The sequence below is a fragment of the Allosphingosinicella deserti genome (genome assembly GCF_003012735.1).
In the GTDB taxonomy this organism is placed as follows: Bacteria; Pseudomonadota; Alphaproteobacteria; order Sphingomonadales; family Sphingomonadaceae; genus Allosphingosinicella; species Allosphingosinicella deserti.
In genome coordinates, this window is the sequence record NZ_PXYI01000004.1 from 165,287 (window position 1) to 617,171 (window position 451,885).

The 451,885-nt window shown below is 66.2% G+C and carries 422 protein-coding genes, 7 tRNA genes and 4 pseudogenes (2 of these 433 cut by a window edge); 256 read left to right on the plus strand and 177 right to left on the minus strand.

The features are described 5' to 3' along the window. Nucleotides 1-1,023 carry the end of a DEAD/DEAH box helicase gene (locus C7I55_RS12900; RefSeq protein WP_106513397.1) on the plus strand. It extends 2,160 nt beyond the left edge of the window, so the window shows 1,023 of its 3,183 coding nt (coding positions 2,161-3,183); the start codon falls outside the window, past its left edge; its stop codon occupies nt 1,021-1,023. 14 nt (nt 1,024-1,037) lie between these two features. On the opposite strand, the gene C7I55_RS12905 is transcribed toward C7I55_RS12900, so the two are convergent. Both C7I55_RS12905 and C7I55_RS12910 read right to left on the minus strand, forming a co-directional pair. Further along, a complete protein-coding gene (locus tag C7I55_RS12905; protein WP_106513398.1) occupies nt 1,038-2,717 on the minus strand; it encodes a DEAD/DEAH box helicase in 1,680 nt (559 codons plus the stop codon). Between the two features lie 86 nt (nt 2,718-2,803). Then, nucleotides 2,804-3,247, minus strand: a complete 444-nt coding sequence (locus C7I55_RS12910) for a hypothetical protein (RefSeq protein WP_106513399.1) — start codon at nt 3,245-3,247, stop codon at nt 2,804-2,806. A 225-nt stretch (nt 3,248-3,472) separates the two neighbouring features. Here C7I55_RS12910 and C7I55_RS12915 point away from each other — a divergent pair, with 225 nt between their 5' ends. Next, nucleotides 3,473-4,264 (plus strand): SapC family protein, encoded by a 792-nt coding sequence (locus tag C7I55_RS12915; RefSeq protein WP_106513400.1) that lies wholly within the window; start codon nt 3,473-3,475, stop codon nt 4,262-4,264. Nucleotides 4,265-4,810: 546 nt separating this feature from the next. Here the strand turns inward: C7I55_RS12915 and C7I55_RS12925 are convergent. Then, nucleotides 4,811-5,674, minus strand: a complete 864-nt coding sequence (locus C7I55_RS12925) for an N-formylglutamate amidohydrolase (protein WP_106513402.1) — start codon at nt 5,672-5,674, stop codon at nt 4,811-4,813. Between the two features lie 158 nt (nt 5,675-5,832). On the opposite strand from C7I55_RS12925, the gene cpdR reads away from it, so the two are divergent. From cpdR to C7I55_RS12940, 3 genes are all read left to right on the plus strand, one after another. After that, on the plus strand, nt 5,833-6,210 hold the full coding sequence (gene cpdR / locus C7I55_RS12930; protein ID WP_106513403.1) for a cell cycle two-component system response regulator CpdR: 378 nt from the start codon (nt 5,833-5,835) through the stop codon (nt 6,208-6,210). An 85-nt stretch (nt 6,211-6,295) separates the two neighbouring features. Beyond that, nucleotides 6,296-6,370: transfer RNA gene (locus tag C7I55_RS12935), tRNA-Val, on the plus strand. A 208-nt stretch (nt 6,371-6,578) separates the two neighbouring features. Next, nucleotides 6,579-6,785 (plus strand): hypothetical protein, encoded by a 207-nt coding sequence (locus C7I55_RS12940; RefSeq protein WP_106513404.1) that lies wholly within the window; start codon nt 6,579-6,581, stop codon nt 6,783-6,785. A gap of 418 nt (nt 6,786-7,203) precedes the next feature. Here the strand turns inward: C7I55_RS12940 and C7I55_RS12945 are convergent, their stop codons facing one another. Next, nucleotides 7,204-8,538 carry an MFS transporter gene (locus tag C7I55_RS12945; protein WP_106513405.1) on the minus strand — a complete coding sequence of 445 codons (1,335 nt, stop codon included), beginning with the start codon at nt 8,536-8,538 and terminating at the stop codon, nt 7,204-7,206. 100 nt (nt 8,539-8,638) lie between these two features. On the opposite strand from C7I55_RS12945, the gene cyoA reads away from it, so the two are divergent. The 9 genes from cyoA (at nt 8,639) to C7I55_RS12990 (ending at nt 16,829) form a co-directional block, all read left to right on the plus strand. Continuing rightward, the gene (cyoA, locus tag C7I55_RS12950; RefSeq protein WP_408640605.1) at nt 8,639-9,733 is read left to right on the plus strand and encodes a ubiquinol oxidase subunit II; all 1,095 of its coding nucleotides are present in this window, start codon (nt 8,639-8,641) and stop codon (nt 9,731-9,733) included. 8 nt (nt 9,734-9,741) lie between these two features. After that, nucleotides 9,742-11,817 (plus strand): cytochrome o ubiquinol oxidase subunit I, encoded by a 2,076-nt coding sequence (gene cyoB, locus C7I55_RS12955; RefSeq protein ID WP_106513407.1) that lies wholly within the window; start codon nt 9,742-9,744, stop codon nt 11,815-11,817. Between the two features lie 3 nt (nt 11,818-11,820). Then, nucleotides 11,821-12,447 (plus strand): cytochrome o ubiquinol oxidase subunit III, encoded by a 627-nt coding sequence (gene cyoC / locus C7I55_RS12960; RefSeq protein WP_106513408.1) that lies wholly within the window; start codon nt 11,821-11,823, stop codon nt 12,445-12,447. Continuing rightward, the gene (gene cyoD, locus C7I55_RS12965) at nt 12,447-12,842 is read left to right on the plus strand and encodes a cytochrome o ubiquinol oxidase subunit IV (protein WP_106513409.1); all 396 of its coding nucleotides are present in this window, start codon (nt 12,447-12,449) and stop codon (nt 12,840-12,842) included. The genes cyoC and cyoD overlap by 1 nt, the downstream gene beginning before the upstream one ends. 65 nt (nt 12,843-12,907) lie before the next feature. Beyond that, a complete protein-coding gene (locus tag C7I55_RS12970; protein ID WP_106513869.1) occupies nt 12,908-13,573 on the plus strand; it encodes an SURF1 family protein in 666 nt (221 codons plus the stop codon). Further along, nucleotides 13,570-14,895 (plus strand): ATP-binding protein, encoded by a 1,326-nt coding sequence (locus tag C7I55_RS12975; RefSeq protein ID WP_233222198.1) that lies wholly within the window; start codon nt 13,570-13,572, stop codon nt 14,893-14,895. Before C7I55_RS12970 ends, C7I55_RS12975 begins: the two co-directional genes overlap by 4 nt. Further along, entirely contained in the window at nt 14,865-15,398 is a 534-nt protein-coding gene (locus tag C7I55_RS12980; RefSeq protein ID WP_106513410.1) for a response regulator transcription factor, read from the plus strand. The genes C7I55_RS12975 and C7I55_RS12980 overlap by 31 nt, the downstream gene beginning before the upstream one ends. 13 nt (nt 15,399-15,411) lie before the next feature. Beyond that, entirely contained in the window at nt 15,412-16,491 is a 1,080-nt protein-coding gene (locus C7I55_RS12985; RefSeq protein WP_199192819.1) for a threonine aldolase family protein, read from the plus strand. A gap of 44 nt (nt 16,492-16,535) precedes the next feature. Continuing rightward, a complete protein-coding gene (locus C7I55_RS12990; RefSeq protein ID WP_106513411.1) occupies nt 16,536-16,829 on the plus strand; it encodes a hypothetical protein in 294 nt (97 codons plus the stop codon). Here C7I55_RS12990 and C7I55_RS12995 read toward each other — a convergent pair. Further along, nucleotides 16,812-18,554, minus strand: a complete 1,743-nt coding sequence (locus C7I55_RS12995) for a sensor domain-containing diguanylate cyclase (protein ID WP_106513412.1) — start codon at nt 18,552-18,554, stop codon at nt 16,812-16,814. The two genes, C7I55_RS12990 and C7I55_RS12995, sit on opposite strands and share 18 nt — an antisense overlap. Before the next feature lie 177 nt (nt 18,555-18,731). On the opposite strand from C7I55_RS12995, the gene C7I55_RS13000 reads away from it, so the two are divergent. From C7I55_RS13000 to C7I55_RS13040, 9 genes are all read left to right on the plus strand, one after another. Then, nucleotides 18,732-19,313 (plus strand): TerD family protein, encoded by a 582-nt coding sequence (locus C7I55_RS13000; RefSeq protein WP_106513413.1) that lies wholly within the window; start codon nt 18,732-18,734, stop codon nt 19,311-19,313. 15 nt (nt 19,314-19,328) lie between these two features. After that, a complete protein-coding gene (locus C7I55_RS13005; RefSeq protein WP_106513414.1) occupies nt 19,329-20,525 on the plus strand; it encodes a TerD family protein in 1,197 nt (398 codons plus the stop codon). A gap of 11 nt (nt 20,526-20,536) precedes the next feature. After that, nucleotides 20,537-21,628 carry a DUF475 domain-containing protein gene (locus tag C7I55_RS13010; protein ID WP_106513415.1) on the plus strand — a complete coding sequence of 364 codons (1,092 nt, stop codon included), beginning with the start codon at nt 20,537-20,539 and terminating at the stop codon, nt 21,626-21,628. A 258-nt stretch (nt 21,629-21,886) separates the two neighbouring features. Beyond that, on the plus strand, nt 21,887-22,462 hold the full coding sequence (locus tag C7I55_RS13015) for a TerD family protein (protein ID WP_106513416.1): 576 nt from the start codon (nt 21,887-21,889) through the stop codon (nt 22,460-22,462). A 50-nt stretch (nt 22,463-22,512) separates the two neighbouring features. Beyond that, on the plus strand, nt 22,513-23,685 hold the full coding sequence (locus C7I55_RS13020) for a trypsin-like peptidase domain-containing protein (protein ID WP_106513417.1): 1,173 nt from the start codon (nt 22,513-22,515) through the stop codon (nt 23,683-23,685). Nucleotides 23,686-23,690: 5 nt separating this feature from the next. Beyond that, a complete protein-coding gene (locus C7I55_RS13025; RefSeq protein ID WP_233222199.1) occupies nt 23,691-24,866 on the plus strand; it encodes a phosphoribosyltransferase domain-containing protein in 1,176 nt (391 codons plus the stop codon). After that, nucleotides 24,844-25,587 (plus strand): HAD family hydrolase, encoded by a 744-nt coding sequence (locus tag C7I55_RS13030; protein ID WP_233222200.1) that lies wholly within the window; start codon nt 24,844-24,846, stop codon nt 25,585-25,587. Before C7I55_RS13025 ends, C7I55_RS13030 begins: the two co-directional genes overlap by 23 nt. After that, nucleotides 25,584-26,702, plus strand: a complete 1,119-nt coding sequence (locus C7I55_RS13035; RefSeq protein ID WP_106513420.1) for a cysteine protease StiP domain-containing protein — start codon at nt 25,584-25,586, stop codon at nt 26,700-26,702. The genes C7I55_RS13030 and C7I55_RS13035 overlap by 4 nt, the downstream gene beginning before the upstream one ends. Next, complete coding sequence (locus C7I55_RS13040; protein WP_106513421.1) at nt 26,699-27,598, plus strand: HpcH/HpaI aldolase/citrate lyase family protein; 900 nt, start codon at nt 26,699-26,701, stop codon at nt 27,596-27,598. Before C7I55_RS13035 ends, C7I55_RS13040 begins: the two co-directional genes overlap by 4 nt. Before the next feature lie 15 nt (nt 27,599-27,613). On the opposite strand, the gene C7I55_RS13045 is transcribed toward C7I55_RS13040, so the two are convergent. Beyond that, the gene (locus C7I55_RS13045) at nt 27,614-28,120 is read right to left on the minus strand and encodes a hypothetical protein (protein WP_106513422.1); all 507 of its coding nucleotides are present in this window, start codon (nt 28,118-28,120) and stop codon (nt 27,614-27,616) included. 73 nt (nt 28,121-28,193) lie between these two features. Further along, a complete protein-coding gene (locus C7I55_RS13050; protein WP_106513423.1) occupies nt 28,194-30,305 on the minus strand; it encodes a M13 family metallopeptidase in 2,112 nt (703 codons plus the stop codon). A 159-nt stretch (nt 30,306-30,464) separates the two neighbouring features. Between C7I55_RS13050 and C7I55_RS13055 the strand changes: the two genes are divergently transcribed. Then, nucleotides 30,465-30,914 carry a hypothetical protein gene (locus C7I55_RS13055; RefSeq protein WP_106513424.1) on the plus strand — a complete coding sequence of 150 codons (450 nt, stop codon included), beginning with the start codon at nt 30,465-30,467 and terminating at the stop codon, nt 30,912-30,914. A 53-nt stretch (nt 30,915-30,967) separates the two neighbouring features. Beyond that, nucleotides 30,968-31,810, plus strand: a complete 843-nt coding sequence (locus C7I55_RS13060; protein WP_106513425.1) for a hypothetical protein — start codon at nt 30,968-30,970, stop codon at nt 31,808-31,810. Nucleotides 31,811-31,814: 4 nt separating this feature from the next. On the opposite strand, the gene purT is transcribed toward C7I55_RS13060, so the two are convergent. After that, nucleotides 31,815-32,990 carry a formate-dependent phosphoribosylglycinamide formyltransferase gene (purT, locus tag C7I55_RS13065; RefSeq protein ID WP_106513426.1) on the minus strand — a complete coding sequence of 392 codons (1,176 nt, stop codon included), beginning with the start codon at nt 32,988-32,990 and terminating at the stop codon, nt 31,815-31,817. Beyond that, nucleotides 32,987-34,681 (minus strand): M61 family metallopeptidase, encoded by a 1,695-nt coding sequence (locus tag C7I55_RS13070; protein WP_106513427.1) that lies wholly within the window; start codon nt 34,679-34,681, stop codon nt 32,987-32,989. Before C7I55_RS13070 ends, purT begins: the two co-directional genes overlap by 4 nt. Nucleotides 34,682-34,830: 149 nt before the next feature. Here C7I55_RS13070 and C7I55_RS13075 point away from each other — a divergent pair, with 149 nt between their 5' ends. Continuing rightward, nucleotides 34,831-35,895, plus strand: coding sequence for an SDR family oxidoreductase (locus C7I55_RS13075; protein ID WP_106513428.1), 1,065 nt, complete (start codon nt 34,831-34,833; stop codon nt 35,893-35,895). A 3-nt stretch (nt 35,896-35,898) separates the two neighbouring features. On the opposite strand, the gene C7I55_RS13080 is transcribed toward C7I55_RS13075, so the two are convergent. Continuing rightward, nucleotides 35,899-36,387 carry an HAD family hydrolase gene (locus C7I55_RS13080; protein ID WP_106513429.1) on the minus strand — a complete coding sequence of 163 codons (489 nt, stop codon included), beginning with the start codon at nt 36,385-36,387 and terminating at the stop codon, nt 35,899-35,901. Then, a complete protein-coding gene (locus C7I55_RS13085; protein WP_106513430.1) occupies nt 36,384-36,800 on the minus strand; it encodes a hypothetical protein in 417 nt (138 codons plus the stop codon). The genes C7I55_RS13080 and C7I55_RS13085 overlap by 4 nt, the downstream gene beginning before the upstream one ends. A gap of 73 nt (nt 36,801-36,873) precedes the next feature. Between C7I55_RS13085 and C7I55_RS29225 the strand changes: the two genes are divergently transcribed. Further along, nucleotides 36,874-37,002: a hypothetical protein gene (locus tag C7I55_RS29225; RefSeq protein ID WP_269845212.1), complete on the plus strand. Its 129-nt coding sequence runs from the start codon at nt 36,874-36,876 to the stop codon at nt 37,000-37,002. A gap of 2 nt (nt 37,003-37,004) precedes the next feature. Here the strand turns inward: C7I55_RS29225 and glpD are convergent, their stop codons facing one another. Continuing rightward, a complete protein-coding gene (glpD, locus tag C7I55_RS13090; RefSeq protein ID WP_106513431.1) occupies nt 37,005-38,447 on the minus strand; it encodes a glycerol-3-phosphate dehydrogenase in 1,443 nt (480 codons plus the stop codon). Between the two features lie 55 nt (nt 38,448-38,502). On the opposite strand from glpD, the gene C7I55_RS13095 reads away from it, so the two are divergent. Beyond that, nucleotides 38,503-39,969, plus strand: coding sequence for an FGGY family carbohydrate kinase (locus C7I55_RS13095; RefSeq protein ID WP_106513432.1), 1,467 nt, complete (start codon nt 38,503-38,505; stop codon nt 39,967-39,969). Between the two features lie 47 nt (nt 39,970-40,016). Next, nucleotides 40,017-41,228 (plus strand): non-hydrolyzing UDP-N-acetylglucosamine 2-epimerase, encoded by a 1,212-nt coding sequence (gene wecB / locus C7I55_RS13100; RefSeq protein ID WP_106513433.1) that lies wholly within the window; start codon nt 40,017-40,019, stop codon nt 41,226-41,228. Here wecB and mmsB read toward each other — a convergent pair. The 6 genes from mmsB to C7I55_RS13130 all read right to left on the minus strand — a co-directional run bounded on the left by mmsB (nt 41,194) and on the right by C7I55_RS13130 (nt 48,223). Beyond that, on the minus strand, nt 41,194-42,090 hold the full coding sequence (gene mmsB, locus C7I55_RS13105) for a 3-hydroxyisobutyrate dehydrogenase (RefSeq protein ID WP_106513434.1): 897 nt from the start codon (nt 42,088-42,090) through the stop codon (nt 41,194-41,196). The two genes, wecB and mmsB, sit on opposite strands and share 35 nt — an antisense overlap. A 272-nt stretch (nt 42,091-42,362) precedes the next feature. Then, entirely contained in the window at nt 42,363-43,136 is a 774-nt protein-coding gene (locus tag C7I55_RS13110) for an enoyl-CoA hydratase (protein WP_106513435.1), read from the minus strand. Nucleotides 43,137-43,335: 199 nt separating this feature from the next. Beyond that, nucleotides 43,336-44,388 carry an enoyl-CoA hydratase/isomerase family protein gene (locus C7I55_RS13115; protein ID WP_106513872.1) on the minus strand — a complete coding sequence of 351 codons (1,053 nt, stop codon included), beginning with the start codon at nt 44,386-44,388 and terminating at the stop codon, nt 43,336-43,338. A gap of 33 nt (nt 44,389-44,421) precedes the next feature. Beyond that, the gene (locus C7I55_RS13120; RefSeq protein WP_106513436.1) at nt 44,422-45,564 is read right to left on the minus strand and encodes an acyl-CoA dehydrogenase family protein; all 1,143 of its coding nucleotides are present in this window, start codon (nt 45,562-45,564) and stop codon (nt 44,422-44,424) included. Then, nucleotides 45,561-46,493, minus strand: coding sequence for a polysaccharide deacetylase family protein (locus C7I55_RS13125; protein WP_106513437.1), 933 nt, complete (start codon nt 46,491-46,493; stop codon nt 45,561-45,563). The genes C7I55_RS13120 and C7I55_RS13125 overlap by 4 nt, the downstream gene beginning before the upstream one ends. 233 nt (nt 46,494-46,726) lie before the next feature. Beyond that, complete coding sequence (locus tag C7I55_RS13130; protein WP_106513438.1) at nt 46,727-48,223, minus strand: CoA-acylating methylmalonate-semialdehyde dehydrogenase; 1,497 nt, start codon at nt 48,221-48,223, stop codon at nt 46,727-46,729. Between the two features lie 290 nt (nt 48,224-48,513). Here C7I55_RS13130 and C7I55_RS13135 point away from each other — a divergent pair, with 290 nt between their 5' ends. Beyond that, nucleotides 48,514-49,521: a fumarylacetoacetate hydrolase family protein gene (locus C7I55_RS13135; RefSeq protein ID WP_106513439.1), complete on the plus strand. Its 1,008-nt coding sequence runs from the start codon at nt 48,514-48,516 to the stop codon at nt 49,519-49,521. Nucleotides 49,522-49,585: 64 nt separating this feature from the next. Here the strand turns inward: C7I55_RS13135 and C7I55_RS13140 are convergent, their stop codons facing one another. The 4 genes from C7I55_RS13140 to C7I55_RS13150 form a co-directional block, all read right to left on the minus strand. After that, the gene (locus C7I55_RS13140) at nt 49,586-50,611 is read right to left on the minus strand and encodes a DUF5681 domain-containing protein (protein ID WP_106513440.1); all 1,026 of its coding nucleotides are present in this window, start codon (nt 50,609-50,611) and stop codon (nt 49,586-49,588) included. Between the two features lie 341 nt (nt 50,612-50,952). Then, on the minus strand, nt 50,953-51,723 hold the full coding sequence (locus C7I55_RS13145) for a hypothetical protein (protein ID WP_106513441.1): 771 nt from the start codon (nt 51,721-51,723) through the stop codon (nt 50,953-50,955). Then, the gene (locus C7I55_RS28145; protein ID WP_158266410.1) at nt 51,724-51,900 is read right to left on the minus strand and encodes a hypothetical protein; all 177 of its coding nucleotides are present in this window, start codon (nt 51,898-51,900) and stop codon (nt 51,724-51,726) included. Between the two features lie 138 nt (nt 51,901-52,038). Further along, on the minus strand, nt 52,039-52,365 hold the full coding sequence (locus tag C7I55_RS13150) for a hypothetical protein (RefSeq protein ID WP_106513442.1): 327 nt from the start codon (nt 52,363-52,365) through the stop codon (nt 52,039-52,041). Between the two features lie 400 nt (nt 52,366-52,765). On the opposite strand from C7I55_RS13150, the gene C7I55_RS13155 reads away from it, so the two are divergent. Together C7I55_RS13155 and C7I55_RS13160 are read left to right on the plus strand one after the other, a co-directional pair. Next, the gene (locus C7I55_RS13155; RefSeq protein ID WP_158266411.1) at nt 52,766-53,791 is read left to right on the plus strand and encodes a helix-turn-helix domain-containing protein; all 1,026 of its coding nucleotides are present in this window, start codon (nt 52,766-52,768) and stop codon (nt 53,789-53,791) included. 184 nt (nt 53,792-53,975) lie between these two features. After that, a complete protein-coding gene (locus C7I55_RS13160) occupies nt 53,976-57,632 on the plus strand; it encodes a beta strand repeat-containing protein (protein ID WP_158266412.1) in 3,657 nt (1,218 codons plus the stop codon). A gap of 285 nt (nt 57,633-57,917) precedes the next feature. Here the strand turns inward: C7I55_RS13160 and C7I55_RS28150 are convergent, their stop codons facing one another. Then, on the minus strand, nt 57,918-58,094 hold the full coding sequence (locus tag C7I55_RS28150) for a hypothetical protein (protein WP_158266413.1): 177 nt from the start codon (nt 58,092-58,094) through the stop codon (nt 57,918-57,920). A gap of 166 nt (nt 58,095-58,260) precedes the next feature. On the opposite strand from C7I55_RS28150, the gene C7I55_RS13165 reads away from it, so the two are divergent. The 5 genes from C7I55_RS13165 to C7I55_RS13185 all read left to right on the plus strand — a co-directional run bounded on the left by C7I55_RS13165 (nt 58,261) and on the right by C7I55_RS13185 (nt 61,644). Further along, nucleotides 58,261-58,452 carry a hypothetical protein gene (locus tag C7I55_RS13165; protein WP_106513445.1) on the plus strand — a complete coding sequence of 64 codons (192 nt, stop codon included), beginning with the start codon at nt 58,261-58,263 and terminating at the stop codon, nt 58,450-58,452. A gap of 179 nt (nt 58,453-58,631) precedes the next feature. Next, nucleotides 58,632-59,495, plus strand: coding sequence for a peptidoglycan-binding domain-containing protein (locus tag C7I55_RS13170; RefSeq protein WP_106513446.1), 864 nt, complete (start codon nt 58,632-58,634; stop codon nt 59,493-59,495). Continuing rightward, nucleotides 59,492-60,064, plus strand: a complete 573-nt coding sequence (locus C7I55_RS13175; protein WP_146151015.1) for a hypothetical protein — start codon at nt 59,492-59,494, stop codon at nt 60,062-60,064. Before C7I55_RS13170 ends, C7I55_RS13175 begins: the two co-directional genes overlap by 4 nt. Before the next feature lie 397 nt (nt 60,065-60,461). After that, a complete protein-coding gene (locus C7I55_RS13180; protein ID WP_106513448.1) occupies nt 60,462-60,908 on the plus strand; it encodes a hypothetical protein in 447 nt (148 codons plus the stop codon). A 286-nt stretch (nt 60,909-61,194) separates the two neighbouring features. After that, nucleotides 61,195-61,644, plus strand: a complete 450-nt coding sequence (locus tag C7I55_RS13185; RefSeq protein WP_146151016.1) for a hypothetical protein — start codon at nt 61,195-61,197, stop codon at nt 61,642-61,644. A gap of 142 nt (nt 61,645-61,786) precedes the next feature. Here the strand turns inward: C7I55_RS13185 and C7I55_RS13190 are convergent, their stop codons facing one another. From C7I55_RS13190 to C7I55_RS13200, 3 genes are all read right to left on the minus strand, one after another. After that, a complete protein-coding gene (locus C7I55_RS13190) occupies nt 61,787-62,047 on the minus strand; it encodes a hypothetical protein (protein ID WP_106513450.1) in 261 nt (86 codons plus the stop codon). Between the two features lie 666 nt (nt 62,048-62,713). After that, nucleotides 62,714-62,956, minus strand: coding sequence for a hypothetical protein (locus C7I55_RS13195; RefSeq protein WP_106513451.1), 243 nt, complete (start codon nt 62,954-62,956; stop codon nt 62,714-62,716). A 230-nt stretch (nt 62,957-63,186) separates the two neighbouring features. Next, nucleotides 63,187-63,882, minus strand: coding sequence for a winged helix-turn-helix transcriptional regulator (locus C7I55_RS13200; RefSeq protein WP_233222201.1), 696 nt, complete (start codon nt 63,880-63,882; stop codon nt 63,187-63,189). Between the two features lie 125 nt (nt 63,883-64,007). Between C7I55_RS13200 and C7I55_RS13205 the strand changes: the two genes are divergently transcribed. After that, nucleotides 64,008-64,802, plus strand: coding sequence for a VOC family protein (locus C7I55_RS13205; RefSeq protein ID WP_106513452.1), 795 nt, complete (start codon nt 64,008-64,010; stop codon nt 64,800-64,802). Further along, on the plus strand, nt 64,799-65,278 hold the full coding sequence (locus C7I55_RS13210; protein ID WP_106513453.1) for a VOC family protein: 480 nt from the start codon (nt 64,799-64,801) through the stop codon (nt 65,276-65,278). Before C7I55_RS13205 ends, C7I55_RS13210 begins: the two co-directional genes overlap by 4 nt. 562 nt (nt 65,279-65,840) lie before the next feature. Here C7I55_RS13210 and C7I55_RS13215 read toward each other — a convergent pair. The 3 genes from C7I55_RS13215 to C7I55_RS13225 form a co-directional block, all read right to left on the minus strand. Further along, entirely contained in the window at nt 65,841-66,290 is a 450-nt protein-coding gene (locus C7I55_RS13215) for a hypothetical protein (RefSeq protein ID WP_106513454.1), read from the minus strand. A 305-nt stretch (nt 66,291-66,595) separates the two neighbouring features. Continuing rightward, entirely contained in the window at nt 66,596-67,240 is a 645-nt protein-coding gene (locus tag C7I55_RS13220) for a hypothetical protein (RefSeq protein WP_146151017.1), read from the minus strand. Nucleotides 67,241-67,386: 146 nt separating this feature from the next. After that, the gene (locus tag C7I55_RS13225) at nt 67,387-67,749 is read right to left on the minus strand and encodes a hypothetical protein (protein WP_106513456.1); all 363 of its coding nucleotides are present in this window, start codon (nt 67,747-67,749) and stop codon (nt 67,387-67,389) included. 139 nt (nt 67,750-67,888) lie between these two features. Here C7I55_RS13225 and C7I55_RS13230 point away from each other — a divergent pair, with 139 nt between their 5' ends. Beyond that, entirely contained in the window at nt 67,889-68,116 is a 228-nt protein-coding gene (locus tag C7I55_RS13230; protein WP_106513457.1) for a hypothetical protein, read from the plus strand. 149 nt (nt 68,117-68,265) lie between these two features. On the opposite strand, the gene C7I55_RS13235 is transcribed toward C7I55_RS13230, so the two are convergent. Together C7I55_RS13235 and C7I55_RS13240 are read right to left on the minus strand one after the other, a co-directional pair. After that, on the minus strand, nt 68,266-69,384 hold the full coding sequence (locus C7I55_RS13235; RefSeq protein WP_106513458.1) for an HAAS signaling domain-containing protein: 1,119 nt from the start codon (nt 69,382-69,384) through the stop codon (nt 68,266-68,268). Continuing rightward, nucleotides 69,332-69,718 carry a PadR family transcriptional regulator gene (locus C7I55_RS13240; protein ID WP_106513459.1) on the minus strand — a complete coding sequence of 129 codons (387 nt, stop codon included), beginning with the start codon at nt 69,716-69,718 and terminating at the stop codon, nt 69,332-69,334. Before C7I55_RS13240 ends, C7I55_RS13235 begins: the two co-directional genes overlap by 53 nt. 333 nt (nt 69,719-70,051) lie before the next feature. Here C7I55_RS13240 and C7I55_RS13245 point away from each other — a divergent pair, with 333 nt between their 5' ends. From C7I55_RS13245 to C7I55_RS13255, 3 genes are all read left to right on the plus strand, one after another. Next, entirely contained in the window at nt 70,052-71,470 is a 1,419-nt protein-coding gene (locus C7I55_RS13245; RefSeq protein ID WP_106513460.1) for a M28 family peptidase, read from the plus strand. 27 nt (nt 71,471-71,497) lie between these two features. After that, complete coding sequence (locus C7I55_RS13250; protein ID WP_106513461.1) at nt 71,498-73,873, plus strand: ribonuclease R family protein; 2,376 nt, start codon at nt 71,498-71,500, stop codon at nt 73,871-73,873. A gap of 151 nt (nt 73,874-74,024) precedes the next feature. Continuing rightward, nucleotides 74,025-74,249 carry a hypothetical protein gene (locus tag C7I55_RS13255; protein ID WP_106513462.1) on the plus strand — a complete coding sequence of 75 codons (225 nt, stop codon included), beginning with the start codon at nt 74,025-74,027 and terminating at the stop codon, nt 74,247-74,249. 105 nt (nt 74,250-74,354) lie between these two features. On the opposite strand, the gene dcd is transcribed toward C7I55_RS13255, so the two are convergent. Genes dcd through C7I55_RS13275 form a run of 4 tightly spaced genes read right to left on the minus strand, consistent with a single transcriptional unit; the run spans nt 74,355 to nt 76,529 of the window. Next, nucleotides 74,355-74,909, minus strand: a complete 555-nt coding sequence (gene dcd / locus C7I55_RS13260) for a dCTP deaminase (RefSeq protein WP_106513463.1) — start codon at nt 74,907-74,909, stop codon at nt 74,355-74,357. Further along, nucleotides 74,909-75,331 (minus strand): hypothetical protein, encoded by a 423-nt coding sequence (locus C7I55_RS13265; protein ID WP_146151018.1) that lies wholly within the window; start codon nt 75,329-75,331, stop codon nt 74,909-74,911. The genes dcd and C7I55_RS13265 overlap by 1 nt, the downstream gene beginning before the upstream one ends. Beyond that, nucleotides 75,328-76,068: a GH25 family lysozyme gene (locus C7I55_RS13270; RefSeq protein ID WP_233222202.1), complete on the minus strand. Its 741-nt coding sequence runs from the start codon at nt 76,066-76,068 to the stop codon at nt 75,328-75,330. Before C7I55_RS13270 ends, C7I55_RS13265 begins: the two co-directional genes overlap by 4 nt. Beyond that, the gene (locus C7I55_RS13275) at nt 76,065-76,529 is read right to left on the minus strand and encodes a UPF0262 family protein (RefSeq protein WP_106513465.1); all 465 of its coding nucleotides are present in this window, start codon (nt 76,527-76,529) and stop codon (nt 76,065-76,067) included. Before C7I55_RS13275 ends, C7I55_RS13270 begins: the two co-directional genes overlap by 4 nt. A 93-nt stretch (nt 76,530-76,622) precedes the next feature. Here C7I55_RS13275 and C7I55_RS13280 point away from each other — a divergent pair, with 93 nt between their 5' ends. Beyond that, a complete protein-coding gene (locus C7I55_RS13280; RefSeq protein ID WP_106513466.1) occupies nt 76,623-78,146 on the plus strand; it encodes a replicative DNA helicase in 1,524 nt (507 codons plus the stop codon). 106 nt (nt 78,147-78,252) lie between these two features. Here the strand turns inward: C7I55_RS13280 and astD are convergent, their stop codons facing one another. Together astD and C7I55_RS13290 are read right to left on the minus strand one after the other, a co-directional pair. Beyond that, nucleotides 78,253-79,686, minus strand: a complete 1,434-nt coding sequence (gene astD / locus C7I55_RS13285; protein WP_106513467.1) for a succinylglutamate-semialdehyde dehydrogenase — start codon at nt 79,684-79,686, stop codon at nt 78,253-78,255. A gap of 32 nt (nt 79,687-79,718) precedes the next feature. Beyond that, nucleotides 79,719-81,128 (minus strand): protein adenylyltransferase SelO family protein, encoded by a 1,410-nt coding sequence (locus tag C7I55_RS13290; RefSeq protein WP_106513468.1) that lies wholly within the window; start codon nt 81,126-81,128, stop codon nt 79,719-79,721. A 36-nt stretch (nt 81,129-81,164) separates the two neighbouring features. Between C7I55_RS13290 and C7I55_RS13295 the strand changes: the two genes are divergently transcribed. Beyond that, nucleotides 81,165-82,025: an alpha/beta fold hydrolase gene (locus C7I55_RS13295; protein ID WP_106513469.1), complete on the plus strand. Its 861-nt coding sequence runs from the start codon at nt 81,165-81,167 to the stop codon at nt 82,023-82,025. A gap of 21 nt (nt 82,026-82,046) precedes the next feature. On the opposite strand, the gene C7I55_RS13300 is transcribed toward C7I55_RS13295, so the two are convergent. Then, nucleotides 82,047-85,289, minus strand: a complete 3,243-nt coding sequence (locus C7I55_RS13300; protein ID WP_106513470.1) for an EAL domain-containing protein — start codon at nt 85,287-85,289, stop codon at nt 82,047-82,049. A gap of 200 nt (nt 85,290-85,489) precedes the next feature. Between C7I55_RS13300 and C7I55_RS13305 the strand changes: the two genes are divergently transcribed. Together C7I55_RS13305 and C7I55_RS13310 are read left to right on the plus strand one after the other, a co-directional pair. Further along, nucleotides 85,490-86,629: a glycosyltransferase gene (locus C7I55_RS13305; protein WP_106513875.1), complete on the plus strand. Its 1,140-nt coding sequence runs from the start codon at nt 85,490-85,492 to the stop codon at nt 86,627-86,629. Between the two features lie 80 nt (nt 86,630-86,709). Further along, a complete protein-coding gene (locus C7I55_RS13310; RefSeq protein WP_106513471.1) occupies nt 86,710-88,116 on the plus strand; it encodes an NAD(P)H-dependent flavin oxidoreductase in 1,407 nt (468 codons plus the stop codon). 159 nt (nt 88,117-88,275) lie between these two features. Here C7I55_RS13310 and C7I55_RS13315 read toward each other — a convergent pair whose 3' ends face one another. Next, on the minus strand, nt 88,276-89,238 hold the full coding sequence (locus tag C7I55_RS13315; RefSeq protein WP_106513472.1) for a 2-hydroxyacid dehydrogenase: 963 nt from the start codon (nt 89,236-89,238) through the stop codon (nt 88,276-88,278). A gap of 161 nt (nt 89,239-89,399) precedes the next feature. On the opposite strand from C7I55_RS13315, the gene C7I55_RS13320 reads away from it, so the two are divergent. Continuing rightward, the gene (locus C7I55_RS13320) at nt 89,400-89,885 is read left to right on the plus strand and encodes an SH3 domain-containing protein (protein ID WP_332888422.1); all 486 of its coding nucleotides are present in this window, start codon (nt 89,400-89,402) and stop codon (nt 89,883-89,885) included. A gap of 56 nt (nt 89,886-89,941) precedes the next feature. Further along, nucleotides 89,942-90,217 (plus strand): DUF6916 family protein, encoded by a 276-nt coding sequence (locus tag C7I55_RS13325; RefSeq protein WP_106513474.1) that lies wholly within the window; start codon nt 89,942-89,944, stop codon nt 90,215-90,217. Here C7I55_RS13325 and C7I55_RS13330 read toward each other — a convergent pair. Next, nucleotides 90,210-90,722: a GNAT family N-acetyltransferase gene (locus tag C7I55_RS13330; protein WP_106513475.1), complete on the minus strand. Its 513-nt coding sequence runs from the start codon at nt 90,720-90,722 to the stop codon at nt 90,210-90,212. The two genes, C7I55_RS13325 and C7I55_RS13330, sit on opposite strands and share 8 nt — an antisense overlap. Nucleotides 90,723-90,867: 145 nt before the next feature. On the opposite strand from C7I55_RS13330, the gene otsB reads away from it, so the two are divergent. The 3 genes from otsB to otsA are packed head-to-tail and all read left to right on the plus strand — an operon-like array spanning nt 90,868 to nt 94,800. Continuing rightward, complete coding sequence (gene otsB / locus C7I55_RS13335) at nt 90,868-91,617, plus strand: trehalose-phosphatase (protein ID WP_106513476.1); 750 nt, start codon at nt 90,868-90,870, stop codon at nt 91,615-91,617. Further along, nucleotides 91,610-93,400 (plus strand): glycoside hydrolase family 15 protein, encoded by a 1,791-nt coding sequence (locus C7I55_RS13340; RefSeq protein WP_106513477.1) that lies wholly within the window; start codon nt 91,610-91,612, stop codon nt 93,398-93,400. The genes otsB and C7I55_RS13340 overlap by 8 nt, the downstream gene beginning before the upstream one ends. Further along, nucleotides 93,397-94,800 (plus strand): alpha,alpha-trehalose-phosphate synthase (UDP-forming), encoded by a 1,404-nt coding sequence (gene otsA / locus C7I55_RS13345; protein WP_199192820.1) that lies wholly within the window; start codon nt 93,397-93,399, stop codon nt 94,798-94,800. Before C7I55_RS13340 ends, otsA begins: the two co-directional genes overlap by 4 nt. Before the next feature lie 110 nt (nt 94,801-94,910). Here otsA and C7I55_RS13350 read toward each other — a convergent pair whose 3' ends face one another. Beyond that, nucleotides 94,911-96,167 (minus strand): hypothetical protein, encoded by a 1,257-nt coding sequence (locus C7I55_RS13350; protein ID WP_106513479.1) that lies wholly within the window; start codon nt 96,165-96,167, stop codon nt 94,911-94,913. A 155-nt stretch (nt 96,168-96,322) separates the two neighbouring features. Here C7I55_RS13350 and C7I55_RS29230 point away from each other — a divergent pair, with 155 nt between their 5' ends. Both C7I55_RS29230 and C7I55_RS13360 read left to right on the plus strand, forming a co-directional pair. After that, nucleotides 96,323-97,336: a M28 family peptidase gene (locus C7I55_RS29230; protein ID WP_199192821.1), complete on the plus strand. Its 1,014-nt coding sequence runs from the start codon at nt 96,323-96,325 to the stop codon at nt 97,334-97,336. 32 nt (nt 97,337-97,368) lie between these two features. Further along, the gene (locus C7I55_RS13360) at nt 97,369-97,830 is read left to right on the plus strand and encodes an NUDIX domain-containing protein (protein ID WP_106513480.1); all 462 of its coding nucleotides are present in this window, start codon (nt 97,369-97,371) and stop codon (nt 97,828-97,830) included. Between the two features lies 1 nt (nt 97,831). Here the strand turns inward: C7I55_RS13360 and C7I55_RS13365 are convergent, their stop codons facing one another. Then, nucleotides 97,832-99,022, minus strand: coding sequence for an acetyl-CoA C-acyltransferase (locus C7I55_RS13365; RefSeq protein WP_106513481.1), 1,191 nt, complete (start codon nt 99,020-99,022; stop codon nt 97,832-97,834). 214 nt (nt 99,023-99,236) lie between these two features. Between C7I55_RS13365 and C7I55_RS13370 the strand changes: the two genes are divergently transcribed. From C7I55_RS13370 to C7I55_RS13395, 6 genes are all read left to right on the plus strand, one after another. Further along, entirely contained in the window at nt 99,237-100,391 is a 1,155-nt protein-coding gene (locus tag C7I55_RS13370) for an isovaleryl-CoA dehydrogenase (RefSeq protein ID WP_106513482.1), read from the plus strand. Beyond that, a complete protein-coding gene (locus C7I55_RS13375) occupies nt 100,388-101,983 on the plus strand; it encodes a carboxyl transferase domain-containing protein (RefSeq protein WP_106513483.1) in 1,596 nt (531 codons plus the stop codon). Before C7I55_RS13370 ends, C7I55_RS13375 begins: the two co-directional genes overlap by 4 nt. Before the next feature lie 127 nt (nt 101,984-102,110). Beyond that, nucleotides 102,111-102,470, plus strand: a complete 360-nt coding sequence (locus tag C7I55_RS13380) for an endonuclease domain-containing protein (RefSeq protein WP_233222230.1) — start codon at nt 102,111-102,113, stop codon at nt 102,468-102,470. Further along, entirely contained in the window at nt 102,467-104,356 is a 1,890-nt protein-coding gene (locus C7I55_RS13385; RefSeq protein WP_106513485.1) for an acetyl/propionyl/methylcrotonyl-CoA carboxylase subunit alpha, read from the plus strand. The genes C7I55_RS13380 and C7I55_RS13385 overlap by 4 nt, the downstream gene beginning before the upstream one ends. A gap of 103 nt (nt 104,357-104,459) precedes the next feature. Beyond that, nucleotides 104,460-104,909: a MaoC family dehydratase gene (locus tag C7I55_RS13390; RefSeq protein ID WP_106513486.1), complete on the plus strand. Its 450-nt coding sequence runs from the start codon at nt 104,460-104,462 to the stop codon at nt 104,907-104,909. Between the two features lie 142 nt (nt 104,910-105,051). Then, a complete protein-coding gene (locus C7I55_RS13395; protein ID WP_106513487.1) occupies nt 105,052-105,894 on the plus strand; it encodes an HpcH/HpaI aldolase/citrate lyase family protein in 843 nt (280 codons plus the stop codon). A 1-nt stretch (nt 105,895) separates the two neighbouring features. Here the strand turns inward: C7I55_RS13395 and C7I55_RS13400 are convergent, their stop codons facing one another. The 9 genes from C7I55_RS13400 to C7I55_RS13440 all read right to left on the minus strand — a co-directional run bounded on the left by C7I55_RS13400 (nt 105,896) and on the right by C7I55_RS13440 (nt 116,148). Next, nucleotides 105,896-106,597 carry a hypothetical protein gene (locus tag C7I55_RS13400; RefSeq protein WP_106513488.1) on the minus strand — a complete coding sequence of 234 codons (702 nt, stop codon included), beginning with the start codon at nt 106,595-106,597 and terminating at the stop codon, nt 105,896-105,898. Next, nucleotides 106,594-107,331: a hypothetical protein gene (locus tag C7I55_RS13405; RefSeq protein ID WP_106513489.1), complete on the minus strand. Its 738-nt coding sequence runs from the start codon at nt 107,329-107,331 to the stop codon at nt 106,594-106,596. Before C7I55_RS13405 ends, C7I55_RS13400 begins: the two co-directional genes overlap by 4 nt. Beyond that, nucleotides 107,332-108,522 carry a toxic anion resistance protein gene (locus C7I55_RS13410; protein WP_106513490.1) on the minus strand — a complete coding sequence of 397 codons (1,191 nt, stop codon included), beginning with the start codon at nt 108,520-108,522 and terminating at the stop codon, nt 107,332-107,334. It lies immediately after the preceding gene. Between the two features lie 103 nt (nt 108,523-108,625). After that, entirely contained in the window at nt 108,626-110,338 is a 1,713-nt protein-coding gene (locus C7I55_RS13415; RefSeq protein ID WP_106513491.1) for a response regulator, read from the minus strand. Then, on the minus strand, nt 110,322-111,833 hold the full coding sequence (locus tag C7I55_RS13420; protein ID WP_106513492.1) for an ATPase domain-containing protein: 1,512 nt from the start codon (nt 111,831-111,833) through the stop codon (nt 110,322-110,324). The genes C7I55_RS13415 and C7I55_RS13420 overlap by 17 nt, the downstream gene beginning before the upstream one ends. Nucleotides 111,834-111,932: 99 nt before the next feature. Continuing rightward, nucleotides 111,933-112,127 (minus strand): ComEA family DNA-binding protein, encoded by a 195-nt coding sequence (locus C7I55_RS13425; RefSeq protein WP_106513493.1) that lies wholly within the window; start codon nt 112,125-112,127, stop codon nt 111,933-111,935. 3 nt (nt 112,128-112,130) lie between these two features. Then, nucleotides 112,131-114,752 carry a DNA ligase D gene (ligD, locus tag C7I55_RS13430; protein ID WP_106513494.1) on the minus strand — a complete coding sequence of 874 codons (2,622 nt, stop codon included), beginning with the start codon at nt 114,750-114,752 and terminating at the stop codon, nt 112,131-112,133. A gap of 3 nt (nt 114,753-114,755) precedes the next feature. Further along, entirely contained in the window at nt 114,756-115,673 is a 918-nt protein-coding gene (ku, locus tag C7I55_RS13435) for a non-homologous end joining protein Ku (protein WP_106513495.1), read from the minus strand. Between the two features lie 61 nt (nt 115,674-115,734). Beyond that, the gene (locus C7I55_RS13440) at nt 115,735-116,148 is read right to left on the minus strand and encodes a copper chaperone PCu(A)C (RefSeq protein WP_158266415.1); all 414 of its coding nucleotides are present in this window, start codon (nt 116,146-116,148) and stop codon (nt 115,735-115,737) included. A 187-nt stretch (nt 116,149-116,335) separates the two neighbouring features. Here C7I55_RS13440 and C7I55_RS13445 point away from each other — a divergent pair, with 187 nt between their 5' ends. The 5 genes from C7I55_RS13445 to C7I55_RS13465 are packed head-to-tail and all read left to right on the plus strand — an operon-like array spanning nt 116,336 to nt 119,963. Next, a complete protein-coding gene (locus C7I55_RS13445) occupies nt 116,336-117,352 on the plus strand; it encodes an ABC transporter substrate-binding protein (protein ID WP_199192822.1) in 1,017 nt (338 codons plus the stop codon). After that, complete coding sequence (locus C7I55_RS13450) at nt 117,349-117,963, plus strand: SCO family protein (protein WP_199192823.1); 615 nt, start codon at nt 117,349-117,351, stop codon at nt 117,961-117,963. Before C7I55_RS13445 ends, C7I55_RS13450 begins: the two co-directional genes overlap by 4 nt. Before the next feature lie 58 nt (nt 117,964-118,021). Continuing rightward, the gene (locus C7I55_RS13455; RefSeq protein ID WP_199192824.1) at nt 118,022-118,417 is read left to right on the plus strand and encodes a cupredoxin domain-containing protein; all 396 of its coding nucleotides are present in this window, start codon (nt 118,022-118,024) and stop codon (nt 118,415-118,417) included. Between the two features lie 54 nt (nt 118,418-118,471). Next, nucleotides 118,472-119,242 carry an ABC transporter permease gene (locus C7I55_RS13460; RefSeq protein WP_199192825.1) on the plus strand — a complete coding sequence of 257 codons (771 nt, stop codon included), beginning with the start codon at nt 118,472-118,474 and terminating at the stop codon, nt 119,240-119,242. Then, a complete protein-coding gene (locus C7I55_RS13465; RefSeq protein WP_106513498.1) occupies nt 119,232-119,963 on the plus strand; it encodes an ABC transporter ATP-binding protein in 732 nt (243 codons plus the stop codon). The genes C7I55_RS13460 and C7I55_RS13465 overlap by 11 nt, the downstream gene beginning before the upstream one ends. Before the next feature lie 126 nt (nt 119,964-120,089). Here the strand turns inward: C7I55_RS13465 and C7I55_RS13470 are convergent, their stop codons facing one another. The 4 genes from C7I55_RS13470 to ftrA all read right to left on the minus strand — a co-directional run bounded on the left by C7I55_RS13470 (nt 120,090) and on the right by ftrA (nt 125,527). Then, nucleotides 120,090-121,076, minus strand: coding sequence for a 4Fe-4S dicluster domain-containing protein (locus C7I55_RS13470; RefSeq protein WP_106513499.1), 987 nt, complete (start codon nt 121,074-121,076; stop codon nt 120,090-120,092). 11 nt (nt 121,077-121,087) lie between these two features. Then, nucleotides 121,088-123,337: a TonB-dependent receptor gene (locus C7I55_RS13475; RefSeq protein WP_106513500.1), complete on the minus strand. Its 2,250-nt coding sequence runs from the start codon at nt 123,335-123,337 to the stop codon at nt 121,088-121,090. Between the two features lie 460 nt (nt 123,338-123,797). After that, entirely contained in the window at nt 123,798-124,262 is a 465-nt protein-coding gene (locus C7I55_RS13480; RefSeq protein WP_106513501.1) for a DUF4126 domain-containing protein, read from the minus strand. A gap of 182 nt (nt 124,263-124,444) precedes the next feature. Continuing rightward, nucleotides 124,445-125,527: a transcriptional regulator FtrA gene (gene ftrA, locus C7I55_RS13485; protein ID WP_106513502.1), complete on the minus strand. Its 1,083-nt coding sequence runs from the start codon at nt 125,525-125,527 to the stop codon at nt 124,445-124,447. Between ftrA and C7I55_RS13490 the strand changes: the two genes are divergently transcribed. From C7I55_RS13490 to C7I55_RS13500, 3 genes are read left to right on the plus strand one after another with little or no spacing between them, the layout of a single operon-like run. Continuing rightward, nucleotides 125,526-126,014 carry a rhodanese-like domain-containing protein gene (locus tag C7I55_RS13490; RefSeq protein ID WP_233222203.1) on the plus strand — a complete coding sequence of 163 codons (489 nt, stop codon included), beginning with the start codon at nt 125,526-125,528 and terminating at the stop codon, nt 126,012-126,014. The genes ftrA and C7I55_RS13490 overlap by 2 nt on opposite strands. After that, nucleotides 126,011-127,411 (plus strand): pyridoxal phosphate-dependent decarboxylase family protein, encoded by a 1,401-nt coding sequence (locus C7I55_RS13495; RefSeq protein ID WP_106513503.1) that lies wholly within the window; start codon nt 126,011-126,013, stop codon nt 127,409-127,411. Before C7I55_RS13490 ends, C7I55_RS13495 begins: the two co-directional genes overlap by 4 nt. Next, nucleotides 127,408-128,265, plus strand: a complete 858-nt coding sequence (locus C7I55_RS13500) for an ATP-grasp domain-containing protein (protein WP_106513504.1) — start codon at nt 127,408-127,410, stop codon at nt 128,263-128,265. The genes C7I55_RS13495 and C7I55_RS13500 overlap by 4 nt, the downstream gene beginning before the upstream one ends. A gap of 515 nt (nt 128,266-128,780) precedes the next feature. Here C7I55_RS13500 and C7I55_RS13505 read toward each other — a convergent pair. Then, nucleotides 128,781-129,101: a hypothetical protein gene (locus C7I55_RS13505; RefSeq protein ID WP_106513505.1), complete on the minus strand. Its 321-nt coding sequence runs from the start codon at nt 129,099-129,101 to the stop codon at nt 128,781-128,783. Nucleotides 129,102-129,739: 638 nt separating this feature from the next. Here C7I55_RS13505 and C7I55_RS13510 point away from each other — a divergent pair. Continuing rightward, entirely contained in the window at nt 129,740-130,156 is a 417-nt protein-coding gene (locus tag C7I55_RS13510) for a response regulator (protein WP_106513506.1), read from the plus strand. After that, entirely contained in the window at nt 130,120-130,512 is a 393-nt protein-coding gene (locus tag C7I55_RS13515; RefSeq protein ID WP_106513881.1) for a DNA-binding transcriptional response regulator, read from the plus strand. Before C7I55_RS13510 ends, C7I55_RS13515 begins: the two co-directional genes overlap by 37 nt. A gap of 176 nt (nt 130,513-130,688) precedes the next feature. Here the strand turns inward: C7I55_RS13515 and C7I55_RS13520 are convergent, their stop codons facing one another. From C7I55_RS13520 to C7I55_RS13535, 4 genes are all read right to left on the minus strand, one after another. Beyond that, nucleotides 130,689-131,693 (minus strand): zinc-dependent alcohol dehydrogenase family protein, encoded by a 1,005-nt coding sequence (locus C7I55_RS13520; RefSeq protein WP_106513507.1) that lies wholly within the window; start codon nt 131,691-131,693, stop codon nt 130,689-130,691. A gap of 208 nt (nt 131,694-131,901) precedes the next feature. Further along, entirely contained in the window at nt 131,902-132,795 is an 894-nt protein-coding gene (locus tag C7I55_RS13525) for a pirin family protein (protein WP_106513508.1), read from the minus strand. Beyond that, nucleotides 132,792-133,844 carry an Atu2307/SP_0267 family LLM class monooxygenase gene (locus C7I55_RS13530; protein ID WP_106513509.1) on the minus strand — a complete coding sequence of 351 codons (1,053 nt, stop codon included), beginning with the start codon at nt 133,842-133,844 and terminating at the stop codon, nt 132,792-132,794. Before C7I55_RS13530 ends, C7I55_RS13525 begins: the two co-directional genes overlap by 4 nt. Nucleotides 133,845-133,960: 116 nt before the next feature. Then, the gene (locus C7I55_RS13535) at nt 133,961-134,623 is read right to left on the minus strand and encodes a hydrolase (protein WP_106513510.1); all 663 of its coding nucleotides are present in this window, start codon (nt 134,621-134,623) and stop codon (nt 133,961-133,963) included. A 140-nt stretch (nt 134,624-134,763) separates the two neighbouring features. Between C7I55_RS13535 and C7I55_RS13540 the strand changes: the two genes are divergently transcribed. After that, nucleotides 134,764-135,633 (plus strand): LysR family transcriptional regulator, encoded by an 870-nt coding sequence (locus tag C7I55_RS13540; protein ID WP_106513511.1) that lies wholly within the window; start codon nt 134,764-134,766, stop codon nt 135,631-135,633. Between the two features lie 156 nt (nt 135,634-135,789). On the opposite strand, the gene C7I55_RS13545 is transcribed toward C7I55_RS13540, so the two are convergent. Together C7I55_RS13545 and C7I55_RS13550 are read right to left on the minus strand one after the other, a co-directional pair. Beyond that, on the minus strand, nt 135,790-139,788 hold the full coding sequence (locus tag C7I55_RS13545) for a PAS domain S-box protein (protein WP_106513512.1): 3,999 nt from the start codon (nt 139,786-139,788) through the stop codon (nt 135,790-135,792). Nucleotides 139,789-140,289: 501 nt separating this feature from the next. After that, nucleotides 140,290-141,279 carry a hypothetical protein gene (locus C7I55_RS13550; RefSeq protein ID WP_106513513.1) on the minus strand — a complete coding sequence of 330 codons (990 nt, stop codon included), beginning with the start codon at nt 141,277-141,279 and terminating at the stop codon, nt 140,290-140,292. A 361-nt stretch (nt 141,280-141,640) separates the two neighbouring features. Here C7I55_RS13550 and C7I55_RS13555 point away from each other — a divergent pair, with 361 nt between their 5' ends. Further along, nucleotides 141,641-142,687 carry a suppressor of fused domain protein gene (locus C7I55_RS13555; RefSeq protein WP_106513514.1) on the plus strand — a complete coding sequence of 349 codons (1,047 nt, stop codon included), beginning with the start codon at nt 141,641-141,643 and terminating at the stop codon, nt 142,685-142,687. A gap of 1,027 nt (nt 142,688-143,714) precedes the next feature. On the opposite strand, the gene C7I55_RS28155 is transcribed toward C7I55_RS13555, so the two are convergent. From C7I55_RS28155 to C7I55_RS28160, 3 genes are all read right to left on the minus strand, one after another. Further along, the gene (locus tag C7I55_RS28155) at nt 143,715-144,104 is read right to left on the minus strand and encodes a hypothetical protein (RefSeq protein WP_158266416.1); all 390 of its coding nucleotides are present in this window, start codon (nt 144,102-144,104) and stop codon (nt 143,715-143,717) included. Then, nucleotides 144,101-144,739, minus strand: coding sequence for a hypothetical protein (locus C7I55_RS27770; protein ID WP_146151020.1), 639 nt, complete (start codon nt 144,737-144,739; stop codon nt 144,101-144,103). Before C7I55_RS27770 ends, C7I55_RS28155 begins: the two co-directional genes overlap by 4 nt. Nucleotides 144,740-145,433: 694 nt before the next feature. Continuing rightward, nucleotides 145,434-145,664, minus strand: a complete 231-nt coding sequence (locus C7I55_RS28160) for a hypothetical protein (RefSeq protein WP_158266417.1) — start codon at nt 145,662-145,664, stop codon at nt 145,434-145,436. Between the two features lie 550 nt (nt 145,665-146,214). Here C7I55_RS28160 and C7I55_RS13585 point away from each other — a divergent pair. Both C7I55_RS13585 and C7I55_RS13590 read left to right on the plus strand, forming a co-directional pair. Next, nucleotides 146,215-147,399 carry a calcium-binding protein gene (locus tag C7I55_RS13585; RefSeq protein WP_106513519.1) on the plus strand — a complete coding sequence of 395 codons (1,185 nt, stop codon included), beginning with the start codon at nt 146,215-146,217 and terminating at the stop codon, nt 147,397-147,399. Nucleotides 147,400-147,950: 551 nt separating this feature from the next. After that, on the plus strand, nt 147,951-148,982 hold the full coding sequence (locus C7I55_RS13590) for an SDR family oxidoreductase (RefSeq protein ID WP_106513520.1): 1,032 nt from the start codon (nt 147,951-147,953) through the stop codon (nt 148,980-148,982). A gap of 645 nt (nt 148,983-149,627) precedes the next feature. Here C7I55_RS13590 and C7I55_RS28165 read toward each other — a convergent pair. Further along, nucleotides 149,628-149,768 carry a hypothetical protein gene (locus C7I55_RS28165; RefSeq protein ID WP_158266418.1) on the minus strand — a complete coding sequence of 47 codons (141 nt, stop codon included), beginning with the start codon at nt 149,766-149,768 and terminating at the stop codon, nt 149,628-149,630. Nucleotides 149,769-150,350: 582 nt separating this feature from the next. On the opposite strand from C7I55_RS28165, the gene C7I55_RS13595 reads away from it, so the two are divergent. Beyond that, on the plus strand, nt 150,351-150,926 hold the full coding sequence (locus C7I55_RS13595) for a hypothetical protein (RefSeq protein WP_146151022.1): 576 nt from the start codon (nt 150,351-150,353) through the stop codon (nt 150,924-150,926). Nucleotides 150,927-151,571: 645 nt separating this feature from the next. Here C7I55_RS13595 and C7I55_RS13600 read toward each other — a convergent pair. Further along, nucleotides 151,572-152,042 (minus strand): Lrp/AsnC family transcriptional regulator, encoded by a 471-nt coding sequence (locus C7I55_RS13600; RefSeq protein ID WP_106513522.1) that lies wholly within the window; start codon nt 152,040-152,042, stop codon nt 151,572-151,574. Nucleotides 152,043-152,178: 136 nt separating this feature from the next. Between C7I55_RS13600 and C7I55_RS13605 the strand changes: the two genes are divergently transcribed. From C7I55_RS13605 to C7I55_RS13625, 5 genes are all read left to right on the plus strand, one after another. Next, the gene (locus tag C7I55_RS13605; protein ID WP_269845213.1) at nt 152,179-153,384 is read left to right on the plus strand and encodes an amino acid aminotransferase; all 1,206 of its coding nucleotides are present in this window, start codon (nt 152,179-152,181) and stop codon (nt 153,382-153,384) included. After that, nucleotides 153,377-155,461 (plus strand): transketolase C-terminal domain-containing protein, encoded by a 2,085-nt coding sequence (locus tag C7I55_RS13610; RefSeq protein ID WP_106513523.1) that lies wholly within the window; start codon nt 153,377-153,379, stop codon nt 155,459-155,461. Before C7I55_RS13605 ends, C7I55_RS13610 begins: the two co-directional genes overlap by 8 nt. Before the next feature lie 397 nt (nt 155,462-155,858). Further along, complete coding sequence (locus tag C7I55_RS13615; protein WP_233222204.1) at nt 155,859-157,064, plus strand: dihydrolipoamide acetyltransferase family protein; 1,206 nt, start codon at nt 155,859-155,861, stop codon at nt 157,062-157,064. A 217-nt stretch (nt 157,065-157,281) separates the two neighbouring features. Further along, nucleotides 157,282-158,421 (plus strand): 2OG-Fe(II) oxygenase, encoded by a 1,140-nt coding sequence (locus C7I55_RS13620; protein ID WP_233222205.1) that lies wholly within the window; start codon nt 157,282-157,284, stop codon nt 158,419-158,421. Nucleotides 158,422-158,516: 95 nt separating this feature from the next. After that, nucleotides 158,517-159,485, plus strand: coding sequence for a glucokinase (locus tag C7I55_RS13625; RefSeq protein ID WP_158266419.1), 969 nt, complete (start codon nt 158,517-158,519; stop codon nt 159,483-159,485). On the opposite strand, the gene C7I55_RS13630 is transcribed toward C7I55_RS13625, so the two are convergent. From C7I55_RS13630 to paaG, 3 genes are read right to left on the minus strand one after another with little or no spacing between them, the layout of a single operon-like run. Next, nucleotides 159,482-160,261: a glutaminyl-peptide cyclotransferase gene (locus C7I55_RS13630; protein WP_106513884.1), complete on the minus strand. Its 780-nt coding sequence runs from the start codon at nt 160,259-160,261 to the stop codon at nt 159,482-159,484. The two genes, C7I55_RS13625 and C7I55_RS13630, sit on opposite strands and share 4 nt — an antisense overlap. Continuing rightward, nucleotides 160,261-162,279, minus strand: coding sequence for a phenylacetic acid degradation bifunctional protein PaaZ (gene paaZ, locus C7I55_RS13635; protein WP_106513526.1), 2,019 nt, complete (start codon nt 162,277-162,279; stop codon nt 160,261-160,263). Before paaZ ends, C7I55_RS13630 begins: the two co-directional genes overlap by 1 nt. A 43-nt stretch (nt 162,280-162,322) precedes the next feature. Next, nucleotides 162,323-163,105: a 2-(1,2-epoxy-1,2-dihydrophenyl)acetyl-CoA isomerase PaaG gene (gene paaG / locus C7I55_RS13640; protein WP_106513527.1), complete on the minus strand. Its 783-nt coding sequence runs from the start codon at nt 163,103-163,105 to the stop codon at nt 162,323-162,325. A gap of 77 nt (nt 163,106-163,182) precedes the next feature. Here paaG and pcaF point away from each other — a divergent pair, with 77 nt between their 5' ends. Further along, entirely contained in the window at nt 163,183-164,385 is a 1,203-nt protein-coding gene (gene pcaF / locus C7I55_RS13645; RefSeq protein WP_106513885.1) for a 3-oxoadipyl-CoA thiolase, read from the plus strand. A 178-nt stretch (nt 164,386-164,563) separates the two neighbouring features. Here pcaF and C7I55_RS13650 read toward each other — a convergent pair whose 3' ends face one another. Next, on the minus strand, nt 164,564-165,238 hold the full coding sequence (locus C7I55_RS13650; RefSeq protein WP_199192827.1) for a DNA alkylation repair protein: 675 nt from the start codon (nt 165,236-165,238) through the stop codon (nt 164,564-164,566). Between the two features lie 130 nt (nt 165,239-165,368). On the opposite strand from C7I55_RS13650, the gene paaA reads away from it, so the two are divergent. The 5 genes from paaA to paaE all read left to right on the plus strand — a co-directional run bounded on the left by paaA (nt 165,369) and on the right by paaE (nt 169,155). After that, nucleotides 165,369-166,352 carry a 1,2-phenylacetyl-CoA epoxidase subunit PaaA gene (gene paaA / locus C7I55_RS13655; protein WP_106513529.1) on the plus strand — a complete coding sequence of 328 codons (984 nt, stop codon included), beginning with the start codon at nt 165,369-165,371 and terminating at the stop codon, nt 166,350-166,352. After that, nucleotides 166,352-166,636: a 1,2-phenylacetyl-CoA epoxidase subunit PaaB gene (paaB, locus tag C7I55_RS13660; RefSeq protein ID WP_106513530.1), complete on the plus strand. Its 285-nt coding sequence runs from the start codon at nt 166,352-166,354 to the stop codon at nt 166,634-166,636. Before paaA ends, paaB begins: the two co-directional genes overlap by 1 nt. Continuing rightward, on the plus strand, nt 166,636-167,466 hold the full coding sequence (gene paaC, locus C7I55_RS13665) for a 1,2-phenylacetyl-CoA epoxidase subunit PaaC (RefSeq protein WP_106513531.1): 831 nt from the start codon (nt 166,636-166,638) through the stop codon (nt 167,464-167,466). Before paaB ends, paaC begins: the two co-directional genes overlap by 1 nt. A gap of 176 nt (nt 167,467-167,642) precedes the next feature. Then, nucleotides 167,643-168,071: a 1,2-phenylacetyl-CoA epoxidase subunit PaaD gene (paaD, locus tag C7I55_RS13670; RefSeq protein ID WP_233222231.1), complete on the plus strand. Its 429-nt coding sequence runs from the start codon at nt 167,643-167,645 to the stop codon at nt 168,069-168,071. Nucleotides 168,072-168,078: 7 nt separating this feature from the next. Beyond that, nucleotides 168,079-169,155 carry a 1,2-phenylacetyl-CoA epoxidase subunit PaaE gene (paaE, locus tag C7I55_RS13675; RefSeq protein WP_106513533.1) on the plus strand — a complete coding sequence of 359 codons (1,077 nt, stop codon included), beginning with the start codon at nt 168,079-168,081 and terminating at the stop codon, nt 169,153-169,155. 39 nt (nt 169,156-169,194) lie between these two features. Here paaE and bla read toward each other — a convergent pair whose 3' ends face one another. The 3 genes from bla to C7I55_RS13690 form a co-directional block, all read right to left on the minus strand. Beyond that, nucleotides 169,195-170,247, minus strand: a complete 1,053-nt coding sequence (gene bla, locus C7I55_RS13680; protein ID WP_233222206.1) for a class A beta-lactamase — start codon at nt 170,245-170,247, stop codon at nt 169,195-169,197. A 211-nt stretch (nt 170,248-170,458) separates the two neighbouring features. Further along, nucleotides 170,459-172,585, minus strand: a complete 2,127-nt coding sequence (locus C7I55_RS13685) for a TonB-dependent receptor (protein ID WP_106513886.1) — start codon at nt 172,583-172,585, stop codon at nt 170,459-170,461. Between the two features lie 138 nt (nt 172,586-172,723). Beyond that, on the minus strand, nt 172,724-173,215 hold the full coding sequence (locus C7I55_RS13690) for a DNA-deoxyinosine glycosylase (protein ID WP_199192828.1): 492 nt from the start codon (nt 173,213-173,215) through the stop codon (nt 172,724-172,726). Between the two features lie 111 nt (nt 173,216-173,326). Between C7I55_RS13690 and C7I55_RS13695 the strand changes: the two genes are divergently transcribed. The 3 genes from C7I55_RS13695 (at nt 173,327) to C7I55_RS13705 (ending at nt 176,617) form a co-directional block, all read left to right on the plus strand. Continuing rightward, nucleotides 173,327-174,292 (plus strand): MDR/zinc-dependent alcohol dehydrogenase-like family protein, encoded by a 966-nt coding sequence (locus C7I55_RS13695; RefSeq protein ID WP_233222207.1) that lies wholly within the window; start codon nt 173,327-173,329, stop codon nt 174,290-174,292. Nucleotides 174,293-174,355: 63 nt separating this feature from the next. Next, nucleotides 174,356-175,345, plus strand: a complete 990-nt coding sequence (locus tag C7I55_RS13700) for a Gfo/Idh/MocA family protein (RefSeq protein ID WP_106513536.1) — start codon at nt 174,356-174,358, stop codon at nt 175,343-175,345. A gap of 204 nt (nt 175,346-175,549) precedes the next feature. Next, nucleotides 175,550-176,617: a glycosyltransferase family 2 protein gene (locus C7I55_RS13705; protein WP_106513537.1), complete on the plus strand. Its 1,068-nt coding sequence runs from the start codon at nt 175,550-175,552 to the stop codon at nt 176,615-176,617. On the opposite strand, the gene C7I55_RS13710 is transcribed toward C7I55_RS13705, so the two are convergent. Continuing rightward, nucleotides 176,594-177,808, minus strand: coding sequence for a glycosyltransferase family 4 protein (locus C7I55_RS13710; RefSeq protein WP_106513538.1), 1,215 nt, complete (start codon nt 177,806-177,808; stop codon nt 176,594-176,596). The genes C7I55_RS13705 and C7I55_RS13710 overlap by 24 nt on opposite strands. 82 nt (nt 177,809-177,890) lie before the next feature. On the opposite strand from C7I55_RS13710, the gene C7I55_RS13715 reads away from it, so the two are divergent. Further along, nucleotides 177,891-178,922 (plus strand): UbiA family prenyltransferase, encoded by a 1,032-nt coding sequence (locus tag C7I55_RS13715; RefSeq protein WP_158266420.1) that lies wholly within the window; start codon nt 177,891-177,893, stop codon nt 178,920-178,922. A 4-nt stretch (nt 178,923-178,926) separates the two neighbouring features. Here C7I55_RS13715 and C7I55_RS13720 read toward each other — a convergent pair whose 3' ends face one another. The 7 genes from C7I55_RS13720 to motA all read right to left on the minus strand — a co-directional run bounded on the left by C7I55_RS13720 (nt 178,927) and on the right by motA (nt 185,474). Then, nucleotides 178,927-179,964, minus strand: a complete 1,038-nt coding sequence (locus C7I55_RS13720; protein WP_106513540.1) for a hypothetical protein — start codon at nt 179,962-179,964, stop codon at nt 178,927-178,929. Then, a complete protein-coding gene (locus C7I55_RS13725) occupies nt 179,948-181,162 on the minus strand; it encodes an ABC transporter ATP-binding protein (RefSeq protein ID WP_106513541.1) in 1,215 nt (404 codons plus the stop codon). Before C7I55_RS13725 ends, C7I55_RS13720 begins: the two co-directional genes overlap by 17 nt. Beyond that, complete coding sequence (locus tag C7I55_RS28170; protein WP_158266421.1) at nt 181,159-182,307, minus strand: cytochrome P450; 1,149 nt, start codon at nt 182,305-182,307, stop codon at nt 181,159-181,161. Before C7I55_RS28170 ends, C7I55_RS13725 begins: the two co-directional genes overlap by 4 nt. Continuing rightward, nucleotides 182,304-183,140: an ABC transporter permease gene (locus tag C7I55_RS28175; RefSeq protein WP_158266422.1), complete on the minus strand. Its 837-nt coding sequence runs from the start codon at nt 183,138-183,140 to the stop codon at nt 182,304-182,306. The genes C7I55_RS28170 and C7I55_RS28175 overlap by 4 nt, the downstream gene beginning before the upstream one ends. 172 nt (nt 183,141-183,312) lie before the next feature. After that, the gene (locus tag C7I55_RS13735; RefSeq protein WP_106513542.1) at nt 183,313-183,708 is read right to left on the minus strand and encodes a hypothetical protein; all 396 of its coding nucleotides are present in this window, start codon (nt 183,706-183,708) and stop codon (nt 183,313-183,315) included. After that, on the minus strand, nt 183,708-184,607 hold the full coding sequence (locus C7I55_RS13740) for a flagellar motor protein MotB (protein WP_106513543.1): 900 nt from the start codon (nt 184,605-184,607) through the stop codon (nt 183,708-183,710). Before C7I55_RS13740 ends, C7I55_RS13735 begins: the two co-directional genes overlap by 1 nt. A 3-nt stretch (nt 184,608-184,610) precedes the next feature. After that, the gene (gene motA, locus C7I55_RS13745; RefSeq protein WP_106513544.1) at nt 184,611-185,474 is read right to left on the minus strand and encodes a flagellar motor stator protein MotA; all 864 of its coding nucleotides are present in this window, start codon (nt 185,472-185,474) and stop codon (nt 184,611-184,613) included. A 621-nt stretch (nt 185,475-186,095) separates the two neighbouring features. On the opposite strand from motA, the gene C7I55_RS13750 reads away from it, so the two are divergent. Continuing rightward, nucleotides 186,096-187,421, plus strand: coding sequence for a lipase family protein (locus C7I55_RS13750; RefSeq protein WP_106513545.1), 1,326 nt, complete (start codon nt 186,096-186,098; stop codon nt 187,419-187,421). Nucleotides 187,422-187,598: 177 nt separating this feature from the next. On the opposite strand, the gene C7I55_RS13755 is transcribed toward C7I55_RS13750, so the two are convergent. Genes C7I55_RS13755 through C7I55_RS13805 form a run of 11 tightly spaced genes read right to left on the minus strand, consistent with a single transcriptional unit; the run spans nt 187,599 to nt 196,209 of the window. Continuing rightward, nucleotides 187,599-188,438 (minus strand): flagellin, encoded by an 840-nt coding sequence (locus C7I55_RS13755; RefSeq protein WP_106513546.1) that lies wholly within the window; start codon nt 188,436-188,438, stop codon nt 187,599-187,601. 24 nt (nt 188,439-188,462) lie between these two features. Beyond that, nucleotides 188,463-189,812: a flagellar hook-associated protein FlgK gene (flgK, locus tag C7I55_RS13760; protein WP_106513547.1), complete on the minus strand. Its 1,350-nt coding sequence runs from the start codon at nt 189,810-189,812 to the stop codon at nt 188,463-188,465. Beyond that, a complete protein-coding gene (locus tag C7I55_RS13765) occupies nt 189,809-190,102 on the minus strand; it encodes a rod-binding protein (RefSeq protein ID WP_233222208.1) in 294 nt (97 codons plus the stop codon). The genes flgK and C7I55_RS13765 overlap by 4 nt, the downstream gene beginning before the upstream one ends. Then, nucleotides 190,099-191,208 carry a flagellar basal body P-ring protein FlgI gene (locus C7I55_RS13770; protein ID WP_106513548.1) on the minus strand — a complete coding sequence of 370 codons (1,110 nt, stop codon included), beginning with the start codon at nt 191,206-191,208 and terminating at the stop codon, nt 190,099-190,101. The genes C7I55_RS13765 and C7I55_RS13770 overlap by 4 nt, the downstream gene beginning before the upstream one ends. A 4-nt stretch (nt 191,209-191,212) precedes the next feature. Next, on the minus strand, nt 191,213-191,899 hold the full coding sequence (locus tag C7I55_RS13775) for a flagellar basal body L-ring protein FlgH (RefSeq protein ID WP_106513549.1): 687 nt from the start codon (nt 191,897-191,899) through the stop codon (nt 191,213-191,215). A gap of 4 nt (nt 191,900-191,903) precedes the next feature. Next, nucleotides 191,904-192,692, minus strand: a complete 789-nt coding sequence (gene flgG, locus C7I55_RS13780) for a flagellar basal-body rod protein FlgG (RefSeq protein WP_106513550.1) — start codon at nt 192,690-192,692, stop codon at nt 191,904-191,906. 24 nt (nt 192,693-192,716) lie between these two features. Beyond that, nucleotides 192,717-193,460: a flagellar basal body rod protein FlgF gene (locus tag C7I55_RS13785; protein ID WP_106513551.1), complete on the minus strand. Its 744-nt coding sequence runs from the start codon at nt 193,458-193,460 to the stop codon at nt 192,717-192,719. 10 nt (nt 193,461-193,470) lie between these two features. Further along, complete coding sequence (locus C7I55_RS13790) at nt 193,471-194,763, minus strand: flagellar hook protein FlgE (RefSeq protein WP_106513552.1); 1,293 nt, start codon at nt 194,761-194,763, stop codon at nt 193,471-193,473. Nucleotides 194,764-194,789: 26 nt separating this feature from the next. Continuing rightward, complete coding sequence (locus C7I55_RS13795; RefSeq protein WP_106513553.1) at nt 194,790-195,452, minus strand: flagellar hook assembly protein FlgD; 663 nt, start codon at nt 195,450-195,452, stop codon at nt 194,790-194,792. Further along, entirely contained in the window at nt 195,449-195,859 is a 411-nt protein-coding gene (flgC, locus tag C7I55_RS13800) for a flagellar basal body rod protein FlgC (protein ID WP_106513554.1), read from the minus strand. Before flgC ends, C7I55_RS13795 begins: the two co-directional genes overlap by 4 nt. Beyond that, on the minus strand, nt 195,856-196,209 hold the full coding sequence (locus tag C7I55_RS13805; RefSeq protein ID WP_106513555.1) for a flagellar basal body rod protein FlgB: 354 nt from the start codon (nt 196,207-196,209) through the stop codon (nt 195,856-195,858). The genes flgC and C7I55_RS13805 overlap by 4 nt, the downstream gene beginning before the upstream one ends. 216 nt (nt 196,210-196,425) lie before the next feature. Between C7I55_RS13805 and C7I55_RS13810 the strand changes: the two genes are divergently transcribed. The 12 genes from C7I55_RS13810 (at nt 196,426) to C7I55_RS13865 (ending at nt 208,422) form a co-directional block, all read left to right on the plus strand. Continuing rightward, entirely contained in the window at nt 196,426-197,082 is a 657-nt protein-coding gene (locus C7I55_RS13810) for a motility protein A (RefSeq protein WP_106513556.1), read from the plus strand. Continuing rightward, the gene (locus tag C7I55_RS13815) at nt 197,079-197,537 is read left to right on the plus strand and encodes an OmpA family protein (RefSeq protein WP_158266443.1); all 459 of its coding nucleotides are present in this window, start codon (nt 197,079-197,081) and stop codon (nt 197,535-197,537) included. The genes C7I55_RS13810 and C7I55_RS13815 overlap by 4 nt, the downstream gene beginning before the upstream one ends. Before the next feature lie 56 nt (nt 197,538-197,593). Then, entirely contained in the window at nt 197,594-198,115 is a 522-nt protein-coding gene (locus C7I55_RS13820; RefSeq protein WP_233222210.1) for a flagella basal body P-ring formation protein FlgA, read from the plus strand. A gap of 58 nt (nt 198,116-198,173) precedes the next feature. Further along, nucleotides 198,174-198,461 (plus strand): flagellar biosynthesis anti-sigma factor FlgM, encoded by a 288-nt coding sequence (gene flgM, locus C7I55_RS13825; RefSeq protein ID WP_106513558.1) that lies wholly within the window; start codon nt 198,174-198,176, stop codon nt 198,459-198,461. After that, a complete protein-coding gene (locus C7I55_RS13830; RefSeq protein ID WP_106513559.1) occupies nt 198,458-198,766 on the plus strand; it encodes a hypothetical protein in 309 nt (102 codons plus the stop codon). The genes flgM and C7I55_RS13830 overlap by 4 nt, the downstream gene beginning before the upstream one ends. 57 nt (nt 198,767-198,823) lie before the next feature. Then, a complete protein-coding gene (locus tag C7I55_RS13835; protein ID WP_106513560.1) occupies nt 198,824-199,606 on the plus strand; it encodes a transglycosylase SLT domain-containing protein in 783 nt (260 codons plus the stop codon). 4 nt (nt 199,607-199,610) lie between these two features. Next, nucleotides 199,611-201,716 carry a flagellar biosynthesis protein FlhA gene (gene flhA, locus C7I55_RS13840; protein ID WP_106513561.1) on the plus strand — a complete coding sequence of 702 codons (2,106 nt, stop codon included), beginning with the start codon at nt 199,611-199,613 and terminating at the stop codon, nt 201,714-201,716. Continuing rightward, nucleotides 201,716-202,450, plus strand: a complete 735-nt coding sequence (locus C7I55_RS13845; protein ID WP_408640606.1) for a sigma-70 family RNA polymerase sigma factor — start codon at nt 201,716-201,718, stop codon at nt 202,448-202,450. Before flhA ends, C7I55_RS13845 begins: the two co-directional genes overlap by 1 nt. A gap of 116 nt (nt 202,451-202,566) precedes the next feature. After that, nucleotides 202,567-204,924 carry a hydrolase gene (locus C7I55_RS13850; protein WP_146151024.1) on the plus strand — a complete coding sequence of 786 codons (2,358 nt, stop codon included), beginning with the start codon at nt 202,567-202,569 and terminating at the stop codon, nt 204,922-204,924. Then, entirely contained in the window at nt 204,924-205,742 is an 819-nt protein-coding gene (locus C7I55_RS13855; RefSeq protein ID WP_106513563.1) for a class I SAM-dependent methyltransferase, read from the plus strand. Before C7I55_RS13850 ends, C7I55_RS13855 begins: the two co-directional genes overlap by 1 nt. Before the next feature lie 81 nt (nt 205,743-205,823). Next, nucleotides 205,824-206,240: a GtrA family protein gene (locus C7I55_RS13860; protein ID WP_106513564.1), complete on the plus strand. Its 417-nt coding sequence runs from the start codon at nt 205,824-205,826 to the stop codon at nt 206,238-206,240. Between the two features lie 106 nt (nt 206,241-206,346). Continuing rightward, complete coding sequence (locus C7I55_RS13865) at nt 206,347-208,422, plus strand: acyltransferase family protein (protein WP_106513565.1); 2,076 nt, start codon at nt 206,347-206,349, stop codon at nt 208,420-208,422. A gap of 52 nt (nt 208,423-208,474) precedes the next feature. Here C7I55_RS13865 and C7I55_RS13870 read toward each other — a convergent pair whose 3' ends face one another. Beyond that, complete coding sequence (locus C7I55_RS13870) at nt 208,475-209,302, minus strand: flagellin N-terminal helical domain-containing protein (protein WP_106513566.1); 828 nt, start codon at nt 209,300-209,302, stop codon at nt 208,475-208,477. A gap of 289 nt (nt 209,303-209,591) precedes the next feature. On the opposite strand from C7I55_RS13870, the gene fliE reads away from it, so the two are divergent. The 18 genes from fliE to C7I55_RS13960 all read left to right on the plus strand — a co-directional run bounded on the left by fliE (nt 209,592) and on the right by C7I55_RS13960 (nt 224,054). Next, nucleotides 209,592-209,939: a flagellar hook-basal body complex protein FliE gene (gene fliE / locus C7I55_RS13875; protein ID WP_106513567.1), complete on the plus strand. Its 348-nt coding sequence runs from the start codon at nt 209,592-209,594 to the stop codon at nt 209,937-209,939. 1 nt (nt 209,940) lies between these two features. Next, nucleotides 209,941-211,653 (plus strand): flagellar basal-body MS-ring/collar protein FliF, encoded by a 1,713-nt coding sequence (gene fliF, locus C7I55_RS13880; protein WP_106513568.1) that lies wholly within the window; start codon nt 209,941-209,943, stop codon nt 211,651-211,653. Beyond that, entirely contained in the window at nt 211,646-212,689 is a 1,044-nt protein-coding gene (gene fliG, locus C7I55_RS13885; RefSeq protein ID WP_106513569.1) for a flagellar motor switch protein FliG, read from the plus strand. The genes fliF and fliG overlap by 8 nt, the downstream gene beginning before the upstream one ends. Then, nucleotides 212,682-213,299: a FliH/SctL family protein gene (locus tag C7I55_RS13890; protein WP_106513570.1), complete on the plus strand. Its 618-nt coding sequence runs from the start codon at nt 212,682-212,684 to the stop codon at nt 213,297-213,299. The genes fliG and C7I55_RS13890 overlap by 8 nt, the downstream gene beginning before the upstream one ends. Continuing rightward, nucleotides 213,296-214,627 (plus strand): FliI/YscN family ATPase, encoded by a 1,332-nt coding sequence (locus tag C7I55_RS13895; protein WP_106513571.1) that lies wholly within the window; start codon nt 213,296-213,298, stop codon nt 214,625-214,627. Before C7I55_RS13890 ends, C7I55_RS13895 begins: the two co-directional genes overlap by 4 nt. Further along, nucleotides 214,624-215,049 carry a hypothetical protein gene (locus C7I55_RS13900; RefSeq protein WP_106513572.1) on the plus strand — a complete coding sequence of 142 codons (426 nt, stop codon included), beginning with the start codon at nt 214,624-214,626 and terminating at the stop codon, nt 215,047-215,049. Before C7I55_RS13895 ends, C7I55_RS13900 begins: the two co-directional genes overlap by 4 nt. Then, nucleotides 215,046-216,230, plus strand: coding sequence for a flagellar hook-length control protein FliK (locus C7I55_RS13905; protein WP_106513573.1), 1,185 nt, complete (start codon nt 215,046-215,048; stop codon nt 216,228-216,230). Before C7I55_RS13900 ends, C7I55_RS13905 begins: the two co-directional genes overlap by 4 nt. A 14-nt stretch (nt 216,231-216,244) precedes the next feature. Continuing rightward, the gene (locus tag C7I55_RS13910) at nt 216,245-216,817 is read left to right on the plus strand and encodes a flagellar basal body-associated FliL family protein (protein WP_106513574.1); all 573 of its coding nucleotides are present in this window, start codon (nt 216,245-216,247) and stop codon (nt 216,815-216,817) included. Continuing rightward, the gene (locus C7I55_RS13915) at nt 216,814-217,743 is read left to right on the plus strand and encodes a flagellar motor switch protein FliM (protein ID WP_106513575.1); all 930 of its coding nucleotides are present in this window, start codon (nt 216,814-216,816) and stop codon (nt 217,741-217,743) included. Before C7I55_RS13910 ends, C7I55_RS13915 begins: the two co-directional genes overlap by 4 nt. Further along, the gene (fliN, locus tag C7I55_RS13920) at nt 217,740-218,060 is read left to right on the plus strand and encodes a flagellar motor switch protein FliN (protein ID WP_106513576.1); all 321 of its coding nucleotides are present in this window, start codon (nt 217,740-217,742) and stop codon (nt 218,058-218,060) included. Before C7I55_RS13915 ends, fliN begins: the two co-directional genes overlap by 4 nt. Next, on the plus strand, nt 218,057-218,335 hold the full coding sequence (locus C7I55_RS13925; RefSeq protein ID WP_199192829.1) for a flagellar biosynthetic protein FliO: 279 nt from the start codon (nt 218,057-218,059) through the stop codon (nt 218,333-218,335). Before fliN ends, C7I55_RS13925 begins: the two co-directional genes overlap by 4 nt. After that, nucleotides 218,328-219,140, plus strand: a complete 813-nt coding sequence (gene fliP / locus C7I55_RS13930) for a flagellar type III secretion system pore protein FliP (protein WP_106513577.1) — start codon at nt 218,328-218,330, stop codon at nt 219,138-219,140. The genes C7I55_RS13925 and fliP overlap by 8 nt, the downstream gene beginning before the upstream one ends. 5 nt (nt 219,141-219,145) lie before the next feature. After that, the gene (gene fliQ / locus C7I55_RS13935) at nt 219,146-219,418 is read left to right on the plus strand and encodes a flagellar biosynthesis protein FliQ (RefSeq protein ID WP_106513578.1); all 273 of its coding nucleotides are present in this window, start codon (nt 219,146-219,148) and stop codon (nt 219,416-219,418) included. Between the two features lie 19 nt (nt 219,419-219,437). Next, nucleotides 219,438-220,220 (plus strand): flagellar biosynthetic protein FliR, encoded by a 783-nt coding sequence (fliR, locus tag C7I55_RS13940; RefSeq protein WP_106513579.1) that lies wholly within the window; start codon nt 219,438-219,440, stop codon nt 220,218-220,220. Between the two features lies 1 nt (nt 220,221). Beyond that, nucleotides 220,222-221,361, plus strand: a complete 1,140-nt coding sequence (locus C7I55_RS13945; protein WP_106513580.1) for an EscU/YscU/HrcU family type III secretion system export apparatus switch protein — start codon at nt 220,222-220,224, stop codon at nt 221,359-221,361. A gap of 270 nt (nt 221,362-221,631) precedes the next feature. Continuing rightward, a complete protein-coding gene (locus C7I55_RS13950; RefSeq protein ID WP_106513581.1) occupies nt 221,632-221,964 on the plus strand; it encodes a hypothetical protein in 333 nt (110 codons plus the stop codon). 48 nt (nt 221,965-222,012) lie between these two features. Further along, the gene (fliD, locus tag C7I55_RS13955) at nt 222,013-223,626 is read left to right on the plus strand and encodes a flagellar filament capping protein FliD (protein WP_106513582.1); all 1,614 of its coding nucleotides are present in this window, start codon (nt 222,013-222,015) and stop codon (nt 223,624-223,626) included. Between the two features lie 35 nt (nt 223,627-223,661). Next, a complete protein-coding gene (locus tag C7I55_RS13960) occupies nt 223,662-224,054 on the plus strand; it encodes a flagellar export chaperone FliS (protein WP_106513583.1) in 393 nt (130 codons plus the stop codon). Nucleotides 224,055-224,093: 39 nt separating this feature from the next. Here the strand turns inward: C7I55_RS13960 and C7I55_RS13965 are convergent, their stop codons facing one another. Both C7I55_RS13965 and C7I55_RS13970 read right to left on the minus strand, forming a co-directional pair. Next, nucleotides 224,094-225,698, minus strand: coding sequence for a peptide chain release factor 3 (locus tag C7I55_RS13965; RefSeq protein ID WP_106513584.1), 1,605 nt, complete (start codon nt 225,696-225,698; stop codon nt 224,094-224,096). A 165-nt stretch (nt 225,699-225,863) separates the two neighbouring features. Next, nucleotides 225,864-226,529: a protein-L-isoaspartate(D-aspartate) O-methyltransferase gene (locus tag C7I55_RS13970; RefSeq protein WP_199192830.1), complete on the minus strand. Its 666-nt coding sequence runs from the start codon at nt 226,527-226,529 to the stop codon at nt 225,864-225,866. Between the two features lie 156 nt (nt 226,530-226,685). On the opposite strand from C7I55_RS13970, the gene C7I55_RS13975 reads away from it, so the two are divergent. Continuing rightward, on the plus strand, nt 226,686-227,009 hold the full coding sequence (locus C7I55_RS13975; RefSeq protein ID WP_146151026.1) for a hypothetical protein: 324 nt from the start codon (nt 226,686-226,688) through the stop codon (nt 227,007-227,009). A gap of 266 nt (nt 227,010-227,275) precedes the next feature. Here C7I55_RS13975 and C7I55_RS13980 read toward each other — a convergent pair whose 3' ends face one another. Further along, nucleotides 227,276-227,566, minus strand: a complete 291-nt coding sequence (locus tag C7I55_RS13980; RefSeq protein ID WP_199192831.1) for a hypothetical protein — start codon at nt 227,564-227,566, stop codon at nt 227,276-227,278. A gap of 27 nt (nt 227,567-227,593) precedes the next feature. Beyond that, on the minus strand, nt 227,594-227,803 hold the full coding sequence (locus tag C7I55_RS13985) for a hypothetical protein (protein WP_106513587.1): 210 nt from the start codon (nt 227,801-227,803) through the stop codon (nt 227,594-227,596). Between the two features lie 140 nt (nt 227,804-227,943). Here C7I55_RS13985 and C7I55_RS13990 point away from each other — a divergent pair, with 140 nt between their 5' ends. Continuing rightward, nucleotides 227,944-228,405, plus strand: a complete 462-nt coding sequence (locus C7I55_RS13990; RefSeq protein WP_106513588.1) for a PH domain-containing protein — start codon at nt 227,944-227,946, stop codon at nt 228,403-228,405. Next, a complete protein-coding gene (locus C7I55_RS13995; protein WP_158266423.1) occupies nt 228,402-229,910 on the plus strand; it encodes a PH domain-containing protein in 1,509 nt (502 codons plus the stop codon). Before C7I55_RS13990 ends, C7I55_RS13995 begins: the two co-directional genes overlap by 4 nt. Before the next feature lie 36 nt (nt 229,911-229,946). Here the strand turns inward: C7I55_RS13995 and cysK are convergent, their stop codons facing one another. Further along, the gene (cysK, locus tag C7I55_RS14000; protein WP_106513590.1) at nt 229,947-230,867 is read right to left on the minus strand and encodes a cysteine synthase A; all 921 of its coding nucleotides are present in this window, start codon (nt 230,865-230,867) and stop codon (nt 229,947-229,949) included. Next, entirely contained in the window at nt 230,864-232,144 is a 1,281-nt protein-coding gene (locus C7I55_RS14005) for an MFS transporter (RefSeq protein ID WP_106513591.1), read from the minus strand. Before C7I55_RS14005 ends, cysK begins: the two co-directional genes overlap by 4 nt. A gap of 104 nt (nt 232,145-232,248) precedes the next feature. Between C7I55_RS14005 and C7I55_RS14010 the strand changes: the two genes are divergently transcribed. After that, nucleotides 232,249-233,976: a DUF885 domain-containing protein gene (locus tag C7I55_RS14010; RefSeq protein ID WP_106513894.1), complete on the plus strand. Its 1,728-nt coding sequence runs from the start codon at nt 232,249-232,251 to the stop codon at nt 233,974-233,976. Nucleotides 233,977-234,153: 177 nt separating this feature from the next. Here the strand turns inward: C7I55_RS14010 and C7I55_RS14015 are convergent, their stop codons facing one another. Both C7I55_RS14015 and C7I55_RS14020 read right to left on the minus strand, forming a co-directional pair. Beyond that, nucleotides 234,154-234,444, minus strand: a complete 291-nt coding sequence (locus C7I55_RS14015; protein WP_332888424.1) for an endonuclease domain-containing protein — start codon at nt 234,442-234,444, stop codon at nt 234,154-234,156. Between the two features lie 67 nt (nt 234,445-234,511). Beyond that, nucleotides 234,512-236,785 carry an ATP-dependent helicase gene (locus tag C7I55_RS14020; RefSeq protein WP_233222211.1) on the minus strand — a complete coding sequence of 758 codons (2,274 nt, stop codon included), beginning with the start codon at nt 236,783-236,785 and terminating at the stop codon, nt 234,512-234,514. 104 nt (nt 236,786-236,889) lie between these two features. Between C7I55_RS14020 and C7I55_RS14025 the strand changes: the two genes are divergently transcribed. Further along, nucleotides 236,890-237,282, plus strand: coding sequence for a GFA family protein (locus tag C7I55_RS14025; RefSeq protein ID WP_106513592.1), 393 nt, complete (start codon nt 236,890-236,892; stop codon nt 237,280-237,282). A gap of 90 nt (nt 237,283-237,372) precedes the next feature. Further along, entirely contained in the window at nt 237,373-238,563 is a 1,191-nt protein-coding gene (locus C7I55_RS14030) for a pepsin/retropepsin-like aspartic protease family protein (RefSeq protein WP_106513593.1), read from the plus strand. Here C7I55_RS14030 and rsmD read toward each other — a convergent pair. Both rsmD and C7I55_RS28865 read right to left on the minus strand, forming a co-directional pair. Continuing rightward, entirely contained in the window at nt 238,560-239,081 is a 522-nt protein-coding gene (gene rsmD / locus C7I55_RS14035) for a 16S rRNA (guanine(966)-N(2))-methyltransferase RsmD (RefSeq protein WP_106513594.1), read from the minus strand. The genes C7I55_RS14030 and rsmD overlap by 4 nt on opposite strands. A gap of 139 nt (nt 239,082-239,220) precedes the next feature. Next, a pseudogene (locus C7I55_RS28865) lies at nt 239,221-239,934 on the minus strand (pseudouridine synthase); the annotation flags it as partial. 1,060 nt (nt 239,935-240,994) lie between these two features. On the opposite strand from C7I55_RS28865, the gene C7I55_RS14045 reads away from it, so the two are divergent. Next, nucleotides 240,995-241,432 (plus strand): response regulator, encoded by a 438-nt coding sequence (locus C7I55_RS14045; protein ID WP_106513595.1) that lies wholly within the window; start codon nt 240,995-240,997, stop codon nt 241,430-241,432. Between the two features lie 7 nt (nt 241,433-241,439). On the opposite strand, the gene C7I55_RS14050 is transcribed toward C7I55_RS14045, so the two are convergent. Continuing rightward, on the minus strand, nt 241,440-242,570 hold the full coding sequence (locus C7I55_RS14050; protein ID WP_332888425.1) for an aromatic ring-hydroxylating oxygenase subunit alpha: 1,131 nt from the start codon (nt 242,568-242,570) through the stop codon (nt 241,440-241,442). A gap of 112 nt (nt 242,571-242,682) precedes the next feature. Here C7I55_RS14050 and C7I55_RS14055 point away from each other — a divergent pair, with 112 nt between their 5' ends. Further along, nucleotides 242,683-244,401 carry an AmpG family muropeptide MFS transporter gene (locus C7I55_RS14055; RefSeq protein ID WP_332888426.1) on the plus strand — a complete coding sequence of 573 codons (1,719 nt, stop codon included), beginning with the start codon at nt 242,683-242,685 and terminating at the stop codon, nt 244,399-244,401. Between the two features lie 84 nt (nt 244,402-244,485). Then, nucleotides 244,486-245,232, plus strand: coding sequence for a tetratricopeptide repeat protein (locus C7I55_RS14060; RefSeq protein ID WP_106513597.1), 747 nt, complete (start codon nt 244,486-244,488; stop codon nt 245,230-245,232). On the opposite strand, the gene C7I55_RS14065 is transcribed toward C7I55_RS14060, so the two are convergent. The 5 genes from C7I55_RS14065 to C7I55_RS14085 form a co-directional block, all read right to left on the minus strand. Then, nucleotides 245,229-246,557, minus strand: a complete 1,329-nt coding sequence (locus C7I55_RS14065) for a bifunctional folylpolyglutamate synthase/dihydrofolate synthase (RefSeq protein ID WP_106513598.1) — start codon at nt 246,555-246,557, stop codon at nt 245,229-245,231. The two genes, C7I55_RS14060 and C7I55_RS14065, sit on opposite strands and share 4 nt — an antisense overlap. Before the next feature lie 133 nt (nt 246,558-246,690). Continuing rightward, nucleotides 246,691-247,542, minus strand: coding sequence for an acetyl-CoA carboxylase, carboxyltransferase subunit beta (accD, locus tag C7I55_RS14070; protein WP_106513599.1), 852 nt, complete (start codon nt 247,540-247,542; stop codon nt 246,691-246,693). A 127-nt stretch (nt 247,543-247,669) separates the two neighbouring features. Then, a complete protein-coding gene (gene pyrF / locus C7I55_RS14075; RefSeq protein ID WP_106513600.1) occupies nt 247,670-248,344 on the minus strand; it encodes an orotidine-5'-phosphate decarboxylase in 675 nt (224 codons plus the stop codon). Then, the gene (locus tag C7I55_RS14080) at nt 248,341-248,691 is read right to left on the minus strand and encodes a LapA family protein (protein WP_106513601.1); all 351 of its coding nucleotides are present in this window, start codon (nt 248,689-248,691) and stop codon (nt 248,341-248,343) included. Before C7I55_RS14080 ends, pyrF begins: the two co-directional genes overlap by 4 nt. A gap of 89 nt (nt 248,692-248,780) precedes the next feature. Then, nucleotides 248,781-251,066, minus strand: a complete 2,286-nt coding sequence (locus C7I55_RS14085) for a patatin-like protein (protein WP_106513602.1) — start codon at nt 251,064-251,066, stop codon at nt 248,781-248,783. Nucleotides 251,067-251,219: 153 nt separating this feature from the next. Here C7I55_RS14085 and C7I55_RS14090 point away from each other — a divergent pair, with 153 nt between their 5' ends. From C7I55_RS14090 to C7I55_RS14100, 3 genes are all read left to right on the plus strand, one after another. Then, nucleotides 251,220-251,720 carry a septal ring lytic transglycosylase RlpA family protein gene (locus C7I55_RS14090; RefSeq protein ID WP_106513603.1) on the plus strand — a complete coding sequence of 167 codons (501 nt, stop codon included), beginning with the start codon at nt 251,220-251,222 and terminating at the stop codon, nt 251,718-251,720. Between the two features lie 151 nt (nt 251,721-251,871). After that, complete coding sequence (locus C7I55_RS14095) at nt 251,872-253,938, plus strand: M13 family metallopeptidase (RefSeq protein ID WP_106513604.1); 2,067 nt, start codon at nt 251,872-251,874, stop codon at nt 253,936-253,938. A 93-nt stretch (nt 253,939-254,031) separates the two neighbouring features. Continuing rightward, nucleotides 254,032-255,405: a serine hydrolase domain-containing protein gene (locus tag C7I55_RS14100; protein WP_106513605.1), complete on the plus strand. Its 1,374-nt coding sequence runs from the start codon at nt 254,032-254,034 to the stop codon at nt 255,403-255,405. Between the two features lie 192 nt (nt 255,406-255,597). Here C7I55_RS14100 and C7I55_RS14105 read toward each other — a convergent pair. Continuing rightward, a pseudogene (locus C7I55_RS14105) lies at nt 255,598-256,287 on the minus strand (endonuclease/exonuclease/phosphatase family protein); the annotation flags it as partial. 51 nt (nt 256,288-256,338) lie between these two features. Further along, entirely contained in the window at nt 256,339-256,662 is a 324-nt protein-coding gene (locus tag C7I55_RS14110; RefSeq protein WP_106513607.1) for an HPF/RaiA family ribosome-associated protein, read from the minus strand. A gap of 101 nt (nt 256,663-256,763) precedes the next feature. Between C7I55_RS14110 and radA the strand changes: the two genes are divergently transcribed. The 3 genes from radA to cysS all read left to right on the plus strand — a co-directional run bounded on the left by radA (nt 256,764) and on the right by cysS (nt 260,237). Then, on the plus strand, nt 256,764-258,137 hold the full coding sequence (gene radA, locus C7I55_RS14115) for a DNA repair protein RadA (RefSeq protein ID WP_106513608.1): 1,374 nt from the start codon (nt 256,764-256,766) through the stop codon (nt 258,135-258,137). Nucleotides 258,138-258,366: 229 nt separating this feature from the next. Further along, the gene (locus C7I55_RS14120; RefSeq protein WP_106513898.1) at nt 258,367-258,924 is read left to right on the plus strand and encodes a CvpA family protein; all 558 of its coding nucleotides are present in this window, start codon (nt 258,367-258,369) and stop codon (nt 258,922-258,924) included. Next, nucleotides 258,921-260,237: a cysteine--tRNA ligase gene (gene cysS / locus C7I55_RS14125; RefSeq protein ID WP_106513609.1), complete on the plus strand. Its 1,317-nt coding sequence runs from the start codon at nt 258,921-258,923 to the stop codon at nt 260,235-260,237. Before C7I55_RS14120 ends, cysS begins: the two co-directional genes overlap by 4 nt. Before the next feature lie 89 nt (nt 260,238-260,326). Here cysS and C7I55_RS14130 read toward each other — a convergent pair whose 3' ends face one another. Beyond that, nucleotides 260,327-260,947 (minus strand): hypothetical protein, encoded by a 621-nt coding sequence (locus tag C7I55_RS14130; protein ID WP_106513610.1) that lies wholly within the window; start codon nt 260,945-260,947, stop codon nt 260,327-260,329. A 12-nt stretch (nt 260,948-260,959) separates the two neighbouring features. Next, nucleotides 260,960-262,237 carry a papain-like cysteine protease family protein gene (locus C7I55_RS14135; protein ID WP_158266424.1) on the minus strand — a complete coding sequence of 426 codons (1,278 nt, stop codon included), beginning with the start codon at nt 262,235-262,237 and terminating at the stop codon, nt 260,960-260,962. Nucleotides 262,238-263,027: 790 nt separating this feature from the next. On the opposite strand from C7I55_RS14135, the gene C7I55_RS14140 reads away from it, so the two are divergent. Next, nucleotides 263,028-263,480 carry an SMI1/KNR4 family protein gene (locus tag C7I55_RS14140; RefSeq protein WP_106513612.1) on the plus strand — a complete coding sequence of 151 codons (453 nt, stop codon included), beginning with the start codon at nt 263,028-263,030 and terminating at the stop codon, nt 263,478-263,480. A 284-nt stretch (nt 263,481-263,764) separates the two neighbouring features. Here C7I55_RS14140 and C7I55_RS14145 read toward each other — a convergent pair whose 3' ends face one another. Next, nucleotides 263,765-264,106: a glycine zipper 2TM domain-containing protein gene (locus C7I55_RS14145; protein ID WP_106513613.1), complete on the minus strand. Its 342-nt coding sequence runs from the start codon at nt 264,104-264,106 to the stop codon at nt 263,765-263,767. Between the two features lie 497 nt (nt 264,107-264,603). Here C7I55_RS14145 and C7I55_RS14150 point away from each other — a divergent pair, with 497 nt between their 5' ends. After that, a complete protein-coding gene (locus C7I55_RS14150; RefSeq protein WP_106513614.1) occupies nt 264,604-265,179 on the plus strand; it encodes a hypothetical protein in 576 nt (191 codons plus the stop codon). An 839-nt stretch (nt 265,180-266,018) separates the two neighbouring features. Here the strand turns inward: C7I55_RS14150 and C7I55_RS14155 are convergent. Next, entirely contained in the window at nt 266,019-267,002 is a 984-nt protein-coding gene (locus C7I55_RS14155) for a hypothetical protein (RefSeq protein ID WP_106513615.1), read from the minus strand. A 667-nt stretch (nt 267,003-267,669) separates the two neighbouring features. Between C7I55_RS14155 and C7I55_RS14160 the strand changes: the two genes are divergently transcribed. The 4 genes from C7I55_RS14160 (at nt 267,670) to C7I55_RS14175 (ending at nt 271,254) form a co-directional block, all read left to right on the plus strand. Beyond that, on the plus strand, nt 267,670-267,849 hold the full coding sequence (locus C7I55_RS14160; protein WP_106513616.1) for a hypothetical protein: 180 nt from the start codon (nt 267,670-267,672) through the stop codon (nt 267,847-267,849). Nucleotides 267,850-267,852: 3 nt separating this feature from the next. After that, a complete protein-coding gene (locus C7I55_RS14165; protein WP_106513617.1) occupies nt 267,853-268,845 on the plus strand; it encodes a TerC family protein in 993 nt (330 codons plus the stop codon). Nucleotides 268,846-269,171: 326 nt separating this feature from the next. Beyond that, nucleotides 269,172-269,810, plus strand: coding sequence for a hypothetical protein (locus C7I55_RS14170; RefSeq protein ID WP_158266425.1), 639 nt, complete (start codon nt 269,172-269,174; stop codon nt 269,808-269,810). 76 nt (nt 269,811-269,886) lie between these two features. Beyond that, nucleotides 269,887-271,254 carry an MFS transporter gene (locus C7I55_RS14175; protein ID WP_199192832.1) on the plus strand — a complete coding sequence of 456 codons (1,368 nt, stop codon included), beginning with the start codon at nt 269,887-269,889 and terminating at the stop codon, nt 271,252-271,254. 110 nt (nt 271,255-271,364) lie between these two features. Here the strand turns inward: C7I55_RS14175 and C7I55_RS14180 are convergent, their stop codons facing one another. Further along, entirely contained in the window at nt 271,365-272,090 is a 726-nt protein-coding gene (locus C7I55_RS14180; protein WP_158266426.1) for a helix-turn-helix transcriptional regulator, read from the minus strand. A 96-nt stretch (nt 272,091-272,186) separates the two neighbouring features. Here C7I55_RS14180 and C7I55_RS14185 point away from each other — a divergent pair, with 96 nt between their 5' ends. Next, a complete protein-coding gene (locus C7I55_RS14185; protein WP_106513620.1) occupies nt 272,187-272,624 on the plus strand; it encodes a VOC family protein in 438 nt (145 codons plus the stop codon). Between the two features lie 90 nt (nt 272,625-272,714). On the opposite strand, the gene C7I55_RS14190 is transcribed toward C7I55_RS14185, so the two are convergent. Beyond that, nucleotides 272,715-273,797 (minus strand): serine hydrolase domain-containing protein, encoded by a 1,083-nt coding sequence (locus C7I55_RS14190; RefSeq protein ID WP_233222213.1) that lies wholly within the window; start codon nt 273,795-273,797, stop codon nt 272,715-272,717. A gap of 236 nt (nt 273,798-274,033) precedes the next feature. Here C7I55_RS14190 and C7I55_RS14195 point away from each other — a divergent pair, with 236 nt between their 5' ends. Further along, on the plus strand, nt 274,034-275,086 hold the full coding sequence (locus C7I55_RS14195) for a M23 family metallopeptidase (RefSeq protein ID WP_106513621.1): 1,053 nt from the start codon (nt 274,034-274,036) through the stop codon (nt 275,084-275,086). Between the two features lie 216 nt (nt 275,087-275,302). Beyond that, complete coding sequence (locus C7I55_RS14200; RefSeq protein WP_106513622.1) at nt 275,303-276,019, plus strand: L,D-transpeptidase family protein; 717 nt, start codon at nt 275,303-275,305, stop codon at nt 276,017-276,019. Nucleotides 276,020-276,034: 15 nt separating this feature from the next. On the opposite strand, the gene C7I55_RS14205 is transcribed toward C7I55_RS14200, so the two are convergent. After that, nucleotides 276,035-277,447 carry a carboxylesterase/lipase family protein gene (locus C7I55_RS14205; protein ID WP_106513623.1) on the minus strand — a complete coding sequence of 471 codons (1,413 nt, stop codon included), beginning with the start codon at nt 277,445-277,447 and terminating at the stop codon, nt 276,035-276,037. A 193-nt stretch (nt 277,448-277,640) separates the two neighbouring features. Here C7I55_RS14205 and C7I55_RS14210 point away from each other — a divergent pair, with 193 nt between their 5' ends. Then, nucleotides 277,641-278,093, plus strand: a complete 453-nt coding sequence (locus C7I55_RS14210; protein ID WP_106513624.1) for an iron-sulfur cluster assembly scaffold protein — start codon at nt 277,641-277,643, stop codon at nt 278,091-278,093. After that, nucleotides 278,093-279,898 carry a cation:proton antiporter domain-containing protein gene (locus C7I55_RS14215; protein WP_106513625.1) on the plus strand — a complete coding sequence of 602 codons (1,806 nt, stop codon included), beginning with the start codon at nt 278,093-278,095 and terminating at the stop codon, nt 279,896-279,898. The genes C7I55_RS14210 and C7I55_RS14215 overlap by 1 nt, the downstream gene beginning before the upstream one ends. Before the next feature lie 3 nt (nt 279,899-279,901). Here C7I55_RS14215 and aroB read toward each other — a convergent pair whose 3' ends face one another. Next, a complete protein-coding gene (gene aroB / locus C7I55_RS14220; protein WP_106513626.1) occupies nt 279,902-280,987 on the minus strand; it encodes a 3-dehydroquinate synthase in 1,086 nt (361 codons plus the stop codon). After that, entirely contained in the window at nt 280,984-281,526 is a 543-nt protein-coding gene (locus C7I55_RS14225; RefSeq protein WP_106513627.1) for a shikimate kinase, read from the minus strand. The genes aroB and C7I55_RS14225 overlap by 4 nt, the downstream gene beginning before the upstream one ends. Nucleotides 281,527-281,626: 100 nt before the next feature. Between C7I55_RS14225 and C7I55_RS29235 the strand changes: the two genes are divergently transcribed. The 6 genes from C7I55_RS29235 to C7I55_RS14250 all read left to right on the plus strand — a co-directional run bounded on the left by C7I55_RS29235 (nt 281,627) and on the right by C7I55_RS14250 (nt 290,325). Then, entirely contained in the window at nt 281,627-281,749 is a 123-nt protein-coding gene (locus C7I55_RS29235; RefSeq protein WP_269845214.1) for a hypothetical protein, read from the plus strand. Then, entirely contained in the window at nt 281,730-283,535 is a 1,806-nt protein-coding gene (locus C7I55_RS14230) for a hypothetical protein (RefSeq protein ID WP_106513628.1), read from the plus strand. The genes C7I55_RS29235 and C7I55_RS14230 overlap by 20 nt, the downstream gene beginning before the upstream one ends. 24 nt (nt 283,536-283,559) lie before the next feature. Continuing rightward, complete coding sequence (locus C7I55_RS14235) at nt 283,560-284,516, plus strand: tyrosine-type recombinase/integrase (RefSeq protein ID WP_269845215.1); 957 nt, start codon at nt 283,560-283,562, stop codon at nt 284,514-284,516. A gap of 332 nt (nt 284,517-284,848) precedes the next feature. After that, complete coding sequence (locus C7I55_RS14240) at nt 284,849-287,677, plus strand: TonB-dependent receptor domain-containing protein (protein ID WP_106513629.1); 2,829 nt, start codon at nt 284,849-284,851, stop codon at nt 287,675-287,677. 132 nt (nt 287,678-287,809) lie between these two features. Beyond that, nucleotides 287,810-288,751, plus strand: coding sequence for an acetyl-CoA carboxylase carboxyltransferase subunit alpha (locus C7I55_RS14245; protein WP_106513630.1), 942 nt, complete (start codon nt 287,810-287,812; stop codon nt 288,749-288,751). A 113-nt stretch (nt 288,752-288,864) separates the two neighbouring features. Next, nucleotides 288,865-290,325 carry a M48 family metalloprotease gene (locus C7I55_RS14250; protein ID WP_106513631.1) on the plus strand — a complete coding sequence of 487 codons (1,461 nt, stop codon included), beginning with the start codon at nt 288,865-288,867 and terminating at the stop codon, nt 290,323-290,325. A gap of 93 nt (nt 290,326-290,418) precedes the next feature. On the opposite strand, the gene C7I55_RS14255 is transcribed toward C7I55_RS14250, so the two are convergent. Together C7I55_RS14255 and C7I55_RS14260 are read right to left on the minus strand one after the other, a co-directional pair. Next, complete coding sequence (locus C7I55_RS14255; RefSeq protein ID WP_106513632.1) at nt 290,419-290,586, minus strand: Flp family type IVb pilin; 168 nt, start codon at nt 290,584-290,586, stop codon at nt 290,419-290,421. 134 nt (nt 290,587-290,720) lie between these two features. After that, a complete protein-coding gene (locus tag C7I55_RS14260) occupies nt 290,721-290,894 on the minus strand; it encodes a Flp family type IVb pilin (protein ID WP_106513633.1) in 174 nt (57 codons plus the stop codon). 99 nt (nt 290,895-290,993) lie between these two features. Here C7I55_RS14260 and C7I55_RS14265 point away from each other — a divergent pair, with 99 nt between their 5' ends. Next, entirely contained in the window at nt 290,994-291,404 is a 411-nt protein-coding gene (locus C7I55_RS14265) for a (deoxy)nucleoside triphosphate pyrophosphohydrolase (protein WP_106513634.1), read from the plus strand. Here the strand turns inward: C7I55_RS14265 and C7I55_RS14270 are convergent. The 4 genes from C7I55_RS14270 to C7I55_RS14285 all read right to left on the minus strand — a co-directional run bounded on the left by C7I55_RS14270 (nt 291,391) and on the right by C7I55_RS14285 (nt 296,287). Then, nucleotides 291,391-292,245, minus strand: a complete 855-nt coding sequence (locus tag C7I55_RS14270) for a methyltransferase domain-containing protein (protein WP_106513635.1) — start codon at nt 292,243-292,245, stop codon at nt 291,391-291,393. The two genes, C7I55_RS14265 and C7I55_RS14270, sit on opposite strands and share 14 nt — an antisense overlap. A 189-nt stretch (nt 292,246-292,434) precedes the next feature. Then, on the minus strand, nt 292,435-292,797 hold the full coding sequence (locus C7I55_RS14275) for a hypothetical protein (RefSeq protein ID WP_106513636.1): 363 nt from the start codon (nt 292,795-292,797) through the stop codon (nt 292,435-292,437). Between the two features lie 296 nt (nt 292,798-293,093). Further along, complete coding sequence (locus tag C7I55_RS14280) at nt 293,094-293,492, minus strand: hypothetical protein (RefSeq protein ID WP_233222214.1); 399 nt, start codon at nt 293,490-293,492, stop codon at nt 293,094-293,096. An 11-nt stretch (nt 293,493-293,503) separates the two neighbouring features. After that, on the minus strand, nt 293,504-296,287 hold the full coding sequence (locus C7I55_RS14285; RefSeq protein ID WP_106513637.1) for a TonB-dependent receptor plug domain-containing protein: 2,784 nt from the start codon (nt 296,285-296,287) through the stop codon (nt 293,504-293,506). Between the two features lie 120 nt (nt 296,288-296,407). Between C7I55_RS14285 and C7I55_RS14290 the strand changes: the two genes are divergently transcribed. The 5 genes from C7I55_RS14290 (at nt 296,408) to C7I55_RS14310 (ending at nt 299,023) form a co-directional block, all read left to right on the plus strand. After that, nucleotides 296,408-297,166, plus strand: a complete 759-nt coding sequence (locus C7I55_RS14290) for a ComF family protein (protein WP_106513638.1) — start codon at nt 296,408-296,410, stop codon at nt 297,164-297,166. 92 nt (nt 297,167-297,258) lie between these two features. After that, complete coding sequence (gene grxC / locus C7I55_RS14295) at nt 297,259-297,519, plus strand: glutaredoxin 3 (RefSeq protein WP_106513639.1); 261 nt, start codon at nt 297,259-297,261, stop codon at nt 297,517-297,519. 57 nt (nt 297,520-297,576) lie between these two features. Further along, entirely contained in the window at nt 297,577-298,407 is an 831-nt protein-coding gene (locus tag C7I55_RS14300) for a carbon-nitrogen hydrolase family protein (protein WP_106513640.1), read from the plus strand. Beyond that, complete coding sequence (locus tag C7I55_RS14305; protein WP_106513641.1) at nt 298,404-298,907, plus strand: DUF1178 family protein; 504 nt, start codon at nt 298,404-298,406, stop codon at nt 298,905-298,907. The genes C7I55_RS14300 and C7I55_RS14305 overlap by 4 nt, the downstream gene beginning before the upstream one ends. 39 nt (nt 298,908-298,946) lie before the next feature. Further along, a tRNA-Arg gene (locus C7I55_RS14310) sits at nt 298,947-299,023 on the plus strand. Nucleotides 299,024-299,143: 120 nt separating this feature from the next. On the opposite strand, the gene C7I55_RS14315 is transcribed toward C7I55_RS14310, so the two are convergent. After that, on the minus strand, nt 299,144-299,371 hold the full coding sequence (locus C7I55_RS14315) for a hypothetical protein (RefSeq protein ID WP_106513642.1): 228 nt from the start codon (nt 299,369-299,371) through the stop codon (nt 299,144-299,146). A gap of 216 nt (nt 299,372-299,587) precedes the next feature. Between C7I55_RS14315 and folE the strand changes: the two genes are divergently transcribed. Next, nucleotides 299,588-300,205, plus strand: coding sequence for a GTP cyclohydrolase I FolE (gene folE, locus C7I55_RS14320; RefSeq protein WP_106513643.1), 618 nt, complete (start codon nt 299,588-299,590; stop codon nt 300,203-300,205). A gap of 158 nt (nt 300,206-300,363) precedes the next feature. Here folE and yihA read toward each other — a convergent pair whose 3' ends face one another. The 8 genes from yihA to C7I55_RS14360 form a co-directional block, all read right to left on the minus strand. After that, nucleotides 300,364-300,972, minus strand: coding sequence for a ribosome biogenesis GTP-binding protein YihA/YsxC (gene yihA / locus C7I55_RS14325; RefSeq protein ID WP_233222233.1), 609 nt, complete (start codon nt 300,970-300,972; stop codon nt 300,364-300,366). A 71-nt stretch (nt 300,973-301,043) separates the two neighbouring features. Further along, nucleotides 301,044-302,759, minus strand: coding sequence for a membrane protein insertase YidC (gene yidC, locus C7I55_RS14330; RefSeq protein ID WP_106513645.1), 1,716 nt, complete (start codon nt 302,757-302,759; stop codon nt 301,044-301,046). 42 nt (nt 302,760-302,801) lie between these two features. Then, nucleotides 302,802-303,014 carry a membrane protein insertion efficiency factor YidD gene (gene yidD / locus C7I55_RS14335; RefSeq protein ID WP_106513646.1) on the minus strand — a complete coding sequence of 71 codons (213 nt, stop codon included), beginning with the start codon at nt 303,012-303,014 and terminating at the stop codon, nt 302,802-302,804. Between the two features lie 43 nt (nt 303,015-303,057). Further along, nucleotides 303,058-303,393, minus strand: a complete 336-nt coding sequence (gene rnpA / locus C7I55_RS14340; protein ID WP_106513647.1) for a ribonuclease P protein component — start codon at nt 303,391-303,393, stop codon at nt 303,058-303,060. 98 nt (nt 303,394-303,491) lie between these two features. Then, nucleotides 303,492-303,626, minus strand: a complete 135-nt coding sequence (gene rpmH, locus C7I55_RS14345) for a 50S ribosomal protein L34 (RefSeq protein WP_106513648.1) — start codon at nt 303,624-303,626, stop codon at nt 303,492-303,494. A 93-nt stretch (nt 303,627-303,719) separates the two neighbouring features. Beyond that, on the minus strand, nt 303,720-304,157 hold the full coding sequence (locus C7I55_RS14350) for a hypothetical protein (protein WP_199192833.1): 438 nt from the start codon (nt 304,155-304,157) through the stop codon (nt 303,720-303,722). A 337-nt stretch (nt 304,158-304,494) separates the two neighbouring features. Beyond that, nucleotides 304,495-304,836 (minus strand): TolC family protein, encoded by a 342-nt coding sequence (locus C7I55_RS29475; protein WP_408640607.1) that lies wholly within the window; start codon nt 304,834-304,836, stop codon nt 304,495-304,497. Next, nucleotides 304,719-305,981 carry a TolC family protein gene (locus C7I55_RS14360; RefSeq protein WP_106513650.1) on the minus strand — a complete coding sequence of 421 codons (1,263 nt, stop codon included), beginning with the start codon at nt 305,979-305,981 and terminating at the stop codon, nt 304,719-304,721. Before C7I55_RS14360 ends, C7I55_RS29475 begins: the two co-directional genes overlap by 118 nt. A gap of 291 nt (nt 305,982-306,272) precedes the next feature. Between C7I55_RS14360 and C7I55_RS14365 the strand changes: the two genes are divergently transcribed. From C7I55_RS14365 to C7I55_RS14375, 4 genes are all read left to right on the plus strand, one after another. Next, entirely contained in the window at nt 306,273-306,881 is a 609-nt protein-coding gene (locus C7I55_RS14365) for an outer membrane protein (protein WP_158266427.1), read from the plus strand. Between the two features lie 204 nt (nt 306,882-307,085). Then, nucleotides 307,086-307,613 (plus strand): helix-turn-helix domain-containing protein, encoded by a 528-nt coding sequence (locus tag C7I55_RS14370; protein WP_146151027.1) that lies wholly within the window; start codon nt 307,086-307,088, stop codon nt 307,611-307,613. Nucleotides 307,614-307,686: 73 nt separating this feature from the next. After that, nucleotides 307,687-307,863, plus strand: a complete 177-nt coding sequence (locus C7I55_RS28180; RefSeq protein ID WP_158266428.1) for a hypothetical protein — start codon at nt 307,687-307,689, stop codon at nt 307,861-307,863. Between the two features lie 24 nt (nt 307,864-307,887). Continuing rightward, nucleotides 307,888-308,781, plus strand: coding sequence for an alpha/beta hydrolase (locus C7I55_RS14375; protein WP_146151028.1), 894 nt, complete (start codon nt 307,888-307,890; stop codon nt 308,779-308,781). A 253-nt stretch (nt 308,782-309,034) separates the two neighbouring features. Here the strand turns inward: C7I55_RS14375 and C7I55_RS14380 are convergent, their stop codons facing one another. Continuing rightward, nucleotides 309,035-309,616, minus strand: a complete 582-nt coding sequence (locus tag C7I55_RS14380; protein WP_106513654.1) for a MarR family winged helix-turn-helix transcriptional regulator — start codon at nt 309,614-309,616, stop codon at nt 309,035-309,037. 450 nt (nt 309,617-310,066) lie between these two features. On the opposite strand from C7I55_RS14380, the gene C7I55_RS14385 reads away from it, so the two are divergent. Then, nucleotides 310,067-311,575 (plus strand): YifB family Mg chelatase-like AAA ATPase, encoded by a 1,509-nt coding sequence (locus C7I55_RS14385; RefSeq protein WP_106513655.1) that lies wholly within the window; start codon nt 310,067-310,069, stop codon nt 311,573-311,575. Nucleotides 311,576-311,721: 146 nt separating this feature from the next. Here C7I55_RS14385 and C7I55_RS14390 read toward each other — a convergent pair whose 3' ends face one another. Next, the gene (locus C7I55_RS14390) at nt 311,722-312,279 is read right to left on the minus strand and encodes a DUF4262 domain-containing protein (protein ID WP_158266429.1); all 558 of its coding nucleotides are present in this window, start codon (nt 312,277-312,279) and stop codon (nt 311,722-311,724) included. Between the two features lie 53 nt (nt 312,280-312,332). Here C7I55_RS14390 and C7I55_RS14395 point away from each other — a divergent pair, with 53 nt between their 5' ends. From C7I55_RS14395 to C7I55_RS14415, 5 genes are all read left to right on the plus strand, one after another. Beyond that, a complete protein-coding gene (locus C7I55_RS14395; RefSeq protein WP_106513657.1) occupies nt 312,333-313,085 on the plus strand; it encodes an SIMPL domain-containing protein in 753 nt (250 codons plus the stop codon). Between the two features lie 566 nt (nt 313,086-313,651). Beyond that, nucleotides 313,652-313,736 (plus strand) — tRNA-Leu (locus tag C7I55_RS14400). A gap of 386 nt (nt 313,737-314,122) precedes the next feature. Further along, nucleotides 314,123-315,292, plus strand: a complete 1,170-nt coding sequence (locus tag C7I55_RS14405; protein ID WP_106513658.1) for an AI-2E family transporter — start codon at nt 314,123-314,125, stop codon at nt 315,290-315,292. A gap of 59 nt (nt 315,293-315,351) precedes the next feature. Continuing rightward, nucleotides 315,352-315,428 (plus strand) — tRNA-Asp (locus C7I55_RS14410). Nucleotides 315,429-315,698: 270 nt separating this feature from the next. Further along, a complete protein-coding gene (locus tag C7I55_RS14415; RefSeq protein WP_158266430.1) occupies nt 315,699-316,352 on the plus strand; it encodes an immunity protein Imm33 domain-containing protein in 654 nt (217 codons plus the stop codon). Nucleotides 316,353-316,542: 190 nt separating this feature from the next. Here C7I55_RS14415 and C7I55_RS14420 read toward each other — a convergent pair whose 3' ends face one another. The 3 genes from C7I55_RS14420 to C7I55_RS14430 form a co-directional block, all read right to left on the minus strand. Then, the gene (locus C7I55_RS14420; RefSeq protein WP_106513903.1) at nt 316,543-316,770 is read right to left on the minus strand and encodes a DUF2842 domain-containing protein; all 228 of its coding nucleotides are present in this window, start codon (nt 316,768-316,770) and stop codon (nt 316,543-316,545) included. Further along, nucleotides 316,767-317,330 carry a 5-formyltetrahydrofolate cyclo-ligase gene (locus C7I55_RS14425; protein WP_158266431.1) on the minus strand — a complete coding sequence of 188 codons (564 nt, stop codon included), beginning with the start codon at nt 317,328-317,330 and terminating at the stop codon, nt 316,767-316,769. The genes C7I55_RS14420 and C7I55_RS14425 overlap by 4 nt, the downstream gene beginning before the upstream one ends. Nucleotides 317,331-317,527: 197 nt before the next feature. Beyond that, nucleotides 317,528-317,863 (minus strand): cell division protein ZapA, encoded by a 336-nt coding sequence (locus C7I55_RS14430; RefSeq protein WP_106513661.1) that lies wholly within the window; start codon nt 317,861-317,863, stop codon nt 317,528-317,530. Nucleotides 317,864-318,248: 385 nt separating this feature from the next. Here C7I55_RS14430 and tkt point away from each other — a divergent pair, with 385 nt between their 5' ends. The 6 genes from tkt (at nt 318,249) to thiE (ending at nt 324,904) form a co-directional block, all read left to right on the plus strand. Further along, a complete protein-coding gene (gene tkt / locus C7I55_RS14435; protein ID WP_106513662.1) occupies nt 318,249-320,231 on the plus strand; it encodes a transketolase in 1,983 nt (660 codons plus the stop codon). Between the two features lies 1 nt (nt 320,232). Continuing rightward, a complete protein-coding gene (gene gap, locus C7I55_RS14440) occupies nt 320,233-321,237 on the plus strand; it encodes a type I glyceraldehyde-3-phosphate dehydrogenase (RefSeq protein WP_106513663.1) in 1,005 nt (334 codons plus the stop codon). Between the two features lie 65 nt (nt 321,238-321,302). Next, nucleotides 321,303-322,502: a phosphoglycerate kinase gene (locus C7I55_RS14445; protein ID WP_106513664.1), complete on the plus strand. Its 1,200-nt coding sequence runs from the start codon at nt 321,303-321,305 to the stop codon at nt 322,500-322,502. Between the two features lie 41 nt (nt 322,503-322,543). Further along, the gene (locus tag C7I55_RS14450; protein ID WP_106513665.1) at nt 322,544-323,458 is read left to right on the plus strand and encodes a class I fructose-bisphosphate aldolase; all 915 of its coding nucleotides are present in this window, start codon (nt 322,544-322,546) and stop codon (nt 323,456-323,458) included. A gap of 139 nt (nt 323,459-323,597) precedes the next feature. Then, nucleotides 323,598-324,233, plus strand: a complete 636-nt coding sequence (locus C7I55_RS14455) for a class I SAM-dependent methyltransferase (protein WP_106513666.1) — start codon at nt 323,598-323,600, stop codon at nt 324,231-324,233. Continuing rightward, on the plus strand, nt 324,230-324,904 hold the full coding sequence (gene thiE, locus C7I55_RS14460) for a thiamine phosphate synthase (protein ID WP_106513667.1): 675 nt from the start codon (nt 324,230-324,232) through the stop codon (nt 324,902-324,904). Before C7I55_RS14455 ends, thiE begins: the two co-directional genes overlap by 4 nt. A gap of 110 nt (nt 324,905-325,014) precedes the next feature. Here the strand turns inward: thiE and C7I55_RS14465 are convergent, their stop codons facing one another. Further along, nucleotides 325,015-325,752: a DUF72 domain-containing protein gene (locus C7I55_RS14465; protein WP_106513668.1), complete on the minus strand. Its 738-nt coding sequence runs from the start codon at nt 325,750-325,752 to the stop codon at nt 325,015-325,017. Nucleotides 325,753-325,804: 52 nt separating this feature from the next. On the opposite strand from C7I55_RS14465, the gene C7I55_RS14470 reads away from it, so the two are divergent. The 4 genes from C7I55_RS14470 to C7I55_RS14485 all read left to right on the plus strand — a co-directional run bounded on the left by C7I55_RS14470 (nt 325,805) and on the right by C7I55_RS14485 (nt 328,325). Continuing rightward, nucleotides 325,805-326,428 (plus strand): M23 family metallopeptidase, encoded by a 624-nt coding sequence (locus tag C7I55_RS14470; RefSeq protein WP_106513904.1) that lies wholly within the window; start codon nt 325,805-325,807, stop codon nt 326,426-326,428. 36 nt (nt 326,429-326,464) lie between these two features. Further along, nucleotides 326,465-327,028 carry an elongation factor P gene (gene efp / locus C7I55_RS14475; protein WP_106513669.1) on the plus strand — a complete coding sequence of 188 codons (564 nt, stop codon included), beginning with the start codon at nt 326,465-326,467 and terminating at the stop codon, nt 327,026-327,028. A 159-nt stretch (nt 327,029-327,187) separates the two neighbouring features. Then, on the plus strand, nt 327,188-327,505 hold the full coding sequence (locus tag C7I55_RS14480) for a cupin domain-containing protein (RefSeq protein WP_106513670.1): 318 nt from the start codon (nt 327,188-327,190) through the stop codon (nt 327,503-327,505). Nucleotide 327,506: 1 nt separating this feature from the next. Next, nucleotides 327,507-328,325, plus strand: coding sequence for an inositol monophosphatase family protein (locus C7I55_RS14485; RefSeq protein WP_106513671.1), 819 nt, complete (start codon nt 327,507-327,509; stop codon nt 328,323-328,325). 45 nt (nt 328,326-328,370) lie between these two features. Here the strand turns inward: C7I55_RS14485 and C7I55_RS14490 are convergent, their stop codons facing one another. Continuing rightward, nucleotides 328,371-328,844 carry a YbjN domain-containing protein gene (locus C7I55_RS14490; protein ID WP_106513672.1) on the minus strand — a complete coding sequence of 158 codons (474 nt, stop codon included), beginning with the start codon at nt 328,842-328,844 and terminating at the stop codon, nt 328,371-328,373. Nucleotides 328,845-328,976: 132 nt separating this feature from the next. Between C7I55_RS14490 and ndhC the strand changes: the two genes are divergently transcribed. From ndhC to C7I55_RS14585, 19 genes and pseudogenes are all read left to right on the plus strand, one after another. Continuing rightward, a complete protein-coding gene (gene ndhC / locus C7I55_RS14495) occupies nt 328,977-329,354 on the plus strand; it encodes an NADH-quinone oxidoreductase subunit A (RefSeq protein WP_106513673.1) in 378 nt (125 codons plus the stop codon). After that, a complete protein-coding gene (locus C7I55_RS14500) occupies nt 329,345-329,899 on the plus strand; it encodes a NuoB/complex I 20 kDa subunit family protein (protein ID WP_106513674.1) in 555 nt (184 codons plus the stop codon). Before ndhC ends, C7I55_RS14500 begins: the two co-directional genes overlap by 10 nt. Nucleotides 329,900-329,904: 5 nt before the next feature. Further along, a pseudogene (locus tag C7I55_RS14505) lies at nt 329,905-330,546 on the plus strand (NADH-quinone oxidoreductase subunit C); the annotation flags it as partial. A gap of 35 nt (nt 330,547-330,581) precedes the next feature. Beyond that, nucleotides 330,582-331,796, plus strand: a complete 1,215-nt coding sequence (locus tag C7I55_RS14510; protein WP_199192844.1) for an NADH-quinone oxidoreductase subunit D — start codon at nt 330,582-330,584, stop codon at nt 331,794-331,796. After that, nucleotides 331,796-332,470 carry an NADH-quinone oxidoreductase subunit NuoE gene (nuoE, locus tag C7I55_RS14515; RefSeq protein WP_106513676.1) on the plus strand — a complete coding sequence of 225 codons (675 nt, stop codon included), beginning with the start codon at nt 331,796-331,798 and terminating at the stop codon, nt 332,468-332,470. The genes C7I55_RS14510 and nuoE overlap by 1 nt, the downstream gene beginning before the upstream one ends. After that, nucleotides 332,467-333,768: an NADH-quinone oxidoreductase subunit NuoF gene (gene nuoF, locus C7I55_RS14520; RefSeq protein WP_106513677.1), complete on the plus strand. Its 1,302-nt coding sequence runs from the start codon at nt 332,467-332,469 to the stop codon at nt 333,766-333,768. The genes nuoE and nuoF overlap by 4 nt, the downstream gene beginning before the upstream one ends. Before the next feature lie 20 nt (nt 333,769-333,788). Beyond that, nucleotides 333,789-334,472, plus strand: a complete 684-nt coding sequence (locus C7I55_RS14525) for a hypothetical protein (protein ID WP_106513678.1) — start codon at nt 333,789-333,791, stop codon at nt 334,470-334,472. Between the two features lie 10 nt (nt 334,473-334,482). Continuing rightward, nucleotides 334,483-336,492: an NADH-quinone oxidoreductase subunit NuoG gene (gene nuoG / locus C7I55_RS14530; protein ID WP_106513679.1), complete on the plus strand. Its 2,010-nt coding sequence runs from the start codon at nt 334,483-334,485 to the stop codon at nt 336,490-336,492. Between the two features lie 113 nt (nt 336,493-336,605). Further along, nucleotides 336,606-337,769, plus strand: a complete 1,164-nt coding sequence (gene nuoH / locus C7I55_RS14535) for an NADH-quinone oxidoreductase subunit NuoH (RefSeq protein WP_106513680.1) — start codon at nt 336,606-336,608, stop codon at nt 337,767-337,769. Next, nucleotides 337,766-338,248, plus strand: coding sequence for an NADH-quinone oxidoreductase subunit NuoI (nuoI, locus tag C7I55_RS14540; protein ID WP_106513681.1), 483 nt, complete (start codon nt 337,766-337,768; stop codon nt 338,246-338,248). Before nuoH ends, nuoI begins: the two co-directional genes overlap by 4 nt. A gap of 33 nt (nt 338,249-338,281) precedes the next feature. Next, nucleotides 338,282-338,890 carry an NADH-quinone oxidoreductase subunit J gene (locus tag C7I55_RS14545; protein ID WP_106513682.1) on the plus strand — a complete coding sequence of 203 codons (609 nt, stop codon included), beginning with the start codon at nt 338,282-338,284 and terminating at the stop codon, nt 338,888-338,890. Further along, nucleotides 338,887-339,192, plus strand: a complete 306-nt coding sequence (gene nuoK / locus C7I55_RS14550) for an NADH-quinone oxidoreductase subunit NuoK (RefSeq protein WP_106513683.1) — start codon at nt 338,887-338,889, stop codon at nt 339,190-339,192. The genes C7I55_RS14545 and nuoK overlap by 4 nt, the downstream gene beginning before the upstream one ends. Nucleotides 339,193-339,199: 7 nt before the next feature. After that, nucleotides 339,200-341,275, plus strand: coding sequence for an NADH-quinone oxidoreductase subunit L (nuoL, locus tag C7I55_RS14555; RefSeq protein WP_233222215.1), 2,076 nt, complete (start codon nt 339,200-339,202; stop codon nt 341,273-341,275). Continuing rightward, nucleotides 341,272-342,810: an NADH-quinone oxidoreductase subunit M gene (locus tag C7I55_RS14560; RefSeq protein ID WP_106513684.1), complete on the plus strand. Its 1,539-nt coding sequence runs from the start codon at nt 341,272-341,274 to the stop codon at nt 342,808-342,810. Before nuoL ends, C7I55_RS14560 begins: the two co-directional genes overlap by 4 nt. After that, a complete protein-coding gene (gene nuoN / locus C7I55_RS14565) occupies nt 342,810-344,246 on the plus strand; it encodes an NADH-quinone oxidoreductase subunit NuoN (RefSeq protein ID WP_106513685.1) in 1,437 nt (478 codons plus the stop codon). The genes C7I55_RS14560 and nuoN overlap by 1 nt, the downstream gene beginning before the upstream one ends. A gap of 88 nt (nt 344,247-344,334) precedes the next feature. Beyond that, nucleotides 344,335-345,033: a biotin--[acetyl-CoA-carboxylase] ligase gene (locus C7I55_RS14570; RefSeq protein WP_106513686.1), complete on the plus strand. Its 699-nt coding sequence runs from the start codon at nt 344,335-344,337 to the stop codon at nt 345,031-345,033. Between the two features lie 143 nt (nt 345,034-345,176). Further along, the gene (locus C7I55_RS14575; RefSeq protein ID WP_106513687.1) at nt 345,177-345,962 is read left to right on the plus strand and encodes a type III pantothenate kinase; all 786 of its coding nucleotides are present in this window, start codon (nt 345,177-345,179) and stop codon (nt 345,960-345,962) included. A 104-nt stretch (nt 345,963-346,066) separates the two neighbouring features. Beyond that, the gene (locus C7I55_RS14580; protein WP_106513688.1) at nt 346,067-347,704 is read left to right on the plus strand and encodes a ribonuclease J; all 1,638 of its coding nucleotides are present in this window, start codon (nt 346,067-346,069) and stop codon (nt 347,702-347,704) included. A 2-nt stretch (nt 347,705-347,706) separates the two neighbouring features. Next, nucleotides 347,707-347,967 carry a DUF1467 family protein gene (locus C7I55_RS14585; protein ID WP_106513689.1) on the plus strand — a complete coding sequence of 87 codons (261 nt, stop codon included), beginning with the start codon at nt 347,707-347,709 and terminating at the stop codon, nt 347,965-347,967. 159 nt (nt 347,968-348,126) lie between these two features. On the opposite strand, the gene C7I55_RS14590 is transcribed toward C7I55_RS14585, so the two are convergent. Continuing rightward, nucleotides 348,127-350,424, minus strand: a complete 2,298-nt coding sequence (locus tag C7I55_RS14590; RefSeq protein ID WP_106513690.1) for a coiled-coil domain-containing protein — start codon at nt 350,422-350,424, stop codon at nt 348,127-348,129. 83 nt (nt 350,425-350,507) lie between these two features. On the opposite strand from C7I55_RS14590, the gene C7I55_RS14595 reads away from it, so the two are divergent. The 4 genes from C7I55_RS14595 (at nt 350,508) to C7I55_RS14610 (ending at nt 354,662) form a co-directional block, all read left to right on the plus strand. After that, the gene (locus C7I55_RS14595) at nt 350,508-350,810 is read left to right on the plus strand and encodes an Hpt domain-containing protein (protein ID WP_106513691.1); all 303 of its coding nucleotides are present in this window, start codon (nt 350,508-350,510) and stop codon (nt 350,808-350,810) included. Nucleotides 350,811-350,915: 105 nt separating this feature from the next. Then, a complete protein-coding gene (locus C7I55_RS14600; protein WP_106513692.1) occupies nt 350,916-352,115 on the plus strand; it encodes a beta/alpha barrel domain-containing protein in 1,200 nt (399 codons plus the stop codon). A gap of 145 nt (nt 352,116-352,260) precedes the next feature. Next, the gene (locus C7I55_RS14605) at nt 352,261-353,298 is read left to right on the plus strand and encodes a DUF2336 domain-containing protein (protein ID WP_106513693.1); all 1,038 of its coding nucleotides are present in this window, start codon (nt 352,261-352,263) and stop codon (nt 353,296-353,298) included. Continuing rightward, nucleotides 353,295-354,662 carry a sensor histidine kinase gene (locus tag C7I55_RS14610; protein ID WP_106513694.1) on the plus strand — a complete coding sequence of 456 codons (1,368 nt, stop codon included), beginning with the start codon at nt 353,295-353,297 and terminating at the stop codon, nt 354,660-354,662. The genes C7I55_RS14605 and C7I55_RS14610 overlap by 4 nt, the downstream gene beginning before the upstream one ends. A gap of 630 nt (nt 354,663-355,292) precedes the next feature. Here C7I55_RS14610 and C7I55_RS14615 read toward each other — a convergent pair. Continuing rightward, nucleotides 355,293-355,907 carry a hypothetical protein gene (locus tag C7I55_RS14615; RefSeq protein WP_106513695.1) on the minus strand — a complete coding sequence of 205 codons (615 nt, stop codon included), beginning with the start codon at nt 355,905-355,907 and terminating at the stop codon, nt 355,293-355,295. A gap of 206 nt (nt 355,908-356,113) precedes the next feature. Between C7I55_RS14615 and C7I55_RS14620 the strand changes: the two genes are divergently transcribed. After that, complete coding sequence (locus tag C7I55_RS14620) at nt 356,114-356,650, plus strand: hypothetical protein (protein ID WP_106513696.1); 537 nt, start codon at nt 356,114-356,116, stop codon at nt 356,648-356,650. Here C7I55_RS14620 and C7I55_RS14625 read toward each other — a convergent pair. Together C7I55_RS14625 and gltX are read right to left on the minus strand one after the other, a co-directional pair. Continuing rightward, nucleotides 356,641-357,927 (minus strand): citrate synthase, encoded by a 1,287-nt coding sequence (locus C7I55_RS14625; RefSeq protein WP_106513697.1) that lies wholly within the window; start codon nt 357,925-357,927, stop codon nt 356,641-356,643. The genes C7I55_RS14620 and C7I55_RS14625 overlap by 10 nt on opposite strands. 1 nt (nt 357,928) lies before the next feature. After that, the gene (gene gltX / locus C7I55_RS14630; protein ID WP_106513907.1) at nt 357,929-359,419 is read right to left on the minus strand and encodes a glutamate--tRNA ligase; all 1,491 of its coding nucleotides are present in this window, start codon (nt 359,417-359,419) and stop codon (nt 357,929-357,931) included. 25 nt (nt 359,420-359,444) lie between these two features. Here gltX and C7I55_RS14635 point away from each other — a divergent pair, with 25 nt between their 5' ends. Together C7I55_RS14635 and C7I55_RS14640 are read left to right on the plus strand one after the other, a co-directional pair. Continuing rightward, nucleotides 359,445-361,679 (plus strand): ComEC/Rec2 family competence protein, encoded by a 2,235-nt coding sequence (locus C7I55_RS14635; RefSeq protein ID WP_233222217.1) that lies wholly within the window; start codon nt 359,445-359,447, stop codon nt 361,677-361,679. A gap of 244 nt (nt 361,680-361,923) precedes the next feature. After that, on the plus strand, nt 361,924-362,619 hold the full coding sequence (locus C7I55_RS14640) for an HAD family hydrolase (protein WP_106513699.1): 696 nt from the start codon (nt 361,924-361,926) through the stop codon (nt 362,617-362,619). 286 nt (nt 362,620-362,905) lie between these two features. Here C7I55_RS14640 and C7I55_RS14645 read toward each other — a convergent pair whose 3' ends face one another. The 4 genes from C7I55_RS14645 to C7I55_RS14660 form a co-directional block, all read right to left on the minus strand. Next, the gene (locus C7I55_RS14645; RefSeq protein WP_106513700.1) at nt 362,906-363,298 is read right to left on the minus strand and encodes a VOC family protein; all 393 of its coding nucleotides are present in this window, start codon (nt 363,296-363,298) and stop codon (nt 362,906-362,908) included. Nucleotides 363,299-363,492: 194 nt separating this feature from the next. Next, a complete protein-coding gene (lexA, locus tag C7I55_RS14650) occupies nt 363,493-364,146 on the minus strand; it encodes a transcriptional repressor LexA (RefSeq protein ID WP_106513701.1) in 654 nt (217 codons plus the stop codon). A gap of 105 nt (nt 364,147-364,251) precedes the next feature. Beyond that, nucleotides 364,252-364,827 (minus strand): anthranilate synthase component II, encoded by a 576-nt coding sequence (locus C7I55_RS14655; protein WP_106513908.1) that lies wholly within the window; start codon nt 364,825-364,827, stop codon nt 364,252-364,254. 86 nt (nt 364,828-364,913) lie between these two features. Then, nucleotides 364,914-366,896: a peptidyl-prolyl cis-trans isomerase gene (locus C7I55_RS14660; RefSeq protein WP_106513702.1), complete on the minus strand. Its 1,983-nt coding sequence runs from the start codon at nt 366,894-366,896 to the stop codon at nt 364,914-364,916. Between the two features lie 91 nt (nt 366,897-366,987). Between C7I55_RS14660 and tpiA the strand changes: the two genes are divergently transcribed. The 6 genes from tpiA to C7I55_RS14690 all read left to right on the plus strand — a co-directional run bounded on the left by tpiA (nt 366,988) and on the right by C7I55_RS14690 (nt 373,643). Beyond that, nucleotides 366,988-367,737: a triose-phosphate isomerase gene (gene tpiA / locus C7I55_RS14665; RefSeq protein ID WP_106513703.1), complete on the plus strand. Its 750-nt coding sequence runs from the start codon at nt 366,988-366,990 to the stop codon at nt 367,735-367,737. 128 nt (nt 367,738-367,865) lie between these two features. Continuing rightward, nucleotides 367,866-368,267 (plus strand): preprotein translocase subunit SecG, encoded by a 402-nt coding sequence (gene secG, locus C7I55_RS14670; RefSeq protein ID WP_106513704.1) that lies wholly within the window; start codon nt 367,866-367,868, stop codon nt 368,265-368,267. Nucleotides 368,268-368,405: 138 nt separating this feature from the next. After that, a complete protein-coding gene (locus C7I55_RS14675; RefSeq protein ID WP_106513705.1) occupies nt 368,406-370,034 on the plus strand; it encodes a CTP synthase in 1,629 nt (542 codons plus the stop codon). Nucleotides 370,035-370,186: 152 nt separating this feature from the next. After that, nucleotides 370,187-370,498, plus strand: a complete 312-nt coding sequence (locus tag C7I55_RS14680; protein WP_106513706.1) for a hypothetical protein — start codon at nt 370,187-370,189, stop codon at nt 370,496-370,498. 245 nt (nt 370,499-370,743) lie between these two features. After that, nucleotides 370,744-372,624, plus strand: a complete 1,881-nt coding sequence (locus C7I55_RS14685; protein ID WP_106513707.1) for a 2-oxoacid:acceptor oxidoreductase subunit alpha — start codon at nt 370,744-370,746, stop codon at nt 372,622-372,624. Next, entirely contained in the window at nt 372,621-373,643 is a 1,023-nt protein-coding gene (locus C7I55_RS14690) for a 2-oxoacid:ferredoxin oxidoreductase subunit beta (protein ID WP_106513708.1), read from the plus strand. Before C7I55_RS14685 ends, C7I55_RS14690 begins: the two co-directional genes overlap by 4 nt. 36 nt (nt 373,644-373,679) lie before the next feature. Here the strand turns inward: C7I55_RS14690 and C7I55_RS14695 are convergent, their stop codons facing one another. Next, a complete protein-coding gene (locus tag C7I55_RS14695; protein ID WP_106513709.1) occupies nt 373,680-374,387 on the minus strand; it encodes an SDR family NAD(P)-dependent oxidoreductase in 708 nt (235 codons plus the stop codon). A gap of 266 nt (nt 374,388-374,653) precedes the next feature. Further along, on the minus strand, nt 374,654-376,111 hold the full coding sequence (purF, locus tag C7I55_RS14700) for an amidophosphoribosyltransferase (RefSeq protein WP_106513909.1): 1,458 nt from the start codon (nt 376,109-376,111) through the stop codon (nt 374,654-374,656). A gap of 267 nt (nt 376,112-376,378) precedes the next feature. Here purF and C7I55_RS14705 point away from each other — a divergent pair, with 267 nt between their 5' ends. From C7I55_RS14705 to C7I55_RS14720, 4 genes are all read left to right on the plus strand, one after another. Then, nucleotides 376,379-376,888: a hypothetical protein gene (locus C7I55_RS14705; RefSeq protein WP_106513710.1), complete on the plus strand. Its 510-nt coding sequence runs from the start codon at nt 376,379-376,381 to the stop codon at nt 376,886-376,888. Between the two features lie 88 nt (nt 376,889-376,976). Next, a complete protein-coding gene (locus C7I55_RS14710; RefSeq protein ID WP_106513711.1) occupies nt 376,977-379,328 on the plus strand; it encodes a DNA/RNA non-specific endonuclease in 2,352 nt (783 codons plus the stop codon). Nucleotides 379,329-379,400: 72 nt separating this feature from the next. Beyond that, nucleotides 379,401-379,817 (plus strand): MerR family transcriptional regulator, encoded by a 417-nt coding sequence (locus C7I55_RS14715; RefSeq protein WP_106513712.1) that lies wholly within the window; start codon nt 379,401-379,403, stop codon nt 379,815-379,817. Nucleotides 379,818-379,875: 58 nt separating this feature from the next. Next, complete coding sequence (locus C7I55_RS14720; protein ID WP_106513713.1) at nt 379,876-381,675, plus strand: acyl-CoA dehydrogenase C-terminal domain-containing protein; 1,800 nt, start codon at nt 379,876-379,878, stop codon at nt 381,673-381,675. Between the two features lie 9 nt (nt 381,676-381,684). Here the strand turns inward: C7I55_RS14720 and trxC are convergent, their stop codons facing one another. From trxC to C7I55_RS14735, 3 genes are all read right to left on the minus strand, one after another. Beyond that, the gene (gene trxC, locus C7I55_RS14725; protein ID WP_106513714.1) at nt 381,685-382,128 is read right to left on the minus strand and encodes a thioredoxin TrxC; all 444 of its coding nucleotides are present in this window, start codon (nt 382,126-382,128) and stop codon (nt 381,685-381,687) included. A gap of 60 nt (nt 382,129-382,188) precedes the next feature. Further along, nucleotides 382,189-382,905 carry an EAL domain-containing protein gene (locus tag C7I55_RS14730; RefSeq protein ID WP_106513910.1) on the minus strand — a complete coding sequence of 239 codons (717 nt, stop codon included), beginning with the start codon at nt 382,903-382,905 and terminating at the stop codon, nt 382,189-382,191. Nucleotides 382,906-383,052: 147 nt separating this feature from the next. Then, nucleotides 383,053-384,645 carry a phytoene desaturase family protein gene (locus C7I55_RS14735; protein ID WP_106513715.1) on the minus strand — a complete coding sequence of 531 codons (1,593 nt, stop codon included), beginning with the start codon at nt 384,643-384,645 and terminating at the stop codon, nt 383,053-383,055. 202 nt (nt 384,646-384,847) lie between these two features. Between C7I55_RS14735 and ahcY the strand changes: the two genes are divergently transcribed. The 5 genes from ahcY to C7I55_RS14760 all read left to right on the plus strand — a co-directional run bounded on the left by ahcY (nt 384,848) and on the right by C7I55_RS14760 (nt 390,071). After that, the gene (gene ahcY, locus C7I55_RS14740; RefSeq protein ID WP_106513716.1) at nt 384,848-386,260 is read left to right on the plus strand and encodes an adenosylhomocysteinase; all 1,413 of its coding nucleotides are present in this window, start codon (nt 384,848-384,850) and stop codon (nt 386,258-386,260) included. Nucleotides 386,261-386,423: 163 nt separating this feature from the next. Further along, a complete protein-coding gene (gene lon, locus C7I55_RS14745; protein ID WP_106513717.1) occupies nt 386,424-388,829 on the plus strand; it encodes an endopeptidase La in 2,406 nt (801 codons plus the stop codon). A gap of 306 nt (nt 388,830-389,135) precedes the next feature. Then, nucleotides 389,136-389,462, plus strand: a complete 327-nt coding sequence (locus tag C7I55_RS14750; protein ID WP_158266433.1) for an HU family DNA-binding protein — start codon at nt 389,136-389,138, stop codon at nt 389,460-389,462. A 199-nt stretch (nt 389,463-389,661) separates the two neighbouring features. Continuing rightward, a tRNA-Val gene (locus C7I55_RS14755) sits at nt 389,662-389,736 on the plus strand. A gap of 26 nt (nt 389,737-389,762) precedes the next feature. Next, the gene (locus C7I55_RS14760; protein ID WP_106513719.1) at nt 389,763-390,071 is read left to right on the plus strand and encodes a DUF167 domain-containing protein; all 309 of its coding nucleotides are present in this window, start codon (nt 389,763-389,765) and stop codon (nt 390,069-390,071) included. Nucleotides 390,072-390,097: 26 nt separating this feature from the next. Here C7I55_RS14760 and C7I55_RS14765 read toward each other — a convergent pair whose 3' ends face one another. Next, nucleotides 390,098-390,283, minus strand: a complete 186-nt coding sequence (locus C7I55_RS14765) for a hypothetical protein (RefSeq protein ID WP_106513720.1) — start codon at nt 390,281-390,283, stop codon at nt 390,098-390,100. 66 nt (nt 390,284-390,349) lie between these two features. Here C7I55_RS14765 and C7I55_RS14770 point away from each other — a divergent pair, with 66 nt between their 5' ends. Beyond that, nucleotides 390,350-390,715: an MmcQ/YjbR family DNA-binding protein gene (locus C7I55_RS14770; protein ID WP_106513721.1), complete on the plus strand. Its 366-nt coding sequence runs from the start codon at nt 390,350-390,352 to the stop codon at nt 390,713-390,715. Here the strand turns inward: C7I55_RS14770 and C7I55_RS14775 are convergent. Continuing rightward, the gene (locus C7I55_RS14775) at nt 390,712-391,707 is read right to left on the minus strand and encodes an LLM class flavin-dependent oxidoreductase (protein WP_106513722.1); all 996 of its coding nucleotides are present in this window, start codon (nt 391,705-391,707) and stop codon (nt 390,712-390,714) included. The two genes, C7I55_RS14770 and C7I55_RS14775, sit on opposite strands and share 4 nt — an antisense overlap. A gap of 175 nt (nt 391,708-391,882) precedes the next feature. Here C7I55_RS14775 and C7I55_RS14780 point away from each other — a divergent pair, with 175 nt between their 5' ends. Then, complete coding sequence (locus C7I55_RS14780) at nt 391,883-393,268, plus strand: MATE family efflux transporter (RefSeq protein ID WP_199192845.1); 1,386 nt, start codon at nt 391,883-391,885, stop codon at nt 393,266-393,268. Between the two features lie 140 nt (nt 393,269-393,408). Here C7I55_RS14780 and C7I55_RS28870 read toward each other — a convergent pair. Continuing rightward, nucleotides 393,409-394,146, minus strand: a pseudogene (locus C7I55_RS28870) (S8 family peptidase); the annotation flags it as partial. A 221-nt stretch (nt 394,147-394,367) separates the two neighbouring features. Here C7I55_RS28870 and C7I55_RS14790 point away from each other — a divergent pair. From C7I55_RS14790 to C7I55_RS14815, 7 genes are all read left to right on the plus strand, one after another. Further along, complete coding sequence (locus C7I55_RS14790; RefSeq protein WP_199192834.1) at nt 394,368-395,660, plus strand: DUF763 domain-containing protein; 1,293 nt, start codon at nt 394,368-394,370, stop codon at nt 395,658-395,660. 29 nt (nt 395,661-395,689) lie between these two features. Further along, nucleotides 395,690-395,818, plus strand: coding sequence for a hypothetical protein (locus tag C7I55_RS29240; protein ID WP_269845217.1), 129 nt, complete (start codon nt 395,690-395,692; stop codon nt 395,816-395,818). A 3-nt stretch (nt 395,819-395,821) separates the two neighbouring features. Further along, a complete protein-coding gene (locus C7I55_RS14795; protein ID WP_233222218.1) occupies nt 395,822-396,136 on the plus strand; it encodes a YqaA family protein in 315 nt (104 codons plus the stop codon). A gap of 133 nt (nt 396,137-396,269) precedes the next feature. Beyond that, nucleotides 396,270-398,786: a TonB-dependent receptor gene (locus C7I55_RS14800; RefSeq protein ID WP_106513725.1), complete on the plus strand. Its 2,517-nt coding sequence runs from the start codon at nt 396,270-396,272 to the stop codon at nt 398,784-398,786. After that, the gene (locus C7I55_RS14805) at nt 398,786-400,252 is read left to right on the plus strand and encodes a CehA/McbA family metallohydrolase (RefSeq protein WP_106513726.1); all 1,467 of its coding nucleotides are present in this window, start codon (nt 398,786-398,788) and stop codon (nt 400,250-400,252) included. Before C7I55_RS14800 ends, C7I55_RS14805 begins: the two co-directional genes overlap by 1 nt. A gap of 49 nt (nt 400,253-400,301) precedes the next feature. Continuing rightward, nucleotides 400,302-400,378: transfer RNA gene (locus C7I55_RS14810), tRNA-His, on the plus strand. 38 nt (nt 400,379-400,416) lie between these two features. Further along, nucleotides 400,417-401,463, plus strand: coding sequence for a Leu/Phe/Val dehydrogenase (locus tag C7I55_RS14815; RefSeq protein WP_106513727.1), 1,047 nt, complete (start codon nt 400,417-400,419; stop codon nt 401,461-401,463). Nucleotides 401,464-401,467: 4 nt separating this feature from the next. Here the strand turns inward: C7I55_RS14815 and C7I55_RS14820 are convergent, their stop codons facing one another. Next, on the minus strand, nt 401,468-402,385 hold the full coding sequence (locus C7I55_RS14820; RefSeq protein ID WP_106513728.1) for a DMT family transporter: 918 nt from the start codon (nt 402,383-402,385) through the stop codon (nt 401,468-401,470). A 170-nt stretch (nt 402,386-402,555) separates the two neighbouring features. Between C7I55_RS14820 and ccmC the strand changes: the two genes are divergently transcribed. Genes ccmC through C7I55_RS14850 form a run of 7 tightly spaced genes read left to right on the plus strand, consistent with a single transcriptional unit; the run spans nt 402,556 to nt 407,327 of the window. After that, complete coding sequence (ccmC, locus tag C7I55_RS14825; protein ID WP_106513729.1) at nt 402,556-403,272, plus strand: heme ABC transporter permease CcmC; 717 nt, start codon at nt 402,556-402,558, stop codon at nt 403,270-403,272. After that, nucleotides 403,269-403,400: a heme exporter protein CcmD gene (locus tag C7I55_RS27665; RefSeq protein ID WP_109043774.1), complete on the plus strand. Its 132-nt coding sequence runs from the start codon at nt 403,269-403,271 to the stop codon at nt 403,398-403,400. Before ccmC ends, C7I55_RS27665 begins: the two co-directional genes overlap by 4 nt. A 10-nt stretch (nt 403,401-403,410) precedes the next feature. Beyond that, a complete protein-coding gene (gene ccmE / locus C7I55_RS14830) occupies nt 403,411-403,851 on the plus strand; it encodes a cytochrome c maturation protein CcmE (RefSeq protein ID WP_106513912.1) in 441 nt (146 codons plus the stop codon). Continuing rightward, a complete protein-coding gene (locus tag C7I55_RS14835) occupies nt 403,848-405,767 on the plus strand; it encodes a heme lyase CcmF/NrfE family subunit (RefSeq protein ID WP_106513730.1) in 1,920 nt (639 codons plus the stop codon). The genes ccmE and C7I55_RS14835 overlap by 4 nt, the downstream gene beginning before the upstream one ends. Beyond that, entirely contained in the window at nt 405,764-406,291 is a 528-nt protein-coding gene (locus C7I55_RS14840) for a redoxin family protein (protein ID WP_106513731.1), read from the plus strand. The genes C7I55_RS14835 and C7I55_RS14840 overlap by 4 nt, the downstream gene beginning before the upstream one ends. Beyond that, a complete protein-coding gene (locus C7I55_RS14845) occupies nt 406,288-406,695 on the plus strand; it encodes a cytochrome c-type biogenesis protein (protein WP_106513732.1) in 408 nt (135 codons plus the stop codon). Before C7I55_RS14840 ends, C7I55_RS14845 begins: the two co-directional genes overlap by 4 nt. Continuing rightward, nucleotides 406,695-407,327: a tetratricopeptide repeat protein gene (locus C7I55_RS14850; protein ID WP_106513733.1), complete on the plus strand. Its 633-nt coding sequence runs from the start codon at nt 406,695-406,697 to the stop codon at nt 407,325-407,327. Before C7I55_RS14845 ends, C7I55_RS14850 begins: the two co-directional genes overlap by 1 nt. A 147-nt stretch (nt 407,328-407,474) precedes the next feature. Here C7I55_RS14850 and C7I55_RS14855 read toward each other — a convergent pair whose 3' ends face one another. Both C7I55_RS14855 and ald read right to left on the minus strand, forming a co-directional pair. Next, the gene (locus C7I55_RS14855; protein ID WP_106513734.1) at nt 407,475-407,687 is read right to left on the minus strand and encodes a DUF3072 domain-containing protein; all 213 of its coding nucleotides are present in this window, start codon (nt 407,685-407,687) and stop codon (nt 407,475-407,477) included. A gap of 98 nt (nt 407,688-407,785) precedes the next feature. Further along, nucleotides 407,786-408,886 carry an alanine dehydrogenase gene (gene ald, locus C7I55_RS14860; RefSeq protein ID WP_106513735.1) on the minus strand — a complete coding sequence of 367 codons (1,101 nt, stop codon included), beginning with the start codon at nt 408,884-408,886 and terminating at the stop codon, nt 407,786-407,788. 199 nt (nt 408,887-409,085) lie between these two features. Between ald and C7I55_RS14865 the strand changes: the two genes are divergently transcribed. Then, nucleotides 409,086-410,990, plus strand: coding sequence for a potassium transporter Kup (locus C7I55_RS14865; RefSeq protein WP_233222234.1), 1,905 nt, complete (start codon nt 409,086-409,088; stop codon nt 410,988-410,990). 2 nt (nt 410,991-410,992) lie between these two features. Further along, the gene (locus C7I55_RS14870) at nt 410,993-411,517 is read left to right on the plus strand and encodes a 2'-5' RNA ligase family protein (protein ID WP_106513737.1); all 525 of its coding nucleotides are present in this window, start codon (nt 410,993-410,995) and stop codon (nt 411,515-411,517) included. A 22-nt stretch (nt 411,518-411,539) separates the two neighbouring features. On the opposite strand, the gene C7I55_RS14875 is transcribed toward C7I55_RS14870, so the two are convergent. After that, nucleotides 411,540-411,962, minus strand: a complete 423-nt coding sequence (locus C7I55_RS14875) for a DUF3775 domain-containing protein (RefSeq protein ID WP_106513738.1) — start codon at nt 411,960-411,962, stop codon at nt 411,540-411,542. Nucleotides 411,963-412,195: 233 nt separating this feature from the next. Here C7I55_RS14875 and C7I55_RS14880 point away from each other — a divergent pair. Continuing rightward, a tRNA-Met gene (locus C7I55_RS14880) sits at nt 412,196-412,272 on the plus strand. Between the two features lie 110 nt (nt 412,273-412,382). On the opposite strand, the gene C7I55_RS14885 is transcribed toward C7I55_RS14880, so the two are convergent. The 3 genes from C7I55_RS14885 to C7I55_RS14895 form a co-directional block, all read right to left on the minus strand. Then, nucleotides 412,383-413,123, minus strand: a complete 741-nt coding sequence (locus C7I55_RS14885) for an FkbM family methyltransferase (RefSeq protein WP_158266435.1) — start codon at nt 413,121-413,123, stop codon at nt 412,383-412,385. Nucleotides 413,124-413,473: 350 nt separating this feature from the next. Next, nucleotides 413,474-416,383: a beta-galactosidase GalA gene (galA, locus tag C7I55_RS14890; RefSeq protein ID WP_106513740.1), complete on the minus strand. Its 2,910-nt coding sequence runs from the start codon at nt 416,381-416,383 to the stop codon at nt 413,474-413,476. Between the two features lie 49 nt (nt 416,384-416,432). Continuing rightward, entirely contained in the window at nt 416,433-417,170 is a 738-nt protein-coding gene (locus C7I55_RS14895; RefSeq protein ID WP_106513741.1) for a GntR family transcriptional regulator, read from the minus strand. A gap of 248 nt (nt 417,171-417,418) precedes the next feature. Here C7I55_RS14895 and C7I55_RS14900 point away from each other — a divergent pair, with 248 nt between their 5' ends. The 6 genes from C7I55_RS14900 to C7I55_RS14925 all read left to right on the plus strand — a co-directional run bounded on the left by C7I55_RS14900 (nt 417,419) and on the right by C7I55_RS14925 (nt 431,076). Continuing rightward, nucleotides 417,419-420,028 (plus strand): beta-mannosidase, encoded by a 2,610-nt coding sequence (locus C7I55_RS14900; RefSeq protein ID WP_408640608.1) that lies wholly within the window; start codon nt 417,419-417,421, stop codon nt 420,026-420,028. After that, complete coding sequence (locus C7I55_RS14905; protein WP_106513742.1) at nt 420,025-422,586, plus strand: glycoside hydrolase family 3 C-terminal domain-containing protein; 2,562 nt, start codon at nt 420,025-420,027, stop codon at nt 422,584-422,586. The genes C7I55_RS14900 and C7I55_RS14905 overlap by 4 nt, the downstream gene beginning before the upstream one ends. Continuing rightward, the gene (locus tag C7I55_RS14910) at nt 422,586-424,904 is read left to right on the plus strand and encodes a GH92 family glycosyl hydrolase (RefSeq protein WP_106513913.1); all 2,319 of its coding nucleotides are present in this window, start codon (nt 422,586-422,588) and stop codon (nt 424,902-424,904) included. The genes C7I55_RS14905 and C7I55_RS14910 overlap by 1 nt, the downstream gene beginning before the upstream one ends. Before the next feature lie 10 nt (nt 424,905-424,914). Continuing rightward, nucleotides 424,915-426,834 carry an alpha-L-fucosidase gene (locus tag C7I55_RS14915; protein ID WP_106513915.1) on the plus strand — a complete coding sequence of 640 codons (1,920 nt, stop codon included), beginning with the start codon at nt 424,915-424,917 and terminating at the stop codon, nt 426,832-426,834. 150 nt (nt 426,835-426,984) lie between these two features. Continuing rightward, complete coding sequence (locus C7I55_RS14920; RefSeq protein WP_106513743.1) at nt 426,985-427,983, plus strand: N(4)-(beta-N-acetylglucosaminyl)-L-asparaginase; 999 nt, start codon at nt 426,985-426,987, stop codon at nt 427,981-427,983. A gap of 33 nt (nt 427,984-428,016) precedes the next feature. After that, a complete protein-coding gene (locus C7I55_RS14925) occupies nt 428,017-431,076 on the plus strand; it encodes a TonB-dependent receptor domain-containing protein (protein ID WP_233222220.1) in 3,060 nt (1,019 codons plus the stop codon). A gap of 95 nt (nt 431,077-431,171) precedes the next feature. Here C7I55_RS14925 and C7I55_RS14930 read toward each other — a convergent pair whose 3' ends face one another. The 5 genes from C7I55_RS14930 to C7I55_RS28185 all read right to left on the minus strand — a co-directional run bounded on the left by C7I55_RS14930 (nt 431,172) and on the right by C7I55_RS28185 (nt 434,749). After that, a complete protein-coding gene (locus tag C7I55_RS14930; protein WP_106513744.1) occupies nt 431,172-431,714 on the minus strand; it encodes a hypothetical protein in 543 nt (180 codons plus the stop codon). A 14-nt stretch (nt 431,715-431,728) separates the two neighbouring features. Next, on the minus strand, nt 431,729-432,877 hold the full coding sequence (locus C7I55_RS14935; protein ID WP_106513745.1) for a zinc-dependent alcohol dehydrogenase: 1,149 nt from the start codon (nt 432,875-432,877) through the stop codon (nt 431,729-431,731). A 128-nt stretch (nt 432,878-433,005) separates the two neighbouring features. Then, nucleotides 433,006-433,737, minus strand: a complete 732-nt coding sequence (locus tag C7I55_RS14940; protein ID WP_146151031.1) for a hypothetical protein — start codon at nt 433,735-433,737, stop codon at nt 433,006-433,008. A gap of 172 nt (nt 433,738-433,909) precedes the next feature. Continuing rightward, a complete protein-coding gene (gene msrA, locus C7I55_RS14945) occupies nt 433,910-434,524 on the minus strand; it encodes a peptide-methionine (S)-S-oxide reductase MsrA (protein ID WP_106513747.1) in 615 nt (204 codons plus the stop codon). Nucleotides 434,525-434,575: 51 nt separating this feature from the next. Next, entirely contained in the window at nt 434,576-434,749 is a 174-nt protein-coding gene (locus tag C7I55_RS28185) for a hypothetical protein (protein WP_158266436.1), read from the minus strand. Nucleotides 434,750-434,961: 212 nt separating this feature from the next. On the opposite strand from C7I55_RS28185, the gene C7I55_RS29245 reads away from it, so the two are divergent. The 3 genes from C7I55_RS29245 to C7I55_RS14950 all read left to right on the plus strand — a co-directional run bounded on the left by C7I55_RS29245 (nt 434,962) and on the right by C7I55_RS14950 (nt 436,670). Continuing rightward, a complete protein-coding gene (locus tag C7I55_RS29245) occupies nt 434,962-435,084 on the plus strand; it encodes a hypothetical protein (protein WP_269845218.1) in 123 nt (40 codons plus the stop codon). Between the two features lie 72 nt (nt 435,085-435,156). Then, nucleotides 435,157-435,639 carry a hypothetical protein gene (locus tag C7I55_RS28190; protein WP_158266437.1) on the plus strand — a complete coding sequence of 161 codons (483 nt, stop codon included), beginning with the start codon at nt 435,157-435,159 and terminating at the stop codon, nt 435,637-435,639. After that, complete coding sequence (locus tag C7I55_RS14950) at nt 435,636-436,670, plus strand: pectinesterase family protein (protein ID WP_158266438.1); 1,035 nt, start codon at nt 435,636-435,638, stop codon at nt 436,668-436,670. Before C7I55_RS28190 ends, C7I55_RS14950 begins: the two co-directional genes overlap by 4 nt. A gap of 45 nt (nt 436,671-436,715) precedes the next feature. Here the strand turns inward: C7I55_RS14950 and C7I55_RS14955 are convergent, their stop codons facing one another. Then, a complete protein-coding gene (locus C7I55_RS14955) occupies nt 436,716-440,105 on the minus strand; it encodes a TonB-dependent receptor domain-containing protein (protein WP_106513917.1) in 3,390 nt (1,129 codons plus the stop codon). Between the two features lie 191 nt (nt 440,106-440,296). Then, the gene (hppD, locus tag C7I55_RS14960; protein WP_106513749.1) at nt 440,297-441,385 is read right to left on the minus strand and encodes a 4-hydroxyphenylpyruvate dioxygenase; all 1,089 of its coding nucleotides are present in this window, start codon (nt 441,383-441,385) and stop codon (nt 440,297-440,299) included. A gap of 138 nt (nt 441,386-441,523) precedes the next feature. Between hppD and trxB the strand changes: the two genes are divergently transcribed. After that, nucleotides 441,524-442,489, plus strand: coding sequence for a thioredoxin-disulfide reductase (gene trxB, locus C7I55_RS14965; protein ID WP_106513750.1), 966 nt, complete (start codon nt 441,524-441,526; stop codon nt 442,487-442,489). 3 nt (nt 442,490-442,492) lie between these two features. Here trxB and C7I55_RS14970 read toward each other — a convergent pair whose 3' ends face one another. From C7I55_RS14970 to C7I55_RS14985, 4 genes are read right to left on the minus strand one after another with little or no spacing between them, the layout of a single operon-like run. Further along, nucleotides 442,493-443,281 carry a hydrolase 1, exosortase A system-associated gene (locus tag C7I55_RS14970; RefSeq protein WP_106513751.1) on the minus strand — a complete coding sequence of 263 codons (789 nt, stop codon included), beginning with the start codon at nt 443,279-443,281 and terminating at the stop codon, nt 442,493-442,495. Then, nucleotides 443,266-443,925: an alpha/beta hydrolase family protein gene (locus C7I55_RS14975; RefSeq protein ID WP_106513752.1), complete on the minus strand. Its 660-nt coding sequence runs from the start codon at nt 443,923-443,925 to the stop codon at nt 443,266-443,268. Before C7I55_RS14975 ends, C7I55_RS14970 begins: the two co-directional genes overlap by 16 nt. After that, nucleotides 443,922-444,200 carry an acyl carrier protein gene (locus C7I55_RS14980; protein WP_106513753.1) on the minus strand — a complete coding sequence of 93 codons (279 nt, stop codon included), beginning with the start codon at nt 444,198-444,200 and terminating at the stop codon, nt 443,922-443,924. The genes C7I55_RS14975 and C7I55_RS14980 overlap by 4 nt, the downstream gene beginning before the upstream one ends. A gap of 30 nt (nt 444,201-444,230) precedes the next feature. Further along, nucleotides 444,231-445,199, minus strand: coding sequence for a GNAT family N-acetyltransferase (locus C7I55_RS14985; protein ID WP_233222221.1), 969 nt, complete (start codon nt 445,197-445,199; stop codon nt 444,231-444,233). A gap of 46 nt (nt 445,200-445,245) precedes the next feature. Between C7I55_RS14985 and C7I55_RS14990 the strand changes: the two genes are divergently transcribed. The 6 genes from C7I55_RS14990 to C7I55_RS15015 form a co-directional block, all read left to right on the plus strand. Next, nucleotides 445,246-446,748, plus strand: coding sequence for an acyl-CoA ligase (AMP-forming), exosortase A system-associated (locus tag C7I55_RS14990; RefSeq protein ID WP_233222222.1), 1,503 nt, complete (start codon nt 445,246-445,248; stop codon nt 446,746-446,748). Continuing rightward, a complete protein-coding gene (locus tag C7I55_RS14995; protein ID WP_106513755.1) occupies nt 446,745-447,980 on the plus strand; it encodes a pyridoxal-dependent decarboxylase, exosortase A system-associated in 1,236 nt (411 codons plus the stop codon). The genes C7I55_RS14990 and C7I55_RS14995 overlap by 4 nt, the downstream gene beginning before the upstream one ends. A gap of 322 nt (nt 447,981-448,302) precedes the next feature. Then, nucleotides 448,303-448,947: an XrtA/PEP-CTERM system exopolysaccharide export protein gene (locus C7I55_RS15000; protein WP_106513756.1), complete on the plus strand. Its 645-nt coding sequence runs from the start codon at nt 448,303-448,305 to the stop codon at nt 448,945-448,947. Between the two features lie 51 nt (nt 448,948-448,998). Further along, nucleotides 448,999-450,531 carry an XrtA system polysaccharide chain length determinant gene (locus C7I55_RS15005; protein ID WP_106513757.1) on the plus strand — a complete coding sequence of 511 codons (1,533 nt, stop codon included), beginning with the start codon at nt 448,999-449,001 and terminating at the stop codon, nt 450,529-450,531. Between the two features lie 10 nt (nt 450,532-450,541). Continuing rightward, entirely contained in the window at nt 450,542-451,516 is a 975-nt protein-coding gene (locus C7I55_RS15010; RefSeq protein ID WP_106513758.1) for a P-loop NTPase family protein, read from the plus strand. A gap of 62 nt (nt 451,517-451,578) precedes the next feature. Next, nucleotides 451,579-451,885, plus strand: the 5' end (the start) of a protein-coding gene (locus tag C7I55_RS15015; RefSeq protein WP_106513759.1) for a porin family protein. Its footprint extends 1,271 nt past the window's final position; only the first 307 of its 1,578 coding nucleotides appear in the window; its start codon is at nt 451,579-451,581; its stop codon lies off the right edge, out of view.

Below are 451,885 nucleotides of genomic sequence, written 5' to 3' on the forward strand. Positions count from 1 at the left end.
GCTTTCACGCCCGATGTCGTTCGCGGCGCGCTGGTGCGCGAGAAGAGGCGAGGGGGGCAGAGCTTCGTCGTGGTCCCGCGGATCGAGGACATGGCGGCGATGGCCGAGCGTCTCGCGGAGCTGGCGCCCAACCTGGTCGTCCGAAAGGCGCACGGCAAGCTGCCGGCGGCGGAGATCGACGAGGCGATGGTCCGCTTCGCAGCGGGCGACGGCGATGTGCTGTTGGCCACCAACATCATCGAGGCCGGCCTCGACATCCCACGTGCCAACACGATGCTGGTCTGGCGTGCCGACATGTTCGGGCTCGCCCAGCTTCATCAATTGCGCGGCCGGGTGGGGCGTGGCCGCGCCCGGGGCCATCTCGTGCTGCTCACCGAGCCGGAGGCGCAGATCCAGCCGTCGACCCTGAAGCGCCTGCGCACGATGGAAGCGATGGATCAGCTCGGCGCCGGCTTCGCGATCAGCGCCCGCGATCTCGATCTGCGGGGCGCCGGCGAATTGCTCGGAGAGGAGCAGGCCGGGCACATGAAGCTGATCGGCACCGGCCTCTACCAGCATCTCCTCGAGCAGGCGGTCCGCACCGCGCGTGGCGAGACTGTCGATGCCTGGATGCCGGAGCTCAACCTCGGTCTGTCCGGTTGTATTCCGGAAAGCTGGATCCCCGAGGAGGACATCCGCATCAACCTCTACATGCGCCTTGCACGCGCCGCCGCGCCGGAAGAGGTGCAGGCCTTGTCCGAGGAGCTGGAGGATCGATTCGGCGCACTTCCCAAAGAAGCTGCGCGCCTGCTGGCGATCGCCGCCCTGCGCCGGCTGGCGCAGCAGGCACAGATCGCCAGGGTCGATGCCGGTCCGGCCGCGATCGCGCTGACTCCGCGGCGCGGCTTCGCCGGCGACGTCAAGGCCGCAGGCCTCGAGCGCAAGGACAAGCGCTTGCTGCTGCGGGAATTGACCGGCGCCGACGACGCCCGCTTGCAACGCGTTTCGACCTTGCTCGTATCGCTTGTCGTCGACGAGCCCTGAGGCCCGGCTTCAGCTCAGTAGCCGAAGCCGTGTGCCAGAAAGTCCGGAACAGGGCCGTTCCAGCCTTCGTCGGGTCCGTCATCGGCATCGCGACGGTTGTCGTTGCGGCGCGGACGGCGGTCGGATTGCTCGTCGCGGCGTCCCTGGGGTTCGTCCCGGCGTCGACGCGGTTCTTCCCGTTCCTCGCGACGCGCTTGCGGCTGTGACGGCGCCTCTGGACGTGCCTCGGGCTGCGGAGCCGGCTTGACCTCGGCCTCGACCTCGGGCTCGGGGGAACGGGCAGCGCGCCCGCGTCCACGCGGCTTAACGGCCGCCTTCTCCTCCTCGGCAGGAGCGGGCTCGACGGCGGCTTTCTCCGCCGGCGCCTTGCGGCCGCGGCCCCGAGGCTTCTCGGCCTCCTGCGGCTCCGCCCCCGGCGCGTCGGCCGAGGCGCTGCGTCGGCGGCTCCGCGGCTTTTTGGTCGCCTCGGGCTGCTCGGTCTCTTCGGCCTTGGCGCGGCCACGGCCGCGGCCACGACGCGGACGTTCGTCGGATCCGTCGGGCGCATCGACTTCCGGCGCGCTTGCCGGCTTGGCGCCGGGCAAGGGCTCCATCTCGGCGAGCTTTCCGCCGATCATCTTCTCGATCGCCTGGATCGCTTCGCCATCCGCCGAGGTCGCGAGGGTGATCGCGACTCCGGTGCGGCCGGCACGGCCGGTGCGGCCGATGCGGTGGATATAATCGTCCGGCTGCCACGGCACGTCATAGTTGAAGACGTGGCTGACGTCCTTGACGTCGATACCGCGGGCCGCAACGTCGGACGCGACCAGGATGTTGATCTCGCCATCCTTGAAGCGGTCGAGCTCGCGGATCCGCTCGGCCTGCTCCATGTCGCCGTGAATCTCGCCGGCGCGAAGGCCGCTGCGCTTCAGGCTCTGGGCGAGCTCGCGCACGGTCGTCTTGCGATTGCAGAAGACGATGGCGGTGCGGACGTCGTTGGCGGCGATCCGGTCGGTGAGAATCTGCCGCTTTTTGCGCGAATCGACCTTCAGCACGCGCTGGTCGATCGAGGCGTTGGCGGTCGCAGGCCGGGCGACTTCGATCGTCTTCGGGTTCGACAGGAACTTGTCGGCAAGCTTCTTGATCGGCCCCGGCATCGTCGCGGAAAAGAGCAGGGTCTGACGGGTCGCCGGCAGCTTCGAGCAGATCTGCTCGATGTCCGGGATGAATCCCATGTCGAGCATGCGGTCGGCTTCGTCGATGACGAGCAGGCTGCAGCCGGTGAGCAGGATGTTGCCGCGGCCGAACAGATCCATCAGGCGGCCCGGCGTTGCGATCAGCACGTCGACGCCCTTTTCGAGCGCCTTCACTTGATCGCCCATCGAGACTCCGCCGATCAGCAAAGCCATCGAGAGCTTATGATGCTTGCCGTATTTCTCGAAATTCTCGGCCACTTGCGCGGCGAGCTCTCGCGTCGGCTCCAGGATCAGCGAGCGCGGCATCCGCGCGCGGCTGCGGCCGTGGGCGAGGATGTCGATCATCGGCAGCACGAAGCTTGCGGTCTTGCCGGTGCCCGTCTGGGCGATACCGATCAGGTCGCGGTTCATCAGCACCGAAGGGATTGCCTGGCGCTGAATCGGGGTCGGCTCGTCATAGCCCGCCTCGGTGACGGCGCGGAGCAGTTCGTCGGAAAGGCCGAGATCGGCAAAAGTCATCGTTGTTCCGGAAATAGGGCTCCCACGAGGAGGAGCGTCAGCGTGCCGCTTGAGCGAAGCCCCGGCCAATTGTCAAGGCGGTGCGCTCAGTCCTTCTTCTTCGCGATCACCGGCTGGAGGGTACGGAAGCGATCGATTTGGCAGCGCCCGCCGATGCGGGAGCGGATCGAATCGCGCTCGGCGCAGATCATCCCGTCGGCATTCGGAGTCACGTAGAAACCGGGATAATAGCCGAGCGCGGGGCAATCGTTGTCGAGCTTAATGCGAATCCGGCGGTTGTCGCGCAGCATCAGGTCGACCGTGTCCTCGGAGATCACGGCGGCACCGGCGATGGCGCGCGCCGGGATGCACTTGGGGCCCTTGCTCTCCTTCCAGCGGATCTGCTGCGGTGGTCGGCTGCGCATCTTCACGATGATCTGCTCGCGGACGACGACCTGGGCATATTGACGCGGCTGCTGCGCAGGCGCCGAGGCGCCCGCCGCAAGCAGCAGCAGAGCGGCTGCGGACCATTTTGCGTGGGAAGGATTCATTCGCGGGCTACAGTCATCCACCGGGCTTGAACGGACGATTAATTCGATCCCGGCCAGTGAACGGCACGAGTTGCGCGCGGCCACCCTCCGGCAAGGTCGTCCCCCTTGTCAATTATTCCGCTGCCTCAGCGGCTTCGGCTTGCCTAACGCGCGGCGCGGCCATAGACGATGCCGCGAATGGGCGGTCGCGGGGGCGGCTGCGTTCACATCCTTGGGAGAGATACAATGGCGACTCAGCCGCCGGCCAATTCATTGCCGATTTTCTATGGCGGTCTGGAGCCGCTTTCGAGCAACCAGCACGGCAATTACCGCAGCCGCCCGGCGCAGAAGGCGCCGTTCCTCGCCAACACCCATGCGGTGCCGATCACCATCGACGAATTCGTCGCCTGCCAGCGTTTCTTCCCGATCGCCTTCTCGTCGGGCGACACTCCGGTGCCGCTGGCGCTGATGGGCCTCAACGAGGGCGTCAACGTTTTCGTCGAGGACGACGGCGCGCTGCGCGGCGAGATCTACGTCCCCGCTTACATCCGCCGCTATCCGTTCATGCTCGCGCGTCTGCGCCCGGATGCAGACGAGCTCTCGCTTTGCTTCGATCCGACCAGCGATCTGGTCGGTCCGTACGAGGAGGGTCATGCTCTGTTCGACGACGGCAAGCCGAGCGAGGCGACCAACGCGATCCTCAAATTCTGCGAAGAGTTCGAGATGTCGGCGCAGCGCACTGCGGCGTTCGTCGAAGAGCTCAAGGGCATGGACCTGCTGATGGAGGGCGAGGTCTCGATCCAGCCGGCGGGCGTGGAGCAGCCGTTCATCTATCGTGGCTTCCAGATGGTCAACGAAGAGAAGCTGCGGGATCTGCGCGGCGACGAGCTTCGCAAGATGAACCAGAGCGGCATCCTGCCGCTGGTGATGGCGCACCTTTTCTCGATGACGCTGATGCGCGAGATCTTCGGTCGCCAGGTTCAGCAGGGCAAGGGCCCTGCGATCCCGGTCGAGACCAACGGCGCCGCCGCGTTCTGATTACGACTTGGGCGGCGATGACCAGTGAGGCGGCGGCGCGTTAGACGCGCGCCGCGATCTTCCTGCACTGGATCATCGCCGCCCTGAGCCTCGATGATTTGTTGTTCGGCTGGACAGCGCAACCAGCCCGTTCGGTCCGCTCAGGATTGCACCCTTGCCGATGCCGTGGGTCGACGCGGTTCACGAACCTTTCGAGAGAAGCCCGCGAGCGTCCCTGCTTGTGCTTCACATCGGCGGCGCGCCTGAGCATCATCTTCAAGGCCATCGGCACAAGTCGGCCGAATGGCGCCGTTTCTTTATCGCGGTCGAACCGGTTTTCGCGTGCGGCGAAGACAAAAATCACCCGCCATTGAAACCAATTGGCCCCTTCCTACATTAGACCTGCACGCCCGTCGTATCCCCCCTTTGCGGCGGCGTGTTGCGCCCCTTCGGGGCGTTCCTCCCTGAACCTTGGCCACCTCGCGACATCGCGAGGTGGCTTTTTTTATACCCTGTGTCAGGCCGGGGGTCAGTCCGGTGTTCGGGTGAGGCGCCGCAGCGCCGGGCCTATTCGGCGGCAAGGCCGTCGGCAGGGGCGAGCGCCTGTCCCTCGAGCGCCCGCACGATCGAGGCGATCAGCTTGGCGACCCGGTCGAACCCTGGACCGGGACTGCGCAGATCCGGGCCGAGATAGAGGCTGCGATCGATTTCGAGCTGCAATGCGTGGACGGATTCGCGCGGCCGGCCGTGGAGGACGGTGATGTGCCCGCCGGCATAAGGCGCGTTGCGGGCGACGGAGAAGCCGGCTTCGCGGGCCGCATTCTCGGCTGCGGCCACGAGTTCGGGCGCAATGCTGGTGCCGTGCCGGTCCCCAAGCACGATCTCCGCCTGATCACGGCCCTGCCGCGGCGGCATCGAGTGGCAATCGAGCAGGATCGCCAGCCCGAAGCGGTGCTTCAGTCCGGCAAGCTCTTCGGTGAGGGCGCGATGATAGGGGCGGTGGATCGATTCGATTCGGCGGGTGATCTCGGGTGCCGGTATCCGGTCGCGCCAGATCGCGCCGGCACCCGCCATGCGCGCGGGGACCAGGCCGAGGCCGCCGCGCATTCGGGGCGAATCGAGGATGTGCGCCGGATCGGGACGCGGCACGATCATTCCCGGATCAAGCTCGCGCTCGTCCCGGTTGAGATCGATCTCCGCGCGGGGGGCTTCGGCGACGACCGCCGCCGCACCACCTTCGATCGCCCGCCAGACGAGCCGGTCGACCAGCCGATCCTCCAGGGTCTCGAGCCGCGCCAGCGGGATGCGGGCGAACTTGAGCAGTGATTCGGAATAGGCACGGCCGGCGTGGGGCACCGAAATCAGCACCGGGCAATCCGGTGTGGCCGGGCCGAGGCGCCGGAAGGGAGTGGCGGTGCAGGATTCGGCCATTTGCTTCTCGACGATAAGTAGTGCGCTTTTGGTACGCAATTGCAATCGGGCGCCTGAACGGTCGCAAAACGCGCTGGCGCTGCTGGAAAATGGTAACGCCTTCCGGCATATAGGGGATGACCGACGCGGCATCGGGCTGGGCGTCAGGCGGAGCACAAATGATCAGAATCCTGTTGGCCGAAGACGACGATTCGATGCGCACGTATCTCGCGCGTGCTCTCGAGCGCTCGGGGTACGACGTCGTCGCCGTCGATCGCGGCACCGCCGCCCTCCCGCTGGTTGCGCCTGGTGCGTTCGATCTTCTGCTGACCGACATCGTCATGCCCGAGATGGACGGTATCGAACTCGCCCAGAAAGCCTCGGCGATCGCGCCGGAGATGCGGGTGATGTTCATCACCGGATTCGCGGCCGTCGCGCTCAAGGCCGGCCGCGCCGCGCCGTCGGCCAAGGTGCTCTCCAAACCCTTCCACCTGCGCGACCTCGTCGCCGAGGTGGACCGTCTTTTCCAGACCGAGGATCAGCACGGAAGATTGTAAGCAAAGGCTGTTGCGCTGCGCAAAACTGCCCGCTAAGGGGCTGCGCAGCGGTTCCCGGCGGAAGCTTTTCGACGGGGTCCCGAGTGGGCGTGTAGCTCAGTGGTAGAGCACTGTGTTGACATCGCAGGGGTCGCAAGTTCAATCCTTGCCACGCCCACCATTTTCCTACCGACACGGTAAGCGCCTGGCGCAGCGGGGACCATCCTCGCTGCGCCGCGTTGGTTTTGGCGTCGTCGGCCGCGTGCAACCGGGGACGGGCATCCCGGTCGACGCTGCTCTTCCAGAATCTCGAACATCTTGGCCAGTCTTATCTCACTCCTCTGGAGAGTGAGGATGGGCGAGAGTCTCCTCGACCAAGGAGACCCGCCATGAAGACCACTTCCCCCCGCCACCTTCGCATCAACGCTCCGCTGCTGATCGCGATTGCCTCGGCCACCGCGACCTCTGCGTTGATCTTGTCCAAGGGTCCCGGACAGGCGCTGACCGAAGCCGCGATCGGATCGATGCTGCTCGCGGTGCTGGTTCTGGCGTTCGTCGCCGCAGTGGCGCCGTTCATCGGGGTCGAGCGCCGGTGATCTCCGTTCGGCTCGGAAGCGGTCGCAGGATCGCCTCCAGCCGCTTCGCCTCGGCGCGGGACGCACGGGCCGCGGCGCGATACCCCGCTGGGACGACCGGGTCCGAACTGACCTCCGCGCGCGTTTCCATGCGGGCGGCTTGGCGGCGCCGTTCCTCCGGCGGCTCCCTCAAGGCGCCGGGCGCCGGCGAAGGTGCTGCGGCGCGCGGGGCCGCTCTCATTCTTTGCTCCTCGTGCTCGATGGCTGACCGGTTTCGAAGGCGCTGCGTCGAGCTTGGCCGGGAGAGCCGCCGGGGAGCATAAGGATTGATCTGTAAGGAATAGGTGCTCGGGGCAGGGCCACCTTGGGATCAAAAGCGAGAAAGGCGGCCCGCTGAGCAAGCAGGCCGCCTTTCGTTGTCTATGCGGTGCGCGCGTCCTCAGTCTTCGTGCCGGCGCGCGAATTCCGCATTCATCGCCAGCGCGAGCAGGGTGCACAGCGCGCCGGAGAGCAGATAGGCACCGGCGGCGATCAGTCCGAACTCGCTGGCGAGGAGCAAGGCGACGAGCGGCGCGAAGCCGGCACCGATCAGCCAGGCGAGATCCGATGTCAGCGCCGACCCGGTGTAGCGATATTGCGCCGAGAAGCTCGATGCCATGACACCGGAGGACTGGCCGAAGGCGAGGCCGAGCAGGATGAAGCCGAGCACCGTATAGACGGTCTGGCCGGCCTCGCCGCTGTCGAGCAATTGCGGCGCGAAGCCGCTATAGGCTGCGATCAGCGCGGCGGACACGGCGAGCAAGGCGCGCCGGCCGAGCCGATCGGCGATCACACCGGAGGCGAGGATGGCGAGCACGCCGACCGTCGCCGCGATCATCTCGATCACCAGGAAGCGCACCGGCGCCTCCCGCGTGAACAGCACGATCCAGCTCAGCGGAAACACGGTGACCAGGTGGAAGAGGGCGAAGCTGGCGAGCGGCGCGAACGCGCCGAGCGCAACCGTCTTGCCGTGATGCCGCAGCGTGTCGCGGATCCTGGTCGGCTGCAGATCGCGGCTTTCGAACAGCTTCTGGAATTCCGGAGTCGCGACGATCCGCAGGCGCGCGAACAAGGCGACGACGTTGATCGCGAACGCGACGAAGAACGGATAGCGCCAGCCCCAGGACAGGAAGTCGGCTTCCGAAAGAGTGCTGATGAAGAAGGCGAACAGTCCGCTTGCCACCAGCAGGCCGAGCGGCGCGCCGAGCTGCGGCACCATTGCATACCAGCCGCGGCGGCCCTTGGGCGCGTGCAGCGACAGCAACGAGGGAAGGCCGTCCCAGGCCCCGGCAAGCGCAAGGCCCTGGCCGATCCGGAACAGGGCGAGGAGCACGGCCGAGGCCATGCCGATCTCGGCGTGGCCGGGCAGGAAGGCGAGGGCCATCGTCGATCCGCCGAGCAGGAACAAGGCCGTGGTCAGCTTGACGACCCGGCCATGCTCGCGGTCCATCCACATGAAGATGAGCGTTCCGATCGGCCGCGCGATGAAGGCGAGTGCGAAGATCGCGAACGAATAGATCGTTCCGGTGGTCGCATCGACATAGGGGAAGACCAGCGACGGGAAGACCAGCACCGAGGCGATCGCATAGACGAAGAAGTCGAAGAATTCGGAGGTGCGGCCGATCACCACGCCGACCGCGATCTCGGCGGGCGCCGGAGCGTGCGCGGCGGGCGCGTTGACGTTTGCGGCGTCGCGCGTGTTGGCGTCGAGATCGGGCGTTGCGGCGACGGTCATGCGTTTGAAATCCTGATCATGTGGCGCGCATATCGACGATTCCGGATATGGGTGGGATAGGACAAACTGTCCAATGCTATGCGGGAGCCGGGACGCCTAGATGCCACGCGCCATGCTTCGATCAGCGACATACCGACTCCTCCCCGCGCTCGCCCTCCCGCTCCTCAGCGGCTGCGACTGGGTCGTCATGAATCCCTCGGGAGACATTGCGGCGCAGCAGCGCGATCTCGTCCTCATCTCGACCGGGCTGATGCTGCTCATCATCCTGCCGGTGATGGCGCTCACCGTCTGGTTCGCGATCCGCTACCGCGCGAATCGCAAGTCGGCCGCCCCCTACGATCCCGAATTCGATCACTCGACGATGCTGGAACTCGCCATCTGGGGAGCGCCGCTGCTGATCATCATCGCGCTCGGCGCGCTGACCTGGACGAGCACCCACCTGCTCGATCCCTATCGCCCGATCGAGCGAATCGCCGAAGGGCGGCCGGTGCCGGCACACGTCAAGCCGCTCGAGGTTCAGGTCGTCGCGCTCGATTGGAAGTGGCTGTTCATCTATCCCGAACAGGGGATCGCGACCGTCAACGAGCTCGTCGTCCCCGTCGATCGGCCGCTGCGCTTTCGAATCACCGCATCGAGCGTGATGAACAGCTTCTACGCGCCTGCACTCGCCGGCATGATCTACGCCATGCCGGGAATGGAGACGAAGCTCCACGCCGTGCTCAACAAGCCGGGCAAATATGAAGGCTTTTCCGCCAATTACAGCGGCGCCGGCTTCTCCGACATGAAGTTCCGGATGACCGGCACCGACGAGGCCGGCTTCGCCCGCTGGGCCGAAACGGCGCGGCAGAGCGGCGCCAAGGCCGACGCGGCCACCTATCTCCAGCTCGCAAAGCCGAGCGAGCGCGAGCCGATCCGGCTTTTCTCCAGTCCCCAGCCAGGTCTGTTCGACCGCATCGTCGGGCAGTGCGTGGAGCCGGGCCGGCCCTGCGGTGGCCATGGCGGCCATGGCATTCCGGGCGGCCACAAGGCCGAGGGCGCGATCCAGAAGTCGCCGGGCGAGAAGGGTTCGGGGCCGCACATGACGGCACCTCCGCGGCAGGATCATGCGCCAGGCGTCCACCAGCCCGGTCACCCGGCCAATCGCGATCTCACTTTCCTCCAGCCCCGCGACCACGTCGCTGCGGCGCACGTCTGAGAGCCAGCATGTTCAGCTCCGATTTCCTCAAGACGATCTTCGGGCGGTTGACGCTCGAATCCTTTCCTCTCCACGAGCCGATCATCGTCGCGACCTTCGCCGGCGTGGTCCTGGGCGGAGTCGCGCTGTTCGCGGCGATCACCTATTTCAAGCTGTGGACCTACTTGTGGAAGGAATGGTTCACCAGCGTCGACCACAAGAAGGTCGGCATCATGTACATGGTGCTCGGCATCGTCATGCTGTTGCGCGGCTTCGCCGACGCGCTGATGATGCGCGGCCAGCAGGCGATCGCGTTCGGCGAGAACCAGGGCTATCTGAACGCGCACCATTATGATCAGGTGTTCACCGCCCACGGCGTGATCATGATCTTCTTCGTCGCGATGCCGCTGATCACCGGGATCATGAACTATCTGATCCCGCTCCAGATCGGCGCCCGCGACGTCGCCTTTCCGTTCCTGAACAATTTCAGCTTCTGGATGACCGCCGGCGGCGCCATCGTGATCATGATGTCGCTGTTCGTCGGCGAGTTTGCGCGCACTGGATGGCTCGCTTACCCACCGCTGTCCGGGCTCGATTTCAGCCCCGATACCGGCGTCGATTATTACATTTGGGCGCTGCAGGTCGCCGGCGTCGGCACGACCCTGTCGGGCATCAACCTCATCGCCACGATCGTGAAGATGCGCGCGCCCGGCATGACGATGATGAAGATGCCGGTCTTCTGCTGGACGTCCCTGTGCAGCAACATCCTGATCGTCGCCAGCTTCCCGGTCCTGACCGCGACGCTCGTGCTGCTGTCGCTCGACCGCTACATGGGCTTCAACTTCTTCACCAACGTCAACGGGGGCAACCCGATGATGTACATCAACCTGATCTGGATCTGGGGTCACCCGGAGGTGTACATCCTCATCCTGCCCGCCTTCGGCATCTTCTCCGAAGTCGTGTCGACCTTCTGCGGCAAGCGCCTGTTCGGCTATACGTCGATGGTCTACGCGACGGTGGTCATCACCATCCTCTCCTACCTTGTCTGGCTCCATCACTTCTTCACGATGGGCTCGGGCGCCTCGGTCAACAGCTTCTTCGGCATCACGACGATGGTGATCTCGATCCCGACCGGGGCCAAGATCTTCAACTGGCTGTTCACCATGTATCGCGGCCGCATCCGCTTCGAGCTGCCGATGATGTGGACGGTGGCGTTCATGCTCACCTTCGTGATCGGCGGCATGACCGGCGTGCTGCTCGCCGTGCCCCCGGCCGATTTCGTGCTCCACAACTCGCTGTTCCTGATCGCGCACTTCCACAACGTGATCATCGGCGGCGTGCTGTTCGGCCTCTTCGCCGGGATCAATTACTGGTGGCCCAAGGCGTTCGGTTTCCGGCTCCACGAAGGCTGGGGCAAGGCCAGCTTCTGGTTCTGGGTGGTTGGTTTCTGGGTTGCCTTCACGCCGCTCTACGTGCTCGGCCTGATGGGCGTGACCCGGCGCCTACGCCACTTCGACGATCCCTCGCTCCAGATCTGGTTCGTGATCGCCGCGATCGGTGCGCTCCTGATCTTCCTCGGCATCCTGTGCATGCTCGCGCAATTCGCCTGGTCGATCTGGAAGCGGGAGGAATTGCGCGACGTCACCGGCGATCCCTGGGACGGCCGTACCCTTGAATGGTCGACCTCGTCGCCGCCGCCGCACTACAATTTCGCGTTCACGCCGATCACGGCCGATCTCGACACCTGGTACGACATGAAGCGGCGCGGCCATGAGCGTCCGGTGGGCGGCTATCGCCCGATCCACATGCCCAAGGATACGGGAACGGGCGTGATCCTCGCTGGCCTCAGCGTCGTCTTCGCGGTCGCCATGGTCTGGTACATGTGGTGGCTTGCGATGCTGAGCCTGGTGGCGATCATCGGCGTCGCGATCTGGCACACGTTCAACTACGACCGTGATTACTACATCCCGGCCGAGGAGGTGGCCCGCATCGAGGACGAGCGTACGCGCCTTCTCCAGAACGCCACTCTTCGTAATCCCGACAGTCCGCGCGATCAGGACCGGCCGAGCTTCGGCGCCGGACCGGCCGCGCCGGCGGAGGCCTGATCCATGACTGCCACCACTCCGGCCCATCAGCCGGCAAATCCCGCCTCCTTCTACATGATCGAGGAGGATCACCATCCGGAAGGAAGCACCGCCTTCGGCTTCTGGATGTACCTGATGAGCGACTGCCTGATCTTCGCGGTGCTGTTCGCGACGTTCGGCGTGCTCAGCACCGCTTATGCTGCCGGGCCGACGCCCAAGGAGCTGTTCGATCTGCCGCTGGTCGCGCTCAACACCGCGATGCTGCTCTTCTCGTCGATCACCTACGGCTTTGCGATGCTGGCGATGGAGAAGGACCGGATTCGCCAGACCCAGATCTGGCTGGCGATCACCGGCCTGTTCGGTGCCGCCTTCATCGGCATCGAGCTCTACGAATTCTCGCACCTGATCCACGAAGGCGCCACTCCGCAGACCAGCGCCTTCCTGTCGGCCTTCTTCACGCTCGTCGGCACCCACGGGCTCCACGTCACCTTCGGCCTGATCTGGCTGGTGGTGCTGATGGTCCAGGTCGGCAAGCACGGCCTGATCGAGGCCAATCGCCGCCGGCTGATGTGCCTCAGCATGTTCTGGCACTTCCTCGACGTCGTCTGGATCGGCGTCTTTACCTTCGTCTACTTGCTCGGAGTTCTGTGATGAGCGCCCCCCATTCCGAAGCGGCCCACACGCATGCGCACGGCGCCCACGGCACCCATGGCAGCGGGGAATCCCACGGCACGATGGGATCCTATCTGATCGGCTTCGGCCTGTCGGTGGTGCTCACCGCCATTCCGTTCGCGCTGGTGATGATGGGCAGCCTCGATCGGCAGACCACGGCTTTGCTGGTGCTCGGTGCCGCCCTCGTGCAGATCGTCGTCCACATGGTCTACTTCCTGCACATGAACACGCGTTCCGAGGGCGGCTGGACGATGATGGCTTTGGTCTTCACCGTCGTCGTCGTTCTGATCACGCTCGGCGGATCATTGTGGGTCATGCATCATTTGAACGCCAACATGATGCCGACCCCCGAACAGATGAGCGCAATGCCGTGAACGCAGCGGGCGAACGTCGGTCGCGGCTGACGTTCGCCCTTCTGCTCGCCCTCGGCCTGGTGCTGATGGTAGGGTTCCTTGCTCTTGGCACCTGGCAGGTCGAACGGCGCGCCTGGAAGCTCGATCTCATCGCCCGGGTCGATGACCGCATCCACGCTCCGCCGGTGCCCGCGCCGGGACCAGCAGCCTGGCGCGGAATCGCCGCGCGCACCACCGAATATCTCAGGGTCCGAGCACAAGGTCGGTTCCGGCATGACCGCGAGACCCTGGTGCAGGCGGTGACGGAGCTCGGCCCCGGCTTCTGGGTGCTCACCCCGCTGGATACCGACCAGGGCTTCAGCCTGCTCGTAAACCGCGGCTTCGTGCCGCAGGATCGGCGCTCGGCCAGCGGCCGCCGCCAAGGCAATGTCGACGGGCCGGTCATCGTCACGGGCTTGCTTCGACTTACCGAACCCGGCGGCGGCTTCCTGAGGAGCAACGATCCGGCGAATGACCGCTGGTATTCGCGCGACGTCGCGGCGATCGGGGCCGCTCGCGGCCTCGGGGCGATCGCGCCCTATTTCGTCGATGCGGACGCCGCGCCCAATCCGAGCGGCTGGCCCCGTGGCGGGCTGACCCAGGTCCGCTTCCGCAACAGCCATCTCTCTTACGCCCTGACTTGGTACGGCCTCGCAATGCTGGTCGCTGTCGGGCTGGTGCTGCTGATCCGGCACCGGCGGAGCCGCTCATGACAAGCAAAAGCATCCTTCCGTTCGGCCGACCCGGCGACACCGCCGCCGCCGAGAATATGCGGCAGCTGGTGCAGCTGCGCTGGCTCGCGGCAGCGGGTCAATTGCTCACCATCCTGATCGTTCAGTACCGGCTCGGCGTGTCGCTGCCGCTCGAAGCGATGCTGTCGGTGGTCGCGGCGCTCGGCGCGGTGAACCTGCTCAGTCTCTATCTGGTGCGGCGCCAGACGGTGACCAACTGGGGCCTTTTCCTGTCGCTTGCCTTCGACGTCGGTGCGCTGACCGTGCAATTCTATCTGAGCGGCGGTGCGGAAAACCCGTTCGTCAGCCTCTACCTGCTTCAGGTCGTGCTCGGCGCCATTCTGCTGGATTTCTGGTCGGCGTCCGCGCTCGTCGCGCTCACCGCCATCTGCTTCGCGTTCCTGACCTCGGTGCACCAGCCGCTGCACCTCCCGCCCGATCTCGTCGATGCGCGGAGGCCGCTGTTCCTGTTCGCGGACTGGCTCTGCTTCGCGCTCGTCGCCGTTCTGCTGGTGATGTTCATCGCCCGGATCGGCGGCATCCTGCGCTACCGCGACGCCAGCATCGCCGAATTGCGCCGCCGTGCCGCCGAGGAAGACGGCATCGTTCGCATGGGCCTGCTCGCCTCCGGTGCGGCCCATGAGCTCGGAACCCCGCTTGCCTCCCTTTCGGTGATCCTGTCCGACTGGCGTCGCGATCCCCGGCTGATGAATCATCCGGGCCTGATCGAGGAGATCGGCGACATGCAGGGCGAGGTCGATCGCTGCAAGGCGATCGTCACCGGCGTGCTGCAGCAGGCCGGCGAGCCGCGCGGGATCGCCCCGGAACCGGTCGGTGCCAGCGCCTTCCTTACCGGCATCGCCGAGGATTGGCGCGCGCTCTACGACAAGGAGCCGCTGTTCGTGGACATCAAGCTCGACGAGGAGGAATCGATCATCGCCGATCCTGCGCTCCGTCAGGCGATCTGGAACGTGCTCGAAAACGCCCGGGAGGCATCGCCCGGCCAGGTGGTGCTGGTCGCCGATCGGCGGGGCGATGCCCTGCGGGTGACGGTGTCGGACCGCGGCGACGGCTTCGCGCCGGAGCTGCTGGCAAGCCTCGGCCAGCCCGTCCAGTCGAGCAAGGGGGCAGGGCACGGGGTCGGGCTGTTCCTGACCGGGAACGTCGTGCGCAAGCTCGGCGGACAGCTCAAGATCGAGAATCGGGAACGCGGCGCGGCGGTGACGATGACCTTCCCGCTTGCTACCATCGGCGCGAACGAGGTTGCGAGGAAATGGAAAAGCAAAAAGCGCTCGCCATCGTAGAGGATGACGCGACCTTCGCCCGCACACTCGCGCGCTCGTTCGAGCGGCGTGGCTACGATGTCCGCGTCGCCGGCGATCCGGCGGCGCTGGATCATCTGCTCACCGATTTCTCGCCTCATTATGCCGTCGTCGATCTGAAGCTTGGCACCGAATCGGGCCTCGGCTGCGTCCGGACCTTGAGCGCCTTCGATCCCGAGATGCTGATCGTCGTGCTAACCGGTTTCGCCAGCATCGCGACTGCGGTGGAGGCGATCAAGCTGGGTGCGTGCCATTATCTCGCCAAGCCCTCGAACACGGACGATATCGAAGCCGCCTTCCACAAGGCCGAAGGCGATCCCGAAGTCGCGATCGCCAACCGCCCGACCTCGATCAAGACCTTGGAATGGGAACGGATCAACGAGACGCTCGCCGAAACCGGCTTCAACATTTCCGAAACCGCGCGGCGGCTCGGCATGCACCGGCGGACTCTCGCCCGGAAGTTGCTGAAGCGGCAGGTGAGCTGACGGGATCCGGCACGTGAACGACGACGATCGGCTCGCCAGGCGGCGCTGCACGCGCTTTCTCTCGCAGCATCCGCCAGCGACGCCGGCCGCGACTCTGGCGGACATGGCGGGGCATCAGGCCGCAGCGCTCGATGCCGATATCTATGGCAGCGGCGGTGCCGTCGCGCTTCTGGAGACGCTCGTCAGGGAGTTGCTCGGCAAGCCCGCAGGCCTGTTCTTCGCCAAGGGTGTGACGGCACAGCTGTGCGTGTTGCGGGCGCTGGCGGAGAGAAGGGGCACGGCGAACGTCGCCCTCCATCCGATGAGTCATCTCGATCTCGACGAAGCCAACGCCATCGAGCGGGTCGGCGGGATGCGCGCGATCCGGCTCGGCCGGACCACGCCGTTCGGGCTCGCGGCGCTGAAGGCCGTGCGGGAGCCGCTTGCGGCGGTAACGATCGAGCTTCCGCTGCGCCGGGCGGGCTATCTGCTGCCGCCGCTCGATGAACTGGAAGCGATCTCCGCCTGGTGCCGGGCCCAGGGCATTCCGCTGCACTTCGATGGTGCGCGCCTGTGGGAAGCTGCGGCCGGCTACGGCATCACGCCGGCCGCGCTCGCCGCCATGGCCGACAGTGTCTACGTCTCCTTCTACAAGGGGCTCGGCGGCCTCGGCGGTGCGATGGTCGTCGGATCGGAGGCGCTGGTCGACTCCCTCGCGGTCTGGAAGACCCGCTACGGCGGCAATCTCTACACTGTCTTCCCCTACGCCATCTCGGCCTTGGCGGGGATCGAACGGCATCTTTCCCGCATGTCCGCTTACGTCCATCGGGCGCGAACGCTTGCGATGAAGCTCGCGGCCGAGCCGCGGCTGATCGTCAATCCGGCACGGCCGCACGTCAATGCATTCCAGCTGCTGATCCAGGGCAATCCGGCGGAGCTCGCCGCGCGCAATCGCGCATTCGCCGAGCGCGAACGGATCTGGCTGTTCAACGCCTTCCACGAACCACCGATCGCCGGATGGTCGACGGCCGAGGTCGTGATCGGCGAGGCGGCCCAGGAACATACCGACGATGACGCATTCGGCTGGATTAGGTCCTTTCTGGCGCAATCCTGAAGCTCCGGTCCGCAGCGTCCAGCCTAGTTGTGCGTTACGCGGCCATGAACGACACCGATGCCGCCATCGTCCGATCCGAGCTGGTCGCGCTCCAGGCCGTCCTCATCGCATTGATGCGGCGGATGGTGAGACATGCACCTGAAATGTCGCCGGTGCTGTGCGGCGCGTTCGAGGATGCCGAGGCGATCGTCACCGGTGTCGCGATGCGGATGGACATGGAGGATCCCGGTGGGTCCGCATTCGGCGCGCTGCGCGTCATCGAGGAGATGCGCGCCGGCGTGATCAAGGACGAGGCGATCTGCGGCGAGCGTAGCGGCGCGCTAGGCGGCCAGTCGTAGCCTGTCCCGTCCCTCGGCCTTGGCGCGATAAAGCGCGGCATCGGCGGCGCGGAACGCAGTGCTTGCGTCGCTGGCGCTGCGCAGATCGACAAGGCCGGCACTGACGGTGATCCGCACGTCGCCGGACGAGGTCGGGACCGGCGTTTCCGAGACGGTCTGACGCAGGTGATCGCACAGGGTTTCGGCTTCGGCTTGGGTGAGGTCGGCAAGAATGATCCCGAATTCCTCGCCGCCGAGGCGTGCCACGAGGTCACGGCCGCCGGTGATGCTTTGCGCCATTTCCGCAAAGGCGACGATCACGGCGTCGCCGGCATCATGGCCGAACCCGTCATTGACCGCTTTGAAGTGATCAATGTCGAACACCGCCAGGCATCCGGCGCTGCAGCCGCCCCGCTCCAGCATCATGTGCAATCGGGCTTCGAAGCCGCGGCGATTGGCCAGGCCGGTGAGCGGATCGGTGCTCGCCGCCTGCGTCAGGCGCATTTCGGTTGCCTTGCGCTCGGTGATGTCGCGGATCGAGCTGACGATCCCGTCGGGCTCGCCTGCGTCGTTGAGCACGGCGCGGCTGCGTGTCTCGAACCAGCGCATCTCGCCCTCGGCGGTGAGGCCGCGATGATCGGTCGTGATGGTCCGGCCGGGCGCGCGCAACGCGGCCTGGTGCGCGGCCCAGGCGATCCCCCAATCCTCCTCGCAGACCAGCTTCTGCGCGGGTCCTCCTACCAGACCTTCCGGTGCGTAGCCGGCCACGGAGGCGATCGCCGGGGAGACGTAGCGAATGGTCCCGTTGGCATCAAGGTTGAGGATGATGTCGGTCGAATTCTCGGTGACCAGCCGGAAACGGGCCTCGCTGTCGCGCAGCGTTTCGTAGAGCCGCTTGCGTTGTTTGAGGTCCGCGGCGACCGGCAGGATCGTCAGCACTGCGGCGGCCATGTAGAGCTGGAAAAAGTGGACCCGGGTCGCCGCCTCGGTCTGGATGTAGCTGGTTGGGCCCATGCCGCGGAGCGTGAACCATCCGCCGACGAGCGCGACGATGATGATCGAGACGGCGGCCCCGAGCCGGCCGAGGCGGAAGGTCGCAAGCGTCAGCGCCAGCATGGGCAGGAAGCCGAGCGGCAGCCGATTCTGTGCGAAGGCGATGACACAGGTCAGACTCACGAGCGCGAACAGCAGGCCGCCTTCCACCCGCTGGCCGGCGGTGGAGTTGCGCGACCAGTCGCGGAACTCGCCCCTGAGCAGCAGCATGAACAGGGGGGTGAAGGTGAGCATCCCGAGGCCGTGGCCGAGCACCCAGTTGAGCAGATTGCCGGTGAACGGCGTGCCGGTGACCACGGTGACGCACAATGCGCCGGCGAGTCCCGCGCAGGCCGGCGCCAGCAGGCATGCACCCGAAAAGCAGGCGATGCCGTGGCCGGATTCGAAATAGGTGCCGCGCGGATGCCAGCGTTGCAGCAACAGGGCAGCCAGCAGCGGTTCGCAGACGTTGATCAGCGCCATCGGCACGGCTCCGACCGGGCCGATCCCCACGGTGAACGTCGCTACGGTGCTGCCGATGGCGAAGGCGGCGAGCGCCGCGGGCCAGGCGCGCCGCGGACGGGTGAGCAGGTAGGCGAGGGCATAGCCGCCCGCGACCCACATCAGCGCGACGCCGCCCCCGATCCGTGTGGAACTGACCGTGGCCGCTGCAAGCGCCAGAAAAAGAAGAAGCTGTAAGCCAAGGTGGCGCAACGAATTTTCCCCCGCGGAGACCGTCTAGCGTGACCAGGGTTAACAAGCGGGAAATGGAGCGCGATGAAGTAGGGCAGGGGCTTGGCCGCGCAGACGCCGGTGACTTCATCTGTCCAGAAAGTCTATTGCGCCCGTCCGCAATACTGGCTTAGCCTCGCCGATGAAGGGGCTTCAAACATGGTCAGTCTGACAAAGGGTCAAAGCGTTCGTCTCGAGAAGACCGGCGGCGGAACGCTGTCGCGGGTGACGATGGGGCTCGGCTGGGACGTTCGAAAGGCCGGCGGACTGCGCGGGCTGTTCGGCGGCGGCGGCGGCGACGTGGACCTCGATGCGTCCTGCCTGCTGTTCGATTCGGCACGGACGATGGTCGATTCGATCTGGTTCCGGCAGCTCCGCAGCAAGGATGGCAGCATCATCCACACCGGCGATAACAGGACCGGTGCGGGTGATGGCGACGACGAGCAGATCACCGTCGACCTGACGGCTCTTCCTCCGCAGGTCACTGCCCTCGTTTTCACCGTCAACTCCTTCACGGGCGACACGTTCGAGCGGGTCGAGAATGCCTATTGCCGGCTCGTCGACTCTGCGGCGGGGCAGGAGATGGCACGCTATCAGCTGAGCGGAAGCGGATCTCATACCGGCCAGGTGATGGCGAAATTGTCGCGCGCGAACGGCGGGTGGGAGATGAAGGCGCTTGGTGAGAAGACCGCGGGCCGCACCTTCCATGACATGATGCCCGCCATTCTGGCCCAGCTCTGAGCCGGGGCGAGGAACATGCAATTGCAGCGTGGGGCTAACACGCCCGTTGACGGGGACAGCGTGCGGGTGCGGCTGAACCTCGGCGCGGGTGCCACCGACGTTTCGGCCTATCTGCTCGGCGCCGAAGGCAAGGTCCGCGGCGATCACGACATGGTCTTCTACAATCAGCCCGAGGCGGCGAATGGCGCTGTCCGGCTGACCAAGGAAGCGTCCGGGATCGTCTTCGACGTCCGTCTCGGCAATCTGCCTGGCGAGGTCGTGCGGATCGTCTTCTGTGTCACCGCCGACGCAGCGGCGGGCACGCTGAATCTTTCCAGTCTCGGCTCGGCCGCGATCGTCGTCGAAGGCAGCGGCGGCATTGTGGCTGCGGAATTTCGGCCCGATCTTGCCACCGCTACCGAGGCGGCGATGACGTTCGGCGAACTCTACCGTCGCGGGGATTCCTGGAAGTTTCGCGCCGTGGGCCAGGGCTTTAACGGTGGATTGGCTCCGCTTGCTCGATCGTTCGGGATCGACGTTGCCGATGCGCCGCCGCCCGCACCGGCTCCGCCTCAGCCGGCTCCGCCGCCCGCACCTCCACCTCCGCCTCCACCTCCACCTCCGCCTCCTCCGCGGCCCGTCAGCCTCTCCAAGGTAAGCCTCGAGAAGCGGGGCCAGTCGGTGAGCCTTGAGAAGCGGGGCGCAAGCTTCGGTCAGATCCTGATCAACCTGAACTGGTCGCGCGGTCGGCGCGGCTTTTTCGGCGGGAGCGCGGTGGATCTCGATCTCGGCTGTCTTCTCGAGATGGCCGATGGACGCAAAAGCGTCGTCCAGGCACTCGGCCGGATGTTCGGAAGCTACAATGATCCGCCATTCATCGGGCTCGACGGCGATGATCGGACGGGGGACGTCTCGCAGGGCGAGAACATGCGGATCAATGGTACGCATTGGAACCAGATCCGCAGGGTGGCGGTATTTGCGAACATCTACGACGGCGCGCCCAACTGGCAGCAGACGGATGGCGTGGTCACCGTGACGATGCCGGATCAGCCGCCGATCGAAGTTCGCATGACGGAGGGGCGCAACGATCGCAGGCTCTGCGGCATCGTGCTTCTCGAAAATGACGGCGGAACGCTGAAGGTAACCCGGATCGTGGACTATTACCGCGATCAGAGCGAACTCGACCGGGCGCATGGCTGGGGCCTGCGCTGGGTCGCGGGCAGCAAGGATTGAGGGGACGAACGGTGCTGGCGTATTTCAGGGGTGCATTGCTCTTTACCGTGATCTGCCTCGGCCTTGCCGTTTGGCTCGGCTGGTCGACGACGGGAACGATCGGCGGCACCGCCGGCATTCTCTGGATCGTGATCGTCCTCAGCGTCCTCGAAGTCTCGCTGTCGTTCGACAATGCGGTCGTCAACGCAGCGGTTCTGAAGGAAATGTCGCCGATCTGGCGCAAGCGGTTCCTCACCTGGGGCATCGCGATCGCGGTGTTCGGCATGCGCGTCTTCTTCCCCCTAGCGATCGTTGCGATCGCGGCGCACCTCGGGCCGATCGAGGCGGTGAAGCTGGCGGCCGCCAATCCCGCCGAATATGAACGGATCATCACCGGGGCGCATGTGGGTATCGCCGGCTTCGGCGGAGCCTTTCTCGCCATGGTCGGGCTCAAATTCTTCTTCGATCAGGACAAGGACGTTCACTGGATCGACGTCATCGAGCGTCGGCTCGCACGCCTCGCCTCGATCGACGCCGTCGAAATCGCGTTCGTTCTGCTCGCGCTCTACGGCATCTCCACCATGCTGCCGGGCGACGAACCGCATACGTTCCTGGTTGCCGGCGTCTTCGGCATTCTTGCCTACCTCGCCGTGGAAGCGGTGAACTCTTTGCTAGAGCCGGATGAGCACGCCGTCGCCGCCGGCGCGGCGCGGTCGGGCCTCGCCGGGTTCCTGTATCTCAACCTGCTCGATTCCGCCTTTTCGTTCGACGGGGTGATCGGCGCCTTCGCCTTGTCGAACAACATTTTCGTGATCGCGCTTGGCCTCGGCATCGGTGCGATGTTCGTCAGATCGATGACCATTCTCCTCGTCGACAAGGGCACGTTGGCCGAATATCGCTACCTCGAACATGGCGCGTTCTGGGCGATCCTTGCGCTCGCCATCATCATGCTGCTCTCCGCCCGCTTCCACATCCCTGAAGTGATCACGGGCCTGATCGGCGCGATCCTGATCGGCGCGTCCCTCTTCGCCTCGGCGCGGTACAACAAGCAGGAACATGCAAGCGGGGGGGCGCCGGAGCCCCATCAGCCGATCGGCCCGGGCGGGTCCAAGCTCGACGTCTGACCGGACAGGAGGCCAGAACAGGGGACAATGCGGCAGTTCGGCCCGTTCCGACTTCACTCGGCCGCGGCGAGCTGTTGATCGCCGCCCAGGCAGAGGCGAGATTTCCGGCGTGACGATGGTTCTGGCATTCGGCAGAGTTCATCGGCACGGATAGGAATGCGAATGCCGCGTCGGCGAACAAGGTCGTGAGGCCTTGCTCAAGGCGCGCAAACATGGGTGTCAAATGTCGGCTGAGGCCGATTTCGGGAGCAGAAATACGTGGCAATATCTCTTAGCAAGGGCGGAAACGTCAGCCTCACCAAGGAAGCGCCGGGTCTGCGTTCGGTCCGGGTCGGTCTCGGCTGGGATCAGCGGGTAACGGACGGCTCTTCGTTCGATCTCGACGCGAGCGTCTTCCTGCTCGGAGAGAATGGCCGGGTGCGTTCCGATGCCGATTTCGTCTTCTTCAACAATCTCCAGGGCGCCGGCGGCGCCGTCGTCCACCATGGCGACAACCTCACCGGCCTTGGCGAGGGTGATGACGAGGTGGTCACGGTTCACATCGACCAGGTGCCAGCCGATCTCACGAAGATCACCTTCGCGGTGACCATCTACGAAGGCACCGAGCGCCGGCAGAATTTCGGCATGGTTTCGAATGCCTTCATCCGGGTCGTCAATGCCGAGGGCGGCGTCGAGCTCGCGCGCTACGATCTTTCGGAAGATGCCTCCACCGAAACCGCAATGGTCTTCGGCGAGCTCTACCGGCATGGTGCCGAGTGGAAGTTCCGGGCTGTCGGCCAGGGATTCAACGGCGGCCTTGGGCCGCTCGCGCAATCCTACGGCGTCAACGTCTGAACGGCCGTTGCGGGGCGCGCGCGATCGCCTGAAGAGCGGCTGAAACCGTGATGCGGGAGATCGCAGCCGGAGAAAGGGTCTCCCTTCCGGGCGCTCAGCTCGAGATCGGCCTTGATGGACCGTCTCTCGACAGATTGGGGGCCGAGCTCGGTTCGATGCTCGTTGCCCTCGATGCGCGGCGGCAATGCTCCGCCGCGTTCCGGCCGCTCGACATCGGGGCACGCGAACTCCGGCCGGGCGCCGCGTTCGACGAGATGGGAGCGCTGAGGCTCGACGTCGCCGCCTTGCCGGCCGACGTCGAGCGCCTGCTCCTGATCCTGTTTCTCCGCCGCGGCGCGGGGAGAGGGCTGAGCTTCCGGGACTTCGGCAGGATCGACGCCACCTTCGGGGATTTCCGCTTTTCGCTCGATCTCACCAATCGCGGCGAGGCGGCCCTGATCATCGGCGAGGTCTATCGGCGCGAAGGTGCCTGGCGGCTGACCGCCAACGGGCAAGGCTTCGTCGGCGGTCTCCCGGCCCTGGCCAATGCCCTCGGCATCGACATCCCGATCCCAGTCGCTCCTGATTTGCCGCGGCCGGGCGAACGCGGACACGGGTCGGGATCCAGCTTCTCCGGCAGCGGTTTTGCCGTGGATTCCAGCCATATCCTCACCAATGCGCATGTGATCGACGGCGCAGCGAAGGTCGACATCTCCGGAGACCGATTGACGATGCCCGGAGAGGTCGTCTTCTCGGATCCGCGAAACGACATCGCGCTGCTTCGCGTGGATCGGCAGCTCCCCGCGTTCGCGCGCTTTCGCAGCCAGATCGATCTCCACCTCGGGGAGGATGTGATCGTTCTCGGCTTTCCCTTGCAGGGCCTGCTCGGAGCAGGCCCACAGGCGACGGCAGGGAATGTCTCCGCGCTGTGCGGCATCGGCAACGATACCAGCGTGATGCAGTTCAGCGCACCGATCGCCAGCGGCAACAGTGGTGGCCCGGTCCTCGATCAGTCCGGCCTGATCGTCGGGCTCGTCCATGCCTCGCTCAATCTCGATCGAGTCCGCGAAGGCGGGAGCAGCGCCGAAAACATCAATTTCGGGGTGAAGGGTGCAGTGGTGCGCAGCTTCCTGTCTGCCGTTGGGGTGGAGCCTGAACTTTGCCTCGAAGCACCGGTGCGCAGCCGCGCGGACATCGTGCGGGAAGCGCGAACCTTCATCTACCGGATACGGTGCGAGGGATGAAAGCGGTGTCATCGCGCGAAGCGACCCGATCGGCGCAGCGCTCGAGCCTGACCGAGATTTCGCTGCGTTCCGGCACCTTGCTTGTGTCGTGCGCCGAGGTCGCCGGCGACTGGCCCCTTGATCGGCTCTGCGGCTTCGCAAGCCGGCGCAATCCCAAGCGCGGCTTTCTGATCGTCTCGAAGGTGCTTGGTCGGCACATTCCGGCAAAGCCCACCGAGATGCGGGCGGCGGCACGCGCGCTTGCAGCGCGGATCCCGGCGGATCTGCCGCAGCCGACGCTGGTGATCGGGCTGGCCGAGACAGCAGTTGGGCTTGGTCAAACCCTCTTTGCCGAGATGCTCGCCGCCGGCCGGGAGGCTGCCTACCTTCCGACGACGCGGCAGCGCGTCGCCGAGCCGCTCCTGTGCCGTTTCGAGGAGCCGCACAGCCACGCCTCGGCTCATCTCCTTTACCGGCCCGCGCAGATCGATCTCGGCCGCATGGCCTCGCTCGTCCTGGTCGACGACGAAGTTTCGACCGGCACCACATTGTCCAACTTGGCATCGGCACTGATCCCATCGCTTCCGGCCTGTCGGGAAATCGTCGTCGCGACCTTGACGGATTGGTCGGGCAGCGGGGCCTGGCTCGAGCGCATGCCGCGTCCGGCACGATGCGTTGCCCTGTTGCATGGCCGTCTGGGATGGGAGCCTGGACCCAGGCTGACCGACGATGCCCATTTTGCCGCGTTCGACGACGAAGCCGCGACGCTCGGGACTTTACCGAATGCCGGGCCATTCGGACGGACCGGCACGCGGACGGCGTGCGACTTCTCGCTTCCGGATGCGCTGGCCCTGGGTCTGCCCCATGGCGCGGCACTCAGGATCGTCGGCACCGGCGAGTTCACCTACCCGCCGTTCCTGGTTGCCGAGCGATTGGAGCAGGCCGGCCACGACGTCGTCGTGCAGGCCACCAGCCGGAGCCCGGTCTATCTCGGCGGAGCCATTGCCTCCGCTCTGTGCTTCGGCGACAATTACGGGACCGGCGTTCCCAATTATCTGTACAATGCCGCAGGGGAGGACGGACGGGTTTCGCTGATTTGTCACGAAACTCCGCCACACAGCATCGACCACCGCCTCGTCGATGCGCTCTGCGGTACCACCGTCCACTTCGGAGGAGCCATTGCGGCCGATCGCACTCGTTGATCTCGACGACACTCTCTTCCAGACTTTGCGAAAGTGTCCGCCCGGGATGCCCCACGAGGTGCTGACGCCGCTCGGTTTTGCACGCGACGGGTCCGCGCTGAGCTATGCGACACCGCGTCAGGTCGCCTTTCTGTCGTGGCTTTCGACGACGGCTTTGCTGGTGCCCGTCACGGCACGCAGCCGGAACGCGCTCGATCGCGTCCGCATCGAGTGGCGCTACGCCGTCTGTGCGCATGGCGGAGTTGTCATTCACCAGGACGGAAGGCATGATCCGATCTGGGCGGAGCGCATGGCGACCGAAGCCGCCGCCTACCGCACTGCGCTCGACGGACTCACACGCCGCGCCGAGCGCGAAGCCGGTCCCGTGCCGCTTTCGATCCGGGTGGTCGAGGAGGACGGAACGCCTCTCTATCTCCTGCTCAAGCACCAGGAGGCGGATGCCGACGCGCTCGCGGCGGCCGTCGCCCGGATAGCACCGGACGTGCCGGCGGGCTGGACGGTCCACGTGAACGGCAACAATGCCGCGTTCATGCCGCCGTTCCTTGGCAAGCAGCACGCCGTCGAATGGCTGCTGCCGACGCTCCGCCGAGAATCCCCCGATGCGCCGACGATCGGCATCGGCGACAGCATCACCGATGCACCTTTCATGCGCTTGTGCGACTTTGCGATGACTCCGCCCGGCTCGCAGCTTGCCGGCCAGATCCTGGCGCGTGCCGCATGATGGCCAGCGCAGTGGCCTTGCCTGCGCGAGCATTCTCGGGGAGCTATTCTCCCGAGGATGTCACCTTCCTCTTGAAGCCGGTCAGTCTGCTGCCGACCGACATCCTCCACAAGGAAAAGGCGATCCAGAGCGGCCGCCGCCATTACTCGGAAATGCTGTCCGCCGAAGCCGTTCCGGACGCGGCCTATCTGGAACTGTTCGAAGCGGCACTGCGCCGAAACAGTGCTCGGCTCGCGCACGATGTCGCACGCCTTGCGGACGCCATTGCGGCAGCCGCGCGGCCGGGACAGGAGATCGTGCTCGTCTCTCTGGCCAGGGCCGGAACGCCGATCGGGATCCTGCTTCGGCGCAGCCTCCGGCGGCGGGGGATCGCCGCCGTCCATTACTCGGTCAGCATCATCCGCGATCGCGGAATCGACATGGCGGCGCTTGGCTGGATTGCGGAGCGTCACGATCCGGCAAGCGCTGTGTTCGTCGACGGGTGGACCGGAAAGGGGGCTATCGCGGGTGAGCTCCATCGCAGCCTGGCCGATCGGCCGTTCGGGTTTGTGCCGCGTCTTGCGGTAATTGCCGACCCGGCCGGACGCGCGGATCTCGCCGCAACCGAGGAAGATTACCTCATCCCTTCCGGATTGCTGAACGCGGTCGTTTCGGGATTGGTCAGTCGATCGATCCTGAACGACGAGCTTGTCGCTCCCGGCGACTTCCACGCCTGCGTCTCCTACGCCGAATTCGCTTCGATCGATCGATCGCGGCCTTTCGTCGACGCGATCGACGCTGCGCATCCTCACGTTGCGCCCGCCTTATTCTCGCGCTCGGCCGATGCGCGGAAGGCAACGGCACGCCGTTGCGACAAGGTGATCGGCGAAATCATGGCGGTCTGGAATGTCCGCGATCGCAACCGGATCAAACCAGGTATCGCCGAGGCGACGCGGGTATTTCTCCGGCGGGTTCCGGAACGATTGTTGCTGCGGGACCCGGGGGAGCCGGATGTCGCCCACCTCCTCCATCTCGCCCGGCGCGGGAACGTCGCGATCGCGAGAATGCCTGCGGCATCGCCGTTTCAGGCAGCCGTCATCATCCGCGCGCTCGCGACCGAGGAGGAAGGGCAATGAGGGATGCCACGTCGCTAGGAGCGACGCTGTATCTGCCGACGACGCGGCGTGATCTCGGCCCGATCGTCTCGGGCACCCGCTATCCGGAACTCCGGTCGGCCGTTCTTTGTCTCGAGGATTCGGTGAGGCCCGATGATCTCCCGGCGGCGATGGCGAATCTGGCCGCGTTGCTTCCGACGATCGATCCGTCGGGGCATGGTCCGCGCCTGTTCGTCAGGCCTCGCGATCCGGCAATGCTGGCGCGCATTCTGCAGATGCCCGGCATCGAGCGGATCGAAGGGTTCGTGGTCCCCAAGGCAACGGCCGACTCTTTTCCCGCCTATCTGCATCTCCTGGCCAACCACACGCACATGCTGATGCCGACACTGGAAACGCGTGAGATGTTCGATCTCGATCAGGTGCGGCGTCTGCGTGATCAATTGGTGGGCGTTCAGGGCCGCATCCTGGCCGTTCGGATCGGAGGAAACGATCTCCTCCAGCAGATCGGCGCCCGCCGCTCGCTCGAGCGAACGCTCTACGAGGGGCCGCTTGCCGCAACCATCGGCGCGCTGGTGGCGGCGTTCGCGCCGTTCGGCTTCGCCCTTTCCGCGCCGGTTCTCGAACATTTCGCCTGCCACGATCTGCTTCGCCGCGAGGTTGCCCGCGACGTCGAGCACGGCTTGCTGACCAAGACGGCGATCCACCCCGATCAGGTGGCGATCATCCATGACGGCTATCGCGTCGAACCCTCCGAGCTCGCCGAGGCGCGCGCGATGCTCGCGGCGGACAGTCCCGCCGTGTTCGCACTCTCGGGATCGATGTGCGAGCCGGCGACCCATCGCCGCTGGGCGCAGAGCATCCTGAGACGCGCCGAATGCTTCGGCATCCGCCACGATCCGCTCGCAGCGGTCATCTGAGCAGCGGGCCCCGCGTTAGTCGAACGGCGAGTCCGACGATCCGTACCGCATGTCGATGAAGCGCATGTTCTCGGCGAAGGCATTGAGCTGACCGCGTGCGAGCATCGATGAGATCTCGCGCAGCCTGCCGGTCATCCGATCGAGCCGCTCGTTGAGCAGGAAGCTCGCCGACCGGCCCGTTTCCCGGAAGATCTCGGAACGATGCTCCGGCGGGATGTCGATATAGGATTGGAGCAACTTGGGCAGGTGCGCAGCCTTGATCCGCTGCAACTCGGTGAGCTCCTCGATCAAGCCGCGAGCCGATGCGCGCGTCTCCAGATCGGCGAGGAGCGTGCGGATCTGGCGAACCCGCTCGAGCGAGGATTCCGGGATCCGCTCATCCTCGAACAGCGGATCCGGGACGGTATCGACCCCGTTCGTAACCGGTGTCGGCGGGCCGGGCGGCGAGGCGATCGGCGATGCGGGTGCCCCGGCAAGGCCGAGACTGCTCAAGAATCTGTCCCAGAAGCTCAACTTCGCCATCGATGCTCTCTCTAGAGAAGCTGGTGCGGAAGAAAAAGGGGCCGCGGAGGTGGGAAGTCCGCGGCCCAAAGACCTACCAGATGCGGACCCGGTCCGCAGGGGCGATGTAAAGCTTGTCGCCGGGCTGGACGTTGAACGCTTCGTACCAGGCATCGATGTTGCGCAACGGCGCGAAGGCACGGATCATGCCCGGCGAGTGCGGATCGCTGACCAGCTGCTGGCGCAGCGCTTCGTCGCGGAACAGCGTCCGCCAGACCTGACCCCAGCCGAGGAACACCCGCTGATCTCCGGTGAAGCCGTCGAGCACCGGCGCCGGCTGACCGCCGAGCGACGCGCGATAGGCTTCGAGGCCCAGCGTGATGCCGCCGAGATCGCCGATATTCTCTCCCATCGAAGCACGCCCGTTGATGTGGACGCCGGGCAGGTTCGGGAAGGTATAAGCTTCATACTGCGCGCCGAACTTCGCCGCCTGCGCGTCGAACTTCGCGGCATCTTCTGCCGTCCACCAGTCGCGGAGCACGCCGTTGCCGTCGGACTTGCGGCCCTGGTCGTCGAAGCCGTGGATGATCTCGTGGCCGATGACCCCGCCGATGCCGCCATAATTGATCGCCGGATCGGCGTCCGGATCGAAGAAGGGCGGCTGCAGGATGGCGGCCGGAAACACGATCTCGTTCTTCACCGAGTTGTAATAGGCATTCACCGTCTGTGGGGTCATGCCCCACTCGGCTTCGTCGACCTTCTGGGCGATGCGGTTGCGCCGGTAATCCCATTCGAACCCGCTGGCACGCTCGACATTGCCGGTCAGGTCGCCCGGGACGATCGTCAGCGCCGAATAATCCCGCCATTTGTCGGGATAGCCGATCTTGACGTTGAACCCTTCGAGCTTCTTCAGCGCCTCCTGCTTGGTGGCGGGTCCCATCCAGTCGAGCCGCTCCAGGCGGCCGCGAAGGGCAGTGCGAAGATTGACGACCAGCGCGTCCATCTTCGCCTTCGATTCCGGTGGGAAATAGAGGGCGACGTAATCGCGGCCGATCGCCTCGCCCATCGCATTCTCGGCGATGGCCACGCCCCGCTTCCACCGGTCGCGCTGTTGCGGCTGCCCGTTGAGGAACTTGCTCCGGAACTCGAATTGAGCGTCGACGAAGCGTTTGGACAGCAAGGGCGCGACATCGTCGGCGGTGTGGAAGACCTGCCACGCCTTCAAGCTCTGCAGGTCGGCATCGCCGAAGATTTTCGCGAGCTTGGGAAAGGCGGTGTTCTGCGCAACGATGGCCCGCTCGGCGACACCGACGCCGGCAGCCTCGAGGAAGGTCGACCATGGGAAGCCGGGAGCCTGTGCCTGGAGATCGGCAAGGGTCATCGGGTTGTAGGTCTTGTCCCGATTGCGGCTTTCGGCGCGGGTCCAATGCGCCTCGGCGATCCGGGTCTCGAGCGCCATGATCTCGCGGGCCGAGGATGCCGGGGTGGGCCAGCCCGCCATTTCGAGCATCTGCTGGACGTAGGCGACGTAGCGGTCGCGCTGCGGCTTGAACTTGGCATCGAGGTAGAGATCGCGGTCGCCGAGGCCGAGGCCCGACTGCCGGAGATAGAGGGTGTAGATGTCGGGCTGCTTGGCATCGTCGGAGACGCCCGGACCGAAGAAGGAGCTCCCGAAGCCGCCGACCGCGCGGCCCATCAGGCGGGCGATGTCGTCCTTGCTCTTCGCCTGATAGACAGGCGCGAGACGGTTGAGCAGCGGGATTGCGTCCTGCCGCTCGATCGCCGCTTCGTCCATGAACGCCTGGTAGAGGCTGGCGATCTTGGCCTGATCGCCCCCGGCCTCGGCGCGATAGCCTTCGACCAGGCCACGCAGCCGTGCTTCGGAAAGGTCGCGGAGCACCGCAAAGGCGCCGAACGAGGACCGATCGGCAGGGATCGTGTTGGTCTTCGCCCAATTGCCGTTGACGAAGGCATTGAAGTCGTCGCCGGGGTTGACGCTCCGATCCATGCCGGCCGTGTCGAGCCCCCAGCTGCCGTAGCGAACCGCCTGAACGGTCGCGGCACCGCCGCCGGCCTCGCTCTGGCTCCCGAACAGCGTCTGTACCGTGCAGCTTTCGTCGACGCAGTCATGCTGATCGTGGGCCCTGGCAGGTGCACCGGACGCAAGCGCGAGCAACGACGCGGCGAGAACGAGGTTCTTCTTCATCAAGGCGTCTCCAAAAGTCTTTGGAATCAGTCGCTTCGGGTCCGAAGCGCGCATTCGGCGAATGTAGAAGGCCCGGTTGCACGGCGCAATCGAAACTGCGCGTTGTCACCATGTCGAACAGGCGGCGACAAGCCACGGCTTAGGCGTTAGGGAGGCGCGATGAGCAAGTCAGCAACCGATCTGATGCAGGAGATCATCTTCTCCGCCGTCCTCGATGTCATCGCCGCGTTGAAGGCCTCGTCCAAGGGGCTTCCCAACACGCTTTTGCGCGATCTCAACGCCATTCATCAGAACACGACCTTTGCCGATCTGCCGAAGGAATTGCAGACCGCCATTTCGGCGAGCGTGTCCGCCTCCTTCTCCCGGCTTCTCAAGGAAGGCTATGCCGTTGCGCCGCGTGACGCTGCCTCTGCACGCCCGATGCAGGCCCGTGGCGATGTGCCGCGTGGTCCCCGCGGCGACGGTCCACCGCGCGGGCCGCGTGGCGATGGTCCGCCTCGCGGCGGACGGCGCGACGACCGCCCCGGCGGCCCGCGCCGAGACCGGCCGGAGGGCCGCACCGGCGAGAGGACCGGGCCGCGCCCACCGCGCAAGCCACCGGCGCGCTGATCCCGGATTTCCTTTTGCTGCGGATGGTCTAAGCTCCTCGACAGGGGGGGGCCATGGTTCGACCTGTTTCCTTTTTGCTCTTATGCCTCGCCGTTGTTTTCGCGGCGCCGCTCGGTGCGCAAGGTGCCGACATCCAGGCGAAGCTCGAACGTGCCGGCCGCCTCGCGTCTATGGCCAACGATGCCGGCCTCCGCGGTGACCGCAACGCCGAGATCGGGTTCTACCAGAAGTCGGTGAAGCTGCTCGACGAAGTGGTTGCCGCGAATTCCAACCCGAGTGCGGAAATCGTCTTTGGCCGCCGCGAGATCCAGCTCTCGCTCGGTGACGCATTCCTGGCCGACAAGAAGCCGAGACTTGCCGTCGATGTCTTCGGTCCGATGGCGTCCGAGATTGCCGGCCCTTCCGCGTCGATCCCGGCCGATCGCGGAACGCGCCTCCACCTGGCGCGAGCGCTTCGCGGCCTCTGGTATTCGGCCTTTCTGGCCGGCGATTATGCCCGTGCCCGCGCGACGCTCCCAAGGCTGATCGCGGTCGGCCGCGCGATGCAGGCAGAGGAGCCGACGAACAGCTATCTGACGCGGCGGCTTGCCGAAGACCTGCAGGGCGAAACCTTCTTCCGCTGGGTCCTGCAGGACGAGGCCGGCAGCCGCGAGACCGCCCGCGAGACGCTCGCTCTGTTCCGCAGCCTCGCCGAGGCCAACCCTGGCAGCGACGAGGCGATGCGCAGCCATTTCCTCTGGGCCTATGGCGCCGCCGAACTTCACGGCGACGACATAGCCCTGTGGCGGGAAGCGCTGGTCGTCGGCGACCAACTTGTCGCGCGCAGGGCAATGAAGGCCGAGCATCGGCCCTATCTCGATGCGGCGCGGGCCAGGATGGAAAAGGCCGGCGGCTAGCGCCTCAACCGTAGCGGATGCGAACCTTGCCCGCCGCCTCGGCGGCAAGGGTACGGGCGTCATCCGATGTCGCGCCGCTGGCCAGCGCAACCGCCATTCGGCGATAGGGTCGGGTTACCGGCTTGCCGAAAACTCTCACGTCGACCTCGGCGCCTTCGCGCCCGAGCGCGAGGGCTTCCGCGACGCCTTCGAAGGCGAAGCTGTCCGAGTCGCGGTCGGCGAGGATCACGGTCGAGGCAGCCGCCGGATGGCGCATGGTCAGCACGGGGATCGGCAGGCCGAGCACGGCGCGGGCATGCAGATCGAATTCGGAGAGGTTCTGCGAGATCAGCGTCACCATGCCGGTGTCGTGCGGCCTCGGCGACAGTTCGGAGAAGATGACCTCGTCGCCCTTCACGAAGAACTCGACTCCGAACAGGCCGTAGCCGCCGAGATCGTCGACGACCTTGCGCGCCATCTCTTCCGCCGAGGCGAGCGCTGCGGCGGACATTGGGGTGGGCTGCCAGCTTTCCTGATAGTCGCCCCGTTCCTGGCGATGCCCGATCGGCGGGCAGAACAATACGCCCCCGCGGGTGCGGACGGTGAGCAGGGTGATCTCATAGTCGAAGCGGATAAACTCCTCGACGATCACCCGCACACGGTCGCCGCGCATTCCCGCGACGGCATAGTCCCAGGCGCGGCGCAGATCCTCCGGGCGCTCGATCGTGCTCTGGCCTTTCCCGGACGAGGACATGACCGGCTTCATCACGCAAGGGTAGCCGGCATGTTCGGCGGCTGCCGCGGCTTCCTCGAAGCTGCCGGCGAAGCGATAGCGCGACGTCCGGAGGCCGAGTGCGCCGGCGGCGAGTTCGCGGATGCTGTCGCGGTTCATCGTCATCTGGGTGGCGCGGGCGGACGGCACGACCACGTTGCCCGCCGCTTCGACCTCGGCGAGGATCTCCGTGCGGATGGCCTCCACTTCCGGCACGATGAAATCCGGCCGATGTCGCGCGATTGCTTCGCGGAGACGGTCGGCGTCGAGCATCGAGAAGATCTCGGCCTCGTCCGATACCTGCATCGCCGGTGCGCCGGCATAGGAATCGCAGGCGATCACATAGACGCCGAGGCGCTTGGCGGAGATTGCGAATTCCTTGCCGAGCTCGCCCGATCCGAGCAGCAATATGCGTGCGGTGAAGCTCATCGCGTGCTCTTCACGCCGGCGTTGCAACCAAGATCCTTCTCGCGGCCGTCAAGCTCCAGACGCTGCACCTCGAACTCCTTCTTTCCTTCCGGCAAATAGCGCAGCACGCGCTCCCCGCCCTCGTCGGCGACCCGATAGGCGATCTCGGTGCGCGAGTCTCCGATCTTGCCGGCCTCGCGGGCGATCAGTCGCATGCCGTCGCGCATTCCGGCGGCAAAGGCCGGGCCGTCCTTGACGACTCCCGCGATTACGCCGTTCGCCAGCCGGGTCGCCTCGGCATCGTAGCCGCGATCGAACTCCTTGCGTTGTTCGCGGATGATCCGAGTGCAGGCGCCGAACAGACCGTCGGAGAGCAGCAGGGGTGCGCCGTCCTGTGCCTGTGCGACCAGCGGATCGAGCGGGATCGCGGTGCGTGCGCGGAGCGTCTCGCGGAACAGGTCGGTGGCACGCGCGCTGCTGCCCTTCGCCGCCTCGCGCTGAGCGCGGAGCACGGTGTCGAGGCTCTCCGTCCCCGCCGAGCCGACGGCGATCTCGGCGTCGAGGATAGTCGCCAGCAGGTGCCCGCGGTCGTAGCTCACCTGCTGCAGCGCCGGATCCTCCCAGAACCGCGCGACGATATCCGAAGCGGGCGCATTCCTGGCCGACGACGTGCCGTAGCGAAGCAGGGTCTCGTTCTTGTCGGCCACATAGTCCTCGGCGCTCCACAGCCCGGAGCGCAGCAGGACTTTGGAGGCGAGATAATCGGTGAAGCCCTCGCTGAACCAGTAATCGGCGGCCTCCTTGTCCTCGGGCAGCCCGCCAAGGGCGTTCGGCATCCAGCCGTGCATATATTCGTGCGCGAGCAGCCGCTTGGCCTGCTTGAGCTCGAAGCCGGTCGTCGCCGCGATCGAGAATCCGTCGGTGCGGCCGGTTCCCCTGACGCTGAGCCCCGATGAAGGTGTGCCGGTCGGCGCGAGCGCGACGAAATAGGGGGTGCTCCGGTCTCCCCAATAATCGTCCTCGGCCCGGATGATCGGCACGATCGTATCGGCGAGCGCGTCGGGCGTGAACGTCCAGCGGCCGAGGGTCGCAAGCCGGAACGGAGCGCCGTCGATGTCGCGTTCCACCATCGTCAGCCCGGCGCCGCCGATCGCCACGCTGTCGATCAGATTGGCGACGGTGGTGCGCTTGCCCTTCCAGTGATCGAGATCGGAGGCGACCGACCACCGTTTCGGGAGCTTGCCCCAGCGAAACCGCGCCGGCGCCGAATCCCTGCCCTTGGGGGAGGCGAACACGCCATTGCCGTGCCAGAAGAACCAGTCGGATCGGACGAGCGGCCGGGCTTTCTCATAGTCGAAGCCCGGATCCTCCTGCCACGCGGACTGGACATGGTAGACGACACGGATCTTCGCCCCGGGGCGGTGATGGATGATCGGCCTGTCGTAATAGCCGCCAAGACTGTCGGCGCCGTGAATCTCCAGGCCGGCGATCTGGCGCCACAGCTCGCGCGATCCTGCCCATTCGCTCGGAAGCTCCAGCACGGTCTCGCCGTCGCTGTCGCCGCGAAAGCGCATCTCGACCTCGAACGCGGGGATCCCGTCGAACCAGAAGCCCGGCGTGACCTGGTAGCGGATGGTTTTTTCTTCAGGCGCCTTGAACGCGCAGAGCAGAAGAGCAGTGGCAGCGAACGCGAAGCGGGCGGAACGGATCACAAACTTCTCCAGATTCGCGTGATACTCTATATCATCATAAGCGCGCGGCAAGGCGCGGACGTGCCGTAAACGCGATATGCCGACGAACGCCTCCGCGTCTCGCACGTTGAACCCGGCGAACCTTGCTTTGCAAATGTCCGGAGATCCGCATGGCCCTGTCGCTCAAGCCCCTCGATCAGCAAGTCATCGTCATCACCGGTGCCTCCAGCGGCATCGGCCTCGCGACCGCCAAGGCGGCGGCGGCGGCGGGCGCCACGGTGGTGCTCGCTGCGCGGACCCGCGAAGCGCTCGCGGGTGCGATCGACCAGATCAAATATGCGGGCGGGCAGGGCATCTTCGTCGTCGCAGACGTCACGCGGCGAGAGGATCTGGAGAACCTCGCCCGCCGGGCGATGGAGGACTATGGCCGGATCGACACCTGGGTGAACAATGCCGGAGTCGGCATCTGGGGGCGCCTCGACGAGGTCAGCGACGCCGACAGGCGGCAGCTGTTCGAAACCAATTTCTGGGGAATGGTCTACGGCTCTGAAATCGCGGTGGAACATCTGCGCAGGACCGGCGGTGCACTGATCAACGTCGGCAGCGTCGCCTCCGACGTCGCGCTGCCGCTTCAGGGCATCTATTCGGCCAGCAAGCATGCGGTGCAGGGCTTCACCAATGCGCTGCGGATGGAGCTCGCCGCCGACCGGGCACCGGTGTCGGTAACCCTGATCAAGCCGGCGTCGATCGGCACGCCGATGCCGCAGCACGTCAAGAACTATACCGATCGCGAGGCGCGCTTTCCGCCGCCCATCTACAAGCCGGAGGAGGTCGCCGCAGCGATCCTGCGCGCGGCCGCCCATCCGACCCGCCAGCTTTATGTCGGCGGTGCGGCGCGCAGCTTGAGCGCGCTCAGCCGCCAGGCTCCGCTGCTGATGGATTGGCTCGGAGCCAACATCCTGCTGCCGCTGCAGGTCGGCAAGCAGCCGGCAACCCCGACCGACAATCTCGACCAGGGTCGTGCGGAGGCGCAGATCTACGGCGACCATCAGGGCAGCATGATCCGGCCGAGCGCCTATACACGGGCGGCGACCAATCCCGGCGTCACCCTCGGCGCGGCGGGTGCGGCCGCGGCGCTAGGCGCCGGCCTGTTCCTGTGGAGCCGTCGCGGCGGCGGCGACCGCGCCGCCGGCGAGGTCAGCACCGAGGAGGAGGTGCAGGCCCATCCGAGCTGATGCTCAGGAGGCGGCCGGCGTTCGCAGGTCGAAATAGTCGGCGAGCCGGGCAAGGGTACCCGGCACGTTCCGGTGGTGGAGGAAGATGCCGCCCATCTCCTCCCACCGCTCGGCGTGGCGAAGCTGGTCGTCGACCAGCACGTCGCCCGGCTTGCCATGGTCGCGCTTGTTGCGCGCCATCGTCGTGATGATCCGCGTGCCGGGGAAGTAGTGCGCCGCCCAGCGGACTTTCTGGTCCGCCGCCCAATTGCCCCGCGGCAGGCCGGTGAGGATGATCGGATCGAGGTGGCGCACGGCTTCGAACAGCGCGGTCGCGCCGTCGAGCAGCGGCAGGCCGAAATAGAAATCCGGCGCGGTGGCGAGCTTCGCCCAGAAGCGGCCGAGGCCGTGGCGCTGCTCGAACGCCTTGGGCGGCATTCCGAGGATCGCCGTCGCGCCCTGGTCGAAATCGGCAAGGACTCCGTCGCAGTCGAGGAAGAGCTGGCGCTTCATCGGCCGAGATAAGCGGGCAGCAATTGGACCGGCATCGGCAGGTCGAACCGTTCCCACTTGCCGGCGCGCAGGACGTCGTTCGACTCCACGGCCCGGCGTCCGTCGGCGAGCGACCAGGTGATGTGGTAGGTCGAGCCATCGGGTCGGTCGGTGGTGCCGGCAATGCTGACCACCAACGCCTCGACGCCCTTGCCGTCGTCGATCCTACCGACGATCTCGCCCACCGTCTCGTCGGGAAGCGGCGCGTGGGCGGACACCCTGGCGCTCAACGTCACGTGATCGGCGACGACGTTCCTGAAGAGGGGCGGGAATTGCTGGAGCAATTCCTTGCGCTGGCTGCGGTCGAGCCGCCATCCGGTGATCGCGTCGCCATGCCCGGCCTGTGCATGGGCCTGTTGTGCCGTCGGTGCCATGCCCCCGGAAACGGAGCGCCTGCGGAGCGGGTTCCCGCCTGATGCGTTCGAAGCGCAGCCAAGGAGCAGAAAGATGGACCGCGAGCACGAAGACCTTCCGTCCAACGACAACAAGAAGATCGCCGAGGAAGGCGAGAGGAACCGCAAGCAGATGGACGACGTGCCCGCACCCGGTACGGACCCGCTGCACGAGGGACCGTGACCTCAGGCTTTGGCCCGAATCCAGACGTCCACCGCACGCCGCTCCGCCTCGTCCATGTCGAGGCCGAGCTTGGTCCGCCGCCAGAGCACGTCCTCAGCGGTGCGCGCGAATTCGTGATCGCGCAAGTAACGCAGCTCCGCTTCGTACAGCCCCGCCCCGAAATGGCGTCCGAGATCCTCCAGTCGTGTCGCATCGCCGACGATATCGCGCAGCCGCGTACCGTAGGCGTGGGACAAGCGCGCCACCATCGGCTGCGGCATCCAGGCGGAGAGGTTTTCGAGCCAGTCGAGGAAGGCGGGGGTGAGATCGCCGCCCGGCAGTGACAGCCAGGCGGTCGAGCGCCGCCCGTCGATGCCCAGCCGGTCGAGCGCTTCCTCGGCCAGCGCCCGCGATGTGGTGATCTTGCCGCCGAACACCGAGAGCAGTTTCGGCCCGGGCGCGTCGTCGAGCTCGAGATGGTAATCGCGGGTTACCACCGAGGCTTCGGCGGCGCCGTCGTCGAACAGGGCGCGCACCCCCGAATAGCTCCAGACGATGTCGCAGGGCGCGTCCTGGCGCGCGAAATAGCGGTCGGTCGCCTCGCACAGATAGCGTTTCTCCTCGCCCGTGATCGCCGCATCTTCGGGCCGCTCGACCGGCACGTCGGTGGTTCCGATCAGGGTGAAGCGGCCGTGGAACGGCAAGGCGAAGACGATGCGGCGGTCCGGCTGCTGGAGGATGTAGGCATGATCGCCCTCCCACAAAGCCGGCACGACGATGTGACTGCCCTTGACCAGCCGCACCCGGCTGCGGCTGTCGCTGGCGAGGCGGGGAAGGGTGGCGGCGACCCATGGACCGGCCGCGTTGACGATCGCCGTGGCGGTGACCGAACGCTCGCCGGAGAGCTGGACGCGCCAGCCGTCGCGCTCGCGGGCGGCGGACAGGAACTCCGTCCGGGTGGCGATCTCCGCGCCAAGCTCGGCGGCGGCGACGGCGTTCAGCACCACCAGCCGCGAATCGTCCACCCAGGCATCCCAATAGGAGAGCAGCGGGAAGGGGCGGGCCAGGGGTGTCCGGATCGCGCGGTCGCGGGCCGACACGCCGCCGGACCGCGGCAACCCCCCGCGGAGCGAGAAGAGGTCGTAGAGCAACAGGCCCGCGCGCAGCAGCCAGTGCGGCCGCATGCCCTTGAGCTGGGGGAGGACGAAGCGCAGCGGCCGGACGATATGCGGCGCGATCCGGAGCAGGATCGCCCGTTCCTTCAGCCCCTCGCGCACCAGCCGGAATTGGCCATGTTCGAGATAGCGCAGGCCGCCGTGGATCAGCTTCGACGAGGCCGAGGAGGTGTGGCCGGCGAGATCGTCCTTCTCGACCAGCAGCACCCTGGCCCCACGGATCGCGGCATCCCGCGCGATCGCGGTTCCGTTGATCCCGCCGCCGATGATGAGAAGGTCGAAACTGTCCATCGCCGCCTTGCAGACTAGAGGTTCGGGCAGCCATAGTCGATGAAAAGGAGACGCCATGGACCTGCTCGTCATCGACGAAGGCACAACCAGCACGCGCGCCATGCTGTTCGGCGCAGACGGCCTCTGCCGCGGCGCCGAGCAGCAGGATATCGTCCAGCATCATCCCGGGCCGGGCCTTGTCGAACATGATGCCGAGGAGATCTGGACCAAGAGCCTGGCCTGCGCCCGCACCCTGATCGACGAGAAAGGCGGTGCCGGCCGGCTCCGCGCGATCGGGATCACCAACCAGCGCGAGACGATCGTCTTCTGGAGCCGGCGTACGGGCCGGGCGCTCGCCCCCGCCATCGTCTGGCAGGACCGGCGAACGGCCGAAGCCTGCGCACGGCTCAAGGAGGAGGGGCGGGAGCCATTCGTCCAGGCCAAGACAGGCCTGCTGCTCGATCCCTATTTCAGCGCCTCCAAGATCGCCTGGGCGCTGGAGCACTGGCCGCAGCTGCGCGAGGCCGGCGACGATCTGTGCATCGGCACGGTCGAGAGCTACCTCGTCTTCCGCCTCACCGGCGGGCTCCACGTCTCCGACGCGACAAACGCCTCGCGCACCGCGCTGATGGACATCGCGAGCGGTCGCTGGGACGACGATCTGCTCGATCTCTGGGGCGTGCCGCGCAGCGCTTTGCCGGAGATCGTCGACTGCGCCGGTCCGCTCGCCGAGACACTGTCCGGGCATTTCGGCCAGCCGATCGCGATCGCCGGTCTTGCCGGTGACCAGCAGGCGGCGGCGATCGGCCAGGCCTGCCTCAGGCCCGGCGACACCAAGGGCACCTACGGCACCGGCGCCTTCATCCTCACCCACACCGGCGCCGAGCTCCGCCCGAGCCGCCACCGCTTGCTCTCTACCGTGGCCTGGCAGCTCGGCGGGGAGCGGCGCTATGCGATCGAGGGCTCGGTGTTCGTCGCCGGAAGCCTGATCCAGTGGCTCCGCGACAGCCTCGGCCTGCTCGCCTGCGCAAGCGAGAGCGAAAGCCTGGCGCGCTCGGTGCCCGACAATGGCGGCGTCTACCTCGTGCCCGCGCTCTCCGGCCTCGGCGCGCCTTATTGGCGGCCGGACGCGCTGGCGGCGATCTCCGGCCTTTCCTTTTCCGCCGGGCACGCCCACATCGCCCGCGCCGCGCTGGAGGCGATGGCGCATCAGACCCACGATCTGATGACCGCCTTCGCCGGCGACGGCGCCGCCTGGGAATGCCTCAAGGTCGACGGCGGCATGATCGGCAACGACTGGGTCGCCCAGGACCTCGCCGACATGCTCGATCTCGCCGTCGAGCGCCCGCATTTCGTCGAGACCACCGCGCTCGGCGCGGCGATGCTGGCGGGCGTCGGCTGCGGCCTGTTCGGATCGCTCGGGGAGGCGGCGTCGATGCGCGGCGCGGTCGAGCGCTTCACCCCGGCACTGGACGGCGATGCACGCCGTGCGCGCCTCGCCGGCTGGCAAGACGCGGTGGAGCGAGTCATCCGCAGCGACTGAGCAGACGGCTCCACCCAATCTTTACCCTTTGCCTTTAGCCCGGGCGCATGGCCCAGCGCATTCACCTCGTCGCCGCCGCGCGTCCCAATTTCATGAAGGTGGCGCCGCTCTGGCACGCGCTCGCCGCAGCCCCGGATTTCGATCCGGTGCTGGTCCACACCGGCCAGCATTATGACGTCAACATGTCGGACGCCTTCTTCACCGACCTGAGGCTGCCGGAGCCGCATCACCATCTCGGCGTCGGATCGGGCAGCCATGCCGAGCAGACCGGCGGCGTGATGATCGCCTACGAGAAGGTGGCGCTTGCCGATCGGCCGGACTGGCTGGTGGTGGTCGGCGACGTCAACTCGACCGCCGCCTGCACCCTGGTCGCGGCGAAAGCGTGCTTCCCGGTCATCCACCTCGAGGCCGGCCTGCGCAGCGGCGATCGGGCGATGCCGGAGGAGGTCAACCGCCTCATGACCGACGTCCTCGCCGACGTGCTGTGGACTCCGTCGCCCGACGCCGACGACAATCTCCGCCGCGAGGGCATCGCCGAGGCGCGGGTGACCCGCGTCGGCAACATCATGCTCGACAGCTTCGAGCTGGTCCGCCCCGCCATCGAGGCGGCCGACGTTCCCGCCGAACTCGGCCTGACCCGCGGCGGCTACGGCATCGTCACCCTCCACCGTCCCTCCAACGTCGACGATCCCGCCCAGCTCATCCGTCTCGTGGATGCACTGATCGCGGTCCAGCGCGACCTGCCCCTGGTCTTCCCGGTGCATCCGCGGACCAGCGCGAAGCTTCACCAGAACGGCCTCGAAAGCCGGATGCTGCGGGCGGGGCTGACGCTGATCGGCCCGCAATCCTATGTGCGGTTCATGAGCCTGGTCGGCGGCGCCGCGGCGGCGATCACCGACAGCGGCGGGCTGCAGGAGGAGACCACCTATCTCGGCATTCCCTGCCTGACCCTGCGCGAGAATACCGAGCGGCCGATCACCATCACCGAAGGCACCAACCGGCTGGTCACCCCGGAGACGCTTGGCATCGAGCTGCACCGCGCGGTGTCGACTCCGCGCGCGGTGCGGGCGAAGCCGGATCTGTGGGACGGCCGGACCGCGGAACGCTGCCTCGCCGATCTTCGCCGCCGCAGCGGCCCGGCAAGGCTGCCGAGAGCGCTGCAGGATCCGGACGCGCGCGCTGCCGAGCTCTCCCGCACCTACTGCGGCGACGAGCGGCGGGTCGTTACGGGCGGGACCAGCTATCGTCGATCATCCTGATGATCGCCGAGAAATCCTTGCCGCCGCCGCCGAGATGGTCGGCGAACCGGGTGTACAATTCCTCCGCATGGGCGCCCATCGGCGTATAGGCGTCGACGCTCTGCGCCGCCTCCATCGCCAGGCGCAGATCCTTGAGCATCAAGGCGGATGCGAAACCGCCTTCATAGTCGCGGTCGGCGGGCGTGGTCGGGCCGACTCCGGGGACCGGGCAATAGGTGGTCATCGACCAGCACTGGCCCGAGGCCTTGGACGAGATGTCGTAGAAGGTCTGCAGATCGAGCCCGAGCTTCTGCGCCATGGCGAAGGTCTCGCAGGTGGCGATCATCGAGGCGCCGAGCAGCATGTTGTTGCAGATCTTGGCGGCCTGACCGGCGCCGGCACCCCCGGCATGGATCACCGCCTTGCCCATCTGCTCGAGCAGCGGCCGCGCGCGCTCGAACGCCGCCGCTTCGCCGCCGACCATGAAGGTGAGGGTGCCGCCCTCCGCCGCCGCGATGCCGCCCGACACCGGCGCGTCGACCATCTGGTAGCCGGCGCTTTCCGCCTTGCCGATCTCCTCGCGGGCGGTGGCGACGTCGATCGTCGAGCAGTCGATCAAGATGGCGGAGGTCGGCGCCTGCCCGATCACGCTGCTTTCATAGACGTCGCGGACATGCTTGCCGGCGGGGAGCATGGTGATCACCGCCTCGGCCCCTCCGATCGCCTCGGCCGCAGATCCGGCGCGGCTGCACCCGTTCGCCTCGGCCTTGGCGAGCGCCGCCTCGGAGAGATCGAAGGCGCGGACGGCGTGCCCGGCCTTGACCAGGTTCGCGGCCATGCCGCCGCCCATATTCCCAAGCCCGATGAATGCGATATGTGCCATCTCTAAATCCCTCTCCCAGGGTCCGATCTTCTTTCCGTCATCCCCGCGAAAGCTGGGATCTCGTCGGGTGATGAGTGCCGGTGCCTGTCCGACCTGAGATCCCAGCCTTCGCTGGGATGACGGGCAGAGCCATGCCCGAGCGAATCAGGACCGGCGCCATGCTGCCATTGCTGTTCATGAGAGAGAACAATGGATTGGCGGGCACGTCTGATATCCTCTCCTCGATTCTGACCTGTGTCGTCATCTCCGCCTGCGCCGGGACGACGCATTGGTCAGCTGCCCGTCCATTCCGCCTTCCGCTTGTCGACGAACGCCGCCATGCCTTCTTTCTGGTCCGCGCTGCCGAACAGGCCGTGGAACAGCCGGCGCTCGAACACTATGCCCTGGGCGAGGCCGGTCTCGAACGCGGCGTTGACCATCTCCTTGTTGGCGATGGCGGCGAGCGGGGCCATGCCGGCGATCGTCTCGGCGGTCTTCAGCGCCTCGTCGAGAAGCGAGGCGGCGGGCACGATGCGGGCGACGAGGCCGGCGCGTTCCGCTTCCTCGGCGCCCATCATCCGGCCGGTGAGGCACATTTCCATCGCCTTGGCCTTGCCGATCGCATGGGTGAGCCGCTGCGATCCGCCCATGCCGGGGGTGACTCCAAGCTTGATCTCCGGCTGCCCGAACTGGGCCGTGTCCGCGGCGATGATGAAATCGGCCATCATCGCGACTTCGCAGCCGCCGCCGAGCGCGTAGCCCGAGACGGCGGCGATCCACGGCTTGCGGGTGGCGGTGACCCGCTCCCAGCCCGCGAAGAAGTTCGAGGCATACATTTGCGCGAAGCCCTGCTCCTGCATCTCCTTGATGTCGGCGCCGGCCGCGAACGCTTTCTCGCTGCCGGTCAATACCGCGCAGCGTTTGCTGTCGTCGGCGTCGTAAGCGGCAAAGGCGGCGATCAACTCGCGCAGGATCCCGCTGTTGAGCGCGTTCAGCGCCTTTGGGCGGTTCAGGGTGATCAGGGTCACCGCGCCGCGTTGCTCGACCAGGATGTTCTCGTAGTTCATTGCGTCTGTCCTTCGTTCCGGTGTGGACCGGGCGTTGGTTTCGTCACGTCCGCCGCGCCTTTCGCCCGACGAGATCCCGCCCTTCGCCGGGATGACGGGGAAGGGGGGCGACGCGCGAGGCCATTTCGGCGGTGCTTTTCACCCGGCGAGCTCCCAGCTCTCGCTGGGATGACGAAAGGGGCGGTCGGCGCAGGGACGATCATAGCGCGAGCGGCGTCCATTCTTCGCCTTCGGGCATCGGCGCGAAGATCTGGTCGATCATGTGTTCCGACACGCCTTCGGGCGTCGCCGGGCTCCAGCGGGGGGCATTGTCCTTGTCGATCAGCAGGGCGCGGACTCCTTCGGCGAAGTCGTTGCGCTGCACGACGCGGGCGGCGACCGCATATTCCTGGCGCATCTCGTGGGCGAAATCCTGCACCCCGGCGCCGTCGTAGAGCAAGCGGAGCGACACCTTGCACGCCTGCGGGCTCTTGGTGCGCAAGGTGGCCAGTTCCTTCTGCGCCCACTTCGATTCGTCGGCCTCGAGGGCGGCGAGGATCTCCTCATAATCGTCGGAGGCGAACAGCCGGTCGATCTGCTCCAGATTGGCGTCGATCCGGGCCTCGGGGGCGGGGGCGCTGGCATCGCGCAATATCTCGTCGATGCGCTGCGGATCGTCCCCGATCGCCGCCTTGACGTCGTCGAGCGCGGCGGCGGGGAGATAATGAGTGGCAAGGCCGAGCCGCAAACATTCGGCGCCGTCGAGCCGCGCTCCGGTCAGCGCCAGAAACTGCCCGACGCGGCCGGGCAGGCGCGACAGATACCAGCCGCCGCCGACGTCCGGGAACAGGCCGATCGTCGTCTCCGGCATCGCGAAGCGGGTATTCTCCGTCGCGACCCGGCATTTGGCCGGCTGCGAGATGCCGACGCCGCCGCCCATCGTGATCCCGTCCATGAAGGCGACGACCGGCTTCATATAGGTGAACAGCAGATGGTTGAGGCGATATTCCTCGTGGAAGAAGTCGCGCGCCAGCGCCCCGTCGCTCGCCCCGCTCTTGCCGAGCATGACCACGTCGCCGCCGGCGCAGAAGCCGCGGCCCTCGGCATGATCGATCAGCACCGCCTCGATTGCCGGATTCTCCCGCCATTCGAGCAGAGCGGCGATCATCGCGCTGCACATGTCGTGGGTCAGCGCATGGATCGCCTTGGGGCGGTTCAGCCGGATGCGGCCGATCCGGCCTTGGGTGAAGGTGAGGACGTCAGTGTTGGTCATCGACAAAGCATACCTCTTTTGGGGAAGCCGGCGTCACTGGCGCAGCATGTCGCGGCCGACGATCATCCGCATCACCTGGTTGGTGCCCTCGAGGATCGAGTGCACCCGCAGATCGCGCCAGAAGCGCTCGATCGGATAGTCCATCAGATAGCCGTAGCCGCCATGGAGCTGCAGCGCGCGATCGACCACGGAGGATCCGGTGTCGGTAGCGAGGCGCTTGGCCATCGCGGCGAAGCGTGTCTTGTCCGGGGCATTCTCCGTCACCTTGACCGCGGCGGCGTAGAGCAGCATCCGCGCGGCCTGCAACTCGGTCTCCATGTCGGCGAGGGTGAACTGGGTCGCCTGAAAGTCGGCGATCGCCTGGCCGAACTGCTTGCGCTCCTTCGTGTAGCCGATCGCCTCGTCGAGGCAGCGCTGGGCGCCGCCCAAGGAACAGGCGCCGATGTTGAGCCGGCCCCCGTCCAGGCCCATCATCGCGATCCGGAAGCCTTCGCCCTCGGCGCCGACCAGATTCTCGGCCGGCACCCGCACCTCGTCGAAATTGACCTGGGCGGTCGGCTGCGAATGCCAGCCGAGCTTGCGCTCCTGCGCGCCGAAGCTGACGCCCGGCATGTCCTTTTCGACGACCAGGCAGGAAATGCCCTTTGGCCCTTCGGCGCCGGTGCGCGCCATCACGACGTAGATCTCGTTCTCGCCGCCGCCCGAAATGAACGCCTTGGAACCGGAGATGACGTAGTCATCGCCGTCCTTCACCGCCTTGGTCTTGAGCGCGGCGGCGTCGGAGCCGGAGCTCGGCTCGGTCAGGCAGTAAGAACCCATCCGTTCCATTGTGATCATCGACGGCAGGTACTTCGCCTTCACCGCGTCGGCGCCGAAGCGGTCGATCATCCAGCTCGCCATATTGTGGATCGAGATGAAGGCGGAAGTGGAAGGGTCGCCATAGGCCATCGCCTCCATGATCAAAGCCGCCTCGAGCCGCCCGAGCCCGATGCCGCCCGACTCTTCGGAGACGTAGATCGAGCCGAAGCCGAGCTCGGCCGCCGCACGGATCGTGTCGCGCGGGAAGATATGCTTCTCGTCCCACTCGGCCGCATGCGGGGTGATCGCATCGGCGGTGAACTGGCGCGCCATTTCCTGGATCTGGCGCTGCTCGTCGGTGAGGTCGAACTGGGTCATGGCTTTTCCTTGAGGACTCGTTCGCGGAAGAGGGCGTCGGCGAGCTTGGTGTCGTTGCGTTCATACCAGCGCGGTGCCGGAAGGCCCTTCTCCCAGGCGAGGGCTTCGGTCAACGTGCCCTGGGCGCTCGGCACGTCGGGGAAGGCCTGTCGAAGCGGATCGGCATAGGCCTTGTCGGCGGTGATGATCTCCCAGCCGTCCTTGCGCAGGGCCGCGACCATGTCTGCGATCCACAAGGCGGCGAGATCGGTCTCGTGCAGCAGGATGACATGGGCCGGCGAGCGGCCGAGCGTTCGGCGGGCGATGGCGTCGAACGCATTGGCGGCACCGACCATCGTCTCGACATAGAGATCCCGCAGCGCGTTCATGTCGATGGTCTTGCCGGCACGCGCCGCGGCGATCGCATTGCCTTCCAGGTTCCAGTCGGCGCCGTCGACGGTGACATAGCCGTTGCGGAGCCCGCGCGCCTTGAGGCCGGCGCGCAGCGCATCGCGCTTGGCCTTGTCGCTGCCGCCTTCGTCGAGATACGGGAAGCGAAACCACGGGCGGTAGCCGTCGCGGCCCTTCAACCAGCCTTCTGCCCTGTCGATGTCGGCGAGATAGGCCCCGGCGTCGGTCGCGTTGAGGTGGGGATGGCTGAACGAGTGGTTGGCGATGACGTGGCCGGCGGCGACATAGGCCTCGAGCCGGTCCTCGCCGCCCCTGCCATAGTCGCTCGCCAGATTGCCGGGATTGACGAAGAAGGCCACCTGTTCGACGCTGGCCCGCTTCAGCCCGGCGATCAGCTTCACCGTGCGCTGGTCAGGGGTGAGGAAGGCGCCCGGGGACCGCGGCGCATCGTCGAAGGTGAGGGCGATACGCTTCTGAGCTGCGGCCGGGACGGCGCAGGCGAAGAGGAGCGAAAGCAGAAGAAAGCGGATCAGGTTCAAATTTCGTTCTCCAAATCCTCCCCGGCAGGGGGAGGGGGACCGCACGAAGTGCGGTGGAGGGGTGGCGCGGACCTCGGAGCAGCCCCTCCACCAGCCTGCGGCTGGTCCCCCTCCCCGTACCGGGGAGAATTTTGTTAGTCCGGCGGATCGCATCGCGCTGCCCCTCCACCACCGCCTCCGCGGCGGTCCCCCTCCCCGAGGCGAGCTCGGGGAGGATCTTTCCTACCCTTTTCTCAGCCCATGGTCGGGATGACGAATGCATTCTCGCCGGTGACCGAGCCGTCCGGCCAGCGCTGGGTGACCGTCTTGGTCTTGGTGTAGAAGCGGACGCCTTCCATGCCGTGCTGGTTGATGTCGCCGAAGGCCGAGCGCTTCCAGCCGCCGAAGCTGTGATAGGCGACCGGCACCGGGATCGGCACGTTGATCCCGACCATGCCGACATTGACCCGCGCCGCGAATTCGCGGGCGGCGTGGCCGTTGCGGGTGAAGATGGCGACGCCATTGCCATATTGATGGTCGGAAGGGAGGCGCACCGCCTCCTCGAAGCTGTCGGCGCGGACGATCTGCAGGACGGGCCCGAAAATCTCCTCCTGGTAGCTCTGGAAGTGCGGCTGGACCCGGTCGAACAAGGTCGGGCCGATGAAGAAGCCTTCCTCGTGGCCCTGAAGCGTGAAACCGCGGCCGTCTACGACGAGCTCGCCGCCCTCGTCGGCGCACATCTGGATGTAATTCTCGATCCGCTGGCGGTGGGCGGCGTTGACCACCGGGCCGTAATGGGCCTCGGCGTCGGTCGACACGCCGATGCGCAGCTTTTCTATCGCCGGGATCAGCTTCTCGCGCAGCGCGTCGGCGGTCTTGTCGCCGACCGGCACCACGACGGGCAGGGCCATGCAGCGCTCGCCGGCCGAGCCGAAGGCGGCGCCGGTCAAGTCGTTCACCACCTGGTCGAGATCGGCGTCGGGCATGACGATGCCGTGATTCTTGGCGCCGCCCATCGCCTGGACGCGCTTGCCGGCGGCGACTCCGCGTCGGTAGACATAATGGGCGATGTCGGAGGAGCCGACGAAGCTCACCGCCTTGATGTCGGGGTGGTCGAGGATTGCGTCGACCATTTCCTTGTCGCCGTTGACCACCTGGAGGATGCCGTCGGGCAGCCCAGCCTCGGTCATCAGCTCGGCGAGGCGGACCGGCACCGAAGGATCGCGCTCGGAGGGCTTGAGGATGAAGGCATTGCCGCAGGCGATCGCGACACCGAACATCCACATCGGGATCATCGCGGGGAAGTTGAACGGGGTGATGCCGGAGACGATGCCGAGCGGCTGGCGCATCGAGAAGACGTCGATGCCGGGGCCCGCGCCCTGGGTATATTCGCCTTTCAGCGCATGCGGGATGCCGCAGGCGAATTCGATCACCTCGAGGCCGCGCTGGATGTCGCCCTTCGAATCGGCGATCACCTTGCCGTGCTCGGACGAGAGCAGATGGGCGAGCGAGTCCATCTCGCGCTCGACCAGCTCCTTGAACTTGAACATGACGCGGGCGCGGCGCTGCGGGTTGGTCGCCGCCCAGCCGGGCAGAGCGGAGTTCGCCGCGTCGACCGCGCGCTGGAGATCCGCGTCGCTGCCGAGCCGGACCCGCGCCTGGACTCCGCCATTGTTGGGATCGAAGACGTCGCTGTGCCGGTCGCCGGCAGCATGCGCGCCGCCGCCGATATAATGATCGATGTTCCGCATGGCATCCTCTGCTGCCTGTTCTGTTGTTGTGCTGCGCCGTAGACCTTGAATGCGCCGGGCTCAATGATCCCGACGCGGGAAATGGGTGTTTGCGTCGGCTGAGAGCAATCACTTGCACCCTCATCCTTCCCATCGCCTTTGGCGACAGGGAGGAAAGATCTATTCGCAGACCGAAACTTCGGAGGAAGCATGTGTGATGGCCCGAGCAGTCGCCGCCACACCGCACGAATGCCCGCTGGACCGGGCGCGGCGGAAATGCCAGTTGCGGGGCAAACAAGGAGAGGCTGCGTATGAAGCTCGGATCGCTCAACGGAGGCCGCGACGGCCGCCTCGTCGTGGTCAGTCATGATCTCGCCTGGTGCGCGGAGGCGACTCACATCGCCCCGACCCTGCAGGCGGCGCTCGACGACTGGGACACTGTCCGGCCGCAGCTCGAGCTGCTCGCCACCGATCTCGCCCACGAAGCCATCCCGATGATGCGATACCACGAGCGCAATGCGGTCGCGCCGCTGCCGCGCGCCTATCAATGGGCGGACGGATCGGCCTATGTGAACCATGTCGAGCTGGTTCGGAAGGCGCGGGGCGCCGAGATGCCCGAGAGCTTCTGGACCGATCCGCTGATGTACCAGGGCGCGTCCGACGAGATGCTGCCGCCGCGGGCCGACATTCCGCTCGCCGACGAAAGCTGGGGCTGCGATCTCGAGGCCGAAGTGGTGGTCGTCACCGGCGACGTGCCGCGCGGAGTCTCGCCCGAGCAGGCGCGCGAGCACATATTGCTGGTCGGACTGGTCAACGACGTGTCGCTGCGCAACCTGATCCCCGGAGAGCTCGCCAAGGGGTTCGGCTTCGTCCAGTCGAAGCCCGCCTCGGCGCTGTCGCCGGTGTTCGTCACCCCCGACGAACTTGGCGAGCGCTGGAAGGACGGCAAGCTCCACGGTCCGCTCAAGGTCGACGTCAACGGCCAGCCGTTCGGCCGCGCCGACGCCGGCACCGACATGACCTTCGACTTCGGCACCCTGATCGCGCATCTCGCCAAAACCCGGAACGTCGGCGCAGGCACGATCGTCGGATCGGGCACCGTCTCCAACCGCGATGCGGCCGGCGGCCCCGGCAAGCCGATCGGCGAGGGCGGCCACGGCTATAGCTGCATCGCCGAAGTGCGAACGGTCGAGACCATCCTCGGTGGCGAGGCGAAGACGCCGTTCCTGCGCCGTGGCGACACTGTCCGCATCTGGATGGACGACGAGCATGGCCATCCGATCTTCGGAGTCATCGAGCAGACTGTGGCGGGGGGCTGAGGCGCCGGCGTCGCAAACGGAGCGTGATCCTGCCGCACCCGCGGTTCGTAGAGGGCCCTTTGGGTCAAGCGCACGCCGCGTCAGCGTAAGCGGGCTTCGCATGGCCGCGATCGCCGTGCCGTTGGCTTCGGTGCGGCAGTGCGCCCGAGCCGGACGCATCCGCCAGAACAGGCGAAATACAGGCGTCGGCACCGACGAAAGCGTGGAGCGGGGTGGCCGAGCGCCGCGATGCCGCGCCGGAACGGCCCTCGCTTGCAGGAGCGCCCTGGTCGGCACGAAGCCTGGCCGGCACGGTGCCGAAGGGACGCTCGTAAAGCCAGGAAGCACGGCTACGCGCCCCCCTGCGATCGGCAGACCTCTTCGTTTCGAAAAAGGTCTCGGTTCCACCCGATAGCCCCCGTTCGACACGCCCAGGATATTCTGGCGAGGCGGTCGGGGTCTCAGCAACAGCCCCTTCGACGGAGCTCAGAACAGGTGAATTACAGGCGTCTGCCGCGGCATGTTCTCCAGAAGGTGAGGGGCGGGCGGCCCCTCGCGTCGAGGGCCGGTCGTGCCGCGCCGCGGAGTCCTCCGCCGCGACCGCAACAACAGGTAAAATACAGGGCCGCTCGGCCGGACTCACGGCGGGCTCTGTCGTGGTGAGCGGAGCACCCGCCTCCACCGGCGCCGTCTCACGCGCGCCTTCGCGGCGCGCGGCGTCGAGCGCTTTGAGATGTCCGGCGAGCACCGCCATCACCTTCTGCGCCTCGCCGGGGGTGACGTCGCCGGCCGCAAGGGCGGCGATCAGCGCCGTGCCGGCGGCCGCCACGTCGGCGGCGGAAGCCACCGCCGGCAGATCCAGCGCGATCGGCGCCTCCTTCGCGGGGGCGAACAGGCGGGTGAGACAGGCACGCTGCGCCGGCCAATGCCCGGATAGCGCCCGATCGACCACGGCCTTCACGATCGCCGCGCTGTCGGCTTCGTCGATCTGCTCGATCAGCAGAGAGGACCGGTTGCGCGATCCGGGCGGCCGCCCGGCGGGATTGCCGCTGCGGCCGGGCAGGAATCGTCCGCTCGCGGCGCGGGTGGGCGTGCTGGAGAGATCGGTCATGATGGTCTCCTTGATGATCGCTCGGCGCCGCCTGATCTCACAGTCAGCAGGTCGCTTCCCGATGGAACTGGCACGTTCCTGCTTTGTTCTACCAGAGAGTGCCGGGCTCCGCAAGGCGCTCTTGGGACTATCGCAAGCGTGGGCGTTTCTGGAAAGACTGCATGAAATCGGGCCTCGTCCGGTTCCCGGTGGGTCCCGCCGGCCGTGGCGCGAAGCTCGAGACCACAACCTGACCGCGTCAAGCGAAGTGCCGCGCCCGCGTATCATCCCCTTGTTATTGGGCCAGGGCCTGATCCGTGCATGAGACCCGATCTAAGCGCTCGACCTAGGGTGATCAGGCTTCAGCCCTCTTGCCCCCGGGTCTGCTCGATCGTGTCGGCAGGGGTGTCGACATCCTCGAAGACTTCGAGCGCGACATTGATGAAGTTGGCCGCTTCCAGCTGGATCAGCGGAATGGTGGCATGCTCGGTATCGATGCGCTCCACCTGGTCGGCGGAGATCCGCACGAGAAAGCGGTCGCAGCTGCTCAGCACCAGCATCTTGATCGCGCGATTGTCGTCGAGGGCGATGTTCTCGACGATTCCTTCATAGGCGACGTTCGCGCCCTCATGCTCGAGCGTGGTCACGACATAAGCGATGATGAAGCTGTTTGCCGGCCGGGCGAGATCGACCCAGCGTTTGAGCCAGCCGAAACTCGCCGATTCGCGCAGATCGCGTACCCAGCGCCAGGCGCTCGCGCGATAGGCGACGAGGCCGACGATCAGCGCAGGGAGCAGCAGCGACACGAACCAGGAGAGGAAGGCGCCGTCGCTCAAGGTGCCCGCCGAGCGGCCGTTGGTCAGGATGACGCGATAGACATTGGGATCGAAACCGAGCGCGAGGCACTGGCCGCTCCACCGGCAGAAGCCGGCCTGCAGCGCGAACACGGCCGAGAGCAGGATGTGGCCGAGCAGCGCGCCGAACACGATGACGAGCAGGCTGAAGGTCGAACCCGGCTTCTCGGGTGCCTGGGAGATGAGTTCCGAGCGCTCGCCGGCACGCAGCCCGGCCCATAGTCCCAAACCAGGCGCGAGCAGCAGCAGCGCCAGGAAGAGCGTGTAGCTGAAGCTCATTCAGGGCTTGGTGGGCGTGGTCTCGACCTTCGCGCCGTTGGAACCACCGTTCGCGGCGCTGCGCACGACGAATTTGCCGCCTTCGTACCGCGCCGACTCCCTGGCAGCCTTCCAGCTGCCGAAGCGGGCAAGGACGATGTTGGCGGTCTCGATCGACTTGGCAGTGTTGACGCGCATGGTGACCTCCAAGCGTCACATAGGCGCTTCCGGGGCCGGCGGCAATGAAGGCGTGGAGACGATACGTGTCGCTGCCGCGCAAATCGTCATCGGAATCGCTTTGCATGCGGGGGGGTAACCACGCCGGTGCCCGGTCGGTCAGCTCCTCGCCTTCTTTGCAATCGCTTGGAGGAGAGAGTCGCAGCGGCGCTGTGCCACCAGCGGCCGGGCGCCGCGAGCGTCCGCGAGGGTGTCGATGCGGGTCGCCGCCTCCTCGATCTGGAGCTTGGGCATCATGTCGCGGAAGCGCCGCGCCTGCAGCCGCAGCCGGTCGCTGTCGGCCGCCGAGACGCCCGCCTGCCTTGCCCTGAACAGCGCTTCGGCGGCGCACAGGATTTCGTCCGGATTGGCGCGATCGGCCTCCGTCGAACAGGCGCTCGCCAGGGCCGTCATGAGCAGAATGCGGTACCGTCCCCCATCGATCATCCGCATCCTCCTTGTTCCGCAGCAGTCGCGTGCTGCCGAGTTCGTCCCGGCTTCGCGCGCTTCGGGGGGACTCCTTGGCCGATCCGAGAGAGCAGGAAAAGCGTCAGCATGGTGGCGATCGGCTCAAGCGAGCATGCCATGGGCGAGAGTGCGCGTGCGGTTCGACGAACCAGGCTGCGGGGATCGATGGGCGCGGATGTTGAATCGGCCAGTTTCGAATGCGATAGCTTTCGCTGTTGCGAAATGTGGCTCGGCAGGATCGGACGCGTTGCGCCGCATCCCCGCCGGCGACATCAAGGCGGTCCGCACGCTTGTTCGGGAGTGACGGAAGCAGGGCAGCGATAGTCTGGGCCGCGCGCAGGCGTCGTCTGGCCGGATCGCGATGATGAGGGGAAAGTTGGTGGCTGCCGTGACTCTGCAACCGGTTCGCTTCGACACGTCGGTTCTGCCCGAAGACGAGCAATTCTCCACCTACGCCTCCGGTATTCCGAACTGGGACATGTCGCGGCCCGGCAGCGGTGCCTTTGCAGCGCGGGCGATGATCTGGCGGCTCGAGTCGATCGTCGTGGCGCAGCTGCACGCCGATCCCGCCTGCTACACGCGCTCGGCGGAGCGTATCCGCGCCGATCGCACCGATCATTTCTACGTCAACTACCATTACCGGGGCCGCGCCAGGGTGGATTGCGGGCAGAACGGCTCCGTCAGCGGGCCGCGTTCCCTGCTGGTTCTCGACACGCGCCAGCCGTGCCACATGGAGGTCGACACGATCGACGAAATCTCGCTGGCGGTTCCGAGGCACCTGCTGATCGACCGGCTGGAGGGCTTCGATCCGCATGGCCTGATCGCCAGCGATGGGCTCGCCAGCCTGCTGGGAAGCACGCTTCGCGCCACCTGTGCGACGCTGTCGAAGCTCGGGCCCTCGCACGTCGCGGCCGTCCAGCGCGTGTTGCTCGATCTCGTCGTGGAGACCCTGCTCGAGGCGCTCCGCGCGGCGGCGGCCCGGACCGCCCGCGAGGAGGAACTGGCCAGCCGGGTGCGTGCCTATATCGATCGGCATCTCGGCGACGAGCTCGACGTCGCGACTTTGTGCCGGGCGCTCGGGATCTCGCGCTCCAACCTTTACCGGTCCTTCGGCGAGCCTGGCGGAGTTCTGCGCCACATCCAGGCGCGGCGGCTCAGGCGAATGCAGGCCTATCTGTCGGAGCCGTCGGAGACTCGCTCGATCTCCGCCTTGGCGCACGCGACCGGCTTTCGTGACAAATCGCATTTCACCCGCGCTTTCCGGAAGACATTCGGTGTCGCCCCGAGTGAATTCCGGCGCACCGCCACGGCGCCGGATGCGCCGGATGCGCCGCGCTCACCGCCGGCGTCGTCGGATGGCTCTGCCCCCGAACGCTATCGCACCTGGCTGCGCGACATATCCTGAGCCCGGAAGGGTCCTGATCCGGGACATCTGGAACGGTCAGCCCCCGTATAAGGGACGCCGGTCCAATCGACCCGAGTCCATCTGCGCCCCTAGTTTCGCGCGGCCGGACGACCTCGCTCGTTCGGGTCTGCCCCGGCAATTCCAAAGCGCGCGGGCAGAGGGGGATCAGGGTCCAGGGGGTATCATGCACAACACGCGCTCGCGGTCGATCGTCGCCGCTTTCCATTCCACCGCGGCCATTGCCGCGCTCGCCACCGGGCTGCTGTTCCATGCTCCCGCTGCCGCGCAGACCGGCAGCGCCGTCTGCGAATCTGGTGCGGGAACCGCCAGTGCCGATGGCGCGACCGCGTGCGGCGCCGTCGCCGACGCAAGCGGCCCCGGTGCCACGGCGATCGGCTATGCCGCAGAGGGCGAGGGGCTGGGTGCCGTTGCGGTCGGTCTACAGTCCGGAGCATTGGGCGACCGCTCTGTTGCCGTCGGCTTCCTGGCGACGGGTGTCGCAGAGTCCAGCTCCGCCTTCGGCTATGGGGCAAACGCCACCGGCGCCTCCACGACCGCGATCGGCGCGCGCGCCGCAGCGTCAGGAATCGCATCGGTCGCGGTGGGTGCCAACAGCCTGAGCGCAGGGTCCGGAACCGCTCTGGGCGCCAACAGCAATGCCTCCGGGGAGAGTGCCGTCGCGATCGGCCTCGCGAGCGCCGCATCGGGTTCGGGCGCGGTTGCGATCGGTGTCAGTTCGATGGCTAACGAGGCAAGTGCCGTGTCGATCGGCCAGGGGGCGGTGGCATCGGGCAACTCCTCGGTTGCCGTTGGTGCCCTGTCGAACGGTGCCGGGCAATTCAGCTCGGCCTTCGGCTGGGGGGCAAATGCCGCCAGCACCTCTGCGACCGCGATCGGCGCCGGCGCGACGGCGTCCGGCGGTGCATCGGTCGCGCTGGGCACCAACAGCCGGAGCGCCGGCGCGGGAACCGCTCTGGGCGTCAACAGCGATGCCTCCGGCTCCAACGCCGTCGCACTCGGCCTAGGGAGCACGGCCTCCGCCTTGGGCGCGGTCGCGATCGGCGCGAATTCCGTCGCCGACCAGGCCAATGCCGTGTCGATCGGCCGGATCGGTGCGGCGCGCCGCATCATCAACGTCGCCGATGGCACCGGCGCGACCGACGCGGTCAATTTCGGCCAGTTCCAGGCTGCGATCGGAGCCATTCCGATCGCCAGCGACAATGTCATGAACTACGCATTCCCAAGCGCCGCGGGGCCCACCAGCCTGGCGGTCGGATGGGGCGCCTCGGCGTCCGGAGGCGCCAGCACCGCGCTCGGCAATCTGGCCGAGGCGACCGGGATTCACGCATTGTCGCTGGGCCTCGACGTCGATGCCGACGGACGGGAGTCGGTGGCGGCCGGCTTCAACGCTCTTGCCCAGGGGGATTACAGCCTCGCTCTGGGCGGCCACGCTGTGGCGCAGGCGGCCAACAGCGCCGCCCTGGGCCAGAATGCGCGCGCAACCGCGGCGAGCGCCGTGGCGCTCGGCCAGGGTTCGGTTGCGGATCAGGCGAACACCGTCTCGGTCGGCACCGCGAGCGCCACGCGCCGGCTCGTCAACGTCGCCGCCGGCGCCGGTGCGACCGACGCGGTCAATGTCGGGCAGCTCAATGCCGCCATTTCCGGCGTCAATGCCAGTGCGGGCGCGATCACCGGCAACAATGCTGGGGCGCTGGCCGCAGCGAGCGCGATGGGCGTTGACGCGCTCGCTGCCGGCTATGGCAGCGGCGCCGGCGGCGACCGCAGCATTGCGGTGGGCACGTCGGCGCAGGCGAATGCGGCGAACGCGGTCGCGCTCGGCAGCGGCTCGGTGGCGAATGCTGCCAACACGGTGTCGGTCGGCAGCGCCGGCGGGGAGCGCAGGATCGTCAACGTCGCCGGCGGCACGATCGATGCCGCGTCCACCGACGCGGTGACCGGCAGCCAGCTCTATACGACCAACCAGGCGGTCGCCGCTGCAGCAGGCGACGTGCGCACCACCAACCAGCGCCTCGCAAGCGCGCTCGGCGGCGGGGCGTCGGTCGACACGAACGGACTTCTGCTGCCGCCGAGCTTTCAGGTTCAGGGCGGCAGCTACGGTACTGTGGGCAGCGCCTTCGCGGCGCTGGACAATGCGGTGACCGGCAGTCGTACCGACATCGCGGCGCTACAGGGTCAGATCGCAAGCGGATCGGTCGGGCTCGTGCAGCAGAGCGGATCCACCGGCCCGATCGCGGTCGGTGCTGCGAGCGGGGGGACCGTGGTCGACGTAACGGGGAGTGCCGGATCCCGGACCGTCACCGGCGTCGCGTCCGGTGCCGTCGCCGCCGGCAGCCGCGACGCGGTTAATGGTGACCAGCTTTACGGGACCAACCAGGCCGTCGTGGCGGCGCAATCGACCGCGACCACGGCGCTGGCCGATGCGGCGACCGCGCAAGCGAGCGCGGTCGCCGCGCAGACCACGGCGAATGCCGCGCTCGCCGGTGCGGCCGGCGCGCAGGGCACTGCCGACACGGCTTTGACGCGCGCCACCGGGGCGCAAGCAACCGCCGATACCGCTCAGGCCAACGCGGGCGCCGCCCAATTGACCGCCAACGCGGCGCAGGCGACCGCCAGTGCGGCGCAGGCGACCGCCAGTGCGGCGCAGGCGACCGCCAGTGCGGCGCTGAGCAATGCCGCGACCGCGCAGGCGAGCGCCGACGGCGCGCGAAGCGAGGCCCTGGCTGCGCGCCAGGACGCGGCTGCAGCCCAGTCGCGCGCCGATGCGGCGCACGATCTCGCGGCGCAGGCGCTGAACTCCGGCTCTGCCAACAAGCAGACCGCCGATCTGGCGCTGGCCAACGCGACAAATGCCCAGAGAGCGGCGGACGATGCCGCGGCCCGGGCCGACATTGCCCAACAGGCCGCCGACGTCGCCCAGTCCGACGCCGCGCTCGCCAAGGCGCTCGCCGCCAATGCCGAGACCAATGCCCAGGCGGCGCAGACCACCGCAAACCAGGCGCTGGCCCGCACCGACTATATGGCGGTCAACGGCGCCGGCGCCCGTCCGGTGGCGAGCGGGGCCAACGCGATCGCCCTGGGATCGGGGGCGAGCGCGCGCGGCGACGGCAGCATCGCAATGGGTACCGGCGCCACCGCGGAGAACGGCGCCGCGGTTGCGATCGGCCTTGGCAACCGCGCTTCGGGGGCAGGGGCGGTGGCGATCGGTGATCCCAACGTCGCGGTCGGGCGCGGTGCGGTCGCAGTCGGCGCCGACAACAGCGCCAATGGGCTGGCGGCGGTGGCAATCGGTGCGGACAGCGTCGCCGATGGGCAGTCGGCAGTCGCGATCGGCCTCGGCGCGCGGGCGACGGGACGGGGGAGCATCGCCTTGGGCGAGAATGCCGTCGCCGGCCGCGCCGGGCAGATCGCGCTTGGGACCGCGGGATCGACCTATTCGCTGCCTGGTCTCGGATCGGACGCAAGCGCCGCCGCGCAGACCGGCGCGACCCGTTATGTCACCTCCGATTCGAACGGGAACCTCGCGCTTTCCAATCTTGGTCCCGCGGAGCTCGCGCAGTTCGACCTCAGCCTGCGCCGCGATCGCCGCGACGCCCGCGCCGGCATCTCCGCCGCGGCGGCCCTCGGCTATGCGCCGATGCCGTCCGAGCCGGGGCGGACCAGCTATGTGTTGAACGGCGCGCTGTTCCGGGGGCAACAGGCGATCGGCGGCGCGCTTGCGCACCGCTTCGGAACAGACACGCCCTTCGCGGTCACCGGCGGCTTCGCTTATGGGGGCAATCGCAACACGATCGTCCGGATGGGCGTTGCGGGCGAGTTCTGAGCGGGGCGCCGCGCCTCCGGGGTCGGAGGGACCGGCGGCGGACGAGGTGGCCGCCTCGACATATGAGCCGTCTCTTGCCGATGAACCATGGCCGGTAACGATTTAGTTGAATTGCGTCGACCAGTGCAGATGCTTGCGACATGATGCGTGAGAGGCAAATAAACATTGCTATGGCCGATGCAATAAGGGCCCAATAACACTACATTGATGTCATATTCCAATTCGCACGCGCGCCGTTCTTGCAAAAGATCGTCTATGCCCACGCTCCGCACAACTGAGGACATATCAATGAAGTACCCATATCGGAGCGCGCGAAAGAGTCCGGAACTGTCGCTGGCGCAGGAGGCCGATGCGGCCGAGATTCGCCTCATCCATCTCGAGCTTGCCGGCCGCTTCGGCATCGAGGCGGACGGCCCCCGCCCAGCTGCCGAGATCGGGCGACCCGTCTTGCACCTGCATCATGACGGGGCCGCGGCCCTTTCTGGCTTCAGCTTCGATCGCTCCGCCCGATTGATCCGAGGGCAGTCGAGCCCCGGCGCGGCTGTGGGGAGCGGGAAGCCGCAAAGCATGGCCGACCGGCTCGAAGCGTCGCTTGCGATCCTCGAGGCGAGTACATGGGATTGCGGCGATGGCGTCGGCCGCGGCAGGAGGGGCGAGGCTGCGCCGGCCGCGCCATGGCGTCCCGATCACCAACTCCGCGCCGGAGGTGCTTGAGATGGAGACCGCGGGCCATTCGCCGATCAAGGTTTTGAACTATGGCCTGATCACCTTCCTGATCGCCTTTCCCACGATGATCCTGCTCTACGAATTGATGAGCTGATCGGGGCGGGACGGCGCGCATCGGCGGCGTCCCGGCAGGATGTCGCCGGCCGTTCCCCGGAAGGATGGCGCGCGCCGGGGCTGCGAGAGGCTGGCGCCGCGTCGGGGCGTCTCCGAAGCTCGGATCGGAACCGGAACGACGTCGCAACGTTCCGATACCGATCCTTGGGGGAACTGCCGATGGTCCGCACGCGAAAGCTGGATAGCGCCGAGATCGCGATCGCGCGCAGCGTCTATGCCTCGGTCCTTCCGTTCGACCGGATCTACATCACCGATCTCGATCTGGGCGGCGCGGTGACCCTGGCCGGCATGGACCTGCGCACCGGCAAGTTCGACTATACGATTAACTGGGTCGAAGGGTTTGGCGGCATCACCGGCTTTGCCGATCGGCGCGCGACCCTGGTCCACGAGCTTTGCCACGTCTGGCAGGGCGAGCACGGAGTCTGGCCGACCTTCTACATGGGCCAATCGATCTGGAGCCAGCTTACCAGCGGCATCCGCGACATCTGGAGGCAGCGCAAATGGCGGGGATGGGGCACGCATCGCAGCACCGCCTATCCGTTTCCCGAGACTGCGATCGGCAACGACTGGTCCACCTTCAATGTCGAGCAGCAGGCCTCGCTGGTCGAGAGCTGGTACATGCCCGAGCGCGAGCGGGTGACGCGGCTCGGCAACAATCGCATCCGAGTCCATGATTTCGGACCGGGCGTCTATGGCGGCGGCCGCTCGGAGCACGATGCGCGCTTTCCCTATATTCGCGACGTGATCCGCGCGGGCAATCGCAGCGCCCGCTACCGGGCCCTGGCTCTGCCGCAGGGCGGCGATCCGCAGATCAAGGCGATCCAGGATACGCTTGTCGCGCTCGGCTATCTCGAGGCGCGACATGCCGACGGATTGCTCGGCCGGACTCGCAGCGCGACGCTCGACGCCGTCGAAGCGTTCCAGCGTCGCAACGGGCTCAAGCCGGATCGCGATCTCGGCGGGCCGAACAGCCTCACCCGGCGCAAGCTCGCCTTGCCGATCGCGCAGCTGGTGCGCGCATGAGGATGGTGCACGCCTTCGCGCCGATGATGCTGCTCACCGCGGCGATGTCGCTTCCCGGCTGCCAGCGCGCCTCCGGCGGGCCGCTCGCCCCCGTCGAGGGCGCCGGCGTGGCGATCGAGGAGGGGCAGGCGGCTGTGCTGACGGACGGCGCGCTGGAGGCCCGGGTGACGGGGCGTTGGTCGTCCACCGGCGCCAATTCGCTGCGCATCCGCTATCGCAACCGCGGGCCCGCTCCGCTGCGGATCGCGCTTGCGGGCGCCAGGATGCGTCACTCGCTGGGCGAGGCGGCGCTGCGCACCGCCGTCGACGCGACCGGCGTCGACATGACCGACGCACGCGAGGACAACAACCAGGGCAAGACCCTGTTCTCGCTCGACGAGGGCGGGGGTGCGGGGGACGGAATGGTCGAACTGCCCGCCGGCGCGACGCGGGAGATCGACGCCGATCTCACCAGCTTCGCAAACGAGGGTTCGGTGGGCGAGGGCGACCGGATCACCGTGACGGTGCCGCTCGCGACCCGCAGCACCGCCGTCGCGTTCGACGCCGCCCGGCCGTCGGGGCTGCCCTGACGGCGCCGTGCGAGGTCCTGAACACCCCGATACCTCTTGCACCAAGACGTGAAGAGCATGCGACGGCTAGGCCGCTGATCCAACCGCGGACCGGCAGGCGAGATGAACAAGATGTCCTCTAATCTCACGAGATCCGCGCTTGCGGGAGGATGACGAATATCGAAGATGCGCTGCGCAGTCCGGCTGGCGATGGCCCGCCCTTCATCTCGATGAAGCCGGGATCTCGGGTCGGAAAGGCTCGGCGCCAATGGCAGGCAGCACGGTTTCCCTTTCTTGTCGCCAAAGAAAACGCTGGAGCGCCGCAGCAAATCAGCTGCACTGTCGCCCAACTCCCCTTCGCGTGTCTGCGTTTCTGCACTAGGTTCCCGAGTAGACTCAGGATCGGACGGAGCTACAGATGCAGGTTGAAGATGCAGCCCCAAGGCTTGTGATCAGGCACTCCAGGCCCAAAGTCATCAAAGTTCTGCTTGCCGTCCAGATCTTCGGCGCTGCCGCCGTCTACCTCTTATTCTACCTGAAGAGTGGCCTTTTCTCGGAAGGGCAAATGCCAATCGCCATCCTCGGTATCGTAGCGGGCCTCGCCATCTACGTACCAGCTTCGATCGTCGGCACGTACAAATTGGCGAGGCCGCAATACGTCGAGATTCATTGTGACGGCACGGTGATATGGACCCCATATCTCACTGACAGGCGCTTGCGCTACCCAGCTGACGTGGAAATATGCGCGAGCAAGGACGCCTTACATTTCCGAGCGACGTCAAACTGCGATCCGTCCTCGATTCCGCTACCTGGCACGATCGATCGGAGCATGCTTTCCGTGCCCACATGTCGACAGGGCGCTTGATCTCGCAACCAGATCGGCAGGTGGTCCGGATATGGTCTGCGCCCCAGTGTGGGAGACATTGGCTGAGACCTAAGCACGCCGAGAATGCGGAGAAGGCCGCGCAACGAATGATGGCGACGGATCGAGGGCGGCTCAGTCGGCCGCCCAGACGCGCGATCGATCATTATCAGTATACCCGCATCTGCCATGCCGATGGGAACGTGCTCTGATGACCAGGAACTGGCTCCTCGTAGCGGCCTTGCTCCCAAGGGGATGCAGCGTGCTCGCGTCCTCCGCAGAATTGCCCATGCGGCAGATCAGCCAGCAGACCCGACCTGCCCAGGGACACGGCACCGTAAGTGCGGGGACCGACAATGAAACGCTGATTTTCGAAGGCGGGGCCGACACGGTCAAGGTAAGGCACAATCCGGCGACTATATCGGAGCATGGTTCCCGTGATGTCGAGGAATTGGCAAGATACGGTTCGCTGATCGCCTTGTCCGATGCCTATCCCTCGAAGTCACGTGGGGCGAGCTTATGCCAGGCGGGGCGGGAGACCTGGTTTCGGGTAATCGACCTGGCACGCCGTGAAGAGCGGTACGCGCGGTTGGTCGATAGCTGCTGGGGAGACGAACAATGGGGAGACCCACCGGTAACAGTTGCCCAAAACGGCGCTCAGATCACGCTGAATCTGCTTTCCGAACCACCGATCACCCTGACATTGACCGGTGAGGGGCGCATTTCCGCGAGCCGATGACGCGAGCCTCGCAGCCATCTTGGATCAGCGTCTTCCACGACCTGGCTTGTCGATCCGAACGGCCGCGCTTCCAGCAGGGAAGGTCCGGGGTTATGGAACCTGTCCCCGGAACTCGGACGCCCGAGGAGCAGCCGCTTCATCGCTAGACGAGCGCGGAGGGCAGTATCGGAAAAACTTGATCCACCGCCAGAACCAGCGTGAACCAGACGGCAACCACAAACAGACTGCCCAGCCAGCCGGACGATGGAGGAGGCGATCCTGCGCGCTCCCGCCACCAACGCGTGCGCTGCCCGCAAATCCGAAACAATAGCCAGCGAAAAAGCGACGAGATCATCCAGTCGAAATCGCCCCAGGCAGCATCGGTGAAGATATGAACCGGGGCGCGCTGGTAGAAGCTGAGCATACGCGCCGAGCCGCGCCTCAATGGCCCAAGCGCCTGGTCTCGCCCGAGCTCGAACAGGACAAGGTCAGCTCTTGCTTTGCCCACCCCTTATCGCGCGCCCGGTAACGTCGCTAAGCAGGACGGTTTTGGGGTGCCCTCCTGCTCAGCTATTCGTCGCGCCGCCCGAACAAAACCGGCCGAACACGTGCCGTCGAACTCGACATACATGGTCCTCTCTTCGGTAGAGACCAGACCAGCGGACCGAATGCGCTTCCGTTCTTCGAGAGGCAGCCGCGCCCGCATCGCCTCGATCGCACCCCAGCCCTTCTCCTCGGTCGCAGGCTGTAGCAGCAGATATGCGCGGGGGCTCGTGTCCGGCGGGGCGCCGGTGCCGGCTTCACACCCGGTGGCCAACAATAAGATAATTGCGAGCCTCACCAGCCGCGGCCTCTCAGGAAGCTGTTGAGATGCTCGAACAGGCAAGTGTGGCGGAAGATCGCGCCACCATGATCGAATGGCCTACCAAAGATCTGATCCCGTTCCCTCCATTTCTCTCCAGAATACCCAGGATCGGAGAGCGTTCCAATAGGAACTCGCCGGGCTGCTCGTCCGTGACATCGCTCTGTGTGCGCCGCCTCGCGAAGCCGCCATTGGCAACCGTACCGAGCACGCCATGCGCCCTGAGCGTCAAGTGCCTCGTTGAAACCGCTTCATCACACGGTGCCAAATGACCGACAGCGCGGCGAAGACCAGCACGGCACCGAGGATGATCAAGCCGTTCCGAGTGAGAACCTCATGGTCGGGAGCCGGCTGCGATGCGGGGTCGCGGTCACCCGCGAAAAGAAGACCGGCATGGACGATCGTGAAGACGCTCCACCAATAGGCTGCGGCAAGCACGCTTCCCAGGATTGCAATTACGGCCCGTTTCATCGTCTCGCTCCCGGTACAAGGGGGTTCGCTCGCCGTTCGTCGGCCAAGGCGCCTTGGCTCTTCATTGGCCTATCCCATGCTAGCGCGAGAACAGTGAGCACCGATAGATGCACTCACATTCTGTCACAGACGCGAGGCGTGCGCCAAGAGAGCCGCGCTTTCCGGGGAAGCGAAGCACCGGCGAATCCGCGAAGTGCCCGCACCGCCACTCCCGTCATCGCACCTGGAGATCAGGCGAGCTTGGGCGGCAGCGCGAACAGGGCGATGAAACGGTGGGCGAGATCGCGGTCGCCGGTAATCCGGACCGCCCCGGCGCGTTCGGCTTCGTCCAGCGGCTGCTTGCCGTAGAACAGGCGCAGCAGCGGCAGCGCGACATCCGCCTCGAAGCGGATGGTACCCTCCGGCCGCTCGGTGCGACGAACCGGCATTGCGCCATCCTTCAGCGCGGCGAGGAAGCTCTCGCCGGCGAGGGTGAAGCCGACGTCGAGGTCGAGCGCCGGGGCGGCCGCCGGGTCGATCATCGTGCGCAGGCTGAGCATGAAGCTGACCGGCGACAGCGGCAGCTGGGGATTGTGCGCGGACGAGCGCGCCGCCCAGCGGCCGAGCGCCTGCATCGCCGGCTCGGCCGCATAGCCCCATTCGGTGAGCTCGTAGACCTGGCTCGCGGCGGGCGGCGGCAGCTTGCGCCGGGTCAGCGCGCCGACCGCCTCGAGACTCGCGAGACGTTCAGTCAGCACCTTGGCCGAGAGGCTGGGCAGGCTGGCGCGCAGGTCCGAGAAGCGGCGGCCGCCGAGCATCAGCTCGCGCAGGATCAGCATCGACCAGCGCTCGCCGACCAGCTCCATCGCAAAGGCGGTGCCGCAGGCGTCGTCATACCATTTGCCGTGTTCGATTTTGGCAGGCTCGATCCTGGCGTGCTCGGTCACCGAGTCGTTCCCTTTTGTAACTGTGAAGTTGCTTTATGTAAGGATCTGCGTCACGAGTCACAAGCACCGAGTCGCGGCGCCTGCGGGTTGCGGGCTCGAACCTTTGCTCGAGACGGAGGGAGACGATGGCAGGATTGCCGATCTGGTACGAATTGATGACCGCCGATCTGGCCGCGGCCGGCGCTTTCTACCGCGCGACATTGGGCTGGGAGGTGCCGCCGCAGGGCGAGGCGATGCCGGGCGGGGTTCAGTACGCGCAGATCGGCCGGGCCGACGGCACTTCTGCGGGCGGGGTGCTGACCCTGTCGCGCGCGATGCAGGATTGCGGGGCGCGGACACGCTGGATCCCCTATTTCCATGTCGAGGATGTCGATGCTTCGGTGGCGGCGGCCGAGGGGCTCGCCGCCAAGGTGCAGATGCCGCCGGTGAGCATGGACGGTGTCGGCCGGATGGCGATGCTCGCCGATCCGCAGGGCGCGCCTTTCTACCTGATGGCGCCGACCCCGCCGGCGGGGCAGCCGGAGGCGAAGAGCGAGGCGTTCGATCCGTTCAAGGCGGGGCATTGCCGCTGGAACGAGCTCAACACCACCGACGGGGCCGGCGCGCTTGCCTTCTACGAAGCCTTGCTCGGCTGGACCGCGGGCATGAAGATGCCGATGGGCGCGGCCGGCGACTATCAGTTCCTCGAGCATGCGGGGATCGCGATCGGCGCGATCAATCCGGTGCAGGAGGGCCCGTCGCACTGGCTGCCGATCTTCGGTGTCGCCAACATCGAGGCGGCACGCGCCGCCGCGACCGAGACCGGGGGCAAGGTGACGGTGGACCTGCAGGAGATACCGGGCGGGGAATTCGCCCTCAACGTGGACGATCCCGGCGGCGCGGCCCTCGGCTTCGTCGGACCGAAAGGAGCCTCGCAATGAGCACCAAAGCCCTGATCTGCCTGTGGTACGAAAAGGATGCCGAGCAGGCGGCGCGTTTCTATGCCGAGACCTTCCCCAATTCCTCGGTCGGCAAGGTCCATCTGTCGCCGGCCGACAATCCGTCGGCCAAGGCGGGCGAGCCGCTGACCGTCGACTTCACCGTGCTCGGAATCCCCTGCCTCGGCCTCAACGGCGGGCCGCATTTCCAGCAGAGCGAAGCCTTCTCCTTCCAGGTGCTCACCGAGGACCAGGAGGAGACCGACCGCTACTGGGATGCGATCGTCGGCAATGGCGGCCAGGAGAGCATGTGTGGCTGGTGCAAGGACCGCTGGGGCGTGTCGTGGCAGATCACCCCGCGCCTGCTCGCCGACGCGATGGACGGCGAGCCGGAGCGTGCCCGGCGCATCTTCGAGGCGATGATGACGATGAAGAAGATCGACATCGCGGCGCTGGAGAGAGCGGGGGCGGGAGGATGATCCTCCCGCGCGGGGCGCGGGAGGAGGGGCGAATATCGATTTACGGCAAATTCCGCTCGCCGGGCAACCTTAGCCTGGTTCGAAGCCGCCGGAGCCGGAGAAGAGATCGATGTTCCTCAAGGCGGATCCGATCATCTCCGCGCCACGCCATGATGACCACGGCCGCGGCACTTAGAATGGATGGAAGGCGGATGATCACGAGAGCCAAAAGAGCGACCCAGTAGGGGGAGCCGGGAGGGACGTATGCCATCTGCACATTCTACGCTTCAGACCGGCCATTTCCACCCGTTGGTCTCGCTTGAATGTGGATAAGCATTGCGGCGGTAAAGGGGATTGCCGTCCTTGGGGAGCGATCGGACAGCTGTAGCCTGTTCGAAGATCGCGGCTGTGCCTGATCATCTTCTGGTGAACTTCGGTGAGGTAAGCCGAGCACGCACCTGGGACATGCATCGGCCTCAAGGCGCCAAGATGATCCGCCGACTGCCCGTCGCCGGCTGCCCAACTCGGCCCCCCAGGCAAGATAAGCAAGATGTCCCCGCGATTCCTCGTCCGAGAAGGCCGGCTAGCTCGGGTTTCCGCGAGGGCGGCGGATCGCGGCGACGATCTCGAAGATCATAGCGCCGGCGTGCACGAGCAGCGTGAAGGCAAGCAGCAGGAACGCCACGCCCAGCAGCTCGATCGCATGGTCATCCGCCCAGGGAGGCTGAGCGCTCGCAGATTCGAGCACCCAGGCGCTGGCGAAAAACATCGCGCAGGCGCAGGGGAGGAAGAGCAGATGCACTGCCCATCTCAGCCGGACGCGGTTAGCCAAGCGCCAGCAGTAGAGGGAGAATGCGATCGGTCCGATGGTGGCGAACGCGGTGGCCGCGAGCCCAAAAGCGAACATGCCGGTGCTGCTGCTTGAATGGTCATAAAAGTAATAAAAGGGGTTTTCATAGCTGTCGATGAACAACATCAGGGCAAGCACGGCCACGATTGCATAAGCGATGCCGCCAACCTTGTTCATCGCCATGTCCCCCGGCTGGTTCGTGCCTACGGCCGCCAGTCCGCCGCTGCTTGGCAATATTCGCAACGCTGCGGAGCAGAACGAACGCCGGCGACATCGTCTCTGTCCAGGCGGATCGTAGATTCGGAACGGCGCGCCCCGTCGCCGAACCTGCGCAACACTGGAAGCTTGCGGCGCCCCGGCTTTATCGGGATGGATTATCGGCGGATCGACGCTCGCTTATGTCCGCCGGAAAACGGGTCGGTGCGCAACCAGTGCACTTGGTAAAGTGGCACTGTAAGCCCAGGCACGTTGATCTGCTGAGGGCAGGGTCAGAGATCCGGCTGCGCGGCCGGTGCGACGCCGAGCCGGCGCTCTTCTTCGGCGTAAGCGCGATCGATCAGCTGCCAGCCTTCGTTGGCGACGGCCGTGTTCTGTTCGATTTGATTCAGCATGCTCAAGACGCCCCGGCAGCTTCGCTCTTCGTCTTGCGGCGCGGCAAGCAAGGACTCGAGCGTTGCCAGCAGAGAGGTGGCGAATTTCTGCGTCTTGGCGGTATGGGCAACGAAATCCGGATCGGACAGCAATTGTTCGCCAAAGCGCTTGCGATCCTCTTGGGTCCACTTGCCGAGCGCCATCAGCCGCGCGGCGCGCGCGTCCATGCGAGCCTCAATCTGCTTCGTCGCCTGGCGCAAGGGCTCTATGCCCGTGAGAGCCGCGTCGCCCTGCTGGAGCAGCCGTTTGCGCGCCTCCGCGTTTCCGCAATCGGTGGCCCGAAGCTCAGGCGGGATGACGACGTCCGGCAGCGGTTCCGCCTGGAGCGCCAGCGTCAGCGCGGTTACGGCGACAAAGCCGATGATCATCTCTGCAAATCCCCCTTGATCAGCCTGGGGCTCGCGAAGGGTTGGCTTCACGATATCCGGCGGTCCGAGGCTACCGGGGCTCGGGCGGGGGCGCAAGCCGGTGAGGCGGGGCATGCCCCCGGGGCTGTGTGCGCATGATCGATTGGCGGCTAATTAGTGGAGTGGCAGCGTAATCCTGCGCTGGATTTTAGGGTTCCGGTGACAGTGCGGTAGGGTTCCGGTGACAGTGCGGTGATTCATTCTGGTGCGCATGAGCACCGTCACCCGTGCCTTACCTTCGGCATCCTCGCCATCAGAACCGGCAACCGCGGTCGTGCCTGGGCGACCAGCTCCGCGTCCGGCGCGGCAATGCCGAACGGCCGCGGAGCGGGAATCACCTCGCCGCTGACCCAGCGGAACACCGTGACGTTGCGCAGCAAGGCTGCGAACAAGGCGCCAGTGGAGACGAAGGCGTCGAGTTCGGCGAGGAACGGGTGGACGGCGCGGAAGCGGGAGGATCTCGACCGCGGTGAGGGTGAGCGCGACGTGGCCGCATCGAAAGGGAAGACGAAGGCGAACCAGCCGCGCAGGATGGTACCAAACAGCGGCCGGTGCCGCGCCGGTGTCGCGGCGGTCGGCGACAAGGGCGGCCCACGCTGAGATCGACTGCCTTCCTGAGCTTGCTGCTATCGCTCGCAGCAGGGGGCGATATTCGACGGCCGGCCGGGAACAAGGCGGGCAGGCTGCCATTCTGGAATCGACGGCTATGGAGGAGATTCCGCAATGACGCCGAGTGTTGGAGATCGATCGTTCAGTGGCGCCGAGAGCCCGCTGTCGGCGGAGGAACTCGAGAATGAAGCGGAGGAGCACGTCGAAATCGTCGGCACCGATGTCGGCGCCGGGACGAAGGGCTCCGGTTCGCATCTGCCGGCGAGCGAGGCGGATGCGCTGGACGATGAGGAGGGGAGCCCGGCCGCTCCGTCGTCGGCTGCCATTCTTCCGCCGGATTGAGCGGCGGGTCCGCGTCTCGGCGCGTGGCTCGCGCGCAGGGCGCCGACGTCGTGGATTTAAGAGGGTCAACGCAGGACGTGGGTCGCCGCCAGCGTCCCGCCGGTTACGCTGACAGTGCATCGATTCATGCTGCCCGACGCGTGCGCACGTCAGCCCCGCCGCATTTGTGGTGTCCCAGCCATCAATACCCGCAGCCGCCGTCGGGCCTCTGCGACCAGCTCCGCGTCCGGCGCCGCATTTCCGAACGGGCGCGGCGCGGGGATTGCCTCGCCGCTGACCCAGCGGAACGCCGTGGCGTTGAGCAGCAGGGCCGCGAACAGGGCGCCGGTGGAGACGAAGGCGTCGAGTTCGGCGAGGAGCAGGTGGTTTCCGCCAAAGGGAAGAACCTTGATCGCCAGAAAGGTGATCGCGACGTGGGCCGCGTAGAAGGGGAAGACGAAGGCGAACCAGCCGCGCAGGACCGTGCCGAAAACGGGACCGGTGCCGCGCCAGACCCGCTTGAGGCCGATGTCGCGGCGGCCGACGGCGAGGGCGGCGACCCAGGGCTGAACCCGGAGGAACGCGCAGGAGACGGAGATCAGGACGGCGATCGCGACTAGGTTACGCACGGTGGCGGCGGGACCGGCGGTGAGGCCGGCGGCGAGGGCGCCCTGCTTCGCGCCTCCGGCAAGGGCGAGCACAAGGATGGAGGCGGAGCCGAGCATCGCGACCAGAGCGGCGGCGGCGCGCAAGGTGCGTGTGTCGACCGTCCAGGGGCGCTCGTCTTCCGAGAGGAGGATGCGGTAGGCGGCGGTTATCGCCAGCAGCAGCACCAGCGTGCGCACCAGAAAGATCGGCCAACCGGTGAGGCTGAGCTCCGGCCGGACCTTGTCGAGCCAGAGCAGGAAATTGCTCGAGGTGAGCACGGTGATCAGCAGCGCGCTGACCAGGAACAGGCCGTTGCGACCGGCGCGCAGGGTGGCGCGGAGTTCGCCGAACAGGGCGCGTATGTCGTGGCGGCGCGGCGACGCGTAAGCGGGCGGGATCGGGGCGGGGGGCGCGTCGTTGCGGATGGTCGCGGCGCAGAGAAATTGGCCGGCGAGCGTCTCGGCGGTGCCGATCTCGGCCAGGGCGGCCCCCAGCGGCTCCGGGCCTTGTGCGGCCCGCTCCGACAGGTGGCCGCGCAGCTCCAGCAGGATCGCCTCGCGTTCGTCCGAGGCGAGCTCCCAGAGCGCGTCAGCCAGTCGACGCAGGAATCGTTCGGCCTCGGGCGGCAGTCGGTCGGTCATGAGCGGACTCCTCGATGGCGCCGGTGACGAAGGCGCTGAATTCGAACCAGGTGCGCTGCATCTCGGCCACCAGCATCTCGCCGTCGGCCGAGAGGGTGTAATATTTGCGTGGGATCCTGGCGTCGTCGGCCATCACCCAGCGCGCAACGATCTTGCCCTCGCGCTCGAGCCGGGTGAGCAGGGGGTAGAGGGTGCCGTCGGACAGCACCCCGCCGGCGCCGCCGGCCTTGTCGAGCAGCTCGACGCCGTAACGCTCGCCCTGGCGAAGCAGGCTGAGGACGACGAGTTCGGCCGCGCCCTTGCGGAGCTGGCTCTGCCAGGAGGTGATGTCCATTCGGGCAAGCTATCCCACGATAGATTGGTATGCAAGGTATTCTCTTCATCCTCCCCGAGATTGCTCGGGGAGGGGGACCGCACGCCAGTGCGGTGGAGGGGCTATCGGGCGTTCGGAAGAGCGCCGCGAAGTCCTGCCGTGGCATGACGTCTCCGCACATCCTGACAAGTGGCGAGGCGCTGCCCGCGCCGCTTGCCCCTCCACCAGCTTTCAGCTGGTCCCCCTCCCCGAGACAAGCTCGGGGAGGATTGAGAAGTTGATACCTCACCCCAGAAACCCGCCAGACCCCTGTCGCCTCTTGCACGCTGCGCGTGCGCGGCGCAGAGGCGGGGGATGAAGCTGCACGCCTTGCTCCTCGCCGCCGCCGTTTTTTGTCCCACCAGCCTTGCACTTGCCGCGCCGACGCCGCCGCCGCGGGCGATCGCCGATCAGGTCGACGAGGCGCGGCTGCGCGCGATCGTCGAGAAATTGGTGAGTTTCGGGACTCGGCATACCCTCTCGTCGCAGACCGATCCGAAGCGCGGGATCGGGGCGGCGCAGAAATGGGCGATCGAGGAGTTCAAGCGCTACGCGAAAGCCTGCGGCAATTGCCTCGTCACCGAGATGCCGTCGCAGGTGTTCACCGGGCGGCGGGTGCCGAACCCGACGAAGATCGCCGACGCGATCGCGATCCAGCGCGGGACGGTCGATCCCAACCGGGTGGTGATCATCACCGGCCATATCGACAGCCGGGTCAGCGACGTGATGGACTTCACCAAGGACGCGCCGGGCGCCAATGACGACGGCTCCGGCACCGCCGCGGTGATCGAGGCGGCGCGGGTGCTGTCGAAGCATAAGTTCCCCTACACGATCGTCTATGCCGCGCTCTCGGGGGAAGAGCAGGGGCTGTACGGCGGCAAGGTCCTCGCCGAATATGCCAGGGCGCAGGGCTGGGAGGTGATCGCCAACCTCAACAACGACATCATCGGCAACAGCTGCAGCTCCGACGGCGTGTGCGATGCCGCCCATGTCCGGGTGTTCTCGGAAGGGCCGCGCTGGCAGGGCGGGGAGGCGCTGCGGGCGCCGCTGCGCAGCCAGGGCGGCGAGAATGACGCGCCGTCGCGCAACATCTCGCGCTGGATGGACGGGCTCGCGGACGATCTCAGCCTGGGCCTCGACGTCCGCCAGGTGTGGCGCAACGACCGCTTCGGCCGCGGCGGCGACCATACCGAATTCCTGAATGCGGGCTTCCCGGCGGTGCGGATCACGGTGGCGATCGAGAATTACAATTGGCAGCACCAGGATATCAGGGTCGAGAACGGCGTCGAGTATGGCGACACGATCGACAAGATGGACTTTCCGTACCTGCGCAAGGTCGTGCAGCTGAACGTCGCGGCGCTGGCCGCGCTGGCGAGCGCGCCCCCGCCGCCGGCGCCGGTCGTCGAAGGGGCGGTGTCGACCGATACCGCCCTGACCTGGGAGCCGGTGAAAGGGGCGTCGGCTTATGTCATCCGCTGGCGGCCGACCGATGCGGCGAACTGGAGCGAGAGCCTGCGGGTGGACGCCAAGAGCGGGCTCGACCTCGTCGTCACGACCACCGAACGGAACAGCCCGGCCACACCGGCGCGGCTGCGGGCGGTGCTGAAGGGTATCAGGGTCGACGATTTCGTGTTCGGCGTGTCCTCGCTGACCGCCGACGGGCATGAATCGCCGGTTGCATCCGCGGTGCCGGGTGGTGCGTTCCGCCCCTATGTTCCGCCCGCGCAGCAGTGACTGCGCGGCTCAGCAGTGAAAGAATGAATGGCTAAGAACCGGCAGCACGGCCTCCCCAGCCGGGAGCAGATCCTCGATTTCATCGCGACCAGCGACCAGCCTGCGGGCAAGCGCGAGCTCGCGCGGGCGTTCGGCCTCTCGGGCGCGGACAAGCAGGCGCTGAAGATATTGCTGCGCGACATGGCCGACGAAGGGCTGATCGAGGGCTCGCCCGGCCGCGCCTTCCACCAGGCCGGCGGAATTCCAAAGGTCACCGTGCTCCGGGTCAAGGACGTCGACGACAACGGCCAGATCTGGGCGGTGCCGGAGCGCTGGGAATCGGAGGCGCCGGTGCCGGCGATCCGGGTGCTGGAGCGCGGCGGCCGGGGCTCGGCGCTCGGCATCGGCGACCGAATCCTTGCCCGCACCGAGCAGCGCGGCAACGGCTATGCCGCGCATCCGATGAAAAAGCTCGCCAAGGGCGAGGATCTCGTGCTCGGCGTCGTTCACCTGGAGGGCGACCGCTACTGGCTGCGCCCGGTCGAGAAGAAGGAGCGGCGCGAGCTGCCGATCTCGGAACTCGGCGAGGCGCAGCCCGGCGATCTCGTGCTGGCCGAGCGGACGGGACGGCCGCCGCGGATCAGCGCGCGGGTCTCGGATATTCTCGGCGATCCGTTCGCGCCGCGCAGCTTCAGCCTGATCGCGATCCACAAGCACGGCATCCCGCATGAGTTTCCGGATCGGGTGATCGAGGAAGCGGAGCGGATGGCGGGGCTGCCTCTGGGTGACCGCGAAGACCTCACCCACATTCCGATCGTCGCGATCGATCCGGCGGATGCGCGGGACCATGACGATGCCGTGTGGGCGGCGCCGGACGACGAGCCCGGCAACGAGGGCGGCTGGAAGGCGATCGTCGCGATCGCCGACGTCAGTTTCTACGTGCGGCCGGGATCGGCGCTCGACAAGGAAGCGCGGAAGCGCGGCAACAGCGTCTATTTCCCGGACCGGGTGGTGCCGATGCTGCCCGAGACCCTGTCGGCGCACGTCTGCTCGCTGAAGGAAGGGGAGGACCGGGCGAGCCTGGTCTGCCACCTGCGGATTTCGAAAGCGGGCGAGATCAAATCGTGGCGCTTTGCCCGGGCGCGGGTGCGGATCGCGGCCAACATCGCCTATGAGGATGCGCAGGCGGCGATCGATCTGGCCGAGGGCAAAGGCAATGCTGCTGCGGAAGAGCCGCCCGTCGAAGTCGCGTCCTCGCCATGCTCGATGCCGGAGATTGCCGACCAACCGCCGGTCGCGCGCGAACTGGTCGAGTCGACCCTGAAGCCGCTGTGGGCGTGCTGGCGGGCGATGTACAAGGCGCGGGAGAAAAGGGCGCCGCTCGATCTCGATCTGCCCGAGCGGCGGGTGGTGCTCGACGAGAAGGGGCGAATCCTGTCGGTGGCGCCGCGCGAGCGGCTCGATGCCCACAAATTGATCGAGGATTACATGATCGCGGCCAATGTCGCGGCGGCCAAGGCGCTGGAGGCCAAGAAGGCGCCGGTCATGTACCGCGACCACGAGCCGCCGAGCCGCGAGAAGCTGGTCGCGCTCAAGGATTATCTGAAGACGTTCGAGATCGAGTTCGCGCTCGGGCAGGTGATCAAGCCGTCCACCTTCAACCACATCATCGAACGGGTCGGCGAGGCCGACTTCAAGCCGCAAGTGATGGAGCAGATCCTGCGCACCCAGACCCAGGCTTATTACGGCCCGGAAAATCACGGCCATTTCGGGCTCGCGCTCGGGTCCTACGCGCATTTCACCAGCCCGATCCGGCGCTATGCCGATCTCATCGTCCACCGCTCGCTGGTCCGTGCCTACGGGCTTGGGCCCGATGTGCGCGAGACCGGGCTGACCGATTCCGATCTGGAGGCGATGGACGTCACCGGCGAGCTGATCTCGCAACTCGAGCGGCGGGCGATGGAGGCGGAGCGCGAGACGCTCGACCGCTATGTCGCCGCCTATCTGTCGGAGCGGGTCGGCGATCTCGTCGACTGCCGGATCACCGGGGTGCAGCCGTTCGGCTTCTTCGCGACGGTCGAGGGGCTCGGCGGCGACGGGCTGGTGCCGGTGTCGACGCTCGGCAGCGAATATTTCCGCTATGACGAAGCGAGCCAGACGCTGGTCGGCGAGGCCAGTCAGCAGAGCTTCGCGTCGGGGCAAAGGCTGAAGCTGCGGCTGGTCGAGGCGAATCCCGTCTCGGGCGGACTGCGCTTCGAGCTGCCGCAGGGCGGGGGCGGTCAGGCCGAGCGCCGCGGCGGCAACGGCAAGCGCACGATCCGCCGCGACGGCAAGCGCGGCAAGGACGATGCCGGCGGCAAGGGAGGCGGCAGGGCGCAGGGCAAGCGTGGCCGGCCGGGCAATATCCGCCACCACGGGCGCTGATCCGTCGCGGCTGGCGCGCGACCTGAAGTGCAGCTTTCGTCGACGAACGGCAGGAAGATCGACGAATGCGCGGGCGGATTCTGCCGGCGGGCGGGTGTCCGCAGGCATGCCGCAGTAGAAAGACATGGCCAAGTCTAGAGGAGTGATGGCCATGAAACGGGATGTACTGATTGCTTCGTTCGCCGCTTTTTCGCTGATCGCCGCGGCCGCGCCGGCCTCCGCCAAGGCGCAGGACAGCGAGCAGGGCACCGGCAGCGCCGCGAAGACCGAGAAGAAGATCTGCAAGACCTTCCAGAACACCGCCAGCCGCATGAAGGCGACCCGGCTTTGCCTGACCAAGGCGGAGTGGAAGAAGTTCGACGAGACGCAGCGCTAAGGCTTCGGGGGGGACGGGGTCGACCGCCGTCGGCAGGGTTCGCTCGCAGGAGCGGACCCTGCTCCTGTGGATCCTCACCGGAACGGAGAGGATCTAAAATGCCCCCTACAATTTCGGCAAGGTCACCCCGCGCTGGCCCATATACTTGCCGGCACGGTCGGCGTAGCTGACTTCGCACGGCTCGTTGCCCTGCAGGAACAGGAACTGACAGGCGCCTTCATTGGCGTAGATCTTGGCCGGGAGCGGGGTGGTGTTGGAGAATTCCAGCGTGACATGGCCTTCCCAGCCGGGCTCGAGCGGGGTCACGTTGACGATGATCCCGCAGCGCGCATAAGTCGATTTGCCGAGGCAGATGACCAGCACGTCGCGCGGCACCCGGAAATATTCGACGGTGCGGGCGAGCGCGAAGCTGTTGGGCGGGATGATGCAGACGTCGGTCTTGCGGTCGACGAAGCTGTTCGACGCGAAGTCCTTGGGATCGACCAGGGCATTGTCGACATTGGTGAAGATCTTGAACTCGTCGGCGACGCGCGCGTCATAGCCGTAGGAGGAGAGGCCGAAGCTGATCGTGCCCTCGCGCTTCTGGCCGTCGACGAACGGCTCGATCATCTGGTTTTCGAGCGCCTGGGTGCGGATCCACTTGTCCGACATGATCGACATCAGCCGCGGCTCCCCGCCAGCAGGCGGCCGCCGCAGCCTTCGAGCATCCGCCCGCTCAGGGTCACGCGGACACTGTCCTCGAAATGCCGTCCGCCGGCTTCGCAGGGCCGGGCGGCCTTGCGCGATTCGATGCTGATCACTTCGGTTCCTTCACCGGATTGCCAGATGGTTGCGCCACTGTCGGTGCGCGGGAGCACGCGGGGATAAGCGTGGCTGGTGAGCTTGCCGCCCTTGCCCGCGGTCCCGCCTGGCGCGCCGAGGGCAAGGACGATGCGGTCGTCGCCGATCGTCACCATCCAGAAGGGTTGGTCGCCGAGGGCGGCGTAAGCGACGTTCGTCACCGGTGCGAAGGGCGGCGGATCCTGGGCGCAGCCGGCCAGCGATGCCAGCATGGCGGCGGGGAGAAGCAGGCGCTTGGTCATGCGGGCGACCTTCGCCTGTCCCGCGGCCCGGAGCAAGCCTCCCGCCGGGCCAGGAAATCGCAATCTGCGGCGACGACGTTCCAATCGACCCGGCCGCTGATGCCGCGCAGCCGGCGGAAGTTCGATGCCTGCCAGAGCGTCCACGGCCGCGCGCCGTAGGCCGGCGCGGTGACCAGGCTGCGCAGCCAGAGCGGGCGGTCGATCGCGGCGCTGACCGCATAGGCTGCCTCGAACTCCCTGGTGAGGTAGAGGATGGCGTGTCTGCCGGCATGCGCTTCGACCCGGGCGAGGAATGCGTTCAGCTCCTTGAGCAGGGCGTCGCGGCCCGGGCGGGCGGCGCAATTCCCGCCGAATTCGAGGTCGACCACCGGCGGCAGCAGGCGGCGGTTGCGCGGCACCGCGGCTATGAAGTTCGCCGCCTGCTCGGCGCCCGAGCGGCACAAGGTGAAGAAATGATAGGCGCCGCGCGGGATACCGGCTGCGGCACTGGCCTTGAGGTTCGCGGCGAACAGTCGGTCGCGATGATCCGCGCCTTCGGTCGCCTTGATGTAGGCGAAGTCGACGCCCTGGCGCTTGATCCGCTTCCAGTCGATCGCACCCTGATGGTGCGACACGTCGATGCCCTGGATCGGATAGCCACGGTCCCGCGGATGCCAGGAGGAGGCGTAAAGAAACAGGCCGAGCGCGAGGAGAATGCCGGTCCCGGCAATCAGCCCGATCAGCCGCGACGCGCTCACTTGATGTGGAGGACGCAGATCAGGGTGAACAGGCGGCGGGCGGTGTCGAAATCCATGTCGATCTTGTCCTTGAGGCAATCCTGAAGGAGCTCCGCCGCCTCGTTGTGAATGGCGCGGCGGGCCATGTCGATCGTCTCGATGCCCTTGGCCGAATCGGAGCGCACCGCTTTGAAATAGCTTTCGCAGATCGCGAAATAGTCTCGAATCGGGCGCTTGAAGCGGGCGAGGCCGAGGCGGATCGTGTCGAGCGGCGCGCCGTCCTCGCTCTTGAGATCAATGGCGAGGCGAGTCTCCTCGATCCGCAGCAGGATCCGGAACGGTCCCTCGAGCCCCGCGGGCTGAAAGCGGTTGGCCTCGAGCAGGTCGAAGATCGCGATCTGGCGCTCGCGCTCGATATCGTCGCTGCGACGGATGATCGTGCGCTCGTCCAGTTCGATATCGATGATCCGCGGATCGGCCATGCGCCCTGTTAACGGGAGGAGTGGCGCTTATCCACAACACTTCCACAGACTTGCTGGCTTGAGCCCGGGCACGGAAAGGAGGAGAGGGGAGGCATGGCAGACAACATCATCAGGCTCGCGGATACGCCCGCACCGGAAGCAACGACTCTCCCGCACAATATCGAGGCGGAGGCGGCGCTGCTCGGCGCGCTCATGATCGACAACCGCCTCGCCGAAGACATCCAGATGAAGCTTCGGCCGGACCATTTCTACGAGCCGCTCCACGCCCGGATCTACGAGCAGATCCTGAAGCTGATCGATCGCAACATGATCGCATCGCCGGTGACCCTGCGGCCGCTGTTCGAGGCGGACCAGGAAATGAAGGAGCTCGGCGGGCCCTCCTATCTCGCCCAGCTCACCGGCAGCGGCGCGGCGATCATCGGCGCACGCGATTTCGCCGAGCAGATCTACGAGCTGGCGCTGCTGCGCGCGCTGATCGGAGTCGGCCGCGAGATGGTCGAGAATGCGCTCGACACCAGCGAGGACGTCGACCCCAAGGGACAGATCGAGCAGGCCGAATCGGCTTTGTACCGGGTCGCCGAGGAGGGCGGCAACGAGGGGCAGGTGAAGAGCTTCGCCGAGGCGACCCGGCTTGCCGTCCAGCTCGCCGAGAAGGCGCTCAATACCGGCGGCGGCCTGTCCGGGGTCACCACCGGTCTCGACAGCTTCAATGCGCGCACCGGCGGCATGCATCACAGCGATCTCATCATCCTCGCCGGACGTCCCGGCATGGGCAAGACCTCGCTCGCCACCAACATCGCGTTCAACGCCGCCCGCCGCTACGTCCAGGACATGGAGGACGGGATCGAACCGGCCAAATCGGTCGGCGCGCCGGTCGCCTTCTTCAGCCTCGAAATGTCGGCAGACCAGCTGGCGACACGTATCCTTGCGGAAAATTCCGGGATCAGCGGCGAGAGCCTGCGCATGGGCAAGATCAGCCAGCAGGATTTCCGAAGCCTCGCCCGCGCCGCCGCCGAGCTCGAGAGCCTGCCGCTCTACATCGACGACACGCCCGGCCTCACCATCGCCGCTCTGCGCACCCGCGCCCGCCGGTTGAAGCGGCAGCGCAATATCGGCTTCATCGTCGTCGACTATCTTCAGCTGCTCACCGGATCGGGCAAATCATCCGACGGCAATCGAGTGCAGGAGATTTCGGAAATCTCGCGCGGCCTCAAGACCCTGGCCAAGGAATTGAACGTTCCGGTGATGGCGCTGTCGCAGCTCAGCCGCCAGGTGGAAAGCCGCGAGAACAAGCGCCCGCAGCTTTCGGATCTTCGCGAATCCGGATCGATCGAGCAGGACGCCGACATCGTGCTGTTCGTCTATCGCGAGGAATATTACGTCAATTTCACCAAGCCCAAGGAAGCCTCGGCGGCCGCCGGCGACGATGCCAATTCGGTCGCCGCGTTCGAGGAATGGCAGCGGGCGATGGAGGAAGTCCATGGCCGCGCCGAAGTGATCATCGCCAAACAGCGCCACGGCGCCACCGGCACCGTCACCCTGAAGTTCGAAGCCAAGATCACCCGCTTCTCCGACCTCGTCGACGAGCGCTACATGCCCGAGATGCGGGGCGAATAAGGTTCGGCGGGGGGCGCCCCTCGGCTCCGCGCAGGCGTGGGCCGAGGGGCGTTCAGGAAATCTCCCCGAGCGTGAAGATCCTCCCCGCGAGCGGGGAGGAACTTCTTCAGCCTTCGAGCTCGTTGGCGGCGCGGGGATCGCGCAGGCCGACGCCGATGGCCGCGCGGGCCTGTTCGGCTTCCGAGCTGGTCACCGGATAGGCGCAATAATCGGCGGCATAATAAGCGCTCGGGCGGTGGTTGCCGGAATTGCCGATCCCCCCGAACGGGGCGTTGGAGGGGGCGCCGTTGGTCGGCTTGTTCCAGTTGATCACGCCGGCGCGGCTGTTCGCCCAGAAGCGGTCGTAAAGCTCGGGGCTGCCGCCGACCAAAGCGGCGGCAAGGCCGTAGCGGGTGGCATTGGCCTCGGCGAGCGCGGAGTCGAAATCGGGCACGCGGATGACCTGGAGCACCGGCCCGAACAATTCGGCATCGGGCCGGTCGCGGACCTCGGTGACGTCGATGATCGCCGGCGTGAGGAACGGGCGGTCGTCGGCGGAGCGTTCGAGATGCTTGATCGGCCGACCGCCGCGGGTGAGCAGGGAAAGGAAACCTTCCTGGAGATGGTCGGCCGCGTCCCTGTCGATCACCGGGCCCATGAACGGCGCCGGATTGGCATGGGGATGGTCGACGATCAGCCGGTCGGCGAGCTTGACGATGGTATCGAGCAGTTCCTGATGCTGACCGTCGCGGACGATCAGCCGGCGCGCCGCGGTGCAGCGCTGGCCGGCGCTCAAGAAGGCGGACTGGACCGCGATGATCGCTGCGGCGTGGATGTCGGGCGCGTCCCAGATCACCAGCGGATTGTTGCCGCCCATTTCCAGCGCCAGGATCTTGGACGGCGTGTCCGCGAACTGGCGGTGGAGGGCAAGGCCGGCGCGGGCCGAGCCGGTGAACAGCAGGCCGTCGAGCCCGGGATGGGCGGCGAGCGCCTTGCCGACCTCCGGGCCGCCCTGGATGCAGCGCAGCACATCTTCGGGAACGCCTGCCTCGTGGAACAAGGCGACGAGGCGCTCGCCGACCGCCGGTGTCTTCTCCGACGGCTTGAAAACCACCGCATTGCCGGCGAGCAGGGCCGGGACGATGTGGCCGTTGGGCAGGTGGGCGGGAAAATTGTACGGCCCGAGCACGGCAAGCACGCCGTGCGGCTTGTGGCGGACCGCGACGCGGGCCCCGAGGGCGCCTTCCAGCCGCCGCTGCGAGGTGCGTTCGGAATAGGCGCTCACGGAAATGTCGACCTTGTTGACGACGGCGTCGACCTCCGTCGCGCTCTCCCACAAAGGCTTGCCGGTCTCCCGCGCGATGAGATCGGCGAACGGCTCCTTCTGGCCGCGGACGACGTTGGCGAAGCGGCGCATCGTTTCGATGCGGACGGCGAGCGGGCGCGCGGCCCAGCCGGCCCAGGCGGCGCGGGCACGGCCGATCTCCGCATCGGGATCGCCGCTTTCTCCGGTCCAGAGATGTTCGCCGGTTGCAGGTTCGGTGGAGTGCAGGCTCGCCATGGCGGGTGAAGCACCATTTTTGAAAGACTTGGTCAAGCGCCGCCGCTGTGCATCGCTTCGCCCATCCGTCTCACTTTGGCGATCTTGGCGTCGAATGCCGACCAGTCGTCGGCCTCGTCGATCCGCCGCCAGATCGCCTCGACCTCGTCGATGTGCATCGAACAGGGCTCCCGATCCGCCCAATAAGCATGGCGCGTGGCACCGGGCACGGCGTCGTAGAGCCGCATCAGGCGGATCACCTTCTGGAAGGCTTCGTCCCGATAGGCCTCGTCGGCGGGGGAGGGACCGCGCTTCCATCCGCCGCGCCAATCGAAGAAGAAGCGGTCGAGCTGGACCGTCTGTTTGGCGAGCGCGCCTTCCAGCGCGAGGAGGAAGTCGCGATCGCGCTCGGGCTCGCTTCGGTGGATGCCGAGACGGGCGAACATCGCATCGGCAAGTGCGCTCTGGAAGATCCGCGGGAAGGCATCCAGGGCGGGCGCCAGCGTTTCGATGTCGGCGATCAGGCTGAGGGCCCTGGCGAGCTGGACCAGGTTCCAATGGATCGCCTCGGGCTGCCGCCCGAACGCATAAAGGCGGGACTGGTCGAAATAGGCGGCGGTGAAATAGCCGTCCCAAGTGGGCGTGAACCGCCACGGGCCGTAATCGAAACTTTCGGCGGTGATCGCGATATTGTCGCTGTTGAGCACGCCGTGGACGAAACCCGCCGCGACATAGCAGGCGGCCAGCCGCGCGGCGGCGTCGACCACCCGCTCGAGCAGCCGCAGCGCAGGATCCTCCCCGCCGGCACCGCCGTGATAATGATCGAGGCAGTAGTCGACGAGGAGGCGCATCTCGTCCGCCTGCTCGAGGAAGGCGAGCCGCTGGAAGGTGCCGATCCGGATATGGCTGTGCTGCAGGCGCACGAGCACGGACGCGCGGGTCGGCGAGGGCTCGTCGTTGCGCTCGAGCGCTTCCCCGGTTTCGATCAGCGAGAAGCTCTTCGATGTCTCGACGCCGAGCGCCTCCAGCATCTCGGTCGCGAGCACTTCGCGCACGCCGCCCTTGAGGGTCAGCCGCCCGTCGCCGAAGCGGCTGTAGGGCGTGGTTCCGGAGCCCTTGGTGCCGAGATCGAGCAGGCGGTCGTCGCCGTCGCGCAGCTGCGCGAACAGGAAGCCACGGCCGTCGCCGATGTCGGGATTGTACACCCGGAACTGATGGCCGTGATAGCGCAGCGCCAGCGGCTGCTTGAGGCTGCCCGGAAGCGCCGAGAAGCGCCCGAAATGGCCCGTCCAGCCGGCGGCGTCCAAGACGCCGAGCCCTACCGCTTCGGCCCAGCGCTGGTTGCGGAAGCGCAGGATGGTCTGCGGGAACAGGGCCGGCTCGACGGGATCGTAGAAGGCATCGCCGAGCGCCAGGATGGTCGTTGCGGGCCTGTAAGAGCTGGGTTGCGGGCGGCGGGGCATCAGTGAATATGAGGGCCTGTGACAGAAAGGGAGAGCATGGCGCAGTGGTCCGATGGTTACTGGTCGTCAAGCGACGGCCTCCGGCTCCACTATCGCGACTATGCCGGCGATGGTTCGCGTGCGCCGATCCTGTGCATTCCCGGGCTGACTCGTAACGCGCGCGACTTCGAAGGGGTTGCCGATCGGCTTGCCGGCAGCCGGCGGGTGATCTGCGTCGAGTTGCGCGGGCGCGGCCAGAGCGACTATTCGAAGGACGTCGCCCGCTACGCCCCCTTGGTCTATGCCGAGGACGTCGAGGCGCTGCTTGCCGAACTCGATCTCGGCCGCTTCGTGCCGTTCGGAACCTCGCTCGGCGGCCTGCTCACCATGTTCCTGGCGCTGCGCGACCGGACACGGATTGCCGGCGCGCTGATCAACGACATCGGCCCGGTGCTTGAACCCCGCGGTCTCGAGACAATCCGTTCCTATGTCGGGAAGTCGCAGACCTGGCCGACCTGGCTCCACGCCGCCCGGGCGCTGTGCGAGGCGCAGGGCGATCGCTATCCGGATTGGGCGCTCGAGGACTGGCTGGTCTACGCCAAGCGCCTCTGCAAGCTCACGCCGAACGGCCGCATCATGTTCGACTACGACATGCGCATCGCCGAGCCGTTCCGCGTGCCCGGCGCCGAAACCGGCATCGATCTGTGGCCGGCGTTCCGCGCGCTGGCGGGACGGCCGTCGCTGGTGCTGCGCGGCGAACTGACCGATCTGCTCAGCGCCCGTACGGTCGCGCGCATGGTGGAGGAAAATCCGGACATGGAGGCGGTCACGGTGCCCCGCGTCGGCCATGCGCCGACACTGGACGAACCGGAAGCGCAGGCCGCGATCGACCGGTTGCTTTTCAGGGTCGACAACTGAGCCGGCAGACCTGCGTGCCGCTCAGGCGGCGCGGGCGGCGCCGTTTAAACGGGCGAGCAGCGCCTGGACCTCCCCGGCAGGGATCGCGGGCGCGAACAGATGACCCTGGCCGACATGGCAGCCCTTGCGCTTCAGCCATGAGGATTGCGCCGCGGTCTCGACGCCCTCGGCGACCACCTCCATGTCGAGGCTGCGGCCGAGATTGATCACCGCGCGGATGATCGCCTCGGCATCGTCGCTGCGGCCGACATCGGCGACGAACGACCGATCGATCTTGAGCACGTCGACCGGGAATTGCTTCAGGTGGGAGAGCGAGGCGTAGCCTGTTCCGAAATCGTCGAGCGCGATCCGGATGCCGGCTTCGCACAAGGTCTTGAGCGCACGTTCGACGCATTCGGCGCCGCGGCCGAGGAATACGGTTTCGGTGACTTCGACCTGGATCCTGTCGGTCGGCACCTCGGCCTTGGCGAGCCGCTCGATCAGGCTTTCCGCAAAGCCGCCCTTGCGGAATTCGGCGGCGGCGGCGTTCACCGCGACGTGGCCGAAATCGATTCCGCGATCGAGCCAGCGGCGCATGTCGGCGATCACCTTGGCGATCATCCGGTCGCTGATTTCCGCGGCAGTGTTGATGTCCTCGAATGCCGCCGCGATCGTCTCCGGCAGCTGCATGCCGTGCTTGCGGTCCTTCCAGCGGAGCAGCGCCTCGAAGCCCGACACCCGGCCGGTCGCAAAGTCGATCTTCGGCTGGTAATGCGGACGGATCAGATCCTTGGTTAGCGCAATGCGGGCGAGCGCGACCATCGAGACCCGGTTCTGCATGTCGGAGCGCATGCTCGGGTGGAAGATGCGCAGATTGCCGCGCCACGAGCTCTTGGCGACGTAGAGCGCGATGTCCGCATGCTTGAGCAGCTCGGCGCGGTTGCTGCCCTGGCCCGGGAACAGGCTGGCGCCGATGCTGGCATTGCAGTCGAGGATCCGGCCGGCGAAGACGTGGGGCCGCCGCAGCTCGGCGAGGATCGTCTCGACCGCCGCGGTCACTTCTTCGTCGCTCGTGGTGCCGGAGAGGATCACCGCGAACTCGTCGCCGCCGAGCCTCGCGACGAAATCGTCGGAGCGGGTCGCAGCGCGCAGCCGCTCTCCGAACGCGCAGAGCAGCGAATCGCCGGCATCGTGGCCGAGCGTGTCGTTGACCCGCTTGAAGTCGTCGACGTCGAGCAGCAGCAGCGCGAACTTGCCGCCGCGATCGCCGCGGTCGGCAATGGCGTCGAGCCGCTCCTGGAACAGCAGGCGGTTGGGCAGGCCGGTCAGTGGATCGTGGTTCGCAGCCCAGCGCACCTGTTCCTCGGACTTCTTCTGATGGGTGATGTCGCGGGCGATGACGACGATCCGCGGCCCACCGACGCCGTTTACCGGCGTCGCGACGATGTCCCACCATTTCGGCCGACCCTTGGCCGTCGGATGCTGGAACGAGAAGGTCACGGTTTCGCCAGCCCGAGCACGGTCGAGGGCGGCGCCGGCAATCGCCGCAGCATCGGGCTTGAGGAAATCCACCCAGCGCGTGCCGATCAGGGGGGCGGCGTCGTCGAGGTCGACGGCCTTGGGGCCGAGCCGGTTGACGAACAGGACCTTGCCGTCGTCGTCGAGAAGCTTGATGCAGTCGGGGCTCGCATCGAGGATCGAGCGGACCAGCGCCTCGCTTTCCTGCAGCGCGGCCTTCGCGGCGATCCGGTCGTGGATGTCGGTGCATGTGCCGTACCAGCGCACGACCTCGCCTTCGGCGTCGCGCTCCGGGAGCGCGCGGGTAAGGATCCAGCGATGCTCTCCCGAATTGTGGCGGAGGCGCAGCTCGGCCTCGAACGGCTCGCCGCTCGCCACGCACTCCATCCACTTGCGGCTGACCTCTTCGAGATCGTCGGCATGCACGGTCGCCGTCCAGGCGCGACCGAGATCGGTGAGATGTTCGAGGCCGGTGAATTCGTCCCACTGCGGCGAAAGATAGTCGCACTCGCCGGCCGCATTGGCAGACCAGACGATCTGCGGCACCGAATCGAGGATCGAGTGCGCCCGCGCGGTGCGCTCGCGATATTGTTCTTCCGCTTTGCGGCGGGCGGTGATGTCGCGATAATAGACGGTGATGCCGCCGTCGGTCGGAGTCACGTGCGCTTCGAACCAGCGGTCCGAGGGCGGGAAATAGGCTTCGATCGTCTCGGCCGTGCCGCTTTCCAGGACGCGTGCATAGCAGCGGCCGAACTCGGAATGCTCGATGCCGGGCAGCACGGCGAGGATCGATCGGCCGATCAGCGTCCGGCCCGAATGGCGCTCCATGGCGCGCCGGTTGACGTAGGTGAAGCGCAGGTCGCTATCCAGCGAATAGACGCGGTCGAGCGTGTTCTCGAGGACGTCGGCAAGCTTGTCGGATGTCTTGCGCGCTTCGTGGTTCGCCTTGCGCAGAGACTCCTCGAGCAGCTTCTGCTCGGTGACGTCGCCGACGAAGCCTTCGAGGTAGAGCGCCTCGCCACTGTCCGAATAGACCGCCTGGCCGCGCTCCTGCAGCCATCGCCAGTCTCCGTCCCGGCCATGGCGGAAGCGGTAGGTCGCGCAGAAGCGGTTGCCTGTCGCGATCGCAGTCTGGATGGCTTCGGTCAGTGACGGTCGATCCTCGGGATGCACGAGGTCGATCCAGCGCAGCCGGCCGGAGATCCAGTGTTCGGCGCCGTAGCCGGAGATCTCTTCGGCGCCGTCGCTGACATAATCGAGCCGTCCGGTTGCGCCGAGCCGCGAACGGTAGGCAAGGCCCGGAAGGTTGTCGATCAGGGTTGCGAGGCGCCGGCGGCTTTCGGCCAGGGCGAGCTCCGACTGCTTGCGTGCCTGGATGTCGACGACGACGCCGTACAGCCAGCGTCGCTGCCCCACCTGGTCGCAGCGCGGCCGCGCGATGCCGCGCAGCCAGTGCACGGCGCCGTCCGCAAGCAAGACGCGGAATTCCATGTCGTGCGGCGCGCCGGTGGCGAAGCTCTGCTCCAGGCTCGTCGCGACCGCATCCTGATCGTCCGGATGGACACGGGCGAGCACGTCCTCCTCGCGCGGCGCGGCAGGCAGGCCGAGCAGCCGGCTGGTCGCGACGTCCCAGGTGCAGAGGCCGCTGACCATGTCGAGACGCCACGTGCCGACACCGGCCGCGTCCAGGGCTTCGCGATAGAAGATGTCGTCGGTGCCCGCGATCGGCGCGGCACCTTCGAAGCTGGTCTCGTCGAAATGGATCATGAGCGAAGCATTGCCTTCCCCTCGGCGCGACGCGGGACTGAAACGCCCACCTTCCCGGCCGCTCGCGAGGAGAGAGGATGCAGCGGAAATGGTTAATATTGCTTTGCCATGTTTTGCGCCTCGTTTTTGGCGATGGAAGCGGCGGACGAAGCGCGCATCTTTCCGTTCCCCGCGGCGCGCGCCTGCGTCATAAGATCGGCATGCCGCCCGTTCGCATTCTCCACGCCCATTCCACCTTCGCGCTCGGCGGCAAGGAGGCGAGGGCCGTTCGCCTGATGAACGCGTTCGGCGGATCGGCCCGCCATGTCGTGATCAGCGGCACGCCCGGCGAGACCGGCGCGCGCGCCGAGCTCGACCCTGGGATCGACGTGCGCTTCCCCGACGACGCACCGCCGCTTTCGGGTGCGCCGGTCCCGACGCGGTTCTGGCAGCTTGCACGCTACATCCGGGCGTTCGATCTCGTGCTGACTTACAATTGGGGTGCGATGGACATGGTCATGGCGCGGCGGCTGTTCGGGGGTCCGCCGCTCGTCCACCACGAGGACGGCTTCAACCAGGACGAGAGCGAGCGCCTGAAACCCCAGCGCAACGCCTGGCGGCGGATCGCCCTGCCGGGCGCCCATCGCCTGGTCGTGCCGTCGCGGCGGCTCGAGGACATCGCCCGGACGCACTGGAGGCAGAAGGACGATCGTGTGGCGCGCATTGCCAACGGTATCGAAACGCACCGTTACGCGATGGCGCCGGAGCCGGGGCTGCTCGGCCTGGAGGCGGCACCGCGCCGCCTGGTGATCGGAACGGTGGCCGGCCTCCGCCCGGTCAAGAATCTGCCTCGGCTGGTGCGGGCTTTCGCCGCAATGGGGAACCGAGAGGCGCTGCTCGTCATCGTGGGGCAGGGACCGGAAAGCGAGCGCATCCTCGCCGAAGCGCGGCAGTCCGGGGTCGTGGACCGGGTGATGCTGCCCGGCTTCCGCACCGACCCTGCGCGCTGGATCGGCGCGTTCGACATCTTCGCCTTGTCGTCGGACAGCGAACAATCCCCGATCTCGCTGATCGAGGCGATGGCGGCCGGGCTGCCGGCGGTGACGACCGCCGTCGGCGACATCCCGGCGATGGTCTCCGCAGAAAATCGGCCGCTCATCGTCGACTCCGGCGACGAGGCGGCATTTGCCGCTGCCTTGGACACGCTTGCCGAGCGCGCGGACCTGCGCCGCGCGATCGGCCTCGCCAATCGTGAGAAGGCCAATGCCGAATATGACGACGCAGCCATGGTAGGCCGTTATGCGGCGCTCTATGGTGAAGCCATCGGCCGGCCCCATGCGTTCGTTGCGGAGCGCACCTAAGGCGAGCGCCGTGGACGAGCTTTTTTGACGCAATTTCCGCGGAGTGCGCGTATAGCGCGCCCGTCAATTTCGGAGGAACGATGTTCAAGGGTTTGAAGCCGATCTCGTATGGCGGGCGCGAGGTGCTGCCGCTGGTGGAGGGCGGCAAGGGGGTTTCGGCCAGCAACCATGCGAGCTCCGGCGCCTGGGCCGCAGCCGGTGGTATCGGCACCGTCTCGGCGGTGAATGCCGACAGCTACGATCCCGAAGGCCGCATCGTCCCGCAAGTCTACCACGCTTTGACTCGCCGCGAGCGTCACGAAGAGCTCGTCCAATATGCGATCGACGGTGCGGTCGCACAGGTTCAGCGCGCGCACGAAATCGCGGGCGGGCAGGGCGCGATCAACATCAACGTGCTGTGGGAAATGGGCGGCGCGCAGCGCGTGCTCGAAGGCACGCTGGAGCGGACTCGCGGTCTCGTCGCAGGGGTCACCTGCGGCGCCGGAATGCCCTACCGGCTGTCGGAAATCGCGGCGACCTACGGAGTCTATTACCTCCCCATCATCAGCTCCGCGCGCGCCTTCCGGGCTTTGTGGAAGCGTGCATATTCCAAGGTGCCGGAATGGCTCGGCGCGGTCGTCTACGAGGATCCCTGGCTCGCCGGCGGCCATAATGGCCTGTCGAACGCCGAGGACCCGCTGCAGCCGCAGGATCCCTATCCGCGGGTGCGCGAACTGCGCACGACGATGCGCGAAGGCGGCATTTCGGACGACGTGCCGATCGTCATGGCCGGCGGCGTCTGGAACCTCGGGGAATGGGAGCATTGGATCGACAATCCCGAGCTCGGTCAGATCGTCTTCCAGTTCGGCACCCGGCCGCTGCTCACCCGCGAAAGCCCGATCCCCGAGGAATGGAAGCAGCGCCTGATGACGCTCGAGGAGGGCGACGTCCTGCTCCACCGCTTCTCGCCGACCGGCTTCTACAGCTCGGCGGTGCGCAATCCCTTCCTGCGCGCGCTCGAAGCACGATCGAAGCGCCAGATCGCCTTCACCAAGGAGCCGATCGGCGATCATGAATTCCAGCTCGACGTCGGCGTCGGCGGCAAGAAGCATTTCTGGGTGACGCGCGGCGATCTGCTTCACGCGCGGGAGTGGTTCGCGCAGGGCTATACCGAATCGCTCAAGACTCCGGACGAGACCCTGGTCTTCGTCGAGCCTGACGAAAAGGCGCAGATTCGCAAGGATCAGGCCGATTGCATGGGCTGCCTGTCGCAATGCTCCTTCTCGTCCTGGGCGGACAATGAGAAGAACTCGACGGGCCGCCTCGCCGACCCGCGCTCCTTCTGCATCCAGAAGACGCTGCAGGACATCGCCCATGGCGGCCCGGTGGAGAACAACCTCATGTTCGCCGGCCACGCCGCATTCCGCTTCAAGAGCGATCCTTTCTACTCGAACGGTTTCGTGCCGACCGTGAAGCAGTTGGTGGAGCGGATCGCGACCGGGGCTTGAGCCGCGCTGCCCTCACCCTCCCAAGCCTGACGGCTTGGGCCCCTCCCTCTCCCCGGAACGGAAGAGGGAAGTAGCTGGGCTTCATCCCTCTCCCATTTGGGGAGAGGGAGGGGCCCGCCGCGAAGCGGTGGGAGGGTGAGGGCAGTCTGGTGAGGGCGTTCACGCCCGATCCGGCAAGTCCTCGCCCTTCGCCCACGCGCGGATGTTCGCCAATACCTTCTCGCCCATCGCGATCCTCGTCTCGATGGTCGCCGAGCCGAGATGCGGGAGCAGCATGACGTTGGGCAGGGCGATCAGCCGCGGATCGACGTGCGGCTCGTTGGGGTAGACGTCGAGCCCGGCACCGGCGATCTCGCCCGCCTCCAGCGCTTCGATCAAGGCGTCCTGATCGACGATGGCGCCGCGGGCGGCGTTGATCAGGAAGGCATCGGATTTCATGCGCTTCAGCCGCAGGCCGTCGATCAAATGGTGGGTTTCCGCCGTGTAGGGGCAGCTGAGGCTGACCACGTCGGCGTCCCCGATCATCGCATCGAGATCGCTCCAGTAAGTGGCGCCGAGGGCGTCGCCGCTCTCGACACGGCGGCGGTTATGATAGTGGATGTGCATGCCGCAGGCGCGTGCGCGCGCCGCGACCGCGAGGCCGATCCGGCCCATGCCGACGATCGCAAGGCTCTTTCCGGCAAGGCTGCGGCCCATCTGCCGACGCGGGCCCCAGCCTGCCCATTGCCCCGCCCGCACCACGCGCTCGCCCTCGCCAAGGCCGCGCAGCGTGCCGAGGATCAGCGCCAGCGTCACGTCCGCGGTGTCGTCGGTCAGCACGTCCGGAGTGTTGCTGACCAGGATTCCGCGTGCCTTCGCCGCGGCGAGATCGATATGATCCACGCCCACCCCGAAATTGGCGAGCAATTTCAGACGCGGGCCGGCGCGGCCGATCATGTCAGCGTCGAGCCGATCGGTGACGGTGCAGGCGAGCACGTCGCACGCCTGAACGGCGGCGGCGAGTCGTTCGCGATCGAAGGGAGGGCCGTGGTTCACCTCGGCATCGAACTCGGCGATCAGCGTCGCTTCGACCGGCTCCGGCAGGCGGCGAGTGACGATGACACGGGGAGGATTGGCAGCCATCGCGCCTCCCTAGCGCGCTCGCGCAGGGTTGGCAGCCGCAAACGCCATTCGTCGCGGCGGCGTCATGGAAATAGGGTGTCCCACGATAGTGCAGCCGTGCCAAGATGAATGTTGAACCTCGGTGCGCCTCCTGCGTAAGGGCATCGGCGAGGAGAATGAAAATGCGCAAGCTGTTCGCGCTCGGGTTCGCGGCCGTGCTCGGGCTCAGCGTCACGTCCGCCGAAGCCCAGAAGGATCGTCAGACACCTTATTGGGCCTCGATCTCCGCGTCGAAGGCGATGATGCGCAGTGGCCCGGGCCGCAATTACCCGGCGACCTGGCTCTATCTACGGGCCGATCTCCCGATCAAGGTGGTTGAGACTTATCCCAATTGGCGCAAGGTGCAGGATCCCGACGGCGAGACCGGCTGGATGCTGCAGAGTCTGCTGAGCGACACGCGCACGGCGGTCGTCGGGGGCAAGGAGCCGCGGCCGATGCACGAAGCGCCGGATGAAAGCTCGCCCGTTCGCTTCCGAGCCGAACCCGGCGTGGTCGGGCGCCTTTCGAAATGCGCTGCGGGCTGGTGTCAGCTTGACGTCGGCGGCCGCAAGGGCTTCATCCGCGCCGACCATTTCTGGGGTGTCGATCCCGGCGAGAATCTCGACTAGATCCGAGCGCATGAAAGCGGCGCCACCGCGCTGTCAGAGACTTGAAGGAATTGCGCATGGGGGATCTGACCGTCTCGGACTTCGCCGAGGGGCAGGAATATGCGGTGCCCGTGAGCGGCGGAACCGTGACGCTGAGCCTCGACCGCGTCCAGGTGCTCGAGCAGGCGATGCGCGCCGGCGGCGGCTTTCGCCTCGAGTTCTGCGGCCCTGCCGATCCCGTTCTCCCGCAGGCCACCTATTCCTTCGCCGGACAGGGCGAGACGAAGGACATCTTCATCGTGCCGATCGGCCGGGATGCAGGGGCGACGCGCTACGAGGCAATCTTCATCTAATTGCCGCGGCGCCGACCGGATGCTCCATCAGGTCATAGACGCCTTTGTCTTCGACCGCCTCGAATCCCAGGCGCATGTAGAGGCCCATCGCCGGATTGTGCTTCTCGACGTGGATGGAGACCTTCTTGCCGAGGCGCGAGGCCTGCGCGATCACGTCCTCCAATATCGCCGCGCCGATGCCGCGCCGGCGTGCGGCCGGAAGCAGAGCGATGTCGATGATCCGGATCTGGTCGCGCCATTGCTCGGTGTAGAGCCGCCCCGCATCCTCGCCGTCCACCTGGATGACGAGCCACTCGGCATCCGGATAATGGCGGTCATAATGCTGCCGCTGGGCTTCGAATTGCTGGCGCAGGAAGGCAAGCCGCGCCTCCACCGGCCAGCCGGTCTGCGCGAGTTCCTCTTCGCGGGTCGATGCATAGACCGCGAAGAGAAAGGCGAGGTCGGCGGAGGTTCGCGGACGATAGGCGATTCCGAGCCGCGCCGCCCGATCAAGGGGAGGCGGCATTCAGCGAGCACTCACCTGGGGATGATCATAATCCGCGCGGTCCATCCCTGTCTTTCTTCGTTCTGAGGCGCCGATCGTATAGCCCGGCGCGCATGCGCCGTGAAAGCCGCTTGAGATTTGCCGCTGCCATCGCCAACGAACCGGCATGTCCGAACTGCTTCCCCCGCCGCCGCCCGATCTGCTCGATGGCGCGGCCCTGTTTCTCGATTTCGACGGCACGCTGGTCGAGCTTGCCGAAACGCCGGACGCGATCAGCGTCCCGGATCATCTTCATTCGCTGCTCGATCGCCTCGGCCGCGCCCTGTCCGGCAGCCTCGCCATCATCAGTGGCCGCGCCATCTCCGATCTGGAGCGGCATCTCGGGCCGTTGCCGATCGCCGTCTCGGGCTCCCATGGCCTGGAACTGCGTACCGCCGAGGGGCAGATGGGTCCGGTTCCGGCCCCGGCGACCCTTGCCGTCGCGCGCGACGAGATCCGCCAGTTCGCAGCGGATGCCCCGGGAGTCATCGTCGAGGACAAGCCGGCCAGCGTCGCGCTCCATTATCGTGGGGCGCCCGACCGTGAAGCGGACGCGGTGGCGCTCGCGGGCGGTCTGGCCGCGCGTACCGGGCTTACCGTTCAGGCGGGCAAGATGGTCGTCGAGCTTCGTCCGGCCGGCGCCGACAAGGGCGATGCGCTCAGGCGATTGATGGCGGAACCAGCCTTCGCAAATAAGCGTCCTGTGTTCGTGGGAGACGATCTGACGGACGAGCACGCCTTCGTGGCGGCGAAGGAGATGGGCGGGGCAGGGATCCTGGTCGGCCCTTCACGGGAGACGGCGGCCGCCTGGCGGCTTGACGATGTTGCGGCCGTGGCCGCCTGGCTGATGGCGGTAACGGGAGGCGTACGTGGCTGATCTCAATCTTTGGCCGATCGGCAATTGCCAGGTTTCGGCGCTGGTCGATAGCGAGGCCGGCTTCGTCTGGGCCTGCGCGCCGCGGGTCGATGGCGATCCGCTGTTCTGCTCGCTGCTCAGTCCCAAGGGCGACAGCGACATCCCACGGGGCGAGTGGCGGCTGTCGCTCGAAAACCAAGTGGCGGTCGAGCAGAGCTATTTGCGCAACACGCCGGTGCTGGTGACCCGGCTGACCGATGCCGACGGCGGCATCGCCGAAATCTTCGATTTCTGTCCGCGCTTCCAGCGCAGCGGCCGGATGTATCGTCCCGTTGCCTTCGCCCGCATCGTGCGGCCGATCGCCGGTGCGCCGCGGCTCAAGGTCGCGCTCAATCCGTCTGCAAACTGGGGCGCCAAGGATGCCGAGACGACCACCGGCACCAACCATGTGCGCTATCTGCTGAAGCCGCAGCCGCTGCGCCTCACCACCGATGCGCCGGTCGGCCAGATCATGGAAGGGCGCGCCTTCCGTCTGGAGCGCGCGCAGCATTTCTTCCTCGGGCCCGACGAGCCGTTCGTCGGCAATGTCGGCCACACGCTCGCGACATGGCTCCACCAGACGATCGAGGATTGGCGCGACTGGGTGCGCGGGCTGGCGATCCCGCTGGAATGGCAGAAGGTGGTGATCCGGGCCGCGATCACGTTGAAACTGTGCCAACACGAGGAAACCGGCGCGATCGTCGCGGCGCTGACCACCTCCGTTCCGGAGGCGGCGGACAGCGGCCGCAACTGGGATTATCGCTATTGCTGGATCCGTGACGCTTATTACACGGTGCAGGCGCTGAACCGCCTTGGCGCGCTTGATGTGCTCGAACTCTATCTCGGCTATCTGCGCAACATCGTCGACGATGCCAAAGGCGGTCACATCCAGCCGCTCTATGCAGTCTCCGGCGAGGCCAAGATCGAGGAATGGGAAGCCGACGGCCTCGCCGGCTATCGCGGCATGGGCCCGGTGCGGGTCGGCAATGCCGCTTATTACCAGATCCAGCACGACGCCTACGGGCAGATCATCTTGTCCAACGTCCAGGCTTTCTTCGACGAACGGCTGTTCCGGCCGGCGACGGTCGCCGATTTCCAGGCGCTGGAGAAAGTCGGCGAGCGTGCCTGGACGATGCACGATCAGCCCGATGCCGGCCTTTGGGAATATCGTACCCGCAGCGCCGTCCACACCTACAGCTCGGTGATGAGCTGGGCCGGTTGCGACCGCCTCGCCAATGCGGCGGCGGTGCTCGGGCTCGACGATCGCGCGGCCTTGTGGCGCGAGCGCGAACAGGCGATCCGCGCCCGCATCGAAAAGGAGGCATGGTTCGCCAAGGAAGAACGGTTCGGCGCCAGCTTCGGCGGCGGCGAGACCGATGCGAGCCTGCTCCAGCTCGTCGACATGCGCTTCGTCGCGCCCGACGATCCGCGCTTCGTCCGCACCTTCGAAGCGGTGGAGCGGGAGCTTCGCCGCGGCGAGCATATGTTGCGCTACGCGGCCGAGGACGATTTCGGCCTGCCCGAGACGGCGTTCAACTTCTGCACCTTCTGGCTGATCGAGGCGCTGCATCTTGCCGGCCGCAGCGACGAGGCCCGCGCCCTGTTCGAACGCACGCTCGAGCGGCTGACGCCGGCCGGTCTGCTGTCCGAGGATACCGATTTCGAGACCGGCGAGCTGTGGGGCAATTACCCGCAGACCTATTCGCTGGTCGGCCTCATCAATTGCGCGATGATGCTGTCCAAGCCGTGGACCGCGATCCGGTGAGCCGCCTGATCGTCATCTCGAACCGGGTCGCCGCGCCCAAACCGGACGGGGAGGGCGGCGCCCAGGGCGGGCTCGCGGTCGCACTCTCGGCCGCGCTGCGCGAATATCGCGGTTTGTGGTTCGGCTGGTCCGGCAACCGCATCGACGAATTCACCGGCAAGATCGATTTCCAGCGCCATGACGGAGTGACCTCGGCGACGATCGATCTCGAGGAGCAGGACGTCGAGGAATATTATAACGGCTACGCCAATCGGACCCTGTGGCCGCTTTTCCACTACCGGATCGATCTGGCCGAATATGTGCGCAGCTTCGGTGCCGGCTACGAGCGGGTCAACGAGCGCTTCGCCGACACGGTGACCCCGCTGATCGACCCGGACGACCTTGTCTGGATCCACGATTATCACCTGATCCCGCTCGGCGCCCAGCTGCGCCAGCGCGGCCTTCGCAACCGGATGGGCTTCTTCCTCCACATCCCCTGGCCGCCGGCGCGGCTGCTGACCTCGCTTCCCGCGCACGAGCATCTCGTCCTGTCGCTGCTCGCTTACGACGTGATCGGATTCCACACCAAGGAGTGGCTGGAGAGCTTCCAGAATTATGTGGAACGGGAGCTTGGCGGCCACTGCGAGCCGGACGGCACCATCCATGTCGGCGAGCGCTCGGTCCATGCCGCCGCATACCCGATCGGCATCGATTACAAGGAGTTCCGCGAAGCCGCGGAGAGCGAGGCCGCGCAGGAGGCGTTCGAGCGCCTGCGCAAGAGCGCCGACGGCCGCGGCACGATCATCGGCGTCGACCGGCTCGATTATTCGAAAGGGCTGGAGGAGCGTTTCCTCGGCTATCGCCGCTTCCTCGAGGACCATGAGGATTGGCAGGGCGAGGTCTTCCTGCTCCAGATCGCGCCGCCGTCGCGCGGCGAGGTTCATACCTACGAGAAGATCCGTGAGTCGCTCGACGAGCTTTCCGGCCGCATCAACGGCGAATTCGCCGCGGTCGACTGGGTGCCGATCCGCTACGTGAACCAGGGCTATGGCCGCGAGGATCTTGCCGGCTTCTACCGCGCTTCGCAGATCGCTTTGGTGACGCCGCTGCGCGACGGCATGAATCTCGTCGCCAAGGAATATGTCGCGGCGCAGGATCCGGAGGATCCCGGCGTGCTGATCCTGTCGCGCTTCGCCGGCGCCGCACTGCAATTGACGGACGCCCTGCTGGTCAACCCCTACAGCAAGGAAGAGATAAGCGACGCCATCAAGCAGGCGCTGGACATGCCGCGCGAGGAGCGGATCCGCCGCTGGCGCAGCATGAACGAGGTGGTCAAACAGGAAGACGTCGTCTGGTGGCGCCGCAATTTCGTCGCGGCCCTCCAGGGCGAGGCAACACAGGACGAGCGCGCCGCCGGCTGACGCCGCGCATCGTCGGCCCACGAATTCCCGTTCGGGCCGAGCCTGTCAGAGCCCTCGCACTCATGCATTCGGCAGATCGGGAGCGGGTTCATGCCCGCTCCCGTCTACGGTTACGCTTTCTCGGCGTCCCCCAGAGCCCGCGCCTCGACGCTGTCGTGCAGTCCCGAAGGATGTTCGAGGTCGAAATGGGCAAGCTCCTCGCCATCGGGAACGCCGACCGCGAACGAGGCGGCGGTGCGGCCCTCACTGCCGTCGGGCAGGCGATAGCGCGCCTCGGCGACGACCACGGGCAGAACCGCGTCGCCATCGATCTCGGTTGTTGCAAGAGCCACGGTCGCCTCGATCCGTGCACCGGCGCCGGCCTCGATCGTCGTCGGCGGCAGTTCGCCGCCTTCGGTTTCGTGCGCGCGCTCGATCAGCATGCGCTCCATTTCGCTTTCCTGGTTGGCGCCGGCCGGGAACATCCAGGTCGACACACGGACGTCGCGGGCGGGGGCGTCGCCCTGGTTGGCGACATCGAGCGCGAACTCGACCTTGGCTTCACGGCCCTCGACGCCGGCCCGAACCGGACGGACCTGAAGATCGAGCCATGGCCGCGCACCAAGTTCGGTCGCGGCGGCAGCAATCGGGGCCGCCACCGGAGCGGCCACCGGGGCTGTTGCGGCGGCAGCACTCGGCGCGATCGCCACCGTATCGGCGACGGGAAGCGCCGCCGCGGGCGTGGCGGGCGGCGCCTGGTTAACGTCCTCATAGGTGTCGACGTACTCGAGGTCCGTGTGCCGCCGGCGTCTGCGCAGCAGCAGGAAGGCGAGCGCCGCCACCGCGAGCAAGCCGACGATCACCAGCGGCAGGATCGATCCCTCCGCCTGCTGCGGCGGAGGCGCAGGAGCGACGAGATCGGTTTCCGCCGGAGCGGGCTGCGGAAGCACTTCCGGTGGCATCGCGCCTGCGTCGACGGGCGTCATCGGATCTCCGAGCGGCGTGGCGCTGGTCTGAGCAGGAAGGGCTGAGGCAGGGGCGGGCGCTACGATTCCAGCTGTCGGCGTGGCGATCGGTGCGGGTGCCGCGGGGCGCGTCCGGCTCTGCGTTGCGCGCGGGGTCGGACGCGCTTCGGCGGGCGCCTCCGGAGTCGACACAGCGCCTTCAGGGCCGACCGCGGGCACGTCGACGTCGACCGGACGGTTGGTGGGTGCCGCCGGAGCCACCCTAACGGGCGCCGGCGCACTCGTCACCGGTGGAGCGATGTCGACCACCGGCGGATCGGCCGCGGACTGTGCATCCTGCGCGAGCGCCGGGGTGATCGGGAGCGCAGAGGCTGCCAGCAGCAGTCCGAGGGCGCGGCGATGATCTCTCTGGTTCTGGTTCATAACAGGGGGAGAACGAAATGCATCCCGCCGCAGGCTCGCCCTCCTACATCATTCGCGCTAATCCGTGGCTTCCGCAGGATGAGCAGAGCACCCGTCCTCTTGTGTGATGACGCTTTGAACTCGGGGGCGGGGTGCTGAAGATGCAGGGGGATGGTGTGAGCAAGAGATTTCGGCTTCTCGTCCTCGCCTGCGTGCTGCTCGTCCTGATCGGTGTCCCTGCGGCTTCCTTGTGGTGGATGACTGCAGTTCCGGGGCGGTCGTTCGATGGGCCGTTGCCGCGCCTTTCGGCTCCGCAAACCGACCTCGCGGCGCGGCTCCAGGCGCATGTGCGTGCGATCGCCAGTGTTCCGCACAATGTCAATCATCCGCAGGCGCTGGAAGCCAGCGCCTCCCATATCGAAACAGGACTGCAAGGCCTCGGCTACGCCGTCCAGCGTCAGCCGTTCGCAGTGGGGGGCCTGGAGGTGCGCAACATCGAAGCCGTGCTTGATCCTGCTCGACCCGCCACGGAGACGCTGGTCGTCGGCGCCCATTATGATAGCTGGGGAGAGTCGCCGGGCGCGAACGACAATGGCAGCGGCACGGCGGCCGTCCTGGAACTCGCCCGTCTGCTGGTCGATCTGCGCGGCCGCAGCGCGCTGCGCATCCGCTTCGTCCTGTTCGTCAACGAGGAGCCGCCTTATTTCCGCACCAGGGAGATGGGCAGCCTCGTCTATGCACGGCGCCTCGTCGCGAGTGGAGAGCGGATTCGCGGCATGCTCTCGCTCGAGACGATGGGCTTCTTCTCGGATCGGGACGGGAGCCAGCATTATCCCTCCCCGTTCAATCTCTTCTATCCGAGGAGAGGCAATTTCATCGCCTTCGTCGGGCCGCTTTCCGCCAGAGGTCTCGTTCGGGAAAGCGTCGGGACCTTCCGCGCGGTGGCGGAATTCCCGAGCGTCGGCGGCACCGCGCCGGGCGCCATACAGGGGATCAACTGGTCCGATCACTGGGCCTTCATGCAGGTCGGCGTCCCGGCGCTGATGGTCACCGACACCGCGCCCTTCCGCTACCCGCATTATCACAGCGCCGAGGATCGCCCGGACAAGATCGACTATGATCGGCTTGCCCGGGTGGTCACCGGCCTCGAACGCATGCTGCGACGCTGGGCTTCGCCGCCTGCCGGCTAGCGGAGGCGGCGTGGCTCGCTTACGGTCTATCGATGCGTCGCCTGCTCGATCTCCTGTACCGCCTTCAAAGGACGCTGTGGCGTATCATCAGGCCGCATACGCGCGGTTTGAAGGCGATGCTGTTCGATGAGGCGGGCGCGTTGCTGCTGATTCGCAACAGCTACGGGCGGTCCGATCTGTGGGTTCTGCCCGGCGGCGGGATCAGGCCGTTCGAAGCCCCTTTGGCCGCCGCTCGACGCGAGGTGCGGGAGGAAGTCGGGTGCGCGGCCGAAGGGCTGGTGCTGAGATCGACCCATGCCAACGGCTCGGAAGGCAAACGCGACACCGTCTTCCTGTTCGCCGGCCGCGCGTCGGGGGCGTTGGTGCCGGACGGCTTCGAAGTCGCCGAAGCCGGCTTCTTCCCGCTCGATGCTCTCCCGGCCATGCTTTCGCCCGCCACACGCCGCCGCATCGACGAGCATCTCGGCCGCCGTGCGGCGGACGGGCGCTGGTAGATCAGTTCAGCAGTTCGACCGCCATCGCGGTGGCTTCGCCGCCGCCGATGCACAGGCTGGCGAGGCCGCGTTTCTGACCGTGGGTCTCGAGCGCGGAGAGCAAGGTCGCCAGCACCCGCGCCCCGCTCGCACCGATCGGGTGGCCGAGTGCGGTCGCACCGCCATGGACGTTGATGATGTCGTGACCGATGCCGAGATCCTGCATGGCGATCATCGCCACGCAGGCGAACGCCTCGTTGACCTCGAACAGGTCGACGTCCTTGACCGACCAGCCCGCGCGCTCCAGCGCCTTCTGCATCGCGCCGACGGGGGCGGTGGTGAAGCGCGACGGCTGATGCGCGTGCGCGGCGTGGGCGACGATGCGGGCGACCGGCGTGATGCCGAGCCGATCTGCGACCGATTGCCGCGTGATCACGAGCGCCGCGGCGCCGTCCGAGATCGACGAGGCGTTGGCCGCAGTGATCGTTCCGTCCTTGGCGAAAGCGGGCTTCAGGCTCGGGATCTTGGACGGATCACCCTTGGCCGGCTGCTCGTCGTCTGCAACGATGGTTGCGCCCTTGCGGCCGGCAATCTCGACCGCCACGATCTCGCGGGCGAACCAGCCTTCCGCCTGTGCCTTCTGGGCGCGGCTCAAGGAGGCGATCGCATAATCGTCCTGGGCGGCGCGGGTGAACTGATATTCGGTCGCGGCTTCCTCGGCGAAGCTGCCCATCAGCCGGCCCTGCTCATAGGCATCCTCTAGCCCGTCGAAGAACATGTGGTCCAAGATCTTGTCGTGGCCGATGCGGGCGCCGCCGCGATGCTTCGTCATCAGATAGGGCGCGTTCGACATGCTCTCCATGCCGCCGGCGACGATCAGGTCGGCCGAGCCGGCGGCGAGCGTGTCGGCGGCCATGATCGCGGCCTGCATGCCCGATCCGCACATCTTGTTGACCGTGGTCGCCTCGATATGGGTCGGCAGGCCCGCCTTGAGCGCGGCCTGGCGGGCCGGCGCTTGGCCGAGACCGGCGGGAAGCACGCAGCCCATGTAGATCTTCTCGATCGCCTCATGCGCGATGCCGGCGCGCGCGACCGCGGCGCCGACGGCGCCGGCGCCGAGTTCGGTCGCCGATGCGCCGGCAAGCGCACCCTGGAAGCTTCCCATCGGCGTGCGGGCGTAGGACAGGATGACGATCGGATCGGCGGTGCTCATGATTTTCCTTCAACTCCTCCCCGGAACGGGGAGGTGGCAGCGCGAAGCGCTGACGAAGGGGCTGTCTCGGCCTTGGTGCCAGCCCCTCCACCAAGCTTCGCTTGGTTCCCCTCCCCGTACCGGGGAGGATCTTATGGCCATCAGATAGGCTTTCGGCCGTGCTTGTTCAAATATCGCGGGCTCTGCTAGGGCGCCTGCAACAGGAGAGACAAGAATGGCCGATTTCGGGCTCGATTTCGCGCTCGGCGAGATGGCGGACGCCATCCGCGAGACCACCGCCCGGTTCGCCGCCGATCGCATCGCGCCGCTGGCCGCGCGCATCGACGCGGAGGACTGGTTTCCGACGGAGCTCTGGCCCGAAATGGGCGCGCTCGGGCTGCACGGCATCACCGTGGAAGAGGAATATGGCGGGCTCGGCCTCGGCTATCTCGAACATGTCGTCGCCCAGGAAGAAGTGGCGCGGGCCTCGGCCTCGATCGGCCTGTCCTACGGCGCGCATTCCAATCTCTGTGTCAACCAGATCCGACGCTGGGGCAATGCCGAGCAGAAGCAGAAATATCTGCCGAAGCTGATCAGCGGCGAGCATATCGGATCGCTTGCGATGTCGGAGGCGGGCGCGGGATCGGACGTCGTCTCCATGAAGCTGCGCGCCGAGAAACGCGGCGACCGCTATGTGCTGAACGGCACGAAATTCTGGATCACCAACGCCCATCATGCCGATACTCTGGTGGTCTACGCCAAGACCGGCGAAGGCTCGCGCGGGATCACCACCTTCATCATCGAGAAGGACATGCCGGGCTTCTCGCTCGGCCAGAAGCTCGACAAGATGGGCATGCGCGGATCGCCGACCGGCGAGCTCGTCTTCAACGATTGCGAGGTGCCCGAAGAGCAAGTGATGGGGCCGGAAAATGGCGGCGTCGGGGTGCTGATGTCGGGGCTCGATTACGAGCGCACCGTGCTCGCCGGAATCCAGCTCGGCATCATGCAGGCGTGCCTCGACGTGGTGCTTCCCTATATCCGCGAGCGCAAGCAGTTCGGCCAAGCGATCGGATCGTTCCAGCTGATGCAGGCCAAGGTCGCCGACATGTATGTCGCGCTCATTTCGGCGCGCGCCTACGTCTATGCGGTGGCGCGGGCGTGCGACGCCGGCAAGACGACGCGCTTCGATGCCGCCGGCGCGATTCTCTACGCGTCCGAAAATGCGGTCCGGGTCGCGCTCGAGGCGATCCAGGCGCTCGGCGGCGCCGGCTACACCAAGGACTGGCCGGTCGAGCGCTACATGCGCGACGCCAAGTTGCTCGACATCGGTGCCGGCACCAATGAGATCCGGCGCATGCTGATCGGGCGCGAGCTGATCGGCGCCGCATGACCGTGCTGACGAGCAAGATCGACGACGGCGCCGAGACCTTCCGCCGCTTTGCCGCGCACAATCGCGGGCTCGTCGAGCAATTGCGTACCAATGTCGCGCGCGCCGCGCTCGGCGGGCCGGAGAAGCATCGCGAGCGCCACGTCGCGCGCGGCAAATTGCTGCCGCGCGACCGGGTGACTCGCCTGCTCGATCCGGGTGCGCCGTTCCTGGAGATCGGACAGCTCGCCGCCAACGGCATGTATGGCGATGAAGCGCCGGGCGCCGGCGTGATCGCGGGGATCGGCCGCGTGTCGGGGCGCGAGTGCATGATCGTCGCCAACGATCCGACGGTGAAGGGCGGCGCCTATTTCCCGCTGACCGTGAAGAAGCATCTGCGCGCGCAGGAGATCGCCCGCGAGAACCGGCTGCCGTGCATCTATCTGGTCGACAGCGGCGGTGCCAATCTGCCGCACCAGGCCGAGGTCTTTCCCGATCGCGAGCATTTCGGCCGCATCTTCTACAACCAGGCGCAGATGTCGGCGGAAGGGATCGCGCAGATCGCCTGCGTGATGGGAAGTTGTACCGCCGGCGGCGCCTATGTGCCGGCGATGTCGGACGAGAGCGTGATCGTCCGCAACCAGGGCACCATCTTTCTGGGCGGGCCGCCTCTGGTCAAGGCAGCGACTGGCGAGGTGATCTCGGCCGAGGATCTCGGCGGCGCCGACGTGCATGGCCGCCGTTCGGGCGTGGTCGACCATGTCGCGGAAAATGACGCGCATGCGCTGGCGATCGTGCGCAGCATCGTCGCGCGGCTGAACACGGTGAAGCAGGTCGATATCGATGTCGCCGAGGCGGTGCCGCCGAAGCTCGATGCCGACGATCTCTACGGTATCATCCCCGACGACGTTCGCACGCCCTATGACGTGCGCGAGGTGATCGCGCGGATCGTCGACGGCTCCGAGCTGCACGAATTCAAGCCGCTTTACGGCACCACCCTGGTCTGCGGCTTCGCGCGGATCTGGGGCATGCCGGTGGCGATTCTGGCCAATAACGGAATCCTGTTCTCGGAAAGCGCGCTCAAGGGCGCACACTTCATCGAGCTCGCCTGCCAGCGCCGCACGCCCTTGCTGTTTCTGCAGAATATCTCCGGCTTCATGGTCGGCGGCAAATATGAAGCCGGCGGCATCGCCAAGGACGGCGCCAAGCTCGTCACCGCGGTTGCGACGGCGCAGGTGCCCAAGGTCACCGTCCTGATCGGCGGCAGCTTCGGCGCCGGCAATTACGGCATGAACGGCCGCGCCTACGGCCCCCGCTTCCTGTTCACCTGGCCCAACAGCCGGATCAGTGTGATGGGCGGCGAGCAGGCGGCGAGCGTGCTGGCGACCGTCCACAAGGATGCCGACAGCTGGACTCCCGAGCAGGCTGAAGCGTTCAAGGCGCCGATCCGGCAGCGCTACGAAGACGAAGGCAACCCCTATTACGCGACCGCGCGGCTGTGGGACGACGGCATCATCGACCCGGCGCAAACGCGCGACGTGCTGGGCCTCGCGTTCAGCGCCTGCCTGAACGCACCGATTGCGGAGAGGGCACGCTTCGGCGTGTTCCGGATGTGAGGGGCGCTGAACCTGAAATCCTCCCCGGTACGGGGAGGGGGACCATGCGCAGCATGGTGGAGGGGCTGGCACGATGCTGACCGGATCGGCTCCGATCATCGGCAGAGCACGCACGCTCAGGAGAGAAATGTCGTTGCCGGAGGTCTTGCTCTGGCGCGAGCTTCGCAAGCGGCCGGCCGGATTGAAGTTCAGACGGCAGCATCCTGCCGGGCCATTCGTGCTCGATTTCGTTTGTTTGAGCTCTCGCGTGGCAATCGAGATTGATGGCCAAATGCATGATGCCGCCAGTGCTCAGTTTAGGGATGAGGTCCGCGACGAATGGCTGGCGGATCAAGGGTTCTCGACCTTGCGCATCGCTGCTCGTGACGTTTTTCCGAATTTGGAAGGGGTGCTCAAGCTCGTGACGTCTCGGTGTAGCTCGGAGCAGCCCCTCCACCACGCCGCTACGCGGCGCGGTCCCCCTCCCCGTACCGGGGAGGATACATGATCCGCTCCCTGCTCATCGCCAACCGGGGCGAGATTGCGTGTCGGGTGATCCGGACCGCGCGGCGGCTCGGAATTCGTACCGTCGCGGTGTTCTCGGATGCGGATCGGCATGCGCTGCATGTCCGTGAGGCCGACACCGCCGTGCATATCGGCGCGTCGCCGGCGCGGGAAAGCTATCTCGTCGGCGAGAAGATCCTTGCCGCGGCGCGGGAGACCGGGGCCGAGGCGATCCACCCGGGCTACGGCTTTCTCTCCGAAAATGCCGATTTCGCGCAGGCGGTGCTCGATGCCGGTCTGATCTGGGTCGGCCCGACGCCGGCCTCGATCCGCGCGATGGGGCTCAAGGATGCCGCCAAACGGCTCATGGACGAAGCCGGGGTGCCGACCACGCCCGGCTATCTCGGCGACGACCAGTCCCCCGCCCGACTCAAGGCGGAGTCGGATGCGATCGGCTATCCGGTGCTGATCAAGGCGGTTGCCGGCGGCGGCGGCAAGGGGATGCGGCGGGTCAATGCAGCCGCCGAGTTCGACGACATGCTGGCGTCGTGCAAGCGCGAGGCGGCGGCGTCGTTCGGCGACGACCGGGTGCTGATCGAGAAATATATCGAGCGACCGCGCCATATCGAGGTGCAGGTGTTCGGCGACAGCCACGGCAATGTCGTCCACCTGTTCGAGCGCGATTGCTCGCTGCAGCGCCGCCACCAGAAGGTGATCGAGGAAGCGCCGGCGCCCGGCATGGACGAGGTCACCCGCACCGCCGTCTGCGGTGCCGCGGTCAAGGCGGCGCAGGCGGTCGATTATGTCGGCGCGGGGACGATCGAGTTCATCGCCGATGCGTCGGAGGGTCTCCGGCCCGATCGGATCTGGTTCATGGAAATGAACACGCGCCTTCAGGTCGAGCATCCGGTGACCGAGGAGATTACCGGCCAGGATCTGGTCGAATGGCAGCTTCGCGTCGCCAGCGGCGAGCGGCTGCCGCTGCGCCAGGAGGATCTTCGGATCCGCGGCCATGCGATGGAGGCGCGGCTCTACGCCGAGGACCCTGCCCACGAATTCCTGCCGTCGACCGGGCGCCTCGACCATTTCGTGCTCGGCCGCGGCGTGCGCATCGACACCGGCGTCGAGGAAGGGGACCGGATCAGCCCCTATTACGATCCGATGATCGCCAAGCTGATTGCCTCTGCGCCGAGCCGCGACGAGGCGATCGACCGACTGATCGACACGCTCGACCAGCTCGAAGTGTGGCCGGTCAGGACCAACGCCGCCTTCCTGGCGCGCGCTGCCGACGACCCTGATTTCCGCAGCGGCGACGTCGACACCGCATTCATCCCGTCGCGCATCGATCGGCTGGTGCCGGAACTCGGTGCGCCGGAGTCGGTCTGGAACCTCGCCGCCACCGCCATGCTCGCCTCCGATTTCGGCCGCGGCGAAGAAGGCGAGCCGTGGGACTCGCTGCAGGGTTTCCGGCTCAACGTCGCGCCCGATCTCAAGGTGGCGATCGCCCATGGCGGCGAGACGCGGCTGATTGATGCCGGCGGCGATCCGCCGATCGAAGGTATTGCAACCGCGCGGGGCGAGAATGTCCTCGTCTTCTCGGCGGGCCAGGCCTTCGCCTTCACGCTCCCCGGCGTCGGTGGCGGTGCGGCGGGCGGCGCGGCTTCGGACGGGAGCCTGGTGTCGCCGATGCCCGGCCGCGTGCTTTCGGTCGACACCCGACAGGGCGACACGGTGGTCAAGGGCCAGAAGCTGGTCACGCTCGAGGCGATGAAGATGGAGCACAGCCTGGTCGCGCCTTTCGACGGCATCGTCGCCGAGCTGCAGGTCGGCGAGGGCGAGCAGGTCACCGAGGGAATGTTGCTGGTGCGGGTGGACAAGGGGGACGCATGATCGAAATCCGTCATCCCGGCGCAGGCGGGGATCTCAGGACACGAATGCACCTGTGCCTGTATCCCGCTGAGGTCCCGGCCTTCGCCGGGATGACGGGCCTGTAATGGCCGGGCGCTTCTTTGATGAGTGGACCCTGGGCGACCGGCTTAGCCATCAGCCGCATCGCACCGTCACCGAGACCGACAACCTCCTGATTTCCACGCTCACCCACAACCCGCAGCCGCTGCACATCGACGCCGAATATGCGGCGACCACCGAGTTCGGCCGGATCGTCGTCAACGGCACCTTCACCTTCGCCTTGATGGTCGGCCTGTCGGTCGGCGACACCACGCTCGGCACGCTGGTCGCCAATCTCGGCTACGACAAGGTGCGGATGCCCAAGCCCGTGTTCATCGGCGACACGCTTCGCGCCGAGACCGAGGTGATCGGGCTCAAGGACAGTCGCTCGCGCCCGGACGCGGGGATCGTCACTTTCGAGCACCGCATGCTGAACCAGCGCGACGAGCTCGTCTGCGTGTGCGAGCGGACGGCGCTGCTGCGGAGGCGGGGATGAGAACCCTTGTCCCCGATCCTCCCCGGTACGGGGAGGGGGACCGCCGCCGCAGGCGGGGGTGGAGGGGCTGCCCTGACACCGCCGTGCCAGCCCCTCCACCAGCCTTCGGCTGGTCCCCCTCCCCGTACCGGGGAGGATCTTTGTGAAGCTGCGTTCGCTCCTGTTCGTCCCGGGCGATCGGCCGGACCGGATGGAAAAGGCGCTCGGCTCGGGCGCCGACGCGCTGATCCTCGATCTCGAGGATGCGGTGGCGGCCTCGGCCAAGCCGGAGGCGCGCCGCGCGGTGTGCGCGTTCGTCGCCGCCAATCCGGCGGCCAATCTCTGGGTGCGGATCAATCCGCTCGACACGGACGAGGCCGATCGCGATCTCGACGCCCTGGTCGCGGCGCGCCCGGACGGGATCGTCCTGCCCAAGGCGGAGGGCGGTCCTTCGGTCGACGACCTCGCCCGGCGGCTGACCCAGCGGGGCAATGCCACCGCCCGCATTCTCGCCATCGCCACCGAAACGCCTGCGGCGATGTTCCAGCTCGGCACCTATGGCGGCGCCAAGCGGCTCGAGGGCCTGACGTGGGGTGCCGAGGATCTGCCCGCGGCGATCGGCGCGACGACGTCGCGCGAGGAGGACAATTCCTACACGCCGCCTTATCAGCTCGCCCGCTCGCTCTGCCTGTTCGGCGCCGCGGCGGCGCGGGTGCGGCCGATCGAGACGGTCTATCCCGCCTTCCGCGATCTCGACGGCCTTGCCGCTTATGCCGCCAGCGCGCGGCGCGACGGCTTTACCGGCATGATGGCGATCCACCCGGCGCAGGTGCCGGTGATCAACGCCGCGTTCACGCCGAGCGCGGCCGAGATCGCCCATGCGCAGGCCGTGGTCGCGGCGTTCGCAGCGGCGCCGAATGCCGGCGCCCTGTCGCTCGATGGGCGGATGATCGACCGCCCGCATCTGGTTCAGGCCCAGCGCATCCTCGCCGCGGCCGCCGAATAGCTCAGCTGCCGGAGAGCCCGTCCTTGTAGCGGGCGTCCAGGTAGCGGCCATGGGTCTCGACGCGCATCCGCTCGGCCCGGCTCGCTTCCTCGGTCAGACGGGCGATCTCCTGGGCGATCGTGGCGAGGCCCTCCTCGAACCGGCGCCGGGTCTCGACGTCGCGGTCGCGGGTGAGGGCGGGGAGTTTGCACCAGGAATCGACCAGGTTCGGCAGATGCTCGCCGATCAGCTTGCGGGCGTCCCACGCCAGGGTCGAGCGCGGATCGGCTTCAGCAAGGTGGGCGGGGAGGTCGCCGAAATTGACGAGGATCGAGTCGATCGAGCCGGAGACGCTGTCCGGAAGCGCGAGCCGCTGGTCGAGCAGCCATTCCTCGGCACGGCAGGGCAAAGCGGCGAGCTCCTCGCGGGAGAAGCTTGCAGGCTCGCGCCCGCGCCACAGGCCCGACGCCGCCATCCCCGCAACTGCGGCGGCGCCCGCCGCGAGCGCCGCCATCGTCACCGGGGCGACCGTCATCGCATAGCCGAACGCCCCGATTGCCGAGGCGCTGCCGAGCGCGCCGGCTTTCCGGACCTTGAGCCACGCCGCCTGCTTGCGCCGCTCCTGGCGCCGTTTCTCCGCCTCGCGGACGGCCTTGGACTTGAGGTGGCGGCGCAGGAAATCGCCGGCAGCGCCGACGACGTCCCCGAGAACGTGCTTGATCACGGGTTGGAGAGGCCGCTCGGATCCTTGTAGCGGCTCTCGATGAAACGGCCCTGGGTCTCGAACTTCTGGCGCTCGCTCTCGGCGAGCTTGGCGGCAATCTCGTCGAGCGTGCCGCGCGCGGCATCGAGGCTCGACACCAGCCGCTCGTCAACCGTCAGCCCTTCGCCGTCGCGCTCCTGCCGGTACTGGGCGGGCACGCGCTCGTACCGTTCGAGCAGATCGGGGAGGTGCTTGCCCATCAGCCGGCGGGCGTCTTGCGCCAGCGGATCCAAGGCGTCGATTTCCGCCAGCCGGGATTCCAGCAGGGGCAGGGTCGCGCTGATCTCGTCGACCCGCCGCGCCGCCGGCGGCGGCAAGGCCGCACGCTCGCGGACCAGCAGGCTGTCGAGCTGGCGAACCACGGCCTTGGTCGGAAGCTGCTCCGAATAGGCGACCCGCTTCGGCTCGCTCGGCCAGAAGGAGAAGAGCAGGAGGATGACGAGGGTCAGAAAGGCGACGACGAACAGGCCGTTGATCCCGATCGGCCCGACGATCAGCCCGAAGGCGATGGTCGCGACGATCAGCGCGACGATCGCTGCGCCCATGCCGGCGAGGCGCTTGCCGAGCGAGCGCGCCGCCCGCTGAACGTGCCGGCGCCGCGCGACCGCGGCTTCGCGGCTGGTCCCGTCATAGCGCGCGACCACCTCGTCGAACCGGGCGATGGCTTCGTCGACGCTGCGCGGGGGACCGGCCATTTAGCTGACCGGCGCGAGCAACGACGTGCTGCTGCCGCCCGCGATGCGGTTCTGCTCGACGCCCTCGGCGCGGGCGATGTAGCCGCGGCTCTTCTCGACTTCGGTCGAGAGCGTGTTGACGGTCTGCTTCATGCTCGACAGCGCCTGCAGCTTGAACTGATCGATGCTGTCCATCGTGTCGTAGATGTTCTGGAAGGCGCGCTGCAGCGTCTCCAGCGGGATCGTCGCCGATGCCGCCTGCTGGTGGATCTGCGCGGTCTGGTTGCGCAGCATCGTGCCGGTCGAATCGATCACGTTCGCCGTGGTCGTGTTGAGCGCGGTGATCTGGTCGAGCACCAGTTTCTGGTTCGTCAGCGCCTGCGCGACCGTCACCGCCGTGCGCAGCGCGGAGACGGTGGTCGTCGAGGCGCGGTCGACGCCCTTGATCAGCTCGACATTGTTCTTCTTGACGAGATCGAGGGCGAGATAGCCCTGCACCGTGACTGCCATCTGGGTGAGCAGATCGGTGGTGCGCTGACGGGTGTAGAAGAGCGCGGTTTCGCGGAGCGCCTTGGCCTTGGCCGGCTCGGTCGCGTCGAGCTCATTGGCCTTCTCCTCCAGCTTGGCGTCCAGCAGCTTGGAGATGTGGATCATCTGCTCGAGCTGACCCATCGTCTTCCACAGCGACGCACGCTCGGTGTCGATCGCGGCATTGTCCATCAGCAGCTCGTCCTTGCCCGAGGCGAGGCTCGAAAGGACGGACGAGATGTGACTCTGCGCGCTCTTGTAGCTGTCGAAATAGTTGCGCATCTTGCTGCCGAACGGGATGATCCCGAACAATTTCTTCGGCGCGAGCAGATTGCCCTGCTTGCCGGGATCGAGATCCTCGACGGTACGGCGAAGCTCGCTCAAGTTTGCGCCGATGCCGTTGTCGGCGTCGATCGCCTTGACCGGCCGATCGAGGAAGCGGTTGGAGGCGCCGGCCGCATCGGCGATCTGCTTGCGGCCCATGTTGGTAAGCTCGTCGACCTTGCGGCCGAATTCCGGGCTGTTGGCGTCGGCGGCGACGAGATCGGCGACGAACTTGTCGGCGACCGTCTCCAGCTTGGATTTGACCCCGTCCTCGATCGGCACCAGGCCGGCTGCCTGCTCAGGCTCGACCGTGGTCAGCGCTTCGGGCGCTTCCAGCTTGAGCTTGGTTTCCGTGGCCATCGTCGCTCCCTCGCAATTGATCTCCGGCTAAATGGGGCAGGGCCAAGGGTCAGTGCAAGGGGAAAAGTGCCATATTTCACTAACACACCTGGCCGACTTCGGGTCAGGATCGTCGCAGCGGGACGATGTCTCCGCTCGTCCGATGCGCCGACAGCACCGCTGCGATCCGCGCCGCGACGTCGGCAATCCGGTAAGGTTTCTTCAGCAGCCGGTCCTCGCTGAGCTCGTCGCCGAACGTCTGGATGTCAGCATAGCCGCTGGCGAACAGGACCGGCAGATCGGGCCGGATCTCGCTGGCGCGCGCGGCGAGCTCGACACCGTTCATCCCGGGCATGGCGACGTCGGTGAGCAGCAGCGAGAAATTCTGCTGTTCGAGCCGCTTCAGCGCCGCTTCGCCGCTCGGTTCGGCGATGACGTCGTAGCCGAGCTCCTCCACCATCGCGGCGGCGACGAGCCGGACGTCGTCGTCGTCGTCGACGACGAGGACGCGGGTGCGCGGCGCGGGGCGGATCTCGATCTGGCGCGGCGCCTCGCTCTGGCTCTCCAGCCGGGTGCGCGGAAGATAGATGGTGACCTTGGTGCCTTCGCCCTCGCGGCTTTCGATCCGGGCGGTGCCGCCGGATTGCTTGGCGAAGCCGTAGAGCTGGGCGAGGCCGAGCCCGGTGCCCTTGCCCTGTTCCTTGGTCGTGAAGAAGGGCTCGAACGCCCGGGCGAGCACGGCCGGGCTCATCCCGCTGCCGGTGTCGGCGACCGCGATCGTGACATATTCGCCCGGCGAGAGCTCGGTTTCGAGCGGCGTCGGCACATGTTCGAGGTTCGCAGTCGAGATCGTCAGCCTGCCCCCGGAGGGCATCGCGTCGCGGGCGTTGATCGCGAGGTTGAGGATCATCACCTCAAGCTGGGTCGGATCGGCGAGCGCCTGCCAGAGATTGGGATCGAGGCGGGTCTCGACCCGGACGTGCGGGCCGATCGAGCGGGCGAGAAGATCGCCCATGCCCGAGACGATCTCGTTGGGCTGCACCGGGGTGGGCGAGAGGCGCTGCCGCCGCGAGAAGGCGAGCAGCTGGCCGGTGAGGCGGGCGCCGCGCTCGCCCGCTTCGAGCGCATTGCCGGCGAGCCGCCGCAAGCGCTCGTCGTCGGTGCGGCGCAGCAGCAGATCGAGCGAGCCGACGATCGCGGTCAGCAGATTGTTGAAATCGTGAGCGATGCCGCCGGTCAGCTGCCCAACCGCTTCCATCTTCTGGGCCTGGAGGAGCCGGCTCTCGGCCTTTTCGCGCTCGGCGATCTCCGCGGTCAGCCGGTCGTTCGCGGCAGCGAGATCGCGGGTTCGCTCCCTCACCTTGGCCTCGAGCGAGCCGGCAAGCTCGCGCAATTGCGCCTGGGCGGCCTCGAGGTCGGCGAGATGGCGGGCGGCGAGGCGCTGGCGGCGACGGCCGCGCAAGGCGGCCCGCGCGGCACTGATCAGCGAGGCCGGATGAAGCGGGCGTTCGAGGATGGTGACGTTGACGAGTTCCTCGATCGCGCGCGAGCCCTGGCGGGTCTCGCCGCGCCGGGTGAGCAGCACGAACGGAAAGTCCGACCAGGGCGGCTGCCGCTCGATCGCGTCGCGCAGCCTTGTCGGATCGATCCGCGACAGGGCATCGTCGGTGATGATCGCGCCGGCGCCGTTGCCGCTGGTGAGCGCCTCGAGCAGGGCCTCGCCGTCATTGTCGCCCTGCCAGGCGAGCCCGGCGCTGCCGAGCAGGTCGCCGACCACCTTGGCATCGCGCCCCGACGGGGCGATCACCAGGAAGACATCGTCAGCCGCGCCGGTCACTGCGCTCTTCGATCAGTTGGGCCTCGCCCTCCAGCACTGGAACGCCGGTGAGCACGCCGCGGAAGCCGTCCAGCGTATCGCCGACCTGAAGGCCGCCGGCGTCGATCATCAGCTCGCGGATGGTCGATTCATGCGCACCGGTGCGCTTCTTGAGCATCGACAAAGCGCGGCGAATCCTTCCCTGCGCCTCGAAGAAGCGAAGCAGGATCACCGCGTCGGAGAGATAGGTGAGATCGACCGGCGACTGCATCTGCCCGACCATCCCGCTCTGCGCGAGAATCAGGAAGGTGAGCACGTTTTGCTGGTTCAAATAGGTGACGATCTCATGCATCTGGAGGAGCATGTATTTCTCGTCGGCCATCGCATGCTGGTAGCCGGTGAGGGAGTCCAGCACGACGATGCTCGTCCCCGATCCCACCTGTTCGCGCAACAGCGAGGTGAGCTCGCCCGGCGAGAGCTCCGCAGGATCGACCTGGCGGAAGGTGAACAGGCCGCTTTCGAGATGCGCGCCAAGATCCATTCCGAGCCCCGAGGCACGGCGCATGAACACCCGCTCGGTCTCGTCGAAGCTGACCACCAGCACCTTTTCGCCGCGCTCCAGACCGGCGAACACATATTGCAGCGTCAGGGTCGACTTGCCCGATCCGGAGGGACCAATGATCAGATTGGCGGTGCCGTAATCGAGTCCGCCGCCGACCAGCGCGTCGAGCTCCGCGATGCCGCTTTTCGCCTGTGCGTCTAGGTGGCCGCTGTCGGGGTGGGATGCGGCGACCAGACGCGGGAAGATCCGCATGCCCCCGGTCTGGATCGTGATGTCGTGATAGCCGCCCCGGAAGCCGCGACCGCGCATCTTCCAGATCCGCAGCCGGCGTCGCTCCGAGCCATAGCCGGCGGCGGTCTGATCCAGCCTCAGCACGCCGTGGGCGAGGCTGTGCAGGCTGAGATCGTCGGCGGTCTGGGTGAGATCGTCGAGGAACAGGACGGTGCATTTGCGCTGGGCGAAATAATGTTTGAGCGCGAGCACCTGACGGCGAAAGCGCAGCGGTCCCTGCGCCAGCAGCCGGATTTCGGACAGGCTGTCGAACACGACCCGCGCCGGCGCGACCCGCTGTACTTCCTCCATGACCATGCCGACGGTTTCGCCGAGCTCCAGATCGGAGGCGTAGACGATCGACTGCTCGCGCTCGGAATCGAGGCTGAGCTCGGGCGGCACCAGTTCGAAGATCTCGATCCCCTCGAGATCCCATTGATGGGTGCGGGCGACGTGGTGAAGCTCGTCGCGGCTTTCGGACAGGGTGATGTAGAGGCAGCGCTCGTTCTTGCGTTTGCCTTCGAGCAGGAATTGCAGGCCGAGCGTCGTCTTGCCGGCGCCCGGCTCGCCCTCGACGAGGTGGACCCGGTTGGCTGCGAATCCGCCCGCCAGGATATAATCGAGTTCAGGCAATCCGGACGTGACCGGTCCGCCTTCGTCGACCAATTCTTCTTCTCCGCTCATTCTTGCTCCCCGCAGCCCGCCCGCGACGCGCCCCGGGACAGCGGCGCGACTAACATATGTCGCCGAGACGAAACAGATCGTAGGTTGTGAGGTTCCCAGTCACGCTCGAACCTCGAGCCGTTCGAGCACGTCATCACGCACCTTGCCGGTAAGTCCCGGGACTTCATCGAGCTGGCGCAACTCGGTAAAGCCCCCGCGCTCCTCGCGATAGCGAACGATTTCGTGGCCGTGACCTTGCAGGCCTTCCAGCGCATCGAGTTCTTCCTTGGTCGCCTTGTTGATGTCGAGGGTCATGGGTCAGAGATCCGGCAAGATCTGGCTGGCCTCTCCCCAGCCCTGGAGTGCGCGGCTGGACGCGCGTTCGAGCAGCAGTGCGGCATCGCGCACGGTGAAGCGCGCGCCGCTCTGGAAGTCGTCGAGCTCGTCCCAACTGATCGGCGCGGAAACTGGCGCGCCTTCGCGGGCGCGGGCGGAAAAGGGCATGATCGCGGTCGCACCGCGCTGGTTGCGGAGGTAATCGAGGAACATCCGGCCCTTGCGCTTGGCCTTGGCAAGATTGGCCGTGAATCGTTCGGGCTCGGCGGTGGCGAGCGCGATGCAGAAACGCTGGGCGAAATCCTTGACCTGCGGCCACTCGGCCTCGGGCGTCAGCGGCACGACGACGTGGACGCCCTTGCCGCCGGTGAGCAACGGAAAGCTCTGCAGACCCATGTCGGCGAGGTAGCGGTGCAGATCCCGCGCCGCCCGCTTGGTCTCCGCGAAATCGAGGCCTTCGTCGGGATCGATGTCGAAGACCAGCCGGTCCGGCTTTTCGATGTCGGCGATCGGCGAGCCCCAGCCGTGAAACTCGATCGTGCCCATCTGCACGCAGGCGATCAGGCCGGCGACCTCTTCGACGAACACATACTCTTCGCTGCCGCCATTCTTTTCGGTGATCCCGATCTGGTGAACATCTTTGCCGAAGCTTCCGGTATTGTGCTTCTGGAAAAAGCATTTCTTGTCGCGGCCCTGCGGACAGCGGACGAGGCTGAGCGGCCGGTTTGCCGACCAGGGCATCATCAGCGCGCCGACCGCTCGATAATAATCGACCAGTTCCTGTTTGGTGACGTTGGCATCGGGGAAGATCACCCGCTCGGGATTGGTGATCTTGATCGTGTCGGCGGGCGCTTCGGGAATGGGCTGCGGCAGCTCGCGAACGACTTCGCGCGCCGGCTTGTCGCCGCGCAGGCCGAGGAAGCTGCCGTGGCGGATCACGCCTTCGGAGGTGAATTCGGCGAAGGCGATCTCGCAGACCAGCTTCGGCTCCACCCAGTGCGCACCGCGCGCCTCCGCGCGGGGCACCGCGGTGGGCGCGGTCTTGACCTCGATCGGCCTGAACTTCGCAAGCAGGTCCTGGATCAGCGCCATCGAGAAGCCGGTGCCGACCTTGCCGACATAGCGCAAGGACCCGCCTTCGTTGACCGCGAGCAGCAGCGAGCGAAAGCCCCGTGCCTTGGCGTCGCTCGGGGTCCAGCCGATGATCACGAATTCCTGGCGCTGGATGCACTTGATCTTGAGCCAGGTCTTGGTGCGGGTCGAGCGATAGGGTGCGTCGGCGCGCTTGGAGATGATGCCTTCCTGGCCGGCCGCGCACATCGCCTGGAACAGCTCCTCGCCATGGCCGACGATATGCTCGGCGTAGAGGAGGGTGGGGGGCTTGCCTTCCCCGACCAAAGTCGCGAGGCGGCCCTTGCGCTCGATATTGGGGAGGCTCGACACGTCCTCGCCGTCGATCTCGAGTGCGTCGAACAGGAACAGGGTCAGGCCGCGGCCGCCCTCGCTGATCGCCTGCTGGAGCGCGGAGAAGCTCGACGACCCCTTGTCGTCGAGGCTGACGATCTCGCCGTCGAGCAAAGCGGAACCGACCTCCAGCGACGCCGCAGCGTCTACGATTTCCGGGAACTTGTCCGACCAGTCGAGGCCTGAACGCGTATAGACCTTCGCCTTGCCGCCGGCGATCGCGAGCAGGCAGCGATAGCCGTCATATTTCATCTCGTGGATCCAGCCGGACCCGGAGGGCACGTGATCGGCGAGGGTTGCCTTCTGCGGCTCGCGGAAGGCGGGGAGGGCGGCCGCCTTTGATCCTCCTCGAGCTTTGCTCGGGGAGGGGGACCGCGCCGCGGTGCGGCGGGGTGGAGGGGCAATTCGGCCCCTGGTTGTCTCTACATCAGGCTTCGAACTGCCGCTGGTGCCGTTCGGCCCTCTACCAGCCTTCGGCTGGTCCCCCTCCCCGAGACGAGCTCGGGGAGGATTAAGCCCCGCCAGCCAGCTCTTCAGCTCCTTGGCTTTCGCCTCAGAGGCGATTTCCTGCATCGTTCGGCCGGTCTTGATGCTGGTGAGAAAGCGCTCGGTGAGGGCCATCGCGCCGCCGGCATGCTCGTCGGTGACCTTCTTCAGGATCCAGTTCTCGCCGCGGTCGCGCGGACGGCCCTTCATCCGGATCATGATCCACTCGCCCTGCATCCGCTCGCCGTCGAGGGTGAAGTGGAGATGGCCTTCCTCCAGCGTCTTGCGCGGGTCCTTGCCGGGATGGGGGATCCAGATGCCGCGATCCCACAGCATCACCGTGCCGCCGCCATATTCGCCCTTGGGAATGATGCCCTCGAAGGTCGCGTAGGACAGGGGATGATCCTCGGTGCGGACGGCGAGGCGCTTGTCCGCGGGATCGAGGCTGGGGCCGTTCGGCACCGCCCAGCTTTTCAGCACCCCGTCGAGCTCGAGCCGGAAATCGTAATGAAGCCGGGTCGCGTCGTGCTTCTGGACCATGAAGCCATGACCCTCTCCCCAAGAGAGCGTGTCGAACGTGCCCCGGGGCTCCGCGGTTTTCGCGAAGTCGCGCTTCTGGTTGTAGGTTTCGAGCGGATCGGCGGGTTTGGCCACGGCTTACGCGCGCTTCCTCGCAGGCGCGGCCTTTGCAGGCGCCGCCTTGGCGGGCACCTTCTTGGCGGGTGCCTTGGCCGCGCCCTTTGCGGCGGCCTTCTTCGCCGGCGCCTTCTTGTCCTCGCTTGCCGGGGCCGCCCCCGGTTTCTCGATCGAGCGCTTCAGCGCCGCCATCAGATCGATGACGTTGGTGCCCTTGGCCGGCGCCTCTTCTTCCTCTGGATGGATGGTCGCGCCCTTGCGCTTGCGTTCGATCAGGTCCTGGACCGCCTCGATATAGCGGTCGTGGAACTTGGAGGCGTCGAAATCGGCCGTCTTGCGCTCGATCAGGGTCTCGGCGAGGTCGAGCAGATCCTCGTCCGGCTTGGCATCGGAGATGTCGCGGAAATAGTCGCGCGCCTTGTTGACCTCGTCGGCGTAGCGCAAAGTCTCGAGCACCAGGCCGCGCCCGCACGGCTTCAGGCTGACCAGATATTCGCGGCCGCGCAGCGCAAGCTGGCCGACACCGACCTTGCGTGTCCGCCGCAGCGCCTCGCGAAGCACGATGAACGCTTCCTCGGCGAGATCGTCGGCCGGCACGACGTAATAAGGTTTCTCGTAATAGAGGACGTCGACTTCGTCATAATCGACGAACTGGGTGAGCTCGAGCGTCTTCTTCGATTCGAGCTTCACCGCCTCCAGCTCCTCGTCGTTGACGAGGACGTAGGAGCCTTTCTCGTACTGGAAGCCCTTGACGATGTCTTCCGGGTCGACCGGGCCGACCCCGGGCACCACCTTTTCGTACTTGATGCGCTTGCCGGTCGGTTCGTGGATCTGGTTGAACGCGATCGCGGCGCCGCTTTTGGTCGCGCTGAAGATCTCGACCGGGATCGAGACCAAAGCGAGCCTGATCTGCCCCTTCCAATATGCGCGTGCGGCCATCGAACATGCTCCGGATCGATTCGTTTCCGATTCAATCGACGGGAGGGTCGCGGGTTCCTTCTTACCGGGACGGAGGTGCCGAGGTCGCTCCGATGATCGACACGTCAACCCGTCGTTCCCCCGCATTTTCGAATACGAGCGTGAGCGCAAAGGTCTGGCCGCGTTGCAAGGGGCGGTTCAATCCGGCCAGCCAGACGTGCAATCCGGCGGGGTTCAGGCGCACCGTGGCGTTGGCGGGAATATCGATCGAATCGAGGTACTTCATTCCCATCGCGGCGCTGCCGCCTTCCATCGTCATGAGATCGGTCTTTCGCGCCAGGGGCGTAGAGGCGCCGATGAGCCGGTCCGCGGTGCGCGATCTGACGGTCATGAAAACAGCGGCATTCGCCGATTGCCCGACGGTTTCCCGTGACCAAGCATCCGTGACTTCGAGTGCAGCCGGCCGCGTGCAGGACGCAAGCGCCGCGGTCAGCACGATCGTCCAGCCCCAACGTCTCACCAGACCTCTCCTTGTACGTTTTCCTGATGCCTCGTCGGCTTACGACAACGCGCGCCGCCTCCGACTGCTTGTGGGAGCAGGCACCGGTTGCTAGGCTGACGCTGAAGCAATGGGAAGCGGGCTCTCATCATTTAAGGCGGGTCGGAGCATAGACCGGCGGCTGTTGCTGCGCGGCGCGCTCGGCGTTGGGGCGCTCGCCGCCCTTGCGCTCCCGGCGCGCAGGCTGCTGTCGCCCGACGAAGTCGCCGACCCGCTGACCGTCGGCGGCCTGGCCGTGACCTGCAACCTGACGCTGCCGATCGCCTGCGCGGCCAATGAGGCCGCGAACCCGTTCGGCACCCGCGACGCGGCGCAACTCGCCTTCGGCTACAGCCGGTACAATGGCTGGCCGGAGCTGAAGGAATCGCTGATGTCGGGCGACGTTCAGGCGGCCTATATGCTCGCTCCGCTGGTGATGGACCTCGCCAGCAAGAATGTGCCGGTCAAGATCGTGTCCATCGGCCACCGGTCGGGTGCGGTGATCATGGTTCACGCCAAATCGCCATTTCGCCAATTTCGTGACCTTGCGGGCAAGCGCATCGCAATACCGAGCCGCTTTGCAGTCGATTTCCTGTTCCTGCGCAAGATGCTGGCCAATGAGGGGATGACTCCGGACGATGTCGACGTGGTCGAGATGGCGCCCGCGGACATGCCGGCCGCGCTCTACGTGAGAGGGATCGACGCCTATTGCACTGGGGAGCCGTTCGGGGCAGCGGCGCAGAGCGCCGGCTATGCCCGGGTTCTTCGGATGACCCGCGACGAGTGGCCCCGATACATGTGTTGCGTGCTGACCGTTCGCGAGGAGTTGATCCGGACGAACAGACCGGTGGTGCAGAACATGGTCAATTACGTGCTGGCGGCCGGCAGATGGCTCGATTCCCGGCCGGAAAACCGCGAAAAGGCGGTCGAGATCGCCGCCCGGCCGCGATTCTTCAACCAGGATCCCGCGATCCTCCGCTTTGTCATGAACAACCCGTCGGACCGTGTGACCTATGGGGACTTGCGAATGGTTCCGCGAGAATTCGACGAGCTGATGGGGCTGGCCGTGGCGGCCGGCACGCTGCCCCGCCCGGTCGCTTACGCCCGCTATGTGGACGAGAGCTTCGCGCGCGCGGCACGGCCGGCGTCGATCGCGTTGTGACGGCACCGCGCGCGCCGACTTTCGTCGCCGTACTGGCGCTCGTGCTGCTGCTGGCCGTGGGCGCCGCGACGTTCCTTCCGCATGGGCCCGCGCCGATCGAAGGGCTGCGCGCAGGCGCCTACGAGCCGCCCCGCGCCGCCCCGGACTTCTCGTTGCGCGGTTCGGCCGGAACGACCGCGGCGCTGGCGCCCCATCGCGGCAAGGTCGTGCTGCTGACGTTCGGCTTCACCAATTGCGCAGCGGTCTGTCCGACGACGCTGTCGACACTGGCGCAGGCCCGCCGCAGCCTCGGCAATGCCGCCGATGCGGTGCAGGTGATCTTCGTGACCGTCGATCCGGAGCGCGACACGCCGGCCGGGATGCGGGCGTATCTTGCCGCGTTCGACAAGAGCTTCGTCGGCGCCACCGGTGACTCGGACGCGCTCGCCGCGGTGCGCAAGGCCTATGGTGTCACGGCCGAACGGAACGGCACCGGCTCCGATTATGCGATGGTCCATACCTCGTCGATCTTCCTGATCGATCCGGCCGGGAGGCTGCGTGCGATGATGCCGTACGGGCGCGATCCGGCAGACTTCGTGCACGACATCAAGATGCTGCTCGGGCAGGCCTGACCTCATGCGGGTCCGCTCTTCCCAGGCGCGCGGGAAACGCAGCCGCATCGCGGCGGCCGTGGCGGCGTTGCTCCTCCTCGCCGGGCTGGGCTGGGCTGCGCTGGCGCCCGTCCACGCGGCTTCCCGCGACGAGAGTTTCGAGATCCCGCCGGGTACGTCTGCGCGCCGCCTTGCCGGCGGGCACGGCGAGATCCTGCCGCAAACGATCCGACTTACGCTGGGGCTCAACGACGTTCTGGTGCTGAAGAACCGGGACGCCGCGCCGCACATTTTCGGCCCGACGCTGATCATGCCCGGCCAGACGTTTCGCATGCCGTTCTCGATGGCATCGACCTATAGTTTTCTGTGCAGCGCGCATGCCGACGGGCAACTCACGATCATCGTTGACCCGGCACCCACGCCGGGCTGGAAACGGTTGCGCTGGCGCTGGAATGAATGGATCGGCAAACGGTGATCCGACACGCCGGCAATCACGCCGAAGGACGGGCGGAAGGACAAAGGGGGGACGGTGAGGGAAGTCGATAGCAAGCTCGTGCGGTTCGCGGCGCCGACGCTGCTGATCGGATCGCTGATCGCCTTGTGGTGGATCATCGTGGCGAGAAGCGACAGCGCAATATTCCCGACGCCCGGGGAGGTCGCCACGGGGGCGTGGGCGCTGGCCAAGGACGGTACCTTGTGGCAGCATATCGAAGCGTCGCTGTTCCGGGTCGAGATCGGGTTCGGCCTCGCCTTCCTGATCGGCGTTCCGCTCGGCCTCTGGATGGGCTGGGTCTCGGCGGCATTCTACACGCTCAATCCGCTCTTCCAGATGTTGCGGCCGATTTCCCCGATCGCCTGGATCCCCGTCGCCATTCTGTGGTTCGGAGTCGGCGACTTCTCGCCGATCTTCCTGATCTTCATCTCGTCGGTATTTCCGATGATGGTGCAGACGATCGTCGGCGTTCGAACGATCGACCGGCGTTACCTCCGGGCTGCGGCGAACTTCGGCGTCTCCCGTTGGACGCTGTTCCGCCGCGTCGTCATCCCTGCGGTGTTGCCGGAGATCATCGTCGGAATGCGCATCGGGCTCGGCGTCGCGTGGCTGGTCGTGGTGGCCGCGGAGATGATCGCGCTGAATACCGGCCTCGGCTATCTGATCATGGATTCGCGAAACGCAGGCAACCGCTACGATCTCGTCATCGCAAGCATGATCATCATCGGCGTGATCGGATTGCTGCTCGACGGCATCACGCGCCTGCTGGAGCAGATGGATATCGTGAAGTGGCGCTATGTCCGATAAGAAGATCGTCATCGACCGGATCCACAAGAGCTTCGGCGCGCTTCCGGTCGTCGAGGATGTCTCGTTCGACGTCCGCGACGGCGAGTTCGTGGCGATCGTCGGCCCCTCGGGCTGCGGCAAATCGACGCTGCTGAACATCATGGCGGGCTTCGAGCGTGCGGACCGGGGAGCGATCCGCATCGACGGCGTCGATCGCGTCGGCCCCAGCCGCAACGGAATCATGATTTCCCAGCACGGATCGGTGTTCCCGTGGCTGACCGTGCACGCGAACCTCATGTTTGCGCTGAGCGGCACCAAGCATCGCAACCACCGGGAGCTAGCCGACCGCTATATCGAGATGGTCGGACTCGCCGGGTTCGAGCAATCCTATGCCCACGAATTGTCGGGCGGCATGCTGAAGCGGGTAGAGATTGCCCGCGCCCTCGTGGTGAAGCCCGAAATCCTGTACATGGACGAGCCATTTTCGGCTTTGGACGCCCTGATGAGCCTGAAGATGCAGACCGAGCTGCGGCGCATCCTGGACGAGGAGCGTCACACGGTGCTGCTGATCACCCACGACGTGGAGGAGGCGATCTTCCTTGCCGATCGAATCCTGGTGCTGTCGCAGCGGCCGACGACCATCCAGACCACGTTCGACGTGGAGCTGCCGCATCCCCGGAAACTCTCGGACCCGAGAGCGCAAGAGCTTCGCGAAGCGATCCTCAAGGAGTTGGGGCTTTAAGCCAACGGCTGCGCGGGGGCACGCTGTCCGGGTGTCTTCCTTCGACGGCGCAAGCCGGTCGCGCGTTGCCGATCCTTGCTCTCGCCCGGCAACGCCGTCGTCGCCCGGAAGGCCGGATCGATCTCGTCAGTCCTTTGAATCCGTTGCGCGACGTCTCGCCATCTTGACCAGCAGGGTGTCGGCGATCCCGGGCCGTGCCCAGGGACAGACGGCGATGCACAGGCCGCAGCCGGCATTGTCGGCGAAGTAGGGGATGCAGGTGTCGAAATCGACATACCACCGCTCGACCCCGCGCACCCACTGCTTGGAGTCGCCGATCGCGCCAGGTGGGCAGGCGTCGGCGCAGATACGGCAATGGGTGCAGAAATCGTCGGCGCCGAAGGCGTCGCTATGGCCGAAGGCGAGCGGCATGTCGGTGGTCACTCCGGCAAGGCGGAGGTTGGATCCGTAGGTTCGATTGATTAGCGAGCCGTGCTTGCCGAGCTCGCCCAATCCTGCCTCGATCGCCGGTGGGATCAGCAGCAGCGCCGAGGCGCGCGGACCCGGGAATGCGTGCGCCGAGAAGCCCTGGCGCCGGATCCAGTTGGCCAGAGCGAACGCCGTGCGGGTGCCGCGGGCATATTGCCGGCCGACCTCGGCGATGCCGGTCCCGTTGTCCGGCGTGCTCGGGAGCTGGCGCAGCCGCTCATAATCGTGGGAGACGCCCAGGATGATCACGTTCGGCTCTTCGATCGAATAGCCCTCGACGACATGGTGGTCCTTCAGCGGCGTGGCGCCGAACAGATCGGCCTCATTTGCGAGTGCGAATTCCCGCGCCAGCGTCGTCCACGCCTCGGGTGTCCGCGCCGCCCGCTCCGGCGCGATCGGCTCCAGCGGCGGATGGTCGTAGGCGGCGGCGAAGGCATTGCGCGCTTCCTCCGTCACCCGGCACGACGCGCCGGCCAGCGCCTGCACGGCGCCGAACGGGTGCTGATCCGCGGGATGCCAGAACATCGGCGAGGCACGCCGGGGCTCCCGCTCGCCAAGACCGTTGATCGCGTTCCCTGAGGCATCGGGCATCGCGGCGGAAACGGCGGCTGACGGTGAATAGGAGCGCGGGGCTCGGCGCGGCATCTTCGCTCTCCTCACAGATCGACGGCGGCGCGCACGCCGAACTGGCGCGGCGGCAGCGGCACAACGAAGAGGTCGCCCCCCAGTAAGGGATCGCTGGACGGGAAGCTGTAGTCGAAGCTGTCGAACACATTGTCGACATAGGCGGTGAGGCGCAGGCCGCGCCGGCCCTCGTAGCTGACGCTGACGTCGACCCGCTCGTAAGCGGGAGCGGTCAGCTGATCGCCCGAACGCGATGCCCGCGTATTGTCCTGATAGGTGATCGCATCGACATACCGGTATTCCGCATGCAGTGCGATCCGCCGGCCCGTGCCGAGCGGCACCGCATAGTCCGCGGCCGCGAACAGCGTCGTCTCCGGCACGTTCTCGAACGGGGTGCCGGAGAAGTCGGTACGATCGGCAGCGGTGAACACCCGCACGAAATCGTCGAACCGCGACCGGGAATAGGACGCCGATCCGCGCAGCTGGAGCCGATCGGACAGAGTGGCGACGAACTCGGCCTCGACTCCGTCGACATGCGCACGCGCGGCGCTTTCGACGACGCTGACCGGGGTCGGCCCGCCGGTCGGGATGACGTTGATCAATTGCTGGTTGCGGATGTCGATGTGGTAGAAAGCGAGGTTGAACGTCGCCCGTCGGTCGAACAGGCGGGTTTTTGCGCCAATCTCGTAATTCTGCGACGATTCATCCTTGTACGGCAGATTGCTCGCCGCATTGCCGGGGAAGCGGTTGATACCGCCCGCCTTCCAGCCTTCCGCGTAGGTGGCGTAGAGCAGGATGTCGGGATCCGGGCGGTAGGCGATCGAGCCTGTCCAGGAGACGTTGTCGAAATCGTCGCGGGCGTCCCGCACGACCGGCTGGACGGAGTTGATTGGTGGGCCGAACACCTGGATGCGCTGCCCGGTGCCGACCACCGTCTCGTGCGACCAGCGCCCGCCGGCGCTCGCTTCGATCGTGTCGGTGACATGGTAGATCGCGTTGGCGAAGGCGGCGACGCCGTCCCGATCGTCCCGGTAATCCTCGTAGATGTAGAGCGCGGCCGGGAAGGGGGCGACACCACGACCGACACGCCGATCGCGCCGCTGGTCCTGCCGCTGATCGAAGACATATCCGCCGACCAACCAGTCGATCGACCCAGCGCGTCCGTTCAGCCGCAGCTCCTGGCTGGCGAAGCGCTGCTGGATTGCGACGTCCAGGGTCGCGCCTCGAAAGCTTTGCGGCGTTTGCGCAAGCGGCGGGGAGGCGGGCAGGGTCACCGGATTTTGCGCGGTGATGCGACTGTCCATGTCGGTGAACACGTCGGAGCTCGTGTAACGAACGCCGCTGATCGAGGTCAGCGTCACGCCGCCGCCGAGCTGCGCGGCGACGTTGAGCTGGCCGCCGCGGCTGTCCTTGCGGTCCGGCGCGTCCTGATCGACCACGCTCTCGTAGCGGCGGGTGGCCAGGCGCACCCCGCGGATCGCCTCGTTATAGTCGCGGTCGCTCCAGTCGCCGATGAGGGCCACGTCGATCGAATCGCTCGGCGCCCAGCGCAGCGTTCCCCGCACAGCGCTCTGGCGGAACCAGTCCTGCCTGCCGCCGCCGACGATGTTGCGAAGAAAGCCGTCGGAGCGGCGATGCTCGGCGGTGATCCCGGCATAAAGCTGCGCGCCGATCTGGCCGCTGATCGCACCCTGGAGCCTGTAGCTGTCGAACTGCGCAGCCTCCAGGAGGAGGCGTGCGCGCAGATCCGGTCCGGGCATGCGCGTTACCAGATTGACCGCGCCGCCCTGCGTGTTGCGACCGAACAGGGTGCCTTGCGGACCTCGCAGCACTTCGACCCGGTCGAGATCGAGGAAGCTTGCGTCGAAGCCCATCTGCGGAAGGTACATGCCGTCGACGAACACCCCGACCGCCGGCTCCAGCCCGGCGTTGAACCCGACGCCCCGCATGGTCAGGTAGGCGAAGTCGGCGCTGTTGTTGACGCTGCCGGGCGCCGTGAACAGCCCCGGAACCTCGGCGGTGAGATCATTGACGTCCTGCACGCCACGCCGCTCGAGCTCGGCACCGCCGACCGCCGTCACCGCCATCGGCACGTCCTGAAGCGTTTCGGCGCGCTTGCGCGCGGTGACGAAGATCTCGTCCGATGCGTTCGCGACCGCGCTGTCGTCCGCTGCGTGCGCAGCTGTGTCGACCGGCGCGTCGCCGCTGTCGGCCAGAGCAGGCGATGAGCAAAGCGTAAGCAGTGACAATCCGCGAAGAAGCGGCTCCAGGATTCGTTGCATTCGGCATTCCCCTGCACCCGGACTTCCGGGCCCCGCAGCGATGATTGGGGCGGGAAATCTCGTGCTGACAAGGCCCCTTTTCCTCGTTGGCCGACGATTCCCGGCGCTGGCCCGGACTCTGTGGCACAGCGGGCACAAGGTAGGTACGTGCCTACACTGTAATCGCAGACCGGGAAGCCGCTCGGGCGATCATATTCAGCGGGGCATCAGACTGCAGGCGTCCGAATCCACGGGCAGATCTGCCGGCGCGCCGAGCTCCGGCAAGCTGCTCCCGCCCGTTGCCTGCGCTGCAGGTGACGGGCGCCCAGGAGCATCGACGCCCGGCGCGTCAGGGCGACCAAGCGGGGCAGGGCGCGTGCGGTGCACCCGATGGTCCCTTCTCGCGCGGGCTGCCCTCGAAGTCTGCAGGCACGCTGTACTTCCTTGAGGAAAGGGCCGGAGCGCTGATGTCAGCGCGAGGTCAGCGCCTGCGGCCGAACAGTGCGGGATTGGCGATCGCCAGCCCGCTGCCGAAGACGATCGCATCCTCGACAAAGCCGGTTGCAGTCTGGCCATAGCGGCGCATCCCCCATTTGCGGGCAGCAAGCCCGAGGTAGGACGAGGCGATGGCGGTGCCGACCGCAACGGCGGCACCCAGTGCCCGCCTGTCACGCGGTGCGAGCGCGGCGCCCGCATAAGCGGCGGTTATGCAGCGTACGGCAAGGCCGATCGGCACCGTCCGGTCGGGCGCGGTCTTCATCTTGTCGCCCGCCATCTCGGCTGCCGCGAATGCGGCGGTACCCGCCGCGATCACCGGATTCAGCATGAGGCTCTGGAGCGGCAGCGCGGCTGGAATCTCCTGGCCGCGCGTGGCGGTGGCGATCACCGCGAGCGGCGTCATGCCGCGTTGGCCGGCGACCAGCCCGATGAGAAAGGAACGCAGCATGGATGTTCTCCGATAAAGATCTTGAGCGTCGCCGACCCGGGCCCGGGAAACCCGATCGGCGAACGCGCGACCTGGAGAGCGGACGATGAACCAGCTGTCGAGGAACGTTGTGCCGACGCCCTTGCTCCACGGCTTTTCAGCCACTCCTGCACGAACCGCGCGGCCGGGCCGGCCCGCCAGCCTCAGTTCCGACAGGAAGCACCGCGCGGCAGAGAATGACGGCGCGCCCCCGGTCCCGCGCGCATGTCCGGGTGAGGAGGGCGCGGGTTCGAGGGGGCCGCTGCCGACGTTCCGCGATCATGCCCGAAGCGCCGCCGGTACTCGCGCGGGCTGATTCCGACCATTGCCCGAAAGTGCATCCTCAGCGTCGCGCTTGTCCCGAAACCCGCGCGAAGGGCGATATCCTCGATGCCGAGTCCGCCGCTTTCCAGCATCTGTTTGGCACGGTCGAGCCGCACGCTCAGCAGCCAGGCGGCAGGAGTCATCCCGGTCAGCTCCTTGAACCGGCGCAGGAAGGTGCGCTCGCTCATTGCCGCCTCCCGCGCCAAGGCGGCGATGGTCAGCGGGCGATCGGCATGCTCGCGCATACGGTCGAGCAAGGCGGCCAGGCGTCCGTCAGGCCGCGGGGGCACCGGACGCTCGATGAACTGGGCCTGCCCGCCGTCGCGGTGGGAGGGGACCACCAGGCGCCGCGCGACACTGTTGGCCGCCTCCGGCCCGAAGTCGCTGCGCACCACGTGGAGAAGCAGGTCGATGCCCGCGGCGCTGCCGGCCGACGTCATCACCATTCCCCTGTCCACATAGAGCAGGTCGGCGTCGATCTCGACGTCGGGGAAGGCCGTCCGGAATGCCTCGGCATAGCGCCAGTGGGTGGTCGCCAGACCTTCGTCGAGGAGCCCGGCGGCGGCGAGGACGAAGGCGCCCGAGCATAGCGACAGGATCCGGGCGCCTCTCCCGGCGGCGCTCCGGAGCGCCGCGAGGAGCGCCTCCGGAGGCGCCACCCCGACTCCCTTCCAGCCGGGGATGACGATCGTGCCCGCCTCGGACAGACGTTCCAGGCCGTCGTTCACCGTCACGGTCAGTCCACCCGCCGCGCGCATCGGCCCCGGCTCACAGGCGCAGGTCACCAAAGTGTACCAGTCGGGACCCATCTCGGGGCGGTCGAGCCCGAAGACCTCGGCGACGATTCCGAACTCGAAGGTGCAGAGACCATCGTAAACGACCACGGCCACCATGCGGTTGGGCTGGGAAAGCGGATTTGGCATGATCCTGACGATACGTGACGATCCTGCCAATGGCCAGCCCAAGACCGCCGGCGTAACCAGGCGGTGGATATCAGGGAGCACCATCATGAACACCGCCGTCACCGCCATTCCCGCAGCCGTCCCTGCCGTCGCGCTCGCGCACTTCGAAGCGGAATTCAGTTTCGAGACGGACTGCTGGGACGTCCACGATGCCCTCTCCACGGGCCGGCCGGACTTCGTGCTCCTCGACGTCCGCAGTCCCGAAATGTTCGCGCGCGGCCATATTGCGGGCGCGATCAGCCTGCCGCACGGCAAGATCATCGGCTCGGCGCTCGCGGCGTGGCCCGACGACACCTTGTTCGTCACTTATTGTGCGGGCCCGCACTGCAACGGGGCCGCGCGCGGCGCCGTCCGGCTGGCGAGGCTTGGCCGTCCGGTCAAGATCATGACCGGAGGCGTGACGGGCTGGATCGACGAGGGCTTCGAACTGGCGACATCAGGCGCATGACCGGGGACGCCGACGCCGACGGCGATCCTGGCATGCTCGCGGACGTGGCGGCGCTCGCTGCGCGGCATATCCGGGCGCGGCGCTCGGCCTGCGTCGCACCGGCGCGGGCAGACGAAATCCTCTCGGAGCGACTGGCGGCCTACGACTTCGCGGAGCCTCTGGATGGGGTTACGGTCGCCGCCGACCTGCTCGACCTGCTCGGTGGACATGCGGTGCGCAGCGACCACCCGGCCTATTTCGGCCTCTTCAACCCGCCTCCGCTGGTCGCGGCTGTGGCAGGCGACATCGTGACGGCGGCGGTCAACCCCCAGCTCGCCGCCTGGGGACACGCGCCGGCCGCGGCGGAGATCGAGCGCAAGCTGGTGGAGTTGTTCGGCAGCCTCGTCTGGCGCGGCGACGACGATGCTGCCGGCACGTTCACGAGCGGTGGCAGCGAGGCGAATCACAGCGCCGTCCTTCTCGCGCTGGCGCGGCGCTATCCGGATTGGGCGCAGCACGGACTACCGTGCGGCGTTCGGCCGGTCCTCTACGTGTCGGCGCAATCCCATCTCGCCTGGATGAAGATCGCCCGGGCGGTTGGCCTTGGCGACCGGGCCGTGCGGCTCGTCGAGCCGGAGGACGGGCTTGCGCTGACCGGCGAGGCGCTGCGCAGGGCCGTGCTTCGCGACGGCGAGGCCGATCCCCTGATGCTGGTGGGGACCGCCGGAACGACGGCGCACGGAGCAATCGACGACCTCGCCGGCTTCGGGCAGGTTGCCCGCGAACTCGGGATCCACATGCATGTGGACGCGGCATGGGCCGGGGGCGCCTTGCTGTCTCCGCGCGGCCGGGATCTCATGCCGGGGCTGGACCTGGCCGATACGGTGACCATCGATCCCCACAAATGGCTGGCCGTTCCGATGGGCGCCGGCCTGTTTCTGTCCCGGACGTGGCATAGCCTCGACGAAGCCTTCGGGGTGACCACCGGCTACATGCCCGCGACCGTTGCGAACCGGCGGGATCCGTACGTCCACTCGATGCAATGGTCGCGCCGGTTCACCGGAGGCAAGCTGTTCATGGCGCTCGCCACCATGGGTCTGCCCGGTTACGCGCGCATGATCGAACGCCAGATCGCCCTGGGGGACCGTCTGCGCTCCCGACTGCGCGAAGACGGCTGGACGATCGCCAACGATACGGCCCTGCCGCTGGTCTGCTTTTCGGCGCTGGGCGCCGAAGACGTAGCGACAAAAAAGATCGAGGATGCCGTCGTCGGGACGGGGCGCGCCTGGCTCTCCTCCGTCCGATGTCGCGGGCGGCTGGTGTTGCGGGCCTGCATCACCAGCTTCGAGGCCAACGAGGGTGACGTCGATCTGCTGCTCGGCCTGTTGAACGATGCAAGGGAGCCGGTGGCGCGATGATCTGGGACGTCACCATCGCGACGCACGACGGCGCCCCGGACGGCACCCCCGACGACATAAGTCTTGCCGATGCCATCCAGGAGACGGGCGCAACCTGTCGCTTCGCGGTCTGGAGCGATCCGGATGTCGACTGGGCGGCCTCGGCGGTGACGATCGTCCGCTCGACCTGGGACTATCATCTCCGGCCGGCCCGGTGGCGTGGCTGGATCTACCGGCTCGACGGGATCACCCGCCTCGTCAACGCTCCCGAGCTGCTGCGGTGGAACACCGACAAAAGCTACCTTCTCGATCTGTCCCGCCGGGGGATCGGCGTGGTGCCGACGCTCTTCGTCGCCGACGCCGGGGAAGCGGACGCGGCGTTCGCCTCCCTCGCCGCGCGCGGGTGGGACGATGTCGTCGTCAAGCCGTCGATCTCGGCGAGCGCGCATGGCGCCGCCCGGTTCCGCGGCCGTGCGCTGCCGTCCGCGCGGGCGCACGCCCTGGCGCTGCTGCGGCACAGCGCCGTCCTGGTTCAGCCGTTCCAGAGAGGCGTTCTCGACGATCGCGAGCGGTCGCTGGTGTTGCTCGGCGGCCGCTTTTCCCACGCCTTCAGCAAGGCTGCGTTCGATGCTGGTGCAGCCGGAGGGCAAAGCGCGGTTGCCTGCCACGAGTCCACGGCCGGCGAACGGATGCTGGCGGATCGAGTGCTGGCGTCGCTTCCGGTCAGGCCGGCCTATGCCAGGGTCGACTTGGTCCCGACGACCGCCGGGCCGCTGCTGATGGAGCTCGAGCTCATAGAGCCGCACCTGGCGCTCGACACCAAAGCAGGTTCGGCCGCGGCGCTGGCCCGCGCAGCGCTCGACCTTGACAGCTGAACGCTCGCGAGGGCCGCTCCGGATGGCCGGCGTCGCGGAGGCTGGTCGCCCTCCCGAGGCGGTCAGGCAAGGCGAGGCCGTAGCAGAGGGAGGTCGTGCACGATTCGACGCCGCGCTGATGATTCCCGCAGCCGCATCCTTGGCCTCGCGGCTGGGCTGCCTGAACCTGCCGGCCAGCCTCATCGCCGGACGGCGACAGATTGGTGAGCACCGCAGCCGGTCGGGCCGCATCGCTGCCGAGCTCGAGCGGGTGGAGCTTCTCACCGTGGAAGAGGGGGGGGACATGGTGCACCACACGGCTCCGGACCCGGTGGTGGCTGATCCTGGCGGCATCAGCGCGAACGCCTTCACGTCTTCGGCTTTCGCGCCGGGGGAGGGCAGTGCGGCGAGGGTGCCGAGCACAGGTGACGACCGGGCGTATCAGCAGGAGGAAGGGCCTACATCGACTACGCCATCCCCCCGAAATTCCACAATGCCGCGGCAACCCACCGCAGCCCGGCCGATCTCGACAAGCGTCAGGCGGCGATGCGCAATGGGCGGCTCGGGCGGTTGGATGCGTCGCAGAATGCGGGTTCGTTCTCCAGGCGCGCGGCCTCGCGCTGGAGCGACTCTTCGTAAGCATGGGCGTAGCGCGCGTCACAATCCGCCTCTTCGACCGTCTGCTCGCGCATGAAGCTTACGCAGAGGTGACGGCCGAAGACGTCGTCGCCTCTCAGCTTCACGTCGACCAGACCGGTCTGCGGCAGAGTGTCACGCACTTCCATGAGCCGGGCGATCAACGCGTCCAGCGTGCCGTGACCCTTGATTTCAAGATAATCTTTGACGAGCTTGCTCACTGGACTTCTCTCCCGGCTCTTCGACAGGCCTGAAGCAACCTGGAGCGGACACCGCTCGCATCGCCAAGCCGTACTCTCACCTTCGCACACCGGATGAGATCGACGAATTCCAGTTCGCCTCGCCTCCGGCACTCTTCACAAGGATTTGCGATCCTTCGATAGCGCATCCATAGACTTCGGATAGTTGTTGCCCGCGTTACCAACCATATCGGTATTTCACGTATTCGCCGGTTCCGCGTCGCATTTGCGCCGGCCGGCCTGGAGCAGCAATCACGTCGGTTGCGACTTCCGCAATCTCCTGCTGTTACCGGATAGCGATCCCGATGATGTCACCGGTCAATACGAGGGGATGATCGAGGTACGATCGCTTCGGAGCCATACTCGGCCGCGGAATGCTCCGGCACGCTGGCGCAGCTTGCGGGATCCCGCTGCGAGCGGCGCGTGCGGCGGTCGAAATAATCCGTCCACCGGGACGATGGGATCGAAGTTTCGCCTCGTGCTTCGGATCGCACGGCACGGAACGCCATGTTTCGGAGGGGTGCTGGGCCCGAACGTGGCGGTGTTGCGTTGCTCCCGGGGATTGGACTTTTGGCAGCGCGGCGATAGCCGTCGTCGCCGTGTCATGATGGGGGTAGGGATTGAGCAGCGTAGAGGGGATTCCAAAATCGGAACCCGTCGTTCTCCTCGTCGAGGACGATGTGTTCGTCAGGTTCACGACGTCCGAGATGCTGCGGGAGGAAGGTTTCGTGGTCGTGGAGGCGGTGAACGCCGCGGAGGCGCTGGCCCTGATCTCGACGGGGCTGGAAGTGGACATCGTGCTGAGCGATGTTCGTATGCCCGGTGAGATCGACGGGGTGGCTCTCACCGCCAAGATCAAGACGATCGAGCCTCTCCTGCCGGTGGCTCTCGTGTCGACCCACCTCCCTCCCGATGTGAAACATGAAGCGGACGCGTTTCTGGCGAAACCGTTTCGTGTCGCCGAATTGTTGGAGTTGGTCAGGAGCCTGGTGGGAACAGAATGGCTGAGCAAGCGGAGCAGCCTCGCTGCATCCTAGTCGTCGACGGCGACGTCCTCGTGCGTCACGCAATTTCGGATTATCTTCGCAGCTGCGGGTACACGGTGATCGAGGCTTCCTCGACCGACGAGGCGGGCACGGTGCTGAGCGACGACAGCGTTCCTGTGGACGCGGTCCTCTGCGATGCGGAGGCGCCCGGCGGGCGAAACGCCTTTCAACTGCGCGCGTGGACCCGGGAGCATCGCCAGGACGTGCAGATTGCCTTGGCGGGGAGTATCGAAGCGGCGGCAACAAAGGCGGCCGAATTCTGCGAGCAAGGGCCGCACCTCACTCGCCCCTACGATCCGCAGAGCGTCGTGGACTATGTCCGGCGCCTCCTTGGGGGTGCCTCGTGAACCAGGCGCCCACGGCACGTCGTTCCTCACGACGTCAAGCGCCGGCCTGAAACGCCTGCGATCGTGACGGCACCTGTCCTTGGCCAGCTACCATGCGGCGCCTCGACGCGGAGAGCTGCCGTTCATGGGGACGACCCTCGCCGCGGAACGGATTCCGGCTCGAAGTATCGATGAACCTATCGCGGCGCGGGAATCCTGACGGTCTCACCTGTGAGGTCGATCGCCACCTTGCCTCGAAGCCCGCGCGAGCCCCCGGATTCGAGCAGTTCGTGCGCTTCGCCGATCCGGGCCAGCGGCAGCACCGCACCGACCACCGGCTTGATGAGTCCGCGTTCGACGAGGTTGGTCAGCGCATCGAGCTTGCCCCGGTTCTGCCGGGTGAAGACGAAATGATAAGCGGCGTTCTTTTCCCAGGCTTCGATGAGGTTCTGCGGCTGGGCGATGTCGACGATGCTGACCACGCGTCCCGCATCTGCAAGGACGAGCGGAGATCGTGTCAGGGCGTCGCCGCCAATGGTGTCGAACACGACGTCCACCCCTTGCCCCCGGGTCAGCTCCGCAACGGCCGAGACATAGTCATCGGCGCTGTGGTCGATCGCCTCGTCCGCTCCGAGCGAACGCACGAATTCGTGGTTGCTGCGGCGCGCCGTCGTGATGACACGCGCACCCATCGCCCTGGCAAGCTGGATCGCCACCGTACCCACGCCGCCGGCCCCGCCGTGGATCAATATCGTTTCGTGAACGGCAAGCCGGGCGCGGGTCACCAGGGCTTCCCAGACCGTCCCCCCGACCAGCGTCAGGCTTGCGGCTTCCAGATGGTCGATATTGTGCGGCTTGCGGGCGACCAATTCGACATCGGCGACATGCTGCTCCGCATAGGAGCCGGGGCCGCCGAAGATCCTGGGCGTGTAGTAGACCTCGTCGCCGATGGCGAACTCACGTACGTCCGTGCCCGTCGTTTCCACAACGCCGGAGACGTCGTAACCGATGATGGCGGGAAGCGGCACGTAATCGGCATAGTCGCCGCGACGGATCTGATAATCCAGGGGATTGATCGCCGTGGCGTGAACCCGCACCCGCACCTGCCGAGGTCCGACCGTCGGCACGGGAACATCGCGCATCTCGAACGCGTCGAAGCCGCCGAATGTGCCGAGGACGATCGCCTTCATGGTTCCGGTCATGCTCTCACCCTTTGCTCAAGCCGATTGATGGGACTGGACGATGGACATCGAAGCGCCGATCGACGGGACCTGCGGGCCTGCGAACTGCACAGGGCGGCGCCGGCGCCGGCATCGAGCACCGTGGCGGTGATGACGCTCGCGGCCGGGTTTCCGGAAATGCGAGGCCATTCGCGATCCCGGCGTGTCGCGGAAGGCGGAACACGGCCGGTCACGACATCGCCGACGCGGACGGGGCAGGGCCGTCGGGCAGCGGAATGAATTCGCGATTGTCGGCGTCGGGCAGCTTCATGCGGCCCGCTTTCCAGTCCGACGCGGCCTGTTCCAGGCGATCCCTGGACGACGAGACGAAGTTCCAGAAGATGAAGCGCTCGCCGACCGGCTCGCCGCCAAGCACCATCACCGTGGCCGGCACGGCCGCCCGGACCCGCGAAGCGCCGGCGCCGACCACCAGCATCTTGCCTGCACCAAAGGTCCGGCCCTCCATCTCGACCTCGCCGGCGGCGACATAGAGCGCGCGCTCGCTGTGACCCGAAGGGATCTCGGCGGTGGCACCGGGGGCCATGTCGAGATGCGCGTAGAACAGCGGCGAATGCGTGCTGGCGCCGGCGGTAAGGCCATAGGCGCTGCCGGCGATCAGGTGACCCTTCACCCCCGTCTCTTCCCACTGCGGCAGGTCATCGCCCGAATGGTGCGAGAAGGCGGGGGCGGTCTCCTCCAATTCGGTCGGCAATGCGACCCAGGCCTGGATGCCGTGGATGCGGTCGCCGACCGCCCGGGCACGCTCAAGCCGCTCGCTGTGCGTGATGCCGCGACCGGCGACCATCCAGTTGACCTCCGCCGGGCGGATCGCCTGCTCATATCCCAGACTGTCGCGGTGCATGATCTCGCCGGAGAACAGGTAGCTTACGGTCGACAGGCCGATATGCGGGTGCGGGCGGACGTCGAGGCCGCGGTCCGCGCCCGCGGCGATGTCGACAGGGCCCATGTGATCGAAGAAGATGAAGGGACCGACCATGCGCCGCTTGGCGTAGGGCAGCACCCGCCCGACCTCGAACCCGCCGCCGAGATCGCGACGCCGCTGATCAATGACCATTTCGATCATGTTCGTTCTCCTTGATCGTCGAGGTTCGCCCGCACCATCGGAGCGACTTCCGTTCCGAGCAGTTCGATCGAGCGCTTCATCGCTGCCGTTTCCAGCGACGCGGTGCTCATCTGGAAGGTGATGCGCGCGAGGCCTCCCAGGACCTCGCTGGCGCGCCGGATCTTGGCGGCGACCGTCGCGGGCGCGCCGACGAGGAATGCGCCGTCGGGCCCGGCCATGGCGTCGAACTGCGCCCGCGTCGGCGGCGACCAGCCGCGCTCGCGGCCGACGGTCGCGGTCAGGTGCGCCCAGCCGGGAAAGAAGGCGTCGGCCGCCGACGCGTCGGTTTCGCCGACGAAGCCCATGGCGTGGACACCCACTTTGAGCGCGGCCGGATCATGTCCGGCCCGCGCGCCGGCTTCGCGGTAGAGATCGACGAGCGGCCGAAAGCGCTCGAACGTGCCGCCGATGATCGCGACCATCAGCGGCAGCCCGAGCACGCCTGCGCGGGCGAAGGATTGCGGCGTGCCGCCGACCCCGATCCAGACCGGCAGCCGATCCTGGTGCGGACGCGGGAACACGCCCTGACCGCTGAGGTCAGGGCGAAAGCGGCCCTGCCAGCGCGGATGACTGGTCTCGCCGAGCTGCAGGAAGAGGTCGAGCTTCTCGGCGAAGAGATCGTCATAGGCCTGCGGATCGAGACCGAAGAGCGGGAAGGCCTCGCCAAACGACCCCCGGCCGACGACCAGTCCGGCGCGTCCCTTCGAGATCAGGTCGAGCGTCGCGAATTCCTGGAACAGGCGCACCGGATCCACAGCGCTCAGCACCGTCACCGCGCTGGTGAGCCGGATGCGGCTGGTGCGTGCGGCCGCGGCGGCGAGGATGATCGCCGGCGCCGAGTCGAGAAACTCGGCGCGATGGTGCTCACCGATGCCGAAGACGTCGAGGCCAACCCTGTCCGCGAGCACGACCTCCTCGAGAAGATCTTCCATGCGCTCGGTCGCGGACAGCAGCAGGCCCGTTCGCGGATCAGGAAGGATGGCTGCGAAGCTGTCGATGCCGATTTCCATTGCGATCCTTCATGCTCATGTGTTGCGGCGCGAATATTTCCGCGCCGCTGTCTCGGCAGCGAGGGCCGGATGCCGGGAACGTCGCGCGGTGCCCGGCCTCTCGCCACCGGGTCCGGTCAGACGCCCGGCGACTGCCCGGCCGGCGCAGGGGTGTTGAGCAGTTGCTGCTCCCACATGTACGCCACACCGCTGCCGCCGACATGGTCGATCATGACCTGGGTCAGCGGGCCTGCGCTGTCGACGCGCGCCCAGTCGCGCTGCCATTCGGCGGCAAGCGCAACCCAGGTCATCATGTTGATGCCGGCGGCGATCATGCGCTGAATGGCCACCTCATGCGCCTCGACCGAGGTGCCGCCGGACGCATCGGTGATCACCGTCACGTCCCAGCCTTCGCCGGCCGCCTGGATCGCGGGCATGGCGACGCAGATCTCGGTCCACAAGCCGGCGATGATCAATTGCTTGCGCCCGGTCGCCTTGACCGCGTCGACGACCTTCGGGTCTTCCCACGTATTGATGAAAGTGCGGTCGATCACCTCCTGGCCGGGGAACACGTCGGTGACATGCTTGAAGATCAGGCCGCCACGATCCGCGATCACACTGGTCAGGATGGTCGGAACGCCGAAGACCTTGGCCGTCTTCGCCAAAGCGGTGGTATTGTTGACCACGGCATGCGGATCATGGCTGTTGAGATTGGCCAGCTGGTAAGGCTGGTGATCAATCAGGACGAGGACGGAATCCTCGGGACGAAGAAGCGAGTCGAGGCCGTTGCGGAAGGTCATGACGGGTCCTTGGCTGCAGTTGCACGGGGTGGTTGCGGGCGGACGCTGAAGGGTGTCGCCGAACGCGCATTTGCCATCGTCGATATCGCTACGGTAGCGTCACAACGTGACGTGCTGTGTTGCGCATCGGGGAACACGAGATGGATATCGAGGAGCTGCGCACATTCGTGGAGGTTGCGGACGCGGGCGGCGTCACGGCGGCTGCCCTGCGTCTCGGCATATCCAAGTCGATCGTCAGCCGGCGGCTGGCACGGCTGGAGGCGGATCTTGGCATCCAGCTGCTGGCGCGCACCACGCGTGGTGCCGCGCTGACCGAGGCCGGGATGACGTTCCGGGATCATGCCGCGAAGGTCTGCGCGGAAATCGACATCGCCCGGGAAACGATCCTGCCGGAGGGCGAACTGCGCGGCAGCTTCCGGGTCGCCGCACCTTTGACCTTCGGCCCGACCCATTTCGCACCCGTGCTCGCGGAGCTGGCGCGGCTCAACCCCAGGTTGCAGGTTCGATCATGCTACACCGACCGCTTCGTCGATCTGATCGCGGAAGGGTTCGACTGCGCGATCAGGGTCGGCCATCTCACCAGCTCCAATCTGCTCGCGAGACGGGTGGGGCAAACGCCTGCCGTCTATGCCGCGGCGCCCGCCTATATCGCGCGGCACGGCGCCCCGGAGACGCCGGAGGAGTTCGGCGCCCACGAAGTCGTGATGCAAGGGAATGAAACCTGGCTCGCGATCGATGGGGACGAGGTCATCCCATTGAAGCCGCACGGGCGGTTCAAGGCCGACAACGCCGTTGCGCTCGTCGCGGCCGCGCTTGCCGGCATCGGCGTTGCCGGCCTCCCCACAGAATTGGTCACCGACCATCTGGCGTCTGGAGCGCTGGTCCCCGTGATGACGCGCTATCCTCCGCCGATCCTGGGAGTCTACGTGGTGCGGCCGCCGGGGCAGCATCCCGCCCGCAAGGTGAGGGTGCTGACCGAGATGATGATCGAACACTGCCGCAACCTCTGACGGTGCGCATGCCGCGAAATCAGCGGCGTGGAAGAGGCGGGTATGATCGGCGGGGAGGGCGAAGCGCTCGCGCAAAGAGTCGCGGTACGGTTGAACGCCGGCCGGCCGCTCGGAAGCGGCGGTTGGATCGACCGGCAGGAGGAGGACCCGGGGTCTTCAACCCACGCCCGGCTTCAGCGCCGCGAGGCTCGCGGCGAGTTCGGCGCTCCGGAACGGCTTGGTCAGCCGGGGAAGTCCGGCCTCGATACCCTCGGCGTCCGCGTAGCCCGATATGATCAGTATCGGCAGGTTCGGCCTCCGGGCGCGAAGCTCGTGCGCCAGCTCCGCGCCGCTGATTCCCGGCATCAGGTGATCGGTCACGACGAGGTCCGGTGCCAGACCCTCCTCGATCAGCCGTTTGGCCTCTTCCGCGGATCCTGCTTCCACGACCTCGTAGCCCATGTCGATCAGCATGTCGGCCGTGCTCATGCGGACCAGATCCTCGTCATCGACAAGCAGCGCTTTGCCCATGGCCCGAGCCGGCGCGACTTCACGAAGAATTCGGTCTTCCGCGTCGGCGCTTACGGAGCTGATCGGCAGCCAAAGGTCGATCGTCGTACCCTCGCCCAGGCGGCTTGCGATCGCCAGGCGGCCGTTCAGCTGGAGAGCGAGGCCGTGCACCATCGACAGACCGAGCCCGGTACCCTTGCCGATGCCCTTGGTGGAGAAAAAGGGCTCGACGGCGCGGGCCAGAGTCGCCTCGTCCATACCGGTGCCGGTATCGCGCACGGACAAGCGGATGTAATGCCCCTGGCGCAAACCGGACCGGTCTCCTGAGCGGACCGACGCCCGGGCGGCCGAAATCGCCAGGACTCCGCCTTCGGGCATGGCATCGCGCGCATTCACCGCCAGGTTCAGCACCGCCATTTCGAGCTGGTTGGCGTCTGCGACAGCCGGCGGCAGATCGTCCGGCAGCTCGACCCGCACATCGATATTGGGACCCGAGGTGCTGGCGATGAGCTCGGCCATGTCGCCGACCAGCCGCTTCACGTCCACGGCGCCGGCTTGCAGCGGCTGGCGCCGCGCGAACGCAAGCAGGCGCTGCACCAGGGTCTTGGCACGTTCGGCCGACTGCAGCGCGCCGTCGATCAGCCGTCGCTCACGCTCGTTGCCGATGCCCTTGCGAGTCAGCATGTCGAGCGAGCCGATGATCGGCGCCAGCAGGTTGTTGAAATCGTGCGCAACGCCGCCGGTGAGCTGGCCCATGGCTTCCATCTTCTGCGATTGACGCAGTGCCTCCTGCGCCTGCTTCAGCTCGGTGATGTCGCGGCCTTCGGCGACCAGCCAGATCGGCTCGCCATGTTCGGCCCGCACCGGCTTCAACGAGAAATCGACAATCGCGCGCACCTCGCCGGCACCACGCATCTCGTGCTCCTCCCGCACCGTCTCGCCGGCTGCCGCGCGCCGGATTCCGAGTTCGACCGCGTCTTGCAGGGCAGGATTGTCCCGCATCGGCGCGGCGCGCCAGAATGGTTTGCCAATGATGTCGCCGGGCTCGATCTCACTCCAGGCGAGGGCGGTCTCGTTCACCTCCACCACGATGCCGTCGGGCGTCAGCAGCGCCATGAATTGAAGGGCGGAGTTGAAGATGCCCTGAAAGCGGCGCTGGCTCTCGCTGAGCTCGGCCGTGCGATCGGATACGCGCTTTTCGAGCGTCTCGTTCAGCTCCCGGAGCCGGACCTCGTCAGCCTTGCGCGCCGTAATTTCGAGGGCGGTGCCGACGACCCGGCTACAGGCTTCCTCGGCCGTGAACCGGCCGCGCCCCTTGGCCGAGATCCAGCGAACGACGCCATCCTCCCTGCCGATGGTGCGATACTCGACGTCGTAAAGGGCCCGCTTCGCGGGGTCGCACGCAGCCGTGAATGCCGCTCCGACCCGCTGCCGGTCATCGGGGTGAAGCCCGCCATAGAAATCGGCCATCGTCACGGGCACATCCGGCGAAATGCCGAACATCGCCTTCAGGCGAGGCGGCCAGATCAGCAGATTGTTGACCAGGTCGACGTCCCAGAAGCCGACCTCCGCCGCCTCCGTCGCCAGGCGTAGCCGTTCCTCATTGTCCTGGAGGCGCGCCTCGGCCTCCTTCCGATCGTGGATGTCGACCGAAGCACCGAACCAGCGGAGGATCTCGCCCGTGTCCGGATCGTGATGGGGCTCGCCGCGGACCAGGAACCAGCGATACTCGCCCGTCCTCGATCGAATGCGGTGCTCGACCGAAAAGGTCTTGCCGGTGCGAAGCGACTCCTCGAAGGACGCTATCGTTGGCGCCTGATCGTCCGGGTGGACGTGGTCCGCAGCCACGGCGGCGGCCGTCGTCGGCTCGTAGGGAATGCCGGTATAGTCGGTCCACTGCCTGTTGAAGAATTCGGCGCGGCCGGCGGCATCGGTGATCCAGACGATCTGCGGCACCGCGTCCGCCATCAGCCGGAACCGTGCTTCGCTTTCGCGCACCGCGGCTTCGGCCTCGTGCTCGGAAGTCCGGTCGCGGAAGATCTTGAGATAGCCTCCGCCGGGCTGGTCGAGCCGCATGGTCAGACCGGAGCCCCAGAACCGGCCCCCGTCCTTCCGAAGGTGCCAGCGCTCGTTGAGCGAGCGCCCGTCGCTCATGGCGCGATTCAGCTCATGGTCGGGAATGCCCTGCGCCTTGTCCTCGGGCGTGAAGAAGAAGTCTCCCGCGCGCCCGATCGCCTCGTCGGGGGAGAAGCCGGTGATGCGCTCGGCGCCGCGGTTCCAGCCGGTGACGACGCCGTGCTCGTCGACGGACACGATCGCGAAATCCTCCGCTCCCTCGACGATCTGTCGGTAGCGCGCCTCGGAGGCGCGCTCGCGCTCGTCGGCAAGCCTCGCCGCCGTGACGTCCCGGGAAACCGACAACAGCTTCTCGGGCGCCCCGTCACGGCCGTTGATCGGGCTGACGATCACGTCCCACCAACGGGGACTCCCCTTCATCGTAGTCGCGAAGCCCTGGAAACGTCCGGTTCCGCCGCGTTTCGCCTCCTCCACCGCGGCAACCGCCTTGGCATGCTCCTCGCCGGTCCAGAAGTCCGTCCAGCAAGACCCCTGGATCGCGTCGAAATCGTCGACCTCCATGACGCACATGCCGCCCTCGCTCATGAACTCGAGACGGGCGTCGAGCGAGAGGACCTTGATGCAATCGGCCGAGGCCGAGAGGATGCGGCGATTGAACTCCTCGCTCGCACGCTGCGCCTCCTCAGCGCGCTTCTTGTCGGCGATGTCGCGAAAATAGACCGATAGCCCGCCGTCCTTGGTCGGATAGATGCTGGCGTCGATCCAGCGTCCCAAAACCGGCGAGATGGTCTCCAGCTGAACGACGGTTCGATCCGCGGAGGCGCGGAGATGCGCCTGGTGGGCCTCGGACCCGACGGCCTGAGGAAACTCGTCCCAGAAGACGTTGCCGAGCAGCGCCTCGCGTGCGCGTCCCCACATTTCTTCCGCCTTGCGGTTGACGTAGGTGAAGCGCCACTCGCGATCGACGGCGTAGAAAGCGTCCGAGATGCTCTCCAGGATCTCGTCCTTGCGCGCCGACATGACAAGAAGGTCGGCACCGGCGATCCGCAACCGATCGATGATCGATTGCCGGTCCCGCGCGAGGGTTTCGCTCGCGGCTGCCTCGCCGCGCAGTTTGATGATATCGGTGATGTCCGCCACCTGGTGCATCACCGCCGTTAGACGGCCGTCAGGCGCCAGAACCGGCGTGTTGATGGGGCTCCACCACCGTTCGACGAACGTCCCGTCGGCGTCCTTCACCGCGTAACGCTGGATCGGCATGATGTCCGCGGCGCCTGTGGCGACGACTCGTTCAAGGGAGGCGGCGAGATTGCGCGCGCCATCCGCTGCCGGATCATCGGGGTCGTCGGGAAAAACGTCGAACAGTCTGCGTCCGACGGTTGCCTCCCGCGTCGTGCCGGTAACCTCCAGACGGGCATCGTTGGCGGCGATGATGATCCATTCGGGCGGCGCCACGACCAGCAGCGGCGTGGGGGCGGCGTCGAACAGCGTTCGGTAGTCGATGGCGAGCGCCGAGAGGGCGGCCTTCGGCATCGCCGTCCCGGTTGCGTCGGCGCTCTGATCGTCCTGGAATTCGTCGGCAGCGGTCAAAGATCACGCCCTCAGATGCATATGCGTTGAAAAAGCCGGTCGTCGCCGCCCATAGGAGAACGACCGGAGTGCGGCCATAGGTCCTCTCCAGCGGTGCGGGAGGAATCGGGCGCGTGTCGATATCTCTTTGAAGCCACGGGCTTATAGACGAGCGAACGGGGAGCGACCGTTGTTCCGTGCGCGGGGCGAAAGGGCGGCTTTCCGCGTCCAGGATGGGCCGATCGCCGGGATCATGGCGACAGTGCATCAACTGCATTGGTCTCAGGCCTCGGACCGCGCTCTTGAAGGTCGGCTGCCGGCGATGGTCACGCCGAGTCAGGTGGCAAGAAAAGCCGGGACGAGGGGCCATCCCGCGAGCACTTTCAAACTTTCTGCCTTTGGTGAATTGTCAGCGTAACTCGAGCCGCGAACGATCGCCGTTGGTCCGCCGCCGGTGCAAAGCGTTGACCGACGCGATCGCTGCGCGCGATCGCGCCCGATGCGGTGCGATGCCGGCTCCGGTCACATCCGGCGTGAAGCGCACGCGGCGAGAAGAGCGTCCACGGCTGCGAAGCGCGCGGTGAGACGGGGATTGGCGAGCGGCTGCATGCGGTAGATCTGTTCCCCGCGATCGTTGCGCAGGGTGATGCTGATCGGCTGCCGGAAGCGTCGCGCCATTTCTCGCCAGGCGACGAGCTCGGCGAAGTCTTCCGGCGCCGCAGCGGTCGCGTATAGGGAGACGAACGGGCTTTCGGCCAGGGACCCGTACAGCCCCGGCGCAGCCGCGATTGGGATCCTGGGAGCGCGCCGGAAGAGTGTCGACGCGATCGGCATGCTTGCCCAGGACGGGTGAAGGGAGGTGCGATCCAGCCAGATGGACGCGGTGAACCGCGGGTCCAGTCGGCTCGTCAGGGACAAGGCGTGGTCGACGACATGCGTCGCCTCGTGAAGAAGGACATAGTCAAGGGCGCTTCCCGGCGCTTCGACGGCCACGCTCACTCCGGAGCCGTCGTCGGCGAAGACCGCACGTTCCTTGGTCGTCAGGAACTCCGAAAGCGGCTCGTCGAGGATCCCGGCCCGCAGGGTGAGATCGAAGACGGGAAAGCTTCCTTCGTTGACCTTCGCGGTGAGCCCGTTGCCGGCCCCGGCAGGAACATCGATGAAGCTGAGATGCCGCAGATGCGCGTGCAATTTTCGCCGGTGCACTTCGGGGAGGCCCAGCAGCGCCTTTTCGATCCTTTCCTTTTCGGCAGCATTCAACCGATAGGGTCGTGCGGATGCGACGCCTGACTCGACGTATTGCCGAATGGCCTCCGGCGACGGCGGACGGAGGCGGGAAAGCAGCGATGTGCCCGGATCGACGCCGTCGCGCGCCCGGTTCGTGTGGGCGTCTGCGATCGGGCCACGGCACGCATCGGCGGCAAAGGCCTGCGTCGGAAGCAGCAGCAGGGCTGCCAGGGCAGCGCAACGGAGGATCCGCGTGCTTCTCCGGCCTTCGTGGAACAGGTTCATTCCGTTTCCTTCACTCGCAGATCGGCTCCGTCGATCGTTGGCGCCGCCACTGAGGGGAGCGCCACGTGCGTGTTCCCCTTCGGATTGCGTCTATGCAGGAACGGGTTCGAATTGAACGACTGGAAGCTGCTGCCGTTCGCCTGCGTTGCATTTGCAACGCGATTTTGCGCTGCACGGGCGCAGTCCGGCGACCCAGCTTCGCTGGCACGGCATCGGGTTTGGTTCGACGAACGCACGGGAATGGAGCGTGCAACGGGAATGGTGCTCATCCCTAGATCGCCAGCGTCCACGGAGCGCGGCAGTCGATCGGGGCGTCTCAGCGGCCTTATGGTCCCGCCACTCGATTGCGCGGAGGTTTGTCTTGGAGGGTGTCGACGAAAATGCGTCGGATGCGGCGTCGCCGGGATGGGACGCAATCACCGGCGCGCTGGCGGGCCTTTATCCGGATCAGGAACCTCGCCACTTCGGGCCCGTCATCCGCTACCGGCTGGGTGGGCCGGATCCGCTGGACGGCTTCAGCGCCTGGAAACGGCTGGAGCCGGTGCCCCACTGGCACATCGTGACCTACGGCTTCTCGGAACTCTACGAAAAGGAAAGCGACGACCCCGAGGTCAGCGGCTTCGGCTTCGAGCTGACGTTCCGCCCCACCTGCGATCCCGCGGAGGAGGAACCGCCGATGTGGGCCCTGGACTTCCTTCAGAATCTGGCCCGCTACGTGTTCGACACCGGCAACGTCTTCAAGGATGGCGACTGGATGCCGATCAACGGTCCGATCACGCGTGACCGGGAAACGGCTCTTCGCTCGATCGCCTTCGCCGAGGATCCCGAATTGCCGGCCCTGAGCACGCCGTCCGGCACGGTGGCATTCCTGCAGGTGGTGGGACTTACCGAAGATGAGGAGGGTGCCGCCAAGCTGTGGAAGACGGCCCGGCTGCTGGACGTGTTCCGCGCCCGCCTGCCGCTGCTGGTTTCGGATCTAGATCGCGACTCCCTTCTGACCGATCCGGATGTGCGGCGGACCGTCGAGGAGGGATCCGCCCGCGATGGCTCTTCCACCGGTTACCTGCTGACCGAGCTGCTGAGCTGGAAGCGGCGGAGGCGGCTTCTGGGCGGACCGGTTTATGAGGTCATGGTGGGGTCGCAGCAGGTGGAGGAGCTCACCCGATTGCTGCCGCGGCGGCTGCCGTTCGGACGGTCGCTCCGCCTGGCGGGGGATTCAGGAGAACAAATATTGTTCGAACCCGGCGAGCAGGACGAGATCGCCGAGGCGGAGGGGGCCCTTGCGGTTCGCCTGACGCCGGCAACGGCGACGGCTCTTTCCGCTACGTTGCTTGCTCGCGCGGGCGACTATGCGGTGCCGGGTTTGCCTGTCACCTGGAGGGTGAGGCAGACCACGATCGGCCCGTGATGAGGCCAAACCGGGGCAGCGGTGGTTTTCGGCGCGCTGCAATTGGGTGTGCGAAGAGTGCAGGTGCGGAGGGGAGCGGCGCGGACCGGCCGGACCATGGTGCCGCAGGCGCGAGGTTGGAAGCTGAAGGATAAAGGTTCGTTTGGTAAACCGGTAGCGTCATTCCAATCGAGCTGACGCCGGCTCTAACTGGGCGGCAAGGGAGCGTTGGCTATGTTGTTGCTCGCGATCGTGGCTTTAGACCTCTTTGTATCCCTCTACCTTCTTCAGGAATGGGTTCGCGATTGGCTGCGCGGGGCGGGCCTCTGTTTAACTTAGACGCTATCGCAGCCGTCTTGGGGAATGATCGGCTTTCTCAACAAGGAAGCACAGGCCTTTTGATTTACAGTATTCTTTTATCCCTTGTTCCGGTGTCTTCTCTGATTACCACGAGTGCGTGCGTCATACTCATTTTGCTTAGAAGATACCAAGAAGGCGCCCTGTTCTCGATTGTCGTTCTTCTGGTCACGGTCTCGGTGATCTGGCAAGCGTTCATCAGTTTGATGTTTTACCTTTCCTGAATTCGCGACGGCCGTTGTGGATGCTCTGGACTTGGATGGGCCGGTGATTAACTCAATCGGCGCGGCTTGCGGTGACACGTACGAAAGCTCCGTGCTTGCGTTGTCGAGGTGGCGTTCTAGATTCCGGGCATGTCACGGCTGCCGAGCATGGCTTTGTCGTTCGGCATCATCTGACGCAACCGGGCATCCGGCGCGAGTTCCGGTGACGGGTTCCACTGACAGTGCATCGATGCAGCGCCCCCTCCCAATGCATGACCTGAGCGCTTGAAGGCCTCCGCCTTCGCCTGGGGGACCCAATTGATCACTGTCACCGGAACCCGGGCTCTACCTGCGCCGGCGCCAACGACGTCGGAAAGGCTCCGTTTCGTCCAAGAACAACAATGCGCGTAGAGGCGCTATGACGAAAGCCACCAGCACGAAGGCCCCGGCAACGCCGATGTTCGTGCCCATGCGTGCCCATATCCGTCTCAACGGGATCTCGGCGCGCGGCGAAACGTGATCGGCTCACCCGGGGCGAATGCAGATTCAGGCAGGCAACTCGTCTCCATCGCCCCCGCCGCTTCAGCCGTTTGCGTGACGGCCGCGACCAGATCGGCATTGCCGTCGCAGCTGCCGACAAAACCGAGCGAGTAGAGCCCCTGGCCCTCGAAGCCGTGGGTTGTAACGCGGCCGCTGAGAGGTGTGCCAAGCAATTTGCTCTGCATGGCGGAAAGCAGGTCTGTCTCCCTGTCTACCGGCAAGCGAGCCAGCACCAGGCTTCGCGCTGCCGGAGCCACGCGCTCCGGTTCTGGCGACGCGGGTGCGCAGCCGGTCCCCACTAACGCAACAAGTGCAACGGCATGCGAGAGGCGCTTCATTGGCCCGTCACTCTTGCAATCCAACGCTGGATCAGTCCAGGCTCGGAGCCGACCAGGTCCACCACACCAAAACCATTCTGGTACCGCCGAACGCTGACAGCATCCTCGACGGGGAGGTACACCATCAAATAGTTGAACCCGGTGGCCATGCCCGCGCCCCGTCCAATGCCCGGCGGAGAGCCGGCGCCGGTCGCGCGACCTTGTGAAGCACGCTTGCCACCAACCCCGCCGTGGTGGCGGTGCGAGCGAAAATTGAGTGACCAGGCGACTACTGCCGAAGGCACTTTGCTCTCGTAAACCTGCGGACGTGCCTCGCCGAGTGTAAGCTCAATCGTTGGCGCACGACGAACACCGTTCATCGCCACCGAGACCGGAACAGGATAACGGTTCACGACCCGGCGCTCGAGGAATTCACGCTGCAGCCCCTCACGCGTAGTTGCGATCGCTACCGGCCGGCTGTCCTGGGTGGTTGGACGGGAATTGAGGTCATAATCAAATTCATGTTTACCCCAGTCGAGCGCCCATGTCTCAACTGCTATACTGCGGCCTGCAGTGAAGTAGAGATTTTCGCCAGGATTCACGATGCGGAACTGTTGAAATGCCTTGCCGTCAATCACCCGAGTGGCGCCTGCCATACCCCAGCTCCCCGATTTGCTCTGCAAATACGCGCGACTACGCGAAAGGTTCATCCTTCTCTCGCGGCTCCGGGATACGATAGCTGACTTCCAGATCGGTGATCCGACATCCATCTGTGCACGGAGCGGCTGCGGTGCTTGAGGCCGTGCTCTCCCTCTCGTCGGTGAACCGAGTTGAGCATTATGTCGTCGGAGCCTCAATGTCCCCGGAGCTTCAAAGCTCCCGGCCACATTCCATTGGCCTTCCGAACCGACCGGCCGCTCAGCGACGAGGCCTTCAAGGCTAAGCTGCAGACGATCCCATCGAATACGCCATCGAGATGGACCAGGCGACCTGCGCAAGGGGGAGCATGATTCCGATGCAGGAGAGGGTGCCCCACGCCGCAAAGCCGAAGCGGCGTGACCGGAGATCGCCGACAGTTTTGACTGCCAGATAGGCAAGCGCAGTAAGCGTGGGCAGCAAAGCGGCGTAGAGCATGGGCCTCATTTCGATGAGAGGCTCGGAGAGCCTCTGCGGTTCCTGAAGTCGAGTCAGGGCCCATATTGGCGTATGCGAGACAGGAACGCCATATGGTGCTAAGCTATTGAGCTTCCGGTGACAGTGCATCATCTCGGCACCCGACGCTCTATGCATGCCTGATCGCTTGAAGGTCGCCGCCGCTATGTTCCCGGAAACGCAATTAGTGCACTGTTGTCACCGGAACCTCAATTGATGCACTGTCACCGGAACCGATCCGATCGCCATTACGGCGGTCCGGAAGAAGGAGGCTGGTGGTACGATTGCGGCACTTTCGTTCGCGTGCTCGGCTTCCACCTTGACGAAGATCGAGCGAACCAGCTCGCAGCTTGCGCCAATCGGCTCCTCGAGGTGGTCCAGCGCCGGCGCCGCCAGGTTGACTCCGTTCTCTACGACGGCGGCCGCCACCGTGTGATCGCCTTCAACGGGTTGCCGCCCGCGCAATTCCCCACCGAGCGCCCGCACTACGAGTGAAGAGGCGCCGCCACCACCATCATCCTTGAGAGGACCCTTCAATGCCGAAGCTGCGTCCCGCCACCTTTCGTCAGAGAATGGCCCTCAGATCTGCGATCTCGCTCCTGAAAGCCGCCGCGGAGTTCACTGCCTTTGCAGGCAGCCCGAAGACCACGGCCCGCATTCGGTCTGCCCTGAAGAGCGCCGGCGGCGCCGAACGTCACATGGACCGCAGGCTGCTGGGCCACACGGAGCATAGACTGGAAGGCGGGTTGTGTGACACACTGAGGATCGATGACGAAGAGATCCTGCTTTGTCACGTGAACGGACGTATATGTGACAACCCAGATCGGTTACGCCCGGGTGTCCAAGGCAGACGGTAGCCAGGTCCATGCCTGGCGCCGCAGCGGTGGGCGAGTGGGGCGGTCCGTGGGCTGATGTCAGCCATGATACTGATTAAGCTTCCGTAGGTTGGCTTTGTGCAACATGGTAAGAAGGAACGGCCATGAAGTTTCTCGGACGGAATGCGGATTTTAGGCTGCATATGGAACGCGCTGGACTCGCCTATAGCGGTACCGATCCAGTAATTACCGGCACACCTGCCGATGACCATCTAACAGGCATCTCAACCACCTCTGCCCAGGTACTGCGAGGCTTGGCTGGCGACGATTATCTGGCCTTGCCCGAGAACTTCGGCGGGGATGCGTACGGATCTTCTGGCGACGACGAACTGCATGGCGCAGATTTCAGTAACTTCAGTGGGCCGATAACCAATCGGCTTTTCGGTGAAGCAGGCAACGACTTGCTCTTTGGTGGCAATGCAAACGCCTACGCTGTGGTTAGAAACGAAATGGATGGTGGCTCGGGGAACGACACGCTTCAGGGCGGCGGGCGAACAACGGCTTACGCAAATGTGACCAACGTAATGCACGGTGGCGCAGGCGAAGACCGCATCCTCGGTGCTGATGGCGCCACGAACCAAGCGTTTGGCGACGCCGGCAGTGACGTAATCACGGGCGGCAACACCTATGGCGGTACCGGAAGCCCCTTCGACGCCGTGAATGATCTACACGGCGGCGCGGGTGACGACACTATCACAGGCGGGGGCGGGAATGGCCGCAGCACAGCGACAAACACGATCAACGGCGATGCAGGAAATGATACGCTGACTGGCGGCAGCGCTGATCCGTTCAATAGTGTATCGAACACGATTCTTGGTGGCGCTGGTAACGACCTCATCAAGGGCGGTAGTGCTTCGGGGCCAGCCGGGGTGACTAATGACCTAGATGGCGGTGCAGGCAACGACAGGCTTGTTGGGGGTGACAGCGACGACGTAGCTACTGTCAGGAACACGTTGCATGGCGGCGCAGGTAACGACGTCCTAGTAGCGGGTTCGAACGGTGGGGAGCTTTTCAGTCCAAGCGCCGGCAATTTCGACGATCTGTGGGGCGGGGCCGGCAATGACACTTTTGTATTCCGGCCGTTCAATCATCACGACACAATCCACGATTTTGCTCACGGCAAGGATCTAATCGATCTCACCGCATTCACTCAGTACGATGAACTAAGTGACCTGAACATCACCTCTAACGCAGGCAACAGCATCATTGATTTCGGAAACGGCAACGAGGTCACTTTGCTTGGGGTGAGTTCGTTGAACGCTAACGACTTCGTCTTTTTCCACCTCTGATCTCCTCCGCTTTCGCCGGCGTAATGTTGTTAAGAGCGCGTTTGAGAAGGATTCCCAAAGCGGCTTTAGTGTGATTCATAGGTTGTCGGACCAACGAAGCGAGCCGACGCCCGATGCCGAAGAGGAGGCCGCCTGCGAGGCGGCGCTACGAGACCCAACTGACCGACGTACAGTGGGAGGTGATCGCGCCGAGGATACCGGTGACAGTGCATGATTTCGACACCCGACGATCCATGCATGGCATGAGCGCTTGAAGGTCGCCGCCGCTATCTTCCAGGGGAATCCAATCAGTACACTGTCACCGGAACTCGTCCTGTCACCGGAACTCGTCCGACGCCAAAGAAGAGCAGCCCGGTACCGGTACACCGGTATCGGTAAAACAGCCTCCTGTAGCCCATTCGCAGGATTCATCGACCGGGCCAGCGGACATGACGAGCCGCTCGTCTTCCACCGCCGATACGGGCTTTCGTCCCGGTCCGGCACTCCGGCGCGCGCGGCCGCGTTGGGGCTTGCAGCGCCACCGGGCGTGATCAACGCCAGGAGACAGTTTCGTGCGCATCAGGCTCAAGCCGATAGACCAACAGACGATCGTCATCACCGGGGCGAGCAGCGGCAACGGCCTCGCAGCGGCGCTGGAGGCGGCCCGCCGCGGCGCTGCCGTGGTGCTGGTGGCGCGGAACGGCAAGAGCCTGGAGCGGATCGAGCGCGACATCGTCGCTTCGGGCGGCCGGGCGACGAGCGTCGCGGTCGACGTCGCCTCGCGCGGCGCGGCGGAGGAGATCGTCGCCAAGGCAGTCGCTGACTTCGGAGGCTTCGACAGCTGGGTGAACAATGCCGCCGCGGGGGTCTACGGAACGCTTGAGCAGGTTCCGGTGGAGGACCATGAGCGGATCTTCGCGGTCAATTATTTCGGCACCCTCTATGCCTGCCTCGCGGCCGCACGGCACCTCAAGGAGAGGGGCGGCGGGGCGATCGTCAATGTCGGCTCGATCCTGGGCGACAGGGCGATCATCCAGCAGGGTCCGTATTCCGCCAGCAAGCACGCCATCCAGGGGCTCACGGACACGCTGCGGATGGAGCTCGAGCATCAGGGCGCCGGGATCTCCGTGACCCTGGTCAAGCCGGGCGGCTGCGGCACGCCGTATCCCGAGCATGCCCGCAACTACATGGACAACCCGCCGCGGATCCCGCAGCCGCTCTATCACCCGGATATCATCGCCGATGCGATCCTGTTTGCGTGCACGCACCGCAAGCGGTCGATCTATGTCGGCGGGGGCGGGGTCGCCGCGTCGCTCGTCGGCCAGCTCGCGCCGCGGATTACCGACCTGGTGATGGAGGCGATCGGCACGCGCATGCAGCAGGAACCGGGCGACGCCGGCGATCCGGCGATGCGGGACAATCTTTATCGGCCGAAGGCCGATGGCGAGGTAAGCGGCACGCAGAAGAACTGGGTGCGGAGGTCGAGCGTCGCGGTGGCGCTGCAGAAGCCCTCGCGCGGGATGTGGCTTGGGGCTGCGGCAGCGATCGGAGCCGCCGCCTTGGTCGCCGCTCGGATCGGGAAGGCGGGCGAAGCCGAACGGTAACCGCCGGCGGGGCGTTTAGGGCATGATAGCAAATTCGCTCATTAGAATCCGGTATCCATCGGATGTACAATCGGTTCTCTTCCGGGACACCGTGCTCTCCTCCGTCTGTACCCGGCCGACGTGAGCCGAGTTTGAGTATTTCCGCTGAACTACATGTCCTCCGGCTTTCAGGGCCATGGAAGACGAATCGTTGACCAGGACCGTGGTTCTCCGTCATTTTGCCAGCTGAGCCGCGGTCGGTAACGCCGTACAGTCCAGGGTGCGCTTCGGCGCCGGCATTGGACGCCGCGGACTTCATCCGTTTGCGAGCTTCACGGTCGCTTCTCAGAGTTGGTGTAGCAGCCGCATTCTGCGAGAGGCGGGGCCACTATCAACTCCTCATGGGGACCGTCACCGAACCGCGTAAATCATCCGCTGGGCAAGTCGTGGGTCATTTGTAGAGCCCGAACCTCCAGTGGCGCAGCGAACAGCTCCCTTCATCATCCTAACCCGAGGATGGCCGCTGCGGGTCTCTCCTCCCGGATGATGGTTGAGGGTCTAACCCCGGCGGACTCCGATTGCCCGCATCGTCTCAGATTGGCGGGTCCAGAGCCACTGCCAAAGATCCAGCGCCGTGTCAGCGACCGTGCCAGCGCACGCCTCGCCTCACCGGGCGATGCGCTCGATATCGACGATGTTGGTGATCAGCCCGTTCTCGACTTGATAAGCGGTAATCTCGTCTACCGTCTTGCCGCCGGCGAGGCCGGTGACGCGATCATGTACGACGACCTTGTCGCCGAGGGTCATGCGCGCGAGCGTCTCGACATGCAGATCGGGGTTGGCGGCAAAGGATTTGGCATAAGCCTGCGGGTTGTGGGCGAGCCCTTCCGACGCCAGCTCGCCGGGGAAGCGACTTGCGAATTGCGGGATGGTAGAGGCCGAGGAAGCGCTCCGGATCTCCCTGGTTGGCCGGGTTCGTAGAGGGCCTCACCACGGCCTCTGGCGCAGGCGGCGATTGCGCAGAGGCAGAGCCTGCGCACACAAGCATGAACACTGCAGCGGCCGTCCAAAATCGCGTGTCACCGAATCCAGCGATTGTATTGCAAACGAACATAAGCAAGTTGTTCGAGGAACAGGGAGCAGCGGGGCGGGTTCTGGGTGCGGAAACATGGAAATGGTAGAGGTGCGCTCAGCCTCGGGCGGCCCATCGATCGGGCTGCATCCCCGCGTTTCTGCCCGGATCGACGTTCCGCGCTCGCGGCGATACCCGGCATTGTCGCTGGGGCAATGCTGGGGGGATGCGATATCCTGTTTCCTGCGCGCGACAGCCTCCGATATCGTGTCCGGCTCGAGGTCGAGACCCCGTCGGGTCTGAGGCAGGGCTCTTCGGTGCTGGAGAGCCGCAACATAAGCGGAGCGACCGGTCTCCTGCGATCTTTCCAATATCCAAGCTCGGACTGCTATGGCGAGGCCGCCATTGTGGATCTGGGAGGAGGGAAACAGCTCTTTGCCGTCCGCGAGGATGCCTACAGCTCAAGGCAGATCTACGAGATGGTTCAGCGCATGCTGGCCTACCCTCCGGATGAGCTGCATCCACCTTTGCCATCCAGTCCTCGGCGCGGCAATTGGCAGGTCGCCTACCCGGAGGCGCGCAAAGCCGAAACGCGGGCGGAGATTCACCGGCGGGACTACCCGCTGCTCGTGTCCTTTCGGGATCGTCGCGATCCGGGCACGATCTATGAAGTCGATCCGGACGATCTCTCCTCTGCCTTTGGCGCAGGGCACAGGCTCCGTCGAATAATCGTGCAAGTGACGTCCGATCCGCTGACGGACGGTCCGGTCCTCGATGCGCTGCCATGGCTGCGTGATGTGAGGGGGTCAATCAACCCGCTGCTTTCCCAAAGCTCCGCCAATCCCGTTGCCAGGCTTGGTAGGCACGCGTTCAGATATATGGACGACGCTTGATGGCTCGGCTCCTCGCGCCCTCATCTCAGGTGGTTCCCATCATGTCACGGACGCTGGAGACCGCCCATGCCTGTGGTTTTCATAAGACGCCGATCGGATCCTCTACCCGGAGGAGGCGGCGAGAAAATACGAAGCTTGCAGACGGTGATCCGGCATTCCTCTGGGACGGGGACACAAGACACCGGGCTTCTCGCCCACGGAGGAAGTGAGGGTTCTGGTGACGGTGCAGCAACTCGGTACCCCTTGAAACAACTTGCGGCGCACGCGGAGCTTATCGTTGTCACCGTGCTGACTGATCTCGAGAGCCGCCCGAACGAAACGATTGATGGTGATCTTAATCGATTTGGCTTTTCTTCTCTCACGCCGTCGGGTGCACGGCCACACTGATTCCTGCATCTTGCAGAGGCACCAATCCCGTCCAGCGCTGGAGGTGGTTAGCCGAGACGCTGGCCGACGTACCGGGTAGCCGGTACTGTGCGCGACCCTGTCGCACATCAGTTCTTTCTATGTCAGAGGGCCTGGGCCAAACCAGCCGGAAAAATCATCGTCAAATGCAATGACGTGCCTGGACCATCTGAATTGTCGAGACGAATTCAGGGGAGGAGACATGCCCGCTCGATGGGCGTTGCGCCCTTCGAGCCCTCCTTACACCGGAATCTCCGTTGTATACTTCACCTGCCGCAGCGCGAAATTGCTCGCCGCGTGGGCGACGCTGGGATGGGCGAGGACGCCGCGCATGACGAAGTGATCGTAATCGGCGACGTCCCTGACCGCGATGCGCAGCAGATAATCCCATTCGCCCGACATCGCATAGCATTCGACGATCTCGGCGCGGGACTGGATGAAGTCCTCGAACTCGGCGCGGGCCTCGATCGTCTGGCGGGTCATGCGGATCTGGCAGAGGACGTTGACGGCACGGCCTAGCGCCTCCGCGCTGGCGAGGCGGACCGAGCGGCCGAGGACGCCGTCTTTTTCGAGCTGGCGAACGCGGCGCCAGACCGAGGCGGCGGACGCGCCGACCTTTTCGGCGAGGGCGGCGTGGCTGAGCCCGGCGTCGCGCTGCAGCTCGCGGATGATTCGGCGGTCGCAGGCATCGAGTTGATCAGTCTGTTTCATGACCGGGCAAGATAGCGCAACGTGCGTTTCAGAACCAGCCCAAGGCGCGCGACCTTAGATAAGCATTTTCACCTGCGCCGACTTAAGCCTAAAGGCATGCCGGGCCTCCGCTGTGGGGGCATGGCAGGAGGGTAAATTGGCGGACGCAGTCACCAACGTTGCGGCAGGTTTGTTCGACGGGCTGGAGGAGCAGAAATCGGATGCGCTTCTGCAGCTGATCGCGCTCTGCAACGCGGATCCGCGCGACGAGAAGATCGACGTCGGCGTCGGCGTCTACCGCGATGCGGCGGGCGGCACCCCCATCTTGCGCGCGGTGAAGGCCGCCGAGAAGATCCTGCTCGAGACCCAGGAGACCAAATCCTATCTCGGATCGGCGGGCGACGCGCGCTTCGTCGACCTGATCAAGCCGATCGTGTTCGGCGAGGCGGCAGCCTCGGACGAGCGCATCGTCGGCGTGCAGACCCCCGGCGGCTGCGGCGCGCTGCGGCTCGGCGCCGAGCTGATCGTCAAGGCCAATCCGAACGCGCGGATCTTCGTCGGACAGCCGACCTGGCCGAACCATCAGCCGCTGATCGAATGCGCCGGCGTCGAGATGGTCAGCCATCCTTATTACGACCGCGCCACCCACGAGATCGCGTTCGACGCGATGATGGATGCGCTCGAGGGCGGCAAGGCCGGTGACCTCGTTCTGCTCCACGGTTCGTGCCACAATCCCACCGGCGCCGATCTCAGCCTCGACCAGTGGCGCGCGATCGCCGAGATCGTCGCACGCAAGGGCCTCGTGCCGTTCGTCGACATCGCCTATCAAGGGCTCGGCAACGGGCTGGAGGAAGATGCCGCGGGCACGCGGCTCGTGGTCGAAGCGGCCGATCAGGCGCTGATCGCGCAGAGCTGCGACAAGAATTTCGGTGTCTATCGCGACCGCGTCGGCAGCCTGTTCGTCAAGGCCTCCGACGCCAGCGGCGCCGGGGTGGTGATGGGCAATCTCTTGAGCCTCGCCCGCACGATGTGGTCGATGCCGCCCGATCATGGCGGCGCCGTCGTCCGCATCATCCTCGACGATCAAGGGCTGCGCGCCGACTGGCGGGCCGAGCTCGACGAGATGTGCGGCCGCATCCGCGCCATTCGCGCGCGGCTTGCCGGCTATGACGAGCGCCTGGCGTACATCAACGATCAGAACGGCATGTTCTCGATGTTGCCGCTGACCAAGGACCAGGTGCTGGCGCTGCGCAAGGACAACGGCATCTACATGGCGGATTCCGCCCGCATCAACGTCGTCGGCCTCTCGGACGAGAGCGTCGAAGGCTTCGCGCGGGCGGTGGTGGAGAAAATGGATGGCTGACGAAGCTCTGGTCGAAAGCGACTTTCGCGCAGAGGCGCCGGATCCCGCTTTCGACTGGGCTCGTATCGCTTACCTGGTCCACGTCAGCCGGGCGATGGACAGGCTGGAGGAAGAGCGGCTCGTTCCCGAGCGCAAGGTCCTCTACCAATTCTCGGCCCGGGGCCATGACATGGCGCAGATCCTGCTCGGATCGCGCCTCACCCACAAGAAGGATGCGGCCTGCGGCTATTACCGGTCGCGGCCACTCCTGCTTGCGCTGGGAGTCCCGCTCGAGGACGCGCTCGGCTCCGGCATGGGCCGGGCAGGGGGCTATTCCGACGGCCGCGACATCGGCGTGGTGTTCAATTATCCAAACCCGACCGGCGCGCCGGCTCTACCGATGTCGGGCGGAGTCGGTGCGCAATATACGCCGACGGCCGGCTGGGCGCAGGCGATCGACTATCACCGCAACGTGCTCGGCAACGAAGCCTATGACGGGGCGATCGCGCTGGTGCTCGGTGGCGATGCCTCGGTCGCGACCGGCGGCTTCTGGGCTTCGCTGACGATCGCGACGACGCAAAAACTGCCGATGCTGTTCTACATCGAGGACAATCAGTTCGGAATCTCGGTGCCCGCCACCTACCAGACTCCGGGCGCGGACATTTCGAAGAATCTGGCGAGCTTTAGCGGGCTCACCATCTTCTCCGGCGACGGCAGTGATCCGGCCGAGGCGGCGCGGCTGGTCGCTGCCGCGACCGCGCACGTGCGGGCGCGCAAGGGGCCGGCTTTGCTCCATCTGCGGGTGCCGCGGCTGCAGGGGCACAGCTTCCAGGATACCCAGGCCTACAAGTCGGAAGAGGTGGTCCGCGGCGAATGGGCGCGCGATCCGCTGCCCAGGCTCAGGGACTTCCTCGTCGGCTCGGTCATGACCGAGCAGCGCTGGAACGGGATCGCGGCCGAGGCCGAAGCCGCGGTCGAGGCGGCGCGCGCGACGGCCGAAGCGCGCGGCGTCGCCGATCCCGCCACCGTGCTCGCCAACGTCTTCTACGAAGGCGAGATGCAGCAGCTCGGCGGGCAATGGACCCACGGCTATCGCGCGCCCAAGAGCCACGAGGATCCGAAACCCGAGGGGCAGCGGATCAACATGGTGACCGCCATCCGCCGCACGCTCGATCACGAGCTGGCGATCAACGAGCGCGTGTTGCTGTTCGGCGAGGATATCGGGCCCAAGGGCGGAGTCCACGCGGTGACGCTTGGGCTGCAGGAGAAATATGGCGCCGGCCGGGTGTTCGACACGAGCCTCAACGAGGAAGGGATCATCGGTCGCGCGGTCGGCATGGCGCTGGCCGGGCTGATGCCGGTGCCGGAGATCCAGTTCCGCAAATATGCCGAGCCGGCGACCGAGCAGATCAACGATTGCGGCACGATGCGCTGGCGGACCAACAACCGCTTCGCCGCGCCGATGGTGCTGCGCATCCCCGGCGGCTTCTTCAAGTGCGGCGATCCCTGGCACAGCCAGACCAACGAGGTGCAGTTCGTCCACAATCCCGGCTGGCTGGTGGCGGTGCCGTCCAATGCCGAGGATGCGGTCGGCCTGCTGCGCACGGCCTTGCGCGGCAACGATCCGGTGATCTTCTTCGAGCATCGCGCGATGCTCGACGACGTCTGGGCGCGGCGCCCCTATCCGGGCGATTCCTATGTGCTGCCGTTCGGCCGGGCGAAGAAGACGCGCGAGGGCGACGACATCACCATCGTCACCTGGGGGGCGATGGTGCCGCGCTGCGAGGAGGCGGCGAAGCATGTCTCGGCCGACGTGATCGATCTGCGCACTTTGGTGCCGTGGGACAAGGAGATGGTGCTGGCGTCGGTGCGGCGGACCCGGCGCTGCCTGATCGTCCACGAGGATCTGAAGACCGGCGGCTTCGGCGCCGAGATCGCGGCGATCGTCGCCGACGAGGCCTTTCTCGACCTCGACGCGCCGGTCGCACGGGTGACGATGCCGGACATTCCGAGCCCGCACAATCCGGTGCTGCTCGACTGGGCGGTGCCGAACGTCGAGCGCATCCGCGCGAAGATCGACGAACTGGTGGGGTTTTGATGGGACCCCAGCAAAGTGGTACTTTGCCGGGAACCCGGAAGAGACCCCAGCAAAGTGGTACTTCGCTGGGAACCCGGGAGAGAGCCCAGCAAAGTGGTACTTTGCTGGGAACCCGGGGGGCCGGGGTCTCGCGACGAGAAGCCACCGCCAACTCCCACGGAAGCAGAGGTGCTATCGTCAGCTTCTTCCGCCTGGCCGTCATCCCAGCGAAAGGACCCCAGCAAAGTAGTACTTTGCTGGGAACCCCGAAGGCTAGGATCTCGTGGAGACCCGCCGTGACCTCTTGTCCTGAGATCCCAGCATGCGGGGTTCCCAGCAAAGTACTACTTTGCTGGGGTCCCACTCCTGGGATGACGGGAAAGGGCCGGGCACGATCGACAGCCAGGGGAGCCGCCTCGTGATCGATGTCGTCGTTCCGATCGAGCAGGAGGGCACCAAGGCGGTCGTCCGGGCGTGGCTGAAGCAGATCGGCGATCGGGTCGAGCTGAACGATCCGCTGGTCGAGCTCGAAACCGACAAGGTCGCCATGGAAGTGCCGGCGCCGGTCGGCGGCGTGCTGCGGGAGATCCTGCTCGACCTGGAGGCCGAGGCGGTGCCCGGCGCGATCCTCGGGCGGATCGACACGGATGGGGAGCGTGCGAACGCGGCGCCGGCTACCGGCGCGGCGTCTCCGCCGCCCCCGTCGCCCGCCACCTACCAACCGGACGTGCGCAATCCCGAGCTTCGGCTTTCGCCAGCGGTCAAGCGCGCCTGCCTTCAGCATGCGGTCGATCCGACCACTATCGCAGGCACCGGCCGCGGCGGGCGCGTGACCCGGGCGGATGTCGACAAGGCGGTGGCCGAAGGGCGCGCTGCTCCGACTGCGACGGTTGCGGACACCCGCTCGCGCTCCGATGCCGGACTCCGTTCGCACGACGTCCCGCACGATCGCATGCGGCTGAAGATCGCCGAGAACATGCTCGCCTCGGTGACGCAGGCGCCGCACGTCACGGCAGTGTTCGAGGCCGATTTCAGCGCGATCATCGCCCATCGCGAGCGCCACAAGGCGGACTTCTCGAAGCGGGGCGTCAAGCTCACCTACAGCGCCTATTTCGTCGCCGCTGCGGCCGAGGCGATGAAGGTTGCGCCGGCGATCAACAGCCGCTGGCATTCCGACCGGCTGGAAGTGTTCGACGACGTCAATGTCGGCGTCGGCACCGCGCTCGGCGAGAAGGGCCTGATCGTGCCGGTGCTGCGCCAGGTGCAGACGCTCTCGCTAGAAGGCGTCGCCGCCGGGCTGGACCGCCTGGTCGAGAAGGCACGCGCGCAGACGCTGACCGGCGCGGACGTGTCGGGCGGCACCTTCACCATTTCCAATCACGGTGTCTCCGGATCCTTGTTCGCAAGCCCGATCATCATCGCCCAACCGCAATCGGCGATCCTCGGCATCGGAAAGCTCGAGAAGCGGGTGGTGGTGCGCGAGGTGGCCGGCCAGGACGCGATCCTGATCCGGCCGATGGCCTATGTTTCCCTCACCATCGACCACCGGGTCGTCGATGGGCACCAGACCAATGCCTGGCTCACGCGGTTCGTCGAGGTCCTGGAGAGCTGGCCGGCGGATTGAGGTGCGCAGTCGTGGCTTGGCAAGACGTTTGGGGCTGCGCTAGCTCAGCTGGGGCGAGGCGAGCGAGATCGTCTTTCTCATCCTCCCTGTCCGCGAAGCGGATGGGGAGGGGGACCATCGAGAGATGGTGGAGGGGCCATCGGCGCTGGAAGCCCCTCCACCGCACTTCGTGCGGTCCCCCTCCCCGAGCAAGCTCGGGGAGGATAAGGAGTTGCAGATGGCGGGGACGATGGACGTCGAGAACGAGCAGCAAGCGGCGGGGACAGCCGCGGGGTCCCAGCCGGCGTTGATCGCGCTTGGCGAGGCGGCGCCTTACTTTCATGTGCCGGCGCTGAGCGGGTCGCCGCGTTATGCGTTCGACACCGCCGCGGGCCGTGCCGTGCTGATGCTGTTCTTCGGAACGGCGTCGCAGCCGCAGTCCGCCGCCGCTCTGGCGGCGGTGCAGGCGCGGCGCGATCTGTTCGACGACGAGCATGCCTGCTTCTTCGGCGTGACCGTGGATCCCGCCGATGCCGGCGAGGGTCGAATCGTCCAGCAGCTGCCCGGCATCCGGTTCTTCCTCGATTACCAACGCGATGTCAGCCGGCTCTACGGCGCCGAACTCGGCAACGATCAATACCGGCCGCATTGGCTGCTGCTCGATCCGATGCTTCGGGTCATGGGCGTGTGGCCGATCGAGGCGGGCGCCGCCGCGCTCGATGCGCTCGCCGCTGTCTCCCGCCCGGTGCCGTTCGTCGAGGCGGCGCCGGTGCTGGTCGCGCCGGCGATCCTCGAGCCGAACCTCTGCCGGCATCTGATCTCGCTCTATGAAAAGGAAGGCGGCGAGGAATCGGGCTTCATGCGCGAAGTCGACGGCAAGACCGTTCTCGTCACCGATCCGCAGCACAAGAGACGGCGGGATTACACGATCGCCGATGCCGCGCTCCAGGGGCAACTCGCCTTGCGGATCCGCCGGCGGCTGGTGCCGCTGATCAAGCGCGCCTTCCAGTTCGAGGCGACGCGGATGGAGCGCTACATCGTCGCCTGCTACGATGCCGAGCAGGGCGGCCATTTCCGCGCGCACCGCGACAACACCACCAAGGGCACAGCCCATCGTCGCTTCGCGGTGACGATCAACCTCAATGCCGGCGACTATGACGGCGGCGACCTGCGCTTTCCCGAATTCGGCCAGCGCAGTTATCGCGCGCCGACCGGCGGCGCGGTGGTCTTCTCCTGCTCGCTGCTGCACGAGGCGACACCGGTCACGCGCGGCACTCGCTACGCCTTCCTGCCCTTCCTCTACGACGACGCGGCCGCGCGGCAGCGCGAGGCGAACAACGCCTTTCTCGACGAGAAACTCGGCGTGTATCGCGCGTAAGCGGCGGGGTGACAGCAGGGCACCGGCGCGCGATCGTTGCAGTTAATCCATTCTTAGCCCTCCTGCCGTATTGCCACGGGCAGGAGAGTTTGCCCGTGGAACAACAGCTGGTGGCGGCGATCGACGGCGACAACGTCGCGTTCGCGCTTACACAAGGGAAAGAACGCGTACGCATCGAGGAGGTGCGGCGGTTCCCCACGTCTGCCTTCCCGACCTTCACCGACGCGCTGCAGAGCTACACCAAGGGCGCGGGCTTCCGCCCGGACGGATCGGGCTTCTGCCTGGCGGTCGCCGGCGTCTCGCGCGGCGACGTGATCACCTTGCCCAACTGCCGCTGGTTCGTCTCGGTGAGCGGGCTCAAGGCATTCCTGCGCACCGAACCGCTGATCATCAACGATTTCGCGGCGACCGCCTGGGCGGTGCCGAGCGCGGACACGACCCAGCTCGTCCGGATCGGCGCGGTGCCGGCCAAGCCGGCGCGGCCCGGCGGGACCTATCTGATCGTCGGCACCGGCAGCGGTCTCGGCATGGCGATCCTCTCGGTCCGCGAGGACGGGCGCATCATCGTCATCGAAAGCGAGGGCGGCCACGCCAGCTTCGCGCCGCAAAATGCCGAGGACGAGGCGCTGCTGACAGCGCTCCGGAAGCGCTTCGGCCATGTCTCGTTCGAGCGCGTGCTGTCGCGGCCCGGCCTCGAGAACATCTATTCGATCCTCGCGGAGCAGAGCGGGCGGCCGGTCTCCGACCCGCCGGCCTCGTCGCGGATCATCGCCTCCGCCGCCTCGTGCACCGATCCGCTGGCGGCCCGCGCCGCCAAGCTGTTCGCGGCGATCCTCGGCAATTTCGTCGGCAATGCGGTGCTCACCTGCGGCGCCTGGGACGGCGTCTTCCTGGTCGAGCCGATGCTCGGCGAGATGCTGCCGATCCTCAACACCGGCGCCTTTCGCAGCCAGTTCGCGACCAAGGGCCGGATGAGCCGCGCGCTGGAGCGGGTGCCGACCGTATGGCTGAGCAACGACACGGCGACCCTGGCGGGCGCCGCGGCGGCGCTGCAGGCGCGTTAACGCCCCGACTTTTCCGAAGCGGGCACCAGATCGATTTCGAACAGCTTGGGCCAGTTCTTGCCGGTGACGAACAAGCGGTCCTTGGCCGGATCATACGCGATTCCGTTCAGCACCGCATCGGGATCGGCGGGCGCGGTCGCGGCGACGAGATCGGTGAGATCGATCCAGCCCTTCACCTTGCCGGTCGCGGGATCGATCCGGGCGATGCGCGGGGTCATCCACACATTGGCGAGGATCTCGCCATTCACCCATTCGAGCTCGTTGAGCCGCGCCACGGGCACGCCCTGATCGCTGACGTCGATCCTTTTCGTCTCCGCCATCGTCTTCGGATCGAGCACGCGGATCTGCGCGGTGCCGTCGCTCATGTAGATATTGTTCTTGTCGCGGGTGAGGGCCCAGCCTTCGCCCGGATAGCGGAACGATCCGGTCTGGCGGAAATCGGCCCGATTCCAGCGGAAGCCGATCTGGTTCTGCCAGGTGAGGCTGATGATCTCGTCGCCCCAGTCGACGATGCCCTCTCCGAAATAGGTCGACGGAACCGTCACCTTGCGGAGGACCTTGCCGTCGTCGAGCCGGACTTCGCGAATGTCGGACCGGCCGTTGAGACCGGTGCTTTCGTAGAGCTTGCCGTCGAGCCACAGCAGGCCCTCGGTGAAGGCGGCGGGATCGTGCGGATAGGTGCGGACGACCTTGTAGCCGGGGGTCTGGACGTCGCGCGCGTCCGAGGCCGAGCAGCCGGCCAAGGCCAGCAGGACGGCGAAGAGGGTGCTGCGAATCACGGCTGGTTCATCGTCAGCAGATCGTAGGACGCGACGACTTCGTCCTTCTGGTTGAAGACGAACACCGCCCAGCGGACTTCCCCCATCTCCTCATTGCGGACCGATTTGGACTTCACTGTAAGCTCCACACGCATCGAATCTCCGGGGTAAAGGGGCGTCAGGAAGCGCAAGTTCTCGAGCCCGTAATTGGCAAGTACCGGGCCGGGCGCAGGATCGACGAACAGGCCGGCGGCGAAGCTCAGGATCAGATAGCCGTGGGCGACCCGGCCCTCGAAGATCGGGTTCGCCCGGGCCGCTTCCTCATCCATATGGGCGTAGAAAGTGTCGCCGGTGAAGGCCGCGAAATGCTCGATATCATCGAGGCTCACGGTCCGGTTCGAAGTCTCCAGCGTGTAGCCGATGTCGAGTTCCGAAATCCGCTTGCGGAACGGATGGACGTCTCCGGTCGGCTTGGCGGCGCCGGGCAGCCATTGCTTGATGATGCTCGACAGCATTGCCGGCGAGCCCTGCAGCGCGGTGCGCTGCATGTAGTGGCTGACGCCGCGGACCCCGCCCATCTCCTCGCCGCCGCCGGCGCGGCCGGGCCCGCCATGGACGAGGACGGGGAGGGGGGAGCCGTGGCCGGTCGATTCCTTGGCGCTGGTGCGATCGAGGATCATCATGCGGCCGTGATAGGCGCCGGCGCCGAGCACGAAGTCCTCGGCCGTTGCGGCATCGAAGCTGAACAGCGACAAAGCGAGGCTGCCCATGCCGCGGTTGGCCAGCGCGATCGCATCATCGAGGTCGTGATAGGGCATGATCGTCGACACCGGCCCGAACGCCTCGACATCGTGCACCGCAGCGCTGCCCCAGGGATCGTCGGTGCGCAGCAGGATCGGAGACAGAAAGGCGCCGTTGCCTGCGACCGGGGACAGATCGGGATCGCCCGACACGATCCGGGCGGCGCGGGAGAGCTCGCCGACCGCCTTGCGGACGCTGTCGCGCTGCGCGCGGCTGGCGAGCGCGCCCATGGTGACGCCCTCGTCGCGGGGGTTGCCGATGCGGACCTTGCCGAGGCGTTCGCGCAGGGCCTGCTCGACCGCGTCGAGATGTTCGGCAGGCGCCAGCGCGCGGCGGATGGCGGTGCATTTCTGCCCCGCCTTGACCGTCATCTCGCGCGCGACTTCCTTGATGAACAGATCGAATTCGGGGGTGCCGGGGCCGGCGTCCGGGCCGAGAATCGAGGCGTTGAGGCTGTCGCGCTCGGCGACGAACCGGACACTTTCGCGCGCCATCACGGGATGGGTCTGCAGCTTCATCGCGGTCTGCGCCGATCCGGTGAAGGAGACCACGTCCTGCAGGGTGAGATGGTCGAGCAGGTCGCCGACCCCGCCCATGATCAGCTGCAGCGCGCCCGGCGGCAGGATGTTCGCCTCGATCATGATCCGGAAGGCATGCTCGGCGACATAGCCGGTCGCCGACGCCGGCTTGACGATCGCCGGCACTCCCGCGAGCAAAGTGGGGCCGAGTTTCTCGAGCATGCCCCAGACCGGGAAATTGAACGCGTTGATGTGCACCGCCACGCCCTGCAGCGGCGTGAAGACGTGCTGGCCGACGAAGCTGCCGCCCTTCGACAATGGCTCCATCGCGCCGTCGATCAGGATGCGGCTGTTGGGAAGCTCGCGCCGCCCCTTGGACGAGAAGGAGAAGAGCGTGCCGGCGCCGCCCTCGATGTCGATCCAGCCGTCGGTCCGGGTCGCGCCGGTCTCGTAGGAGAGTTCGTACAATTCCTCCTTCCGGGCCATGATCGCCATGCCGAGCGCCTTCAGCATATGCGCGCGCTCGTGGAAGGTCAGCCGGCGCAGCGCCGGTCCGCCGACTTTGCGGGCATGATCGAGCATCGCTCGGAAATCGAGGCCGGCGCTGCCGGTGACCGCGATCGTCTCCCCGGTGACGGCGCTCTGCACGTCGGCGAGCGGGCCGGACGCGGCGTACCAGCCGTCCTGCGCATAATTGAGAAGGGTTTGCGTCTTCATGGACTCACCTGCGAAACTGAAGGACGTGGCCTAGCGTGCGACTTTACCGGCCGGTGAAGTTCGGCGCCCGTTTTTTCATGAAGGCGGCGACGCCTTCGCGGTAATCGTCGCTGTAGCCGAGTTCGCGCATGGCGTCGCGCTGCAGGTCGAGCTCCTCGCCGAGGCTGTGGCCCCAGCTTTCGCGGATCATGCGCTTGATTGCTGCCAGGCCGCGGGTCGGCGCCGAGGCGAAGCGCTGCGCCAGCGCGTCCACCTCCGCATCGAGGGCCTCGTCGTCGACCGCCTTCCAGATCAGGCCCCACTCGGCGGCCTTGTCGGCGGGCAGCGGCTCGGCGGTGAGCGCCAGGCCGAGCGCGCGCGCCTGGCCGACGAGGCGCGGCAGCACCCAGGTGCCGCCGCTGTCCGGGATCAGCCCGATATTGGCGAAGGACTGGATGAACTTCGCGGATTTCGACGCGATGACGATGTCGCACGCCAGCGCGATGTTGGCGCCCGCACCCGCGGCGACTCCGTTGACCCGGGCGACGACCGGGAAGGGCAGGGACGTGAGACGCCGGATCAGCGGATTGTAGCGCTGCTCGACCGACTCGCCGAGATCGACCCGTTCGCCCGGCGCCACCGCGCGGTCGTTCAGATCCTGGCCGGCGCAGAAGCCGCGTCCGGCGCCGCTCAGCACCAGCACCCGTGCGCCCTCCAGCCGGGCGAGCGCGTCGGCGACCTCCTCGTGCATCCGGGCGGTGAAGCTGTTCAGCCGCTCCGGCCGGTTGAGGGTGAGGCGGGCGATGCCGCCTTCGTGCGAGAACAGGATATTGCGGTAATCGGTCATGGCGGCACCTTAACAGGCCGACTCCCGCGCGAGGAGAGGGCCTGTTATTGCGCGGCAACTTTCATTCGGAGCCCGCCATGACCGACGCCTTTCTCTGCGACGCCGTCCGCACGCCGATCGGCCGCTACGGCGGCAGCCTTGCGCATGTTCGCGCCGACGATCTCGCCGCAATCCCGATCCGCGCGCTGATCGAGCGCAATCCGGGGGTCGACTGGAACGAAGTCGACGACGTCATCCTCGGCTGTGCCAACCAGGCCGGCGAGGACAATCGCAATCTCGCGCGCATGGCCGGGCTGCTCGCCGGCTTGCCCGACCGCTCGGGCGGGGTCACGCTCAACCGCCTTTGCGGATCGGGCATGGACGCGGTGGCGATGGCGGCGCGGGTGATCCGCGGCAGCGAGGCCGATATCATCGTCGCCGGCGGCTCCGAAAGCATGAGCCGGGCGCCGTTCGTCATGGCCAAGGCGACGTCCGCGTTCGATCGCAATGCCGAGATCTACGACACGACGATCGGCTGGCGGTTCGTCAACCCGAAGATGAAGGACGCTTATGGAGACGACACCATGCCGTCGACCGCCGAGAATGTCGCCGAGGCGTTTCAGGTCAGCCGGGAAGACCAGGACCTGTTCGCGGTACGCAGCCAGGAGAAAGCGAGCCGCGCCCAGGAGAGCGGGCGCTTCGCCGCCGAGATCGTTCCGGTCGCCATCCCGCAGCGCAAGGGCGATCCGCTGACCGTCGACCGCGACGAGCATCCACGCAAGACCAGCGTCGAGGCGCTCGCCAGCCTTCGGCCGATCGTCCACGCCGGCGGCAGCGTCACGGCCGGCAACGCGTCGGGGGTCAATGACGGCGCCGCGGCGATGATCGTCGCCACCGAAGATGCGGCGCGCCGCAATGGGCTGACGCCGCGTGCGCGCTTCGTCGGCGGCGCGGTTGCCGGAGTTCCGCCGCGTATCATGGGCATCGGTCCGGCGCCGGCCGCGCAGAAGCTGCTCGCCCGCCTCGGCCTCACCATCGCCGACATGGACGTGATCGAAATCAACGAGGCCTTCGCCGCCCAGGCCTTGCCGGTGCTGCGCGAGCTCGGCCTTCCCGACGATGCCGAGCACGTCAATCCGAACGGCGGCGCCATCGCGCTCGGCCACCCGCTCGGCATGTCGGGCGCGCGGCTGCTGCTCACCGCCGCCGAGGAGCTCCACCGCCGCGGCGGCCGCTACGCCCTGTGCGCGATGTGCATCGGCGTCGGGCAGGGCATCGCCACCGTGATCGAGCGGGTTTGAGCGCGCGGTGCGACGCACAGCCAACTTTTTGGGACGCCTCGCTAATGGCGCCGGGCTGCAAATCCTCTAAAAGAAACACACGCGATCAGGGGGTTGCCGCGAGGCAAAGCGGGTCGGGATGCCGGTGTGGACGTTGGTCCGCACCGGCATCTTGCGTTCGGGGGCTTGCCGGCCCCGCTCAGGCTTTCGCCGCGGCCTTGTCGAAAGCGCGCAGGGCATCCTTTCCGATCCACCGGGCGCTCCTTTCGGGGGAGGCGGCCAGCCGTTCGGCGACACAGCGGGCTGCTCCGCGCAAGGGATCGCTCTTGCGGTGCCCGATGTTGCGCAAGGCCCAGCTCACGCCCTTCTTGACGAAGTTGCGGTCGTCGCCCGAGGCCGCCTCGATCAGGTCGAGCCGCGCGAGAAAAGGGTCGTCCGGGCAGCTCTTGTCGTGCAACGCCTTGGCGGCGAGCAATCCGAAGGCGCTGCGCTTCACGAACTCGGCGTCGTCGGAGGCCCAGCGGTCGACCATTGCGAACGCATGTTCCGTGCGATCGAACAAAGCGAAGCAGAGCGTATCGCAGGTCGCCCAATTGTCGAAGCCGCGCGCCCATTCATCCATCTGCTCCGCCGAGACCTGGCCGGGATTCTCGACATAAGCGGCGAGGAGGCGCGCCTCGTAGATCCCGGAGCTCCACAGCGCCGCTGCGAGATCATGGTCCCGCCCCAGGATCTTGGCGATCCTCTGGATCGTCGCCATCGGCACTCCGATCACCCGCTCCGACGTTTTGATCCCGTAGCGTTCGAGGCCGTCGCGAATGCGAGGCTCGCCGCCTTCTTCCAGCGCCCGCAGCGCATCCTCGAACCGGGCCATGCCGACGTCTCCCCCAGTGCGCATGCGTACAGGAACCGATCTCATAAACGAGCGCACGCGACTCCCGGCACGCTCGCGCGTTGTTTGCGGGAGAGCAAGGCCCCTGCTAGGGCTGGGCCAGGAGAGACACATGTACACGACCGAGCTGAGCAAGACGACCAACGTCGCCTCGACCGAAGATCCCGACAAGCTCGCCGCTTTCGAAGCGCGGGTGGCGGCGGACGAGTTCATCGAGCCCAAGGACTGGATGCCGGAGGCCTATCGCCGCACGTTGACCCGGCAGATCTCGCAGCATGCCCATAGCGAGATCGTCGGCATGCTTCCGGAAGGAAACTGGATCACGCGGGCACCGTCGCTGCGCCGCAAGGCGATCCTGCTGGCCAAGGTTCAGGACGAAGCCGGGCACGGCCTCTACCTCTATTCCGCGGCGGAGACGCTGGGCACCAGCCGCGAGCAGATGATCGAGGCGCTCCACTCAGGCAAGGCGAAATACTCGACCATCTTCAACTATCCGACGCTGACCTGGGCCGATATCGGCGCGATCGGCTGGCTCGTCGACGGCGCCGCAATCATGAACCAGGTGCCGCTGCAGCGCACCTCCTATGGCCCCTATGCGCGGGCGATGGTCCGGGTGTGCAAGGAGGAGAGTTTCCACCAGCGCCAGGGCTATGAGATCATGATGGCGATGTGCGCCGGCACCGCCGACCAGAAGAGAATGGCGCAGGACGCGCTCAATCGCTGGTGGTGGCCGTCGCTGATGATGTTCGGCCCGCCCGATGCCGACAGCCCGAACACAGCCCAGTCGATGCGCTGGCGGATCAAGCGCGAGACCAATGACGAGCTCCGCCAGAAGTTCGTCGACATCACGGTGCCGCAGGCCGCGGCGCTCGGCCTGTCGATCCCGGACCCGGCGCTGCGCTGGAACGAAGCCAAAGGCGGACATGATTACGGCGACGTCGACTGGGAGGAATTCTACGCCGTGGTGCGCGGCGAGGGGCCGGTCGCCAAGGAGCGGATCAAGGCGCGACGCGACGCGTGGGAGGAGGGCGCCTGGGTCCGCGACGCGGCGGCCGCCTACGCCGCCAAGCGCAACCGCAAGGCGGAGGCGGCCTGATGGCGCAGGATTGGCCGCTCTGGGAAGTGTTCGTCCGGTCGCGCGGCGGCCTCTCCCACCGCCATGTCGGCTCGGTCCATGCGCCCGATCCGGAGATCGCGCTTCGCCACGCCCGCGACACCTATACGCGGCGGATGGAAGGCATCAGCCTTTGGGTCGTGCCGTCGGCCCAGATCGTCGCCTCCGACCCGGCGGACGACGCGGCGATGTTCGATCCGGCGGCCGACAAGGTCTACCGGCACCCGACTTTCTATTCGATCCCGGACGACGTGACCCACATCTGATGGCCTCGCTTCCCCCCATCGACCTGCCCCCCGGCGCCACCGGGGCCGGGGCCTTCGACGCGCAAGCGGCCGAGACGGACGGCGGCGTCCTGTTCGATCATCTGCTCCGGCTCGGCGACGACAGTCTGATCCTCGGCCAGCGGCTCGGCGAATGGACCGGGCACGCGCCTTCGGTCGAGGTCGATCTCAGCCTCGCCAACATCGCGCTCGATCTGATCGGCCAGGCCACCCATTTCCTCAATTATGCCGGCGAGATCGAGGGAAAGGGCCGCGACGGCGACGCGCTCGCCTTCCACCGTGACGTGCTCGATTTCCGCAATTGCTGGCTAGTGGAGCAGCCCAATGGCGACTTCGCGCAGACGATGGCGCGGCAGCTGCTGTTCTCGACCTGGCAGAAGTCGCTGTTCGAGGCGCTCAAGGGCTCTGCCGACAGGACCATCTCCGCGGTGGCCGAGAAAGCGGTGAAGGAAGTCTCCTATCACCAGGAGCTTGCCGCCGAATGGGTGATCCGCCTCGGCGACGGCACCGACGAAAGCCGCCGGCGGATGCAGGACGGGCTCGACTGGATGTGGCGGTTCGTCCCTGAATTGTTCGACATGGATGAGGCCACCGCCTTCCTTGCCGCGCGCGGCATTGGTGCCGATGTCGCGGCGTTGCGCGCCGATTATGACCGCAGGATCGATGCGGTGCTGGCGGAGGCAACCCTCGACCGTCCGCGGGACCAGCGCCCCATCCTCGGCGGCCGCCGCGGCCACCATAGCGAGCATCTCGGCCACCTCCTGTGCACCATGCAGTTCCTGCCGCGCACCTATCCGGATGCGACATGGTGACGGTGGCGGAGAAGGCTCGATCTGCCGAGCGCGAAGACCTGGCGGGTGAAGCCTTGGAATTCCCTGATGCAGAGTGGGTCTCGGAACCCCCTCCACCGTCCTTCGGACGGTCTCCCTCCCCGTGCCGGGGAGGATCGAATGGCTCGGACCAAACAGATGGGCGTCGCGTTGCCGCCATCGCAGCCGTGGTCGAGTCCGTCGCGGACCCGGAGATTCCGGTGCTCTCCATCGTCGATCTCGGCATCGTCCGGGCGGTCGAGGCGGACAGGGTCGTGCTGACTCCGACCTATACGGGCTGCCCGGCGACGCACGTGATCGAACGCGACGTGCGCGATGCGCTCGATGCCGCAGGTTACCGGGACGTTCGGATCGACACCGTCCTTTCGCCGGCGTGGACCACGGACTGGATCACGCCGGAGGGGCGGGCGAGACTCCACGCCTACGGCATCGCGCCGCCCGATCCCGAGGGGCGCCGCGTCGCGGTGTGCCCGCAATGCGGATCGCGGCAGACCGAAGAGATCAGCCGCTTCGGATCGACCCCGTGCAAGGCGCTGTGGCGCTGCCGTGACTGCGCCGAGCCGTTCGATCTGTTCAAATGCCATTGAGTGCCGAATGAGCGTCAATTTCCATTCCCTGCGGGTCGCCGAGGTGATCGCCGAAACCGCCGACGCCAAGTCGATCCGGTTCGAGGTTCCCGAAGCGCTCCGCGAGGCATTTCGATTTCGCCCCGGGCAGCATCTTACGCTGAGGGCCGAGATCTCCGGCAAGGACGTTCGCCGCAATTATTCGCTGTGCGTCGCGCCGGACGAAGACGCGCTCAAGGTGACGGTAAAGCGCATTGCCGGCGGGCTCTTCTCCACCTGGCTGAACGAAAATCTCCGTCCCGGTGACCGGCTCGACGTGATGGAGCCGCATGGATCCTTCACCTGGGAGTTCCGCGCCGACGCCGCCAACCATTATGTCGGCTTTGCCGGCGGATCGGGGATCACGCCGATCCTCTCGCTGCTCAAGACGGCGCTGGTCGAGGAACCGGCGAGCCGCTTCACGCTCCTCTACGGCAATCGCGACAGCCAGTCGGTGATCTTCCTCGAGGAACTGGCACGGCTGAAGAACCGCTTCATGGGGCGGCTCGAGATCCATCACTTCCTCGCGGAGGAATCCGAGGACATCGCCTTGTTCAATGGCATGCTCGATCGCGCCAAGTGCGAGGAGGTGCTCACCCATCTCGTCGACACGGATCGCATTGCGGCCTTCTTCATCTGCGGCCCCGGGCCGATGATGGATGCGGCCGAGGCGGCGCTGCAGGCCAAGGGCGTCCCGTCCGGCAGGATCCACCTCGAGCGCTTCACCGCCGGCCGGCCCTCGGCGGCGCTCGAAGCGCAGATGCAGGTGCTGCAGAGCCAGGCCCAGGGCCTGACGATGAGTGTCACGCTCGACGGCCGCACACGGCGCGTGCCGTTCAGCGCCGAGGCCGGCAACATCCTGGACAGTGCCCGCGCCGCCGGGCTGCCGGCACCGTTCGCGTGCAAGGCGGGCGTCTGCGCGACCTGCCGCGCACGGGTAATCCGCGGATCGGTCGAGATGGCCGCGCGCTACGGGCTGTCCGATGAGGAAGTTGCGTCCGGCTACGTCCTCACCTGCCAATCGGTGCCGCAGGGCGAGGGCGTCGAAGTGGATTACGACGCGTGACGCGCCGGACCGGCTGCCGTGCAGCCGGCCCGGGAGAATTCAGCGGGTCGCGCCGAACGTGGATTGGCGGCCGCTGGCGAAGCGGTGATCGTCGGCCTGCTCGTGGAAGGCGATGACGCTGCGCACCGTTCGCTGCATCGCCGCCATCCGCTCGGGAAGCGGCGCCGAGGTACGGCGGATCATCACGGCGACCGCATAGGAATGGCCGTCCGGCGCCGTAAGGATGCCGATGTCGTTATAGCCGGCCTGCTCGCTCCCGAGCACCTGGCCGGTGCCCGTCTTGTGCGCGAGCCGCCAACCGGCACCGAGGCCACCCTTGAGGCGCTGCGGACCGGTCTTGGTGTTCGACATGATCGACAGCAGGCGATCGGTGGACGCGGGGGAGAGCAATTCGCCGCGCTTCAGCCGCGCAAGCGCATCGACGATGCCGAGCGGCGTGGCGCCATCCATCGGACTGGCGATATATTTCTCGAACGCCGCGCGGCGCTTCGCCAGTGGCACCGCGTCACGCGCCACATAGAAGCCGCGGTTCGTGGCATAAGACTGCTTCCATTCGATCCCGGCAATCTCGCTCTGCAGCCGCCGCTCGCCGGGGCCGAAGCGAATGCCGCTGATGCCCTTGTCGCGCAGGAAGGACCGGACCGCGTCGGGGCCGCCGGCCCGCCACAATACCGCATCGTTGCAGGTGTTGTCGCTCTGCTGGAGCGCACGTGTCATCAGAGCGGTGATCGTGGTGGTGTAGCCGTTGGGGCCGATCTGCGCAGCAACCGGCTGGTGGAATACGGTCATGTCCGACTTGGTCAGCGTCACCGGCCTGCTGAGGCTGAGCTCGCCGCGATCCGCCTTGTCGAGCGCGGTCAGCGCGACCCAGAATTTGCTGACGCTCTGCTGCGGGAAATAGGTGTTGCCGTCGTAGGCGGTCGTCCAGCCGGTTTGCACGTCCTCGACGGCGATGCCGATGTCGCCGTTGAACGCCTGGCCGATCGTCCGGATCTGCATGTCGAGCGCCCGCTGTGCATTCGACACCGCAGGCGAGGCCGGCTGAATGGGCGGCGCAGGCTGATAGCCTGCCGCGCCTCCCAAGATTGCCACGACCGGCAATGCGCCCAGCAGCCCCATCCGCCCCAACTTCCACGATCGTCCCGCGGGACGTTGATGCGAGTGTGCCACTGGCCCCTCCCTAAAACTTCAAACCCGATGGCCTCATCGTATCAGATGGCCGCTTTCGGCCAGCTTAAATCGCAATCCGCCACGCCGAGGCGTGCGGCGGCTGCGACGGACTCCCGGAACGAACCGCCCAGAATCAGAAACTAACCCTGGCGCTCACCCGGAAATCGCGTCCGGCCAGTGGCGCAACGTCCTTGAGGAAGCTCGCATGCCGCCGCGCGTCGACATCGAAGATGTTGTTTGCCGACACGGTCAGGCTGGTGTTGGGGTGGGTCTTGAAGGGCTTCCATGACAGGGATGCGTTGACCAGAGTGAAGCCGTCCGTCGGAGTCTCGTTCTCCGCGAGCCGGCCCTGATCGTCGGTCCACTCGACTTCCACGCGGCCCTGCAGCGTTTCCGACTGCGCCTCGATTCCGCCGAGCACGCGCAGCGGCGGGATGCGCGGCGCCGGTCCGACGGACTTGATCGTGGCGCGGACATAATCGGCGACCCCATCGAGATTGATCGCGAACTCGCCGACCTGCGCCAGCCGAACCGAGCCTTCCAGCTCCACGCCGGAATAATGCGCATCGGCCTGTCCGATCTGGAAGACGGGCAGACCGTCCTCAACTTCGCCGGTGGGCTGCTCGTAAATGTAGTTGCTGAACCAGCTCCGGAACACCGAGGCGGTGAGGTTGAAGCCGTCGCCGTCGACATTGAGCGTGCCCTCAAGGCCCCAGCTCTTTTCCTTGACGAGATCCGGATCGCCGACCTCGAAGCTCTGGGTGCCGGCATGCGGGCCGTTGGCGAACAATTCCTCGGCGGATGGCGCGCGCTGGCTGTGGGAACCGTTGACCCCGAGACGCACGCCGCGCGTAATCTCGTAGTTGGCGCCAGCCGATGCCGAAAAGGAATCGAAATCCCGCCGAAGCGCCGGCGTGCCGAGATCGGCATCGGCCTCCGCCCTGGTCCGCTGATGTTCGTAGCGCGCACCGATCTCGGCGCGCAGCGGGCCGCTGCGATAGCTTTGCAGCGTGAACAGTCCGAGCTGACTGGTCTTGTTCTTCGGCAGGAATTTCTCCTCGCCGATCACGTCGAGATCGCGCTGTAAATATTGCGCGCCGAAGCCGCCGCCCCAGCCGCCGCGCTGCGACTGGACGAATTCCAGCCGGCCTTCGGCGCCCTCGGTCAGGAAGGTCGTGCCGATTTCGCCAGTTTCTTCGAGCTCGTTGTGGCGATAGTCGGAATAGCCGGCGCGCAGGCGGACGCTGTCGACGAAGCCCGATCCGGTGTCGATCTCGACTCGGCCGTCGACCCGGGTCTGCTTGATGTCGATCCGCGGCGCCTCGGCCTCCTCGGCGGGATCGAGGCTGTAGCGCACGGGAACGCCGTAGAGGCTGTCGTAGCGGTTGATCGACACGCCGGCATTGTTCTCGCCGGAAATCCACGCAGCGCCGAGCGCGATATCGGAGGTCTCGGCGGCGCTGTTGGGCAGCCTGCCTCGAAGATCGGCAAGCGCGCGGACCGCCGGGTCCCCGCTTGCCGCGGCCTCGGCGCGAAGATTCCTGGAGAGGACGTACTTGCCGATCTCGAGGTCGTCCGTCCTGGAGTAATTGCCGTCGGCGTGGAGCACGAAGCCGCGCCCGACCGGCACGTCTACGGTCGCATTGGCCGAGCGCTCGTCGGCCGCGGAGCCGTAGGTGAGGATACCCTCCACATGGGCGGTCTCGTCCGGCACGCGCCGCGGGATCCGCGCATCGATGACATTGACGACACCGCCGATCGCGGACGAGCCGAACAGCAAGGCGGCGGGGCCGCGCAGCACTTCGATCCGCTCCGCGGTGAGCGGGTTCACCGCGACCGCGTGATCGGCGCTGGTGTTGGACGCATCGAGGCTGCCGATGCCGTCGGTGAGGACGCGCACGCGTTCACCCTGGAAACCGCGAAGCACCGGCCGCGACGCATTCGGTCCGAACGAGGTCGCCGAGACACCGGGCTGCCGGGCAAGCGTTTCGCCGATCGTCGGACGAAGATCCCGGATCAGTTCGAGCCCGCTGACCACGGACGTGCCGGAGAGCACGTCCTCGCGATTGCGGCGGAAGCCGGTGACGACGATCCGCTGAGTATGGTCGGCATGGGTCTCGTCGGTTTGCGCCGCAGCGGCGCCGGCGTTGGTGGAACCGGTTTGTTCGGTCGAGATTGCAGAGGGCGTGGAATTGGTCGCCGCGTCCTGCGCCCAGGCGGCGTCGGCAAGCAGAAGCAGGGTCGTGCCCGAAAGCAGCATGATTTTGTTCAACTCGGGATTCCTCCTGTACGGACAGGCGTTTACACGAGGTGACACTATATCGAAGAGCCTTTCACCGCACCCCGTATTCGCCCCGTCGCAGCAATCTTGCTTCCAGATGAACGGCCGAGTCGGCCCTCAGAGAAACGGTCTCAGATCCAGCCAGCGACGAAGCTTGTCGGCTAGCGGCAGCGTGTAAGCCGGGCTGCTTGACGGGAGCGCAACCAGCGCAAGATCGCTGCGCATGGAGAGGAGCGGCGTGCCGATCGCGGCCGATTTGCCGCCGTTGAATGCCACGGCCCTGAGCGCCGGGAGGCGATTGGCAAGCGTCTGGAGATCGTTCGCGACATGTCCGCGGATGGCCGTGTCGAGGCTCCCATCTCTCTGTGCCGAGCCGATCGTATCCCACAGTCCAATGCCGGCGGAGAGGAGATTCTCGAGGCGTTGGTCGTAGGGCAAAGGAACGAGATCGACGTCGATCACCGTGCCGATCAGATGCCAGAACTGGTTGCGCGGGTTACCGTAATAACGCTGCGCCGCGAGCGACGCCTCGCCGGGCAGGCTGCCGAGGACGAGCACACGGGTCCGCGCGTCGACCACCGGCGCAAACGATCGTTTCACCACGTCCACTCGGGCGATTCTCCTTCGGTTTCGGACCCGCAACCTTCTTCAAAGAAGAGCGTTGCCGAAATCGCCCGTTTCCATGAATGGGCTTCCTTACGTTTGGGGTGGAGATCGAAATTGGCAAGTCTGATGCGGGCCGCAGTGGTCGAGGGACCAGGGCGGCTCAAGGTCGAGCAGGTGAGTGTGCCGGAGCCCGGCGCAGGGCAGATCCGCGTGCGGCTGGAAGGCTGCGGTGTCTGCGCATCCAATCTGACGCCCTGGGAAGGGCCCGAATGGATGCAATTCCCAACCGAACCGGGTGCGCTCGGGCATGAGGGCTGGGGTGTCGTCGACGCGATCGGCGAGGGTGTTGCGGACTTCACGCTCGGCGACCGGGTCGCCGCCTTGTCGTTCAAGAGCTATGGCGAATATGACATTTCGGAAGCTTCCGCCGCAGTGAAGCTTCCCGATGCGCTTGCAGGGCAGCCCTTTCCGGGCGAACCGCTCGGTTGCGCGATGAACATCTTCCGCCGCAGCGACGTGCGCGCCGGGCAGACGGTGGCGATCGTCGGCATCGGCTTCCTCGGTGCGATCCTCACCCGCCTTGCCACCGATGCCGGCGCCCGCGTGATCGCGATCTCGCGGCGGCCCTATTCGTTGGATGTCGCGCGGCAGTTCGGCGCTGCCGCAACGATCCCGATGGATGACCACTGGGCGATCATCGAGGAAGTGAAGCGGCTGACCGATGGCGGATTGTGCGATCGCGTGATCGAGGCCGTCGGCAAGCAGTGGCCGCTCGATCTCGCCGGCGAACTCGTGCGGGAGGGCGGCAAGCTGATCGTTGCCGGCTATCACCAGGACGGTCCGCGCCAGGTCAACATGCAGATGTGGAATTGGAAGGGCATCGACGTGATCAACGCGCACGAGCGTGATCCCGACGTGGCGATGCAAGGCATTCGCGAGGCCGTCGACGCGGTCGCCTCCGGCCGGCTGGATCCGTCGCCCCTCTACACGCACAGCTATCCGCTCGAACGACTCGACGATGCGCTCAACGCCACCCGCGACCGGCCGGACGGCTTCCTCAAGGCGCTCGTGACCGTCTGATCCGGCCTCCGCCCTTTCGACACTGATCATCTGCCCGCCTCGGCGGACCAAAGGAACGCGCCCATGTCTTCTTCCCGTCCCCGCATCGGCTTTCTCGGCGTCGGGTGGATCGGCCGCCATCGCATGGAGGCGATGCTGGCGACCGGCGCCGTCGAGGCAGCCGCCTTCGCCGATCCCTCCGACGAGATGGCGGCCGAGGCCGGTAAGCTCGCGCCCGCCGCGAAGCGGGTGGATGGTCTCGAAGGTCTGCTGGCCGAACGGCTGGACGGGATCGTCATCGCGACTCCGAGTGCGCTCCATGCGGAGCAATCGATCCGCGCGCTGCAGGCGGGGGCCGCCGTCTTCTGCCAGAAGCCGCTCGGTCGCACCGCCGCCGAAGTCGCCTCGGTCGTAGAGGCCGCACGCGCGGCCGATCGGCTGCTTGCGGTCGACTTGTCGTATCGGTTCACCGCCGGAATGCAGCGAATCCGGGAGATGCTGCGTGGCGGCGAACTCGGCCGGGTCTATGCTGCGGATCTCGTCTTTCACAATGCTTACGGGCCGGACAAGGCCTGGTTCTACGATCCGGCGCTGTCGGGTGGCGGGTGCGTAATGGATCTCGGTGTCCATCTCGTCGATCTGGCGCTTTGGGCGCTCGATTTTCCCGCGGTGGAGACGGTGGACGCGCAATTGCTCGCAGGCGGTGCGCGGCTCGCCCCAGGCAAGGTGGAGGATTATGCCGTTGCGCAGATCGGCCTCGAAAACGACACTTCGGTGCGCCTTGCCTGCTCCTGGCGGCTGCCGGCCGGCTGCGAGGCGGTGATTTCCGCATCCTTTTACGGAACGGAGGGCGGTGCCGCCTTGCGCAACGTCGGCGGATCCTTCTACGACTTCACGGCGGAGCGTTTCCGCGGCACGTCTTCGGAGACGCTCGCCGGCCCGCCGGATTCATGGGGCGGCCGGGCCGCCGCCGATTGGGCGCAACGTCTGTCCTCGGGCGAGCGCTTTGATCCTGATGCAGCACGCTTGATCGACGTTGCGGCGGTTCTGGACCGCGTCTACGCACGGCCGTAAGGACCGAAAATGATTTTCTTCGCTCGCAATCAGTGTTATCTGATTGCGGGTGCAGACAAATGTCGTCCCGATGCTTGGGCCATCGTGGAGTGTACGACGTCAACCAGTGCCAGTCTGCCTGTTTATTCTCCGTGGGAGCCTTGGGTGTGGGCCCAGGCTTGATAATAGTTCCTGTCTTGGGGGCGGGAAGGGGGAGAAGACAGCATGGTTCAGGAAAGCGGGTCTCTGCCGCGGGCGCTCAGCGTGGTGATGCCCGTTCGAAATGCCGGCCCCTTTCTCGATTCAAGCATAAGCAGCATCCTCGATCAAAGTTTCGCCGACTTCGAGTTCGTCATTCGGGACGACGGATCGACCGACGGCTCCACTGGCCGGCTCCAGTCCTGGGCGGCTCGCGATCCGCGAATCCGTCTGTTCATCGGCAGCGAGTCGCTCGGCCCTGCCGCGAGCTCCAACTGGGTCGTCGCGAACTCGTCCGGGCGTCTCGTCGCACGTATGGACGCGGACGATGTCGCGCACCCCGATCGATTGAAGCGGCAGATCGAGGCCCTTGCCGCCGCACCCGCTGCCTGCCTGGTCGGCACCCTTTGGGAAGGAATAGACGAGCAGGGACGACACCTCCGGCCGCGGGATCGCTGGCGATTGTCCCGGACAACCCCTTTTTCACCGTTCCCGCACGGCTCCATCATGTTCCGGCGGGACGCGTTCGATCGTGCGGGCGGCTATCGTGCGGAGGCGAATTTCTGGGAGGACGCCGACCTCTACATGCGCATGGCCGAAATCGGCTCGCTGCTGGTGCTGCCGGATGCGTTGTATTTCCATCGATCGTCGGCGCTGAGCACGCGCCTGACGTCGGATCAGGAACTCGTCGAGACGTCGGTCGACCGCATGTATCGGCGGATGATCGGCATCGAAGGGGATCCCGCGGACGGCAAGGTGCTGCCGCGGGTGTTCGTATCGCTCGGCTCGACCCGTTTGTGGTCGGGGCGCTCACCTTCCGTCCTGCGTCGCCTGTTGCAGCGCGGCCGGCTTGGCTGGAATGCGGAGACTGCGGCAGTGCTGCTCTGGGCTGCATGGGGCCGGGTGTCGCCTTCAACGCTCCGTGCCTTTCTCCGTGGCGTCGTGCGACTGCGCGATCATTCGGTCCGCAAGCGATTCGTGGATGGTTGCCCGTGCGAGTGGCGAATTGCGGAAGCCGCCTGCCGCCGCGCCGAGGAGGCAAGTCGCAGTGAGGCTGCCGCGGCGCGCGTCTCAATCCCCGATCTGGCCGCCTGATCCCTTCGGTCCCGCAATCGCTCCGGCAATGCGCACGAGCTCGGCGGCAAGCGTGCGCGGAGGATCAGAGGGAACGAGATCCCGGATGCGGTCCGCGGCCAACGCTCCGATCATGCGCCATTCGTCGCGCCGCACCCAGGCGCGCTCCAGCGCCTCGTCGATCGATGCTTCCGTCGGCGCGGCGGCGACAAAGCCGGTGACATCGTCTTCCAGCACCTCGCAATTGCCGGCTATGTCGGTCGCGATCGCCACTCGTCCGCTCATCATCGCTTCGACCAGCACGAGCGGAAGGCCCTCGGCGCGGGTCGGCAACACCAGCCCGTGATGATCATCCCAGATCGCCGCGACGTTTGTCGCGTAGCCGCCGAAGCGAACGCTGGACAGGCGATGATAGGCCGCCATCGACTCGAGCGCTTCTTGCTGTTCGCCGCTTCCGAAGAAGGTCACGCTCACCGGCCGCGCCCGCCACTTCTCGTCGGCCAGGACACGGAGGAGCATGTCCTGTCCCTTTTCCTTGGGGTACAGCCTCCCGACACAGGCGAGGCGGAGCCCGGCTTCCTCGGATGGCCAGTCGCCGCGCTTTTCCCACGGAACCATGAACGGATTGCGGGTGACGGAGGCGCGCTCGATCGGGCAGCCGATCTGCTCTTCGGTCAGGCGATGATTGTGCTTGGAGACGAAAAAGGCATGCAACGCCTCCGCATAGATTGCGCGCACTTCCTTCAGCCAGGTGTCTCGCGGCCAGTAAAGGTCGGTCGCCTTCTGGCTGATCAGGACATAGGGATAGCCGATCCGGCGACAGATCCCGGCGAGCAGCAAGCCGTCATGGTTGCCGCCTTGCGAGATGACGACCAGATCGGGGCGCTTGCGCGCCCGAAGGCTGACGTGCAGGCGGAGCGCCTGCCAGGCGACGCTGAGCGGCGGCGAAATCCAGAAGATCGCCGAAAAGAGGGTATTCGGCAGAAACGGGAAGCGGGCAAGCTCGATCAGCTTGGCCCCGAGCCGGCGCAGCGCGTCGACATTGCCTTCGTGCGGCTTGAACCGGTTCTTGTAGGCGACGACCTTGTGGCCGTCCCCGGCCAGCGCAGCGGCCGTCAGGCTCCAGAGCTCTTCGCTCCCACCCCAGGTAAAGTTGCTGCTGATGAACGCGAAGCGCATCGGCCGCGCCGGCATTTCGCTCTTGCTACCCATAGTCTGGTCCTTCCCCCGGACAAGTACTAGGAAAGGTTGGCGATGGAACAAAGCGATTATTGCTTCGGGACCGGCGCACGCGATGCGTGACGGGGTCGCGGCCGTCCTTCGAGCGGGCGAATGGTGGGACTATAAGCTCGTTCCGATCCTGACCTTCTTCTATGCGACATGCCTGCTGCTCGGAAGCGGCATCGGCGAACTCTGGGGCGGGGCCGTTCTGCTTTTGCTCTCGCTGCTGCCGGGGGCGGCATATGTCAGCATAATCAACGACATCACCGACGTTCACGACGATCTTGCCGCGGGCAAGCGCAATCGCATGGTCGGACGATCCGCCGCATTCCGAATGATTGCGATCCTGTTGACCCTGGCCGGCGGCGCAATCTTCTTCTGGCTGTGGCGGCACGAGCGGCTGCTGCTCGCGTGCTACGGGGCGGCGTGGATCGCCTTCACTCTCTATTCGGTACCGCCCGTGCGGCTCAAGGCGCGGGGCCTGGCGGGAGTCCTTGCCGATGCCTGTGGCGCGCACCTGTTCCCCACCATGGTGGCGGTCGCGCTCGCCTGTGCAAGCGCGCAACAGCCGGTGGATCCGGTTTGGCTCTCGGCAGCGGCGGCGTGGGCGCTCGGCTACGGCCTTCGCGGCAATTTGTGGCACCAATTGCTCGACCGCGAGCGGGACATCGCCGCCGGCGTGCGGACCTTTGCCGAGCGCCACCCGCCGCACGTCGCGGCCCGGCTGGGGACCTGGCTCGCCTTTCCGCTGGAGGTGGCCGGCCTTGCAATTCTGCTCTGGAAGATGGCGAGCCTTCTGCCGCTGCTGGGGATCGCCGCCCATCTCTGCTTTTGCTATCGCCGGATGCGATTGTGGCAGATGCGTCCGGTGATTGCCGATCCCAAACCCGGCTTCTTCATCTTTCTCCACGAATATTATGACGTGTTGCTGCCGCTGTCGGTGCTCGCCGCCTCGGCCGTGACCCACCCGGCCGATCTCGTCGTGCTCGGGCTCCATCTCTTGCTGTTCCATCGCCGCGCGCTGGTCGTCGCCGAGGATGCGTGGAAGCTGGTGGGAAAGTCGGTGAAGATGCATGTCGAGCGACGTCTGATCCGAGGCCGCTGAGCGGCTATTCGACCTTATGCACGTCGGCGCGGACACGCGACAGCGCCTCGAGGCAGAAGCAGGTGGTGAGCGCTTCCGATCCCCAGCGCGGCGTATCCGGATGCGGATCTGCGAAGACGCCGTCTTTGCGCCGCTGCCGCCCGCCATGGTAAAGCGCCGCCCGCGGCCAGCTTCCCTGAACATCCGGGGATGCCAGGAGAGCATCGACCAATGACGGCGCAGGCTGCCGGCCCCACCAAAGCAAAGCACAGGCGGCGAGCGCCCGGTCCAGCGTCGTTTCCGGATCTGCCGAAAGGATTTTCCGGGCGACGATCGCTTCAGCTTCCGGGGCGATCGGGGCCAAGGCGCGCGAGAAGAAATACCAGATGGCGAACGGATTATCGTACCATTTGTCGCAACTTCGTTCGCCATCGCCGCGCAGGACATCGAGCAACATCGCGGCAACGGCCTCACGACGGGGGAAGTCGCCGAGGTAGAAAAGGGTGTTGGCGTTGACGACGGCATCGACGTCGTACGGCTTGGCCGATGTACGCCGATAGAAGAAGAAGAGGGTGACGGCATGGCGAAGCTGCGCCGCCGTGACGGCGAGATGGCGGCCTTTGGTCAGGCGCGGTCGCGGCGAGATCCAGGTGAAGAAGCGGCTGCGCAGATCGCGATTGGACAGCAGCAGCGAGCGATTGTCGGGAAAGGCAATGTCGGCCGATGCGAGCGCGGCTGAGGCGCAGCTGGTGTCGTCGAGATCCGGCGGCAGCTGTGCGTAGAACGGGTGCTCCCGTGTCCAGTGTCTCCACAGCCCGTTGGCATCCATCTCGCGGTGCAGGAATGCGAGCGCGCGCTCGCGTACCGGCGCAGCCTCCGGGCAGAAGCCGAGGCTTTGCGCCATCAACGCCGTAGGGAAGATCGACGGATCAAGCGTGCAGCCCGTCTCCATCTTCGGATCGGTCGACGCGAAGACCGGCAATTCGCCGCTGGCACATTGTGCCTCGGCGAGGAACGCGACTCCGCGGGCGATTGCCCCGTCGAGCTCAGCGCCAGTCGACATCGATCTTCACCAGGGCGTTCATGCGCGCCATCGCCACGGCCGTTGCAGTCGGCTCGCCTTTGACCGTGATGCCGGTGCCTGCATCCTTCCAGCCGTGGAGAGCGAGCGGAAGCAGAGTGGCCGCGTCGTTGAACGAACATTTCACGACATAATGGCCGGGGAGCAAAGGCAGCCGCGGTACGACGCAGTGGAGTTCGCCGCGGCCCGGCTCGAGCCGCGTGGGGGCCGCGGCCACGGCGCCGGTGACGCAGGTCCATTGATCGTCCGTCCAGATCGCGAACACCCAGAGGATCGTGACGGGCTGGCGGCACTGGTAGCGAACGGTCAGCCGCATCCCCTGATCGGTTGCAACCCCCTCCTGCGCTTCGCCTTCCACCAGAAGCGCTTCGATCGCCACCGGCGCCTCGTCGCTCGGGCCCGGCGCTGCCGAGGGACCGCGCTCCACCGGTCGCGTTTCGAACATGCGATGGAGCGTCTCAACGGCCGAACCCTCGAAGACGAGCCTGCCCTGTTCGAGAAGGATGCCGCGATCGCACACGGCCTGGATCTGGTGAAGGCTGTGGGAGACGAGCAGCAGCGATCCTCCCTCCGCCAGATAGGACCGCATGTGGGCGACGCATTTGCGCTGGAACGCCGCATCGCCGACCGCCAGCGCCTCGTCGACCAGCAGCAGATCGGGCTTGAGATGCGCGATCACGGCATATGCAAGCCGCGCCTTCATCCCCGAGCTGAACGACTGGACAGGGGCATCGAAGAACGCGCCAAGCTCGGCGAAGTCGGCAACGTCGTCGACCAGGCGATCCGCCGCCCGCCGGTCCAGCGCATGATAGGCCGCACTCACCCGGACGTTCTCGCGTCCACTCAGCACCGGGTTGAAGCCGGTGCCGAGCTCGATCAGGGCCTCGGCGCGGCCGCGAATGGCAATCTCGCCGCGGTCGGGCTTCACCAGCCCGAAAAGGAGCTTCAGCAGCGTGCTCTTGCCGGCACCATTATGGCCGACGACGGCAAGCGCCTCGCCGCGGCCGAGAGAGAAATGGATGTCGTCCAACGCCCAGAATTCGTTGGGCCTGAGCGCGGCCGGCCGCCCCGGCAGGAATTCGCGGGCAATGTCCCGGATGCCGTAGGCCAATGCGCTCCGGAGCTCGCGGCTGTAGCGTTTCGACAGTCCGGTTACGGCGAGGATCGGGGCGTCGCTCATAAAGCGATCGGCAGCTCGGTTGGGCTGAGTGCGCTCGCCGTCTTGAAGAAAGGCAGGGTTTGCGCCGGCGCACGCAGGCGGAGGTCGCCGGCCGCGTCAAGGAGAATGTCGAGGCTTGCCGCCACCACCCGGCGGCTGAGCGGCGCGCCGAGGCAATGGTGGATTCCGGATCCGAATGCGAGGTGGCGCTTCTGCGGCCGATCGAGAAGCAGATCGTGCGGCCGATCGAAATGCGCAGGATCGCGATTGGCCGCAGCGACGCAGATCTGGACGAGCGCATTGGCCGGGATGGTAACGCCGGCGGTCTCGACCGACCTGGTGGCGAGGCGCGGAAGCAGGTGCTCGGGCGGATGCAGCCGCATCACCTCCTCGATGAACGGTCCGAGCAGGACCCTGTTCGATCCGATCCGCGCCGTGAGATCGGGGTCGTCCGCGAGACGCAGTATGGCGTGGGCAATCACCCGTTCCGTCGTGGTGGTGGCGGCGAGCCACAGCAGGCGTACGAGGCTGCGTATTTCCGCGTCGCCGACCAGGCCGCCGGCATCGTCGCCCAATTCGGCGAAGATCGAGGCGCGCGGCGCGATCCGGTCCAGCACGGCAATGAGCTCCGCGAGTGGCTCCGAGGTGGCGAGCGCCCGGACGGAGCCCTCGGAGATCTCCGCGACTGCCGCGGCGTCGAAGCCGATCAGTTCGGCTGCAACGGCACGGCTGATCGGCGCTGCATAACCGCCGACCGCATCGATTTCCGGCCGCAATACGGCGCGCGCGATATCCCGCGCCCTTTCCTCGAGGCGACCGAGATTGCTGCTCGCGAAGCGCCGGGAGAGCAGCCGGCGGATGGCGGCCTGGCCGGGCGGATCCGCTGCGAGCAGGACGGCATCGACGCCGGCATAAGGCGCGTTCGAGAAAGTCTCGGCGTCCCCCAGTGCGCGCCGGGCGTCGTCATGTTCGAGGATGATCCAGAAACCGTGCCGTGGCAGGAATTGGACGCTGCCGGCAGCGCGCAGGCGATCATAATGCGGGAACGGGTTTGCGGCGACGGCCGCCTTGTCGAGATCGATCGTCTGCGCGTCCGGCGGCGCCACGAAGTGCGTCGCGCCGAGGCGCCGGCGTGCTGCCGAGACGATCCGGGACAAGACCTTCATCCGAGCCGCGCCACGACATGGGGACGGCAGAGACGGTAGAAGAGCCATGCGATCACGAGGACCAATGCGGTTGCTCCAACGACGGGGAGGAAGCCGGCCAACGCCGGGCCCGGCCCAAGCCAGGACCGGGTCGTCTCCAGAAGCGGCGTGACCGGATTGAAGCGGGTCAGCCCGGCGGCCGGTGCATGATAGAATATCGGGGTGAGAAAGAACCACAGCCCGGTCGCGAGCGCGATCGCACGGCCGACGTCCTGATAGAGAAGCCCCCACGGGAGCGCGATCATGCCGAAGGCGAGCCCGAGCATGATCAAGGCGCCGATGCCTACCGGAACGAGCAGGATCGTCGGCGCCGGTGCAACACGGAAGGCGAGCAAAGCAATCGCAAGAACCAGCATGCGGATCCCGGCATTGAGCAGGACTTCGAAGAGACCGCCAAGGATCAGGGCCTCGTGGGGGACGCGGCTGCGAGTTGTCATCTGCCGGCCGTTCGTCAGGTGCTGCAGAGGCGCGTTCAGCGCTTCCACGAACGTCTGCCAGAGCAGCATTCCGACGAGCACATGGGCGGGATAGGGAAGGTGTGTCGGGCCGACCGCAACGATCTGCCGGGACTGGAGATAGGTGCAGATCAGGGTCGCCGCAGCCGCCGGAGCCAAGAGCCACAGCCAGCCAAGCGCCGACCGTCTTTGCCGGCCGCGCAGATTTGCCCGGAACAGCGCCCATCCGATCGGCACGGACAGGCGAAGGTCGACGAACGCCGCACGCACGAAACCGCGCGGGTCGGCAAGCTGGGGGCGGGCGCTGATGAGCGTCGGATCCGTCACCGGAACGACCATAATGGCTTCGTGCAAAAGGGACAGAGGGCCGCGACGGCAGTGCTGTCGTGGACGTGCCTCCCGCGTGCCGAGATCCCGGCTCAGAAGGTTGGCATCGGAACGCCCGCTGCAGATCCTTGGGGTTACCCCGATCTTCAAGCCGCCAGAGCATCCCGAGTGGCCGCAAATCGCTCTAATGGAAGCCCGTGATCCTTCGGCTTTTGGCGCGCCGACGCAGTGCGGCATGGCGAACGCGCATCCGGTGGACGATGTCCAGTGGCAGCGGCCGCAGGAAGCTGACGCCGATCAGGGTCCGCCGCACCCAGCGTATCTCGCTTTCGCATGGGTCTTCCGTCTCGAACAGGATGGCGGCGAACTGGCCGGGCGCGATCGGCGCATCGGTGAGCCCGCAGAGTCCATAGATCGAGAGATCCTTGAGCCTCAGAACATAATGCATGCCCTCGAACACGAGGCGTGCTTCCGCGCCGGCGACGGGGTGACGGATTTCGACGCGTCGTTCCGATGCAAGCGGCACTGCGCGATTGCTGTCGTCCGGCGTTTCGCTTCCAGGCCTGGTTCGCGGCAGCATCAATGGCGTGCCTCCTCTTGTTCGATGCCGCTCACGCCACCCTTCTGCCATGCCAAGATCACCGACATGCGCCGATTGCGAGGATCGTACCGGTCCGCCGGCACGAACGGTTCGCGATCCGCCACCCCTTCGATTCGCGCGAGCCGATCGGCGCCGATGCCGGATTGCGCCAGTTTCGCCCGTGTCGCCTCCGCCCGCGCCGTAGACAGCATCCAATTGTTCATCATGCGTCCGGAGGCATAGGGCAGGGAATCGGTGTGGCCGCGGACGATGACGGCATTGGGAACCCGGGCGATCACCTTTGCGACCTCGCCGATCAGGCGGCTGGCGCGGGGCAGCAGGCGATCGGTGGAGAGCGCGAACATCGAGAAGTCGGCTTCGTCGACGAGATCGATGCGCAATCCTTCGCGAGTCTCGACCAGGCGGACGTTCTTGCGCAAAGCCTTGAGATCGGGATCGCCGGCCATGCGGGCATCGAGCGCGCGCTTGAGTGCTTCGAACCGCGCGCGGTCCTGCGTCGCGGAGTCGCCGCTCTCCGGCCCACCGATCGCGGCGCGCGGAACGACGATGGCGCGCTGCCCGGTCTGGCGGGCGCGATGCGCATAATCGTCTTCCGCGATCAGGGAATCGCCGCCGAGCACACCGTTCGCGCCGGCGCTGTTCTGGCGAAGCTCAACAAGGGTGGGCGTGAAATAGTCTGCGATCCCCTTTCGCTTCTGCTCGTCGGTCATGCCGAGCAGCCAGAGCAGGAGGAAGAAGGCCATCATCGCGGTGACGAAATCGGCGTAAGCGACCTTCCAGGCACCGCCATGATGGCCGGCATGCGCGGCCGCGACGATCTTCTTGACGATGATCGGCCGGGGAAGAGGCTCGTTGCGGCCGCGCGCCTTGCTCGCCACCGCTCAGCGTCCCCGCATGCCGTCGAACACGTCGGCGAAGGCAGGCTGGTTGGAATGGCTGATGCTGGATCGGGCCGCTTCGATCACCAGCGGCAATGGATGGCCGTGCAGGGAGGCGACGATGATCTGCTTGACGACATGGTAGATCGCCGAATCCGCCTCGATCACCTGCCGCGCCCGATTGGCGAACGGACCGACGATGCCGTAGGCGAGCAGAACCCCGAGAAAGGTGCCGACCAATGCCGATCCGATCATTCCGCCGAGGATCGCCGGCGGCTGATCGATCGACCCCATTGTCTTCACCACGCCGAGCACGGCCGCGACGATGCCGAGGGCAGGGAGGGCGTCGGCCAGGCTCTGTAGAGTGTCGGCGGGCCGGATCGTATCGTGATGGTGAGTCTTGAGATTGTTGTCCATCACCTCCTCGACGGCGTGCGGATCGAGCGTTCCCGACGAGACGACGACCAGCCGCAACGTGTCGGCGATGAGATGGACGAGCGTGTCGTCCTTCAGCAGCCGCGGATATTCGGCGAAGATCGGGCTCGATCGGGGATCCTCGATATGCGGCTCGACCGCCACCGGCCCGTCGGTGCGCAGCATCTTCATCAGCCGCGAGACCAGGAAGATCGCCTCGAGGAAATCCTGCTTGCGATATTGCGGCCCCTTGAAAATCTTGACGACCCCGCCGCACAAGGCCTTCAGTTCCTTGAGCGAGTTGCCGGCGATCACCGCGCCGAGCGCGGCGCCCCCGATGATCAGCATTTCGTGCGGAATGGCATGGAGAACGGGCCCGAGCGCGCCCCCGGTGATCAGAAACCCGCCGAACACCATGACGAGCACGACGATCACGCCGATCGCTGGAAACATCTCGACCCCACCTGATTGGGAGGCAGGAAGATGCCCGCCTCGCAGCAACGTTAACGGCAGGATGCCGGAGAGCTTTAGCGCCTCGCAACGTGGGGCACGGGGGCGAAGGCAGCGCCGCCGCTCACTCCGGATGTTCCGGCATCAGCGCACCGGCGCGCGAGCCCTTCCCGGTGAGATTCATCACATTCACCCCGAGCTTACCGTTCGGGCCGAACCCGTCGAAGCCCGTCTTTCCCCTCGAGAAAGGACGTGAAGGTTGGGGGTTCGACAAGCTCAGCCCAAGCGGGGTCTTTGGTTGCGCCGCAACGTCTCCCGCCGCGAATTTCTCAGCCCAAGCCGGGAGTCTATAGTGCTCCCCCAACCGTCTGACGCAGCGAGCTTCTATCCCTCGCCGGAGGTGTCGGCATGTCTGGCTTCCCGAGGGGCGCGCACTCGGCGTTCCGGTATCCCTTACCTTCTTGCGCAGCAATCATAAATAGAAAGAATGATCCGGTTCGGCGAAGATTGACGGGTCGGCCAGTCGCTATCCGCTGCGCCGAAGAATAGAGTGTCGTTCGACCGTGCGGCTATGCCTGCACCAGCGATCGAGCGGAGATATTCGAAGAACCAGGGGGTGCAACGATGACATTGGATCTTGTGCAATCGGTTGTGTACATGGCCTTCGCCGCTGACGGCGCCTCAGGCATTGTCGACTCGCAGGCCGGGCTTACGACCTACCTGCGGAATTACCTGAATGGTGGAACGGCGCCGGACGGCAGCGACTATCACGGCTTTCTGCCATGGTTCAACAGCGCGCAGATCGGCTACCAGTTGATCGGTGGAGACTGGGAAATCCTTTGGGGGCCCGTCGCGATACCGCAGCCGCACGTTTCCCAGAGCTATTCGGCGAACGCGATGTACGTCGCCTTCAGCCCTTCACAGCGTGTCTATGTCGTCGGGGTCGCCGGAACGGACTTCGACAGCCTCTACGACTGGTTTTACGAGGACGGCAATGTCGCCGCGTCGGACATGGTGGACTGGCCGCTGAATGGCGGGTCCTTCAACGGCGCCAAGATTTCCGGTGCCACGTTCACCGGCATCACCAACCTTCTGGGAATGACCGACAGCTCGGGCGCGAGCTTGGCAACCTTCCTCGAGGCAATCTCCGCCACCGACAAGAGCGCCTCCACCTTGATCTTCACCGGGCACAGCCTCGGTGGCGCTCTGGCGCCGACGCTTGCGCTCAACCTGTACCCGGATCCCGCCGGCTCCGGCTGGCAGAAGGTCAATGTGCTCGCACTTGCGGGTCCGACGCCGGGCAACAAGGCGTTCGCGACTCTGTTCAACACCGCTTACCCTCAAATCTCTTCAGGCGGTGCTACCTATCCCTACTGGAACACCAACTATCAGAACTTCGCCGACATCGTCCCACGCGCCTGGAACCGGATCCAGTCCGTTGCCCCGCTGCCGTCTAACGGCTGGAGCTATTATTCGATCTGGGGGAAGCTCGGCCTGGCGCTGAACTTCGAAATCCAGGAACTGATCAAGGGCGTCAACATCCTCGTGGCGGGCGCAGACTATTGGCGCATCAACCATCTCGTGTTCGGAGCCGATTGGGGCTGTTTCGATCCGGGTGCAGCGATCGTGCCGCCGTCCGGCGGAGACTGGCCCTATCCTCCCGCCTGGCCGACCTGGGTCAACTGGCCGCGCTACGGGATCACCAACCCGCTGACCTCGCGCGATCAGTTGGAGCCGTTGATCGAGGCCGCCCATATCGACCAATATTACCGCTATTTCGGCCTGATGCCGATCCCGCATTTTCCGCTCGGTACCCAGCAGGAGGCGCGGCGAACGGCGGCCGCAGCGAAGAAAAATCTGCTTCGCGCCGCCGCACGCCTCAGCACGGTCGAGCCCGCATCGGACGAGCGGATCAAGTCCGCCGACGAGGCTCCCGACGAGGAAGGCTGAAACGGTGGAATCCAGTCCCTGAGAGCGGATCGAAGGCCTGGAGCATTCGGCAGGAGCCTCGAGCATGATCGGATCAGGCTGAAACAGCCTAATCCTGAATCATGCTCTCGTCCTTGGTCTAAAGCCTGATTCACACCTCAGGTCGGAGCTAAACGCTCCAACTAAGGCGATCAGGCTCTAGCGGATCAGATCGAACAGGCTGGTCTTGTTCACTTCGGCGAAAATCGCTTGCGCTGCCTTGAGGTGGACGTCCTTCATCTGGATCCGGGCCAGCACTTCGGTAATGTCGGCGCCTTCAATCGCGCTTCTCTGCTCTTCGAGGACGAGGCCGTTGTCGATCAGCTTTTCGCGGGCCTTGTCGAGCCAGTCGGCGCGGATGCCCTGATCGGCGAGTGCCGTCGCGATCTGGTTCGCCCCCCTGTCGATCGAGTCGATCGATGCCGTCACCGCCGCGGCGCGCGCGGACGGATCGGCGATCTCGGCGGCCGTCGCGGCCGCCTGCAGGGCTGCGACGATGTCGATGGGGATCGAGAACACCGCCTCACGGCTGGCCACCGGGGCGATGCGCGTGCCGGGGTTGACCGGAACGGCAAGGCTGCTGCCGATCCGGAACAGCGGCTCGCCCCGGGTGTCGACGCTGCTGCGGTAAGACGCGATTTCCGAGGCCAGGCCCCGCAGCTCCGAGGCGATCAGCGCACGGTCATCGGCGGAGCTGGTGCCGGTCTTGGCGCGGAGCATCAGCTCCTTGGCGCGATCGAGGGCGGTGCCGGTCGATTTGATCGCGGTTTCGGCCTGGGCGGCGAGGGCGGTCGCCGTGGTGACGTTGCGGAGCCACACCTCCTGGGTCGCTTCGACGCCGCGTATCTCGGCGGCGCGGGCGGCGCCGAGCGGATCGTCCGAAGGCGCGAGGATCTTCTTGCCGGTGGTGATCTCGGTCTGGCCGCGGGCGATCTCCCGGGCGAGCTGCGCCTGACGGTTGATCTCCTGGGTGAGGCGGAAGCGGGTGCCGGTGATCATCGCATATATCCCTGGAAGAAGGGTTCAGAACAGATCGAGGATCGATTGCAGCGTGTCGCGGGCAACCTGGACGATCTTGGCCGATCCGTCATAAGCGCGCTGGTAGCGGAGCAATTCGGCGGCCTCCTGATCGAGATCGATGCCCGAGACCTCGTCGCGGGCGGCGAAGCTGCCGTCGCGGCGGGTGGCGGCGGCCGAGGCTTCGGAGCGGGCGGATTGCAGCGCCTGCGCGTGCGAGGCCACCAGCGCGGCCCAGCGGCTTTCGACGCCGCCGGGGCCGCGCAGATCGCCGAGCACGAGCAGATTGCCGTTCTCGACCCCCGCGCCGGAAGCGGCGGCGATGGCCGCGGGATTGCCGGTCGTCGTCGCCAGGGTCGAGGCGTCGCCGGTCATCACGAGCAACGCCGCGCCCGGCGTTCCGGTGGGCGTGCGGCCGCCCGCCTGCCAATCGTTGACCTCATCGACGAATTGTTGCGCGGTGGCGTTGAGCTCGGCCCGCTTGTCGGCGGTCGAGCCCGCGACATCGACGAGGCCGGACAGGCGTCCGCCGGTGGCGGGAAGCGGAGTCGTCGTGCCGTTGGCGAACAGGGTCAGCGCGATCCGGCCGTCAGCCGCCGTCGCGGCACCAACAGTGGCCCGCTGGGTCTGATCGAGCAGGGTGACTCCGCTCACCCGCGCCAGGGTAAGGCTGGCGGTGCCGTTCGCCTCGATCGAGGCCTCGACGTCGATGCGAACGGCGATCGAATCGATCAGCCGATCGCGTTCGTCCTCCATCGAGGCCCGCGCGGTTCCGCCGATCTTGCTCTGGCGGAGGGCATCGTTGACCTCGGCGAGCGCGGCGAGATCGGCGTTGAGGCCGTCGACCTCCGTCGCGGCGGCGTCGGCGATGCCGGTCGCGACGCGCTGCAGAGCCTCGGCCGTCTCGCGGATTTCGCCGGCTGCGATCGACAGTGCGGTGAGCATGGCACTGCGCGCGAGACGATCGGACGGTGTCGCGGCGAGCGCTTCACCGGCATTGAAAAAGCCGCCGATCGCGGTGCCGACCGAGGACGGGCCGTCGCCGAGCGCGGTCTCGACCGCGCCGAGCCATTGTTCGCGCACCGCGGCGCGTCCCGCCCCCGAGGCTGCGTAGCGGGCGTCGGCGGCGCGATAGGCGTCCCATGCGCGGGCGACCGACGCGGCCTCGACTCCGGCGAAGAGCAGATCCTCACGATAGAGGGGGCTGCGCGAGCCCGTGTTGATCCCCTCGCGCAGGCGCACCTCGCGGCGGGCGTAACCCGGATTTTCGGCATTGGCGACATTGTCCGCCACCGCGGCGAGCGCGGTGCGGTAGGCAGTCACGCCGGACAGGCCGATGGCAAGGAGATCACTCATTCCCGTTTCTCCCCAGCGAGCCCGCCAAATTGCCTCTCGAGCATTTCGGCAATGCCGAAGCCGCCTTGCTCGGCCATCGCATCGGCGAGCTGCGAATCCTGCATCGATCGGAACTGCTCGGCCGCCTGGCCGCCGCTCAAGATATCTTCGCCGAGGCTGGCCTGGCGCATCGATCCGATCATCTGTCGAACGAACACCGCCTCGAACGCCTTGGCCGCGGCCTTGAGCTCGGCCGCCGTGCCGCCGTCGGATGCAGGGGCCGTGCCCGATATGGATATTGGGTCGATCACAGGATGACGAGCTCCGCCTTCAAGGCACCGGCCTGCTTCAGGGCTTCGAGGATCGCGACGAGATCCGACGGTGCGGCGCCGATCGCGTTCACCGCCTTGACGATCTCGGACAGGGATGCGCCGGGCGCGAAGCGGAACATCGGATTTGCTTCCTCGCGCACCTGGATGTCGGAACTTTCCTCGGTCTCGGTCCGCCCGCGCGAGAAGGCTTCCGGCTGCACCACGCGCGGGCTTTCCTTGACGGACACGGTGAGCTTGCCGTGGCTGACGGCGGCGGGACTGATCTGGACGGCGCCGTTGATCACCACCGTGCCGGTGCGGGCGTTGACGATCACCCGTGCAGGCGCGTCGGCGGGGTCGACGTCGAGATTCTCGATCCGGCTCATCAGCGTCGCACGGGTTTCGGCGCCGGGCTCGGCCTGGATGGCGATGCTGACCGCATCGGTCGCCCGGGCGATCGCGCCGAGATTGAGGTTGATCGCGGCGGCGACGCGCTGGGCGGTGGTGAGATCGGCCTCGGCGAGGTTGAAGACGAGTTCGGGCGCGGTGGCGAAGCCGGCGTCGACCGCGCGTTCGACCGTGGCGCCGTTGGGAATGCGGCCGGCCGACGGAATGTTGATCGTCAGCTTCGATCCGTCATTGCCCTCGACCCCGAGGCCGCCCACCGCGACGCTGCCCTGCGCCATCGCGTAGATCTGGCCGTCGGCGCCGATCAGCGGCGCCATCAGCAGGGTGCCGCCGCGGATCGACTTGGCCTTGCCGAGCGCCGAGACGGTGATGTCGAGCCTTTGCCCGGGTTTGGCGAAGGGCGGCAGCTCGGCGGTGACCATGACCGCCGCCGCATTCTTGAGCGCGGGGTTGAGGCCCGCGGGCAGGGTCAGCCCGAAGCGCGCGGCGACACCCTTCATGCCCTGGGTCGCATATTCGAGGCTATCGTCGCCGGTGCCGGCGAGCCCGACGACGAGTCCGTAGCCGGTCAGCTGGTTGGCGCGGAGCCCCTGGAACGCGCCGATATCCTTGACCCGGGCCGCTCCGGCCGGAGCGGCGAAGCCGAGCGCGGCGGCGAGACCGGCGAAAAGGAGCAGGAAGGTTCGCATGACTCGCATCCTGTCAAAAGGGGCTGAAGCGGCTGAAGAAGCGCTGCAGCCAGCCCTGGCGGCTGGCGCGGGCGATCTCGCCGCGTCCCGAATAGGTGATGTCGGCATTGCCGACCCGGGTGGAGGCGATGCGGTTGTCGGCGGTGACATCCGATTGGCGGACGATGCCGGCGATGCGGACGAACTCGTCGCCGCGGTTGAGCGTGATCCTTTTCTCGCCGCGGACCAGCATGGTGCCGTTCGGATAGACTTCGGCGACGGTGACGGTGATCTCGCCCGACAGCGAGTTGGATTGTGCCGCCTGGCCCTTGCCGTCAAACGCGTTCGATCCGCCCATGTTGAATTCCTGCGGCCTGAACAGAGCGAGCGGACCTTCCCGCGGCGGCGCGAGGGCGATGTCGCCCTTGCGGCCGGTGGTGGCGACCGCTGATTTGGCGGCCTGGGTGCGCTCGACCAGCACGATGGTCAGCAGATCGCCGACCGAGGCGGCACGGGTGCCGCTGGTCAGCGGCGCATAGCCGTGGCTCGCCTGGAAGATCCCGCCATTGGCGTGCGTTGGCGGCGGTGGCGGCGCATAAGCCGGTGCATAAGCGTCTGGCTTCTTGCCGGCCGAAAGCAGGACGAAGGCGCCGATCAGCGCAGTGCGCTTCAGGACGCGGCGATGCTGCCGCGGAAAACCGCTGCCCACCTTTTCGCGCATCGCTTTAGAGCTGCTGGTTGGCATTGCGGAGCATCTCGTCGGTGGCGGAGATCATCTTCGAATTGACCTCGTAGGCGCGCTGGGTCTCGATCATGTCGACCAGTTCCTGGACGACGTTGACGTTCGATCCCTCGAGCGAACCCTGGCGGATTGCGCCGCGCCCTTCGGCGGCGGCGGGGCCGGTCTGGGGCGTGCCGCTGGCGGCGGTCTCGGCGAACAGATTGCCGCCGAGCGCCTGCAAGGCGGACGGATTGACGAAGCGCGAAATCTCGATGCGGCCGAGTTCGCTTGCAGAGGTTTCGCCGGGAAGCTGGGCCGAGACGGTGCCGTCGACCCCGATCGTCACCGACGTCGCGCCCTGCGGGACGCTGATCTCCGGCTGGAGCGGCAGGCCGTCGCCGGTGACGATCTTGCCTTCGGCGGAGAGGCTGAAATTGCCGGCCCGCGTGTAGGCGATGGTGCCGTCGGGCTGGGTGACCTGGAAGAAGCCTTCGCCTTCGATCGCGAGATCGAGCGGGTTGTCGGTCTGCGACACCGACCCTTGCGTGTTGACCCGCGCGGTGCCGGTCATGCTGACGCCCGATCCGAGCGAGAGGCCGACCGCATAGCGGTTCTCCGCGCTCGACGGTGCCCCGGGCGCGGTCATCGTCTGGTAGGACAGGGTCTCGAACTCGGCGCGATCGCGCTTGAAGCCGGTCGTGTTCACGTTGGCGAGATTGTTCGCGATCACCCGCATCCGTGCGGACTGGGCGTCGAGGCCGGTGCGGGCGACATGGAGGGCGGCATTGGTCATCGTGTCTGCTCCTCGGAGAAACGGTCAGTCGGGCAGGCGCATCAGATCGGCGCCGGCGCCGTCGAGATCGCGTGCGGTGTTGATGAGCTTGAGCTGGGTCTCCCAGGCGCGGCTGGCATCGATCATGTCGACCAGCGCCTTGGTGGCCTCGACGTTCGAGCCTTCGAGGCTGCCGGAGACGAGCCTTGCATCGGGATCGGCGGGAAGCGCGCCGCCGCCGCGCACGCGGAACAGGCCGTCGAGGCCCTTGACCACGTCGGAGCCGACCGGCGAGGCGAGCTTCAGGCGATCGACCCGCTGCGGCAAAGCGGGATCGCCGCCGGTGGGCACGATCCACACGGCGCCGTCGCGTTCGATCTTGATCTGGTCGGCGGGCGGCAGCGTGATCGGACCCTGTTCGCCGAGCACCGGATGGTCATCCCCGGTGGTCAGCAGGCCGGTGTCGGAAAGCTTGAGGTCGCCGCGGCGCGTATAGGCCTCGTCGCCATTGGCTGCCTGCACGGTCAGCAGGGCATCGCCCGCGATCGCGATGTCGAGCGCCCGGCCGGTCTCGGTAATTGTGCCTTCGCGCATGTCGGCGCCGCTCACTTCCTCGGCCGAGAAAGCGCGCGCGGCGAAACCCTGGCCACCCATCCAAAGCGACCGGGCGGTCGCGAGCTCGCCGCGAAAGCCGGTCGTGTTGACGTTGGCGAGGTTGTTCGCCGTCGCCGCCTGCCGGGCCATCGCACCGCGCAGCGCCGACAGGGAGGTGTGGATGAGGCGGTCCATCGGCTCGGCCTCAATTCCTGAGGTTCATGATTGCCGAGGTCATCGCGTTCGCGGTCTCGATCGCCTTGGCATTGGCCTGGAAATTGCGCTGGGCGGAGATCAGCGACACCAATTCCTCGGTGATGTCGACATTGGCGCGTTCGAGCGCGCCCGATTGGATGCGGCCGAAGCCGTCCTCGCCGGGCACGCCGACCTGGGCATCGCCGCTGTCGCCGGTGATCGACCAGCGCGCGTCGCCGCGCTGCTTGAGCCCGGTCGGATTGGAAAAATTGGCGACCGCGAGCTTGCCCAAAGCCTGGGTGGTGCCGTTGGAGAACGTGGCGGTGACGAGACCGTCCTCGCCGATCGTGACGTCGTCGAGCTTGCCGGTGGCGTAGCCGTCCTGCTCGAGCGAGGCCAAGGTGAAGGTGCCGGTCGACTGGTTGGTCGCGGCGCCGAAATCGAGGGTGAGGCCGATCGGCGCCGAGGCGCCGGCCGGGAACACGCTGCCGAAGGTGGCGGGGCCGGTCGGCGAGGTCAGCGCGCCGGCGGCGTCGAACTGCAGGGTGAGCGGGGTCGGCGTCGGCGATGCGGGATTGGCGCTCGCCTGCTCGTTGCCGACGAAGAGATAGGTCTGCCAGCTGTTCGTCGCGTCACCGCTCGCGGTCGAGGCGGTGCGGGCGAAATAGAGGGTGGCGGGGAGCGCCTTGCCGGCACTGTCATAGACCACGGTCTGGGTCGAATGGTTGTAGCTGTTGGGATCCAGACGGTCGAACGCCCACGGCGTTGCGCTGCTGTACATTGCGCGGCGCGACGGCACGTCGGCATTGGACGGGAAGCCGATCGACAGATCCATCGTCGAGGTCGCGCGCGGGGTGCCGGATGTCAGCGGCATCTGCAGGTTGCGGGCCGAGGCGATGCCGGTCGAGGTGACGTTGCCGGCGGTGTCGACCGGAAGCACCTGGACGTAGCCGCCATTGCTGTCGACGAGGTAGCGATCCGCATCGATGTCGAACGCGCCGTTGCGGGTGAAGGTCGTGCTTCCGCCGGTGAGCGCGTCGCGGGTGATGAAGAAGCCGTTGCCGGCAATGGCGAGATCGAGCTCCTTGCTCGACGCCTCGAAGCCGCCCTGGCTGAACTGCTGCTCGATCTGCTTGAGGCGCGTGCCCTGGCCGGCGCTGGTCCGCGACGCCGCGACGATGTCGCCGAATTCGGCCCGGCTTTTCTTGAAGCCGTAGGAGCCGACATTGGCGATGTTGTTGGACACGGTCGAGAGATCGGTCTGGGCGCCCTTGAGGCCGGAGAGAGAGGTGTAGAAGGACATGGTCTGGCTCCGTGGAACGTGTTGGATCAGGAGAGGCGGATCGCTGCGTCGGGGGAGAGCAGGCCGAGGCCGGTGACGAGCTTGGTCGCGCCGCCATTGGCAGGCGACTGGATGCCGGCGATGCCGGTCCAGGTTGCGGTGCCGGCGCTGATCGCCTCGCCGCCGCCATGGGCGTTGACCAGGATGCGCAGCGGGCCGGTCGCCTTGACGCTGCCGTCGGCGGCCTTGCCGTCCCAGGCGAAGGAGAGGGTGCCGGCGTCTTTGGCGCCGAGCGCCTCGCTGTGCACGACGGCGCCTTTCTCGTCGATGTAGCTGATCGTGACTTCGTCGGCATCCTTGGGTAGCGCGATCTCGCCGGCATAGCTGCCGTCGCGAAGCGGCGTCGCAACCTCGGAATCGACGAGCATCGAACGGCCGATCCAGCTCGCGGCGTCGTTGAGCCGGCTCGGGGACAAAGCTTCGGCGATGCCCGCCAAACTCTTGTTCATCTCCGAGATGCCGGCGAGTTGGCTGAACTGCGCCATCTGCGCGACCATTTGGGTGTTGTCGACCGGGTTGAACGGATCCTGGGTGGTGAGCTGGGTGGTCATCAGCCGCAGGAAATCCGATTGGTCCATCGACCCGGCCGGTTTGGTCTCCATCTTAGGGGGCGCGCTGGCGCCGTAGGTCGTGTTCGGGATGGTCGTCATTGGCCGAGCCTCAAAGTGTCGAGGGTGAGCGTCTTGGCGGTCTGGAGGACCTGGACGTTGTTCTGATATTGGCGGGCGCTCTCGACCATCTCGACGAGCTCCGCCGCACTGTCGACGCCGGCTTCCCAGACGTCTCCGTTGGCATCCGCGAGCGGATGGCCGGGCGAATGGCGCTTGACCGGTTCGACATTGGCCTGGACCACCCGCGAGACGCCGACCGTGGCCACGCCGGGTCGGTCGCCGACACTTTCGAACACCGGCTTCAGCGCGCGGAAGGCACCGTCCCTGGTAGCCGACACCGAGCCGGCATTGGCGAGGTTCGAGGCGGTCGTGTTGAGCCGGACGAGCTGCGCCGACATGGCGCGGCCGGCGATGTCGAAGACGTTCATCGGCGCCGCCATCGTCATTCTCCCTTCAGCGCGCGGGTGATCGTGGAGATGCGGCCCTCGAGAAAGGAGAGGGTGGTGCGGTACTGGACCGCATTTTCGGCGAACAAGGTCTGCTCGGTCGAAAGCTCGACCGTGTTGCCGTCGAGCGAGGGCGTGACCGGGACGCGATAGGCGGCGGCCTCCTCGGCAGCGGCGCCGGCGCCGCGACCGCGACCGGCGAGATCCATCGCCCGGTCGAAGTCGATGTCGCGCGCCTTGTAGCCGGGGGTGGCGGCGTTTGCGATGTTGGAGGCGAGCATCGACAGCCGCTGCGAACGCAGCGCCAGCGCCGTGCCGTGAACCCCGAAGATCGATTGGCCGTCGGCCATGTCTCTCGCTCCTAAACTTCTCCGGCCACGTGCCGTTATGGTCTGTGGCGGGCTGTTACCCCGAGTTCTGCAAGGAGCGTGCCAGTCGTCCGGGCGTCAATATCCCGGCGCCCGGGCGGCCGCGCGTAGGGGAGGGCCGGCGGACCAGCGCGGCCGAGCGGAAGTTTCTTTGTCCCGGGCGGGAGGGTGTGAGGCGTGTTCGAAACGATATTACGGATGATCGATCCGGCGGCCCTTGCACTGGTCGCGGGCGGGAGCCTGATCGCGGCGGTGCTGCGTTCGACCCGCGCGGATCTCGCCGGCGCGCTCGGCGCATTGAAGCCGATGGTGATGGCTTCGCCCGCGCGGGACGAGGCGGTCGCCCGGATGGCCTTGCGCCAGGTCGAACGGCTCGCCCAGCTGCAGGGTATCGCCTGCATCGATCGCGTCGGCCCGGAGAGCGCGTTCGTGCGCAGCGCCGCCTTGAAGCTGATCGACGTTGCCAGCGTCGATGCCTTCGCCGGCTGGCAGACGGACGAGATGGAGGCGCGCCGCATCCGCCATCACAATGCCGCCGCCTTCTGGCGGACCGCGGCCGACGCGGCGCCGAGCATGGGGATGATCGGCACCGTCATCGGCCTGATCGGCATGTTCGCGTCGCTCGACGATCCGTCCGGCCTCGGACCGGCGATGGCACTGGCGATGCTGACCACCCTGTACGGCCTGATCTTCGGCGTGCTGCTGTTCGGATCGGCGGCGTCCCGGCTGGAGCGTCTCTCCAAGGCCGAGCTGCGCTGGCAGCGCGCCGTCGTCACGCGGCTGGAGGCGCTTGCGCGCGAGGAGGTTCGCACCACCGAGCAATGGCTGAAGCGCCGCACGAGGGCGGCCGGATGAGCCGGATCGGCGTTCCCCGCTGGGCGATCAGCTTCGCCGATCTGGCGCTGCTCCTGCTCGCCTTTTTCGTGCTGCTGCGCGCCGGAGACACGATGCAGGTCGCCCAGGCCGCACGGGCGGCGTTTGCGCCGGAGGGGGCAACGCACGCTTTGCTCACGGCGCCCGCGGCGGATTTGTTCGAGCCCGGAGAAGCAAGACTGCGCCCGGGCAGCCGAGCCCGCCTGGCGTCAATCGCCCATGCTGCCGTGCGCTCGGAGCGACGGATCGTGATCGAGAGCCTCGGCCGCGACCGCGCGGGCGACCGGTTCGATGCTTGGGAGCTTGCCGCGGCGCGTGCCGCAGCTCTGGCCCGCGCGCTTCAGGATGGCGGCGTCGCCGAGAGCCGGGTGCGAATCGTCATGCCGCCCGACGAGGGCCCGGAGAGCCAGCGCCTCACTCTTCGTTATGGTGGCTGATGCGGTTGGCACAGCCGTTGCTTAGAGCTTCCGGATCCTGATGGGAGCACCAGATTGTGACGTATTTCCGACGCCTCGTTCCCGCCGCCTTGCTGGTCGCAGGCGCAGCCGAGGCCCAGAACAGCCCGGGTGCGTTCGCGGACGTGGCGGCGCTCGACATGCGCGTCGCCGCGGCGCTCGGCGCCCCTATCGGCGCACCGGGCGGCGCGGTGCGCGGCATCGACCGGCGGTTGAAGCTGGCGGCCTGTCCGGCGCCGGTGACGATCGAACCGCCCGCGATGGCGGCGGCGACCGTGCGCTGCGATCCGCTCGGTTGGCGGATCCGCGTGCCGCTGGTTATGCCGGCGACCGCACTCGCGACGAGAGCGGCCGCCGAGAAGCCGGAGCCGATCATCCGCAAGGGCGATCAGGTCGAGCTCACCGCCGCGTCGGCGTGTTTCTCGGTGTCGACGATCGGCATCGCCGAGCAGGACGGCGCCGCGGGCGACCGCATCCGGATCCGATCGGATCGCAAGGGACCGCCGGTGATCGGTATCGTTGGCGAGGATGGCAGCGTCTCGCTGCCCGGATTTAAGTGATGCGCGCATCTGCCGTTATCAGGGCGAGAGCGGGTTTTCCGCGCGAAAGGACGAACAGATGATCGACGGGATCGGCAAGACAGGCGGAGGCGGGCGTCCCGAGCTCGTCCGCAGCTCCGTCGAGCGCAGCGAGGCCTCCGCAAAGGCGGGCGATGCCCTCTCCCAGGATGCGATCGCGACGCCGTCCACCCTCATCTCCGAGATGGCGGGCTCCGGCGCGCCGGTCGACAGCGGCAGGGTCGCGGCGATCCGCACCGCGATCGCCGAAGGGCGCTACCCGGTCGATCCCACCAGGATCGCGGCCGCCATGATCGCGCTCGATCTACCCGCAAGGGACGAGGCATGAGCCTTCATGCGCTTGGCCGCCTCGAGGCGGCGCACGAGCGGCTCATCCGCGCGCTCGACCACGAGGATGTCGCGATGCTGGAGCGCCGGGTCGAGGATCTGCGCAGCGCCATCGACGATGTCCGCAGCCACGGCGCCTGGCGCGACGAAGGCGAGGTCCGGGAACGTGCGGAGCGGATCACCAGGCTTGCCGACGCCGCCCGCATCCGCGTCAATTTCCTGACGGATATCACCCGCCAGCGCCTGCAGCGCATCGGCGACGTCCGGGGACAATCCGCAATCGGCACCTATAGCAGGCCCGCCTGACGAGAAATCAAAGTGGCACGGTGATTGCAAAGATGCCCCGGAAGCAATGGGGGCGTCATGAATTCGACGGCGATACGGCAAAGCTGGACGAGTGGCGGGCGCGAAGGCGTCGGCGCCGCGATCCAGCAGGCCGCCGCCCGGACGGGCGTCGACTTCCAGTACCTGCTCGGCCAGGCGCGGATCGAGAGCGGCTTCAATCCCAACGCCAAGGCGCGCACGTCGAGTGCGACCGGGCTCTTCCAGTTTATCGATCAGACCTGGCTCGCCACCGTCGAGAAGCATGGTGCGAAGCACGGGCTCGGCTGGGCGGCCGACGCGATCAGGGCCAGCGGCGGGCGTTACCAGGTCGCCGACCCGGCGACCCGCCGGGCGATCCTCGATCTGCGCAGGGATCCCGAAGCGGCCTCCGCGATGGCCGCCGAGTTCGCGTCGGACAACCAGCAGTATCTCGAGCGCAAGATCGGGCGGCCGATGGAATCGGTCGATCTCTATCTCGCCCATTTCCTGGGCGCCGGCGGCGCGTCGAAATTTCTGCGCGGCCATGACGCCGATCCGGACGGCAGCGCCGCCTCCATCCTTCCGGCGGCCGCGCGCGCAAACCGCGCGATCTTCTATCGCCGCGACGGCAGCGCCCGCAGCTTCGCCGAGATCCGCGAGCGCTTCGCCGCCAAGCTCGGGGGCACCGGCGGATCGCTGCCGCCGGCGCCGCCGCGTGACACCCAAGACAGCATCACCGCCATGCGCATGGCTACGCTGGAGACGCCGGCGCAGCCGGTGGTCGGTCCGTCGCCGGCTTATGCGCGGCTGGCGTATCTGATGCTCGCCGAGCTGGGGGGCTGAGGCCATGTCCGTGCACGCCGTCAATCGCAAAGTCTGGTTGAGCGCGGGGCGCGGCGCGGTCCTCCCGTTCGCGACCCTGATGCTGGTCGCCTTGATGGTGGTGCCGGTGCCGGCGACGCTGCTTGACGTCGGCTTCATCGCCAACATCATGATCAGCCTCGCCATCCTGATGGTGGCGCTGAACGCGGCGCGGCCGCTCGATTTCTCGTCTTTCCCGACCGTGTTGCTGTTCGCGACCCTGCTGCGGCTGGCGCTGAACGTCGCCTCGACGCGGGTCGTGCTGGTCAACGGCCACGAAGGATCGGCGGCGGCCGGCCATGTCATCGAGGCCTTCGGCAGTTTCCTGATCGGCGGCGATTATGCGGTCGGCCTCTTCGTCTTCGGGATCCTGATGATCATCAATCTCGTCGTCATCACCAAGGGCGCGGGGCGGGTGTCGGAGGTTTCGGCGCGCTTCACCCTCGATGCCATGCCGGGCAAGCAGATGGCAATCGACGCCGATCTCAATGCGGGTCTGCTGACACCCGACGAGGCCAAGCTCCGCCGCCAGGAAGTCGCGACCGAAGCCGATTTCTACGGCTCGATGGACGGCGCATCCAAGTTCGTGAAGGGCGATGCGGTCGCGGGCGTGCTGATCCTGGTGATCAACATTCTCGGCGGGCTGGTGCTCGGCACATTGAGTCACGGCCTTTCCATCCACGAGGCGGCGTCGACTTACGTGCTGCTTGCGATCGGCGATGCACTCGTCGCCCAGGTTCCCGCTCTGCTGCTGTCGATCGCGGCCGCCTCGATCGTCACCCGCGTCAATTCACCGCTCGACCTCTCCGGGCAGATCAGCAGCCAATTCAGCTCGGCCAAGGTCTGGACCCCAGTTGCCGCCATCCTGTTCATCCTGGGTGTGCTGCCCGGCATGCCGCATCTCGTTATCCTGCCGGCCGCGGCGCTTGCCGGCTTCGTCGCCTGGAAGCTTCGCCACGGACCGCCGGCGCCGGAGATCGAGGCCGATGCCGCACCGCCGCCCAATCCGGCCGCGATCGGCTGGGACGAAGTCAGCGACGGCGCCGCCCTGGGGCTGGAGCTCGGGTACGGCGTCATCGGGCTCGTCGACGAACGCAAGGGCGCGCCGCTGATGGGCCGGATCACCGGCATACGCCGCCAGCTGTCGCGGGAGCTCGGCTTTGTCGTACCGCTGGTCCGGGTCCGCGACAATCTCGCGCTCGGGCCCAATCATTACCGGATCATCGTCTCGGGCGTGATCTGCGCCGAAGACGAGATCTGGCCCGAGGAACTGCTCGCGCTCGACAGTGGCGACGTGCTGGAACGGGTGCCCGGTCGCGCCGTCAAGGATCCGACCTTTGGCCTGGACGCCGTCTGGATTGCGCCCGAGCGGCGCGCCGATGCGGTCGTCGCCGGCTATACGGTGGTCGATCCGGCGACGGTGATCGCCACCCATCTGAACCAGATCGTGCAATCCTGCGCCGCCGAGATGTTCGGCATGGACGAGGCCCAGAAACTGCTCGACGCGCTCAAGGAGAATGCGCCGCAGCTCGTGCAGAATCTGACCCCGGCACCTTTGCCGCTGGCGATGATCGCGGCACTGTGCCGGTCGCTGCTCGCCGAGGGCATCCCGCTCAAGGATTTTCGCCGGATCGCCGAAGCGATGGTCGACGCCGCCCGCGAGGAGACGGACCCGGTCCAGCTGGTCGAGAGTGTGCGCCAGCGCATCGGCGGCCTGATCGTGCAGACGATCGCGCCGGCACGGATGCCGTTGCCGGTGCTGACGCTCGACGCCGAGCTCGAGACGCTGGTGAGCCAGGCGGTTCGTGCCGGCAAGGAAGCCAACCACCCGATCGAGCCGGGCCTTGCCCAGCGGCTCGTCGGCGCGATCGCCGACGTTGCCGCGCCGCATCTCGCCGAAGCCCGGCGGATCGCTTTGGTCACTTCGCCGATCGCCCGCCGGACCTTGTCGCGCCTGCTCGCGCCGCATCTGCCGGACGTGCCGGTGCTCTCCTTCCTTGAAATCCCCGACGGCAAGCCGGTTGAAGTGATCGCGGTCGTCGGCGGTAGCCCGCAGGCGGCCCGTGCCCTGACCGCTGGAGTGGAGTCCTGATGCACGCCTTCAGCCATGAAGCCGCCGGCGCGATGACGTACGCGCGGGTGCCGGCACGCAAGTCGCCCGAGACACTGGCGCGCGCGCACATGCCCCTGGTCCGCAAGATCGCATGGCATGTCCACGGCCGTGTTTCGAGCGCGATCGAGGTCGAGGATCTCATCCAGATCGGCATGATCGCCCTGGTCGAAGCGGCCAATGCATTCGAGGATCGCGGCCATGCCTTCGCAACCTATGCGACGATGCGGATCCGCGGCGCAATGATCGATCATCTTCGCCGGCAGGCGACGCTCTGCCGCTCGGCGATGACCCGCCGCAAGCAGATCGGCGCGGCGCGGGCGAAGATCGAAAGCCGCGTCGGCCGCGAGGCGACAGAGGCGGAGATCGCGGCGGAGATGGGCCTCGACGCGGCGGCGTTCCGCGCGCTCGCCGATGCCAGCGAAGCGGTGCGCCATGAATCGATCGACGACGTCTATTCCGAACATTCGATGTGGTTCGCAGACGTCGAGGAGCGCGCCGACGCGGCGCTGGAACGCGAGGACCTGCAGGCCGCGCTGGCCGGGGCGATCGGCACCCTGCCGGAGCGCGAGGCGATCGTCCTCCAGCTCTACTTCGTCGAGGAAATGAACCTGGAGGAGATCGGCCAGACGCTCGGCATCGGTGCCGCCCGAGTGTGCCAGATCAAGAAGGCCGCACTCGACACATTGCGCGGCCGGCTCGGCGCCTTCGCCTGATCCAGCATCGCGCCGAAGCGTGGTTGCCGGTTTTCGGCTCCAGCGATGCGACAACAAACACGGAGCATCGAGCGCGATCCTGATCCCGCCCGATGCTCAAAGGAGAGACGATGCAGATGTCCGCCAGAGCCGCCGAACTTGCCGGGCTCCTCGACCGCGCGCCGCCAGGCATCGGCATGCTGTCGCTCGACTGTTTCGACACGCTCGTCTGGCGCAACGTCCAGGCGCCGATCGACATATTCGCCGATCTGCCGATTCCCGGCGGCGGTATCTGGTCGCGCACGCAGGCGGAGATCCTCGCCCGGCGGCATGCGCTCGCGGCCGAGGGGCGTCACGAAGTGACGCTGCGGGAAATCTATCGCAACCTCCATCCCTTCGCCGCGGACGGCGAGATCGATGCCGCGATCGCGCGCGAGCTCGAGGCAGAGGCGCGGCATTGCTACGCCTTCGCGCCCGTCGTCGAGCTCATCCGGGATGCGCAGAGACGTGGCCTGGAGGTGATCGTCGTCAGCGACACCTATCTCGATGCCGACCAGTTGCGTGCGCTGATCGCGTCCGCCGCCGGCGATGAGATCGCCGCGATGGTCGGCCGGATCTTCTGTTCGTCGGCCTATGGCGTGCCGAAGTCGCTCGGCCTGTTCGAGCGTATTCTGCCGGAACTGCCCGTGCCAGCGTCGGCGATCCTGCATGTCGGCGACAACAAGGCCGCCGACCAGGACGCGCCGGGCAGGATCGGCATCAACGCCGTCCACTTCATCCAGTTCGATGCGGCCGCCGAGCAGCGCCTGCGCATGGAGGCGGCCGCCGCAACGATGCTGCAGCCGCGGGTGCGCCGGACATCGCCCGCTTTTCAGCCACACCGGCCGATGGTCTCGCTGGCCGATCACGACGACCGCACCTGGGCGCTCGGCCACAATGTGCTGGGGCCGATCCTGCACGGTTTCTGCCGCTGGCTCGGGGACGAGATCGACGCGGACAGCGCGCGGCTCGGCCGGGCGGTCAAGCCGCTCTTCCTGCTGCGCGACGGCCATCTTCCGCACCGCGTGTTCGAGGCGCTCGGCGGTGCCGCCGCCGCGGTCGAGATCAGCCGCTTCACCGCCCGCCGCGCCGGTTTCCTGCGCGCGCAGGCCATTCGCGATTATCTCTGCGTCCAGGAAGACAGCGTCACCGCCGAAGTGATGGCCGGACAGCTCGGCATCCCCAGGCACGAGCGCGACAGGATCGTCCGCGATGGACGGGCCGCGTTCATCCGGACGATGCTTCAGCCGAAAGCGCTCGGACGTACGCGCGAACGCGCCGAAGCCTTCGCCGACCGCCTGTTCGGCCATCTCGAAGCAGCCGGTGTCGAACGCGGCGACGCGGTGATGCTGATCGATCTCGGCTATAACGGCACCGCCCAGGATGTGCTCGAGCCGGTGCTGCGCGCCCGCTACGGCCTCGACGTCAGCGGTCGCTATCTCCTGCTCCGCGAGGAGCAGCAGACCGGCCTCGACAAGAAGGGCTATCTCGATCACCGCCACTACGACATGGGCGCGCTGCACGCGCTCAGCGGGCCGGTCGCGCTGATCGAGCAGCTCTGCACCGTCCCGCAAGGCTCGGTCGTCGATTACGGCCCCAAAGGAGAGGCGATCCGCCGCGGCGGCGATCTCAAGGCGACCCAGAACAATATCCGCGACCGCATCCAGGACGGGTGTCTCGCCTTCGCCAACACCGCCGGGCGGGGCGTCTCAAGGCCGGCCGCATCGGACGATGCCCGAAGCCGCCGGGATGCGGCGGCGGCGTGCCTCGCACGATTGCTGTTCATGCCAAGCGCCGACGAGGTCGAGATCTTCTCGGCGTTCGAACATGACGTCAATCTCGGCACCAGCGAGACGGTGCGCCTGCTCGACACCGACGAGGCCGCCGACGGCCTCCGCCGCCGCGGGCTCTTCTATCTTTCCGGTAACAAGCGCCTTCATCTGCCCGGCGAGCTGCAGCCGCAGGGCTTGCCGCTCAACCTCGCTTTGTTCAGCGCCGTCCGCTTCGGTCTGGAACTGCGCGCGACCGATTTCGAAGCCGGCGGCCTGACCTTGCCGGTGATCGTCGCCGACGATCGCTCGCAGACGCTGATCGAGGTCGAGGCGCACCGCACCCATGACGGCTACTATCTCGCCACCATTCCGGTCGGCGGCGGCGATTACGCCGTCGGCGTCCAGTTCGGCGTCCTCTGCGACTGGCTGCAGATCGAGGAAGCCGCTTTCTACCCGGTCCGGCGCTTCACGCCGCGGCCGGGCGAGGACAAGGCCACGCCGATCCCAGCGCCTGCACTCTTCGAGGGCATGAACGAGGAAGGCGAGGGGCTCTTTCGCTGCAGCGCTGACGCGCTGATGCTTGCGCCGCCGCTGCCGCAAACAGCACGCGAACCGCACCTTCTCGCAATCACCTTCCGCCCGATCGTCCGCCGTTCGGCGGACGCGCTCAGAAAGGCTGCCTGATGTCCGATCTGCTGATCCACTCGATGTCCGAATTCTCCGAGATCATCCTCGATGCGCTGTCCCTTGCCGGGGCGAAGGAGATCGTCGAGATCGGCGCCGAACATGGCGGCATGTCGTTCCTGCTCGCCGAACATGCGCAGGCGGCGGGTGGGCGGCTGACCAGCATCGATCCTGCGCCCAAACAGGCCTTCTGCGACTGGGTCGGCGAACATAAGCACGTGCGCCACGTCGCCAAGCCGAGTCTTGCCGCCTTCGACGATGTCGGCGGGGTCGATGCCTGGGTGATCGACGGCGATCACAATTGGTTCACCGTCTATCACGAACTGAAGGCCGTCGATGCGCGCTGCAAGGCCGACGACAAGCCGATGCTCGCCTTCCTCCACGACGTCGCCTGGCCGGCGGCACGCCGCGACATGTATTATGCGCCGGACCGCATACCCGAGGCCTTCCGCCACCCCTACGACTTCGACGGGGGCGTTATCCCCGGCTTCCCGGCCTTGCTGCCGGGGCGCGGCTTCCGCGGCATGGGTCAGTTCGCGATGGCGCTCTACGAAGGCGGCCCGCGCAACGGCGTGCTGACCGCGGTCGAGGATTTCGTCGAGGAGAAACGCGCGGCGGGAGAGACGCTCTGCTTCGCTGAGATCCCGGCCGTGTTCGGGCTCGGCATCCTGTTCGCGATGGACGCCGAGTGGAGCGAAGCCTTGGCCGAACGTGTGATCCCTTGGCATGACAGCAAGCTGCTGCACACGCTGGAGCAGAACCGGCTCGCCAATTATCTCGCGGTGCTCGACTGGCAGGACAGCGCCGCGGCGGCGTAAGGCAAACCAAGATGCAGGCGCGGAGCAATCCGCGCCTCTTCGCGGTAGCCCGGGTGATCGACCTCACCAGCTTGCGGGCCAATGTCCGCGGCGCACCGAGGCTCGGGCAGGAGCATCCCATCGTCGCAACTCGTCCGCTACGGGATCGCCGGCGGACTTTCGTCGGTCGTCTACTCGGCGATCTTCCTCGGCCTCGCCGCCCTGCTGCCGCGAAGCTGGGCGGCTGGGGCAGTGCCGCCCGCGTTCGTCGCTGCGGCAGCTTTGGGCTTCATGCTGCACAGACGGTGGAGCTTCCGGGAGCCAGGCTCCGTTGCGCCCGTCCAGGGTCGGGCGGACCGGTTCTTCCTCTTTCAGGGCGGCGGCATGGTTCTCAACACCCTCTTCACCTGGATCATCACTGGTCCGTTGCACGGGCCGACCTGGCTGGCGCTGATCCCGTGCGGGACGGTGACGCCGCTGCTCACCTACGCGATACACCGCCGCTGGGTATTCGGCTGAGGCACCACGCGGGACGCTCACCGGACCGTTCCAGCCCGGACGTTCGCGAGCAGACGCGCCGAAACCCTGCGGTCGACCAACTCGGCAGCGTCGGTTACCCGTCGGCATGCTGAGTACGAATCAGGCAGCACAGACCGCGGACCGGGCCACGCGCATCCCGGCGATCGAGGGCTTGCGCGCCATCGCCGTGCTGGCCGTGATCGTCTACCATTTGCGGCCGGCGCTGCTTCCGGGCGGCTACGCCGGGGTCGACATATTCTTCGTCATCTCGGGGTTCGTCGTCACCGGCGCCCTGGCGAGGCGCCCGCCGGATCGGCTCGCACATGCACTCGGCGCCTTTTACGCGCGGCGCATCCTCCGCTTGCTGCCGGCGCTGCTCGTGATGCTCGTCACCGCGGTCCTGGCATCGCTGCTGTTCGCGCCGATGATCACGATCCTGACCGACAGCCGTGCGGTCGCGCTCGGTGCCACGGTCGGCGGCGCCAACATCGTGCTTGCACGCACGGGGCTAGGCTATTTCGGGGCCTCGGCGGACCTGCACCCGTTCGTCCACACCTGGAGCCTTGGTGTGGAGGAGCAATTCTATCTCGTGTGTCCAATCCTGATTTGGCTATGGGCGCGCGGTGGGCGGGACGTCGATCGACGCAGAATAGTGCTGGCGCTGATCGGCGTGACGGCCACGTCGCTGGCGGCGTGCTTCCTGCTTCGGCTTTCCGCGCCGAAGGCGGCCTTCTACCTGATGCCGACGCGGTTCTGGGAGCTGGGTTTCGGCGTCATCCTGGCGTTGACGAGCGATCATTGGCAGCCGCGCCTCGCCGCAGTGCGGCCCGCAGCGCGGTCTGCGCTGATCCTGTTCGGAACGGCGTGCCTTCTGGCGGTCATGCTCTTGCCCGGCGGCGAGGGATGGCTGCGGTCCGGAATCGTGGCAGGCGTCAGTGCGGCTGTGATCGCCGCGATCGCGTCCGCCGACGCGGGTCTGTCGTCGAACCGCATTCTGGGGAGTGCAGCGGCGGTGTGGATCGGCGAGCGTTCTTATTCTCTCTATCTCTGGCATTGGCCGGTGTTCGTGCTGTTCCGCTGGACGATCGGACTGGAGGGTGTCGCTGCACCACTCCTTTCGCTGGCGCTGACACTGGTGACGGGGATGCTGTCCTATACGGTCGTGGAACGGCCGTTTCGTCGCATCCGGCACGTCGCCGCGGAAACACCTGGTCGGGTGATCGCAGCGGGTCTGACGGCGATCCTTTTCTCAGCAGGGACCATCCTTCTGCTATTCTCGCAGGCGAGCGCGCTGACTCTCAGCAGGATGGACCCTGCCAAGCTGTATGGCGGTCCGTCCCCGAGCCGATGCGCGGTCCGGCGGGACGAGCAATCGTTCCATGGCGGAGCCGTCCGAACGGTGTCGCCGCTTTGTAGCGAAGAAGGCTTGGGAGTGCGATTGTTCGTCGTCGGCGATTCTCATGCGCGCTCGTACCTCAGCCTCGCGGAGCAATATTCCGCCCGCAAGCGCGTCGCGGCCGCAATCTACGACCGCTCCGGCTGCAGCTTTCCACCTGTGATCTGGGATGCCCGCGACACGACCCGTTGCCGACAATTCAGGAAAAATGTCGCCCAGGAACTCGACCGAACGCTGAGGCGCGGAGACATACTGTTCATGCCCGGCCTGCGCATTCGCCGGCTTGCGCGAGGCCAGGGTCAGGCCGCGCAGATCCCGATACGTCCGGGCTCTGCGTTTCGGAAGAACGAGACCGAGATCCTCGTCTTTCTGCGGAGGATGGCGAACCGAGGCGTCATACTGGTGTTCGAAGCGCCCAAGCCGGTGCTGCCCAGCATTCCCTATCGTTGCTCCGACTGGTTCAACCGCAGCAATCCGATTTGCCGCGGCGGTCTGGAAATCGATCGCGCTGCGATCGAGCGGATGCGCGCTCCCGTGATCGACGAAATGCAGCGCCTTGCCGGCGCGATGCCGAACGTCGTCCTGTTCGATCCGCTGCCGATCCTGTGTCCCGGGATCCGATGCGGCGCTCGCCTCGGTGAGCGGACGCTCTACGGGGACGGCGATCACGTCACCGACGAGGCCAATCAGTTGCTCTATCCAGCATTCGTACGCGCGATCGAAGGGGCGCGGAGCAGACCCAAGGCGAATTGGGTCAGCCAGGCTGACCAAGGGCAGACACGATAAAGCCCGGCGCGGATGCCTCCGCGCCGGGCTCCTTGGGGGGGTACGCTCCTGCTTAACGAAGCAGGCTCAACACACCTTGCTGGCTCTGGTTCGCCTGGGCGAGCATCGCCTGGCTGGCCTGGCTGAGGATCTGCGCCTTGGCGAGGTTGGTCGTCTCCTGCCCGTAATCGGCATCCTCGATGCGAGACCGTGCATCCGACAGGTTGGTGACGTTGTTGGTGAGGTTGTTGACGATCGATTCCATGCGGCTCTGCGCGGCGCCGAGCTTGGCCCGGGTGGTCGCCACATTGCCGAGCGCCGTGTCGACATTGCCCATCGCCGTGGTGGCGTTGGCGGCGGTGTCGACCGCCGTCGCGGCGGCGAGATCGGTCAGTGCGGTGAAGGTGATCGCCACCGTGTCGCTCGAGTTGGAGCCGGTCTGGATCGAGACGTTGCCGGCCTGCGCCGTGTAGGTCGCGCCGCTGCCCGAGTTGAAGATGCGGCTGCCGTTGAACTCGGTGGTGGCGAGCACGTTGGTGATCTGCGCCTTGAGTTCGGTGACTTCGGCGTTGAGATTGGTGCGATCGGAGGCCGAATAGGTGCCCGAGGCGCTTTGCACCGCAAGCTCGCGGACCCGCTGCAGCATGTTCGTGACTTCGTTGAGCGCGCCTTCCGCCGTCTGGGCGAAGGAGATGCCGTCGTTGGAGTTGCGCACGGCCTGGTTCATGCCGCGGATCTGCGACGTCATCTTGCTGGCGATGGCGAGCCCGGCGGCATCGTCCTTGGCGCTGTTGATGCGCCGGCCGCTCGACAGCCGCTCCATCGCGGTGCTGAGCGCGTCATTGGCGAGCCGGCTGCCATTCTGCGCACGGAGCGCCGCCGAATTGGTGTTGATGATCATGTGAGGATTCCTTTCCCGCTCTATCCCGGCGGCCTGTTTCCGTGGCTGCCACGAAACCAGTAACGGCACGCCCCGACGGACCTTTAATCGCGGGTTTTCTGCGTCGGCTCCTCGACGCCGCAGCAGAGGGGCAGAACCGCGGCCGGCGGCCGGACGTCAAATATCCGACGCGCGCGTAGAGAGATTTCCCGGCGGCTGCCGTGCACCCGCCACCTTTTTCTGTGTGGCACGCTCCTTGCTACCAATCGGTCGAGCCGAAGGACGGCGAAGGGGGCGATTGCGAGTTTCCATGAATGCGATCGACAGCAATCGGCTGCTCGCGATGCGAACGGCGATCATCGAGCAGAACAGCGCGCTTCAGCGTGCTGCCGGGGCCGGCGCTCCCGGCGGGATCGGCGAGGCGCTGGACGCCAAGCCGAACGGCTTCGGCGACGCGATGAAGAGCGCGCTCGCCCAGGTCAACGATCTCCAGAGCCAGTCGTCGGCGATCAGCGAAGCCTATGAGCGCGGCGAGGTCACCGACATCGCCGCCGTCATGCTGTCCCGCCAGCAGGCCTCGATCGGCTTCGAAGCGACCATGCAGGTCAGGAACAAGCTGCTGAGCGCGTACAAGGATATCATGAGCATGCCGGTCTGATATGAGCACCGACCTCACTGCAAGCCGGGCCCTTGCGCCTACGGGCGCGAAGGCCAGCCCGTTCATCGCCAACACGATTGCGCAGTTTCGCGGCTTCGCCGCCCAGCCGGCGGTCGCCAAAAGCCTGCCGGCGCTCGGCCTGGTCGCGCTGATCGCGATCGCCGCCTTGATCTGGATGGCGGTCAGCGCCGCGCCGCAGCGCGACCTCATGCGCGGCCTCGCCGACGAGGAGAAAGGCGCCGTGGTCGAGGCGCTGAAGAGCGGCGGCATCGCCTACGGGCTCGACAAGACCAGCGGCACGATCACCGTCTCGGAAGACGAATATCACCAGGCCAAGATGCTGCTCGCCGCGCAGGGCCTGCCGAAGAGCGCGCCCGACGGTGCGCAGGCGATCGCCGATCTTCCGCTCGGATCGAGCCGCGCCGTCGAAGGCGAGCGGCTTCGCTCGGCCCGGGAGCTCGATCTCGCGCGCACCATCGAGGCGATCGATACCGTCGAGACCGCGCGGGTCCACCTCGCGGTGGAAGCGCCGAGCGCCTTCCTGCGCGAACGCTCCAAGCCCGCGGCGTCGGTGATGCTGACGCTGACCTCCGGCCGGTCGCTGAGCGACCAGCAGGTCCAGGCGATCGTGCATCTCGTCGCCTCGTCAGTGCCGGGCATGTCGCCCGACGGCGTTTCGGTCGCCGACCAGAACGGCCAATTGCTGTCGAACCGGAATGACGGCGGGGTCTCGAGCGAGACCGAGCGCCAGGTCGCCGTGCAGGCCAAGATCGAGGAGCGCTACCGCCAGGCGCTGGAGACGTTGCTGACTCCGATCGTGGGCGCGGGCAACTTCACCGCGCAGGTCCACGCCGAGGTTGATTTCTCGGAGACCCAGGCAACACGCGAGGGCTTCCCCAAGGAAGCGAGCACCGTGCGCAGCGAGGAAGGCGCGACGACTGTCGATGCCGCCGAGCCGACCGCCGGCGGCATCCCGGGCGCGCTCTCCAACCAGCCGCCGACCGCTGCCGAAGTCACCGCAGCGCCGAACGGCGCGATCACCCCGATCGCTCCGGGGGCGCCCGATCCGGCCAATGCCGCCGGCACCAAGCGCGAAGAGAATTACAATCGCTCCTACGCGGTCGGCCGCGAGGTCTCGGTCACCCGCCAGCAGATCGGTCAGGTCAAGCGCCTGTCGGTCGCCGTTGCGCTCAAGAATCCCGACGGCGCCGCGCCGCGCAGCGCCCAGGAGGTCGCCGCGCTCGAGAAACTGGTCAAGGGTGCGGTCGGCTTCAACGGCGGTCGTGGCGACATGGTCGCGCTCACCGCCCGTGCTTTCGCACCGTCGGCGACGGATGCGCCGGCCTGGTGGGAAGCAGGATGGGTGGCGATGGCCGCGCGCAACGTGACCGCGCTCGCCGTGGTGCTTCTGTTCGTGTTCGGGATCGGCAAGCCGCTGCTGAAGCGCAGCAATGCCGCGCTCGCCAGGCGTGCCGAAGCGCAGGCCGCCGGCCGCAACGCGGTGCGCGGCGAGATCGCCGATGCGATTGCCGAGCGCGCGCAGCGCGATCCCGACACCAAGGTGACGCTGGAGATGATCGAGGCCGCCCGCAGCTACGAGGCGCGCGCGGCGCTCATTCGCAATTTCGTGCGCCAGGACCCCGCGCGCGCGGCCTTGGTCGTGCGCGATCTGATCCGCGCCGACGGCAAGGATGGAGACCACCGACATGGCTGAGACCGCACTCGCTGCGCCGGGGAACCAGGAGGCTCCCGCCAAGGCCAAGGTGGACGGGAGCGAGGCGGCGGCGATCCTGCTGATGCTGCTCGGCGACGACGAAGCCGCCGACGTGCTCAGCCGGCTCGATCCGCAGGAGGTTCAGCATCTCGGCGCCGCCATGTTCAACGTCGCCGACGTCAGCGAGGAGCAGGTGGAGAGCGTGTTCGATCTCTTCCTCGGCCGTGCCCGCGCGCGCACCACGATCGGGTTCGGCGCGGCGCCGCGGATCCGGGCGGTGATGGAGCAGGCGCTCGGTCCCGAACGCGCGGAGACCGTACTCGCCCGGATCACCCCGCCGACCGACAGTCGCGCCCTCGATTCCTTGCGCTGGATGGACGCGCGGACGATCGTTGCCCTGATCGAGCATGAGCATCCCCAAATCGCGGCGTTGGTGCTCGCCCATCTCGAGTCCCCGATGGCGGCGGATGTCCTGCAATTGCTGCCGCCGGACGCGCAGTCCGACGTCATCCACCGGGTCGCGACGCTCGAGACGGTGACTGCGGATGCGCTGGAAGAGCTGGAGCGGATCCTGGTGCGTGAAGTCGCTCGCACTTCGTCGACTCCGGCAACGGCGCGCGGCGGGGCGGCCGAGGCCGCCCGGATCATGAACAATACGCGGCCCGGCACCGACCAGCGCATCATCCGGCAGCTTGCCAAGGTCGATCGCAAGCTTGCCCAGACAATCGAGGACGAAATGTTCATCTTCGATAATCTCGCCGAACTGGACGAGAAGAATCTCGGCACCTTGCTGCGCAACATCGAGAGCGAGGCGTTGGTCGTCGCGCTCAAGGGTGCCGACGAGACGCTTCGCGAAAAGATGTTCCGCTGCATGTCCAGCCGCGCCGCCGACAGCATCCGCGACGAGATGGAGGCGCGCGGACCGATGCGTCTCGCCGAAGTCATCGACGCACAGAAATCGGTGCTCGCCGTCGCACGCCGGCTCGCGGACGCGGGGACGATCATGCTCAGCGGACGGGGCGAAGACTATGTCTAACCTGTGGTCGACGCATTGCGCCGGGGAGGCGCTCGCGGTCGGCACGTTCGCGCTCGATCGGCGGGTGCAGAGCTTCACGCCGTGGGGCTGCGATATGGCGGAGGACGAGGGCGATCCGGCGGGGCCGATCGACTTCGATGTCGACACGATCCGCGCCGACGCTTTCGCCGAAGGCTGGGCCGAAGGGCGCCGCGCGGTCGAGACGGAATTCGCGGCCGAGCGCGACATGCTCGTCCGGCTGGCCGAAAGCCTGGAGACGCTCCGTCCGGAGCGGACCAATGCGCTGGCCCTGCTTCTGGCGGAGACGGTCGAGCGGCTGGTGCGTCAGATCGTCGGCAGTGTCGACATCGACCGCGACCTGCTCAATCTCCGCGCCGCCGCGGCCGCGGCCCTGATCGGCGAGGAAAGCGGGCCGGCACGGCTGCGTGTCCATCCGCAGGATCTGCCGCTGATCGAAACGGCACGCATACCGGTCGAGATCGTCGCCGACGCTTGCATCGAGCGCGGCGGGATCGTGCTCGAGACCGGCCAGGGCTGGATCGAGGATGGCCCGTCGATCCGCCTGGAGCGGCTCCGCGCCGAGCTCGACCGGATGGGAGCGGCGGCGTGAGCCCGGGCCTTGCCGATCGTGCCGCCGCCTTGCTCGCCTATGTCGACGCCGGCGAGGACCGCCCGCGGCAGATCGGCCGTCTCGCCGCCTTCGACGGGCTGATGATGGAAGCCACCGGCTTTGCTCGTCCCGTCGGATCCGGCGCCCGGGTGATCACCGCCGACGGCCACTCGACGCGTGCGGAAGTGGTCGGCTTCCGCGGCGCCAAGACCCTTCTGATGTCGCTGGACGGTCACGGCGCCCACGCCAATGGCGCGCGGGTCGAGCCCGATGCCTCCGGCGGCTGTGTCGGCGTCGGTCTCGCCCTGCTCGGCCGCGTGATCGATGCGATGGGCGAGCCGCTCGACGGGCTCGGCACGATCGCGTCCGCGGAACGCTGGCCGATCGCGGGGCGTCAGGGCAATCCGCTCGACCGCGCCCGGGTCACCGAAAGGTTCGACATCGGCGTCCGCGCGGTCAATGCGCTGCTGACCGCGGGGGTCGGCCAGCGTGTCGCGATCATCGCCGGATCGGGCGTCGGGAAATCGGTGCTGATGGGCCAGATGATCGCCGGCGCCGAAGCGGACGTCATCGTCGTCGGCCTGATCGGGGAGCGCAGCCGCGAAGTCAGCGATTTCCTCGCCACCAAGCTGCCGCCGCCGGCGCGCCGGAAATCGGTGGTCGTCGCGGTGCCGGCCGATCATGCGCCCTTGCTGCGTCTCCGCGCTGCAATGCGGGCTACGGCCATTGCGGAATATTTCCGGTCGAAGGGCCTGAGGGTCCTGCTGCTGATCGACAGCCTGACCCGGGTGGCGCATGCCCAGCGCGAGATCGGGCTGTCGCTCGGCGAGCCGCCGACGGTGAAGGGTTATCCGCCTTCGGCGCTCGGCCTCATTCCCCGGCTTGTCGAGCGCGCCGGTGCGGACAGTCGCACGGGCGGATCGATCACCGCTTTGTACACCGTGCTTGCCGACGGCGACGACAATGACGATCCGATCGTCGATGCCGCGCGGGCGATCGTCGACGGGCATATCATCCTGTCGCGGTCGATCGCGGAGCAGGGCATCTATCCGGCGATCGACGTCGGCCGCTCCCTCAGCCGCGTTATGGCCGACATCGTGCCGCCCGATCATGCGGCTGCGGCCATGGCCCTGCGCCGGCTTTGGGCGGCGTTCGAGGAAAATCGGGACCTGATCCTGATGGGCGCCTATGCGCCGGGCACCGATCCGGTGATCGACGAGGCGATCGTCCGACGGCCCGAAATCCTCGGCTTCCTGCGGCAGGGCGCCGGTGAACGGATCGAGTTCGCGTCCTCGGTCGACACGCTGATCGAGGCGTTCGGCGGATGAGCCAGATCGAGCAGAGAGGGCGGATCGCCCGCGTGCGCCGGCTTCAGCACGGCCTCGCCGCCGCAACCGCCGCCAAGGCCAGCGCCCACGTCCAAATGCTGGAGGGGAATGACTCCCGTCTCGGCGAGATGCGCCGCGGCATGCAGGCCAATCAGGGCGTCACGTCGGGCGCGTCGCTTGCAGGCCGCGGCGAACTTGCGATGCGCCTCGAGGCCGCGCGGCACAGCCTGACCCTCACCATCCAGAGCGCCCGCGCCGCATCGACGCTTCGCGAACGCGCGCGACTCAGTGCACGGCGCGACCAGGAGAGCGCCGAGAAACTCGAACGCAGCGCAGCCCGTGCCGCGCGGCACCAGGCCGAGACGCGGAGGACGGCACGGCTCCGCCCGCGCCTGCGCAAATCCGACGGAGATGCGGAATGATCACGGGCCCGACCCCGGCTGCCTCGGCTCCGCCGGATGGCGTCGTGGCCCCATTGTCGGCGGCTTGCGACGGCGAGGCCTTCACCAAGATCATCGCCGCGCTCGATTTCGCCATGGCAGTTCCCGTGCTGCCGACCCCCGCGCTGCCTGGCGCCGTGCTGCCGGTCGAGAGCGTTGCCGCCGATGCGCCGCCATTGCCTGAGACCGACCCTGTCGCCGCAGCCCAGCAGCTTCTGGCGATGGCAACCCCGCGCAGTCTCAAGGCGCAGATGGATCGGGCGGGCGAAGGCTCGGAACCGGCCGAACAGGAACAAGATCCGGATCCTGACTCCACCACGCCCGCGGGTTCGCCGGTTCCCGATCCGTCGGTGCCGCAGCCGATTTCGATCGCTGCGACACCGACACCGCTCAAGCCTGCGACCGATCAGCCTGGCGACGCCCAGGTCCAGATCGAAGGCGAGGCACGATCCCCCGCGATGAAGGCCCCGCTGCCGCCGCCGACCCTCTCACCCTCGAATGGCAAGGGGGACGGCGCGCAGCATTTGCTCCGGGCGCTTGCGCCGTTGCTCGACGAGCCGGGTGTGCGCCCCGCATTGCCCGCCCGGGAACGGCCGACCGCCGGAAAGCCGCTGCCGCCTCCCATCGACACTCTTGCGCCGATCGTCGCCACACCGACCTTCGCCCCGCAGCTCACCGCGCCGGCGTTGGATGTGTCGCAGCCGCTTGCCGCGCCAGAAGCAACCGCCGAGGCCGTGGCGATCGAGCGGCAGCTCGATCTGGCGCAGGACGGAGAGTGGCTCGATCAGCTTGCCCGCGATATCGCCCGCAGCGCGGGGGAGGCGGGGCCGCTGCGCTTCCGCCTCAACCCCGAGACGCTCGGCAGCCTGCATGTCGAGATCACGCCCGACAGAGGCGGCGCCGCGATCCGTCTGACCACCGACACCGAGGCGGCGCGGACGATCATCGCCGATGCGCAGCCCCGTCTGGTCGCCGAGGCGCGCGCACAGGGCGTGCGCATTTCGGAAGCCCATGTCGACCTGTCCAGCCAGCAGGGATCTGCCGATCAACGCCATCGTCAGCAGCTTTTCGAACAGGCCCCGCCCAGAACGGCCCGGCTCTTGCAGGAAGAGCGGACAAGCGACGGAAAACCGACAGCGCGCGGGTCCGAGCTTTATGCGTGAGGACGGATGGACGGATGAGCGACAAGCAAGAGGCGGCCGGCAAGAAGACTAAGGCCAGGAAAATCCTGTTGCTCGGCGCAGGGCTGGTGGCGCTGGGCGGCGGCAGCGCCGGTGCCGCGCTCTACGCGACGACCGGCAGCCTGTTCGGCGGCAACCATGGTCCGCCGGCGCCCGATGTGCCGCATCTGGTCCCGCGCAGCGGCACGCCCGCAAGCGAGATCGCGCGTTACGCATCGCCGACCGGCGAGAAGAAGGTCGACGGATCGAAGTTCGAGCCGACTTATTATCCGCTCGCCGATAGCCTCACCGCCAATCTCAGCGGCGGCGACGGCTTCGTCCAGATCGGGCTCGGTGTCGCGACCTATTACGACGCGCGGGTCGTCGAGCATGTAAAGCTTCACGAGATGGCGATCCGATCGGCCGTGCTGACCACGCTCGCCGAGCAGGACGCGGCCGCATTGTCGAGCGCGCCAGGGAAGGAGCGTTTGAAGGGCGCCCTGCGCGGCGCGATCAACGATGTGCTGAAAGCCAAGGAAGGCTTTGGCGGCATCGACGACGTCTATTTCACGAACTTCGTCATTCAATGAGCGTGTCCTCGACCCGCAGCCGCGGCGCGGCCACCCGGGACACGGGCGCGATCCCGTTCAGCTTCGGTGCGGACGCGGCGCGGCCGCTCGCCGCGCTGCCGGCGCTCGACCGGATGAACGAGCGCGCCGCAAGGCGTCTGCGCCAACGCCTGGAGCCGATCTCGCGGATCAAGCCGCGAGTCACGGCCGAGCCGATCGTGCTGCGCCGCTTCGACGCATGGAAGGCCGACCAGCCCGAATTCACCAGCGTCAGCCTGTACCGCTTCCGTCCGCTGAAAGGCGGCGTGCTGGTTTCGATCGATCCTGAACTGGTCGGCCGCCTAGTCGACGCCTTCTACGGCGGCCCGGGAATTTATGGTGAACGGCTTGTTAAGGAATTCTCGCCTACCGAGGAGAGGCTGCTGACGCGCCTGTCGGAAGCCCTGGTCGATACCCTGACGGAAATGTGGTCGGAGGTGATACCGGTGAAAGCGCAGCTGAGCTCCCGCGAGACCAATATCGGCCATGCCGGCCTGGTTGCCGGCGACGAACCGGTCGCGATCGCCCGCTTCACCGTCGCCCTCGGGCCGCGGCGCCCCTGCGCGATCGACATCCTCTATCCGTCGGCGGCGCTGCGGGCGGTCGAAGCCAATCTCTCCGTCAAGATCCACGACGACACCGGGATGACCGGCAGCGAGTGGCGGGAGCGGATCTCGGCAGCGCTCGGCGAAGTCCGGCTGCAGGCCCGCAGCGTGCTCGCCCGCCCGACCTTGTCGGTTGCCGAATTGCTTTCGCTGAAGCCGGGCGACGTGATCCCGATCAGCATGCCGCAGCTGGTGCCGCTGCTCGTCTCCGGCCGCGAGATCGCGGTGGGGCGGATCGGCGAGCAGGACGGGCGGGCGGCCATCCAGATCGAACATGTCGAGGGCAGGGGGACAGTGCAATGAGCGACACGCAGACCATCGAAGCGACCGTCATCGAAGCGGACGCGCCGGGCCGCAACTACCGCATGCTTGCCGACATCCCGTTGCGCGTCTCGGTCGAGGTCGGAAGCACCGCGCTTCGCCTCTCCGAGCTGATGGACCTCGCCGAAGGCAGCGTCGTCGAGCTCGATCGCCAGGCCCACGAACTGCTCGACATCATGGTCAACGGCACGCTGGTCGCCAAGGGCGAGGTGGTGACGGTCAACGGCCGCTTCGGGATCCGCGTCGTCGACGTGATCGCCGCCGATGCGCGCCTCGCCGGGATCGAACGCCGGATATGATGACCGCCTACATATTGAAGCTGCTGCTGCTGGTGCCGCTGGTCGGCGGCATGGCCTTCGCGGCGCTGTGGATGTGGCGCAAGGTGCAGCCCGGGATGGCGCTCGGCCAGCGCGAGCGGCTGGTCAAGCTGGTCGACGCGGTGCCGCTCGGCGCGACCGGCCGGCTTGCCGTCGTCGATTTCGCCGACAAGCGCCTGCTCGTCGCGGTTACCCGCGCCGGCGGCGTGCAATTGCTGTCCGAAAGCATGGCGCCGGGAGCGGCGGGCGATGCGTAAGTCCGTCCAGCTCGCACTGCTGCTGGCAGCCGGTGCCGCGGCATGCCTGATCGCCGAACCGGCGCTTGCGCAGCAGGCCACCCAAGCGGCCGTTCAGTTGACCCCCGGGCAAGCCGCGGCGGGACAGGCGGGCGCGCTCGATCGGGCGGTGTCAACGATCGCCGGCGACGGCAAGCCGCTGTCGCTGTCGCTGCAGATCCTGCTGCTGATGAGCCTGCTGACGGTGCTTCCGTCGCTGCTGCTGATGATGACCAGCTTCACCCGGATTATCATCGTCCTCTCGATCCTTCGGCAGGCGCTCGGCCTGCAGCAGACTCCGCCCAATCAGGTGCTGGTCGGACTGGCACTGTTCCTGTCGCTGTTCATCATGCGGCCGGTAATCGATCAGGTGAATGCCAGTGCCTATACGCCTTATGGCGACGGGCAGATCTCGATCGAGGAGGCAGTCAGCCGCTCGGGCACCGTCCTCCACGGCTTCATGATCACCCAGACTCGCGAGACAGACCTGAAATTGTTCGCCGATCTCGCCAAGGCCAAGCCCTTCGCCAAGCCTGCGGACGTGCCGTTCTCGATCCTGCTGCCGGCCTTCGTCACCAGCGAGCTCAAGACCGCGTTCCAGATCGGCTTCCTGATCTTCCTGCCGTTCCTGATTATCGACCTGGTTGTCGCCTCGACCCTGATGGCGCTCGGCATGATGATGCTGTCGCCGACGATCGTGTCGATGCCGTTCAAATTGCTGCTGTTCGTGCTGGTCGACGGCTGGGCCCTGACGATGGGCTCGCTCGCCGCCTCGTTCGGGACCTGAGCAACATGGACGGGACCGATTATTTCGTCGGCATCGCGCAGCAGGCCCTGTGGGTGCTGGCGCTCGCCTCGGCGCCGATCCTGATCCCGGCTCTGGTCACCGGCATCCTGCTCGGCATGGTCCAGGCGGCGACCTCGATCAACGAGCAGACGTTGAGCTTCGTCCCCAAGCTGATCGTCGTCGGCCTCTGCCTGGCGCTGTTCGGCACCGCCATCCTGATGCTGCTTGTCGATTTCACTCACGAGATGTTCGCGCGCATCCCGGAGCTGACCCAGTGATTGCGGCGGCCCGGATCGCATGATTCCAAACGGGTTCGCCGGCGTCGAGGCGCAATTGTGGCTGTGGATGGTGGCGATGATTCGTCCCGGCGCCGCCTTCCTCGCCGCGCCGGTGTTCGGCGCCAATTTCGTGCCGCTGCAGCTTCGCCTGATCATCGCGCTGGCGATCGGCATTCCGGCGCTCGGTGCCACCAACTTCGTCCTTCCCGCCGACGGTCTTGGCTCCATCGAGGGCCTGCTGATGGTCGGCGGCGAGGTGATGGCCGGTCTGGCCCTCGGCTTCGCGGTGCAGATCGGCTTCTCGTCGGCAATGCTTGCTGGCGAGACGATCTCGAACGCGATGGGGCTCGGCTTCGCCGGCATGATGGATCCGGCGACGGGTCAGCAGAACCCGATGCTCGGCCAGTTCCTGACCATCCTCGCCACCTTCCTGTTCCTCGGCGTCGGCGGCCATCTGGCGCTCGCCGCGACCATCGTCGAAAGCTATCGGGCGCTGCCACCGGGCGATGCCTGGATGAGCGCCGAGAGCATCCACGGGCTCGTGCTGTTCGGCGGCGTGCTGTTCGCCGCGGGTTTGTCGATCGCGCTTCCGGTCGGCTTCGCGCTGATCCTGGTTCAGCTGGTGATGGGCATGCTCGCCCGCTCGGCGCCGCAGCTCAACCTGTTCTCCGTCGGCCTGCCCGCGACCTTGCTCGCCGGCATCGTCCTGCTCGCGATGGCGGCGCCGGTGATGGGCGATGCGATCGTCGGCGTCGTCCGGCAGGGGCTGGAGGAATCCCGCCGCATCGCGACCGGGGGCTGAGATGGCCGACGGTCCCGACAAGGACGAAAAGACCGAGAGCCCAACCGACAAACGGCGCCGCGATGCCGCCGAGAAGGGCGATGTCCTCCAATCCAAGGAGCTCGGGACCGCTTTGGTGATCGTAGCCGGCGCCGCCTGGATCGCGCTCGCCGGCCATGCGCTGGTCGGCGCGCTCGAGGAGATGCTGGCGCAAGGGCTGAGCTTCGGACCGGAGGCGGTGCGCGATTTTGATCCCGCCGCCGCGACGCTGCGGCTTGCGATGGCGATCGCGGTGCCGGTCCTTGCCTTGTTCGCGATGACGCTGATCGCAGCGATCGCCGCGCCGGCCTTGCTCGGATCGCTCGGCTTCCGGGCCAAGGCCTTCGGTTTCAAGCCCGACAAGATGAACCCGCTGTCCGGCCTGAAGCGCGTTTTCGGGGTCAATGGCCTGATCGAGCTGGTGAAATCGATCGCCAAGGTGATCCTGCTGGGGGCAATCGGCGCCTGGCTGCTGCGCGATCAGTCGCACTTGCTGATCGGCCTCTCGTCGCAGGAAATCCGCCCGGCTCTGTCATCGGTGGGGAGCAGCTTCGTGCTCGCCATCCTGGTCATGTCGATGGCGCTGGCGCTGGTCGCCGGCATCGACGTGCCCGCGCAGATCTTCCAGCGCGCGGCGCGGCTGCGGATGAGCAAGCAGGAGGTGAAGGAGGAGCACAAGCAGACCGAAGGCTCGCCCGAGCTCAAGGCCGCAGTGCGCCGCCGCCAACACGAGGTGCTGCGCGGCTCGGCCCGCTCCGCCGTCGCCGAAGCGACGGTGATCCTCACCAACCCCACCCATTTCGCGGTCGCCTTGCGCTATCGGCCCGGGGAGGATGCGGCGCCGATCGTCGTCGCCCGCGGCCGAGGCGCTACTGCGGACGCGATCCGCGCGCTCGCCGGCGAAAGCGACGTGCCGATCCTCAGTTACCCGCAGCTCGCCCGCGCCCTGTATTTTACGGCGCGGACTGGCCAGGTGATCCGGGACGATCTCTACATGGCGGTCGCGACGGTGCTCGCCTTCGTGTTCAACCTCGACGCCGCACTCGCCGCGGGCACTGTGCCGCCGCCGATCGACGTCCCGCCGGGGGCGCGTTTCGACGAAAAGGGGCGCCCCCAGGCTTAGGCGGCGGGCTCTGGTGGTCCTTGTTCGAGGGTACACGTGCTCCGGTCGGGCTGAGCCTGTCGAGGCCCATCCTTTCTCCTCGGCGGGAGAGGTGAAGGAGAGGGCTTCGACAGGCTCAGCCCGAACGGGTGTGTTTCAGGAGCGCGAGGTTCGAGGGGATGGACGCCGCAGGCTTAAGCACAGGCGCGATCGGTCGTCCTTACGGGATGGTCCATTCCCGCCGTTCGGGCGTGTTCGGGGCGGGACCGAACTTCAAGGTTAAGGCGCGTGATGGACGAACCGGGATCAGCCGAGAAAGAGGGTGTCGCCGAGGCGATTGCGTGGATCGAAGCGGCCTTGCAGGCGGGCTTTGGCGAAGGTGCCTCGCGTTCCGAGCAACTCCGTGAAGCACTGGCTGCGGCGAGGCCCCTCGGTGAGAGGCCATCTCTCGACGCCTGGTTGCAAAGCATCGGCGCGGAGCTGCGGCAGCGCGGCAACGTCCAGAATCCGGCGATGCTCGCGACTGCCGTCGCCGCCCACCTCCTAACGCATCCGCACAAGGGGTTGGAGGTCCATGCCCGAATCGACCCGCGCACGATCCGCAATCTTATTCCTCCTTCCTAAACTTTCCCAGTGGGCGGTCGTCCTTGGAGAGGCACGAAGGGGAGCCTCATGGTCAGCTCGATCAGCTACAGTCTCGGGATCGGCTCGGGTATCGACATCAAGAGCCTGGTAGACAGCCTCGCCGAAGCGGATCGCGGGCCCAAGGAGGCGCTGATCAAGCGGCGCGAGGAGGCGAATGCGGCCAAGATCTCCGCGCTCGCCGAAGCCTCCTCCGCCATCGACAGCTTCGCCGGCGCTCTATCCGGGCTGATCTCCGGCGGCACATTGTTCACCCAGCCGAGCGTTTCCGACTCGTCCCTGGTCGGCGCAACCGCGCTTCCGGGCGCGCGGCTGACCAACCTTGCCGCCGACCTGGAGGTCGTCCAGCTCGCCAAAGCCCAGACCATTCAGTCGGCGCAGCTTGCCGGCGAAGCGGCGCCGGTGGGGCAGGGCGATCTCACTCTGGTCACCGCGGCGGGCAGCTTCGTCGTCACCATCGACGCGAGCAACGACAGCCTCACCGGGCTCGCCGCCGCGATCAACGGCAAGAATGCGGGCGTCACCGCCAGCGTGATCACCGACGGCACCAGCGCGCGGCTCGTCCTCAAGGGTGCGACCGGCGCCGCCCAGGCGTTCACCCTGGGCGTTCCCGCCGGCACCGCAAACGGTCTCGATCGCTTCGCCTTCGGTGGATCGGCAACCGGCGGCATGACCGCGGCACAGGCCGCCCAGGATGCGATCGTCCGGCTCGACGGAGTCGAGGTGCGCCGGCCGTCGAACAGCATAAAGGACCTCGTCCCCGACGTTCAGCTCGATCTCAAGCGGGCGCTGCCGGGCGCCACCGTTACGCTCGGGATCACCCGGCCGGGCGCCGCGATCGAGCAGGGCGTCGCCGACTTCGTCAGCGCCTTCAACGAGCTCAACACTTTGCTTGCAAAAGCGACAGCGGCCGGCGGAGAGGGCAGCGACACCGGCGCGCTGCGCGGCGACGTCAGCATCCGGGAGCTGCAGCGGCGCTTGAAGGAATTGCCGTCAATGCGGCTCGCCTCGCAAGGCGGGATCCACACCCTCGCCGAGATCGGGGTCGCGACCAATCGCGACGGCAGCCTCAGCCTCAACAGCGTGCGCCTCAAGGCCGCCCTGATCACCGACCCTGCCGGCGTCGAGGCCCTGTTTAATCCGACCCAATATTCGAGCTCGCCGCTGCTTTCGATCACCACTGCGATGGGCCGTGCAAAGCCGGGCACCTACACCTTCACCAACGTCGTCCTGGGCGGAACCGGCGTCGATGCCACCGGGTTGATCGACGGCGTCGCCGCGACCGGCAGCGGCAATTTCCTGATCGCGCCGGGCAATTCGGCCGCGGTCGGCCTGGCCGTCGAAGTGAAGGGCGGCTTCGCCAGCGCGACGGTGACGATCGATCCCGGTCTCGGAGGTGCGCTGCAGGGCATTCGCGACGCGCTGCGCGCGCGCTCCGGCCCGATCGCCACCAGCCAGAACCGCCTCACCGAGGAGAAAGCCGACATTGCCGACGACCGGGCGAAGCTCGAGACTCGGTCGTCGGCCTATTACGACAAGCTGCTCACCCAGTTCACCGCGATGGAGCGCCGGGTCTCCGCCTTCAAGGCGACCCAGACCTATCTCGAGCAACAGATCAAGGCGTGGAACGGCGGCAACGACTGATCCGGCCGCGCTGATTTTTTCAAAGGAGCTTCTCGATGTACATGGCGCAATCGCGGTTCGGAGCCGCGCGCACCCGTTACGAAAGCGTCGACCTGTCGAGCCGGATCGAGGCCGCGACCGCGCACGGCCTGGTCGGCATCCTCTTCGAAGAGTTGATCAAGGCCTTGGACGCGATGGCCGCCGCCTGCCGCCGCCGCGACTTCAGCCAGCGCGGCGCGCGTCAGTCGCGCGTGCTGGCGATTTTAGCCGGGCTGGAGGGCAGTCTCGATCACGAGCAGGGCGGCGAGGTCGCCGCCTCGCTCGCCACCATCTATCGTGAAGCCCGCCGCCTCACCCTCGCGGCGGCGCAGGAAAACGATCCCGAGCCGCTGCTGAGGGCGCGCGCGATGCTGGCGGAGATCGCCTCGGCCTGGAACGCGATCGGATGAGGAGAGCCGGTTTGTCTTCCAGGACCGGGAAGGACAGACTTAGCTGCGCTCCCGGATGCTGGCGAAGCGGATGCTCGGCCAATCCTGGGCAAAGCGGCCCATTTCCCATTCGTTGCGCATCAGCAGCACGGGCTCGCCGTCGCCGTCCTCCGCCATGCTGGAACGATGGGTCGCGAGCAGGCGCTTCAGTTCGGAATCGTCGTCAGCGCTGACCCAGCGTGCGACTTCCCAAGGTGAAGGCTCGAAACCGAGCTTCAGGCCATATTCGGCCTCCATGCGGGTCGAGAGCACGTCGAGCTGCAGGGCGCCGACAACGCCGACGATCCAGTTGGATCCGAGCGCCGGCTTGAAGATCCGGATCACGCCTTCCTCGGCGAGATCGGACAGGCCCTTGCGCATCTGCTTGGATTTCATCGGATCGCCGAGATGGACGCGGCGCAGGATTTCGGGTGCGAAATCGGGGAGGCCGGTGAAGGCGATGTCGCCGCGCTCGGACAAGGTGTCGCCGACCCGAAGGGTGCCGTGATTCGGGATGCCGACGATGTCGCCGGGACGGGCGAGCTCGGCAAGCTCACGGTCGCGGGCAAAGAAGGTGATCGGATTCTGGATGCTGATCGCCTTGCCGAGTCGCGGATTGGTGAGCTTCATCCCGCGCTTGAGCGCGCCGGAGCAGACCCGCATGAAAGCGATACGATCGCGGTGGTTCGGGTCCATATTGGCCTGGACCTTGAAGATGAACCCGGAAACCCGCGCTTCCGACGGCGCGACCGGGCCGTTGCGCGCCGGCTGGGGCCCAGGCGGCGGCGCGAACGTGCTGAGGCCGTCGAGGAGCTGGCGGACTCCGAACTCGCGCAAAGCGCTGCCGAAGAAGACCGGCGTCAGATCGCCGTTGAGAAACGCGTCGAGATCGAAGTCCGGATAAGCGGCGCGCGCGAGCTCGCCTTCCTCGCGCAGATGGGCAACGGCATCGGCGGGCAAAGTCTCGTCCAGCAGCGGATCGTCCATGCCGGTCATCTGAACGACGCGGCCGGGAACGGTGCCGTCGCTCTTGTCCGCGAGCAGCAGCTTGTTTTCGGCATAATCGTAGATGCCGTGGAACAGCCCGCCCATGCCGACCGGCCAGTTGCGCGGCGAGACGTCCAGCTGCAGCGTTTCGGCGATCTCGTCGAGCAAATTGAAGGGCGATTGGCCCTCGCGATCGACCTTGTTGATGAAAGTGACGATGGGGATGTTGCGCAGGCGGCAGACCTCGAACAATTTGCGGGTCTGCGCCTCGATCCCCTTAGCGGCGTCGATCACCATGATCGCGCTGTCGACCGCGGTGAGGGTTCGGTAGGTGTCTTCGGAAAAGTCCTGGTGGCCCGGGGTATCGAGCAGGTTGAACAGGATGTTGCCGACCTCGAAGGTCATCACCGATGAGGTGACCGAAATTCCGCGCTGCTGCTCGATCGCCATCCAGTCCGAGCGCGCGCGCCGGCGGTCGCCGCGTGCGCGCACTTCGCCAGCTTCGTGAATCGCGCCGGCGGAGTAGAGCAATTTCTCGGTCAGCGTGGTCTTGCCGGCATCCGGGTGCGAGATGATCGCGAACGTGCGCCGCTCGGCCGGCTGGTGGTCGGTCCGTGCTAGAAGGGCCGCTTCGCTCATCGTCAAACTCCGTCGCCGCGGGGGCCGCCAAGCCGCCGCCTGCAGATCATGTCTTTGGGGATTGCGCCCACATAGGGGAGATGGGCGCACATTGGTAGGGGAGTCTGAGGCGGTGGCGAAAGCGGCGCTTTGCGAAGGCGCCGGCATGCACGGGCTCGGCAGTCGCTACGCGATCGTCTCCAGCAAGGTGAAGCGCACCGGGATGATGCTGCGCACGTCGATCGTGCCGTCTCGCTCTTTCTCGACGACGCTCAATTGCTGGACCTCCTTGCCGCCGAGCGGAATCACCATCCGGCCGCCGGGGGACAGTTGGTCGAGCAGGGCACGCGGAACCTCCTGGGCGGCCGCGGTGATCAGGATGCGGTCGAACGGCGCATGCTCGGTCCAGCCGCGCGAGCCGTCGCCGACGCGGATATCGACATCATGCCCAAGCGCGCCCAGCCGGAGGCGGGCACCTTCGGCGAATTCCTCGACGATTTCGACGCTCCACACCGCAGCGCCCATCTCCGCGAGCACGCAGGCCTGGTAGCCGAGCCCGGTGCCGACTTCGAGCACCCGATCGCCGGGGGCGACATCGAGCAGTTCAAGCATCAGCGCGCCGATGAACGGCTGCGAGAGCGTCTTGTCGAAGCCGATCGGAAGCGGGCTGTCCTGGTAGGCGGCGGCAGCGATCTGCGCCGGTACGAACAGATGACGCGGCGCTTCGAGCAAGGCGGCGCGGAGGTGCGGATCGAGCTTGCTCTTGCCGATCTCGTCCTCGGCGAGATCGACATGGATGTCGATCACCTCCACCATATGCCGGCGGAGGATCGCCAGATGCTGTTCGGTCATCGGCTTCATGCGGGGGTAACGGCTTTCCGGGCGATGCGTTGCGTGCCGTGCAGTGCCATTGATCCATGTGAGCCTATGCGCAGGGCGCGATGTGGCCGCCCCTGTGACGGAACCGCTCGCACCGCCCACCCATTGGAGCAAGGAAGGAGCCGGATGATGAGCAATCCCCAAACACCCAATGCGAGCACCGACAGCGCGGACAATCCCAAATCATGGGGTCAGGCCGGCGACGTCGCGCGCGGCGACCCCGACAAGCAGGCGAGTTTCAACGGCGCGACCGGTGCCGGCCAGTCCGGCGGCGGCGCTTACCCCAATCCGCATACCGGCAAGGAAGGCGGCAAGAACGAAGGCTGGATGGGCCATGGCGGCCAGACCGAGATGCCTTATCACGGCAGCGGTCAACTCGGCGAGGAGAAGACGGGCGAGAACGCCAATTCACCGGCGCAGAAGACGAGCACCCGGCAAGACGGGGATCTCTGAACGGGTAGGGGCCGGCGCATCGCGATGCACCGGCCCCTCCCTCAATACGCTACAAGAGGGGTCGATCGCCAGTCTCTCCGCGCTACGCAACTGGCGGAGGGACCGGCCGATCAACGATCCGTTTATGCGTTGATTCGCTTGATCTTGTGCTGAATGGCTCCGACAGCTGCCATTCAACTCCAACGGGCATCCCGATAGTTTCGGCATGCCCGTTCTACATTCCTGCCTTGCCGCGATTTCGGATCATCAGGGGGGTCGACAGCACTCTAGTTGGTGCCATTGCCGTCGACGGTGATCTCGTCCGGAAGCTCCACCTTGACCTTGTCGGGGACGTCGATGTTGACGTTGACGCCGACGTCGTCGGCGGCTCGGCCCAGTCGGTTGCCGAACACGAAGTAGAGCACGGCCACAAGAGCCACGAGCAACAGGATCGCAACGATCCACCCGCCGCCGCCGCGGCCACGCTCCGTGGTGACGATCGTCGTGCGTTCCGTAACCTGCTCGCGAGGCGGTACCGGATCGGGAGATCCGGCGGAATTACGATCATAGTCGCTCATACGCTTACTCCTGTCAGGCCGAGTCCTTTACTTCGAATCGCCGCTGGCCGGGGTCGAAATGTCGATCTTGACGTCAGTCTTGTCGGTTCCGCCGCCCATCAGATTGCCGCCGAAGAAGTAGAAGAGCAGGCCGAGTATTGCGATCAGCAGCGCGACTGCGACGATAGTTCCGCCACCACCGCTGCGCTCCGTCGTCTGGATGATCGTCGTCTCGCGCTCGCGCTCGTGATCGGTCATGGCATCTCTCCATTTTGTTTCGGAGGCTCAACGCAATCCGTGCCTGCCAAGTTCCTGAACAGGCTTTGTCGACGCCAAGCGCGCTCGACAGGAGCGGGCGCGGAGGGCTACGCTGTTGCGCGACAGGGTGGGGGTAGACAATGATCTCGTTGGAGCGTGGCCAGCTAATGGTGATGCGGGTTCGCGCATTCGCGGTGGCGCTGGGGATCTTCGCCGCAGCCGCGGTCGGCGAGGCGGTCCTCCATGAAAGAATGCTTTTACCACGCGGGGTGATAAGCCTGCCCGTGCTGATGCCGCTCATCTGGCTGGTTGCGATCGCGCCCGCCCGGCGTTTTCGCGCCTGGGGCTATCAGCGTACCGAGGACGAGCTTCATGTCCGTCAGGGCGTGTGGACCGAGATCGAAACTCTGGTGCCGCTCGACCGGGTTCAGCACATCGACATAGCACAAGGTCCGCTGGAGCGTGCCTGCGCCGTCTGCCGGCTGGTGCTGCACACCGCCGGCACCGCCAACAGCCAGGTCGTCGTGCCGGGGCTCAGCCGGCACACGGCGGAGAGCATGCGCGACGACATCAGGACGCGAATCCGGCAGGAGGCATGGTGAGCAACATCGTCGCCGATCGGCGCGTCCATCCCGGAACGATCGCGATCCGCTTCCTCAAGGCGGCGCCGCGAACGATTCTCGCGGTGCCGGCGATCATTGCCGTCGCTTCCAACCGAGGCGTTCTCGGCGGTCTGGCCGTCGCGGCCGCCGTAGGTCTGGTCGCCTTGCTGTTCCAATGGCTGCACTGGCGGAATTTTCGCTACGGCGTCGGAGCGCACGAGATCGTCATCGAAAGCGGCCTCCTCAACCGCAACCGGCGGTCAATCCCCTTCGACCGTGTTCAGGACGTGGATATCGAGCGTGCGCTGCTGGCGCGGATCTTCGGCTTGGCGAAAGTGCGGATCGAGACCGGCGCTGGGGGCAAGGACGAAGGCGTCCTAGACAGCGTGACCACCGGGGAGGCGGATCGGCTTCGCGCCGCGGTGCGCGCGTGGCGGGTCGGCGAGAGCGCAGTATTTCCGGATGCGGAAGCGGGTGCGGCAGGAGTCGCGGCGCCGATCGAGACCGGCAGGGCCCTGTTGTTCGAAATGCCGCTTTCGCGCGTGCTGCTGTTCGGCATTTTCGATTTCTCGCTCGTCTATATCGGCGGCGTGTTCGCCGTGTTGCAGACGTTGGACGACCCGCTCAAGACCGTGCTCGGCATCGATATCTACGATGCGGGGCGCTGGATGGGCATCGCCGACAAAGCGACCCATTCGCGGATCTCGGTGGCCGCCATAGTCCTGATCAGCGTGCTCGCGATCCTGCTCGGCGCGGTGACGTCGGTGTTGCGCGTGCTCGCCAGGGACTTTGGTTTCCGGCTGTCGGCCGAAGGCGACCGGTTCCGCCGCGAACGCGGTCTGCTGACTCGCACCGAGGCCGTGATTGCCAAAAAGCGGGTGCAACTGGCCTATGTCGAAAGTGGGCCGATACGGCGCCTGTTCGGCTGGTTCTGGCTGTCGTTTCAGACGCTCGGCGAAGGCAATGATGGCAGCGGTCACCAGGTCGCTGCGCCGTTCGCGCGCCGCGACGAGATCGATCCAATCCTCGCCGAAACCGCGCGCTTCCGGCTGCCGCCCGCGCCCGAGCTGGTCATGGTCTCGCAGCGCCACATCATCCGCGCGTTGATCCGGACGCTCTCGCTGCCGACAGTTGCGATTCTCGTGGCTTCGATCGCCTGGCGGCCGGCGCTGTTCCTGCTCGTCCTGCTGCCGCTGCTCGGTATTCTCGCGGCCCTGGAGCGGCGCTTTCACCGCTATGCGCTCGATGGAGACCTGCTGTTCGTTACCCGGGGCGTGCTGAAGCAGCGTTTGTTCGTCGTTCCGGTCTCGAGCATGCAGAGCATGAATGTCGTGCGTGGATGGCTGCAGCGTCGGCTCGGGGTTGCCAGTCTGGCGATCGACACGGCGGGCGCGCCGATGACAAAATCGCCGCGGATCATCGATCTGCCGTTGGAGGCCGCCCAGGCGCTGGCGGCCGAGATCAGCGCCCGGAGACGCGTAATGCGGGACGCGAGGCGGGCGTGACCCGCGGCGAGGCCGCGGATCACGCCCATCGCGATATCATTCCTCCGGCAGGAATTCCGGCACGGAGAGGTAGCGTTCGCCGGTGTCGTAGTTGAAGGCGAGGATGCGGGTGCCTTCGGGCACTTCCTTCAATTTCTGGGCGACGGCGGCGAGGCTCGCGCCGGAGCTGATGCCCACCAATGTACCTTCCTCGCGGGCGGCGCGGCGTGCCATTTCCTTGGCGTCGTTGGCATCGACCTGGATGACGCCGTCGATCGCGTCGGTGTGGAGGTTGGCGGGGATGAAGCCGGCGCCGATGCCCTGGATCGGGTGCGGGCCGGGCTGGCCGCCCGAGATCACCGGCGACAGGGTCGGCTCGACCGCGAACACTTTGAGGCCCGGCCATTCCTTCTTGAGCACTTCGGCGCAGGCGGTGATGTGCCCGCCGGTGCCGACTCCGGTGATCAGCACGTCGATCGGAGAATCCCGGAAATCGCTGAGGATCTCCTGGGCGGTGGTGCGGACGTGGACGTCGACGTTTGCCGGATTCTCGAACTGCTGCGGCATCCAGCTGCCCTCGATCTCGCCGAGCAATTCCTTGGCGCGCTCGATCGCCCCCTTCATGCCCTTCTCGCGCGGGGTGAGATCGAACTTGGCACCGTAGGCCAGCATCAGCCGGCGGCGCTCGATGCTCATGCTCTCGGGCATGACGAGGATGAGATTGTAGCCCTTGACCGCCGCGACCATGGCGAGGCCGATGCCGGTATTGCCCGATGTCGGTTCGACGATCGTGCCGCCGGGCTTGAGCGCACCGGAGCGCTCCGCATCCTCGACCATCGCCAGCGCAATGCGGTCCTTGATCGATCCGCCGGGATTGGACCGCTCCGACTTCACCCACACCTCGGCATTGCCGAACAGCCGGTTCATCCGGATGTGCGGCGTGTTGCCGATCGTATCGAGAATGCTGCCCGCTCTCATGTCACTGTCTCCTTCTTCGGCTCGTCGCCATTTTCGGGGGGATCGAAGGTTCGCGCAAGGCGAAGTTCGGGGAAGATCCTGGCCCACAACAATGTCACCGCAATTGCACCGAAGCCGCCGGCGATGACAGCTGTCACAGGGCCTATCGCTGCAGCGAGAAAGCCGGATTCCGCTTCGCCGAGCTCGTTGGAAGCCGAGATGAACAAGGTCGATGCTGCGCCGACGCGCCCGCGCATCTCGTCTGGCGTGTAGAGCTGGATCAGCGACTGGCGGACGAACACCGAGAACATGTCGGCGGCGCCGAGCAGCGCCAGGCACAGCAGCGACAAAGGCATCTGGCGCGAGAAGCCGAACACCACGGTCGCGGCGCCGAACACACCGACGGCGGTCAGCATCTTAACGCCGACATTGGTCTTGAGCGGCTTCCACGAAAACCAGATCGCAGTCAGCGTAGCGCCGACGGCCGGAGCTGCCCGGAGGTGGCCGAGCCCTTCCGGCCCGGCATGGAGGATGTCGCGGGCAAAGACGGGCAGCATCGCGGTGGCGCCTCCGAGCAGGACCGCGAACAGATCGAGCGATATCGCGCCGAGCACCAGCCGGTTCTGGCGGACATAGTGCAAGCCGTCGATCATCTGCCGCCAGGGATTCTTCGAGCCGACGATCGCCGTCCGCGGCTTGGGACCGATCATGAACATGCAGAACAATGCGATCAGGAACAGGGCCGCGCTCACCGAATAAGGCGCATAAGGCGCGATCGCATAAAGATAGCCGCCGAGCGCCGGGCCGGCGATCGCGCCGCCCTGCCATGACATGGCGCTGAGCGCGATCGCCCGCGGCAGGAGTTCACGCGGAACCAGGTTCGGCGCCAGCGCCCCGAGCGCCGGCCCGGCAAAGGCGCGGGCGACGCCCAGCAGGGCCGCAATGCCGAACAGCGCAAACAGGGTGACTTCGCCGCTATAGGTCAGCCAGGCGAGGAAGCCGGCGCAGAACAGTTCCAACGCGATCGATGCGCGCGCGATGAAGCGCCGGTCCACTCGGTCGGCGGCCCATCCGGTTACCAAAGTCAGCACGAACAGGGGCACGAACTGGACGACCCCGATCAATCCCAGCTGGAACGCGGCCTCGCGCTGGGTCATCGTCGCCCGGGCAATGTCGTAGACCTGCCACCCGATGACGATCACCATCGCCATCTGCGCCACGGTGGAGGCGAGCCGCGCCGTCCAGTAGAAGCGGAAATCCGGAACGGCGAGGGGATGCGCGGGCGCAGGGGAGGTCATTGCCCGGGCGTTTAGCGGCGCGGTGACCTCGCGGCAACCAGAGGCTGCTGGTGCTGCGCCTGCGCCGCGTGCAGAAAGTCCGCACGTTCCTGCTGGAGAATGAGATGGCCGTTCGTCTTGCCCGATTGCTGCTTACCGCCGCTGCGCTTGCCGCCGCTGGCTGCGCGTCCAACCCGATCGAGCCTGCCGCTTCCGCCCAGGCTCTGCCCTCACGCTGGGCAAGTGTCTCGCAAGGCTTCATTGAAGGCTACTTTCGGCACAATCCGAATTTCGCGGTCAACCAGGGGCGGCATGAATATGACGGGCGCTTGCCGGACTGGAGCGCGACCGGCCTCGCCGACAGCATCGCCTTCCTGCGCGAGTCCATCGCGACCGCGGAGCGCTTCGACTCCAAGATGCTGACGGAGGAAGAATGGTTCGAACGTGCCTATCTGATCGCGCGCGCCAAAGGCGATCTGTTCTGGCTTACCACCGCCGACCAGCCGCACCGCAACCCGGCATTCTATGTCGATGCGATGAGTCCGTCGGTTTATGTCACCCGCAATTACGCACCGGCCGAGACCCGGCTGCGCGCCTATATCGCCTATCTCAGGGCGATTCCGGCGGCGGCGCGGCACATCCGGGTCAACCTCAAGACCCCGCTGCCACTTTCGTTCGTCGAATATGGCAAAGCCGGCTTCGGCGGCTATGCCGAATATTTTCCGACCGACGGCAAGGCGGCGTTCGCATCGGTTCAGGACGCAAAGCTGCAGGCGGAGCTGGATCGCGCAACCCGCGACGCGGTGACCGCCACCCGTGGGCTGGCCGATTGGCTCGAAGCCCAGCGCGCGAATGCGACCCAGGAGTTTGCCCTCGGCGCGGACCGGTTCGCGCAGATGCTGCGCGACACCGAGATGGTCGATCTGCCGCTCGATCAGCTGGAGGCGATCGGCCGCGCCGATCTCGACCGCAACCAGCGCGCCTTGCGGGACGCGTGCGACATTTACGCAGCGGGCGCGACGATCCACGCCTGCATGGCGAAGATGAATGCCGACAAGCCCGCCCGCGGTGCCGTGCAGGGCGCGCGCGACCAGCTCGCCGGCCTGAAGCGCTTCCTCCAGGAAAAGAACCTGGTCTCGATCCCAGGCACGGAGGAAGCCCGGGTCGAGGAAGCGCCGCCCTACAATCGGCAGAATTTCGCCTATATCGACATCCCCGGACCCTATGAGAGCGGCCTGCCGTCGACTTACTATATCGCTCCGCCCGATCCGAGCTGGCCCAAGGAGATCCAGGACGGCTTCGTGCCCGGCAAGGCGGATCTGCTCTTCACCTCGGTCCACGAGGTTTGGCCGGGCCATTTCCTCAATTTCCTCCACGCCAACCGCAGCCGCTTCACCTTCGGCAAGGTGTTTGTCGGCTATGCCTATGCCGAAGGCTGGGGCCATTATACCGAGGAGATGATGTGGGAGGCCGGGCTCGGGGCCGGGGCGCCCGAAATCCATATCGGCCAGATTTCCAACGCGCTGCTGCGCGACTGCCGCTTCCTGTCGGCGATCGGGATGCACACCGGCCGCATGACGATGGAGCAATCACGGCAGCTGTTCCTCGATCAATGCTATCAGGATGAAGGCAATGCCCGCCAGCAGGCGGCGCGCGGGACCTACGATCCGGCGTACCTCAATTACACGATGGGCAAATTGATGATCCGCAAGCTTCGGGAAGACTGGACGGGCAGCCGCGGCGGTCGGAGTGCGTGGGAGGACTTCCACGACCGGTTCCTGAGCTATGGCGGCCCGCCGGTCCCGCTGGTGCGGGCGCAGATGCTCGGCGGAGAGGCGAAGGCGGTGTTTTGACGACGAGTCTTTCCCTTGCCCCGACCCTCTCCCGTAGGAGAGAGGGTCGGGGAGAGCCTGGTTGGTCCGGGAAGAGGCGAAGAAGCGCTCCCTCTCCCCTTCAGGGGAGAGGGTCGGGGAGAGGGGGAGTCCGAAGCGCCTCGCCGATCGCGTAAAGAACGCCTTCGAGGTTGCTCATCACGTCGGCATTGGAAACCGAATGACGCGGTAGCCGCATTCCTGAAGCTTTCGCGCCCGTCTTGAATCGTAGGCTCGGTCCTCCGCGTGGGTGTCGCCATCGACTTCGATCACCAGCATCACCGGCGTTCGGCAGGCAAAGTCGGCGATGTAGCTGCCGATCACGACCTGCCGGCGGAATTTTGCGCCAGCGAAGCGCTTGGCCCGCAACGCCAGCCAAAGCGCCTGCTCCGGCCCGGTCATCTCGCGGCGCATTTTCTTCGCGTAGTCGATGAGGTTGTGGTCGCGCACGGACTCTCCCCCTCTCCCAACCCTCTCCCCTGAAGGGGAGAGGGCTTTTGGCCGCCTTTCGTCTCCCTCACGCCAGATCGACGAAGCTGTCGAGCACCCGCTTGCGGCCGGCATGTTCGAAATCGATTTCGAGCTTGTTGCCCTCGATCTCGGCGACCTTGCCGTAGCCGAACTTGGAGTGGAAGACGCGCTGGCCGAGGCTGATGTCGGTGCGGCCGGGATTGCCGAGCGAGACCGCGCTCGCTTTCACCTCGACGATGCGGGTGGGGTTGCGTTCGAAGCCGCCGGTCACCGCGCGGCGCCAACCCGGGCCCCGGGTGGTGCCGCGGGCGACGTCGGCGAACGGATCGGCGCGTTCGGACCAGTTGGCGCGCCACAGGCTCTCGCCGCCGGACATGCTGCTCTCCTGCTCGATATGAGCGTCCGGCAGTTCGGCTACGAAGCGAGACGGGATGGACGACGTCCACTGGCCGTAGATGCGGCGGTTGGCCGCGTGGAATATGAAGCATTTGTGCCGCGCTCTTGTGATCGCGACATAGGCAAGGCGCCGCTCTTCCTCGAGCGCCGAATTGCCGCCTTCGTCCAGCGAGCGCTGCGACGGGAACACGCCTTCCTCCCAGCCGGCAAGGAAGACGGTGCCGAATTCGAGGCCCTTGGCAGCGTGGATGGTCATGATCGTGACCTTTTCCGTGTCGCGCTCGGCGTCGTTCTCCATGACCAGGCTGACATGTTCGAGGAAGGCGCCGAGCGTCTCATATTCCTCCATCGCGCGGGTGAGCTCGGCGAGGTTCTCGAGCCGGCCGGCGCTCTCGGCCGAGCGATCGGCCTGGAGCATCGCGGTATAGCCGCTCTCGTCGAGCACCAGCCGCGCGAGCTCGCCATGCGGCAATTCGTTCAGCTTGCCGCGCCAGCGCGCGAAATCGCCGACGAAATTGCCGAGCGCGCGGCGCGCCTGCGGGGTAAGCTCGTCGGTGTCGAGCATCTGCGCCGCGGCGGCCAGCAGGGGCTGGCCGGTGGCGCGCGCCACCGAATGGATCTTCTGCACTGCCTTGTCGCCCAAGCCGCGCTTGGGCGTGTTGACGATGCGTTCAAAGGCGAGATCATCGGCCGGCTGGGCGATGATCCGCAGGTAAGCGAGCGCGTCGCGTATCTCCTGGCGCTCGTAGAAGCGGAAGCCGCCGACGATCCGGTAGGGAAGGCCGATCGCGATGAACCGGTCTTCGAACTCGCGCGTCTGGAACTGGGCGCGAACCAGGATCGCCGTGTCGGCGATATGGCCGCCGCGGCGCTGCAGCGCCTCGATCTCCTCGCCGATACGCCGCGCTTCCTCCGGGCCGTCCCACACGCCGACGACCTGGACCTTCTCGCCGTCGTCATGCTCGGTCCACAGCGTCTTGCCAAGCCGGCCGCCATTGTTGGCGATCAGGCCGGAGGCGGCGGCGAGGATGTTCGGCGTCGACCGGTAATTCTGTTCGAGGCGGATGATCTTCGCGCCTGGGAAATCCTTTTCGAAGCGCAGGATGTTGGCGATCTCGGCGCCGCGCCAGGAGTAGATCGACTGATCGTCGTCGCCGACGCAGCAGATGTTCTTGCGCTCCTGCGCGAGCAGGCGGAGCCAGAGATACTGGGACTGGTTGGTGTCCTGATACTCGTCGACCATGATGTACTTGAAGCGCTGCTGATAGAGTTCCAGCACCTCCCGGTTGGTCTTGAGGATGGTCAGCATGTGCAGCAGCAAATCGCCGAAATCGCAGGCGTTCAAGGTCCGCAGCCGCTCCTGGTAGCGCGCATAGAGCTCGGCCCCCTTGCCATTGGCATAGGTCTCGCTCTCGCCGGCATCGACCTGCGCCGGGATCCAGCCCCGGTTCTTCCAGCGATCGATGCACCCGGCGAGCAGCCGCGCTGGCCAGCGTTTCTCGTCGATGTCGGCAGCGGCGATCAGCTGCTTCAGCAGCCGGATCTGGTCGTCGGTATCGAGGATCGTGAAATTCGCCTGCAGCCCGACCAGCTCGGCGTGGCGCCGCAGCATCTTGGCGGCAACCGAGTGGAAAGTGCCGAGCCATGGCATGCCTTCGACGGCATCGCCGACGATCCGCCCGACTCGCTCCTTCATCTCGCGCGCCGCCTTGTTGGTGAAGGTGACGGCGAGGATCTCCGATGGCCAGGCCCGGCGGGTGGCGATCAGATGCGCCAGCCGCGCGGTCAGCGCCGCCGTCTTGCCGGTGCCGGCGCCGGCAAGGACGAGGACCGGCCCTTCGCTGGTGAGCACCGCATCGCGTTGCGGTTCGTTGAGGCCGCGCAGGTAAGCCGGCTCGTGGGCGGTGGCGATGGGCTGAGTCACGCTTGAACAGGTAGGGAACATGGCCTTGCCGGGCAAGCGCGACATTGCTTTTCTGATGGCGTCGAGCGGGCCGGGATGAATGCGACTCAGCGAGGAGAAGGACCATGCTGACCGGAGGCTGCCACTGCGGAGACGTCCGCTATCGCATGCCCGAAGACGTGATTCACTGCAGCTTCTGCTACTGCGTCGACTGCCGCCGCCATGCCGGCGCGCCGGTCGTCGCCTGGGCCGGGGTGAAAGCGGGCGAACTGGTAATCGAAGGGACGCCGAACGAATATCGATCGTCGGCGGATACGATCCGCTCCTTCTGCGGTCGGTGCGGGACGGGGTTATTCTACGTCAACGATGTCGTACTGCCGGGGATGATCGACGTCCAGATCGCCACTCTCGACGAACCCGAGACGCTCGCACCGGCCATGCACGTGCAGGTCGCCGAGCGGCTCTCGTGGATGAAGGCGGGTCGGTCGCTTCCGGAATTCGACCGTTACCCCGGATGAGCCGGTCTTCTCGGGCGGCGTCTGAAACGTCATGGCTTTGTCGCCGAGGCGCGTTAGAATTTCGGGGTGAAAAGGCTGCGCGGAGATAGCATGCGTGGGGAAGTGGATCGGCACGCGCCTGCGGACCTTTGCCGTCGGGGGGTGATCGCTGGAATCGCCGCAATTCCGCTTCTGTCGGTGTCCGCGCCGGCGGCGGTCCAGGCGCCGATCGTCGGCAAGATCGTGCTGGAGGATAACCGTGTCTGGGTCGGCGTCACCGTCGGGGGAAAGCCGCCGGTACTGTTCGTGCTCGACACCGGGGCCGTCGTCAGCATCGTCCAGAAGAGCTATGTCGAACGCCTCGGACTGAAGCGCGGCGGCCATACGCGCCTGGTCGGTGTCGGCGGCGCGCAAGATTTCACCTTGTACGAGGGGCGGGACGTGGTCTTCGGCGGTGCCATCCGTCAGCCGATCGCGGTGTTCGCGGTTCCGGACCAGGATCTCGGACTGGCGCGCGACGCCGCGGGGCTGCTGGCCGCGGGGTTGCTGACGAGCCTCGACACCGATCTCGATTTCGAAGCCGGCGAATGGCGCGTCTACCCGTCCGGACGGCCCGATCGGAAGGGCTTCCGCGAGGTCTCGTCGCAAATCCGGCCGTCCACGCCGGCCGCGCGCGGATCCGAATATATCTATGTCGAGGTCGAGCTCGACGGGCGGAGCTACCAGCTCGTCGCCGACACCGGCTTTCCCGGCCAGATCAGCCTGTTCGGCGATGCGACACGGCGGAGTGGGCTGTGGAATGTCGAGCGGCCCTTTTCACCCATGCAGGTCGACGGCATCGGGGGTAAATCCAGCCGTGGGCGGCTGGTCCGGGCATCGCGGGTCGAACTCGGTTCTATCGGCTTCGATCGCCCGCTCGTCTCGCTTTCGCAGGACAATCACCATCGCGGCCGCGTCGACGGGTTGATCGGCCTTGAGCTGTTCGAGCGGCTGACGCTCTCCACCGACGTTGCGAAGAACAGGCTGTGGGCCAAGCCGAACGGCCGGCCGGCGCGGCCCGAGCGCCATGGCCTGAGCGGATTGTGGCTGGACGATCGTGGCGGCCGCATCGTGGTGGCCGAGGTGAGCCCCGCAAGCTTGGCCGCCGAGGCAGGGCTCAGGGAAGGCGACGAAATCCTTGGCGGGACCTTGCGCCAATGGATCGGCCACCTTGCCGGGAAGCCGGGGGACAGGATCGAATTCGCGCTGCGCCGCAAGGGTGTCGAGACCAAGGCCGTCCTGATGCTGCGCGCTTTTCTCTAAGTCTTGCGCAGCAAGGTGATCTTCGCCTTACCGTAGACCCGCTCGACGTCGGTTTCGAAACCCTCGACCTCGACGGTTTCGTCGCGCGCGGTCTCGACGCTCGCAAAGCCGCCCGGCGCGACCGGGAGATTGGCGAGGGCAGGTGCGGCGAGGCCACTGCCATAAGGCGGATCGAGAAAGACGAGATCGAGCGGCTGGAGGAGGCGGATGCGCTCGGCCGCGCCGGCGCGAACGTCGCCAATGCCGCCGAGCGCCGCGAGATTGGCACGGATCGCGTCGAGCGCGGCGCGATCATTGTCGACGAACACGCATTGCGCTGCGCCGCGCGACAGGGCTTCCAGTCCGAGCGCGCCGGAGCCGGCAAAAATGTCGGCGACCTGCAACCCCTCGAAGCTGCCGACGCGACTTGCGAGCATAGAGAACAGCGCCTCGCGGGCACGATCGGAGGTGGGGCGGGTTGCCTGCCCCTTGGGCGCGCCGATCGGCCGACCCCGCCACTTCCCGGCGATGATGCGCATTACACCCTCTCCCCTTCAGGGTAGGGTGACGGGGAGAGGGGGCGAGCCGTGCGAGTGCCTCGGGCTCCCAGGCTTTCTCCGCCGCCTGCCCCTCTCTCTAGCTCTCTCCCCTGAAGGGGAGAGAGGACATCATGCCCGTTCACTTCAGTTCCTTCCGGAACTGGACCAGTTCGTGCTGGCGCACTTCGTCGACCCCGCCGACCGGGAGGTCCTGGAGGTGGAAGGGGCCGTAGCGCACCCGGATCAGGCGGGAGACCTGAAGGCCGAGATATTCGAGCACGCGGCGGACTTCGCGATTCTTGCCTTCAGTCAGGGTCATCTCGATCCAGGCGTTGCGGCCGGTGCGGCGTTCCAGGTTCGCGTCGATCGATCCGTAGCGCATGCCCTCGATCTCTACTCCGGTGATCAGATCCTCGAGTTGGCTCTGGCTGACCTCGCCAAAGGCCCGGGCCCGGTACGTGCGGGGGATCTTCGACGACGGAAGCTCGAGCTGGCGCTTCAATTCGCCGTCGGTGGTGAGCAGCAGCAGTCCCTCGGTGTTGAGATCGAGACGACCGACCGGAACCACGCGCGGCAGATCACGGGGCAGGCGATCGTAGATCGTCGGCCGACCCATCGGATCGCGTTCCGCGGTGAGCAGGCCGGTCGGCTTGTGGTAGCGGAACAGCCGTGTCGCCTCCGCCGCGCGCACCGGATTGCCGTCGACCGTGACGCCCTGGAGGCTGGCGAGAACGGTGGCAGGAGTCTCGACCGGCACGCCGTCGATCGCGATCCGCTTTTCCTCGATCATCCGTTCGATCTCGCGGCGCGAGGCGATTCCGGCGCGGGCCAGCAATTTGGCGATACGCTGCGGTGGGCCCTTGATCGCCGGGGCAGGTGTCATCGATGCCGCGGCGACACGGCCCGCCGCCGCTGACCGAGGCGCTTCCTCCTGGGCGGCGCGTGGAGCCCGCGGACGCGCGCTTGCGTCCGGCCGCTCGCCGCGGTCGCTGCGGCCACCGCGGGCGCGGGACGCGGCACGAATGTTAGGCCCGCTCTTGCTCGCGGATCCGTAGACGGCTTCGGAGCCATCAGCCCTGACCCGGCGGCCGGTGGCGGGCTCGCTCGGCCGGCGCTCGCGGCCTTCCCGCACGGGACCATCCGTGGGCTCGCGTCCGCCGCCGCGATCCTGTCTTCGGGGGTCGATGGGCCGGCGCCCGCGCGGCGCTGCGGTCGCAGCATCGCGCGGGGCACGATCCAGTTTCGGGTCGCCGCCGCGACTGCGCTGCGGCTGCTCGGCGTCTCCCGGTTTGGACGGGCCCCGGTTTCCGCGCTCGGGACGGTCTCCACGAAGCCGCTCGTGTCCTTTCGGACTCGCCGTGCGCCTGCCGTCTCTCTGCTCGTCGCGCGCGCTGCCTCTCGGTGCACCGCGGAGGCCGGTGGCGCGCTGCGGCCGCTCTTCGCGCGCCCGGTCCGGCCGATCGGGACGGGGGGCGCGGCTGCGCTCCGCCTTGTCGCCGCTGCCGCGTTTGGCCGGCTCGCGCTCGCCGCCGCCACGGCCGCCCGAATCCTGATGCTTGCGGTCTGCGCCGCCTCCTGCTGCCCCGCGGAGGCCGGTGGCGCGCTGCGGCCGCTCTTCGCGCGCCCGGTCCGGACGAACGGGACGAGCTGCGCGGTTGCGCTCCGCCTTGTCGCCGCCGCCATGCCCGCCGGAATCCTCACGCTTTCGGTCCCTGCCGCGCTCGGCGGGACCTCGTGCGTTGCGTTTCGAGCTGTTCGGCTTGGATGGGCGGCGGGGCGGTTGCAGGGGAGGTCTCCACGTTGAAGCCGGATGGGCGGAAAATCGCGCCAGATCGACGATTTGACTGCGGCACCGGCAGCCTCTTCGCTCGTTACGCACCTACACCGATCAACGGAGGGCGACTGCGCATATAATGCTGTTCGGCAAACGCGAAAGAGCTATCCGGCGGATCCTGATCGTCGAAGACGAGCCATTGATCGCTTTCGACAACGAATATCTGCTCACCGACGCCGGCTATGAAGTGATCGGAACCGTCGACAGCCTCGCCGAGGCGGTGCGCGTACTGTCCGAAGAGCAGGTCGATCTGGTGCTGTCCGACATCACGCTCCGCGGCGACGGCGACGGAATGGACGTGGCCCGCGCTGCCGCCGCCAAGAACGTGCCGGTGCTGTTCGTCACCGGAAATTGTCCGATCGAGGCGCACAGTCTCGGGATCGGCTGCCTGGCCAAGCCCTATACCGACAAGATCCTGAAGAACGCGCTCGCTGCGCTGGACCAGAGGCTTCAAGGTATCGAGGTCAAACGGGTCCCCGCCGGGCTCAGTTTCTATCAGGGCCTGAGCTCGCCCTGATCGCCGATCAGGCGAGCGCTTTCTCGACTTCGTCGTGGAAGAGCCGGATCCCGGTCTCGAGCGTGCCAAGCGTCACAGTCTCGATCGCGCCGGATGCGAGCCCCTGCTGGCCGAGCGCCGCGGCGCGAAAATCCTCGCCGCCGAAGACGCCCTGATCGAGCAGCGCCCAGCTCTTGGCCCAATGCGCTTCCTCCTCCTGCGAGGCCGGCGGCTGCGGGATCAGCATGAAATCCTCGACCAGGGTGCGGTCTACCGCCTGCGGCATCAGCACCATCACGTTGACGTAGTCCGGGCTGACCACCACCACGGTGCCGGGGAAGAGCTGGTAGGCGAAGGTGATCGTGCTGCGAAGCGCGCTCCAGTCGCCGTGATCGACGGCCGCGAGATGCTCGGCGCGGCCGACCGCCGAGCGCTGGTGGCGCCCGATCGAATCGCCCGCGGTGATACCGTCGGCGAAGAACTTGCCGATGGTCGGCGCGTGCAGGCGCTGGACATGGTAGCCTTCCAGGAAGGCGTCCATGATCAGCTTCCAGTTGGCGGCAACGTCGTGGATGTTGCGGCGGTAGAGATGGTGGTCGGCAAGCCCGAACGCCTCGAATTCGGGCGCGAGCGCCTGCGCATCTGAGAAATCCCCTGCCCCGCGGGCGAACCAGATCAGTCCGCCGGCCTCGATCGAGGGCAATTCGCGCAGGCCGAACGCGGCCTTGTCGAGACCGGGGAAGCTGTCGGCGCGGGGTAATCCCGCGAGCGTTCCGTCGAGCGAATAGGCCCAGGCATGATAGGGGCAGACGAGGCGGGGCGCGCATTGGGCCTGCGCGCCTTCGACAAGGCGGGTGCCGCGGTGGCGGCAGACGTTGAAGAAGACGTGGACTAGACCGGCGCGGTCGCGGGTGAGCAACAGGGGAATGCCGAAGCCGTCATGCGACACCGCCATGTTGGTTCGCGGCAGCAAGGCCGACGGCGCGATGACCAGCGGCACGCGGCCGAAGATGCTGGCCGTCTCGGCCTCGAAGCGCAGCGGATCCGTGTAAGCGGAGGCCGCAACCGTGGTGATGCGATCGCCATGGCTGCTCTCGCCGCGCGAGACGATTTCGGCCAACGCGATCTGGCCGTGAGTCGGGCGCCTTCTGCTCGGCATGTCCATTCCGGGAGACTGCGGCGGCGTGGGGCAGAAGGCAAGTAGGGCGGCTTTCCTCGTGCCGCAAAGTCGCTAAAGCTTCGCGACCTCGACGGAAAAATGGAGTGGAAGCGTGGCGCAGGCGGAGAAGAAACTCGGGGGCCTCAAGCTCCTAGGCGCCGCGCTGCGGAACAGGAAAACCGCGATCATGCTGGTCTTCGGCTTCTCGGCGGGGCTGCCCTTCTCCTTGCTCGTCGGGACGCTGAACGCGTGGATGGGCGAAGCGAAGATCGATCTTGCCACGATCGGCATCATCTCGTGGATTGGCCTCGCCTACGCCTTCAAGTTCCTGTGGTCGCCGCTCGTCGACCGGACGCGGCTGCCGGTGCTCGGTCGTCTCGGTCGCAGGCGCGGCTGGCTGATCGTCTGCCAACTCGTCCTGGCCCTGACCTTCCTGTCGCTGTCGATGACCGACCCGGCGCTTGCGATCGGCACGTTCGCGATGGTGGCGGTAATCGGGGCGTTCGCGTCAGCGACTCAGGACGTGGTGATCGACGCCTGGCGGATCGACGTCGCCGACGAGACGGCGACGGTCGAGATTCTCTCCTCCATCTATCAGATGGGCTTTCGGATCGCGGCGCTCGTCGGCGGCGCTCTGGCCCTCGTCCTTTCGGCGCGGATCAGCTGGCCGGCGGTCTATATGGTCATGGGCATCGTCATGGCCGCGACGGTGATAGCCACCCTATTCGCGCCGGATACGGCGAGGCCCGCCGAGGAACTCGGCTTTCGCGAGCTGCGCGAGCCGGGCGCTGTCCATCCCAAGCTGCGCGCCCTCGGCCTTGCAGTGGTCGGGCTAGGCTGGGCCTGGGCCATCGTCACAATCGCAAATTTCATGATGCGGATCCTCTCCGTTCAGCCGGGGGATCCAAACCCGCCCAAAGCGAGCGAGTTTACCGCCTCGACGGGGCCCTGGATCATAGCCGCCACTGTGTTTCTGCCGGCGCTGGTCGCGACCTATTTCAACTGGCTGCGCACAAACGGGCGCAACGTTCTCGCCGAGGCCGTGCCGGCGACGAGCGGCACGCAGCGCGCGGCGGATCATGCTTATTCGGCGCTGCTCCTGCCGCTCGCCGACCTCGTCCAACGCCTGCGCTGGGGCGTGATCATCGCCCTAGGGATCATCCTTACCTACCGTCTGACCGATTCGATCTGGGGCCCGTTCGCCTTCCCATTCTATCTCACGGAGCTTCAGTACAGCGCCGACGAGGTCGCGTTCGCTTCCAAGGTGTTCGGCGTCTTCATGACCATTGCCGGCATCGCGATCGGCGGCGTTCTGTTCGTGACGCTCGGACGGTACCCGACCCTCATCCTGGGCGCGATGGTCGCCGCTGCGACCAACCTGCTCTACGCCGACCTTGCGGCCGGGGCGCACTATATCGACGCCTTCGCCAACACCTTCGGCCTCAGCGCGATGGGCGTCGATCCCCGTATGGTACGGCTGATGGTCGCGATCTCGGGCGAGAACATTGCCGGCGGACTCGCTGGCGCGGCCTATGTCGCCTACCTCTCGTCCATCGCCAGCAAGGACTACAGCGCGGTACAATATGCGCTTCTTTCATCGCTGACGCTGCTCGTCGGCTCGCTCGGTCGCGGAGCGCTCGGCGAGATGATCGAGACGGACGGTTATGTCGCGGTCTTCCATTTGACGGCGGCGCTCGGCGGTATCGCGGTGGTCTTCTGCGTTCTCGAGTGGATCCGCGCGAGCTGGCAGAACCGGCGCGGGACGACGGCGCCGGAGCTGATGCCGACGAGCGATGCCGCGCGCGTCACCGAGGGTGACACGGCGGCTTGAGGGGTACGAAGGCTCTATGCCTATGTCGTCACCGCATCGGCCGGGGCAGCCGCAATTTAAGACATCAATCGTAGGGGGGATATCATGCATCTGATCGGCCTGTCGCTGCTGCTGCAGATTGCGTGCGCGGTGCATTGCGTGCGCAACCATCGAAACGGCGCGTGGCTGATGGTGATCCTGTTCTTCTCGGTGCTTGGCTGCGCGGCCTATGCCTGGTTCGAGATCCTCCCCGCGTATATGGGCCGGCGCGAGGTGCGGGCGGTGAAGGCGGCGGCGAGCCGCAAGCTCGATCCGGAACGGGATATTCGCAGGGCCCGCGAAGCGCTGGAGGTTGCCGACACCGCAGCGAACCGCACCAATCTCGGTGACGCGCTCGCCGATGCGGGACAATGGGACGAAGCCGCGATCCATTACACCCAGGCGCTGGCGAAGAGCGCGGGGGATCGCGCCTCGAAGGTCAAGCTCGCTCGCGCCGAGCTCGAATCGGGCGATCCGGCCGGTGCGCGCGCACTGCTCGAGGGCCTGGCGCCGTCAGGGTCGCCGAGCGAGAATGATCGTACTGCTCTGCTGCTCGCGCGCTGCCTCGATGATCTCGGCGACACGGACGCCGCACTGGCGCTGTACCGGGATGTCGGCGAACGGATGGCCGGTGCCGAGGCGCAGTGCCGGCACGCCGCTTTGCTGATCCGGCTCGGCCGCCGGCACGAAGCGCTGCCGCTGCTCGAAGAGACGGAACGGCGAGCGAAGCGGCTCGACCGCTTCGAGCGCGGCCGCGACGCCGAGATGTACGATTGGGCCGCGCGAACCCTCGCCGAGATCAGATCCGCTTAAACAGGCCGCTGTTCGTTGCGGCGGAGAATGTCGCCGGCGAGGTAGAGCGAGCCCATGATCAGCACGATCGGCGGCTGGGTGCGATCGGCATGGCGGCCGATCCATGTCAGCGCCTTTTCGACGTCGGTCGCGGCGACCGCGCTGATCCCCGCCGCGCGGGCGGCGAGGACGAGATCGGCCGGCGCATGATGGTCGTGCCCCGGCACAGGGATGGCGTGAAGGGTCATCGAGCGGTTGGCGAACGGCTTCAGCACGCCCGCCGCATCTTTGTTGGCAAGCAGCCCGAACACAACGTGGAATGGGCGGTCGCTCGGCACATGGCCGCGGAAGAAATCGGCGACTGCCCGCGCCGCCGCCGGATTGTGGCCGCCGTCCAGCCACAACTCGGCGCCCTTGGGGAGCAGAGCATGGAGTGGGCCCTCGCCGAGCCGGTGCAGCCGCGCCGGCCAGTCCGCCCAGCCCATTGCGGCGCGGAGGGCGGAGTCGCGCACCGGAACGGCGTCCTGGTGGCGCAGCATGGCGACGGCGAGACCGGCATTGGCCGCCTGATGCGCGCCGGCAAGGCGGGGCAGAGGAAGGTCGAGCTTGCCGTCCTCGTCACGATAGTGGAGGCGCTGGCGGTAGACGGCGGCATCCCAGGAATCGCCGCGCGGCAGCCACCGCGCGCCCGCTGCACCGGCGGCTTGCGCAATTCGCTCGGCGAGCGGATCGGGATAATGGAGGGTGACGAGCGGCACGCCCGGCTTGGCGATGCCTGCCTTCTCCGCCGCGATGTCCTCGATGCGACTGCCGAGGAAGGCCTGATGATCGATCCCCAATTGGGCAATGCCGCACACCGCGGGCGCCGGAACGACGTTGGTCGCATCGAGCCGGCCGCCAAGCCCGACCTCGACGATGCAGGCGTCGGCCGGTTCGCGCGCGAAGGCGAGGAAAGCGGCCGCCGTTGTCACTTCGAAAAAGCTCGCGCCGATGTCGGCACCCGAGTCGAGCACCTCCTCCAGGAGCGCGGCCAGTAGCGCATCGTCGATGAGGCTGCCGGCGATGCGGATCCGCTCGTTGAAGCGGACGAGGTGGGGACTGGTATAGACATGGGCGCTGAGCCCCGAAGCCTCGATCGCTGCGCGAAGGAAGGCGCAGGTCGAGCCCTTGCCGTTGGTCCCGGCGACATGAAAGACCGGCGGCAGCTTCCGCTCGGGGTTGCCAACGCGAGCGAGCAGGGCCGAGATGCGCTCGAGGCCAAGGATGTCGGCGCCCGGCGACAGGGTGGCGAGACGATCGAGCTGGCGCTGAACCGCCGGATCGTCGGAGACGGCGCGATCGGCCATCAGCTGCACTTTCCCCTCGCCCGTTCAGGGGAGGGGCGTGGGGAGAGGGAGAGTCGGAAGGCGCTGACTCGGCGGATCGTCGCCCGGCTCTGCCCCGCCCCCGACCCCTCCCCTGAAAGGGAGGGGGAATGGCTCACGCCGCTTCTCTCCGGGGGACGAGATAGTCGATCAGGCGGGCGAGGGTGGATCTCAGATCCTTCCGGTGGACAACCATGTCGATCATGCCGTGGGCGAGCAGATATTCTGCGCGCTGGAAGCCTTCGGGCAGTTTCTCGCGGATCGTCGATTCGATCACCCGCTGGCCGGCGAAGCCGATCAGCGCGCCCGGCTCTGCGATCTGAACGTCGCCGAGCATCGCGTAGGAGGCGGTGACTCCGCCCGTGGTCGGATCGGTGAGCACGACGATATAGGGCAGGCCGGCCTCGCGCAGCTCGGCGATGGCCACCGTCGTCTTGGGCATCTGCATCAGCGAGAGGATGCCCTCCTGCATGCGGGCGCCGCCGGCCGCGGTGAAGATGATGTACGGGGCGTGATCTCGGATTGCGGCACGCACGCCTTCGACGAAGGCGGCGCCGACGGCGAGGCCCATCGATCCGCCCATGAAGGCGAAATCCTGCACGCCGATGACGGCGCGCTTGCCGTCGACCGTGCCGCGGGCATTTTGCAGCGCATCGCTCTCGCCGGTGGCCTGGCGCGCCGCCTTGATGCGGTCCTGGTAGCGTTTGGAATCGCGAAACTTCAGCGGATCTTCGCGAACCTGCGGCGAAGGCAGGACGCTGTAGCCGGGATCGAACAGGCGATCGAAGCGCGCCCTAGGCCCGATGCGGCCGTGATGGTCACAGCGCGGGCACACCGAATCATTGTCTTCCCACTCCTTGGTGAAGACCATGGCGTTGCACTGGCGGCATTTGTGCCAGAGATTTTCCGCCGTCTCCCGCTTGGGGAGGAAGGGGATGCTGTTGCGGACGCGGTTCAGCCAGCTCATCGTGAAATGTCTCCTGAGAGCCTCGCATCGGCGGCGCGGGACGCGCGCCGGGCCGACGGGATTCGGGCTCTTGTGCTTGGACGGCGGATAGGACCGGTGGAGGAGCCTTGTCTACCGTCCGCCGGTTTCAGAGCGTCGCCTCGATCGCGCGGGCGGCGACGTCGGGATCCTTCGCCTGGGTAATTGGACGGCCGATGACCAGGATGCTGGCCCCCGCGTCGAGCGCGGCACGCGGGGTGATCACCCGTTTCTGATCACCGGCATGGGCGTCGGCGGGGCGGACTCCCGGCACAACGAAGAAGCCTTCGGGCCACAATTTGCGCGCCGCCGCGACTTCGTTGCCGGAGCAGACGACTCCGTCAAGCCCGGCGTCACGGGCGAGCGCGGTCAGACGCTCGACCTGCTCGTGCGGCTCGGACGGCACGCCGGCCGCCTGGAGATCGCCGCGATCGAGGCTGGTCAGCACCGTCACTGCGACGACCTTGGTGCCGGTCGGGGCGGCGGCCTTGGCATCCTCCAGCATCGCCCGTCCGCCGGCGGCATGGACGGTCAGCACTGCGGGCTCGAGCGGGCGCAGTGCCTGCACGGCCTTGCCGACCGTGTTGGGAATGTCGTGCAGCTTGAGATCGAGGAAGATCGGAAGACCGAGATCGGCCATTTCGCGAATGCCCTGACGGCCATTGGCGCAAAAGAATTCGAGGCCGAGCTTCAGGCCGCCGACATGGTTGCGCACCCGTGCCGCGACGGCCTTCGCGCGCTCCAGATCGGGCGTGTCGATGGCGACGAAGATCGGGCTCCTCATGACGTCGGCCAGACCTTACTGTCGGTGGCGACGCGATGCTCGCCATTGTCGACGATCACCGGAGCGGCGGTCTGCATCGGCGCGGTCGTTGCGGGCACCACCGGCGTGATGCCGGCATTGCGCTCGTGCGGCTCCAACCGGCGGCGAAGCGCCCAAATCCGCGCGCGATAGATCAGCATCGTCGGCAGGAAGCCGAGCAGGAAGAAGCCGAGCATCAACACCGGCAGCTTCACGTCGGCGACGAGACCGCCCCACAGGCGCAGCTCGACGTTCAGCCAGTTCGCCTTGGCGAACAGCACGGCGATCACCGCCAGAACCACCCAGAACAGGGTCTTGAGGAATTGCATCCGCTACAGCGCCTCCCGTGCGCGTCCCGCCCTGCTTATGGCGGCGCGCGGCGGCGTGCAACACTTGGCCATGTTCGCGCCGGTCCGGCTCAGCCGATCTCGCGCTCGAGATCGTCAAACAGGCTGCCGATCGCGCCCAGACGGGGACGCTCCTCGGCGAGGATGGCGCGGAATGCCTGCCGCTTCAGCGATGCGACGGTGCCGACCGGGAGATGGACCCCCTCCGGCAGCGTCGAAACGACGATGTCGATCAGCCGGTCGGCGCCGTGCAGCCGCCCCCAGAGATAGTCGTTCTCGCGATAGGCGCGGCTGAAGAAGGCGCCGAAGCTGTTGAACTGGATCCCCTTCAACGTCGCGGCAGCGCCGCCCTCGCGGATCGCAACGGCATCGTCGGGCGAGATCCGGTCGACCTTCACCGGATCGAATTCGTCCAGCCCCTCGCCCTGCAGCAGAGGCAAAGTGGCGATGTCGTAGAAGGGGAAGCCTAGGTAGGTGAGGATGAGCGAGCGCCGCTCCGCCTTGGGGAAGAGATCGAGCACCGCGGTCAGGTCCGCATCGGCGTCGTCGTCGATCTGCTTGAGCCCGAGCTCCGCCGCCAGCGCCCCCAGCGCGGCGTCCGGCTCGGCTTCGACGTCGGGCAGATCGAGATCGTCGACATCGGCGGCATCGGTGTAGCGGCCGATCAGCGCGTAGACCGCCTCGCGGGCCCGGTCCATCGCCTCACGCGGCGCAGTTCCTTGCTCCCCGATCTCGCCCAATAAGCGGGCGAGGAAGCGCAGGCGGCGAACACGGAAGCTCTGATCGAAGTTCCGGAAGAAGAGGATGACGTCCTCGCGGGCACCGAGGGAGGTCATCGCGTCCGGCGCGTTGAGGCCATGGGTGCGGATCCAGGTCCATAGAGCCTGGCGAATGCGTTCGCGCCGACCGCGGTCGCCGTCGCTGCCGAGCAGCAAGGCGGCGACCTCCTCGACCACGGTGCTGAGTTTCAGCTGTCCGTAGGCGACATAGGCGTAACCGGCCTCGCGCGCCGCCACTGTCTGTGCCCGGGCGCGCCAGCCGGCGAGGCGTTTGGGCGTGGGGCGGAGCAGCAGCAGAGTCGAGCCGAACGCCCGCTCGATCGCCGCTTCGACCTGTGGCCGCATCGCAGTGACGATTCGCTGCTGCCGGCGGATACGCGCCGAGCGCGCTTCGATCGCCTCGAGATTGTCGCGGATCGGCTGCTCGCGCGGTATGTCGGAAAGGGCGCCGAACAGCGTCGCAAAGAAGCCCGGCGGATCGCTGTCGCCGGTGGAGCCGAGCCGAACCGACCGCGTGCCCGGCTTCGGATCGATGTAGACGAAGCGGCGATCGACCTCGCGCCGCGCCGGGCGGTTGCGCAAGGCGCGGATCGCAGGACGGAATGGTGCGTTGGCGAGCACCGAGCCGTCGATCAGCACCGCAGCCTCGACTTCGCCGATCGCATCGTGGCGGGGGAGGGCGCGGCGAAGAAAGGCGGCACGGCCGGGCCAGGTCCGGCTGCGGGCTGCCAGCACCTGGTCGAGTTCGCCCACGCGGAACGGCGGGAAAGCGCCCGGGAAGCTCGCCGTGGCCCGTGCCGCGAAGGCGAGCTCCGCCGAATCGCCAAGGTGGCGGTGGTCGCCGCCGGGATCGGAGAAGGACAATGTGAGGCGATGCTCGCGCTCGACCACCTCGGCCGGCGAATGGAGCCGCAGCCGCTCGGGATAGCCGTGGAAGTCGGTGACGGTGACGAACAGATCGAGCGGCTGGTGCGCCGGCAGCAAAGGCGGGCCGGCGGGTGCCGCCGCCATCGCGTCGAAGGCGTCGAGCAGCAAGGCGGTGAAGCCGGCGCCACCGAAGGGCGGCGCGAACCAGCGGGCGCGGACGAAATTGGCGAGCTTGGCGCGGACCTCGTCACGGTGGCCCGCTTCCACCGTCTTTTCGACATTGCCGCCACGCCGGGCCGACAGCGCCCAGGCGAACGGCACCGCCGCCGCCTTGGCGATCCGGGAGACGGTGCTGACTTCGGGATCGAGCAGCCGATCGACATCGGCGGTTTCCAGCCAGAGATCGGTCAGCGGATCGAGCGAACGGCCGGTGGAGATTGCTTCGGCGAGGAAGACCGCGTTGATGCCTCCGGCACTGGCACCGGCAAGGATGTCGACGAGAATGCGCAGCTCGATCCCGCATTCCTTGGCGATCGTCTGCAAAAGCTTGCGATAAACCGCCTCGCTGCCGTTGGCCGACGGTGCCGCGCCATGAAAGGCACGGCTGGCACGGGCAAGCCGCCAGACCTCCTTGGTGATCCCATGCATGTAAACGGCGAGGCTGATTCCCCCGTAGCAGATCAGCGCGAGCCGTAATTCCTTCTCCTGCACCCGTGAAACGTGGCAGGCGCACGACGAGTTGTCGAGGATGAACGGAACACAAACCGTTCATCCCGGAATCGGTTCACGTCGCCGTAACGACCGAGACTCGTTTAGAAACGCAGGTTAGCCCGTGCCCATCGTCAACAGCCGAGGGGTTCGTACATGCTTTCTTCGATGCGCAAAGGCGCCACGACCGCCGCCGTGACCGCAGTCCTTGCAGGCCTTCTGGCCACCGGACCGAGCCACGCCGTAGCAGCCGACGCCAGCCGCATCGATGCCGTCGCGACCACCATCGCGACCTTGGAAACAGAACCCGCAACCGCCACCCCGGTTCCCTCTGAGGACGAGATCCTGGAGCAGTTTGAAGCGATCGGCGGCGGCGAAGCGAGCTATTACGGCAAGGAACTGGCCGGCAACCGCACCGCAAGCGGCGAACGCTTCAATCCCGGCGCTCTGACCGCTGCCCACCGCACGCTGCCGCTCGGCACCAAGCTGCGAGTCACCAACAAGGCCAACGGAAAGTCGGTGATCGTCCGCATCAACGACCGCGGTCCCTTTCTGAAGCGCCGCGTGATTGACGTCTCGCTGGCCGCGGCGCGCGAAATCGCGATGATCGGTGCCGGCAAGGCGCAGGTCAGCCTGGAAATTGTCCGCAACGCCTGATCGGTTCTGACGCCGCGCACTTCCCGTTCGCCGTTCCCAGTCTTGGCCGATCTTGCTGAAATCTTTGCAGTGCGTGGCGCTGCACCTTTCCAACCGCCGGTCCGCTAGCTAAGCCAAGTCCCATCCAAATTCGGGTGGGGAAAATCCCAATATGATCAAGCACATGATGTTGTCCGGCGCTGCCGTCCTCGCAGTCGCCGCCGCCGCCGTTCCGGGGATCGCCCAGCAGGCCGGTCCCGCGGCCGTCGCCGCAAAGGGCAAGCCGCAGCTCGGCGCCTGGGGCGTCGACCTCGCCGGCATGGACAAGAGCGTCAATCCCGGCGACAGCTTCTTCGGCTACGCCAACGGCAATTGGGCGCGTACCACCGAGATCCCGGCGGACCGTTCGAGCTGGGGCGGCTTCGGCGTGCTCCGCGATCTTTCCGATCAGCGGACCCGCGAAATCGTCGAGGCCGCAGCCAAGGCAAACGCCCCAGCGGGCAGCGTCCAGCGGAAGGTCGGCGATCTCTACAACAGCTTCATGGATGAGGCCGCCATCGAAAAGGCCGGCACCATTCCGCTCAAGCCCTATTTCGCCAAGATCGACGCGATCGCGACTCCGAGCGATCTCGCCCGCGCGTTCGGCGAGGCGAACCGGATGGGCATTTCGACCCCGTTCAGCGCCGGTGTCGAGCAGGACCTGAAGGACAATACCCAATATGGCGTCTATCTCGGGCAGGGCGGCCTCGGCCTCCCCGACCGCGATTATTATCTCGACGATTCGAATTCGAAGTTCGTCGAGGCCCGCGCCAAATATCAGACCCACATCGCCAACATGTTCCGTCTGGCCGGCATTGCGGATGGCGAGGCGAAAGCGAAGCGGATTTACGATCTTGAGAAGAAGATCGCCCAGACCCACTGGACCCGCGCCGAATCGCGCCAGATCGACAAGCTCTATAATCCGGTTGCGACCTCGGCGCTCGCCCAGCAGATGCCGGGCTTCGACTGGGCGGCCTATCTCAAGGCGGCGAGCCTGGATCGCCTGCCGCAGGTGATCGCCACACAGCCGAGCGCGCTTGCCGGGGAGGCGAAGCTGGCCGCCGGCGAGCCGCTCGCGGTGTGGAAGGAATATCTGACCTTCCGCACCCTGTCGGCTGCGGCCGGCATGCTGCCCAAGGCGATTTCGGACGAGAATTTCGCCTTTTACGGCACCACCCTCGCGGGCACGCCGCAGCAGAAGGATCGCTGGAAGCGCGGTGCCGATTTCGTCAACGGCGCGATGGGCGAGGCGGTCGGCGAACTGTACGTCGCCAAATATTTCACGCCTGAGGCCAAGGCCAAGGCCGACGTGCTCGTCCAGAACCTGATCCGCGCGATGGATGCACGCCTGCAGAAGCTCGAGTGGATGGCGCCGGAGACCCGGGCCAAGGCGCGCGCCAAGCTCGCCGCCTTCACTCCAAAGATCGGCTACCCCGACAAATGGCGCGATTATTCGGCGCTGGTGGTCCGGAGCGGCGATCCGTTCGGCAATTCGCTGCGTGCGACCGAATTCGAATATCTCCGCCAGCTCAACAAGATCGGCAAGCCGGTCGACCGCAGCGAGTGGGGCATGACTCCGCAGACGGTCAACGCCTACGCGAACCCGCTGCTCAATGAGATCGTGTTCCCGGCGGCGATCCTGCAGCCGCCCTTCTTCGATCCGAATGCTGACGACGCGGTCAATTACGGCGGCATCGGCGCCGTGATCGGCCACGAGATCACTCACCATTTCGACGATCAGGGCAGCAAGTTCGACGCCAAGGGCAATCTCGCCGAATGGTGGGCTCCGTCCGATGTCGAGCGGTTCAAGGCAATGACCGCCAAGGTCGTGCAGCAATATGGCGAATATGAGCCGCTGCCCGGCAGCAAGGTCAACGGCGAGCTCACGCTGGGTGAAAACATGGCGGATCTCGCCGGGCTCAACATCGCCTACGACGCCTATCGCCTCAGCCTCAGCGGCAAGGACGCGCCGGTGCTCGACGGCTATACCGGCGACCAGCGCTTCTTCCTCGGTTTCGGCCAGGTGTGGCGCAACAAGTATCGCGATCCGCTGCTGCTCAACATCCTGACCACCGATCCGCACACGCCGGGCCATTTCCGACCGAACGTCGTCCGCAACTTCGATCCGTGGTACAAGGCGTTCAACGTTCAAGGTGGAAAGCTGTACCTCAAGCCTGAAGATCGCATCAGGATCTGGTAAGCTCGCCTGTCCCGGCCCGGTGAAGCCAGTGGCTTGATCGGCATGTCGGGGCGTCGATAGGGAAGGCCGGCGGTCCGTGCCGCCGGCCTTTCCATGTCCCGATCCGGAGTTCGCAACCTGCTGAAGCGTAAATTGTCCAAGCCGCAGGCCGGCGGTGTTTCGAAGCCGCTGGTCGGCGGTCTGCTCATCGTCCTGATCCTGCTCGGGTTCGTGCTGTGGGCGTCGACCCGTTCCGCCCGGGCGCCCGGGGTCGACCCGGAACGTCCCGGAGTCGGAATCTCGAACCAGCAGATCGCCCGGATCGAGGAGCGGCAGCAGGCGGCCGATTCCGTCATCGATTACCAGCGGATCGACCGCCGGCTGCAGGCGCTGATCGCCGAGGAATCGATGGTCGGCCTTGCCGTCGGCATCGTCGAGAACGGCCAGATCCGCTTTCTCAAGGGCTATGGAGTCACCGCCGCGGGCACCGACGATCAAGTCGGCGTCCAGACATTGTTCCGCTGGGCCTCGGTGTCGAAGGGCGTGGCCGGGGACATGGTCTCGAAGCTCGCCGACGAGGGCAAATTGTCGGTCTACGAACCGATCGCCAAATATTCGCCGTGGATACGCTTGCCTGGCGGGATCGAGCAGCGTGCGACGGTCGCGGACGTGCTCTCGCACAGTCTCGGCCTTGCCGGCCATGCTTATGATAACAAGCTGGAAGAGGGCGCGGATCCGCGTTTTCTCCGCGGCCAGCTGTCCACGCTCAACCTGATCTGCCCGCCCGGGCAATGCCACGCCTATCAGAATGTCGCCTATGACGGGGCATCGGACGTCGTCGAGAAGATCACTGGCATGCCCTATCCGCAGGCGATCGCAGAACGCATCTTCGGGCCGCTCGGCATGACCAGCGCCAATATGAGCCGTCAGGGCCTGGTCACCGCCGCGAGCTGGGCGCGCCCACATGCCGGCGGCAAGCATTCGAAGCCGGTTGAAGTCACCGAGCCATATTATCGGGTTCCGTCCGCAGGCGGCGTCAACAGCACGATCAAGGATCTCGCGATCTGGATGCAAGCGCAAATGGGCCTCGCGCCGGACGTGCTGTCTCCGCGGGCGCTGGAAGCGGTGCAATCGCCGCGCGTATCCACCCCGGGCGAGCTCGGCCGGATGCGCAAGTTCCGCGAGCGTCTGAGCAGTGCAAGCTACGGCATGGGCTGGCGGATCTACAATTATGCCGGCCACAAGGTCGTCGGCCATCGCGGCGGCGTGCGCGGCTACCGATCGCTGGTGATGTTCGATCCGGCGCTGAAATCGGGCGTGGTCGCGTTGTGGAATAGCTCGACCAACCAGCCCGGCGGGCTCGAATTCGAAGTCATGGACATGCTCTACCGGCTCGAGCCTCGCGACTGGCTCGGCGTCGACGGACGCGCCACGCCCGAGCAGCCAGCGCCTGAAGCGGTGGGCAACGGCGCGATGGGGGCCGATTAATCTGACACCGCGGCCGCGCGCGCGGCGTCCGCACGCCGGCTTATACGGGTGATTTGATCGTCAGCGGCGGCTGCGCGGCACGCGGGCGCTCGCCAGCGCCTGCTGGTGCTTGCGAGCGGAGCTGAGCAGGCGCTTGAACGCGCCGATCCGCGCCGGCCCGCGGGAGACGCCGTCTTCCGCCGCATGCGCACCGACGGTGAGTGTCGCCCAGACCGGCAGATGATCGGACGCCTTGCGTGAGGTGGCGCTGTCGTGGACTCCGCACGCACTGATGTCGAGCCCGCCGGTGACCATGATGCGATCGAGCTGTGCCACCGGACGGCGGGCGTGGAAGCTGCGGCCGGTGTCGGCGAAGCGGCAATGCTGGGCGAAATCGCGCAGGCATCCGCCCTGGCGGCTCCATTCGTTGAGATCGCCCATCAGCACCGTCGGCATCGCGCCTTCGCGGGCGTGGATATGCTCGAGGATGGCATGCGCCTGGCGCCGCCGCCACAGGCCGGACAGATCGAGATGCATACCGACGACGCGCAGGCTCTCGCTGCCGAGCCGTATCTCGGCCAAGACAGCGCCGCGCGGCTCGAGCGAAGGCAGATGGAGCATCGTCTTGTCGACGATCTCGACGCCCTTCTTCACCAGCAAGGCATTGCCGTGCCAGCCCATGCTGCCGGCGCGCGCCTCGAACATCACCGGCTTGTAATCGCTATGCTCGTCGAGCAGGTGAAAAGGGATCGCGCTGGCGCGGGCGCCGAAGCGGCGGTCGGCCTCCTGCAGGGCGATGACGTCCGCGTCGAGCTCGTTCAGCACGTCGATCGTCCGCTCCGGCCGCCGCCGACGGTCGGTGCCGATCGCTTTGCGCATATTGTAGCTGGCGACGCGGATCATCGAGCGCCCTGATGGCGGCCGGCGCGCGACTTCGCAACCTGTGTCGGGATCTCAGTGGCCCTTTCGGTCGCCGAGTTTGCCGAGCTGATGGTCGATCGCCCGCACCACCTTCTTGGCCGCGCCGATCACCGCACGATCGATATTGTTGCCTTCGTCGATGGCCGCGACCGGCGGGATGCCGTTGATCCGGGCCTCCATCGAGCAGCGCAGATCGGCGTTGCCGCCGCGCGGACCGTTGATGTCGGACACGTGCACTTCGACATCGGTTATCCGACCCTCGAAACGGGCGAGGCGCTGGCGGATTTGCTCCTCAAGCCGTGTGTCGCGATCATTGTCGCTGGGAATCTGGTTGTCGGCGTGAATCTGAATAAACAAAGCACACACTCCATTGCTGGTGCAGGGTGAATGCGGAGGAGGGGCCGAGCGTTCCCTCGAAAACGCTGGCTGGCCTCTCGCGGCGCGGCTAATTGCTCGCCATGGCGAAACCCAAGAAGCGCTACGTCTGCCAGGTTTGCGGCTCGGTTCAGAGCCGCTGGCAGGGCCAATGCCCCGACTGCAACGAGTGGAACACCCTGGTCGAGGATGCCGGCGCGGTGGTCACGCCTTTCTCGGCGCGGCACAATCTGCGCGGCGGCGGCCAGACCGTGCAACTGGTCGGCCTCGATGCCGATATTCCGCTGCCGGAGCGGACCAGCACCGGCATCCGCGAGTTCGATCGCGCGCTCGGCGGCGGCATCGTCCCCGGTTCCGCCACCCTGATCGGGGGCGATCCCGGGATCGGCAAATCGACCCTGCTGCTCCAGGCGGCGGCGCGGATCGCGGGTCGCGGCCTGGACGTCGCCTACATCTCCGGCGAGGAAGCGACAGATCAGGTGCGGCTGCGCGCGCGCCGGCTCGGACTCGGCGGCGCGCCGGTGAAGCTCGCCTCGGCGACCTCGGTCCGCGACATCCTGACCACGCTCACCGACGGCAAGCCGCCGTCCTTGCTGGTGATCGATTCGATCCAGACCATGCATTCGGATCTGATCGAGGGCGCGCCGGGGACGGTCAGCCAGGTCCGCGCCTCCGCCGGCGAGCTGATCCGCTTCGCCAAGGAAACCGGCACCGCCGTCGTGCTGGTCGGCCACGTCACCAAGGACGGATCGATCGCGGGGCCGCGCGTGCTCGAGCATATGGTCGATACGGTGCTGAGCTTCGAGGGCGAGCGCAGCCACCAATACCGGATCCTGCGTGCCGCCAAGAACCGCTTCGGCGGTACCGACGAGATCGGCGTGTTCGCGATGGGCGAGGACGGGCTCGACGAGGTCGGAAACCCCTCGGCCCTGTTCCTCACCCACCGCGGGGACTCGGTTTCGGGCGCGGTGGTGTTCCCGGCGCTTGAGGGGACGCGACCGGTGCTGGTCGAGATCCAGGCGCTGACCGTGCGCCTCGCCAGCGGCGCCACCCCGCGGCGGGCGGTGGTCGGCTGGGATTCGGGGCGGCTGGCGATGATCCTCGCCGTGCTCGAGGCACGCTGCGGCCTCAGTTTCTCGACGGCCGAAGTCTATCTCAACATTGCCGGAGGCTACAAGATCAGCGACCCCGCCGCCGATCTCGCTGTCGCCGCGGCCCTGGTCTCGGCTTTGTCCGAGCGCCCGGTCGCGGCCGAGGCGGTGGCGTTCGGCGAAGTGGCGCTGTCGGGCGAATTGCGCCCGGTGTCGCACGGCGGCCTGCGGCTCAAGGAAGCCGCGAAGCTCGGCTTCGAGCGCGCATTGGTGCCCTCGACATTGAAGGAAGAGAAAGGCGGGCTGGCGCTGACCGGCTTCCGCACGCTGGGCGAAATGGTGGATTCGTTGCTGGGGCGGGGGTGACCCTGGCTCTCTCCTTCCGAGGAGAGGCAAGTGGGCGCAGCGACCGAGGAGAGGGGCAGTCGGGTGTCCTCTGAAGTTGGCGTTCCCCTCCGCCTCTGCCCCTCTCCCGACCATCGACGCGGATCCAGAGGACCATGCGGGGCATGGTCCGCCGCGTCGATCCTGAAGGGGAGACGAGGTAAAAGGAGGGCTCTATCTTTGGCCACATTCCTTGATTAGCAACCGCAGCATGACTGCGCTCGACATCATCGTTTTGCTCCTCGTCGGAGGGGGCCTCGTGACCGGATGGTTCAAGGGCTTCGTCGGCGAAGTGCTGACGCTTGCCGCTTGGATCGTTGCCATCGTCTTCCTGAAACTGCTGCACGAGCCTGTGACCAACGCGCTCGTCGGAACGGTCGGCACCCGGTCCGGCGCCGCCGTGCTCGCCTTTGCCCTGGTGTTCGGGATCACCTTCCTGATCGGCAAGCTGGTCGCGCGGCAGATCGGCGGCGGGGTCAAGAAGTCCGTGATCGGCCCGGTCGACCGCGTGCTCGGGTCCGGCTTCGGCGCGTTGAAGGGGCTGATCATCGCCACCTTGCTCTATCTTGCCGCCAACCTCGTCTACGACACGATCTGGGGTCGTGAATCCGTGCGTCCCGAATGGATGGCGAAGTCGCGCACCTATCCCTTGCTGTCGGCGAGCGGCCGCGCGATCGTGGATTTCGTCGAGTGGCGCCGCGGCCGCCCGGTCGATCCCAAATACCGGCAGGCGCCTGCCAACGAGAGCGCCGCGGCAGACGGCCAATGATCGCGCTTCGTTTCCACGACACCATGGCCCGCGAGAAGCGCCTGTTCGCGCCCGCCGATCCGACGCGGGTGACGATGTATGTGTGCGGTCCGACCGTCTACAACCGCGCCCATATCGGCAATGCCCGCCCGGCCGTGGTGTTCGACGTGCTCGCCCGGCTGCTGCGCCACGTATATGGCGAGGACGCCCTGGTCTACGCCCGCAACGTCACCGACATCGAGGACAAGATCATCGAGGCGGCGCGCCTGGAAGGCGTCGCACCGGCGGTGATCACGGACCGCTTCGAGCGCCATTATCTGGACGACATGGGCGCGCTCGGCGTGAGTCCGCCGACCATCGCTCCACACGCCACTGATCATATCGCCGAGATGATCGCGATGATCGAACGGCTGATCGCGCAGGGCTTTGCCTATGAAGCCGACGGCCACGTCCTGTTCCACGTCCCGGCAGACCCCGATTACGGCGCGCTCGGCCGCCGCGACCGCGATGCGATGATCGCCGGCGCCCGGGTCGAGGTCGCATCCTACAAGCGGGATCCGGCCGACTTCGTGCTGTGGAAGCCGTCCGAGGCGGAGGTCATCGGCTGGGAGAGCCCGTGGGGGCGGGGACGTCCGGGCTGGCATATCGAATGCTCCGCGATGATCGAACGGCATCTGGGCGAGACGATCGACATCCACGGCGGCGGGCTCGACCTCATCTTCCCGCACCATGAGAACGAGATCGCGCAGAGCCGCTGCGCCCATGGCGGCGCGGCGCTGGCGCGGACCTGGCTGCACAACGGCTTCCTGTCTATGGCGGGCGGCGAGAAGATGTCGAAGAGCCTCGGCAATGTCGTCCTCGTCGGCGATCTGCTGGAAGAGGGACACAGGGGCGAGGCGGTGCGCTTCGCCTTGCTCTCGGCCCATTATCGCCAGCCGCTGGACTGGTCCGCCCAGCTCGCCGCCCAGGCCAAGGCGACGCTCGACCGACTTTATCGAAGCGCCGGCGATGCGCAGCCAGGCGCTATCGATCCCGCCGTGGTCGAGGCGCTCGCCGACGATCTCAACACCCCGCTGGCGTTGTCGCGGTTGTCGGCGATCGACGATCCGGCGGTGCTCAAGGCCTCGGCCAATTTGCTCGGCCTGCTCGGCGACACCGCTGCCGCCTGGTTCCAGGGTGCCGGCGACGACCGCATCGACGCTTTGGTCGCTGCCCGCACCGAGGCCAAGAAGGCGAGGAACTTCGCCGAAGCCGACCGCATCCGCGCCGCGCTGGCCGACGAGGGGATCGTGCTCGAGGACGGCGCCGGCGGGACGACCTGGCGAAGAGTTTGAGCGCGTTGGCGGCTTGAGGGAGCGTGCCGCTTCGGGCACCCGGCCCGCGATCCGCTTGCAGGCGAATCCGTCACGCTCCCTCGTCTCGTTCAGCCGTCCGAATCGGGATTGCGGAGGCGGGCCTCGGCAATCGGGCGCAGGATGCTGGTGAGATCGGCAGCGCTGAAGCGATGGCCTTCCGGCAATTCGGGCAAAGCCGAATCCAGCACTTCGAACGTTTCGCGCGCGCCCTTCACCCACAGCAGGCTGGTGTTGAGGGCGGGAATGCGCAGCTCGGCGGCTTCGCCGTCGAGCGCAGCCGCGCCTTCGCCGCGGGACATCCGCATCAGCGAGGTGCGCGCGCGGCCGACCGCAACGCTGTTGGTCACTTGTGCGAAGCGGCTGTTGTCGGAGCGGACCTCGGCCGAGACCGGCCCCGCATCGGTCGCGACGATATGGGACCAGAGCGCGAGCCGGGCAGTCTTGACGAGCTCTCCACGCGCGAGATCGTCGAGCCCGACGACATAGACGGGCATCGGCAGAGCATCGGAGTCGATGATCTCGTCGAGGGTGCGCGCGACCCGCATGTTGACGGCAAGCTCGAAGCGGCCTGCCGCGCGGGTGATTGCGGGCGCCCGCTGGCGGATAGTGGCGCTGCGGCCGATGCGGGGCAGAGCTCTGGCGAGCTCGGTGAGAATCGCTTCGGGCGGCGTTGCGAGTGTAATAGGCATGATCGTGATCCTTCAGGAATTGGTTGTGCCGGTCGCGATCCAGGTTCCGCTGCCATTGTAAGCGGTTCGCAACGTATCATAGTCGACGACGCTCGTCGTCCCGAGGCTTGGGTCGACGGCGCTTGACGATCCGGGATCGCAGACGATGACGAATTCGCCATCCTCGACGCCGGTGGCCAGGATGGCATGGCGTCCGCCACCCGACCATTGGATGCGCAGGAAGGTCGGGCGACCGGCCGCGCTTTGATCGCGCAACACGGAATAGTCGACGCTGCTGCCGGTCAGCGTGCCCAGATGGCCGAGACCGTCGAGCGCATCGGCGGTATTGTCGGGCAGGTTGCACGCCATACTGCTGCCGGAGGTGCAGCAATCGCTGCGGCCGCGCCGGGTGTTGACGAGCTGGCACTGGGTGAGGGTCGAGGCCGGCTGGTAATAGCGGCGGACGCTGACCGAGCAGGCCGCCCAACACCATTGCGATTGCTGCTGGCGCTGGATTCGGAAGCGCAGGTTGACGTCGACGGGCACCGCGCCCCACGATCCCGAGACGAAGGATGGGCGCAGCTTCTGCGCCAGGGCGGCCTCGAAATTGGCCTGGTATGCGCCGGACGTCATGCCGTGGTGGCCGATCGAGCTCGCAGAGCGCTTCTCCCAGATGCCGGCGTACCGATCGCTGCTTCCGACGAGGCAGCTGCCGCCCGACACGAGATCGTATCCCTGCGCGGCGAGGCTCTCATGGGTCTGGCGAAAGGCGCTTTCCGACAGGCCGTGCCGCGCGACCCAGGCGTTGCCCGGGCTCTTCTCCCACCAGGCGATGTAATGATCCTTGCCGTCGACGGTGTACGGGCACACGGCGCGCGGGCGGAAGCCTTTGCCGACCATGTCGTTGAACACCGACTGATAGTCGGCGGCGGACAGGCCGTGGCGGGCGGCCCATTCTGCGCTCCCGTTCTTTTCGTAGACGCAGGCGAACACAGTCTTGCCGTCGACGGTCGCCGCCGAGAGGCTGCGGGGGCGATAACCCTCCTTGGTCCAGGCGGTCACCTGGCTCTGATACTGGCTACCGTCCAGGCCGTGGCGGGCGACGAACGCCACACCGTTCTTCTGGTGGAAGATCGATGCATAGCGCGCGGTGGTTCCGTCACGATAGACCGAGACGCAGACGGGCTGGTATTGCTTGCCCGTCCACTCGTCGAAGGTCGCCTGGTAGTCCGCGGCGGTCTGGCCGTGCCGTGCAACGAAAGCCGGCCCGGCGCCGCTTTCGAAGCTGGCCATAAGTAATGATTGTGCCATTTGTAACGCTCCCATTCCCTCTTGCGTGAATAATACACCATGGAATGATTGATCCCAACATTGTTTCGCGTAATAGCTAACGATACATGCGAGAGGGCGCGCAATGTAGATCGGTCCAATTGTGATCATTCGAAGGTCCGAAATGGTTCCATAATCAAGATTGCGTAGCTTAGTGCGAATCATCATTGCTCGTAAGCAATACCTATTGGAAACTAACGGCATCTATTCATTTTTACTGATGTCAACTGTTGTGTGATTCGGTTCGAATCAGGTTGGTGCGGTATCGCCCACGGAAGTTGGCGGTGGAGGCTCGGGGTGGCCCCTAGGGGTCGCAGGGAGGCTCGCGAGGTCAGACACAGGGCTGAGCAGGATGGACCTCGCGGTACTCATTGATCAGTCTGTCGGGAGAGCGGAAATCGGCGATCCCGCCAAAGTGGCGCTAGATTGCAGCCTTGGCGGCGCGGGTTTTAGCGGGCTCGCTCAGCGTTTGCGGCGTTACAGCGTCACCGGCCCGAGGCCAATCTTCACAGCACAAACACAAGCGTCCCACGCGCCAGGGCTTGTCGTGCGATGACGTGAGCTGGTTGGTGGGGTACGCAAGGGACGCTGCTCTTGCAGCACACTCCCGCTCTTCGTCCGCCTGAACGGCGCTCCCGCGTGCGGATGATCAGTCGGTGTCCGCCACGGGCGGTTGCTGCCCGTCAACTTTCTTCTGTCGCGTGCATTGCGTACAGGCGTGGGGAGTCAAAGCCGGCCGAGGCCGTGAGGCGAGCAACGCCAGGAGAATCGAATGTGGGAGCCGTACCTGCGCGCCAAGCTTCCGGTGCCGACGCAAGACGATCTGAGCCGGCTGGAAGCGCTCGCCGGAGGGGAACTGCCCCTGGGTTATTGGGAGCTGGCGATCGCGCATCAGGGAGAGGCACTGGACGAGAGTCTGGTTCAAGATCCGGCCTTCGAGGCGTTCGTCCTGCTGCTGGTGCTCCCGCCCGAGCGTCTGACAAAGACGGAGGTGAGCTATTCGATCGGCTTCGCCATCGAGCATGTGATGCCGCGCTACCCCACCGGACTGCTTCCCTTCGCCGACGATACGGGCGGCAACTTGTGGGCATTCGATTATCGCGCCACTCCGGGCGCGCCATCCGTCGTGTTCATCGATCATGAACTGGACGGGGAAGAGGCGCTGAGCCCGGTCGCACCCGACTTCGCTTCGCTGCTCTCACGCATCGGAATATCGCCGGGCTGACCGGTGAACCGGTCCGTCTGAGCTGTGTTGGTGCATGAAGTGAAAACAAGCGATGATGCGGCGCCAGTTAGCGCGCTGATTCCAGTTTGGCCTGAAATCGGGCTTGGTTGATCATCGACTGGCGCGCCGAATGGTAATCTAGAGCCGCCGTCCGGGAGCCGTCATCGGCGCCACGGTGGCCGTTACTGCCAGGTCCAGTTCGGCAGGGTGGCGCCGGGACGTGACCCCACCGCAGGCATCCCGACAGCGCCTGCAACAGCGCTGCCGAGCCCCTGCCTAGTCCGTCAGCGGCAATTCTTGTCGCGGGTAAGCGCTCGGCCGCCCAGCAGGCCGGCGGCACCGCCGAGGATGGTACCGAGTGTTCGATCGCCGCGTCCGGCGACTTCGCGCCCGAGCAGTGCTCCCGCTGCTCCGCCGACGACAGCACCGGTGGTGCCCGAACGACAGCGTCCATTGTTGCGGTAGGAACGTCGATCCGAGCGATCCCGGTAATAGCCGTCTCGCGCATAGCTCCCATCGCTGTAGTAGCCGTGGCCACGATCGCGAGGACGCGCATCGGCAGCGGCGGGGACTGCGGTGAAGACGGTCATGAGTCCGGCTGCGACGAGGGTGGCTTTCTTCAACATTTTCTTACTCCTTGGGCCAGCGAGGCCAATCAGTTTCCGGCTTGATGCGCTTCGATTAGGAGGCGGGCCTTGAGGCAGTCCTGAACAGGCACGAAAGCCATTGTTCATTTTCGTCCTTGCTTCATGTGAATCCGGTGCGTCCGGACGTCCTCGAAGTCCGCGCAGATCCTTCGAGAAGCCGAGCCAAAGAAGATCATCGTGCGTCCTGCTCCGAACATCGGATCTCGCACCGAGGCCGGTTCATGAGGTGAGCGCAGCGCCGAAGCGGGCACGGGTGGATCACGACAGCGTGGTCAGGACGCCTCGACGCACGCAGTGCCGGCGAAGGGACAAAGGGCACTCGAGCCGGAACGGTGCGTCGAGGCGCCAGCAAACCGTGATTCAGAGGCTCTTCGGAGAGATGGGGAGTGGTCCCTTGCGCTGAGGTGCCCTCGCGAGGGCATGAGGTGGGCGTCGCGGCCTTGCAGTTGGCTGAGAGCCAAGCGATGTAACCCCCTATGCAAATTACCAACGTTACGCCGCTTCCCCGTACGACGACCGTTGCGCCCTGCGCTGCGGATGACCTCTACGATCGCCTTGTCCGGCTCAAGCCCGAAGGGCTGAGCGAGAGGGCCTGGACGATCAACGCCGGCGTGAGCTCCAGTTTCTTCGAAAAGATCAAGGCAGGTGAGCAGCCGAGTGAAGCCGACCTGCCGAAGATCCTGGGCGTTATAGGAGTGACGCAAGCTGAGTTCGAAGGGGAGGGCCGCTCTGTGGTGCGGGAGCCAAACAAACCGTCTGCCGAGCGGGAGGACGATTTCAAGTCTCGAACGCCCCGAGAGCCGGGACGGACCGCGCCCGCGATATCAGGAGATTCAGCAAGGGCGCCAGTACAGGTCGAGCCTGGCGAGGCCGCTCCGTCCGGTTGTTCGAGAGCAACTGCAGAGGCGGTGAACCGTTGGCGCGAAGCCGAGCGTCAGGTTGCTGCTGCCGGTCTCGACGTGCCCGGCGAACACCGTGCACAATTGGTGACGGACATCGCCCGCCTTGCGTGGGAGATCGAACATGGTCAGCGGGCGAGCCGCGGGCGATAGTTTCTCGGCTCCAACCGCAGGCCACTAGCAAAATGCCCCAGCCTGACGATCGCGTTCGAACCGCGGCATCAGTGATGTCGTACTCGCTCGATCGGTCGCGGAGCTGCATGCGGCGGTGCCGATAGAGCGTGAGAGATTCATGCCTATCGGCTCGTTGCAAATCGGGACGTCGCGTCGATCGCGCATCCCCGAGGACGCTTGTGTAGGTGAGCAGGCAACGGGCTTCGCGGCCGCGAGCTGGTGCCGCTCGGCCTCTGCGCAACCTCGGGCGCCGCGGAGGACGGCAAGCGAACCTGCTCAACACCAAGATGGACGGCGTCGGGGCTATGGCCGCTTCGACACGCTCTCCGGTGCGGGTGTCTTCGAATATGGACCGAGCAGCCTGTACGGGCCGATCGGGCGGGCGACCCTCAGGTCGACCGAGCTTCGGCTCGAGGTGCGGCCGAACAAGCGGTGGGATGGCTATGTGGCAGCGCGGTCGCTGCGGCTGGAGAGTGCGACCGACACTTTCGCCAGCGCCGGCTCCGAGACCCGCGCGGGGACTTGGGCCGCTACGCCGGCACCCGTTTCGATGCGCGTGCGCGCTACTGGCCGACTCAGGGCCGTGCCCGGAGCGCGGCGGCGCGGCGGCCCTCGCCAAAGGCCGATTCGTTGAAGAGGCTCCCCATGCAGCCAGCAACGGCCATACGCATTTCGGCTATGTGGAGGTGACATACGGGTTTTCAGCCGGGGTCACGCGTGATGAGGCGAGCCGACCTGCTCGCCATGGACGCGAAGATCATCGCTCATAGGCCGACCTCGGTTGGCCCGGCGGCCAAACGTGACGCTAGACCGGGGTGCTACGCGCCGCATTCGTGCGCACTGGAGAGCACAGACGTGATCGCGTCTCGTGCCATGGTCTGCGCTGCGGCCACCGACTTGCCGAGATAAGTCTGGTAATAGCTGCCCAGCTCGATCCGTGCGGCGTCGATTTCCGCGGCGGTGACCCCATTGCGGCGATCTGCGGAATGGTGCTGTACGTGCTCCGATTGCCCGAGGCGCGCCAACCGCAGGGCGGTTTCGAAATCGCGATATGCGGCGAAACGGATCGTCCCGTCGCACTCCGGCCACCGCGCTCGGAGCTTGTCCGCGAGCCTGTCCAGCGCAGGAGCCGGCGGCAAGGTCTGCTCGCAATCGGCATCGAAGACGAAATTGTCCATCGTCGAGCCGAACACCGAGCCGGTCGCGTGAAGCAGAGCTGGATGCCGAACGATGGCGGCACAGGGCAAGGTCCGCCGGTCGTTGCTGAGCAGCGACTCCGCGGCGAGCTCCGGGAGATAGGGACCCAGGACATTCAGAAATGCGGCGAAGTGCCGGTCCGATACAAACAGATCGTCGAGGCTGTGCACCGCGACCCCTTCGGGGCCCGGATCGGCGAGTATCGAGCGGCCGAACGATTGGTTCTCGTCGGTCTGCAGGGCTCTCATATAGGGCTGCAGCCGCGCCGCGATCTTCTCCCTTGTTCCGGCCCGCTGAGGCGCGGCCCAGTCGGCATCCACCGGCTCGGCCGCCCAGAGCGCAACCGCTTCGAGCATCGGCGCAACTCCAGGGTCGAGTTGCCGCAGCACGGGGAGCGCAACATCGGGCCGTGAGACGAGCACGGCAACCGCGAGCTCCGCGTTCCGCCTGGCATAAGCCCTGGCGATGCATGCTTCCCGTTGCTGAGCGCCGTCCGGTTTCTCGCAGACGCGTATCTCGCGCAGCGCCGCGCGTTGCGCCGGCAGCTGGTTCGAGGGACCCGTGCCGAACGCACTTGTTTTCGACATCGCGAACAGGTCCGCCATCGTCCGATCCGTGGCCGCCAGTTCTGGCCTGGCACAGATTGCCCGCTCGACCTGCGTACGGGCGGCGGCGCAGGAAAAGCTCGGCGCCTTTGCAGCCACGGATGCCGGCTGCGCGCGGACCGGTGCCCCCAGGACCAATAGGAAGGCGCATGCCAGGGACCGGTAGTTCAGCATTCGGGAGGCACTCCTGGTTCGTCGGCCGACGCCCATCGCACGCTGGAGCGATCGAGCGAAGCAGCCCGCAACGTGCGCGGCGGCCGAACCAGTGCAGCCTGGCGCCGCTGGAGCGTTGCCGGATCAGTCTGGCGTCAGCGTGCCGCTCATGCCCGGACCGGTGGACCGTCGTCAACGTTGGCTTGGCTCGTGCGGGGCTCGCAAGACTTGCGGCTTTAACCGCGAACAGCTCGCTTCGGGGCGGGAAAGGTCCTTCACAGCGGTATCGCAAACCCGTGTTGCTCCCGCGTCTTCGGTGGAAAGCCGGGGCACAGCAATCTTGACCGGCCGCCCGCGCTCGCCTAATTCGTGATCAGCGGGCCGGGCCCCTCTGGCATGGCGTCTTCGAACCTCATGCGATGTCGGACCGCATCGGGTGACACCGGTGCAGGTTCGATGCGGTTCTGCCGCGCTGTCATCCGATCGAGTGCAACGCACCAAGAGGATGGCAGATATGAAACATTTCACATTTTCCCTGATGCTGCTGCAGCAGCGGGTCGATGAACGCCTGCGTCTCGAGCGGCAGAAAGGCGCAAGCAATGCGCTCGTGCTGACGCTGCTCCGACAGAGGAAAAAGCGTCTTGCCGAGCGGCTGAAGCGGTCGCTGGGCACGCTTACGCCGGTGGAATCCTGAGCCATGGAGTTCCTGATTGTTCTCTGGCTCGGCAAACCGCTTTGGATGTGGCTCGCCTTCGTCGGCATCGTCGCGACCCTCCTGGTCGTGGATCTGGGCGTGCTTCACCGCAAGGAACGCGAGATCGGCGTTCGTGAGAGCCTGGCGATGTCGGCGTTCTACGTCGCGCTGGGGCTCGGCTTCGGCACCTGGGTCTGGTGGTACATGGGTGCAGCCTCGGGCATGGCCTACGTCACCGGCTTCGTAATCGAGAAGAGCCTGGCGTTGGACAACGTCTTCGTTATCGCCATGATATTCTCGTATTTCGGCGTGCCGCGATTGTACCAGCATCGCGTGCTGTTCTGGGGCATTCTCGGCGTGATCGTGCTGCGGGGACTCATGATCGGCTTTGGCGCCGCCGCAGTCCAGCAATGGAACTGGGTGCTCTATGTTTTCGCTGCGTTCCTGATTCTAACCGGACTCAAGATGTGGCTCACGGCTGACCAGCACTATGATGTGGGCGCCTCACCGGTGCTGCGCTGGGTGCGTTCTCACTTTCGGGTCACCGATACCCTGCATGCGCAGCGCTTCTGGGTGCGGCTGCCGGACCCCAAAACCGGCGAGACCGCCTGGTTCATGACTCCGCTGTTCCTCGCATTGATCATGGTGGAGCTTGTCGACGTGGTGTTCGCGGTCGACTCGGTGCCGGCGATCTTCGCCATCACCACGGACCCGTTCATCGTCTACACCTCCAACATCTTCGCCATCCTCGGCCTGCGCGCGCTGTATTTCGCACTGGCGGCGATGGTCGAGCGGTTCCATTATCTGAAATATGCGCTGAGCATCCTGCTGGTGTTCATCGGGTCCAAGATCTTCGTCGCCGATGCCCTTGGCGTGGCGAAGATCCCGCCCGCCGTATCGCTGGGCATCACCTTCAGCATCCTGGCGGGAGGTATTGGATGGTCGCTCTGGAAGACGCGTGTGCAGAACCCGGTTGGGCACGCCGAACGCGCCTAGAGATTGCGTCTGAATGGCGGTTGCGGCTGCCATTCAGATGATCCGCCTCCCTCCCGTTGGCCTTCATGGTCCTCCGAAAAAAGGCTTCCGGTTCGTCTGCTCAGCCCCCTTTCGCCCGCTTTGAGGCCAAACGGGAGGAAGAAGCGCCCTCAGATCATCGCTAAGACGGGGCGCAACGACGCACTGGGTACCCTCGACCCCGTGTGAACATTGAACCGCATCCCGCGATTGTAGCAGATGTAATCCCGACGGCACGCCGCGAAGAGTCGAGCGCCGCAATGTTGGAGGACAGGCCTTTGGGAATGATCTCGCTCTTTGGGGGATTCATGGCCGCTCAGTTCGAGAAGCAGCCGACCGGATATCTCTACCGGGCCAATTGCAAGGGACCGGCACGGCCTGCCACCCAGCAGGAGTTCGACAGCTTCGTGCGCCAGGGCGCCGTCAGCTTTCTGCTCCACGTCGCCGCCTTCATGGTGTCGGTGATCGCTGCGGCGATGCTAACCGCGCACTGGTTTCCCCGTGGCGGCGAGACGGGCGGCTTGGTGCTGATGGGCGGCATGATGCTCGGCATCGGCTTCGCGCTATACCGGTCCATTCAATGGGCGATGCTGGCGCCGGAGCGGGCACTTGCCGAGCGCTCCCCGGTCGCTCCGCCGAAGCCTGGCCATCGTGCCGGCAGCCAGCCCAAAGCGATGCCGACCACCTCATCACCCGGGCCGCGCCGCAAAATCGGCTTTTGGGCCGCGATTGCCTGGACCCTCGCGGAGCTGGTCGGCGGGATCGGCTCGGCCTTGCTAGTGGCCGAGACCATGGGGCGGCTCTTCGGTGCTCGGGAACACGGCTTTGCGATCGCCGCAACCGGCGGGCTGCTCACCGGAGCGCTCGTCGTCTTCCTGATGGAGCGACGCTGCCGGCGGAAATACGGCTCCGGTCCACTCGACATTCTGGAGCATATTCGGTTCTGATCGACGCTCGCTTTCGCTGAGGGCGGGCGAGGACCACCGGCTTGCGCCCGTGCTGCCGGCTCACGATAGTCCGTCCATGCCCAAGATGCTGCCGTTCCATCAGATCCTCGCCAACAATCTGATCCAGAACGTGGTCAATTTCACCGTCTGGTTCGCACTGGTCTTCTGGGCGTTCCTGGCGACTCGTTCGGTGTTCGTCACCGGGATGATCGGCGGCATCTATCTGGTGTTCACGGCGGGCTTCGCGATCTGGTTCGGCAGCTTGGTCGACCATCATCGCAAGAAGCGGATCATGCTCGCATCGAGCGCGGGTTCCTTCCTGCTCTATGGTGCCTCGCTCGCCGCCTACGCGCTGGCGCCGGCAGATGCGCTGGCGCGCACCGAGGGTGCCACCTTGTGGGGGTTCATCCTCCTTGTGATGCTGGGCGTGATATGCGGCAACATTCGCATGATCGCGCTTCCGACCCTGGTTACGGCGCTGATCGAGGAGGACAGACGCGACAAGGCGAACGGGCTGGTCGGTATGGTGACCGGGATCGGGTTTCTGCTGACGTCGGGCATCAGCGGCTTTCTCGTAGCATGGGACGGCATTCGCGGCACGCTATTGCTGGCGATCGGCTTCACGACGCTGGCCTTCCTGCATCTGCTGACCGTCCGGATCGACGATCCCGAGCCGGCCTCGTCCGCGCCGGGCCAGCGCAAGGAAATAGACCTGAGGGGCACGATCGACGTCGTCGGGACGGTGCCGGGGCTGTTCGCGCTGATTTTCTTCTCCACCTTCAACAACCTCCTCGGCGGCGTGTTCATGGCGTTGATGGACGCTTACGGCCTGTCGCTGATGGACGTGCATGCATGGGGCCTGCTGTGGGCGCTCGCCTCCTGCTCGTTCATTATCAGCGGCCTGACGATCGCCAAGACGGGCCTGGGGAAGACCCCACTACGCACGTTGCTGCTGGTCAACCTTATCGTTTGGACGGTGGCGAGCCTGTTCACGATCCAGTCCTCGATCGTGCTGCTGGCGGTGGGATGCGTGATCTGGCTGTTCCTCGGCCCCTATGCCGAGGCGGCGGAGCAGACGACGCTGCAGAAGGTCGTCCCGTACGAGCGACAGGGGCGGGTGTTCGGCTTCGCGCAGTCGGTGGAGCAGTCGGCCGCGCCGTTGACGGCGTTCCTGATCGGTCCGCTGACGCAATTCGTCGCGATTCCGTTCATGACGACGGGCTGGGGCGCGCAGGCGTTCGGGGGGTGGTACGGCACCGGCCCTGAGCGCGGAATGGCCCTGGTGTTCAGCGCCACCGGGATCTTCGGCGTGGCGTTGACGCTGATCGCGTTCAACTCGCGGCAGTATCGCCAGCTTTCGGCCACGTATGCAGCCGCGCCGGGAGAGCCCGCGCGCGCCGCGGGACCGGAGGACGTGGAGAGCCTACCAACCCGCGACGAATAGGTCGTCACCGCACCCTCCTTTCTCTCTCCCAGAGGGACGCTGCTTCGCCAAGACTTGACGACAGAGATGATCTCCGTCGCGGCTTTCACCGGGCGGGATCGGCCAAGCCGCTATTCGCCTCGAGCGGGAAGACCAGCCTCGACAGGCGTGTGGCCGTTCGAAAAACGAGCGAGAAACTCTGCCAGCAAGCCGCCATGCTTGCCGTCGAATCTCGTGGGCAGCACCTCACAGGCGTCGATCCTCTCGGCTCGGAAGGCGCGGAAGTCTTCACGCTCCTCGCACCAGGCGCACAGCAAAGTGACGTGACTGTACAGATAAAGGCCCAGGGGCCAGACTGTGCGTTCGGTGCGGTTCTCGCGAAGATCGACATAGGCGATGCTCAGTTTGGCGCTGCGGTGGATCGCGCTGCGAATGGCCGGAGTGAATTGGCCGAAGCTTACCCCTGGCGCCAGGCGGTGAGGGATGAGCAGCCTGGCCGATCGGACCTGATGAGAGGCCGTACGGGGCAAGACGGCTTCGACCTTCGCCAGAGCATCGCGAGCACCGAGCGCAAGCTCGGGATCGCCGCGTTCGATGACCATGGTTAGTCCGAGCACCACGGCGTCGATCTCGGCGCCTTCGAGCATCAGGGGCGGCAGATCGTAGCCGGGGCGCAGCACATATCCTACGCCGGCCTCGCCGTCGATCGGCACGCGCGACGCCTGCAGCACCGCCATGTCGCGATAGATCGTGCGCGGGGTGACCTCGAGCTCGGCGGCCAGATCCTGTGCCGTCGTCGGTCGATGGGATCGACGCAGCACCTGGATGATCTGCAGCAAGCGGTCGGCCCGGCGCATGGCATTCATCCTGTGTCGATTGCTCCTGACACCATGCTGTCAGGAGAAGGTGGCTACGCCGGGTCAGGCCCAATCACGATCCGGAGCATCCCTAACATGAACCCGTTCGAAGACACCATAATCGATCACCTCAACATCGGCGTGTCGGATGAAGCGCGATCCAGGCGCTTCTACGAAGCGGCGCTCGCTCCGCTTGGTTTGAAGCTGCTCCATTCGATCGCGCCGGAAAATGCGGAGGCGGGCGGCGAACAGCAGAAAACGCGGGGGCGGATGCACGGCTTTGGTCGCCAGTATAAGCCGCTATTCTGGATCGTCGGCAACGCGCGGGTGGGAGACGCCACCCATTTCGCCTTCATCGCCCAGAGCCGCGAGCAAGTCGACGCATTCCACGCGGCGGCGCTGGCTGCCGGCGGAACCGACAATGGCGCGCCTGGCCTGCGCCGATACCACGAGAACTATTACGGTGCCTTCGTGCGCGATCCCGATGGGATCAACATCGAAGCGGTCTGCCATTCGGCACCTGCGGGCTTCTGATACCGCGGGAGGACCGCAAGCGGAACGGCGGAGTGCTTCGGCTCCGGCAGACAGCCGCATGTGCCGGAAGGCGCCTTGCGTCGCCCACGGTCAGGGGGGCGGAGCGGCGCCTTTCTCGGCCGCGGGGACGATGCCCTCCGAGAGCAAAGCGGAGAGAGCCGGCACGTGGCTTTCCGCGCGCGGATGCGGGGAGGGATCGGAGATCATCACCACCGTGAGCTCCAGATCCGGCACGATGAACAGCATCTGCCCGCCATAGCCCCAGGCGAAATGGACCTGGTGCACACCGGCACGTTGGGAGAACCAGCCATAGCCGTAGGGATTGCCGCTCCAGGGCGAGGTGGTGCGCGGCCGCCAGCTTTCGGCGACCCAACCCTCGGGAAGGATGCGGCGCCCGTTCAGCACCCCGTCCTGGCGGTAGAGCTCGCCGAAGCGCAGCAGGGCCCGCGGCGACATCAGCATGTCGTTGCCGCCGAAATAGATGCCCTGCGGATCGCGCGGCCATTCGGGAATGGCAATTCCGAGCGGCGCCGCGAGCCATTGCTGCGCCAGCGCGTGCGTGCTTCGGCCCGAGGCCCGGGTGAGCACCGCCGAAAGCAGATGCGACGACCCGGTCGAATAAAGCATTGCGCCGCCGGGCTCGTCTTCGAACGGCCGCGACAGAGCGTAGCGGACCCAGTTCGGGCTGGCGACCCAGGCACCGTAATTCGGCCCCGACGTGCGGCCGAGGCCCGCCTGCATCGACAGCAGATGCCCGATCTCGATTCGCTCGATCCTCGGGTCCGCGCCGGCCGGAATGTCGACACGCAGGATCGGCGCGATCTTCTGCCCGGGGCCCTCGAGAACGCCCCGGCCGATCGCGATTCCGGCGAGCGCCGACAATACCGACTTGGAAGCGGACTTGATGTTCACCGGCCGGTCGAGCGCGGGCCCACGAAACCGATGCTCGACCAGTATCCGGCCGTGTCGGGCGACGATCAGCGCCTGCAGCCGCGGAAGCGCCTCGGCCCGGCTCCTGACCTGCGCCATCAGGGGCGGATCGAGGCCGCGTGTCGCCGTTGCCGCGCCTGTCGCGCCCGCCGGTTCTGCTGCCGCATCGCGCGAGTCTGCGCTCGAGCATGCAATGGCTGTTGCGCTCGACAGGATCAGGAAGGATCGGACGAAAAGGCTCATAGCCGGAAGATGGTTGTCCGACCCACAGGACGCCATACCCGGCATAAAGCAGGTCTTTTCGTGCCACCGCCTGATTGCCCGGCGCTTAACTGAGGGACGGGCGAGATGTGCCAGGCGGAGTTCGCCGAGACGTTGATCGGGAACGCTTCCGCTGGCGCCACTTGTTGTTCCGCTCTCCGACACGCTCCTCTGCTGCGTCTGCTAAGGGGAAAGCGAGAGGCAGTGGGAGGATTGTCATGAGCAGAACAGGTATGTCGGCGGCCGCGTCCGTGTTACTGGTGTCGGGGGCGGCGAATGCGAACGGCCCTTATGAATTCCCGCTCCGCGCGAGCGACCTCGAGTATAATGAGCGCTATTCAACCAAGGATCACGGAGGCACCAACCAGACCGAGGGGAAAGACTTCGGCGCACGTCGTCACACGAGCGGTTCGACCTGGTCCGACTTGAGGACGGACGATGCCGGCAAGGACGCCAATCCGGACTGGCTGATCTACGGCAAGCCTTTCTACGCGATGGCCTCGGGCACCGTCGTCGGCTGCTGGCGCAACGCGCCTGACGATCCGCCCGTCGGAGAACCCGAGGGTTCGGACGCGATGCCGTCGTCCGGCAACCATCTATGGATCCGTCAGGACGACGGCATCTATGCGCTCTATGCCCATGCCAAGCCGGGCGGCATCCCACCGAACCTGTGCCCGCATAATGCAGCGTCGCTCGGCAGCATGGCGATCACCAAGACCACGCCGCGCATGCGGATCGAAGCGCAGGTCGCCGACGGCGCGCGCGTCGAAGCCGGCGACCAGCTCGGGCAGGCCGGCAATTCCGGCAATTCCGGCGGCCCTCATTTCCACACCCACATGGAAAAGGACGGCAAGCCGGTCGTCATGACCTTCAAACGCGGCATGACGACCTCGTTCCAAGGCGAGAAGGGGAATATCGACGGACCGTGGACCCCGCTGGCCGGCAAGGCGCTGCCGAACGAACGCATCCTGGTCTGGGCACCGCGCAAGATCGGCAACTACACCTTCAACGGCGTGCTTTCCGCAAACTACCAGCGAATGGTCGATCACCTCGCCGATTTGGGGATGATGCCGGAACTGATCAGCTGCAAGTCCAACGGCGCAACCTACGATACGAGCTGGGTGCCGGCCAAAGGCACATGGGCGACCTTCCACGGCATGAGCGCCGCCGAAGCGGCCGCAAAGCACGCCGACTATACCGCCAAGGGCTATAAGCGGACCTCGACCTTCACCTGCGGGTCGAAGAGCGTGTCGGTCTGGCGCAAGTCCTGAGCGTCGGCGCGCGCGTCGGGCGACATGTCGAATGTCGCTTGATGCCGCCGTCGCGGCTCACTGGTGAGACGGCGGCCCCGATGCGCAGCTGAAACAATCGAAACACGAAAGTCTTCGCTGCGGCACAGCACCGCAATGGAGCACTTCTAAAGCCCCGCTCAAGGCCATTCCGGCCGCAGAAAGGGGCGGGAACAATGACCCGCTATAATCTCAAACATGAGCCAGGTCACCGTTCACAGCCTCCTCGCCGCAACCGGCGCACTGTTCCTTGCCGTTACCCCGATCTACGCGGGCTATGCGCCCAATTTCGATGACAGCATCGTCCCTGTTGCAGGCGCGTCGGCGGCGGTTGCGGCAAGCGCTCCTGCCGCCGCTCCGGCGGCTCCAGTCGCCCCGGAGCCAATCGTGGCGGCCGTGGTCGACGACCGCTTCCGTGAGGAGGCATCGCTGCGTCCCGGCCGCTATATCTGGGAAGCGAACCATGCCCCGGCGGGGCCGGTCGAGATCGTGGTCAGCATCCCGCTGCAGCGCGCCTTCGTCTATCGGGCCGGAACGCTGATCGGGGTCTCGACCGTATCGACAGGCAAGCCGGGCCATGCGACCCCGGTCGGCTCGTTCGACATCCTCGAGAAACGGCGCGAGCATTATTCCAAGAAGTACAACAATGCGCCGATGCCGTTCATGCAGCGGCTCACCTGGGACGGCGTCGCCCTGCATGCCGGCCAGATCCCGGGTCGCCCGGCCTCGCACGGCTGCATCAGGCTGCCGCGGGAATTCGCACGCTTGCTGTTCGGCGTGACCAAGGTCGGCGCCACCGTGCATGTGATCGAAGCCTCGCCGGCTGCGGCGGAGGCGCTGGCGATGGTCAAAGGCAACGGCGACTATGCCGGCATGGGCGGGCCGCTCGAGGAAGTGGACGCCGCCGGCAATTGAGCCGGCGGCCCATCTTTATTTCCCGCCTGCGTCGATCTGCGCACCGAGCGGATCCTTGCCTGGAACGGCGCGGCCATCGGCGGCGAAATCCATCATCTGGTCGGTGGCGCGCGCGTAGAGCGGCCATTTCGGAAGACCGGCACCGTTGGGATCACCGGTCTTCGCGAAGTTGACCAGATAGGCGCTGATCACGCGGCCGACGCCATTGTCCCTCGCACTCGTCTTGTCGGCATATTTGATCGCCTGGGTGTCGAAGAAGAAGGGGATGTCGCTGGCATGGTCGGCACCCGCCTTGCCGAGCGCCTCGGCGGCATAGGAGAAGCGGTAATGATAGGCTGGCACCTGATGGCCGGCGATCGTGCCGGCAAGCGCCCGCGCGCCCGCGACCATGATTCCGGTTGGACCGCCGATGTCGTTGCTGGTCGCACCGATCATGATCGGGATGCGCGCGAAGTTGCCGCTGCGATAGGCTTGGCCGGGTTCTACTGCGATCGCCCCATCGACGAAGGGCCCGGAATAAGGCGGCGGCGGTGCCCTTGGCGCGAAGAAGGCTTCAAGATTCAGGCCGTCGACAATGTCGGTGGCGGGGAGCGCACGAAGCTTGTCGAGCGCCTGCGGATCCTTCGCCGCAATGCCTTTCGAGGCCGAGTAGGCCAGACTGGCGGCTTGCGCCGCGGCAGCGCCGCCCTCGACGCGCGCGCTGCCGTCGCCGCCGGACATCACCACCGCCTTGTGGATCAGGCCTTTGGCCATCGGTGAGGTGACCATGGTGTTGACCGACATGCCCCCGGCGCTTTCACCGATCAGGGTGACGTTGCCAGGGTCGCCGCCGAACGAAGCGACATTGCGCTTCACCCATTGCAGCGCCGCAAGCTGATCCATGAAGCCGAAATTGCCGGCCGGGCCGCCTTTTGCTTCCGCGGTCAGTTGGGGGTGGACGAAGGTGCCGAACCGCCCGAGCCGATAATTGAAGCTGACGAACACCACGCCCTGTTTCGCCAGGTTCGCGCCGGTATAGGTGGGGGGCGAGGAGCCGCCGTTGACGAAGCCGCCGCCATAGATCCAGACGATCACCGGAAGCTTGCGGCCGGGTGCCGCTTTCTCCGGCGCCCAGACATTCATCACCAGGCAATCTTCCGCCGGCTCGGTACCGAGCGGCGCGGCGTCGCTCGGGAATGGCAGCTGCATGCAATCATGGCCGTAAGCGGTCGCATCCTTGACCCCCGCCCATCTCGCGACCGGCTCTGGCGCGCGCCAGCGCAAGGGGCCGACCGGCGGCGCCGCGAACGGTATCCCCTTCCAGGATTTGACGCCATTCTCCGAAATGCCGCGAATCCGCCCACTGTCGATCGCGACATCGAGCGGAGCGGCGAGCGCAGACGCTGCTGTCAACGAAGCGACGGCGGCGAGGATAAGCTTCGGCTTCATGCGATCTCCCTTGGATTCATGCGCGGGCCGGACCTGCCCAGCTCGGCGGGAGAATAACGCGTTTGCGGCATTTGTGCAGGACCGGCTGCAGACTCTCCCGGCGGGTCGGGAAGATCTTGATCCGCTCGTCCCGCGAGGCTTCACCCATTCGGGCGGGTAGCGCTTGTGCGGTGCGCATTCTATAGCGCGGGCTGTGAACACGCCTCTCTACAACCGCGACATTTTGCGGCTCGCCGCCTCCATTCCGCACCAAAGCAGGCTGGACCGACCCCAAGCCAGTGCGACGCGGCGTTCGCCGGTCTGCGGCAGCATTGTCACCGTCGATGTCGTGCTCGGCGCCGACGGCCGCGTCGCCGCGCTTGGGCAGGAGGTGAAAGCCTGTGCGCTCGGCCAGGCCTCCGCATCCCTGCTGGGGGCGCATGCAATCGGCCGGAGCCCCGATGACCTCGCCGCGGCCGGCGACGCGCTCGCCGCCTTCCTCAACGGCACGCGCGATGATCCGGGGTCGTGGCCGGGGCTGGAGCAATTGGCGGCCGCCCGGCCGTTCGCCGCTCGGCACGCTTCGATCCTGCTCGCCTTCCAGGCGGCCGCCGAGGCCGCGGCGAAGGCCGCAGTGCCCACCGCGACAATGGCGGAGAGGCGCTGATGGAGGCGCATCAGGCCGCGACCGCCACCGAGCTCGTGCTCCGCGACGGCGTCATCATCCTCGGCGCCGCTCTGGTGTTCGTGATGGTGTTCCGGCGCTTCGGCCTCGGCGCGGTGCTCGGTTATCTGCTCGCCGGTGCGCTGATCGGGCCGGACGGCCTCGCTCTGATCAATGCGCCCGAGGAGATGCTGCACATCGCCGATTTCGGCATCGTGCTGCTGCTGTTCCTGGTGGGGCTCGAGCTCAATCCGGCCCGGCTATGGCGGTTGAAGCAGGACATATTCGGGCTTGGCCTGCTTCAGGTCACGGTCTGCGGCTTGGCGATCAGCGGGCTCATCTACGCCGCCGCCGGCTTCAGCATGGCGGCCTCGCTCGCCATCGGCCTGCCGCTCGCTCTGTCGTCGACCGCGCAGGTGCTGCCCAGCCTGCGTTCCGATGGAACGATCAACACGCCGGCGGGCGAACGCGCTTTCTCGGTGCTGCTGTTCCAGGATCTGTCGATCGTGCCGCTGATCACGATCATCGCCGCCTTGTCCCGTGCGCCGGTCGATCCGAGCGCGCCGACCGGCCTGCAGCTGACCGGCTACACGATCGGCGCGATCGTCGGCCTGGTCGCCGCCGGGCGCTTCCTGATCAATCCGCTGTTCCGCCTGGTCGGCCGGACCGCCGAGCGCGAATTGTTCATCGTCGCCGGCCTGTTCATCGTGCTCGGTAGCGCCGCGGTGATGGAAAGCCTGCATCTGTCGACGGCGCTGGGCGCGTTCATCGCCGGCGTGATGCTCGCCGATTCGCCGTATCGCCACGAGCTCGAAGCCGACATCGATCCGTTCCGGTCGATCCTGCTCGGGATGTTCTTCGTCGCGGTCGGGATGATGCTCGATCTCGATGCGATCGGCCAGCGGCCGCTGTTCGTGATCGGCATGGCGCTGGCACTGATCACGCTCAAGGCGACCCTGCTTTTCGGTCTGGCGCTTCTGTTCAAGGTCGAACGCCGCAAGGCGCTGAAGCTCGGCCTGCTGCTCAGCCAGGGCGGCGAATTCGCGTTCGTGCTGTTCGCGGCGGCGCAAAGCGCGGCGCTGATCGCGCCGGAGGCGGCGACCCTGTTCGCCGCGGTGGTGACCGTATCGATGGCGTCGACCCCGTTTCTGATGATGGTCAATGACTGGCTCGACCGGCGCAGCCGCCGCAACGACGGCGACGGTCTCGAAGGGCCGGAGACGTCGCCCGACAGCTGCGCGATCGTCGTCGGTTATGGCCGCTTCGGTCAGACCGTCTCCCAAATGCTGATGGCCAAGGGAGTCAGCGTCACCCTGATTGATTCGAAGCCGTCGCAGATCGAGCTCAGCGGCACGTTCGGGCTCAAAGTCTATTATGGCGACGGCACCCGGCTCGATCTGCTGCGCCTTGCCGGCGCCGGGGAAGCACGGGCGATCCTGTTCTGCCTCGACGGCAAGTGGCTCAATGCCCATCGCCTCGAGCCGATCCTGGAGGCATTTCCGCATGCGGCGGTGTTCGTCCGCGCGTTCGATCGCCTGCACTTGATGGAAATGGGGGCGGCCGACATCAAGTTCGCGGTCCGCGAAGTGTTCGAATCGGCGGTGCTGATGGGCCGCGAGGCGCTCACCGCCTTCGGGTTCGATTGCGAGGAAGTGGACCGCGTCGAGCAGGAATATCGCGATCGGGATCGCGAGCGGCTGGAGGGCCAGAGTCGCTCAGGCGATCTTCACGCGCTCAGCCACAGGATGTTCGCGCCGGACAATCGCCTTGCCGATGCCGAGAAAGCTGGAAGCGACCCGGTCGTCTAATTTTCAGCTCTGACCGCGCCAGCGGGCGAGGAAGTCCTCGACCTCGGCAAGCTCGATCGTCGGATCGACGAAGGCCCGGCCGATGCCGCGGGCAAGAATGAAGGGGACGCGGCCGCTGCTCTTCTTCTTGTCGTGCGCCATGTGGGCGACCAGGCTTGCGGGCGTGCCGAGATCGCTCCGGACCGGCAGGCCCACGGCTTCGAGATGCGCCTCGACTCGGTCGGCGTCGGCGGCTGGGCAGAGGCCCCGTTCGGCCGAAAAGCGGAAGGCGAGGGCCATGCCGATGGCGACACCTTCGCCATGGAGCAGGCGGTCCGAAAAGCCGGCTTCGGCCTCGAACGCGTGGCCGAACGTGTGGCCGAGATTGAGCAGGGCGCGGCGACCGCTGGTCTCCCGCTCGTCCTCGCCGACGATCGCCGCCTTGGCGCGGACAGAGGTCTCGATCGCCTGCAGCTGCGCGTCGACATCGCCGGCGAGCAGGTCGAGCGCCTTTTCCTCGCACCAATCGAAGAAGCCGAGATCTCCGATCAGGCCGTATTTCACCACTTCGGCATAGCCGGCGCGGAGCTGGCGCCGATCGAGCGTGTCCAGGGTCGACGGATCGATCAGCACCGCCGAAGGCTGGTGGAACGTGCCGACCATGTTCTTGCCGGCGGGCGTGTTGATCGCCGTCTTGCCGCCGACCGACGAGTCGACCTGGGCAAGGAGGGTCGTCGGCACCTGGACGAAGTTGCAGCCGCGCTTGACGATCGAGGCGGCGAAGCCGGTGAGATCGCCGATCATTCCGCCGCCGAGCGCGACAACGTGGTCGGAGCGCTCGACCTCGAGCGCGAGCAGATCGTCGACGAGACGCGACAGCATGTTCCAGCTCTTGCTGCCCTCGCCGGCGGGGATCGTCACCAGGGCGATGGCAAGGCCGCTGCGCTCGAGACGCGGGCCCTGCGCCACCCAGACCTGATCGTCGGCAACCACGATCAGCCGGCCGCTGCGCGCATAAGGCGCAAGCACCTCTCCGGCACGATCCAGCAGCCCATTTTCAATGACGATCGGATAGCTCCGGTCTCCCAGCCCGACTTCGACTTGCCTCAACGCCCGCCCTCTCGCTCCACCAGCGCTTCGATGATCCTCTCCACCGTCCGTTCGTGCGGCATGGCCTGACTGCGGATGCGGAGATGGGCCTGCGCATAGACGGGGTTTCGAACCGCGGCGAGCCTTTCCAGCACCTCACCCGGATCCTTGCCGGAGAGGAGGGGGCGATTGTCGCGCCGGGCGACGCGATCGACCAGGGTTGCGATGTCGGCGTCGAGCCAGACCGCAATGCCGCGGTCGAGGATCAGCGACCGGGTTCGCGGGTCCATGAAGGCGCCGCCGCCGGTGGCGATCACTTTGGGCGGCCCGCCGACCAGGCGCGCGATCACCCGCCGCTCCCCGTCGCGGAAGCTGGCTTCGCCGAATCGCTCGAAGATCTCGGAGATGGTGCGATCGGCGGCGCGCTCGATCTCCTCATCGGAATCGACGAAGGCCAAATTAAGCCGTTTCGCGAGGCGTTTGCCGACAGTCGACTTGCCCGCGCCCATCAGACCGACGAGCACGATGCATCGGTCGGGACGGGGAAGCGTATCCGGCATGGCTTCGGGGGCTATACATGCCCCCGCCTCGTGGGGCAAAAGGCCGCCCATGCGCAGATCCTCCTTCGCCCCGACGCGCCGTCGCAAGTCGCCGCTTCCCATGATCCTCATCGCTCTCCTCGTCCTTGTGGTGGGCTTTCTCGTCTGGCTCAGCACCGTCGATACCGAAGTGCCGACGCAGCGTATCGAGCAGGACGTCACGAATGAAGCGCTGGCGCAGTAAAATCCTCCTCCTAGCCGGGGTTGCGGGTCTCGGCTTCGCGATCCCGGCCATCGGCCAGCGCGGCAGCCCGGAATCACTGCTTCCGCCCGGCTTCGGCGATCCCGGCACCCAGCCCTCGGCCCCGGCCGAAGAGGCACCTCCGACGGAGGAATCGGGTACGACTGCGGGTACGCCGCCGCCGCCGGTGGCGCGTGAATCGTCCGTTGCGACCAGCGACGCGCCGGTGTTCGAGAATGCGGCGGAGGAGGATCTTGAATCGCTTGCCGCGCAGCAGATCGCACCACCGATCGAGATCCCCGACGAATCACGCCGTCCGACCAATGTGGTCGGCCCGCTCAGGGCAGACAATTGGGGCCTCGGCTTCGATGCTTTTGGCAGCGCCCACGGCCGCCTGCTGACCGGGCTGATGGGGCGTCTCGACGCGCCCTTGCCCTCACGCTGGACGTCGATCCTGCTGCGGCGCGCATTGCTTTCGGAGGTGCCGACGCCGCGGCAGGTCAACGATGTCGACTGGATCGCCGAACGGGCGTGGCTGCTGCTCCGCATGGGGGAGGCGGACAGCGCCCGGATGTTGGTCCAGGCGGTCGACGTCGACCGCTACACGCCGCGCATGTTCACCGTGGCGGTGCAGACCGCACTCGCGACCGCGGACCCGGCGGCGCTCTGTCCGCTGATCGGCCCTGGCCGTGACGTCACCGAGGAACGCTTCTGGCCGCTTGCCGAGGCGATGTGCGCCGCGCTCGGCGGCGAGGCTTCACGGGCCAGCCAGCTGATCGATCAGCAGAGGCGGCGGCTCGGCGGCAACAATATCGATCTCCTGCTCGCCGAGAAGGTCGTCGGCGCCGGCACCGACACGCGGCGTGCGGTGACCATTCAGTGGGACGGGGTCGACGGGGTCAACAGCTGGCGCTTCGGCCTCGCCAGCGCCACCGGGCTCGGCATACCCGACACGCTGATGAACGGCGCCGGGGCGCATGTTAGCGCCTGGCAGGCACGCGCACCGATGATCCCCATCGAGCAAAGGCTCAAGGCGGCGCAGACGGCGGCGACGATCGGCGTGTTTTCGAACGCGGCTCTCGTCGACATTTACAGCCTGATCGGCGACGGCCTCGATCCGTCTGAGATCGAGGGAAGCATTTCGGGCCGGCTTCGCCGTGCCTACGTCGCGGGAACGTATGACCAGCGGATCGACGCGATCCGCGGCCTTTGGGACGGCGACGAGATCGGCGGCGATCGCTATGGCCGCCTCATCCTCACCGCCGCGGCTGCGGCGCAGATCCCGGCTTTGGCATCGCAAGCGGATCGTGCCGGCGATCTCGTCGCCTCGGCGATGAGCGCCGGCTTCGATCGCCGCGCCGCCGCTTGGGCGAGCATCGTCGACGGCATGGGCAGCGGCGGTGATCGCGCCTGGTCGATCCTTGCGGTCGGCGCCCCGGGTCCGGTGGTCGACACCAGCCGCAGCCGTGTCGAGGACTTCGTCGATGATCAGGGAAGCGTGCGCGGGCAAATGCTCGTTGCCGCGCTCGCCGGTCTTGGCCGGCTGCAGGATCCCGGGTCGCTGGGCGTCGATCCGGCACCGCGCAATCGTTGGGCGCAGATGATCGCCGCCGCCGCGCGCAATCGGCAGCCGGGGACCGTCGCCTTGCTTGCAGCCGTCGGCATGCAGACCGGCGGCTGGCAGGGCGTGCCCCCGCGCCACCTATACCAGATCGTCCGCGCGTTGCGCGAAGTCGGGCTCGATTACGAAGCGCGGATGATCGCCGCTGAGGCGATGACGCGGTTGTGATCAGCTGGCTGTGATCAGCCGGCTGTGATTAGGGCGGGCGAGGACCGGCAGCTCATCGCTGCCTTCCTCGAGATGATGGCGGTCGAGGCGGGCGCAGCACGCAATACCCTGCTTGCGTATGAGCGCGATCTGCGCGGCGCATCCGAGCTTCTCCACGGGCGGCTGTCTACCGCCGATTCCCACGCGCTGAAGGGCCTGTCCGAAGCCTGGATCGATCTCCAGCGTGCCACCGTCGCGCGCAAGGCCGCTGCGCTCCGCCGCTTCTTCGCCTTCGTGCAGGATGAGGGCTTTCGCGCCGACGACCCCTCCGCCGCGTTGCCAAGGCCAGGCGGAGCGCGCCCTCTTCCCAAGGTGCTCGACCACAAGGCGATCGATGCGCTGTTCGCAGAGCTCGACCGCCGGAAGCGCGATCAGGGCACGGCGCTTGGACTCCGCCTCACGGCACTCGTCGAGCTTCTCTATGGATCGGGGCTGCGGGCGACCGAATTGGTGTCGCTGCCGCGGCATGCCTTTCAACGCGGGCGTCCCTTCCTGATCCTGCGCGGGAAGGGAAGCAAGGAGCGGCTGGTGCCGATCTCCGATCGTGCGAGCGCCGCCGTTGCCGAATGGGCCGCGCACGTGCCGCGCGACAGTCTATGGCTGTTTCCGTCGGGCAAATCGCACCTCAGCCGGGTGCGGCTCTATCAACTGATCAAGGAGCTTGGCGCCGCGGCCGGCGTCCCGCCGGACCGGATCAGCCCCCACGTCCTCCGCCACGCCTTCGCCACCCACCTGCTCGAAGGCGGCGCCGATCTGCGCGCGCTTCAGCTTCTGCTCGGCCATGCCGACATCGCCACCACGCAGATCTACACCCATGTCGACAGCCGCCGCCTCGTCGAGCTGGTCAACAGCCGTCACCCGCTCGGCGAGGCGATGCGCACGGCAGACAGCAAGAAAGTCGAGGGCGGCGCAATCGCACCGGTCGCGCCGAACGCACGCTGAATTGGTCCGGCAACCGACGCAGAGGCCGTCTCGAGCCAGCAGTATTCGCAAGTGCGTAGTCGCCGATCTACATGTCTCGTCAGAGACTTGCGGCAGTAGTTTGAAGGCAAGTTACCAGCAGGAAAGCGCCTGATCGCAACAGAAATTCCGCCTATCGGGTGCAAACGGCTCGGCATCGCAACTGTCGTATATCTGCAACAATGAGCGGTGAAAACGTCGCATATTGGTACGGATTGGTCGCCTATGCCTTCCGTAACCCTCCCTCCCTCATGTTACACGGCTGCTTCCGTCGCGGCCGGCCGCCCGGTCGCCCAAGCCCTTGGGGGAAGTATATGCATAAGCACCTGCGTTACGGTTGCGCCTCGCTCGCACTCCTTGCCGGCACATTCGCCGGCCATTCCAGCGCCTATGCCCAGTCGACGCTTCCGCCCGAGAACCCGGAAAGCGGCGCCGGCCCGAGTGCCGAGCAATCGGGCGATGCGATTGTCGTCACCGGCTCGCGTATCCGTCGCGATCCGCTGTCGCAGGACGCGCCGATCGTGTTCGTCGACAGCGAGGATATCGCCAAGACCGGGCTCAACTCGGTCAACGACGTGCTCCAACGACTTCCAAGCTCGGGCGGCGGGCTGAACGGCAAGTTCAACAATAGCGGCAATCTCGGCAATCCGCCGGACGGCGGTGGCGTCGGGGCAGGCGCGGCTGAAATCGATCTGCGCTATCTCGGCTCGCGCCGCGTGCTGGTGCTGATCGACGGAATCCGCTTCGTCAACGGCGCCTCCGCCAGCGGGGTGCCCGGCTCGACCGACTTGAACGCGATCCCGGAGAGCGCAATCGAGCGGATCGAGGTGCTGCAGGACGGCGCCTCGGCAATTTACGGTTCCGACGCGATCGCCGGCGTGGTGAACATCATCACGAAGAAGCGCCAGGCCGGCTTCCTCGCCTCGGCGCAGATCGGCACCACCGATCACGGCGACGGCACCACCCAGAATTACCAGCTGAGCTGGGGCAACAAGGGCGATGGCCCGCTGCAGTTGGTCGTCGGCGGCAATTATGTGAAAACGGGCGGTATCTCTGCCGGAGACCGCGACATTTCGGGCTTCCCGCCGCCTTATGCCACCGGATGCGACAGCACCTGTTCAAGCTTTACCCCGAATGGGCGTTACTTCGTGTTCGGTCAGAGTCAGACTCTACGTTCCCCGGTCATAGGACGCCCTTCGACCCCCGCCGACTTTCGGCCATTTGTCAGCCCCGGAGATCGCTTCAATTTCGCGCCGTTCAACTATCTCCAGATCCCGATCGAGCGTTACGGGGCTTTCGCGAACTTAAAATACGAGGTGACGCCGGACATCAACTTCTCGCTTCGCGGGATCTGGAATCAGCGCAAATCGAAGAATCAGGCAGCGCCACTGCCGTTCGGAGTTGGGGTCGCCGCCGGAATCACCCCGGTCCTCGACGCGACCAGCGTGGACGCTACGAACCCGTATAATCCGTATGGTGTGACACTGGATGCTAGCAACACGCAATTCATCTATCGCCGCTTCGTCGAAGGCGGGCCCCGTCAGTTCAGCCAGGACGTCGAAACCACCTACGGCGTCGCCACCCTGGACGGGAAGTTCCAGATCGGCGAGCGCGATTGGTATTGGGATCTGAACGGAACCTACGGCCGCAACAAGGCCTCGCAGCGGATGCTCGGCAACATCGACTCGAGCAAGCTGCGCCAAGCGCTCGGACCGCTCGCCGCGTGCACCGCGCCCTGCGTTCCGTTCAACCTGTTCGGCGGCGCCGGCTCGATCACCCAGCAGATGATCGACTTCGTCACCTTCGAGCAGAACGACAGCAGCCGCCAGTCGACCTGGGACCTCACCGGCAATCTCACCGGAAGCTTGCTCGATCTTCCGGGCGGTCCGCTCGGAGTCGCGCTGGGCGTTGAATATCGGGACCTCAGCGGCCGCTTCGATCCGGATCCGGTCGTCGCAGCCGGCTTCAGCTCGGACATCCCTGCGGGGCCGACCAAGGGCAGTTATTCGGTCAAGGAAGCCTATCTGGAGATCAATGCGCCGCTGCTGTCCGACCGACCATTCTTCCAGCTGCTCGAGCTCAACGGCGCCGTCCGTTTCTCCGATTATTCGCTCTCCGGCTCGACGACGACGCTGAAGGGCGGAGTCAACTGGAAGCCGATCAAGGCGCTGCGGCTGCGCGCCTCCTACGCCGAAGGCTTCCGGGCCCCGTCGATCGGCGAGCTTTTCGGCACCTTCTCACGCTTCGACCAGCAGCTCGACGATCCCTGCTCCTCGCATCCCGACAACACCGCGCCGCGGCGCTTCGCCAACGATGCCGCCGTGCGTCAGAACTGCATCGCTGCCGGCGTGCCCGCCAATGGCAGCTATGAGCAAGCCAATTCCCAGATCTCGGTGCGCGTCGGCGGCAACCAGAGCCTTACCCCGGAGACCTCGCGGAGTTGGGTGGTCGGCGGCGTGCTCAGTCCGTTGCCGCGCCTCTCGATCGAGGCGAACTATTATGACATCGAGATCCACCGTGCGATCCAGTCCTTCGATGCGGAGGTGAGAGTGTCGGATTGCATCGTCGACAACGATCCGGCCGCCTGCGCGCTCACCACGCGTGCCGGCGGAGGCCAACTCACCCAGGTTGCGGGCATTCTGGAGAATATCGCGGCGGTCAAGACCGACGGCATCGACCTGAATCTCGCCTATCGCACCGGCGAAACCGGGGTCGGGCGGTTCGGCGTCACCTGGAACAACACTTTCCTGCTCAACTATGACGTCCAGCCGTCTCTCCTGTCGAGCCGGGTGCTCAGCCGTGAGGGCACCGAGCAGGGAAGCCCGTCGCAGGGGTTCCCGAAATGGAAGGCGGTGGGAATCCTCGACTGGGATCTGGCGAATCACGGGGTGTCGCTGACCGGTCGCTACATTTCCAAGCTCAAGGAAGCCGGCGGCAACGTGATGAAGGCGCGTTTCTACACCGATTTCCAGCTCCGCATCAGCGCCGGAGAGGATAATCGCTTCGGCTTCGCGCTCGGCGTCAACAATCTGTTCGACACCAAGGCGCCGGGCTGCGTGACCTGCGACATCAACAATTTCGATCCCACCGTCTACGATCTGCCCGGCCGCTATCTGTACGCACGCGCGACCGTGAAGATGTAACCCGACCCGAGGGCAGGGGCGCAGCCTCTGCCCTCCGGCTCTGCCCCAGGGTCCTCGCTCGGTCCGATCGGTCCGTCGTGCCCGACGCACGAATTGACGCGACGGCCCGCGCAGCCTAACTCCCGGCCGCTTATGGCAAGCTATCTCGATTTCGAAAAAACGATCGCCGAACTGGAATCCCGCATCGACGAGCTGCGGGAGACCGCGCAGGACAGCGAGATCAATATCGACCAGGATATCGATCGTCTCCGCGCCAAATCGGACAAGATGCTGCGCGACATATACGCGAAGCTCACCCCCTGGCAGAAGACCCAGGTCGCCCGTCACCCTGAGCGACCCCATTTCAAGGATTATGTCGAGGCACTGATACAGGATTTCATGCCGCTGGCAGGCGACCGCGCCTTTGGCGAGGATCAGGCGATCATAGGCGGCCTTGGACGGCTCGGAGATCGCAAGGTCGTGGTGATCGGCCACGAGAAAGGCGACGACACCGCCAGCCGCCTCAAGCACAATTTCGGCATGGCCAAACCCGAAGGCTATCGCAAGGCGATCCGCCTGATGGAACTTGCCGACCGCTTCGGGCTACCGGTGATCACGCTGGTCGACACGATGGGCGCTTTCCCCGGGGTCGAGGCGGAGGAGCGCGGCCAGGCCGAGGCGATCGCCCGGTCGACCGAGCGTTGTCTTTCGCTGAAGGTGCCGCTGGTCGCCGCGATCGTCGGTGAGGGCGGCTCGGGCGGCGCGATCGCGATCGCCGCGGCCAACCGGGTGCTGATGCTGGAGCACAGCGTCTACGCGGTGATCTCTCCGGAAGGCTGCGCATCGATCCTGTGGCGAACTGCGGACAAAGCACCGGATGCGGCGGAGGCAATGCGGGTCACCGCCGCCGATCTCAAGCAACTGGGCGTGATCGACCGTGTGGTCGCGGAGCCGCTCGGCGGCGCGCATCGCAGCCCCGCCGCGGCGATCGCAGCACTCGGCAGCGCGCTCGGAGAGGAGCTCGATGCCCTTGCCGCGCTCAGCCCTGAGCAGGTGCTTGCCGACCGACGCGCCAAATATCTCGCCATCGGCTGACGAGATCGGCGGCCCCGATCGCCTACCGATTTCCTTCCGGGACCGTAAGGAACCTTCGCCGCCTCCACTCCGTTCATCGCACACGACGAAGTGTGTGCGTTGGGAGAGAGATCATGAAGGTCAAGGCGCTGTTGGCGCTGTCCGGGGCGGCGGCCTCGGCGGCGGCGTTGCTCGCTGGAGTCGCGGAGTCGCAGAGCCGCACGCGCAGCATCTCGCAGAGTTCGGCTAGCCAGGCTGCCCAGCAGCATCCGCAGATCGTTGCAGAATTCGGCGGGGAGGACAGCAGCGCACGCTCCGCCTATGTGCGCACGGTGGGCTCGCGCGTCACTGCGCAGAGCAATATCACGGGCGGCGCCAATGCGTTCCGGATCACGACGCTCAATTCGCCGGTGATGAACGCATTCGCCGTCCCGGGCGGGTATCTGTACATCACCCGGCAGTTGGTCGGGCTGATGAACGACGAAGCCGAGCTTGCCTCCGTGCTCGGCCATGAGGCCGGCCACATCGCGGCACGGCACAGCAAGCAGCGCCAACGCGCCAGCATCCTCAGTCAGATCCTCTCGGTTGGTGCGGCCGTGCTGACCGGATCGAACGAACTCGGGCAGCTTGCGGGCCAGGTCAGCCAGGGTTTGGTGCTCAGCTATTCGCGAAGCCAGGAGCTGGAGGCGGACGATCTTGGCGTTCGCTACATTGCCGCCGCCGGCTATGATCCGCTGGCGTCCGCACAATTCCTGGGGTCCCTGGGCGCCGCAACCTCGCTGGAAGCGCGCGCCTCGGGCCGCAACGACGAACGATCGACACCGAGCTGGGCTCGCACCCACCCGTTGAGCTCGGAACGAGTCAGCCGCGCTACGCAAAAGGCCCGCGCCACCGGTCGCAGCGGAGGATTGCGCAACCGCGACCAGTTCCTCGCGCAGATCGACGGGATCATGGTCGACGACGATCCGCGGCAGGGCGTCATCGACGGAAGCACCTTCCGCCATCCGGATCTGCGCCTGCGCTTCACCGTTCCCGACGGCTACGGGATGCAGAACGGAGTGAATGCGCTCAGCATCGTTGGACAGGGCGGGCAGGCGCAATTCACCGGCGGCAGCTTCAACGGCAGCATGCCCAATTACATAGCCGCCGCCTTCCAGTCGGTGGTCGGCGAGCAGGCGCGGGTCGATTTCACCCAGCCGCGGACGACCAGCGTTGGCGGAATTCCTGCAGCATATTCGACGGCGCGGGTCGCCACCCAATCGGGCCAGGTGGATCTGACGATCTTCGCCTATCAATGGGATGCGAACAGTGCCTATCATTTCGCGCTGATCACGCCGGCAGGAGCGGGGCTCGGCCCGTTCATGTCGATGGTGCAGTCGGTCGCCCGGCTCAGCGCCAGCGAAGCGGCGGCGATCCGGCCGCGAGTCATTGATGTCGTCACCGTCGGCGCCGGCGACACGGTGCAGAGCCTCGCCAATCGGATGGCCTATGACGATCTGAAGCTTGATCGCTTCCGGGTGCTGAATGGTCTCGCGGCGAATGCGCGGCTCACCCCGGGTCAGAAGGTCAAGCTCGTCGTGTTCGGCACGCGCTGAAAAGAGAAAGGGCGGCGAAACCGTAGTTCCGCCGCCCAGTTCTTGCCGGTTCGCTGCGGAATATCCGCTGGCGGGCCGGGCTGCGTAGAAGTCTTACTTCTTCGCGAGGCCGTTGTTCACGTTGTTGAACGTGTTGACGACGCTGCCACCGACGCTCTGCATCGCGGCGATCGCGGCAACCGCGATGAGAGCGGCGATGAGGCCGTACTCGATGGCGGTCGCACCCTTGTTGTTCTTCAGCAGCTTACGAAAAATCTTCATGGTCCGGTCTCCTGTTCCAAAGCGCTCGGAAGTCCACACTTCCATGCCCTCGACCCGTAATCACGTGGGCACGTTTGCTTTCGTAAGGTTCGAAGGTTTCGAAAACGTTAGCGCGCGCCACGGTCTTGCACGGATCACATGTGCTTCACGGTGCTGTTCGAAACCGTGTTCCACATGTTGATCGTGCTTGTGCCGACGGCGCCGATCGCGCCGAGCGCGGCAACGAAAATGAGGGCACAGATCAACCCGTACTCGATGGCGGTGGCCGCCTTCTCGTCACGGAACAGCTTTGCTATCCAGCGCTTCACTTCTGGGCCCTCTCGCGCGCGTCCAATTGCGCTCCGGGATAGCCCAACGACGTTAACGGATTCCTAGGAAGGCACCCGGTTCTGGAAAAAATCTCGGCGATGACGGTAGTTGCGGCGGCGCTGGTGCGGGGAGATGGCTGCATCCTGTTGCAACAGCGTGCTCCCGGTCGCGCGATGGCCGGCCTGTGGGAGTTTCCGGGCGGCAAGGTGGAACCGGGCGAGCGGCCCGAGGCGGCGCTTGCCCGCGAACTGCACGAGGAACTGGGGATCGGCGTGGGTGAGGGGGACCTGATCGCGGCAACCTTCGCAAGCGCCGACAATGCTGGCCGTCACATGCTGCTGCTGCTCTATGTCTGTCGCAAGTGGCAGGGCACGCCCGCTGCGCTCGATGCGACCGCGCTGTCCTGGGTGCTGCCAGGCGAGATGCACGATTTGCCGATGCCACCCGCCGACATCCCGCTGATCCCGATCCTCGACGCTCTCCTGCGGACGGCCTTCAGCGCGGCTTGAGCACGGCCGCCAGAGAGGTCGTCGCGCTGCCCCGTTTGGCCGGTTTCGGCTGGCTCGGGGCCGGCGCCCAGCCGAGCAGATGGAGAATCTCGAAGCGCTCCGCCGTCTTACCGTCGGGGCCCGCGTGCGACGCGAAATCGGCGATCGCGGCGGCGAGGCCGTAGCGGCTGACCGGCCGTGGGGCGCGCGCTTCAAGCACGTTGGTTGCGCCCATCGCCCTGAGATCGTCGAGCAGCGACATCAAGCCGGAAAACCGCACGTCGAGCCCGTGGCTGTCGACCACCGGCAGCGCGAATCCGGCGCGGGTGAGAAGATCCCCGGCGGCACGCACATCGATCTGCGGGTGGATGTGCGCGGCAATCCCGCCATCCACGGTGTCGGCGGCCATCATCGCCGAGCGCAGGCGGGGCAGGGTGCCGGCACCGGCGAAGGCGGCGAGAAACAGGCCGTCGGGCACCAGCGCGCGGCGGATGAGCAGGAGCGCGCCGGGAAGATCGTTGACCGTGTCGAGAAGCCCGATCGACAGCACGAGATCAAAGCCGGAATCGGCAAAGGGCAGGCGATCCTCATCGCATTGCACACCGCCGGCGGCGTGGGCGAAGGCGAAGGAGGGATCCGCATAAGTCACGGCAATCCCGCGTGCCCGCAGTCCCTCGCCAAGCAAGCCGCCGGCGGCGCCGAGCACGAGCGCCCGCTCGAACGTCAGCGTAACGCTGTCCAAACGATCGAGCAATTCGTCGGCGACCAGCCGGTGGAGATAGTCCGCATCGGCGAACCGGCCGGCTGCGCGGTCGCGGCGAAGGCGGCGCAAGCGACGATCGAAGGGCGTGTCATGACTCATGCGCAGGCCTGTACTGCTGGAGCCTCCGCGGTGGAAGGGAACGCGGCGCCGCGGCGCGCGCCAAATGCGAAGGGGCCGGCGCCCCCTGTGAGAGCACCGGCCCCACCCCGCTACGCAACTGGGGGATCGACCGCCGTCGATGGCGACATGTATCGCGCGATTCGCGTGAGACTTGCCTGAATGAGAGTGTCAGCCGCGGTTCAGCCGCGTGGTCGGGTCTGGCGCGTTAACCGGGCGGGTTCCGAGCAGACGGCCGAGGCGGGAGCCGACAGATGCTCCGAAGCCGGGGAGCGACGGGACGTCGGGAGCCGCCGGTGCGGCGGCGTTGGTGCGCAGGGTCTCGCTCTTGTCAACCGACTGCGCGTCCGGCGCCTTCTCGATCCTGACACCTGCGCGCCAGACGATGGCATGGCCGTCCGGCACATCCTGCCAAGCCCCGCCGTGGCGGATCATGGCGGTGCCGCAATGGCGGCATTGGCTGACATGATAGCCGCCATTGTAGGCGCCGATCTCGCCTGCTTCATGGCCGCCGAACGTGCAAAGCAACTTCATCGATCGTCTTTCGATGTCGGCCGTGGCGAGGGAGACGCTGCAAGGCGGACCGCCGGTGCAGGCCCGGCCTTCATCATCGGGTGCGAGGAAATGGGAGCGGCACGGGCCTTCAATCGTGAATCCGACATCAGTCCTGCCAGGAAGCGATGCTGAAACGCCGCATCGCCCGCCGCTGCCCCTTACGCAACTCGCACCGGACAAATACAGGTCGGTACGAGGGCGTAGATAGCGCGCCGCGACCCTGCTTTCACGCTAGGGGATATACTCTCCGTATTAGTACGAGGAGGCGAACCTGTTCAGCCGGGATTGGCACGATACGGCACCCAATCCTGCAGCGGGCAGGCGGCACCCGGAATGGTGGTGCCTGGATCCAGTCCGCGAACGAGGTCGCCGCGGCAATATTGACTGCCATGGGCTTCGACGATCAGGGTGTTGAGCGGCCGGAGACCGGGACAATCCCCCTGCAGCCGATTGACCCAGATCGTCCGCCCTTCGCGGCGCACGATCGTGCGGCGATCGACGATGGTCAGCCCTTCGCTCTGCCGCGTCGGGATGCAACTCTGCGCTTCTCCGGCCGTCCGGTCCGCGATCTCGCTTGCAAAGGCTTCCTGATCGCGGGTGGTGGCGGGCTCCCCCTGCGCGGCGCAGCCGGCGAGGATGAGGCCCAAAGGGAGCAATGGCAGCAGCGGCTTCATCTTCGCCTCCATCAGAAAAACAGTTTGCGCAGACTCAAACGCACCGAGCGGCCAAGCGGATCAAGATAATCCGGCTGATAGCTCAGCGGCGTCGTCCCGCTCGCATCGGTGACTTGCGGGCGGCTGTTGAACAGATTGTCGACCGACAGCGTCACCCGTGCGCCGCGGAAGAAGGGGATCTTGCGCACGAGCGATCGTTGCTGCCCGAGATCGGCGAACAGGCGCAGGTTCAGAGTCGCCAGATCCGAGAACGCCAGATCGCTGCGCGTGCCCCCGCCCGAGACCGGGCCGCCGAGCACATTCGTGCCCGATTGCCAATTGCCGTTGATGCGGGCGCCGAAGCCGTTGCGGAACACGCCGGCATCGAGCTCGATCTGGTGCCGCGGCGTGCCGCCGCGATTCCCGGCAGCGGAGCCGTTGAGGAAATCAAGCTCGGGCACGCCGGGTCGGATCAGCACTGAATCCTCGAAGCGCCAGGTGTGGAACAGGCCAAGCTGGATACGGCCTCCGCCGGGGCCGCCGAAGCCGCCCCGACCACCGCCGAATCCCCCCGGGCCGCGTCCGCCGCCGCCGCCGCCGAAGCCACCCGGGCCGCGCCCGCCTGGAGGCGGACCCTGAGAACCCGCCCCTTGGGGAGGCGTTCCCGCCGCCGGTGCAGCACCCTGGCCAGCACCGTCGGGCCGTCGTTGGGCTGTGGCCTGGCCGGCGCTGCCCGGCGCACCCGCCGCTCCCGGAGCGCCGGCACCATCGCCCCGCGCGCCGCCGCGGCGCCCCTGCCGCGGCTGCGGCTGGGGGCCGAACGGCAGCGACAGGTTGAAGCCCCAGCGAAGCTCGCGCCGCTGCGACTTCGCGAAGTTGAGAGGCCGCGAGTCGATCCGCAGCAGCCGACCGTCTGCATCGCGGAGGAAGCGATCCGGGAAGGCTGCCTCGATCTCGGCCGTCGCCGTCGGGAAGGACGCGATCGGATTGTCGATCCTGGTGTCGGTGTAATTGGCCGACACGGTCAGATCCTTCTGGCCCGTGAACGGTCGCACCGTCGCGCCCAATTTGTAGACTCGGCGATTGTCGGCAACGAGCTGCGGGTTGCCGCCCTCGAGCCGGCTGATGTCGACCGTCTCGCCGCGAACGAAGTCGAACACGCGGACATTGGGCGTGAGCAGCACCGGATCGCCGAGCTGGCTGATGCTCGGCGGACCTTCCTCGTCGGTCATCGAGGCGATCAGGCTGACCATCTCGATCGGCGACCAGTTGAGCCCGGCACCGAGCGTGCGCAGGGTGCCGAAATCCGAGAAATGCTCGACCTCGGCATTGGCGTTGAGGGAGAGGTTTCCGAGCGCCTCCAGGAAGCCCTCGCGGCGGCTGGCGATCGGGATGTCGATATTGGCCTGCCCGTGGGTGCGGTCGCGGGACAGATCGCGGGTGGTGACGATCCCGCTGCGGAGCGACTCGCTTTCGAGATCGCGGGTGTCGAAGCCGACGCGCAGGCTGGCATTGATTTCGCCGCCGGGAAGCAGAAACAAGGGGCCGCTCGCCACCGCCTCGGCGGAGCCGATGTTGGTCAGCGAGCGCGTGCGGTCGCTCGGCCGCGCCAGAAACAGGGCGTCGCTGAGATCGCCTCGCGGATCGATGTCGGGATCATTGGCGAGAATCCGTTCCTGGATCAGCGTCGGCAGGATGCCCTGATTGGTGACATTGTCGCTGGTGTTGCGATCGTAATTGCCGGTGAACGACCAGCGCCAGCGATCGAGATCGCCGTTGAGCGCGACCCCGGTGTGGAAGGACCTGCTGTCGTTGAGACGGCGCAGCGGCCCCGCGGTCGGCAGATAGCGGAAAACGGTGTCAGCCCCAGGTTGCGCAAACGGGCTGCTCGCCGGAACGTCGAGCGTGATCGAGGGAAGACCGAACTGGCTCTCGCTGCTGTTGATATCGAGGCTGGTGTTGAGCGTCGCCGACACGTCGCCGAAGATCGTCCGGTTGAGCGTCGCCGCCATCTCCCAGCTTTCCGTCTCGCCGAGCAGGGTGCGGTAGGGCGCCAGGCTCGGCAGGGCGGGATCGCCCGTGCCGGTCGTCGCCTGGACGATGTCGCGCTCGCTTTCAAACAAGGGCGACTCCTTCGAATATTCGGCGTCGACGGTCCAGCGGCCATTGTCGTTCAGTTGCAGGACGTTGATATCGCCTTCGTAGCTTGGCCGGCCGCCCTCCGTCGCGGCGCCAGCCTCCAATTCGGCCGTGATCGCGCGGAAGCGCCGGCGCAGCACGAAATTGACGACGCGCTGGTCTGCCCGATAGCCGTAACGCAGCGCCACTTCCTCGGGGAACACCTCGACCCTGGTAATCGCCTCGGGGGGAATGTTGCGGATTTCGCGGAAGCCGGAGATGCGCCGGCCGTTCAGCAGCACGACCGGGCTGCCGCCGCCCCGTCCGCGCCCGCTGGACGTCTGCGGGGCCAGCGCCTCCAGCAACTCGCCGATATTGCTCGCACCATAGGCCCTGATGTCGCGGCGATCGAGCGTCACTTCGGCCGGGATGTCGGTGTCCACGGTGCCGCGGGCACGAGTTCCGGTGACCACGATCTCCTCTTCTTCCTCCGCGTCCGGCTCCTGCGGCACCGGCTCCGCCGGCGGCGCGCTACCCTGGTCGTCGGCTGCGGCAACTGGGTCGGTACCGCTCGCCGGCGCCGCGGTCACGCCCAAAGTCGCCGATTCCGCGCTCGACGGCTGTTCCGGCGGGGCGTCCTGACCCGGAACGGACTGAGAGGCAGCAGCGATGGCAAGCAGAAACAGGTCAGAATTCACGCGGGACTACCTTTTCGGGTTCTTCTCGTCTGGATGAGGATCCGGAGGTGGGGAAAAAGGGCTGAACTCAGGCTGTACCGGGGCCTTGCGGCAAATGCGCTTCAGGTGAACAAGGGTTCCATGACTTTGTCGCGGATTGTGCGGGAGGGCGCCGGAGCGGCGGCCAGGGGGCTGCTCGATTTCGCGCTGCCGCCGCGCTGCCCGAGTTGCGGGATTATCGTACCCGATCCCCACCGCTTCTGCCTTGCGTGTTGGAACGGTCTCCATTTCCTAGGCGCGCCGTGCTGCGTCCGTTGCGGACTGCCTTTTGACTTCGATGCCGGGATCGATTCCGAATGCGCCGGCTGCCTGGCCGATCCGCCGCCCTTCGATCGGCTGCGCGCGGCGGTGGCCTATGGCGACATCGCGCGCAAGGTTGCGCTGAAGCTCAAATATAGTGGACGGCCGGGCGTGGCCGAGACCCTCGCGGCATTGATGGTGCGCCATCTCGCGGCTGCGGATGACGAGGCGCTGCTTGTCCCGGTGCCGCTGCATCGCTGGCGCATCTGGAGCCGCGGATACAATCAGTCGGCGCTGATCGCCGACGCCCTGTCGACGAGAACCGGTACCGCTTGCGCCAAGGAGTTGCTGCGCCGCGACCGCCATACGCCGCCTTTGCGGGGACTCGGCCGCCGCGAGCGCGCCGACGCCGTGCGCGGCGTCTTCGCGCTGGCGCAAGGCGCGGCGGAGACGATAAACGGGCGCAGGATCGTGCTAGTCGACGACGTCTTCACGACCGGCGCCACCGTCGGCGCCTGCGCGCGGGCGCTGAAGCGGGGCGGGGCGGCGAGGGTCGATATTCTGTGCTGGGCACGGGTGGTGAAATCCGAAGACGGCTGAGCGGGGACATTTTCAGGCACGCGCGGGTTCATGTTGACAGGCGCGGGCCTGCCGCAGCACTGCGCCCGAATACCGAGGAGCGAGAGATTTCCATGGCACGCGTCGAGATCTACACCAAGTTCACCTGCCCTTATTGCTTCCGCGCCAAGCGCCTGCTCGACGACAAAGGCGCAAGCTACGAGGAATATGAGATCACCCAGATCCCCGGCAAGCGCGACGAGATGCTCGAGCGCTCCAACGGGCGCCATACCGTGCCGCAGATCTTCATCGACGGGCGTCACATCGGCGGCTCGGACGACCTCTACGAGCTCGATCGCCAGGGCGGCCTCGACCCGCTGCTTCAGGCGGGCTGAGGACGGCAAATAGCTGGCGCCATTGACAGAAGCGGCGCCGGACCGCACCTCGGCGCGATGACTCGTATCGCCCTTTATCAAGCTCGGACCGGGATCGACCCGGCGGGCAACGCCCGCACGCTGGTCGCTGCCGCCGAGGAAGCGGCCGGGGGCGGCGCCGAGATCCTGTTCACGCCCGAGATGAGCAACATTCTAGATCGAGATCGCGCCCGCGCCACGCCGCATTATCGAGCGGAGGACGAGGATCTCGTGCTCGCCGCCGTGCGCGAAGCGGCCGCGCGAACCGGCATCTGGATCCATCTCGGGTCGATTGCCGTCAGGCGCGAGGATGGCCGATTGAACAACCGCGCCTTCGTGATCGACGCGGCAGGCGCAATCCGCGCCTCCTATGACAAGCTCCATCTGTTCGACGTCGATCTTGCGACCGGCGAGAGCTGGCGCGAATCCGCAAGCTATGCCGCGGGTGAGCGTGCGCTGGTCGTCGAGACGCCGGCCGGCCCGCTCGGCCTCGCCATCTGCTACGACCTACGCTTTGCGGACCTGTTCCGCAGCCTTACGGACGCCGGCGCAGAGATCCTTTCCATCCCTGCGGCCTTCACGGTTCCGACCGGCGCGGCGCATTGGCACGTGCTGATGCGGGCCCGGGCCATCGAAGCCGGGGTGTTCGTCGTCGCGGCAGCGCAAAGCGGGCGGCACGAAGACGGTCGAGAGACTTATGGCCACAGCCTCGTCGTCGATCCCTGGGGCGAGATCCTGCTCGACATGGGCGACAGGGAAGGGGTCGGCTTCGCCGAGCTCGACCTTGGTCGCGTGGCCGAGATACGCGGGCGACTGCCCGCGATCCGTCACCGCCGGCCGATCCCGGCGGTCGAACGGGTACGCGGATGATCGTCTTCGATCTAAAGTGCGCGCCGCAGGGCCATGTCTTCGAAGGCTGGTTCGGCTCGTCGGGCGATTACGAGGATCAGCAGACCCGTGGGTTGGTCGCCTGTCCGCTCTGCGGGTCGGACGAGGTCGGCAAGGCACCGATGGCGCCTGCGGTCTCCGCCAAATCGAACATGCGGAACGTGACGCAAACCGCTGTCCAGGCGCCGGCCGGAGGTGGCGCAGCCGCTCCGCCTGCAGCTGCCGCGCTTGCAATGGCCGATCCGCAGGCGGTCAAGGCGATGCTCGCCGCCGCGGCTGCGATCCAGAAGAGCCTGCTCGAGAAGAGCGAAAGCGTCGGCGACCGCTTCGCCGACGAAGCGCGGGCGATTCATCTCGGCGACGCCGACGCCCGGCCGATCCACGGTCGTGCGACGCCGGAGCAAGCCGCCGCCCTGGTCGACGAAGGCATCCAGATCGCGCCATTGCCGTTTCCGGTGATCGATCCCGGCGAGGAGAATTGACCCGCGGGCCTGCTGCGCCTAGTTCGGCGGGCGGTGGACGGCCCCGTAGCTCAGCAGGATAGAGCATCAGATTCCTAATCTGAGGGCCACAGGTTCGAATCCTGTCGGGGTCACCACCTTTGACTTTCCCGCCATCGATGTGATTTCGTGCGCTCGGTGTCGTTCGTGCATCGGACGCCATGACAAAACGGCGGAGACCAGGCTCCCCCGTTTTGCATTCATGGTCTGTGGCGCGATCACGGCGTGATCGGGACGTCCTCATTCTCATCCTCGTCGAACGGCCATGTTCCGGTGGCGAGCAGCACGCCGAACACGATCACGCTGCCGAACAGGATCGGCGCGAAGGGCGAACCGGGCGCCGCGAACGGGTTGCCGGACGCGTCTTCCACCGACGAAGATTGAGCGATTGCGGGGCTGATGGCGAGCGAAGCCGCACTGGCGGCAATAAGCGCTTTCTTGAACATCGAACGGTTTTTCCCTTTTTCCACGATCCGAAACGACAGCCGGATGTCGGGACTAGGCAAACCCGACCTGACGCCACGGGTTCCGAGCACATCTGCGAGGCGTGCGCCGGGGGCGATGGGGCGAGCCGATTCGGTGGAATTTGGCAACCCGGGACATCGACGTCACTGGAGAGGTGTGGCGGGCGCCGCTATAGGCGCCGCAAAGGAGACAGGCTTTTGGCGAATGGCGACAATCTGAGCGACGGCGATCTCGTCCGGCCGGCGCCGAAGATCGAGGTGCCGGCCGACGTCCAGGAGGCGGTGCGAACCCTCATCCGCTGGGCCGGCGACGATCCGGCGCGAGAAGGCCTGCTCGACACGCCGCTGCGGGTCGCCCGTGCATGGAAGGAATATGCCAAGGGCTATGACGAGGATCCGGCCTACCACCTCAGCCGGACCTTCGACGAGGTCGGCGGCTATGACGAGATCGTGCTGCTCAAGGACATTCCATTTCAGTCGCATTGCGAACATCACATGGCGCCGATCATTGGCAAGGCTTCGATCGCCTATTTGCCGAACGAGCGGGTGGTCGGAATTTCCAAGCTCGCGCGCGTTCTCCATGGCTTCGCGCGGCGATTGCAGGTGCAGGAACGGCTGACCGCACAGGTCGCCGATTGCGTCTGGGAGCATCTGAAGCCTCAGGGCGTCGCGGTCGTCATCGAAGCAAGCCATGCCTGCATGACCGCCCGGGGCGTCAATACGCCCGGCGTGATGATGACCACCAGCCGGATGATGGGTGTCTTCCGGCAGGACGAACGCAGCCGCCGCGAAGTGCTGGCGCTGATGGGATATTAGGAGCGCAGCAAAGTGTTACTTTGCTGCGGGCAGGGGGGCGGCTGCTGCCGGTTCTCTCGTCATCCCAGCGGACGCCGGGATCTCGTCCGGTGAAGGCTGCCGAATGCTGTGCTCTTGGCGGCCTGAGATCCCGGCGTGCGCTGGATGACGAGCGGCCATTAGCCGACGCTTTCCAGCACGGCCCTGCGCAAGCGGTCGATGCCCATGCCGCCTTCGCTCGATGTGGAGATCACTTCCGGGAAGGCGGCGACGTGCTTGCGTGCTTCCGCTGACGTGGCGGTTTCGACTTCGGCCAATTCAGTGGCTTTCACCTTGTCGGCCTTGGTGAGGACGAGCTGATAGCTGACCGCGGCGTCGTCGAGCATCTTCATGATGTCCCGATCGACGTCCTTGATGCCGTGGCGGCTGTCGATCAGCACGTATGCCCGCTTCAGCACCGCGCGGCCGCGCAGATAGTCGTTCACCAGAAAGCGCCATTTCTTGACGACGTCCTTGGGCGCCTTGGCGAAGCCGTAGCCGGGCATGTCGACCAGCCGGAAGCGCAGCGGATCGCCGACGTCGAAGAAGTTCAGCTCCTGGGTGCGCCCGGGCGTGTTCGATGTGCGGGCAAGGCCGGTACGGTTGGTCAGCCGGTTGATCAGCGACGATTTGCCGACGTTCGAGCGGCCGGCGAAGGCCACTTCCGCAGCGCCGGGATCCGGCAGGAACTTGAGCGCCGGCGCCGACTTCAGGAAGGCTATCGGCCCGGAAAAAACCTTGCGGGCGATCTCGTCCCAATCCGGCTCCGCCGCTGCGGAGCCGTCCTCGTGCGGCCCGTTCTGGTCGGGTTCGTTCTCGCTCACTTCGAGTCCACGGCGGGCGTCGCGGCCGCTGCCTGCATGCCGGGATGGCGGCTGTAGAGCCACTTCTGCTGCAGAATGGTAAGAATGTTGTTGACGGTCCAGTAGAGCTGAAGTCCCGCCGCGAACGGCGCCATGATGAACATCATCACCCAGGGCATCAGCGCAAACACCTGCTGCTGCACCGGATCGGCCTGCGGCGGATTGAGCTTGAACTGCAGCCACATGGTGATTCCAAGCAGGATCGGCAGCACGCCCAGCGCCAGGAACTGGGGCGGCGTGAAGTCGAGGAAGCCGAACAGATTGACCGGCGTCAGCGGATCAGGCGCCGAAAGATCCTTGATCCACAGAACGAACGGCTTGTGCCGCATTTCGACCGCCACAGTCAGCACTTTGTAGAGGGCGTAGAAGATCGGAATCTGGATCAGGATCGGCAGGCAGCCCGCCATCGGGTTGACCTTTTCCTCCTGATACAGCTTCAGCATTTCCTGCTGCAGCCGCGGCTTGTCCTCCTTGTGGCGTTCCTGGAGCGCCTTCATCTTGGGCTGGAGGACCCGCATCGCCGCCATCGACTTGAACTGCTTCTGGGCGATCGGGAACATCAATGCGCGCACGACCATGGTCAGGCCGATGATCGCGAAGCCGAAATTGCCGATCGTTGCGTAGAGCCAGCGCAGCAGCCAGAAGATCGGCCACATGAAGATTTCGAACCAGCCCCAGTCAATCGCCTTGTCGAACTTCTCGACGCCTGCCGCTTCGTAGCGCTCAAGCAGGTCGATCTCCTTGGCGCCGGCGAAGAAGCGCGACTGCACTCCGACCGCGCGGCCCGGATTGACGATCGCCGGCTGGCCCTGGATGTCGGCCTGAAAGCTGCCGGTCCGGCCGTGGGTGAAGGCCGTCTCGACCGCCGCACCGCGATCGGGGATAAGCGCGGTCAGCCAATATTTGTCGCCGAAGCCGAGCCAGCCGCCGGTGGTCGCGAACGGCTGGCGCGCGCCGGCCGCGAGATCGGTATAATCCCAATCGTAATTGGCAGAGCCGTTGAACACGCCGACGGGGCCGATATGATTGGTCCAGGCGGTCGGGTCCTTCGAGGCCGACGCGCGGCTGACGAGTGAATAGGGGCGGACGGCGACCGCGCCGGCCGACCGGTTCGCTATCCGCTGATCGACCGTGAACATATAGCCGTCGTCGACCGAAATCGTCATTTCGAAGGACTGGCCGCGGCCATTGTCCCAGCTGAGGCGCACGGGCGTTCCGGGCGCAAGGCGGGTGCCGCTCGCCGTCCAGACCGTGCTGGCATCGGGCGCAGCGATGCCGTCGCCGCTCCAGCCGAAACGCGCGAAATAGCTTTCGGGCGCGCCCGCCGGCGAAAGCAGCCGCACCGGCGGACTGTCCTTCTCGATCGTTTCGGTATGCTGGGTCAGAACGAGATCGTCGATCTGCGCACCCTTGAGGTTCAACGATCCTTTGAGGCGCGGCGTTTCGATTGCGATCCGCGGCGCTTCGCGAAGCACCGCGTCCCGGCTGCGGATTGCCCTGGGGGTGTCCGCCGTCGGATCGGTTCCCGGCCTGACGACCGCGACCTGCTTTCCGTCGACCGTCTTGCTGGACGGCGGGTTCGACGGGAACCAGCGGTCCGCGACGAAGGTCCAGCCGACGAGGATCAGCGCGGACAGGAGAACGAACAGGACAATGTTGCGCTTATCGTCCACCGATTATTTCCCTCATGGTGCCGTTCCAGGACTCCTTGCGGGTCATGGAACCGGATCGTGGCCAGAGCCCCCCCAGGGGTGGCATCTCGAAAGGCGTTTCGCGGCAAGCCAGCTGCCGCGCAGCGCCCCATAGCGCCGAAGCGCGGTGATTGCATAGGCCGAGCAGCTCGGCCGGAAGCGGCAGCTCGGCGGCAGGATGCGTGACGGACCGATTTGCCAGCCGCGCGCGATCAGGATCAGCAGCCTGGCTAGCATCGGTGGCACGCCGTCATCAGCCTCGAACGCGAGCCGGGGATGATCACTTTCTGAGCTTCGAAAGCGCGCGCGCGAGCTCGCTGCGCAGCAGGGCATAATCACGTTCGACGCCGCCGGCACGGCCGATCAGCACGTGATCGGCGCCGACAGCGCCTTCGCTTGGCAGGAGGTCACGCGCTAGGGCTCGGAAACGCCGTTTCATGCGATTCCGGACGACGGCGCCGCCGATCTTCTTGGTGACGGTGATCCCAAGCCGCATCGTCGGATCGCCGTCGCCGCGGCTGCGGACGAGCAAAACGAAGCCGGGCATGGGAGCCCGGCGTCCGGAATTGGCAGCAAGGAAATCGGGGCGCCGGCTGATCGTCGAAAGACGAACCATCGAATGATGTAGTGCCGAAGCGGCGCCGGAGACGACGCCGGCGCCTTCATCCGTGCCGGAGCCGGAAATTGAACCGGCGCCAGCGATCGCGCCGTCGATTAGGCCGACAGCGACTTGCGGCCGCGGGCGCGGCGCGCCGCCAGGACCTTGCGGCCTCCGACGGTCGCCTTGCGTGCCCGGAAGCCGTGACGGCGCTTGCGCACGAGATTGCTCGGTTGGAAGGTGCGCTTCATCGCTCATTCCCTTAGATCTGAAAGTGAAAGGGCCACCCAACGCGGGCGGCCTCTGTTGGCCGGGCGGATAGGCAAGAAGGGTGTGAAAGTCAATCACTCCCGCGAGGTCCGATCCGAGGAGCGATGCGGATCGGCGGAGTCTCCCACGCCGCGCTGGATTGACGCCGAGGTGAAGGTGATATCGACCCGGCGCTCGATAATCATCTCGCCGCCGCGCTCCGCCGCTGCCGCCGCGGCGGCAAGCTCCTTGTCGCGCGCCTGGCGGCGCTGCGCGCTTTGCCGCCGAAGACCCCAATCGGCCCACGCGCCCTTCTTCGGATGGGCGCGCTTGAACGCCACATATTTGCGCTTCACCCACTCGCTATATTTGAGCGCGAGCGCGAGGCCGGCGCCGAACACGAGGATCCCGCCGGGTCCGGGGAGAATGCCGGCTGCCGGCGAGACGATCATCAGCAGGAAGCCGAGCCCGACCAAGCTCGTTCGCACTGCGGGGATCTGCGTGATGGCGTGCCAGCGTTCACGAATGCTCATGCTGGGAAACGTGGGGCCGGTGTGTGAGGACTGCAAGACACCAATTTTATCGCACCATGATTTTGTCGCGAGCGAATCGTCGGAAATATTAGGAACGTCGCGGCGCCGCGCACAGCCATCCGAATGAGACCCGCCAGGTCGCTCGGCAGGCCCCGGGTGGGAGCCCTATGATTGTCCATGCAGGTCGGGCATGCCCAGATCGTGTCAGGACGTCACGAGGAGTGCGCGTCACCTGACCCGACATTGCGCAGGGCAAGAGCGAAGATTGCCGTTTCTCGCGACTGGGCGAGGAATCGTGTCCCGGTTCGTGGTGCAAATCGATCCGGCCGGCCGCCGATCACTGCCTGCCCCCTTCAGGTACATCCACCGTGCGCGTTCCGGAGATTGGAATTGTCTGCGGCCCGTCCGCCCAGTCGCTCCAGCTGTTTCGCGGCAGCTTCGGCCCGACAATGGTGGAACTCCGGGGCGGGTCTAAGGCCAGATCAGCAAGTGTCGTCTTTCCCATCGAGGAGGCGAGAAGAAAGCGCGCCACGAACAGGTGACGCTGGATCGAGCGCAGGTTTATCTGACTTTCCAACAACTCCCGGCGCGTGTCGAGAACGTCGAGCAGCGTGCGCGTGCCAAATTCGTGTTCGGCACGCGCACCCGCCAGCGCCCGCTCGTTCGCCGATACGGCCACGTTTGCCTGTTCCTCCTCTGCAAGAAGGTGATGGAAGCTCGTGAAGGTGGTCCGTACCTGACCCAGATGGTACGCTCCACGGCAATTTCTTCCTCCACCGCTGCCGCTCGCTCCCGAACACTTCGGCGGACGAGCGAGGCCGGCCCGCCCCCCTGATAGAGGGGCACCTCCGTCGTAAGCCCCAGGTCCACCGCGGTTCCTTCCTTCCGAGGCTCGAACGGCAAATCGGCACTGATCGAATCGATGTAATTGAAGTAGCGGACAGAGCTCGTTGCCCGGATGCGCGGGTTGCGCTCAGCGCGTGCGCCGCTGACCCGGGCTTTTGCAGCGGAGATCCGATATCGCGCCGCCCGAAGCGCGGGGTTGTTGTCGACGGCAATGGCGACCGCCTCCCGCTCGCTGGCAGGCATTTCGAACCTGAACGTTGGATCCTGGAGTGCATCGGGCGAGGAGCCGACCACGACGACATATTCCTGGCGGCTCCGCGTCAGGACCGCACGGGCCTCGCTCACCGAAGCACGGGCAAGAGCCAGACGCGCTTCGGATTGCGCGACGTCGGTCTTGGTCAGGTCTCCGATGCGGAACCGTGCTCGTGCAGCGCGCAGATTCATCTCCAGGTCAGTGACATTGCTTTCCGCCATTTCCACGATCGCGACGTCGCGCAGAACGTTGCCGTAAGCGACGACGGCTTCCTGGAGGGATTCGGAGACGGAATATTCCAGATCTGCTTTGCCGGCGCGATAATTCAGCTTGGCACTGCGGACCGCGTGTCGAACCCGGCCACCCTCGTAGACAGGGATCGTGGCGTACACGTCAGCTCCGGTTCGTCTGTCCGGATTGAACACGCTCGGCAGCTGGTATCTGAGATTTTCTGTGAAACTCGCCACCGCCCGCAGGGTTGGCCGCCCCTCGAGGCGGGCCGCCACGATGTCTTCGCTCTGAGCCGCGAGCTCGGCACGCCGCGGGGCAAGTCGCGGGCTGTTATCGATCGTCTGCTGAAGAGTGCTTCGAAGGTCCTGCGCGTACGCCGGCAGCGGCGAACAGATCGCCAATCCGCCCCCGAGGACCGCCGCAACCCGTGCCCATCGGCTTCTTGTGCCGGCTTTCGGCGTCGGCACCGGAGAAACCCGCACTTTGCCTGACATTCCCTTCGCCCCTCCGTCCAAAAGAGACTTGGGTGTACCAAGTCGGTCCAAATGCGATGAGGCGAATTGATGTCAGTTCGAATGCTATCTCCGCCTTGACCCGCGGTTTCCAGCAATGCCGGCATGGTCCGATCGGGCAGTCCAGTTCTGAAAAGAGCACCAAAGCGTCGGCATCGCACGGATTTCTGGTCGAGCGCTCGTTTTGATCCGATCTGCAACCTAGTTGCGTGGGCGGCTGGTGCGACACCCCGATATTGCTTGAAAGGCAATCAGTTCCGGAGGGAATGCCAAATGCGTGGCCCGGCGAGTACCCTGATCCTTTTGGCGATCGCATCGGCAAGTCAGGCCAATGCACAAGTGCACACCAGTGAAAGGCCGCAGGACAGGTTCAGCGGCGCATATGCTGGCCCGGAATTCGGGATGGTGGAACACCATTTCTACATCAGAGAGACAAACCCGCTCCTCGCGGCGTCGAGAGGCCGTTATTATCGATCGTGGAGCGCTGGTGGGGGTTTTTTCGCCGGCTATGATCTGGCGGTCGGGGCTCGTTTTGTCTTGGGTGGCGAAGCGTCGGTGGTATTCGGAGGCAATGCGCCCGAAGCGCGCTTCTCGGACGGCAGCTCGTACCGAGCGGCTCCACGCTACGGCTACAAGGTTGGGATCCGGCTCGGCAGGCGCTTCGGAGGCGAGACGCTCCTTTATGGACACGCCGGATATGGCGGTTACCATTATCGTGTCAGAGCAGCGGGCGTTTCGAACCCGAACCCGTCAGGTCACAGTTTCACCATCGGTGCAGGGGTCGAGCGTCGCCTATCTTCGAAGATCGGCGTCCGGATCGATCTCCGCCATCTAGACAATCAGATGAGCCAGCTGCTCATCGGTCTCCCCGCGCGGTTCTGACGATGCCTGCCAAGAAGATCACAGCCGTTGCTCCAGCTCTGGCACTCTCCGCCGCGGCTCTGGAAAACCGTCAGAGTGACGTGCGGGAGCTGTTGGGCACGATGGACCAACTCGTCAAATTAGCGCGGGATATCGGCTCTCGTGTTCGGGACATCCATCGCGTCAAGCCGATCTGTTCACCGATCCCCGACGCGGCAGCCGACCATGCGGCGGCGAGCGACACGCAAACCGTGGTGGACGTCGCTCTCGAACTCATCGCTCAATATCGCCGGCAGCCGCTCTTCGATGCACCAACGCTGTTCGACAATCGTAATTTGGCTCCTTATTCTCGAACTGTTCATCGCCGATTGCAAGAAAGCCGATGTCTCGGTGAAAGAAGCGTCACTCGCGCTGGGTGGGGCGACCTCGACAGCATTGAGAAGGCTGTTGACCCTCGAGCAATTGGGCATCATCAACAGCCGCGAAGATCCCGGTGACGGACGCCGACGCCTGGTGCACCTGTCCGACCGGGCCGCAAATACTGTGCGGGTCTATCTGGCGACGTGCCAGCAAAATGGCCTCGGCGTCGCACACTTTCGCCTCAGGCTCCGAATGGCGCAGGCCGACGCATCGCCCGATGCCGCTCTCGCCCCCAGCCGTGCCATCGTTCTTGAAGAGAAGAAGCCGGAGGAGCAGCTCGCGCAGCTTCTGGCTCGATCCGATTCTGAACCTAATCGGATTTCACAATCATGAGATCAGGTGAGAACATCATCTTGCCTCGGTCATTTGGCCAAGGCGAAACTTCACATGATTTGGAGAACGCGACATGCGGGAACTTTCTGTGGTTGAGCTCGACCTGGTCGTCGGCGGCATTTACTACATGGAGGATCGGCTGGACGAGGACGGCGGCGGCGGAAGCTACAGCTACGGCTCGTCGAGCCTCCTATCGAACAGCTTTGCCTTCGGCGGCTTGAACGCGTCCATCATTCTTCAGCGAGCGTAGACCGAGACGGCAAGGGGAATCGCAATGGTTCGGGCACCGGGGCAGAAGCGCCGAAGGATCTCAGCAAGAAAATGCGCGGTAGTCGTTGTCGCCGCTTCCTTCCTTGTGGCGGGGAACGCAGGAGCACGTTCCATTCTCGACGGAAAGATTTTCCAACCGGCACCCATGCCGCGACTGGTCTCCTGGGGGCAAACTCCTCCACCAGAAGATGTGCACGTAACAACCGAGGACGGCGTCACGCTTACCGGTTATCGATGGCGCCCGCGCTGTAATCAGCACGTCGCCATGGTGTTCTTCCATGGGAATGCAGGGAACCGCTTCACAGGTGCGGACTTGGCAGCGCCGCTTCGCCGGGATGACGTCGATCTGATTGTGGCATCCTACCGGGGCTATGGAGGCAATCCCGGAGAGCCCAGCGAGGAGGGGCTCTATCGCGATGCCGCGGCGTTCATCCGCGAGGCGCAGGCCTCCCGTCCCCGGAAGACATATCTCTTCGACTTCTCCCTTGGCGGCGCTGTCGCGTTGCACTCTGCCAACCGGTTCACGACCGAAGCGGTGGTGACCCTCGGCGCATTTTCGAACCTGAAAAGTGTCGCCCCGCGTCTCGTGCGGGCCTTCATTCCCTACGAATTCGACAATCTTACCAACGCGAAGAGTCTGAAGGTGCCTTGGCTTCTCCTACACGGCACTGCCGATGAGACGGTGCCGATCGCAGAGGCCGAGAAGCTCGCTGCCGCTGCGGGCACGCGGGCAACCTTCGTTCGCCTCCCGGGCGCACCACATAATGTTGCGCTCGATCAGATCGCCACGCGAATGTGGACCGCGCTCGATCCCATGCCGCCGAATCCCGAGGGACACGCCGCACAAGCGCCTGTTCCTGCTCGCTGCGGCGAGGATCCCGCTCAACCCAAAAGCTGAACGGCAGCGACGTGTCTTCGCGCTCATTCAGCGGTCGAACCAGCGGCCTCGCCTTGGGAAGCGCGACGCCTCGGCGCTTAGAGCAGTTTGCGTCTCGATAGCGCAGAACGCCCGTTGCAGATCCTTGCAACTGCCGCAATTTTCGAGTTGTCAGACGGTTCCGCCTGACGACAAATCGTCGTCGGATCAGCTGTTGCCACGTGACATGAAGTGGGCGCGGATAGCCGCGAGCTAGCGCATGCAGCGGCCCGTCTCAGGCTGCTGCAAGAAATCTGGACAACGCCTCGCGACCTTTCGCGGTCAGTTCGATCAGCGATCGCCGTGCGTCGGCCTCGTCGTCGCAGCGGGTGATGAGGTCGAGCGCGATCAGACGGTTGATCCACCGCAGCGCACTCGATTGCGACACCGAAGACGCGAGGCAGAGATTTTTGACCAATGTCTTCTCTCCGCAACCACTGCATATAAAAAGCTCTATGAGCATGTTCAACGGAACATTCTGGAACTTGTTGCCAAACAGCACGTGGCAACTGCGGCTTGTCTGGCGCATCCTCTGAGCTTTACGAAGCAGGTATCGATCACCGTCGGAGCTGGATCGATTGTGTGTTTCGATAAGCTGGCAGATGGCATTCTCAAGACCGGTTAAGATACCGTCCAGTGCAGCATCCTCCTCCTTTCTTCGCCAGATGCTTATCTCGGAGACGTGCTCCGGAGATGCCTTGGTTGATAGGAGCGAGTGGCTGGCCTTAGGTGGCGCCCGTCGGTGTTCTTTCTCATTCTTCTCAAAAATAATATTGCGTGCAATTCCGTCCCCTGCCGGAAGATACATTTTAGACATGTGCCCCCTCACGGATTTTAAGCTATGTTCCCCGGTTGATACTGATTTTCCCTTATTTTCTTTGCGTGTCGAGTGGCATGCTGAGCGTGGGGATTGTCAAAGTCAAGGCGGCAAGCCTTTCCGGAGAGTTTCTCCTAAGCGGGGAAAGAAAAGGAATCACCCGTTTCGGACGATTTTGGTAAGTTCATGTGCTGCTCCTTCATGACTCCCTTCAACCAAACCGGCGCGTTCGTGTTTCGTCAGCCGACTGCTCGTTTCAGCATTCCGCTGGCCGCGCGGGGGCGGCGGGCGAGGCGGCCGACCCGGTGTCGGAGCGGCGGCGGCCCGAAGGATGTCGCAAGATTGGAAGTGCACGCGTTGCGCCGCAGGTCTAGAGGGCGCGCAAGAAAGCAGGTGACAGACTGCGATCGATCCTGCGACACTCGGGGAAGGCGAGGGGGGCGTCTCACGATGGTGGCACATGTCGCGACGGTGGCGTTTCTGGGGCTCGAGGCTCGCGCCGTCGAGGTGCAGGTGCAGATTTCTAGCGGCCTTCCCAAATTTCTGATCGTCGGCCTTCCGGACAAGGCGGTCGCGGAGAGCCGGGAGCGGGTGCATGCGGCGCTCGCCGCGATCGGTCTGTCGCTGCCGCCCAAGCGGATCACGATCAATCTGTCGCCGGCCGACCTGCCCAAGGAAGGGTCCCACTACGATCTCCCGATTGCGCTCGGTCTGCTGGCGGCGATGGGCGCGATCGATGCCGAGATGCTGGGCGGCTATGTCGCGGTCGGCGAGCTCGGACTCGACGGACGGATCGCGCCGTGCCCGGGCGTCCTGCTCGCGGCGATGCACGCGTCGGGACGAAGCCTCGGCCTGATCTGCCCGGCGGCGCACGGCCCCGAGGCGGCCTGGGCGGGCGATGTCGAAGTGCTCGGCGCACCCGACCTGATCGCCTTGCTCAATCACTTCCGCGGCACCGGGATCCTGACGCCGCCAGTCCCCGGGATAGCCGAGGCGCCCGAATCCGGACCCGATCTGCGTCAGGTTAAAGGGCAGGAGACGGCCAAGCGCGCGCTCGAGATTGCGGCGGCCGGCGGCCATAATCTGGTGATGGTAGGGCCGCCCGGCGCCGGCAAGTCGCTGCTTGCCGCCTGCCTGCCCGGCATCCTTCCGGACCTGACGCCGGCCGAGGCGCTGGAGGTGACGATGATCGCCAGCGTCGCGGGCGATCTGCAGGATGGGCGTCTGATCCGCCGCCGGCCGTTTCGCGCGCCGCATCACAGCGCCTCATCGGTCGCCCTGGTCGGCGGCGGCCTTCGCGTGCGACCGGGGGAGGTGAGTCTCGCCCATCTCGGCGTGCTGTTCCTCGACGAACTCCCGGAGTTTCAGCGGGTGGCGCTCGATTCGCTACGCCAGCCGCTCGAGACCGGCACCGTCAGTGTCGCCCGCGCCAATGCCCATGTCACTTATCCGGCCCGAGTCCAGCTGATCGCAGCGATGAACCCGTGCCGCTGCGGCCATCTCGGCGATCCGACCCTCGCCTGCTCGCGGGCGCCGCGCTGCGCCGCCGATTATCAGGCGCGGGTGTCCGGTCCGCTGCTCGACCGGATCGATCTTCATGTCGACGTGCAGGCGGTCGCGGCCGCTGACCTCGTCCTGCCGCCGCCGGCCGAAGGCTCGGCCGAAGTCGCAGCGCGGGTGAAGGCCGCGCGCGATCTCCAGACCGTGCGCTACGAGGGCGAGGGAGTGCGCAGCAATGCCGAGGCGGACGGCAATCTGCTCGAGCGCGTCGCCACCCCCGACGAGCCCGGCCGCAGGCTGCTCGCCCAGGCCGCCGAAGCGATGCGGCTCTCCGCGCGGGGTTTCCACCGCGTGCTGCGGGTGGCGCGCACGATCGCTGATCTCGCCGGCAGCGACGGGATCGGCCGGGTCCATGTCGCGGAAGCGCTGAGCTACCGGCGTCAGGCACCGCGAAACTGAAGGAGCGCTCTTGCTGCCCACCACGCCGAAGCGGTTGGTGAGACTGGAGCGATCGCGTGCCGGACACGGAAGCAGCGAAGGCGTTGCAAGCGCCGCCCCGTCAGATCGTCGCAGGCTCGTCTCTGCTGGAGCGCGGGGCAGCCGAATCAGCCGGCGAGCCCGGCCCAGGCGCGTCTCGAAAGATCGGGCTGGAGATCCACGAGCCCTGGCGCAACACCCTCCTGCCACGGAAACAATCCCGCGCGATCGGCCCAGACCAGCTGGACGCAGGGAAAATCGGCATCTTTGTAGAACCAGCGACTCGAAAGCAGAGAGTCGGCCGCGGCGGCGGGATCGGCCGGCAGCAGGAAAATGCTTTCGCCGGACAAGACGCCCTCGATTCTTTGGCCAACGGGCAAAAGCCGACCCGCCCGGAGTAGCCGGTACATCTGGCCGAACACGTTGTGGGCAAGATCGAGTGGGAAGTCGAAGACGATCACTTCCGGTGCGGCGAGCGATCGCCAGAAGCCGGTCGTGTAACTGAACGAAGGCGCGTCGCCATCTGCGCCGACGGTTACGGAGCGCCAGCCATGGTCGCGAACGTCCTGAACAAGCTTTCGTTCATAAGGGTTGAGGGTTTCGGGGTCGTCGCCGAGCCGGGTCTCATCATCCTGCATACCGCCGCTATGGCGACCCGCTTCGCAGCGGACAACAGTCGTCGACAAGGCGGCCTCCTTCGGGCAATTCAGGCCGAGGGTCATGAGCTTGGGAGCGGCGAATGCGATTGAGTCTTGGCATGATGCTCGCAATCTCCTCCTGTCCGGCGTTCGCTCAGGCGGCGGCGGAGCCAGCACCCTCGATCCAGGTGGTCGGAGTCGGGACGGTGTCGACCAGACCGGATGTCGCGAACCTGGTCTACTGGGTGACCGGAGAGGGGAAGACTGCCGACGCTGCGAGCGCTGCGCTTGCCGCCAAGCAGAAGGCGATTGCCGACGGTCTTGCCGGCTTCCTCGGGCGTGAAGCGCGGCTGTCGTCGGGCGAGATCAGCGTCATCGAAACGCGATCGCCGGAATGCGATGGACCGGGAACCTACAATGGGCGGCCGCGGCTCAGCGAAGGCGTTTGCGCCGTCAGCGGCTATGTCGCCTCGCTCCAAGGCATGGTGCGCACCGGCGTGGTGGAGAAAGCGGCCACAGCCGCTGGACTCGCGGCGCGGCTTGGCGCCCGCGACGCAAGGGTCCAGAGCTTTCAGGTCGGCGATCTCGCCGACGCTCAGCGGCGCGCCACCGCGGCGGCGATCAGCAATGCGGAGGCAAAGGCGGAAGCCATGGCAGCAGGCGCCGGCGTGCGGCTCGGTCCATTGCTCTCGCTCAACGACCAGAGTTCCGGTTCCGACCTGGTGGTAAGCGGCGGCTTTCAAAGCTTGGCATCAGCGCCGCCGCCGCCGCCGCCGCCGGTCGCGATCGAAGTGTCCCCGCGGCCGATCGAGACGCAGGGGCGTGTCTTGGCCCGCTACGCCATCATCCGTTGATCGAACGCTTGCAGCGCAGCGTCCTTGTGACGGAACAGGCGGCGCAACACCGGCCAAGAAGGGTAGCTGCGCCCTCGCAATACGCGCGGAGTACCAGAAAAGATGAACCGTCTGGCCGGGCAACATCTCGCTTGGAGGCGCGGTTCAGCGGCCGACATGTACCGCGAAGGCGACAAGAAACGCCACCGCTGTTCCTGCCGCGATAAATTTCCCAGTCGAGTTTGGACAGCCAGCGCCGCACGCGCCGCTTACTCGATGCGCTGAGCATATGTAGATTCCCCAATAATCAAAAACTGCACGAGACAGCGGACACAGCAAGCGTGACCGTGTGCCAGGTTTCATCTTGGCGATCGTCGCGCGATTGGATGGCGACTTCGTCCACGTTCCAGTCGCAAGTCGGGTCGTCGGGGAAGTGTGGGCGGCCGGGAGCTGCACGTCGGGACGCTGTCTGAAAGGCTCGACGCGTGCGATGGTCGGCCGACCGGTCTGACGCGAGCGATTGTTGAACGAGCCGGTGCGAACCGCCGGTTGCAGCGCGCGCGTGCGTCGGCTAGCAGGCCTCGCGTGCCCCTGTGGCGGAATTGGTAGACGCACTCGACTCAAAATCGAATGCCGCAAGGCGTGCCGGTTCGACTCCGGCCGGGGGCACCAACCGCTTTTCCCGTGACGTCCGGCGAACCGCGTTCCCGATCCTGGGAGCGGTATCCGCGCCGCGAATGCACACTTGCGCTCGTGTCCGCCGACTCCGCGTGATTTCCGTCCGCGCCGCTGATAGGCTTGCCCTGTGCCCCGCGTGCGCGGCGCTGTCCGGTCATGCGCGTCATGGCCGGGTTGCGGCTCCGCGAAGGGGGCAGGAGGCGTCGCCCGGTTGGCGGCTTGAAGGGCGTTGGCGAATGAACAGATTGAAACGACCCGAGGGTCCGATCGCAGAGGAAATGCTTGTGCAAGCTGCGGGGGAACGGGGGCAAAGCCCTGGGGCTCGCAGTGGAGCAGGTCCAGGCGCAGGTGGGCAGGGCGCCACTCACTCGGGCGCGCCCATGCCGAACGATCTGGATGCGCATCACCCGGATCCGCACCATGAAGCGGAGGCGATCGCCTATCGGCGCGACCGCCTGCTCGCGGCACTCACCCTGATCGCGGGTGCCGGGCTTGCCGTGGCGCTGCCATTCGCCCTCCGTGCCGGCGCCGAATTCTTCCTGCCGGTGACCGCCGCCCTGGTGGTCGCGATCGCGCTGGTGCCGTTGCTCGAATGGCTCGAGCGCCGCGGGCTGCCCTCCGGCCTCGCCGCTTTTCTCTGCCTGCTGCTGTTCGTCGTTGCCGCCAATGTCGCGATTGCCTCGATCGTGCTGCCGGCGGCCGAATGGGTACGGCTGCTGCCCGATCGGATCGGCCGCATCCGCGACACCCTGCAGCCGGTTCTTGAAATCTATTCCGACCTTGAGCGGTTCATCAACGACATCGTCGAGGAATTCGGATCCTCGGCGCGTGCCACCCGTACGGTGCAGCTCGAAACGCCCAACTCGATGCTGGACATCATCGCTACCTCGGCGCCGCACGCCGCCATTCAGATGTTCTTCGCATTGCTGGTGATCTTCTTCTTCCTGTCCGGCTGGACGGCGATGCGGAGGCGGACGATCGTCGCCAGGGCGAGCTTCGATGGCGCGATGACCACGGCGCGGGCAATCCAGCAAGTGGTCGATGCAACGTCCACCTATCTCGGCACGATCAGCCTGGTGAACATGTCGATGGGCCTGGTGGTCGCGTTCATCCTGTGGATGCTCGACATGCCCACGCCGTTGATGTGGGGCGGCATCGTCGCGGTGCTCAACTACATTCCGTATCTCGGGCCGATCGCGTCGGTGCTGCTGCTTGCCCTCGGCGGCCTGATGGCATTCACCGATCCCTGGTATGCCTTCCTTCCTGCGGTCGCCTTCGCGATGATCCACCTGATTGAGGCCAATGTCGTCACGCCGATGCTCGTCGGCCGGCGGCTGACCATCAATCCCCTGCTGATCCTCGTCGCGTTGAGCTTCTGGGCGTGGGTGTGGGGAACAACCGGCGCACTGCTCGCGGTGCCGCTGCTGATCATCATGAAGACGGTGCTCGACGCGGCTGGCCGCCCTGACATCGCCGGCTTCCTGTTTGAGGAGGGGACGCTCACCGGCATCCATCATGATGAGCACGGCGAGGAAAATCGTGCTCCGTAGAATTACGGTATTCGATCGTGTTGACAGCTCCGGAACCGTCCCGTAATGGCCCCTCCAACGCGGGTGTAGCTCAGTTGGTTAGAGTGCCGGCCTGTCACGCCGGAGGTCGCGGGTTCGAGCCCCGTCACTCGCGCCATTTTCCAGGAGACGCAGTCGCTTAGCGACGCTCTCCTGGAAAAATGGCCTTTTCGCTCGGTGCCGAGCGCGTTCTCAAGACATCGTTAGAGTGCCCGGAAGCTTTGGCTTCGAAGGCAAGTCCGTGCGTTCGGCTCCTAACCAATGCGGTTCGCATGCCGAACCGAATATAACCGATTGTCGATGATGCTCTTAGTCTGTTGGGATCTGCCGCAGCTTGGTTGCGATGCATGATTTGGCGCCAAGCGGGCTGATGACGGAGGCTGAGAATATGGCACAGGGCCCTGGATACAGGCTGATCGATCCCAGACCGGTCGCAGCGGAGTCGCCGTACACCTTTTTCCTTCCGTCATCGGTTGAGCGCGATGCGATCGCGCTCGGAGACCAGGTGAAGCTGAAGTTCGAGCATATCCCGCCAGGTACGGAATGGGGCGTCGAGCGAATGTGGGTGACGGTCACGGACGTGGCAGAACGCGGGATCCATGGCGTGCTGGACAACCAACCGTACGAACCGACGGCTTCGATCGCGCTGGGCGATACGATCGCCTTCGCGCCGCACCATGTCATTTCAATTCGCTGGGACGATCCTGCCGCGGCTCCGCTCGTTTCCCGGCCACGGGGGCATTGGGAGCGCTGCATGGTCGACCAATGCGTGCTCGATGGCGTGGAGCCGGTCGAATATCTCTATCGCGAAACACCCGATTTGGGTGGTGCGGGCGATGAAGAGCCGGACAGCGGTTGGCGTCTGCGTGGTCGGAAGGGCGATGCGACCGACGTGGAGATCGACGCCCGGGAGGCCGCCTATGTCGCGCTCGGTGCGGTGCTCAACCGCGATGACAGCTGGCTGGCCCTGATCGACGCGCCGATCGGGTCAGCCTTCATGCGGGATTTCGCCAACGGGCGATACGAAAGGGTCGAGCGCTAGAGGAGTCCTCCGGAGGGGACAATGGCAACAAGGCATGGGGCGATGAAGCCCGCCTGCACCATCAACCCGGCCCGAATTGTTGGAGGTTCGCCCGGCTGTACCACCGAGCCCGCATGCGTTGGTGACAGAACGGACCGGGTATCTGCGTGAGCGCTGCCGCCCTGTTCATGCTGTCGTGGTCGAGCGCTGGTCAGGCGCGCCATTTCCCCGTTTCCATCCAGCGGAGGAGGGGTTTGAGCGGCAGGATCCAGACGATACCGGCGACGGTGAAGTAGAGGGCAAGGACGGGCCAGGGCCACCCCGTCATCAGATCCGCGACGCTGGCGACGAGCATGGCCCAGAGGGTGATGAGGGCAAGGATCAGGAAGATCCCGGCTGGCTTTCGCCACGTCGGTTGGTTCGGTCGGGTCTCGGTCATCGGCAGCCGATCCATTCGCCGGGGGTTGCGATCGCGTCCAGGGGAACGTCCCAGGGATCGGCGGCGATCGGCGCATCCAAGATCTGGAATTCCCACGCGAGGCCGATGGTGAACACCGCGCCGCCTTCCCGCAAATGGGCGAGGGCACGATCGTAATGGCCCTTGCCGTGGCCGATGCGGCTGCCGGCGCGGTCGGCGGCAACAAGCGGGACGAGCACCACATCCGGTGCCAGCGCGTCGGAGGAGGCGGGCGGTTGCAGCACGCCCCACGGGCTCGGCTCTTCGGCAGGCGCCTCGCGGAACAGCATGCGGGCATCGCGATCGAGGAACCAGGGCAGGGCGGCGCGCTGGCCGGGGGTAAGCGCTTCGAGAACCGGATAGGGGCTGATCTCGTCCTTGAGCGGATGATAGCCGGCGACGGTCCGGGCGCCGAGCAGATGCGGCAGCACGCATTGGGCGAGCTTGGCCTCGAGATCGGCGCGAAGATCGGGGGTGAGCGAGCGGGCGTAGAGGCGCCGTTCCGCCAGCATGCGGGTGCGCATTTCCGGTTTGGGGATCAAGCTCGGCTCCATACGGGCCTGGAGGGTGACGGGACCACCATAGCCGTTTGCTGGAAGATCCTCTGACGCCAGAACGTCAGGTGGGAGCCATTTAGACCGGACCAGGATCCGACCAGGGACAGCCCCCTAGGATGTAATTATCGCCTCAGGGATGCTTCGCTAAAGCTCGTACACGGCAGTACCCGTCAGCATCCTATTTAGGAGGTCTGTGCCTCGGTCTCAAGGGTCCCAGCGACGGATTCCATCCGAGCCGCGAGGCGCTCCAGCGCATCGGCGATTTCGCTGTCGTCGGTTTCGAACGGGCTGGCGTGGGCCGCCGGGTCGTGACCCGCGCGACGTTCGAGCACTTCATCGGCAAGCAGCAACGAGGCGAACAGCAATTGGCGATTCTCGCCGAGATTGCCGAGCGCATCGTTCGCATCCTTTGCCTTGCGGTCGACGATCGCGGCCACCGATCGGAGATGGTCCTCCTCCCCGGTGCGGCATGCGATCGAGTAACGGCGATTGCCGATCTCGACCTCGACGTTGGGCATCAACCTCTCCCTTGGGTGTCCAGCAACCTGTCGATCTCGCCGATCGCACCTTCCACCTTGGTGCGTAGAGCAAGATGATTGCGGCGGAGAGTGTCCACGTTCTCGGCGCCAGGGGGGGGCGTGCGGCTCGCGCCGGCGTTCGCCTCGATACGTGCAAGCGCACGCTCAATCCGGCCAAGTGCCGCGCTCGTTCTTTCACGCCCCATGCAGCCTTATAGCACGTTCGGTCGTGCGGGGGAAATGGGTAGCAGCGGCTGAACCTTTTCGCAGCTGCACCCGCGGTGTTGACGGGGCGGCTTCCGTCTCTAAAGGAGCGGTCGAGCGGGGCGCATGCCGGGGAGCCTGCCTCGCCGCCCGTTCGGGCGCTCCGTCTTTGGGAAGAACCATGGCCCTCGAACCGAGACTGCTCGCCAACGCCATTCGCGCCCTTGCGATGGACGCTGTCCAGGCGGCCAATTCCGGGCATCCCGGCATGCCGATGGGGATGGCCGATGTCGCAACCGTGCTGTTCACCGAACATCTGAAGCACGATCCAAGGGATCCCGCCTGGCACGACCGCGATCGCTTCGTGCTGTCGGCCGGCCACGGCTCGATGCTGATCTATGCGTTGCTGCACCTCACCGGCTACGACCAGCCGACGATCGAGGACATCCGCAATTTCCGGCAGATGAACAGCGTCTGCGCGGGCCACCCTGAGAATTTCCTGATCCCCGGGATCGAGGCGACCACCGGTCCGCTCGGCCAGGGCCTGGCGATGGCCGTTGGAATGGCGATTGCCGAACGTCACCTCAATGCGAGCTTCGGCGACGATCTCGTCGACCACAAGACCTGGGTCATCGCCGGCGACGGCTGCCTGATGGAAGGCGTCAACCACGAAGCCGCGGGACTTGCGGGCCATCTCGGCCTCGGGCGCCTCAACGTGTTCTGGGACGACAACCAGATCACCATCGATGGCGCCACCAGCCTGTCGACCTCCGAGGATATTCCCGCGCGCTACCGCGCTTACGGCTGGCACGTGGTCGCATGCGATGGCCATGATTATGACAGCATCCGGGCCGCGATCGCCGAGGCGGTGGCGGATCCGCGGCCGTCGCTGATCGCCTGCCGGACGATCATCGGCTGGGGCGCGCCCAACAAGATGGGCACCTCGGCGACCCACGGCGCCGCGCTGGGTGTCGACGAAGTCAAGGCGGCGCGCGAGCACCTCGTATGGGACAGCGAGCCGTTCGAAATCCCGCAGCCGATCATGGAGGCCTGGCGCGACTCCGGCCGGCGCAGCGCCCACCTCCACGAGGAATGGCGCGCGCGCCTCGCCGCTTCACCGCAGGGCGAGGAGCTGGTCCGGCGCATGGAAGGCCGTCTGCCTGCCGACACCGGACTTGCCGCCCATCTCGACGCGCTCGCCGCCAATCCGCAGAAGATCGCGACTCGCAAGGCCTCTGAAATCGCGCTCGAGGCGATCAACGCGGCGATTCCCGAGACGCTGGGCGGCTCGGCCGATCTTACCGGGTCCAACAACACCAAGACCAAGGGCCAGACGGCGCTGACCCGCGACGATTATGCCGGGCGCTACATCTATTACGGAATTCGCGAGTTCGGCATGGCGGCGGCGATGAACGGCATGGCGCTGCACGGCGGCGTCATTCCCTATGGCGGCACCTTCCTGGTCTTCTCCGATTATTGCCGGCCGGCGATCCGGCTCGCCGCGCTGCAGCGGATACGGTCGATCTTCGTCATGACCCACGATTCGATCGGCCTCGGCGAGGACGGCCCGACTCACCAGCCGGTCGAGCATGTCACCAGCCTGCGGATGATCCCGAACCTCGCCGTGTTCCGGCCCGCCGACGTCGTCGAGACCGCCGAATGCTGGGCGCTGGCGCTGGAGCGGCGCGATGGACCGTCGCTGCTGGCACTGACCCGGCAGAACCTGCCGCAAGTGCGGACCGAGCGCAGTCGCGAGAATTTGTCGGCCCGCGGGGCTTATCGCCTGCGCGCAGCCTCAGCGGCGCGGAAGGTAGTGCTGGTCGCGACCGGCTCCGAGGTCGAGCTGGCGCTTAAGACCGCGGACGTGCTTGAAGGGCAGGGGATCGGTGCCGACATCGTGTCGATGCCGTGCTGGTCGCTGTTCGATGCGCAGGACGAGGGCTATCGCGCCGACGTCCTGCCCGCAAACGTGCTGACCGTCTCGATCGAGGCCGGGACCACGCTCGGGTGGGAACATTATACGGGGCGCGACGGCATTCGCATCGGCCTCGACCGCTTTGGCGCTTCGGCTCCCGCCGAAGACCTTTTCCGCCGCTTCGGCTTCACCGTCGAAGCGATCGTGCCGCAAATCACAGCGGCACTCGAAACCAAGGGAGATCAGTGACATGGCCACAAGAGTAGCGATCAACGGCTTCGGGCGCATCGGGCGCCTCGTCGCCCGCGCCATCCTCGAAAAGCCGGAGAGCGGCCTCGAGCTCGTCTCGATCAACGATCTCGCCGACGCCAGGTCGAATGCGCTGCTGTTCAAGCGCGACAGCGTTCACGGCACCTACAAGGGTGAGGTTCATGCAGAGGGCAACGACCTGATCATCGACGGGCGTCGTATCCACGTCACCGCCGAGCGCGATCCCGCCAAGTTGCCGCACGCCGCCAACAATATCGACATCGCGCTGGAATGCACCGGCTTCTTCACCGATCGTGACAAGGCTTCGGCCCACCTCACCGCCGGTGCGAAGAAAGTTCTGATCTCGGCCCCTGCCAAGGGCGTCGATCTGACCGTCGTGTTCGGCGTCAATGACGACAAGCTCGAGGCCGGCCACACGATCGTCTCGAACGCCTCGTGCACCACCAATTGCCTTGCGCCGGTCGCCAAGGTGCTGAACGACACGATCGGCATCGAACGCGGCCTGATGACCACGATCCACAGCTACACCAACGATCAGAAGATCCTCGACCAGATCCATCCCGACATGCGCCGCGCCCGCGCCGCGGCGATGTCGATCATTCCGACCACCACCGGCGCGGCCCGCGCTGTCGGAGAGGTGCTGCCGGAATTGAAGGGCAAGCTCGACGGGTCCGCGATCCGCGTGCCGACCCCGAACGTCAGCCTGGTCGACCTCACCTTCACGCCGAAGCGCGACACCAGTGTCGAGGAAGTGAACGGCGTGCTACGCGCCGCCTCGGAAGGTGCGCTCAAGGGCATCCTCCAATATATCGAGGAGCCGCTGGTCTCGATCGACTTCAACCACGATCCGCACAGCTCGAGCGTCGACAGCCTCGAAACCGCGGTGCTCGAAGGCAAGCTCGTCCGGGTGGTGTCGTGGTACGACAATGAATGGGGTTTCTCGAACCGCATGGTCGATACGGCCAGCGCGATGGGCAAGCTCTGATGGACGAGGCGCCCGGCACCATTTGCCGGGCGCCTTTTTCTTTGCGGCGATGAGAAAGTGAGCGGATGACCTTCAAGACCCTGGACGATCTCGGCGATGTGACCGGCAAGCGCGCGCTGGTGCGGGTCGATCTCAACGTGCCGATGGCGGACCTCAAGGTCACCGACGATACCCGGCTGCGTTCTACATTGCCGACTGTGACGGAGCTCGCCGATCGCGGTGCGATCGTGCTTTTGCTCGCGCATTTCGGCCGTCCCAAGGGCGCCCAGCGCCCCGACATGTCGCTGTCGCTGGTCACCAAAGCCTATGAGGATGTGCTCGGCCGTCCGGTGCGGTTCGTCGGTGACTGCCAGGGCGAGAATGCGGCGGCGAACGTCGCCGACATGCAGCCGGGTGACATCGCCATTCTCGAGAATACCCGCTTCCATGGCGGCGAGGAGAAGAATGATCCGGAGCTCGCCCGCGCCATTGCCGCGCTGGGCGATTTCTACGTCAACGACGCCTTCTCCGCCGCCCACCGCGCCCACAGCTCGACCGAAGCGATCGCCCACATCCTCCCGGCCTATGCGGGCCGGGCGATGGAGGCGGAACTGAAGGCGCTGCAGAAGGCGCTCGGCGAGCCCGAACGCCCGGTGGCGGCAGTCGTCGGCGGCGCCAAGGTCTCGACCAAGCTCGAAGTGCTTCGCCATCTCGTCACCAAGGTCGACCATCTGATCATCGGCGGCGGCATGGCCAACACCTTCCTCGCCGCGCGTGGAGTCGCCGTCGGCAAATCGCTGTGCGAGCATGACCTGACCGGCACCGCCGTCGAGATCCTCGACGCCGCCGAGCGGGCGAATTGCACGGTGCACCTGCCGTACGACGTCGTGGTGGCCAAGGAATTCGCCGCCAATCCGCCGTCGCTGCGCACTGTCAACGTCCATGAAGTCGCCGAAGACGAGATGATCCTCGACGTCGGTCCGGCCGCAGTCGAGGCGCTCGCCGACGCGATCAAGACCTGCCGCACCCTGGTGTGGAACGGACCGCTCGGCGCCTTCGAGACCGTCCCGTTCGACGCGGCCACGGTCGCCCTGGCGCAGACCGCTGCAGCGCTGACCCAGAGTGGCAGCCTGGTCTCGGTTGCCGGCGGCGGCGATACCGTCGCGGCACTCAACCATGCCGGCGTGGCCGATGATTTCACCTTCGTTTCGACCGCCGGCGGCGCTTTCCTGGAATGGATGGAAGGCAAGGAGCTGCCCGGCGTCAAGGCGCTGGAGACCGCCTGAGTCTCCGTCACAAGAACGACAATGGCTATTGGGGTAGAGAGATGAGCATCACACCGACCGTCAAGGCGATCCTGGCCAATTATGAGAGCGACAATCCCGGGGTGAAGACCAACCTCGCCCGCATCCTGATGCAGGGCCGGCTCGGTGGCACCGGCAAGCTCATTATCCTCCCGGTCGATCAGGGCTTCGAACATGGCCCGGCGCGCAGCTTCTCGGTCAACCCTGACGCCTACGATCCCCATTATCATTATCAACTCGCGATCGATGCCGGCCTGTCGGCCTATGCGGCGCCGCTCGGCCCGCTCGAGGCCGGGGCCGCCACGTTTGCCGGCCAAATTCCGACCATCCTCAAGGTCAACAGCTCGAACAGCTGGGCGACCTCGATCGACCAGGCGGTGACCGGCACGGTCGACGACGCGCTGCGGCTCGGCTGCGCTGCGATCGGCTTCACCATTTATCCCGGCTCCGACAACATCTTCGAGATGATGGAAGAGATCCGCGAGATGTCGGCGGAGGCCAAGGCGGTCGGCATCGCCACCGTGATCTGGTCCTACCCACGCGGCGGCAATCTGTCGAAGGACGGCGAACTCGCGCTCGATGTCGGTGCCTATGCGGCGCACATGGCGACGCTGCTCGGCGCGCACATCATCAAGGTCAAACTGCCGAGCGCCAATATCGAGCAGAAGGAAGCCAAGGCGATGTACGAGGGCAGCGACTGGTCGGCTCAGGCCGATCGCGTCCGCCACGTCGTCCAGAGCTGCTTTGCCGGCCGCCGCATCGTCGTCTTCTCGGGCGGCGCCGCCAAGGGGGCCGACGCGGTGTACCAGGACGCCCGCGACATTCGTGACGGCGGCGGCAACGGCTCGATCATCGGCCGCAACACCTTCCAGCGCCCGCGTGACGAAGCGCTGGCGATGCTCGACAAGCTGGTGGGGATCTACAAGGGCGAGGATTGAGTCGGGGCAGGGCCTAAATCCGTCATCCCAGCGGAAGTTGGGATCTCGATGCGGAGAGGCGCGGGCCTGCACACGCTTCTCGCATACTCTCCCTAAGATCCCAGCTTTCGCTGGGATGACGCGGTAGGTACGCGATCCGGTGTTCACCCGCCTCCTTGCACGGCAATTCGCCCGGCCCTCCGGTCTGCTCGGTCGGCTGTGGATCGCGCCGTGGCTCGATCGTATCAGCCGCGCGATGAACGCACTCGCCCTGGATCAGCTCGCGGTCCAGCCTGGGGACCGCATCCTCGAAATCGGGTTCGGCGGCGGGGCTCTGCTCCGCGGAATCCTCGCCGGTACTGATGCGGAGGTGTACGCGGCCGACATCTCCACCGTTGCCGTGGGCCGGGCTCGCCGACGATTCCGGCGGGATCTGCACCGGTTGCGCCTCTTCGAAGCGTCCGCCGAGCAGATCCCGCTCGCCGACGCTGCCGTGGACAAGGCGGTGAGCGTCAACAGCCTCTATTTCTGGCCCGATCTGGACGGGGGGCTTAGCGAGCTCGCGCGGGCGATTCGGTCAGGCGGGACGCTCATCCTCTGCTTCGAGCCGCCGGAGGAGCTGCGCAAATGGCCGGGGCACGTCCATGGCTTTCGCGCCTATTCGGCCGACGACCTCGTCGCCCGCGCCGGCCGTGCCGGGTTCGATTCCATAAGGCTCGTCCCGGGAACCGGCCGCAAGCCCGATGTCTTTCTCTGCTTGAGCCTGAGGCGCCGCGCTGACACAGAGTGCGCATGATTGAAGACGAACTGGATCCCGGCTTCGCCGACCTCTTCGACCCGCAGGATCGTGCGCCCTGCGAGCTCTATCTGATCTCGCCGCTCGATGTCGGCGGCGATTTCGCTGATCGTTTGGCGGCAGCGCTCGACGCCGGCCCCGTTGCCGCGTTCCAGCTTCGCCTGAAGGGCCATGACGACCATGCGATCGCCCGCGCGGCCGAGCCGCTGATGAAGATCTGCGCCGAGCGCGAGGTTGCCTTCATCGTCAACGACAGCGTAAGCCTGGCCAAGCGGCTGGGCGCGGACGGCGTCCACCTGGGACAGGGCGATGGCGATCCGCGCGAGGCGCGCGCGGTGCTCGGGCCCAATGCGCAGATCGGCGTGACATGTCACGACAGCCGCCATCTGGCGATGGAAGCGGGCGAGGCGGGCGCCGATTATATCGCCTTCGGCGCCTTCTTCCCGACCTCGACGAAGGAAACGTCCCACCGGCCCGAACCGTCGATCCTCTCCTGGTGGTCGCGATTGTTCGAGATGCCGTGCGTCGCGATCGGCGGGATCACTCCGGCCAATGCCAAGGTGCTGGTGGACGCCGGCGCTGATTTCGTGGCCGTGTGCAACGCCGTGTGGGGACACGAGCAGGGGCCGGCCGCAGCGATTACGGAATTCCAGGGGGTTCTCGGGCGCTGACCTCGCGCCCGAAGTACCCGCTCCGTCCCGACCGAGTGGGTCTCGCCACCCCCTCCACCCCTCGCTCCGCGAGCGGTCCCCCTCCCCGAGCGAGCTCGGGGAGGATCTTGTCACCGCAATGCCTGGCCGACCATCGCGCGGAGGGTGAGGGCGTCGTGGATGGCGTGGGCGTCGATGTCGTTGTTGAAATAGCACCAGATGTCCCGGCCCTCGCGCGCCTCGGAGACGAGCCAGTCGGTCCAGGCGAGCAATCCTTCGTCGGAATAGCGGCCCCAATATTTCCCTTCGCCGCCGTGGAAGCGGACGTAGGCGATCGGTCCCGAGGCCCAGCGGGCCGTGGCCGAGCCGGGCATGTCGTGGCTGCAGAAGGCGATCCCGCGCGCATCGAGGAGCCCCAGCACTTCTTCGGTTAGCCAGCTCTTTTCGCGGAATTCGAAGACATGGGTGAGATCGGCCGGGAGCAGAGCGATGAATTCCTCCAGCCGCTGGCGATTATAGCTCCAGCGCGGCGGCAGCTGGTAGAGGACGGGTCCGAGCGTCGGCCCGAGGTTGCGGGCCCGGGTGATGAATTCCTCCACCGGCTCCGCGCAGTCCTTGAGCTTCTTCATATGGGTAATGAAGCGCGGTGCCTTGACCGCATAGCGAAAGCGGACGGGGGCTTGATCGCGCCATTTGGTGAAGGTCTCGGGTTTGGGAAGGTGGTAGAAACTGGTGTTGAGCTCGACAGTGTCGAACGTGTCGGCGTAGAAATCGAACCAGAGCCGCTGGGCAAGCTTCGCCGGATAGAAACGCTCTCGCCAATGGCGGTAGATCCAGCCCGAACAGCCGATGCGGATGGTTCCGGTCATGGGCCTCGAAACGGAACGGCGGCGAAATCGTTTCCTGCCGAAAGGAGACTTCATGCGCCGCTTCGGATTGATTGCCGTCATCGTCGTCACCGCGCTGATCAGCTGCGCGCTCACCAGCGCGTTCTGGATGGTCGCGTTCAACCGGGGTCCGGTGCCGGAAGGAGCCTCGGTCGCTGCTCCGGCCGCCCCGCCGGACGGGACACCCAGAGCGGACTTGGTCAAGGGACCGACCGGGCTCGCTATTCCCGTTGCCGGGATTCAGGGCAGCGAACTTTCCGACACCTACACCCAGTCGCGGGCCGGTGGCGCCCGGGTCCACAATGCCATCGACATCATGGCAAGCGCCGGCACCCCCGTTGTTGCAGCGGCGCCGGGCACGGTGGAGAAACTGTTCTTCAGCGCTGGCGGCGGGGGCATCACCGCCTACGTTCGGTCGCCCGACAAGGCCTGGACCTATTATTATGCGCACCTGCAGGCTTATGCGCCCGGGCTGCGCGAGGGACAGGTGGTGAAGCAGGGCGATGCAATCGGCACGGTCGGCGCGACCGGCAACGCCAATCCGGCCGGACCGCATCTCCATTTCGCGATCAACAGGATGGCGGAAGGAGAGGATTGGCACGAGGGCACACCGATCAATCCCTACCCGCTGCTTGCGGGAAACGGGCCTCGACGCTAAAGCCGCCGCGGCTCTTTTCCAACTTGTGAGACACCCATGAAGATCAGCGGCGTGGACATTCGTCCCGGCAACATCATCGAATATGAAGGCGGCATCTGGCGCGCTGTGAAGATCCAGCACACTCAGCCCGGCAAGGGCGGCGCCTACATGCAGGTCGAGATGAAGAACCTCATCGACGGCCGCAAGAACAACGTCCGCTTCCGTTCGGCCGAGACCGTGGAGCGGATCCGCCTCGACACCAAGGATTTCCAGTTCCTGTTCCGCGACGGCGACATGCTGACCTTCATGGACAAGGAAACCTACGAGCAGATCACCTTGCCGACCGACCTGCTCGGCGATGCCGCCGCCTTCCTGCAGGACGGCATGGATGTCGTCATGGAGCTGTATGACGAGCGCCCGATCAGCGTGCAGCTTCCCGACACCATAGAGGCGATGATCGTCGAGGCCGACGCCGTGGTGAAGGGCCAGACCGCTTCTTCCTCCTACAAGCCGGCGATCCTCGACAATGGCGTGCGTGTGATGGTGCCGCCGCATATCGGCAGCGGCACCCGCATCGTCGTCGACGTCTACGAGCAGACCTACGTGCGTCGCGCGGACTGAGGTTCCGTCCTCTCCCCTTCAGGGGAGAGGCAAGCGAGCGAAGCGAGCAAGGAGAGGGGAAGTCGGAGATCAGTGCGCGCTTTCGAAGGCTGGCGTTACCTCCCGAATCCTCCTCTCGCTACCCTCTCCCCTGACGGGGAGAGGAAATTGGAGCACTCCATGCCCCTGATCGTCGAAAAGCCTGCCGATTTCCACGCCGACCGGCCGTGGGGGGCCATGGATCTCGCCGAGATCGAGGGCGCGACGGCCCGGCTTCATTGGACCGACTCCGATTATCAGTGGCACGTCAACGACGGCACCGAAGTGTTCGCGGTGCTGTCGGGCGCGGTCATGATGCACTACAAGGTGGACGGCGCCGAAAAGGCGGTCCGCCTGGAACAAGGGGCGATCTTCGTCGCTCACATCGGCGAGGAGCATGTCGCGCGCCCGCAAGGGGAAGCGCGCATCCTCGTCATCGAGAAAAAAGGCAGTATCTGAAATGGTTTCCCACTCCGGCCTCATCACCGTCATGCAGCGCGCTGCCCGCAAGGCCGCGCCGCGGCTGCGGCGCGATTTCGGGGAGGTCGAGCAGCTCCAGGTCAGCCGCAAGGGACCGGCCGACTTCGTCTCCATGGCCGACAAGAATGCCGAGCAGACGATCGTCGACGAACTTCGCCATGCCCGCCCCGACTGGGGCCTGATGCTGGAGGAGGGCGGTACGGTCGAGGGCGACCCCGACAAGCCGCGTTTCATCGTCGACCCGATCGACGGCACCACCAACTTCCTCCACGGAATCCCGCATTTCGCGATCTCGATCGCTGTCGAAGATCCACGTGGGGCCGGTGGCAAGCCCGAAATCACCCAGGCGCTCGTCTATCAACCGCTGACCGACGAGAGTTTCTGGGCCGAAAAGGGCAGAGGCACCTGGCTCAATGAGCGCCGCCTGCGAGTCTCGTCGCGCCGCGACCTTGCCGACTCGCTGATAGCGACCGGCATTCCGTTCTTCGGCCACGGTCAGCTGCCGCGGTTCCAGCGCGTTCTCGAGGCGGTTGCACCGAACGTCGCCGGGATTCGCCGCAACGGATCGGCCGCGCTCGACCTCGCCTGGGTCGCCGCCGGACGGTTCGACGGCTTCTGGGAAGAGGATCTTCAATATTGGGATCTCGCCGCCGGAATCCTGCTGGTCCGAGAGGCCGGCGGCTTCGTCACCGATTTCCGCGGCAGCGATGCGGGGATCGCCAAGGGGCAGGTGCTGGCCGCCAACGACCAGCTTCATTCCAAGCTGCACCGGCTGGTCGCCGGCGCGCTCCGCGCCTGATCCCTGCCGGAGCCGCGCTTGGGCGCCCATTCGGGGCGCCCGGGTTCATTCGGTATAGCCGATATGCTCCTCGAACTGGTCGAGCACGCTGGTCCAGTATTCGAGGTTATCGGTGAACAGCGCCTTCGACATGCCGCCGTCATCGAGATCGACGTCCATCTGGATGATCGGATCGCCCTCTCCATCGAGGTAGGCGCGGCCGAAACGCTGTGACTTGTTCCAGGCGTTGATCTTGTCGAGCGACAGCGTCTCGTCGAGATCGTAGCTCGAGTGGAACTGAACGGTCGCGCAATCCTTGTGGTTGGTGCAATTGTAGAAAAGGATCTTGAAGGTGCTGCCGTCATGCTTGCTGGTGATGATCGGATCGCCGGCGCCGTCGCTGCCGAGTTCCGCCGGATAATCCAGCCCGGTGAGGATGCTCACGATGCTGCCGGGATCGCGTGCCTGGACCATCTGGGCGGCGGCCGGCACGGCGCTTGACGTGATCACGAGCAGCAGCGCCAGAAGCTTGGTTTTCATTGCGATTTTCCCCCAATTCGAAGCCGCAAGGCTGTTCGTCCTGTGAGAAGCTGTCAATGGGGGTGAAGAGTGTTGCGGTGCTCCGATCCCTGTCCTAGAAGCCGCCGCAACCTAGCCCCCTGGAGAGTCTCGATGGCGTCCACCGCCGCCGAATATCTGCCCATCCTACTGTTCCTTGCCGTCGCACTGGCGTTGTCGCTCAGCTTTGTCGTCCTTCCGATGATGGTTTCGAAGCTGACCGGTTCCGCCAATCCGTATCCGGACAAGCTTGCCGAATACGAATGCGGATTTCCGGCGTTCGAGGACAGCCGTGCGCAGTTTGACGTTCGCTTCTACCTGGTCGCGATCCTGTTCATCATCTTCGATCTCGAAGCCGCCTTCCTGTTTCCCTGGGCGGTGTCGCTCGGCTCGATCGGCATTGCCGGCTGGGCCGCGATGATGATTTTCCTCGTCGAGCTCACCCTCGGCTTCATTTATGCCTGGAAGAAGGGAGCGCTCGAATGGGAGTGATCCTCGACCCGCGCCACGAGAACGCCCGTCCGGCCGATCTCCAGCAGCCGGACCCGAAGTTCTTCACCGAGCTCCAGTCGGAAGTCACCGACAAGGGCTTTCTCGTCACCTCGACCGAGGATCTGTTCCAATGGGCCCGTACCGGCTCCTTGTGGTGGATGACGTTCGGGCTCGCCTGCTGCGCCGTGGAGATGATCCACGCCAACATGCCGCGCTACGATCTCGAGCGGTTCGGCGTGGCGCCGCGCGCGTCTCCGCGCCAGTCGGACGTGATGATCGTCGCCGGCACGCTCTGCAACAAGATGGCGCCGGCACTACGCCGGGTCTACGACCAGATGTCGGAGCCGCGCTACGTGATCTCGATGGGCAGCTGCGCCAATGGCGGCGGCTATTATCATTATAGCTATTCAGTGGTCCGCGGCTGCGATCGCATCGTGCCGGTCGACATCTATGTGCCGGGTTGCCCGCCGACGGCGGAAGCCCTTTTGTACGGCGTGATGCAGCTGCAGCGGAAGATCCGCCGCGTCGGCACGATCGAGCGTTGATCGGCATGAACAATTCCGCTCCCCGCATCGCGCCGCGCGACGGCATTATCGAAGAGGTGACCGCCGCGCTCGGCGACATCCTCATCGAAGCCAAGGATGCCGTCCAGGAAGTGTCGCTCACGGTCGCCCGTGAGAGCATCGTCGAAGTCTGCACGATGCTTCGCGATCGCTTCGGCTATCAGCAGCTGATGGAAATCGCCGGCGCGGACTATCCGAGCCGCGAAGAGCGGTTCGAGGTCGTCTATCACCTGCTTTCGGTCACGAAGAACCACCGCATTCGGGTTCGCGTCACCACCGACGAGGACAAGGCGGTTCCTTCCGTGACCGGAATATGGCCGGTCGCAGGCTGGCTCGAGCGCGAAGTGTTCGACATGTACGGCGTAATTTTCGAGGGCAATAACGACCTTCGCCGGATCCTCACCGATTACGGCTTCCGCGGCCACCCGTTCCGCAAGGACTTCCCGCTCTCGGGCTATGTCGAGCTGCGCTATTCCGAAGAGCAGAAAAGGGTCGTCTACGAGCCGGTCCGCCTGCCGCAGGATTTCCGCGCATTCGACTTCCTCAGCCCGTGGGAAGGTGCGGCCTACATCCTCCCGGGTGACGAGAAGGCGCAGGAAGCACCGGGTGCGCCAACCCCGCTCAAGGCGGACGAGATCAAGAAATGACCATCGCCTCCCCAGAGATGTCGCACGCGCAGGAGATCGCCCGTTCCGGCGCGACCGAGAGCAAGATCGCGAATTACACGATCAATTTCGGCCCGCAGCATCCAGCCGCGCACGGCGTGCTGCGGCTGGTGCTGGAGCTCGACGGCGAAATTGTCGAGCGCGTCGATCCGCACGTCGGCCTGCTTCACCGCGGCACCGAGAAGTTCTGCGAGAACAAGACCTACATCCAGTCGATCCCGTATATGGACCGGCTCGACTACGTGTCGCCTATGTGCATGGAGCACAGCTATGTTCTCGCGATCGAGAAGCTGCTCGGCATCGAAGTGCCGCTGCGCGCGCAATATCTGCGCACCTTCTTCGCCGAGCTGACCCGCGTCTCGAACCACCTGCTCAACATCGGCAGCCACGTGATGGACGTCGGCGCGATGACTCCGAACCTGTGGTTGTTCGAGCCGCGCGAAGACATCATGAACTTCTACGAGCGGGTGTCCGGCGCCCGGATGCACGCCAATTATTTTCGGCCCGGCGGTGTCCACCAGGATGTTCCGGCCGGCTTTCTGGAAGAGGTCAATGTCTGGCTCGACAAGGGCCTGCTGCCGATCTTCGAGGACGCGATCAGCCTGGTCGCCGACAACCGCATCTTCAAGCAGCGCAACGTCGACATCTCGATCGTCTCGAAGGAAGATGCGCTCGCCTGGGGCTTCTCCGGCCCGATGATCCGCGCCGCGGGTATCCCGTGGGACCTGCGCAAGTCGCAGCCCTACGATGCCTATGACCGGGTCGAGTTCGACATCCCGGTCGGCACCAAGGGCGATTGCTACGACCGGCTCATGGTCCGCGTCGAAGAGGTTCGCCAGTCGGTGCGGATCATGAAGCAGTGCATCCGCGACATGCCGGAAGGCCCGATCGCCTCGCTGGACCGCAAGGTCGTGCCGCCCAAGCGCGCCGAGATGAAGCAGTCGATGGAATCGCTGATCCATCACTTCAAGCTCTATACCGAGGGCTTCCACGTTCCGGCCGGCGAAGTCTATGTGGCCACCGAAAGCCCCAAGGGCGAGTTCGGGATCTATCTCGTCTCGGACGGCACCAACAAGCCGTACCGGGTGAAGATCCGCCCGACCGGGTTCAGCCACCTCCAGGCCATGGATTTCATGAGCAAGGGACATATGCTCGCCGACGTAACCGCCATTCTCGGCTCGCTCGACATCGTCTTCGGGGAGATCGACCGCTGATGGCCGACATCCTTCCCACCTCCATCGACATCGACGAACTCCGCGCCCGTTGGGGTTCGTTCGCCTGGACGGCCGAAAATGCCGACAAGGCGAAGATCGTGGTCGGCCGCTACCCGCCGGGACGCCAGCACAGCGCGATCATTCCGCTGCTCGATCTCGCCCAGCGACAGGTCGGCGCCGAGACCCGGACCCAGGGCTGGCTGCCGGTTCCGGTGATCGAATATGTCGCCAAGCATCTCGATATGCCCTACATCCGGGCCTACGAGGTCGCGACCTTCTACACGATGTTCAACCTGCGCCCAGTCGGTCGCTACCATGTCCAGGTCTGCGGCACGACGCCGTGCATGCTGCGCGGATCGGACGACGTGTTCGCAGCCTGCAAGGCCAAGGGCCTCGCCAAGGGCCAGACCACGGCCGATGGCCTGTTCACCTTGAACGAGGTTGAGTGCCTGGGTGCCTGCGCCAACGCGCCGATGGTCCAAATCAACGACGACAATTTCGAAGACCTGACCTTCGAGACCACCACTGCGTTGCTCGAGGCGCTCGCCCGCGGCGAGTCTCCGACGCCGGGGCCGCAGGGCGTCAACCGGCGCACCAGCGATCCGGAAGGTGGGCCGACCAGCCTCAAGGAAATGGTCCTCGAAAATCACGATTACCGGGAGAAAGCGGAGTGACCATCAATCCGCTGGCGGACAAGGACCGCATCTTCACCAATCTTTACGGCTACCAGGATTGGGGCCTGAAGGGCGCCCAGGCGCGTGGCGACTGGGACAATACCGCGAGGCTGATGCAGATCGGCCAGGACGCGATCATCGACGAGATCAAGGCGTCGGGCCTGCGCGGCCGCGGTGGCGCCGGCTTCCCGACCGGCATGAAGTGGAGCTTCATGCCCAAGGAGCCGACTCCCGGTCGCCCTAATTTCCTGGTGATCAACGCCGACGAATCCGAGCCCGGATCGTGCAAGGACCGCGAGATCATCCGCCACGATCCGCACAAGCTGATCGAAGGCGCGCTGATCGCCGGCTTCGCGATGCGCGCGCGCGCGGCCTATATCTACATTCGCGGCGAGTTCATCCGCGAGGCGGAGACGCTGTTCGCCGCCGTACAGCAGGCCTATGATGCCGGCCTGCTCGGCAAGAATGCCGCCGGTTCAGGCTATGATTTCGACGTCTTCGTCCACCGCGGGGCAGGGGCCTATATTTGCGGCGAAGAGACCGCGATGCTCGAGAGCCTCGAAGGCAAGAAGGGCATGCCGCGGCTGAAGCCGCCATTCCCGGCCGGCGCCGGCCTCTACGGCTGCCCGACCACCGTCAACAACGTCGAATCGATCGCGGTCACGCCGACCATCCTCCGTCGCGGCGCCGCATGGTTCAAGAGCTTCGGCCGCGAGAAGAACGAGGGCACCAAGCTCTTCCAGATTTCCGGCCATGTGAACAAGCCGTGCGTCGTCGAGGAGACGATGTCGATCTCGTTCCGCGAGCTGATCGACCGCCACGCCGGCGGCATCCGCGGCGGGTGGGACAATCTCCTCGCGGTGATCCCCGGCGGATCGTCGGTGCCGCTGGTGCCGGCGAACGAGATTATCGACGCGCCGATGGACTTCGACGCGCTGCGCGATCTCAAGTCCGGTCTCGGCACTGCAGCGGTGATCGTCATGGACAAGTCGACCGACGTCGTCCGCGCCATCGCCCGCCTCAGCTATTTCTACAAGCATGAGAGCTGCGGTCAGTGCACGCCGTGCCGCGAAGGCACCGGCTGGATGTGGCGAGTGATGGAGCGCCTCGTCGAAGGCAATGCCGACATTTCCGAGATCGACATGCTGTGGGACGTCACCAAGCAGGTCGAGGGCCACACCATCTGCGCACTGGGCGACGCCGCGGCCTGGCCGATCCAGGGCCTCATCCGGCATTTCCGCCCGGAACTCGAGCGGCGGATCATCGCGCGTCAGGGTCAGCTGGAGGCCGCGGAGTGACACGGCCTCGTGCCCTTCTGATGTTTGCACTTGGCGGGATGCTTTTGGCGACGTCCTCGGTCGGGGTCGCGCAGCGCCTCGGCACGCGCATCGGCCGAGAAGCCGAGCAGAAGGACGGCCCGGTTCTCATCAATCAGATCGCGGAATGCGTGGTCGATCGTCAGCCGGGATTCGTACGCAGGTGGCTTGGACTTCTGCCTGGCAGCGTTGCCGAAAGGGCGCTGATCAAGGGCATGACAGAAGACATGTCGACATGTCTGGACTCACCGGCTTTGGTCATGGACGGTAAGCAAATCGGTTTCAAACCGGCAACTTTGCGCCGTCCGGTTGCGCTCGCCTACGTGCGCAAGGAACTCCGAACTGCCGGGCAGGGGCCTGCGAGGGACGTTGCTCCGTGGTTCGCTGCGGCGATTGCGGCGCAACCGGCTGGAGAGAAGATCGATGCGACGTCAATCGCTGTCCAGGATTTCGGCCATTGTATTGCAACAAGGGCCTGGGGCGATGCCCTTGGCCTGCTTGCGGCCGAGCCTGGCAGCCCTGCGGAGCGGGGAGCGATCGCACGGCTGAAGCCCGTGCTCGGGCCGTGCCTCACGGCCGACGTCAAGCTCACGCTCACCGTTCCCACGATCCGCGAAGTTATCGCGGAGCCAGTTCATCACATTCTGTCCGACGCGCCCGCAACCGCGGCCGCTGCGCAGCGATAACGAGAACAGCATGCCCAAGGTCAAAGTCGACGGCGTAGAGATCGAGGTTCCGCAGGGCGCGACCGTCCTGCAGGCGTGCGAGCTCGCCGGTAAGGAAATCCCGCGCTTCTGCTATCACGAGCGCCTCTCGATCGCCGGCAATTGCCGGATGTGCCTGGTCGAGGTGAAGCCCGGGCCGCCCAAGCCGCAGGCGTCGTGCGCATTGCCGGCCGCGGAAGGCCAGGAAATCTCGACCATGACCCCGGACGTCAAGAAGGCGCGCGAAGGCGTGATGGAGTTCCTGCTGATCAACCATCCGCTCGATTGCCCGATCTGCGATCAGGGCGGCGAGTGCGATCTGCAGGATCAATCGATCGCTTATGGCCGCGGCCACTCGCGCTTCCACGAGAACAAGCGCGCGGTGACCGAGAAATATATGGGGCCCGTCGTCAAGACGGTGATGACGCGTTGCATCCAGTGCACGCGCTGCGTCCGCTTCGCCGAGGAAGTCGCCGGAGTCGAGGAGATCGGCGCGGTCGGCCGCGGCGAGAACATGCAGATCACCTCCTATCTGGAAGGTGCCGTCACGTCGGAGCTTTCCGGCAACGTCGTCGATCTCTGTCCCGTCGGTGCGCTCGTCTCCAAGCCCTACAGCTTCGAGGCGCGCCCGTGGGAGCTGCGCAAGATTCCCGGCATCGACGTGATGGACGCGGTCGGCACCAACATCCGCATCGATCACCGCTTCCGCGAAGTCATGCGTGCGCTTCCCCGCCTTAACGAAGACGTCAACGAGGAGTGGGCGCACGACAAGACCCGGCATGCCGTCGATGGCCTCGTCCGCCGCCGGCTGGACCGGCCGTGGATCCGCCGCGAAGGCAAGCTCCAGCCGGCGACCTGGGCCGAGGCGTTCCAAGCGATCGCGGCACAGCTCGACGGCGCGACCGGCGACCAGGTCGCGGCGATTGCCGGCGATCTCCAGGATCTGGAATCCATCTATGCGCTGAAGCAGTTGCTGCGCGCTTATGGCTCCAGCCTCCACGAAAGCCGCCAGGACGGCGCCCGATTCGACGTTTCGAGCCCGGCTGCCTATCGCTTCAACGCGACCATCGCCGGCATCGAGACGGCTCCGGCGATCCTGCTGATCGGCACCAATCCGCGCTGGGAAGCGCCGCTGGTCAACACAAGGCTCCGCAAGGCCGTCAAGGCCGGGGCGCGGGTGTTCCGGATCGGTCCGCCGGTCGATCTCACCTATCCGGTCATCGATCTCGGCAGCGATCTCTCCGCCCTCGGCAATCTGCCGCAGGAGGTGCGCGACACGTTCTCTGACAAGGAGAATGCGGCCGTCATCGTCGGAATGGGCGCGCTCGTCCATGAGGGCGGGTACGAGGCGGCGCGGGCTGCCGCGGCCGCGCTCGGCGCCAGCTTCAACATGCTGCACACCGCTGCCGCCCGCGTCGGCGCGCTCGACCTAGGCTTTGCCACCGACGGCGGCGTCGATGCGATCCGGGCGCGGGCAGGGGGCCTCAAGGCGCTGTTCCTGCTCGGCGCCGACGAAATGGATACGTCGGCCTTCGCCGACACCTTCACCGTCTATATCGGCACCCACGGCGATCGCGGCGTGCGCCACGCCGACGTGATCCTGCCGGCCGCCGCCTATACCGAGAAGCATGGCACCTACGTGAACCTCGAGGGGCGGGTGCAATTTTCCGAATCCGCGGTTCACGCGCCGGGCGAGGCGCGCGAGGATTGGACGATCCTGCGGGCGCTGTCCGACGAAGTCGGCAAGACGCTGCCGTTCGACGATCTCGGCCAGCTCCGCAGCGCGATCGCCGCCGAGTTCCCGCATCTCGGACAGCCGGGCCTCACGGTGTTCCCGGCAGTGGCTGGCGGAGCAGGGGCGGGGTCTTCGGTCACGGGCGAGATCGTCTATCCGATCGAGGATTTCTATCTGACCAACCCGATCGCGCGGTCGTCACCGACCCTGCAGCGCTGCTCGGCCGAGATCCTGCACGGCCAGGTGTTCGAGGAGGCGGCGGAATGATGCCGCTTTCAGACCATTTCACCCGTCATCCTGGCGATTGCCGGGGTCTCGTGGAGGCCGCACCGACTTCTTGTCCTGGAATTCCGGCGCGTGCCGGGATGACGGAGTAAACGATGACTGCTTGGTTTCAGGGACTTCTCGGCTACGGCTTCGGCTGGTTCGTCGCGACCCTCATTCTCGTTCTCCTGATCGCACTGCCACTGATGCTCGCGGTGGCGATGATCATTTACGCGGATCGCAAGATCTGGGCGGCGATGGCGCTGCGCCGCGGCCCCAACGTGGTCGGACCGTTCGGGCTGCTGCAGAGCTTCGCCGACGGCCTCAAGGTCTTCCTGAAAGAGACGATCATCCCGTCGGGCGCCAATCGCGGCCTGTTCATCATCGCACCGATCCTCACCTTCACGGTGGCGCTGATCGGCTGGGCAGTGGTGCCGTTCGGCGACGGCATGGTGCTGGCGGACATCAATGTCGGCCTGCTCTACATGCTCGCGGTATCGTCGCTCGGCGTCTACGGCGTGATCATCGCCGGATGGGCGTCCAACTCCAAATACCCCTTCTACTCGGCGTTGCGCGCGGCCGCGCAGATGGTGAGCTACGAGGTCTCGGTCGGCTTCGTGCTGATCCCGGTGATCCTGTGGACCGGCTCGTTCAACCTGTCAGACGTCATTGAGGCGCAGCGCAGCCACGTCTTCTTCTTGAACGGCTTTGCGTTCAATCCGCTGCTGTTCCCGCTGTCGATCATCTTCCTGATCTCGGCGATGGCCGAGACGGCGCGCGCGCCGTTCGACCTGACCGAGGCGGAATCGGAGCTCGTCGCCGGCTACCAGACCGAGTACAGCTCGATGAGCTTCGCGCTGTTCTGGCTCGGCGAATATGGCAACGTGCTGCTGATGTGCGGCATGACCGCGGTGCTGTTCTGGGGCGGATGGCTGCCGCCGGTCGACTGGGCGCCGCTCTATTACGTGCCGGGGATCATCTGGTTCTTCGCCAAGATCCTGTTCTTCTTCTTCGTGTTCAGCTGGGTGAAGGCGACCGTGCCGCGGTTCCGTTACGACCAGCTGATGCGGCTCGGCTGGAAGATCTTCCTGCCCATCTCGCTGCTGTGGGTGTTCCTGGTTTCGGGCTATCTGCTCGCCACCAAGGCGCAATGCCCGACCGACGCGGGCGCGCTTGCCTCGATCCGCACCGACGATGAGGCCGATCGTTTCATGCCGTCCTGCCGCAGCCACATGCCGAACCTCGGAGGCCGCGACCGCGCGGCTGGAGATCACCAATGATCGCCCATTACATTAAGTCGTTCACGCTCTGGGAGTTCGTGAAGGCGCACTGGCTGACCTTGAAATATTTCTTCAAGCCCAAGGCGACGATCAACTACCCGTTCGAGAAGAACCCGATCAGCCCGCGCTTCCGCGGCGAGCACGCGCTGCGCCGCTACCCGAACGGGGAAGAACGCTGCATCGCCTGCAAGCTGTGCGAAGCGGTCTGCCCGGCGCTTGCGATCACGATCGAAGCCGAACCGCGCGAGGACGGCAGCCGCCGCACCACGCGCTACGACATCGACATGGTGAAGTGCATCTATTGCGGCCTTTGCCAGGAAGCCTGCCCGGTCGACGCTATCGTCGAGGGGCCGAATTTCGAATTCGCGGTCGAGAGCCGCGAGGAGCTTCTCTACGACAAGGCGAAGCTGCTCGAGAATGGCGACAAGTGGGAGCGGGCTCTGGCCGCGAACCTTGCCGCCGATGCACCCTACCGCTAATCCGCCCCCGAATCTGAAGGGCCCGACAAGAACGTGATCCAAGCCTTCGCCTTTTACCTGTTCGCGGCGATCGTCATCGCCAGCGGGGTGCTGACGATCGGCGCCAGGAACCCGGTGCACAGCGTGCTCTGGCTGATCCTGGCCTTCTTCAACGCCGCCGGGCTCTTCCTCATCCTTGGGGCCGAGTTCATCGCGATGCTGCTCGTCATCGTCTATGTCGGTGCCGTCGCGGTGCTGTTCCTGTTCGTCGTGATGATGCTCGACGTCGACTTCGCGGAGCTGCGCGCCGGCGTCGCCCGCTACTGGCCGTTCGCGACCCTGCTGGCGCTGGTGCTGCTGGCCGAGATCGTGTTCGCGCTTGCGGCCTGGAATGCCGGGACGATCGTTGCCCCGAAAGCCTCGCCGACGATGCAGGACGTGTCCAACATCGAGCTGCTCGGCCGAGCGCTCTACACGCGCTACGTCTACATCTTCGAGGCGGCCGGTCTCGTCCTGCTGGTCGCGATGATCGGCGCGATCGTGCTGACTCACCGCCAGCGCAGCGACGTCCGTCCTCAGCGCGTGTCGGATCAGGTCCGCCGCCGTCCGGAAGATGCCGTCGTCAACATGCATCCGGGCGTCGGCCAGGGAGTCGAGCTGTGATCGGGTTAGGCCATTATCTCACCGTCGGCGCGATCCTGTTCGTGCTGGGCGTGTTCGGCATCTTCATCAACCGCAAGAACGTGATCGTCATCCTGATGGCGATCGAGCTGATCCTGCTGTCGGTGAACATCAATCTCGTCGCCTTCTCCGCCTTCCTCGGCGACATGGTCGGCCAGGTCTTCGCGATGTTCGTGCTCACCGTCGCGGCGGGCGAAGCCGCGATCGGTCTCGCCATTCTCGTCATCTACTTCCGCGGCCGCGGCACCATCGCCGTCGACGACATCAATCAGATGAAGGGCTGATCAAGACGTGCAAATACAGCTCCTCGTCTTTCTGCCGCTGCTCGCCGCCATCGTCGCGGGCCTCGGCAATCGCTTCATCGGCAATTTCGCCGCGAAGCTCGTCACAACCGGCGCTTTGTTCGCGTCGTGTGCGCTCGCCTGGCCGATCTTCATCGCTTTTCTGGCCGGGGCCGCGGAGCCGGGTGTCTACCCCGTGCTCTCCTGGATTCATTCCGGCGATCTCAACGTCGATTGGTCGCTTCGCGTCGACGCGCTGACCGCGGTCATGCTCGTGGTGGTGACCACCGTCTCGGCGCTCGTCCACCTCTATAGCTGGGGCTATATGGCGGAGGATCCGTCGCAGCCCCGCTTCTTCGCCTATCTGTCGCTGTTCACCTTCGCGATGCTGATGCTGGTGACCGCAGACAATCTGGTGCAGATGTTCTTCGGCTGGGAAGGGGTCGGTCTCGCCTCCTACCTGCTGATCGGCTTCTGGTATCACAAGCCGTCGGCCAACGCCGCGGCGATGAAGGCGTTCGTGGTCAACCGCGTCGGCGATTTCGGGTTCAGCCTCGGCATCTTCGCGGCTTTCCTGGTGTTCGGCACGGTCTCGATCCCCGAGATCCTTGCCGCGGCGCCGTCGTTCGGCGGATCGACGATCGGCTTTCTCGGCCTGCGGATCGATACGCTGACCCTGATCTGCATTCTGCTGTTCATCGGCGCGATGGGCAAATCGGCCCAGCTCGGCCTCCACACATGGCTGCCGGACGCGATGGAAGGCCCGACGCCGGTGTCGGCGCTGATCCATGCGGCGACCATGGTCACCGCGGGCGTGTTCATGGTCTGTCGGCTGTCGCCGCTGTTCGAGCAGAGCCAGACGGCGCTCACTGTCGTCACCTTCGTCGGCGCCGCAACCGCGATCTTCGCGGCGACGGTGGGCACGGTGCAGAACGACATCAAGCGCGTGATCGCCTATTCGACCTGCTCGCAATTGGGCTACATGTTCTTCGCCGCGGGCGTCGGCGCCTATGGCGCGGCGATGTTCCACCTGTTCACGCACGCTTTCTTCAAGGCGCTGCTGTTCCTCGGTGCGGGATCGGTGATCCACGCGATGCATCACGAGCAGGACATGCGCTTCTATGGCGGCTTGCGTAAGCACATCCCGCTGACCTTCACCGCGATGACGCTGGGGACGCTGGCGATCACCGGCGTCGGCATCATCCAGGTGGCGGGCCTGCCGAGCTTCGGCTTCGCCGGCTTCTTCTCGAAGGACGCGATCATCGAGAGCGCCTTCGCCAGCGGCACCACCGCCGGCGGGATCGCCTTCGTCATCGCGATCGTGGCAGCCTTGCTGACCAGCTTCTACAGCTGGCGCCTGGTCTTCCTCACCTTCTTTGGCACCCCCCGCTGGATCCAGTCCGAGCATATCCAGCATGCGCTTCACGATCATGGTCACCATCATGACGATCCCGCGGCGGAAGATGCTGGCCACGATACTCGGCCGCACGAAACACCCGCGCATGCGGTGAAGGAAGGCACTGGCGGCTATCATCCCCACGAGAGCCCGTGGTCGATGCTCGTGCCGCTCGGCGTGCTTTCGCTCGGCGCAGTGTTCGCTGGCATCGTCTTCCACGAAGCGTTTATCGGGGTCGAGGGCGGAGAGCATTTCTGGCGCGGCAGCATCGCGTTCGACGAGCATCTTGCGCACGCGATTCACGAGGTCCCGCTCTGGGTGAAGCTCGCGCCGGGCGTGGTGATGATCGCGGGCTTCCTAATCGCCTGGTTCGCTTACATCCGCGATACGTCGATCCCGGGCCGCTTCACCGCGCAATGGGGCGTCCTCTATCGCTTCTTCTACAACAAATGGTATTTCGACGAGGCGTATAACGTGCTGTTCGTGAGGCCCTCCGTCGCGCTAGGCCGCATCTTCTGGAAGAAGGGCGACGAGGCGACAATCGACCGCTTCGGCCCGAATGGCGCCGCTGCCCTGGTGAAGGGCGGCAACGTTCTCACCGGGCGGCTTCAATCCGGCTATCTCTACACTTATGCGCTGGTGATGCTTCTCGGCCTCGCCGCCGCCGCGACCTGGGCGATGGCACGATGACCGGCATTCTCTCGCTGATGCTGGCGGTGCCGCTCGTCGCCGCGCTGGCCTGTCTGTTCGTCTCGGCGAGCGGAGCGCGCTGGATTGCGCTTGCCGGCACGCTGATCGATTTCGCGCTCGGTATCGTCCTCTGGGCCAATTACGATATCGGCGGCGCTCAATGGCAGTTCGTCGAATATGCGCCGGTCTTCTCGCGCTTCGCATGGGCGCTCGGCATCGACGGCATCGCATTGATGCTGATCATGCTGTCGGTGTTCCTGATGCCGATCTGCATCGTGGCCAGCTGGACCTCGATCGAGAAGCGCGTGCCCGAGTATATGGCCGCGTTCCTGCTGATGGAGACGCTGATGATCGGCGTCTTCATGGCGCAGGACATATTCCTCTTCTACATCTTCTTCGAAGCCGGTCTGATCCCGATGTTCCTGATCATCGGCATCTGGGGCGGTGCGAACCGGATCTACGCGTCCTACAAATTCTTCCTCTACACGCTGGTCGGCTCGCTGCTGATGCTGGTCGCGATGCTGTGGATGGTGAACTTCGCCGGCACGACCTCGATCCCGAAGCTGCTCGCAACCGATTTCCCGGCGCAGGCACAGACCTGGCTGTGGCTCGCCTTCTTCGCATCTTTCGCCGTCAAGATGCCGATGTGGCCGGTGCACACCTGGCTCCCCGACGCCCACGTGCAGGCGCCGACCGCGGGCTCGGTGATCCTTGCCGGCGTGCTGCTGAAGCTCGGCGGTTACGGCTTCGTGCGCTTTTCGCTGCCGATGTTCCCGGAAGCCTCGAACGAGTTCTTCTGGTTGGTAATGGGCCTGTCGATGGTCGCCATCGTCTACACCTCGCTCGTCGCGCTGGTGCAGAACGACATGAAGAAGCTGATCGCGTACTCGTCGGTCGCCCACATGGCGTTCGTGACGATCGGCATCTTCGCCTTCAATCGCCAGGGGCTCGAGGGCGCGTTGATCGTGATGCTCAGCCACGGTCTCGTTTCGGGCGCCTTGTTCCTCTGCGTCGGCGTGATCTACGATCGGCTGCACACCCGCGAGATCGACCGATATGGCGGGCTTGCCAACAACATGCCGGCTTATGCCGTGCTGTTCCTGCTGTTCACCATGGCTTCGGTCGGTCTGCCGGGCACCGGCGGCTTCGTCGGTGAGTTCCTGAGCCTGATCGGATCCTACCGCGCGAGCAGCCTTGTCGGTGCGGTTGCAACCACCGGGATCATCCTCGGCGCCGCCTACATGCTCTACCTTTATTGGCGCGTCGCTTACGGCACGAGCCGCAATCCCGACGCGGCCGCGATGCCAGATCTGAACGCGCGCGAGCTCGTCAGCCTGGGAGCGATTGCCGCGGTGGTTCTCTGGATGGGTATCTATCCGGAAAGCTTCCTGGCGCCGATGCGCAACGACGTCGGCCTGCTGATGGCCCGCGTCGAGCGTGCCGCACCATCGGGCGACGCCCACCTCGCCAAATCTTCCAACGTACCGGCCGCCTCTGCGGCGCACGAAACTGCCGCTGAAGGAGCGCATCACTGATGGGCGAGTCGCTTGCGCTCACTCTGCCTGAGATCATTCTCACCGTCGGCGCGATCGTGCTGATGCTGGCTGCCGCATTCGCCGGCGATCGTCACGCCCGCACCATCACCTGGGCCGCGATTGGCGTGCTTGCGCTCGCTGCGGCCTGGGTCCCGGGAATCGCCACGGCCGGCGGCGTTGCGTTCGACGGACTGTTCGTCGCCGACAGCTTCGCCGCGTTTGCCAAGGTGCTGGTCTATATCGCCGCCGCGGCGGCCCTGGTCGCCGCCAATGGCTGGTTCGGCCGTGCCGGTGACTATCGCGCCGAATATCCGGTGCTGATCCTGCTTTCGAGCATCGGCATGGGCATGATGGTCTCCGCCGGCGACCTCCTGACCCTGTATGTCGGCCTCGAGCTGCAGAGCCTTGCGGCCTATGTGCTCGCCTCGTTCCAGCGGACCGACAATCGCTCGGCCGAAGCCGGCCTCAAATATTTCGTGCTGGGCGCGCTTGCCTCGGGCATCCTGCTCTATGGCGTTTCCCTCCTTTACGGCTTCACCGGCTCGACCCTGTTCGGCGACGTCTCGGTAGCGCTTCAGAATGACGGGGTGTCCACGGGCGAGCTGTTCGGCATCGTCTTCGTGCTCGCCGGAATCGCCTTCAAGGTGTCGGCCGTGCCGTTCCACATGTGGACTCCGGACGTCTACGAAGGTGCCCCGACCCCAGTCACGGCCTTCTTCGCGTCGGCGCCCAAGGTCGCGGCGATGGCGCTGCTCACCCGGGTGGCGATCGAGGGCATGGGTCCGGCGACGTTCGAATGGCGGCAGATCGTGATCTTCATGGCGCTTGCCTCGACGATCCTCGGCGGTGTCGCCGCGATCGGACAGCCGAACATCAAGCGCCTGCTGGCCTATTCATCGATCAACAATGTCGGCTTCGCGCTGATCGGCCTCGCCGCCGCCAACCGCGAAGGCGTCTCCGCGATCTTGTTCTACATGGCGGTCTATGTCGCCATGACGGTCGGTTCGTTCCTGATCGTTCTGCGCATGCGCGACGAGGCGGGCGAGCCGGTGGAGACCATCGCCTCGCTCTCCGGACTGTCACGCACGAACAAGCCGCTCGCCGCGGCGATGGCGATCTTCATGTTCAGCCTTGCCGGCATTCCGCCGCTGTTCGGCTTCTGGCCGAAATTCCTGGTGTTCGATGCGGCGGTCCGCGCCGATCTCACCTGGCTGGCGGCGGTCGGCATCGTGACGTCGGCGATCAGCGCCTTCTACTATCTGAAGATCGTCAAGACGATGTATTTCGACGAGCCGGCCCCGGCTTATGGTCCCACTGCCGACGTGCCGCAGACGATCCTGATCGCGGCTGCCGCCCTGTTCGTGTCCCCGCTCGGCTACCTTGCAATCCCCTTGATCCAGCCTTTGGCCGACAACGCGGCCAGCGCGCTCTTCTGACCGACAGGGCGGCGGGGGAACCCGCCGCTCTTCTTCTTCGCGGGACTGGTGCTTTTCAGCCCCAGGAACGGTGGCTATTCGGCGCTGCATGCTGATCGATATTCGCACGGTTGCCGAAACCGGTTCGACCAACGACGACGTCGCCGCACGCGCCGCTGCCGGTGCGGAGGAGGGGCTGTGGCTGCGTGCCGAGCAGCAGAGCGGTGGCCGCGGGCGGCAGGGCCGGGCATGGCGCTCGTCGCCCGGAAATCTGTACGCCAGCACCCTTGTCCGCCTGCGCAAGGGTGATCCACCGCCGCCAAGCCTGGCGCTGGTCGCCGTGATCGCGCTGCACGAGGTGGCCGGAAGTTATGCCGGAGCGCGCAATGTGCGGATCAAATGGCCCAATGATCTGCTCGCCGGCGGGGCCAAGCTGGCCGGCATCCTCCTGGAACGCGCCGCCGATGCGGTCGTGATCGGGTTCGGGGTCAATCTCGCCCACCATCCCGGTGATCTCGAGCGGCCGACGACCAGCCTCGCCGCCCTGACCGGGGTGGTGCCCGAGCCGGGCGACTTCTGCCAATCGCTTGCCGAGGCCTTCGCGCGCTGGGTGGGCGCGTGGCGCACGGCCGGGCTGGCGCCGGTTCGGGCGGCCTGGCTTGCGGGCGCCCACCCGATCGGAACGCTGCTCTCGACAGCTGTAGGGGAGGGCAGGTTCGAGGGGTTGGACGAAACCGGGGCGTTGCGGCTGCGGGCCGCAGATGGAGTGATCCGGACGATCCATGCAGGGGACGTGTTCCTGGTGTGAGGCGCGGGCACGGAGTCCGGCGCAGCCCCTCCACCAACCTGAAGCTCGTTCCCCTCACCGTCTCGGGGAGGATCTTGAGTGGGCGCGGGGCGGATTTCGCAAAGCGCTTTCGCAGGGGCGGCTGACGCACTAGGGCTGTCGCCATGCTGCTTGCCATCGATGCCGGGAACACAAACGTCGTCTTCGCTCTGCTGGAGGACGGAGTGGTCCGCGCGCGCTGGCGGATTGCAACCGACCCGCGGCGCACCGCCGACGAATATGGCGTCTGGCTCCACCAACTGATCGCGCTGCAAAATTATCCCCGCGACGTGGTCGATGCCGTGATCATCGGCACGGTGGTGCCGCGCGCGCTCCACAATCTGGAGGTGCTTGCGACGAAATATTTCGGCGTGGAGCCGCTGGTTGCGGGGGTGCCGCCGGCGGATTGGGGGATCGAGCTCGACGTTGCCGAGCCGCGCAGCGTCGGCGCGGACCGGGTGGTCGACGCGATCGCCGCCCATGCGATGCATCCGGGCGACCTCATCGTCATCGATTTCGGCACCGCCGCCACCTTCGACGTGGTCGATTATACCGGTGCCTATAAAGGCGGCATCATCGCGCCGGGCATCAACCTGTCGCTCGACGCGCTGGTCACCGCCGCCGCCAAGCTGCCGCGCATCGCGATTCAGGCGCCGGAAGACAATCTGTCGGTGATCGGCCGCACCACCGAGGATCAGATGCATATCGGTATCTATTGGGGCTATGTGTCGATGATCGAGGGGCTGGTCGCGCGGATGAAGGCCGAGATCGGCCGTCCGGTGAAGGTCATCTCGACCGGCGGCCTCGCCACCTTGTTCGATCGCCACACCAATGTCTTCGACGAGATCGAGCCGGATCTCACCATTCAGGGGCTCGCCTTGCTCTGGAAGCGGAGCGTTGGCGCGGCCTGATTCCAGGGGTAGGGACGTCCGTCCTCGCCCGACATCCCAATGACGTCCGGAACGAATGCGGCCAGTTCCGCTTTCGCCACTGGGACGATGCGAAAGACACCAAGATGAAACCCGGCAAAGAGCTTCTCTTCCTGGCCCTCGGCGGTTCCGGTGAGATCGGCATGAACGTCAACCTCTATGGCTGCGACGGCAAGTGGATCATGGTCGATCTCGGCATGACCTTCGCCGATCCCGGCTATCCCGGCATCGACCTCGTCCTCCCCGATCTTGCCTTCATCGAGGAACGCCGCAAGGACCTGCTCGGAATCGTGCTCACCCACGGACACGAGGATCATATCGGTGCGATTCCGTACATGGCGGCCGATCTCGGCGTACCGTTGTACGCCACGCCGTTCACCGCTGCTCTGATCGCCGAAAAGCTGCAGGAAGAGGGACTGACCGACGAGGTCCAGGTCAAGGTCATCGACATTGGCGGTACCGGCCGGATCGGGCCGTTCGGCTTCCGGTTCGTGCCGCTGGCCCACTCGATTCCCGAAGGCAATGCGCTGCTGATCGAGACGCCCTACGGCAAGATCTTTCACACCGGCGACTGGAAGCTCGACGAATTTCCGCAGATCGGCGATCCCGCCGATGCCGAGCAACTGATCAAGGTCGGAGACGAGGGGATCCTCGCGTTGGTCTGCGACTCGACCAACGTCTTCCAGGAGGAAGCGTCGGGATCGGAAGAGGAGGTTCGCAAGGGGCTCGACGAGGTGATCGCCGCGGCCGAGGGCAGGGTGCTGGTCACGACCTTCGCTTCCAACGCGGCGCGGCTCAGCACGCTCGGCAAGGTGGCGCAGGATACGGGGCGTCAGGTGTGCGTCGCCGGACGCTCGCTCGACCGCATCCTGCGGGTGGCGCGGAGCGTAGGCTACCTCACCGACTTCCCCGAGACGGTCGATTTCGACGAGGCGATGGCGCTGCCGCGCCGCGACGTGATGATCATTGCCACGGGAGGGCAGGGCGAAGTGCGCGCGGCGCTCGCCCGAATCGCGTTCGATCAGCACAAGATCAAGCTCACCGAGGACGATCTTGTGGTCTTCTCGTCCAAGCAGATTCCCGGCAACGAGATGGCGATCGGCCGCATCCAGAACGAGCTTGCCGGGCGCGGCATCCGCATGATCACCGATCGCCAGGCGAACGTTCACGTTTCCGGACACCCCGGTCGTCCCGAACTCGCCGCGATGTACAAGTGGATCCGCCCCGAGATCATCGTGCCGGTGCACGGCGAGATGCGGCACATGGTCGAGCACAAGAGGTTCGCGCTTGAGAAAGGCGTGCCGCGCGGGATCGTACAGAAGAATGGCGACGTCGTGCGGCTTGCGCCGGAGGGGCCGCGCAAGCTTGGCGAGGAGCGCGTCGGGCGGCTGATTCTCGACGGCGACGTCATCTTGTCGGCCGACGGCACCACCATGAACGCACGGCGGCGGTTGAGCTATAATGGCGTGATCTCGGTCGCGATCGCGATGAATGACGACGATCGGGTGAAGGGCGACGTCGAGATTGCGATCGAAGGCCTGCCGGTGGAGGAGGATCGCGAAGCGTTCCTCGAGGAAGCCTGTGCTGCGGCCTCGTCCGCAGCCCGCAAGGGGGCGAAGACCGAGGACAAGCTGCGCGAGGACATTCGCCTCGCCGTGCGCCGCTGCGCGACGGAATGGACCGGCAAGAAGCCCGTCGTGAACGTGCTCATCGTCCGGATCTGACCATGAAGGTCCAGTCAATCCTGGCGATCTATATTCTGTTCTGGACGATGAGCCTGTTTCTCGTCCTGCCATTCGGGGTTCGCACGGCCGAGGAAGAAGGGACCAGGGCAGCCGTCGGCCATGCCGAAAGCGCGCCGCACCGGTTCAGCCTCGGCAAGGCCGCGATCCGGGCGACGATCCTTTCGGCCCTCCTGTTCGGCATCTTCTACGCCAACTATCTGTTCGGCTGGGTAACGCCGGACATGCTGGATTGGACGCGGTAGGCGCTTCGTCAGCCATTTTCCCCGACCCGGATTTCCGGGAGAGGTTGGGGGTGGGACCTGCTTCCTTTGAAAAGAGAAGATGCGGCTGCGCCGCGCCAGCCATTGATCCCCTCCCGTGAATCCGGAGGGGGAGAGCGCTTGTGAAGGGTTCTCGCGATCCTACTTGCGGATGCGATCGATGGCCTGGGCGAGGGCGACGTAGAGCTTGCCCATGTCGCTCGACAGCATGGTGACCCCAAGCGGGGTGCCGTCACGATCGGCGAGAATGCGGCGGAGCATCGCTTCGAAATCGTGGATGTAGCGGTTCACCTGCTCGCGGAATTCGGCGTCGTCGTCATAGTGCCGGGCGATCTCGCGGGCCTCTGTGGCCTCGATCAGGCGCACGGCACGGCGGGTGAAGACTCCGCGATCACCTTTGAGATAAGCGGCCCAGGCGCTGTCCGTGACGTCGTTCGACAGGATCTTGGTGACGTCGATCGCGGTCGAATTGAGCGATTCGATCAGCAAGGCGACCCGACGGGAGAAGTTCTCGCTCTCTTGGTCTTCGCGCTCCTTGCGCCCGTCCTGGATCCGCTCTTCGACGGCGGCGGCGGTTTCGCCGAGGACCAGCATCTGCCGGGTGAGGCGCTCGGAGGCGGTCCGCGCCGAGGCGACCGCACGCTCCGACACCAAAGCAAGCTCGGCCATCTGCCGCTCCACGGTAGCAGCGATGGCGTCGGTGAGCGCCTGCCGGCCGGCGTCGCCGAGCGCCTCGGCGCTCGCGGGGATGACCGACGCGATCGCCTCTCGGGCGCGCTCGGCAGCCTGGTTGGCGGTCTCGCGAACCCGCAGCATCGCCTCGACGAGCTCCGGACCGGTCTCCGCGGCGATACGGGACGCAGCCTCGCGGGCCTGGGCGGCCGCTGCACCGAGCGCGGCCAGCTTCTGCTCGCCGCCGCTCGTGCCTTCGTCGATCCGCGCGAGCAGGGATTCGAGAGCATCACGCTGGCGGGCGACCGCCGCTTCCGCCGTCTCCACCCGTTCCGCGGCCGCGGTGGCGGAGGATTGAACGGTTGCGACGATCGGCGCGAGTGCAATTGCGGCTTCGCGGGTGCGGCCAGCCTGATCCTCGACGCGGGCGAGCGCCGCCGGAAGATCCTCGCCGAGCTGCCGTGCGACCCCGGTGAGCATCTCCGACATGTCGCGGGCGCTGCCGATCAACGATTCGCTGCTGATCTTGCCGGCGCCGAGCTCGGTGATCAGCTCGCGGGTGCTGTCACGAACGGCCTGAACCGCCGCGCCGAGCTTCTCGCTTTCGGCCCCTCCGGTGCGGCCGAGCTGCGCGAACCAGTCGTCGAGTTCCGCCAGCTCCTTGGCGAGCCCGGTGACGAGCGCGTGGCTCGCCGCATCCTGGGCCGAAAGATGCCCGGCAAGGCCCTCGACTTTCCGGGAAAGCTGATCGAGGCGCTGCGACAGATTGCGGGTCGCATCCTCGCCGGCGCGATCGAGGGCCGCCTGGGTCTGGGTGATCGTCGCCAGCACCGCGACACCCTGCGCGTCGAGCGCTGCACGGGCGGCATCCAGCGCTTCGGTCGCGCGAGTCATCGCGCTATCGACCGAGGCGGTCATGCCGGTGGCTGCCTCGGCAATGCTTTCGGCAGCGGCGGTGCTGCTGCTTTCGATCCGGGCTACATGGGCCGACAGGCGCTGCGCGGCGCCGCCGAGAATATCGTCGGCCTCGCGGCCGCGAGCGGAAAGGGCGGCCAATTGCGCTTCGAGCGCGCCGGCTTGACTGTGCGCGGTGATGCCTGCGTCCTTCATCGCCTCGGCGACCCCCCGGGCCTGGGCCTCGGCCCTCGGGAGATCATGGAGGAGGACGCCGATGTCGACCTTGGCCGATGTGGCGGCGGCATCGAGCGCCGCTGCCTTGCGGTCGAGCGCCGCGGTTTCCTTCGAAAGATAGTGCGTAACCCGACCGAGGCGATCGGAGGCCTCGTCGCCAAGCGACATCAGCCGCTCCGCTTCGCCCCGCAGCCGCGCATGATTCTCTTCGATCCGGGTGGAGACGATCGACAATACGCTTTCGAGCGCGGTGCTTTCGGCGCGCATCGTGGAGACGGCGCGGCCGAAGCGCTCGGCCTCCCGCCGCGGCGTGCGGCCGAGCCAGATCCATAGCAACGCGAGCAGCACCAGCGGCGCACTGATCGTGGCAATCGCAGAGACTATTGTCTGCAGCCCGACTGCGGGCCGGGCGTCCAAGAGCGACCAGCCGGCGACCGCGACCCACGCAAAAGCGAGCAGCAGGAGCAAGGCTCCGAACAGCTGGCGCCCCGGCTGTTCCGCCGGAAGCTCGGCAACATCCTCCCCCGTGACGCCAGCCGCGCCGATCCAGTCGGCGTCGGCCCTTTCGGCGCCCGTTTCGTGGATTTCGTGCGCGCCACCTTCGGGCTGCGTCTCGGCTCTGTCTGCCCCGGTCATGTCGGTGAGTTTATCACCATTCGGCGCGCAGGGAAGGCAGGAAGGTTACCGGGCCTTAACGGTCTGGCGCGTAAGCCGGGCGCATGGCTTATGATCCCGGTGCCCTGAACGCCTCCCTCGCCGCTGCTGTCGGCAGCGACATGGGCCTGATGCGCGAACTGCGCGATGCCTTCGTCGAGAGTGCGGCACGGCAGGCCGATCTGATGGGTCGCGCCCGATGCGATGCCAATTGGGAGTTCGCGGCCTCGCGGCTCAAGAGCCTTGCGGCGAGCTTCGGTGCGGTCGGGCTGATGGGCCTTGCCGACGAGGCCCTGCAAGGCGCGCCCGGCGATCCGGTGGTGCTTCGCAAGCTCCGGGCCGCGATCGAGGATTTCGCCGCCACTTGATCGCAGCCCGGCGTATCGGCTGCGCCCGATGACGCCGCAGGCCGGTTTAGCCTTTGCGAAGCGCAGCTCCCTTTACTATCCCAGCCCGATGGGCGGGCACCGAATTTGACGCTGGCAGCACTGATCGCGGCCTATCACGAAGCCGACGAGGCAGGCGGCGGCCTGCGCGCGACACTGCCGCTCGCCGGACGGACCCTGCTGGAACGGCAGGCTCGGCTCGCTGTCGCCGCGGGCGCCGACCTGATCGTCGTCGCCGTCGAGCGGGTGCCGCCGGATCTGCTCGCCGCAATCGATCGGCTGCGAGGGCAGGGGATCAAGGTCGCGGTCGCCCGCAATGCGATCGAAGCGGCGGAGGCCGTGCATCCGCAGGATCAGCTGCTGATCATGGCCGATGGGCTGATCGCCACCGAGACCCATATCGAGCGGCTCACCGCCCTCGGCGGATCCGCGATCCTGACCGTGCCCGACGTGCGGGTCGACGATCGATACGAGCGGATTGACGCGCACAGTCGTTGGGCGGGGCTTGCCCTGCTCGATGGAGAGACGCTGAAACGGACCGCCGCCATGCTCGGCGAATGGGATCTGCAATCGACCCTGCTGCGCCGCGCCATCCAGGCCGGGATCCGGCAGATGTCCGTGCGCGGTGAGCCGGTCGACGATCTTCTCACCATCGCCGAGCGCGGTGATGACCTTGCGGCGCTTCAGCAGCGGCTTTTCGAGGGCGCGGGGGCGCAGCGGAGCGACTGGGTATCGCGCTATCTTCTGGGCCCGCTGGAGCAGGCCGCCACCCGGCGCCTCATGCCGACCAACGCGACGCCGGGCATGCTCGGTCTCGGCGCCGCTTTGCTCACGGCGTTCGCCGCCTTGAGCTTCGCCTCCGGCTGGCTCCTCACCGGCATGGTGTTCCTGCTTCTGGCAACGCCGCTCGACGGTATCGGGGAGCGCCTTGCGTCGCTGCGGATGCAGGACACCGTTTCGGACAGCTGGTGGGCGACGTTCCTGCCCGGGATCGCTGCCGCCGCCTTGGTCGCGTTGGGCTTTGCCCTGGCCGGGACCGGCACCTGGGGTTTCATCGCTCTCGCCTTCGCCATCATCGCCTTCACCGTCGCGCTGCGCACCGAGGCCGCCGGCCGCGACATCCCGCGCAAGCTCTGGCTGGCCGAGCGCAAGGGCATGAGTTGGCTGCTGCTTCCATTCGCGGCCACTGGCCTGTGGGGGACCGGCCTCACCCTATTGGCGCTCTACGCCGGCGGCAGCTTTTTCTGGGCGCAGCGTCATGTTCACAAAGCCGCTTCCGCACCGTAGCTGCCGTGCTGCAGATCGGGAGGACGGGACTGCCGGGAACACACGCAAGACGAAGGATAAACCGCTTCCGGCCGTGGGCAGGAGATCGGGATCGCCCCCAGCCTGATTAGCGGCCCCTTAACTCTGTTGAGGGTACAGGCAGGCGATGTCCGATTTGCGGCCGAGCGGGAATGATCTGGACGGCGCGGCGCAACTGCTCGCGTCGGCCCGCATGCGCGTGTCGGCCGCGGCATCCGATCTCGCCATTCCCGCCGATCTGCGGCTTACCGAGCGCCAGCGGGCGACACTTGCGACACTGCTTCCCCGGCTGCTGCGGACGATCGAGGACGAACTTCGTTCGATCGTCGCGGAGGCATTCGACAACGATTCGCTGCGCGGCGCCCTCTCGTCCGCGCACCTCGATATCGCCGGTCCCATCCTTGCGCGTTGCCGCGCCGCCGAGGATCCTTTGCTTGTCACCACCTTGCTCCGGCGCGCCGAGGAGCACCGGCTTCATCGGACCGGCGGTGGCGCCGACAACGCACTGCTGATCGATCTTGCTGGCGACACGGACGCCGAGATCGCCGGAGAAGCGATGGCCCTGCTGATCGCACACAGCGGACGCTTTGATCCCTTCCAGGAGCCCGTGCTGATCCGATCCGATCTTCCGGCAGAGCTTGAGCACCAGCTCGTCTGGACCGTGGCCGCGGCACTTCGACACTATGTCGTCGGCCAGCACGAGATCGGACCCGGAGAAGCTGACGAAGTGCTCGCCACCGCCGGACGCCGGTTGTTGGCCGCCTATGACGAAGGCGACACGCTCGACGCGCATTGCCTGCGGCTCGCGCGCGCGCTCAGCGGTGCCGGCAAGCTCGACGATGCGCTGACCGCCCGTGCGCTCACGGATTCGGGACTTTCGCTGTTCCTCGCCATGTTGTCGGTGCGCACCGGGCTTGATACCGCCGCCGTCTGGGAGATCATGTCGGCGCGCGACAATCGCGCTATGGCCTTTTTATTGCGTGCCGCGGGCGTGGCGCGCGAGCCCGCCGGTGCTATCCTCTTCGCCCTAACTCGTGACGAAGTGGCGCTCGTGCCCCAGCTCGACATCTATGACGGCTCGAACCGGGCGCAGGCGCAACGCCTGCTCGCTCTGTGGCGCGCCGATGTCGGCTATCGCAACGCTGTGGCGAGGCTCGGCACATGAGCGTCGTTCGCGGGCGGGTCGACAGCGAGGGACGGCTGGTCGAGGCGGAGCCGCGTCTGCTTGCGCTTCAGCAGAATGCGGGCGGCGAGCCGGGCGGGCCGTTCGCGGTCCCGCAGATCGCCGCTCTGGCACGATTGGCCCGTCGCCTGGGCATCACCATCTCCCGCGCGGCGGTGGCGGCGGATGGCGAATCAGATATCGATCTGTGGGTGCGTGCGGTTCCGCTCCAGGACGGTGTCGATCTTGCGCTGTCCGGTTGGTCCGAACGCCCGCCGCGGGCCCCGGCGTCGAGCTCGGAGGCCGAGCGTCAGGCGGATTTCCTGCGCGCCGCTGCGGACTGGATGTGGGAAACGGACGTTGCGCTGCGGCTCACCGCCGTGTCACCTCCCGCCGCCGCCGCGTCGGGGCAATCGCCCGCCGATCTGCTGGGGCAGCCGCTCACTCGCCTGTTCCGGCTCGAGGAAGATACTGGAGGGGAGTTGCCGCTGCTCGCGGCACTTGCCGAGCAGCGCCGCTTCGAAGGCCAGATCGCGCAGCTGCGCGGCGGGAAGGAGGGCCGCTATCGTCTCGCCGGCGTGCCGCTGATCGACGGTGCAGGACGCTTTGCGGGTTTTCGCGGGTCGGCAACCAGCGTAGGTGAAGCTGCGGCACCCGAGCCGCTCTCCACCGAGTTCCATCCCGGCGAAAGCGGAGCTTTCTCCGAACGGCTCGACAAAGCGCTGCGGACGCCGCTGGCTCACATCATCCGCAATGCGGAAGCGATCGGCGCCCAGCCCGAAGGCCCACTGCGAACCGATTATGCCGGCTATGCCGAAGACATCGCCGCCGCCGGCAGGCATCTGCTCGCCCTCGTCGACGATCTCGTCGATCTCCAGGCGATCGAGCGCGCCGACTTTGCCCCCGAGCAGGAGGAGATCGACCTCGCCGACGTGGCACGCCGGGCTGCCGGCCTGCTCTCCGTCCGAGCCGCCGAGCGCAGGGTGCGCATCGACGGGCCGGCCGCGACGGACGTGCTGCCCGCCACCGGCGAGTTCAAACGTGCGCTGCAGATCGTCATGAACCTGCTGACCAACGCGATCCGCTACACGCCCGAAGGCGGCAGCGTGTGGGTGCGAACCGACCGGGAGGGCGACCTTGCCGTCCTCGTCGTCGCCGATCAGGGCAAGGGCATCGCCGCGGAGGACCAAGCCCGCGTGTTCGAGAAGTTCGAGCGCGTCGACCCTTCGGAGCCGGGCGGAACCGGCCTCGGCCTCTATATCGCACGCCGACTCGCGCGCGCCATGACTGGCGATCTCGGCGTTGAGTCGGCGGCCGGCCAAGGTGCGCGGTTCACCTTCATGCTTCCGTTTCGTGCCGGAGAATGACTGTAGCGAATTGATCTAAAGCAACCTTTCGCGCGCGACGGAGTGCCTTTTCGGCGGGCCAATTCGTATCCTTGCGCATACAAGCCGCTCGCAAAGCCATGGAATCACGTGTATATAGTTCGCGGGGACGGGAGATGGTCGCCGCCATGGCGGACCGTCGGCGAGGCGCTCCGGATCCCTCCGGGGCGCTTCGTTTATGAGCCGGCGGTGGTCACGTCCCGGATGCCCGGGCGCACCGCAGCTCCAGATGCGCAAGTCCAACCGCCATTCCCTGCCGAGCCTCGTCAGATCGAAAAAGTTTCTGAACCTCACAATTTCTCGGGAACCCCTTTTGGGGGCGGCCGTTCTCTATGCACCCCCCCGCTGGTAGTCACACCCCCCCCCCCCCCCCGAGTGACTGCCACCAAGCCCTGGCCGGAAACGGCTGGGGCTTTTACTTTTGGAGCTGGTTGAAGCTTCGATGACGCGGGGCAAGGGTGCGGGAGTGAGGCCTTGCTCCCCGGTGCCTGCGAGAGGGGGGGCTTGGCGCTGTCCTGTCGGATGACGAGGCTGGGCGCCGCAGACGCCGGTTGCCTTCGCCTCACTCCCGCCCACGCCGCCCGAATACCGGGGCGGGTGGTAACGCTGAAATCAATGGCCGCTATGCGTGCCTTGGCCCGAGGCAGCGTGCGACGTCGTCGTCGGCCGGGCGTGCTCACAGGTCACCGCCGGATTGAACGGCTTGAACATGCCGGCCGGATTGTCCCGGAACAGCCAGACGTGCAGATCGTAATGCGGCTCGAAGCCGTGGGCCTCGTCGGTGGGGGTCCCGGGGTCGTCCGCCATGTGATCCCATGAGACACCCTGGAATGTAGGCGCCAGGCTGTTGCCGGCAGCCTTCCAGGCCTTCTCGAACACGACGTTCTCGACCGCGATCAGCTCGAGCTCGCCTTTGGCGTTCGGCTCGTAGACCAGCACCGAAGGCTGAGAGAAATCCGTGTGGACGGTCCGGCCGCTGATCCGCGCGCCCGGTGCGCTGTCGATCCCAAGGCGGTCGGGGCGGAAATAGTGGATGCCCATGCCGCCGAGCTCGCTGGGACGGCCCATATGGGCAGCGACGTGGCACGAGTTGGTCGGATCGGCCATATAGCCTTCGGCGAGTGCTATCTTGACGTCCTTGTAGCGCTCGGTGGCGGCGCGGACTTCATCGAGCGACGGCTCGGGGGGCGCGGCGGCAGCAATCGCCAGAGCGGCAGCAAACAGCATCACATCCAATCCTCTTCACCAGGGTCCGGACGTGCCGGCTGATGGGAAGGTTCTGCGCCGGCTGCGTTGCAGCCCGATGCCGGGGGAGACGGGAAACGGTTTCAAATGTTACAGAAACCAGAGAGATGGACTTCTACCCTCCAGCACTTCAATCGTGGACATCGATCTGGAACGCGGGTGCGCGGGCACGATGGGCAGGCGACGGGGTGCCGAAATCCGCGCGACGCCTCTCCACCAGGCGATCTCTGATCCACTGCGACATTGCCGACGCCTCGCGCGTGCATGATGGTGACAGGCGAGACGCGCTGTTCCGTTCCCGGCGCCGGCTGCTGATCGGCACCGCCGTCGCGGCGGAATGCTTCTTTCTCTACCGCATTGCCGATGGCGGCGTCGGCGCAATCATCGTGGCAATGCTGCCGTTCCTGCTTGCGCTGGCGATCGCGGCCGGGCCAATCGAGCTTGCCAATCATCGGCTAGAGGCCCGGGCCCTCGACCGGATCGCCACCGAGGCCGGCTTCGAATTCGAGAGGGACACGATGACCGGTCGCTTGCATCGCGAGTGGCCGAGTCTCCTCTTCTCCAATGCCAGCGAAAAGGTGGCACGGGGGCTTTCCGCGGATGTGGAGCGGGCATTCGCCGGCCTCGAGTCCGTTGCACGCATCGTCGGCAAGAAACGAAAGGCGGACGCCCGATCGGGGCGCCCGCCTTTCGTGAGTCTAGGAGCGGTTTCGCCTCAGCGCTGATCGAGCGGAACGTAATCGCGCTGCGGGGAGCCGGTGTAGAGCTGGCGCGGGCGGCCGATCTTCTGCTCGGGATCCGAGATCATCTCGTTCCACTGCGCCACCCAGCCGACGGTGCGGGCGAGGGCGAACAGTGCGGTGAACATCGACGTCGGGAAGCCTATCGCCGACAGGATCACGCCGGAATAGAAATCAACGTTCGGATAAAGCTTCTTCTCGATGAAATATTCGTCCTTGAGGGCGATCTGCTCGAGCTCGCGGGCGACGTCGAAGATCGGATCAGTGACCCCGAGTTCGTTGAGTACCTCTTCCGCGGTTGCCTTCATCACCTTCGCCCGCGGATCGAAATTTTTGTAGACGCGGTGACCGAAGCCCATCAGCCGGAACGGATCTTCCTTGTCCTTGGCGCGGGCGATGAATTCGGGAATCCGATCGACCCGACCGATCTCGCGGAGCATGTTAAGCGCGGCCTCGTTGGCGCCGCCATGCGCCGGGCCCCAAAGGCAGGCGATGCCGGCCGCGATGCAGGCGAACGGATTGGCGCCCGACGAGCCGGCAAGCCGGACGGTCGAGGTGGACGCATTCTGCTCGTGATCGGCGTGAAGGATGAAAATCCGCTCCATCGCGCGCTCGACGATCGGATTGACCTCATAGGTTTCGGCCGGGACGCCGAACGTCATGCGCAGGAAGTTGCCGGTGTAGGAAAGCTCGTTCAGCGGATACATGAACGGCTGGCCAACCGAATATTTGTACGCCATCGCAGCGATCGTCGGCATCTTGGCGATCAGCCGGTGGCTCGCGATCATCCGCTGCTTGGGATCGGTGATGTCGGTCGAATCGTGGTAGAAGGCGGAAAGCGCGCCGACGACGCCGCACATGATGGCCATCGGGTGGGCGTCACGCCGGAAGCCGCGATAGAAGGTCGCGAGCTGCTCGTGCAGCATGGTGTGACGCGAGATGGTGTAGCCGAACTTGTCGAGTTCGTCCCTGGTCGGGAGCTCCTCGTTGAGCAGCAGATAGGCGACTTCGAGGAAGCTCGAATTCTCCGCCAGCTGGTCGATCGGGTAGCCGCGGTGAAGCAGGACGCCCTGATCGCCGTCGATATAGGTGATCGCGCTTTCGCACGCGGCCGTCGAGGTGAAGCCCGGATCATAGGTGAACGCACCGGTCTGGCCGTAGAGCTTGCGGATGTCGATGACATCGGGTCCGACCGTGCCCTGTCGCACGGGCATGGCGACATCCTTGCCGCCGAGATCGAGAGTGGCAGAATCGTTCGCCATATTAGTCTCCGTCCGTCTTCATCCGGTCCGCGATCCGGGCGAGGCTTTCCTCCCGACCGAGCAGCACCAGAACATCGAATATGCCGGGCGAGGTTGCCCGGCCGGTAAGTGCCGCTCGAAGCGGCTGCGCGACCTGACCGAGCTTGACCTCGGCCGTCTCGGCCACGCTGCGTATGACGGCCTCTGTCGCCTCGGTGCTCCACTCGTCAAGCGCGGAGAGTCCCGCATGAATACGGGCGAGCAGCCCGGGCGCCTCGCCGCCGAGCAACTGCGCGGCTTTCTCGTCCAGGTCGAGAGGACGCTCGCGGTACAGGAAGGTTGCACCTTCAGCGAGTTCATTGAGGTTCTTCGCCCTGGGCTTGAGCTCCGGCATCGCCCTGGCAAGCAGCGCGATTTCGTCATTGTCGAGCCGGGCATCAAGCATCTGCTCTATGCGCGGGGCGACCAGGCCGGCGAGCCGCCCGTCTGAGGCCTCGCGGATGTAATGGCCGTTCAGATTTTCGAGCTTCTTCGTGTCGAAGCGGGACGGCGAGCGGCCGACATTGTCGAGATCGAACCAGCGGACGGCGTCCTCACGGGAGATGATCTCCTCGTCGCCATGTCCCCAGCCGAGGCGCAGGAGGTAATTCGCGACCGCTTCGGGCAGGAAGCCCATTTCGTGATAGTCCATGACCCCGGTGGCGCCATGTCGCTTCGACATCTTGGCGCCGTCCTGGCCATGGATCAGCGGCACGTGGGCGTAGACCGGCTCGGGCCAGTCCATGCCCTTGATGATCGCGAGCTGACGGAAGGCGTTGTTCAGATGGTCGTCGCCACGGATAACGTGGGTGACGCCCATGTCGTGATCGTCAACGACGACGGCGAGCATGTAGGTCGGCGATCCGTCGGAGCGGAGCAGGATGAAATCGTCGATCTCTTCGTTCTGGACGCGGACGACGCCCTGGACTTTGTCGTCGATCACCGTCTCGCCCTCACGCGGTGCCTTGAGTCGGATGACGAAGGGCGCGTCGGGACGCGCCGCATCCGGAGCGCAGTCGCGCCAGGGGCTGTTGATCCGGAACGGCCGGCGCTCGCGAGTCGCTTCCTCGCGCGCGGCGGCGAGCTCATCCTGGGTCATCCAGCAACGATAAGCGTGGCCGCGAGCGAGCAGCTGTTCGGCAACTTCGGCGTGCCGGGCCCAGAATTGCGATTGATAATATTCGTGGCCGTCCCAATCGAGCTCCAGCCAGCGCATCCCTTCGAGGATCGCGTCGATCGCCGGCTTGGTCGAGCGGGCCTTGTCGGTGTCCTCGATGCGCAGCAGGAAGCGGCCGCCATGGTGGCGGGCGAACAGCCAGTTGAACAATGCGGTGCGGGCGCCGCCGATATGCAGGAAGCCGGTCGGCGAGGGCGCGAAGCGGGTGACGACCTCGCGCGGAGTTTGGGTTGCGCTCAAGCGCCATTTCTCCAAGGATGCGGCAATGGCCGCCAGTGACGGATGCGCCCCTAGCATAGCGGATCAGCCGCCACAAAGGGGCTTGGGTGCCCGCTTTGCGGCGCTCCTGCGGTGGCGTCTGCCCCTGCGGCCGGGCACGGCATCGGAGCAACTGGAATCGCTTGCGGATCGCGAGCGCGATCAGCTTCCGTTGTGGCTCCCGGTCGGACTGGGGCTCGGGACGGCGGCCTGGTTCGTGCTGCCGGATCGAAGCGGCTGGACCGCCTTTGCGGCGTTAGCGCTCGGCGGTGTGCTCGCGCCGCTGGCGCTCGCGCCGGGGACACGTTGGGGCAGGGCGCTCGCCATCTTCAGTCTGGCGGCGCTGATCGGCTGCGGCAACATCTGGTGGAAGGCCGAGCGTGTCGCCGGCCCGGTCGTTCACCGCGAGAAGGTGGCGACGTTCGAGGCGGTGATCGACACCGTGCAGAACATGCCGGCGGAGGAGATCGTGCGGCTCGTCGTTCGCCCGACGGACAAGTCCATGCCCCACCGTATCCGGGTCAATCTCGACGACAAGAAGGTGTCGAAGGCGCTCGAGCCCGGCGCCCGTGTATCGGTGCGCGCATGGCTGATGCCGCCGCCGCCGCCGGCCGTGCCCGGCGCCTATGATTTTTCCCGCGCCGCCTGGTTTCAAGGCGTCGGTGCGACCGGCCGCGGCCTTGACGTCACCCTCCTAGTGCCGCCCGCCGAGCGCAGCTGGCGCGCCCGCCTCGCCGGCGCGCGCCAGCGCCTTGCCGATCATATCCGGGTGCGATTGCCGGGCGGCGAAGGCGGTATCGCCGCGGCCCTCGCCACCGGCGACCAGGCCGGCATCCCGGAAGCGGATGCGGAGGCGATGCGGCAATCCGGGCTGGCGCACCTCCTCTCTGTGAGCGGCCTTCACCTCACCGCCGTGGTCGGCGCGGTGATGTTGCTGACCCTCAAATTGCTGGCGCTCAGCCCGGCACTGGCCTTGCGCTTCCGGCTGGTCGTGATCGCCGCCGGCGTTGGTGCGGTGGCAGGCATCGCCTACACCCTGTTCACCGGCGCTGAGGTGCCGACGATTCGCTCGTGCGTCGCGGCGATCCTGATTCTGATCGGCATCGCGCTCGGCCGGGAGGCGCTCACCCTGCGCCTCGTCGCGGTCGGAGCGCTGGTGGTTCTGCTGCTGTGGCCGGAGAGCGTGGTCGGCGCCTCCTTTCAACTGAGCTTCGCGGCAATCGTCGCGATCGTCGTCATCCACGATCATCCTCGCGTGCGGGGGCTGCTGGAGCGGCGGGACGAGGCCAGGCCGCTGAAGATCGGACGCGCGATCCTCGGGCTCATTCTCACCGGCCTTGCGGTCGAGATCGCGCTGACTCCGATCGCATTGTTCCACTTCCACCAAGCGGGAGTGTACGGCGCGCTCGCCAACATCGTCGCCATTCCGCTCACCACCTTCGTAGTCATGCCGGTTGAGGGGCTCGCATTGCTCCTTGATCCCGTGGAGCTCGGCGGTCCCTGCTGGTGGATCGCCGGCAAGGCGCTCGGCTTCCTGCTCTGGCTCGCCCATAGCACCGCCGGCGCCCCGGGGGCGGTTGCGATGCTGCCGGGCATGCCGCGCGGCGCTTTCGGACTGGTGGTCGTAGGCGGCCTGTGGCTGTTCCTGTGGCGGACGCGCTGGCGGTTGTTCGGGCTGGCGCCGCTGCTGGCAGGCGCGATCTGGACCCTGGCGACACCGGCGCCGGATCTCCTGATCACCGGCGACGGTGCCCATGTCGCGATCCGGACCCAGGCAGGCCGACTTGCCATTCTTCGCCCGAAAGCCGGGGATTATGTCCGGGACACATTGTCCGAAAATGCCGGGATCAAGGCGGAACCGATCGAGCTCGAATCCCTGCCCAAGGCGCGGTGCAGCGCCGATCTGTGCGCATCGGAGATCGAGGTGGCAGGCACATCCTGGCGGATTCTCGCGACCCGCTCAGCCAACATGGTTGATTTTGGGCCGTTGCGGAAAGCCTGCGCCGTCGCCGACATCGTGATCTCGGACCGGCGACTGCCGGTCACCTGCGTGCCGCGCTGGCTGAAGGCCGATGCGGCCTTCCTGCGCCGCACCGGCGGGCTGGCGATCAAGCTTGGCGCGAAGCCGGAGGTGCTGACGGTCTCCCAGCTACAGGGCGAACATCCGTGGGCGGCGAAGCTGGCACCGCCGCCGCCGCGCAAACCTACTTGGAAGCGGCGCGGCGGCGAAGCTCCTGGAGCGCCTTGGCGCGGCGCGCCTCGTCCTGCTGCTCGCGAGCCCAGGGCGGCGAAACCGTGAACCGCTCCAACTCTGCAGGAATTCGAGATTGCACGACGACCACTCTCCAACGATGACAACTACGTGACGGCTAATGATAGCGGTATCATAGGCAGGTAAACGGGATGTTTCTACCGTAACTTACCGCAATGTGAACAGACGTTCCGCATTCGCATTGCGCGGCCTTTGCGCCGCGGGGGCCTGCCGCCCTGGCTGGCGCTGCGGCAGCTTCCGGATTATGCGAGCGCCGACACCGGGAGGGATCGTGCCCATCAACCTCATCTGCCTCGATGCCGACGACACGCTGTGGCACAACGAGACCTATTTCCGCCGCACCTTCGGTGATTTTGCGGGCTTGCTGGCGCCCTTCGCGCCCGAGCCTGTCGTGCAGCAGCAACTCGAAGCCGTCGAGCACCGCAACCTTTCGCTTTACGGCTACGGGGTCAAAGGCTTTATCCTGTCGATGATGGAGGTTGCCTCCGAGATTGCCGGCGACGATCTACCCGCCGCCACGATGCGAGACATCCTTGCGCTCGGCCGCGACATGCTGGTCCATCCGATTGAGATCCTGCCCGGCGTGGAGGAGGCTCTGCCACGGCTTGCCGAGCGCGGTCGGCTCATCCTGGTTACCAAGGGGGATCTCCACCACCAGGAGGCCAAGCTCGCCGCCTCCGGAATCGGCGATCTGTTCGAAGGGGTGGAGATCGTCAGCGAGAAGAAGGCGGAAACCTATTCCGGGATCTTCGCCCGCTACCGCGTCTTTCCGGATCAGACCGTCATGGCCGGCAATTCGATGCGCTCCGACATCCTCCCGGCGCTGGAGACGGGAGCCTATGCGGCGTTCATTCCGTTCGAGCTGGTGTGGGCGCACGAGGCCGCCGACGCGCCCGAGCATCACCCGCGCTATCGCGCGCTGGAGAGTTTGGCCGACCTGCCGGACTGGCTCGACGAGCTGGGGTGAAGGCGGCGCTCCGGGGAGCGGACATGGGCGCGCGCCAGCGTGGGTGCATGACGCTGATGTCGAAGGCTTGCCTGAGCGAAGGCCGTAGAAGCAATCCGAGGTGAATGGCGGCGCGTGAAGCTTCATCGCCGGTGGCCGCGAGTGCGCTCGCTTCGCGCCCGATATCCTGCTTAAGGCGGCTGCTGGAGCCGCTGCCTCTATCTCTTCTTTGAGTTGGCTCCCCCGCAACCCTCTCCCACCAGGGGGGAGGGCTGAGGACGGGAGGGCGAGCCTCCACGCTTTCCGCCTATGAAAGAGACCCCGGGGGTTGGGCGGCCGGCGTGGATTGCTCAGCCCTCCGAATGCGGCTCCGATTCGACGGCGGCGATCTCGTTGCCGCTGGGTCGAGAAACTGGAAGCGGCGGCCGCCCGGGAAGGTGAAGATAGGACGGGTGAGGGTGCCTCCGGCTTGATCGACGGCGGACAGCGCGGCTTCGAGATCGTCGACTTCGATCACCGGCAGCGGCGCCTTGGTCGCTTCGGCGGGATCCCCCTGCAGACCCACGTCCGTGTCCCCGGTAAGGGTCGCGGCATAAGTCGGGCCGAACGCGGTCATCGTCCAGCCGAACGCGGCTTCGTAGAAGGACTGGGCGGCAGCGACGTCCCGGACGGGGAGTTCGACATAGTTGAGGCGGGACATCGAAGGAGACTCCTGTTCCTAGCCCTCCCCTTGGTGGGAAAGGCGGGGCGTTGGCGTATCTGGTGCCTCCTCGGGGCCCACCCCCACCCAACCCTCCCTCGTCGGGGGCTTCAGGCGGGTGCAAGTCGAAGCCTCTGTTTCGGCTTTACGAACGCAGCCGTCCAAAGGCCTGCGTACTCCGAGGATGCTCCGTCTCAGTAGCGCCGAAGCAGGCCTGCGAGCTTACCCTGGATGCGGACCTGGTCGGGGCGGTAGCGCTGGGGGTCGTAGTTGCGGTTGGCAGGGTCAAGGCGGATCATTGAGCCTTCGCGGCGGAAGGTTTTGAGGGTCGCTTCCTCCTCGTTGATCAGCGCCACGACGATCTCGCCATCGCGGGCGCTGTCCGCCTTCCGGACGAGGGCGTAATCGCCGTCGAGGATGCCTTCCTCGACCATCGAATCCCCCGCCACTTCGAGCGCATAATGTTCGCCGGGCCCGAGCAAGGCGGCGGGAACGGGGAGGGTGCTCTGACCTTCCAGCGCCTCGATCGGCATGCCGGCCGCGATACGGCCGTGGAGCGGCAACTCGATGACGTCGTTGGCCGGCTGCGGGGCGCTGACCGGCGCCTTGGGCGGGCTGGCAGTGCCCACCTTGACGTCTGGCATGCGGACCACTTCGAGCGCGCGCGCTCGGTTCGGCAAGCGGCGAAGGAAGCCACGCTCCTCGAGCGCGGAGATCAGGCGGTGAACGCCGGACTTGGATTTGAGATCGAGCGCGTCCTTCATCTCCTCGAAAGACGGCGACACGCCCGTTTCGGCGAGCTTGTCGTGAATATAGCTCAGAAGCTCATGTTGCTTGCGCGTCAGCATCGCCTGGCCCTCTGGGAACGAATGAGGAACGTGTAGGAAACAGGTGGGGCCCTGTCAACTCGTTTCACGCGCGGGCCGAATCGGGCGTTTGCGCCGGATCCGTTGTCAGGGATTGCGGCTGAGCTGGATGAAGTTGGCGAGCATGCGATAGCCGCCCTCGCTGGCGACGCTTTCCGGATGGAATTGAACGCCGTGGATCGGCAGCGAGCGGTGCCGGAGGCCCTGGACGGTGGCATCGTCGGCGGTGGCGTTGACGATCAGGCAGTCCGGGACGCTCGACGGTTCGGCAACCAGTGAATGATAGCGGGCGGCGGTGAACGGCGACGGCATGCCCTCGAACAGGCCGCCGCCATCATGGCTGACCGGGCAGGTCTTGCCGTGCATCGGCTTTGGTGCGCGCACCACCCGGCCGCCGAACGTCGCGGCGATCGCCTGGTGGCCGAGACAAATGCCGAGCAGCGGCTTGGCGGCTTCTGCGCAGGCGGCGACGAGGGCCATCGAGATGCCGGCTTCTTCCGGCCGGCCGGGTCCCGGCGAGACCAGAATGCCGTCGGCGCCGTAGGCGAAGGCGTCGGCGACGCTGATGTCGTCGGTCCGTTCGACCCGCACCTGCGCACCGAGTGCGCGCAGATAGTGTACAATGTTCCAGGTAAAGCTGTCGTAATTGTCGACCACTAGGATCCGGGCCGCATAGCGGCGCTTCGGCGCGCGGCTCGCCGTCGGCCGGCTCCGCCGCGTGGGCCGCGCCCACGCGGGAGAGCCGGGTGTCACTGGCCGCCGCCGGTCAGCTGCTTCTTGAGCGCCTGGACCGCTTCTTCGTTGCGCTTGACCTTGGTGCGAGCGCGCACCGCCGCGCTCAGCTGATCGACATATTCGTTGCCGACCACTTCGCTGAACTGGTTCTTCACGCTCGCAATCAGCGCGGCTTCCTTGCTCGCGTCGCCGGGCACGATCTTGTCCAAATAGACGACGAACCAGCCCGCCCCGTTCGGAGCCGGGATGAGTTTGGCCTTTCCGCGGGGCAGGCTGAACAGCATCGCGAGCGGCGGCGGCACCTGCTGGCCCTGTCGAGCGATGTCGATCCGCGCCGCGGTGACCGGCTGAACGCCAGGCAGCTTGACCTGCGCCTCGGCAAACGCCTGGGCAGGCGAAGTTCCGGCGTTGATCTTGGAGAGCAAGGCGGTGGCTATCGCCCTGGCGCGATCGTTGGCGCGGCGGGCGATCAGATCGGCCTTCACCCGGTCGCGAATCTGAGCGACGGGCGGAGCCGCGGCGGGCACGACGTTGGTGACGATCATCATTGCGAAGCGCTCATTGGGCGTGATCGCCTCGACGACCGGCTCGGCATTGGCCTCGACCTCGAAGGCGGTGCGCAGTAGCGGTTGCAGCTCCGGAGTCGGCTGCCATTGTGCGGCGCCCGGCGCAGCACCGGACCCAGTCACCGGCGGAGTCTCCTGGACGCTCAGCTTCTCGCGTTGGGCGATCTCCTGGAAATTGGCGCCCTCGCTGATCGCCGTCTCGATGCGGCCGGCGAGATCGCCGAGCGCCGCGACCGACTTCTCCTGCTCGAGCTTGGCGGCAATTTCCGCGCGCACCGCCTCGAACGGGCGGCCGGCGACGGCTTTGACCTGGTCGACGCGGACCACATGCCAGCCGAGCGGCGAACGAAGCGGACCAACGGTTGCGCCCTCGGCAGCGCCGAACACCGCGTTGGCGACGTTCGGCGCGCTGATCCGGGCATAAGCGTCCCTGCTCTGCTCGCCAACGGCGATGTCGCCCGCGCCGAAGCCGGCCTGCAGCGCCGCGGCGTCGAACGCGGTGCCGGCGGCGATCTTCTGGGCGAGGCTGCGCGCAGAGGCTTCATCGGGAAGCACAACCTGCGACAGCGACCGCGTTTCCCTGGCGCCATAGGTCGCCTGGTCGCGCTTATAGGCCGCCTGGATCTCCGCGTCGGTCGGCTTGGTTGCCGCCGCCACCGTCTCGCGGCCGAACAGTGCGTATCGGATCGTGCGGCGCTCCGGGATCGTATAGCGACCGATATTCTGCTGATAGAAGGTTGCGACCTCGGCGTCCGTCGGTTCACGGCCTGGCCCCATCGCCGCGGCGGGAACGGCGCCGACCAGCCCCGAGCGCTTCTCGAGCAGCAAGGACGCATATTGGGCGGCAAAACCCTGGGGCACGAACACCGAGCCTGCGGCGGGCGCCACCAGCTGGCGCTGGATCAGGCGGTTGGCGACGTCGTCGCGATATTTCTGCTCGCTGACCTTCTCCGATTGGAGGAAGCGCTGAAAGGTGGCGTTGTCGAACTGGCCGGCGAGATTGCGGAAACGCGGATCACGCTGGATCTCGCGCTCCACCATCGCCCGGGTCGCCACCAAGCCCATATCCTCGCCGAAGGCGGTGATGGCGGCCATGTCGATCATCTGATCGACGATGATCTCCAGCGAGCCCTGGCGCAGGAAGGCGGTGAGATCCAGATCGGGCTGCTGCTGCCGGAAGCGCGCGAGCTCCTGCTGGGTGACCTGGGTCACGTCCGCCGCCGTAAGCTTCTCTCCGTCGACCGACGCGATCGCGCCCCCGCTTCCCGCGGTGTCGATGCCGCCGAGCCCGCCGCCGCCGGTGCCGAAGCCGGTGATGACGATCGCGAAGATGCCGATGCCGAGGACGAGAAGCATGAGCTTGGCCACTGGACCGCGGCGGAAGAAGGAGAGCATCTTGTTACCTTGGAAGCTGGTTTTGCGGCAGGTCATAGAAGCGGCGGGGGCAGCGGGCAAGCTTGGCAGCCCGCCCTCCGGTTGGTAGGCGAACGGGAACGATCAGAACAGGAAGAGGGGTAGGCCGATGCATGTCCGCCGCAAGCTCGTTGCCGGCAATTGGAAGATGAACGGCAGCCTCCATCAGCTGACGGAGCTGGGCGCGATTGCTGCAGCGGCCCGCGCCGCGTCCGGGGTCGACGTCGCCATTTGTCCGCCTTTCACGCTGATCGCGTCGGCGGTGGCCCGCGGCGGCGGGATTCCGATCGGCGGCCAGGATTGCCATCATCAGTCTTCCGGCGCCTTCACCGGCAACGTCTCGGCGACCATGCTCAAGGAAGCGGGGGCAAAGCTCGTTATCGTCGGCCACAGCGAGCGCCGCGCCGAACAGCAAGAATCGGATGCGATCGTCCGCGCCAAGGCCCAGGCGGCGCTCGCTGCCGGGCTGCAGACGATCGTCTGCATCGGCGAGAGCGAGGAGGAGCGCATGGGTGGACATGCGATCACCCGCTGCTCGGCACAGCTCGCCGGCTCCATTCCCGAGCTTTCCGGCGACGCTGAGCTGGTCGTCGCCTACGAGCCGATCTGGGCGATCGGCACCGGCCGCACCGCCACCTGCGACGACGTCCGAGAAATCCATGGCCTTGTCCGCAAGGTGCTGGTTGATCGCTTCGGCGACGCCGGCGGCCGCATCCGCATTCTCTATGGCGGTTCGGTACGGGGCGACAATGCGGCCGAATTGTTCGCGGTCGACAATGTCGATGGCGCGCTGGTCGGCGGCGCCAGCCTCAATGCCGAGCAGTTCGTTCCGATCATCGAGGCCGCGGCGCAGAGCTGACCGGAACCATCCCAGCGCGGGACCGCCGCGGTTGAACCTTTGTCCGCGATCGACTAGATCGCGGCACAAATCCCACATCTCCGGCGCGCAGCGGCTCCGCCGCGGTGCGCCCGCTTGAAAGACGTTCGATGTTCACCTTCTTCCTGATCGTCCAGACCCTCGTCGCCGCCGCGCTTGTCGCGGTGATCCTGATGCAGCGCTCGGAAGGCGGCGGCCTCGGCATGGGCGGCAGCCCCTCGGGCCTGATGTCGGCCCGCGGGGCCGCCGATTTTCTCACCCGCGCGACCTCGATTCTGGGCGGTCTGTTCGTGATCCTTTCGATCGTGCTCGCCGGCCTTGCCGCGATCGAGCGGGCGCCTATGAGCATCGATCCCGCGACCGTCGCGCCGGGCCCCGGTCCAGTGGCCCCGGTCGGCGCACCCGTGGCGCCGGCCACCGATCCGCTGACGGGCGCCGCGCAGCGTGCGCCGGCGCCGGCTGCGACGCCCGCGCCAGCACCGTCCAATGGCGCGGTTCCGCTCGCCCAATAACGGCCGTTTCCATCGCAACGCGTTGCATCCGGGGGTGCCGATCATCCCCGGATCGTGACTGGGCATGAAAATAATCCGCCCGCTTTCTGATTCGCGGCCTTGCCCTTGCGCGGTCCGCCCCACTATCCGGTAACTCCCATGGCGCGGTTCATTTTCATCACCGGCGGCGTGGTCTCCAGCCTCGGCAAAGGTCTCATGGCGGCATCGCTTGCCGCTCTCCTCCAGGCGCGTGGCTACAAGGTCCGCATTCGCAAGTTCGACCCGTATTTGAACGTCGATCCGGGGACGATGTCGCCGTATCAGCATGGCGAAGTCTATGTGACCGACGATGGCGCCGAGACCGATCTCGATCTCGGACATTACGAGCGCTTCACCGGGGTCGCTGCGCGCCAGTCGGACAATATCACCACTGGGCGCATTTACCGGGACATCATCACCAAGGAACGACGCGGCGATTATCTCGGTGCCACCGTCCAGGTGATCCCGCATGTCACCAACGAGATCAAGGCGTTCGCGCGGGCCGAGGTCGACGATCTCGATTTCCTGATCTGCGAGATCGGCGGAACCGTGGGCGACATCGAGTCGCTTCCCTTCATTGAGGCGATCCGCCAGCTCCGCAACGATCTCGGGCGTACCCAGACGGTCTCGATCCACACCACGCTCATCCCCTATATCGCGGCCGCCGGCGAGCTTAAGACGAAGCCGACCCAGCATTCCGTCCGCGATCTGACCTCGCTCGGCATCCAGCCGGATTTGCTGCTCTGCCGAGTCGATCGGCCCCTGCCGGACAGCGACCGTGCGAAGATCGCCCAATTCTGCAATGTGCGGAAGGAAGCGGTGATCCCGGCGCTCGATGCCAAGAGCATCTATTCGGTGCCGCTCCAATATCATCGTGAAGGGCTCGACGCCGAGGTGCTGCGCGCCTTCGGTATCGAGGACGCGCCGGAACCGGACATCTCGCGCTGGGACGACATCCTCGATCGCCTGTTCAACCCGCAAGGCGAGGTGACGATTGGGGTCGTGGGCAAGTATGTCGGGCTTCCCGACGCCTACAAGTCGCTGACGGAAGCGCTCGTCCACGGCGGCCTTGCCAATCGCGTGAAGGTCAACATCAAGTGGCTCGACGCGGAATTGTTCGAGGAAGCGGACGTGCCGTCCCATCTTGAGCCGATGCACGGCATCCTCGTTCCTGGCGGCTTCGGCGAGCGTGGTTCAGAGGGCAAGATCGCGAGCGTGCAGTTTGCCCGTGAGCGCAAGGTGCCGTTCTTCGGCATCTGCCTCGGCATGCAGATGGCCTGTATTGAAGGCGCGCGGAACACTGCCGGGCTGCGCGGCGCCAGCACCACCGAGTTCGGCGACACCGAGGAGCCGGTGGTCGGCCTGATCACTGAGTGGATGGGCAAGGAGGGGCTCGAGAAGCGCGCCGCCAATGGCGATCTTGGCGGCACCATGCGCCTCGGTGCCTATGAGGCGACGCTGGACGGCAATAGCCACGTCGCCGCCATTTACGGCGGCACCCGGATCAGCGAGCGGCACCGCCACCGCTACGAGGTCAACGCCCACTACAAGGGGGCGCTCGAAGCCGGCGGCCTGATCTTCAGCGGCATGAGCCCGGACGGCACGTTGCCCGAGATCGTCGAGCGGCCGGATCATCCGTGGTTCGTGGGCGTCCAGTTCCATCCGGAATTGAAGTCGAAGCCGTTCGATCCGCATCCGCTGTTCGCGAGCTTCATCGAAGCGGCGGTGAAGCAGAGCCGCCTGGTGTAGGCTGGGCGCACGACGAGAGCTTTCTTGCCGCGGCACCGAAGCCGAATCGGCGGTCACGCCCCGCGCTCTCAGGCGTCGTCTTTCCGCCTTCACGAACCCGCACGAACCTGTAGAATCAAGCAGAGTCGGATCGTCGGGGCAGGGGAGGGAAAGTGAGCAAAGGTGAGATCCGGCGGGACAGGCGAGTTGCCGCTGTTGCCGGCCTTGCCGCCGCGGCGCTCGCAACCGCCGCCTGCGACCGCGCCGATGCGCCCGGCACCGGCAACGAGATATCCCCTGCCGCCGAGCAGAACGAGCTGATCGAGGCCGCTGAGGCGAATGCCGCCGTGCTCGCGCAGGACGAAGAGCTTGCGAACGATGCGGCCGCGGACGAGGCCGCGGATATGGAGATCTTCGGTGGCAATGCCGCGGCCGGCGAGACCGGCAACGCGTCCGAGCCTGTTGCCGCCGGCAACGCACAATAGAAAAGCAGGACGGCGTTCCTTGTTCAGCGTCGCGGTCTGTCGCGCCGCCTCTCGTCAAAGCGGCCGCATGGGGTTATGGAGCGCACCACGCACTGCGCGCGTTACCAACGCGCGCTTCAAGCCTCTCGTTTGCCGCGCTTTTGTTTGAGCGCGCGTTGAGAAACGGGCTTCGATTGTCTACCTAGGGCCGATGCGCTCCTCGGGGATGGAAGGGGCCGCAACAGACAGTTCAGGAACTCTGCCCGATGGCGACGGCCACGCATCTCCTCACCCCCGAAGAAGCCAATGCGCATCCGGCGCCGGAGGCGGTCGTCGTCCGCTTCGCCGGAGACAGCGGCGACGGCATGCAGCTGACCGGAGGCCAGTTCACCCTGTCCACTGCGCTGGCCGGCAACGACCTCGCCACCTTTCCCGATTTCCCGGCCGAGATCCGCGCGCCGCAGGGGACGACCTTCGGCGTCTCCGCCTTTCAGATCAATTTCGGTTCAACCGCAATCGAGACCGCCGGAGACTCGCCCGACGTGCTGGTCGCGATGAACCCCGCGGCGCTCAAGACCAACGTCAACGATCTCAAACCCGGTGGACTGATTATCGCGGACGAGGGCGAGTTCGGCGTCCGCAACCTCGCCAAGGCGGGCTATGAAGGCAATCCGCTGGAAGACGGCTCGCTCGCCAAATGGCAGCTCATCAAGTTCAACATCTCGCAGCTCACCCTCGATGCCGTGAAGCCGTTCGGCCTCGGCAACAAGGAAGCGCTGCGCTGCAAGAACATGTGGACGCTCGGTCTCGCGCTCTGGATGTTCGACCGTGATCGCGGCCCGATCGAGCAATGGCTGCGGACGAAGTTCGCCAAGGCGCCCGAGCTTGTCGAGGCGAATATCGCCGCCTTGAACGCCGGCCATGCTTATGGCGAGACGGCGGAGATCGGCGGCCAGATCCCGCAACACCATATCGAGCCTGCCCCGGCCGAGCCCGGCCTCTATCGCACGGTCAATGGCGCCGAGGCGATTTCGATGGGTCTTGTCGCCGGCGCGCAGCTCGCCGGCCTCAAGATGTTCTTCGGCGGCTATCCGATCACCCCGGCGTCGGCGATCCTCCATCATCTCTCGCGCCTTAAAGAATTCGGAGTCACCACCTTCCAGGCCGAGGACGAGATCGCGGCGATCGGCTCGGCGATCGGTGCCAGCTATGCGGGCAGCCTCGGCGTCACCTCCTCCTCAGGGCCAGGTATCGCGCTCAAGGCCGAGGCGATGGGTCTCGCGATCATGACCGAGCTGCCGCTGGTCATCATCAATTCGCAGCGCGGCGGGCCGTCCACCGGCCTGCCGACGAAGACCGAGCAATCGGATCTCTACCAGGCAGTCTACGGCCGCAACGGCGACGCGCCGATGCCGGTGATCGCCGCCCGCTCGCCCGCCGACGCGTTCGACTGCGCGATCGAGGCGTGCCGGATCGCCGTCCAGTACATGACCCCGGTGATGCTGCTTACCGACGGCTATATCGCCAATGCGGCCGAGCCGTGGAAGGTGCCGGACATGTCCGGCTACCAGCCGTTCAAGGTGGAATTCTACGAAGAGGTCCCGGAAGAGGGCGCCGGCTTCAATCCGTACGCACGCGACGAGAAGCTGAAGCGGCCATGGATCCGTCCGGGCACCTACGGCCTCACCCACCGCATCGGCGGCATCGAGAAGAATGTCGGTACCGGCCATATCGACTACGCGCCGGCCAACCACCAGACGATGACCGACATCCGCCAGAACAAGGTGCTCGGGATCGCCGACGCCATTCCGGAACAGGATGTCTGCCTCGGCGCCGCGGGCGGTACGCTGGCCGTGGTTGGCTGGGGCTCGACATACGGCCCGATCCACCAGGCGGTGCGACGTGCCCGCGCCAAGGGTCTGGACGTCAGCCACATCCACATCCGCCACATCTGGCCGCTGCCCAAGAATCTCGGCGACTTGCTCAAGAGCTTCGACAAGGTGATCGTGCCCGAGATGAACACGGGCCAACTCAAGACGGTGCTGCGCGATCAATATCTGGTCGACGCCCGCCCGGTGAACAAAGTCTCCGGTCAGCCCTTCAAGATCGCTGAGATCGAGGCGGCCATTCAGGAAGCGCTGCAATGAACGAGATGACCAAGCTCACGGCGAAGGATTTCGCCACCGACCAGGAGGTCCGCTGGTGCCCGGGCTGCGGCGATTATGCCGTGCTGAAGGCGGTGCAGCGCACCTTGCCGGAAATCGGCGTGCGCCCGGAGAACACGGTGTTTGTTTCGGGCATCGGCTGCTCGAGCCGCTTTCCCTATTACATGGAAACGTACGGCTTTCATACGATTCACGGCCGCGCGCCGACCTTCGCAACCGGGATCAAGCTCGCCAATCCGGATCTGTCGGTATGGATCATCACCGGGGACGGGGATGCCCTTTCGATCGGCGGCAATCACACGATGCACGTGCTGCGCCGCAATCTCGATTGCCAGATCCTGCTGTTCAACAACGAGATCTATGGCCTGACCAAGGGCCAGTATTCGCCGACCAGCCGCGTCGGCACGCGCTCGCCCTCGACTCCGTTCGGGTCGGTCGATCGACCGGCGAGCCCGTGCGCGTTCGCGCTCGGATCCGGCGCCCGGTTCATCGCCCGCGGTATCGACGTGCACAAGAACCTGCCCGACGTGCTCAAGGCCGCCCATGCGCACAAGGGCGCCGCGTTCGTCGAGATCTACCAGAATTGCATCGTGTACAATGACGACGTGTTCGCGCCGTTCACCGCCAAGGAGAATTCCGGCAACCAGCTGTGGCTGAAGGCCGGCGAGCCGATGCTGTTCTCCGCCGGCACCAAGGGCATCGCGCTCGATCGCGAGGCGCTTGCGCTCAAGGTCGTCGACGTGGTCGACGGCGATTGGCAGGCTGCCGAGGTGCTGGTCCACGATCCGCGCAACCGTTCGGTCGCGCACATGCTGGTCGAGATGCCGTTCGGCGCGTTCCCGACCGCCTTGGGCGTTCTCTATGAGGATCCGGCGCCGACCTTCGAGAGCGCAGTCGTCGAGCAGAATGCGCAGGCTGCGTCCGGTAAGGTGCCGGACCTCCAGGCTCTGGTTTCGAAGGGTCAGAGCTGGGAAGTGACCAAGGAACCGCACCTCATCTGAGGATCTCCCCGAGCAGGGCTCGGGGAGGGTTTGCGCTCAGCCGATCTCCAGCCGGTGTCCGGTCTCGAACCCCGCTTCGAGGAGGGCGAGCATCGCCTCGGCGACCGCCTCGGGCTTTTTCAGTGTCTCCGGGTTCTCGCCGGGAAAGGCGCGGGCGCGCATCGTCGTGGCTGTCGCGCCCGGGTCGACGATCGCAACCCTGATCGGCGCGACATTGCGGACTTCCTCGCCATAGCTTTGAACGAGCGTCTCGAGCGCCGCCTTCGACGCACCATAAGCGCCCCAATAAGCGCGAGGGGTGCGGCCGACGCTGGAAGTCACCGCAAGCAGCCACCCGGCCGCGCTCTTGCGCAGCAGCGGATCGAAGCCGGCGATCATCGCCTGGCTGGCGAGCACGTTCAAGGTCAGGACGCGGTTGAATTCGGCGCCGTCGATCTGCGCCACCGGGGTCAGCGATCCCAGCGTTGCCGCATTCAGCACGAGCAAGTCGAGCGCTTCCCACCGGCCGGCCACCGCGGTTGCGAGCCGCGCTATGCTGTCGCTCTCGGTAAGGTCCATCGGCGCGATCGTCGCGCTGCCGCCGGCGGCATGGATGCGCTCCTCGACCTGTTCGAGCGCCTCTGCGGTGCGCGCAGTGAGGATGACGTGCGCGCCAGCGGCGGCGAGCGCTTCGGCGGTGGCGGCGCCGATGCCGCGGCTGGCCCCGGTGACGAGCGCGAGACGGCCTTCCAGGAACTTAGACACTGGGGAACTCCGTGTTCAGAACTGCCGGAGCCCTAGGGAGTGGCGTGCCTCTTGGCCAGAGGGGTGGCAGAGAGGAGCAGCCCGGGAGTGAGGTGAAGAGTCAGAGGCGGCGCATTGCGCGTTTCCGACTGGAACCACCTCTTCGTCATCCCAGCGAAAGCTGGGATCTCAGGTCGCTACAGACGCCGGCGCCCTTCACCCGACGAGATCCCAGCTTCCGCTGGGATGACGTCCAGGAGCGGACGCCGGGTAGCCCTTGCGCCGGGTCAGGCGTAGCGTTCGGCCAGGAGCGCCAGCTGGTCGGCCGGCTCGGCTTCTTCCTGATCCGTGAGACGGGTCGGATAGGCGCCGGTGAAACAGGCGTCGCAATATTGCGGCTGGGCGTCGTCCCGGGCGTCTTCGCCGACCGCGCGGTAGAGGCCCTCGATCGAGATGAAGGCGAGGCTGTCAGCCTTGATATAGTCGTTCATCTGAGCGACGTTCATCTGCGCCGCGAGCAGTTTCGCCCGCTCCGGCGTGTCGACGCCGTAGAAGCAGCTGTGGCGGGTCGGCGGCGATGCGATGCGCATGTGAACCTCGCGCGCGCCCGCTTCGCGGAGCATCTGAACGATCTTGAGCGAGGTGGTGCCGCGGACGATCGAATCATCGATGAGAACGAGGCGCTTGCCCTGGATCAGTGCCGAATTGGCATTGTGCTTGAGCTTGACGCCGAGGTGGCGGACCTGGTCGCTCGGCTGGATGAAGGTGCGGCCGACATAATGCGAGCGGATGATACCGAGTTCGAACGGGATTCCGCTCTGCTGGGCGTAACCGATCGCCGCCGGCACGCCCGAGTCGGGTACCGGAACGACGAAATCGGCCTCGACCGGATTCTCGATCGCGAGCTCGGCGCCGATCTGCTTGCGCACCGAGTAAACGGACGATCCGTCGACGATACTGTCGGGGCGCGAGAAATAGACATGCTCGAAGATGCACGGGCGCGGGCGGACCGGCGCGAACGGACGGTGCGAGCGGATGCCGCGATCGGAGACGATGATCAGTTCACCCGGCTCCACCGATCGGATGTAGGTTGCGCCGACGACGTCGAGCGCCACAGTCTCGGAGGCGAAGATGTAGGCGTCGCCGAGCCGGCCCATGACGAGCGGGCGGATACCGAGGGGATCTCGGCAGGCGAGCATGCCCTCGCTGGTCAGGCAGATCAGCGAGTAAGCGCCTTCTACCTGCTTCAGCGCATCGATGAAGCGATCGAGCAAAGTCCGGTAGGTCGACGTCGCCACCAAGTGGATGATCGTCTCGGTGTCGGACGTCGATTGGAAGATCGAGCCGCGGCGGTTGAGCTCGCGGCGGAGCTTGGTCGCGTTCGAGAGATTGCCGTTATGCGCGACCGCGAACCCGCCCGACGACAGTTCGGCGAACAGCGGCTGGACGTTGCGGATCGCCGTCTCGCCGGTGGTCGAATAGCGGACATGGCCGATGCCAGCGCGCCCGGCAAGCTTGCGAATGATGTCGTCGCGGTCGAAATTGCCGGCGACATGCCCCATCGCACGATGCGAATGGAATTGGTGTCCATCATAGGTGGTGATGCCCGCCGCTTCCTGACCGCGATGCTGCAGGGCATGAAGCCCGAGCGCGACCAGCGCCGAGGAGCTGTCGGCGCCCCACACACCGAACACGCCGCATTCTTCGCGCAGCTTGTCGTCGTCGAACGGATTGGTCGTCAGCATGTTCATGTTGCCCCGCAATGCTTTTGCCGTGCCGGACCCGCCCCACCGGATACGATCGGAAGTGCCCACCGATGCGCGCCCATATAGGGAGGGAAGGGCGGTTTGTCGCCCCTGGCCGTTTGATTTTGATGTGGATTATGGAACGGACTGTCACTACGCCCGGTTGCCTGAACGGGGGCTGGCTGGCAGGAACCAGGAACGGGGTTCACGCCTTTCACCACGCCGGCGAGTCGCGGGCGGCGCAATCGAGAGTGTCCGGAGAAGAGCATGAAGAAGTCGCTCCTGTTGCTCGTTCTGGTGACCGGCTGCGGAGGTGGTGCGTCGGAGGGCAACGATCAGGCCGGTAACGGCGCCGCACCGGCGGCGCAGACGGAGGCAGGTGCCGCCTCGTCCGCCGCATCGTCGGCGACGGCGCTGACCGGCCTCTACGAGAGCGGCAGCGGTGACCAGAAGAATCAGCTCTGCATGGTCGAAAAAGGAAGCGCCACTCAGTTCGGGCTGATCGTATGGGGCGGGAACATGCACAGCTGCGCCGGCGCCGGCACGGCCGTCCGCACGGATGATCGTCTGACGCTGACGATGACGGGCGATTCCAGTTGCACGATCCAGGCGCGGTTCCAGGACGGCAAGATCACCCTTCCCAGCACCTTGCCGGTGGGCTGTGCATATTATTGCGGCGCTCGCGCGGGCATGGCGAACGTCAGCTTCACCCGCACTGGAACCACTGCGGCCGATGCGGCCAAGGCGAAGGACCTCGCCGGGGACCCGCTCTGCTGAGCTGAGTCTCTCCATCCCGGATCGGGAGGGGCGCGCACTCGCGCACGAATCGCGTTAAGGTGGCCTGTTCTTCACGGGGAGGGGAGCCATGAGCGCACCGGCAAAACGCGATTCGCTTGACGACCAGTTGATCCAACGCGCCGAGGAATCGGCCGTGCGCTGGGACGATCGCCGCAAGATCCGTGAGGCGCGCGGCAAGGCGATGGAGGACGAGAATTATTTGGAGGCCGACAGTCCGGCGCGCCTCGCCTTGCGGGTAAATCACCTGATCCAGGACGTCCGCCGGGCCTCGCGACACCGCCGTCCGATCGCCAACGCCCGTCTGCGGGCCCTGGCGGAGCGCGACACGCCCATCCAGGCGGACGAACTCGACAACGAGCTGATCCATGAAGCCGTGATCGGTGCCCGCGATTTCCTTTCCGTCGAGTTTCTCGAACGCGGACTCGCCGCCGCGCGGAGCGTTGGTCGCATCATTATGAAGACGGGGAGCGGCTATGTCGCCCGCGGCACCGGCTTTCTGGTCGCGCCGGGGCTGCTGATCACCAACGAGCATGTGCTGACGTCCTCTACGCTCGCCGCCGCCTGCGTCGTCGAAATGGATTACGAGCAGAATTGGTTCGGTGCGGAGAAGAGATCGCAGATCTTCGTGCTGGAACCGCCGCGTTTCTTTCTGAACGACAAGGCGCTCGATTTCGCTCTCGTGGCAGTCGCGCCCAAGAGCGATCGCGGCATTCTCGTCGAAAGCTACGGCTGGCTGCCCCTGATCTCCGCGCAGGGCAAGATCGCGCTGACCGGCAAGGATTATATCAACATCATCCAGCATCCCCTCGGCCGCGAGAAGGAAGTGGTGCTGCGCGACAACAAGGTGCTCGACTTACGCACCGGCGACGAGAAAGGGGCCGAGGACCTGGGCGCGTTCCTGCACTACCAGGCGGACACCGAGAAGGGATCGTCGGGATCACCGGTGCTCAACGATCAATGGGAGGTGATCGCGCTCCACCACTCCGGGGTTCCGGCCGAGGACGAGAAGGGCAACTGGCTCGACAAGGACGGACATGTGTTCGACCGCGGCACGCAAAGCCTCGACGATCTCCAGTGGATCGCGAACGAAGGCATCCGAGTCTCCAGCCTGGTCAATTTCATCGAGCGGGCGCCGGTGCAGCCGCATGAGCGCGATCTTCTCGACCGCTTCCTCTCTGCCAGCCCGCCGGCCGTGCTCGGCGGGGTCAGTGAAGCGCAGGAGACGGAGATGGTCCATGCCCGATCAGGTCCGGCGCCCGCCGTCGCTGCGGCAGCCCCGTCCGCCGTCGCGACAGCGCCGTCGGCCGTTACGGCCGCTCCTGCACCGTCACCTGCTACCGGATCGTTCGAGGGTGAGTCCGCGTCGTCGACTCCGCCGCCGGCGGAGATCGGCCTGGGCAGCCGAGACGTCATCGTCGATCTGCCGCTCCGGATCACGGTAAGTCTGGCGCCGGGAGCATCGGGCGCCATCGTCGCCTCAACTGTCGCCGGAACACGCACGGCCGTGGCCGAGGAACTCACGGAGGCGCTGCCGCCCGACCTCGCCGATCGGCGCGGCTTCGATCGGCATTTCCTGGGGATCAAGGTGCCGATGCCGACGATCAAGCGCGTGCCGCGGTTCGGCGGCCTGCTGACGGTGCCGCGACCGGCACGTCCACAGGACCAGCACGAGCTGCGCTATCACCATTTCAGCGTGCTGATGTGCGCGGCGCGGCGGCTTGCCTACGTCTCCGCAGGCAATATCGATTTCGATGCCCCGGCAACCGTCGGAAGGACCGAGGGGGACGCCGGCTGGAAGTTCGATCCCCGTCTCGACGCGGCGCAGCAGCTCGGCGGGACATTCTACGCCAACAATGATTACGACAAGGGCCATCTGACCCGCCGCGAAGATGTCGCCTGGGGCCGCGACAAGGCCCAGGCGATGGCGGCGAACCAGGACAGCTTCACCTATACCAACTCGGCGCCCCAGCATTTCCAGTTCAATCAGTCGATGGCCGGCAAAGGGCTGCGGCTGTGGGGCGAGCTCGAGAACTTCATCACCGAACAGGGGGAGCAGCAGCGCAGCCGCCTTTGCGTGCTGAACGGCCCGGTGTTCGGCGAGGCCGACAAGAGATTGCAGGACGCGCTGGTGCCATTGTCGTTCTTCAAGGTCGTCATTTGGCGCGACGGCGATGCCGCACCCGCCGCAGCGGGCTTTCTCCTCGACCAGAAGAGTCTGATCGCCAATCTGGCCGAAGCGATCGACGCCGGCGCGTTCCGCCTACGCCAGCGCCGCATCTCGGACATCGAGGCCCTGCTCGACATCGACTTCGGCGAAGATGTCCGCGGGTGGGACAGCCTCCTGAGGCTCTCCGCCCAAGAGGCGGTGGAGGATAAGGACGGCATCGAAATCGAGGCGCTGGAGGATCTGAGGATCTGAGGCGAGTTCAGCCTGTCGGTGCTCCGGGCGCCTCGCTTGACGTTGACGTAATCGTAAAGTACGATTTCTGCCATGCCCGACACTGCGCTTCATTCCGACTTCGAGGCTCCGAGCGAGAAGACCTACACGATCACCGATCTGTGCGAGGAATTCGACGTTACGCCGCGGGCGCTTCGTTTCTACGAGGACGAGGGGCTGATCGCCCCGCGCCGTCACGGGCTCTCGCGCATCTATGGCTGGCGTGACCGGGCGCGGCTCGCTTGGATCCTGCGCGGCAAGCGGGTCGGTTTCAGCCTGGCGGAAATCCGCGAGATGATCGATCTTTACGATCTTGGCGATGGCCGCGCCTCGCAACGCCGAGTCACTCTAGAAAAGTGCCGCGGCCGTGTCGACGCGCTGAAGAAGCAGCGGCTCGACATCGATTCGACGATCGCCGAGCTCGAGCGCTTCATCGACATGGTCGAGGCCGCCGACGGCCCGAACCACTAAGCGGGGGAGCCGGCCTCGCCGGCGCCCGCGAGAACCGACGATCCCCGGAGAGGATATCATGCCGACTTACACCGCCCCCGTCCGCGAGACGCGCTACATTTTCGACCACGTGCTCGGCCTGGACCGCTATTCGAACCTGCCGAGCTTCGAAAATGCGACGCCCGACATGGTCGAGGCGATCCTGAGCGAAGGCGGCCGCTTCGCCGCGGAAGTGCTCGCACCGCTCAACCGCAGCGGCGACGAGGAAGGATGCACCCGTCACGAGGACGGATCGGTGACCACCCCCAAGGGCTTCAAGCAAGCCTACGACCAGTTCGTCGAGGGAGGGTGGACGACTCTGTCGGCGCCGGAGGAATTCGGCGGCCAGGGCCTGCCGCAGGTACTTGCGACCGCAATCAGCGAGTATCTGCTTTCGGCCAACCAGGCGTTCGAAATGTATCACGGCCTGACCCAGGGCGCGATCGCCTCGATCCTGGTCAAGGGATCCGACGAACAGAAAGCGACCTATCTTCCGAACATGATCGCCGGACGTTGGACCGGAACGATGAACCTCACCGAGCCGCATTGCGGCACCGATCTCGGCCTGCTGCGCACCAAGGCGGAGCCGCAGGCGGACGGCAGCTACAAAGTCACCGGCACCAAGATCTTCATCTCCTCAGGCGAGCACGATCTGGCCGACAACATCATCCACCTCGTCCTCGCCAAGATTGCTGGTGCTCCCGACACTGTGAAGGGCATTTCCCTGTTCATCGTGCCCAAGTTCCTGGTCAATCCGGATGGGTCGCTCGGGGCGCGCAATGGCGTCGTCTGCGGCTCGATCGAGGAGAAAATGGGCATCCACGGCAACTCGACCTGCGTGATGAACTACGATGAGGCGACCGGCTATCTGGTCGGCGAGCCGGAAAAGGGCCTCGCGGCGATGTTCATCATGATGAACGCAGCGCGTCTCGGTGTCGGTATCCAGGGACTCGCCCAGGGCGAGGTCGCCTACCAGAATGCCGTCGCCTACGCCAAGGATCGTCGCCAGGGGCGCGCCCTGGTGCCTGATCTGCGCGATCCGCACGCCAAGGCCGATCCGATCATTGTCCATCCCGACGTGCGCCGCATGCTGATGGAAGCCAAGGCGTTCAACGAGGGCGGCCGTGCACTCGTCCTGTGGGGCGCGCTTCAGGTCGACATCAGCCGCAAGGCGCAGACCGAGGAGGAGCGCGAGGCGGCGTCGGATCTGCTCGGCCTGCTCACCCCGGTGATCAAGGGCTATCTCACCGACAAGGGGTTCGAAACCGCGGTCAACGCGCAGCAGATCTTCGGCGGACATGGCTATATCCGTGAATGGGGGATGGAACAGTTCGTCCGCGACGCCCGCATCGCCCAGATCTATGAAGGCACCAACGGCATCCAGGCGCTCGACCTGGTCGGCCGCAAGCTCGGCGCCAATGGCGGCCGCGCGATCCAGGCCTTCCTCAATCTGCTCGGCCAGGAGATCGGCAGCGCGAGGAGCGGGGATGGCGATGCCGCGGCGCTCGCCACCGCGCTCGAAAAGGCAGTCGGCGACCTTCAGACCGCAACCATGTGGCTGATGCAGAATGGCATTTCGAATCCGCTCAACGCCGGCGCGGCGGCCTATCCATACATGACGCTGACTGGCCACGTCTGCCTTGGCCTGATGTGGCTGCGCATGGCCCGCGCCAGCGCCGCCGCGATCGCCGCGGGTAGCGAGGATGGGGACTTCCACCGCGCCAAGCTGATCACCGCGCGGTTCTTCGCCGAGCGTGTGCTGCCCGAAACAGGCTCGCTCCGCCGCAAGCTCGAAGCCGGCGCCGGCACTTTGATGGAATTGCCGATCGAAGCGTTCTGAACCGAACGATTAAAGGACGCTGCGCACCCAGGCTGCAAGCTGCTGCAGCGGCATCGCGCCTGCGGTGCGTGCGACTTCGCGGCCCTTGCTGAACAGGATCAGGCTCGGGATCGATCGCACGGCAAATCGGGTGGAGAGGCCTGGCTCGGCTTCGGTGTCGACCTTGCCCAGGCGGAGCTGCGGCTCGAAGTCGCGTGCCGCCGTTTCGAAGATCGGTGCGAACTGGCGGCAGGGGCCGCACCAGGATGCCCAGAAATCCACCAGAAGCGGGAGATCGCTGGTGCGCGCGTGACGATCGAAGTTCGATCCGGTGAGGGTCAGCGGCTTCCCTGCGAACAGCGCTGACCGGCACTTGCCGCACGTGCCTGCTCCAAGTCTGGCTGCAGGCACGCGGTTGGGCGCGGCACAGGCGGGGCAGGCGACGATCAGCGGATCTGGCAAAGTGGCGGCCATGGGATCTGCAGCCGCTACGCTTCTGTCGTCTCCTGCTCAACCGTCATGTTTCGCCTTCGATCAGGCGACTGCATGCCCAGCCGAAGCGCTCGGGATCGCGAAGGCAGGCAAGCCTTCGAACAAGGGACGGGCAATGAGGTAGCCCTGGATGTAGCGAATGCCGATCGCCCGCAACGCCTCGAGTTCCGCCTCGGTCTCGATCCCTTCCGCCACGAGCGTGATGCCGAGCTGACCGCACATCCGCGCGATGCCTTCGACGATGACACGGCGCGGGAGGCTGGTTTCGATGCCGCGGACCAACTCCATGTCGAGCTTGATGATGTTCGGCTGAAAGCGGGCGAGCAGGTTGAGACCGGCGTGGCCCGCGCCGAAATCATCGAGAGCGGTTCCAAAGCCCATCGCCTGGTAGGTCTTGACGATGTTGGCGACATGATCGGGATCCGCCATTTCCTCGTTTTCGGTGAATTCGAAGATCAGCCTGTCGGTCGGGAAGTTCGTCGCCGCCGCGGTTTTCAGCGTCAGCTGGATGCAGGCCTTTGGCGAATAGACGGCATTGGGAAGAAAGTTGATCGACAGCCGCGCGCCCGAGTCGAGGATACCTGCGCGTGCGGCCACTTCTATCGCCTTGACCCGGCATCGCTGATCGAACGCGTAGCGATTTTCCGGCGTCACCCGCCGCAGGATTTCGCCTGCGCCTTCACCGCTGAGCCCGCGTACGAGCGCTTCGTAGGCGAAAGGCAGGCCGGTCTCGATATCGACGATCGGCTGCAACGCCATCGAGAAATCGAAATCGAGGGCTGCGCCGTCCCGGCAGCCGGCGCATGGGGTGGCAAGAGACAAGGCGCGAAATCCTCAAGCGAGTTAGGCGTCCGTCTTCACATGAACGTTGTTAACATTGCGTTTGTAAGCTCGACCAGATCTCGATCATGCAGCTCGCTTCAGCTTGCGGCGGTCTGCCAGGATCGCATGGGCAGCATTGTGGCCTGGAGCGCCCGTCACGCCGCCGCCGGGATGCGCGCCGGAGCCGCAGAGATAAAGGCCAGCGAGCGGCATGCGGTAATCGGCGTGGCCGAGCATCGGGCGCGCCGAGAACAGCTGGTCGAGACCCATCTTGCCGTGGAAGATGTCGCCGCCGACGAGATTGAACCGCTGCTCGAGATGCCAGGGCGACAGTGCAAGGCGGCCCACGACGGACGCCTTGAAGCCCGGTGCGTAACGGTCGACATGGGTGATGATATGGTCGGCGGCCTCGTCGACCCGGCTCTCCCACCCGCCTTCGACTTGATAGGGAAAATGCTGGCAGAACAGGCTCGCAACATGGGCACCCTCGGGTGCCAGGCTGTCGTCGAGGGTCGATGGGATCAGCATTTCGACGATCGGCTCGCGGGCCCAGCCCTCGCTGCGTGCGCTGGTATAGGCACGGTCCATATAGGTGAGCGACGGCGCGATGATGATCCCGGCGGTGAGGTGATCGCCGGCTTCTGGACGGCTGGTGAAGCGCGGCAGCTCCGACAGGGCGACGTTCATCCGGAAGGTGGCCGATTCGGCGCCCCAACCCGCCATACGCCGGCTGATCTCCGGCGCCACTGCCCCATCGGGAAGCAGGCTGCCGAACAGGAGCTTCGGGTTGACGTTGGCAACCACGGCGCGGGCCCGCCAGGCCTTGCCGCCCGCGACGACCCCGGCGGCGCGGCCGCGTTCGACGATGATCTCGTCGACCGCCGTATCGAGGACGATCTCGACGCCTTTTTCGCGGCACGCCTTAGCCATCGCCTGGGTGATCGCGCCCATCCCGCCGATCGCGTGACCCCAGGCGCCCGCGACTCCCGCCGCCTCGCCGAAGAGATGGTGGAGGAGCACATAGGCGGAGCCTGGCGCGTAGGGACTCGCATAATTGCCGACGACCGCGTCGAAGCCGAACAGCGCCTTGACGATGTCGGTGCTGAAATAGCGTTCGAGGATCTCGGCGGCGGACTTGGTGAAGAAATCGAGCAGGGTGCGCTGCTCCTCCATGTTCATGTGCCGGACGCCATTGCCGAGCTTCAGCAGCGACAAGATGTCGGCGAGGCCGCCGCCGGCATTGGGCGGTGCTCTCAGAAGCCACGCACGCAGCAGGGCAACGACCGATTCGAGCGACGCGACATAGGCGTCATAGCCTGAGGCATCGGCCGGCGAGTGCCGCGCGATCTCGGCGCGGGTGAGGCCGTCTCGTCCGGATAGCAGGTAATCCGAGCCGAGGGTCGGCAGGAAATTGTCCATCCTGCGCAGCACGACCTGAAGGCCGTGCCGATATAGTCCCATGTCCTCGATGACCTTGGGGTTGAGCAGGCTGACCGTGTAGCTTGCGGTGGAATTGCGGAAGCCGGGCGCGAACTCCTCGGTAACGGCCGCACCCCCGACGACCCGACGCCGCTCCAACATCGTAACCTTCATCCCGGCGGCGGCAAGATAATATGCACAGGCGAGGCCATTGTGGCCCGCGCCGATGATGAGGATGTCCGATGTAGCGTTGGTCATGACGGTCCTATAACGGCCACGCGGCGGATCGGCGAGGCGATCTTGCCCGGAGGTCTTCAGTCGCTCGGGTTGCGCTTGTCGAGGCCGCCGCGAGTTCACATATAAAGATATCTTTATATTTGCATCTTCGCCCGCATCCGGGTAGAGCGCCGGCCATTCGCCGCCCGGCTTTTGGCGGCATTTTCATATCAGGAGACCGTCCGTGGCGACCCAGCCCCAGACCAGCTTTGACGATTATGTGATCCGTGACATCGCGCTGGCCGATTTCGGCCGCAAGGAGATCGAGATCGCCGAGACCGAAATGCCGGGCCTGATGGCGCTGCGTTCCGAATATGGCGCCGCGCAGCCGCTCAAGGGCGCCCGCATCACCGGTTCGCTCCACATGACGATCCAGACCGCGGTGCTGATCGAGACGCTGACCGCGCTCGGCGCCGACGTTCGCTGGGCGTCGTGCAACATCTTCTCGACCCAGGACCATGCCGCCGCCGCGATCGCAGCGTCGGGCGTGCCGGTATTCGCCGTCAAGGGCGAGACGCTCGAGGAATATTGGGATTATGTCGTCCGTATCTTCGACTGGGGACAGGACCAGACCTGCAACCTGATCCTCGACGACGGCGGCGACGCCACCATGTTCGCGCTCTGGGGCGCGCGCGTCGAGGCGGGTGAAGAGCTGTTCGCTCCGACCAACGAGGAAGAGGAAATCTTCGTCGCGACGCTGAAGCGCTTCCTCGCCGAGCGTCCGGGCTACCTCACCAAGACCGTCGAAGCGATCAAGGGTGTCTCGGAAGAGACCACCACCGGCGTCCACCGCCTCTACGAGCTCGCCAAGAAGGGCAAGCTTCCGTTCCCGGCGATCAACGTCAACGACTCGGTGACCAAGTCGAAGTTCGACAATCTCTACGGCTGCAAGGAATCGCTGGTCGACGCGATCCGCCGCGCCACCGATGTGATGCTCGCCGGCAAGGTCGCCTGCGTGGCCGGCTTCGGCGATGTCGGCAAGGGCTCGGCCGCCTCGCTCCGCAACGGCGGCGCCCGCGTGATCGTCACCGAAGTCGATCCGATCTGCGCTCTGCAGGCGGCGATGGAAGGCTATGAAGTCGTCACCATGGAAGAAGCGGCCAAGCGCGCCGACATCTTCGTCACCGCGACCGGCAATGCCGACGTGATCACCGTCGATCACATGCGCGACATGAAGAACATGGCGATCGTCTGCAACATCGGCCACTTCGACAGCGAGATCCAGATCGCGGCGCTCGCAAATTACAAGTGGACCGAGATCAAGCCGCAGGTCGACGAGGTCGAATTCTCCGACGGCAAGAAGATCATCGTGCTCGCCAAGGGCCGCCTGGTCAATCTCGGCTGCGCGACCGGCCACCCGAGCTTCGTCATGTCGTCGTCCTTCACCAACCAGGTGCTGGCGCAGATCGAGCTCTGGACCAAGAGCGAGACCTACGGGAACGACGTCTACGTCCTGCCCAAGCATCTCGACGAGAAGGTCGCGGCGCTCCACCTCGACAAGCTTGGCGTCAAGCTCTCGAAGCTCACCGACAAGCAGGCCGCCTATATCGGCGTGCCGGTCGAAGGTCCGTTCAAGCCGGAGCATTACCGCTACTAAGCGGCGCTCGCCAAAGGCGCAAAGGAGGGCGTCCCCACCCGCGGTGGGGGCGCCCTTCGCCTTTTTGCGTGGATCGTGGGGGCAGGGACGGGTCCATTGATGCCGCATGCGGGTTCCCCATATATGATGGTAAGGATGGCCGTCCGGCCTCAGTGGAGTTCCAATGACCCAGAGTTTCCCAGTCCTGCCTCTGCGCGACATCGTGGTGTTCCCGCAGATGATCGTGCCCCTGTTCGTCGGGCGCGATAAATCGGTTGCCGCGCTCGAGAGCGCGATGGCGGCGGACAAGCAGATATTCCTCGTCTCTCAGCTCGATCCGGCCGAGGACGATCCCGATCGCGACGCACTTTATGATCTCGGCGTCATCGCCACCATCCTGCAGCTGCTGAAGCTGCCGGACGGCACCGTGCGCGTGCTCGTCGAAGGACAGCAGCGCGCCTCGCTGTCCTCGATCGCGATGCAGGGCACCCACCTCGTCGCCGATGTCGATGCAATCGAGAGCGTGGAGCCGGAAGGCGCCGAAGTGTCAGCGCTGATGCGTTCGGTCGTCGAGCAGTTCGAGAATTATTCGAAGCTCAACAAGAAGCTTCCAGCCGAAACGGCCGTCCAGCTCGGCCAGATCGAGGAGGCTTCGCGCCTCGCCGATGCGGTCGCCGCCAACATCAACATCAAGGTCTCCGACAAGCAGACCCTGCTTGCCGAGCTCAATCCGGTCCGCCGTCTCGAGATGACCTTCGCCTTCATGGAAGGCGAATTGGGCGTTCTTCAGGTCGAGAAGAAGATCCGCAGCCGGGTCAAGCGGCAAATGGAGAAGACCCAGCGCGAATATTACCTGAACGAGCAGCTCAAGGCGATCCAGCGTGAGCTCGGCAACGAGGGCGAGGACGGCGAGGGTGACGAGCTTGCCGAGCTCGGCCGGAAGATCGAGCGCACCAAGCTGTCCAAGGAAGCCAAGGCAAAGGCGACGTCGGAGCTCAAGAAGCTGAAGGCGATGGCACCGATGTCGGCCGAGGCGACGGTCTCGCGCAACTATCTCGACGTCCTGCTTGGCCTGCCCTGGGGTAAGAAGTCCAAGGTCAAGAAGGACATCGCTGAAGCGCAGGCGATCCTCGACGAGGATCATTATGGCCTTGAAAAGGTCAAGGACCGCATCGTCGAGTATCTCGCCGTGCAGGCGCGCACCAACAAGCTCAAGGGCCCGATCCTCTGCCTCGTCGGTCCCCCGGGCGTCGGCAAGACTTCGCTCGGCCGCTCGATCGCCAAGGCGACTGGGCGCGAGTTCGTCCGCCAGTCGCTCGGCGGCGTGCGTGACGAGGCCGAGATCCGCGGCCATCGGCGCACTTATATCGGCTCGCTGCCCGGCAAGATCGTGTCGAACCTAAGGAAGGCGGGCACCTCGAACCCACTGTTCCTGCTCGACGAGATCGACAAGCTTGGTCAGGATTTCCGTGGCGATCCCGCGTCGGCGCTGCTCGAAGTGCTCGATCCGGAACAGAATTCGAAGTTCCAGGACCATTATCTGGAGCTCGACTACGACCTCTCGGACATCATGTTCGTCACCACGGCGAACACGATGGACATGCCGCAGCCTTTGCTCGACCGCATGGAGATCATTCGGCTGGAAGGCTATACCGAGGACGAGAAGGTCGAAATCGCCCGCCGCCACCTGATCGAAAAGCAGATCGAGGCCCATGGCCTTAAGGAGGGTGAGCTCACCTTCACCGAGGCAGGCCTGCGCACGCTCATCCGTCATTACACCCGTGAGGCCGGGGTGCGTACGCTCGAGCGAGAGATCGCCAAGGTTGCGCGCAAGGCCCTGCGCCGGATCCTGGAAGGCAAGACCGAGCGGGTCGAGATCACGCCTGAGAATGTCGGCGACTTTGCCGGCGTGCAGCGCTTCCGTCACGGCGTCGGCGAGGAAGAAGATCAGATCGGTGCCGTCACCGGCCTCGCCTGGACCGAAGTCGGCGGCGAATTGCTCAGCATCGAGGCGGTCACCGTGCCCGGCAAGGGCGCGATCCGCACCACCGGCAAGCTCGGCGACGTGATGCAGGAATCGATTCAGGCGGCCTTCTCGTTCGTCAAGGCGCGCAGCCCCAGTTACGGGGTCAAGCCCAGCGTCTTCGGTCGCAAGGACATCCACGTCCACCTGCCCGAAGGCGCTGTGCCGAAGGACGGTCCTTCCGCCGGCATCGGCATGGTCACGGCGATCATCTCGACCCTGACGGGCATTCCGGTCCGGCGCGATGTCGCGATGACCGGCGAAGTGACCTTGCGGGGCCGGGTGCTGCCGATCGGCGGCCTCAAGGAGAAACTGCTCGCGGCAATGCGCGGTGGCATCAAGAAGGTGTTGATCCCGGCCGAGAACGAGAAGGATCTCGCCGAGATCCCGGAGGCGATCAAGGCCGGGCTCGAGATCCTGCCGGTCTCCCACGTCGACGAGGTGCTCGCCCAAGCGCTCGCTACGCCGGTGATTCCGATCGAATGGACGGAGGCCGACGAACTCGCCACCGTGCCGGCGACCGAGCTCGGCAAGGACGAAGGCGGTACGGTGTCGATCCGACACTAAGTGGCAGACCACGTCTGCTTTCTGGAACCCTCCCCCTCGACGGGGGAGGGCAAGTTGGGGTGGTGCCGGTGCCATCCTGTGTCACCGCGCGCTTGCAGGGACCACCTGACTAGGCTCTCTCGGGCGCCTCGCGCGTCCCTCAGTCCACCCCCACCCGAATCCTCCCCCGTTATCGGGGAGGCTTCGCGGCGCGAGGTCAGCAGGGAAATTTGTTAGCAGTCCGCAACGAATCTGTCTCGCAAAGGCGCGGTTTTCTCCGGAAAAACCGCGCTTTCCTTTTGACTCGCGCAGGCCACCTGACTTTAGATGGAGCAAGGCAAACAGCCGCGATTCAAAAAAAGCAGGGGTTTGGGTAGGATGAACAAGCAGGAGCTGATCGGCCAGGTGGCCGAGATGACCGGGCTGGGCCGTGGCGACGCGAGCCGGGCAGTCGAAGGCGTGTTCGACGCGATCACTAATGCGTTGAAGCGCGGCGACGAAGTCCGCTTGGTCGGCTTCGGCACATTCTCCTGCTCGCGGCGCAAGGCTTCCACGGGCCGCAATCCGCGGACCGGCGAGCCGATGCAGATCGCCGAATCGACCCAGCCCAAGTTCAAGGCCGGCAAGGGCCTCAAGGATTCGGTCAGCCGCTGAGCTTTGCCGGGACTGGCGCGGGGGCGTGCCATTCTCCGCGATCGGATTCTTCGAAGTGCCGCCGCTTTTCGGCTGCTCAGCGAGGCATTTTCCCTGCTGGACAGCGGGAAGGCGTCGCACTAGAGACCCCGGCAGCGGCGCGATCTAGCGCCGCTTCTTGCGTCCGCCCAGCAACTCGGTTGCAAGCGGACGACGGCGTGGGCGCGTAGCTCAGTGGTAGAGCACACCCTTCACACGGGTGGGGTCGTAGGTTCAATCCCTACCGCGCCCACCACGCCTTTCCTCTCGACGATTGCGGCGATGAAGCCCTATACGATAACCGGCGATGTTGTGTCCCTTGCCGTGCGGCTGACGCCGAGGGCGCGCAAGGATGCGGTCGGGGGGATCGGCGATTCGGGGGACGGCCGGCCAGCGCTGGCAATCCGCCTCGCAGCGCCGCCGGTCGAAGGCGCCGCCAACGCCGCGCTGATCGTCTTTCTCGCTCATGTGCTGGGGGTACAGCGATCGGCCGTGACGATCGGGTCCGGTGACAAATCGCGGCTGAAGATCGTGCGTTTGCAGGGAGTCGACGCCGCGGCAGTGGAGCGGCTGCTTGCCTCTCCGGGGTAAGCCATCATCGCCCCTGCCTGGCGGGGTCAGTCGGCGCTGGGGGCACCGAGCTTCTTGGCGATCCGCGCGACCTCCTCGTCGCTCGGCGGTTCCGGCAGTTCCTGGCCGGGCGCGAGTGCATCGTCAGGGATGCCGGGCGCGGTGCCGGCGATATTCTCGTTGACCGAGCGCTCGTTCGGTCCGGTCGTGATCTTCGCTCTATCGTCGCTCATGATCCGCTCCTCATCTTGTGGTAGGAGGAAAGAGCGAAGGCCGGCGAGGTTCCGAAGGGGAAGGCGATGAGGGGCGAGGACCTGCTGAAGCAATTGCGTACATGGGGCCTGACCCTCCCCGGCGCCGAATCGAAGTCGCCGTGGCCCGGTGATGATGATCTTGCGGTCAACGACAAGGCTTTCGCCTTTCTCGCCGCGGACGGGGAGCCGTTCAGCGTCTCCGTGAAGCTCCCCTATACCCATTCGGTGGCGCTCGATCTGCCGTTCGCCAAGCCGACCGGCTACGGCCTCGGAAAGAGCGGATGGGTGACGTTCACGCCGTCTGAAGGTGAATATCCGAGCCTCGACCAACTCAAGGCGTGGGTCGACGAGAGCTACCGAGCGCGAGCGCCCAAGCGCCTCGTGAAGGAACTCGACGCACGCGAGGATTAGCCCGCCGGTGCGAGGCCCATTGCTTCGGCGACGATTTCGTAGGAGCGAAGCCGCGCCTGATGGTCCCAGATCTGCGAGGTGACCATCAGCTCGTCAGCGCCGGTGCGGGTGATGAAGTCTGCTGTTGCGGCCTTGACCGTTTTGCGCGATCCGATCGCCGAGCAGGACAGGACGTCGCCCAGCATCGCCTGCGCGTTCGGCGGCAGCGTGTCGGCGTAGCCGGGAAGCGGCGGCGGGAGCTTGCTAGGCTGGCCGGTGCGCAGATTGACGAACGCCTGCATCACTGACGTGGAGAGCAACTGCGCCTCCTCGTCGCTGTCGGCGGCGAACGCGTTGAAGCCGAGCATCACATAGGGCTTGTCGAGCTGGTCCGACGGCTGGAACCGGTCTCGATAGACCCGGATCGCATCCATCATCGCCGCCGGCGCGAAGTGGGAGGCGAAGGCGTAGGGCAGGCCGAGCATGGCGGCGAGTTGGGCGCCGAACAGGCTCGAGCCAAGGATCCAGACCGGGATGGAGAGGCCTTCGCCAGGAATGGCGCGAACCTTGCGCTGCGGATCGACGACGAAATAGTCCATCAGCTCGACCACGTCGCGCGGGAATTGGTTCTCGTCGGAGGCAAGCGTGCGGCGCAGCGCCATCGCCGCGGCGCGATCGGTGCCGGGAGCCCGGCCGAGGCCGAGATCGACGCGGCCAGGATAAAGCGCTTCCAGGGTGCCGAACTGCTCGGCGATGACCAACGGCGCGTGGTTGGGCAGCATCACGCCGCCGGCGCCGATCCGGATCTTGCTGGTACCGGCACCGACGAAGGCAAGCGCGACCGCGGTTGCGGCGCTGGCGATGCCGGGCATCGAATGATGTTCGGCCATCCAGAAACGATTGAAGCCCAGGCGCTCGCCCGCCTGAGCGAGTTCGAGTGCGTTGCGCAGGGCACGGCCCGCGTCGGCGCCTTCCGGCACCGGCGCGAGATCGAGGATGGAGAGGGGGGTCATGGACGCCAGATGGGTGGGCCGCGCACGGCCCGCAAGGCTGGAAGCCGGTGGCGGAAATACGGTAGTCCGGCGAGAGGATCAGCGTTTGCGTCCACCGGGCGGGCGGAGCCGCAGAGTGCGCCAGTTCCTGCAATCGCCGCTTGCCCCCGCGCAGGTGGCTTCGTACGACGCCGCCATGCTTCAGGACTGGTCCTCGACACGCCCCTTGTGGCGCGACGAAGTCCGGGCGATGCTGGGGCTCGCCTGGCCGCTGATTCTGACCAACGTTGCCCAGGCGCTGATCCACGCTACGGATGTGATCCTGCTCGGCTGGGCCGGGCCGCGGACGCTTGCCGCCGGTACCCTCGGCATCAACATCTATTTCGCCTTTCTGATCTTCGGCATGGGACTGATGACCGCTGCGGCGCCGATGCTGGCACGCGAATTGGGCGCGCGCCGCCATAGCGTGCGCGACGTACGCCGCACCGTGCGTCAGGCGATGTGGGCGGCGGTCGCGATCACGCTCCCGGTGTGGATCATTCTCTGGAACAGCGGTGCCATTCTGGTGGCGATCGGTCAGGATCGGGGGCTTGCCGCCGATGCCCAGAGTTTCGTACGCGCGTTGCAATGGGGCCTGCTGCCCTATCTTCTCTATCTGGTGCTGCGAGCGTTCATTTCCGCGCTGGAACGGCCGATCTGGTCGCTGATCGTCGGCCTTGCCTGCGTCCTGTTCAACGCGGTCGTGAACTACGGCCTCGTCTTCGGGCATTTCGGGCTGCCGAAGCTCGGATTGCAGGGGGCGGGGATCGGCAGCACGTGCGCCAATATCCTGATGTTCCTCGGCCTCGCGGCGGTCGTCCTCCTCCATCCGCGGTTCCGCCGCTATCGCCTGTTCGGCCGCTTTTGGCGCGCCGACTGGGAGCGCTTTCGCCAGATCTGGAAGCTGGGACTACCGATTGCGGTCACTCTCGGCCTCGAGATCACGATCTTCAACGCGGCCGTGTTCCTGATGGGCCTGATCGGGCCGGATTCCATCGCGGCGCACGCCATTGCCATCCAGATCGCGTCGTTGACCTTCATGGTGCCGATGGGACTTGCCCAGGCGGTGACGGTGCGGGTCGGTCTCGCTTACGGGCGGAAGGACCGGGACGGCGTCGCAGTGGCGGGCTGGACCGCGTTCGCGCTCAGTGTCGGGTTCATGAGCCTGACCGCTCTGGTGATGCTGACCATTCCCGATCGCCTCGTCGGCGCGTTCCTGGACAGCGCCGACCCGGCCAATGCCACGGTGATCCCGCTCGCCATCTCGTTCCTGTTCGTGGCCGCCATTTTCCAGATCGTCGACGGAGCGCAGGTGGTCGGCGCCGGCATGCTGCGCGGGCTCCACGATACCAAGGTGCCGATGCTCTACGCTGCGGTCGGTTATTGGGTGATCGGGCTCTCGGTGGCAGTCGGCCTTGCCTTCGGGCTTGGCTGGGGAGGCGTCGGCATCTGGACCGGCCTCGCCACTGGCTTGGCCTCGGTAGCGCTGCTGATGGTAACCCGGTGGGTCCGGCGGGAGCGGCTGGGCTTGTCGCGACTGTAACCGCCCGCGGCGGCGGCCGCGACCTTCACCTCGACCTGCGTATTCACCACCTCTACCGCCATGTCGCAACCCATGGCCGTGGTCTGCACCGCCCGGATTTCGCGGCATTGCAGTAGCCGGGCAGTCTCGGCCGGCGTTGCAAACGAAGTCCCGGTGACCCGGGTAACGGCACCCGATGCAGTCACGGATGGCACGCCGACGCCGTGTTGCCAGGCATAATTGTAGGCGCTCGTCCCGACACCGGGCCTGTTGGTGCCGCTCCATGGAAGGCCGGAATCGTCCAGCGCTCCGACCAGCACCGCATTGGGAAAACCTGCGGTCGCCATGTCGAGATTTCCGGGGCGGTCCCGGCCGTCATTTCCCGCTGCGAGTACGACCAGGATGCCCCGTGCGGTCGCTTCGCGCACTGCGGCGGTGATCGCCTTATCGTCGCGAAGGGCCAGTGAGATATTGATCGCATCCACACCAAGACTGGCGGCTTTGCGGATGGCGTTGACCAGAGGCTTGGCTGAGGGCTGGCAAGGGGGCACCAGCCCCTTCGGGCACCCCGCAGGATCGTCGATGCGAAACGAAATGATGTTGAGCGCCTGACGGGATTGGCGAAGTAGGATCGTCGCGACGAGTGTGCCGTGATCGTAGCGGGGCTTGAACGGCTCCCGGGCCTCGTCGGAGGCCATGTCATACTCGGCCGTGACGACGTGAGCGAGCTCGGGGGTGCGAGCGATACCGCTGTCTATCACTGCGACGAGTCGTGGGGGCGCGGCGTCGTGCGTCGGCACTGAAGCGCCAGCGGCCGGCGCCGTGGCCGCGAACAGAGCAGCAGTCAGGATCAGATTCCGCACGCGACGCTCCGCACACCACATTGCCTTCATTCGCATTGTAGAGTGACGGCGCGCGCAGGAGCACGGCGGACGGCATGATTCATTGACTTCCCCCCGGAAGACCGCTCGTTCGTGATCCTGTTGGAGAAGCGCGCTGTTGGCAATTGGGGTTAGTGCCCTCAGGACCGAAGAAATCGCGACCGCGACACGAAAGACACAGCTGTGCCGCTCCCGACGGTTCCCCTTCCGTTCCGATCCTGCTAGGCAGCAGCAATGACGTGTTGCTCTCCCGCGCCGGGTCTCGACTGATGGCGAAGCGCGCCGGCAGCGCCGATCTGCCGCTGCACGGCGGCCGCGTGCCCGCCTGGCTCGGCGAACGCATGACGAAATTGGGCGCGGCGATTTCGCAGGCGATCGTCATGGAATATGGCCGCGACGAGCTGCTGCGCCGGCTCGCCCATCCCTTTTGGTTCCAGTCGTTCGGCGCGGTGATGGGCATGGACTGGCATTCGTCCGGCATCACCACCAGCGTGCTCGGATCCCTGAAGCGCGGGCTTGCGCCGCTTTCGGGCGAGCTCGGCATTCATGTCTGTGGCGGGCGCGGCAAGCATAGCCGCAAGACCCCCGACGAGCTCGTCGCGGTGGGCGAGAAGGTCGGGGTGGACGGAGCCGCGCTCGGGCAGGCCAGCCGGCTGGTCGCCAAGGTCGACAGCGCGGCGGTGCAGGACGGCTTCGACCTCTATCTGCACGGCTTCATCGTTACCGACGGTGGCCGATGGGTGGTGATCCAGCAGGGCATGAACGATGCGCGCGGGCAGGCGCGGCGTTACCATTGGCTTTCGGAGGACATTACCAGCTTCGTCGAAGCGCCGCATGCCGCGATCGACGGGCGCGGGCAGGGGACGATCGTCAATCTCACCGATCGCCGTGCCGATGCATCGCGGCGCGGCCAGCTGGCTTTGCTCGGCGACATCGGTCCGGACGGCATTGTCCGCGAACTCGCGCGGATCGATCCGCCGAAGGCCGCTCCACCGCCTGCCCAAGCGATGTTGCCGCACCTTGTGTTGCCCGATCACCACGATGTGCGCGCGCAGGACGTCATAGCACGGCGGCTGCACGGCAATCTCGCTGCGGCGGCCGAGCGCGGGCCGGAGGATTTCGCCGAGTTGCTGATGGTGCCGGGCGTCGGGGCGCGAACGGTGCGCGCACTGGCGATGGTCGCGGAAGTGGTGCACGGCGCACCTTGCCGGTTCAGCGATCCGGCGCGCTTCTCGCTTGCCCATGGCGGCAAGGACGGCCACCCGTTTCCGGTGCCGATCACAGTATACGACAAGACCATAGGCGTGATGCGGAGTGCGATCGCGACAGCGAAGCTTGGTCGCGAGGAGGAACTTGCCGCGCTGAAGCGCCTCGATGCGCAGGCACGACGGCTCGAACGCCATGTGACCGGTCCCTCGGTCGAGGCGCTGATTGCAGAGGAGCGTGCCGCCAGCCACAGCTATGGTGGGCGCAGCGTATTCGGCCTGGAGCATCCGCCTGTGGGCGGCGAGGCACGGCAGGACAGGGGTTAGGCGTTGCGGGCCGCGGGACTCGAGGAGACGTGACCGACCTGTTCGTTGCGGGCTACCCCGCTCTGTTCGCCGTGGCCCTGCTCGCCGCAACCTTGTTCCCAGAGCGGTCTGAGCTCCTGCTCGCGGTGATGGCGGTCTCGGGCCGCTACGATCCTTAGCTGTTGCTGGCGGCCGCCACGACCGGGAATGTGCTCGGATCGATCGTCAATTGGGGGCTCGGCCGCTTCCTCGAAGCGCAGCGCGGCGCCCGCTGGTTCCCGATGTCGGAAACGGCGCTGGCGCGTGCTGAACGTCTCTATGCTCGTTGGGGAAGCTGGACCTTGCTCCTGTCGTGGTTGCCGGTGATCGGCGATCCGCTGGCCCCCGTCGCCGGCATGCTGCGCACCCCGTTCTCACGCTTCTTCCTGCTGGTGACGATCGCCAAGGCCGGGCGCTACCTGGTCGTCCTCGGCACGGCCGCGCAAATCGTTCGCTAAGTGTCGGCCGCTTTGCCTGTCACGGAGAGTCGGCAATTCGTCACCGCACCGTCATACCGTCATAATCGGCACGACATGGTGAGTCCCTAGATCCCCGCTGAGCGGCGGTGCCGCACTGCACAAGGGGAATGGAATGTCACGTTCGACGGGTCTCGCCCGAGGCGGTCTCGCCTCGCTTCTGCTCGCGGGCAGTATGCCGGCTCTCGCCCAGGCCGAGGCGAACCTCGAATCGTCGGCCGCTGCGGAAGAGATGGCCCCGAATTCCGACGAGGAGATCATCGTCACCGGCCGCGCCGGCGCAGGCGAGCGAACCAAGCTCGAGACCAGTTATGCGGTGACCACGCTCGAGAACGAGACCCTGCGCTCCCGCGCCGCCTCCAGCGTCACCGAGACGCTGAAATCCGTGCCGGGCTTCTGGGTCGAGGCGTCCGGCGGCGAGGGCAGCGGCAACGTCCGGGCGCGCGGCATTCCGGTCGACGGCTTCGGCTCGATCAACCTGCTCGAGGACGGCTTGCCGGTGCAGCATGATCCCTCGCTCGGCTATCTCAATGCCGACCAGGCATTCCGCGTCGACGAGTCGATCGAACGGATCGAGGTTGTGCGGGGTGGTCCGGCTTCGATCTTCACCTCGAACGCGCCCGGCGGCGTGATCAACTTCATCACCAAGACTCCGGGCGATACGCTCTCCGGCAATGCCAGAATCCTCTATGGACCGACGGCCGACCTGTTTCGGTTCGACGGCTGGGTGGGCGTGCCGATCGCCGACGGCTGGGGACTCGGCATCGGCGGCTTCTATCGCAACGAAGACGGGGTACGCGACCCCGGCTATACCGGCAACAAGGGCGGGCAGATCCGCGCCGATCTCACCGGCCGGCTCGATCAGGGCTATGTCCGCCTGAGCTACAAACGGCTCGACGACCGGGCGATCTTCTACACCGGCATCCCGCTAACCAAGGACGCCCAGGGCGACATCGTCGGTATCGCCGGCTTCGACCCGCAATACGACACCACCGCCAGCCGATCGACGGCGTTCCTCAACCTGCGTAGCGCGTTCGGCCCGCTCTCGTTCGACAACACCGACGGTTCCCGGATCCGCCTCGATCAATATTCGGCGCTGGTGGATTATGATCTGCCCGGCGGCTGGAAGCTCTCCAACCGCAGCCGTTACCGGGAATCCGAAACGGTGCGAAACGGCGTCTATCCGGCCTCGATCAGCACGGCGGCCGCCTTCGTCGCCGGCCGCCAGGCCGCCTTGCTCGCTGCATTCCCCGGCGCGAACCGCACGATCTTGCGCTACGCCGACACCGGCGAGGCGTTCGACATCGCCGGCCAGAACGGCAACGGTCTGGTTTTCCAGAACAGTGCACGGCCCGTGGCGGTCGACGAGCGCGAGTTCCTCAACGATTTTCGGGTGGCGTGGACCTTCGATCTCTTCGGCCAGCGCCACGATATCGCGATCGGCTTCTACTACGCGCACATTCGGGAGACTTTTCGCCGCTATTCGGCAACGACCCTGCAGGATGTCTCGGGCGATTCGCGGTTGCTCGATTTGATCGCGGTGAACGCCGCCGGCCAGGTGGTGGGCTCGGCGAGCGAGAATGGCGTGCTGCGCTACGGCTCCGAGTTCGCCAACGGCGCGGGCAATTCCGACACCTACGCGCTCTATCTCTCCGACGAATGGCAGGTGACGCCGCAATTGCGGATCGACGCCGGCCTCCGCCAGGAGTGGATCGATACGCAAGGAACCCAAGAAGGCACGGCGACCGTCAATCTCGGCGACCGCGCGACGCTCGCCGACGATCAGGTGCTGACCGGCAGCGGCATTTTCACGCCGTTCGACCGCAGCTTCGACAAGCTTGGCTTTACGGTGGGTGCCAATTGGCAGTTCAGCCGCAATGCCGGCCTGTTCGCGCGCTACACCTCGGCCTTCCGCCTGCCGAGCGTCGGCAGCTTCATCACCAGCGCCACTGCCCAGCCAGTCACCCAGGACATCAAGATGTGGGAAGCGGGGTTCAAATATTCGTCGCGGCTGCTGAGCCTCTACGCGACGGCCTTCAACACCGATTTCGGTAGCTTTTCGATCGGCAATTTCGTCTTCAATCCGGCAACCGGGGGCTACACCCAGCAGACCGAATATGCCGACACCCGCACCTACGGCATCGAGCTGGAAGGCACGCTGCGGCCCGTGAAATGGTTGGATCTAACCGTAAACGGCACGCTGCAGAACCCGGAATTCCGGAACCTGCAATTCACCGAGCTGGTCAACGGCGCGCCGGTGCAGCGCGATTATTTCGGCAACCAGCTGCTCCGGGTGCCCAAGCTCGCCCTGCGCGTCACGCCTGCGGTCACCTTGCTCGATGGGCGTTTCCGCGCGCAGATGGATGTCGAACATTATGCGCGGCGTTTCTCGGACGCCGCCAACACCTCGGCATTGCCGGCCTACACGGTGATCAATGCCAGCGCCCGCTTCGATCTGACGCCGCAGATCAGCCTGTGGGCCTATGGCGACAACCTCACCAATTCGATTGGACTCACGGAAGGGAACCCGCGCGCGGGCGAGCTGACCAGCGGGCAAGCCAACGACCTGTTGTTCATCGGCCGTCCGATCCTTGGCCGCTCGTTCCGGCTGGCGGTGGATTTCCGCTTCTGATGCTGCCGATCCTGTTGTGGATTGCGGCAGCGGGCGCCGCGGCATCCGAGTCGCCAGTTCAGATCAGCGGCGAGCTCACCGGCGCAGATCACCAGAGCTACAAGGCGGTCCCGTTCGACGTCCCCGACGGCGTCGAGCGGATCACCGTCACCTTGTCCTACGACAAGGCCGACCGAACCGTGGTCGATCTCGGTGTCTGGGATCCGCAGCGCTTCCGCGGCTGGAGCGGCGGTACCCGCGACCGCTTCACCATCGGCCTCTCGGACGCGAGCCCCGGCTACCTTCCCGGTACCTTGCCGAGCGGACGCTGGCAGGTCATGCTCGGCGTGCCCAACATCCGCGTGGCGAGCCGCAGCCGCTACGCCGTGACGGTAACCTTCGACAAGGTGGGCGACCCAGCGGCCTCGGCGGCGATCGCCGATCCGCCGCTCTCGGCTGCCCCGGGTTGGTACCGCGGGGATCTCCACATGCACGATGCGAACAGCGACGGCACCTGCGCGAGCCGGAGCGGCAAGCGGGTGCCGTGCCCGCTGTTCCGCTCGGTCGAGGCGGCGGCGGCCGCCGGGCTCGATTTCGTCGCCGTGACCGACCACAACACGACGGCCCATTTTGGCGGCCTGCGCGAGCTCCAGCCCTATTTCGACAAGATCCTGCTGATCCCCGGGATTGAGGTGACGACGTTCAAGGGCCACGCGAACGTGCTCGGCGCCACGGGCTTTGTCGACTTCCGGATCGGAACACCCGCCGTTGCCGATCTTGCCGGCCTCCAGGAAAGCCTGGCGGAGTCCGGTGCGATCCTGTCGCTCAATCATCCGGCCGCGCCCACCGGTGAAGACTGCATGGGCTGCGGCTGGGTGTGGCCGGACACCCAGTACGACAAGGTCGCCGCGATCGAGGTCGTGAACGGACCGATTGCGGAAGGGCGCTTTGGCGGCCTCGAATTCTGGTACGCCCGCCTGAACGAAGGCCATCGCCTGACCGGCATTGCCGGCAGCGACAATCACGATCCCGACGCGCCGGGCGGGAAACCACCGATCGGCCGCCCCGCGACGGTGGTGCACGCCGCAGCCTTGTCGCGGGACGGCATTCTGGACGGTATCCGGGGAGGGAATGTCTTCATCGACGTCGAAGGCACCCGCGAGCGCCTGCTCGAAGTCGATGCGTCTGGCGGCACCGAACGCGTTTCGATGGGAGGACGGTTGGCGGCCAAAGGCGTCGTCGACGTGCGTGCGCATGTCGCCGCCCCATCGGGAAGCACAGCCTTTCTGGTCGCCGACGGCGAGACCGTGGCCAGCCGTCAAATCGCTTCGGCCGACGAGACGATTGTCTTCCGGACACCGGCGGCGGCTCGGAGATGGCTCAGCGTCAACGTGCGCGGCGCAAACGGGCAGCTGCTGCTGATCGGCAATCCGATCTACATCGATGCTGTCCGACAAAGCACGCCAAAGGCCGCGAAACGTTCTTGACGCTTCCTAGCCCACCCTCCTATGTGCGCCGCGCACCCCGTGCGCAGTGGCGATCGTAGCTCAGTTGGTCAGAGCACCGGTTTGTGGTACCGGGGGTCGCGGGTTCAAGCCCCGTCGATCGCCCCATTTGCGCAGCATCCTCATACAGCTCAGCAGGTCACCCGATGCAGTCGCCGTGGGAGTATCCCGACTTCGACGATCATGAGATCGTCCATTTCGTACACGACCGCGCCAGCGGCCTTCGCGCGATCATTGCGGTGCACTCGACCCATCTGGGGCCGGGCGCGGGCGGCGTCCGATTCTGGAATTATGCCGAGACGGGCGACGCGCTTCGTGACGCGCTCCGCCTTTCGCGCGGGATGAGCTACAAGAATGCCATGGCCGGCTTGCCGCTCGGCGGCGGCAAGGCCGTAATCCTGTCGGACGAAGCCCGGACCAAAACTCCCGAGATGCTCGCGGCATACGGCCAGGCTGTCGAGAAGCTCTCCGGCTCCTACGTCACCGCCGAAGATGTTGGAATCACCGTCGCCGATCTCGACGCCGTCTCCAAGCACACCCGCTTCATCGCCGGCCTTCCAGTTGGCGAGGGTGAGGTCGGCGGCGACCCTGGACCCCATACCAGCTACGGCGTGTTTCTCGGCATCAAGGCCGCGGTCCGTCGTGCGCTCGGCAAGGACAGCCTGGCGGGCCTCCACATAGCCATGCAAGGCGCCGGCAGCGTCGCCGGCGGCGTCGCCCGTCGCGCTGCCGCGGAAGGTGCGCGGATCAGCCTCACCGACATCGACCGCAGCCGCGCCTACAGGCTCGCCGCCGAAGTCGGGGCGAGCGTGGTCGCGCCGGAGGAGATCATCAGCCTCGAAGCCGACATATTCAGCCCGAATGCGCTGGGCGCAATCCTCACCGAAGAGACGATCGCCGGCCTCAACGTGCCGATCGTTGCCGGCGGCGCCAACAACCAGCTCGCCACCCCGCAGGACGGCCAGCGCATCCATCAGCGCGGCATCCTCTACGCGCCGGATTACGTGATCAACGCCGGCGGGATCATCAATGTCTCGTCCGAATATCTGCGTGACGCGGACGCCGCCGGCGTCAAGAGCCGCGTCGAGCAGGTGCCGGTGCGGCTGGAGCAGATCTGGTCGGAAAGCGCGTCGACGGGTCGCAACCCTGCGGAAGTGGCGGATGACATGGCCAAGAGGCTGATCGGCCGGTAGCAGCCTATCCGGCTGCGGCTTCGGCTTCCACTTTGGCCTTGTCCCGGCCGAGCTTGTGTTCGCGGTACACCGTGTAGAGACCGCTGCCGACGATCACGGCGGCACCGGCCCATGTGCTCGCCGCCGCGTGGTCGGCGAAGAGCAGCCAGCCGAACAGCACCGCCCAGAGAAGTTGTGCATAGTCGAGCGGCACCACCACCGAGACCGGCGCAAAGCGCAGCGACGCGGTGAGCAGAAGCTGCCCGATTCCGCCGACGGTCCCGAGCGCGAGCAGGATTCCCCATGTGGTCGCATCATGCGCAGTTCCGTAGAATGGCAGGAAGAGGCCGAGCACCAGTACGGCAAGGCAGGTGAACCAGAGCACCGTCGTTTGGGTATGTTCCGTGCGGCCGATCTGGCGAATGGTGATGGTGACGATGCCGCTGCCGAAGGCCGCGCCGATCGCAAGCACCAGTCCGATCATTGGCATGTCACTGCCTTCCGGCTGCATCACGATCAGCACGCCGATCAGGCCGATGAACACCGCGCTCCAGCGATGCAGCCCGACCTTCTCCTTCAGCACCAGGGCCGACAGCATCACCGCGAACAGCGGCGCGGCAAAGCCGATCGTGGTCGCCTCAGCGAGGGGCAGATAGGCGAGGGCGCTGAACCCCATCATCATCGTCGACAGGCCGATGGCCGCGCGCCATGCATGGGCGCCGGGCCGGGCTGTCCGCCACGCCGTCCAGTTGCGGCTCAGCGCGATCCACAGGATCAGCGGCGGCAGCCCGAAGGCGAAGCGATAGAAGCCGATCTCGATGGTCGGCATGCCGTGAAGGTGGGCGAGCTTGATCAACGCGGACATGCCCGCGAAGCAGGTCGCGGCGCAGAGCCTCAGCGCAATGCCGGCGAGCTTGTTCTGTTCGGGACGACGGGAAGCCATGTGGCGCGTCCCTGCGCCGCAGCGATGCGGAAGCGCAAGTACGTTCCTTTACGGTCGTCTCCGGAAAAAGTGTCACGGCCTCAACTACGTAAAGCGCCGGATTCACGTTGCGCCGGAAACGCGCGAAGCGCTTCCCCGCCGCGCAAGGACGCTTTAGAGGGGAGGCCAAAATGCAGACCCTCGCGAACCCGGCCCGCTTTCTGAAGATCGCACGACCACTCACGCCCGTGCTGGGCTGGGGCGGGGCGCTGCTGATCGTCGGTGCGCTCGCGGTCGGCCTGTTCGTTGCGCCGCGCGACTATCTGCAGGGCGAAAGCGTTCGGATCATCTACGTGCATGTGCCTGCCGCCTGGCTCGGCATGGGCGGCTGGACCGGCCTTGCCATTGCAAGCTTCATGCAACTCGTGTGGCGGCATCCGCTGGCGGCGATCGCCGCACGCGCGATCGCGGTCCCGGGTGCCGTCTTCGCTGCCCTCTGTCTTGTCACCGGCTCGCTGTGGGGAAAGCCGACCTGGGGCACCTACTGGCAATGGGATGCGCGGCTGACCTCGATGCTGATCCTGTTGTTCCTCTACATCGCCTATATTGCGCTCGACGATGCCGAGCGGGAGCGTGGCGGGGAGGGACGGATCGCCGCCATCTTCGGGCTCGTCGGGGCGATCAACATCCCGATCATCCATTATTCGGTCGAATATTGGAACACGCTCCACCAGGGCCAGAGCATCTCGTTTCTGCGGGCGAGTTCCACCGTCGATGCCTCGATGCTGTGGCCGCTGCTGGTCTCGGCAGCGGGTTTCAGCTTGCTGTTCGGCGCGATCGTGCTGATGCGGATGCGCGCTGCGCTAGCGCGCCAAAAGGTCGAAGCGCGCCTTCGGAGATATTCGTGAGCCATTGGACTTTCATCCTCGCCTCCTACGCGCTCACCGCCCTCGGCACGGTCGGCCTCACCTGGTGGAGCTGGGCATCGATGCGCAGCGCCGAACGCCAGGTTGAAGATTTGAGGAACGACCGATGAGGTGGGGGCGGTGAAACCGAAGACCCAGCGCCTGTTCCTGCTCGTCCTCGCCATCGTCGCGGTGCTGGGGGCGGTGCTGCTCGCCATGTCGGCGCTGAAGGATCAGGCGGCCTATTTCTACGCGCCGGCCGACGTCGCCCGTGAAGGGGCGCCCCAAGGCCGCAACGTGCGCATCGGCGGAATGGTCCGGCAAGGCTCGATCCGCCGCAACGCGGACGGCGTGACGATCGATTTTGTCGTGCGCGACGACAGTCCGCACGTCATCAACGTCCGCTACCGCGGCATCGTGCCCGATCTCTTCCGCGAGGAAAGCGGGGTCGTCGCCGAGGGGCGGTTCCAGGAGAGCGGGCTGTTCGTCGCGGACGAGATCCTGGCCAAGCACGACGAGAATTACATGCCGCCGCAGCTCGACGTCAAAAAAGGCGAACATAAGAGCGAGAGCCTGAAGTGATTGCCGAGACTGCGCTTGCCGCCCTCTGGCTGGCTGCAGCCATGTCGGTGCTGCAATTGCTGTTCGGGATCATCGCGCTGCGTCCCGGCGGCGGCGAAATTGTACCGGCGATGCGGCCGATCGCCGTCGCCCAGGCGCTGCTTGTCGGATTGTCCTTCTTGCTGCTCATCCAGCTGTTCCTGCGGACCGATCTGTCGGTGGCGCTGGTCGCAGAGAACAGCCACACAATGAAGCCGTGGCTGTACAAATTCGCTGGCGCGTGGGGCAATCACGAAGGCTCGATGCTGCTCTGGGTGACGGTGCTCGCCATTGCCGGTGCGGCCGTTGCGCTGTTCGAGCGGCGGTTGCCTGAGCGCACCTTGATCGCGACGCTGGCGGCGCAGGCGTCGATCGGCCTCGGCTTCTATGCCTTTCTGCTCTTCTCCTCCAATCCGTTCGAGCGCCTGTTTCCGGCCCCGACCGAGGGCAACGGCCTCAATCCCCTGCTTCAGGATCCCGGCCTCGCTTTCCATCCGCCGACCCTCTATTTCGGCTATGTCGGCATTTCGATTGCATTCTCGTTCGCCGTCGGCGCGCTCGTCACCCGCGACGTCGGTCCCGCCTTTGCCCGCGCCATGCGCCCCTGGGTCCTGGCCGCCTGGATCTTTCTCACGCTCGGCATTACCGCCGGCTCCTATTGGGCCTATTACGAACTCGGCTGGGGCGGCTGGTGGTTCTGGGATCCGGTCGAGAACGCGTCTCTGATGCCATGGCTCGCCGCCACCGCCTTGCTGCACTCGGTAACGGTGCTCGCCACCCGCGATGGGCTTCGCGCCTGGACTGTGATGCTCGCCGTGGTCGCTTTTTCGATGTCCATGATCGGCACCTTCCTGGTGCGTTCCGGCATCCTGACGTCGGTGCACAGCTTCGCCGTCGATCCGGAGCGCGGCGCGTTCATCCTGCTGCTGCTGGCGCTCTACATCGGCGGTGCGCTCGCCTTGTTCGCGCTGCGCGTCGGCACGGTGAAGGAGGGATCCACGTTCGATCTTGTCAGTCGCGAAGGCGCGCTCGTCGCCAACAACCTGTTCCTGTCCGCCATCCTGGGCATCGTCTTCGTCGGAACGCTCTACCCGTTGCTGATCGAAGCACTTGCGGGCGAGAAGCTCTCGGTCGGCCCGCCCTATTTCAACAAGGTCGCCGGACCGCTGGCGCTCGCGCTCGTCGTCGTCATGGCCGCCGGACCCTTGCTGCGCTGGCGACGGGACCGGATCGCCGAAGTGGCACGGCGCATGATCGTCCCGCTGGCGGTCACCGCGCTCGCACTCACCGCCGTCCTGCTGCTTGCGCCGGGGCTCGGCATCCTGCCCCTGCTCGGACTGGTGCTCGCACTTGGCGTCGGGGCTGCCAGCCTGGCGCCCTTGTGGAAGCGCAATCTGCGCCGAACGCCGCTGTTCACCTGGGGCATGGTGATCTCGCATTTGGGCATCGCGGTCAGCCTCGCCGGGATGGCCTCGGAGGCGGCGTTCACCAAGGAGACGTTGGTTGCCGCACGTCCGGGCGAGACGGTTCGTGTCGGGCCCTATTCGCTCCGCTTCGACCAGGTCGAGCCGATCGCCGGGCCGAACTGGACCGCGATGGAGGCGAAGCTGACCGCCCGCCGCGGCGACGGCGGTGCCTTCGTGCTTCGGCCTCAGGCACGTACCTTCTCCTCGCCGCGAACCGATACCAGCGAGGCTGCGATCGCGACCCGTCTCGATGGCCAGCTCTATACCGTCATCGGCAGGGCGGATGAGAGCGGCCGTTGGCAGTTGCGCTTGTGGTGGAAGCCCTTCGTAACGCTTATTTGGCTCGGCGGAGCACTGGTCGCGTTCGGCGGCCTGCTATCGCTGATCGGCCGCGTGCGCCGCCGCCGCCGGGATCAGGAGAGCCACGCATGAGACGTATTCTCCTCTTCCTCCCGCTGACTCTGTTCGTAGCGATCGTGCTTGTTTTCGCGTTCCGGCTGTGGGCGCCGGGCGATACGATCGTCCGATCGCGTATGGTCGGCAAGCCGATGCCGGATTTCGCACTGAAGCCGATCGTTCCCAACCATCCCGGGCTTGCGGCCGGCGATCTGCACGCGGGGCAGCCGCGCCTCGTCAACGTGTTCGCGAGCTGGTGCATCCCCTGTCGCGTCGAGGCCCCGCAACTCGAGACTGTTAAGGCTCGCGGTATTCCGATCGATGCGATCGCAATCAGGGACAAAAGCGCCGACGTCACCGCCTTTCTCAAGAGCAATGGCGATCCGTTCGAGCGCATCGGCGACGATCCGCGCAGCCAGGTCCAGTTCGCGCTCGGATCGTCGGGCGTGCCGGAGACATTCGTGGTCGATGGCGCGGGCATCATTCGCCATCAGCATATCGGCGAGATCCGCCCCGAAGATGTCGACGGGATCATCCGAGCCTTCGAGGCGGCGCGATGAGGCAGCTCGTCTTCGCTCTTGCGCTCCTCATCGCCGCGCCCGCCGCCGCCCAGCCGACAACGCCGCCGGCGCCTTTCGCCTATCGTCAGCTCGACGATCCCAAGCAGGAGGCGGAGGCCAAAGCTCTGATGGAGACGTTGCGCTGTCTCGTCTGCCAGGGGCAGTCGATCGCGGACAGCGATGCCGACATGGCCGGCGACATGCGCTCGATGGTGCGCGAACGCATCAAGGCTGGCGAGCCGCCGGAGGCGATCCGCCGATGGCTGATCGATCGTTACGGCAGCTGGGTGAGCTACAAGCCGACGGTTGAACCGGTCACCTGGCCGTTGTGGGCGGCGCCGGTGGTTCTGATGGCACTTGGTTTCTGGCTGGCCCGCGGGCGCTTCCGGCGGCGAGCGCGCTGATGGGCTGGTTCATAATCCTGATCATGGCCCTATCGCTGTTCGCCGGCCTCTGGCACTTCGCCAGGCTCGAAAAGGGCCCGCTCCAGTTCCTGCTTGCCGCCCTGTTGCTCGCGCTCGCCGGCTATGCCTGGCAGGGTCAGCCGAGCCTCGACGGTGCGCCGCGCAAGGTCGAGGTGGCGGAGAAGCAACCGGACACTCCCTTCATGTCGCTTCGGCGCGAAATGTTCGGCCAGTTCGACACGGCCGACCGCTGGATGATCATGTCGGAAAATTACCGACACAGCGGCAAGACGGCGGATGCGGCGGCGATGATCCGGTCGGGACTGCGGGCCAATCCGCGTAACGCAACGCTGTGGATCGGCTATGGCGACGCGCTGGTCGCGCATGGCGGAAACGTCCTGACTCCAGCGGCGGAGTTCGCGTTCCGCCGCGCGGCCGCGCTTGCGCCCAAGCACCCGGGGCCACCGCTCTTCTACGGCATTGCGCTAGCGCAGAGCGGTAACCTTCCGGGTGCCGAGCAGCAATGGCGCCGGGCGCTCGCGCTCGCCCCGGCCGATGCCTCTTGGCGGGCCGAACTCGAGCGACAGCTCGCCGCGGTCGACAAGGCCCGTGCCGACGGTCAACTCCGCTAGGTCCGACTGTCGGCTGAACCCGAGGCTATTACACTAGTAGCATCCCCGACCGGGCCGATGTCGCGCCATGACGGGGGAGGCGGAGGATCGATGCAGGGTGCATAGCGGGAAGGGAAGCACCTTCGCCGAGCCTCGCGCCAAAATGCCTCAATGGTCGACGCCGCGACCCGTCTCGTGCTGGAGCTCGTCGATCTTCTTCGAGGCTTCGGCCTTGGTGAGCTCGGGGTCAAATTCCTCGCCAGCCTCTTGCGCGAGAGTCTTGAGGTATGATGCCTGCGGCGCAGTCATGCTTTCGTCGCCGGTGACCCATTCACTTGGGTCCTTGGCGGCGGCTTGGTTGGTGTCATTGCGATCGGACATTGGTGCGCTTTCCGTTGATGGAGAAGAGTTCGAAGCAAAGCCTCGACCTTCCGCCATCAACGGTGGCGTTCCAGATTTGTTCCGATTCGTGAGCGGCCTCAGGCCGGCACGAATTCCAGATCGAGCGCCTCTGCAACCGCCTGGTGTCGTATCTTTCCGCCCGAAACGTTGAGACCGTTGGCGAGATGCGGGTCGGCCTGCATCGCCGCCTCGGCGCCGAGGTTTGCCAGCCGCAGCACGAAGGGCAGGGTGGCGTTGTTGAGCGCGAAGGCCGAGGTGCGGGCAACCGCGCCGGGCATGTTGGCGACGCAATAGTGGATCACGCCGTCCACTTCGAACACCGGATCCTCGTGCGTGGTTGCGCGCGAGGTTTCGAAGCAGCCGCCCTGATCGATAGCGATGTCGACCAGCACCGATCCCCGCTTCATTGTCTTGAGCATGTCGCGGGTGACGAGCTTGGGCGCCGCCGCTCCGGGCACCAGCACCGCGCCGATCACCAGTTCGGCCTCGCTCACGGCCTTGGCGATCGCCGCCTTCGATGCATAAGCGGTCTTGATCTGGCTGCCGAAGAACATGTCTAGTTCGGCGAGCCGCGCGTTCGAAATGTCGTAGATGGTGACGTCGGCACGCATGCCGACCGCCATCTGCGCCGCGTTGACGCCGGAAACGCCGCCCCCCAGGATCGCGACCCGCGCCGGCGCCACTCCGGGAACGCCGCCGAGCAGAACGCCGCGACCGCCTTGCTCCTTCTCGAGATAATGCGCCCCGACCTGGATCGACATTCGGCCGGCCACTTCCGACATCGGCTTCAGCAGCGGTAGCGAGCGATCGTGCGAGGTCACGGTCTCGTAGGCGATGCAGGTCGCACCGGATGTCATCAGGCCCTCTGCCTGCGGCTTGTCGGCGGCAAGGTGCAGGTAGGTGAAAAGCAGATGCCGCGACTCCAGAAGTGCGATCTCCTGCGCCTGCGGCTCCTTCACCTTGACGATCATGTCGGCGCCGGCGAACACTTCCCCCGCGGTTTCGACGATGCTTGCGCCCGCCTTCACATATTCCTGATCGTCGAAATCAATGCCGAGCCCGGCTCTGGTTTCGACGATCACCTGGTGACCGGCGCTGACCAGCTCGGCCACGGAGGCCGGGGTCAGTCCGACTCGGAACTCGTTATTCTTGATCTCTTTCGGCACGCCGACGCGCATCGAGTCTCTCCAATTGTCTTTTGATGGCGCGGCTATAGCCAGTGCCTGCGATTTTGTCGCCGTTGCGGAGGCGAGGGCGGGCGTGCTAAGCGCCACGCGCCTGGCGCGGCCAGTGCGCAAGACGTGAAGGATATCGAGGGCATACCTGCCTTCTACGCCCATGACCGACACTGCCGCCGCCCAGTCTCCGACACCCGACATGCGTTCGGAGCCTCACGCTTCCCACGGCGGCATCGTCACGCTTGCCGTGTCGGCGATCGGCATCGTGTTCGGCGATATCGGTACGTCTCCCCTGTATGCCTTTCGCGAGACGTTCGCCGGCCACCACAAACTGGCGCACGGGCCTGCAGAGATCGTCGGCGTGCTCAGCCTGATCTTCTGGTCGATGATGATCGTGGTCACGCTGAAATATGTCGCCGTGATCATGCGCGCGGACAACAAGGGCGAGGGTGGCAGCCTGGCGCTGCTCGCGCTGATCAATCGCAAGAACGAGCGCAGCGGCCCCCGCAAATGGACGGCCGGGATCATTCTGCTCGGCGTCTTCGCCTGCGCGCTCTTTTACGGCGACAGCATGATCACGCCTGCGATCTCGGTGCTGTCGGCGGTCGAAGGCCTGACGACGGTGCAATCGAGCTTCGAGCCGTTCGTTCTGCCGATCGCGGTCGGCATCCTCGTCGGCCTGTTCACCATCCAGTCGGTCGGCACCGCGCGGGTCGGGGCTTTTTTCGGCCCGATCATGCTGGCCTATTTCCTTACCCTCTCGGTGCTCGGGATCATCCACATCGTCGATCGACCGATGATCATCCTCGAGACGATCAATCCGCTGAACGCGATCAATTTCTTCATCATCGATGGCTGGGCGGCCTTCCTGGCCCTCGGCTCGGTCGTCCTCGCCGTGACCGGTGCGGAGGCATTGTATGCCGACATGGGCCATTTCGGCCGCAAGCCGATCGGTGTGTCCTGGCTGTTCTTCGTCATGCCCAGCCTGATGCTGAACTATATGGGGCAGGGCGCGATGATCCTGACGCTCGATCCGGCGATTGCCGACGAGACGATCAAGAATCCGTTCTTCCTGCTTGCGCCGGAGGCGTTCCGCCTTCCGCTCGTCATCCTGGCGACGCTCGCCACCATTATCGCCAGCCAGGCGGTGATTTCCGGCGCCTTCTCGGTAACGCAGCAGGCGATCCAGCTCGGCTTCATCCCGCGCCTCCGGATCCTGCACACCAGCGCCTCCGCCGCCGGCCAGATCTACATCCCGGTGATCAACTGGGCGCTCATGGTGATGGTGATCCTGCTCGTCCTGTTCTTCCAGAATTCCAGCAGCCTTGCCGCCGCTTATGGCATCGCCGTCACCGGGGCGATGTTCATCGACAGCTGTCTGCTGACCGTCGTCCTGTTCTCGCTGTGGAACTGGCGTCCGATTTTCGCGGTGCCGTTGCTGGCCCTCTTCTTCATGGTCGACATCGCCTATTTCGCGGCCAATCTCACCAAGGTGCCCGACGGCGGCTGGTTCCCGTTGCTGATCGGCCTCATCGCCTTCACCCTGCTGACCACCTGGGCGCGTGGCCGCCAGTTGATGCTGGCGCGCATGCGGGAGGCATCGATGCCGGTCGAGATCTTCGTCAAATCGGCCGCCAGCAGCGCCACGCGGGTGCCCGGCACAGCGGTGTTCATGACCACCACCCCCGACGGCGTGCCACATGCGCTGCTGCACAACCTGAAGCACAACAAGGTTCTGCACGACCGGGTGATGCTGCTCACCGTCAAGATCGAGGATGTGCCGTTCGTGGAGGAGGGCAGGCGCTTCGATCTCACCGATCTGGGCAGCGGCTTCTACCGGCTCGTCCTGCGTTTCGGGTTCATGCAGGAATCCGATGTGCCGGCGGCGCTCGCCAGGGTCGAGACCTGCGGACCGGCATTCAAGATGATGGACACGAGCTTCTTTCTTGCCCGGCAGACCCTGCTCGCCTCGGCGCGGCCGGGTATGTGGATCTGGCGCGAACGGCTGTTCGCCTGGATGCTGCGCAATGCGGAAAGCGCGATGGAATTTTTCAAGCTGCCGCCGAACCGAGTCGTCGAGCTCGGCAGCCAGGTGGAAATCTGAGTTTGAGCGGAGCGGCCGGCCCGGCGACCGCGCCGCTGATCGTGACCGCGCTGTTCGGCGACGGCGACAATGGCTGGCTTCAGGAGCTCCGGCGGGCGCATTTTCCCCCCGAGCGCAACCAGGTGCCGGCGCACCTCACACTGTTCCACCATCTGCCGCCGAGCGTCGCGCGCGAGCTCGACCAGCGGCTTGCCACGTACGCCGTGACGCCGCCTCCCCGGGCGACGATTGCGGGAATCATTGATCTGGGTGCCGGCACCGCACTGCGTGTCGACAGCGAAGAGCTGGAAGACATACGCCACGATCTTGCCGAGGGGCTAGGCGGCCTGCTCACGCCGCAGGATCAGGCGCCCTGGCGCCCGCACGTTACCATTCAGAACAAGGTTGAGCCGCGCGAGGCCAAGCGGCTGCAGCAACAGCTGCGCGCAACGTTCGCGCCGCGGCCGCTCGCCATTCGCGGTCTTGCGACCTGGCGCTACCTCGGGGGCCCGTGGGAGCCGCTCAAGACGCATGTCTTCCGAGGCTGAGATTGTCGCCCGATAAGGGGGCTCAATCCAGCTGGCCGACTCCGTCACAACTATAGTCGAAGGCGGCGAGGCCGGCTTCGAGGTGCGAGGCGAGCAGCGGCATGTCGAGCAACTCGTCGATGGCGCTTTCCGGATCGTTGTCGCTCGCCTCGGCAAAGGCGTCGTCCCACTCGCTGACGTCGAACGTGCCGCGCCCGACCCAGGCGAGCGCCAGCGTCTCCGAAAGCTGGTCGTCGGCAAGATCGTCCAGAGTGGCGCGCAGCTCCTCCTCGACGTCGTTCAGCTCGTCTTCCAGCGTGGACAGCGCACCGGCGCCGCTGTCGTCGTCGAAATCGTCGACATTGTCCGCGTCCTCGTCCGGATCCTGCGCCGGTACCTGGGCTTCGTTCTCACGCGCGCGGATGATGATCCGGCAGAGTGTCTCGAGAGGAGTCAACAATTCCATCGCCACGTCTCCATTTTCGCCCGGCTAACGACAAGAGGGGCAGCGGAGTTCCCGAACGTTCCGGTAGGGAAAGGATATAGGATCCGAATCGGTGCGTTTCGCGAGACGAATCGAGGCTTCCTCACCTCCGCCGAAGCCTTGAACGACGACTTGCGAGAGCCCAGTTGACGCTGCGCGAGGCCGTGCCTATAGCCCCGCCACGCCCGCTGCCGAGCAGCGGGGCGACGCCTTGGGGCGGAGTAGCTCAGCTGGTTAGAGCAGCGGAATCATAATCCGCGTGTCGGGGGTTCAAGTCCCTCCTCCGCTACCATGAAAAAGCCGGGAAGCCGAATGGCTTGCCGGTATTTTCCGATCGGTGCACGACGACCCTGCTTGCTGTCTCGGCCCGGTGGTAGTGTGCCGGCTGCGGGCGGTCGATCTCTAAGCAGGCCTCACGACCGGCGGCTGGTAAGCCTCGCCGCTGCGGACGAAGGCGACGTCGAGTTCGAGAAGGCGGCACGCCTGCCAGTCGAACCCGTTCTCCTTGGCCATGCCGATTTCGAAGCCATGATCCGCCATCCAGCTGACCATCTCCATAAGTGATTTCTGGCCATCGTAGAGGATTCTCAGCGGCAGCTCCATCTGCACCGCGCAGACGCGGGCCAGGCAGTCGCCCGTGCCTTGAAGCACCTCGAATTCGAAGCCTTGGGTATCGACCTTCAAATAGGTGGTGTCCGTGAGCGTTCCCGGATGCTCCGCAAAGAATTCGTCGAGGCGGATAACGCGCACCTTTTCGCGCCGTTCGGGCGTGGCGCCGACAAATTTGGCATTGGTGTAGTCGCTGGGAGCCTTGAAGGAGCTAAAGACGTCGGCTTGGGTGATGAGGATTTCCAGCTCGCCCGGGGCATCTCCGACGCCAAGCTGATATGCGTCCCAAAGGGGATCCGCGGCAGCACGCGCTGCAAGTCCGGCAAATGCAGCAGATCCTGGTTCGAACGAGATGATTCGACCCGCATAACCCCGTTCGCGCAGTTCCTCTCCGAACTGGCCATTATTGGCGCCAACGTCGATCACGGTGTCGACATTCTCGCGGCGCATCAGGTCCACGAATGAAGGATGGTGGATCCGCTCCAACCCCACGGCACGCAACGCCTGCCGCGCAATTCCTCGTACTTTATCCATCCAAGACTCCAGTAATCGGCGTCGCCGCAAGGAAGCTAGCCTCATGATGTGCCGGGGCCTTGCCTCGGGGCACGCGATGCTGCGCGGCGATGACCGGAGACTCTCGGCTCAAGGCGCGACGCGGAGCCTGGCGGCTCCTGTGTCGTGAACATTGAACAAAGCGCTCTTTGCCTGAGGCGCCATCGCATCGGCGGCGAGCGGGCATGCTGGCACAGCAAGTATCGGCGACAGCAACGCGGAGGCGGCGGAGACTCCCGCGATACGAACGCTCATTGCGGCCTCTCCAGAAACGTTGGAGTGAAGTCTACGCGGCCGCCGAACTGGGCGCAATGGTCATGGTCCTGCTCCGCTCAATCCGCGGTGATCGCGACCGCGCCGAGCAGGCCCGAAGCCCCGCCCGCCGGCGCTTCGACGATCAACACGATGGTCCGCGCGCCCGGACCTGCGGGCAGTCCTGCAGTCAGAGGCGCCGGGCCGGCATCCTGCTTGCTCGCGAGCTTCACCCCGTCGACCCACAGCTCCGCGCGCCCGCCCACGCCATCGAAGTGGAGCGTTCCGCCCCGGGTGGCCACTTTCTTCCACGGCATGACACGGCTCCGATAGACCCGCCACCCGGCCTGAGCCTCGGCGGGCGTTGCGAGGCCGCTTCGCACGAGGTCCCAGCTGTTATTATCGCCGTCGGGGGGCGCTAGCGTCGGTGCCGGTCGCTCGATCAATCGCGGCGATCGGCGCCATTCGCGAACCTCGAACTTCGCGGCAATTGCCGGCACCTGCGGACGCGGCATGATGTCCGCACGATCGATGATCAAGGTGGCGGACTTCAGCCGGTCGGCCGAAGCCTTGATCACGATCCGGCCGCGCCCGGTACCGGCGCGGACGATGATCTGGGCGAGACCGTTGAACAGGGACCGGGCGCCGCTGCCGGCGGCGACCCGTTCGGGCTCATGGCTGTTGGGATCCCCGTTGCCCACTCCGAGGATGGTCGCACCTTCGACGGAGAAGCGGGTCGCCAGATTGGCAGTAGGAACGTGGCGTCCCTTGGCATCGACGGCGTCGATCGTCACCGCCTGTGCATCCTCGTCATCCCCGGCCATCACGCTGCGCGCCGGGGTAAGCCGCAAGGCGACCGGCGCGCCGGCGGTCTCATGGACGGCGCGGGCAACCTGCTTGCCGCCGCGCAACGCCACGGCTTCGATCCGGCCGGGCGCGTAAGGCACGGTCCATTCGTTGCCCATGATCCGATCGACGTTCTGGACGCCGAGATCGCGGCCGTTGAGGCGCAGGGACACGCGCTCCGCATTGCTGCTGACGAAGACCTTGATCGGCTGGCCCTCCCGGCCGGGCCAGGTCCAGTGCGGCGCGATCGCCACAACCGGCCGATCGTCGATCCAGTGGGCACGATGGATGTCGAAAGCGGTCTTCGGGAAGCCGCACAGATCCAGGATCCCGAAGAAGCTGGAAATGGTTGGCCAGTCGTGCGGCGTCGGTTCGCCATGATAATCGAACCCGGTCCAGACGAAGCCGCCGGCAACGTACGGCCGATCCGCGATCTGCTTCCAGGTGTCGCGGTGGGTACCGCCCCAACTCGCCGCCTCCTCGTCATAGGAGGTGATCACATGCCCGGCCTTGTCGGTGGCGAAAGCGCCGCGCGTTTCGAACGCACTGGTATCCTCCGAGCTGGTCATCGGCTTTTCAGGATTGAGCTGGTGGAACTTGTCGTAATCGGCCTGATAATAATTAAACCCCATGACATCGACGACGGTCGAAACATTCGCGGGATTGTAGAAGGCGCCGTTCATCGCCGCGGTGATTGGCCGGCTGCGATCGAGCCGGTGGACCGCCGCCGACATGCGCCGGACCATCTCGACGCCGGCCTCGGTGCCCTGCATCGGCTCCTCGTTGAACACCGACCACAGGATCACACTGGGATGATTGCGGTCGCGCCGCACCAGCCATTCGAGCTGGGCGAGGTAGTCGGGGGCGGGATTGAAGTTGCGATTCTCGTCCATCACGAGGAAACCCATCCGGTCGCACCAGTCGAGCAATTCTCCGGTCGGGGCATTGTGTGACATCCGGATCGCATTGCACCCCATCGCCTTCAGCCGCTCCAGCCGCCACGCCATAAGCGAGTCCGGAATTGCCACGCCGACTCCGGCGTGATCCTGGTGGAGGCACACGCCCTTGAGCTTGACCTGCTTGCCGTTGACGAACAGCCCCTTGTCCGGATCGAAGCGGATGGTGCGGAAGCCTATCGCGGTCCGGCGCTCGTCGATCGCGACGGCGGCCCGGAGCACGCGGGTACGGACGGTGTAGAGGGTGGGGGTCTCCACGGACCACAGGCCGGGGCTCCCCGGATCAAGCGCGAGCTGCGCCTCGGCCTTGTCGAGCGTCGGAACGGTGACATCGGCGCGAGCCGCCGAAATTTCGCGCCCGTCGGGGCCGAGCAGAACTGCCTCGACGGTGATCGCCGCCGACGCGCGTTCGATGTTGCCGAGGGTGACGGTGACCGGAACCTGCCATCGGCCGTCAGTGCCTTGCTCCGGGGTGCAATGAACCCCGTCGGTGACGATCGCGACCGGCGCGCGGCGGACCAGCCAAGCGTGGCGGTAGAGACCGGCTCCTTCATACCACCAGCCCTCCTTGGCGTCGGCGTCGACGCGGATCGCGATCACATTCTCCTCATCTCCGAAGCGGGCGAACGGAGTCAGGTCGACATGGATGCTGTTATAGCCCGACCAATTGTGGGCAACGACGCTGCCATTCACCCAGATCGTCGCATTGGTTGCGATCCCGTCGAAATGGAGTTCGATCGTCTTCCCTCGATCCGCCGGATCTAGCTGCAGGATGCGCCGATACCAGCCGATGCCGCGGCGCCGGTAGCCTTGAGAGACGTTCGCAGTCTTCTCGAAGGGCTGGGCGGCGGCCCAATCGTGGGGCAAGCGAATCTCGGCCCATTCGCTGTCGTCGTACAGCATAGCCGCGGCGCCAAGGGCGTTACCGGCCTTCACGCTCAGATAGGTCTCGTTATGGCCTTGCGGCTCAGGTGTCGCAATGTCCCCTTCATGGAAGCGCCAGCCGAGCTCGAGCAGAGTGCGGGACGGATCCGTTTCCGCCAGGCGCGGCGGCAGGTGGCGCTCGGCGGGGGGCATCGGAAAACCGTCGCTGCCGCGGCTGATGCCGGCGCTGGCGCTGCGTGCGGGCTGGACCCCGATCAACGCGCCTGCGCTGGCGCTGCCGAGAAGAAGTTCGCGTCGGTTCACTGGAAAGGCTCCGCTGAGGCCGTGGCGGCCACCATCAAGATAAACAGGATTAGACGTCGCTCAGTTCGGCCACGAAATCATAAGCGTCGCCGCGATAATAAGAACGGGTGACCTCGGCCGGGCGGCCATCGCGCAGGAAGGCGCGGCGTTCGATCAACAAGCCCGCGTGGCCCGGGTCCACACCCAGCATGCGCGCATGATCCCCGCCGAACGGCACCGCCCGGAGCCGCTGAATGGCGCGCACCGGCCGGCTTCCGGCTTTCTCGAGCGCGGCATAAAGCGAGTTCTTCACCGCGCTGACGGAGGGCAGGCAATAGCCCGCGAGGGTGGTGAATTCGAGCGCCATCGGTTCATCGTCGGCAAAGCGGATCCGAGCAAACCGCAGCACCGACGCGGTCGGGGAGAGACCGAGCATCAGCGCCTCTTCCGGGTTGACCTGGCCGGCGGCACGCGAGATCCAGCTGCTGCTTGCCGTTCGACCGCGCGCCGCCATGTCCTCGGTGAAGGAGGAGAGCTTCGAAAAACTCTTCTCAACCCGGCCGGCGACGAAGGTTCCGGCGCCCCGGCGGCGGGTGAGCAAGCCATCCTCGACGAGCCCGCCGATCGCCTTGCGCACCGTGATGCGGGAGATGTCATATTCGATCGCAAGCTCCCGCTCCGGAGGAATTGCGTCACCCTGATTGAGTATGTTGGTGTCGATTGCGTCGCGGATGAGCTGCTGCAATTGCAGGTAAAGCGGCGCGGGATTGTTCTCCCGGAAATGGCCAACCTGATCCGAAAAGGTCATCGATCCTCCCCCGGCGTGCCCCTCCCGCCGCTGCCCCGTTACTGAATGCTACCGGAAGGCGCGACGAGCGGCAACGGAGTCGCGCTGGATCTATATTGGTATTGGCGGTGCCGTAAAGCCGTGCGCCAAATGGTCGCAGGAATGGCTGAAATTACAGATATCGTATACCAGACCCTTGTCGAGAATGACTTACATTGGTTACACGCCCGCCGGCGCCGCAAGCAAGCGGCAAAGGCGGGAGCTCGAAAATGGATTTACTCTGGGCGCGCAAGCTCGCGGCGGCGAGCGGAATGGCAATGCTGCTCGCCTCGTCCGCGTGGGCGGCGCCCCTTGACCGCATTTCGCTCGACGGCGCCTGGGAGATACGGGTCGATCCCAGGGATGCTGATGCCGCCAAGGCGCACCCGCGCGAGGCCGTCTGGTTCCCCGCCCGCGTGCCGGGCAGCGTTCAGCAGGATCTGATCGCGGCCGAGCGCGCGCCCGATCCGTTCAAGGGCATCAACGAAGCACCGATCCAGTGGGCGGGGCTGAGCGGCTGGCAATATCGCCGGGTGATCGAGGTCAGCCCGGAGATGCTCGCACGCGATCATCTCGAACTCGTCTTCGATGGCCTGGACACGTTCGCGACCGTGTCGGTCAACGGCACCGACCTGCTTACCACCGGCAATGCGCACCGGCGTTGGCGGGTCGACGCCAAGCCGGTGCTGAAGGCCGGGCGAAACGAACTCGTCATCGCCTTCGCATCGCCGATCCGGACCCTGCAGCCCAAGGTGCTCGCCGAAGCCAATTCCTTGCCGGGCGAATATGAATCGGCGTTCGGCGACGAGCCCAAGGGCAAGCAGACATCGCCCTACATCCGCAAACCCAAATATCATTACGGCTGGGATTGGGGCCCGCGTCTGGTCGCGACCGGCATCTGGCGTCCGGCGCGGCTCGAGGCCTGGGACAATGCCCGGATCGATGGACTCCGGATCGAGCAGGAAGCGCTCAACGACTTCGAGGCGCGGCTGGTCGCGCGCTACCGCATCGTCGCCGACCAGGACGGCGAAGTCCGACTGCGCACGACGCTGACCGCTCCGAACGGATCCTCGCAGAATGTCGAGCGGGTCGCACGGCTTGCCGCCGGCATCAACGATGTCAGCGTGCCGATGACCGTCACTGCGCCACGCCGCTGGTGGCCGACCGGCTATGGCGATCAGCCGCTTTACAAGATCACGGGTGCGCTCGCCGATGCCGACAGCGTCAATGATCGCGTCGATCGGACGATAGGGCTCCGCACGGTCGAGCTGATCCGCAAGGACGGCAGCTTCGGCTTCAAGGTGAACGGCGTGCCGATCTTTGCCAAGGGCGCCAATCTGATCCCGTTCGACATGTTCCCAGCGCGGGTCGGGTCGGAGCAGATGCGGCAGATCGTCGAGAGCGCGCGCGATGCCAACATGAACATGATCCGCGTCTGGGGCGGCGGCTACTATCTCGACGATGCATTCTACGACATCGCCGATGAACTCGGCATGATGGTGTGGCAGGATTTCATGTTCGGCGGCGCGGTGACTCCGCCCGATGCCGACTTCCGCCACGACGTCCAGATCGAGGCGGAGGAGCAGGTCGAGCGGCTGCAACCGCATCCGTCGGTCATCGTGTGGGCCGGCAACAACGAGGTTCTCTCCGGCTGGGAGAATTGGTCCGATCGCAAGGCGTTCAAGAAGCGGGTCGGCGCCGACGAGCAGGAGCGGATCGGCGTCGGCATGGCCGTGCTGTTCGATCGCGTGCTGCGTGATGCCGTGATCACCCGCGCGCCGGGTATTCCCTATTGGCCGGGCTCGCCTTCGACCGATTATGAAGGTCCGACCGACACCGACAAGGATGGCGATCGCCATTTCTGGGACGTTTGGTCCGGATCGAAGCCGGTGGAGCGCTATCTCGACACCTGTCCGCGCTTCATGTCCGAATATGGCTTCCAGGCGATGCCCGACATGTCGACGATCCGCGGCTTTGCCGGAAAGGCGCCGCTGACGATCGACAGCCCGGTGCTGAAGGCGCACCAGAAATTCCTCGCCGGAGAGGGCAATGAGCGCCTTGGCATGTATCTCGATCAGCGGCTGCGGCCGGCGCGCGATTTCGGCGACCTCGTCTACCTGACCCAGGTCAACCAGGCGCAGGCGATCGACATGGCGGCCCGCCATCATCGCGCCTGCCGGCCGGTGACGATGGGATCGCTTTACTGGCAGCTCAACGACACCTGGCCGGCAATTTCGTGGGCAAGCATCGACTATGAGGGGCAATGGAAGCTGCTCCATCATGCCGCCAAGCGCTTCTTCGCGCCCCAGGCGATCGTCACCGAGCACAAGAACGGCGCGACTCGGGTGGCGATCGTGTCCGATGCGACGACGCCGGTACAGGCGGAATGGCGGATCGCCGGCTTCGACATGGCGGGTAAATCGCTCGGCACGAGGCGCGAGGCGGTCACGCTCGAGCCGCTCAGCGCCCGCGACGTGGCGACGATCGCCGATTCAGATCTGTTCTCCGAGGCCGATGCCACTGCGAGCTACGCCGTGGCCGAATTGCTGATCGATGGCCGCAGCGTGTCGCGCACCATCGTCGAGCGCGTCCTTCCCAAGGACATGGCCTATGCCGCGCCGGGCCTCTCCGCGCGCTGGCAAGGCAAGCAGGTGACGATCACGGCAAAGGCGCTGGCACGCGCGGTGATGCTCGATTTCGGCGATGTCGCGGCGCAGCCGAGCGACGACGGCTTCGATCTGCTGCCGGGCGAAAGCGTCACCATCGACATAAGGTCCGAAGCGCCCGCAGCCGCGCTGCGGCGCGCGCTGACCCTTCGCACGCTAGGACCGCAAGCATGATCCCGTTCCTGCTCCTCGCCGCAGCCGCGCCGGACCCGCAGGCGGTCTCCGCGGCGATTGCGACGATGACCATCGAAGAGAAAGCCGCACAGCTGCAGAGCAGCGCGCCGGCGGATGCGGATGCGGGGCTACCCGCCTACGATTGGTGGAACGAAGGCCTGCACGGCCTCGCCCGAAATGGTCATGCGACGGTGTTCCCGCAGGCGATCGGACTTGCGGCGACCTGGGACGTGGACCTGCTCGGCAAGGTTGGCGACGTCATCGCCACTGAGGCACGCGCCAAGTTCAACGCGAAGCCCGCAGCGGCCGATCGGCGGATCTACGAGGGGCTGACGATCTGGTCCCCCAACATCAACATCTTCCGCGATCCGCGCTGGGGACGGGGGCAGGAAACCTATGGCGAGGATCCGTATCTGACGGGCGCGCTCGGCGTCGCCTTCATCCGCGGGCTGCAGGGCCCCGACCCCGACCATCCCAAGGTTATCGCGACCCCGAAGCACTTCCTGGTCCATAGCGGGCCGGAGGCGGGCCGCGACGGCTTCGATGTCGATCCGAGCCCCCAGGATCTCGAATCCACCTATCTGCCGGCGTTCCGGATGGCGGTGACCGAGGGCAAGGCGCGTTCGCTGATGTGCGCCTACAATTCGCTCCACGGCACGCCGGCCTGTGCGCTATCCGAATTGATGAACACGCGCCTGCGCCGGGATTGGGGGTTCAACGGCTTCACGGTTTCGGATTGCGACGCCGTCGCCAACATCCATCTGTTCCACCATTATCGCCTCGACGGTGCGGCCGCAGCGGCAGCCGCGCTGAGGGGCGGCACCGACCTCAATTGCGGCTCCGCTTACGCCGCGCTGCCCCAGGCCATGGAGCGGGGGCTGGTCAGCGAGGCCGAAATCGACACCGCGCTCGGCCGCGCGCTCGGTGCCCGGCAGGCGCTCGGCACGATCCTCGGCGGAACAAGCCCGTGGACCGCGGTGAAGTCGACCGATATCGGCATTGCCAGGCATCAGGCCCTGGCCCTCGAGGCGGCCCGCAAGGCGATCGTCCTGCTCAAGAACGATGCCGGCCGGCTGCCGCTCAAAGCCGGCAGCCGGATTGCGGTGATCGGCGCCGATGCCGACGATCTCGGTGTCATCGAGGGCAATTATCACGGCACCGCCAAGGCGCCCGTTACTCCGCTGGACGGGATCCGCCGTCAGTTCGGCGCCGCCAACGTTCGCTATGCGCAAGGGTCGGTGCTCGCCGACGGCGCGCCGGTGGTGATCCCCGAGACCGCCTTCGAGGCCGACGGCCGCCCGGGTCTTCGCGCAGAGTATTTTGCCGGTCCGTCGGTCACCGGATCCCCGGTGGCGGTGCGGCAGGATCGCCGGATCGACTTCAACTACACAAGGGTCGCGCCGTTGCCGCAGCTCGATCCCAAGGGGTTCGCGGTGCGCTGGTCGGGTGCGCTGGTGCCGCCGGGACCGGGCCGCTACACGCTCGCGATCGACATTCCCGCCTGCTGGAAGGATTGCAGCACGCATGATTCGGTGCGGCTGTGGATCGACGGTAAGCCACTCCACGATGGCGCGCTCGGAAAGACCCGGGTGGAAATTCCGTTCAACAGCGATGGACGTCGCCACGACCTGCGCCTCGAACTCGATCATCGCAGCGAGGACGAGGGCCTGCGCCTGATGTGGCTACCCCCCGCCGAGCCGATGCTCCGGCAGGCGGTGCGCACGGCGGAGCAGGCGGACGTCGTTGTCGCCGTGCTGGGCCTGTCGCCGGATCTGGAAGGGGAGGCGCTGTCGGTGACGGTGCCCGGCTTCGTCGGCGGCGACCGCACCGACATCGCTTTGCCGCTCGTACAGCAGCGGCTGCTGCAGGCACTACGGGACACCGGCAAGCCGGTGGTGCTGGTGCTGACCAGCGGCAGCGCGGTGGCGGTGGATCCGGCTATGGCCGATGCGATCCTTGCCGCCTGGTATCCGGGCGAGGCGGGCGGCACGGCGATCGCCGAGACCCTTGCCGGCCTCAACAATCCGTCGGGCCGGCTGCCGATCACCTTCTACAAGGGGACATCGGACCTGCCGGCCTTCGTCGATTACGGGATGAAGGAGCGGACCTACCGGTTCTTCACCGGCGCGCCCCTGTGGGGATTTGGCCACGGCCTCAGCTACACGAATTTCGCCTATGCGCGGCCGCAGGCGACGGCCAGCAGCACAAGCGCGCCGGTCGACGTGAGCGTGCGAGTTCGGAATGCCGGAACGCGGGCAGGGGATGAGGTCGTCCAGGCGTATCTGGTGCCCCCCGCAGGCGAACGGGGTAGCCTCACCACCCCGGTTCTCCAGCGCCAGCTTGTCGGCTTTCGCCGTGTAACGCTTGGCGCGGGTAAGGCCGAGACCCTGCGCTTCACCCTCGATCCGCGCGCCCTCAGCAGCGTCACCCGCGACGGCACCCGCCGCGTCGTACCCGGCACATATCGTCTCTGGCTCGGCGGCGGCCAGCCCGGAGACGGGCCCGGCGCCTGGACCGAGTTCGCACTGACCGGAGACGCACAGGAATTGCCGAAGTGATCCTCAGCCGACGTCAGCTTCTCGCGTCCAGCGCCATCGGGGTGGTCGCCGGCGCGCTCCCCGCCGCCGCGACCAATCCGCCCAGCCGCTCCGCGCCGAACCTGTTCATCGGCACCGGCGGCCATGGCCATACCTATCCGGGCCCCACGATGCCGTTCGGGATGGTCCAGCTGGGGCCGGACACCGATGTCGAACGCTGGGACGCATGTTCCGGTTATCACCGGACCGATACCTCGATCATCGGCTTTTCCCACACCCACCTGTCCGGAACCGGCATCGGCGACCTGCTCGATGTCCTCGTCGCCCCTGGACGAGGTCCGGTCCAGCTCCAGCGCGGAACGCTCGACGATCCGGACAGCGGCTATCGTCAGCGTTTCTCCGGCGAGCATGCCGAACCCGGCTACTATCGCGTGGCGCTGGAGAACGGTGTCCAGGCGGAGCTTTCCGTCACCGATCGGGTCGGATGGCATCGGTATGGCTTTCCGGCCGGCCCCGGACATCTGCTGATCGATCTTTCCCATCTATTCGCCGATTCCCGGCCGAGCGCGCCGCTGATCGACGCGGCGTGGATGGACGTCGATGCCGCCGGGACGCTGACCGGAAGCCGGCGGACGTTCCGCTGGGCCAAGGGGCGCCGGATCTTCTTCGCGATGCAGCTGTCGCGCCGCCCGGACCGTATCACCTTTTACGGGGACGGCGATGCCGCGCAACCGCCGGGGACGAATCGTGTGGCCGGGCGCCGGCTCAAGGCCGTGCTGCACTATGACGATGCCGGCGCGGCTCCGATTGTGGTGCGTTGCGCCCTCTCGGGGGTGAATGCGGAAGGCGCCCGCGCCAATCTTGCCGCGGAAGCACGGAGCTGGAATTTCGACGCGGTGCGCGGCCGCGCGATCCGCGCCTGGAACGCGGCGCTGGGAACCGTGCGGGTCGAAGGCGGTACGGCCGATCAGCGCACCATCCTTGCCTCGTCTCTCTACCACTCGCAGCTGGCGCCGACACTCTTTTCGGATGTCGACGGGCGCTATCCCGGGCTGGACGGCAAGACCCACCAGGTTCGGCAAGGCGGCGCGGCGTTCAGCACCTATTCGCTGTGGGACACCTATCGCGGGCAGCATCCGCTGCTGACCCTGATCGCGCCCGATCGCGCCAAAATGCTGGTCGACGACCTGATCCGGCAGACTGCCCAGTCACCTTACGGGCCGCTGGTCTGGCCGCTGCAGGGCAAGGAGACCGGGACGATGATAGGCTGGCACGGCGTGGTGCCGCTCGCCGAGGCGCAGGCCAAGGGAGTCCCGGCGGATTATGCGGCGGCCTGGCCGGCGATCCGGCGGCGCAGCTTCGACTTCACGGCGCCGGACAAGGAGAACAGCCTCGGCCGGGATCTCTATGATGCGCTCGGCTATGTGCCCGCCGACAAGGTCAACGAAAGCGTCAGCCGTACCCAGGAATATGCCTATGACGACTGGGCGTCGGCACATCTGGCGCGCGCGGCAGGGGCGGACGCCGAGGCTGCGCGTCTGCTTGCGCGTTCGGCCAATTGGCGCAACGTGATCGATCCGGCGGCCGGTTTCGCCCGTCCGCGCTTCGCCGACGGAACATGGTGGAAGGCCTTCGACCCGATCCTGCTCGGCCACATGCCCAAGCCCGATTGGCGCGATTACACGGAAGCCAATGGATGGCAGGCGACATTCCTCAACCAGCACGACATCTATGGGCTAATCGCCCATCTGGGCGGCGACGCCAAATTCGAGGCGAAGCTCGATGCGCTGTTCACCGCGCCCTCGTTGCTTCCGGAGAGTGCGCCGCCCGACATCGCCGGCCTGGTCGGCCAATATGCGCATGGCAACGAGCCAGGCCAGCATGTGCCCTATCTCTACGCCTTCGTCGGCGCGCCGTGGAAGACCCAGGCAATGGTCCGGCGCCTGTGCACCGAAATGTATCGCAACGATCCGGACGGTATCATCGGCAATGACGATTGCGGGCAGATGAGCGCCTGGTTCGTCTTCTCGGCGCTGGGCTTCTATCCGGTCGATCCGGTGGAGGCAGCCTATGTCTTCGGTTCGCCTTTGTTCGAACGCGCGCAGGTGATGCTGGGCGGCGGACGCAAGCTCGTCATTGAAGCGCCGGGCAACCGGCCGGAGACGCCCTACGTCGCTGCCGTCGAATGGAACGGACGGCCGTTGACTCGGAGCTGGATCGCCCACCGCGATCTCGTCGCCGGCGGCGCCCTGCGGTTCACCATGTCCAGCGTTCCGAACAAAGCCTTTGGCCGCGCGCCCGCCGACCGGCCGCCATCGTCCGGCCGCACACCTGCCTGAGAGGATCCGCATGACCGACTTGTCCCGGCGCAATCTGATCATCACCGGTCTCACCGCAGGCGCGCTGCCCGGCGCCGTCCTCGCCGCTCCGTCGGTTGGAGCCCCCAAAGCCTTCGGTGCGGTTCCGTCGGCGCGGCAATGGCGCTGGCATGACCGCGAGCAATATGCCTTCGTGCATTTCTCGATCAACACGTTCACCGACAAGGAATGGGGCTTTGGAGACGAGGACCCCAAGCTCTTCGATCCCAGCGACTTCGATGCCGATCAGATCGTCGCGGCGGCCAAAGCAGGTGGCCTTCGCGGATTGATCCTCACCGCCAAGCATCATGACGGCTTCTGCTTGTGGCCGACGACGCTCACCGAACATTGCATCCGCAACAGCCCCTACAAAGGCGGCAAGGGCGATATCGTCGGTGAGATGGCGGCGGCGTGCCGACGGGCGAAGCTGCCGTTCGGCCTCTATCTCTCCCCCTGGGATCGCAACCATGCCGAATATGGCCGGCCCGCCTACATCGATTATTATCGCGCCCAGCTGACCGAACTCTGCACCCGCTACGGCGAATTGTTCGAGCTCTGGTTCGACGGCGCCAATGGCGGCGACGGCTATTATGGCGGCGCCGGCGAAGCGCGGAAGATCGATGCGCCGCGTTACTACAATTGGCCCTCGATCGTCGCTCTCGTCCACAAACTTCAGCCCAATGCCTGCACCTTCGATCCGCTCGGGGCCGACATACGCTGGGTCGGCAACGAGGACGGGATCGCCGGGAACCCGTGCTGGCCGACCATGCCGAACCGGCTCTATGATCAGAAGGACGGCAATAGCGGCGTCCGCGGTGGTGAATTGTGGTGGCCGGCGGAAACGGACGTTTCGATCCGCCCCGGCTGGTTCTTCCACGCCGACGAGGATTCCAAGGTCAAGAGCCCGGAGCGGCTGATTCGTCTTCACGACGAATCGGTCGGGCGCGGGACCAATCTCAACCTCAACATCCCGCCGGATCGGCGCGGCCGGATTCCCGACCAGGACGTGAAGATCCTCAAATCCTATGGCGATGCGATCCGTGCCACCTTCGCGCGCGATCTGGCGAAGGGTACGGTCGCGAGCGCCAGCCACAATCGGGGGAGGGGGTTCGAACCCGCGCGGGTGCTCGACGGCGATCGCGAGACCTATTGGTCGACCCCGGACGGCGTCACCAATCCGGTGCTGACGCTCGATCTCAAGCCCGGGACGATGTTCGATGTCATCCGCCTGCGAGAATATCTTCCGCTCGGCGCCCGCGTGACCCGCTTCGCGGTCGATGCCGAGGGAGACGGTGGATGGCGCACGCTCGCCGAGCAGGAATGCATTTCCGCCCAGCGGATCATTCGGCTCCCCGCGCCGATCGCCCCGCGCCGGGTGCGGCTTCGTATTCTCGACGCGCCGGTCTGCCCGGCAATCAGCGAAGTCTCCCTGTTCCGATCGGTGGCGCCGGTGCCGGTGCCGGCGATCGTCTCGTCTGACCCGACCATTCTCGACACGCGTCAGTGGAGGATCGTCGACGCGAGCGCTCCGGGCGCGGAGAAATTGCTCGACAACGAAGCGGCGACGATTTGGGCCTTGCCGGCGCCCGTGTCGGGAAAGCCTGCGCACGTGACGATCGACCTCGGCGCTGAAGTCCATCTTGCCGGGTTTAGCCTGACACCGTCTCGCCACGTGATGAGCGATGCAAGGCCACCGAAAGGCTATACCGCTGAACTCAGCCGGGATGGGACCAATTGGGAACCAGGTGCCAGCGGAGAATTCTCCAACATCGCCTATGCGCTGTCGACGCAGCGGGTCGCATTTCCCGCCCCGCAGATCGCGCGATACCTGCGTCTGCGCTTCGCCGAATTGGCGTTGCCGGCGCCACGGCTCGCGATCGCCGGAGTCGGCGGATTTACCGCTGCCCGCTGAGGCTCCCGAACAATATTTCACCGGAATGACACCAATAAAGAAATTTGGTATTGAATTGACGTCACCGGTATGACACCTCTGCGGCCGGGGCGACATGACGACACCGTCAGCGTGCCGAGAGGCAGACTTTGCCGGTTGGGGAACAGTTCGATGAGGATGTCGCGCCGTGGAGCCATTGCGATCGGATTGGGCGGCGCTGCCGCGATAGCATCGGCCAAGCCGGCGACTCGTCCGAAGTCGCGGGCGCTTATCGTTTCGACGTGGGATTTCGGGGCGGCCGCCAACGACGCGGCCTACGCACGTCTTCAAGCCGGCGGATCGTTGCTCGATGCGGTGGAAGCCGGGGCGAAGGTTCCGGAAGCCGATCCGAGCAATCACTCAGTCGGCTATAGCGGCTATCCGGATCGTGAGGGGCACGTGACCCTCGACGCGATCATCATGGACGATCGAGGCAATGTCGGAGCGGTCGCCGCGCTCGAAGATTTCATGCACCCGATCTCGGTCGCGCGCCGGGTGATGGAGAAAACTCCGCATACGATGCTGGTTGGTGAGGGCGCGCGTCAGTTCGCACTGGAGCAGGGCTTCACCACCACGCGGCTGCTGACGCCGGAGGCCGAGGCGGCGTGGCGGGAGTGGTTGAAGACATCCGAGTACAAGCCGGTCGCCAACAGCGAGAATTTGCGGGGCTCGGCGCTCGATCATGACACGATCGGCATCCTTGCCTGCGGTGCGGACGGTCGGCTGGCTGGCGCCTGCACCACCTCCGGGATGGCGTTCAAGCTGCGCGGCCGTATCGGCGACTCCCCACAGTCGGGCTGCGGGCTGCTGGTCGAGGCCGCGGTCGGCGCCGCGACCGCGACCGGCGTCGGCGAAGAGGTAACACGAATCGCTGGCTCGGCCAGGGTGGTGTCCTCCATGCGCGCCGGCCTGTCGCCGATCGACGCGTGTCACGAGGCGATACTCCACATCGCGAAGCTGCGTGGCGATGCGGTGAAGGACGCCCAGGTCGGCTTCCTCGCGATCAACAGCCTGGGAGAGGTGGGCGCCTACGCGCTGCAGCCCGGCTTCACCTATGCGGTCACCGACACGGCCGGCCGGACCACAGTCACCGCCGCCGCGAGCCTTAAAGGGCCCGTGCGCACGCGCTGAACAATCAAGTTTCTTCCAAAGGGTATTACAAGAATGAGACAGACGAACGTGTTGCTGTTCGCTTCTACTTGCCTGGCGACGGCCTTTGCGACTTCTGCGATGGCGCAGGAACTGAACGCCACCGGAGCGGAGGTGTCGGAAACCACCGCCAACGCCGATGCCTCCGACGCCGTGAGCGAAGCGGGAACGGGCGCGGGCATCGTCGTCACTGGATCGCGGATCAACCGTCCGAACGTCACCGCCGCCGCACCGATCACGTCCGTCACCTCCGAAGCGATTCGCGCCCAGGCGGCGGTCAACATCGAGGAAGTGCTCAACCGCATCCCGCAGATCGCGCCCGACAGCCAGCAGAATTATCAGGATTCCGACGGCCGTCAGCGCATCAAGCTGCGCAACCTCGGCTTCGAGCGTACGCTCACCCTCGTAGACGGCAAGCGCCTCGGCACGATGAACGGCATCGACGCCAACATGATCCCGACCGCGCTGATCCAGCGTGTCGACGTGCTCACCGGCGGCGCCTCGGCCGTCTATGGCTCGGACGCGGTCGCCGGAGTCGTCAACTTCATCATGAATGACGATTTTGAAGGCATTCAGATCAACGGCAATTACAATCTCTACGCCCACAACAATAAAGCCGGCCTGATCTCGGATGTCGCCGGTCAATATGGCTTCGGCAGCCCGGCGCGCAATTTCGCGACCGACGGCGGCCGCGTCGACCTTTCGCTGACCGCCGGCACCAAGCTCTTCGACGATCGCTTCCACATTTCGGGCTATGTCAATTACCGCAAGGCGGCCCTGGTCCCTTATTCGGCACGCGAGACCTCGGGATGTCAGCTGGTCGAGACGGTCAAGGACGGTCCGCTGACCTGCTCGACGTCGACCTACACGCCCTACGGCTACATCTCGCCCCGCTCGGGTGCCAGCAACGGCAACGCCTATGTGAACAATCCGAACGGCAACGGCACCCTGGTTCCGTTCACCGACGCGCTGGCCGCCAATCCCTATGACGGCTATTCCTTCCAGCGCGAAGCCGAGCGCTGGAATGCCGGCGGCTTCGCTTCGTTCAAGATTTCGGACGCGGCGGAAGTCTACGCCAACGCCATGTGGTTCCGCGACCGCTCGAGCAACCCGTACCCGGCCCGCGCGCTCAGCTACACCGCTTATGGCGAGAGCCCATACGTGGTGAACTGCAACAACCCGCTGATGTCGCAGTCGCAGGCGCAGACGATCTGCGGCGACCTCGCCGGAACGGCCGCGACGGCGCCGCTGGAGGTACGCTATCGTTTCGCCAACGTGCCTGACATCGAAGACGTTTACCTGAACAAGGGGCTTCGCATCACCGGCGGCCTGCGCGGCAGCTTCGCGGAAGGCTGGAGCTACGATGTCGGCGGAGTCTATGCCCGCAATCGTCAGGCGACCACCTGGGGCGAGCCCGACTTCGACCGCGTCAACAATTCGCTGAACGTCGTCAACGTCAACCGCACCTTGACATGCGCGTCCGTGGTCAACGGCACCGACCCCAATTGCCGCCCGTTCGACGCCTTCAGCCCGCGCTCGACGATCAACGATTCCGCGCTCTACGACTATCTCGTGGAGGGTAATTTCGGCACGTCGACGACGATCAACACGCTTTATAACGGTATCGCGACCGTCCAGGGCGATCTCGGCACCTACGGGATCAAGAGCCCTTGGGCCGAGCAGGGCGTGGCGATCGCGTTCGGTGCCGAATATCGCGAAGACAAGCTCAAGAGCTTCGCCGACGAGATCTGGCGCGAACAGAATGGCGGCAGCGACGCCGCGCTCTCGCAGCACGTCTGGGAAGGCAATGTCGAGCTTCAGGTGCCGATCATCGAGCGCAAGAAGTTCGCCCACCTGCTGCAGTTCAACGGCGCCTATCGTCTGTCCAAGTATAGCAGCAATCCGGACACCTTCTCGACCTGGAAGGCGGAAGCCTTGTGGGCGCCGGTGGCGGACATCACCTTCCGCGGCTCGATCAACCGCGCCCAGCGCGCTCCGACCGTGGTCGAGGCGTTCCAAGGTTCGAACATCAGCTACGACCGGATCACCACCGCCTATAACGACATTTGTGCGCCGACGGTGACCTACGTCACCGATCCCAGGACGGGCGTCCGCACCGCGGTCTACGGCTCGCCGACGGCCTCGCGCGAAGTCTGCGCGGCCACCGGCCTTGCCGACAATCTCTACGGCAGCACCAGCCTCGTTTGCCCGGATGAGGTCGGCTGCACCGTGCGGCGCGGCGGCTTCGCCGTCGATCCGGAGACCGCCTACACCAAGACCTTCGGCGTCGTGTTGCGGCCGCGCTTCGTTCCCGGCCTGACCTTCTCGGTCGATCGCTTCCTGATCGATCTCAACGACTCGATCGGCTACAACGATTACGACTATTTCTCGAACGGTTGCCTTGCCACCGGCGATGAGTTCTTCTGCCGGATGTTCGTGCGCAATGCCGACGGAACGCTCTACAGTGCGCCTGGCGGCAACCCCTCGACGGGCTTCATCCGCGGCGGCACCACCAATTACTACAAGAGCAAGTCGCACGGCTGGGATTTCCAGGGCCAATATGCTCTGTCGCTCGGCAGCGCCGGTCGCCTGGACTTCGACTTCGCCGGATCGCTGACCACCTATGCCGGTGGCCAGGATTCGCCGATCCTCGCCAAATATAACTGCACCGGCTATTATGGCGGCGGCTGCAGCCAGCTGATCCCGAAGTGGACCCACAGCCTGCGCGGCACCTACACCACCGCCGACCGCTTCTTCAGCGCCTCGGTCAATTGGCGGCATCTGGGGCCGCTGACGAACGTCAGCAACTCCGGTGATCCGGCGCTCGGCTACACCCAGGCTGGCGAGCGTGAGACTTTCTACCGGATCGGTGCCTATGATTATTTCGATCTGGCGCTCAGTTTCCGAGTGACCGAAGCTTTCTCGTTCCGGGTTTCGGCGAACAACATTCTCGACAAGACGCCTCCGATCCTGCCGAATTCGTACAATTATGGCCTGTCGCGCAGCAACACGCTGTCGGCGCGCTACGATTCGCTCGGCCGCATCCTGGCGGTTGGCGCGACGCTCAACTTCTGATCGGGCACAACAAAATGGACCACCTTGTCTCGAGGTGGGCCATCAGCACGTGAATGGCGGGCGCGGTCAATCGATCGCGCCCGCTTTTTCGTGCGTCAGAGTTCCAGGCGTGTGACGCTCTTCGACGGCGCCGGCTGCCGCGTTCTGCGGCGGCTGAACAGGGCATAGGCACCGACGCCGATCGCGGCCATCACTGCGACCTTGGTCGCCAGACCCTTCTTGTTGTGCTTCCACTCGGCCCGAACGCCCATCTCGCCGGGGATGTTCGGCACCTTGCCGCGGCCCAGATCCTCGACCACGCCCTCGACCACGTTGATGCGGTCGGCGCCCATCAGCAGCAGCCAGTGCATCCAGTTGCTCTCGCTGTAACGGAAAGCGACCCGGCGAATCATGCCGCTGACGCCGGACGGCGGGTTGGCCGTTCCGAACACGGCAGGGCGGCGGATGTGTTCGATCGACTGAAGGATCTCGACGTTCGATTGCTGGACTGGAGGACGCTGCCAGTTCGATGTGAGCCCGGGATCCTTATCCCGCTCACGATAGGGATAGGTCGGATCGTTGCGGGGATCCGCATCAACCGCCCACCCCGTCACGGACGAGGTGTCGACCAACGTCTTGTTTCCGGTAAGTGCGTTCATGTGTCGCTCCTCGCTCACGCTGCGTTCGGGATCAGCACCGGCTTGATGCAATTGTCGAGCTTGGCCGAGAACATGTGGTAGGCGTCGGCGATGTCCTCGAGCGGGATGCGGTGGGTGATCATCGCCTTGGGATTGATGCGACCCGCCTTCACGTGATCGATCAGCCTGGGCAACAGCCGCTTCACCGACGCCTGATTGGCACGCAGGGTCAGTCCCTTGTTCACGACATTGCCGATCGGAACGATGTTGCCGGTGGGGCCGTAGACTCCAACGATCGAGACGATCCCGCCTTTCTTCACCGAGTTGATCGCCCAATGCAGCGCGATCGCGTTGCCGGCTTCGAGCTTGAGCTTGGTGCCGAACAGCCATTGCAGCGCGTTGCCGGCCGCATCGCCGCCGACCGCGTCGATCGCGACATCGGCGCCGAGGCCGTCCGTAGTTTTCTTCATGAAGACGACGACGTCATCCACCTCCTTGAAATTGTAGACTTCGGCCGGGCCGAAGGTGCGAGCGAATTCGAGCCGATATTCGAGATGATCGAACACGATGACCCGGCCGGCACCGAACAGCCATGCGCTGCGTGCGGCCATCAGGCCCACCGGCCCGGCGCCGAAGATGACGACCGTGTCGCCCTTCTGGATGCCCCCCATCTCGGCCGCCTGGTAGCCGGTCGGGACAACGTCGGTGAGGAGCACGGCATCGTCCGGATCCATCCAGTCGGGGATCAAAGTCGCGCCGAAATCTGCGTAGGGAACGCGCGCATATTCCGCCTGTCCCCCCTGGAAGCCACCGGCTGTGTGCGAATAGCCGAAGATGCCGCCGACGGCCGTCGCCTGCGGGTTTGATTCGTGGCAATTGCCGAAGAGGCCCTGCTTGCAGAAATGGCATTGACCGCAGGCGATGTTGAACGGCACCAGCACATGGTCGCCGGCCTTCAAGTTGGTCACCTCGTCCCCGACCTCCTCGACGATCCCGCAGAATTCATGGCCGAAGGTGGTGCCGACCCGGGTGTCCGGCACCATGCCGTGATAGAGGTGCAGGTCGGACCCGCAGATGCACGAGCGGGTGACGCGTACGATCGCATCGCGCGGATGCTCGATCCTGGGCATCTTCTTCTCTTCGACACGGACCCGGTACGGGCCTCGATAATCCATCGCCAGCATAAGCAGCTCCTTCGTTCCGATTGCCTGCCCAACCGGATCGGCGCGCCATGGTTCCGGGCGACGCGAACACGCGGTCGACCCGGCGTCTGTTTCACGCGAGGTTCCTGATTTGGATCAGGAATATTGAATCAGGTGCCGGCGCCTTCCGCCTGCAGCCGGGCCATGAACGAATTCTCAGGTGCCGGAGAATGGGTGTAGGCGCGAATGCGACTGGTCCAGAGATGAAGCGCCACCGTATCGACCGGAACAACATCTTCGAACCGCCGTGAGGGATCAAGCACCCATGACGCGTGCTCCTTCGCAACCGGATAGAAAATGTGCGTCGAATGAACCCGATGCGACAGGTCATGCGCCTCGGCAAGGCGGGTCAGCGCCATGGTGCCGGCGGCGCCGCGCGGCATCTTCGCAATTCCTGTGCGCCCGGTGGTCAGGTGCCGCCATCGCGCGGTCGCTCGGGACGGCCAGGGCAGCCAATCCGGCACCGTCTCCTCCTCGAAGAGCGTCAGCAGCTCGGCAAGCATGGGCGATTCCTGGGGAATGCGCAGCACGCTGCCGAGAACGCGGCCGGACGCGTCGCGCCCCGCCACGAAGGTATCGTCGAAGAACAAAGGTGCCCGCAAATAGATGTCGCAATCCACCCAAATGCCAAGGCCCCTGCGCTGGATCTCGTAACGAAAGCGCCCGGAAAAGAGGGCTACATCGCCGCGCGCATGGCGGATGAGGGCGTGGCGCGGCAGGATCTGCCCGGCATCCCGAAGCACCACTCCGACCGGCAGTCCGCGCGGCCGTTGATAAGTAAAGGGCAACCGGGTGGCCCTGCCGCACCACGGACGCGATGCAGGAGCGCTCGACGAAGCCAAGTTCTGTTCCCACCCATAACATGCAGCAGGTCGCCAATCCGCCACCGCTCACGTTGTGGAGCGACGCCTGCTCCAAAAGATTAGGGGACATGGTTTCAGCTCTTTACGCTACAAAGCCGGCCCACTCCCACATCCGGAACGGATCCGCAACGTTGCCCGAGAGGCTGCGCGCTCAGTGCTTGCCCCATAGCTCCTCGAGGCGCGCATCGCGTCCGCAGCGATATCGGTAGTAGCGGTAGCGGACCGGGTTCTTCTTGTAATAATCCTGATGATAGGTCTCGGCCGCGTAGAAGCGGGAGGCGGCCAGCACCGGAGTAATGACCTTGCCGCCCAACTGTCGATTCGCTTCAGCTTTGGCGGCTACGGCAATCTTCCGCTCTTCGGCATTCTTGGCGAAAATCGCGGTCCGGTAGCTCTCGCCGCGATCGCAGAACTGGCCCCCGGCATCGGTGGGATCGACGGTTCGGAAAAAGTGCCGGACGAGCGCGGCATAGGACACGCGCCTGGGGTCGTAGAGCACGGTCACCGCCTCGTAATGACCGGTGCCGCCTGCGGAGACCTGCTCATACGTGGGCTTGGCCAGCGTGCCGCCGGTGTAGCCTGAAACGGCGCGAAGCACGCCGGGCACTTTCTCGAAATCCGCTTCGGTGCACCAGAAGCAGCCGCCCGCGAACACCGCAGTGTCGGTCGCTGCCGCCGGGGCTGCCTGTGCGGGCGTGAGCGTGCCGGAGGTGAAGGCGAGGGCAAGAGCGAGCAGAAGCTGCGCAGCGAGGCTATGGATCGTCATGCCCCAAAGATAGTGCGTCCGCTTACCACTTCCATGCGGGCGCCCCGCGCATCATGCCTGGGTGAGGTCGAACGCCATCATCGCGAACAGCAGGCCGGCAAGGCCGAGGAACAGCGCGGCCAGCATATATCCTGCCGGACGCAGCATCTTCTGTTCCCAGGCGTGCAGATCGTCCTGATCCTTCAGCCGATAGAAAGTATAGCTCGACACCAACCCGACTGCCAAGGCGATTGCTCCCCCCACGTCTTCCTCCGCTTCGAATAACCCAACGACGCCCGCGCGCCGCCCCATGTCTTCATTATAGACGAAAGATGGTGAATCCAACGCCAATGGTGGCACTTAGCCGCCGAAACGAAACCACTCATCGAGATGACGGTGCAACGTGACACCGGTTGCCGATGTGTATAGTTCGGCAACCGCGCACGACGGGAGAGGATATGGCGATCAACTGGAATTTGCGCAGGCAAGCGCAATCAACCGGGGTCGACGGCATCGGGGCGCATGTCGCCCCGGCAAGCACGATCCAGCAAGCCGCGGCGTTGGTTGAACTGCGAACATGACAGCGCTTCTGCTTGCTCTCGCCGTCACCGTAGCGAAGCCCGCCTTCGCCCAGCCGTTGCCGGCATTTCCCGGTGCAAAAGGTGCGGGACGGCTGGCGACCGGCGGACGCCCGATCCTGGTTCACCGGTAACGCGATGGAGGGGCGCGTTCCAGCGGATGGGTGGAGCCTGGTCTCGGGGCTGAACGGCCGCGACCAGCGGCTGGCGAGGTCGCTCGCATTTTCGCCGATCAGACGGGACCGCGCGCCGAGCGCCTACGAGCGCGTCCTGGCGAGGGCAGGGGCGTCGCACGTCCGCGATACCGTCGATCTGCGTGTTCTTGCGAGCGTACGCGATCGTACCGGCACGCTGATCGACAGCCAACAGGACGTCGGCGGCTGGCCCGTGCTCGAGCCTGGCCAGCCGAGGGCGGATGGAGACGGCGACGGAATGCCCGCCGATTGGGAGCGGGCGCACGGTTTCGACGCGGCGGATCCGTTCGACGGCGGGAGGGACGCCGATGGCTATGGCTACACCAATGTCGAGGCGTCGCTGAACGGGCTGGTGGCGCAGTGAGCGGCTTCAGCCGCCGGGAGGTCTGTCTCGGTCTCGCCGCCACTGGGTTCCTGAGCCCCGCGGGCGCGGCAGCAGCGCCTTACGACGCCGTGGTTCGGCGCAGCGGCGGAACCCACAGCAGCCTCGGCGCGGCGCTCTCGAGCGCCCCGCCGGGGGAGGCGCCGTATCGGATCCTGCTCGGGGCCGGTCGCTGGGAGGAGAAACTCACAATCGCTCGACCCAATGTTGCGCTGATTGGAGAGGATCGCCGGCGCACGATCCTGACCTCGGCGATCGCCTCGGGCCATGCCAAGCCGGCCGGTGGCACCTACGGCACGTTCGGATCGGCAACATTGACCGCCGAAGCGCCGGGCTTCAGCGCTCGCACCCTGACGATCGAGAACGGCTTCGACTATGTCGCCAATCTGCGCAGCAGGGCGATCGCGGACGCACAGGCGGTTGCTCTGGCCTTCGGCTTCGGTGCCGATCGTATGCGGATCGAGAATGTCGAACTGCTCGGTCACCAGGACACATTTTATCTGCGCGGCGGACGCGCATCGGTGCGGAACTGCCTGATCGCCGGCGGAGTCGACTTCATCTTCGGTGGTGCGGCGGCCTTGTTCGAAGGATGCGAAATCCGCTCTCGCCTGCGCCCCGGCGAGCCGCTCCAAGGCTATGTCGCGGCGCCGAGCACCCCGCGCGAGCAGCCTTACGGGCTGGTTTTCGCCAATTGCCGATTGACGCGTGAAGCCGGCGTGCCGCCGGCGTCGGTCTGGCTCGGCCGCCCTTGGCGCGCCGGCGGCAATCTCGGCCTGCGCGGCGCCGCCGCCTATCTCGATTGCTGGATGGACGCCCATATCCACCCGGAGGGATGGACCTGGATGGGCTATAAGGGGCCGGGCGGCTATGCGATGCGCTTCGAGCCCGGCGACGCACGCTTCTTTGAATATCAAAGCCCCGGCCCTGGCGCGCGGCGCAACCGCGCACGGAGTCAGCTTAGCATGGCAGAGGCGAGAGCTCACAGTTCCTTGCTCGGCGACTGGAAACCCTGACGCGGTTCGGTCCTCCCCGCCGCAACGGCAGGGAGGGTTCGATCCTCAGAAGATCATGCGCACGCCGGCGGTAATGATTCGGCCGGTGCTCGCGTAGGTCTGGGTCACGGGATTATCTTCGTACATCGTGCGATATTGCGGCTCGTTGGTGAGATTGCGGCCTTCGATCGTCAGTTTGAGAATGTCGTTCACGTTCCATGCGAACGCGGCGTCGATGTTGAGCGTGTTCTCCGTGTACCCGAAATCGGCGAAGACCGGCGAGTTGCAGGGACCGCCACCCTGGGTCGTCGTTCCGACGGCGCAGGTGCCGCTCGAAAGCGGGAAACGGTTCACATAACGCTTTCGATAGGCGCCCGAAACGCGCGCCGACCAGGTCTTGTTTTCATAATAGAAAGTGGCGTTGAACGAATCCGGAGAGGTGTTGAGGAACGGCCCGGTATCGAACGTGTTCTCCGCCGTGCTGGGTCCGGTGCGGGTCGTGTTGAGGACGGTGCTGGTCAGGTAATTGAGCTTCGACTCGATGTGGGTGTAGTTGGCGGTGATGCCGAAGTCGCGGAACGCCTCTCCGATGAAGTCGAAATTGGTTTGAACGTTGACTTCGATGCCCTTGATCGATCCGCCCGGCGCGTCACGGAACTGGCGCACCGCATAGACCCCGCCGTCGCGCGTGTAGTCACGAAGCGGAACGTTGGTGATCGTCCCGATCACCTGCTCCAGGAGGGCCGGCTCAAAGACATCGGAAAGCGGCGCCTCGAGTGCGATCTGCTGCGGGAACGATTTCAGGTCCTTGTAGAACAGGGACAGCCCAATGAGGCCGCTGCGACCGAAATAGCGCTCGAAGCTCACATCGAAATTGGTCGACCGAAACGGGCTGAGATAGGGATTGCCCACGGTGACGACCGGCGCGGTGGTGTTGTTGAGGCTGGTCGGGAACGACGTCGTGCCAGGGGTTAGCGCACTCAGCTGCGGCCGCGAGATCGTCTTGGATACGGCGGCCCGGATCAGGAAATCGCGCACGGGCTCGTAGACGATATTCGTCGAAGGAAGCACGTCGGTATATTGATTGTGCGCAACCACTGCCACGCCTACCGCGCTGCGCCCGCCGCCGACATTGCCTTCGCCGGTAACCCGGGTGCGTGCGACTCGGACGCCGACATCCCCGCGCAGAGGGCGGCCGAACAGCACCGTGTCGAAATCCACCTGAACGAAGCCGGACAGATCCTTCTCGGTGACTGCGTTGCTCTCGCGTCCATCAATGATGGCGCGGTAATCGCCCCACTTGTTCACGCAGTTGCAATCGATCTGGAAATATCTGCGAAACGCATTCAGATCCGGCGCATAAAAGCTCGTCGGCGTTCCCTCGGACACGGTGAGACCCTGGCCGAAGCTCAGCAAACGGCCAAGATCGGTGATCTTCAGCCCGGCTTCTTGCAATGTCGGGTTGATCGCCTCGATGTCCTGCTCGCGGCGTCCCTGATCGGCTTCATAGTTGAACTGCTTGTAGGTCCCGCCGAACCGCAGTGTGAACGCATCGTTGAAGTCCCAGGCGAAGTTCAGCCGGCCGACCTTGAACTCGTTGCTGACGCGCGTGTTGAAGTAGCGGATCGTCGACAGGCCTTTGACCAGCGTCCACTGGTTGGGATCGGCGACGTCGAAGCCTGGGCTGAAGACGGGCATGATCCCGCCCTCGCGCTCGTCGAACGTGTAACCGTCTCGGTCCAGCGTGTTGAAGTCGGCCAGCAGGCCGGTTGCGCGGAACTTGGAGCTCGACCAGCCGAGCGTACCTTCGGCGCGGAAACGATCGGTGAATTCCTGGGTAACGTTGAGCGTACCCTGCTTGAACTGGGTATTCCCGAATTGGGCGTCGGCTGAGCTTCGCCAGTCGACGTCGTCGAGCAGCAGGTAATCGGCCTGACCCACCTCGTTAACATGCGCTTGACGGAGCTTGGTGTTGGTGCGGCCGAGAAGCGGAACGAAGCCTGCCAGCTGATCGGTGCTGGGAATGAAGCCCGGGGACACCGGGGAGTTGTAATAATCGAACGGATCGAGGTTGTTGGGATTGTAGCTGTTGATCGTTCCCGGAACGAGCGTGTTGCCGTAGATTGACTGCCCGCATTCGACGGTCGCGCTGGGACGGCACGCCTGGAACAATCCGGTGGCAGTGGCGGTGCCGATCCGATCGGTGACACCGTTGGCGTTGAGGCTGCCATTGGCATTCCGGAGCGGACGGATCGTTCCCTGGGTGAAGCGCGGATTGGCGGCTGTCGACGTCGTCGGGAAGTTTCGGTTGAGCCCGATTGTCGTGATCGCGTTGACGGTGCTTTCCTGCCGATAGCGCGAATAGACGCCATCGAGCACGATCTCTGTCCGGCTGGACGGCTTCCACTGCATGGTAAGGGTGGCGCCGAGGCGATCGTAGGACAGATCCTGCCGCCCGATCGAGGGCAAGGTCGGGATGATCGTCGTCGGCGCGATCAGGGCGTAGGCGGCCGGATCCGATCCGAAGGTGGCGCCGGTCCCGGCGGTGCTCGGCCGTGCGAACCCGAATGTCGGCGGCGTCACGCCGGGTATCTGCGAATTGCGATAGGCATATTCGAAATTGCCGATGCTGCGCCGATAGGCATCAATCTGCTGCTTCTGATCCTGGTAGGCGAACGAGCCGAGAATGCCGAACGAGTCGCTGAACCGTTTGGAGAAAAGGGCCGTAAGCCGCGGATTCACGGTGCCGCCATTCTCGCGATACTCCCCTTCGAGCCCAAGGGCGACGCGATCGGTCTTGAAGCTGAGCGGCCGGCCGGTGGTGAGATCGATGATCGCGCCAAGCGAGCCCTCGTCGTTCGACGCCGAAGTCGACTTGGTCACCTTGATGCCGCCGAACAACTCGGATGCGAAGGTGTTGAAATCGAAGCCGCGGGTGCGGTTGGCACCGGCGTCCGAGCTGATTCCCCCGGCAACGGCCTGCGCGTCCGCACCGTTGAGGCGGACCATCTGGAAGTCGCCGCCGAGGCCGCGGACGGTGATCGATCGACCTTCGCCATTCTCGCGATCGATGGAGATCCCGGGAAGACGCTGGATCGACTCGGCGAGATTGGCGTCGGGAAAGTCGGCGATGTCCTCCGCCGTGATTGCGTCGACGATCTGGTTGGAGCGCCGCTTGACGTTCAGCGCATTCTCGAGGCTCGCCCGGAACCCGGTCACGACGATCTCGTCGCGACTCGCGGTGCTGTTGAGGGGTTCGCCTGTTGAGACACCGGTTTCCTTAAAGGGCGCACCGATAGCGGCCGTATCGCCTTGCGCCGTCTCTGCGTCCGTGAGCGGCGCCGCCGTCGGCTCCTGTTGGGCCTGGGAGAATGCCGGCGCCGACGAAAGGCCGCCGATGATCAGAGCGCCCGCGGACACGGTGCGCGCAAAAGTGTTTCTCGTGAGACGAGCCATTCGATCCTCCTCCTGTTCGGTACCGCCGGTTCTCCGGTCGGTTGCATCGTTCATGCTACCGGTGTCATCCCACGGTCATAACAGGAAAGTTCGCGCGCTCGCAAGAGGCTGTGATAACAGCGGATTTCGGTCCGTGCAGTGGCTCAAGATCCTCCCGCAACGGGGGGATCTTGAGCGGGAAGGAGTTCCGATCAGTCTTGTCCGCCAGCTGCGGCAGGAAGCACACCGCGCCGGATCTGATCGAGCTCGATCGACTCGAACAATGCCTTGAAATTGCCTTCGCCGAAGCCCTGATTGCCTTTGCGCTGGATGATCTCGAAGAAGATCGGACCGATCATGTTCTCGGTGAAGATTTGTAGCAGCAAGCCCTCGCCGGTCTCGGGCGAACCGTCGATGAGGATGCGGCGCTTGCGCATCTCGTCGATGCTGTGGCCGTGGCCGGGCAGCCGCTCGTCGATCATGTCGAAATAGGTCTCCGGGCTGTCCTGGAACCGGATGCCGTTGGCCCGCAGCGCGTCGACGGTGGCGAAGATGTCGTCGGTGGCGAGCGCAAGATGCTGGATACCTTCGCCCTTATACTCACGGAGAAATTCCTCGATCTGGCTGTGCTCGTCTTGGCTTTCGTTCAACGGGATGCGGATCTTATCGTCCGGAGCCGTCATCGCCTTGGACAGCAAGGCGGTCTGCTTCCCCTCGATGTCGAAATAGCGGATCTGGCGAAAATTGAAGATGCGCTCGTAGAATTCGGCCCAATGGGTCATCCGGCCGCGGTTGACGTTGTGGGTGAGGTGATCGAGCGTGTGGAGGCCGGCGGCATTGGCGTCGCGCACCGCACCGGGCACCGGCTCGAAGTCGACGTCGTAGATCTGCTCGGCGCCGTAACGGTCGACCAGATAGAGGTAGGAGCCGCCGATGCCCTCGATCGCCGGAATCTCCAGCTCGCCTGAACCGCGCGGCGTTTCGACCGGCTTGGCGCCGCGCTCGACCGCCATCTCGAATGCGCGTTTCGCATCCTTGACCCGGAATGCCATGCCGTTGGCCGAAGGTCCGTGCGCCTGGCGGAATTCGGCGGCCTGGCCCGACGGCTCCATGTTGAGGATGAAGTTGATGTCGCCCTGCGCATAGTGGCGGACGTTCTTCGAGCGGTGATTGCCGAGATGAGTGAACCCCATCGCCGTGAACAAACCGGCGAGCGCTTCCGGATCGGGTCCGGTGAACTCGACGAATTCGAAGCCGTCGAGACCCAGGGGATTATCGTGAAGATTGGTCGGCGCGTTCATTGCGGCCTCTCCATAAACATGCGTTTCGTTCTGGCCGCGCCTCTACCAGCGGCGGCTTTGGGCGGCAAATGGATGGTTGCACCGGGGGACCCACGCACCCTATCTCAGCCGCGAAACGCACATTCGGATCCAGAACGCATGACCGCCACCCATTCCACCCGTATGCTCATCCTCGGTTCCGGCCCTGCCGGCCTGTCGGCCGCCATCTACGGCGCCCGTGCCGGTATGGCGCCGATCGTCGTCCAGGGCATCCAGCCGGGCGGACAGCTCACCACCACCACCGATGTCGAGAATTATCCAGGCTTCCGGGACGTTATCCAGGGTCCGTGGCTCATGGAGCAGATGCAGGCGCAGGCCGAGCATGTCGGGGCGCAGATGATGTGGGATCATATCGTCGAGGTCGATCTCACGCGGCGGCCGTTCCGGCTGATCGGCGACGGAGGCACGATCTACACCGGCGACGTGCTGGTGATCGCGACCGGTGCGCAGGCCAAGTGGCTGAACCTGCCCTCCGAGGAGCATCTCAAGGGCAAGGGCGTCTCCGCCTGCGCGACCTGCGACGGCTTCTTCTACCGCGGCAAGAAGGTGGCGGTGATCGGCGGCGGCAACACCGCGGTCGAGGAGGCGCTTTACATGACCAACCACAGTCATGACGTCACGCTGATCCACCGCCGCGACAGTCTTCGTGCCGAGAAGATCCTTCAGGACCGGCTGTTCGCACACCCGAACATCAAGATCCTGTGGAACAAGGCCGTCGACAAGTTCATCGCCGGCGGCGATCCGGAAGGCCTCACCGGCATTTCGCTTCGGGACACCAAGACCGGCGAGATCTCGCAGATTGAGGTCGATGGCGGCTTCGTCGCGATCGGACATTCGCCCGCGACCGAATTGTTCAAGAACAAGCTGAAGCTTGATGAGGACGGCTATATTGCGGTCGAAACCGGCACCACTCGCACCAGCGTCGAGGGCGTGTTCGCCTGCGGCGACGTGATGGACAAGACCTACCGGCAGGCGGTTACCGCGGCCGGCACCGGCTGCATGGCCGCACTCGACGCCGAGCGCTTCCTTGCCGAAGCCGAGTTCGAGGCCGCCGTCGCGGCCTGAGCGTCAGATGCGCCCCAGCGCCTCTTCAACGGCCGCCAGCAGCCGATCGAGGTCGGCCGGTCGCGCAAAGGTGTGCGATCCGGTTTCGATCGTTACCGGCGCCCGACGCAGGATCCCTGCAAAGATCGGCCGGGCAAGTTCCCGTTCGGCGGCGATCGCCGTCTCGTCGTCGCTGGCGAGAACGACTTCGACTCCGCCCGACAGGGCCTTGAGCGCAAGTGCCGAAGCCTCCGCCAAAGCGCGGTCAGGGGGCAGGGCGATCCTCCGAAGCCCTCCCAGAAGCTTCGGCCACGATAGCGACCCGAAGGCGATTTTTCGCCAACCTTCAGGACTGGTGAGCCGCTCCTGATAATGACGGCGGATGGCCGCCGGTGCCGGCTCTCCCGGCGCGGTCTCGACCAGCCAAGGGTTGAGCAGGATCAGCCCGTCGACGCCCGCATGTGCGCCATACAGTGCAAGCGCGGTGGCACCATCGCACAGGCCGAGGCCGATGATTCGGTGCAATGAGGGGCATTCCCGACGGAAGGCATCGGCGGCGGCGCCGATATCCGAGCCGCTGCCGCGCCAGCCCGGATCCTCGCCTTCGCTGTCACCGACGCCGCGTCGATCGAAGCGGAAGCAGGGAAATCCCTCCGCTGCGAGCGCTGCGGCCAGTCGCTCGAACAGCCGGTGCGCACCGATCCGGGTCTGCGTACCGCCAGTGACGAACAGCAGACCCTTGGTGCCGGCCGCCGTATCGATGCTGGCGCCGAGCGTATCGCCTTCGCAGTGAAAGGTCAGGAGGCGACGCATGCGCGCACCCAAGTGTCGATATCGCAAACGAGTAGTTCGGCAAGCTCGGACGAGCTCTGAGGTTCTGCACGCCGCCACGGCGGTGCGCCATCAATCTTGTGATCCGCGTCGGCGCGGTCGCTCGACAGACGAACGGTGCGCACCAATGTATTTTCGATGGGCGTCGCAGCCATCAGCCCGGCTCGCAAGGCAGCTGATGGCGTATAGCCCCCGGTGGCGCCATCGTCGGCGATGCGGGTCCGATCGAGATCGCGGAGGAGGGCGGCGCCAGACACTGGGCTGAGGCGCCAGGCGCCGCGCGCGGCAAGCACGTCATCGAGCAGGCACCCGCCGCGGATCGATACGGTGGCGATCACTTCCTTCGATGCCGAATCGAAGGCTGCACTGCGCCAATCGTCCCAGCCGATATCCTCTAACAGACGCCCGCTCTCGCCCGCGCCGGGGAGATCGGGCAGCACACAGGTCCAGCCGCGCGCAGCAAGCGCGCGCATTGTCCGCACGAGCATCGCCCGGCTGCGGTTCAGTTCTTCGAAGAAGGGCGGCAGGAACAGCAAGGCGGGGCCGCCGCGAGGGCCGATCCGCATGAGCCATTCTTCACTGCCGTTGCTTGTGTAGCGATCGTAGGTGAGATCGCCTCGGCTCACCTGAGGGCCTTGGCCCGAAGAAAGGTGAGCAGACGACCATAGTTTTCCAGCATCTCGGCATCGACCTCGTCATCCTCGATCAGGATGCCGAGCCGCTCCTCGAGCTCGCTGAGCAGCCCGGCAACAGCCATGGAGTCGAATTCCGGCAGATCGCCGAAGAGGGCGGTCGACTCGGTGAAAGCGGCTACCTGGTCCGTTCCGAGACCGAGCACATCGACGAGCACGGCGCGCAAGGTCGCGTCTACTTCCTGATCGTCGTTCAACGCGGCAACCATCGTCTGCAATCCTTTTGAGTTTCCCGCGGCCTACCGCCTCGCGCTGCGGCGGACAAGGCCGGACCCCAGTCGGCGAAGAGCGCCGGCAAGGCCGGTGAAGGTGTGGGGCGAATAAGCTTCGATCCGCCACAATATGTGCCGTTCGGCCATCCACTCCGCCTTGTAGGGCTCGTCTCCGGTTCCGTAGTCGATCCACGCCACCCGATCCTCATCGAGCGCGGCGCGGAACATTGCCATCGACAGAACTGTGCCGGGAGAAAGGTGCCTCGCGTCTTCACGGTAGGCGAGCTTGTGGATGGTCGCCGTTCCGTTTTCAACGAACCAGAGTTGGGCGGCAACCGGACGCCCCAGGTGCCGCGCAATACCAAGTCGGAGACGATCGCCTTCCTGCTCGGCGAGATCGCGCAGGAAAGCGGGCGCGCCTTCCTCAGGCTTCCAGCTCGCGCGATAAATGTCTTCATAGGCGGCCCAGGCCCGAGCATCGAACCGGCGGTGGACTTCGGTGTCGATCGCCCTGGCACGGCGCTCGGCAGTGTTGCGGAGGCGCGAGGGTCGTGACGCCCAATAGTCTGCGAAGGTGAGCCCTTCGGCATCGAGGCGCCAGGACGCCGTCGCCGCGGAGGTGAACACGATCCATCCGGCCGACCGAAAGCCTGTGGCGACCTGCTCCGGATGGTCGACCGGCGTCAGCTCGACGGACGCGATCCCGGCGGCGCGGACGGCAGACGCGATGGCGCCGATGCGCGCGGGGTCGCCGATCGGGCCGACGCGGAGGCTGTACCAATTGCCATAGGCTGCGGCGCGGCGCCCGTTCCGCACCAGGAACAGCCAGCAGGTTCCGGCCTTGATGGCGAGCAATCGCCCAGGCGGCGGGCAGTGGCGCGCCAGCAGGCGGAACCAGGACAAACGTTCGAACAGGCACGGGCGCGCGTCCAGCTCCGCGCCATTTTCCGCCGCGACCGCATCCCAGTCATCGAACAGTTCCACCCCGGCGGCCAAAGCGCTAATCCCCTTCGCCTCAGATGTGGCGCAGCCAGGAGCCAAGGTGCAAGCCCCCGATCCAACACCACGACCGCTCGACCACGTTACCGGTTTCGGCGCTCCCACCGCGCCGGCGCTTCTCACGCGCGAAGGCGTGTTGAGCTACGCCGAGCTTGAAGAGGCGGTGGCACGGCTTGCGGGCGCGCTGCGGGCGAGGGAGCTCGTTCCGGGCAGCCGTGTTGCAAGCTGGCTGCCCAAGAGCCGGATGACCAGCCTCCTGCCGCTCGCCTGCGCCCGCGCAGGGCTCGTCAACGTGCCCATCAACCCACTGCTCAAGCGGACCCAGGTCGCGCATATTCTCGCCGATAGCGGCGCCAACCTGCTGATCAGCGGCAAGGCCCGGCTTGCGACCCTTGCACAAGCGGATCTTCCCTGTCCCGCTTTGGCGGAGGAAGAAGGCGCCGCCCTGCTGGCGAGTGAGGAGCGCCTGGATCCCTCCAGCGCAGATCCGGACGATCTTGCGGCCTTGCTCTACACCTCGGGGTCCACGGGTCGTCCGAAAGGGGTGATGCTCAGCCATGCGAACCTCTGGCTCGGAGCAATCAGCGTCGCCTCCTATCTTGGGCTGACGCCGGAAGATCGGGTGCTGGGCGTGCTGCCGCTCAGTTTCGATTACGGACAAAATCAGCTGCTTTCGACGTGGGCGGCAGGCGCTGCGGTGGTGCCCATCGAATATCTCGCCGCCAAGGACGTAATCCGTGCGATCGAGGCGCACCACATCACCACCCTGGCGGGCGTGCCGCCTTTGTGGGTGCAACTGGTCGAGGCCGCCTGGCCGCCACTGGCGGCGCTGTCGCTGCGCCGGCTGACCAATTCGGGCGGGCGCGTGCCCGTTTCGATCGTTCGGCGTTTGCGGGAACTGTTTCCCGCGGCGGAGATCCATCTCATGTACGGTCTCACCGAGGCGTTTCGCTCGACGACGCTCGATCCTGCGTTGCTCGACGACCATCCCGATTCGATCGGCGCGGCGATCCCATTCGCGGAAGTGCTCGCAATTCGACCCGACGGGCGCGTTGCGGAGCCGGGAGAAGAGGGTGAACTCGTCCATGCAGGGCCGCTCGTCGCCAAGGGCTATTGGAGCGATCCGGAGCGCACGGCGGAGCGATTCAGGCCGGCGCCGGCCGAGTCGCGTCATGGCGGCATCGCCGTCTGGTCGGGCGACCGCGTGCGCACCGATGCAGACGGCCTGCTCTATTTCGTGGGCCGTGAGGATGCGATGATCAAGACCAGCGGCAACCGGGTGAGCCCGACCGAAGTGGAGGAGGCCGCGGTGGCGAGCGGCCTCGTCGCCGAGGCGGTGGCACTCGGTTACCCTGATCATCGCCTCGGCGAAGCGATCGCGCTGATCGTGCGCGGCCACGGTCCGGACGAAGCGCTGCGTGCGTTTCTCCGCCGCGAACTCCCCAATTTCATGCAGCCGTCCGCGATTCTGTGGCGCGAGGAATTGCCGCGCTCGCCCAACGGCAAGCTGGATCGCGAGCGGCTGAAGCAGGAACTGATGGCATGAGCAAGCCGATGGGCGGGATCCCGCCAGGCTTTGACGCGGACGACGGCATGCTGCTGATCGGCGGGCGCAGGGCTGACGCTCTCATCGCGGAAGCGGGGGACACACCTGTGTTCGTCTACGACGCCGGACTCGTCGCCGAGCGGATCGCCCGCTTCCGCGCCTGCTTTTCCGGCGTCAATCTGCATTATGCTGTCAAAGCAAATCCATATGCGCCGTTGCTTGCGCAAATCGCGAAGCACGTGGACGGGCTCGATGTCGCCTCTGCCGGCGAGATGCACATGGCGATCGCTGCCGGCTGCGAACCCTCAAGCATCTCGTTCGCCGGGCCCGGCAAGCGCGACGACGAACTCGGTGCGGCTATCGATGCCGGAGTCACGCTGAATTTGGAATCCGAAGGCGAGGCGGATCGAGCCTTGGCGATTGGTCGCGCCCGCGGCCGCCGGCCAAAGCTTGCAATACGGGTGAATCCAGATTTCGAGATCAAGGGCTCCGGCATGCGGATGGGCGGGGGCGCGCGCCCGTTCGGAGTTGATTCCCAGCGCGTGCCGGCTTTGGTTCGCACATTGGTCGAAGCCGAAGCCGACTTCCGCGGTTTCCACATCTTCGCGGGATCGCAAGCCCTGTCCGCCGAGGCGCTGATCGAGGCACAGGCGGCGACCATCGCCCTCGCAGCCCGGCTGGCCGGCGAGGCCGGTACGGCGCCTCCAATGGTCAATCTCGGCGGAGGCTTCGGAATTCCCTACGTCTACGGCGATCATCCGCTCGACGTGGAGACGGTGGGCGCGGCGCTTCAAGAGGTGCTCGCAGCGCGGCCTAGGATCCTCGCTGCCTCCGGCTTTGCGATCGAACTCGGGCGCTGGCTGGTTGGGGAAGCGGGAGTCTACCTGACGAGGATCGTCGACCGAAAGATCAGCTTCGGGAAGACCTTCCTGGTCACCGACGGCGGAATGCACCACCAACTCGCCGCATCCGGAAATTTCGGCCAGGTCGTGCGTCGCAATTTTCCGGCGGCGATCGCCAGCCGCTTCGGCCAGGCGCCCGACGAGGAGGTCAGCATCGTCGGCTGCCTGTGCACGCCACTCGATCGGCTCGCCGACGACGTCATGATGACGCGTGCCGATGTCGGCGATGTCGTCGCGATGTTCGTGGCCGGTGCCTATGGCCGCTCGGCAAGCCCGGAGACGTTCCTCGGCCACCCTCCGGCCCGGGAGCTTTTGATCGGCGACATGTAAAGCGCGAACTTTCTTGCCTGTTGTGAACGCCTGGGCATGAAGATTGCGGGTCTGAAAATCGTCTCTCCAGCATCTTCAGTTGATTCATGCCTCAGCCAAAGCAGCGGCCCCGACGATCATTGTCGAGCATGATCTGCTTTAGCTTGCACGGGCCGGAAACGTCTCGTTAACCGTCGTCGCAGCGGCAGTCCCCATTCGGGACGCAGCCCAAAAAGCGATTGTTCCTAACGGTAATTTTACCTCTTCAGAGGATAGCAGAGCCAAATCTGCGGCTGTTCCGCGCCCGTAGGCAGGAATGGCGGATCGGAAGAGGAAGAAGTTGATGCGCGTCAACATGGTCAAGCTCGCTCTCGCCGCCGGCGTCAGTGCTGCAGCCCTCACCGGCTGCGCATCGACGCCATCGACCGGAAACCGCCTCCCGGCGGCGACCTTCGTCGGCTCCGACGACATCGCCGGCGAGAAATACATCATCGGGCCGCTCGACAGCCTCAACATCTTCGTGTGGCGCAACACCGACCTCGGTGGGAAGGTGCAGGTCCGGCCTGACGGTATGATCACGACGCCGCTGATCTCGGACCTCCAGGCCGCCGGCAAGACCCCGGCCGAGCTTGCCGAGGATCTGCGCCTTGCGCTCACCCAATATGTCGAAGATCCCCGCGTGTCGGTGATGGTCGACAGCTTCCAGGGCACCTTCGGCCAGCAGATCCGCATCGTTGGCGCGACCGCCAAGCCTGCATCGCTGCCGTATCGCGCCAACATGACCCTGCTCGACGCGATGATCGAGGTCGGCGGTCTCTCGGAATATGCCGCGGGCGATCGCGCGCGGCTGATCCGCCACGACAAGGCCTCGGGCGCGCAAAAGGAATATGATCTGAAGATCGCACGGTTGCTCAAGAAGGGGGACACCGGGGCCAACGTCCGCCTGGAGCCCGGCGACGTCATCATCATCCCCGAAAGCATGTTCTGAGCCGTCGCTCGCCGACGACCTCGCTTCCTCTCGACCAGGATCACGCCACGGATGGACGGACTTTACGAACAGCTGCGCATTGCCCTTCACCAGGTGTGGCGGCGTCGCTGGCTTGCGCTCGGTGCCGCCTGGGGGCTGTGCCTGGTCGGCTGGCTGGTTGTCGCGCTGATCCCCAACAGCTATGAATCCAAGGCGCGCGTCTTCGTCCAGCTCCAGTCGATCCTGCCGACCCAGGTCGGGATCACCGCGGCCGATCGCCAGAACGACATCACCCGCATCAAGCAGACGCTGACCTCGACCGACAATCTCGAAAAGGTCGTGCGGCGCACAGAATTGAACAACCTCGTCGCGACCAAGCGCGATCTGGCCGTCCAGGTCGATGCGCTGCGCAAGGTGATCAAGGTCACCGCGCAGCAGGACAATCTGTTCGAGATCAGCGCGACATCGAGCATTTCGGGCTTCTCCAACGGCCAGAACGCCAAGCTTGCCGCCGGCATCGTCCAGAACCTTCTCGACTTGTTCGTCGAGGCGAACCTTTCCGGCGACCGCGACGAAGCCACCGAAAGCCTCACCTTCCTCGACGAGCAGCTGCAGCGCCGCGAACAGGATCTGCAGGCCGCCGAGCAGCGCCGGGTCGAGTTCGAGCAGAAATATCTGGGCGTGCTGCCGGGCGAAGGGTCGATCGGCTCGCGCATGGCCGCGGCCCGCGCCGAGCTTTCCGGAATCGAGCAGCAGTTGATGCAGGCGCAAAGCTCGCTCGTTGCGCTGCGCTCGCAGCTCGGCAGCACTCCGCCGACGCTTCCGGGTATCGCCGGCGCCGACAATGGCTCGGTGTCGTCGCAACTAACACTGCTTCAGGCGCAGCTCGCCCAGGCGGCAGCGCGCGGCTGGACCGATGCCCATCCCGATGTGGTTGCGCTCAAGGCGCAGATCGCCCGCTTGAGGCCGCTGGCCGCCCGTGAAGGGCCGTCCGGCGCTGCGGGCATGCCGAACCCGGCTTATTCTTCGTTGCGCGGCATGGTGGCCGAGCGCGAGGCTCAGGTGCAGGCGAGCTCGGTGCGCAAGGCCCAGCTCGACGCCGATTTGGCCGAGCTCTCGTCCAAGCAAGCGACCGAGCCGGGCGTGGCCGCGCAGCAGGCGCAGCTCAACCGCGATTATGAAGTGCTGAAGCGCCAGTATGACAAATTGCTCGAGGATCGCGAGCAGGTCCGTCTGCGCAGCGATGTCCAGAGCAAGACGGCCGCGGTCAAGTTCAAGGTCATCGATCCGCCGTCGGCGCCGCGCATTCCGACCTCGCCGGACAGGCCGATCCTGCTCACCGCGATCCTGTTCGCCGCATTGGCGGCCGGCGTCGGTCTCGCCTTCGTCTGGGGCCAGCTGCAGACGACGTTTCCGACGCAGGGGCGGCTCGAGGCGATCACCGGCCTGCCGGTGCTCGGATCGATCAGCGAGGTCGTCACCGACGCGGTCAAGGCCAGGCGCCGCCAGCATCTGCTGTGGCTCGGCGGCGGGGGCGGGGCCCTGGCGGCAAGCTACGCGCTGCTGATGGCGGTCGAATTCTGGCAGCGTAGCACGGTTGCGTGAGGGCAAAGAGATGAACGATCAAAGCCCCCTTCGCGCCAGCGGTTCGCTCCTCGAGCGGGCAGCGGAGCTTTACGGCTTCGGCCTGGGACCGCCGGCCGCGGGAGTGCGCCCGGTCGCCGACTCGATGCCCGCGCCGGTCGCGGGACCGGTAGCGGCACCCGAATCGGGGATCGAAGCGGCGGCCTCGAAGTTGGCGGACCCAATCCGCGTAATCGAGACCGCCGGCCCGCGCGCCGCGCGGCCGGTGCAATCCGCTCCGGCCCCTGCGAGCGGGCGTGTCGCCAAGGTGGACCGGGAGGCCCTCGCCAGCGGCGGCTTCATTGCGCCCGAAGCGGCTGGGAGCGCGATCGCTGAAGAGTTCCGGATCGTCAAACGGCAGCTGCTGCGCGGAATCGCCCGTGCCGACGACAAGGGACGCAACATCCTCGTCTGCTCGGCGCAGCCGAACGAGGGAAAGACCTTTTGCGCGATCAATCTCGCGCTGTCGCTGGCCGCGGAGAAGGACCTCGAGGTCCTGCTCATCGATGCCGATTTTCCAAAGCCGGAGATCCTCGAGATCCTCGGCGTTGCGGCGGGCCCGGGGCTCACCGATGCGCTTGCCGATCCTGAGCGCGATCCTGAAAGCTTCGTCATCCGCACGGACGTTCGTGGGCTTTCTTTGCTCCCGGCGGGTAGTCCGGTCCCTGATGTTACCGAATTGCTCTCTTCGGAGCGCACTCGGACCCTGCTCGCGAAGCTTGCCAGTCCGCGCCGCATCATCCTGTTCGATTCTCCGCCGGCCCTGATGGCCTCGCCGGCGACCGTGCTCGCCACCCATGTCGGCCAGCTGCTGATGGTGGTGCGGGCCGATCAGACCCACGAGGCCGATCTGCGCGAAGCGATCGGGCTTCTTTCCGCCTGCGACGAAATCCGGCTCCTGCTGAACGGCACGGGTTTCGCCGTCAACGGCCGCCGGTTCGGCAGCTATTACGGATATGGCCAATGAAAACAGCCGAAAAACCGTGGTTTAGTGGGCGAAGCTTAGCTTCAATAGCGCTTGCTGCAGCGATGGCAATCGCCGGTTCGGCGAGCGTCAACGGCGCGGGGCGTACCAGCGTCCATCCCTACCTGCAGATCGAGCAGGTGCTCACCGCCGACTTCAACGACGGCGACGTGCTCACCTATACCGGGGTCGGGGGCGGCGTCGAGGCAAGCTACGAGGGCCGCCGGGTCACGGCGACCATCAGCTACGATTACCAGCGCAGGATCGGCTGGAATGGCGACGTCGAGGATGATGACAGTCATTCGGGGCTCGCGGCAGTCCATTTCGACGCCGTTCCCGGTGTGCTCTCGCTTGACGCGGGGGCGATGGCCG

Coding starts and splice junctions, on each gene's coding strand:
- C7I55_RS13845 (WP_408640606.1), top strand. CDS start 201,716: ATGCACGCCTTCAGCCATGAAGCCGCCGGCGCGATGACGTACGCGCGG.
- C7I55_RS13110 (WP_106513435.1), bottom strand. CDS start 43,136: ATGAACTACGAGAACATCCTGGTCGAGCAACGCGGCGCGGTGACCCTG.
- C7I55_RS14885 (WP_158266435.1), bottom strand. CDS start 413,123: ATGGATAAAGTACGAGGAATTGCGCGGCAGGCGTTGCGTGCCGTGGGG.
- C7I55_RS13385 (WP_106513485.1), top strand. CDS start 102,467: ATGATCCGCTCCCTGCTCATCGCCAACCGGGGCGAGATTGCGTGTCGG.
- C7I55_RS14080 (WP_106513601.1), bottom strand. CDS start 248,691: ATGCAATTCCTCAAGACCCTGTTCTGGGTGGTTCTGGCGGTGATCGCC.
- dcd (WP_106513463.1), bottom strand. CDS start 74,909: ATGTCGATCATGTCGGACAAGTGGATCCGCACCCAGGCGCTCGAAAAC.
- C7I55_RS14205 (WP_106513623.1), bottom strand. CDS start 277,447: ATGAAGCCGAAGCTTATCCTCGCCGCCGTCGCTTCGTTGACAGCAGCG.
- ald (WP_106513735.1), bottom strand. CDS start 408,886: ATGCGCGTCGGCGTGCCGAAAGAGATCAAGAATAACGAGTTCCGAGTC.
- C7I55_RS13755 (WP_106513546.1), bottom strand. CDS start 188,438: ATGATCACCGGCACCCGCTTCCGCCTCACCCAGGAGATCAACCGTCAG.
- flgM (WP_106513558.1), top strand. CDS start 198,174: ATGATCGACGGGATCGGCAAGACAGGCGGAGGCGGGCGTCCCGAGCTC.
- flgC (WP_106513554.1), bottom strand. CDS start 195,859: ATGACGATGGCGGCGCCGATGAACGTCTTCGACATCGCCGGCCGCGCC.
- paaG (WP_106513527.1), bottom strand. CDS start 163,105: ATGACCGATTACCGCAATATCCTGTTCTCGCACGAAGGCGGCATCGCC.
- C7I55_RS13810 (WP_106513556.1), top strand. CDS start 196,426: ATGATCGATCCGGCGGCCCTTGCACTGGTCGCGGGCGGGAGCCTGATC.
- C7I55_RS14710 (WP_106513711.1), top strand. CDS start 376,977: ATGAGCGCACCGGCAAAACGCGATTCGCTTGACGACCAGTTGATCCAA.
- C7I55_RS13405 (WP_106513489.1), bottom strand. CDS start 107,331: ATGGCCGGTCCCCCGCGCAGCGTCGACGAAGCCATCGCCCGGTTCGAC.
- paaA (WP_106513529.1), top strand. CDS start 165,369: ATGTACACGACCGAGCTGAGCAAGACGACCAACGTCGCCTCGACCGAA.
- C7I55_RS14770 (WP_106513721.1), top strand. CDS start 390,350: ATGAGGGGCGAGGACCTGCTGAAGCAATTGCGTACATGGGGCCTGACC.
- C7I55_RS14850 (WP_106513733.1), top strand. CDS start 406,695: ATGGGCTGGTTCATAATCCTGATCATGGCCCTATCGCTGTTCGCCGGC.
- C7I55_RS13235 (WP_106513458.1), bottom strand. CDS start 69,384: ATGACCGACCGACTGCCGCCCGAGGCCGAACGATTCCTGCGTCGACTG.
- C7I55_RS14215 (WP_106513625.1), top strand. CDS start 278,093: ATGGAGGCGCATCAGGCCGCGACCGCCACCGAGCTCGTGCTCCGCGAC.
- C7I55_RS13850 (WP_146151024.1), top strand. CDS start 202,567: ATGTCCGCCAGAGCCGCCGAACTTGCCGGGCTCCTCGACCGCGCGCCG.
- C7I55_RS14560 (WP_106513684.1), top strand. CDS start 341,272: ATGACCGGCATTCTCTCGCTGATGCTGGCGGTGCCGCTCGTCGCCGCG.
- C7I55_RS14490 (WP_106513672.1), bottom strand. CDS start 328,844: ATGAAAACCAAGCTTCTGGCGCTGCTGCTCGTGATCACGTCAAGCGCC.
- C7I55_RS13990 (WP_106513588.1), top strand. CDS start 227,944: ATGATCTCGTTGGAGCGTGGCCAGCTAATGGTGATGCGGGTTCGCGCA.
- C7I55_RS12910 (WP_106513399.1), bottom strand. CDS start 3,247: ATGAATCCTTCCCACGCAAAATGGTCCGCAGCCGCTCTGCTGCTGCTT.
- C7I55_RS13160 (WP_158266412.1), top strand. CDS start 53,976: ATGCACAACACGCGCTCGCGGTCGATCGTCGCCGCTTTCCATTCCACC.
- msrA (WP_106513747.1), bottom strand. CDS start 434,524: ATGACGATCCATAGCCTCGCTGCGCAGCTTCTGCTCGCTCTTGCCCTC.
- C7I55_RS14145 (WP_106513613.1), bottom strand. CDS start 264,106: ATGTTGAAGAAAGCCACCCTCGTCGCAGCCGGACTCATGACCGTCTTC.
- C7I55_RS13120 (WP_106513436.1), bottom strand. CDS start 45,564: ATGACCCAGTTCGACCTCACCGACGAGCAGCGCCAGATCCAGGAAATG.
- C7I55_RS14165 (WP_106513617.1), top strand. CDS start 267,853: ATGGAGTTCCTGATTGTTCTCTGGCTCGGCAAACCGCTTTGGATGTGG.
- C7I55_RS14750 (WP_158266433.1), top strand. CDS start 389,136: ATGGAGCAAGGCAAACAGCCGCGATTCAAAAAAAGCAGGGGTTTGGGT.
- C7I55_RS28145 (WP_158266410.1), bottom strand. CDS start 51,900: ATGCGCGTCAACACTGCCAAGTCGATCGAGACCGCCAACATCGTCCTT.
- C7I55_RS13420 (WP_106513492.1), bottom strand. CDS start 111,833: ATGAGCGGAGAAGAAGAATTGGTCGACGAAGGCGGACCGGTCACGTCC.
- C7I55_RS13585 (WP_106513519.1), top strand. CDS start 146,215: ATGAAGTTTCTCGGACGGAATGCGGATTTTAGGCTGCATATGGAACGC.
- C7I55_RS14250 (WP_106513631.1), top strand. CDS start 288,865: ATGAAGGTCAAGGCGCTGTTGGCGCTGTCCGGGGCGGCGGCCTCGGCG.
- C7I55_RS13540 (WP_106513511.1), top strand. CDS start 134,764: ATGGATATCGAGGAGCTGCGCACATTCGTGGAGGTTGCGGACGCGGGC.
- C7I55_RS13035 (WP_106513420.1), top strand. CDS start 25,584: ATGATGGCCAGCGCAGTGGCCTTGCCTGCGCGAGCATTCTCGGGGAGC.
- C7I55_RS28170 (WP_158266421.1), bottom strand. CDS start 182,307: ATGAAGGTCTTGTCCCGGATCGTCTCGGCAGCACGCCGGCGCCTCGGC.
- C7I55_RS12945 (WP_106513405.1), bottom strand. CDS start 8,538: ATGACCGTCGCCGCAACGCCCGATCTCGACGCCAACACGCGCGACGCC.
- C7I55_RS28155 (WP_158266416.1), bottom strand. CDS start 144,104: ATGAAGCGCCTCTCGCATGCCGTTGCACTTGTTGCGTTAGTGGGGACC.
- C7I55_RS14140 (WP_106513612.1), top strand. CDS start 263,028: ATGTGGGAGCCGTACCTGCGCGCCAAGCTTCCGGTGCCGACGCAAGAC.
- C7I55_RS14230 (WP_106513628.1), top strand. CDS start 281,730: ATGAAGCGCTGGCGCAGTAAAATCCTCCTCCTAGCCGGGGTTGCGGGT.
- C7I55_RS14405 (WP_106513658.1), top strand. CDS start 314,123: ATGCCGAACGATCTGGATGCGCATCACCCGGATCCGCACCATGAAGCG.
- C7I55_RS14815 (WP_106513727.1), top strand. CDS start 400,417: ATGCAGTCGCCGTGGGAGTATCCCGACTTCGACGATCATGAGATCGTC.
- C7I55_RS14930 (WP_106513744.1), bottom strand. CDS start 431,714: ATGAACGCACTTACCGGAAACAAGACGTTGGTCGACACCTCGTCCGTG.
- C7I55_RS13815 (WP_158266443.1), top strand. CDS start 197,079: ATGAGCCGGATCGGCGTTCCCCGCTGGGCGATCAGCTTCGCCGATCTG.
- flhA (WP_106513561.1), top strand. CDS start 199,611: ATGTCCGTGCACGCCGTCAATCGCAAAGTCTGGTTGAGCGCGGGGCGC.
- C7I55_RS14065 (WP_106513598.1), bottom strand. CDS start 246,557: ATGGCCGATCGCGCCGTCTCCGACGATCCGGCGGTTCAGCGCCAGCTC.
- C7I55_RS13950 (WP_106513581.1), top strand. CDS start 221,632: ATGGACGAACCGGGATCAGCCGAGAAAGAGGGTGTCGCCGAGGCGATT.
- C7I55_RS13300 (WP_106513470.1), bottom strand. CDS start 85,289: ATGATCCATTTCGACGAGACCAGCTTCGAAGGTGCCGCGCCGATCGCG.
- C7I55_RS13515 (WP_106513881.1), top strand. CDS start 130,120: ATGGCTGAGCAAGCGGAGCAGCCTCGCTGCATCCTAGTCGTCGACGGC.
- motA (WP_106513544.1), bottom strand. CDS start 185,474: ATGTTTCCAGCGATCGGCGTGATCGTCGTGCTCGTCATGGTGTTCGGC.
- C7I55_RS15010 (WP_106513758.1), top strand. CDS start 450,542: ATGAACGATCAAAGCCCCCTTCGCGCCAGCGGTTCGCTCCTCGAGCGG.
- C7I55_RS13175 (WP_146151015.1), top strand. CDS start 59,492: ATGAGGATGGTGCACGCCTTCGCGCCGATGATGCTGCTCACCGCGGCG.
- C7I55_RS14090 (WP_106513603.1), top strand. CDS start 251,220: ATGCTTTCTTCGATGCGCAAAGGCGCCACGACCGCCGCCGTGACCGCA.
- fliN (WP_106513576.1), top strand. CDS start 217,740: ATGAGCGACACGCAGACCATCGAAGCGACCGTCATCGAAGCGGACGCG.
- C7I55_RS13525 (WP_106513508.1), bottom strand. CDS start 132,795: ATGATCGAAATGGTCATTGATCAGCGGCGTCGCGATCTCGGCGGCGGG.
- C7I55_RS14465 (WP_106513668.1), bottom strand. CDS start 325,752: ATGACCGGAACCATCCGCATCGGCTGTTCGGGCTGGATCTACCGCCAT.
- C7I55_RS14925 (WP_233222220.1), top strand. CDS start 428,017: ATGAGACAGACGAACGTGTTGCTGTTCGCTTCTACTTGCCTGGCGACG.
- C7I55_RS14450 (WP_106513665.1), top strand. CDS start 322,544: ATGAGCATCACACCGACCGTCAAGGCGATCCTGGCCAATTATGAGAGC.
- C7I55_RS14265 (WP_106513634.1), top strand. CDS start 290,994: ATGACGGTAGTTGCGGCGGCGCTGGTGCGGGGAGATGGCTGCATCCTG.
- C7I55_RS13085 (WP_106513430.1), bottom strand. CDS start 36,800: ATGGCACCGACGGCACAACAGGCCCATGCACAGGCCGGGCATGGCGAC.
- hppD (WP_106513749.1), bottom strand. CDS start 441,385: ATGAACGCGCCGACCAATCTTCACGATAATCCCCTGGGTCTCGACGGC.
- C7I55_RS14995 (WP_106513755.1), top strand. CDS start 446,745: ATGAGCAAGCCGATGGGCGGGATCCCGCCAGGCTTTGACGCGGACGAC.
- C7I55_RS14150 (WP_106513614.1), top strand. CDS start 264,604: ATGCAAATTACCAACGTTACGCCGCTTCCCCGTACGACGACCGTTGCG.
- C7I55_RS13465 (WP_106513498.1), top strand. CDS start 119,232: ATGTCCGATAAGAAGATCGTCATCGACCGGATCCACAAGAGCTTCGGC.
- C7I55_RS14720 (WP_106513713.1), top strand. CDS start 379,876: ATGCCGACTTACACCGCCCCCGTCCGCGAGACGCGCTACATTTTCGAC.
- C7I55_RS13360 (WP_106513480.1), top strand. CDS start 97,369: ATGCGTCGCCTGCTCGATCTCCTGTACCGCCTTCAAAGGACGCTGTGG.
- C7I55_RS12980 (WP_106513410.1), top strand. CDS start 14,865: ATGGAAAAGCAAAAAGCGCTCGCCATCGTAGAGGATGACGCGACCTTC.
- C7I55_RS13080 (WP_106513429.1), bottom strand. CDS start 36,387: ATGAAGCGCCAGCTCTTCCTCGACTGCGACGGAGTCCTTGCCGATTTC.
- C7I55_RS14130 (WP_106513610.1), bottom strand. CDS start 260,947: ATGCCTATTACACTCGCAACGCCGCCCGAAGCGATTCTCACCGAGCTC.
- cyoD (WP_106513409.1), top strand. CDS start 12,447: ATGAGCGCCCCCCATTCCGAAGCGGCCCACACGCATGCGCACGGCGCC.
- pcaF (WP_106513885.1), top strand. CDS start 163,183: ATGACCGACGCCTTTCTCTGCGACGCCGTCCGCACGCCGATCGGCCGC.
- C7I55_RS14840 (WP_106513731.1), top strand. CDS start 405,764: ATGAGACGTATTCTCCTCTTCCTCCCGCTGACTCTGTTCGTAGCGATC.
- C7I55_RS14485 (WP_106513671.1), top strand. CDS start 327,507: ATGGTTTCCCACTCCGGCCTCATCACCGTCATGCAGCGCGCTGCCCGC.
- yidD (WP_106513646.1), bottom strand. CDS start 303,014: ATGCTAGCCAGGCTGCTGATCCTGATCGCGCGCGGCTGGCAAATCGGT.
- C7I55_RS12975 (WP_233222198.1), top strand. CDS start 13,570: ATGACAAGCAAAAGCATCCTTCCGTTCGGCCGACCCGGCGACACCGCC.
- C7I55_RS13245 (WP_106513460.1), top strand. CDS start 70,052: ATGAAGCTGCACGCCTTGCTCCTCGCCGCCGCCGTTTTTTGTCCCACC.
- C7I55_RS14200 (WP_106513622.1), top strand. CDS start 275,303: ATGAGCCAGGTCACCGTTCACAGCCTCCTCGCCGCAACCGGCGCACTG.
- C7I55_RS14270 (WP_106513635.1), bottom strand. CDS start 292,245: ATGAGTCATGACACGCCCTTCGATCGTCGCTTGCGCCGCCTTCGCCGC.
- fliR (WP_106513579.1), top strand. CDS start 219,438: ATGATTCCAAACGGGTTCGCCGGCGTCGAGGCGCAATTGTGGCTGTGG.
- ku (WP_106513495.1), bottom strand. CDS start 115,673: ATGGCCGCACGCGCATATTGGAAGGGGCAGATCAGGCTCGCTTTGGTC.
- C7I55_RS13775 (WP_106513549.1), bottom strand. CDS start 191,899: ATGCGCGAAAAGGTGGGCAGCGGTTTTCCGCGGCAGCATCGCCGCGTC.
- C7I55_RS14855 (WP_106513734.1), bottom strand. CDS start 407,687: ATGTCCGATCGCAATGACACCAACCAAGCCGCCGCCAAGGACCCAAGT.
- C7I55_RS14615 (WP_106513695.1), bottom strand. CDS start 355,907: ATGCTGTTTGCTGCCGCTCTGGCGATTGCTGCCGCCGCGCCCCCCGAG.
- rpmH (WP_106513648.1), bottom strand. CDS start 303,626: ATGAAGCGCACCTTCCAACCGAGCAATCTCGTGCGCAAGCGCCGTCAC.
- ccmC (WP_106513729.1), top strand. CDS start 402,556: ATGCAGACCCTCGCGAACCCGGCCCGCTTTCTGAAGATCGCACGACCA.
- C7I55_RS28165 (WP_158266418.1), bottom strand. CDS start 149,768: ATGACCCTCGGCGACAAGGTCGTCGTACATGATCGCGTCACCGGCCTC.
- C7I55_RS13975 (WP_146151026.1), top strand. CDS start 226,686: ATGAGCAATCCCCAAACACCCAATGCGAGCACCGACAGCGCGGACAAT.
- C7I55_RS14315 (WP_106513642.1), bottom strand. CDS start 299,371: ATGTTCAAGAAAGCGCTTATTGCCGCCAGTGCGGCTTCGCTCGCCATC.
- C7I55_RS14935 (WP_106513745.1), bottom strand. CDS start 432,877: ATGCTGGCGATGGATTATCGAGGCCCGTACCGGGTCCGTGTCGAAGAG.
- C7I55_RS13865 (WP_106513565.1), top strand. CDS start 206,347: ATGCTGAGTACGAATCAGGCAGCACAGACCGCGGACCGGGCCACGCGC.
- C7I55_RS13535 (WP_106513510.1), bottom strand. CDS start 134,623: ATGACCTTCCGCAACGGCCTCGACTCGCTTCTTCGTCCCGAGGATTCC.
- C7I55_RS13205 (WP_106513452.1), top strand. CDS start 64,008: ATGGCAGGATTGCCGATCTGGTACGAATTGATGACCGCCGATCTGGCC.
- C7I55_RS13370 (WP_106513482.1), top strand. CDS start 99,237: ATGGCCGATTTCGGGCTCGATTTCGCGCTCGGCGAGATGGCGGACGCC.
- lexA (WP_106513701.1), bottom strand. CDS start 364,146: ATGCTGACGCGCAAGCAACATGAGCTTCTGAGCTATATTCACGACAAG.
- C7I55_RS14375 (WP_146151028.1), top strand. CDS start 307,888: ATGGTTCGGGCACCGGGGCAGAAGCGCCGAAGGATCTCAGCAAGAAAA.
- C7I55_RS14715 (WP_106513712.1), top strand. CDS start 379,401: ATGCCCGACACTGCGCTTCATTCCGACTTCGAGGCTCCGAGCGAGAAG.
- C7I55_RS13250 (WP_106513461.1), top strand. CDS start 71,498: ATGGCTAAGAACCGGCAGCACGGCCTCCCCAGCCGGGAGCAGATCCTC.
- C7I55_RS13275 (WP_106513465.1), bottom strand. CDS start 76,529: ATGGCCGATCCGCGGATCATCGATATCGAACTGGACGAGCGCACGATC.
- C7I55_RS13305 (WP_106513875.1), top strand. CDS start 85,490: ATGCCGCCCGTTCGCATTCTCCACGCCCATTCCACCTTCGCGCTCGGC.
- C7I55_RS13500 (WP_106513504.1), top strand. CDS start 127,408: ATGATCTGGGACGTCACCATCGCGACGCACGACGGCGCCCCGGACGGC.
- C7I55_RS13185 (WP_146151016.1), top strand. CDS start 61,195: ATGCGGCAGATCAGCCAGCAGACCCGACCTGCCCAGGGACACGGCACC.
- C7I55_RS13320 (WP_332888422.1), top strand. CDS start 89,400: ATGCGCAAGCTGTTCGCGCTCGGGTTCGCGGCCGTGCTCGGGCTCAGC.
- C7I55_RS13835 (WP_106513560.1), top strand. CDS start 198,824: ATGAATTCGACGGCGATACGGCAAAGCTGGACGAGTGGCGGGCGCGAA.
- C7I55_RS14500 (WP_106513674.1), top strand. CDS start 329,345: ATGGGAGTGATCCTCGACCCGCGCCACGAGAACGCCCGTCCGGCCGAT.
- C7I55_RS13220 (WP_146151017.1), bottom strand. CDS start 67,240: ATGCCCCGCCTCACCGGCTTGCGCCCCCGCCCGAGCCCCGGTAGCCTC.
- C7I55_RS14610 (WP_106513694.1), top strand. CDS start 353,295: ATGAGCGTCGTTCGCGGGCGGGTCGACAGCGAGGGACGGCTGGTCGAG.
- C7I55_RS13290 (WP_106513468.1), bottom strand. CDS start 81,128: ATGCCCCGCCGCCCGCAACCCAGCTCTTACAGGCCCGCAACGACCATC.
- C7I55_RS13390 (WP_106513486.1), top strand. CDS start 104,460: ATGGCCGGGCGCTTCTTTGATGAGTGGACCCTGGGCGACCGGCTTAGC.
- fliD (WP_106513582.1), top strand. CDS start 222,013: ATGGTCAGCTCGATCAGCTACAGTCTCGGGATCGGCTCGGGTATCGAC.
- C7I55_RS14010 (WP_106513894.1), top strand. CDS start 232,249: ATGGCCGTTCGTCTTGCCCGATTGCTGCTTACCGCCGCTGCGCTTGCC.
- C7I55_RS29235 (WP_269845214.1), top strand. CDS start 281,627: ATGATCCTCATCGCTCTCCTCGTCCTTGTGGTGGGCTTTCTCGTCTGG.
- paaB (WP_106513530.1), top strand. CDS start 166,352: ATGGCGCAGGATTGGCCGCTCTGGGAAGTGTTCGTCCGGTCGCGCGGC.
- C7I55_RS13060 (WP_106513425.1), top strand. CDS start 30,968: ATGGTTCGACCTGTTTCCTTTTTGCTCTTATGCCTCGCCGTTGTTTTC.
- C7I55_RS14845 (WP_106513732.1), top strand. CDS start 406,288: ATGAGGCAGCTCGTCTTCGCTCTTGCGCTCCTCATCGCCGCGCCCGCC.
- C7I55_RS14980 (WP_106513753.1), bottom strand. CDS start 444,200: ATGGTTGCCGCGTTGAACGACGATCAGGAAGTAGACGCGACCTTGCGC.
- C7I55_RS14180 (WP_158266426.1), bottom strand. CDS start 272,090: ATGCGCCGGGCCGACCGCTTGCTGCAGATCATCCAGGTGCTGCGTCGA.
- C7I55_RS14955 (WP_106513917.1), bottom strand. CDS start 440,105: ATGGCTCGTCTCACGAGAAACACTTTTGCGCGCACCGTGTCCGCGGGC.
- C7I55_RS29225 (WP_269845212.1), top strand. CDS start 36,874: ATGGACCGCGAGCACGAAGACCTTCCGTCCAACGACAACAAGAAGATC.
- fliF (WP_106513568.1), top strand. CDS start 209,941: ATGAGCACCGACCTCACTGCAAGCCGGGCCCTTGCGCCTACGGGCGCG.
- C7I55_RS13325 (WP_106513474.1), top strand. CDS start 89,942: ATGGGGGATCTGACCGTCTCGGACTTCGCCGAGGGGCAGGAATATGCG.
- C7I55_RS13960 (WP_106513583.1), top strand. CDS start 223,662: ATGTACATGGCGCAATCGCGGTTCGGAGCCGCGCGCACCCGTTACGAA.
- C7I55_RS14645 (WP_106513700.1), bottom strand. CDS start 363,298: ATGTCCCGCCTCAACTATGTCGAACTCCCCGTCCGGGACGTCGCTGCC.
- C7I55_RS14900 (WP_408640608.1), top strand. CDS start 417,419: ATGGATTTACTCTGGGCGCGCAAGCTCGCGGCGGCGAGCGGAATGGCA.
- C7I55_RS13705 (WP_106513537.1), top strand. CDS start 175,550: ATGGTTCAGGAAAGCGGGTCTCTGCCGCGGGCGCTCAGCGTGGTGATG.
- C7I55_RS14605 (WP_106513693.1), top strand. CDS start 352,261: ATGTCCGATTTGCGGCCGAGCGGGAATGATCTGGACGGCGCGGCGCAA.
- nuoI (WP_106513681.1), top strand. CDS start 337,766: ATGATCGCCCATTACATTAAGTCGTTCACGCTCTGGGAGTTCGTGAAG.
- C7I55_RS14175 (WP_199192832.1), top strand. CDS start 269,887: ATGCCCAAGATGCTGCCGTTCCATCAGATCCTCGCCAACAATCTGATC.
- C7I55_RS14370 (WP_146151027.1), top strand. CDS start 307,086: ATGCGGCGGCGAGCGACACGCAAACCGTGGTGGACGTCGCTCTCGAAC.
- C7I55_RS13115 (WP_106513872.1), bottom strand. CDS start 44,388: ATGACCAACACTGACGTCCTCACCTTCACCCAAGGCCGGATCGGCCGC.
- C7I55_RS13190 (WP_106513450.1), bottom strand. CDS start 62,047: ATGCTCAGCTTCTACCAGCGCGCCCCGGTTCATATCTTCACCGATGCT.
- C7I55_RS14030 (WP_106513593.1), top strand. CDS start 237,373: ATGCGTGGGGAAGTGGATCGGCACGCGCCTGCGGACCTTTGCCGTCGG.
- C7I55_RS14510 (WP_199192844.1), top strand. CDS start 330,582: ATGTCGCACGCGCAGGAGATCGCCCGTTCCGGCGCGACCGAGAGCAAG.
- C7I55_RS13045 (WP_106513422.1), bottom strand. CDS start 28,120: ATGGCGAAGTTGAGCTTCTGGGACAGATTCTTGAGCAGTCTCGGCCTT.
- C7I55_RS14185 (WP_106513620.1), top strand. CDS start 272,187: ATGAACCCGTTCGAAGACACCATAATCGATCACCTCAACATCGGCGTG.
- C7I55_RS14280 (WP_233222214.1), bottom strand. CDS start 293,492: ATGAAGCCGCTGCTGCCATTGCTCCCTTTGGGCCTCATCCTCGCCGGC.
- C7I55_RS14100 (WP_106513605.1), top strand. CDS start 254,032: ATGTCCCGATCCGGAGTTCGCAACCTGCTGAAGCGTAAATTGTCCAAG.
- C7I55_RS13000 (WP_106513413.1), top strand. CDS start 18,732: ATGGTCAGTCTGACAAAGGGTCAAAGCGTTCGTCTCGAGAAGACCGGC.
- C7I55_RS14290 (WP_106513638.1), top strand. CDS start 296,408: ATGACTTTGTCGCGGATTGTGCGGGAGGGCGCCGGAGCGGCGGCCAGG.
- C7I55_RS13980 (WP_199192831.1), bottom strand. CDS start 227,566: ATGAGCGACTATGATCGTAATTCCGCCGGATCTCCCGATCCGGTACCG.
- C7I55_RS29245 (WP_269845218.1), top strand. CDS start 434,962: ATGGCGATCAACTGGAATTTGCGCAGGCAAGCGCAATCAACCGGGGTC.
- C7I55_RS13985 (WP_106513587.1), bottom strand. CDS start 227,803: ATGACCGATCACGAGCGCGAGCGCGAGACGACGATCATCCAGACGACG.
- C7I55_RS13215 (WP_106513454.1), bottom strand. CDS start 66,290: ATGGCGATGAACAAGGTTGGCGGCATCGCTTATGCAATCGTGGCCGTG.
- C7I55_RS13725 (WP_106513541.1), bottom strand. CDS start 181,162: ATGAGCGACGCCCCGATCCTCGCCGTAACCGGACTGTCGAAACGCTAC.
- C7I55_RS12970 (WP_106513869.1), top strand. CDS start 12,908: ATGGTAGGGTTCCTTGCTCTTGGCACCTGGCAGGTCGAACGGCGCGCC.
- C7I55_RS13280 (WP_106513466.1), top strand. CDS start 76,623: ATGGCAGACAACATCATCAGGCTCGCGGATACGCCCGCACCGGAAGCA.
- C7I55_RS14675 (WP_106513705.1), top strand. CDS start 368,406: ATGGCGCGGTTCATTTTCATCACCGGCGGCGTGGTCTCCAGCCTCGGC.
- C7I55_RS14120 (WP_106513898.1), top strand. CDS start 258,367: ATGACTGCGCTCGACATCATCGTTTTGCTCCTCGTCGGAGGGGGCCTC.
- C7I55_RS14415 (WP_158266430.1), top strand. CDS start 315,699: ATGGCACAGGGCCCTGGATACAGGCTGATCGATCCCAGACCGGTCGCA.
- C7I55_RS14240 (WP_106513629.1), top strand. CDS start 284,849: ATGCATAAGCACCTGCGTTACGGTTGCGCCTCGCTCGCACTCCTTGCC.
- C7I55_RS14005 (WP_106513591.1), bottom strand. CDS start 232,144: ATGACCTCCCCTGCGCCCGCGCATCCCCTCGCCGTTCCGGATTTCCGC.
- C7I55_RS28150 (WP_158266413.1), bottom strand. CDS start 58,094: ATGATGCAGGTGCAAGACGGGTCGCCCGATCTCGGCAGCTGGGCGGGG.
- C7I55_RS14915 (WP_106513915.1), top strand. CDS start 424,915: ATGACCGACTTGTCCCGGCGCAATCTGATCATCACCGGTCTCACCGCA.
- grxC (WP_106513639.1), top strand. CDS start 297,259: ATGGCACGCGTCGAGATCTACACCAAGTTCACCTGCCCTTATTGCTTC.
- gap (WP_106513663.1), top strand. CDS start 320,233: ATGGCCACAAGAGTAGCGATCAACGGCTTCGGGCGCATCGGGCGCCTC.
- C7I55_RS13055 (WP_106513424.1), top strand. CDS start 30,465: ATGAGCAAGTCAGCAACCGATCTGATGCAGGAGATCATCTTCTCCGCC.
- C7I55_RS13375 (WP_106513483.1), top strand. CDS start 100,388: ATGACCGTGCTGACGAGCAAGATCGACGACGGCGCCGAGACCTTCCGC.
- rnpA (WP_106513647.1), bottom strand. CDS start 303,393: ATGGTTCGTCTTTCGACGATCAGCCGGCGCCCCGATTTCCTTGCTGCC.
- C7I55_RS14590 (WP_106513690.1), bottom strand. CDS start 350,424: ATGACCGGGGCAGACAGAGCCGAGACGCAGCCCGAAGGTGGCGCGCAC.
- C7I55_RS13900 (WP_106513572.1), top strand. CDS start 214,624: ATGAGCCAGATCGAGCAGAGAGGGCGGATCGCCCGCGTGCGCCGGCTT.
- C7I55_RS13685 (WP_106513886.1), bottom strand. CDS start 172,585: ATGCTGCTTTCGGGCACGACCCTGCTTCTGCTTGCCGACGCCGCCTGG.
- C7I55_RS14575 (WP_106513687.1), top strand. CDS start 345,177: ATGCTGCTTGCCATCGATGCCGGGAACACAAACGTCGTCTTCGCTCTG.
- C7I55_RS13140 (WP_106513440.1), bottom strand. CDS start 50,611: ATGACCGATCTCTCCAGCACGCCCACCCGCGCCGCGAGCGGACGATTC.
- C7I55_RS13805 (WP_106513555.1), bottom strand. CDS start 196,209: ATGGCCGACGGCCAATCGATCTTCGGGGTTCACGGCACGGCGCTGGCG.
- fliP (WP_106513577.1), top strand. CDS start 218,328: ATGCGTAAGTCCGTCCAGCTCGCACTGCTGCTGGCAGCCGGTGCCGCG.
- C7I55_RS14760 (WP_106513719.1), top strand. CDS start 389,763: ATGAAGCCCTATACGATAACCGGCGATGTTGTGTCCCTTGCCGTGCGG.
- paaE (WP_106513533.1), top strand. CDS start 168,079: ATGAGCGTCAATTTCCATTCCCTGCGGGTCGCCGAGGTGATCGCCGAA.
- C7I55_RS13165 (WP_106513445.1), top strand. CDS start 58,261: ATGGCGTCGGCCGCGGCAGGAGGGGCGAGGCTGCGCCGGCCGCGCCAT.
- C7I55_RS14805 (WP_106513726.1), top strand. CDS start 398,786: ATGCTGCCGATCCTGTTGTGGATTGCGGCAGCGGGCGCCGCGGCATCC.
- C7I55_RS13230 (WP_106513457.1), top strand. CDS start 67,889: ATGACGCCGAGTGTTGGAGATCGATCGTTCAGTGGCGCCGAGAGCCCG.
- C7I55_RS13735 (WP_106513542.1), bottom strand. CDS start 183,708: ATGCTGCCGCGAACCAGGCCTGGAAGCGAAACGCCGGACGACAGCAAT.
- C7I55_RS14225 (WP_106513627.1), bottom strand. CDS start 281,526: ATGCCGGATACGCTTCCCCGTCCCGACCGATGCATCGTGCTCGTCGGT.
- C7I55_RS14865 (WP_233222234.1), top strand. CDS start 409,086: ATGCGTTCGGAGCCTCACGCTTCCCACGGCGGCATCGTCACGCTTGCC.
- C7I55_RS13365 (WP_106513481.1), bottom strand. CDS start 99,022: ATGAGCACCGCCGATCCGATCGTCATCCTGTCCTACGCCCGCACGCCG.
- wecB (WP_106513433.1), top strand. CDS start 40,017: ATGGCCCAGCGCATTCACCTCGTCGCCGCCGCGCGTCCCAATTTCATG.
- purT (WP_106513426.1), bottom strand. CDS start 32,990: ATGAGCTTCACCGCACGCATATTGCTGCTCGGATCGGGCGAGCTCGGC.
- ftrA (WP_106513502.1), bottom strand. CDS start 125,527: ATGCCAAATCCGCTTTCCCAGCCCAACCGCATGGTGGCCGTGGTCGTT.
- C7I55_RS13610 (WP_106513523.1), top strand. CDS start 153,377: ATGGCTGACGAAGCTCTGGTCGAAAGCGACTTTCGCGCAGAGGCGCCG.
- flgK (WP_106513547.1), bottom strand. CDS start 189,812: ATGAGTGATCTCCTTGCCATCGGCCTGTCCGGCGTGACTGCCTACCGC.
- C7I55_RS13770 (WP_106513548.1), bottom strand. CDS start 191,208: ATGCGAGTCATGCGAACCTTCCTGCTCCTTTTCGCCGGTCTCGCCGCC.
- C7I55_RS13295 (WP_106513469.1), top strand. CDS start 81,165: ATGGCGCAGTGGTCCGATGGTTACTGGTCGTCAAGCGACGGCCTCCGG.
- C7I55_RS14190 (WP_233222213.1), bottom strand. CDS start 273,797: ATGAGCCTTTTCGTCCGATCCTTCCTGATCCTGTCGAGCGCAACAGCC.
- C7I55_RS13965 (WP_106513584.1), bottom strand. CDS start 225,698: ATGAGCGAAGCGGCCCTTCTAGCACGGACCGACCACCAGCCGGCCGAG.
- C7I55_RS14970 (WP_106513751.1), bottom strand. CDS start 443,281: ATGCGTCGCCTCCTGACCTTTCACTGCGAAGGCGATACGCTCGGCGCC.
- C7I55_RS13315 (WP_106513472.1), bottom strand. CDS start 89,238: ATGGCTGCCAATCCTCCCCGTGTCATCGTCACTCGCCGCCTGCCGGAG.
- pyrF (WP_106513600.1), bottom strand. CDS start 248,344: ATGAGGAGCCCGATCTTCGTCGCCATCGACACGCCCGATCTGGAGCGC.
- C7I55_RS13020 (WP_106513417.1), top strand. CDS start 22,513: ATGCGGGAGATCGCAGCCGGAGAAAGGGTCTCCCTTCCGGGCGCTCAG.
- C7I55_RS14245 (WP_106513630.1), top strand. CDS start 287,810: ATGGCAAGCTATCTCGATTTCGAAAAAACGATCGCCGAACTGGAATCC.
- C7I55_RS14360 (WP_106513650.1), bottom strand. CDS start 305,981: ATGTCAGGCAAAGTGCGGGTTTCTCCGGTGCCGACGCCGAAAGCCGGC.
- C7I55_RS13410 (WP_106513490.1), bottom strand. CDS start 108,522: ATGGCCACGGAAACCAAGCTCAAGCTGGAAGCGCCCGAAGCGCTGACC.
- C7I55_RS13650 (WP_199192827.1), bottom strand. CDS start 165,238: ATGGCCCGGTTCGAGGATGCGCTGCGGGCGCTGGAAGAAGGCGGCGAG.
- C7I55_RS13620 (WP_233222205.1), top strand. CDS start 157,282: ATGGCGGGGACGATGGACGTCGAGAACGAGCAGCAAGCGGCGGGGACA.
- C7I55_RS14050 (WP_332888425.1), bottom strand. CDS start 242,570: ATGCCGAGCAGAAGGCGCCCGACTCACGGCCAGATCGCGTTGGCCGAA.
- C7I55_RS13750 (WP_106513545.1), top strand. CDS start 186,096: ATGACATTGGATCTTGTGCAATCGGTTGTGTACATGGCCTTCGCCGCT.
- accD (WP_106513599.1), bottom strand. CDS start 247,542: ATGAGCTGGCTGAACCGCGTCCGCAACAGCATCCCCTTCCTCCCCAAG.
- paaC (WP_106513531.1), top strand. CDS start 166,636: ATGGCCTCGCTTCCCCCCATCGACCTGCCCCCCGGCGCCACCGGGGCC.
- C7I55_RS13520 (WP_106513507.1), bottom strand. CDS start 131,693: ATGACCGGAACCATGAAGGCGATCGTCCTCGGCACATTCGGCGGCTTC.
- C7I55_RS13870 (WP_106513566.1), bottom strand. CDS start 209,302: ATGATCATCAACACCAATTCGGCGGCGCTCCGTGCGCAGAATGGCAGC.
- C7I55_RS13490 (WP_233222203.1), top strand. CDS start 125,526: ATGATCCTGACGATACGTGACGATCCTGCCAATGGCCAGCCCAAGACC.
- C7I55_RS14155 (WP_106513615.1), bottom strand. CDS start 267,002: ATGGCGGACCTGTTCGCGATGTCGAAAACAAGTGCGTTCGGCACGGGT.
- C7I55_RS13480 (WP_106513501.1), bottom strand. CDS start 124,262: ATGCTGCGTTCCTTTCTCATCGGGCTGGTCGCCGGCCAACGCGGCATG.
- C7I55_RS14305 (WP_106513641.1), top strand. CDS start 298,404: ATGATCGTCTTCGATCTAAAGTGCGCGCCGCAGGGCCATGTCTTCGAA.
- C7I55_RS13860 (WP_106513564.1), top strand. CDS start 205,824: ATGTCCGCGGCGCACCGAGGCTCGGGCAGGAGCATCCCATCGTCGCAA.
- C7I55_RS13925 (WP_199192829.1), top strand. CDS start 218,057: ATGATGACCGCCTACATATTGAAGCTGCTGCTGCTGGTGCCGCTGGTC.
- C7I55_RS14160 (WP_106513616.1), top strand. CDS start 267,670: ATGAAACATTTCACATTTTCCCTGATGCTGCTGCAGCAGCGGGTCGAT.
- thiE (WP_106513667.1), top strand. CDS start 324,230: ATGATTGAAGACGAACTGGATCCCGGCTTCGCCGACCTCTTCGACCCG.
- C7I55_RS12990 (WP_106513411.1), top strand. CDS start 16,536: ATGAACGACACCGATGCCGCCATCGTCCGATCCGAGCTGGTCGCGCTC.
- C7I55_RS28175 (WP_158266422.1), bottom strand. CDS start 183,140: ATGGTCGTTCCGGTGACGGATCCGACGCTCATCAGCGCCCGCCCCCAG.
- C7I55_RS13330 (WP_106513475.1), bottom strand. CDS start 90,722: ATGCCGCCTCCCCTTGATCGGGCGGCGCGGCTCGGAATCGCCTATCGT.
- C7I55_RS13145 (WP_106513441.1), bottom strand. CDS start 51,723: ATGAGCTTCAGCTACACGCTCTTCCTGGCGCTGCTGCTGCTCGCGCCT.
- C7I55_RS12905 (WP_106513398.1), bottom strand. CDS start 2,717: ATGACTTTTGCCGATCTCGGCCTTTCCGACGAACTGCTCCGCGCCGTC.
- C7I55_RS14300 (WP_106513640.1), top strand. CDS start 297,577: ATGACTCGTATCGCCCTTTATCAAGCTCGGACCGGGATCGACCCGGCG.
- paaZ (WP_106513526.1), bottom strand. CDS start 162,279: ATGAAGACGCAAACCCTTCTCAATTATGCGCAGGACGGCTGGTACGCC.
- cpdR (WP_106513403.1), top strand. CDS start 5,833: ATGATCAGAATCCTGTTGGCCGAAGACGACGATTCGATGCGCACGTAT.
- C7I55_RS12940 (WP_106513404.1), top strand. CDS start 6,579: ATGAAGACCACTTCCCCCCGCCACCTTCGCATCAACGCTCCGCTGCTG.
- C7I55_RS14905 (WP_106513742.1), top strand. CDS start 420,025: ATGATCCCGTTCCTGCTCCTCGCCGCAGCCGCGCCGGACCCGCAGGCG.
- C7I55_RS14735 (WP_106513715.1), bottom strand. CDS start 384,645: ATGACCAACGCTACATCGGACATCCTCATCATCGGCGCGGGCCACAAT.
- astD (WP_106513467.1), bottom strand. CDS start 79,686: ATGGCGAGCCTGCACTCCACCGAACCTGCAACCGGCGAACATCTCTGG.
- secG (WP_106513704.1), top strand. CDS start 367,866: ATGTTCACCTTCTTCCTGATCGTCCAGACCCTCGTCGCCGCCGCGCTT.
- C7I55_RS13040 (WP_106513421.1), top strand. CDS start 26,699: ATGAGGGATGCCACGTCGCTAGGAGCGACGCTGTATCTGCCGACGACG.
- C7I55_RS13855 (WP_106513563.1), top strand. CDS start 204,924: ATGTCCGATCTGCTGATCCACTCGATGTCCGAATTCTCCGAGATCATC.
- cyoC (WP_106513408.1), top strand. CDS start 11,821: ATGACTGCCACCACTCCGGCCCATCAGCCGGCAAATCCCGCCTCCTTC.
- C7I55_RS14625 (WP_106513697.1), bottom strand. CDS start 357,927: ATGGCGAACGATTCTGCCACTCTCGATCTCGGCGGCAAGGATGTCGCC.
- C7I55_RS14895 (WP_106513741.1), bottom strand. CDS start 417,170: ATGACCTTTTCGGATCAGGTTGGCCATTTCCGGGAGAACAATCCCGCG.
- cysS (WP_106513609.1), top strand. CDS start 258,921: ATGATCGCGCTTCGTTTCCACGACACCATGGCCCGCGAGAAGCGCCTG.
- C7I55_RS28180 (WP_158266428.1), top strand. CDS start 307,687: ATGCGGGAACTTTCTGTGGTTGAGCTCGACCTGGTCGTCGGCGGCATT.
- C7I55_RS13715 (WP_158266420.1), top strand. CDS start 177,891: ATGCGTGACGGGGTCGCGGCCGTCCTTCGAGCGGGCGAATGGTGGGAC.
- C7I55_RS13180 (WP_106513448.1), top strand. CDS start 60,462: ATGCAGGTTGAAGATGCAGCCCCAAGGCTTGTGATCAGGCACTCCAGG.
- tpiA (WP_106513703.1), top strand. CDS start 366,988: ATGCATGTCCGCCGCAAGCTCGTTGCCGGCAATTGGAAGATGAACGGC.
- C7I55_RS14765 (WP_106513720.1), bottom strand. CDS start 390,283: ATGAGCGACGATAGAGCGAAGATCACGACCGGACCGAACGAGCGCTCG.
- C7I55_RS14380 (WP_106513654.1), bottom strand. CDS start 309,616: ATGTCTAAAATGTATCTTCCGGCAGGGGACGGAATTGCACGCAATATT.
- C7I55_RS13425 (WP_106513493.1), bottom strand. CDS start 112,127: ATGACCCTCGACATCAACAAGGCGACCAAGGAAGAACTCGATGCGCTG.
- nuoE (WP_106513676.1), top strand. CDS start 331,796: ATGGCCGACATCCTTCCCACCTCCATCGACATCGACGAACTCCGCGCC.
- C7I55_RS13095 (WP_106513432.1), top strand. CDS start 38,503: ATGGACCTGCTCGTCATCGACGAAGGCACAACCAGCACGCGCGCCATG.
- C7I55_RS13050 (WP_106513423.1), bottom strand. CDS start 30,305: ATGAAGAAGAACCTCGTTCTCGCCGCGTCGTTGCTCGCGCTTGCGTCC.
- C7I55_RS14480 (WP_106513670.1), top strand. CDS start 327,188: ATGCCCCTGATCGTCGAAAAGCCTGCCGATTTCCACGCCGACCGGCCG.
- C7I55_RS13790 (WP_106513552.1), bottom strand. CDS start 194,763: ATGTCCTTCTACACCTCTCTCTCCGGCCTCAAGGGCGCCCAGACCGAT.
- C7I55_RS12925 (WP_106513402.1), bottom strand. CDS start 5,674: ATGGCCGAATCCTGCACCGCCACTCCCTTCCGGCGCCTCGGCCCGGCC.
- C7I55_RS13720 (WP_106513540.1), bottom strand. CDS start 179,964: ATGTCGACTGGCGCTGAGCTCGACGGGGCAATCGCCCGCGGAGTCGCG.
- ndhC (WP_106513673.1), top strand. CDS start 328,977: ATGGCGTCCACCGCCGCCGAATATCTGCCCATCCTACTGTTCCTTGCC.
- C7I55_RS13530 (WP_106513509.1), bottom strand. CDS start 133,844: ATGGAAATCGGCATCGACAGCTTCGCAGCCATCCTTCCTGATCCGCGA.
- fliG (WP_106513569.1), top strand. CDS start 211,646: ATGGCTGAGACCGCACTCGCTGCGCCGGGGAACCAGGAGGCTCCCGCC.
- nuoN (WP_106513685.1), top strand. CDS start 342,810: ATGGGCGAGTCGCTTGCGCTCACTCTGCCTGAGATCATTCTCACCGTC.
- C7I55_RS14570 (WP_106513686.1), top strand. CDS start 344,335: ATGCTGATCGATATTCGCACGGTTGCCGAAACCGGTTCGACCAACGAC.
- C7I55_RS13005 (WP_106513414.1), top strand. CDS start 19,329: ATGCAATTGCAGCGTGGGGCTAACACGCCCGTTGACGGGGACAGCGTG.
- C7I55_RS14060 (WP_106513597.1), top strand. CDS start 244,486: ATGCATCTGATCGGCCTGTCGCTGCTGCTGCAGATTGCGTGCGCGGTG.
- C7I55_RS13890 (WP_106513570.1), top strand. CDS start 212,682: ATGTCTAACCTGTGGTCGACGCATTGCGCCGGGGAGGCGCTCGCGGTC.
- C7I55_RS14820 (WP_106513728.1), bottom strand. CDS start 402,385: ATGGCTTCCCGTCGTCCCGAACAGAACAAGCTCGCCGGCATTGCGCTG.
- fliE (WP_106513567.1), top strand. CDS start 209,592: ATGAATGCGATCGACAGCAATCGGCTGCTCGCGATGCGAACGGCGATC.
- C7I55_RS13130 (WP_106513438.1), bottom strand. CDS start 48,223: ATGCGGAACATCGATCATTATATCGGCGGCGGCGCGCATGCTGCCGGC.
- C7I55_RS27770 (WP_146151020.1), bottom strand. CDS start 144,739: ATGGCAGGCGCCACTCGGGTGATTGACGGCAAGGCATTTCAACAGTTC.
- C7I55_RS14685 (WP_106513707.1), top strand. CDS start 370,744: ATGGCGACGGCCACGCATCTCCTCACCCCCGAAGAAGCCAATGCGCAT.
- C7I55_RS14275 (WP_106513636.1), bottom strand. CDS start 292,797: ATGAAGTTGCTTTGCACGTTCGGCGGCCATGAAGCAGGCGAGATCGGC.
- C7I55_RS13255 (WP_106513462.1), top strand. CDS start 74,025: ATGAAACGGGATGTACTGATTGCTTCGTTCGCCGCTTTTTCGCTGATC.
- C7I55_RS14580 (WP_106513688.1), top strand. CDS start 346,067: ATGAAACCCGGCAAAGAGCTTCTCTTCCTGGCCCTCGGCGGTTCCGGT.
- purF (WP_106513909.1), bottom strand. CDS start 376,111: ATGCTGACGACCAATCCGTTCGACGACGACAAGCTGCGCGAAGAATGC.
- trxB (WP_106513750.1), top strand. CDS start 441,524: ATGACCGCCACCCATTCCACCCGTATGCTCATCCTCGGTTCCGGCCCT.
- C7I55_RS13150 (WP_106513442.1), bottom strand. CDS start 52,365: ATGATCGATGGGGGACGGTACCGCATTCTGCTCATGACGGCCCTGGCG.
- radA (WP_106513608.1), top strand. CDS start 256,764: ATGGCGAAACCCAAGAAGCGCTACGTCTGCCAGGTTTGCGGCTCGGTT.
- C7I55_RS14045 (WP_106513595.1), top strand. CDS start 240,995: ATGCTGTTCGGCAAACGCGAAAGAGCTATCCGGCGGATCCTGATCGTC.
- C7I55_RS14255 (WP_106513632.1), bottom strand. CDS start 290,586: ATGAAGATTTTTCGTAAGCTGCTGAAGAACAACAAGGGTGCGACCGCC.
- C7I55_RS13915 (WP_106513575.1), top strand. CDS start 216,814: ATGAGCGTGTCCTCGACCCGCAGCCGCGGCGCGGCCACCCGGGACACG.
- C7I55_RS14025 (WP_106513592.1), top strand. CDS start 236,890: ATGCTGACCGGAGGCTGCCACTGCGGAGACGTCCGCTATCGCATGCCC.
- C7I55_RS13710 (WP_106513538.1), bottom strand. CDS start 177,808: ATGGGTAGCAAGAGCGAAATGCCGGCGCGGCCGATGCGCTTCGCGTTC.
- rsmD (WP_106513594.1), bottom strand. CDS start 239,081: ATGCGCATCATCGCCGGGAAGTGGCGGGGTCGGCCGATCGGCGCGCCC.
- C7I55_RS13075 (WP_106513428.1), top strand. CDS start 34,831: ATGGCCCTGTCGCTCAAGCCCCTCGATCAGCAAGTCATCGTCATCACC.
- C7I55_RS13380 (WP_233222230.1), top strand. CDS start 102,111: ATGTCGTTGCCGGAGGTCTTGCTCTGGCGCGAGCTTCGCAAGCGGCCG.
- C7I55_RS14875 (WP_106513738.1), bottom strand. CDS start 411,962: ATGGAATTGTTGACTCCTCTCGAGACACTCTGCCGGATCATCATCCGC.
- nuoG (WP_106513679.1), top strand. CDS start 334,483: ATGCCCAAGGTCAAAGTCGACGGCGTAGAGATCGAGGTTCCGCAGGGC.
- C7I55_RS14800 (WP_106513725.1), top strand. CDS start 396,270: ATGTCACGTTCGACGGGTCTCGCCCGAGGCGGTCTCGCCTCGCTTCTG.
- cyoB (WP_106513407.1), top strand. CDS start 9,742: ATGTTCAGCTCCGATTTCCTCAAGACGATCTTCGGGCGGTTGACGCTC.
- C7I55_RS14195 (WP_106513621.1), top strand. CDS start 274,034: ATGAGCAGAACAGGTATGTCGGCGGCCGCGTCCGTGTTACTGGTGTCG.
- cyoA (WP_408640605.1), top strand. CDS start 8,639: ATGCCACGCGCCATGCTTCGATCAGCGACATACCGACTCCTCCCCGCG.
- C7I55_RS13945 (WP_106513580.1), top strand. CDS start 220,222: ATGGCCGACGGTCCCGACAAGGACGAAAAGACCGAGAGCCCAACCGAC.
- C7I55_RS13210 (WP_106513453.1), top strand. CDS start 64,799: ATGAGCACCAAAGCCCTGATCTGCCTGTGGTACGAAAAGGATGCCGAG.
- C7I55_RS13495 (WP_106513503.1), top strand. CDS start 126,011: ATGACCGGGGACGCCGACGCCGACGGCGATCCTGGCATGCTCGCGGAC.
- C7I55_RS14395 (WP_106513657.1), top strand. CDS start 312,333: ATGCGATTGAGTCTTGGCATGATGCTCGCAATCTCCTCCTGTCCGGCG.
- C7I55_RS13600 (WP_106513522.1), bottom strand. CDS start 152,042: ATGAAACAGACTGATCAACTCGATGCCTGCGACCGCCGAATCATCCGC.
- C7I55_RS14780 (WP_199192845.1), top strand. CDS start 391,883: ATGCTTCAGGACTGGTCCTCGACACGCCCCTTGTGGCGCGACGAAGTC.
- C7I55_RS14430 (WP_106513661.1), bottom strand. CDS start 317,863: ATGCCCAACGTCGAGGTCGAGATCGGCAATCGCCGTTACTCGATCGCA.
- C7I55_RS14445 (WP_106513664.1), top strand. CDS start 321,303: ATGACCTTCAAGACCCTGGACGATCTCGGCGATGTGACCGGCAAGCGC.
- C7I55_RS14350 (WP_199192833.1), bottom strand. CDS start 304,157: ATGAGCATTCGTGAACGCTGGCACGCCATCACGCAGATCCCCGCAGTG.
- C7I55_RS15005 (WP_106513757.1), top strand. CDS start 448,999: ATGGACGGACTTTACGAACAGCTGCGCATTGCCCTTCACCAGGTGTGG.
- C7I55_RS13265 (WP_146151018.1), bottom strand. CDS start 75,331: ATGACCAAGCGCCTGCTTCTCCCCGCCGCCATGCTGGCATCGCTGGCC.
- otsB (WP_106513476.1), top strand. CDS start 90,868: ATGTCCGAACTGCTTCCCCCGCCGCCGCCCGATCTGCTCGATGGCGCG.
- lon (WP_106513717.1), top strand. CDS start 386,424: ATGACCCAGAGTTTCCCAGTCCTGCCTCTGCGCGACATCGTGGTGTTC.
- efp (WP_106513669.1), top strand. CDS start 326,465: ATGAAGATCAGCGGCGTGGACATTCGTCCCGGCAACATCATCGAATAT.
- C7I55_RS13795 (WP_106513553.1), bottom strand. CDS start 195,452: ATGACGACCATCCCGAACACGACCTACGGCGCCAGCGCGCCCCCTAAG.
- mmsB (WP_106513434.1), bottom strand. CDS start 42,090: ATGGCACATATCGCATTCATCGGGCTTGGGAATATGGGCGGCGGCATG.
- C7I55_RS14920 (WP_106513743.1), top strand. CDS start 426,985: ATGAGGATGTCGCGCCGTGGAGCCATTGCGATCGGATTGGGCGGCGCT.
- C7I55_RS14135 (WP_158266424.1), bottom strand. CDS start 262,237: ATGGCACAATCATTACTTATGGCCAGCTTCGAAAGCGGCGCCGGGCCG.
- C7I55_RS14420 (WP_106513903.1), bottom strand. CDS start 316,770: ATGACCGAGACCCGACCGAACCAACCGACGTGGCGAAAGCCAGCCGGG.
- cysK (WP_106513590.1), bottom strand. CDS start 230,867: ATGAGAGCGGGCAGCATTCTCGATACGATCGGCAACACGCCGCACATC.
- C7I55_RS14585 (WP_106513689.1), top strand. CDS start 347,707: ATGAAGGTCCAGTCAATCCTGGCGATCTATATTCTGTTCTGGACGATG.
- C7I55_RS13135 (WP_106513439.1), top strand. CDS start 48,514: ATGAAGCTCGGATCGCTCAACGGAGGCCGCGACGGCCGCCTCGTCGTG.
- C7I55_RS13970 (WP_199192830.1), bottom strand. CDS start 226,529: ATGACCGAACAGCATCTGGCGATCCTCCGCCGGCATATGGTGGAGGTG.
- C7I55_RS13470 (WP_106513499.1), bottom strand. CDS start 121,076: ATGCCGCGCCGAGCCCCGCGCTCCTATTCACCGTCAGCCGCCGTTTCC.
- C7I55_RS14470 (WP_106513904.1), top strand. CDS start 325,805: ATGCGCCGCTTCGGATTGATTGCCGTCATCGTCGTCACCGCGCTGATC.
- C7I55_RS14385 (WP_106513655.1), top strand. CDS start 310,067: ATGGTGGCACATGTCGCGACGGTGGCGTTTCTGGGGCTCGAGGCTCGC.
- C7I55_RS13830 (WP_106513559.1), top strand. CDS start 198,458: ATGAGCCTTCATGCGCTTGGCCGCCTCGAGGCGGCGCACGAGCGGCTC.
- trxC (WP_106513714.1), bottom strand. CDS start 382,128: ATGGCCGCCACTTTGCCAGATCCGCTGATCGTCGCCTGCCCCGCCTGT.
- C7I55_RS12915 (WP_106513400.1), top strand. CDS start 3,473: ATGGCGACTCAGCCGCCGGCCAATTCATTGCCGATTTTCTATGGCGGT.
- C7I55_RS13905 (WP_106513573.1), top strand. CDS start 215,046: ATGATCACGGGCCCGACCCCGGCTGCCTCGGCTCCGCCGGATGGCGTC.
- C7I55_RS14365 (WP_158266427.1), top strand. CDS start 306,273: ATGCGTGGCCCGGCGAGTACCCTGATCCTTTTGGCGATCGCATCGGCA.
- C7I55_RS13475 (WP_106513500.1), bottom strand. CDS start 123,337: ATGCAACGAATCCTGGAGCCGCTTCTTCGCGGATTGTCACTGCTTACG.
- C7I55_RS15000 (WP_106513756.1), top strand. CDS start 448,303: ATGCGCGTCAACATGGTCAAGCTCGCTCTCGCCGCCGGCGTCAGTGCT.
- C7I55_RS14730 (WP_106513910.1), bottom strand. CDS start 382,905: ATGGCGTTGCAGCCGATCGTCGATATCGAGACCGGCCTGCCTTTCGCC.
- C7I55_RS14705 (WP_106513710.1), top strand. CDS start 376,379: ATGAAGAAGTCGCTCCTGTTGCTCGTTCTGGTGACCGGCTGCGGAGGT.
- glpD (WP_106513431.1), bottom strand. CDS start 38,447: ATGGACAGTTTCGACCTTCTCATCATCGGCGGCGGGATCAACGGAACC.
- fliQ (WP_106513578.1), top strand. CDS start 219,146: ATGGACGGGACCGATTATTTCGTCGGCATCGCGCAGCAGGCCCTGTGG.
- C7I55_RS13350 (WP_106513479.1), bottom strand. CDS start 96,167: ATGAACCAGAACCAGAGAGATCATCGCCGCGCCCTCGGACTGCTGCTG.
- C7I55_RS14595 (WP_106513691.1), top strand. CDS start 350,508: ATGGCTTATGATCCCGGTGCCCTGAACGCCTCCCTCGCCGCTGCTGTC.
- C7I55_RS14690 (WP_106513708.1), top strand. CDS start 372,621: ATGAACGAGATGACCAAGCTCACGGCGAAGGATTTCGCCACCGACCAG.
- C7I55_RS13195 (WP_106513451.1), bottom strand. CDS start 62,956: ATGAAACGGGCCGTAATTGCAATCCTGGGAAGCGTGCTTGCCGCAGCC.
- C7I55_RS13785 (WP_106513551.1), bottom strand. CDS start 193,460: ATGGACCGCCTCATCCACACCTCCCTGTCGGCGCTGCGCGGTGCGATG.
- nuoH (WP_106513680.1), top strand. CDS start 336,606: ATGACTGCTTGGTTTCAGGGACTTCTCGGCTACGGCTTCGGCTGGTTC.
- C7I55_RS13910 (WP_106513574.1), top strand. CDS start 216,245: ATGAGCGACAAGCAAGAGGCGGCCGGCAAGAAGACTAAGGCCAGGAAA.
- flgG (WP_106513550.1), bottom strand. CDS start 192,692: ATGACCAATGCCGCCCTCCATGTCGCCCGCACCGGCCTCGACGCCCAG.
- C7I55_RS13240 (WP_106513459.1), bottom strand. CDS start 69,718: ATGGACATCACCTCCTGGCAGAGCCAGCTCCGCAAGGGCGCGGCCGAA.
- C7I55_RS13170 (WP_106513446.1), top strand. CDS start 58,632: ATGGTCCGCACGCGAAAGCTGGATAGCGCCGAGATCGCGATCGCGCGC.
- C7I55_RS14525 (WP_106513678.1), top strand. CDS start 333,789: ATGTTTGCACTTGGCGGGATGCTTTTGGCGACGTCCTCGGTCGGGGTC.
- C7I55_RS14170 (WP_158266425.1), top strand. CDS start 269,172: ATGGCCGCTCAGTTCGAGAAGCAGCCGACCGGATATCTCTACCGGGCC.
- C7I55_RS14660 (WP_106513702.1), bottom strand. CDS start 366,896: ATGACCTGCCGCAAAACCAGCTTCCAAGGTAACAAGATGCTCTCCTTC.
- gltX (WP_106513907.1), bottom strand. CDS start 359,419: ATGCTAGGGGCGCATCCGTCACTGGCGGCCATTGCCGCATCCTTGGAG.
- C7I55_RS14775 (WP_106513722.1), bottom strand. CDS start 391,707: ATGACCCCCCTCTCCATCCTCGATCTCGCGCCGGTGCCGGAAGGCGCC.
- tkt (WP_106513662.1), top strand. CDS start 318,249: ATGGCCCTCGAACCGAGACTGCTCGCCAACGCCATTCGCGCCCTTGCG.
- C7I55_RS13550 (WP_106513513.1), bottom strand. CDS start 141,279: ATGAACCTGTTCCACGAAGGCCGGAGAAGCACGCGGATCCTCCGTTGC.
- C7I55_RS14095 (WP_106513604.1), top strand. CDS start 251,872: ATGATCAAGCACATGATGTTGTCCGGCGCTGCCGTCCTCGCAGTCGCC.
- C7I55_RS13310 (WP_106513471.1), top strand. CDS start 86,710: ATGTTCAAGGGTTTGAAGCCGATCTCGTATGGCGGGCGCGAGGTGCTG.
- C7I55_RS13700 (WP_106513536.1), top strand. CDS start 174,356: ATGTCTTCTTCCCGTCCCCGCATCGGCTTTCTCGGCGTCGGGTGGATC.